The 461,373-nt window shown below is 60.7% G+C and carries 392 protein-coding genes, 3 tRNA genes and 10 pseudogenes (2 of these 405 running past the window's edge); 205 read left to right on the top strand and 200 right to left on the bottom strand.

Features of this window, described 5'->3' with window-relative positions:
- From LOY70_RS02280 to LOY70_RS02220, 13 genes are all read left to right on the top strand, one after another.
- Nucleotides 1-522: the 3' portion of a LolA family protein gene (locus LOY70_RS02280; protein WP_265032963.1), read on the top strand. Its footprint begins 72 nt before the window's first position; only the last 522 of its 594 coding nucleotides appear in the window; its start codon lies beyond the left edge, outside the window; its stop codon occupies nt 520-522.
- A complete protein-coding gene (locus LOY70_RS02275) occupies nt 506-2,845 on the top strand; it encodes an MMPL family transporter (RefSeq protein ID WP_265032961.1) in 2,340 nt (779 codons plus the stop codon). Before LOY70_RS02280 ends, LOY70_RS02275 begins: the two co-directional genes overlap by 17 nt.
- The gene (locus LOY70_RS02270) at nt 2,842-3,999 is read left to right on the top strand and encodes a sodium:proton antiporter (RefSeq protein WP_265032959.1); all 1,158 of its coding nucleotides are present in this window, start codon (nt 2,842-2,844) and stop codon (nt 3,997-3,999) included. The genes LOY70_RS02275 and LOY70_RS02270 overlap by 4 nt, the downstream gene beginning before the upstream one ends.
- Nucleotides 3,986-5,233, top strand: a complete 1,248-nt coding sequence (locus tag LOY70_RS02265; protein WP_265032957.1) for an NAD(P)/FAD-dependent oxidoreductase — start codon at nt 3,986-3,988, stop codon at nt 5,231-5,233. The genes LOY70_RS02270 and LOY70_RS02265 overlap by 14 nt, the downstream gene beginning before the upstream one ends.
- A gap of 10 nt (nt 5,234-5,243) precedes the next feature.
- Nucleotides 5,244-5,972 carry a class I SAM-dependent methyltransferase gene (locus tag LOY70_RS02260; protein WP_265032956.1) on the top strand — a complete coding sequence of 243 codons (729 nt, stop codon included), beginning with the start codon at nt 5,244-5,246 and terminating at the stop codon, nt 5,970-5,972.
- Nucleotides 5,969-6,451, top strand: coding sequence for a DUF3261 domain-containing protein (locus LOY70_RS02255; RefSeq protein ID WP_265032954.1), 483 nt, complete (start codon nt 5,969-5,971; stop codon nt 6,449-6,451). Before LOY70_RS02260 ends, LOY70_RS02255 begins: the two co-directional genes overlap by 4 nt.
- On the top strand, nt 6,448-7,644 hold the full coding sequence (locus LOY70_RS02250; RefSeq protein ID WP_265032952.1) for a beta-ketoacyl-[acyl-carrier-protein] synthase family protein: 1,197 nt from the start codon (nt 6,448-6,450) through the stop codon (nt 7,642-7,644). The genes LOY70_RS02255 and LOY70_RS02250 overlap by 4 nt, the downstream gene beginning before the upstream one ends.
- Nucleotides 7,641-8,108 carry a hotdog family protein gene (locus tag LOY70_RS02245; RefSeq protein WP_265032950.1) on the top strand — a complete coding sequence of 156 codons (468 nt, stop codon included), beginning with the start codon at nt 7,641-7,643 and terminating at the stop codon, nt 8,106-8,108. Before LOY70_RS02250 ends, LOY70_RS02245 begins: the two co-directional genes overlap by 4 nt.
- Complete coding sequence (gene fabG / locus LOY70_RS02240) at nt 8,105-8,833, top strand: 3-oxoacyl-ACP reductase FabG (protein WP_265032948.1); 729 nt, start codon at nt 8,105-8,107, stop codon at nt 8,831-8,833. The genes LOY70_RS02245 and fabG overlap by 4 nt, the downstream gene beginning before the upstream one ends.
- On the top strand, nt 8,833-10,059 hold the full coding sequence (locus LOY70_RS02235) for a beta-ketoacyl-ACP synthase (protein WP_265032946.1): 1,227 nt from the start codon (nt 8,833-8,835) through the stop codon (nt 10,057-10,059). The genes fabG and LOY70_RS02235 overlap by 1 nt, the downstream gene beginning before the upstream one ends.
- A gap of 41 nt (nt 10,060-10,100) precedes the next feature.
- The gene (locus LOY70_RS02230) at nt 10,101-10,547 is read left to right on the top strand and encodes an excinuclease (RefSeq protein WP_123345326.1); all 447 of its coding nucleotides are present in this window, start codon (nt 10,101-10,103) and stop codon (nt 10,545-10,547) included.
- Nucleotides 10,548-10,920: 373 nt separating this feature from the next.
- On the top strand, nt 10,921-11,901 hold the full coding sequence (locus LOY70_RS02225) for an alpha/beta fold hydrolase (protein WP_265032944.1): 981 nt from the start codon (nt 10,921-10,923) through the stop codon (nt 11,899-11,901).
- A gap of 160 nt (nt 11,902-12,061) precedes the next feature.
- Nucleotides 12,062-16,132, top strand: a complete 4,071-nt coding sequence (locus LOY70_RS02220) for a dermonecrotic toxin domain-containing protein (protein ID WP_265032942.1) — start codon at nt 12,062-12,064, stop codon at nt 16,130-16,132.
- Between the two features lie 113 nt (nt 16,133-16,245).
- On the opposite strand, the gene LOY70_RS02215 is transcribed toward LOY70_RS02220, so the two are convergent.
- Nucleotides 16,246-17,139 carry a LysR family transcriptional regulator gene (locus tag LOY70_RS02215; RefSeq protein ID WP_265032940.1) on the bottom strand — a complete coding sequence of 298 codons (894 nt, stop codon included), beginning with the start codon at nt 17,137-17,139 and terminating at the stop codon, nt 16,246-16,248.
- Between the two features lie 140 nt (nt 17,140-17,279).
- Between LOY70_RS02215 and LOY70_RS02210 the strand changes: the two genes are divergently transcribed.
- Nucleotides 17,280-18,536: an MFS transporter gene (locus LOY70_RS02210; RefSeq protein ID WP_413776664.1), complete on the top strand. Its 1,257-nt coding sequence runs from the start codon at nt 17,280-17,282 to the stop codon at nt 18,534-18,536.
- 17 nt (nt 18,537-18,553) lie between these two features.
- On the opposite strand, the gene LOY70_RS02205 is transcribed toward LOY70_RS02210, so the two are convergent.
- The 23 genes from LOY70_RS02205 to LOY70_RS02095 all read right to left on the bottom strand — a co-directional run bounded on the left by LOY70_RS02205 (nt 18,554) and on the right by LOY70_RS02095 (nt 45,655).
- Nucleotides 18,554-19,015 carry a type II secretion system protein M gene (locus LOY70_RS02205; RefSeq protein ID WP_265032937.1) on the bottom strand — a complete coding sequence of 154 codons (462 nt, stop codon included), beginning with the start codon at nt 19,013-19,015 and terminating at the stop codon, nt 18,554-18,556.
- Nucleotides 19,015-20,118 (bottom strand): type II secretion system protein GspL, encoded by a 1,104-nt coding sequence (gene gspL / locus LOY70_RS02200; protein WP_265032935.1) that lies wholly within the window; start codon nt 20,116-20,118, stop codon nt 19,015-19,017. The genes LOY70_RS02205 and gspL overlap by 1 nt, the downstream gene beginning before the upstream one ends.
- A complete protein-coding gene (locus tag LOY70_RS02195) occupies nt 20,118-20,963 on the bottom strand; it encodes a type II secretion system protein GspK (RefSeq protein ID WP_265032933.1) in 846 nt (281 codons plus the stop codon). Before LOY70_RS02195 ends, gspL begins: the two co-directional genes overlap by 1 nt.
- On the bottom strand, nt 20,960-21,493 hold the full coding sequence (locus LOY70_RS02190; protein ID WP_265032932.1) for a type II secretion system protein GspJ: 534 nt from the start codon (nt 21,491-21,493) through the stop codon (nt 20,960-20,962). The genes LOY70_RS02195 and LOY70_RS02190 overlap by 4 nt, the downstream gene beginning before the upstream one ends.
- Entirely contained in the window at nt 21,486-21,872 is a 387-nt protein-coding gene (gene gspI / locus LOY70_RS02185) for a type II secretion system minor pseudopilin GspI (protein WP_265032930.1), read from the bottom strand. The genes LOY70_RS02190 and gspI overlap by 8 nt, the downstream gene beginning before the upstream one ends.
- Nucleotides 21,865-22,332, bottom strand: a complete 468-nt coding sequence (gene gspH, locus LOY70_RS02180) for a type II secretion system minor pseudopilin GspH (protein ID WP_265032928.1) — start codon at nt 22,330-22,332, stop codon at nt 21,865-21,867. Before gspH ends, gspI begins: the two co-directional genes overlap by 8 nt.
- A gap of 2 nt (nt 22,333-22,334) precedes the next feature.
- Nucleotides 22,335-22,781 (bottom strand): type II secretion system major pseudopilin GspG, encoded by a 447-nt coding sequence (gene gspG, locus LOY70_RS02175; RefSeq protein WP_025211427.1) that lies wholly within the window; start codon nt 22,779-22,781, stop codon nt 22,335-22,337.
- Between the two features lie 3 nt (nt 22,782-22,784).
- Nucleotides 22,785-23,993: a type II secretion system inner membrane protein GspF gene (gene gspF, locus LOY70_RS02170; protein WP_265032926.1), complete on the bottom strand. Its 1,209-nt coding sequence runs from the start codon at nt 23,991-23,993 to the stop codon at nt 22,785-22,787.
- 4 nt (nt 23,994-23,997) lie between these two features.
- Nucleotides 23,998-25,470: a type II secretion system ATPase GspE gene (gspE, locus tag LOY70_RS02165; protein ID WP_265032924.1), complete on the bottom strand. Its 1,473-nt coding sequence runs from the start codon at nt 25,468-25,470 to the stop codon at nt 23,998-24,000.
- Complete coding sequence (gspD, locus tag LOY70_RS02160; RefSeq protein ID WP_265032923.1) at nt 25,467-27,392, bottom strand: type II secretion system secretin GspD; 1,926 nt, start codon at nt 27,390-27,392, stop codon at nt 25,467-25,469. Before gspD ends, gspE begins: the two co-directional genes overlap by 4 nt.
- A gap of 8 nt (nt 27,393-27,400) precedes the next feature.
- On the bottom strand, nt 27,401-27,928 hold the full coding sequence (locus LOY70_RS02155) for a type II secretion system protein N (RefSeq protein ID WP_265032921.1): 528 nt from the start codon (nt 27,926-27,928) through the stop codon (nt 27,401-27,403).
- A gap of 141 nt (nt 27,929-28,069) precedes the next feature.
- Nucleotides 28,070-29,536, bottom strand: a complete 1,467-nt coding sequence (gene gbpA, locus LOY70_RS02150) for an N-acetylglucosamine-binding protein GbpA (protein WP_265032919.1) — start codon at nt 29,534-29,536, stop codon at nt 28,070-28,072.
- A 339-nt stretch (nt 29,537-29,875) separates the two neighbouring features.
- Nucleotides 29,876-30,943 (bottom strand): uroporphyrinogen decarboxylase, encoded by a 1,068-nt coding sequence (gene hemE, locus LOY70_RS02145; RefSeq protein ID WP_123345359.1) that lies wholly within the window; start codon nt 30,941-30,943, stop codon nt 29,876-29,878.
- 252 nt (nt 30,944-31,195) lie between these two features.
- On the bottom strand, nt 31,196-32,614 hold the full coding sequence (locus LOY70_RS02140) for an FAD-dependent oxidoreductase (RefSeq protein WP_265032916.1): 1,419 nt from the start codon (nt 32,612-32,614) through the stop codon (nt 31,196-31,198).
- A gap of 33 nt (nt 32,615-32,647) precedes the next feature.
- Nucleotides 32,648-37,096, bottom strand: coding sequence for a glutamate synthase large subunit (gene gltB / locus LOY70_RS02135; RefSeq protein ID WP_265032914.1), 4,449 nt, complete (start codon nt 37,094-37,096; stop codon nt 32,648-32,650).
- A 350-nt stretch (nt 37,097-37,446) separates the two neighbouring features.
- Nucleotides 37,447-39,027, bottom strand: coding sequence for an AAA family ATPase (locus LOY70_RS02130; protein WP_265032913.1), 1,581 nt, complete (start codon nt 39,025-39,027; stop codon nt 37,447-37,449).
- A 10-nt stretch (nt 39,028-39,037) separates the two neighbouring features.
- Nucleotides 39,038-40,138 (bottom strand): 3-dehydroquinate synthase, encoded by a 1,101-nt coding sequence (gene aroB / locus LOY70_RS02125; protein WP_123345367.1) that lies wholly within the window; start codon nt 40,136-40,138, stop codon nt 39,038-39,040.
- 129 nt (nt 40,139-40,267) lie between these two features.
- A complete protein-coding gene (aroK, locus tag LOY70_RS02120) occupies nt 40,268-40,786 on the bottom strand; it encodes a shikimate kinase AroK (RefSeq protein WP_123345370.1) in 519 nt (172 codons plus the stop codon).
- 4 nt (nt 40,787-40,790) lie between these two features.
- Nucleotides 40,791-42,866, bottom strand: a complete 2,076-nt coding sequence (gene pilQ, locus LOY70_RS02115) for a type IV pilus secretin PilQ (RefSeq protein ID WP_265032909.1) — start codon at nt 42,864-42,866, stop codon at nt 40,791-40,793.
- Nucleotides 42,863-43,408, bottom strand: a complete 546-nt coding sequence (locus LOY70_RS02110; RefSeq protein WP_265032907.1) for a pilus assembly protein PilP — start codon at nt 43,406-43,408, stop codon at nt 42,863-42,865. The genes pilQ and LOY70_RS02110 overlap by 4 nt, the downstream gene beginning before the upstream one ends.
- On the bottom strand, nt 43,405-44,028 hold the full coding sequence (gene pilO, locus LOY70_RS02105; protein WP_025211415.1) for a type 4a pilus biogenesis protein PilO: 624 nt from the start codon (nt 44,026-44,028) through the stop codon (nt 43,405-43,407). Before pilO ends, LOY70_RS02110 begins: the two co-directional genes overlap by 4 nt.
- Nucleotides 44,025-44,591 (bottom strand): PilN domain-containing protein, encoded by a 567-nt coding sequence (locus tag LOY70_RS02100; RefSeq protein ID WP_265032905.1) that lies wholly within the window; start codon nt 44,589-44,591, stop codon nt 44,025-44,027. Before LOY70_RS02100 ends, pilO begins: the two co-directional genes overlap by 4 nt.
- A complete protein-coding gene (locus tag LOY70_RS02095) occupies nt 44,591-45,655 on the bottom strand; it encodes a pilus assembly protein PilM (protein ID WP_123414962.1) in 1,065 nt (354 codons plus the stop codon). The genes LOY70_RS02100 and LOY70_RS02095 overlap by 1 nt, the downstream gene beginning before the upstream one ends.
- A gap of 208 nt (nt 45,656-45,863) precedes the next feature.
- Here LOY70_RS02095 and LOY70_RS02090 point away from each other — a divergent pair, with 208 nt between their 5' ends.
- A complete protein-coding gene (locus LOY70_RS02090; protein ID WP_405045698.1) occupies nt 45,864-48,308 on the top strand; it encodes a penicillin-binding protein 1A in 2,445 nt (814 codons plus the stop codon).
- Nucleotides 48,309-48,554: 246 nt separating this feature from the next.
- On the opposite strand, the gene LOY70_RS02085 is transcribed toward LOY70_RS02090, so the two are convergent.
- The 3 genes from LOY70_RS02085 to rpmE form a co-directional block, all read right to left on the bottom strand.
- A complete protein-coding gene (locus LOY70_RS02085; RefSeq protein WP_003186625.1) occupies nt 48,555-49,823 on the bottom strand; it encodes a malic enzyme-like NAD(P)-binding protein in 1,269 nt (422 codons plus the stop codon).
- Between the two features lie 180 nt (nt 49,824-50,003).
- Entirely contained in the window at nt 50,004-50,819 is an 816-nt protein-coding gene (locus tag LOY70_RS02080; protein WP_265032899.1) for a thermonuclease family protein, read from the bottom strand.
- An 11-nt stretch (nt 50,820-50,830) separates the two neighbouring features.
- Nucleotides 50,831-51,055 (bottom strand): 50S ribosomal protein L31, encoded by a 225-nt coding sequence (rpmE, locus tag LOY70_RS02075; protein WP_025211409.1) that lies wholly within the window; start codon nt 51,053-51,055, stop codon nt 50,831-50,833.
- Between the two features lie 289 nt (nt 51,056-51,344).
- On the opposite strand from rpmE, the gene LOY70_RS02070 reads away from it, so the two are divergent.
- The 10 genes from LOY70_RS02070 (at nt 51,345) to LOY70_RS02025 (ending at nt 64,466) form a co-directional block, all read left to right on the top strand.
- Nucleotides 51,345-53,564: a primosomal protein N' gene (locus tag LOY70_RS02070; protein ID WP_265032897.1), complete on the top strand. Its 2,220-nt coding sequence runs from the start codon at nt 51,345-51,347 to the stop codon at nt 53,562-53,564.
- A gap of 177 nt (nt 53,565-53,741) precedes the next feature.
- A complete protein-coding gene (gene argS / locus LOY70_RS02065; RefSeq protein WP_265032895.1) occupies nt 53,742-55,478 on the top strand; it encodes an arginine--tRNA ligase in 1,737 nt (578 codons plus the stop codon).
- A 1-nt stretch (nt 55,479) separates the two neighbouring features.
- The gene (locus LOY70_RS02060; protein WP_265032893.1) at nt 55,480-56,175 is read left to right on the top strand and encodes an SPOR domain-containing protein; all 696 of its coding nucleotides are present in this window, start codon (nt 55,480-55,482) and stop codon (nt 56,173-56,175) included.
- A gap of 277 nt (nt 56,176-56,452) precedes the next feature.
- Nucleotides 56,453-56,977: an ATP-dependent protease subunit HslV gene (gene hslV / locus LOY70_RS02055; RefSeq protein WP_265032891.1), complete on the top strand. Its 525-nt coding sequence runs from the start codon at nt 56,453-56,455 to the stop codon at nt 56,975-56,977.
- 54 nt (nt 56,978-57,031) lie between these two features.
- The gene (gene hslU / locus LOY70_RS02050; RefSeq protein ID WP_265032889.1) at nt 57,032-58,369 is read left to right on the top strand and encodes an ATP-dependent protease ATPase subunit HslU; all 1,338 of its coding nucleotides are present in this window, start codon (nt 57,032-57,034) and stop codon (nt 58,367-58,369) included.
- 168 nt (nt 58,370-58,537) lie between these two features.
- Nucleotides 58,538-58,915: a gamma-butyrobetaine hydroxylase-like domain-containing protein gene (locus LOY70_RS02045; protein ID WP_123345397.1), complete on the top strand. Its 378-nt coding sequence runs from the start codon at nt 58,538-58,540 to the stop codon at nt 58,913-58,915.
- A gap of 277 nt (nt 58,916-59,192) precedes the next feature.
- Nucleotides 59,193-60,872 carry a class II poly(R)-hydroxyalkanoic acid synthase gene (gene phaC, locus LOY70_RS02040; RefSeq protein ID WP_265032885.1) on the top strand — a complete coding sequence of 560 codons (1,680 nt, stop codon included), beginning with the start codon at nt 59,193-59,195 and terminating at the stop codon, nt 60,870-60,872.
- 260 nt (nt 60,873-61,132) lie between these two features.
- Entirely contained in the window at nt 61,133-61,990 is an 858-nt protein-coding gene (phaZ, locus tag LOY70_RS02035; RefSeq protein ID WP_265032883.1) for a poly(3-hydroxyalkanoate) depolymerase, read from the top strand.
- A 111-nt stretch (nt 61,991-62,101) separates the two neighbouring features.
- Nucleotides 62,102-63,784, top strand: a complete 1,683-nt coding sequence (gene phaC / locus LOY70_RS02030; protein ID WP_265032881.1) for a class II poly(R)-hydroxyalkanoic acid synthase — start codon at nt 62,102-62,104, stop codon at nt 63,782-63,784.
- A 61-nt stretch (nt 63,785-63,845) separates the two neighbouring features.
- Nucleotides 63,846-64,466, top strand: a complete 621-nt coding sequence (locus tag LOY70_RS02025; protein ID WP_123345405.1) for a TetR/AcrR family transcriptional regulator — start codon at nt 63,846-63,848, stop codon at nt 64,464-64,466.
- Nucleotides 64,467-64,644: 178 nt separating this feature from the next.
- Here LOY70_RS02025 and LOY70_RS02020 read toward each other — a convergent pair whose 3' ends face one another.
- The 3 genes from LOY70_RS02020 to LOY70_RS02010 form a co-directional block, all read right to left on the bottom strand.
- Nucleotides 64,645-65,568 (bottom strand): phasin family protein, encoded by a 924-nt coding sequence (locus LOY70_RS02020; RefSeq protein ID WP_265032879.1) that lies wholly within the window; start codon nt 65,566-65,568, stop codon nt 64,645-64,647.
- A gap of 10 nt (nt 65,569-65,578) precedes the next feature.
- Entirely contained in the window at nt 65,579-66,001 is a 423-nt protein-coding gene (locus LOY70_RS02015; RefSeq protein WP_265032877.1) for a phasin family protein, read from the bottom strand.
- Between the two features lie 263 nt (nt 66,002-66,264).
- Nucleotides 66,265-66,540 carry a polyhydroxyalkanoic acid system family protein gene (locus LOY70_RS02010; protein WP_025211396.1) on the bottom strand — a complete coding sequence of 92 codons (276 nt, stop codon included), beginning with the start codon at nt 66,538-66,540 and terminating at the stop codon, nt 66,265-66,267.
- A gap of 155 nt (nt 66,541-66,695) precedes the next feature.
- Between LOY70_RS02010 and ubiE the strand changes: the two genes are divergently transcribed.
- The 15 genes and pseudogenes from ubiE to LOY70_RS01945 all read left to right on the top strand — a co-directional run bounded on the left by ubiE (nt 66,696) and on the right by LOY70_RS01945 (nt 80,619).
- Nucleotides 66,696-67,466 carry a bifunctional demethylmenaquinone methyltransferase/2-methoxy-6-polyprenyl-1,4-benzoquinol methylase UbiE gene (ubiE, locus tag LOY70_RS02005; protein WP_003186661.1) on the top strand — a complete coding sequence of 257 codons (771 nt, stop codon included), beginning with the start codon at nt 66,696-66,698 and terminating at the stop codon, nt 67,464-67,466.
- Nucleotides 67,466-68,090, top strand: a pseudogene (locus LOY70_RS02000) (SCP2 domain-containing protein). Before ubiE ends, LOY70_RS02000 begins: the two are co-directional and overlap by 1 nt.
- A pseudogene (gene ubiB / locus LOY70_RS01995) lies at nt 68,087-69,690 on the top strand (ubiquinone biosynthesis regulatory protein kinase UbiB). The pseudogenes LOY70_RS02000 and ubiB overlap by 4 nt, the downstream one beginning before the upstream one ends.
- Nucleotides 69,691-69,822: 132 nt before the next feature.
- A complete protein-coding gene (gene hisI, locus LOY70_RS01990; RefSeq protein WP_123345416.1) occupies nt 69,823-70,221 on the top strand; it encodes a phosphoribosyl-AMP cyclohydrolase in 399 nt (132 codons plus the stop codon).
- Nucleotides 70,214-70,546, top strand: a complete 333-nt coding sequence (locus tag LOY70_RS01985) for a phosphoribosyl-ATP diphosphatase (RefSeq protein ID WP_003186671.1) — start codon at nt 70,214-70,216, stop codon at nt 70,544-70,546. The genes hisI and LOY70_RS01985 overlap by 8 nt, the downstream gene beginning before the upstream one ends.
- 24 nt (nt 70,547-70,570) lie before the next feature.
- On the top strand, nt 70,571-70,858 hold the full coding sequence (locus LOY70_RS01980; protein WP_025211394.1) for a twin-arginine translocase TatA/TatE family subunit: 288 nt from the start codon (nt 70,571-70,573) through the stop codon (nt 70,856-70,858).
- A 10-nt stretch (nt 70,859-70,868) separates the two neighbouring features.
- Nucleotides 70,869-71,291, top strand: a complete 423-nt coding sequence (gene tatB, locus LOY70_RS01975) for a Sec-independent protein translocase protein TatB (protein ID WP_265032865.1) — start codon at nt 70,869-70,871, stop codon at nt 71,289-71,291.
- Nucleotides 71,288-72,085, top strand: a complete 798-nt coding sequence (gene tatC, locus LOY70_RS01970; protein ID WP_025211392.1) for a twin-arginine translocase subunit TatC — start codon at nt 71,288-71,290, stop codon at nt 72,083-72,085. The genes tatB and tatC overlap by 4 nt, the downstream gene beginning before the upstream one ends.
- A complete protein-coding gene (locus tag LOY70_RS01965) occupies nt 72,082-72,789 on the top strand; it encodes a 16S rRNA (uracil(1498)-N(3))-methyltransferase (RefSeq protein WP_265032863.1) in 708 nt (235 codons plus the stop codon). Before tatC ends, LOY70_RS01965 begins: the two co-directional genes overlap by 4 nt.
- A gap of 114 nt (nt 72,790-72,903) precedes the next feature.
- Nucleotides 72,904-74,808, top strand: a complete 1,905-nt coding sequence (locus LOY70_RS01960) for a methyl-accepting chemotaxis protein (protein WP_265032862.1) — start codon at nt 72,904-72,906, stop codon at nt 74,806-74,808.
- 221 nt (nt 74,809-75,029) lie between these two features.
- A pseudogene (locus LOY70_RS30055) lies at nt 75,030-76,091 on the top strand (methyl-accepting chemotaxis protein); the annotation flags it as partial.
- Nucleotides 76,083-76,946, top strand: a complete 864-nt coding sequence (locus LOY70_RS30050) for a methyl-accepting chemotaxis protein (protein ID WP_413776663.1) — start codon at nt 76,083-76,085, stop codon at nt 76,944-76,946. The pseudogene LOY70_RS30055 and the gene LOY70_RS30050, both read left to right, overlap by 9 nt.
- A gap of 133 nt (nt 76,947-77,079) precedes the next feature.
- Nucleotides 77,080-78,138 (top strand): annotated as a pseudogene (locus LOY70_RS30045) (methyl-accepting chemotaxis protein); the annotation flags it as partial.
- Nucleotides 78,124-78,996, top strand: coding sequence for a methyl-accepting chemotaxis protein (locus tag LOY70_RS30040; RefSeq protein WP_404942620.1), 873 nt, complete (start codon nt 78,124-78,126; stop codon nt 78,994-78,996). The pseudogene LOY70_RS30045 and the gene LOY70_RS30040, both read left to right, overlap by 15 nt.
- A 1,284-nt stretch (nt 78,997-80,280) precedes the next feature.
- Nucleotides 80,281-80,619 carry a DUF6124 family protein gene (locus LOY70_RS01945; protein ID WP_265032857.1) on the top strand — a complete coding sequence of 113 codons (339 nt, stop codon included), beginning with the start codon at nt 80,281-80,283 and terminating at the stop codon, nt 80,617-80,619.
- A gap of 83 nt (nt 80,620-80,702) precedes the next feature.
- On the opposite strand, the gene mdoH is transcribed toward LOY70_RS01945, so the two are convergent.
- The 17 genes from mdoH to hutC all read right to left on the bottom strand — a co-directional run bounded on the left by mdoH (nt 80,703) and on the right by hutC (nt 102,449).
- Nucleotides 80,703-83,273 (bottom strand): glucans biosynthesis glucosyltransferase MdoH, encoded by a 2,571-nt coding sequence (mdoH, locus tag LOY70_RS01940; protein ID WP_265032855.1) that lies wholly within the window; start codon nt 83,271-83,273, stop codon nt 80,703-80,705.
- On the bottom strand, nt 83,266-85,050 hold the full coding sequence (locus LOY70_RS01935; RefSeq protein ID WP_265032853.1) for a glucan biosynthesis protein G: 1,785 nt from the start codon (nt 85,048-85,050) through the stop codon (nt 83,266-83,268). Before LOY70_RS01935 ends, mdoH begins: the two co-directional genes overlap by 8 nt.
- A gap of 320 nt (nt 85,051-85,370) precedes the next feature.
- On the bottom strand, nt 85,371-85,808 hold the full coding sequence (gene dtd / locus LOY70_RS01930) for a D-aminoacyl-tRNA deacylase (RefSeq protein WP_123345434.1): 438 nt from the start codon (nt 85,806-85,808) through the stop codon (nt 85,371-85,373).
- On the bottom strand, nt 85,805-86,776 hold the full coding sequence (gene pip / locus LOY70_RS01925) for a prolyl aminopeptidase (protein ID WP_003196909.1): 972 nt from the start codon (nt 86,774-86,776) through the stop codon (nt 85,805-85,807). Before pip ends, dtd begins: the two co-directional genes overlap by 4 nt.
- Nucleotides 86,777-86,881: 105 nt before the next feature.
- Nucleotides 86,882-87,793 (bottom strand): alpha/beta hydrolase, encoded by a 912-nt coding sequence (locus LOY70_RS01920; protein WP_265032847.1) that lies wholly within the window; start codon nt 87,791-87,793, stop codon nt 86,882-86,884.
- Between the two features lie 57 nt (nt 87,794-87,850).
- The gene (locus LOY70_RS01915) at nt 87,851-88,798 is read right to left on the bottom strand and encodes a choline ABC transporter substrate-binding protein (RefSeq protein ID WP_265032845.1); all 948 of its coding nucleotides are present in this window, start codon (nt 88,796-88,798) and stop codon (nt 87,851-87,853) included.
- 309 nt (nt 88,799-89,107) lie between these two features.
- Nucleotides 89,108-89,911 carry an N-formylglutamate deformylase gene (gene hutG / locus LOY70_RS01910; RefSeq protein ID WP_265032843.1) on the bottom strand — a complete coding sequence of 268 codons (804 nt, stop codon included), beginning with the start codon at nt 89,909-89,911 and terminating at the stop codon, nt 89,108-89,110.
- Between the two features lie 11 nt (nt 89,912-89,922).
- Nucleotides 89,923-91,125, bottom strand: coding sequence for an imidazolonepropionase (hutI, locus tag LOY70_RS01905; protein ID WP_265032841.1), 1,203 nt, complete (start codon nt 91,123-91,125; stop codon nt 89,923-89,925).
- A 110-nt stretch (nt 91,126-91,235) separates the two neighbouring features.
- Nucleotides 91,236-92,768 (bottom strand): histidine ammonia-lyase, encoded by a 1,533-nt coding sequence (hutH, locus tag LOY70_RS01900; RefSeq protein WP_207283369.1) that lies wholly within the window; start codon nt 92,766-92,768, stop codon nt 91,236-91,238.
- Between the two features lie 128 nt (nt 92,769-92,896).
- Complete coding sequence (gene hutH, locus LOY70_RS01895; RefSeq protein ID WP_265032837.1) at nt 92,897-94,420, bottom strand: histidine ammonia-lyase; 1,524 nt, start codon at nt 94,418-94,420, stop codon at nt 92,897-92,899.
- Nucleotides 94,421-94,600: 180 nt separating this feature from the next.
- On the bottom strand, nt 94,601-95,431 hold the full coding sequence (locus tag LOY70_RS01890; protein WP_265032836.1) for a quaternary amine ABC transporter ATP-binding protein: 831 nt from the start codon (nt 95,429-95,431) through the stop codon (nt 94,601-94,603).
- A complete protein-coding gene (locus LOY70_RS01885) occupies nt 95,428-96,279 on the bottom strand; it encodes an ABC transporter permease (RefSeq protein WP_003196893.1) in 852 nt (283 codons plus the stop codon). The genes LOY70_RS01890 and LOY70_RS01885 overlap by 4 nt, the downstream gene beginning before the upstream one ends.
- Nucleotides 96,280-96,350: 71 nt before the next feature.
- A complete protein-coding gene (locus tag LOY70_RS01880) occupies nt 96,351-97,319 on the bottom strand; it encodes an ABC transporter substrate-binding protein (RefSeq protein ID WP_265032831.1) in 969 nt (322 codons plus the stop codon).
- 69 nt (nt 97,320-97,388) lie between these two features.
- Entirely contained in the window at nt 97,389-98,855 is a 1,467-nt protein-coding gene (locus LOY70_RS01875) for a purine-cytosine permease family protein (protein ID WP_265032829.1), read from the bottom strand.
- A gap of 151 nt (nt 98,856-99,006) precedes the next feature.
- Complete coding sequence (gene hutU / locus LOY70_RS01870) at nt 99,007-100,695, bottom strand: urocanate hydratase (protein ID WP_123414937.1); 1,689 nt, start codon at nt 100,693-100,695, stop codon at nt 99,007-99,009.
- A 477-nt stretch (nt 100,696-101,172) separates the two neighbouring features.
- A complete protein-coding gene (locus LOY70_RS01865; RefSeq protein ID WP_265032827.1) occupies nt 101,173-101,742 on the bottom strand; it encodes a HutD family protein in 570 nt (189 codons plus the stop codon).
- Entirely contained in the window at nt 101,739-102,449 is a 711-nt protein-coding gene (gene hutC / locus LOY70_RS01860; protein ID WP_265038247.1) for a histidine utilization repressor, read from the bottom strand. Before hutC ends, LOY70_RS01865 begins: the two co-directional genes overlap by 4 nt.
- 143 nt (nt 102,450-102,592) lie before the next feature.
- Here hutC and LOY70_RS01855 point away from each other — a divergent pair, with 143 nt between their 5' ends.
- Entirely contained in the window at nt 102,593-103,957 is a 1,365-nt protein-coding gene (locus LOY70_RS01855) for a formimidoylglutamate deiminase (RefSeq protein ID WP_265032825.1), read from the top strand.
- Between the two features lie 121 nt (nt 103,958-104,078).
- On the opposite strand, the gene LOY70_RS01850 is transcribed toward LOY70_RS01855, so the two are convergent.
- Complete coding sequence (locus LOY70_RS01850) at nt 104,079-104,648, bottom strand: lipocalin family protein (protein WP_025211370.1); 570 nt, start codon at nt 104,646-104,648, stop codon at nt 104,079-104,081.
- A 31-nt stretch (nt 104,649-104,679) separates the two neighbouring features.
- Nucleotides 104,680-104,934 (bottom strand): hypothetical protein, encoded by a 255-nt coding sequence (locus LOY70_RS01845; RefSeq protein WP_003186715.1) that lies wholly within the window; start codon nt 104,932-104,934, stop codon nt 104,680-104,682.
- Nucleotides 104,935-105,218: 284 nt separating this feature from the next.
- On the opposite strand from LOY70_RS01845, the gene LOY70_RS01840 reads away from it, so the two are divergent.
- From LOY70_RS01840 to LOY70_RS01830, 3 genes are all read left to right on the top strand, one after another.
- On the top strand, nt 105,219-107,111 hold the full coding sequence (locus tag LOY70_RS01840; RefSeq protein WP_265032821.1) for a methyl-accepting chemotaxis protein: 1,893 nt from the start codon (nt 105,219-105,221) through the stop codon (nt 107,109-107,111).
- Nucleotides 107,112-107,249: 138 nt separating this feature from the next.
- Nucleotides 107,250-107,522, top strand: a complete 273-nt coding sequence (locus LOY70_RS01835) for a type II toxin-antitoxin system Phd/YefM family antitoxin (RefSeq protein WP_265032819.1) — start codon at nt 107,250-107,252, stop codon at nt 107,520-107,522.
- Complete coding sequence (locus LOY70_RS01830; protein WP_025211366.1) at nt 107,519-107,851, top strand: type II toxin-antitoxin system RelE/ParE family toxin; 333 nt, start codon at nt 107,519-107,521, stop codon at nt 107,849-107,851. Before LOY70_RS01835 ends, LOY70_RS01830 begins: the two co-directional genes overlap by 4 nt.
- 7 nt (nt 107,852-107,858) lie before the next feature.
- Here the strand turns inward: LOY70_RS01830 and LOY70_RS01825 are convergent, their stop codons facing one another.
- The 5 genes from LOY70_RS01825 to LOY70_RS01805 form a co-directional block, all read right to left on the bottom strand.
- A complete protein-coding gene (locus tag LOY70_RS01825) occupies nt 107,859-108,455 on the bottom strand; it encodes a DUF924 family protein (protein ID WP_265032817.1) in 597 nt (198 codons plus the stop codon).
- A 3-nt stretch (nt 108,456-108,458) separates the two neighbouring features.
- On the bottom strand, nt 108,459-109,469 hold the full coding sequence (locus tag LOY70_RS01820) for a class 1 fructose-bisphosphatase (protein ID WP_214912578.1): 1,011 nt from the start codon (nt 109,467-109,469) through the stop codon (nt 108,459-108,461).
- A gap of 233 nt (nt 109,470-109,702) precedes the next feature.
- Nucleotides 109,703-111,085, bottom strand: a complete 1,383-nt coding sequence (locus LOY70_RS01815) for a DUF3999 domain-containing protein (protein WP_265032813.1) — start codon at nt 111,083-111,085, stop codon at nt 109,703-109,705.
- A complete protein-coding gene (locus LOY70_RS01810) occupies nt 111,082-114,702 on the bottom strand; it encodes a DUF2339 domain-containing protein (protein WP_265032811.1) in 3,621 nt (1,206 codons plus the stop codon). Before LOY70_RS01810 ends, LOY70_RS01815 begins: the two co-directional genes overlap by 4 nt.
- A gap of 289 nt (nt 114,703-114,991) precedes the next feature.
- The gene (locus tag LOY70_RS01805; RefSeq protein ID WP_265032809.1) at nt 114,992-117,442 is read right to left on the bottom strand and encodes a glycogen/starch/alpha-glucan phosphorylase; all 2,451 of its coding nucleotides are present in this window, start codon (nt 117,440-117,442) and stop codon (nt 114,992-114,994) included.
- A gap of 252 nt (nt 117,443-117,694) precedes the next feature.
- Between LOY70_RS01805 and LOY70_RS01800 the strand changes: the two genes are divergently transcribed.
- Entirely contained in the window at nt 117,695-118,132 is a 438-nt protein-coding gene (locus LOY70_RS01800; RefSeq protein WP_025211360.1) for a YkgJ family cysteine cluster protein, read from the top strand.
- A gap of 227 nt (nt 118,133-118,359) precedes the next feature.
- Here the strand turns inward: LOY70_RS01800 and typA are convergent, their stop codons facing one another.
- Both typA and thiI read right to left on the bottom strand, forming a co-directional pair.
- On the bottom strand, nt 118,360-120,180 hold the full coding sequence (typA, locus tag LOY70_RS01795; protein WP_265032806.1) for a translational GTPase TypA: 1,821 nt from the start codon (nt 120,178-120,180) through the stop codon (nt 118,360-118,362).
- Between the two features lie 138 nt (nt 120,181-120,318).
- Nucleotides 120,319-121,773, bottom strand: a complete 1,455-nt coding sequence (gene thiI / locus LOY70_RS01790; RefSeq protein WP_265032805.1) for a tRNA uracil 4-sulfurtransferase ThiI — start codon at nt 121,771-121,773, stop codon at nt 120,319-120,321.
- A 328-nt stretch (nt 121,774-122,101) separates the two neighbouring features.
- Between thiI and glnA the strand changes: the two genes are divergently transcribed.
- From glnA to ntrC, 6 genes are all read left to right on the top strand, one after another.
- On the top strand, nt 122,102-123,508 hold the full coding sequence (gene glnA / locus LOY70_RS01785) for a glutamate--ammonia ligase (RefSeq protein ID WP_123345486.1): 1,407 nt from the start codon (nt 122,102-122,104) through the stop codon (nt 123,506-123,508).
- A gap of 120 nt (nt 123,509-123,628) precedes the next feature.
- Complete coding sequence (locus LOY70_RS01780) at nt 123,629-124,192, top strand: chorismate mutase (RefSeq protein WP_265032803.1); 564 nt, start codon at nt 123,629-123,631, stop codon at nt 124,190-124,192.
- A 196-nt stretch (nt 124,193-124,388) separates the two neighbouring features.
- On the top strand, nt 124,389-124,907 hold the full coding sequence (locus tag LOY70_RS01775; RefSeq protein WP_123345706.1) for a DUF4124 domain-containing protein: 519 nt from the start codon (nt 124,389-124,391) through the stop codon (nt 124,905-124,907).
- Nucleotides 124,904-125,521 carry a DUF4124 domain-containing protein gene (locus tag LOY70_RS01770; protein WP_265032801.1) on the top strand — a complete coding sequence of 206 codons (618 nt, stop codon included), beginning with the start codon at nt 124,904-124,906 and terminating at the stop codon, nt 125,519-125,521. The genes LOY70_RS01775 and LOY70_RS01770 overlap by 4 nt, the downstream gene beginning before the upstream one ends.
- 231 nt (nt 125,522-125,752) lie before the next feature.
- Nucleotides 125,753-126,838 carry a nitrogen regulation protein NR(II) gene (gene glnL / locus LOY70_RS01765; RefSeq protein WP_123345492.1) on the top strand — a complete coding sequence of 362 codons (1,086 nt, stop codon included), beginning with the start codon at nt 125,753-125,755 and terminating at the stop codon, nt 126,836-126,838.
- Nucleotides 126,835-128,271, top strand: coding sequence for a nitrogen regulation protein NR(I) (gene ntrC, locus LOY70_RS01760; protein WP_025211353.1), 1,437 nt, complete (start codon nt 126,835-126,837; stop codon nt 128,269-128,271). The genes glnL and ntrC overlap by 4 nt, the downstream gene beginning before the upstream one ends.
- A 491-nt stretch (nt 128,272-128,762) precedes the next feature.
- Here ntrC and LOY70_RS01755 read toward each other — a convergent pair whose 3' ends face one another.
- The gene (locus LOY70_RS01755; protein WP_123414923.1) at nt 128,763-129,203 is read right to left on the bottom strand and encodes a hypothetical protein; all 441 of its coding nucleotides are present in this window, start codon (nt 129,201-129,203) and stop codon (nt 128,763-128,765) included.
- On the opposite strand from LOY70_RS01755, the gene trmL reads away from it, so the two are divergent.
- Nucleotides 129,202-129,657: a tRNA (uridine(34)/cytosine(34)/5-carboxymethylaminomethyluridine(34)-2'-O)-methyltransferase TrmL gene (trmL, locus tag LOY70_RS01750; RefSeq protein ID WP_123414922.1), complete on the top strand. Its 456-nt coding sequence runs from the start codon at nt 129,202-129,204 to the stop codon at nt 129,655-129,657. The two genes, LOY70_RS01755 and trmL, sit on opposite strands and share 2 nt — an antisense overlap.
- 159 nt (nt 129,658-129,816) lie before the next feature.
- Here trmL and secB read toward each other — a convergent pair whose 3' ends face one another.
- Genes secB through LOY70_RS01735 form a run of 3 tightly spaced genes read right to left on the bottom strand, consistent with a single transcriptional unit; the run spans nt 129,817 to nt 131,008 of the window.
- A complete protein-coding gene (gene secB / locus LOY70_RS01745) occupies nt 129,817-130,299 on the bottom strand; it encodes a protein-export chaperone SecB (protein WP_060739605.1) in 483 nt (160 codons plus the stop codon).
- 39 nt (nt 130,300-130,338) lie between these two features.
- The gene (grxC, locus tag LOY70_RS01740) at nt 130,339-130,593 is read right to left on the bottom strand and encodes a glutaredoxin 3 (RefSeq protein ID WP_265032795.1); all 255 of its coding nucleotides are present in this window, start codon (nt 130,591-130,593) and stop codon (nt 130,339-130,341) included.
- 1 nt (nt 130,594) lies between these two features.
- The gene (locus tag LOY70_RS01735; RefSeq protein ID WP_025211349.1) at nt 130,595-131,008 is read right to left on the bottom strand and encodes a rhodanese-like domain-containing protein; all 414 of its coding nucleotides are present in this window, start codon (nt 131,006-131,008) and stop codon (nt 130,595-130,597) included.
- Between the two features lie 152 nt (nt 131,009-131,160).
- Here LOY70_RS01735 and gpmI point away from each other — a divergent pair, with 152 nt between their 5' ends.
- The 4 genes from gpmI to LOY70_RS01715 all read left to right on the top strand — a co-directional run bounded on the left by gpmI (nt 131,161) and on the right by LOY70_RS01715 (nt 136,332).
- Nucleotides 131,161-132,690: a 2,3-bisphosphoglycerate-independent phosphoglycerate mutase gene (gene gpmI / locus LOY70_RS01730; protein ID WP_265032793.1), complete on the top strand. Its 1,530-nt coding sequence runs from the start codon at nt 131,161-131,163 to the stop codon at nt 132,688-132,690.
- 216 nt (nt 132,691-132,906) lie between these two features.
- Nucleotides 132,907-134,199: a murein hydrolase activator EnvC family protein gene (locus LOY70_RS01725; RefSeq protein ID WP_265032791.1), complete on the top strand. Its 1,293-nt coding sequence runs from the start codon at nt 132,907-132,909 to the stop codon at nt 134,197-134,199.
- Nucleotides 134,200-134,231: 32 nt separating this feature from the next.
- A complete protein-coding gene (locus LOY70_RS01720) occupies nt 134,232-135,548 on the top strand; it encodes a S41 family peptidase (RefSeq protein WP_123345502.1) in 1,317 nt (438 codons plus the stop codon).
- A 1-nt stretch (nt 135,549) separates the two neighbouring features.
- Complete coding sequence (locus LOY70_RS01715) at nt 135,550-136,332, top strand: divergent polysaccharide deacetylase family protein (protein WP_265032788.1); 783 nt, start codon at nt 135,550-135,552, stop codon at nt 136,330-136,332.
- A gap of 190 nt (nt 136,333-136,522) precedes the next feature.
- Here LOY70_RS01715 and LOY70_RS01710 read toward each other — a convergent pair whose 3' ends face one another.
- A complete protein-coding gene (locus LOY70_RS01710) occupies nt 136,523-137,278 on the bottom strand; it encodes a substrate-binding periplasmic protein (RefSeq protein WP_265032786.1) in 756 nt (251 codons plus the stop codon).
- 218 nt (nt 137,279-137,496) lie between these two features.
- On the opposite strand from LOY70_RS01710, the gene LOY70_RS01705 reads away from it, so the two are divergent.
- Nucleotides 137,497-139,008: a trypsin-like serine peptidase gene (locus LOY70_RS01705; protein ID WP_265032784.1), complete on the top strand. Its 1,512-nt coding sequence runs from the start codon at nt 137,497-137,499 to the stop codon at nt 139,006-139,008.
- 30 nt (nt 139,009-139,038) lie between these two features.
- On the opposite strand, the gene hisF is transcribed toward LOY70_RS01705, so the two are convergent.
- The 6 genes from hisF to LOY70_RS01675 form a co-directional block, all read right to left on the bottom strand.
- Nucleotides 139,039-139,809, bottom strand: a complete 771-nt coding sequence (hisF, locus tag LOY70_RS01700; RefSeq protein WP_015633827.1) for an imidazole glycerol phosphate synthase subunit HisF — start codon at nt 139,807-139,809, stop codon at nt 139,039-139,041.
- Nucleotides 139,810-139,818: 9 nt separating this feature from the next.
- Nucleotides 139,819-140,556 carry a 1-(5-phosphoribosyl)-5-[(5-phosphoribosylamino)methylideneamino]imidazole-4-carboxamide isomerase gene (gene hisA, locus LOY70_RS01695; RefSeq protein WP_025211342.1) on the bottom strand — a complete coding sequence of 246 codons (738 nt, stop codon included), beginning with the start codon at nt 140,554-140,556 and terminating at the stop codon, nt 139,819-139,821.
- A 42-nt stretch (nt 140,557-140,598) separates the two neighbouring features.
- Nucleotides 140,599-140,853: a DUF2164 domain-containing protein gene (locus tag LOY70_RS01690; protein ID WP_003186749.1), complete on the bottom strand. Its 255-nt coding sequence runs from the start codon at nt 140,851-140,853 to the stop codon at nt 140,599-140,601.
- Nucleotides 140,853-141,491 carry an imidazole glycerol phosphate synthase subunit HisH gene (hisH, locus tag LOY70_RS01685; RefSeq protein ID WP_265032758.1) on the bottom strand — a complete coding sequence of 213 codons (639 nt, stop codon included), beginning with the start codon at nt 141,489-141,491 and terminating at the stop codon, nt 140,853-140,855. Before hisH ends, LOY70_RS01690 begins: the two co-directional genes overlap by 1 nt.
- Nucleotides 141,491-142,084, bottom strand: coding sequence for an imidazoleglycerol-phosphate dehydratase HisB (hisB, locus tag LOY70_RS01680; protein ID WP_003186751.1), 594 nt, complete (start codon nt 142,082-142,084; stop codon nt 141,491-141,493). Before hisB ends, hisH begins: the two co-directional genes overlap by 1 nt.
- Nucleotides 142,085-142,372: 288 nt before the next feature.
- Nucleotides 142,373-144,034 (bottom strand): OFA family MFS transporter, encoded by a 1,662-nt coding sequence (locus LOY70_RS01675; RefSeq protein WP_265032745.1) that lies wholly within the window; start codon nt 144,032-144,034, stop codon nt 142,373-142,375.
- A gap of 263 nt (nt 144,035-144,297) precedes the next feature.
- Between LOY70_RS01675 and panM the strand changes: the two genes are divergently transcribed.
- From panM to LOY70_RS01620, 11 genes are all read left to right on the top strand, one after another.
- Nucleotides 144,298-144,696, top strand: coding sequence for an aspartate 1-decarboxylase autocleavage activator PanM (panM, locus tag LOY70_RS01670; protein ID WP_265032743.1), 399 nt, complete (start codon nt 144,298-144,300; stop codon nt 144,694-144,696).
- Between the two features lie 118 nt (nt 144,697-144,814).
- Nucleotides 144,815-147,040, top strand: coding sequence for an AsmA family protein (locus LOY70_RS01665; RefSeq protein WP_265032742.1), 2,226 nt, complete (start codon nt 144,815-144,817; stop codon nt 147,038-147,040).
- On the top strand, nt 147,037-148,104 hold the full coding sequence (mutY, locus tag LOY70_RS01660) for an A/G-specific adenine glycosylase (protein WP_265032740.1): 1,068 nt from the start codon (nt 147,037-147,039) through the stop codon (nt 148,102-148,104). The genes LOY70_RS01665 and mutY overlap by 4 nt, the downstream gene beginning before the upstream one ends.
- On the top strand, nt 148,101-148,373 hold the full coding sequence (locus tag LOY70_RS01655; protein ID WP_265032738.1) for an oxidative damage protection protein: 273 nt from the start codon (nt 148,101-148,103) through the stop codon (nt 148,371-148,373). Before mutY ends, LOY70_RS01655 begins: the two co-directional genes overlap by 4 nt.
- A gap of 102 nt (nt 148,374-148,475) precedes the next feature.
- Nucleotides 148,476-148,551 (top strand) — tRNA-Phe (locus tag LOY70_RS01650).
- A 189-nt stretch (nt 148,552-148,740) separates the two neighbouring features.
- The gene (locus tag LOY70_RS01645; protein WP_265032736.1) at nt 148,741-149,070 is read left to right on the top strand and encodes a DHCW motif cupin fold protein; all 330 of its coding nucleotides are present in this window, start codon (nt 148,741-148,743) and stop codon (nt 149,068-149,070) included.
- Between the two features lie 66 nt (nt 149,071-149,136).
- Nucleotides 149,137-149,544 carry a hypothetical protein gene (locus LOY70_RS01640; RefSeq protein ID WP_123345523.1) on the top strand — a complete coding sequence of 136 codons (408 nt, stop codon included), beginning with the start codon at nt 149,137-149,139 and terminating at the stop codon, nt 149,542-149,544.
- A gap of 223 nt (nt 149,545-149,767) precedes the next feature.
- Nucleotides 149,768-150,817 carry a PDDEXK nuclease domain-containing protein gene (locus LOY70_RS01635; RefSeq protein WP_265032733.1) on the top strand — a complete coding sequence of 350 codons (1,050 nt, stop codon included), beginning with the start codon at nt 149,768-149,770 and terminating at the stop codon, nt 150,815-150,817.
- Nucleotides 150,818-150,915: 98 nt separating this feature from the next.
- Nucleotides 150,916-151,521 (top strand): biliverdin-producing heme oxygenase, encoded by a 606-nt coding sequence (locus LOY70_RS01630; protein WP_265032731.1) that lies wholly within the window; start codon nt 150,916-150,918, stop codon nt 151,519-151,521.
- On the top strand, nt 151,518-153,752 hold the full coding sequence (locus LOY70_RS01625; protein ID WP_265032729.1) for an ATP-binding protein: 2,235 nt from the start codon (nt 151,518-151,520) through the stop codon (nt 153,750-153,752). The genes LOY70_RS01630 and LOY70_RS01625 overlap by 4 nt, the downstream gene beginning before the upstream one ends.
- Nucleotides 153,753-153,795: 43 nt before the next feature.
- Nucleotides 153,796-154,242, top strand: coding sequence for a hypothetical protein (locus LOY70_RS01620; RefSeq protein ID WP_123345529.1), 447 nt, complete (start codon nt 153,796-153,798; stop codon nt 154,240-154,242).
- A gap of 9 nt (nt 154,243-154,251) precedes the next feature.
- Here LOY70_RS01620 and LOY70_RS01615 read toward each other — a convergent pair whose 3' ends face one another.
- Nucleotides 154,252-154,701 (bottom strand): carboxypeptidase-like regulatory domain-containing protein, encoded by a 450-nt coding sequence (locus LOY70_RS01615; protein ID WP_265032727.1) that lies wholly within the window; start codon nt 154,699-154,701, stop codon nt 154,252-154,254.
- 175 nt (nt 154,702-154,876) lie between these two features.
- Between LOY70_RS01615 and LOY70_RS01610 the strand changes: the two genes are divergently transcribed.
- The 17 genes from LOY70_RS01610 (at nt 154,877) to LOY70_RS01530 (ending at nt 169,995) form a co-directional block, all read left to right on the top strand.
- Complete coding sequence (locus LOY70_RS01610) at nt 154,877-155,122, top strand: antitoxin (RefSeq protein WP_265032725.1); 246 nt, start codon at nt 154,877-154,879, stop codon at nt 155,120-155,122.
- A gap of 260 nt (nt 155,123-155,382) precedes the next feature.
- Nucleotides 155,383-156,156 (top strand): ABC transporter ATP-binding protein, encoded by a 774-nt coding sequence (locus tag LOY70_RS01605; protein ID WP_014336086.1) that lies wholly within the window; start codon nt 155,383-155,385, stop codon nt 156,154-156,156.
- Between the two features lie 13 nt (nt 156,157-156,169).
- Entirely contained in the window at nt 156,170-156,925 is a 756-nt protein-coding gene (locus LOY70_RS01600; RefSeq protein ID WP_123345534.1) for an ABC transporter substrate-binding protein, read from the top strand.
- Between the two features lie 78 nt (nt 156,926-157,003).
- Nucleotides 157,004-157,699, top strand: coding sequence for an ABC transporter permease (locus LOY70_RS01595; RefSeq protein ID WP_265032721.1), 696 nt, complete (start codon nt 157,004-157,006; stop codon nt 157,697-157,699).
- The gene (locus LOY70_RS01590) at nt 157,696-158,385 is read left to right on the top strand and encodes an ABC transporter permease (protein ID WP_123345538.1); all 690 of its coding nucleotides are present in this window, start codon (nt 157,696-157,698) and stop codon (nt 158,383-158,385) included. Before LOY70_RS01595 ends, LOY70_RS01590 begins: the two co-directional genes overlap by 4 nt.
- Nucleotides 158,366-159,598 carry an SAM-dependent methyltransferase gene (locus LOY70_RS01585; protein WP_265032718.1) on the top strand — a complete coding sequence of 411 codons (1,233 nt, stop codon included), beginning with the start codon at nt 158,366-158,368 and terminating at the stop codon, nt 159,596-159,598. The genes LOY70_RS01590 and LOY70_RS01585 overlap by 20 nt, the downstream gene beginning before the upstream one ends.
- Before the next feature lie 485 nt (nt 159,599-160,083).
- Nucleotides 160,084-160,159: transfer RNA gene (locus LOY70_RS01580), tRNA-Thr, on the top strand.
- 172 nt (nt 160,160-160,331) lie between these two features.
- Nucleotides 160,332-161,654 carry a tyrosine-type recombinase/integrase gene (locus tag LOY70_RS01575; RefSeq protein WP_265032716.1) on the top strand — a complete coding sequence of 441 codons (1,323 nt, stop codon included), beginning with the start codon at nt 160,332-160,334 and terminating at the stop codon, nt 161,652-161,654.
- Nucleotides 161,655-162,118: 464 nt separating this feature from the next.
- Nucleotides 162,119-162,991: a metallophosphoesterase family protein gene (locus LOY70_RS01570; protein ID WP_265032714.1), complete on the top strand. Its 873-nt coding sequence runs from the start codon at nt 162,119-162,121 to the stop codon at nt 162,989-162,991.
- Nucleotides 162,988-163,635 carry a dTMP kinase gene (tmk, locus tag LOY70_RS01565; RefSeq protein WP_265032712.1) on the top strand — a complete coding sequence of 216 codons (648 nt, stop codon included), beginning with the start codon at nt 162,988-162,990 and terminating at the stop codon, nt 163,633-163,635. Before LOY70_RS01570 ends, tmk begins: the two co-directional genes overlap by 4 nt.
- Nucleotides 163,625-164,518 carry a hypothetical protein gene (locus tag LOY70_RS01560; RefSeq protein ID WP_265032710.1) on the top strand — a complete coding sequence of 298 codons (894 nt, stop codon included), beginning with the start codon at nt 163,625-163,627 and terminating at the stop codon, nt 164,516-164,518. The genes tmk and LOY70_RS01560 overlap by 11 nt, the downstream gene beginning before the upstream one ends.
- Nucleotides 164,511-164,852: a MazG nucleotide pyrophosphohydrolase domain-containing protein gene (locus LOY70_RS01555; RefSeq protein WP_265032708.1), complete on the top strand. Its 342-nt coding sequence runs from the start codon at nt 164,511-164,513 to the stop codon at nt 164,850-164,852. Before LOY70_RS01560 ends, LOY70_RS01555 begins: the two co-directional genes overlap by 8 nt.
- A gap of 2 nt (nt 164,853-164,854) precedes the next feature.
- Nucleotides 164,855-165,808 carry a thymidylate synthase gene (locus tag LOY70_RS01550; protein WP_265032706.1) on the top strand — a complete coding sequence of 318 codons (954 nt, stop codon included), beginning with the start codon at nt 164,855-164,857 and terminating at the stop codon, nt 165,806-165,808.
- Nucleotides 165,802-166,167, top strand: a complete 366-nt coding sequence (locus tag LOY70_RS01545; protein ID WP_265032704.1) for a hypothetical protein — start codon at nt 165,802-165,804, stop codon at nt 166,165-166,167. Before LOY70_RS01550 ends, LOY70_RS01545 begins: the two co-directional genes overlap by 7 nt.
- A 1,383-nt stretch (nt 166,168-167,550) precedes the next feature.
- Nucleotides 167,551-168,531: an integrase domain-containing protein gene (locus LOY70_RS01540; RefSeq protein ID WP_265032703.1), complete on the top strand. Its 981-nt coding sequence runs from the start codon at nt 167,551-167,553 to the stop codon at nt 168,529-168,531.
- Entirely contained in the window at nt 168,528-168,800 is a 273-nt protein-coding gene (locus LOY70_RS01535; protein WP_265032701.1) for a hypothetical protein, read from the top strand. The genes LOY70_RS01540 and LOY70_RS01535 overlap by 4 nt, the downstream gene beginning before the upstream one ends.
- Before the next feature lie 280 nt (nt 168,801-169,080).
- Nucleotides 169,081-169,995, top strand: coding sequence for a DUF2971 domain-containing protein (locus LOY70_RS01530; protein ID WP_265032699.1), 915 nt, complete (start codon nt 169,081-169,083; stop codon nt 169,993-169,995).
- 581 nt (nt 169,996-170,576) lie between these two features.
- On the opposite strand, the pseudogene LOY70_RS01525 reads toward LOY70_RS01530, so the two are convergent.
- Nucleotides 170,577-170,980 (bottom strand): annotated as a pseudogene (locus tag LOY70_RS01525) (BRCT domain-containing protein); the annotation flags it as partial.
- Nucleotides 170,981-171,431: 451 nt separating this feature from the next.
- Here LOY70_RS01525 and LOY70_RS01520 point away from each other — a divergent pair.
- From LOY70_RS01520 to LOY70_RS01510, 3 genes are all read left to right on the top strand, one after another.
- Complete coding sequence (locus LOY70_RS01520; RefSeq protein WP_265032697.1) at nt 171,432-172,442, top strand: terpene synthase family protein; 1,011 nt, start codon at nt 171,432-171,434, stop codon at nt 172,440-172,442.
- Between the two features lie 26 nt (nt 172,443-172,468).
- The gene (locus tag LOY70_RS01515; protein ID WP_265032695.1) at nt 172,469-172,741 is read left to right on the top strand and encodes a DUF3077 domain-containing protein; all 273 of its coding nucleotides are present in this window, start codon (nt 172,469-172,471) and stop codon (nt 172,739-172,741) included.
- Nucleotides 172,742-172,971: 230 nt separating this feature from the next.
- Entirely contained in the window at nt 172,972-174,579 is a 1,608-nt protein-coding gene (locus LOY70_RS01510) for a methyl-accepting chemotaxis protein (RefSeq protein ID WP_265032693.1), read from the top strand.
- Nucleotides 174,580-174,713: 134 nt separating this feature from the next.
- Here LOY70_RS01510 and LOY70_RS01505 read toward each other — a convergent pair whose 3' ends face one another.
- Both LOY70_RS01505 and LOY70_RS01500 read right to left on the bottom strand, forming a co-directional pair.
- Nucleotides 174,714-175,391: an RES family NAD+ phosphorylase gene (locus LOY70_RS01505; protein ID WP_265032691.1), complete on the bottom strand. Its 678-nt coding sequence runs from the start codon at nt 175,389-175,391 to the stop codon at nt 174,714-174,716.
- Entirely contained in the window at nt 175,391-175,801 is a 411-nt protein-coding gene (locus tag LOY70_RS01500; protein ID WP_025211318.1) for an MbcA/ParS/Xre antitoxin family protein, read from the bottom strand. The genes LOY70_RS01505 and LOY70_RS01500 overlap by 1 nt, the downstream gene beginning before the upstream one ends.
- 348 nt (nt 175,802-176,149) lie before the next feature.
- Between LOY70_RS01500 and LOY70_RS01495 the strand changes: the two genes are divergently transcribed.
- Entirely contained in the window at nt 176,150-177,076 is a 927-nt protein-coding gene (locus LOY70_RS01495) for a LysR family transcriptional regulator (RefSeq protein WP_265032688.1), read from the top strand.
- Here LOY70_RS01495 and LOY70_RS01490 read toward each other — a convergent pair.
- From LOY70_RS01490 to LOY70_RS01455, 8 genes are all read right to left on the bottom strand, one after another.
- Nucleotides 176,993-177,310, bottom strand: coding sequence for an AzlD domain-containing protein (locus tag LOY70_RS01490; protein WP_025211316.1), 318 nt, complete (start codon nt 177,308-177,310; stop codon nt 176,993-176,995). The genes LOY70_RS01495 and LOY70_RS01490 overlap by 84 nt on opposite strands.
- Entirely contained in the window at nt 177,289-178,002 is a 714-nt protein-coding gene (locus tag LOY70_RS01485) for an AzlC family ABC transporter permease (protein WP_265032686.1), read from the bottom strand. Before LOY70_RS01485 ends, LOY70_RS01490 begins: the two co-directional genes overlap by 22 nt.
- A complete protein-coding gene (locus LOY70_RS01480) occupies nt 177,999-178,436 on the bottom strand; it encodes a GNAT family N-acetyltransferase (RefSeq protein ID WP_265032684.1) in 438 nt (145 codons plus the stop codon). The genes LOY70_RS01485 and LOY70_RS01480 overlap by 4 nt, the downstream gene beginning before the upstream one ends.
- A 13-nt stretch (nt 178,437-178,449) precedes the next feature.
- A complete protein-coding gene (locus tag LOY70_RS01475; protein WP_265032682.1) occupies nt 178,450-179,196 on the bottom strand; it encodes a 2OG-Fe dioxygenase family protein in 747 nt (248 codons plus the stop codon).
- 233 nt (nt 179,197-179,429) lie between these two features.
- Nucleotides 179,430-180,716 carry an OprD family porin gene (locus LOY70_RS01470; RefSeq protein WP_265032680.1) on the bottom strand — a complete coding sequence of 429 codons (1,287 nt, stop codon included), beginning with the start codon at nt 180,714-180,716 and terminating at the stop codon, nt 179,430-179,432.
- Nucleotides 180,717-181,073: 357 nt separating this feature from the next.
- Nucleotides 181,074-181,274, bottom strand: coding sequence for a hypothetical protein (locus tag LOY70_RS01465; RefSeq protein ID WP_123414886.1), 201 nt, complete (start codon nt 181,272-181,274; stop codon nt 181,074-181,076).
- Between the two features lie 242 nt (nt 181,275-181,516).
- Nucleotides 181,517-182,623: an agmatine deiminase gene (gene aguA / locus LOY70_RS01460; RefSeq protein WP_265032678.1), complete on the bottom strand. Its 1,107-nt coding sequence runs from the start codon at nt 182,621-182,623 to the stop codon at nt 181,517-181,519.
- 253 nt (nt 182,624-182,876) lie between these two features.
- Nucleotides 182,877-185,789 (bottom strand): aminotransferase, encoded by a 2,913-nt coding sequence (locus LOY70_RS01455; RefSeq protein ID WP_265032676.1) that lies wholly within the window; start codon nt 185,787-185,789, stop codon nt 182,877-182,879.
- A gap of 147 nt (nt 185,790-185,936) precedes the next feature.
- On the opposite strand from LOY70_RS01455, the gene rfbC reads away from it, so the two are divergent.
- From rfbC to LOY70_RS01435, 4 genes are all read left to right on the top strand, one after another.
- Complete coding sequence (gene rfbC / locus LOY70_RS01450) at nt 185,937-186,485, top strand: dTDP-4-dehydrorhamnose 3,5-epimerase (RefSeq protein WP_265032674.1); 549 nt, start codon at nt 185,937-185,939, stop codon at nt 186,483-186,485.
- 61 nt (nt 186,486-186,546) lie between these two features.
- Nucleotides 186,547-188,355, top strand: a complete 1,809-nt coding sequence (locus LOY70_RS01445) for a sensor histidine kinase (protein WP_265032672.1) — start codon at nt 186,547-186,549, stop codon at nt 188,353-188,355.
- On the top strand, nt 188,352-189,743 hold the full coding sequence (locus LOY70_RS01440; protein WP_265032671.1) for a sigma-54-dependent transcriptional regulator: 1,392 nt from the start codon (nt 188,352-188,354) through the stop codon (nt 189,741-189,743). The genes LOY70_RS01445 and LOY70_RS01440 overlap by 4 nt, the downstream gene beginning before the upstream one ends.
- A gap of 36 nt (nt 189,744-189,779) precedes the next feature.
- Nucleotides 189,780-190,235, top strand: a complete 456-nt coding sequence (locus LOY70_RS01435; protein ID WP_265032669.1) for a thioesterase domain-containing protein — start codon at nt 189,780-189,782, stop codon at nt 190,233-190,235.
- 130 nt (nt 190,236-190,365) lie between these two features.
- Here LOY70_RS01435 and cysQ read toward each other — a convergent pair whose 3' ends face one another.
- The gene (cysQ, locus tag LOY70_RS01430) at nt 190,366-191,193 is read right to left on the bottom strand and encodes a 3'(2'),5'-bisphosphate nucleotidase CysQ (protein WP_265032667.1); all 828 of its coding nucleotides are present in this window, start codon (nt 191,191-191,193) and stop codon (nt 190,366-190,368) included.
- Nucleotides 191,190-191,756: an ADP compounds hydrolase NudE gene (gene nudE, locus LOY70_RS01425; RefSeq protein WP_265032665.1), complete on the bottom strand. Its 567-nt coding sequence runs from the start codon at nt 191,754-191,756 to the stop codon at nt 191,190-191,192. Before nudE ends, cysQ begins: the two co-directional genes overlap by 4 nt.
- 88 nt (nt 191,757-191,844) lie before the next feature.
- On the opposite strand from nudE, the gene yrfG reads away from it, so the two are divergent.
- Nucleotides 191,845-192,507, top strand: a complete 663-nt coding sequence (yrfG, locus tag LOY70_RS01420) for a GMP/IMP nucleotidase (protein ID WP_265032664.1) — start codon at nt 191,845-191,847, stop codon at nt 192,505-192,507.
- 146 nt (nt 192,508-192,653) lie between these two features.
- Here the strand turns inward: yrfG and lysM are convergent, their stop codons facing one another.
- Nucleotides 192,654-193,094: a peptidoglycan-binding protein LysM gene (gene lysM / locus LOY70_RS01415; RefSeq protein ID WP_123414877.1), complete on the bottom strand. Its 441-nt coding sequence runs from the start codon at nt 193,092-193,094 to the stop codon at nt 192,654-192,656.
- Between the two features lie 134 nt (nt 193,095-193,228).
- Between lysM and LOY70_RS01410 the strand changes: the two genes are divergently transcribed.
- From LOY70_RS01410 to LOY70_RS01395, 4 genes are all read left to right on the top strand, one after another.
- Nucleotides 193,229-194,116 (top strand): LysR family transcriptional regulator, encoded by an 888-nt coding sequence (locus tag LOY70_RS01410; protein WP_123345583.1) that lies wholly within the window; start codon nt 193,229-193,231, stop codon nt 194,114-194,116.
- 93 nt (nt 194,117-194,209) lie between these two features.
- On the top strand, nt 194,210-195,049 hold the full coding sequence (fdhD, locus tag LOY70_RS01405) for a formate dehydrogenase accessory sulfurtransferase FdhD (RefSeq protein WP_265032661.1): 840 nt from the start codon (nt 194,210-194,212) through the stop codon (nt 195,047-195,049).
- A complete protein-coding gene (locus LOY70_RS01400) occupies nt 195,046-197,394 on the top strand; it encodes an FdhF/YdeP family oxidoreductase (protein ID WP_265032660.1) in 2,349 nt (782 codons plus the stop codon). The genes fdhD and LOY70_RS01400 overlap by 4 nt, the downstream gene beginning before the upstream one ends.
- Nucleotides 197,395-197,639: 245 nt before the next feature.
- Complete coding sequence (locus LOY70_RS01395) at nt 197,640-198,116, top strand: glycine zipper domain-containing protein (protein WP_265032658.1); 477 nt, start codon at nt 197,640-197,642, stop codon at nt 198,114-198,116.
- 85 nt (nt 198,117-198,201) lie between these two features.
- On the opposite strand, the gene LOY70_RS01390 is transcribed toward LOY70_RS01395, so the two are convergent.
- The 3 genes from LOY70_RS01390 to LOY70_RS01380 form a co-directional block, all read right to left on the bottom strand.
- The gene (locus tag LOY70_RS01390) at nt 198,202-198,621 is read right to left on the bottom strand and encodes an acyl-CoA thioesterase (RefSeq protein WP_025211293.1); all 420 of its coding nucleotides are present in this window, start codon (nt 198,619-198,621) and stop codon (nt 198,202-198,204) included.
- Between the two features lie 52 nt (nt 198,622-198,673).
- Nucleotides 198,674-199,900, bottom strand: a complete 1,227-nt coding sequence (locus tag LOY70_RS01385) for a 3-hydroxyacyl-CoA dehydrogenase (RefSeq protein ID WP_265032655.1) — start codon at nt 199,898-199,900, stop codon at nt 198,674-198,676.
- A 107-nt stretch (nt 199,901-200,007) separates the two neighbouring features.
- Complete coding sequence (locus LOY70_RS01380) at nt 200,008-201,936, bottom strand: ATP-dependent DNA helicase RecQ (protein ID WP_265032653.1); 1,929 nt, start codon at nt 201,934-201,936, stop codon at nt 200,008-200,010.
- A gap of 293 nt (nt 201,937-202,229) precedes the next feature.
- Between LOY70_RS01380 and LOY70_RS01375 the strand changes: the two genes are divergently transcribed.
- Complete coding sequence (locus LOY70_RS01375; protein ID WP_265038245.1) at nt 202,230-203,255, top strand: S8 family peptidase; 1,026 nt, start codon at nt 202,230-202,232, stop codon at nt 203,253-203,255.
- Between the two features lie 311 nt (nt 203,256-203,566).
- A complete protein-coding gene (locus LOY70_RS01370; RefSeq protein WP_072342734.1) occupies nt 203,567-203,833 on the top strand; it encodes a hypothetical protein in 267 nt (88 codons plus the stop codon).
- A gap of 59 nt (nt 203,834-203,892) precedes the next feature.
- Here LOY70_RS01370 and LOY70_RS01365 read toward each other — a convergent pair whose 3' ends face one another.
- From LOY70_RS01365 to LOY70_RS01355, 3 genes are all read right to left on the bottom strand, one after another.
- Complete coding sequence (locus LOY70_RS01365; RefSeq protein ID WP_265032651.1) at nt 203,893-205,437, bottom strand: phosphoenolpyruvate carboxykinase; 1,545 nt, start codon at nt 205,435-205,437, stop codon at nt 203,893-203,895.
- A gap of 178 nt (nt 205,438-205,615) precedes the next feature.
- Nucleotides 205,616-206,518: an Hsp33 family molecular chaperone HslO gene (gene hslO / locus LOY70_RS01360; protein WP_123345607.1), complete on the bottom strand. Its 903-nt coding sequence runs from the start codon at nt 206,516-206,518 to the stop codon at nt 205,616-205,618.
- A gap of 132 nt (nt 206,519-206,650) precedes the next feature.
- Complete coding sequence (locus LOY70_RS01355; RefSeq protein WP_025211287.1) at nt 206,651-207,055, bottom strand: RNA-binding S4 domain-containing protein; 405 nt, start codon at nt 207,053-207,055, stop codon at nt 206,651-206,653.
- Between the two features lie 250 nt (nt 207,056-207,305).
- On the opposite strand from LOY70_RS01355, the gene LOY70_RS01350 reads away from it, so the two are divergent.
- Together LOY70_RS01350 and rimK are read left to right on the top strand one after the other, a co-directional pair.
- Nucleotides 207,306-207,770 carry an ATP-dependent zinc protease gene (locus LOY70_RS01350; protein WP_176563016.1) on the top strand — a complete coding sequence of 155 codons (465 nt, stop codon included), beginning with the start codon at nt 207,306-207,308 and terminating at the stop codon, nt 207,768-207,770.
- Nucleotides 207,767-208,672: a 30S ribosomal protein S6--L-glutamate ligase gene (gene rimK / locus LOY70_RS01345; protein WP_003196697.1), complete on the top strand. Its 906-nt coding sequence runs from the start codon at nt 207,767-207,769 to the stop codon at nt 208,670-208,672. The genes LOY70_RS01350 and rimK overlap by 4 nt, the downstream gene beginning before the upstream one ends.
- A gap of 124 nt (nt 208,673-208,796) precedes the next feature.
- Here rimK and LOY70_RS01340 read toward each other — a convergent pair whose 3' ends face one another.
- Both LOY70_RS01340 and ompR read right to left on the bottom strand, forming a co-directional pair.
- Nucleotides 208,797-210,110 carry an ATP-binding protein gene (locus tag LOY70_RS01340; RefSeq protein WP_265032631.1) on the bottom strand — a complete coding sequence of 438 codons (1,314 nt, stop codon included), beginning with the start codon at nt 210,108-210,110 and terminating at the stop codon, nt 208,797-208,799.
- A gap of 113 nt (nt 210,111-210,223) precedes the next feature.
- Nucleotides 210,224-210,964: a two-component system response regulator OmpR gene (gene ompR, locus LOY70_RS01335; protein WP_025211284.1), complete on the bottom strand. Its 741-nt coding sequence runs from the start codon at nt 210,962-210,964 to the stop codon at nt 210,224-210,226.
- A 359-nt stretch (nt 210,965-211,323) separates the two neighbouring features.
- On the opposite strand from ompR, the gene LOY70_RS01330 reads away from it, so the two are divergent.
- The 7 genes from LOY70_RS01330 (at nt 211,324) to tauD (ending at nt 219,711) form a co-directional block, all read left to right on the top strand.
- Complete coding sequence (locus LOY70_RS01330) at nt 211,324-213,648, top strand: Tex family protein (RefSeq protein WP_265032630.1); 2,325 nt, start codon at nt 211,324-211,326, stop codon at nt 213,646-213,648.
- Nucleotides 213,648-214,031, top strand: a complete 384-nt coding sequence (locus LOY70_RS01325; RefSeq protein WP_265032629.1) for a PaaI family thioesterase — start codon at nt 213,648-213,650, stop codon at nt 214,029-214,031. The genes LOY70_RS01330 and LOY70_RS01325 overlap by 1 nt, the downstream gene beginning before the upstream one ends.
- A gap of 270 nt (nt 214,032-214,301) precedes the next feature.
- On the top strand, nt 214,302-215,885 hold the full coding sequence (gshA, locus tag LOY70_RS01320; protein ID WP_265032628.1) for a glutamate--cysteine ligase: 1,584 nt from the start codon (nt 214,302-214,304) through the stop codon (nt 215,883-215,885).
- Nucleotides 215,886-216,184: 299 nt separating this feature from the next.
- Entirely contained in the window at nt 216,185-217,162 is a 978-nt protein-coding gene (tauA, locus tag LOY70_RS01315) for a taurine ABC transporter substrate-binding protein (RefSeq protein WP_265032627.1), read from the top strand.
- A 25-nt stretch (nt 217,163-217,187) separates the two neighbouring features.
- Nucleotides 217,188-217,982, top strand: a complete 795-nt coding sequence (gene tauB, locus LOY70_RS01310) for a taurine ABC transporter ATP-binding subunit (RefSeq protein ID WP_123345619.1) — start codon at nt 217,188-217,190, stop codon at nt 217,980-217,982.
- The gene (gene tauC, locus LOY70_RS01305) at nt 217,979-218,818 is read left to right on the top strand and encodes a taurine ABC transporter permease TauC (protein WP_265032624.1); all 840 of its coding nucleotides are present in this window, start codon (nt 217,979-217,981) and stop codon (nt 218,816-218,818) included. Before tauB ends, tauC begins: the two co-directional genes overlap by 4 nt.
- Nucleotides 218,819-218,868: 50 nt before the next feature.
- Nucleotides 218,869-219,711, top strand: a complete 843-nt coding sequence (gene tauD, locus LOY70_RS01300; protein ID WP_265032622.1) for a taurine dioxygenase — start codon at nt 218,869-218,871, stop codon at nt 219,709-219,711.
- Between the two features lie 162 nt (nt 219,712-219,873).
- On the opposite strand, the gene mgrA is transcribed toward tauD, so the two are convergent.
- Entirely contained in the window at nt 219,874-220,911 is a 1,038-nt protein-coding gene (gene mgrA / locus LOY70_RS01295; RefSeq protein ID WP_265032620.1) for an L-glyceraldehyde 3-phosphate reductase, read from the bottom strand.
- 199 nt (nt 220,912-221,110) lie between these two features.
- On the bottom strand, nt 221,111-222,001 hold the full coding sequence (locus tag LOY70_RS01290) for a LysR family transcriptional regulator (protein ID WP_265032618.1): 891 nt from the start codon (nt 221,999-222,001) through the stop codon (nt 221,111-221,113).
- Between the two features lie 132 nt (nt 222,002-222,133).
- On the opposite strand from LOY70_RS01290, the gene LOY70_RS01285 reads away from it, so the two are divergent.
- Nucleotides 222,134-222,874 (top strand): SDR family oxidoreductase, encoded by a 741-nt coding sequence (locus LOY70_RS01285; RefSeq protein ID WP_265032616.1) that lies wholly within the window; start codon nt 222,134-222,136, stop codon nt 222,872-222,874.
- 12 nt (nt 222,875-222,886) lie between these two features.
- On the opposite strand, the gene betT is transcribed toward LOY70_RS01285, so the two are convergent.
- Nucleotides 222,887-224,848: a choline transporter BetT gene (gene betT, locus LOY70_RS01280; protein WP_185046006.1), complete on the bottom strand. Its 1,962-nt coding sequence runs from the start codon at nt 224,846-224,848 to the stop codon at nt 222,887-222,889.
- A 450-nt stretch (nt 224,849-225,298) separates the two neighbouring features.
- On the opposite strand from betT, the gene LOY70_RS01275 reads away from it, so the two are divergent.
- The 12 genes from LOY70_RS01275 to LOY70_RS01220 all read left to right on the top strand — a co-directional run bounded on the left by LOY70_RS01275 (nt 225,299) and on the right by LOY70_RS01220 (nt 237,675).
- On the top strand, nt 225,299-226,291 hold the full coding sequence (locus LOY70_RS01275; RefSeq protein ID WP_265032615.1) for a D-cysteine desulfhydrase: 993 nt from the start codon (nt 225,299-225,301) through the stop codon (nt 226,289-226,291).
- Nucleotides 226,292-226,600: 309 nt separating this feature from the next.
- A complete protein-coding gene (tcyJ, locus tag LOY70_RS01270) occupies nt 226,601-227,401 on the top strand; it encodes a cystine ABC transporter substrate-binding protein (protein ID WP_123414858.1) in 801 nt (266 codons plus the stop codon).
- Nucleotides 227,401-228,066 (top strand): cystine ABC transporter permease, encoded by a 666-nt coding sequence (gene tcyL / locus LOY70_RS01265; protein ID WP_123414857.1) that lies wholly within the window; start codon nt 227,401-227,403, stop codon nt 228,064-228,066. The genes tcyJ and tcyL overlap by 1 nt, the downstream gene beginning before the upstream one ends.
- A gap of 3 nt (nt 228,067-228,069) precedes the next feature.
- Nucleotides 228,070-228,831 (top strand): L-cystine ABC transporter ATP-binding protein TcyN, encoded by a 762-nt coding sequence (gene tcyN, locus LOY70_RS01260; protein WP_265032612.1) that lies wholly within the window; start codon nt 228,070-228,072, stop codon nt 228,829-228,831.
- A gap of 507 nt (nt 228,832-229,338) precedes the next feature.
- Nucleotides 229,339-230,106, top strand: coding sequence for a hypothetical protein (locus tag LOY70_RS01255; RefSeq protein ID WP_265032610.1), 768 nt, complete (start codon nt 229,339-229,341; stop codon nt 230,104-230,106).
- A 435-nt stretch (nt 230,107-230,541) separates the two neighbouring features.
- Nucleotides 230,542-231,783 carry an SfnB family sulfur acquisition oxidoreductase gene (locus LOY70_RS01250; RefSeq protein ID WP_265032608.1) on the top strand — a complete coding sequence of 414 codons (1,242 nt, stop codon included), beginning with the start codon at nt 230,542-230,544 and terminating at the stop codon, nt 231,781-231,783.
- Between the two features lie 23 nt (nt 231,784-231,806).
- A complete protein-coding gene (locus LOY70_RS01245) occupies nt 231,807-233,000 on the top strand; it encodes an SfnB family sulfur acquisition oxidoreductase (RefSeq protein WP_265032606.1) in 1,194 nt (397 codons plus the stop codon).
- Nucleotides 233,000-234,382, top strand: a complete 1,383-nt coding sequence (locus tag LOY70_RS01240) for an LLM class flavin-dependent oxidoreductase (protein WP_265032604.1) — start codon at nt 233,000-233,002, stop codon at nt 234,380-234,382. Before LOY70_RS01245 ends, LOY70_RS01240 begins: the two co-directional genes overlap by 1 nt.
- Nucleotides 234,383-234,396: 14 nt before the next feature.
- Nucleotides 234,397-235,206 carry a MetQ/NlpA family ABC transporter substrate-binding protein gene (locus LOY70_RS01235; protein WP_265032602.1) on the top strand — a complete coding sequence of 270 codons (810 nt, stop codon included), beginning with the start codon at nt 234,397-234,399 and terminating at the stop codon, nt 235,204-235,206.
- 2 nt (nt 235,207-235,208) lie between these two features.
- Nucleotides 235,209-236,333: a methionine ABC transporter ATP-binding protein gene (locus tag LOY70_RS01230; RefSeq protein ID WP_265032600.1), complete on the top strand. Its 1,125-nt coding sequence runs from the start codon at nt 235,209-235,211 to the stop codon at nt 236,331-236,333.
- On the top strand, nt 236,323-236,967 hold the full coding sequence (locus tag LOY70_RS01225) for a methionine ABC transporter permease (protein ID WP_025211262.1): 645 nt from the start codon (nt 236,323-236,325) through the stop codon (nt 236,965-236,967). The genes LOY70_RS01230 and LOY70_RS01225 overlap by 11 nt, the downstream gene beginning before the upstream one ends.
- 81 nt (nt 236,968-237,048) lie before the next feature.
- On the top strand, nt 237,049-237,675 hold the full coding sequence (locus tag LOY70_RS01220) for a class I SAM-dependent methyltransferase (protein ID WP_265032595.1): 627 nt from the start codon (nt 237,049-237,051) through the stop codon (nt 237,673-237,675).
- 174 nt (nt 237,676-237,849) lie between these two features.
- Here the strand turns inward: LOY70_RS01220 and LOY70_RS01215 are convergent, their stop codons facing one another.
- On the bottom strand, nt 237,850-238,416 hold the full coding sequence (locus tag LOY70_RS01215; protein WP_265032593.1) for a transporter substrate-binding domain-containing protein: 567 nt from the start codon (nt 238,414-238,416) through the stop codon (nt 237,850-237,852).
- A gap of 133 nt (nt 238,417-238,549) precedes the next feature.
- Here LOY70_RS01215 and LOY70_RS01210 point away from each other — a divergent pair, with 133 nt between their 5' ends.
- The gene (locus tag LOY70_RS01210) at nt 238,550-238,975 is read left to right on the top strand and encodes a DUF4399 domain-containing protein (RefSeq protein WP_265032591.1); all 426 of its coding nucleotides are present in this window, start codon (nt 238,550-238,552) and stop codon (nt 238,973-238,975) included.
- Between the two features lie 208 nt (nt 238,976-239,183).
- Here LOY70_RS01210 and serA read toward each other — a convergent pair whose 3' ends face one another.
- Nucleotides 239,184-240,413: a phosphoglycerate dehydrogenase gene (gene serA, locus LOY70_RS01205; RefSeq protein WP_025211258.1), complete on the bottom strand. Its 1,230-nt coding sequence runs from the start codon at nt 240,411-240,413 to the stop codon at nt 239,184-239,186.
- Nucleotides 240,414-240,618: 205 nt separating this feature from the next.
- Between serA and LOY70_RS01200 the strand changes: the two genes are divergently transcribed.
- The 4 genes from LOY70_RS01200 to LOY70_RS01185 all read left to right on the top strand — a co-directional run bounded on the left by LOY70_RS01200 (nt 240,619) and on the right by LOY70_RS01185 (nt 244,913).
- On the top strand, nt 240,619-242,013 hold the full coding sequence (locus tag LOY70_RS01200; RefSeq protein ID WP_025211257.1) for an FAD-binding oxidoreductase: 1,395 nt from the start codon (nt 240,619-240,621) through the stop codon (nt 242,011-242,013).
- A gap of 43 nt (nt 242,014-242,056) precedes the next feature.
- Entirely contained in the window at nt 242,057-242,722 is a 666-nt protein-coding gene (locus LOY70_RS01195) for a fumarylacetoacetate hydrolase family protein (protein WP_265032586.1), read from the top strand.
- Nucleotides 242,723-242,950: 228 nt separating this feature from the next.
- Nucleotides 242,951-243,880: an SdiA-regulated domain-containing protein gene (locus tag LOY70_RS01190; protein WP_265032584.1), complete on the top strand. Its 930-nt coding sequence runs from the start codon at nt 242,951-242,953 to the stop codon at nt 243,878-243,880.
- 118 nt (nt 243,881-243,998) lie between these two features.
- Nucleotides 243,999-244,913 carry an SdiA-regulated domain-containing protein gene (locus LOY70_RS01185; RefSeq protein ID WP_123414844.1) on the top strand — a complete coding sequence of 305 codons (915 nt, stop codon included), beginning with the start codon at nt 243,999-244,001 and terminating at the stop codon, nt 244,911-244,913.
- 140 nt (nt 244,914-245,053) lie between these two features.
- Here the strand turns inward: LOY70_RS01185 and rpiA are convergent, their stop codons facing one another.
- Nucleotides 245,054-245,728 (bottom strand): ribose-5-phosphate isomerase RpiA, encoded by a 675-nt coding sequence (gene rpiA / locus LOY70_RS01180; protein WP_265032582.1) that lies wholly within the window; start codon nt 245,726-245,728, stop codon nt 245,054-245,056.
- 159 nt (nt 245,729-245,887) lie between these two features.
- On the opposite strand from rpiA, the gene ilvA reads away from it, so the two are divergent.
- Together ilvA and LOY70_RS01170 are read left to right on the top strand one after the other, a co-directional pair.
- Nucleotides 245,888-247,402 (top strand): threonine ammonia-lyase, biosynthetic, encoded by a 1,515-nt coding sequence (gene ilvA, locus LOY70_RS01175; protein ID WP_265032580.1) that lies wholly within the window; start codon nt 245,888-245,890, stop codon nt 247,400-247,402.
- A 52-nt stretch (nt 247,403-247,454) separates the two neighbouring features.
- A complete protein-coding gene (locus LOY70_RS01170) occupies nt 247,455-247,883 on the top strand; it encodes a DUF2269 domain-containing protein (RefSeq protein WP_265032578.1) in 429 nt (142 codons plus the stop codon).
- A gap of 120 nt (nt 247,884-248,003) precedes the next feature.
- Here the strand turns inward: LOY70_RS01170 and LOY70_RS01165 are convergent, their stop codons facing one another.
- Nucleotides 248,004-248,660, bottom strand: coding sequence for an HAD family hydrolase (locus tag LOY70_RS01165; protein ID WP_265032576.1), 657 nt, complete (start codon nt 248,658-248,660; stop codon nt 248,004-248,006).
- Between the two features lie 155 nt (nt 248,661-248,815).
- Between LOY70_RS01165 and LOY70_RS01160 the strand changes: the two genes are divergently transcribed.
- Nucleotides 248,816-249,295 (top strand): RNA pyrophosphohydrolase, encoded by a 480-nt coding sequence (locus LOY70_RS01160; protein WP_003186867.1) that lies wholly within the window; start codon nt 248,816-248,818, stop codon nt 249,293-249,295.
- A gap of 22 nt (nt 249,296-249,317) precedes the next feature.
- Entirely contained in the window at nt 249,318-251,597 is a 2,280-nt protein-coding gene (gene ptsP, locus LOY70_RS01155; protein ID WP_053180992.1) for a phosphoenolpyruvate--protein phosphotransferase, read from the top strand.
- Nucleotides 251,598-251,712: 115 nt separating this feature from the next.
- Here the strand turns inward: ptsP and LOY70_RS01150 are convergent, their stop codons facing one another.
- A complete protein-coding gene (locus LOY70_RS01150) occupies nt 251,713-252,459 on the bottom strand; it encodes an NRDE family protein (protein ID WP_265032570.1) in 747 nt (248 codons plus the stop codon).
- Nucleotides 252,460-252,766: 307 nt separating this feature from the next.
- Here LOY70_RS01150 and LOY70_RS01145 point away from each other — a divergent pair, with 307 nt between their 5' ends.
- From LOY70_RS01145 to LOY70_RS01135, 3 genes are all read left to right on the top strand, one after another.
- Nucleotides 252,767-253,549 (top strand): sulfite exporter TauE/SafE family protein, encoded by a 783-nt coding sequence (locus tag LOY70_RS01145; protein ID WP_265032568.1) that lies wholly within the window; start codon nt 252,767-252,769, stop codon nt 253,547-253,549.
- Nucleotides 253,550-253,617: 68 nt separating this feature from the next.
- Nucleotides 253,618-254,427 (top strand): prolipoprotein diacylglyceryl transferase, encoded by an 810-nt coding sequence (lgt, locus tag LOY70_RS01140; protein ID WP_265032566.1) that lies wholly within the window; start codon nt 253,618-253,620, stop codon nt 254,425-254,427.
- Nucleotides 254,428-254,477: 50 nt separating this feature from the next.
- Complete coding sequence (locus tag LOY70_RS01135) at nt 254,478-255,449, top strand: thymidylate synthase (RefSeq protein WP_003196624.1); 972 nt, start codon at nt 254,478-254,480, stop codon at nt 255,447-255,449.
- 144 nt (nt 255,450-255,593) lie between these two features.
- Here LOY70_RS01135 and cadR read toward each other — a convergent pair whose 3' ends face one another.
- A complete protein-coding gene (gene cadR, locus LOY70_RS01130; RefSeq protein ID WP_265032560.1) occupies nt 255,594-256,040 on the bottom strand; it encodes a Cd(II)/Pb(II)-responsive transcriptional regulator in 447 nt (148 codons plus the stop codon).
- A gap of 86 nt (nt 256,041-256,126) precedes the next feature.
- Here cadR and LOY70_RS01125 point away from each other — a divergent pair, with 86 nt between their 5' ends.
- Nucleotides 256,127-258,346: a heavy metal translocating P-type ATPase gene (locus LOY70_RS01125; protein WP_265032558.1), complete on the top strand. Its 2,220-nt coding sequence runs from the start codon at nt 256,127-256,129 to the stop codon at nt 258,344-258,346.
- Nucleotides 258,347-258,556: 210 nt separating this feature from the next.
- Here LOY70_RS01125 and LOY70_RS01120 read toward each other — a convergent pair.
- The 3 genes and pseudogenes from LOY70_RS01120 to LOY70_RS01110 all read right to left on the bottom strand — a co-directional run bounded on the left by LOY70_RS01120 (nt 258,557) and on the right by LOY70_RS01110 (nt 263,764).
- Nucleotides 258,557-261,603, bottom strand: a pseudogene (locus LOY70_RS01120) (efflux RND transporter permease subunit).
- Nucleotides 261,600-262,664 carry an efflux RND transporter periplasmic adaptor subunit gene (locus LOY70_RS01115; protein ID WP_265032557.1) on the bottom strand — a complete coding sequence of 355 codons (1,065 nt, stop codon included), beginning with the start codon at nt 262,662-262,664 and terminating at the stop codon, nt 261,600-261,602. Before LOY70_RS01115 ends, LOY70_RS01120 begins: the two are co-directional and overlap by 4 nt.
- A complete protein-coding gene (locus tag LOY70_RS01110; RefSeq protein WP_265032555.1) occupies nt 262,661-263,764 on the bottom strand; it encodes an efflux RND transporter periplasmic adaptor subunit in 1,104 nt (367 codons plus the stop codon). The genes LOY70_RS01115 and LOY70_RS01110 overlap by 4 nt, the downstream gene beginning before the upstream one ends.
- 145 nt (nt 263,765-263,909) lie before the next feature.
- Here LOY70_RS01110 and LOY70_RS01105 point away from each other — a divergent pair, with 145 nt between their 5' ends.
- The gene (locus tag LOY70_RS01105) at nt 263,910-265,070 is read left to right on the top strand and encodes an AAA family ATPase (RefSeq protein WP_265032553.1); all 1,161 of its coding nucleotides are present in this window, start codon (nt 263,910-263,912) and stop codon (nt 265,068-265,070) included.
- A 331-nt stretch (nt 265,071-265,401) separates the two neighbouring features.
- On the opposite strand, the gene LOY70_RS01100 is transcribed toward LOY70_RS01105, so the two are convergent.
- From LOY70_RS01100 to LOY70_RS01085, 4 genes are all read right to left on the bottom strand, one after another.
- On the bottom strand, nt 265,402-266,184 hold the full coding sequence (locus LOY70_RS01100; RefSeq protein ID WP_123344725.1) for a MetQ/NlpA family ABC transporter substrate-binding protein: 783 nt from the start codon (nt 266,182-266,184) through the stop codon (nt 265,402-265,404).
- Between the two features lie 194 nt (nt 266,185-266,378).
- Entirely contained in the window at nt 266,379-267,314 is a 936-nt protein-coding gene (locus tag LOY70_RS01095; protein ID WP_265032551.1) for a sigma 54-interacting transcriptional regulator, read from the bottom strand.
- A 47-nt stretch (nt 267,315-267,361) separates the two neighbouring features.
- Nucleotides 267,362-267,943: an alpha/beta hydrolase gene (locus LOY70_RS01090; RefSeq protein WP_109751875.1), complete on the bottom strand. Its 582-nt coding sequence runs from the start codon at nt 267,941-267,943 to the stop codon at nt 267,362-267,364.
- A gap of 215 nt (nt 267,944-268,158) precedes the next feature.
- Nucleotides 268,159-268,404, bottom strand: coding sequence for a DUF2789 domain-containing protein (locus LOY70_RS01085; protein WP_265032550.1), 246 nt, complete (start codon nt 268,402-268,404; stop codon nt 268,159-268,161).
- A gap of 146 nt (nt 268,405-268,550) precedes the next feature.
- Between LOY70_RS01085 and LOY70_RS01080 the strand changes: the two genes are divergently transcribed.
- Nucleotides 268,551-269,072, top strand: coding sequence for an NfeD family protein (locus LOY70_RS01080; RefSeq protein ID WP_265032549.1), 522 nt, complete (start codon nt 268,551-268,553; stop codon nt 269,070-269,072).
- A 1-nt stretch (nt 269,073) separates the two neighbouring features.
- Nucleotides 269,074-269,835, top strand: a complete 762-nt coding sequence (locus LOY70_RS01075; RefSeq protein WP_123414828.1) for a slipin family protein — start codon at nt 269,074-269,076, stop codon at nt 269,833-269,835.
- A 119-nt stretch (nt 269,836-269,954) separates the two neighbouring features.
- On the opposite strand, the gene LOY70_RS01070 is transcribed toward LOY70_RS01075, so the two are convergent.
- From LOY70_RS01070 to LOY70_RS01050, 5 genes and pseudogenes are all read right to left on the bottom strand, one after another.
- Nucleotides 269,955-270,944 (bottom strand): sulfotransferase family protein, encoded by a 990-nt coding sequence (locus tag LOY70_RS01070; RefSeq protein WP_265032548.1) that lies wholly within the window; start codon nt 270,942-270,944, stop codon nt 269,955-269,957.
- A pseudogene (locus tag LOY70_RS01065) lies at nt 270,932-271,716 on the bottom strand (aspartyl/asparaginyl beta-hydroxylase domain-containing protein). The gene LOY70_RS01070 and the pseudogene LOY70_RS01065 overlap by 13 nt, the downstream one beginning before the upstream one ends.
- Nucleotides 271,717-271,728: 12 nt before the next feature.
- On the bottom strand, nt 271,729-273,240 hold the full coding sequence (locus LOY70_RS01060; RefSeq protein WP_265032547.1) for a TolC family protein: 1,512 nt from the start codon (nt 273,238-273,240) through the stop codon (nt 271,729-271,731).
- Nucleotides 273,241-273,281: 41 nt separating this feature from the next.
- The gene (locus LOY70_RS01055; RefSeq protein ID WP_265032546.1) at nt 273,282-279,599 is read right to left on the bottom strand and encodes an Ig-like domain-containing protein; all 6,318 of its coding nucleotides are present in this window, start codon (nt 279,597-279,599) and stop codon (nt 273,282-273,284) included.
- Between the two features lie 50 nt (nt 279,600-279,649).
- Entirely contained in the window at nt 279,650-280,495 is an 846-nt protein-coding gene (locus tag LOY70_RS01050) for a sulfotransferase family protein (RefSeq protein WP_265032545.1), read from the bottom strand.
- A 307-nt stretch (nt 280,496-280,802) separates the two neighbouring features.
- Here LOY70_RS01050 and LOY70_RS01045 point away from each other — a divergent pair, with 307 nt between their 5' ends.
- A complete protein-coding gene (locus tag LOY70_RS01045) occupies nt 280,803-281,390 on the top strand; it encodes a phage tail protein (protein ID WP_265032544.1) in 588 nt (195 codons plus the stop codon).
- Between the two features lie 46 nt (nt 281,391-281,436).
- A complete protein-coding gene (locus tag LOY70_RS01040) occupies nt 281,437-281,748 on the top strand; it encodes a DUF6916 family protein (protein ID WP_265032543.1) in 312 nt (103 codons plus the stop codon).
- 70 nt (nt 281,749-281,818) lie between these two features.
- Here LOY70_RS01040 and LOY70_RS01035 read toward each other — a convergent pair whose 3' ends face one another.
- The 4 genes from LOY70_RS01035 to LOY70_RS01020 are packed head-to-tail and all read right to left on the bottom strand — an operon-like array spanning nt 281,819 to nt 286,513.
- On the bottom strand, nt 281,819-282,310 hold the full coding sequence (locus LOY70_RS01035; RefSeq protein ID WP_265032542.1) for a GNAT family N-acetyltransferase: 492 nt from the start codon (nt 282,308-282,310) through the stop codon (nt 281,819-281,821).
- Between the two features lie 9 nt (nt 282,311-282,319).
- On the bottom strand, nt 282,320-284,416 hold the full coding sequence (locus LOY70_RS01030) for a biotin/lipoyl-binding protein (protein WP_265032541.1): 2,097 nt from the start codon (nt 284,414-284,416) through the stop codon (nt 282,320-282,322).
- A 1-nt stretch (nt 284,417) separates the two neighbouring features.
- Nucleotides 284,418-285,737, bottom strand: a complete 1,320-nt coding sequence (locus LOY70_RS01025; protein ID WP_265032540.1) for an efflux RND transporter periplasmic adaptor subunit — start codon at nt 285,735-285,737, stop codon at nt 284,418-284,420.
- A complete protein-coding gene (locus LOY70_RS01020) occupies nt 285,734-286,513 on the bottom strand; it encodes an efflux RND transporter periplasmic adaptor subunit (RefSeq protein WP_192261999.1) in 780 nt (259 codons plus the stop codon). Before LOY70_RS01020 ends, LOY70_RS01025 begins: the two co-directional genes overlap by 4 nt.
- A 466-nt stretch (nt 286,514-286,979) precedes the next feature.
- Between LOY70_RS01020 and LOY70_RS01015 the strand changes: the two genes are divergently transcribed.
- Entirely contained in the window at nt 286,980-287,669 is a 690-nt protein-coding gene (locus LOY70_RS01015; RefSeq protein ID WP_092329862.1) for an NYN domain-containing protein, read from the top strand.
- On the opposite strand, the gene LOY70_RS01010 is transcribed toward LOY70_RS01015, so the two are convergent.
- From LOY70_RS01010 to LOY70_RS01000, 3 genes are read right to left on the bottom strand one after another with little or no spacing between them, the layout of a single operon-like run.
- A complete protein-coding gene (locus LOY70_RS01010; RefSeq protein ID WP_265032539.1) occupies nt 287,650-290,100 on the bottom strand; it encodes an alpha/beta hydrolase in 2,451 nt (816 codons plus the stop codon). The genes LOY70_RS01015 and LOY70_RS01010 overlap by 20 nt on opposite strands.
- A 9-nt stretch (nt 290,101-290,109) precedes the next feature.
- Nucleotides 290,110-291,552 (bottom strand): TIGR01777 family oxidoreductase, encoded by a 1,443-nt coding sequence (locus LOY70_RS01005; protein ID WP_265032538.1) that lies wholly within the window; start codon nt 291,550-291,552, stop codon nt 290,110-290,112.
- Nucleotides 291,545-292,033, bottom strand: coding sequence for a cell division protein (locus LOY70_RS01000; protein WP_265032537.1), 489 nt, complete (start codon nt 292,031-292,033; stop codon nt 291,545-291,547). Before LOY70_RS01000 ends, LOY70_RS01005 begins: the two co-directional genes overlap by 8 nt.
- Before the next feature lie 537 nt (nt 292,034-292,570).
- Between LOY70_RS01000 and LOY70_RS00995 the strand changes: the two genes are divergently transcribed.
- Nucleotides 292,571-293,122 carry a hypothetical protein gene (locus LOY70_RS00995; RefSeq protein WP_265032536.1) on the top strand — a complete coding sequence of 184 codons (552 nt, stop codon included), beginning with the start codon at nt 292,571-292,573 and terminating at the stop codon, nt 293,120-293,122.
- A gap of 301 nt (nt 293,123-293,423) precedes the next feature.
- Here LOY70_RS00995 and LOY70_RS00990 read toward each other — a convergent pair whose 3' ends face one another.
- The 7 genes from LOY70_RS00990 to LOY70_RS00960 all read right to left on the bottom strand — a co-directional run bounded on the left by LOY70_RS00990 (nt 293,424) and on the right by LOY70_RS00960 (nt 302,404).
- The gene (locus tag LOY70_RS00990; RefSeq protein WP_265032535.1) at nt 293,424-294,290 is read right to left on the bottom strand and encodes an ABC transporter permease; all 867 of its coding nucleotides are present in this window, start codon (nt 294,288-294,290) and stop codon (nt 293,424-293,426) included.
- A 12-nt stretch (nt 294,291-294,302) separates the two neighbouring features.
- On the bottom strand, nt 294,303-295,163 hold the full coding sequence (locus LOY70_RS00985; protein WP_265032534.1) for an ABC transporter ATP-binding protein: 861 nt from the start codon (nt 295,161-295,163) through the stop codon (nt 294,303-294,305).
- A gap of 5 nt (nt 295,164-295,168) precedes the next feature.
- The gene (locus LOY70_RS00980) at nt 295,169-296,194 is read right to left on the bottom strand and encodes an ABC transporter substrate-binding protein (RefSeq protein ID WP_265032533.1); all 1,026 of its coding nucleotides are present in this window, start codon (nt 296,192-296,194) and stop codon (nt 295,169-295,171) included.
- 38 nt (nt 296,195-296,232) lie between these two features.
- Nucleotides 296,233-297,144 (bottom strand): TauD/TfdA dioxygenase family protein, encoded by a 912-nt coding sequence (locus tag LOY70_RS00975; RefSeq protein WP_265032532.1) that lies wholly within the window; start codon nt 297,142-297,144, stop codon nt 296,233-296,235.
- 359 nt (nt 297,145-297,503) lie between these two features.
- On the bottom strand, nt 297,504-298,871 hold the full coding sequence (locus LOY70_RS00970) for an HlyD family type I secretion periplasmic adaptor subunit (protein ID WP_265032531.1): 1,368 nt from the start codon (nt 298,869-298,871) through the stop codon (nt 297,504-297,506).
- The gene (locus tag LOY70_RS00965) at nt 298,861-301,017 is read right to left on the bottom strand and encodes a type I secretion system permease/ATPase (protein ID WP_265032530.1); all 2,157 of its coding nucleotides are present in this window, start codon (nt 301,015-301,017) and stop codon (nt 298,861-298,863) included. The genes LOY70_RS00970 and LOY70_RS00965 overlap by 11 nt, the downstream gene beginning before the upstream one ends.
- Before the next feature lie 37 nt (nt 301,018-301,054).
- Nucleotides 301,055-302,404 carry a TolC family outer membrane protein gene (locus LOY70_RS00960; protein ID WP_123414808.1) on the bottom strand — a complete coding sequence of 450 codons (1,350 nt, stop codon included), beginning with the start codon at nt 302,402-302,404 and terminating at the stop codon, nt 301,055-301,057.
- Between LOY70_RS00960 and LOY70_RS00955 the strand changes: the two genes are divergently transcribed.
- The 3 genes from LOY70_RS00955 to LOY70_RS00945 all read left to right on the top strand — a co-directional run bounded on the left by LOY70_RS00955 (nt 302,403) and on the right by LOY70_RS00945 (nt 316,665).
- Nucleotides 302,403-302,546 (top strand): hypothetical protein, encoded by a 144-nt coding sequence (locus LOY70_RS00955; protein WP_265032529.1) that lies wholly within the window; start codon nt 302,403-302,405, stop codon nt 302,544-302,546. The genes LOY70_RS00960 and LOY70_RS00955 overlap by 2 nt on opposite strands.
- Nucleotides 302,547-302,763: 217 nt before the next feature.
- A complete protein-coding gene (locus tag LOY70_RS00950; protein WP_265032528.1) occupies nt 302,764-316,185 on the top strand; it encodes a LapA family giant adhesin in 13,422 nt (4,473 codons plus the stop codon).
- A 141-nt stretch (nt 316,186-316,326) separates the two neighbouring features.
- Nucleotides 316,327-316,665, top strand: a complete 339-nt coding sequence (locus LOY70_RS00945; RefSeq protein ID WP_060739744.1) for a hypothetical protein — start codon at nt 316,327-316,329, stop codon at nt 316,663-316,665.
- A gap of 985 nt (nt 316,666-317,650) precedes the next feature.
- Here LOY70_RS00945 and lapD read toward each other — a convergent pair.
- Together lapD and lapG are read right to left on the bottom strand one after the other, a co-directional pair.
- Nucleotides 317,651-319,597, bottom strand: coding sequence for a cyclic di-GMP receptor LapD (lapD, locus tag LOY70_RS00940; protein WP_265032527.1), 1,947 nt, complete (start codon nt 319,595-319,597; stop codon nt 317,651-317,653).
- Nucleotides 319,598-319,611: 14 nt separating this feature from the next.
- Nucleotides 319,612-320,304 (bottom strand): cysteine protease LapG, encoded by a 693-nt coding sequence (gene lapG / locus LOY70_RS00935; protein WP_265032526.1) that lies wholly within the window; start codon nt 320,302-320,304, stop codon nt 319,612-319,614.
- Between the two features lie 202 nt (nt 320,305-320,506).
- Between lapG and LOY70_RS00930 the strand changes: the two genes are divergently transcribed.
- The 5 genes from LOY70_RS00930 (at nt 320,507) to LOY70_RS00910 (ending at nt 327,523) form a co-directional block, all read left to right on the top strand.
- Complete coding sequence (locus LOY70_RS00930; RefSeq protein WP_265032525.1) at nt 320,507-321,199, top strand: GntR family transcriptional regulator; 693 nt, start codon at nt 320,507-320,509, stop codon at nt 321,197-321,199.
- 685 nt (nt 321,200-321,884) lie between these two features.
- Nucleotides 321,885-322,661 (top strand): DUF3050 domain-containing protein, encoded by a 777-nt coding sequence (locus LOY70_RS00925; RefSeq protein ID WP_123344694.1) that lies wholly within the window; start codon nt 321,885-321,887, stop codon nt 322,659-322,661.
- Entirely contained in the window at nt 322,658-323,590 is a 933-nt protein-coding gene (locus LOY70_RS00920; RefSeq protein ID WP_265032524.1) for a diiron oxygenase, read from the top strand. Before LOY70_RS00925 ends, LOY70_RS00920 begins: the two co-directional genes overlap by 4 nt.
- A 10-nt stretch (nt 323,591-323,600) precedes the next feature.
- Nucleotides 323,601-327,026 carry a non-ribosomal peptide synthetase gene (locus tag LOY70_RS00915; RefSeq protein WP_265032523.1) on the top strand — a complete coding sequence of 1,142 codons (3,426 nt, stop codon included), beginning with the start codon at nt 323,601-323,603 and terminating at the stop codon, nt 327,024-327,026.
- Nucleotides 327,027-327,058: 32 nt separating this feature from the next.
- Nucleotides 327,059-327,523 carry an SRPBCC family protein gene (locus LOY70_RS00910; protein ID WP_265032522.1) on the top strand — a complete coding sequence of 155 codons (465 nt, stop codon included), beginning with the start codon at nt 327,059-327,061 and terminating at the stop codon, nt 327,521-327,523.
- A 329-nt stretch (nt 327,524-327,852) separates the two neighbouring features.
- Here LOY70_RS00910 and LOY70_RS00905 read toward each other — a convergent pair whose 3' ends face one another.
- The gene (locus LOY70_RS00905) at nt 327,853-329,733 is read right to left on the bottom strand and encodes a methyl-accepting chemotaxis protein (protein WP_265032521.1); all 1,881 of its coding nucleotides are present in this window, start codon (nt 329,731-329,733) and stop codon (nt 327,853-327,855) included.
- Nucleotides 329,734-330,035: 302 nt separating this feature from the next.
- On the opposite strand from LOY70_RS00905, the gene LOY70_RS00900 reads away from it, so the two are divergent.
- From LOY70_RS00900 to LOY70_RS00890, 3 genes are all read left to right on the top strand, one after another.
- Nucleotides 330,036-330,536 (top strand): sigma-70 family RNA polymerase sigma factor, encoded by a 501-nt coding sequence (locus tag LOY70_RS00900; RefSeq protein ID WP_265032520.1) that lies wholly within the window; start codon nt 330,036-330,038, stop codon nt 330,534-330,536.
- Nucleotides 330,537-330,540: 4 nt separating this feature from the next.
- Nucleotides 330,541-331,527 carry a FecR domain-containing protein gene (locus tag LOY70_RS00895; protein WP_265032519.1) on the top strand — a complete coding sequence of 329 codons (987 nt, stop codon included), beginning with the start codon at nt 330,541-330,543 and terminating at the stop codon, nt 331,525-331,527.
- Nucleotides 331,528-331,612: 85 nt separating this feature from the next.
- Nucleotides 331,613-334,117, top strand: coding sequence for a TonB-dependent siderophore receptor (locus LOY70_RS00890; protein ID WP_265032518.1), 2,505 nt, complete (start codon nt 331,613-331,615; stop codon nt 334,115-334,117).
- Between the two features lie 192 nt (nt 334,118-334,309).
- Here the strand turns inward: LOY70_RS00890 and LOY70_RS00885 are convergent, their stop codons facing one another.
- Nucleotides 334,310-335,383: a fatty acid desaturase gene (locus tag LOY70_RS00885; protein WP_265032517.1), complete on the bottom strand. Its 1,074-nt coding sequence runs from the start codon at nt 335,381-335,383 to the stop codon at nt 334,310-334,312.
- Between the two features lie 100 nt (nt 335,384-335,483).
- On the opposite strand from LOY70_RS00885, the gene LOY70_RS00880 reads away from it, so the two are divergent.
- Complete coding sequence (locus LOY70_RS00880; protein ID WP_123413921.1) at nt 335,484-336,488, top strand: AraC family transcriptional regulator; 1,005 nt, start codon at nt 335,484-335,486, stop codon at nt 336,486-336,488.
- 97 nt (nt 336,489-336,585) lie between these two features.
- Here the strand turns inward: LOY70_RS00880 and LOY70_RS00875 are convergent, their stop codons facing one another.
- The 3 genes from LOY70_RS00875 to LOY70_RS00865 all read right to left on the bottom strand — a co-directional run bounded on the left by LOY70_RS00875 (nt 336,586) and on the right by LOY70_RS00865 (nt 338,862).
- On the bottom strand, nt 336,586-337,824 hold the full coding sequence (locus tag LOY70_RS00875) for a type II toxin-antitoxin system HipA family toxin (protein WP_265032516.1): 1,239 nt from the start codon (nt 337,822-337,824) through the stop codon (nt 336,586-336,588).
- Nucleotides 337,817-338,065 (bottom strand): helix-turn-helix domain-containing protein, encoded by a 249-nt coding sequence (locus LOY70_RS00870; RefSeq protein ID WP_265032515.1) that lies wholly within the window; start codon nt 338,063-338,065, stop codon nt 337,817-337,819. Before LOY70_RS00870 ends, LOY70_RS00875 begins: the two co-directional genes overlap by 8 nt.
- 110 nt (nt 338,066-338,175) lie before the next feature.
- Nucleotides 338,176-338,862 carry a Crp/Fnr family transcriptional regulator gene (locus LOY70_RS00865; protein WP_265032514.1) on the bottom strand — a complete coding sequence of 229 codons (687 nt, stop codon included), beginning with the start codon at nt 338,860-338,862 and terminating at the stop codon, nt 338,176-338,178.
- Nucleotides 338,863-338,949: 87 nt separating this feature from the next.
- Between LOY70_RS00865 and LOY70_RS00860 the strand changes: the two genes are divergently transcribed.
- Nucleotides 338,950-339,474, top strand: coding sequence for a DUF962 domain-containing protein (locus LOY70_RS00860; protein ID WP_265032513.1), 525 nt, complete (start codon nt 338,950-338,952; stop codon nt 339,472-339,474).
- Nucleotides 339,475-339,616: 142 nt separating this feature from the next.
- Here the strand turns inward: LOY70_RS00860 and LOY70_RS00855 are convergent, their stop codons facing one another.
- The 8 genes from LOY70_RS00855 to oscA all read right to left on the bottom strand — a co-directional run bounded on the left by LOY70_RS00855 (nt 339,617) and on the right by oscA (nt 348,185).
- Nucleotides 339,617-341,818 carry a GMC oxidoreductase gene (locus LOY70_RS00855; protein ID WP_265032512.1) on the bottom strand — a complete coding sequence of 734 codons (2,202 nt, stop codon included), beginning with the start codon at nt 341,816-341,818 and terminating at the stop codon, nt 339,617-339,619.
- Nucleotides 341,815-342,327, bottom strand: coding sequence for a sorbitol dehydrogenase (locus LOY70_RS00850; protein WP_123344682.1), 513 nt, complete (start codon nt 342,325-342,327; stop codon nt 341,815-341,817). The genes LOY70_RS00855 and LOY70_RS00850 overlap by 4 nt, the downstream gene beginning before the upstream one ends.
- On the bottom strand, nt 342,324-343,688 hold the full coding sequence (locus tag LOY70_RS00845; protein WP_265032511.1) for a cytochrome C: 1,365 nt from the start codon (nt 343,686-343,688) through the stop codon (nt 342,324-342,326). Before LOY70_RS00845 ends, LOY70_RS00850 begins: the two co-directional genes overlap by 4 nt.
- Nucleotides 343,689-343,974: 286 nt before the next feature.
- Nucleotides 343,975-344,964, bottom strand: a complete 990-nt coding sequence (locus tag LOY70_RS00840; protein ID WP_025211192.1) for a sulfate/molybdate ABC transporter ATP-binding protein — start codon at nt 344,962-344,964, stop codon at nt 343,975-343,977.
- Nucleotides 344,965-344,967: 3 nt separating this feature from the next.
- The gene (cysW, locus tag LOY70_RS00835) at nt 344,968-345,837 is read right to left on the bottom strand and encodes a sulfate ABC transporter permease subunit CysW (RefSeq protein ID WP_192264286.1); all 870 of its coding nucleotides are present in this window, start codon (nt 345,835-345,837) and stop codon (nt 344,968-344,970) included.
- Nucleotides 345,838-345,849: 12 nt separating this feature from the next.
- Complete coding sequence (gene cysT / locus LOY70_RS00830) at nt 345,850-346,668, bottom strand: sulfate ABC transporter permease subunit CysT (RefSeq protein WP_013692011.1); 819 nt, start codon at nt 346,666-346,668, stop codon at nt 345,850-345,852.
- 183 nt (nt 346,669-346,851) lie between these two features.
- Nucleotides 346,852-347,865 (bottom strand): sulfate ABC transporter substrate-binding protein, encoded by a 1,014-nt coding sequence (locus LOY70_RS00825; RefSeq protein ID WP_123344679.1) that lies wholly within the window; start codon nt 347,863-347,865, stop codon nt 346,852-346,854.
- A 137-nt stretch (nt 347,866-348,002) separates the two neighbouring features.
- Nucleotides 348,003-348,185 (bottom strand): sulfur starvation response protein OscA, encoded by a 183-nt coding sequence (gene oscA / locus LOY70_RS00820; protein WP_003186967.1) that lies wholly within the window; start codon nt 348,183-348,185, stop codon nt 348,003-348,005.
- A 480-nt stretch (nt 348,186-348,665) separates the two neighbouring features.
- Between oscA and LOY70_RS00815 the strand changes: the two genes are divergently transcribed.
- Entirely contained in the window at nt 348,666-349,046 is a 381-nt protein-coding gene (locus LOY70_RS00815) for a DUF6124 family protein (RefSeq protein ID WP_265032510.1), read from the top strand.
- Between the two features lie 142 nt (nt 349,047-349,188).
- Here LOY70_RS00815 and dibA read toward each other — a convergent pair whose 3' ends face one another.
- Complete coding sequence (gene dibA, locus LOY70_RS00810; protein ID WP_265032509.1) at nt 349,189-351,096, bottom strand: phosphodiesterase DibA; 1,908 nt, start codon at nt 351,094-351,096, stop codon at nt 349,189-349,191.
- Between the two features lie 146 nt (nt 351,097-351,242).
- Here dibA and desA point away from each other — a divergent pair, with 146 nt between their 5' ends.
- Together desA and LOY70_RS00800 are read left to right on the top strand one after the other, a co-directional pair.
- The gene (gene desA / locus LOY70_RS00805) at nt 351,243-352,427 is read left to right on the top strand and encodes a delta-9 fatty acid desaturase DesA (RefSeq protein ID WP_265032508.1); all 1,185 of its coding nucleotides are present in this window, start codon (nt 351,243-351,245) and stop codon (nt 352,425-352,427) included.
- 298 nt (nt 352,428-352,725) lie between these two features.
- Nucleotides 352,726-353,715 (top strand): GGDEF domain-containing protein, encoded by a 990-nt coding sequence (locus LOY70_RS00800; RefSeq protein ID WP_265032507.1) that lies wholly within the window; start codon nt 352,726-352,728, stop codon nt 353,713-353,715.
- Between the two features lie 132 nt (nt 353,716-353,847).
- Here LOY70_RS00800 and LOY70_RS00795 read toward each other — a convergent pair whose 3' ends face one another.
- From LOY70_RS00795 to gabD, 3 genes are all read right to left on the bottom strand, one after another.
- Nucleotides 353,848-355,065 carry a response regulator gene (locus LOY70_RS00795; RefSeq protein ID WP_265032506.1) on the bottom strand — a complete coding sequence of 406 codons (1,218 nt, stop codon included), beginning with the start codon at nt 355,063-355,065 and terminating at the stop codon, nt 353,848-353,850.
- A gap of 138 nt (nt 355,066-355,203) precedes the next feature.
- Nucleotides 355,204-356,481, bottom strand: coding sequence for a 4-aminobutyrate--2-oxoglutarate transaminase (gene gabT, locus LOY70_RS00790; protein ID WP_265032505.1), 1,278 nt, complete (start codon nt 356,479-356,481; stop codon nt 355,204-355,206).
- A gap of 172 nt (nt 356,482-356,653) precedes the next feature.
- Nucleotides 356,654-358,096, bottom strand: coding sequence for an NADP-dependent succinate-semialdehyde dehydrogenase (gabD, locus tag LOY70_RS00785; protein ID WP_123344672.1), 1,443 nt, complete (start codon nt 358,094-358,096; stop codon nt 356,654-356,656).
- Nucleotides 358,097-358,446: 350 nt separating this feature from the next.
- Between gabD and LOY70_RS00780 the strand changes: the two genes are divergently transcribed.
- Nucleotides 358,447-358,523 (top strand) — tRNA-Arg (locus LOY70_RS00780).
- Between the two features lie 101 nt (nt 358,524-358,624).
- Here LOY70_RS00780 and LOY70_RS00775 read toward each other — a convergent pair.
- The 5 genes from LOY70_RS00775 to LOY70_RS00755 all read right to left on the bottom strand — a co-directional run bounded on the left by LOY70_RS00775 (nt 358,625) and on the right by LOY70_RS00755 (nt 362,980).
- Complete coding sequence (locus LOY70_RS00775; RefSeq protein ID WP_265032504.1) at nt 358,625-359,149, bottom strand: type II toxin-antitoxin system VapC family toxin; 525 nt, start codon at nt 359,147-359,149, stop codon at nt 358,625-358,627.
- Nucleotide 359,150: 1 nt separating this feature from the next.
- Nucleotides 359,151-359,861, bottom strand: coding sequence for a hypothetical protein (locus LOY70_RS00770; protein ID WP_265032503.1), 711 nt, complete (start codon nt 359,859-359,861; stop codon nt 359,151-359,153).
- A gap of 146 nt (nt 359,862-360,007) precedes the next feature.
- On the bottom strand, nt 360,008-360,625 hold the full coding sequence (locus tag LOY70_RS00765) for a hypothetical protein (RefSeq protein WP_265032502.1): 618 nt from the start codon (nt 360,623-360,625) through the stop codon (nt 360,008-360,010).
- Complete coding sequence (locus tag LOY70_RS00760) at nt 360,622-361,194, bottom strand: RNA polymerase sigma factor (protein ID WP_265032501.1); 573 nt, start codon at nt 361,192-361,194, stop codon at nt 360,622-360,624. Before LOY70_RS00760 ends, LOY70_RS00765 begins: the two co-directional genes overlap by 4 nt.
- A gap of 112 nt (nt 361,195-361,306) precedes the next feature.
- Entirely contained in the window at nt 361,307-362,980 is a 1,674-nt protein-coding gene (locus LOY70_RS00755; RefSeq protein WP_265032500.1) for a vWA domain-containing protein, read from the bottom strand.
- A 219-nt stretch (nt 362,981-363,199) separates the two neighbouring features.
- Between LOY70_RS00755 and LOY70_RS00750 the strand changes: the two genes are divergently transcribed.
- Together LOY70_RS00750 and LOY70_RS00745 are read left to right on the top strand one after the other, a co-directional pair.
- Nucleotides 363,200-363,811 carry a hypothetical protein gene (locus LOY70_RS00750; protein WP_265032499.1) on the top strand — a complete coding sequence of 204 codons (612 nt, stop codon included), beginning with the start codon at nt 363,200-363,202 and terminating at the stop codon, nt 363,809-363,811.
- 16 nt (nt 363,812-363,827) lie between these two features.
- Nucleotides 363,828-364,412, top strand: a complete 585-nt coding sequence (locus LOY70_RS00745) for a hypothetical protein (protein WP_265032498.1) — start codon at nt 363,828-363,830, stop codon at nt 364,410-364,412.
- 94 nt (nt 364,413-364,506) lie between these two features.
- Here LOY70_RS00745 and LOY70_RS00740 read toward each other — a convergent pair whose 3' ends face one another.
- On the bottom strand, nt 364,507-365,508 hold the full coding sequence (locus LOY70_RS00740; protein WP_265032497.1) for a zinc-dependent alcohol dehydrogenase family protein: 1,002 nt from the start codon (nt 365,506-365,508) through the stop codon (nt 364,507-364,509).
- Nucleotides 365,509-365,615: 107 nt separating this feature from the next.
- On the opposite strand from LOY70_RS00740, the gene LOY70_RS00735 reads away from it, so the two are divergent.
- The gene (locus LOY70_RS00735; protein ID WP_265032496.1) at nt 365,616-366,494 is read left to right on the top strand and encodes a LysR family transcriptional regulator; all 879 of its coding nucleotides are present in this window, start codon (nt 365,616-365,618) and stop codon (nt 366,492-366,494) included.
- 161 nt (nt 366,495-366,655) lie between these two features.
- Here the strand turns inward: LOY70_RS00735 and LOY70_RS00730 are convergent.
- The 5 genes and pseudogenes from LOY70_RS00730 to LOY70_RS00710 form a co-directional block, all read right to left on the bottom strand.
- A pseudogene (locus tag LOY70_RS00730) lies at nt 366,656-367,536 on the bottom strand (virulence RhuM family protein).
- A gap of 213 nt (nt 367,537-367,749) precedes the next feature.
- Nucleotides 367,750-368,157, bottom strand: coding sequence for a DUF3375 domain-containing protein (locus tag LOY70_RS00725; protein WP_265032495.1), 408 nt, complete (start codon nt 368,155-368,157; stop codon nt 367,750-367,752).
- A 119-nt stretch (nt 368,158-368,276) separates the two neighbouring features.
- Nucleotides 368,277-369,590 carry an MFS transporter gene (locus LOY70_RS00720; RefSeq protein ID WP_265032494.1) on the bottom strand — a complete coding sequence of 438 codons (1,314 nt, stop codon included), beginning with the start codon at nt 369,588-369,590 and terminating at the stop codon, nt 368,277-368,279.
- Between the two features lie 39 nt (nt 369,591-369,629).
- Complete coding sequence (locus tag LOY70_RS00715) at nt 369,630-369,803, bottom strand: hypothetical protein (protein ID WP_265032493.1); 174 nt, start codon at nt 369,801-369,803, stop codon at nt 369,630-369,632.
- 235 nt (nt 369,804-370,038) lie between these two features.
- On the bottom strand, nt 370,039-370,599 hold the full coding sequence (locus LOY70_RS00710) for a YbhB/YbcL family Raf kinase inhibitor-like protein (protein WP_265032492.1): 561 nt from the start codon (nt 370,597-370,599) through the stop codon (nt 370,039-370,041).
- Nucleotides 370,600-370,737: 138 nt separating this feature from the next.
- Here LOY70_RS00710 and LOY70_RS00705 point away from each other — a divergent pair, with 138 nt between their 5' ends.
- The gene (locus LOY70_RS00705) at nt 370,738-372,270 is read left to right on the top strand and encodes an FAD-dependent oxidoreductase (RefSeq protein ID WP_265032491.1); all 1,533 of its coding nucleotides are present in this window, start codon (nt 370,738-370,740) and stop codon (nt 372,268-372,270) included.
- Between the two features lie 186 nt (nt 372,271-372,456).
- Here the strand turns inward: LOY70_RS00705 and pgaD are convergent, their stop codons facing one another.
- The 6 genes from pgaD to trpB form a co-directional block, all read right to left on the bottom strand.
- On the bottom strand, nt 372,457-372,963 hold the full coding sequence (gene pgaD, locus LOY70_RS00700; protein ID WP_123344661.1) for a poly-beta-1,6-N-acetyl-D-glucosamine biosynthesis protein PgaD: 507 nt from the start codon (nt 372,961-372,963) through the stop codon (nt 372,457-372,459).
- Nucleotides 372,960-374,315: a poly-beta-1,6-N-acetyl-D-glucosamine synthase gene (pgaC, locus tag LOY70_RS00695; protein ID WP_265032490.1), complete on the bottom strand. Its 1,356-nt coding sequence runs from the start codon at nt 374,313-374,315 to the stop codon at nt 372,960-372,962. Before pgaC ends, pgaD begins: the two co-directional genes overlap by 4 nt.
- A 1-nt stretch (nt 374,316) precedes the next feature.
- On the bottom strand, nt 374,317-376,314 hold the full coding sequence (gene pgaB, locus LOY70_RS00690) for a poly-beta-1,6-N-acetyl-D-glucosamine N-deacetylase PgaB (RefSeq protein ID WP_265032489.1): 1,998 nt from the start codon (nt 376,312-376,314) through the stop codon (nt 374,317-374,319).
- Between the two features lie 12 nt (nt 376,315-376,326).
- Complete coding sequence (pgaA, locus tag LOY70_RS00685) at nt 376,327-378,807, bottom strand: poly-beta-1,6 N-acetyl-D-glucosamine export porin PgaA (RefSeq protein WP_265032488.1); 2,481 nt, start codon at nt 378,805-378,807, stop codon at nt 376,327-376,329.
- 251 nt (nt 378,808-379,058) lie between these two features.
- Nucleotides 379,059-379,871, bottom strand: coding sequence for a tryptophan synthase subunit alpha (trpA, locus tag LOY70_RS00680; RefSeq protein ID WP_265032487.1), 813 nt, complete (start codon nt 379,869-379,871; stop codon nt 379,059-379,061).
- On the bottom strand, nt 379,871-381,103 hold the full coding sequence (gene trpB / locus LOY70_RS00675; protein ID WP_265032486.1) for a tryptophan synthase subunit beta: 1,233 nt from the start codon (nt 381,101-381,103) through the stop codon (nt 379,871-379,873). Before trpB ends, trpA begins: the two co-directional genes overlap by 1 nt.
- Nucleotides 381,104-381,216: 113 nt before the next feature.
- On the opposite strand from trpB, the gene LOY70_RS00670 reads away from it, so the two are divergent.
- Nucleotides 381,217-382,134 (top strand): LysR family transcriptional regulator, encoded by a 918-nt coding sequence (locus tag LOY70_RS00670; RefSeq protein ID WP_265032485.1) that lies wholly within the window; start codon nt 381,217-381,219, stop codon nt 382,132-382,134.
- Here the strand turns inward: LOY70_RS00670 and LOY70_RS00665 are convergent.
- Entirely contained in the window at nt 382,107-382,433 is a 327-nt protein-coding gene (locus tag LOY70_RS00665) for a DUF883 family protein (protein ID WP_003196426.1), read from the bottom strand. The genes LOY70_RS00670 and LOY70_RS00665 overlap by 28 nt on opposite strands.
- Nucleotides 382,434-382,588: 155 nt before the next feature.
- On the opposite strand from LOY70_RS00665, the gene LOY70_RS00660 reads away from it, so the two are divergent.
- The gene (locus tag LOY70_RS00660) at nt 382,589-382,804 is read left to right on the top strand and encodes a dodecin (RefSeq protein WP_003196424.1); all 216 of its coding nucleotides are present in this window, start codon (nt 382,589-382,591) and stop codon (nt 382,802-382,804) included.
- A gap of 112 nt (nt 382,805-382,916) precedes the next feature.
- Nucleotides 382,917-383,138 (top strand): DUF1161 domain-containing protein, encoded by a 222-nt coding sequence (locus tag LOY70_RS00655; RefSeq protein WP_265032484.1) that lies wholly within the window; start codon nt 382,917-382,919, stop codon nt 383,136-383,138.
- 50 nt (nt 383,139-383,188) lie between these two features.
- On the opposite strand, the gene LOY70_RS00650 is transcribed toward LOY70_RS00655, so the two are convergent.
- On the bottom strand, nt 383,189-384,190 hold the full coding sequence (locus tag LOY70_RS00650) for an LLM class flavin-dependent oxidoreductase (RefSeq protein WP_265032483.1): 1,002 nt from the start codon (nt 384,188-384,190) through the stop codon (nt 383,189-383,191).
- 237 nt (nt 384,191-384,427) lie between these two features.
- Between LOY70_RS00650 and LOY70_RS00645 the strand changes: the two genes are divergently transcribed.
- Nucleotides 384,428-384,859: an OsmC family protein gene (locus LOY70_RS00645; RefSeq protein WP_265032482.1), complete on the top strand. Its 432-nt coding sequence runs from the start codon at nt 384,428-384,430 to the stop codon at nt 384,857-384,859.
- A 152-nt stretch (nt 384,860-385,011) separates the two neighbouring features.
- Entirely contained in the window at nt 385,012-385,245 is a 234-nt protein-coding gene (locus tag LOY70_RS00640) for a DUF1161 domain-containing protein (protein WP_265032481.1), read from the top strand.
- Between the two features lie 6 nt (nt 385,246-385,251).
- Here the strand turns inward: LOY70_RS00640 and LOY70_RS00635 are convergent, their stop codons facing one another.
- Nucleotides 385,252-385,677 carry a hypothetical protein gene (locus LOY70_RS00635; protein WP_265032480.1) on the bottom strand — a complete coding sequence of 142 codons (426 nt, stop codon included), beginning with the start codon at nt 385,675-385,677 and terminating at the stop codon, nt 385,252-385,254.
- A gap of 39 nt (nt 385,678-385,716) precedes the next feature.
- Nucleotides 385,717-386,130: a hypothetical protein gene (locus LOY70_RS00630; protein ID WP_265032479.1), complete on the bottom strand. Its 414-nt coding sequence runs from the start codon at nt 386,128-386,130 to the stop codon at nt 385,717-385,719.
- 59 nt (nt 386,131-386,189) lie between these two features.
- Here LOY70_RS00630 and LOY70_RS00625 point away from each other — a divergent pair, with 59 nt between their 5' ends.
- Nucleotides 386,190-387,281, top strand: coding sequence for an aminopeptidase (locus tag LOY70_RS00625; RefSeq protein WP_265032478.1), 1,092 nt, complete (start codon nt 386,190-386,192; stop codon nt 387,279-387,281).
- Nucleotides 387,282-387,414: 133 nt separating this feature from the next.
- Here LOY70_RS00625 and LOY70_RS00620 read toward each other — a convergent pair whose 3' ends face one another.
- The 3 genes from LOY70_RS00620 to LOY70_RS00610 all read right to left on the bottom strand — a co-directional run bounded on the left by LOY70_RS00620 (nt 387,415) and on the right by LOY70_RS00610 (nt 389,853).
- Complete coding sequence (locus LOY70_RS00620; RefSeq protein ID WP_265032477.1) at nt 387,415-388,065, bottom strand: HAD family hydrolase; 651 nt, start codon at nt 388,063-388,065, stop codon at nt 387,415-387,417.
- Between the two features lie 131 nt (nt 388,066-388,196).
- The gene (locus LOY70_RS00615; RefSeq protein WP_265032475.1) at nt 388,197-389,036 is read right to left on the bottom strand and encodes a DUF3800 domain-containing protein; all 840 of its coding nucleotides are present in this window, start codon (nt 389,034-389,036) and stop codon (nt 388,197-388,199) included.
- 271 nt (nt 389,037-389,307) lie between these two features.
- Complete coding sequence (locus tag LOY70_RS00610) at nt 389,308-389,853, bottom strand: gamma carbonic anhydrase family protein (RefSeq protein WP_265032473.1); 546 nt, start codon at nt 389,851-389,853, stop codon at nt 389,308-389,310.
- A gap of 99 nt (nt 389,854-389,952) precedes the next feature.
- Here LOY70_RS00610 and prlC point away from each other — a divergent pair, with 99 nt between their 5' ends.
- The 3 genes from prlC to LOY70_RS00595 all read left to right on the top strand — a co-directional run bounded on the left by prlC (nt 389,953) and on the right by LOY70_RS00595 (nt 394,419).
- The gene (prlC, locus tag LOY70_RS00605; protein WP_265032471.1) at nt 389,953-392,004 is read left to right on the top strand and encodes an oligopeptidase A; all 2,052 of its coding nucleotides are present in this window, start codon (nt 389,953-389,955) and stop codon (nt 392,002-392,004) included.
- Entirely contained in the window at nt 392,001-392,279 is a 279-nt protein-coding gene (locus LOY70_RS00600) for a YheV family putative zinc ribbon protein (protein ID WP_047230061.1), read from the top strand. The genes prlC and LOY70_RS00600 overlap by 4 nt, the downstream gene beginning before the upstream one ends.
- Before the next feature lie 115 nt (nt 392,280-392,394).
- On the top strand, nt 392,395-394,419 hold the full coding sequence (locus LOY70_RS00595) for a M3 family metallopeptidase (protein WP_265032469.1): 2,025 nt from the start codon (nt 392,395-392,397) through the stop codon (nt 394,417-394,419).
- On the opposite strand, the gene LOY70_RS00590 is transcribed toward LOY70_RS00595, so the two are convergent.
- The gene (locus LOY70_RS00590) at nt 394,388-395,068 is read right to left on the bottom strand and encodes a tyrosine-protein phosphatase (protein WP_265032468.1); all 681 of its coding nucleotides are present in this window, start codon (nt 395,066-395,068) and stop codon (nt 394,388-394,390) included. The two genes, LOY70_RS00595 and LOY70_RS00590, sit on opposite strands and share 32 nt — an antisense overlap.
- A gap of 182 nt (nt 395,069-395,250) precedes the next feature.
- Here LOY70_RS00590 and LOY70_RS00585 point away from each other — a divergent pair, with 182 nt between their 5' ends.
- The 3 genes from LOY70_RS00585 to LOY70_RS00575 all read left to right on the top strand — a co-directional run bounded on the left by LOY70_RS00585 (nt 395,251) and on the right by LOY70_RS00575 (nt 398,864).
- Complete coding sequence (locus LOY70_RS00585) at nt 395,251-396,309, top strand: PA0069 family radical SAM protein (RefSeq protein WP_265032466.1); 1,059 nt, start codon at nt 395,251-395,253, stop codon at nt 396,307-396,309.
- Between the two features lie 205 nt (nt 396,310-396,514).
- Nucleotides 396,515-397,246 carry a carbonic anhydrase gene (locus LOY70_RS00580; RefSeq protein WP_003177115.1) on the top strand — a complete coding sequence of 244 codons (732 nt, stop codon included), beginning with the start codon at nt 396,515-396,517 and terminating at the stop codon, nt 397,244-397,246.
- Between the two features lie 88 nt (nt 397,247-397,334).
- Entirely contained in the window at nt 397,335-398,864 is a 1,530-nt protein-coding gene (locus LOY70_RS00575) for a SulP family inorganic anion transporter (protein WP_207283831.1), read from the top strand.
- A 204-nt stretch (nt 398,865-399,068) separates the two neighbouring features.
- Here LOY70_RS00575 and LOY70_RS00570 read toward each other — a convergent pair whose 3' ends face one another.
- Nucleotides 399,069-399,719: a hypothetical protein gene (locus LOY70_RS00570; RefSeq protein ID WP_123413961.1), complete on the bottom strand. Its 651-nt coding sequence runs from the start codon at nt 399,717-399,719 to the stop codon at nt 399,069-399,071.
- Between the two features lie 373 nt (nt 399,720-400,092).
- On the opposite strand from LOY70_RS00570, the gene coxB reads away from it, so the two are divergent.
- The 4 genes from coxB (at nt 400,093) to LOY70_RS00550 (ending at nt 404,490) form a co-directional block, all read left to right on the top strand.
- On the top strand, nt 400,093-401,220 hold the full coding sequence (coxB, locus tag LOY70_RS00565) for a cytochrome c oxidase subunit II (RefSeq protein WP_265032464.1): 1,128 nt from the start codon (nt 400,093-400,095) through the stop codon (nt 401,218-401,220).
- Between the two features lie 82 nt (nt 401,221-401,302).
- The gene (ctaD, locus tag LOY70_RS00560; protein ID WP_072411169.1) at nt 401,303-402,895 is read left to right on the top strand and encodes a cytochrome c oxidase subunit I; all 1,593 of its coding nucleotides are present in this window, start codon (nt 401,303-401,305) and stop codon (nt 402,893-402,895) included.
- A 131-nt stretch (nt 402,896-403,026) separates the two neighbouring features.
- The gene (locus tag LOY70_RS00555) at nt 403,027-403,578 is read left to right on the top strand and encodes a cytochrome c oxidase assembly protein (RefSeq protein ID WP_123413963.1); all 552 of its coding nucleotides are present in this window, start codon (nt 403,027-403,029) and stop codon (nt 403,576-403,578) included.
- Nucleotides 403,579-403,602: 24 nt separating this feature from the next.
- The gene (locus LOY70_RS00550) at nt 403,603-404,490 is read left to right on the top strand and encodes a cytochrome c oxidase subunit 3 (RefSeq protein ID WP_265032461.1); all 888 of its coding nucleotides are present in this window, start codon (nt 403,603-403,605) and stop codon (nt 404,488-404,490) included.
- A 4-nt stretch (nt 404,491-404,494) separates the two neighbouring features.
- On the opposite strand, the gene LOY70_RS00545 is transcribed toward LOY70_RS00550, so the two are convergent.
- The gene (locus tag LOY70_RS00545; protein WP_265032459.1) at nt 404,495-404,698 is read right to left on the bottom strand and encodes a twin transmembrane helix small protein; all 204 of its coding nucleotides are present in this window, start codon (nt 404,696-404,698) and stop codon (nt 404,495-404,497) included.
- A gap of 70 nt (nt 404,699-404,768) precedes the next feature.
- On the opposite strand from LOY70_RS00545, the gene LOY70_RS00540 reads away from it, so the two are divergent.
- The 7 genes from LOY70_RS00540 (at nt 404,769) to LOY70_RS00510 (ending at nt 411,848) form a co-directional block, all read left to right on the top strand.
- Nucleotides 404,769-405,506, top strand: coding sequence for an SURF1 family protein (locus LOY70_RS00540; protein WP_265032458.1), 738 nt, complete (start codon nt 404,769-404,771; stop codon nt 405,504-405,506).
- Nucleotides 405,472-406,065, top strand: coding sequence for a hypothetical protein (locus LOY70_RS00535; protein WP_265032456.1), 594 nt, complete (start codon nt 405,472-405,474; stop codon nt 406,063-406,065). The genes LOY70_RS00540 and LOY70_RS00535 overlap by 35 nt, the downstream gene beginning before the upstream one ends.
- 10 nt (nt 406,066-406,075) lie before the next feature.
- Nucleotides 406,076-407,155 (top strand): COX15/CtaA family protein, encoded by a 1,080-nt coding sequence (locus tag LOY70_RS00530; RefSeq protein ID WP_265032455.1) that lies wholly within the window; start codon nt 406,076-406,078, stop codon nt 407,153-407,155.
- On the top strand, nt 407,143-408,042 hold the full coding sequence (cyoE, locus tag LOY70_RS00525; RefSeq protein WP_060739833.1) for a heme o synthase: 900 nt from the start codon (nt 407,143-407,145) through the stop codon (nt 408,040-408,042). The genes LOY70_RS00530 and cyoE overlap by 13 nt, the downstream gene beginning before the upstream one ends.
- Entirely contained in the window at nt 408,039-408,674 is a 636-nt protein-coding gene (locus tag LOY70_RS00520) for an SCO family protein (protein ID WP_265032453.1), read from the top strand. The genes cyoE and LOY70_RS00520 overlap by 4 nt, the downstream gene beginning before the upstream one ends.
- A 752-nt stretch (nt 408,675-409,426) precedes the next feature.
- Complete coding sequence (locus tag LOY70_RS00515) at nt 409,427-409,789, top strand: DUF6124 family protein (RefSeq protein WP_265032451.1); 363 nt, start codon at nt 409,427-409,429, stop codon at nt 409,787-409,789.
- A 1,486-nt stretch (nt 409,790-411,275) separates the two neighbouring features.
- On the top strand, nt 411,276-411,848 hold the full coding sequence (locus LOY70_RS00510) for an AAA family ATPase (RefSeq protein WP_265032449.1): 573 nt from the start codon (nt 411,276-411,278) through the stop codon (nt 411,846-411,848).
- An 88-nt stretch (nt 411,849-411,936) separates the two neighbouring features.
- Here the strand turns inward: LOY70_RS00510 and LOY70_RS00505 are convergent, their stop codons facing one another.
- Nucleotides 411,937-412,578: a TetR/AcrR family transcriptional regulator gene (locus tag LOY70_RS00505; protein ID WP_265032447.1), complete on the bottom strand. Its 642-nt coding sequence runs from the start codon at nt 412,576-412,578 to the stop codon at nt 411,937-411,939.
- Between the two features lie 103 nt (nt 412,579-412,681).
- Between LOY70_RS00505 and LOY70_RS00500 the strand changes: the two genes are divergently transcribed.
- Both LOY70_RS00500 and LOY70_RS00495 read left to right on the top strand, forming a co-directional pair.
- Nucleotides 412,682-413,887 (top strand): MFS transporter, encoded by a 1,206-nt coding sequence (locus LOY70_RS00500; protein ID WP_265032445.1) that lies wholly within the window; start codon nt 412,682-412,684, stop codon nt 413,885-413,887.
- 62 nt (nt 413,888-413,949) lie between these two features.
- A complete protein-coding gene (locus tag LOY70_RS00495; protein ID WP_265032443.1) occupies nt 413,950-414,900 on the top strand; it encodes an alpha/beta fold hydrolase in 951 nt (316 codons plus the stop codon).
- A 347-nt stretch (nt 414,901-415,247) separates the two neighbouring features.
- Here the strand turns inward: LOY70_RS00495 and LOY70_RS00490 are convergent, their stop codons facing one another.
- The 6 genes and pseudogenes from LOY70_RS00490 to LOY70_RS00460 all read right to left on the bottom strand — a co-directional run bounded on the left by LOY70_RS00490 (nt 415,248) and on the right by LOY70_RS00460 (nt 420,038).
- Nucleotides 415,248-415,685, bottom strand: coding sequence for a hypothetical protein (locus tag LOY70_RS00490; RefSeq protein WP_265032441.1), 438 nt, complete (start codon nt 415,683-415,685; stop codon nt 415,248-415,250).
- Nucleotides 415,686-415,811: 126 nt separating this feature from the next.
- Nucleotides 415,812-416,024: a hypothetical protein gene (locus LOY70_RS00485; RefSeq protein WP_265032439.1), complete on the bottom strand. Its 213-nt coding sequence runs from the start codon at nt 416,022-416,024 to the stop codon at nt 415,812-415,814.
- Nucleotides 416,025-416,036: 12 nt separating this feature from the next.
- Nucleotides 416,037-416,516: pseudogene (locus LOY70_RS29965) on the bottom strand (hypothetical protein).
- Nucleotides 416,517-416,743: 227 nt separating this feature from the next.
- The gene (locus LOY70_RS00470) at nt 416,744-418,585 is read right to left on the bottom strand and encodes an amidohydrolase (protein WP_265032434.1); all 1,842 of its coding nucleotides are present in this window, start codon (nt 418,583-418,585) and stop codon (nt 416,744-416,746) included.
- 128 nt (nt 418,586-418,713) lie between these two features.
- Complete coding sequence (locus LOY70_RS00465; RefSeq protein ID WP_265032433.1) at nt 418,714-419,286, bottom strand: antibiotic biosynthesis monooxygenase; 573 nt, start codon at nt 419,284-419,286, stop codon at nt 418,714-418,716.
- Between the two features lie 65 nt (nt 419,287-419,351).
- Nucleotides 419,352-420,038, bottom strand: coding sequence for a hydrolase (locus LOY70_RS00460; protein WP_265032431.1), 687 nt, complete (start codon nt 420,036-420,038; stop codon nt 419,352-419,354).
- 274 nt (nt 420,039-420,312) lie between these two features.
- Between LOY70_RS00460 and LOY70_RS00455 the strand changes: the two genes are divergently transcribed.
- Nucleotides 420,313-420,774 carry a Rid family hydrolase gene (locus LOY70_RS00455; RefSeq protein ID WP_265032429.1) on the top strand — a complete coding sequence of 154 codons (462 nt, stop codon included), beginning with the start codon at nt 420,313-420,315 and terminating at the stop codon, nt 420,772-420,774.
- An 18-nt stretch (nt 420,775-420,792) separates the two neighbouring features.
- Here the strand turns inward: LOY70_RS00455 and LOY70_RS00450 are convergent, their stop codons facing one another.
- The 15 genes and pseudogenes from LOY70_RS00450 to def form a co-directional block, all read right to left on the bottom strand.
- Nucleotides 420,793-421,770: a LysR family transcriptional regulator gene (locus tag LOY70_RS00450; RefSeq protein WP_265032427.1), complete on the bottom strand. Its 978-nt coding sequence runs from the start codon at nt 421,768-421,770 to the stop codon at nt 420,793-420,795.
- A 470-nt stretch (nt 421,771-422,240) separates the two neighbouring features.
- A pseudogene (locus LOY70_RS00445) lies at nt 422,241-422,633 on the bottom strand (alpha/beta fold hydrolase); the annotation flags it as partial.
- A gap of 29 nt (nt 422,634-422,662) precedes the next feature.
- The gene (locus LOY70_RS00440) at nt 422,663-423,418 is read right to left on the bottom strand and encodes a hypothetical protein (RefSeq protein ID WP_265032426.1); all 756 of its coding nucleotides are present in this window, start codon (nt 423,416-423,418) and stop codon (nt 422,663-422,665) included.
- A gap of 323 nt (nt 423,419-423,741) precedes the next feature.
- Entirely contained in the window at nt 423,742-424,374 is a 633-nt protein-coding gene (locus LOY70_RS00435) for a histidine phosphatase family protein (protein ID WP_265032424.1), read from the bottom strand.
- A gap of 422 nt (nt 424,375-424,796) precedes the next feature.
- Nucleotides 424,797-425,807: a YiiG family protein gene (locus LOY70_RS00430; RefSeq protein ID WP_265032422.1), complete on the bottom strand. Its 1,011-nt coding sequence runs from the start codon at nt 425,805-425,807 to the stop codon at nt 424,797-424,799.
- Nucleotides 425,804-427,357: a J domain-containing protein gene (locus tag LOY70_RS00425; RefSeq protein ID WP_265032420.1), complete on the bottom strand. Its 1,554-nt coding sequence runs from the start codon at nt 427,355-427,357 to the stop codon at nt 425,804-425,806. Before LOY70_RS00425 ends, LOY70_RS00430 begins: the two co-directional genes overlap by 4 nt.
- 230 nt (nt 427,358-427,587) lie before the next feature.
- Complete coding sequence (locus LOY70_RS00420) at nt 427,588-428,235, bottom strand: ferric reductase-like transmembrane domain-containing protein (protein ID WP_265032418.1); 648 nt, start codon at nt 428,233-428,235, stop codon at nt 427,588-427,590.
- Between the two features lie 266 nt (nt 428,236-428,501).
- A complete protein-coding gene (locus LOY70_RS00415; protein WP_265032417.1) occupies nt 428,502-428,795 on the bottom strand; it encodes an antibiotic biosynthesis monooxygenase family protein in 294 nt (97 codons plus the stop codon).
- Between the two features lie 32 nt (nt 428,796-428,827).
- Complete coding sequence (locus tag LOY70_RS00410; protein WP_265032416.1) at nt 428,828-429,802, bottom strand: zinc-dependent alcohol dehydrogenase family protein; 975 nt, start codon at nt 429,800-429,802, stop codon at nt 428,828-428,830.
- A gap of 64 nt (nt 429,803-429,866) precedes the next feature.
- A complete protein-coding gene (locus LOY70_RS00405) occupies nt 429,867-430,169 on the bottom strand; it encodes an ArsR/SmtB family transcription factor (RefSeq protein ID WP_003177098.1) in 303 nt (100 codons plus the stop codon).
- 129 nt (nt 430,170-430,298) lie between these two features.
- Nucleotides 430,299-430,589 (bottom strand): tetratricopeptide repeat protein, encoded by a 291-nt coding sequence (locus LOY70_RS00400; protein WP_265038241.1) that lies wholly within the window; start codon nt 430,587-430,589, stop codon nt 430,299-430,301.
- Nucleotides 430,590-430,779: 190 nt separating this feature from the next.
- Nucleotides 430,780-432,153 (bottom strand): Trk system potassium transporter TrkA, encoded by a 1,374-nt coding sequence (gene trkA / locus LOY70_RS00395; protein WP_123344616.1) that lies wholly within the window; start codon nt 432,151-432,153, stop codon nt 430,780-430,782.
- Between the two features lie 24 nt (nt 432,154-432,177).
- The gene (rsmB, locus tag LOY70_RS00390) at nt 432,178-433,488 is read right to left on the bottom strand and encodes a 16S rRNA (cytosine(967)-C(5))-methyltransferase RsmB (protein ID WP_265032413.1); all 1,311 of its coding nucleotides are present in this window, start codon (nt 433,486-433,488) and stop codon (nt 432,178-432,180) included.
- Nucleotides 433,485-434,444 (bottom strand): methionyl-tRNA formyltransferase, encoded by a 960-nt coding sequence (fmt, locus tag LOY70_RS00385; RefSeq protein WP_265032411.1) that lies wholly within the window; start codon nt 434,442-434,444, stop codon nt 433,485-433,487. Before fmt ends, rsmB begins: the two co-directional genes overlap by 4 nt.
- A 71-nt stretch (nt 434,445-434,515) precedes the next feature.
- The gene (gene def, locus LOY70_RS00380; protein WP_003196300.1) at nt 434,516-435,022 is read right to left on the bottom strand and encodes a peptide deformylase; all 507 of its coding nucleotides are present in this window, start codon (nt 435,020-435,022) and stop codon (nt 434,516-434,518) included.
- A gap of 167 nt (nt 435,023-435,189) precedes the next feature.
- Between def and LOY70_RS00375 the strand changes: the two genes are divergently transcribed.
- The 3 genes from LOY70_RS00375 (at nt 435,190) to LOY70_RS00365 (ending at nt 438,014) form a co-directional block, all read left to right on the top strand.
- Nucleotides 435,190-436,215, top strand: a complete 1,026-nt coding sequence (locus LOY70_RS00375) for a LysM peptidoglycan-binding domain-containing protein (protein WP_265032407.1) — start codon at nt 435,190-435,192, stop codon at nt 436,213-436,215.
- 80 nt (nt 436,216-436,295) lie between these two features.
- Complete coding sequence (dprA, locus tag LOY70_RS00370; RefSeq protein ID WP_265032405.1) at nt 436,296-437,396, top strand: DNA-processing protein DprA; 1,101 nt, start codon at nt 436,296-436,298, stop codon at nt 437,394-437,396.
- 60 nt (nt 437,397-437,456) lie between these two features.
- Nucleotides 437,457-438,014 carry an L-threonylcarbamoyladenylate synthase gene (locus tag LOY70_RS00365; protein ID WP_014335849.1) on the top strand — a complete coding sequence of 186 codons (558 nt, stop codon included), beginning with the start codon at nt 437,457-437,459 and terminating at the stop codon, nt 438,012-438,014.
- A gap of 155 nt (nt 438,015-438,169) precedes the next feature.
- Here LOY70_RS00365 and LOY70_RS00360 read toward each other — a convergent pair whose 3' ends face one another.
- Nucleotides 438,170-439,147 carry an NADPH:quinone reductase gene (locus tag LOY70_RS00360; protein ID WP_265032401.1) on the bottom strand — a complete coding sequence of 326 codons (978 nt, stop codon included), beginning with the start codon at nt 439,145-439,147 and terminating at the stop codon, nt 438,170-438,172.
- Nucleotides 439,148-439,310: 163 nt separating this feature from the next.
- Between LOY70_RS00360 and hemF the strand changes: the two genes are divergently transcribed.
- Both hemF and aroE read left to right on the top strand, forming a co-directional pair.
- On the top strand, nt 439,311-440,225 hold the full coding sequence (hemF, locus tag LOY70_RS00355; RefSeq protein WP_265032399.1) for an oxygen-dependent coproporphyrinogen oxidase: 915 nt from the start codon (nt 439,311-439,313) through the stop codon (nt 440,223-440,225).
- Between the two features lie 13 nt (nt 440,226-440,238).
- A complete protein-coding gene (aroE, locus tag LOY70_RS00350; RefSeq protein WP_265032398.1) occupies nt 440,239-441,060 on the top strand; it encodes a shikimate dehydrogenase in 822 nt (273 codons plus the stop codon).
- Nucleotides 441,061-441,202: 142 nt separating this feature from the next.
- Here the strand turns inward: aroE and LOY70_RS00345 are convergent, their stop codons facing one another.
- From LOY70_RS00345 to betC, 3 genes are all read right to left on the bottom strand, one after another.
- Nucleotides 441,203-442,771, bottom strand: a complete 1,569-nt coding sequence (locus LOY70_RS00345; RefSeq protein ID WP_265032396.1) for a SulP family inorganic anion transporter — start codon at nt 442,769-442,771, stop codon at nt 441,203-441,205.
- A gap of 285 nt (nt 442,772-443,056) precedes the next feature.
- Nucleotides 443,057-443,977: a choline ABC transporter substrate-binding protein gene (choX, locus tag LOY70_RS00340; protein ID WP_092167778.1), complete on the bottom strand. Its 921-nt coding sequence runs from the start codon at nt 443,975-443,977 to the stop codon at nt 443,057-443,059.
- A gap of 18 nt (nt 443,978-443,995) precedes the next feature.
- Nucleotides 443,996-445,507: a choline-sulfatase gene (betC, locus tag LOY70_RS00335; protein WP_265032393.1), complete on the bottom strand. Its 1,512-nt coding sequence runs from the start codon at nt 445,505-445,507 to the stop codon at nt 443,996-443,998.
- Between the two features lie 114 nt (nt 445,508-445,621).
- Here betC and LOY70_RS00330 point away from each other — a divergent pair, with 114 nt between their 5' ends.
- Complete coding sequence (locus LOY70_RS00330) at nt 445,622-446,572, top strand: choline sulfate utilization transcriptional regulator (protein WP_265032391.1); 951 nt, start codon at nt 445,622-445,624, stop codon at nt 446,570-446,572.
- Nucleotides 446,573-446,665: 93 nt separating this feature from the next.
- Here the strand turns inward: LOY70_RS00330 and LOY70_RS00325 are convergent, their stop codons facing one another.
- A complete protein-coding gene (locus LOY70_RS00325; protein WP_265032389.1) occupies nt 446,666-447,325 on the bottom strand; it encodes an NAD(P)-dependent oxidoreductase in 660 nt (219 codons plus the stop codon).
- A gap of 85 nt (nt 447,326-447,410) precedes the next feature.
- Between LOY70_RS00325 and LOY70_RS00320 the strand changes: the two genes are divergently transcribed.
- The 10 genes from LOY70_RS00320 to LOY70_RS00275 all read left to right on the top strand — a co-directional run bounded on the left by LOY70_RS00320 (nt 447,411) and on the right by LOY70_RS00275 (nt 458,700).
- Nucleotides 447,411-447,749 carry a DOPA 4,5-dioxygenase family protein gene (locus LOY70_RS00320; protein ID WP_265032387.1) on the top strand — a complete coding sequence of 113 codons (339 nt, stop codon included), beginning with the start codon at nt 447,411-447,413 and terminating at the stop codon, nt 447,747-447,749.
- 430 nt (nt 447,750-448,179) lie between these two features.
- Entirely contained in the window at nt 448,180-449,487 is a 1,308-nt protein-coding gene (locus LOY70_RS00315) for a CitMHS family transporter (RefSeq protein WP_265032386.1), read from the top strand.
- A gap of 61 nt (nt 449,488-449,548) precedes the next feature.
- Nucleotides 449,549-450,316 (top strand): TerC family protein, encoded by a 768-nt coding sequence (locus LOY70_RS00310; protein ID WP_265032384.1) that lies wholly within the window; start codon nt 449,549-449,551, stop codon nt 450,314-450,316.
- Between the two features lie 339 nt (nt 450,317-450,655).
- Nucleotides 450,656-452,314, top strand: coding sequence for a Na/Pi cotransporter family protein (locus tag LOY70_RS00305; RefSeq protein WP_265032383.1), 1,659 nt, complete (start codon nt 450,656-450,658; stop codon nt 452,312-452,314).
- 170 nt (nt 452,315-452,484) lie between these two features.
- Nucleotides 452,485-453,876: a M16 family metallopeptidase gene (locus tag LOY70_RS00300; protein ID WP_265032381.1), complete on the top strand. Its 1,392-nt coding sequence runs from the start codon at nt 452,485-452,487 to the stop codon at nt 453,874-453,876.
- A 228-nt stretch (nt 453,877-454,104) separates the two neighbouring features.
- Nucleotides 454,105-455,130, top strand: a complete 1,026-nt coding sequence (locus LOY70_RS00295) for a DUF2914 domain-containing protein (RefSeq protein ID WP_265032379.1) — start codon at nt 454,105-454,107, stop codon at nt 455,128-455,130.
- A 52-nt stretch (nt 455,131-455,182) separates the two neighbouring features.
- On the top strand, nt 455,183-456,331 hold the full coding sequence (locus LOY70_RS00290; RefSeq protein ID WP_265032377.1) for an ABC transporter permease: 1,149 nt from the start codon (nt 455,183-455,185) through the stop codon (nt 456,329-456,331).
- Nucleotides 456,328-457,131 (top strand): ABC transporter ATP-binding protein, encoded by an 804-nt coding sequence (locus LOY70_RS00285; RefSeq protein WP_265032376.1) that lies wholly within the window; start codon nt 456,328-456,330, stop codon nt 457,129-457,131. The genes LOY70_RS00290 and LOY70_RS00285 overlap by 4 nt, the downstream gene beginning before the upstream one ends.
- 1 nt (nt 457,132) lies before the next feature.
- The gene (locus LOY70_RS00280; protein ID WP_265032375.1) at nt 457,133-458,071 is read left to right on the top strand and encodes an MlaD family protein; all 939 of its coding nucleotides are present in this window, start codon (nt 457,133-457,135) and stop codon (nt 458,069-458,071) included.
- A complete protein-coding gene (locus LOY70_RS00275; protein ID WP_265032373.1) occupies nt 458,068-458,700 on the top strand; it encodes an ABC-type transport auxiliary lipoprotein family protein in 633 nt (210 codons plus the stop codon). Before LOY70_RS00280 ends, LOY70_RS00275 begins: the two co-directional genes overlap by 4 nt.
- 5 nt (nt 458,701-458,705) lie before the next feature.
- Here LOY70_RS00275 and LOY70_RS00270 read toward each other — a convergent pair whose 3' ends face one another.
- Nucleotides 458,706-459,935 (bottom strand): nucleoside recognition domain-containing protein, encoded by a 1,230-nt coding sequence (locus LOY70_RS00270; protein WP_265032372.1) that lies wholly within the window; start codon nt 459,933-459,935, stop codon nt 458,706-458,708.
- Between the two features lie 202 nt (nt 459,936-460,137).
- A protein-coding gene (gene gltP / locus LOY70_RS00265) for a glutamate/aspartate:proton symporter GltP (protein WP_265032370.1) crosses the window boundary here: on the bottom strand, nt 460,138-461,373 show its 3' portion. It continues 96 nt past the right edge of the window; only the last 1,236 of its 1,332 coding nucleotides appear in the window; its start codon lies beyond the right edge, outside the window; the stop codon is at nt 460,138-460,140.

Raw genomic sequence — 461,373 nt, 5'->3', positions numbered from 1 at the left:
TTGAGCGAGCAACTGGCCCGCCCTGATGTGATCCATGGGCAGTTCATCCAGGAAAAACACCTGCGCGCCCTGCCCCAGCCGCTCACCAGCAAGGGCCGTTTCGTGCTGGCGAAGAATCACGGCCTGCTGTGGCTGCTGCAAACCCCATTGCAACAGGACTACCGCATCACTCCCCAGGGCATCGCCCGACGGGACGGCAATGCCTGGCAGATGCTGCCGAACAAGAGCGCCGGTGCCGAGCAGAACCGGCTGTTCCTGGCGGTGTTGCAAGGCGACAGCAGTGGCCTGCAACGGGACTTCGAATTGAGCCTGTCGGGTGAGCCGCAGCAGTGGAAACTCACTCTGACGCCGCGCTCGGTGCTGCTCAAACAGGTCTTCAACCAGATCAACATCGACGGCGGTGAACTGGTGCAACGCATCGAACTGCTGGAAACCCAGGGCGACAGCACGGTGCTGCGCATGCAGGACACTACCCGTGCACAACCCTTGAGCGAAGCGGAGCAACATGACTTTGCCGAGTGAACGGATGCTGCCACGGCTGTTCCTGATCCTGCTCCTGGCAGTGCTGGCGCTCGCCGGTTGGCAATGGCGCAACGGCGCGCCGCTGTCGGCCAATCTCATGGAGCTGGTACCGGGCACTTCTCCCGATGCCCTGGAGCTCATCGCCGAGCAGCGCATGCAGGAGCCGCTCAATCGCGAGGTGCTGGTGCTGGTCGGTCATGCGGATCGCCAACAAGCCCTCGCCCTGGCGCAAACCCTTGATGAGCAATGGCAGGCCAGCGGTCTGTTCGACAAGGTCCAGTGGACGTTGCAGGCCGACCTGCCGGCGTTGCGCACGCAGTTGCTCAATGGACGGCTGGCGATGCTCTCGGCACCCGACCGGCAGCAATTGATCGACCAGCCCCAGGCGTTCATCCAACAACGGGTGCAGGCGCTGTTCGACCCGTTCACGGGCTTCAGCCTGGTGCCGAGCCAGGACGACTGGCTGGGCCTGACCGGACGCATCCAGAACAGCCAACCCCAGCGCGGTGCGATCCAACTGGACGTGGGCAGCGGTGCGTTGATCGCCGAAGCCGATGGCAAACATTGGGTCATGCTGCGAGCCCGCACCCATGGCAACGCGTTCGACATGGACCTGCCACTCAAAGTGGCCGAGTTGCTGCAGCACAGCCGTGATCAAGCCGACCAGGGCCATGCCCAACTGCTGGCGGCCAGCGGCCTGCTGTACGCCGCCGCCGGTCAACAGCAGGCATCGCGGGAAATCACCTGGGTCGGCGGTGGCGCGACTGTCGGCATTCTGTTGCTGCTGTTGCTGGCCTTCCGCCGTTTTCGGGTGTGGCTGGCGTTCGTGCCGGTGCTGGTGGGCATGCTGTTTGGCGCGGTGGCTTGCGTGGCGCTGTTTGGACGCATGCACGTCATGACCCTGGTGCTCGGCTCCAGCCTGATCGGCGTGGCCGTGGATTACCCGCTGCACTATCTGTCCAAAAGCTGGAGCCTCAAGCCGTGGCGCAGCTGGCCGGCCTTGCGCCTGACCCTGCCGGGGCTGAGCCTGAGCCTGGCGACCACCTGCATCGGTTACCTGGCCCTGGCCTGGACACCGTTCCCGGCCCTGACCCAAATCGCGATATTTTCCGCCGCCGGCCTGGTCGGCGCCTACCTGAGCGCGGTCTGCCTGCTGCCGGCGCTGCTCAAGGGGGTTGAGTTACGTCCGGCCCAATGGCCGTTGCGGCTCTGCCAATGTCTGCTCAAGGCACGCCAAGCCCTGCTGGCGCGGGTGCGCACACCGGTCTTGCTGGTGCTGCTGCTGACGTTCTGCGCGGGTGGTCTGTGGCAACTGACCACGAAAAACGACATCCGCCAGTGGATCGGTACGCCCCAGCACCTGACCGACGAAGCCCGCGATATCGCCCGCATCACCGGTTTCCAACCCACCAGCCAGTTTTTCCTGATTCGCGCCGATGATCAGCCACAGTTGCTGGAGCGCCAGACCGCCCTCAACGAGCGGCTGGATCAATTGATCGGCCTGGAAAAACTCCAGGGCTACCTGTCGCTGAACCAATTGGTCAGTCCGCCCGCCGAACAGCAGAAAGTGCGTGAGGCCCTGGCGCGGCTACCGGACTTCTGGCAACCGCTGCTGGATCTGGGCGTACCGCTCGCCACGCTACAAGCGGAGCTCGCGCAATTGCAGGCCCTGCCCGTGACCGACATTGACGCCGCGCTGACCGGCCCGCTGGCCGAGCCCTACCGCACGCTCTGGCTCGGCCAGACGGCGCAAGGCGTAGCGGCAGTCGTCAGCCTGCAAGGCCTGAACGATGCCGCGCTACTGCGGGTGCAGGCCGTGGACTTGCCCGGTGTGCAACTGGTGGATCGCCTGGGAGACCTGAACCGGGTCTTCGCCGCCACGCAGATCAGCGCCGCCGAGTTGAAATTGGCTTCCTGCGTGCTGATCGTGCTGGTGTTGATCTGGCCGTTCGGCGTCGGCGGCGCCTTGCGCATCGTTGCCCTGCCGTTGCTGGCCGCACTGTGCAGCCTGGCGAGCCTCGGCTGGCTGGGACAGCCGTTGACGCTGTTCAGCCTGTTCGGCCTGTTGTTGGTGACGGCCATCGGCGTCGACTATGCGATCCTGATGCGCGAGCAAATCGGTGGCGCGGCGGTGAGCCTGCTGGGCACCTTCCTGGCGGCGGTCACCACCTGGCTGTCGTTCGGCCTGCTGGCGCTTTCCAGCACACCGGCGGTGAGTAACTTCGGCCTGGCGGTCAGCCTGGGGCTGGCGTTCAGCTTCATGCTGGCGCCGTGGGCCGGGCATCAAGCCCATGCGACCGCCGTTGCGGAGCCAGCCCAATGATGATCCTGGCGTTCTGGCTCATGGCCCTGGGGCTATTCGCGGCCGCAACTCACCTCGGCCGTCGCTTTGGGCTGATCCCGATTGTCAGCCAATTGCTGCTGGCGACGTTCGGCCTGCCGCTGCTGATGTACTTCTGGATCGAGCCCGGCTGGTCCCTCAGCGGCGCGCAACTGGTGTCACCGGTGTGGCTGAAGAATCTCTACAGCCTGGCGTTTGCCCTGTTGCTGGGACACATCCTCAGCGACGTGATCGACCTGCGCCTGGATCGCCAGAGCGTGAAGATCGCCCTGCCGAGCTTCGGCATTCCGTTCGCTTGCGGCTTGGCCACGGCGCTCTGGTTGCTGCCGCCCCAGCCCTGGATCAGCTCCCTGGCGGTGGGGCTGCTGTTTGCAATTACTGCGATACCGGTGCTGTACCTGTACCTGCGCCACATCGACTACCCACCCGCCGCCACCCGGCGCCTGGTGCAAACCGCGATTCTGATCGACCTGATGTGCTGGAGCCTGTTCGGCCTGGCCCAGGGCAGCCTGCACCTGAACAGTTTGTTACTGCCATTGGCCGGTGCCTGTGTGCCGCTGCTGTTGCGACTGTTTGGCCTGCGCCAACCGCTGTTGCACAGCGGGATCTTTTTTGCCCTGCTGGTGGTGGCCGAACACTATCGGCTCAACGCACTGATTGTCGGCATCGGTTATCTGCTGTGCATGGCCGCGCTCAAGGTGCCGTTGGTGTTGCCGCTCAATGCGAGCTGGATGCAAGGTTTGCAGACCTACCTGGCAATTCCGCTGATCCTCACCTTCGGCATTGTGCAAATCAACGTCCACAGCGCCATGAACAGCCTCGATTGGCTACAGATAGGGGCGTTACTACTGTTTCCGATCGCCAGCAAGCTGCTGGGCAACTGGCTGGGGCTGGGATGGGCCGATACATCCTTTGCCGGTGCCAGTCGCTGGCGCGAAAGTGTCTTGCTGAACATCCGCGGCTTGAGCGAAATCGTGTTCCTCAACCTGCTCTTGCAACAACAGCTCATCAGCCCGGCGTTGTACTTCACGCTGATGCTGATGGGCCTGATCGCCACATTACTGCCGGCCATGGCCGGTTTTCACCGTATTCCCTCGATTGCCGTCCCGGCCAGGAGCTCAAGTGCCAAGAGTTGAAATGGAATGTCGCCAGGTCGTCATCATCGGCGCAGGTCCTTCGGGCGCCATCGCGGCCGCGCTGCTCAAGCGCAAGGGCCACGATGTGCTGGTCATTGAACGCCAGCATTTCCCCCGGTTCTCCATCGGCGAGAGCCTGTTGTCCCATTGCCTGGACTTCGTCGAAGAAGCCGGCATGCTCGACGCAGTGAATGCCGCCGGGTTCCAACGCAAGAACGGTGCGGCGTTCGCCTGGGGCGAGCGCTACAGCGCCTTCGATTTCGGCGATACCTTCAGCAACGGCAAGCCCACGACTTTCCAGGTGCAACGCGCCGACTTCGATAAATTGCTGGCCGACCAGGCCGCGCTGCAAGGCGTGGAGATTCGTTATGGCCAAGCCATAACCAGCGCCGACTTCAGCCTCGCCAAACCACAACTGGGCGTGCAGCGCGAAGACGGCAGCGAGTACCGCGTCGAGGCCGATTTCGTGCTCGACGCCAGCGGCTACGGCCGGGTCCTGCCGCGCCTGCTGGACCTTGAGGCACCGTCGAACTTCCCGGTACGCCAAGCGGTGTTTACCCATATCGAAGATCGCATCGACGCACCGACCTTCGACCGGGAAAAAATCCTGATCACCACCCACCCGAGCAAACGCGACGTATGGTTCTGGACCATTCCGTTCAGTGGCGGGCGCTGCTCCGTGGGCGTGGTTGCGGCAGCGGAACATTTCGCGGGGCGTTCCGACGACCTCGACGCCTGCCTGCGCGGTTTCATCGACGAAACCCCAAGCCTGGCCGACGTGTTGAAGAATGCCGTGTGGGACACCCCGGCACGGACCATCGGTGGCTATTCGGCCAATGTCAAAACCCTGCACGGTCCTGGCTTCGCCCTGCTGGGCAACGCCGCGGAATTCCTCGACCCGGTGTTCTCTTCCGGCGTGACCATTGCCATGCGCTCGGCGAGCATGGCCGCCGGTGTGCTGCATCGTCAGTTGCAAGGTGAAAGCGTGGATTGGCAGAGCGAATTCGCCGAGCCACTCAAGCGCGGCGTCGATACCTTTCGCTGCTATGTCGAGGGCTGGTATGCCGGCACCTTCCAGGACGTGATTTTCTACACCGAAGGCTCGGACGACATCCGTCGCATGATCAGTTCGATCCTGGCCGGCTACGCCTGGGACCAGCGCAACCCGTTTGTCAGTGAACCGAAGCGGCGCCTGCGCATGCTCTCGGAAATCTGTGCGAGTCCGGCGCCATGAGTCCGCAAACATGAGCTACCTGAGCGATAACTACGTCGAAGAGACGCGCTTCGGCTTCTGGTTCCTGCGCAGCCACACCTGGCAGCACCATGTGCTGCGGGTGGCGATCAATGACCTGCGCAGCCTGTTCAGCGCCCCGCTGCCGGCCAACCCGGTGCTGCTGGACGCCGGTTGCGGCCAGGGCAAGTCGTTCCAGTACCTGCGCCAGGTGTTCGCGCCGCAACGCCTGATCGGGGTGGATGCCGATCCCCATAGCCTGGACCTGAGCCAGGAGGAAGCCGCGCGCCAAGGCATGACCGTGGAATTGATCGGCAGCGACTGCGCGACGCTGGCGGTGCCGGATGCCAGTGTCGACCTGTTGTTCTGCCACCAGACCTTTCATCACCTGGTGGAGCAGGAAAAAGCCCTCGCCGAGTTCTATCGCGTCCTCAAGCCCGGCGGTTACCTGATGTTCGCCGAATCCACCGAGGCCTACATCGATACCTGGGTGATCCGCTGGCTGTTCCGGCACCCCATGCACGTGCAAAAGAGTGCCGCCCAGTACCTGGAGATGATCCGTAGCCAGGGGTTCGAGTTCGAGGCCCGCAACGTCTCCTATCCGTACCTGTGGTGGAGCCGCTCCAAGGATTTCGGCTTGCTGGAACGCTTTGGCCTGCGCCGCGCCAAGCCGTTCGGCGAGCGGGAGGAAACCCTGGTCAATGTGGTGGCCCGCAAGCCCGTCGAAGGGGTCGTCGAATGATACGCGCCCTGCTTTTTGGCTGCCTGTTGCTACTCAGTGCCTGCGCCAGCCACGCGCCGTTGCCCGAGCGCACGCCAACCCTGGTGCTGCCATTGCAGTTGCACATCGAGCGACAACTGGCCGGTCAACGGCAGGATTGGCTGTTGGTCATCCAACGTGAAGACGCCGGTATCCGTTGGTCGATGATGGACCCGCTGGGCATTCCCGTGGCCCGCCAACGCCTGGTCGATGGCCAGTGGCAGGCCGATGGGCTGCTGCCGCCCAATGCCGAGGCCCGGGAATTGTTCGCCGCACTGCTGTTCGCCCTCACCCCCGAAGCCGAACTGCCGGGCAACTACCCGGCCGCCCGACAACAGGGTGGGCAGCGAAGCCTCGATGCCCGCTGGCAGGTGCGCTACGAGCGACCGCTGGACTTTCAACTGAGCCTGCCCCAAGGCCCGCACTACCGCATCACACCGTTGACCGAGAGTGCCCCATGACTGCCTATTTGAATGCCCTCGGGGTGATCTGCGCCCTGGGCCGCGACAAACATACAGTTGCGCGCAATCTGTTTGCCGGCGACTGCTCGGGCATACGGGCCGAGGCGGGCTGGGTCGCCGAGCGGGCATTACCGGTGGCCTCGGTGGCGGGTGAACTCGCCCCCATTCCCGACGCCCTGGTCATGCAACGCAGCCGCAATAATCAGCTGCTGCTGGAAGCGGGGTTGCAAATCCGCGCCGAGATCGACCAGGCAATCCATACCTACGGCCGCGCCCGTATTGGCATTGTGCTCGGTACCAGCACCTCGGGCATCGATGAGGCAAGCAGCGGCATTGCCCATTACCTGCGCGAGCAGCGCTTCCCCGACGGCTACGACTACCAGCAACAGGAGCTCAGCGCGCCGGCCAACTTTCTGTCCGACTGGCTCGACCTGAGCGGCCCCTCCTATGTGATTTCCACCGCCTGCACGTCCAGCGCCCGCGCCTTGATGAGCGCCCGTCGCCTGCTGGACCTGGGCCTGTGCGATGCCGTGCTCTGTGGCGGGGTGGACAGCCTGTGCAAACTGACGCTCAATGGGTTTTCCGCCCTGGAAGCGGTCTCCAGCGACCGCTGCAACCCGTTTTCGATGAATCGCAGCGGCATCAACATTGGCGAAGCGGCGGTGCTGTTCCTCATGAGCAAGACGCCAGGTGACGGGGCTCGGATTGCCTTGTTGGGCGACGGCGCCAGTTCCGATGCCCACCATATTTCCGCCCCTGAGCCCAGTGGTCGTGGCGCTCGCCAAGCGATGGAAAAAGCCTTGCACTGCGCAGGTCTCGAGGCCAGCCAGATCGACTACCTGAACCTGCACGGCACCGCCACCCAACACAATGACGCCATGGAAAGCCAGGCAGTGGCCGGGCTGTTTCCGACGGGGGTGCCCTGCTCGTCCACCAAGCCCATGACCGGCCATACCCTTGGGGCAGCCGGGGCGCTGGAAGCAGCGTTCTGCTGGTTGAGCCTGAGCGCCGAAAATCCCCACCTGCGCCTGCCGCCGCATGTCTGGGACGGTCAGGCCGACCCTGAACTGCCGGCGCTGGACTGGGTCACCGCCAGCACCCGCCTGAACCCGACATCGCCGCGCCGCCTGATGAGCAATTCGTTCGCCTTCGGCGGCAACAACGTCAGCCTGATTATCGGAGACGCCCCATGATTGACTGGCCACTCGCCGAACTGCTGCCCCATGCCGGCGACATGATTCTGATCGACCGGATCCTGGCCTTCGATGACGAGCAGATCCATACCCACGCCACCGTCAAGCCTGGCGGTTTGTTCAACCGCGACGACGGCGCGCTGCCGGCCTGGGTTGGCATCGAGCTGATGGCCCAGAGCGTCGCAGCATTTGCCGGTTGCCATGCTCGCCGACGCGGCGATGCCGTGGAGCTGGGTTTCCTGCTCGGCACCCGCAAGTTCGAATGCAACGTCGAATGTTTCCCGGTCGGTGCCGAGCTGACCATCCACGGTGTGCGCTCCCTGGAAGACGACAACGGCATGGGCGTGTTCGAATGCCACATCCGCGCCCCCGGCATCCATGCCACGGCCCGGTTGAACGTGTTCCGTCCGCCCCAGGCCGCCCACTACCTTCATGAACCGTCTGCAACAGGAACCCCGCCATGACTGAATCCGTACTGGTCACCGGCTCCAGCCGTGGCATCGGCCGCGCCATCGCCCTGCGCCTGGCCCAGGCCGGGCACGACATCGTGCTGCATTGCCGCAGCGGCCGCACCGAGGCTGAAGCCGTCCGGGCTGAAATCCAGGCCCTGGGCCGTCAGGCGCGAGTGCTGCAATTCGACGTCTCCGACCGCGCCGCCTGCAAAGCCATCCTCGAAGCCGATGTCGACACCCACGGTGCCTATTACGGCGTGGTGCTCAACGCCGGCCTGACCCGCGACGGCGCCTTCCCGGCGCTGAGCGAGGACGACTGGGATACGGTGATGCGCACCAACCTCGACGGTTTCTACAATGTGCTGCATCCGGTGATGATGCCAATGATCCGGCGTCGCGCCGCCGGGCGAATCGTCTGCATCACCTCGGTTTCGGGGCTTATCGGCAACCGTGGCCAAGTCAACTACAGTGCGTCGAAGGCCGGCTTGATCGGCGCGGCCAAGGCGTTGGCAATCGAGTTGGGCAAGCGCAAGATCACCGTCAATTGCGTCGCGCCTGGCCTGATCGACACCGCCATGCTCGATGAAAACGTGCCCGTGGAAGAACTGATGAAAATGATCCCAGCCCAGCGCATGGGCACTCCAGAAGAGGTGGCTGGCGCGGTGAATTTCCTGATGTCCGCCGAAGCCGGCTACATCACCCGGCAGGTCCTGGCCGTCAACGGAGGCTTGTGCTGATGAAGCGCGTCGTCGTCACCGGCATGGCCGGTATCACCTCCATCGGCAGCGACTGGGACACCATCGCCGCCAACTTCGCCGCCAACCGCAGCGGCATCCGGCGCATGGACGAATGGGACCGCTTCACCGAACTGAACACGCGCCTGGCAGGCCCCATCGACGACTTCCAGGTCCCGGCTCACTGGACGCGTAAGCAACTGCGCAGCATGGGCCGGGTCTCGCGCCTGGCGGTGGCTGCGGCAGAGCAGGCCCTGGCCGACGCCGGCCTGCTGGGCGACGAGTCGATCAAGGACGGGCGCATGGGCGTGTCTTGCGGTTCGTCCACCGGCAGCACCGACGAGATCAAGGCCTTCGGTAACATGCTGCTCAACAGCGTGGCCGAAGGACTGAACGCCAACTCCTATGTGCGGATGATGCCCCACACCACGGCGGCCAACATCAGCATCTTCTTCGGGCTGACCGGGCGCCTGATCCCCACCTCCAGCGCCTGCACCAGCGGCAGCCATGGCATCGGCTATGCCTACGAGGCAATCAAGTTCGGGCGCCTGCCGCTGATGCTTGCCGGTGGCGCCGAAGAGCTGTGCCCGACCGAAGCGATGGTCTTCGATGCGCTCTACGCCACCAGCCTGAAAAACGACGCCCCGCAAACCAGCCCACGCCCCTACGACAAGGACCGCGATGGGCTGGTGATCGGCGAAGGCGCCGGCATGCTGGTACTCGAAGAACTGGAACATGCGTTGGCGCGCGGCGCGCATATTCATGCCGAAATCGTCGGTTTTGGCAGCAACGCCGACGGCCAGCACGCCACCCGTCCCGAACTGAGTACCATGCGCAGGGCCATGGAACTGGCCCTGGAAGATGCCGGCCTCGATCCTGCCGCCATCGGCTACGTCAACGGCCACGGCACCGCCACCGAGCAAGGCGATATCGCCGAAACCCTGGCCACCAGCAGCCTGTTCGGCGAGCACATGCCCATCAGTTCGCAAAAGAGCTTTCTCGGCCATACGCTGGGCGCCTGTGGAGCGCTGGAATCCTGGTTCAGCATCGAAATGCTGAATCGCGACCTGTACGTGCACACTTTCAACCTCGAGGAGGTTGATCCCCAATGCGGCAAGCTCGATTACCTGCGCAATGAATTCAGGCCGATGAGCAACGAATACGTGATGAACAACAACTTCGCCTTTGGTGGGGTCAACACCTCGCTGATCTTCCGCCGCTGGCACTGAACCGGTTCAAATTCCCGTTACCCCTCGTCAAGGAGACCATGATGTCGTTGAAGAAAATCGCCGTAACCGCCGCTCTCTTGCTCAGCACCCTGCCAGCCATCAGCCAGGCTCGCGATACCGCGCTGTTCCTGCCCTTCGACAAAGTCGTCGCCGAAGCCATCCGCACCGGCAAAATCGACGGCAGCGTGAAGTTCTACCTGGCTGGCAACAAACCGGCTGGCAACGTCACCGTCGTCAGCCCGGGCGCCGTGACCAACAAAAAAACCAACGCCTTCAACAAATCCGATGAAGCCGCCTGCGAATGGGTGCTGCAATCGGCACTGATCAGCTTGCACCAGGCCGCCAAGAACGCCGGCGCCAATGCGGTCACCAACATCGTCAGCTTCTACAAGAGCAACGAACGCAAGGACCCCACCACCTACGAATGCCACGCTGGCGCGATCATGGCGGGCGTTGCGTTGAAAGGGGATTTGGCGAAGGTGCAATAAAGCGCTAACGATGCCCGGTGGCGAGGGCGCTTGCTCCCGCTGGGCTGCGCAACCTTTTTGATCGTTCCCACGCTCCCGCGTGGGAACGCCGCCAGGGACGCTCCGCGTTCCGCTTCTGAAAGATGACGCAGAGCGTCACGGGATGCATTCCCACGCAGAGCGTGGGGAACGATCAAATCCCGACCGAAACAAGCTCTCCGTTTATCGGAACTGTCATCTTCGACAGTATCGGTGCGATTCGGGATTCCCTCAGGCTTTAAGCCATTGAAAAAGACCTCTCATTTTTCAAATGCCTTGCAGGTCAACGCTTGGTAGGCCTGTTCGTCTCACGAGCTGTAATTCGTATCCTTGCAACTTATATCTGGTTCCCAAAATGGATAAAAAATTGATGGATACAATAGCGTGGTCGGGCCTCACCACCTCGTCTCGACACCCAGCCACATCGTCTTCTGTGGAACAAACCAGTATTGTCATTGACGGTGCATCATTCACACACGCCTATGCGTACGTGAACGGCATTCGTATGCACTACCTCATAGGCGGAAATGGCGAAAGCCCAGTGTTGCTGGTGCACGGGTTTCCGGGAAGCTGGCGCAATTGGGAGGCATTGATGGGGCCATTGGTGCGTGCTGGTTTTACGCCTATCGTTCCTGAATATCGCGGCGCCGGAGAAACTGACATCTCAGAAAGCGGCTATGACAAAAAAAGCATGGCGCATGATTTGCACGAACTGGTCACCAGCCTGAAAATCAAGCCGGTCGACATTGTCGGACATGACATGGGGTTAATTATCGCTTACGCCTACGGGGCCCTTTACCCGGATGAAACCAAACATATCATCTTGATGGATGGGTTCATTCCTGGCATCCCTGGTTGGGAAGCGGCTTATAACGGAACCCCGGAAACCCGGACCACCAGCAAATGGCACTTTCGCTTCTTTGGCAAGACAGCTATCAACATGATCCACGGTCAGGAAAAAACTTACCTGAACATGTTTTTTGACGACTTTGTATTCCCTGGCAACGATACCGTGCCGGACGAGGTGCACAGGGATCTGATTAGAGACTATTCCCGACCTGGACGCATGGAGGCAGCTTTCAAACTTTATTCAGCCTGGATAGAGAATGATGTAAAAGACAATCAGGCGTTCGCCAGCAACAAGTTGACCGTTCCTGTGCTCACTATCGGCGGTGACCACTCGAGAGGAAAGACTTTAGCCGAGCAAGTCAAATACATCACTACGCAACCGCACTCTTCTGTATTACACAGGACCGGACATTGGGTGCTGGAGGAAAAAACACAAGCTACCTGCGAGGCAATCCTGGCTTTTTTGCGTAATAAAAAGGACCGCTGACCGCCGCGGTGGAGCATGAGCAAGCCCAGCCCCACATGGATCATGTCTTCACCACTTGTGTACATCGCCCGGTGCCGCTACCTGCGGTATCTATATACCGCCCCCTCTGCGCGCTTCTTCAATAGGTTCTCCCTTCCGAAAATTTTCTCAGGAAGAGAACATGCTGGAGAACACCCTTTTACAAACCGCTAGCGCCCTGCTGATCAGCCAACTCGAGGCCTCGCAGCAGCAGATGATCCGCCTGAACGACACCATTCCACGCCCTTCGAAGGTAGCTGCACGGCACCTGGATTACTGGTTCAGAAAAACCTTCCCCGCGATGGCGGACAAGGTGACCGTAAACGAAATACTCGTGTGCCGACTGCACGACGAACGCATTCCTCAATCTGGCCACGCAGCCGACGCATCGGCGGTTAAACGGCCGGTGCTCGAGACAGTCGCCCTCAATAGACTTTTCTGGCGCGCCGTCGCCGGCAAGGTAAATGCGCGGGAATTCTTCATCGATCTGGCGAACATCAACGTCGTCACCGATCAGGAAAACGTCACGGATATGCCGGCAGCCTTGAATAGCCGTGACGCAAAGGAAGCAATCAAACGACTGATCAGCCTCACACCGGCATCGTATGAACAACTGCTGACAGGGGCTCTGGATGAGTTCTGGGACAAGCCGTCCGATTTCAGCCCGGACCGCAGCATTAACGACTGGCTGGCTCATGAATTCGGCAGGCAACTCAAGGCGCAAGCAGATCTCCATCGGCTGGACGCAACCCTGGGCCTGCCGATGCACAAAGCGCTGACCGAGCACGCGCTGTCGGCGCTGGATGCCGCGTCTCGGGCCAAGATGGCGGTAAGTGTCCGGCCCGGGGTTTATGGCCTGAGTGCCACTCCCGAAGGATGGTGGTCCAGTGTGCCGATGGCGGGCGCGGTTGTGCTGACACAGCATGACAATGCCGACAATCCGGGAAGCGCGATCCTCTACAGCCCGGGCAAACCACTGCAAGTGTACGCAAGCCTGGACGCACTCAAGACCAGCCTGATTGATGATGGAGATAACGCTTGGGCTGAGGTAAACATCACCCCCATGGCCGAGGACTTCCTCGCCCGCCTGGTCACGGACCTGCGCGCGGCGCAGAAAACAGCCGTGAGCGATGCGTTGCTGAACGGGCCGGGAGAAGGCGAAGAGATCAACGCCTGGATGGCCAGGGTAGATGCCGCGACAAATGTCAGGGACCGGCTGGACCTGGCAGGCGCGATGGACGAACGCGCCTTACGGCTGTATCAGAAAAGACTCGACGATTGGCTGCGCGGCAACCCGCACGTCACCGGCAATGATCGCGTGGCCTGGTGGAGGGCAGTGCAAGACCTGCGGATCACTATGCTGGATACGCCTCCACCGCCGGACCCGGTGACACTGGCCACCCTTGAAGCCCTCCAAGACCGCACGCGCACATTGCTGGCCGGATTCATCAAGGACAGATACCCCCCGGTCGACCCGGACCAGGTGTCCCTGAGTATCCGCAAGCAGCTCATCGACCCGCACGCCCCGACAGGCGAGTCGCCGTTTGGCTCCGGGGTCGCGCTGGGCCAGGTGAAGGCGATAGTTGATGACCGCCGCTCCCTGACGGAATGGGCGATGTCCAACCTGACGCCGGACGAACGCATTGCGGCTCACACGACCGTCGAGGGGCCGTTGAGCTTCGCGCAAATAGTCGAAGTCATTGAGCGGGCAAATGTGGGGGCCCGGCTCCCGGCCGCATTGCAGCTCGCCGCTCGGAAGCACCAGGTCGAATGGATGTCCTTGAAAGGGAAACAAATGCGCGCGCAGGCGTGGGCCGCCCACATCTCCGGCGACTTTACCCACGACAAGGACAACACCGGCCTGAACCTGGTACTGGCAGCGCTGGGCAGTCCAACGCCCGAGGGGCGCAGCAAGGTCAACGGGCATGAGGTGGTGGTCCGACAGATTCAGTGGGGCGACAGCGTGTTGAAAGAGATGCTGGTATTTGGGGTGAAGACATTCAGCAGCCGGCCTTCACTGACGCTGTACACGCCAGGGGCGCCGGACGGCAAAGTCTTCAGGGACGTAGACGCCGGCAACTCCCGGGAACTGGAATCAGCCTTGGTGCAGACGCTCACCGCCACGCTGGAAATGACCCGCTGGCTGATTTCACAATTGCCTCTGATGGAACAGGCCGATCAACTTGCCAGCCTGGTGCCAGCGTCGGACAACCTGACGCTCGACGAGAAAATCAAGAAAGTCACGCAACCCACCTTCTCGTGGATAAAGCATCGCGTTAAGGACGATTTCGCCTTAAAAGTCGCGTCCCCGGCGGTCAAAGGCAACCTCCTCAAAGCCTTGCACGAAACGCAGATCACCCACGCGCTCAAGACGGCTGATGCGCTGACGGTGACGAACGCCGAGCGCGACAGCGCAGCGGCCCAGGAGGGGCGCAGGAACGGCGTCACGTTGCTGGCGGGCGCGATGGCCATGTTCTACGCGGGCCGCCTGGGCGGCGTGCTGGGACGTGCGATCCTGCCGGTGATGGCCGGGGGCGCCGCGGTGTCGGCAATAAAAGACGAAGGCGGCAGCTTCAGCCAGTGGACCCGTGATTTCATCAGTGGGCTGGGCGAGGTCATGGCAGAGGCTGGGCAGGACTTGATCATGGCCCGTGCGACACGGCGCCGGGACAAGATCCGCCCGGAACTGTCTTCCCTGCCCCGCATGCCTGATCCGGAGCTGGGACCGTTCCTTCTGAAAGGCTTTGACGGCAAAGGGCTGATCCCCGAGGGTCGTGACCTGTACAGGGACGCGGGCGGGCAAGGTTATTTGAAGCTGAGGAATGATTACTGCAAAACCGCGATACAAGCAGGCGAGCGGATTATCTATGCGCCGAACAATCGTACTCATCAGCTGACAGTGACTTGGAAAATTGATCGGTGGCAGATCGAAGAACCGCAACGATTGCGCGGTGGCGGAGTCCTGCATAGCCTGTTCAATCGGGCCCCGGAAACTGCGCAACAGAAAACCTACAACGCCTTGGTGGAGGGCATCCTGGTCGACCATCACTGGCCTTCTCGACAGGTGGTGAATACGGTAAAGAAGGTCATCCACTCAATGCCCGAGGAGCTGGCCGAACGCATCCTGCGCGAGAGCATGAATGACATCGACGCGCCCGATATAGACACTTACCTTTCACGAATCAACCAGATCAACAAGGGCCTCTACGGCCTCGGGCAACATAAGAAGCCCCACGAAAGCCTGCTGTACAAATTCAACGTATGGCAGGCCGTCGACTACTGCACCCGAGACATCGACTCCCAGGTAAAGGGTATCCAGCTGACGTCCGCGCAAAAAATAAAAGTCTTCGACATGACCCTGCCACTCAAGAAGGAGCTTTTCGACAGCGAAGGCAACTTCAAGATGATGATGTCCTCCTTGCCAGACAACCTCACCGGCGCATTATTCATCACCATCGTCCCTGAACAGGGAAAGAAGAAAGCCGCCATGACCAAGATACAGAACGATATTCATGAGGTGGTCAAAGTCGCGGAAAAGCGCGTCTGGGAGGAGCTGGGCGTGCGGTTTTCAGGAGAAGGTCCCGAGGTAGAGGCTGCCAGGGAAGACTATAAAAAGAACCCTGCAAACTTCGCGGAGTACAAAAAGAAAAAGCTCGGCGCGTTCCGGGACGAGATGAAAAAAAGACACAAACCCGGGCTCCTGACGGAAATCCGCAACAACAAGATTCCTTACGTCATCGCCAACAAGGGCAAGTCGCAGCGAAAGACGTTACTGGTCACTGGAGAGGACATTACCAACTTCGCAAAAAATCTCTCGAACTATGACGCGTTTGATATCGAGGTCGTGACCCAAGTCCCGACGAAGAAGGTCCCAGGCAAATCACCTACTACCAGCACTCCACCAGTACTGGCGGAAGCATCAACCGCAATAGACACGTTTACGGTGACTCTCAGCACGCTGGCTGAAACACAGATGTCCTATGACAACTTTCCCGAAGCGGCCCGAGCCAAGATCAACGAAATCATGGATGACATTCGAGCCGGCAGGGCCACGACAAAACGCATCAACAAATATTACTGGTACGACATGGCCCAGCTATCCCCCGGTGGCGGCAGAAGCGCATGGCGCGCCGCGTTCGAACGCAAGGGCGATATCTGGATACTCCAGGGTTTTTATGACTACCACGCCAATAAACCTGCGACGGTCTGGTAAGGCCAGGTAAAGAATCGCTCATGTGGGCAAACCTTGTTTTGCGAAGGGTTTGTGCGGGAACGATGAGCTGCCATCTATCAAAGAGGGCGCCTTTCGGCGCCCTTCGGATTTCCCTAGGCATCTATATTTTTGGTCAACAAATCCACAAACCCCTTCGCCATCGGCGACCGCTGGTCCTTGCGCTGAACCAACCAAACCGCCGACACCGCCGCCGGATCGAGCAGCGGCCGATAGACCACGCCATCGATACGCATGCGTTGGTAAGACGCCGGCAAGACCGAAACGCCCAGGCCTGCCGCCACCAGGCCGATGATGGTCATGGCTTCGCCGGCTTCCTGGGCGAAGTGCGGGCTGAAGCCGGCGTCGCGGGCCAGGCTCAGGAGTTGCGCGTACAGGCCGCTGCCGTAGCTGCGCGGGAAGAACACGAACGGTTCCTGGGCCAACGCCGAGAGAAGCAGGCCTTCTTCGTTGCCCTGGGCCAATGGATGTTTGGCGCTGAGCACGGCCACCAGCGGTTCGCGGCTGAGTTCGATTTCCCTCAAGGAGTCGTGCAGCGGCAACGGCCGCATGATGCCCACCTCGATCGTTTCGTCCAGCAGTGCGTCGGCCACCTGGGTACTGCTCATTTCCCGCAGGTTCAGGTGCACGGCGGGAAAGCGTTGGCGAAACGAGAAGATCGCCTGGGGAATGGTGGAGTTGAACGGTGCCGAAGAGGTGAAGCCGATTTTCAGCTCACCCAGTTCACCCAGCTGGGCGCGGCGGGCCACATCAGCCGCCTTGTCGACCTGGGCCAGCACCCGTCGCGCCTCTTCGAGGAACAGTCGCCCGGCCTCGCTCAGTTCGACCCGACGATTGGTGCGCTCGAACAAACGCGCACCGATCTCTTGCTCCAGCGCCTGGATCTGCTGGCTCAGGGGCGGCTGGGAGATACCCAGGGCCAGGGCGGCGCGGCCGAAATGCAGTTCTTCGGCAACGGCGATGAAGTAACGCAGGTGGCGCAATTCCATGGGCAATCCAATAGGTCGTAGAACGTCTTAAACAGGTCGAACAATATATTGGATAGAAACATTAGCGGGCTATATGCTTTTTTCATTGCCTGCCCGGCCGTGCTCCTTCGAGGTCCATCGTGAAAACTGCTGTTGCTCCACTGGCCCATGAAATCCCACCTCGTGTGCAAGATGAGGTCATCGCCGATCTGAAAGATATCTACATCGAAAAAGGCACGCCGATGTTCATGCGCACGGTACTGGCGCTGTTCAGCGGCGGCTTTGCGACGTTCGCCCTGCTGTATTGCGTGCAACCGATGATGCCGCTGTTGTCCACGGAGTTTTCCATCAATGCGGCGCAAAGCAGCCTGATTCTGTCGGTCGCGACCGGCCTGCTCGCCATCGGTCTTTTGATCACCGGCCCGATTTCGGACCGCATCGGCCGCAAGCCAGTGATGGTCGCGGCGCTGTTCGCCGCCTCGGTGTGCACGATCGCCAGTGCCATGATGCCGACCTGGCATGGCGTGCTGCTGCTACGCGCCCTGGTGGGGCTGTCATTGAGCGGGTTGGCAGCGGTGGCGATGACCTACCTGAGTGAAGAAATCCATCCCAAGCACATTGGCCTGGCGATGGGGCTGTACATCGCCGGCAACGCCATTGGCGGCATGTGCGGACGCCTGATCACAGGAGTTCTGATCGACTTTGTCAGCTGGCACACCGCGATGCTGGTGATTGGTGGCCTGGCCTTGATCGCGGCGGCGGTGTTCTGGAGGATTCTCCCCGAGTCGCGCAACTTCCGGCCCCGTTCACTGCATCCGCGCAGCCTGCTGGACGGTTTCACCCTGCACTTTCGCGATGCCGGATTGCCGCTGCTGTTTCTCGAAGCCTTCGTCTTGATGGGTGCGTTCGTGACCCTGTTCAACTACATCGGCTACCGCCTGTTGGCCCAGCCTTATCACTTGGACCAGGCCTTTGTCGGCCTGCTGTCGGTGGTGTACCTGTCGGGCATCTACAGCTCGGCGAAAGTCGGCGCACTGGCGGACAAACTCGGGCGCCGCAAAATGCTCTGGGCGACCATCGCCCTGATGCTCGCCGGCCTCATGCTGACCATGGCCACGCCGCTGTGGTTGGTCGTGCTGGGCATGCTGGTGTTCACTTTCGGCTTCTTCGGCGCCCACTCGGTCGCCAGCAGCTGGATTGGCCGTCGTGCCCTCCAGGCCAAGGGCCAGGCGTCGTCGCTTTATCTGTTCAGCTATTACGCCGGATCGAGTGTCGCCGGTACAGCGGGTGGCGTGGCCTGGCACTTGGGCGGCTGGAACGGGGTCGGGCTGTTCATCGGTGGGTTGTTGGTGGTGGCGTTGTGGGTGGCGGTGAAACTGGCGAAGTTGCCGTTGTTACCGGGGAATGTTCAGGTTTAGCCGGCCTGTGGCGAGTCCTAGTCGATCCGTCCCAACACCACCCGCGCTTCCAACAGCCCATTACGCGCTTCCAGCGTCAGCGACTGCAATACCGCTCCCTCCCGTTCATGTTGGTCCAGCCAATGGAGCAGCGGGTTGGCATCGCCGCTGACGAGCAGTCGCAACGAATCGCCGTCCACCTGCATTTCGGTGATGTCCAACCCCGCCGCTGTCGCGCTGTCATTGACTTGCACCGACAAGGGTCGCGTAGCAACACTCGTGTCGCGACCGGGTTCGGCACGCTGGATCCGCGCACTCAGTTCGACCTGTTGGCGATACTGTCGCTCGGCGACCTCCAGCCGTTGCCGGGTGGGTTGCCAGATCAAGAGGTAACCCACGACCACCAGCACCAGCCCGGCCAGGCCCAGCAACAGCCCTTGCTCACGGCCTGACTTTTTTTCCCAGGCGCGTTTCAGACCCTGCCATCCATGGATATTCATCAACTGCTCTCCAGCGTGAGGGTGGCCTGCACTCGATTGTTCTGTTTGCTGGCGCTGCCCAGGGTGACAGGCAGTCCGTTCTGTTGCCCGCGCTCACGCAGTTGTTCGAGCTCGACGAAACTGTTGGCCGTCAGCTGGATCTTCCAGCCTTCGTTTTCACGAAAATCGATGCGCTGCACTTCGACGTTGCTGGCGCCAATGACCTGCTCCGTCAGGCGTGCCAGACGAGCGACCTGGGTATCCCGGTCCTGCCCGCGCCGACTCTGCAACGCCTGGAATTGCGCCGACAGGTCGACGATCCGGCTTTGCTCGGGATACAGCGACCTGAATCGCTGCTCGCTTTGGGCATACAAACGCCGGATTTCGTTTTCAAGAAAGCGCACACGAGCGTCGCTGAAAGCCCAGGTGAGCAGCAACACACCCAATGCAACCGCCGCCGCGCCGCGCCATGGCAAAGGTGGGCGGCGGCGACGGAATTCCCCTTGCAACAGGTCGATGGGATGTCCGCCAGCGCTCAACAGCCACTCATCGATGCCTTGGCGATCACGCTCCTCGTCCAGCCAGTGCATGTCTCCAGGCAAGCCAGGCTTGAGCGTTGCCAAGCCCCGGGCCGACAACGACACCCGCGCCGACAACGCGCCGCCCAACAGCCAGCGACCGAACCAGCGCACGCCAAAAGCATTATCGTCGGGCACCAGATCGGCATCGACATGCACCGCACGTGCATCAATGCCTTGCTCGGCGAGCAGCGCCAGCAAGGCTTGGAACCTGGTTCGCTCAACGACCATCATCGGATAGCGATGCTGGCGGTCCCGAACGCCGATACCGATGTGCAATACCTCCAGGTTCTCACTCAGTTGCTCTTCGATGGCGAAGGCGAGGGCCTGGGGTCGGGGCTGGCGTCGAGAAGGCCAAGGATCGCTGCGAAACCAGCTGCACATTTCCATCGGCAACAGCACGGTGACGGCCCGCCCGCTCAACGCGTGGGCGGCTTCATGCAACGGCAGGCCGCGCCGTTCGCCCGTTGGCGACCACACACAACACGGCCAATTGGCGCAGGGGGCAGCCAAGCCTTCGGCCGTCAGGTAAAGCCAGGTTTTCATCAAAGGAGCTCACTGGGGCTGATAGGTAAAAAACGACGCTGACGAACAGCCCAGCGTCCGCTAACGGGGTCGAGCTCAATATCCGAGGCCAGGCGCAGACGACTGCCCGCGCGAGCCACGCTCACACTGATGCGGAACCAGTGGCTGCTGACGCCCAGGCCATGACTGCTGAGGCCCAAGCCGGACAACAAGGGGTCGCCGGTGAAGGCCTGCACACTGGCGTATGGTTGGTTGGGCCGCTGGCTGACCAGCGCCTTGGCCGGCCCCTCCTCCACGCCATCCAGGGTCATCAGCAAGAGCAGCGGTGCGGTATTGATGTTCAGCCTCGCCTCTTTGGGCAACACCACCACCCAGGGCTCCAGACGCCGCAGGGTCTGGCTGTCCATGCCCGACAACAGGCGCAGTTGACTCAGTTCCTGCACCGGCCCGACCTGGGGCAACGACAACTCCGGCAAGTCGAGCAACGCCAGCAATCGCGCCCAACGGCCGAGGGTCACCTGATCGATTTGACCCTGGACCAACAACGCATTGAGGTTGAGACGCCCGGAGAGGTCCTCGATATCGATGCGAAGCTCGGTATCTTCCACGGCGAATGCAGGCTCGAGGCGGGCCCAGTCCTGGCTCAGGTCAACCGGCCCGGACGGTGTGATTGCGCTGCCTTCCAATACCCCCAACGCCCACGCTTCACCGGCCAGTCCTAACTGGCGCAACTGGACTTGCTGCAGCTGCTGCGCGCTGCTCTGCAATAGCAGCCGATGACTGCGCAGCATCCCGCCAGTGAGCAACAGCGCCAGGCTCAGGACTAACAACACGCTGATCAGCGCCACGCCGCGTTGTCGTTTCATGGCAACGCCCCAGGCAACAGCAGCACGCGACGGATCTGCTCGAAACGCCCCGCAGAAACGACCCACTCCAACGCCAGCGGCGCGCTGTCGCCCGCTGTTTCGATGTGCCAGCCGCCTTCCGGGGCGAACGCTCGCCAGCTCAGGCTGCGTACATCCTCGAGCAGTTTCTGCCGTTGCACGATAACCGCCCCTTCACCGTGACTGTCGCGCCACAACACGGCACCCTCGAGTCGATAGCTCACGGTTTGCCGTTCGCTGCGCGGCTGATCCAACGGGTTACGCCAATGGCTGCGCTGCAATTGCAGATGCCCCGGCGCGAGCACGACACTGCCGGCAACGGCCTGCCATACATCCCGTTCGATCACCCCAACGGCGCGCTGCAGGGCCCTGATTTCACGCTCATGCTGGCCCGCGCCCTGCTGGGTACGCACGACGCCGTCGAACAGACGCCAACCGGCCAGGCCGAGCAAGGCGAAAATGGCGATGGCGATGACCAACTCCAACAAGGTGAAGCCCGACTGTTCATTCATGAGGTTGGCGGACCCACCCGGTAGTACGGTGCACGACAGACGAGCCATCGCCACGACTGACCTGGATTTCAACCTGGAGCAGACGCGGGTCATGGGCCGGGCTGACTCGTTGTTGCAGGACCCAGTCACGTTGATCCATGCGTCGGGACATTCGCTGTTGGCCGGGCGACTTCACGGCTTGCAAACGCAGCTCAGTCAGTTGGTTGTCGGCCAGCCAGGCGCCGAACAGACGGTCCTCGAGCCCGGTACTTTGCTTGAGCACGAACTGGCTGGCCGACAGCACCGCGGCCGCCAACGTCGCGAAAATCGCCAGCGCGATCATGACCTCCAGCAGCGTGAACCCCTGGCAATCGGCAGCCTGCCTGCGCGCGTCACTCATCGATCAGCGGCTGGGCGATACCATCACTCAATACCTGAGAAACAGTCTGGCCAGCGACCTTGATGAATAACCGGAACGGACTGATCTCATCACTGCTGAGCATCAGCAACTGGGGTGAGCCTTGAGCCTCATCGAGGGCCAGGAGATGGCCGTCCTGCTCCAGTCCAAGCGTCAGCGTTTCAGGCAGCCGGTGCAACGCCGATACCGCGGTCCAGCCCCGAGTCTCCAGTCGCAGCGCCTGATAGCCGCGAGGCTGTATGCGCACACCGTATTCCTGCCCATCCAACATCGCCCGCTCACGCAATTGCTGCACCACCCGGATGAAATCCTGGGCTTGCTGTCGGGCTTCGCGCGCCGGGCTCGGACCGATGGCAAGGCTGACCATGCCCAGCAGTACCCCGATCAATACGATGACGACCATCAGTTCCAACAAGGTGAAACCCCGACTATGACGCCCCATGCTCACTCAGCCCAGTTGCCGATGTCGGCAGCGAACCCGTCACCGCCCGGCACGCCATCGGCGCCCAGCGAGTACAGGTCATAGCTGCCGTCGAGGGATTTGAGGCCAGGGTTGAGAAACTGGTAAGGCGTGCCCCAAGGGTCGATCGGCAGGGCTTTCAAGTAACCCTGGGGATTCCAGTTTCTTGCCGCGGGCGTGCCGGACGGACGCTTGCTCAGCGCTTCCAGGCCTTGCTGGGTCGAAGGGTAATGAGCGTTGTCGAGGCGGTACATTTCCAGGGCCGTGGCAATCGCCTGGATATCGGTACGGGCGGCCGTGACCTTGGCTTGATCGGGCCGGCTCATGAACTGCGGCACCACGATGGCGCCAAGGACACCGATGATGACCACGACCACCATGATCTCGATCAGGGTAAAGCCGCGTTGAGGTCGGTTGTTTTGAAATGTCATGGGTCAATTCACCAATTGGTTGAGGCTCAAAATAGGAAGCAGGATGGCCATGACGATCAGCAGCACGATGCCGCCCATCAGTACCAACATGGCCGGTTCGAAAAGGCTCACCACCAACGCGATGCGCGCAGCGAGGCTGGCCTCCTGTTGCTCGGCGGCCCGGGCCAGCATGCTGTCGAGTTCGCCGGCCCGCTCGCCGCTGGCGATCATGTGCAGCATCAAGGGCGGGATGTCACCGCCCTGCTCCAGGCCACGGGTCAGGGTCCCGCCCTCGCGGACCGAACGGGCGACGTCGGCCATGCGGGCGCGGATCGTCAGGTTGCCGATCACCTGCGCTGCAATGTGCAAGGCCTCCACCAAAGGCACGGCGCTTTTGCTCAGGATCGCCAGGGTGCTGGCGAACCGGGCCGCTTCCATCGCCCGCAACACCTCGCCCACCAGCGGCAACCTGAGCAACAGACGATGCCAGCGCAGGCGCCACATCGGTTGGCGCAGGCCCCAGCGCCACAGCCCGAGCAACCCGGCCAGCGCACCGGCCAGCAGCAGGCCATAGCGGCGCAACCCATCGCTCACCGCGATCAGCGCCTGGGTCAGCCACGGCAACGGTTGGCCGCTGTCGACGAAAATCCTCACCACATCCGGCACCACGTAGCCCAACAGGAAAGCGACGATCGCGACACAGGCCAGCATCAGGATCAGTGGATACACCAACGCCAGTTGAATGCGCTGGCGCGACGCCTGGCGCGCCTGGGTGTAGCTCGCCAGTTGCTCCAACACCTGGCCCAAGTGCCCGGATTGTTCGCCGGCCGCGACCGTGGCGCAAAACAGCTCGGGAAACGCCTGGGGAAAGGCCCGCAGAGCCGTCGCCAGGGCGTGCCCTTCCATCACCCGGCTTCGCACCGCCGAGAGCAGGTGGGCGACACGCCGCTTCTGGCTCTGTTGCGCCACGGCACCCAGCGCTTCCTCGAGGGGCAGGCCGGCCTGGATCAAGGTAGAAAGCTGCAAGGTCAACAACGCCAGATCCGCCGGGCTCAAACGCCCCCCGGCATGCCGAGACCCCAGGGTTCGCGGCTCCCCGGCTTCGCGCAGCTCGCTGGGCAGCAAGCCACGCTCGCGCAGCAGCTGCCGCCCATGACGGGCGCTGTCAGCTTCCACCCGGCCCTTACAGCGCCGGCCCTGGGCATCTTCGGCCCGATAGTCGAAGGTGGGCATGGCGCTAATCCTCCCGGGCGACGCGCAGCAGTTCATCGACACTGGTCAGGCCTTCCAGCACCCGCTGGCGCCCGTCCTGAAACAAGCTGCGAGACGTCTTGCGCGCCTCAACGGCCAACGCCTGCTCGGTGGCGCCCTGATGAATCAGCTGCGACAACGTGGCGCTGATACTTACCAGCTCATAGATGCCGAAGCGCCCGCGATAACCCTTCTGGCATTGATCGCACCCCTGAGCCTTGTACAGCCGTGGTGCGGCGCCAGCTTCGAACCCAAGGCGCCGGCAGGTGGCGGCATCGGCCACGTAAGGCGTCTTGCAGGACGGACACAACGCCCGCAGCAAGCGCTGGGCCACGATACCGGCCAGGGACGAGGCCAGCAGATAGGCATCCACGCCCATGTCCACCAACCGCGTGACGGCGCCGACGGCACTGTTGGTGTGCAAGGTCGAGAGCACCAAATGCCCGGTCAGGGAGGCCTGGACCGCGATTTCGGCGGTTTCGCGATCGCGTATTTCACCGACCATCACCACGTCCGGGTCCTGGCGCAAAATCGCCCGCAAGCCACGGGCAAAGGTCATGTCGACTTTTGGATTGACCGGCATCTGGCCGATGCCCGGCAGGTGATATTCGATGGGGTCTTCGACGGTGAGGATGTTGCGACTCTGGTCGTTGATGCTGCTCAGCGCCGCGTACAGGCTGGTGGTTTTGCCCGACCCCGTGGGTCCGGTCACCAACACGATGCCGTGGGGTTTGCCGAGCAAATGGCGCAAGCCGGCCAGGGTGTCGTCGGGCAGGCCCAGGCGCTGCAGATCCAGGCGCCCGGCCTGCTTGTCGAGCAGGCGCAACACCACGCGCTCGCCGTGGGCCGAAGGCAGGGTCGAAACCCGCACATCGACTTCGTGCCCGGCCAGGCGCAACGCCATTCGTCCGTCCTGGGGCACGCGTTTTTCGGCGATGTCCAGGCGGGCCATGACCTTGATGCGCGACACCAACAGGCTCGCCAACTCCCGGCGCGGACGCAGCATTTCCTGCAACTGACCGTCGATGCGCATGCGTACCGACAGAGCGTGCTCGAAGGTTTCCAGATGCACGTCCGAAGCATGCTCGCGAACCGCTTCGCTGAGCAGGGCATTGATCAGCCGGATGATCGGCGCATCACCCTGCTGCTCCAGCAGGTCGGTTGTCTGCGGCACCTGGTCGGCCAGGCTGAGCAGGTCCAGTTCCTCATCCAGGCCTTGGGCCACCTGTTCGGCGGCGCGCTGGCCCTGGCGATAGACACCGGCCAGGCGCGCGGCGAACGGCGCCGTTTCCAGGACTTGAATCGGCCATTCCCGGCCACACAAACGCTGGACTTCCGCCACCACGGTCAGCGGCGTATCGCGGCGCATCACCAGGCTCAAGGTCGGCCCCTCGCCGTCCAGCAGCACACCGAAACGCCTGGCGAAACCAAAGGGCAGCAGGGTTTGCGAGTCACTCACAAGTCACCCGTGTGCGGTTCAAGCGGGTCGGTCGTCGGCGCCTGCGTGGACGACTCGAACAACTGGCGGGCATCCCGGGGCAACAACAACGAATTGTTTTTCCGCGAGCCCGGTTTGCTCAGCTCACGAAGCGCGTCGTAGCGCTGGCGACTCACATCGGCCAGGTCTTCGTTGCTGCGCACGATGGTCGGCCGCAGGAACACCATCAGGTTGCTTTTGGTCTGGGTGTCGCGGGTCCAGCGAAACAGTGCGCCGAGGTACGGAATACTGCGCAACAGCGGCACCCCGCTTTCCTGGGTCTGGACACTGTCGCGGATCAGGCCGCCGATCACGATGATCTCGCCGTCGTCCGCCAGGATCGTGCTCTTCAAGGCACGTTTGTTGGTGATCAGGTCCGAAGAGTCCACGCCACGGACGGACGGCGCGATGTCCGAGACTTCCTGCTGGACCTCGAGGCGCAAGGTGGAGCCTTCGTTGATGTAGGGCTTGACCTTGAGGCTGATGCCGACGTCCTTGCGCTCAACAGTGGTGAACGGATTGTCCGCACCGTTGCTGTTGGTGGCGTAGGAACCGGTCTTGAACGGGACGTTCTTGCCCACGATGATTTCCGCTTCCTGGTTATCCAGGGTCAGCAGGCTGGGGGTGGAAAGCAGGTTGCTGCGGGTATTGCTCGCCAACGCCGATACCAGTGCACTGAACCGATCGCCGCCCAGCCGCAGGATCGCGCCTTCCGTGGATTTATCCAGTTTATTGAGGTCCATTGCGCCGATGACCGGGACGTCGGTTCCCGGAAAATTGATGAAGCCCTTGGCGCTGCCGCGGTTGAGGCCCCACTGCACCCCCACCGCTTCGGCGATGTCGCCGGAAATCTCGACGATGGCTGCATGGATAAGCACTTGGGCCCGGGGTTGGTCCAATTCACGCACGATGTTTTCGATGGTGCGCACCTGGGCCGGTTCGGCGATCAGCACCAGGGCATTCTGGCTTTCATCGGCCTTGATCATGAAGGCGCTGGCGGGGGCGCTGTCTCGCAGCCCGGCGAGGGCCGGTGTGGTTTTTTTATCCTGCCCGACGCTTTCCAGCACCTCGGCCAGTTGCTTGGCATCGCTGTAGCGCAGGCGGATGACCCGCGCGTTGTCCTGGGAAGCGACGGCCGGAACGTCGAGGGTCCGGGCCAGATCCACCAGGCGTTGACGCACGGCCGGTGCGCCGATGATCACCAGGCGATTGCTGCGGGCGTCAGCGATCACCAGGCCTGCCGTATCACCCTCGCGCTTGCTACCGGAGGCTTCCATGAGCGGCGCGATATCGCTGGCCTGGGCATGGCGCAATCGCACCACCACATGATTGCGGTTGCGCCCCGAATCCAACTGCTGCACCACCCCGGCGATGCGCTGCACATTGGCGGCGGTGTCGGTGACTACCACAGCGTTGGACGATACCGAGGGGCCGACGTAACCATTGGCCGACACCAAGGGCCGCACCAGTCCGGCGACATCGGCGGCAATGCTCGATTGCAGATTGAGGACCCGGGTAACGAACTGCGACGGCGTGGCGCTTTTGGCATCGTTACCGGCGCGCGTCCTGGCATCGCTGACCGGGGTGATCAGGATCCGCTCGCCTTCGTCGATCACCGTGAAGTTGTGTGCATCGAGCACCGAATAGAACAACCGACGTACACCTTCGCGGTCCAGTGCCTCGCGGGACATGACGGTGATACGCCCCGAGACGCGGGGATCAAGCACCACGGTCTTGCCCAGAATCGCCGAGAACTCCTCGACCACGTCGCGCAGTTCCGCATTGTTCATTGCCAGTTGCCATTGGGCCTCCTCGGCCCGTAGCGAACCGTGGAGCGTCAGCGGGCCAACCACGGCAAGGCCGAACAGGACGCGCAATACACGGCCTCGGATAAAGCTGTTCATGGATTCGATCACTCTGATTGCCCGGCCACCGGGCGTATGTATTGCGAGGAATGAAACGCGGCATGGCGCCCGTCTTCGGGGCCCAGCCGACGCAGCAAGGGCTTGGCCTCTGGCAGCAGGGCCAGGCGCTCTTCACGCCCGTTGCGCCACAACGTCACATGGCTGGCCTCGACCCGGCGCAGCACGCTGCCTCCGGGCAAGCGCTCACCCACCTGGTAGATGCGCGGGCCGGCGGCGTCAGCCAGCAATGCCCGCGACAAGCCTTGGCCTGCGACAAAACTGGCTTGCAACGTCATCGGTTCGGCGCTGGGAGCGTGGGCACCTTCAGGCACCAGGCCGAGCACGCTCGCCACGGCCTGCATGTTGGGCAGGTTGCGAGCCGGAACGACCGTTGCGTCAGCCACCACCGGCACATCAAGCTCCAATGCCTGGCGAAAACGCCACTCTTGCCCGGCCAGGAATAGCCCGTACAGCAGCGGCATGAGCACCAGCAATGCCTTCGGCAGGTTGCCACCTGCCCCAAAAGAAACACTCACGTTTGCCCTCGCTGAATAATCGCGCCCGAAGGCTTTGCGAATGACATGCACCGCCGGGAACAATTGGAATGCATCACCGCACCCTCGCTTGAAGACTTCAGGCAAACCCTGCGAGCCGCCTGAAGCCGTGCCTCTCAGGACTTACAGCTTGTCCCAGGCGCTTTGCCAGGAGGCACCGACACCCGGTTCAAACCCGTTCGCGGTCGGGCTGTACTGCTTGCAGTAGCCGGACGCCGGGAATGGCTTGCACTCGAAGACTTCATCGGTCTTGGGCTGCAGCACTTTCGTACCGGCGGTGTAGCCGCTGATCCCTTCTGGGAACACGAAGTCGTATTCGATGCCCGCGCCTTCACCGGTCAGGGTGACTTCCTGGGTTTCCTGGCGAGTGGTGCGCCCGTCTTCGGTGGTGCCCACCAGCGTCAGGGTGTGGACGCCTGGGGCGCTGCGCACGTCCATGTTCAGGCCGGTGCTGCCTTCGGCCACGGATTGGGTTTCGACGCCGACCGGCTTGTTCTTCTCATCGAACAATGTGGCTTCGAGGTTCATCTTGCGGTTGGTCTGCGCGGTGAACGTCAGGCTGACCCGCCCCTTGTCGAGCACGTACTCTGGCTGCAGGGAAGAGATCTTCATGCTGGCGGCGGTGTCTTCCTGCATGTCCAGTTGCACTTCGTAGCGGGTCACGCCACTTTCTTTCTGGGCGTACAGCTTGTTGGTGCCCTTGATCGGCGTGATATTGCCCTCGTCATCACGGATACCGGCACGAATCAAGGGATGGGCCTTGTTGATGGCGTCGGCCAGTTTGAACGACCAGTTTTCAGGCTTGCCTTCTTCAGCGTTGTCGATGCTGATTTGCACGCTGTACTCGGCGTTCTCGCCGGAAGCAGAAAACGCCCGTGCCTTGACTTTGTCGCCCACCAGCAACTGGGTCGATGGCGCGATGCTGCCCACCGGCGACCAGCCACCCGGCAATGCGGCTTCGACGAGGATGTTTACATCCGCTGGGTTGTAGAACGCGGCGTCAGTGTCACCCACCGTCCAGACTGCCAGGATGACGTGATGGCCTGTCTTGCCGTCGGGAATCACACAATTGTGCTTGGCACCACTGACTGGAAGTTGATGACCGCCATCGATCGTACAGAACGGTGCGCTATCGAACGACGCACGCTTGAGCGGCTCGTTTGGCTTCCAATCGTCGCGGGTAATGAAATATTCGTGTTTGGTCGCCGGATGCGGCGCGATGTACTTCCATTGGAAGGCGATGTCACGATCCCGGATTTCAGTCAGCTGCCAACGCGTTGCCGACTGCGCATCCAGGGCGGAAAACAGCGAGTTACCACCGCTGGCGATCTTGCCGTCGATTGGGCCTTGCAGCGGGGCGCCGCCTGCACCATTCGGGAACCCCTGGAAGGTTTCGCCCGTACTTTGAGGTTCGTATTGCGCGCCACCGCAGTTCTTGTTTTCACCTTTCTGGCACAAAAAGGCGCGCGAAGGTGGTACTTCAAGGTAGCCATGGGCAAATACACCTTGGGAAGTCAGCACGGCCGACAACAGAACTAACGACGATGCACACCCCGCTAATGCACCGCTCTTGTTAAAGTTGTTTTTCATATAAGTTCCAGACTATCCATCGAGATTGAAAGACGTTTTTATCTTCATCTTGCAAGGCGCGCCGGATCGTTCAGCGCCTGCCCTCACAAGCGCCGAAACCTTATAGAAACTTGAACTTTCTCTATGTAGGAAAAATCTCTCAAAATAGAAGGAACGATCTCTGAATCTATTTTTCTTACATGCCAAAAGAAACTTCTTACAAGTAGAAATACTTATCAAACAAAAACAAACAACTACACCCGACCAAAAAACTGGCCGGTTTACGTGGCGGAGATAAACGACAGACAATAAAAAGCCTGTCCGGCACAGGGCGGGACAGGCTGGGTAACCACACGGCAATCAGAGGTGATATTGCGCCGACAATTCATGCACCGCCCGCAGGAAGGCCCCGGCGTGTTCCGGATCGACTTCCGGGGTGATGCCATGGCCGAGGTTGAACACATGGCCACTGCCGCTGCCGTAGCTGGCGAGGATGCGCCCGACTTCAGCACGGATGGCTTCAGGCTTGGCGTAAAGCACGGTCGGGTCCATGTTGCCTTGCAAGGCGACTTTATGACCGACGCGCTCGCGGGCATTGCCGATGTCGCAGGTCCAGTCCAGGCCCAGGGCGTCGGCGCCCACATCGGCGATGCTTTCCAGCCACAGGCCGCCGTTCTTGGTGAACAGGATCACCGGCACTTTACGACCTTCGTGCTCGCGGATCAGGCCGCTGACGATCTTGCGCATATAGGCCAGGGAGAACTCCTGGTACGCCGCCGCCGAGAGGTTGCCGCCCCAGGTGTCGAAGATCTGTACCGCTTGCGCGCCGGCCAGGATCTGGCCGTTGAGGTAGGACGTGACCGATTGGGCCAGCTTGTCCAGCAGCAGGTGCATGGCTTGCGGGTTGTCGTAGAGCATCGCCTTGGTCTTGCGGAAGTCTTTCGACGAACCGCCTTCGACCATGTAGGTGGCCAGGGTCCAGGGGCTGCCGGAGAAACCGATCAACGGCACGCGACCGTTGAGTTCACGGCGAATGGTGCTGACCGCGTCCATGACGTAGCCCAGGTCCTTCTGCGGATCGGGAATCGGCAGGGCCTCGATGTCGGCCAGGGTGCTGACGACTTTCCTGAAACGCGGGCCTTCGCCGGTCTCGAAGTACAAGCCCTGCCCCATGGCGTCGGGAATGGTGAGGATGTCGGAGAACAGGATCGCCGCGTCCAACTGCGGATAACGGTCCAGCGGCTGCATCGTGACTTCGCAGGCGAACTGGGGGTTCATGCACAGGCTCATGAAGTCACCGGCCTTGGCGCGACTGGCGCGGTACTCCGGCAGGTAGCGACCGGCCTGACGCATCATCCACACTGGGGTGACGTCCACGGGTTGCTTGAGCAGGGCGCGAAGGAAACGGTCGTTCTTCAGGGCAGTCATGTCGGCATCCGGAAAAAAAGTGCGGGCATTTTCTCAGAGCGCGACGCAAAAGGCACGGCAAGAGCCGTGCCTTTTATCTATCGGGGCAATTTGTCGCGGTTGAACCCGGTCTACTTAACACTACAAAACGACTGTGGGAGCGAGCTTGCTCGCGATGAGGGCGTCACATTCAACATATTCGTCGACTGATCCACCGCTATCGCGAGCAAGCTCGCTCCCACATTTTGATCGCATTCCAGCGTTAGGAAGTGATCAGACCCCCAGGTAATCCAGAATCCCTTCCGCCGCATTGCGGCCTTCGAAGATCGCCGTCACCACCAGGTCGGAACCCCGGACCATGTCACCACCGGCGAAGATCTTCGGGTTGCTGGTCTGGTGCTTGTACTGGCCCTGCTCCGGCGCCACCACGCGGCCCTGGCTGTCGGTATGGATGCTGAACTGCTCGAACCACGGTGCCGGGCTCGGGCGGAAGCCGAAGGCGATGACCACGGCGTCGGCCGGGATGATCTCTTCGGAACCGGGGATCGGCTCGGGGCTGCGACGGCCACGGGCGTCCGGTTCGCCGAGACGGGTCTCGACCACCTTCACGCCTTCGACCTTGTCTTCACCGACAATGGCGATCGGCTGGCGGTTGTAGAGGAATTTCACGCCTTCTTCCTTGGCGTTCTTCACCTCTTTGCGCGAGCCGGGCATGTTGGCTTCGTCACGGCGGTAGGCGCAAGTCACCGACTTGGCGCCCTGGCGGATCGAGGTGCGGTTGCAGTCCATCGCCGTGTCGCCGCCACCGAGTACCACGACCTTCTTGCCTTTCATGTCGACGAAATCTTCCGGCGACTTTTCAAAGCCCAGGTTACGGTTGACGTTGGCGATCAGGAAATCCAGGGCGTCATAGACACCCGGCAGGTCCTCACCGGCAAAGCCGCCCTTCATGTAAGTGTAGGTGCCCATGCCCATGAAGACCGCATCGTATTCTTCGAGCAGTTGCTCCATCGTCACGTCCTTGCCCACTTCGGTGTTCAGGCGGAACTCGATGCCCATGCCGGTGAAGACTTCGCGACGATTACTCAGCACGGTCTTTTCCAGCTTGAACTCGGGGATGCCGAACGTCAGCAGGCCGCCGATTTCCGGGTTCTTGTCGAACACCACCGGGGTCACGCCGCCACGCACCAGCACGTCGGCACAGCCCAGGCCCGCCGGGCCGGCACCGATGATCGCCACGCGCTTGCCGGTCGGCTTGACCTTGGACATGTCCGGCCGCCAGCCCATGGCGAACGCGGTGTCGGTGATGTATTTCTCCACCGAACCGATGGTCACCGCGCCAAAACCGTCGTTGAGGGTGCACGCACCTTCGCAGAGGCGATCCTGCGGGCACACCCGGCCGCAGACTTCCGGCAGGGTGTTGGTCTGGTGGGACAACTCGGCGGCCTGGAGGATGTTGCCCTCGGCCACCAGTTTCAGCCAGTTGGGAATGAAGTTGTGCACCGGGCACTTCCATTCGCAATACGGGTTACCGCACCCCAGGCAGCGGTGGGCCTGGTCGGCCGACTGCTGGGGTTTGAAAGGCTCGTAGATTTCCACGAACTCTTTCTTGCGTTGACGCAACAGTTTCTTCTTCGGATCCTTGCGCCCGACATCGATGAACTGGAAGTCGTTACTCAGACGTTCAGCCATTGTTAAAACCTCATCAAACTCTTCAGGCGCATATCACTGCGGGTTGGCACGAGTGCTGGAAAGCAACGATTTCAGGTTGGCAGCCTTGGGCTTGACCAGCCAGAAACGACGCAGATAGTCATCGAGGTTTTCGGCGAGGTTACGACCCCACTCGCTGTTGGTTTCCTCGACGTATTCGTCCAGCACGCGTTGCAGGTGGCTGCGGTAGGCTTCCATCGCCTCGCCGCTGATCCGCTGGATTTCCACCAGTTCGTGGTTGACCCGGTCAACGAAGGTGTTGTCCTGGTCGAGCACGTAGGCGAAACCGCCGGTCATGCCAGAGCCGAAGTTGTAACCGGTCTTGCCCAATACACAGACGAAACCACCGGTCATGTACTCGCAGCAGTGATCACCGGTGCCTTCCACTACAGTGTGGGCCCCGGAGTTACGCACGGCAAAACGCTCGCCGGCGGTGCCGGCGGCGAACAGCTTGCCGCCCGTAGCGCCGTAGAGGCAGGTGTTGCCGATGATGGCACTGTCCTGAGTCTTGTAGACGCTGCCCTTGGGCGGAACGATGACCAGTTTGCCGCCGGTCATGCCCTTGCCCACGTAGTCGTTGGCATCGCCTTCCAGGTACATGTTCAGGCCACCGGCGTTCCAGACGCCGAAGCTCTGGCCCGCGGTGCCCTTGAAACGGAAGGTGACCGGCGCCTTGGCCATGCCCTGGTTGCCATGCTTGCGCGCGATTTCGCCGGAGATCCGTGCGCCGATGGAACGGTCGCAGTTGCAGATATCCAGGTCGAACTCGGCGCCGCTCAGGTCGTTGATCGCCGCAGCGGCCATGTCGACCATCTTCTCGGCCAGCTCGCCCTTGTCGAACGGCGGGTTGCGGTCGACCTGGCAGAACTGTGGCTTGTCCGCCGGAATGTGATCGCTGCCCAGCAACGGGGTCAGGTCCAGATGATGCTGCTTGGCGGTCTGGCCTTCGAGCACTTCCAGCAGGTCGGTACGGCCGATCAGCTCTTCGAGCGAACGCACGCCCAGCTTCGCCAGCCACTCACGGGTCTCCTCGGCCACGTAGGTGAAGAAATTCACCACCATGTCGACGGTACCGATGTAGTGGTCCTTGCGCAGCTTCTCGTTCTGGGTCGCCACGCCGGTGGCGCAGTTGTTCAGGTGGCAGATGCGCAGGTATTTGCAGCCCAGGGCGATCATCGGCGCGGTGCCGAAGCCGAAGCTCTCGGCGCCGAGAATGGCCGCCTTGATCACGTCCAGGCCGGTTTTCAAGCCACCGTCGGTCTGCACCCGGACCTTGCCGCGCAAATCGTTGCCGCGCAGGGTCTGGTGGGTTTCGGCCAGGCCCAGCTCCCACGGCGCGCCGGCGTACTTGATCGAGGTCAGCGGCGATGCGCCGGTGCCGCCGTCGTAGCCGGAGATGGTGATCAGGTCGGCATAGGCCTTGGCCACACCAGCGGCGATGGTGCCGACGCCGGCTTCCGCGACCAGTTTCACCGAGACCAGCGCCTTCGGGTTCACCTGCTTGAGGTCGAAGATCAGTTGCGACAGGTCTTCGATCGAGTAGATGTCGTGGTGCGGCGGCGGCGAGATCAGGGTGACGCCGGGCACCGCGTAACGCAGCTTGGCGATCAGGCCGTTGACCTTGCCACCGGGCAACTGGCCGCCTTCGCCGGGCTTGGCGCCCTGGGCGACCTTGATCTGCAGCACTTCAGCGTTAACCAGGTATTCCGGCGTCACACCGAAGCGGCCGGTGGCCACCTGCTTGATTTTCGAACTCTTGATGGTGCCGTAGCGCGCCGGGTCTTCGCCGCCTTCACCGGAGTTGGAACGCGCGCCGAGGCGGTTCATGGCTTCGGCCAGGGCTTCGTGGGCTTCCGGGGACAAGGCGCCCAGGGAAATACCGGCCGAGTCGAAGCGCTTGAGCACCGACTCCAACGGCTCCACTTCGTTGATGTCCAGCGGCGTTTCCAGGGTCTTGACCTTGAGCAGGTCGCGGATCATCGACACCGGACGGTTGTCCACCAGCGAGGTGTATTCCTTGAACTTGCTGTAGTCGCCCTGCTGCACGGCCGCCTGCAAGGTGTTGACCACGTCCGGGTTGTAGGCGTGGTATTCGCCACCATGGACGAACTTCAGCAGGCCACCCTGCTGGATCGGCTTGCGCGGGCTCCAGGCTTCGGCGGCCAGGGCCTTCTGTTCGGCTTCGATGTCGACGAAACGCGCCCCCTTGATGCGGCTCGGCACGCCACGGAAGCTCAGCTCGCAGACTTCCTCGGACAGGCCAATGGCCTCAAACAGTTGCGCGCCGCGGTACGAGGCGATGGTCGAGATGCCCATCTTCGACAGGATCTTGAGCAGGCCCTTGGTGATGCCCTTGCGGTAGTTCTTGAACACCTCATAGAGGTCGCCCAGCACTTCACCGGTGCGGATCAGGTCGCCCAGCACTTCATAGGCCAGGAACGGATACACCGCCGAGGCACCGAAACCGATCAACACCGCGAAGTGGTGCGGATCGCGGGCTGTGGCGGTTTCCACCAGGATGTTGGAGTCGCAGCGCAGGCCTTTTTCGGTCAGGCGATGGTGCACCGCACCGGTGGCCAGCGAGGCGTGGATCGGCAGCTTGCCCGGCGCGATGTGGCGGTCGGTCAGCACGATCTGGGTACGCCCGGCGCGCGCGGCTTCTTCAGCCTGATCGGCGACGTTGCGGATCGCCGCTTCCAGGCCGACGCTTGCGTCGTAGTTCAGGTCGATGACCTGGCGTGCGAAGCCCGGACGGTCGAGGTTGGTCAGCGAGCGCCACTTGGCCGGGGAAATGACCGGCGAGCTGAGGATCACCCGCGAGGCGTGCTCCGGCGACTCCTGGAAAATATTGCGCTCGGCACCGAGGCAGATTTCCAGGGACATCACGATCGCTTCGCGCAGCGGGTCGATCGGTGGGTTGGTCACCTGGGCGAACTGCTGGCGGAAGTAGTCGTACGGCGTGCGCACGCGCTGCGACAGCACGGCCATCGGCGTGTCGTCGCCCATGGAGCCGACCGCTTCGTAGCCCTGCTCGCCCAGCGGACGCAGCACCTGGTCACGCTCTTCGAACGTCACCTGGTACATCTTCATGTATTGCTTGAGCTGGTCGACGTCGTAAAAAGCCGAGCCATGGTCGTTGTCTTCCATGGTCGCCTGGATGCGCAGGGCATTCTTGCGCAGCCATTGCTTGTACGGATGACGGGACTTGAGACGGTTGTCGATGGCGTCAGTGTCGAGGATCTGGCCGGTTTCGGTGTCCACGGCAAAGATCTGGCCCGGGCCTACGCGACCCTTGGCGATGACGTCTTCGGGCTGGTAGTTCCAGACGCCGATTTCCGAAGCCAGGGTGATGAACCCGTTGGTGGTGGTGACCCAGCGCGCCGGACGCAGACCGTTACGGTCCAGCAGGCACACCGCGTAGCGGCCGTCGGTCATGACGATACCGGCCGGGCCGTCCCACGGCTCCATGTGCATGGAGTTGTATTCGTAGAAGGCACGCAGGTCCGGGTCCATGGTCTCGACGTTCTGCCACGCCGGCGGCACCAGCATGCGCACGCCACGGAACAGGTCGATACCACCGGTCACCATCAGTTCCAGCATGTTGTCCATGCTCGAAGAGTCCGAGCCCACGCGGTTGACCAGCGGGCCGAGTTCTTCAAGGTCCGGCATCAGGTCGTTGGCGAACTTGGTGCGACGGGCCACGGCCCAGTTGCGGTTGCCGGTGATGGTGTTGATCTCGCCGTTGTGGGCGAGGAAGCGGAATGGCTGGGCCAGCGGCCATTTCGGCAAGGTGTTGGTGGAGAAGCGCTGGTGGAACACGCAGATCGCGGTTTTCAGGCGCTCGTCGCTCAGGTCCGGATAGAAGGCGGTGAGGTCCGCCGGCATCATCAGGCCTTTGTAGATAATGGTCTTGTGGGAAAAGCTGCAGATGTAGTGATCGGTGTCGGCGGCGTTGGCCACGGACGAACGACGACGGGAGCTGAACAGCTTGATCGACATGTCCTGGTCGCTCAGGCCTTCGCCGGCGATGAACACCTGTTCGATCTGCGGCAGGCGCTCGAGCGCCAGGCGGCCGAGGACGCTGGTGTCGATCGGCACTTTGCGCCAGCCGACCAGTTGCAGGCCGGCGGCCAGGATCTCGCGATTCATGTTTTCGCGAGCCGCCTCAGCCTTCACCGGATCCTGATTGAAAAACACCATGCCCACGGCGTACTGCTTGGGCAGGGTCACGCCGAACGTTTCCTGGGCAACGGCACGCAGGAACTCGTCGGGCTTTTGAATCAGCAAGCCACAGCCGTCACCGGTCTTGCCGTCGGCGTTGATCCCACCACGGTGGGTCATGCAGGTCAGGGCCTCAATGGCCGTTTGCAAAAGGGTATGACTGGGCTCGCCCTGCATATGGGCTATCAGGCCGAAACCGCAGTTATCCTTGAATTCATCTGGTTGGTACAGACCTGCTTTCATAGACACTTTCTCACCAGGCTGCCTCTAATCGAGGCAAATTTCTTTTCAATTCAACCAGTTGCATGCCGCGCCGAACGTACGCCAGCTTTGCGGGGGCAAAAGGGAGGTCATTGTACACACCGACACAGAGGCTCACAAATTTGACGACGAACTGTCGCAAATCCATGTCGCATTTGTGAAAGGTTTAAAGCTATATGCTGTGCTAGTCAAAACTTTTTTGGGTTCGACCGCTACGACTCAAACGCTACCGTGACGCAGACACCACAAGGCGCGCGGCCTGAAAGGTCGCTCGCCCTTGCGGAAATTTTGAGGTTGCCGGGAGAGGCGGCCTGGGTAAGGCCGCCGAATCTTCAGCGAGTTGCTGCCAGTTCCTGTTGGACGCTGGCGACAGTGCGAGGCCAAGGTTTACCAGCCTGAACCTTCGCTGGCAAGGCCTTGATAGCGGAAACAGCTGCATCACGATTGGCGAAGCTGCCATAGGTGATGACATACAACGGCTTGCCGTTGAGCACTTTCTTGAAATAACGGTACTCGCCGCCCTGCTCCTTGACGAAGCTCTGCGCAGCGGCTTCGGAGCTGGTGCCGAGGATTTGCACCACATAATTGCCAGGCGCCTGGGCGGCATACCAGTTACCGCCCGCAGCCTTGGCCGGGGCGGCCGGCTTGGCGGTTGTTGGTGCGGGTGCGGGTTTTGTCGCTGGCGCTGGAGCCGGGGCAGGCTTGGCGGTAGCCAACTGCGTAGGCGCCGGAGTCGGCTTGGCGGCAGGCGATGGCGTCGGCGCGGGACCGGCCGGCACACCCGCAGGTGGTGCAGTGGTGGTCACGGTCGGTGGCGTGTCGCTGCTGTCGTCGATCGGTGGCGCTGCACCGTCGTCGCCTTCGGTGATGCCACCCGCGGCCTCGGCCAAGGGACCGCGCATGACCGGCTGGGACTGGCCGACCAGCGGTAGCGGCATCGGCTGGGTGTTGTTACCGGCAAATTCCACGGCCGGCGCACCACCATTGGGTTGCGGCGTGCCCTGACCGAGGGGCAATTGCGCCTGTTCGTTGGCTGGAGCGCCCGTGGTGGGTGCCTTGTTGCGACCCGGCATCAGCCAGGCGGCGGCGACAGCAACCACGACCACGGCGGAAATCGCCAATACGTGTTTCTTCGGCATGTTGAACCCCATACTTGGACGCTTCACCGCTGAGCGGCTGGCAATCATGACTTCGATCAGAGCATCGCGGGCAACCTGGTTGATGTTCCCAGGCCAGCCGTCGGAGCTTTCGTGAATCTCAGAGATCTGATCGGCGGTAAAAAGTTCGATACCCCGTCCTGCGCCCTCAAGACGCTGGGCCAGGTATTCACGGGTTTCCTCTTCGGTATAGGGCGCCAACTCGATGACGTGGAAGCGCTCTTCCTCAAGGCTCAACTGATCCAGATCGGCAATCAGCGACGACTCGCCGAAGAGGAACACATGGGGGCGACCTTCTGGCGCACCGGCAGCCAAGGCCAGCAAGGCTTCCAAGGCCGACTCGTCGAGTTGCTCGGCATCGTCCACGAGCAAATAGACTTCCTGCCCGGTCAGTGCCAGTTGCACGATCTGATCGAGAATCGCACCGATTTCGGCCTGGGCGACATTCAGCGCCTGGGCCACCTGACGCAGTACACCGGCGGCATCGCCGGCACCGCGGGCCGAGACCACCACACTTTGCACCGACTGTTTGTTGGTGCTGGCCACCAGCGCCTGGCGCAGCAGGGTCTTGCCGCTGCCTTGAGGACCGGTGACCACCAGTAGCAACTGACTGTAGCGGGCCAGGTGATGCAACTGGCCCAGCACGGGCTTGCGCTGGGCAGGGAAGAATTTGAAGCCTGGGACCCGCGGAGCGAAAGGGTCATGACTCAACTGGAAATGGCCGAGGAAAGCCTCGTCGGCATGCAAACTAGTCATCGGAATCTTATTAACCTTTAAGCTGAGCCAGGGCGCGGTAGTCCGCTCCCAGCGTGGCCTGTAGAACTTCTTTCGGATAATCGTCGGTCACCACCGCTTCGCCCATGTGGCGCAGCAGCACCAGACGCAGACGACCGTCGATCACTTTTTTGTCGATTGCCATGTGTTCAAGAAAATCCGCCTCGGTCATTTCTTCAGGCGGAACCACCGGCAGCCCGGCGCGCTGGAACAGACGAATACCGCGATCACGCTCCTGTTCGCTGATCCAGCCCAGGCGCGCAGACATCTCCAGGGCCATGACCGTACCGGCCGCAACGGCCTCGCCATGCAGCCAGACACCATAGCCCATGTGGGTTTCGATGGCATGGCCAAAGGTGTGGCCCAGGTTGAGCGTGGCACGCACCCCCGATTCACGCTCATCAGCCCCCACCACGGCGGCCTTGGCGGCGCAGGAGCGTTCGATGGCGTAGGTCAGGGCCACTTGATCAAGCGCCCGCAGGCGGTCGACGTTTTCTTCCAGCCAACCCAGGAACGGCTCGTCGCAGATCAGCCCGTACTTGATGACTTCCGCCAACCCGGCAGACAGTTCGCGAGCCGGCAAGGTATTGAGGGTGGCGGTGTCGATCAGCACCACATTGGGCTGGTAGAAGGCGCCGACCATGTTCTTGCCCAACGGATGGTTGATCCCGGTCTTGCCGCCCACCGAAGAATCGACCTGCGACAACAGCGTGGTGGGGATCTGGATGAAGTCGACACCGCGCTGATAACAAGCGGCGGCAAAACCGGCCATGTCGCCGATCACGCCACCGCCCAGGGCAACCACCGTGGTGCGGCGATCATGCCGTGCGGTCAGCAGGCCGTCGAAAATAAGCTGCAGGGTTTCCCAGTTCTTGAAGGCTTCACCATCGGGCAACACCACGGAAATGACCGAGAAGGCCGACAGGCTGCGACTCAGGCGTTCCAGATACAGAGGGGCGACGGTTTCGTTGGAGATGATCGCCACTTGCCGCCCGGCAATATGCGGCGCCAGCAATTGCGGCTGGTCCAGCAAACCTTCGCCAATGTGAATCGGGTAGCTGCGCTCGCCCAGGTCGACCTTAAGTGTCTGCATGTGTCCCCACAGTGAAGATGGAATCAGGCGTCCTGCCTGCAATTAACGAAGGTAGCCCAACGGGGATAAATCCCCTCGCCACAGGCGGAGCCGACGGGACGTCGAGGATAACGCATTTCGCGAAGCGCATTAACGGGGAGGCAGTTGCTGCAGGCGTTCGAGAATATCCAGCACCACCATCCGCGGCGGCCGTTCGTCGGTCTCAACCACCAGATCGGCGATCTCCCGGTACAGCGGATCGCGCAACGCCAGCAAGTCCCGCAGGGTCTTGGCCGGGTCGGCGGTACGCAACAGCGGCCGGTTGCGATCCCGGGCGGTGCGGCCGACCTGCTGTTCGACGGAGGCGTGCAGGTAGACCACTCGTCCGCCGGCATGCAGCGCCCGACGATTGGCTTCGCGCATCACCGCGCCACCGCCCGTGGCCAGCACCACGCCATCGAATGCGCACAGCTCGGCGATCATCGCCTGCTCACGATCACGAAAGCCCGGTTCGCCTTCCTTGTCGAAAATCCATGGGATATTGGCGCCCGTGCGCAATTCAATTTCCTTGTCGGAATCTTTGAATGGCAGGCGCAGCTCTTTGGCCAGCAAACGGCCGATGGTGCTTTTTCCAGCGCCCATCGGCCCAACAAGAATCAAATTTCGCACAGAATCAACGACTCACAGCAATCGCCTGGTTGTTCATGATACGCGGAGTGAGGAACACCAGCAGCTCGGATTTTTTCTCCGAAACCACATCACGCCGGAAAAGGCGGCCAAGATACGGCACATCGCCAAGAAATGGCACCTTATCTACAACCTTGCTCTGAGTATTTGAGAAAACCCCGCCAATCACAATGGTCTCGCCATCGTTGACCAGGACCTTGGCGTTGACTTCGTTTTTCTTGATCGGTGGCACATCCTGCACTTTGTTCAGGTAGTCCGGCTCATCCTTGGTAACCTTGACCTCCATGATGATGCGATTGTCCGGTGTGATCTGCGGGGTCACTTCCAGCGACAGCGAGGCCTCCTTGAACGACACCGACGTGGCGCCGCTGGAGCTGGCTTCCTGATAGGGGATTTCCGTGCCCTTGAGGATTTTTGCCGTCTCCTTGTCGGACGTCACCACCTTGGGCTGGGAGACGATTTCCCCGTTACCGGTTTTCTCCATGGCCGTCAGCTCCAGGTCCAGCAAGACGTTGTCGGTAATGAACGCGATACCGATCCCGGAAGTATTGCCCGACGCGCCCAGATCGACGAACGGCTGGTTGGTACTGGTGCTGCCCGGCGTGCCAATGGTCGTGGAGGTGCCATTGGTCACCCCCGAGGAGTTCCAGTTGCCCTTGTTTTGTATCGAACCGCCCCAGCGCACACCCAGGCTTTTGTCGTAGTCGACGTTGGCCTCGACGATTCGCGCCTCGATCATCACCTGACGCACTGGAATATCCAGCTGCGCCACGATCCGGCGCAGTTCGTCGAGCCGGTCCTGGGTCTGGTAGGCAATGATGTTGTTGGTTCGCTCATCGACCGTGATCGTGCCGCGCTCATCGGCTTTCGCTTCGGCGCTGGTCACCGACTGGAACAGCTTGGCGATGTCCGCCGCCTTCGCATAGTTGACCTGCAACAACTCACGCCGCAGCGGCGCCAGGTCGGCAATCTGCTTCTGGGACTCCAGTTCCTGGCGCTCGCGCGCGGCAATTTCATCGGCCGGGGCGACCAGCAGCACGTTGCCAACCTTGCGCTTGTCCAGTCCTTTGGTCTTCAGCACGAGATCCAGCGCCTGATCCCAAGGCACGTTCTGCAGGCGCAGGGTGATGCCGCCCTGCACGGTGTCGCTGGCCACCAGGTTCAGGTTGGTGAAGTCGGCGATCAACTGCAGGACAGAACGCACTTCGATGTCCTGGAAGTTCAAGGACAGCTTTTCACCACTGTAGGCGGCGCGATCGGTATTGCGTTTCTGCAGATCCTCGACGGTCATGGGCCGGACGCTGACGGTGAGCTTGTTGTCGGTCTGGTAGGTCGAGTAATCGAAGGTGCCGCTCGGCTCGATGGTGATCGTCGCTCGGTCGCCCCCCGCACTGGCATTGACGAATTGCACCGGGGTGGCGAAGTCCTTGACGTCCAGGCGCACCCGCAGCGGTTCGGGCAACTGGGTCCTGGCGAAATTGAGAATGATCTTGCCTTCGCGTTCCTGGATGTCCGGGGCGATGGAAGGGTCCGACAGATCGATCACCACATTGCCTTCACCCTGGGTCCCGCGCTGGAAATCCACGCCACGAATAGCCTTGCCCACCGGGGCATTGCCTCTGGCGGGCGCGGTGCTGGCAACCGCTGGGCGCGCAGCCTGGGCGGTGGCCTTGGGCACTACGACGCCTTTGCCAACCACCACGAACAGATTATTACCCTCGACACGGGTGTTATACGGCGCCAGCTGGGTAAGGCCGATGATCAACCGCGTGCGGTCGCCCGCCTCGACCACTGTGGCGCTGCGCGCATTGCCGCCCCCCAGGTCGCGGCTCTTGCTGGTCAGTTGATTGGTGACCCCGGGCAGATCCAGTGCGATCCGGGCCGGTTGATCGGTGGTGTAGCCCCGGGGCGTGGGCGGCGGCCCGTCGAAGGTGAGCTTCAACTCGACGCGGTCGCCCGGCAACGCCGCGACATCCAGCGTTTTCAGACTGGCCGCGTGAACCATCGGCGACAACAGCGCTATCCATAGCGAAATACCGAAGGCTGACAAAAACCTGTTCATTGTTGGGGTTCCACTATTGAGTGCTCTTTCAAAGGAATGGTCCGAGGTCGTTCCAGCCAGGCACCCTCGCCATCGGGAACGATTTCGATCACATCGACCTGGGTGGCGCTGATGGCGAAGATTCGCCCGTCGTTGCGCCCCAGATAGTCACCGACCTTGAGCCGATGCACCCCACCCGCACCACGCAGGAGCGCGAAGGAGCCGCTGACGTTGGAGATCGTACCCACCATTTCAAATTGCTCGATGTTGAAGCCCTCCAGGTACTGCTTCGCCCGGTTAGGGTCGGGCCGGACATTGCGCGAGCCCTTCTGCCGCTCGGCCTGATCCACCCGGACCTGCCTGGAAAAAGGGCTGCGCAGGTTGGCGGCGCTGTAGGTGAAGGTTTCGTAGGGCCTGAACGTCGGCGTCGGCTCGATCTTTCCCGGTGGACGCAGGCGTACTTCATTCATGTAGGCGTCCAGGTCGTCGAAACCGTCGTTATTGTTGCAGCCGGCCAATGCGACCAGTCCTGCCAGCAGGCACATGCGACAAACCGGCTTCATGGCTGCGCCTCCTGCTCGTTGTACCGGTAGGTCTTGGCCTGGATGCTCATGCGCAGCTTCGTGCCGGCCTCAGGCTCCATCGGCGCGATCTCGAAATCGTGCAGCGTGACGATCCTAGGCAACCCGGCCACACCGCTGACGAACGTCGCCAGGTCATGGTAGTCACCGGTCACGGTAATCTGGATCGGCAGTTCGATGTAGAACGGCTGGGTAGCCTCCGGCAGAAGTTTGATTTCCTCGAACTCCAGGCCGCTGCCCAGGCCGGTACGGGTAATGTCTTCCAGCAGGCCCGGAACCTCGGTGTCACTGGGCAATTGGCGCAACAGTACACCGAAGGATGTTTCCATCTGCTTCATCTGCTCGGTGTATCGCTCCAGGTTCGCGGCCATGTGAGCCTTGCCCGCGAATTGCGCCTTGAGGGTGTTTTCTTCCTCGCGCACTTGCTGCAACTGGTTCTCCAGGTCGCTCAAGGCAAAGTTATAGCCCAGCCCCAGCACCAGGACCACCAGCAGGACCCCGGCCAGCCACTTGATGGGGGCCGGCCAGGCACCGATGTTGTTGGTATCCAGGTCACTGATGTCGATCTTGCGCAGCGCGTCGAACCACTCCCCTGGCTTCATTGGGCGTCCTCCCCATCGGCGGGGCGGGTCTGGCGGACCGTCAGTTGGAAAACGTTGGCCTGATCGAGCTGACCGGCGGTGGTGGCCTTGACCTCCGTCAGGCTGGGCGCATCGAACAGGTCAGATGCGTCCAGGTTGCGCATGAGGTCCGAGACCCGGTTGTTCGATTCCGCGGCCCCCTTGATGAAGAGTGTCTTGTCCTCCATCTTCACTTCGGTGAAGTACACCCCGTCCGGCAGGGTCCGCGCCAGCTGGTCGAAAATGCGCCCGCTGACCGGCCGGTTACCCTGCAGGTCCTGGATGATGCGCATGCGCTCCAGCAGTTGCTGGCGACGGGCTTTCAGTTCGCTGATCTGCTTGATGCGCTCGTCCAGCACGGCAATCTGTTCAGAGAGATGACTGTTGCGCGCCACTTGGTGGTCGATGGCACTGTCGACGTACCGGATCGCGATCAACGTCAGGCCCACCGCGCCGACCAGCGCCCCCACCAATGCCAGCAGAAAGCGTTTGCGGCGCTCCTCGCGCAGCTCTTCACGCCAGGGCAGCAGGTTGATCCGCGCCATCAGTCGAAACTCCTGAGGGCCAGCCCGCAGGCAATCATCAGCGCCGGCGCGTCACTGGCCAGGGCACCGGCATTGACCTTGCTGCTCAGGGCCATGTTGGTAAACGGGTTGGCGACCTGGGTCGGTGTGCCCAGGCGTTGCTCGATCAGCCGATCCAGGCCGGCGACCGACGCCGTGCCTCCGGCCAACAAAATGTGGTCCACCGCGCTGTACTGGCCCGAAGCGAAGAAAAACTGCAAGGACCGCGAAACCTGCTGCACCAGGGCCTCGCGAAAGGGTTGCAGCACCTCACTGAGATAATCGTCCGGCAGGCCACCCTGCCTTTTTGCCTGGCCGGCCTGCTCGGGCGTCAGGCCATAGCGGCGCTGGATTTCCTCGGTGAGCTGACGGCCGCCGAACAACTGCTCGCGGGTATAGATGATCCGCCCGTTGTGCAGCACGCTGAGGGTGGTCATGGTCGCGCCGATGTCGATGACCGCCACAGTCAGCCGCTCCTGGGACGCCGCCAGTTGCGTGGCGAGCAGGCCAAAGGCGCGCTCCAGCGCGTAGGCCTCCACATCGACCACCCGGGCCGTCAGCCCGGCCAGCGCCAGCGCAGCCTCGCGAACCTCGACGTTTTCCTTGCGACAGGCCGCCAACAACACCTCGACCCGCTCGGTGCTGCGCGGTGACACGCCCAGCACTTCAAAATCGATGGCGACCTCATCCAGCGGATAAGGAATGTACTGATCGGCCTCGATCTTGAGCTGGTTTTCCATGTCGTCGTCGGACATCCCGGCGTCCATCTCGATGATCTTGGTGATCACCGCCGAACCCGCCACGGCCACTGCCACGCTTCGCGAGGCGGTCTTGGCCTTGGCGAGCACCCGAGACAATGCCTGGCCCACCCCTTCGAGCTCGGCGATGTTCTTCTCGATCACGGCGTTGGCCGGCAACGGTTCGACCGCGTAGGACTCGACGCGGTACCGGTCACCCTGGCGGCTCAACTCAAGCAGCTTCACCGAGGTGGAGCTGATGTCTATTCCCAGAAGCGTATGGGCTTTTTTATTGAAGAGTCGTAGCACTACCAATTCCCTATGACTATCCGTGAGTTACGGACTCTCTAATATGCATTGCGTTCAATCACCCCGGCCCGACGGACGTCCGGATGGCATTCTCGACGAAAAAAAATGCTTATAATGCCCAGCGTTTTTTTTCGCTTTGTTGCTCGCACGGGTCCTTCCCTGCACCTGGCGCCTTTTTCATTCTTTGCCTGGATATCCAAAAGCCTTGATTCGTCTGCTGAAATTTTTCGGATGGTCCATCGTCGCCGTTTTCTGCGGACTGCTCTTGGGTCTGAGCGGTGCGTTTCTTTACCTTAGTCCGGGATTGCCGTCCGTGGAGGCGCTGAGAAGTATTCAGTTGCAGATTCCTTTGCGGGTGTACAGCAGCGACAACAAGCTAATCGCCGAATTTGGCGAAATGCGCCGCACGCCGATCCGCTTCGCCGACATCCCTCCCAATTTCATCAATGCGTTACTCAGTGCTGAAGACGACAACTTCGCCAATCACTACGGCGTCGATCCCGGCAGCCTGATGCGCGCCGCCAGCCAGCTGGTCAAGAGCGGCCACATCCAGTCCGGCGGCAGCACCATCACCATGCAGGTGGCCAAGAACTTCTTCCTGACCAGTGAGCGCAGCTTCTCGCGCAAGACCACCGAGATCCTCCTGGCCCTGCAGATCGAGCGACAGCTGACCAAGGATGAAATCCTCGAGCTGTACGTGAACAAGATTTACCTGGGCAACCGCGCCTACGGCATCGAGGCGGCGGCGCAGGTGTACTACGGCAAGTCGATCCGCGATGTGAGCCTGGCGCAGATGGCGATGATCGCCGGCCTGCCCAAGGCACCGTCGCGCTTCAACCCGCTGGCCAACCCGACCCGCAGCAAGGAGCGTCGCGACTGGATCCTGGGGCGCATGTACAAGCTCGGCAAGATCACCGAGGCCGACTACACCGCCGCGATCAATGAACCGTTGAACGCCAGCTACCACGTGCCGACCCCGGAAGTGAACGCCCCGTACATCGCCGAGATGGCCCGTGCCGAGATGGTCGGGCGCTATGGCAGCGATGCCTACACCGAAGGTTTCCGCGTGACCACCACGGTGCCGAGCAACTTGCAGGAAATGGCCAACACCGCCCTGCACGAGGGCCTGATGACCTACGATCAGCGCCACGGCTATCGCGGCCCTGAATCGCGCCTGCCGGGCAAGACCAAGGAAGCCTGGGCCCTGGAGCTGACCAAACAGCGCACCATCAGCAGCCTGGAACCGGCAATTGTCACGTCAGTGGACAAGGACGGCCTCAAGGTCCTGACCCGCAACGGCGAACTGGAAGAGCACGTGGCCTGGGACACCATGAAATGGGCCCGCCCGTTCCTCAATACCAACAGCATGGGTAACAATCCCCGTCAGCCATCGGACGTAGCCCAGGTCGGCGACCTGATCCGGGTGCAGCGCCAGGCGGATAACACCCTCAAGTTCAGCCAGATCCCTGCCGCCCAAGGCGCGCTGGTGTCCCTCGATCCCCAGAACGGTGCGATCCGTTCGTTGGTGGGCGGCTTCGCCTTCGAGCAAAGCAATTACAACCGGGCACTACAGGCCAAGCGCCAGCCGGGCTCGAGCTTCAAGCCATTCGTCTACAGCGCCGCCCTGGACAATGGCTACACCGCCGCCAGCCTGGTGAACGACGCGCCGATCGTGTTCGTCGATGAATACCTGGACAAGGTCTGGCGTCCGAAGAACGACACCAACACCTTCCTGGGCCCGATCCGCCTGCGCGAAGCGCTGTACAAGTCCCGTAACCTGGTATCGATCCGCCTGCTCCAGGCCCTGGGCGTGGACCGCACCATTGACTACATCAGCAAGTTCGGCTTCAACAAGCAGGACCTGCCGCGCAACCTGTCCCTGGCCCTGGGCACCGCGACCCTGACGCCGATGGAAATCGCCACGGGCTGGAGCACGTTCGCCAACGGCGGCTACAAGATCACCCCGTACATCATCGACAAAATCGAAAGCCGCAACGGCGAGACGCTGTTTGTCGCCAACCCGCCACGCGTGCCCACGGGCGAGCAGGCCAGCGACGGTGTCGCCGCACCGGCCACCGAGACGTTCACGGTCAATGCGACACCGGGCGAAGCCACGACGGCCCCTGGGGTACCGCAAGCACCGGCCATTGCCGAGCGCATTGTCGACGGCCGAACCACCTACATCCTCAACAGCATGTTGCAGGATGTGATCAAGCTCGGCACCGGGCGCCGCGCCCTGGCCCTGGGCCGAACCGACCTGGCGGGCAAGACCGGTACCACCAACGAATCCAAGGATGCCTGGTTCTCGGGCTACAACGCCGATTACGTAACCACCGTCTGGACCGGCTTCGACCAGCCCGAAAGCCTGGGGCGCCGTGAGTTCGGTGGCACCGTGGCGTTGCCGATCTGGATGACCTACATGGGCGCCGCCCTCAAGGACAAGCCACCTCACACCCAGCCGGAACCGGAAGGCATCCTCAGCCTGCGCGTCGACCCAATCAGCGGTCGTGCGGCCACGCCAGGCACCCCGGGTGCGTACTTCGAACTGTTCAAGAGCGAAGACACCCCGCCATCGGTCAACGAACTGGGCAACGGCGTCGCACCCGGCAGCCCGCTGCCGGCGGACGAAGCGGCGCCGATCGATCTGTTCTGACCGGTCTCATCCAAAAGCCCCGCCTTCGAAAGAAGTGCGGGGCTTTTTTTCTTAATGACACAACTACCTGTGGGAGCGAGCTTGCTCGCGATAGCGTCGGATCAGCTTGCATCGATGTTGAATGCCAGGCCGTCATCGCGAGCAAGCTCGCTCCCACAGGGGTCTGTGACGGTCATACAAAAGCGGCGACCAACAAAAAGCCCCGACTCTCAGGAGCCGGGGCTTTTGTTGAAGCGCTACAACGGCTTAGCCGTTGAACACGTCATCCACGCTCTTGAGCGGGTAGTTCTTCGGGTACGGCAGGGTGGCCACGCCCGTCTCGATCGCGGCCTTGGCCACGGCGTCGGAGATCAGGGTGATCAGGCGGGCGTCCATTGGTTTCGGAATGATGTACTCACGACCGAATTCCAGCTTGATGCCGCCGTAGGCGTCGCACACTTCCTGAGGCACCGGCAGCTTGGCCAGTTCGCGCAGGGCGTTGGCGGCCGCGACTTTCATTTCTTCGTTGATGCGCTTGGCGCGAACGTCCAGGGCACCACGGAAGATGAACGGGAAGCCCAGTACGTTGTTGACCTGGTTCGGGTAGTCCGAACGGCCGGTGGCCATGATCACGTCGTTGCGGGTGGCGTGAGCCAGTTCCGGGGAGATTTCCGGGTCCGGGTTCGAGCAGGCGAACACGATCGGGTTCGGCGCCATGCGCAGCAGGTTTTCCGCGCTCAGCAGGTTCGGACCCGACAGGCCGACGAATACGTCGGCACCGTCCAGGGCGTCCGCCAGGGAGCGCTTGTCGGTCGCGTGGGCAAACACGGCTTTGTACTGGTTCAGGTCGTCACGGCCGGAGTGGATCACGCCGGTACGGTCAACCATGAAGATGTTTTCGATCTTGGCGCCCATGCTCACCAGCAACTTCATGCACGAGATGGCGGCAGCACCGGCACCCAGGCAGACGATCTTGGCTTCAGGCAGGGTTTTGCCAGCGATTTCCAGGGCGTTGATCATGCCGGCCGCGGTGACGATGGCGGTGCCGTGCTGGTCATCATGGAATACCGGAATGTCGCACTGTTCGATCAGGGCGCGCTCGATCTCAAAGCACTCAGGCGCCTTGATGTCTTCCAGGTTGATGCCGCCGAAGGTGATGGAGATACGCTTGACGGTGTCGATGAAGGCTTGCGGGCTTTCGGAATCGACTTCGATGTCGAATACGTCGATACCGGCGAAGCGCTTGAACAGCACACCCTTGCCTTCCATGACTGGCTTGGAAGCCAATGGGCCGAGGTTACCCAGGCCGAGAATCGCGGTGCCATCGGAAATGACTGCAACCAGGTTGCCTTTACCGGTGTATTTGTAGGCCAGTTCAGGGTCGCGAGCGATTTCGCGGACTGGTTCGGCTACGCCGGGGCTGTAGGCCAGCGACAAGTCGCGAGCAGTAGCGGTGGCCTTGGTGAGCTCGACACTCAGCTTTCCTGGACGAGGATGCGCGTGATATTCGAGAGCGGCAGTTTTCAGATCAGACATGTGGGCATTCCGCTTTTACTGTGTTGGACAGACGGACCGCCGAGGATACGCGCCTCGCAAAGTCCCTACAAGACTGACCAGTCACCCCTGTCAAGCGCCCTGCCCTACGACTTTGGGCCAAGAGCCGCGAAATACAAGGGTCACATGCATACAATCAAGCTGATAAATGTCTACAATTTTTTATTGGGCGATCACGCTCAACATGGCGGGATCGGTCAACGGCAGCAACCAGCGGGCCTGTCCCGGCTTGAGCCCTTCACGCCGCGAACGATCGACCACCCAGCCACGCACTTCAATCTGCCGGCCCTTGAGCTGCTCAAGCGCAATCCTGTCGAAACGCCCCAGAAGATTGGGTGCAACGCGTAATACAACCGAATCCTCGAGCTCGAGCCAAACGCCACCACGATTACGCCTGACTTCGCTCACCCGCCCGCTGAGCACGGCGAAGCCTGGGGCGTTGATTTGCCGTGTATTGAGCACGGGCGAACGCTTCCACAATCCGAGGCCCGCTTCACGGGCCTGACGTTCAGCGGCAGCCTGGCAGTTCGCCAAATCGACATTCGGTGCCACCGCCACGTGAAAACCCAAGCCCTCGGCGAGCAATTTCGCTTCGAGATTCGCGCCATCGGCGCTGTAGACATGGGCCAACGTGCGACCGTAGCGGTCTTTGCCTTCCTTGCCGAGCACCAACCCCACACGCCCGTCACCGGTGGCCACCAGCGCCTCGAGCCGCCGACGAGCCGCCACAGCGAAGGGTTCGTCGGAGCGCCCCTGCCGTCCCAGTTCAGGGCTGTTGAGGCCAATCATGCGCACGCTGCGACCATCGGTCAGGCGCAGGGTGTCGCCATCCACCACCCGCCGGACTGTCACTTGGGCCAGGCCCGTGGGTGTTGGGCAAAAGGCCTGGGCGCCGGTGAGCCAAATCGCAGACACAAAAAAGGCGCCCGCAAGGGACGCCTTTTTTATCAGTCTGGAGCAGTCGAGACGACCATCCAAAATGATCAGCCTCAGGCTTTTGGAGCAGCTTTGCCGAAAGCACCGAAACGATCGGCGAACTTCTGAACGCGGCCGCCGGTATCCAGAGTCTTTTGCTTACCGGTGTAGAACGGGTGGCATTCGTTGCAAACGTCGATCGCCAGGGCTTTGCCGTAGGTCGAACGCGTTTCGAACTTGTTGCCGCAGCTGCAAGTCACGGCAATTTCTGGGTATTCCGGATGGATATCGGTTTTCATGCTGTTTTCCTCAGGCTAGCGTGCCGCCACCCAACACTATTGTTGAATACCGCACGTAATTAGGCCGCGGATTCTACCAGACATCGTCATTCGCGCAAGCTGTCGCTTATACCAACCGTCTGCTAGGCTCGCGCCCTCAAGCACAATCCCTGTGGGAGCGAGCTTGCTCGCGATAGCGGTGGGTCAGTTGCGGTGATGTTGGCTGTGCCGCCGCTATCGCGAGCAAGCTCGCTCCCACATCGAATCGTGCCCAGCCTTGCGAACTTGTCCGCTTACCGAGATTCCCCGCGTGCCCAACGCCATTCTGCGCCTCGCCCTGCCTTCGCCCCTGCGCCGCCTGTTCGACTACCGCGCCCCGGCCGGGGTCTTGCGCGCCCAGTTGCAGCCGGGCATGCGCCTGCGGGTGCCGTTCGGCCGGCGGGAAATGATCGGGATCCTGGTGGAAATCACCGACCACAGCGAGGTCCCGGTCGACAAACTCAAACCGGCCCTGGCTCTGCTCGATGCCACGCCGCCGCTGCCGGCATCGCTGTTCAAGCTGTGCCTGTGGACCTCCCAGTATTACCAACACAGTCTCGGCGACACCTTGAGTTGGGCGCTGCCGGTGCTGCTGCGCCAGGGCGAACCGGCCGAGGCACGCCAGGAACGGTTCTGGTCGGTGACACCGGGCGCCTCGCTGGACGATCCGCGCATTGCCCGGGCCCCGCGCCAGCGTGAGGCCTTGGCGACCCTGGCCCAGCATCCCCACGGCGTGGCCCATCAGGTGCTGAGCAAACTGATGCTCAGCAAGGACAGCCTCGATCTGCTGCTGGCCAAGGACCTGGTCCAGGTGGAGGTCCGCCGGCACGCACCCGGCGCCCGCCATGAACATTGGCTGGCCCAGCCGGAACTGCCGCTCAACGCCGAACAGCGGGCCGCTTGCGAGGCGATTCGCGCAGGGCTCGATAGCTATCACGCGTTTCTGCTGGCGGGCGTCACCGGCAGCGGCAAGACCGAAGTCTATCTGCAACTGATCCGCCAGACCCTGGAGGCCGGCAAGCAAGCCTTGGTGCTGATCCCGGAAATCAACCTCGGCCCACAAACCCTGGCGCGCTTCGAACAGCGTTTCAACGCGCGGATCGCCCTGGTGCACTCGGCTGTCAACGACCGCGAACGCCTGGAAGCCTGGCTCGCCGCCCGGGACGGCGAGGCCGATATCATCATCGGCACCCGCTCGGCCCTGTTCACACCGATGAAAAACCCTGGCCTGATCATCATCGACGAAGAACACGACGGTTCCTATAAACAGCAGGAAGGCCTGCGTTACCACGCCCGCGACCTGGCGCTGGTGCGCGCCCGCCAGGAAAACATTCCCATCGTGCTCGGCTCGGCGACGCCGTCCCTGGAAAGCCTGCACAACGCCTACACCGGACGCTACGGCCTGCTGCGCCTGAACGAGCGGGCCGGCGGCGCCAAACAACCGCGCTTCCTGCGCCTGGATGTGAAAAGCCGCCCGCTGGACAGCGGTATTTCCGGGCCGATGCAACAAGCCATCGGCCAGACCCTGGCTGCAGGGCAACAGGTCCTGGTGTTCCTCAACCGGCGTGGTTTCGCCCCGACCCTGCTGTGTCACGACTGCGGCTGGATGTCCGGCTGCGAGCGCTGCGATGCGCGGATGACCGTGCATCAACGCCACGGCGAGCTGCGCTGCCACCATTGCGGCCACGCCGAACGCGTGCCGAGGCATTGCCCGCAGTGCGGCAAAGTGGACTTGCGCCCCGTCGGCGCGGGCACCGAACGCGCTGAAGAACGGCTGGGCATCCTGTTTCCGGACTATCCGGTGCTGCGAGTGGATCGCGACAGCACTTCGCGCAAGGACGCGATGAACCAGTTGTTCGCGACGATCCAAAAAGGCCAGCCGTGCATCCTGGTAGGCACGCAGATGCTCGCCAAAGGGCATCACTTCCCCCGGGTCACGCTGGTGTCGATCCTCGATGCCGACGGCGGGCTGTTCTCCGGCGATTTCCGCGCCAGCGAGCGCATGGCGCAGTTGATCGTCCAGGTCGCGGGCCGGGCCGGACGAGCAGAGGAACCGGGCAAAGTCATCATCCAGACGCACCTGGCGGACCATCCGCTGCTGATACAACTCACCGAGCAAGGCTACTTCGCCTTCGCCGAACAGGCCTTGAGCGAACGTCGCAGCGCCGGCCTGCCGCCCTTTGCCCACCTGGCGCTGCTGCGGGCTGAAGCCCATAAGCCCGGCCAGGCCGAAGCGTTCCTCGACGAAGCCTGCAGCGAGGCAGAACGCCTGCTGACGCAGCAGAACCTTACCGGGATCGAACTCTTGGGTCCGGTCCCGGCTCCGATGGAACGGCGGGCCGGGCGTTATCGGGCACAGCTTTTATTACAGGCCAATGCCCGGGCGCCACTGCATCGGCTATTGAGTGCCTGGTTGCTGGTACTGGAGCAGATGCCCAGTGGGCGCGCGGTGCGTTGGTCGCTGGATGTGGATCCGGTGGATTTGTATTGAATGGACCGCAAGCCTGCCCCTGTGGGAGATCGCATACATCCAAGCCACCCAGAATAATCACCCCACAGCCCCAACCGACCCGCTACAGTTGGCAAGCTCGTCCGGGCCACGGATAATGCCCAGTTTTTCCACCAGCGCATCGAAGCGCCGCCGCGCCTGCGGTTGAAAGAGAAGACCATGAAAGACACCATTCGCCAGCTCATCCAGCAAGCCATCGCCCAACTCGTCGCTGAAGGTGTGCTGCCAGAAGGCCTGTCGCCGGCGATTCAGGTCGAGAACACCCGCGACAAGACCCACGGCGACTTCGCCAGCAACATCGCAATGATGCTCGCCAAGCCGGCCGGCATGAAACCGCGGGACCTGGCGGAGAAAATCATCGCCGCGCTGCCGGCCGACGAGAACGTCAGCAAGGCTGACATCGCCGGCCCCGGGTTCATCAATTTCTTCCAGAACACCCAGGCCCTGGCCTCGCGCCTGGACGCGGCCCTGGCCGACGAACGCATTGGCGTGCGCAAGGCCGGCCCGTTGCAGCGCACCGTGGTCGACCTCTCGGCCCCCAACCTCGCCAAGGAAATGCACGTCGGCCACCTGCGCTCGACCATCATCGGCGACGGCGTGGCCCGGGTCCTGGAGTTTCTGGGTGACACCGTGATCCGCCAGAACCATGTCGGCGACTGGGGCACCCAGTTCGGCATGCTGATGGCCTACCTGCAGGAAAACCCGATCACCAGCGATGAACTCTCGGACCTGGAGAACTTCTACCGCGCCGCCAAGCAGCGCTTCGACGAGTCGCCCGAGTTCGCCGACCGCGCCCGCGGCCTGGTGGTCAAGCTGCAGGCCGGCGATGCCGAGTGCCTGGCGCTGTGGAGCAAGTTCAAGGACATCTCCCTGTCCCACTGCCAGAAAATCTACGAGCTGCTGAACGTCAAATTGACCATGGCCGACGTGATGGGCGAAAGCGCCTACAACGATGACCTGATCAACGTGGTCAACGACCTCAAGGCCAAGGGCATGCTGGTGGAAAGCAACGGTGCCCAGTGCGTGTTCCTCGACCAGTTCAAGACCGCCGACGGCGAGCCGCTGCCGGTGATCATCGTCAAGGCCGACGGCGGCTACCTCTACGCCACCACCGACCTGGCGGCCGTGCGCTACCGCAACAACGTGCTCAAGGCCGATCGAGTGCTGTATTTCGTCGATCAGCGCCAGGCCCTGCACTTCCAGCAAGTGTTCGAAGTGGCACGCCAGGCCGGTTTCGTGACCCGTCCGATGGAAATGGAACACATGGGCTTCGGCACCATGAACGGCGCCGACGGCCGTCCGTTCAAGACCCGCGACGGCGGCACGGTGAAACTGATCGACCTGCTGACCGAAGCCCAGGATCGCGCCTACACCCTGGTCAAGGGCAAGAACCCGGACCTGGCCGAGGACGAACTGCGCAACATCGCCAAGGTGGTGGGCATCGACGCGGTGAAGTACGCCGACCTGTCCAAGCACCGCACCAGCGACTACAGCTTCAACTTCGACCTGATGCTCAACTTCGAAGGCAACACCGCGCCCTACCTGCTGTACGCCTACACCCGTGTGGCCGGGGTGTTCCGCAAGCTCGGCAAGGGCTTCAATGAAGTGGACGGGCAGATCGTGCTTGAAGCCGCTCAAGAACAGGAGCTGGCGGCGAAACTGGCGCAGTTCGGCGAAGTACTGAACAACGTCGCCGACAAGGGCACGCCACACACCCTGTGCGCTTACCTGTACGATGTGGCCGGCCTGTTTTCCAGCTTCTACGAGAACTGCCCGATCCTCAACGCACAAACCCCAGAGCAAATGCAGAGCCGCCTGCGCCTCGCCGCGCTGACCGGGCGTACGCTCAAGCAAGGCCTGGAACTGCTGGGCCTGGAAACCCTGGAGCGCATGTAAGTTGGCCGCCAAGAAAAAACCTGCACCCAAACGCGGCGCCAGCCGTTACCAGGCCCCGGCCAAGCAGCCGATTCCGGGCTGGTTGTGGATGGCCATCGGCCTGACCGTTGGCGCTTTCGTCGTGTTTCTGATGAAGCTGGATCCGGGCCAGGGCGATGACGTCAAGCGCGTCCGGCAAGAGCAGCAGAAGGCCACGCGCATCGCCGAGGCCAACAAGACCCCGCCAAGCCCGACGCAGCCGGTGAAGCCGAAGTACGACTTCTACACCCTGCTGCCGGAATCGGAAGTCATCGTGCCGCCTGATGCCGTGCCGGAAAAAACCCTGCCGACACCGCAAGTGCCGACCACGCCAGTGACCCCGGCCGAAGCGGCGAAGATCGACACCGCCCGCGCCCAGGCGGCGCTGGCCGGCATCACACCGCCACCGGCCCCGCCTGTGCAGAAAGCCGCGCCGGTGACCAAGTTCTTCCTCCAGGCCGGCTCGTTCCGCAAGGAAGCCGACGCTGACAAAGTACGGGCGCAGATCATTCTGCTGGGCCAGTCCGTGGCGGTGGAGTCCGGGACCGTGAAGGACGAAACCTGGTACCGGGTCCTGGTCGGCCCGTTCAGCAACCGCGAAGAACTGACCAAGGCCCAGAAACAATTGGCCGGCAGTGGTTTCAGCAACCTGTTGTTACAACAACGCCAGAACCGCTGAACCAGGCGACACCAACCCTTGTGGTGAGGGGATTTATCCCCGCTGGGCTGCGAAGCAGCCCCAAGAAAGCTTGATGTATTCGGCCCTGACACACCGAGGCGGCAGGTTTTTAGGGCCGCTGCGCGCCCCAGCGGGGATAAATCCCCTCACCACAGGATCGCGGAACAATCACAGCGCACCGCTCATCCCCTCTGCGCCCCCGCAGTTGAAAAAAACCACGCCACCCCCATATGAGTTCCATCCGGGCATTTTCGCCCCGCTGCGTGGAGACTCTCCCTTGACCACCATCGTTTCAGTCCGCCGTCATGGCAAAGTCGTCATGGGCGGCGACGGCCAGGTTTCACTGGGCAACACCGTGATGAAAGGCAACGCGAAGAAAGTCCGCCGCCTGTATCACGGCGAGGTCATCGCCGGGTTCGCCGGGGCCACAGCCGACGCCTTTACCCTGTTCGAGCGTTTCGAAGGCCAGCTTGAGAAACATCAGGGCCACCTGGTGCGTGCCGCCGTGGAACTGGCCAAGGAATGGCGCACCGATCGTTCCCTGAGCCGCCTCGAAGCCATGCTCGCGGTCGCCAACAAGGAGGCCTCGCTGATCATCACCGGCAACGGTGACGTGGTTGAACCCGAGGATGGCCTGATCGCCATGGGTTCCGGCGGCGCCTATGCCCAGGCTGCTGCCAGCGCCCTGCTGAAAAAGACCGACCTGTCGGCCCGCGAAATCGTCGAGACTGCCTTGGGCATTGCCGGCGACATCTGTGTCTTCACCAATCACAACCAGACCATTGAGGAGCAGGACGAATAAGTCTGTTCCGGCCCAGCGCCACGGCTCATTCCTGCTCGAGGACCGTCAATTACCATGTCCATGACTCCCCGCGAAATCGTCCACGAACTCAACCGCCATATCATCGGCCAGGACGATGCCAAGCGCGCCGTCGCCATCGCCCTGCGTAACCGCTGGCGCCGGATGCAGCTGCCCGAAGAGCTGCGCGTCGAAGTGACCCCCAAGAACATCCTGATGATCGGCCCGACCGGTGTCGGTAAAACCGAAATCGCCCGGCGCCTGGCCAAACTCGCCAACGCACCGTTCATCAAGGTCGAAGCCACCAAGTTCACCGAAGTCGGCTATGTCGGCCGCGACGTCGAGTCGATCATCCGCGACCTGGCCGATGCCGCCATCAAGCTGCTGCGCGAACAGGAAATCACCAAGGTTCGCCACCGCGCCGAAGACGCCGCCGAAGAGCGCATCCTCGACGCCCTGCTGCCGCCGGCGCGCATGGGCTTCAACGCCGAGTCCGCCGCGACCCAGGATTCCAACACCCGCCAGCTGTTCCGCAAGCGCCTGCGCGAAGGCCAGCTGGACGACAAGGAAATCGAGATCGAAGTGGCTGAAGTCTCCGGTGTCGATATTTCCGCGCCGCCGGGCATGGAAGAGATGACCAACCAGTTGCAGAGCCTGTTCGCCAACATGGGCAAGGGCAAGCGCAAGAACCGCAAGCTCAAGGTCAAGGAAGCGCTGAAACTGGTGCGCGATGAAGAAGCCAGTCGCCTGGTCAACGAAGAAGAGTTGAAAGCCAAGGCCCTGGAAGCGGTCGAGCAGCATGGCATCGTGTTCATCGACGAAATCGACAAGGTCGCCAAGCGCGGCAATGTCGGCGGCGCCGATGTGTCCCGTGAAGGCGTGCAACGCGACCTGCTGCCGTTGATCGAGGGCTGCACCGTCAACACCAAGCTGGGCATGGTCAAGACTGACCACATCCTGTTCATCGCCTCCGGTGCGTTCCACCTGAGCAAGCCGAGTGACCTGGTGCCGGAACTGCAAGGTCGCCTGCCGATTCGTGTCGAGCTCAAGGCCCTGACGCCGGAAGACTTCGAACGCATCCTGAGCGAACCCCATGCGTCCCTGACCGAACAGTATTGCGCGCTGCTCAAGACCGAAGGCCTGGATATCGAGTTCACGCCAGAAGGCATCAAGCGCCTGGCGCAGATCGCCTGGCAGGTCAACGAAAAGACCGAGAACATCGGTGCCCGTCGCCTGCACACGCTGCTCGAACGCCTGCTCGAGGAAGTGTCGTTCAGCGCCGGCGACCTGGCCAGCGCCCACAACGAAGCGCCGATCCTCATCGACGCCGAGTACGTCAACAGCCACCTGGGTGAATTGGCGCAGAACGAAGACCTGTCGCGGTATATCCTGTAACCCACCGACAGGTTTCTCCGGACCTGTGGGAGCGAGCTTGCTCGCGATGACGGCGTACCCTTCAACCGACGTGTTGACTGTCAAACCGCTATCGCGAGCAAGCTCGCTCCCACATTGACCGTGTCGTTTTTGCAGATCAAGGTGTCCTTCCGAGACGGATCACAGGCCATGACCAAACTCCCCACCGCCATCAACCTGCACAAAGCCTCCAAGACCCTGACGCTCAAATACGCGCCAGACGAGGAGTATCACCTGCCCGCCGAATTCCTGCGGGTGCACTCGCCCTCCGCCGAGGTCCAGGGCCACGGCAAACCCATCCTGCAATACGGCAAGCTCAACGTAGGCCTGAGCAAGGTCGAACCGGCCGGCCAGTACGCACTGAAACTGACCTTCGACGACGGCCACGACAGCGGACTGTTCACCTGGGACTATCTCTACCAGTTGGCGGTGCGCCAGGAAGACTTGTGGAGCGATTATCTTGCCGAACTCAAGGCCGCCGGAAAAACCCGCGACCCGAGCGAGTCTGTCGTCAAGCTGATGCTCTAACTCAAGGGCTGGCGCTTTAGGGCGAATTTTCTAGACTCATCTGCTTGAATGCCCGCGCGGCAACGTCAATGACTGGCCTGCTTGCGAAAAAAATTAAACTCGGGTAACCAATGGAGCTGGCAAGTTCCCTGCAAAGGAACCTGCGAGTTCCTTGCACAAGTTTCCTCATTGGCCTCGATGCGGAATTAACGGTCACCCGAGCAGCGTACCTGGCAATGGCTGTGTGACTTTACGGCACGGCCCGGGTACTCGTCTGAAGGACAATGGAGCGTCGTAGATGAGCAACAAGAACAACGATGACCTGAAGTACCAGGCCTCGGAAAATACCCTGGGGTTGAATCCTGTCGTCGGCTTGCGCAGAAAAGATCTGCTGGCCTCTGCCCGAATGGTGCTGACCCAGGCCATCAAACAACCACTGCACAGCGTCAAGCACGTCGCCCATTTCGGCGTAGAACTCAAGAACGTCCTGTTCGGCAAATCCGCACTGCAACCTTCGAGCGATGACCGTCGCTTCGCCGACCCGGCGTGGAGCCAGAACCCGCTCTACAAACGTTATCTGCAAACCTACCTGGCGTGGCGCAAGGAGCTGCACGCCTGGATCGACGACAGCAGTCTCTCGCCCCAGGACATCAGCCGCGGGCATTTCGTGATCAACCTGATGACCGAAGCCATGGCCCCGACCAACTCGGCGGCCAACCCGGCAGCGGTCAAGCGCTTCTTCGAAACCGGCGGCAAGAGCCTGCTGGACGGCCTGTCCCACCTGGCCAAGGACTTGGTGCACAACGGCGGGATGCCCAGCCAGGTCGACATGGGTGCGTTCGAGGTCGGCAAGAGCCTGGGCGTGACCGAAGGCGCCGTGGTGTTTCGCAACGATGTGCTGGAGCTGATCCAGTACCGCCCCATCACCGAACAGGTCCACGAGCGCCCACTGTTGGTGGTGCCGCCGCAAATCAACAAGTTCTACGTCTTCGACCTCAGCCCGGACAAGAGCCTGGCGCGCTTCTGCCTGCGCAGCAACGTGCAGACCTTCATCGTCAGTTGGCGCAACCCCACCAAGGAACAGCGCGAGTGGGGCCTGTCGACCTACATCGAGGCGCTCAAGGAAGCGGTGGACGTGGTCACGGCCATCACCGGCAGCAAGGACGTGAACATGCTGGGCGCCTGCTCGGGAGGCATCACCTGCACCGCGCTGCTGGGTCACTACGCCGCCCTCGGCGAGAAAAAGGTCAATGCCCTGACCCTGCTGGTCAGCGTGCTCGACACCACCCTGGACACCGACGTGGCGCTGTTCGTCGACGAGCAGACCCTGGAAGCGGCCAAGCGTCATTCCTACCAGGCCGGCGTGCTCGAAGGCCGCGACATGGCCAAGGTCTTCGCCTGGATGCGCCCCAATGACCTGATCTGGAACTACTGGGTCAATAACTACCTGCTGGGCAACGAGCCGCCGGTGTTCGACATCCTGTTCTGGAACAACGACACCACTCGGCTTCCGGCAGCGTTCCATGGCGATCTCATCGAGATGTTCAAAAACAACCCGTTGATCCGGCCCAATGCACTGGAAGTGTGCGGCACACCGATCGACCTCAAGCAGGTCACCGCCGATATCTTTTCCCTGGCCGGCACCAACGACCACATCACGCCGTGGAAGTCTTGCTACAAGTCGGCGCAGCTGTTCGGTGGCAAGGTGGAATTCGTGCTGTCGAGCAGCGGGCACATCCAGAGCATCCTCAACCCACCAGGCAACCCCAAGTCGCGCTACATGACCAGTGAAGACATGCCGGCCAAGGCCGAGGACTGGCAGGAAAACTCCACCAAGCACACCGATTCCTGGTGGCTGCATTGGCAGGCCTGGCAGGCCGAACGCTCGGGCAAGCTGAAAAAGGCCCCGACCGTCCTGGGCAACAAGGCCTATCCGGCCGGTGAAGCGGCGCCCGGTACTTATGTGCATGAGCGGTAAGGGATGCAACTCGTCTGCTGCGGGGGTGGGTTTGCTCACGAATACATCCCGCCAGCCGACACTGAATGCAAGGCCCACAGCGCTGGCGAACATAAAACTCATGTTCACAGCAGCCCCCCTGTGGGAGCGAGCTTGCTCGCGATGACGGTGTGTCAGCCGACATTGATGTTGGATGTACCGCCGTTATCGCGAGCACGCTCGCTCCCACAAGGGATCCGGGAAAAATGAAAGACAGCGACCCAACCCACAGGGCTTGAAGCATGCCGCAACCGTACATTTTCCGTACCGTCGATCTGGATGGCCAGACCTTGCGCACCGCGGTACGTCCCGGCAAGCCTCACTTGACGCCCTTGCTGATTTTCAACGGCATCGGCGCCAACCTGGAGCTGGTATTCCCGTTCATCGAGGCCTTGGATCCGGACCTGGAAGTCATCGCCTTCGATGTGCCGGGTGTCGGTGGTTCGTCGACGCCCAGCCGGCCGTATCGCTTTCCTGGCCTGGCAAAACTCACCGCGCGCATGCTCGATTACCTCGACTATGGGCAGGTCAACGTGATCGGTGTGTCCTGGGGCGGCGCCCTGGCCCAGCAGTTCGCCTACGACTACCCTGAGCGCTGCAAGAAACTGGTGCTGGCGGCCACCGCCGCCGGGGCAGTGATGGTGCCGGGCAAGCCGAAAGTGCTGTGGATGATGGCAAGCCCCCGGCGCTACGTTCAGCCGTCCCATGTGATGCGCATCGCCCCGCTGATCTACGGCGGCTCGTTCCGCCGCGACCCGAGCCTGGCGGCCAGTCATGCGGCCAAGGTTCGTTCGGCGGGCAAGCTCGGTTATTACTGGCAACTGTTCGCCGGTCTCGGCTGGACCAGCATCCACTGGCTGCACAAGATCCACCAGCCCACGCTGGTGCTGGCCGGCGACGATGATCCGCTGATTCCACTGATCAACATGCGCATGCTGGCCTGGCGCATTCCCAACGCCCAGTTGCACATCATCGATGACGGCCATCTGTTCCTGATTACCCGGGCCGAGGCCGTGGCGCCGATCATCATGAAATTTCTGGAGGAAGAACGTCAGCGCGCGGTCATGCACCCGCATCCCGCGCCGCTGGGCGGTGGCTGACACCGTCCATTGCGCCTGGCAGGACGCCGGATCGCGCAGCAACCCGAAACAGCGACTATGTTGTCTGGTTCGGTGTGTTTGTTTTTAGCCTGATGACGAAGGAGTTGACTCATGCGCGACAAACCGGCGAAGGGTTCCATGCCCGCCCCTGCCAGCTTCATCAATGCACAAAGTGCGATCACCGGCTTGCGTGGCAGGGACCTGCTGTCCACTTTGCGCAGCGTGGCCGTCCATGGTTTGCGCAACCCGGTGCACAGTGCCCGGCATGCGTTGCGACTGGGCAGCCAGTTGGGCCGTGTGTTGCTCGGGGAAACCCTGCACCCCGCCAACCCCAAGGACCCGCGCTTTGCCGATCCCACCTGGCAGCTCAATCCGTTCTACCGGCGGAGCCTGCAGGCGTACCTGAGCTGGCAGAAGCAGGTCAGGAGCTGGATCGACGAAAGCGATATGAGCCCGGACGACCAGGCCCGCGCGCATTTCGCCTTCGCGCTGCTCAACGACGCTGTATCGCCCTCCAATACCTTGCTCAATCCGCTGGCGATCAAGGAGCTGTTCAACTCCGGCGGCAGCAGCCTGGTGCGCGGCGTCAGTCACCTGGTGGACGACCTGCTGCACAACGACGGCTTGCCGCGACAAACCACGCCCCATGCCTTCGAAGTCGGCAAGACCCTGGCGACCACCCCCGGCGCGGTGGTGTTTCGCAATGAGATGCTGGAACTGATCCAGTACAAGTCCATGAGCGAAAAGCAATACGCCAAGCCGCTGCTGATCGTGCCGCCGCAGATCAACAAGTTCTACATCTTCGACCTGAGTCCCTCCAACAGCTTCGTCCAGTACGCCCTGAAAAACGGCTTGCAGGTATTCATCATCAGCTGGCGCAATCCCGATGTGCGCCACCGCGAATGGGGTCTGTCCAGCTACGTCCAGGCGACGGAGGAAGCCATGAACGTGTGCCGGGCGATCACCGGCGCCCGCGAGGTCAACCTGATGGGCGCCTGCGCCGGTGGCATGACCATCGCGGCCCTGCAAGGCCATCTGCAAGCCAAGCGTCAGCTGCGCCGAGTGGCGAGCGCTACGTACCTGGTGAGCCTGCTCGATAGCCAGATCGACAGCCCGGCCACGTTGTTCATCGATGAACAGACCCTCGAAGCCGCCAAGCGTCGCTCCTACCAGAAAGGCATCCTCGATGGCCGCGACCTGGCTCGGGTGTTCGCCTGGATGCGGCCCAACGACCTGATCTGGACTTACTTCATCAATAACTACCTGCTGGGCAAGGAGCCGCCGGCCTTCGACATCCTCTACTGGAACAACGACACCACCCGGCTGCCGGCGGCCCTCCACGGCGACCTGCTGGACTTCTTCAAGCACAACCCCTTGACCCACGTCGGCGGCCTGGAGGTGTGTGGCACACCGATAGACCTGCAGAAAGTCACGGTAGACAGCTTCAGCGTGGCCGGCATCAACGACCACATCACGCCCTGGGACGCGGTGTATCGCTCGACGCTGCTGCTGGGTGGCGAACGGCGCTTCGTGCTGTCCAACAGCGGGCATGTCCAAAGCATCCTCAACCCGCCGAGCAACCCGAAGGCCAATTACGTCGAAAACCCGAAACTGACCGGCGACCCTCGGGCCTGGTACTACGACGCCAAGCACGTCGACGGCAGTTGGTGGACCCAATGGCTGGCCTGGATCCAGGCGCGCTCCGGGGCCCAGCATGAAACCCTGATGACCCTGGGCAACGCGAACTACCCACCCCAGGAAGCGGCCCCGGGAACCTATGTGCGCGTGCGTTGAAATGCCTCACTCCACGGCCGGGTTGGTGGCCGTGGCACGACTCCATCACTAAGAAGACCGGATGAAGACCCGCGACCGCATCCTCGAATGTGCCCTGCAGCTGTTCAATGAAAAGGGCGAGCCGAATGTTTCCACCATGGAAGTTGCCAATGAAATGGGCATCAGCCCCGGCAACCTCTACTACCACTTTCATGGCAAGGAACCGCTGATCCTCGGGTTGTTCGAGCGATTTCAGGCCGAATTGGCACCGCTGCTGGACCCACCATCCGATGTGCAGCTGGCGCCGGAAGACTACTGGCTGTTCCTGCACCTGATCGTCGAACGCCTGGCTCAGTACCGGTTCCTGTTCCAGGACCTGTCGAACCTGGCCGGGCGCCTGCCGAAGCTGGCCAAGGGCATCCGTCAGTTGCTCAATGCCCTGAAGCGCACCCTGGCCTCACTGCTGGCGCAGCTCAAGGCCCAGGGCATGCTGGTCAGCGACACCCAGGCGCTGGGGCAGTTGGTCGAACAGATCACCATGACCTTGCTGTTTTCGCTGGACTATCAGCGGATCCTCGATCGTGAGGGCGAGGTTCGGCTGGTGGTCTATCAGATCATGATGCTGGTGGCCCCGCATTTGCAGCCGGCGACCAAGGTGGCGACGGAGCAATTGGCGTTGCGGTATCTGGAAGAACACGAATAACGATCAGCAGTGGAAGATCCATTGTGGGAGCGAGCTTGCTCGCGATTGCGGTGTATCAGTCAAGATCAATACTGCTGACCCACCGCTATCGCGAGCAAGCTCGCTCCACAGATTGACCTGCGTACAAACAGAAACGCCCGACCTCAACAGGCCGGGCGCTTCTGCGTGTCCTGCCGAATCAGGACTGGGTGGTAGGCGTCGATGGAGCCGGCGCGGTAGTCGGGGTGGCCACCGGAGTCGGAGCCGAGGCGGAGTTCGCTGTGCTCGTCGGGGTAGCCGGTTTGGCGGCCGCGGTCGGCGCCTTGGGTGCGGCGGCTTTTGGCGCGGCCGGTTTTTTCACGGCAGGCTTTTTCGCCGCTGCGGGTTTGGCCGCCGCTTTTACCGCAGGCTTGGCGGCGGGTTTCGCTGCCGGTTTGGCCGCAGCTGGTTTGGCTGCCGCCGTTTTAGCGGCGGGTTTAGCCGCGGGTTTGGCGGCAGGCTTGGCTGTCGCTTTGGCCGCTGGCTTGGCCGCTACCGGTTTGGCCGCAGCCTTGGCAGCAGGTTTGGCCGCAGCCGTTTTAGCCGCAGGCTTGGCCGCCGCTTTCGCCGCTGGCTTGGCGACGGTTTTTGCCGCTGCCTTGACCAATGGCTTGGCCGCCGTTTTAGTGGCCGGCTTGGCCGCCGCAGTCTTGCTGGCCACCGGTGCGACTTTCGCCCCAGTGAGCTTTTCGATCTGCTTGGTCAGGGTGTCGACCTTGCTATGCAGCGCCTTCACTTCATTGCGGCTCGGCACACCCAGGCGCGAGATCGCACTGTTCAGGCGCTTGTCGAACGCCCCTTCCAGTTCATCCCACTTGCCCAGCGCACGGTCCTTCACGCCACCGATGCGCGACTTGGCGGACTCGGCAGAGTCCTTGGCGGCATCGACTTGTTTGCCAACCGCCGTCTTGGTGAGTTTTTCGGCCTTCTCGCCGTCCTTAACCAGGGACTCGAAGAGTTTGCTGCCGTCAGTGTCGATCTTCGAGTACACGCCTAAACCAGCAAGCCAGATTTTGCGGGAGTACTTTTCAATCTTCCCGGCCCACGAGCTGCCTTCTTTTTCAGTGATTTTTTTACCAGCCATCCCGTTCTCCTTAATGTTTACGCGCGACACGTTCGAGCAATGCCGTCAGCTCATCGAGCTTAGCAGAGAGTGTCTCAACGTCATGTTTAGACGGAATGCCGATACGATTCAAGGCACTTGCAACGCGAGCATCAAATACCTTCTCGACTTTATCGAGTTGCACTTCAACCCGGGCCTTGAAAGTGTTGACGTCCGTCTTGGCTTCAATCAATTCACTGTTGGCTGCTTCAAGTTTTCCAGCAATGCTCTTTTTGCCTTTTGTTTCAATAACTTCGCCAGCCTTGACCAACTCCTGGAAGTACTCGCTACCTTCCTGGCCAACCTTGGTGTAGGCGCCCAGGCCAGCCAGCCAGATCTTGCGCGCGTACGTTTTCACGTCGCTGAGCGTGGAAGATTCAACGTCGTTTTTTTTCTTCAAAATAACTTTGGCCATGGTGCACCTCACTCGAAAACAGGTTTGAGGAACTGCCCGTACACGGACGGGCTCAGGCACAAAGTAGTGACAATAATTAGAAAGGGCACCCTAACAACTGACACAAACACTGAAGGCGATGACTTCCCTGTGGGAGCGAGCTTGCTCGCGATCGCATTGGGTCAGTCACATCGACGTCGACTGATGCCGCGCAATCGCGAGCAAGCTCGCTCCCACAGGGAATGGTGGTGAACTTGAGTGCTGTACTTCTCTTCTTTCGTCGATCAGGCCAACGCTTTATCCAACGCCTTTTCAATTTCCGCCTTGATCGTGCCGCTCATGGCCGACATCAACATGCCCAGTTCCACATCGACACGGATCGAGTCCTCGCCCACGAGCACTTCGCCCTTGACCCCGGAACGCTTGAGTTTCAGGGTATCGCCCTCCCACTGCGGCTCCAGTCCATAGCTGTCGGACAACTTCTGCGCCAGCTTGTCGGCTTTCTCTCGTGCCGCTTCCTTGCCCAGGCCATGGGCACGCTCAACTGTTATACGGGCCATCGGGTGACTCCTGTTTTATCGGGACTTGCCTGAACGTTTCAGACCCTGGCTGCGTCAAAACGTCCCGGCGATGCTCCATCTTACCTTCAGCCTTGCCAAGACAAAGCCCTCCACCGGGATTAGAATGTCCCGCATTCTTTTTTGGTGACAGCGATATGACTGATCAGCGCAAAGGCAGCGATGCCGAACCCACCACTCACTTCGGCTTCAAGAACGTGCCGGAAAGCCAGAAGGCGGAAAAAGTCGCTGAGGTTTTCCACTCGGTGGCCGCCAAATATGACTTGATGAACGACCTGCTCTCGGGCGGCATGCACCGCTTGTGGAAGCGTTTCGCGATCGAGCTGTCGGGCGTACGCAGCGGCAATCGCGTGCTGGACATCGCCGGTGGTACGGGCGACCTGACCAAGAAGTTTTCCCACATCGTCGGGCCGACCGGCCAGGTGGTGCTCGCCGACATCAACGAATCCATGCTCAAGGTCGGTCGCGACCGCCTGCTGGACCTGGGCGTGGCCGGCAACGTCGAGTTCGTCCAGGCCGACGCCGAGAAGCTGCCGTTCCCCGACAACCATTTCGACTGCGTGACCATCGCCTTCGGCCTGCGCAACGTCACCCACAAGGAAGACGCCCTGCGCTCGATGCTGCGGGTGCTCAAGCCCGGTGGCCGCCTGCTGGTGCTGGAGTTCTCCAAGCCGACCAACGCGCTGATGTCCAAGGCCTACGACGCTTACTCGTTTGCCTTCATGCCGCTGATGGGCAAGCTAATCACCAACGACTCGGAAAGCTATCGCTACCTGGCCGAATCGATCCGCATGCACCCGAACCAGGAAACCCTCAAGTCGATGATGGTGGACGCCGGTTTCGACCGCGTGACCTACCACAACATGACCGCAGGCATCGTCGCCCTGCATCGCGGTATCAAACCCTGATGCTGCTCACCGGCCTGCTCGCCAGCGTCGAACTCGGTATCAACCGGGTACTGCGCCTGGACAGCACCGCGCTTGCGCGCCTGGCGCACTTGAGTGGCCAGGTCATTGCCGTGGACTGCCGCAGCCCGGCGCTGCAGTTGTTCATCCTGCCCAGCGACGAAGGCCTGATGCTCGCCGCCCACTGGGAAGCCGAGGCGGACTGCACGCTGCGCGCCCCAGCCTCGAGCCTGCTGAGCCTGGCCCTGAGCAAGGACAAGACCGCGGTGCTGCACGGTCCCGACGTGGAGCTCGACGGCGACAGCGGCGTGCTGCTGGAGCTGGCGGCGATTCTCCAGGACCTGGAGCTGGACTGGGAGTATGAAGTGTCCCGCTGGCTCGGCCCGGTGGCCACCCAGCTGCTCAGCAGCCACCTGCGCAGCCGTACCCGCTGGTACCGCCAGGGGTTCGCCAGCCTGGGGCAGAATCTGAGTGAGTACCTGGCCGAAGAATCGCGTACCCTCGTAGGCCAACGCGAAGCCGAAGCCCGCTTCAATGAACTGGACCAGATCAAGCTTGACCTGGAACGTCTCGAGGCGCGTTTCGAGCGCCTTTCCCGATCCCTTGAAACCAAGCGATAACGCATGAAGCTGCTTGCCGTCCGCCGTTTGTTGCGCATCCAGCGCGTCGTGATCCGTTACCGCCTCGATGACCTGCTGTTCGCCCTGCCGCTGCCCTGGTTTCTCCTGGCACTGCGCTTCGTGCTGCCGTGGCGCTGGTTTCCCCGTCGAACACTGGAGCTGAGTCGCGGCGCACGCCTGCGCCTGGCCTTGCAAGACCTGGGGCCGATCTTCATCAAGTTCGGGCAGATCCTCTCGACCCGTCGCGACCTGTTGCCCGAAGACATCGCCGATGAACTGATGCGACTGCAAGACCGTGTGCCACCGTTCGATTCCAAGCTGTCGGTGGCCCTGATCGAGGAACAACTGGGCAAGAAGATCAGCGAGGTCTTCAGCCGTTTCGACGTCGAGCCCCTGGCCTCGGCCTCCGTGGCCCAGGTTCACGCCGCCCAGCTCAAGAGCGGCGAAGAGGTGGTGGTCAAGGTCATCCGTCCGGGCCTCAAGCCAATCATCGCCCAGGACCTGGCGTGGTTGTTCATCCTCGCCCGCGCCGCCGAGCGGCTGTCGGCGGATGCGCGCCTGCTGCACCCGGTGGACGTGGTCCAGGACTACGAAAAAACCATCTACGACGAACTCGACCTGCTGCGCGAAGCCGCCAACGCCAGCCAGCTGCGGCGCAACTTCGAAGGCTCGCCACTGCTCTATGTGCCGCAGGTCTATTGGGACTGGTGCCGCCCGAAAGTGTTGGTGATGGAGCGTATCTACGGCATTCAGGTGACCGACCTGGCGACCCTGGCCGACCAGCGCACCGACATGAAACTGCTGGCCGAACGCGGCGTGGAGATCTTCTTCACCCAGGTGTTTCGCGACAGTTTCTTCCACGCCGACATGCACCCCGGCAACATCTTCGTCAGCACCGTGCAGCCGTGGAGCCCGCAGTACATTGCCATCGACTGCGGCATCGTCGGCAGCCTGACCCGGAAGACCAGGACTACCTGGCCCGCAACCTGTTCGCCTTCTTCAAGCGCGATTACCGCCGTGTCGCCCAACTGCACATCGATTCGGGCTGGGTACCGGCCGAAACCAAGCTAAACGAATTCGAAGCAGCGATCCGTACCGTGTGCGAACCGATCTTCGAAAAACCGTTAAAAGATATTTCCTTTGGTCAGGTGCTGATGCGCCTGTTCCAGACCGCCCGGCGCTTCAACATGGAAGTCCAGCCACAGCTGGTGCTGTTGCAAAAGACCCTGTTGAACATCGAAGGCCTCGGTCGCCAGCTGTATCCGGACCTCGACCTGTGGAACACCGCCCAGCCGTTCCTCGAGCGCTGGATGCGCGAGCGCGTCAGCCCGCGGACCCTGCTGGGCAACGTGCAGAGCCAGTTCGAGCAGATCCCGCACCTGGCCAACATGACCCGCGACCTGCTTGAACGCATGTCCCAACCCCACGCCCACGACCCGGCGCCGCCGTGGAAACAGCGCAAGGACGACTGGTTGCTGCGCCTGCTGGGCGCAGCCCACCTGGGTGGCGGCGCAGTGCTGGCGACCGGCGGGCCATTGAGCCAACTGGGTCACTGGCCCGCCGGTATCATGGTGGTCGTGGGCTTGTATCTGGTCGTACGTCGATAGCAGGAATCAGCCACAAGCGATAAGCTGCAAGCCTCAAGTTCATGGGTTGAACCCATCAACGCAAGCACAATACAGAATTGCTTTTACTTGCAGCTTGAAGCTTAAAGCTTGCCGCTGCCGTCAGGACTCAAGATGAAAAACTGGCAGGACGAGATCAAATGGGACGCTGACGGCCTGGTGCCGGCCATCGCCCAGGATCACAAGACCGGGCGCGTGCTGATGATGGCCTGGATGAACCGCGAGGCGCTGGCCCTGACCGCCGCCGAGAACCGCGCCATCTATTGGTCACGCTCCCGTGGCAAGTTGTGGCGCAAGGGTGAAGAGTCCGGGCATGTGCAGCACCTGCATGAGATGCGCCTGGATTGCGACGGCGACGTCATCATCCTGATGGTCGAGCAAGTCGGTGAGATTGCTTGCCACACCGGCCGTCAGAGCTGCTTCTATCGCGTCTTCGAGAACGGTGACTGGAAAATCGTCGACCCGGTGCTCAAGGACCCGCATGCCATTTATTCAGGACATCCCCATGAGTGACACCCTGACCCGCCTGGCCCAGGTGCTGGAAGAGCGCAAAGGCGCCGCGGCCGACAGCTCCTATGTCGCCAGCCTGTACCACAAGGGCTTGAACAAGATTCTGGAAAAAGTCGGCGAAGAGTCGGTCGAAACCATCATTGCCGCCAAGGATGCCGCCATCAGCGGCGACTGCAGCGACGTGATCTACGAGACCGCCGACCTGTGGTTCCACAGCCTGGTCATGCTTGCCCAACTGGGGCAGCACCCGCAGGCTGTACTGGATGAACTGGACCGTCGCTTCGGTCTGTCCGGGCACGTCGAGAAAGCCTCGCGTCCGTCCGCTTGATCAACTGTTAAGAGGAATAGCCACATGGGTATTTTTGACTGGAAACACTGGATCGTCATTCTGGTAGTCGTGGTGCTGGTGTTCGGTACCAAGAAACTGAAAAACCTCGGCACCGATGTCGGCGAGTCGATCAAGGGCTTTCGCAAGGCCATGAACGATGATGAGAAACCGGCCGATCCGACGGCAGCTCCCGCCCAACCGGCGCAGCCGACCCAACCGGTACACCCCCAGGCCGCCCAGCCTGTGAATGCGCCGCACACCATCGACGTGCAGGCCCAGAAAGTCGAAGAGCCCGCCCGCAAAGACTCGTGAGCACTGACTAATGTTTGGGATCAGCTTCACTGAACTGCTGCTCGTCGGCCTCGTCGCCCTGCTGGTATTGGGCCCCGAGCGTCTGCCGGGTGCTGCGCGCACCGCCGGTCTCTGGATCGGGCGACTGAAGCGCAGCTTCAATGCGATCAAACAGGAAGTTGAACGTGAAATCGGTGCCGACGACATCCGTCGGCAACTGCACAACGAACACATTCTGTCCCTGGAGCAGGAAGCGCGGAAAATCTTCACACCGACCCAGCAGGAGCCGACGCCGGTCCAACCTGCGGTCGAGCCGACGGTCGCGTCCCAGGCACCGATGGATGGCGCGGTGCCGGTGGCCGAGCCGACGCCCGTGACACCGACGGTGGCTGATGCAACGTCCCCCGCAGCCCCTGCGCCCAACGACCCTACATTGCCGCCGCGAGCCCCATGAGCGATCTCCCTGAAAACGACCAGCCGATGCCGCTGGTATCGCACCTCACCGAGTTGCGCACGCGCCTGCTGCGTTGCGTCGCGGCGGTCTTCATCATCTTCGCCGGGCTGTTTTCCTTCACCCAGCAGATCTATACCTTCGTCTCCACGCCGCTGCGCCAGTACCTGCCGGTAGGGGCAACGATGATCGCCACCGACGTGTCGTCGCCGTTCCTGACGCCACTGAAGCTGACGATGATGGTCTCGCTGTTCCTCGCGATCCCGGTGATCCTGCACCAGATCTGGGGCTTCATCGCGCCGGGCCTGTACAAGCATGAAAAACGCATCGCCGTGCCGCTGCTGGTGTCGAGCATCCTGCTGTTCTACACCGGCATGGCCTTCGCCTACTTCTTCGTGTTCCCGCTGATCTTCAAGTTCTTCGCCGCCGCCACTCCGGCGGGCGTGGAGATGATGACCGACATCACCAGTTACCTGGACTTCGTCATGACGCTGTTCTTCGCCTTCGGCGTGGCGTTCGAAATCCCGGTGGCCGTGGTATTGCTGGTGTGGATCGGCGTGGTTGACGTGGCGTACCTGAAGAAAATCCGTCCCTACGTGATCATCGGTTGCTTCGTGGTCGGCATGATCCTGACCCCGCCGGACATTTTCTCCCAGACCCTGCTGGCCGTGCCGATGTGGCTGCTGTTCGAAATCGGCATCCTGTTCGGCGCCCTCGTGCGCAAGCGCAGGGAAGAAGAGCCCGAGGAACAGCCCGTCGACGACCACAACGACCAGCCGCCTGCGACCCAAGCGTGAACCTGCTGCTGCTCGAAGAGGCCGATTTCATCGGGCCTGACCGGGTTGTCCTGAGTGATCGTCGGTTGACTCACATGCAGGAAGTCCACCGCAGCGCCGTCGGCGACAGCCTGCGGGTCGGGCGCATCGGCGGCTTGATGGGCACGGCCCAGGTACTGCGCCTGGAAGCCCGCGAGGCCGAACTGCAGGTGACCCTCGACCAACCGCCACCGGCCAAGTTGCCGCTCACGCTGGTACTGGCCCTGCCTCGCCCGAAAATGCTCCGCCGAGTGTTCCAAACCATCGCCACCATGGGCGTGCCACGGGTGATCCTGGTCAACAGCTATCGTGTGGAAAAGAGCTTCTGGCAGACGCCGTTCCTGGAGCCCGAGGCGATTCGCGAGCAATTGATCCTGGGCCTGGAGCAGGCCCGGGACAGCGTCCTGCCGGAAATCATCATCGAAAAACGCTTCAAGCCCTTCGTCGAGGACCGCCTGCCGGCCATCACGAACGGCACCCTCGGACTGGTCGGCCACCCCGGCAACCACCCGCCCTGCCCGCGAGCGCTAACAGAGTCGGTGACCTTGGCCATCGGCCCCGAAGGCGGCTGGATCCCCTACGAGATCGACCTGCTGGGCAAGGCCGGCCTGCAACCGGTTCAACTGGGCGAGCGAATCCTGCGGGTCGAGACCGCGGTTACGGCGTTGCTCGCACGACTGTTCTGAGCCCTTTGGTTTGCCACGGTATTCCAAACGCATCTAACTCATTTCTCCTGTTATTCCTTTATGGGCCGATAGCGCTTTATACAAAGCAGTTCCGCCCTTCAAGGGAGTATCAGCATGTTCCAATGGCTAGGTAACGTAGGCGTTAATCGCAAACTCGGCTTCGGCTTCGGTCTGGTACTGTTCTTAACCTTGATGATCGCTTTCACCGGATGGGTCGGCCTGGGCCGTGTGATTGCCCACGGTGACATGCTCGGGCTCATTGCCAGCCTGAACGACCAAACCAAGGACCTGCGTACCGCACGCATGGACTATTTTTCGACCCGTGGTGAAAAGGGCCCAGGGGAAATCAACGATCTGCTCGGAAAATTGGAGCCTGGGCTACAAACCGCCCGTCAATCGATCGAGCAGCCAGCCGACATGGTGCTCCTCGACAAACAACTGGGGGCTATCGCCGACTACAAGGTTGCCTTCGCCGATTTGACCCGCGCCATGGCCAGTCGCGAGGATGCACGCAGCAAACTGGGCACCAATGCCGACAACGCCGTAGCCCGTGTCGCCACCGTTGAAAACGCCATGCGGCAAAGCGCCGATGTTGCTCAATTCGACAGTGTGGTCAGCCTGAGCAAGGCCATCCAGCAAGCCCGCTATCAGGTTCGCGGCTACACCTACAGCGGCCAGGCCGACGCCGAACAGCCTGCCCTGGATGCCATCGATAGCGCGTTGAAAACCCTCGCCAGCCTGCCGGCCCAACTACCAGACGAACACGCCTCCAACCTGCGGCAGGCCAACGAATCGTTCAAGACTTATCGTGCAGTGGTCGGCCAGTTCCGTGAAGCCCAGACCGCAAGCGCTGTCGCGATCAAGCGCATGTCCGATTTAGGGGGGGTGCTACGCGAGGCCAGCAGTAATCTCACCCAATCCCAGACCATCGTGCGCGACCATGAAGCCAGCGAAGCCAAGATTTTGCTGGCATCGGCCGCCGCCCTCGCCTTCCTCTTCGGCGTGATCGCCGCCCTGGCGATCACCCGGCAGATCGTCACCCCGCTGGAGCAGACCCTCAAGGTCGCCGAACGCGTGGCGGCAGGCGACCTGACCCACAACCTCAGCTCCGAGCGACGCGACGAACTGGGCCAACTGCAACGGACCATGCAGAGCATGACCGTGGGCCTGCGGCAATTGATCGGCGGCATCAGCGACAGCGTCACACAAATCGCCAGCGCCGCCGAACAGCTCTCGGCCGTCACCGAGCAGACCAGCGCCGGGGTCAACAGCCAGAAAGTGGAAACCGACCAGGTCGCCACCGCCATGCACGAAATGACCGCCACGGTGCAGGAAGTGGCGCGCAATGCCGAGCAAGCGAGCGAAGCCACGGTCGCTGCGGACCAACAGGCTCGCGAAGGCGAAAAAGTGGTCGGCGAAGCCATCGCCCAGATCGAGCGCCTGTCCAACGCGGTGGGCAACTCCACCACCGCCATGGGCGATCTGAAGCGCGAAAGCGACAAGATCGGCAGCGTACTGGATGTGATCAAGTCCGTGGCCCAGCAAACCAACCTGCTGGCCCTCAATGCGGCCATCGAGGCGGCCCGGGCCGGTGAAGCCGGGCGTGGGTTTGCGGTGGTGGCCGACGAAGTGCGCAGCCTGGCCCAGCGCACCCAGAAGTCCACCGAAGAGATCGAGCAACTGGTCCTGGGCCTGCAGACCGGCACCGAACAGGTCGCGACCAGCCTGGACAACAGCCGCAGCCTGACCGACAGCAGCGTCGAACTGACCCGCCGTGCCGGTGGCTCACTGGAAAACATCACCCGCACCGTCTCGGCGATCCAGTCGATGAACCAACAGATCGCCGCTGCAGCCGAACAGCAAAGCGCCGTGGCCGAAGAGATCAACCGCAGCATACTGAATGTTCGCGACGTGTCCGAACAGACTGCCGCCTCCAGCGAAGAAACCGCCGCCTCCAGTGCCGAACTGGCGCGGTTGGGGGTTCATTTGCAGACGCTGGTGGGCCGCTTCAAGGTCTAAACGCCGAAAAAAGCGGCGAGCACAGCCTCGGTGACGAGGGCGCTTGCTCCCGCTTGGACGCGCAGCGGCCACCAACGGCGTTAGGACTGGCAACGACTTGGCAGCCGAGCGCGGGCAGGCCTCTTCGCCACGGAGACACCCCTGTCGATTTTCTACAGAACCCCATCATTTGGTCGATACTCTCCTCATAAGGCCTATAAAAGGCTCGTGGGAGTATCAGCATGTTCAGTTGGTTAACCGAAAAGCTGGGAAACGTCAGCGTCAACCGCAAGCTAGGTTTCGGCTTTGGCCTGGTTCTACTCATGACCCTCCTGAGCACCTTCGCCGGTTGGAACAGCCTGAGCAGTGTGATCAGCCGCTCAGATAAACAGGCCTCCATCGCCAGTCTCAACGAGGCGGCCAAGGATTTGCGAGTCGCCCGTCTCGACTACGAGATGCGGCGCGGCGAACAAGGGCCGACAGCCGTCAACGAGCTTCTGGGCAAGCTTCAAGAGAGCATACAAGCGGCCCTCAAACGGTTTGTACGACCGGCAGACCAGGAGCTGCTCAATCAACAACTGGCTAATGTCGATGAATACAAGCGCGCCTTTGTCGACCTGACACAAGCGACGCAGAACCGCGAATCGGCCCGGTCCAAGCTTGGCGCCAACGCCGACAACGCCGTGGCCAAGGTGGCAGACGTCGAAAATGCCTTGCGCCAAGGCGACAGCTTCCCTCAATTCAACAACGTGGTTGAGCTGAGCAAACTGATCCAGCAAGCACGCTACCAAGTCCGCGGCTACACCTACAGCGGCAAGGCTGATGCCGAGCAGCCGGCGCTGGATGCCATCGAAAACGTCTTGAAAAACCTTGAGAGCTTGCCGGGCAAACTGCCGGAACAGCACACCGCCAATCTGCAACAAGCCAGCGAATCGATGAAAGCCTATCGCGCCGCTGTCAGCCAGTTCCGCGACTCACAGGTCGCCAGCGCCTCAGCCCTCAAGAAAATGGTGGAGCAAGACACCCGTTTGCATGACCTGAACGATCATTTGACGGTCTCCCAGATTGAGAAGCGCGACCTGGAGACAACTCATGCGAAAGAGGCCCTGATTACCGTCGCCGTCCTGGCGTTAGCGTTTGGTCTTCTGGCCGCGTGGATTATTACGCGGCAGATCGTTGTTCCCCTGCAACAAACCCTGGTGGCCGTCGAACGTGTCGCCTCCGGTGACCTGAGCCACAACCTGGTGGTCACCCGCCGTGACGACATGGGCCAGTTGCAAGGCAGCCTGCAGCGAATGGTGATCAGCCTGCGGCAATTGATCAGTGGTATCGGCGACAGCGTCACGCAAATCGCCAGCGCCGCCGAACAGCTCTCGGCCGTCACCGAGCAGACCAGCGCCGGGGTCAACAGCCAGAAAGTGGAAACCGACCAGGTCGCCACCGCCATGCACGAAATGACCGCCACGGTGCAGGAAGTGGCGCGTAACGCCGAGGAAGCCTCCGAAGCCGCGGTCGCCGCCGACCAGCAGGCTCGCGAAGGCGAAAAAGTGGTCGGCGAAGCCATCGCCCAGATCGAACGTCTTTCCAAAGAAGTGGGCAACTCCACCGAAGCCATGGGCCATCTCAAGCGCGAGAGCGACAAAATCGGCAGCGTGCTGGACGTGATCAAGTCTGTCGCCCAGCAAACCAACCTGCTAGCCCTCAACGCCGCTATCGAAGCGGCCCGGGCCGGTGAAGCCGGGCGTGGGTTTGCGGTGGTGGCCGACGAGGTGCGCAGCCTGGCCCAGCGCACCCAGAAGTCCACTGAGGAAATCGAAGAACTGATCCTCGGCCTGCAATCTGGCACCGAGCAAGTCGCGTCCACCCTGGACAACAGCCGCAACCTGACCGACAGCAGCGTTGAACTGACTCGCCGCGCCGGTGGCTCACTGGAAAACATCACCCGCACCGTCTCGGCGATCCAGTCGATGAACCAGCAAATCGCCGCTGCGGCCGAGCAGCAAAGCGCCGTGGCCGAAGAGATCAATCGCAGTGTCGTGAACGTGCGTGATATCTCCGAACAAACCGCCGCTTCCAGCGAAGAAACCGCCGCCTCCAGCGCTGAGCTGGCGCGATTGGGGGGGCATTTGCAGACGCTGGTAGGTCGCTTCAAAGTCTAAAAACACAATCCCCGTGGCCTGGGAGCTTGCTCCCTCGCCACGGAAACGCATTACGTCTATTTTTCTACAGATCCCGCCCGAACTGCCGATATAGCCCTGATAAAACCAATCAGCGCTACAAGGGAGTATCAGCATGTTCCGGTGGCTTGCCCAGGGTCTGGGAAACGTAGGCGTTAATCGCAAACTCGGCGCAGGCTTCGGCCTGGTGCTGTTCCTCACCTTGATGATTGCATTCACCGGTTGGTCCGGCCTGGGCAATGTCATCAGTCGGGGCGACAAACTGGGGTTCATTGCCAGTCTCAACGACTTGAGCAAAGACTTGAACCTGGCCAGCATCGACTACAACACCACGCGGGGCGAGAAAGGACCGCAGCCGGTCAACGACCTGCTGGGCAAGCTCGAAGAGGGCCTGAAGACTGCTCGACTATCGATCGAACAACCGGCCGACGTGGCGCTGATCGATGCGCAACTGGCTGCCGTCGCCGAATACAAGGGCGCCTTCGCCCAGATGACCCGTGCCACCGTCAGCCGCGAAGATGCACGCAGCAAACTCGGCGCCAGCGCCGACAACGCCGTGGCCCGCGTCGCCGAAGTTGAAAAGTTGATGCTGCAAGCCGGCGACGTCACACCGTTCAACAGTGTGGTCACCCTGAGCAAGGCCATCCAGCAAGCCCGCTACCAGGTTCGCGGCTACACCTACAGCGGCAAGAGCGAAGCCCAGCAACCCGCCCTTGAGGCCATCGACACTGTCCTCAAACTGCTTGCGCGCCTGCCAGACCAGTTGCCCCAGGAACACGCCGCCAACCTGCAGCAGGCCAGCGACTCGTTCAACCTCTATCGCGCGGCGGTCGCCCAGTTCCGCGACTCGCAAATCGACAACGCCGCTGCCCTCCAGCGCATGAGCGAGCAGGGGCAGATACTGATGGACGCCAGCCAGAAGCTGACCGTGTCCCAGACAGCCGTGCGTGACCGCGACGCCGCCCAAGCCAAGATGGTCCTGATCGTAGCGGCCGCCCTGGCGTTGCTGTTTGGCGTGATCGCCGCGCTGTTCATCACCCGGCAGATCGTGGGCCCGCTCGGCCAGACCTTGAAGGTTGCCGAACGCGTGGCCGCCGGCGACCTGACCCACAACCTCACCTCCGACCGTCGCGACGAACTGGGCCAACTGCAACGCGCCATGCAAAGCATGACCGTGGGCCTGCGACAATTGATCGGTGGCATCAGCGAAGGTGTGACCCAGATCTCCAGCGCCGCCGAACAACTCTCGGCCGTGACCGAGCAGACCAGCGCCGGGGTCAACAGCCAGAAAGTGGAAACCGATCAGGTCGCCACCGCCATGCACGAAATGACCGCCACGGTGCAGGAAGTGGCCCGCAACGCCGAGGAAGCCTCCGAAGCCGCCCTCGCTGCCGATCAACAGGCTCGCGAAGGTGACAAAGTGGTGGGCGAGGCCATTGCCCAGATCGAGCGGCTGGCCAAAGAAGTGGGCAACTCCACCGCCGCCATGGGGGATTTGAAGCGCGAGAGCGACAAGATCGGCAGCGTCCTGGACGTGATCAAGTCCGTGGCCCAGCAGACCAACCTGCTGGCGCTCAACGCAGCCATCGAGGCAGCCCGTGCCGGCGAGGCAGGACGAGGCTTCGCCGTGGTGGCCGATGAAGTCCGCAGCCTGGCCCAGCGCACCCAGAAATCCACCGAAGAAATCGCAGAACTGATTGTTGGCCTGCAAAGCGGCACCGAACAGGTCGCGACCATCATGGACAACAGCCGCAGCCTGACCGACAGCAGCGTCGAACTGACCCGCCGCGCGGGAGGGTCGTTGGAGAACATTACTCGCACGGTTTCGGCGATCCAATCGATGAACCAGCAGATCGCGGCTGCGGCCGAGCAACAGAGTGCGGTGGCTGAGGAGATCAACCGTAGCGTGCTGAATGTGCGTGATGTGTCGGAGCAGACGGCTTCGTCCAGTGAAGAGACTGCGGCGTCCAGTGCTGAGCTGGCGCGGTTGGGGGTTCATTTGCAGACGTTGGTGGGGCGGTTTAGGGTTTGACTTGGGTCTTGGGTGTATATCCGTTTTTTGGGTAACGGCTACTTATGGTTTCGCCCTTACGGCGACTCACTTTCGAAAATCCGGAAGCCGGCCCAGGCGAAAGTAAGCAAAGCGCTTGTGCCCCACCACTCGGTGCCTCGCCTAGGCTCGGCATGCCCTCACTCCGGCATTGCTCCGTGGGCCCGCCGCGAAGGACCATCCATGGTCCAGCGCGGCTACCTCGGCATCCATGCCGAGGTGCCCACTGCGCAATGCCTGCGTTCGGCCAGCGTGGTTAATGGGGCGCCGAGATCAACGTCCGGCACGAGGCGGCCTAGTAGCCGACCTGGTTCTTGATGGGACCGCGTTTCCCCTGTGGGAGCGGGCTTGCTCGCGAAGAGGCCGGCACATCCAACATCACTGCAAACTGACACACCGCCATCGCGAGCAAGCTCGCTCCCACATTCAACCTCCAGTGAAAACAAAATTCATGTCCAACACAGCCCCCCTGTGGGAGCGAGCTTGCTCGCGATGAGGCCGGCAAGCCCAACACTTATGTGACTGAACCACCGCCTTCGCGAGCAAGCCCGCTCCCACCGTTGGATCGGGGTACACCCGCAAGTGACAGGCCGGCTACTAGGCCGCCTTCGCGGGCAAGCCCGCTCCCACAGGGAAAACGCGGTCCCACCAAGAACCAGGTCGGCTACTAGGCCGCCTCGCGGTGGACGTTGATCTCGGCGCCCCGTTAACCACGCTGGCCGAACGCAGGCATTGTGGAGTGGGCATCCCGGCATGGATGCCGGGATAGCCGCGCTGGGCCATGGATGGCCCTTCGCGGCGGGCCCACGGAACAATGCCTGCGTTCGGGCATGCCGAGCCTAGGCGAGGCACCGAGTGGTGGGGCTAAAGCGCTTTGGTTACTTTCGCGCTTTTCGAAAGTGACCCGCCGTCAGGGCGGAACCATAAGCAGCCGTTACCTAAACAACGGATATACACACAAAAACCTGCCCTTCAGCACAGGGCTACACAACCTTGCACCATTGCCTACAACTACGCCAGAATCCGCCGGCTTGTGCGCCTTGGGCCCGGGTTCTAATGTTTGCAGGTCGCTGTCAGTTCAGCGATCGGGTTTAGCAGCTCGGCACAATATCAAGGCACGCAGGTCCGCTTTATGGCGGCTGTGCGTGGGGCACTTCGGTGCGCCGGGTTCCTTGATTCCTGGTCTGCTAACCCGCGCACAGTCGCCACCCTACATTTCGTTTAGCAGCGATGTCTGGCGGCTCCATCAATCAAGGAGCGTCAACCATGTTCAAGGCCACACCCAACCCACCCGAACCCGAAACCGACCCCAAGAAACTCCAGGAAGCCACCGACCGCGCGCTCGACTACTACCTGAAGCCCAAACAGACCAACCCCGAGAACAAACAGCCTGGCCAGCTCTTCACCATCGTCGACGGCATCGACACCGAAAGCCTCCTGGCCAACCTCAGCGAAACCCTGGCCTCAGCCGACGCCATGGTCAGCGACCTGGCATTCGACCTGGAAGGCTCACGACGCCATGTCGCCCTTGGCATCCAGCAACTGATCGAACTGAGTGAATTGCTGGCAAATCGGGCACTGGACAACGTCAACGCACAATCCTGACCGCACCACGAGCGGTGTTCACCTACTGAAACGGCGCCCAACAAAAAGCCCCGCTTCCTTTCAGAAGCGGGGCTTTTTGAGCATCAGGCCACTTGAGGCTGTGCGCTCAACGGCTGAAGCGGTAGCAACGGTGCATGGGGATCGGCGTTGACCGATTCCCGCCACGCCGCCAGCCACTCGGGATGAGCCTCGCTCCAGACCTGCTCATGCAAGCGGGACAGGGCCACCGGGTCGCTCAACAGCGCCAGACGCTCGCTGTTGCTGAGCCCGGACGGGCCCGCCTTCAAGGCATGACGCACGCGCTCGACCCGCAGCCATTCAATCGGCTCGGCCTGGCCATGACGCGAGGTGGCCAGCGCATAGGCCAAGGCGTTCTGTTGTGGATCGACCACCGCCCGGATGAAACCGTCGTTCAACGCGTGCCAACGGTTTTCATGGGTGTACTGGTCGGTCGACAGCAGTTCCTGTGGCGGTGCGTATTCCTCAGGGATCAGGAACAGGCTTTCATCACGGGACTTCAAGCCCAGGCCCACGCGGCTGGAAATCACCGACACCGGGATCGACAGCATCAACGAGCCGACGATTGGCACCAGCCACCACAGGAAGCTCGGGTTCAGCCAGATCACCAGCAGGGCCCAGAAGAAGCCCAGCAAGGTCTGCGGACCGTGGCGCTTGACCGCTTCGCTCCAGGGTGTGGAGTCATCGTCACGCTTGGGCGAGTTCCAGGTTGCAGCCCAGCCCAGGAATGCGGCGAGCACGAAACGGGTGTGGAAAATCATCCGCACCGGCGCCAGCAGCATGGAGAACAGCATCTCCAGCAGCATCGACAACGTCACCTTGAACTTGCCGCCGAACTCCTTCGCACCCTTGGCCCAGATCAGCACGATGCTCAACAACTTGGGCAGGAACAGCAGCACGATGGTGGTCGAGAACAGGGCGATGGCCTTTTCCGGGTGCCATTGTGGCCACAACGGATAGAGCTGGCGCGGTTCGAGGAAGTACTGCGGCTCCATCAGCGTGTTCACCGCCAGCAGTGCAGTGGACAGCACCAGGAAGAAGAACCACAGGGGTGCCGACAGGTAGGACATCACGCCGGTCAGGAACACCGCGCGGTGCACCGGGTGCATGCCCTTGACCAGGAACAGGCGGAAGTTCATCAGGTTGCCGTGGCACCAGCGACGGTCACGCTTGAGTTCGTCCAGCAGGTTCGGCGGCAGTTCTTCATAGCTGCCCGGCAGGTCATAGGCGATCCACACGCCCCAGCCGGCACGACGCATCAGCGCGGCTTCGACGAAGTCGTGGGACAGGATGGCACCGGCGAACGCGCCTTTACCGGGCAACGGCGCCAGGGCGCAGTGCTCGATGAACGGCTTCATGCGGATGATCGCGTTGTGGCCCCAGTAGTGGGATTCACCCAGCTGCCAGAAGTGCAGGCCGGCGGTGAACAACGGACCGTACACCCGCGTGGCGAACTGCTGCATGCGCGCATACAGCGTGTCCATGCCCGAGGCACGTGGCGCGGTCTGGATGATGCCCGCGTCCGGCGTGGCTTCCATCAGGCGCACCAGGCTGGTCAGGCACGTGCCACTCATGACGCTGTCGGCGTCGAGCACGACCATGTACTTGTACTCGCTGCCCCAACGGCGGCAGAAGTCGTCGAGGTTACCGCTCTTGCGCTTGACGCGACGGCGACGGCGGCGATAGAAAATCTTGCCGAAGCCCCCGGCTTCACGGCAGACATCCAGCCAGGCCTGCTGTTCGGCCACGCAAATATCGGTTTCGTTACTGTCGCTGAGCACGAAGAAGTCGAAGCGATCCAGGTCACCGGTGGCGGCCACCGACTCGAAGGTCGCGCGCAAACCGGCAAATACCCGCGGCACGTCTTCGTTACAGATCGGCATCACCAGGGCGGTACGAGCGTCCTTGGGGATCGGCTCGTTGCCGGCACTGGCACCGGAGATACGGTATTTGTCGTGCCCGGTGAGCAATTCGAGAAAGCCCATCAGCGCTGTCCAGAAACCCGCCGACACCCAGCAGAACAGGATCCCGAACAGGATCAGGATGCTGGTTTGCAGCGCATAGGGCAGCACTTGCGTAGCGGTCTGCAGCAGCGGTTGGTGCAGGACTTCGTCCAGGTCCACGAGCGACCAGCCCTGGTACGGCATGATGCCTTTCATGTACCAGCCGGCGACGATGGTCTGGCCGAGCATCAGGATCAGCAGGATGTAGCGGCGGATCGAACCCACGGTACGCCAGCGCGCATGCGGCAGCACACGCTCATCCTTGGGTGGCTTCGGCGGATTGGTACGACCTGTCAACCGCCGCCAGCCGCGCACCAGGATGTTGGTGCGCCACGGTTCCGGCACGACCTTGGTCCGACGAATCGGCGGTGTAGCCTTCAGGCACACACGGCCGCTGGCATCGACCGCCAGCATCTCGGCGTCCTGGAGCTCCTCGGCAGTGCTCAGGGTCAGGCGACGGCCCACCGAGGCTTGCGCCGCCTCGGTGGGTGCGTCGAAGGTCGAAGACGACAGGCGTTGGTGCAATTCACTGAAAGACGAGCAGCCCGCCAGCTCGGCGCGCTGCTCGTCGGTCATGGGCAAATGTGCCAGATACTCGCTGAGAGACTCTGGCTGTACTGAAGTATTACTCATCGGCAGGCAACTGATAGCTCCAGGTCTCGGTCAGGACTTGTTCAGTCTGTTCCGGTTCCTGCGGGGTTGAGGAGGCTTCAACGGCGGCGGCGGACGCTGCCTTGACGGCCTTGGCTTCTTTTTCCGTCTCGGTTCCTGGCTCTTTTTCTTTCTCTTTTTCTTTCTCGTTCTGCTGCTTGGCGATCTTGTCGGCCTTGGCCAGGGTGGTCACCGAATGCGACGTAGCAGGTTCCTCGACCGGAACCAGCGGTCGGACCAGGGCGGCGCGCATCTCGGTTGCCTTGCTCGGGTCCTTGATCTTCATTCGCAGCGTCAGGCGCCAGCCCTTGGTTTCAGGGTTGTAGCGCACACTGTTCTCGACGATCTCGGCGTTGTCACCGACGCTCACCTGGCTGCGCACATCAGCGCTTTCCGGCAGGGCTTGCAGGGAAGGACCTTCGAAATCCACCAGGTAAGCGACGCTGCCGTCCGGTTGACGGATCAGGTTGGATTGCTTCACGTCACCGGTGGAACGCAGGGTCTGCTTGACCCAGGCGCTGTCCGGCGAATGCAGGTTGGCTTCGTCGAGGGTCCAGTGCAGACGGTAGGCGAAGTCCAGCGGCTGGCCTGGCTCCGGCAGTTTTTCCGGACTCCAGAACGCTACGATGTTGTCGTTGGTTTCGTCGGCGGTGGGAATTTCCACCAGATCGACAGAGCCCTTGCCCCAATCGCCTTTCGGTTCGATCCAGGCGCTTGGACGTTTTTCGTAACGGTCGTCCAGGTCTTCGTAGTGGCTGAAGTCACGACCACGTTGCAGCAGGCCGAAACCACGCGGGTTTTCTACCGAGAAGTTGCTCACGGCCAGGTGTTTCGGGTTGTTCAGCGGACGCCAGATCCACTCGCCGTTACCGGCATGGATCGACAGGCCACTGGAATCGTGCAATTCACGACGGTAGTTCAGCACTTTGGACGGCTGGTTGGCGCCAAACAGGAACATGCTGGTCAGCGGGGCAACGCCCAGCTTGGTCACGCGATCACGCAGGAACATGCGCGATTTCACGTCGACGATAGTGTCGGTGCCCGGACGCACGGTCAGGCGATAAGCGCCGGTGGCCCGTGGCGAATCCAGCAGGGCGAAGATCACCAGGTGCTTGTCGGTCGGTTTCGGGCGTTGGATCCAGAACTCGCGAAAGCGCGGGAATTCCTCACCGGATGGCAAGGCGGTGTCGATGGCCATGCCACGGGCCGACAAGCCGTAGGTCTGACCCTTGCCGATGACGCGGAAGTAGCTCGCGCCCAGCATGGTCATGATTTCGTCTTGCTTGTCGGCCTTGTTGATCGGGTACAACACGCGAAAGCCCGCGTAACCCAACTGCTCGGTGGCCTTGGGATCGAACTTCACATCGCCGAAATCGAAGCGCGACGGGTCGTACTTGATCTCTTCGACGGTGGTCGCGGTGATTTCGTTGATTTTCACCGGGGTGTCGAAATGCATGCCCTGGTGATAGAAGGACAGCCTGAACGGTGTCTTCTGGTCGGCCCATTCGGCTTTTTCGGTACGGAAACGAATTTTTTGATAGTCAGCGAATTTCATTTCGCGGAATTCGTTCGGCAGATTGCTGCGCGGGGCTTCGAATTTTTGCCCGGCCAGTTCTTGGGCCTTCGCCGATACATCATCCAGGCTGAATGCCCACAGTTGGCCCGCACCGAACAGGCACAACAGGGCCGAGCCCGCTACCAGAGCGTTTCTAAACCGTTTGGCAGACATCTTTTGTGCATTACAGGGACTAACAATCACGAGCAACCCTCGCCGAAAACAGATCAAAAAACCAACGGCCAGATAAAGTATCTGCTGGGTATCGGCATTGAAAACCCGACCCTGCGGACCACTCTTGCCAAGTTGGCGAGCATTGTTCCGACTCCGATGGGACAAAATGATTCCCCAAACGGCCCAGGACAAATCTCTACCTAAGTCAAATGGACCAGCGAACGCTGATCCCCCGTAGCGCGCGATTATCTAGTAGGCCGCGTGACAACGCATCAGGGACAGCGAAGTATTTATCGAGAAAACTCTCCGTTTAACCTCGAAACAGTCCCGAAAAGATGTTTCAAACGCTTTCAGGTCTGTAACAAGAAGGTTACCGGGCCGTCATTGACCAGATGCACCTGCATGTCGGCGCCGAATCTACCTGATGCCACAGTGCCATGCACCTGTTTCGCTTGGCTAACCAAATAGTTGAACAACTCTTCTCCCAGGATCGGTGGCGCGGCCGTCGAAAAGCTCGGGCGCAAACCGCTTTTGGTATCCGCCGCCAGGGTGAACTGTGAAACCAGCAGCAAACCGCCACCGACGTCAGCCAAGGACAGGTTCATCTTGCCCTCGGCATCGCTGAACACCCGATAGTTAAGCAGCTTATGCAGGAGTTTGTCGGCGCTGGCCCGGGTATCCTCGGGCTCGACAGCCACCAGCACCAGCAAGCCCTGGTCCACGGCACCGACGACTTCTCCTGCTACTTCGACCCGGGCGCCGCGAACTCGTTGCAACAAACCCTTCATGCTTCTTCGGGCGGCAAATCGAGCAAGCGCCGGGCCATTTGCGCAGCGGCGCGCACCAGCGCATCGGTGATACCCGGCTCCGACGCGGCGTGACCGGCGTCGCGGATCACCTGCAGCTCGCTGTTGGGCCAGTTCTGGTGCAGTTCCCAGGCATTGTCCAGCGGGCAGATCACGTCGTAGCGGCCGTGCACGATGACGCCCGGCAAATGGGCGATCTTGCCCATGTCGCGAATCAGCTGGTTCGGTTCGAGGAAGGCGTTGTTGGTGAAATAGTGGCATTCGATCCGGGCAATCGACAGCGCGCGCTGGGGCTCGGAGAAGCGATCGACCACCAATGGGTTCGGACGCAGGGTCGCGGTGCGACCTTCCCAGGTGGACCAGGCCTTGGCCGCGTGCATCTGGGCGATCTGGTCGTTACCGGTCAGGCGCTTGTGGAAGGCGCTTAGCAGGTCGTCGCGTTCGTCCAGGGGAATGGGGGCGATGTAGTCCTGCCAGTAATCGGGGAACAGGCGACTGGCGCCAGCCTGATAGAACCACTCGATTTCCTGCGGACGGCAGAGAAAGATCCCGCGCAGAATCAGGCCGTGTACCCGTTCCGGATGGGTCTGGGCGTAGGCCAGGGCCAGGGTCGAACCCCAGGAGCCGCCAAACAGCACCCACTTTTCGATGCCCAGGTGCTTACGGATGCGCTCCAGGTCCTCGACCAGATCCCAGGTGGTGTTGTTCTCAAGGCTGGCATGGGGAGTCGAGCGACCGCAGCCGCGCTGATCGAAGGTGACGATGCGATAGAGGTTCGGATCGAAGTAGCGACGGCTCTGCGCATCGCAACCCGCACCCGGGCCACCGTGGATGAACACCACTGGCAGGCCTTCGGGGGAACCGCTTTCATCGACATAGAGCGTGTGGGTGTCATCGACAGCCAGATCGTGCCGGGCATGGGGTTTGATCTGCGGGTACAAAGTCTGCATTGAGCGCTCCGTAAGGGGTCGAGTCATCCCTGTAGGGACATCTATTTAGTCTGCCGTCCGGCATCATAAACCCGAATTACCTTAATGAGCATGTCCCCTGCGCAGTCAAAGCGTGTCAGTGAGGTATGCCAACAGTGTGCGATACATCTGATCGACCTCTGGCACCTGGCCCCAGCCACGCAAACAGCCGTGGACCAATCCTCCTCCTATATACAGCACAGCGTCCACGCCTGCGGTGTTCAACCGCTCGCTGTAGAGGACGCCGTCGTCGCGCAGCGGGTCCCATTGCGCCGCGATGACCAGCGCTGGCGGCAGACCACCCAAGTCATCGGCGAGCAGCGGCATGGCGTAGGGCGACGGCGAAGCGCCACCCAGGTAAAGCCGGTGATAGTCGTCCAGGTCGCGGCTGCTCAGCAGTGGCGCGTCGGCACATTCGTATCGCGAGGGCAAATCCACGGGACCACCGAGGGCGGGATAAATCAGCACCTGGGCCTGGGGCAACGACTGCCCGGCATCGCGCAAAGCCAGGCATAACGCAGCGGCGAGGTTACCCCCGGCACTGTCGCCGACCACCAACCGGCGGTGAGGGTCGATTACAAAAGGAGCAGCTTCCAGATGGAGCCACACCGCCAAGCAATCGTCGAAGCCCGCCGGAAACGGATGCTCCGGGGCCAGCCGATAATCCACCGCCACCACCAGCGCGCCGAGGGCGGCAGCCAGTTCCATGCAGATGAAGTCATGGGAATCCAGGTCCCCCACCACCCAACCGCCTCCGTGCAGGTAGAGCATGCACGGCCAGCCTTCGCAGGGTGGCTCGAGCCGAGGGTGATAAGCGCGCACGGCCACGCCGGCCAGCTCGAAGTCCTCGACCTGCAATGCCGCCGGGCACGGTGGGGTGAATGCCCGGCACATCTGGCTGTAGGCCTGGCGCAAGCCGGTGAGGCTGTTGTCCGGGCTGTTGAAGCGTTGGGTTTTGTCGATGAAAGCTGACATTGCCGGGGAGAGTAGATAAGCCATTGCGGTTTTGCCGTGGGCCAAAGGAAATGGCCCAGAAACTTTAGTGATCAGGATGCATCAAGGCTTGAGGCTAGCCTGCACCATCGCCACGCCATCCTTGCCATCGAAACTGGTCACGCCGGCCAGCCAACGCTGAAGATCCTCGGGATGATCCCGCAGCCATTGCCGGGCGACGTCCTGAGGTGTCTTGCGCTCCATGATCGGCACCATCAACTGGCTTTCCTGGGCGGCGGTGAAGGTCAGGTTTTCCAACAGCCGACTCACGTTCGGGCAACGCTGGGCGTAGTCCGGCGCGGTCACGGTAGAGACCGTCGCGGCGCCTTCGTTCGGGCCGTAGACGTCCTCGCTGCCGGTCAGGTAGGTGATGTTCATGTTGATGTTCATCGGGTGCGGCGTCCAGCCAACGAACACCACGAACTCCTTGCGATTGACCGCTCGCTGCACCGCAGCCAGCATGCCCGCCTCACCGGATTCGATCAGCTTGAAGTCCTTGAGGCCGAAGTGATTGGTTTCGATCATGGTCTTGATGGTGGTGTTGGCGCCGCTGCCCGGCTCGATGCCGTAGATCTTGCCGCCAAGCTGATCCTTGAACCGAGCAATGTCGGCAAAGGTCTTGAGCCCTGCCGCCGCCACGTAATCCGGTACGGCCAATGTGGCCTGGGCGTCGGCCAGGCTTGGTTTGTCCAGCACCTTCACTTGGTTGGCGGCCAGGAATGGGGCGATGTTCTTGTCCATCGCCGGTTTCCAGTAGCCCAGGAAAATGTCGAGGCGCTTGTCGCGGATGCCGGCGAAGATGATCTGCTGCACGGCGCTGGTCTGCTTGCTGTCGTAGCCCAGGCCCGTGAGCAGTACATCGGCCATGCCGCTGGTGGCGATCACGTCGGTCCAGTTGACCACGCCCATGCGCACGGTCTGGCAGGATGCAGGCTCGGCGGCCATCGCCCCGGTGCTCAAAATGACGGTACCGCAGAGGGTCGATAGACAGCGTTTGAACAGTCTTTTCATCGGGAAGGTCTCGAGCGGCAGCGGATTATTGTGGACCGGTGTCTTTGTGCACCGTATCCGAGACATTACGCAGCGCCGAGGGGGCGAAGGTGACCTGTGGCGACTCGGTTTTGCACGGTGGCGACAGTCCCGTACGAGGCTCAAGGACAAACACAATCCTGTGGCGAGGGGATTTATCCCCGCTGGACTGCGCAGCAGTCCCAAAAGCTCTCGGTCCAACCCGTCAGGTCGCTGGAAGACATCCGTTTTGGGGCCGCTTCGCGACCCAGCGGGGATAAATCCCCTCGCCACAGAAGTACCGCGCGATGTTTATTTCTTGTAGGCCTGCTGTCCCCACGCCAGGAAACCTTCCAGCAACTCCCTGAGCACCACCTGGGTCGGCGCCGCCAGATCCGGGCGGTAGTTGAACGGTTCGAACTCTTCCATGTAAGTGCTCTGGCACAGCTCCAGTTGCACTGCGTGGATGTCTTCGGCCGGGTTGCCGTAGTGCCGGGTGATGTGCCCGCCCTTGAACCGCCCATTGAGCACATGGGTGAACTGGCCGTGGCGGGCGCAGATGGCTTCGAGCTGGCTGGCCAGGGCCGGGGCGCAGCTGGCACCGTTGAACGTACCGAGGTTGAAGTCCGGCAGCTTGCCGTCGAACAGGTGCGGGATCACCGAGCGAATCGAGTGGGCATCGAACAACAAGGCATAGCCGAACTCGGCCTTGAGCCGCGCCAGTTCCTGCCGCAGCGCCTGGTGGTACGGCATCCAGACCTGCTGCAGATACGTCGCCCGCTCCTCGGCCGACGGTTCCAGCCCTTCGCGAAACAACGGCACGCCATCGAACAGCGTCGCCGGGTACAAGCCAGTGGTGGCGCCGACGTACATCGGTTTGTCGTCAGAGGGACGGTTCAAGTCAATAACGAACCGTGAGTACTCAGCGGACAGGGTGCTGGCGCCCAGTTCAGCGGCGAACTCGTAGAGCCTGGGAATGTGCCAATCAGTGTCTGGCAGGCTTTGCGCCTCAGGGATCAGCCCGGCCTGCACCGCCGGGGTCAAGCGCAAGCCGGCGTGGGGCATGCTGATCAACAGCGGCACGCGCCCTTGCTTGAAATTCAGGACCTTCTCCACAACCGTTCTCCTCAATCGATTTCAACGCCGTGACGCACGACGCGTTTTTCCAGATCGCCGCCGAGCCAGTACGCCAGGTCGGCCGGGCGGTCGATGTGCCAGGCAACAAAATCCGCCACCTTGCCGACCTCCAGCGAACCGTGGGTTTGAGCCATGCCCAAGGCCTGGGCCGCATGAATCGTCACCCCGGCCAAGGCTTCTTCCGGCGTCATGCGCAAACAGGTGCAGGCCATGTTCAACATCAAGCGCAGCGACAACGCCGGCGAAGTCCCGGGGTTGAGGTCGCTGGCCACGGCGATCTTCACGCCGTGCTTGCGCAGGGCGTCCATGGGCGGCAGCTGGGTTTCCCGCAGGAAATAAAATGCCCCTGGTAGCAACACCGCCACGGTGCCGGAAGCGGCCATGGCCTTGGCGTCGTCCTCGGTCATGAATTCCAGGTGATCGGCCGACAACGCCTGATAACGGGCTGCCAGGCTTGAGCCGTGCAGCGACGACAGTTGCTCGGCATGCAGCTTCACCGGCAGCCCCAGTTGTTGCGCGCAGATAAACACCCGCTCGACCTGCGCCGGGGAAAACGCCAGGTATTCGCAAAAGGCATCCACCGCGTCCACCAGCCCCTCGGCCGCCAGGGCCGGGAGCATCTCGGTGCAGATGTGTTCGATGTAGTCATCGGCGCGATCTTTGTATTCCGGTGGCAAGGCATGGGCCGCCAGGCAGGTGCTGCGCACGCTGACCGGCAACTCGGCACCGAGGCGGCGGATGACTCGCAGGATCTTGCGTTCGCTCGCCAGGTCGAGGCCGTAGCCGGACTTGATTTCCACCGTGGTCACGCCATCGCGCATCAAGCTTTTCAGGCGCTTGGCGGCGCTGGCGAACAGTTCATCTTCACTGGCGGCGCGGGTGGCGCGCACCGTACTGGCGATGCCACCGCCGGCCGCCGCGATTTCGGCGTAGCTGACGCCTTGCAGGCGCTGCTCGAACTCACCGCTGCGGTTGCCACCGAATACCGTGTGGGTGTGGCAGTCGATCAGCCCCGGAGTGACCCAGGCGCCCTTGAGATCGTTGACCGCCGGGTAGTCACCGGCCGGCAGTTGGGCACGCGGGCCGATCCATTGAATGTGCTCGCCTTGGGTGACGATGGCGGCGTCTTCGATGATCGAGTAGACGCCCTGGGCCATGGTGGCGGCGTGGCAGTTTTGCCAGAGGGTTTTCATCCCGAGTTTCCTCGTCTCATTCAAAATCGTTTCGCGAGTAAGCTCGCTCCCACAGGGGTTTTGAGTGCACCAGAAATCCTTGTGGAGCGAGCTTGCTCGCGATGAGGCCCTTACAGGCTCGGCAACAACTGCGCCGTGACCAATTCGTTCAGGCACCGACTCGCCAGCAACTCACTGGCGGCATTGATGTCCGGCGCAAAGAAGCGGTCCTTCTCATAAAACGGCACTTCTGCACGCAACAGACCACGGGCCCGCTCCAGTTTGGAAGAGGTCTTCAAACCGCCGCGCAGGTCCAGCCCCTGGCATGCCGCGAGCCATTCCACCGCCAGGATCCCACGGGTGTTCTCGGCCATTTCCCACAAACGCTTGCCAGCGGCCGGGGCCATGGAGACGTGGTCTTCCTGGTTGGCCGAGGTCGGCAGGCTGTCCACCGAATGCGGATGGGACAGCGCCTTGTTTTCACTGGCCAGGGCGGCAGCGGTGACCTGGGCGATCATGAAGCCGGAGTTCACCCCGCCATTGGCCACCAGAAACGGCGGCAACTGCGACATGTGCTTGTCCATCATCAACGAAATCCGCCGCTCGCTCAGGGAGCCGATTTCTGCAATCGCCAAGGCCATGTTGTCGGCGGCCATGGCCACCGGTTCGGCGTGGAAGTTGCCCCCGGAAATCACGTCGCCCTCGGCGGCGAACACCAACGGGTTGTCCGACACGGCGTTGGCTTCGATCACCAGCACCTCGGCGGCCTGGCGGAACTGGGTCAGGCAGGCGCCCATGACTTGCGGTTGGCAGCGCAGGGAGTACGGGTCCTGGACCTTGTCGCAGTTCTGGTGCGAATCAGACACTTCGCTGCGCTCGCCCAGCAGATCGCGGTAAGCCGCGGCGGCATCGATCTGGCCTTTCTGGCCGCGAGCCGCATGGATGCGCGCGTCGAACGGCGAGCGCGAACCGAGCACCGCTTCCACCGTCAGGCTGCCCAGGGACAGGGCCGCGGCGAACAGGTCTTCACCTTCGAACAGGCCACGCAGGGCAAACGCAGTGGAGACCTGGGTGCCGTTGAGCAGCGCCAGGCCTTCCTTGGCGGCCAGGGTCAGCGGCGCGAGACCGGCGACTTTCAGCGCCTCGACGGCCGGCAGCCATTCGCCCTTGTAGCGGGCCTTGCCTTCACCCAGCAGCACCAGGGACATGTGGGCCAGCGGCGCCAGGTCACCGGACGCACCGACCGACCCCTTGAGCGGAATGTGCGGGTAGACCTCGGCATTGATCAGTGCAATCAGCGCATCGATCACCTGCCGACGGATGCCGGAAAAACCCCGGCTCAGGCTGTTGACCTTGAGCACCATGACCAAGCGCACCAGCGCATCGCTGATCGGCTCGCCCACGCCGGCGGCATGGGACAGCACCAGGGAGCGCTGCAGGTTTTCCAGGTCCTCGCTGGCGATGCGGGTCGAGGCCAGCAAGCCAAAACCGGTGTTGATGCCGTAGGCGGTGCGGTTCTCGGCGAGGATCTGTTCCACGCAGGCAACGCTGGCCTCGATCTGCGCCGAGGCACTGGCGTCGAGACTCAAGGTCACCGGTTGCTGATAGATGTCGCGCAATTGAGCCAGGCTCAGTTGGCCGGGAATCAGGTTTAAGGCAGTCATTTCTTGCTCCTTTTGAGAGTTTTGTTTTCACTCGCCAATCGCTCCGGAATGTTCCGTTATCCGTCACCCTCGCTTTTTGAGCGATGCTTTATGGGCAATAGGTGCCTTGGCACGTTGGCGTTTTTTGATCAGTTCAAATTCGGTAAAGCGTTGTGCAGCACAAAGGGATCTTTGAGCAGTGCGGCGGCGCTGGCGATATCCGGCGCCAACCAGCGGTCCTGGTCATAGGCCGGGACGTGCTCGCGCAGCAGTTTCCAGGCGACATCGGTGCCGGCGCCGAAGCGCTGCCCCTTGAGAAATTCAAAAGCCTGGGCCGCCAGCAGGTATTCGATGGCCAGGATCTGCGTGCAATTTTCCAGCGCCCTGTGCAGCTTCAAGGCGGCGTTGGTGCCCATGCTCAGATGATCTTCTTGCAAGCCCGAGGTGACGAAGTTGTCGAGCACCGCCGGTTGCGCCAGTTGGCGGTTTTCCGCACACAGCGACGCCGCGACGTATTGCACGATCATCATCCCCGAATTCACGCCGGGATTGGCCACCAGGAACGCTGGCAGGCCGCTGACGTGAGGGTTGATCAGGCGGTCGAGGCGGCGTTCGGCGATGGCGCCGATCTCGGCCATGGCAATCGCCAGCAGGTCCGCCGCCATCGCCACCGATTGGCCGTGGGGATTGGCCTGGGACATCACCCGGAAACGTTCAGGCGTGCCGAGCAACAGCGGGTTATCGGTGGCGGCGTTGAGTTCGGTTTCGATCTGTTGCCGGGCGTGGGCCAGCTGATCGCGAGCAGCACCGTGCACCTGGGGGATCGAGCGGATGCTCAAGGCATCCTGGGTGCGAATGCCCAGGCTCGAGGCAATGACTTCGCTGCGGTCCAGCAATGCCCGCAAGTTGCCCCCGACCTGCTGCATGCCCGGGTGCGGCTTGAGGGCGATGATCTCGGCATCGAACGCGGCAATCTGGCCGCGCTGGGCCTCGAAGCTCATGGCACCGATCACGTCGGCCCATTGCACCAGCCGCGTCGCATCGGCCAGGGCCAGGCAGCTGAGGCCGGTCATGCACGGGGTGCCGTTGACCAGGCACAAACCGTCCTTGGCGCCCAACTGCACCGGTTGCAAGCCTTCGGCAGCCAAGGCCTGCTGCGCCGAAACGATTTGCCCGCGATAGCTGACCTGGCCGACGCCCAGCAGCGCGATGCTGATGTGGGCCATGTGGGTCAGGTAACCCACCGAACCCTGGGACGGCACTTGCGGTGTGATGCCCCGGTTGAGCAGGGCGAGCAACGCCTCGACCACCCGACGATGGATGCCGGACTTGCCCTGGCTGTAGTTGAGGATGGCGGCGCAGAGGATCGCCCGGGTCTGTTCATCCGTCAGCGGCGCGCCGACGCCACAGGCATGGCTGAGCAGGGTGTTGCGTGACAGTTGGCTGAGTTGTTCGCCCTTGAGCGAGACATTGCACAAGGCCCCCAGGCCGGTGTTGACGCCATAGGCGCGCTCGCCGCTTTCGACAATGCGCTGGACGATGGCCTGGGCATTGTCGATCCGCGCCCAGGCCTGGGCCGACAGCTCGAGCTCGGCACCGAAGCGGGCGACGGCGACCACATCCTGCCAACGCAACGGGGCGTCGGCGATTACGATTTTTTCAGCCTGGGACATCTAAAGCCTCATACCCATAAGTTGCCAATAACATTTGTGGCGAGGGGATTTATCCCCGTTGGGTCGCGAAGCGGCCCCATTATTTTCCATTCAGTTGTGTCAGGCTGATTCCACTGCCTGGTTTGGGGCTGCTGCGCAGCCCAGCGGGGATAAATCCCCTCGCCACAACTGGGTCCGGCCTTACACCACCGCAGCCCTACGCTGCACAAACCGATCGACATACTCATCCGCCGGCGAATGCAGGATTTCCCGGGGCGTACCGACCTGGATCAGCTTGCCGTCCTTGAGGATCGCGATGCGGTTGCCGATGCGCACGGCCTCGTCGAGGTCGTGGGTGATGAAGACGATGGTCTTGTGCAGGGTCTTTTGCAGCTCCAACAACTGGTCCTGCATTTCCGCGCGGATCAATGGGTCGAGGGCGCTGAAGGCCTCGTCCATCAGGATGATGTCAGTGTCCGCCGCCAAGGCCCGGGCCAGGCCCACGCGCTGGCGCATGCCGCCGGAGAGCTGGTGCGGGTATTTGTTCTCGTAGCCCTTCAGGCCCACGGTGTCGATCCAGTGCAGCGCCCGCTCGGCGCACACCTCTTTGCTCTCGCCGCGCACTTTCAAGCCATAGGCGACGTTGTCCAGCACGCTCTTGTGGGGCAGCAGGCCGAAGCTCTGGAACACCATGCTGATCTTGTGCCGGCGAAATTCGCGCAGGGCGTCCATGTCCAGTTGCAGGATGTCTTCGCCGTCCACCAGGATCGCGCCGCTGGTAGGGTCGATCAGCCGGTTGAAGTGGCGCACCAGGGTGGACTTGCCAGAACCGGACAGCCCCATGATCACGAAGATCTCGCCGGTGCCAATGCTCAGCGACAGGTCGTTCACGCCGACCACGCAACCGGTCTCGGCCAGCACCTGGTCCTTGGTCTTGTTCTGGTGGATCAGCGCCAGGGCTTCCTTGGAGCGATTGCCGAAAATCTTGAAGACGTTCTTGACTTCGATCTTGCTGATGGCTGCGTTGTTCATTTGCTCACCTCATGCCGAGGACGACCATAGGCCTGGGTAATGCGGTCGATGACCACGGCGAGAATCACGATGGCCAGCCCGGCCTCCAGGCCACGTCCGACGTTGAGGGTCTGGATGCCCACCAGCACGTCTTCACCCAGGCCACGGGCGCCGATCATCGAGGCGATGACCACCATCGACAGGGCCATCATGGTGGTCTGGTTGATCCCGGCCATGATGCTCGGCAGGGCCAGGGGCAGTTGTACGCCGAACAGCTGCTGCCAGCGGTTGGCGCCGAAGGCGTTGATGGCTTCCATCACTTCACCGTCCACCTGGCGGATGCCCAGGTCGGTCAGGCGAATCAATGGCGGCGCGGCGTAGATCACCGTGGCGAAAATCGCCGGGACCTTGCCCAGGCCGAACAGCATCAACACCGGAATCAGGTACACGAAGCTCGGCATGGTCTGCATGATATCCAGCAACGGCATCAGCACCGAACGCAGGCGATTGCTGCGCGCCGAAAGAATGCCCAGGGGAATGCCGATCAACACCGAGATCAGCGTCGCCACCAGCATCAGGGCGAGGGTCTGCATCAGCTTGTCCCACAGGCCTACCGCACCCACCAGGAACAACAGGCCGACGATGACTGCCGTGGCCACGACCTTGCGGGTGGCGTGCCAGGCAATGCCGCCGACGATGGCCAGCATCAGCCACCAGGGCGCCATGCGCAGCAGGCCTTCAAGGTTGACGATGGCCCACAGCAAGGTGTCGGAGATGTGCCGGAACACATCGCCATAGTTGGTCACCAGGGAGTCGACCCAACCGTTGACCCAATCGGCGATGGAGAAGGTAAAGCTTTCGGGAAACATAAGAGACTCTCGATCAAGTGGATGCGGTGAACGTCCCGGCCAGCCCCACGGTTGGCCGGGAAAGATTCGACCTACAGAGCCGCGTCGATTTTCTTGGCAGCGTCTGCACTGACCCAGGCGTGCCAGACTTCAGGATGTTCCTTCAGGAAGATCTTCGCCAGTTTCGGCGACTCGATCCGCTCTTTGGCCATGCGCCCGAGATTCTGGTTCAGGATATCGATCGGCAGATTGACCTTTTCCAGCACCGCCACCAGCTCCGGGGCTTCGTCGTGGAAGGTCTTGGACAGGCCGACCTTGATGCTCACGCTTTTATCCACGCCCGGTTTTTCTTCCAGTTTCACCAGGTCCACCTGGCCCATCAGCGGCGTTGGCGACCAGTAATAGAACAGGATCGGCTCGCCACGCTTGTAGCTCGACAACACCGCTGCATCCAGGGCCGGGCCGGTGCCTGGACGGAAGTTGGTGTAGGTTTTTTCCAGGCCATAGCTTTTCAGCATTTCGCTGTTGTCCAGCTCACAGGTCCAACCGGCCGGGCAGTTGTAGAAACGGCCCTTGGACGGCTCTTCCGGGTCCTTGAACACGGCAGCGTACTGGCCCAGGTCGGCGATGTTCTTCAGGCCCGGCGCCTTGGCTTCGAGCTTGCGCTTGGCGTCGCCTTCAATCACGTAGCGCGGCACGTACCAGCCTTCGATGGCGCCCACGACCGGGGCGCCGACGCCGACCACTTTGCCGGCCTTCTCGGCCTTGTTCCACACTTCGCTGCGGCCGACCCACTCTTCGGCAAACACCTGGATGTCGTTGCTGCTCAGGGCGTTTTCCATGGTGATGGAGTTGCCTGGCAGGCTGTCGGTCTTGCAGTCGTAGCCTTTTTCCAGCACCACCTGGAGGACCTCGGTCAGCAGCATGGCGCTTTCCCAGTTCAGGCCGGCGAACTTCACCGGTTTACCCGACTCGCACCAGCCCGCCGCTTGCGTGGCGCCGGCGCTGGCCAGCAGGCCCACGCAAAGCAATGTGGTCAGCAGGGTCTTGTTCGATCTCATTGTGTGACGCTCCTAATCAGTGAATTGGCTTACGGCAGTCAAGAGGCATCCAGCCCTGTCAACGTCCCATCAGACCGCTTGGATGCGGCCCGCCCTGCTCGGTTGTGCGTCAACCGCGTCCTGCTCGATCGGCAGGATCAATTGATCGGGTACTGCGCTGTGCCACTTCCTGGCAACGACGTAATACAGCGCCGCCGGAACCACCAGACCGATGATCCAGGAGATATCCACACCGCCCATGGCGCCCACCAGCGGACCGGTATAGAACTTGGTGGCGATGAATGGCAGTTGGACCAGTACACCGAAGACATAGACGCTGATACCCAAGGCGTTCCACCGACCGTAGCGGCCGTTCGGGTCGGCCAGGGCCGGCACGTCATAGCGCTCGCGGGTGATGCAGTAGTAGTCCACCAGGTTGATCGCGCTCCAAGGCGTAAAGAACGCCAGCAAGAACAGGATGAAAGACTTGAACGCACCGAGGAACGAGTGCTGGCCGAGCAGCGCGATCAGGGTCGCGGCGCCGACGATGACCAGTACGAAGACCAGACGCTGCAAGCGCGTGACGTTCAGGTGGCCACGGAAACCGCTGATGATGGTGGCAATGCACATGAAGCTGCCGTAGGAGTTCAGCGTGGAAATGGTGACCTTGCCGAACGCGATGCTGAAGTACAGCAGCGCAGCGGTGGCGCCGGTGCCCCCCAGGCCAACGATGTAGGCCACTTCATGGCCGGCGAACTGCCCGTTGGCCGAGGCGGCGGCAAACACGCCGAGGATCATCGCCACCTGTGCGCCGATGACCGAGCCGGCGCCGGCGGCAAAAAAGGTTTTCACCGAGGACGTCTTGCTCGGCAGGTAACGCGAATAGTCAGCCACGTACGGGCCGAAGGCGATCTGCCAGGAGGCCGCGAGCGACACCGCCAGCAGGAAACTGCTCCAGCTGAAATGGCGGATTTGCAGGAGTGCGCCAACGTCGGTCTGGCTGATCAGGCGAGCGAACAGGTAGACAAAGGCAATGACGCCAATGACGCTGGCGAGCCGGCCGATGAAATGGATCACCCGATAACCCAGCACTGTCACCAGCACGATGACACTGGCGAAGATCAGGATGCCCGCACTGTCGCTGACGCCGAACAACTGGCCCAGCGCCTGGCCGGAAAGCACGGTGCCCGTTGCCGTGAAACCCAGGTACATCAGGCACACCAGCACGATCGGGATGGCCGCGCCATACACACCAAACTGCACCCGGCTGGAGATCATCTGCGGCAAGCCAAGCTTGGGCCCTTGCGCGGCATGCAAGGCCATGACGCCACCGCCGAGCACTTGGCCGATCAGCAAACCGATCAACGACCAGAACACATCACCGCCCAGCACCACCGCCAATGCACCGGTGACAATGGCAGTGATTTGCAGGTTGGCCCCCATCCAGAGGGTGAACTGGCTCAACAATCGGCCGTGTCTCTCCGCTTCCGGGATGTAGTCGATCGAGCGCTTCTCGATCAACGGCTTGCTGCTTGCACGTGTGCGGATGACAGCCATGGTTCAACCTCTGTGGATTGTTCTGGAATTCATTGCGCTGCTGCTTCCCTGTGGGAGCGAGCTTGCTCGCGATAGCGGTGTATCAGCCGATGCCTGTGTCGAATCTGATGACGCCATCGCGAGCAAGCTCGCTCCCACAAGGGGACCGGGGTTACTTGCCAGTGATCATCGGCAGATTCAGCCCCTGCTCTTTCGCGCAATCGATGGCGATCTGGTAACCGGCATCGGCATGGCGCATCACGCCAGTGCCCGGGTCGTTGTGCAGCACACGAGCAATACGCTCGGCCGCTTCGTCGGTACCGTCACAGACAATCACCATGCCCGAATGCTGGGAGAAGCCCATGCCGACGCCACCACCGTGGTGCAGCGACACCCAGGTCGCGCCGCTGGCGGTGTTGAGCAAGGCGTTGAGCAGCGGCCAGTCGGAGACGGCATCGGAGCCGTCCTGCATGGATTCGGTTTCACGGTTCGGGCTGGCCACGGAACCGGAGTCCAGGTGGTCGCGACCGATGACGATCGGCGCCGACAATTCACCGCTGCGCACCATCTCATTGAAGGCCAGGCCCAACTTGGCGCGCTGGCCCAGGCCGACCCAGCAGATACGTGCCGGCAAGCCCTGGAAACTGATGCGCTCGCGGGCCATGTCCAGCCAGTTGTGCAGGTGGGCGTCGTCGGGGATCAGTTCCTTGACCTTGGCGTCGGTCTTGTAGATGTCCTGCGGATCGCCCGACAGCGCGGCCCAGCGGAACGGACCGATGCCGCGGCAGAACAGCGGACGGATGTAGGCCGGTACGAAACCAGGGAAATCGAAGGCATTTTCGACGCCCTCTTCCTGGGCCATCTGGCGGATGTTGTTGCCGTAGTCGAAGGTCGGCACGCCCATCTTCTGGAAGGCCAGCATGGCTTTGACGTGGACGGCCATCGATTGCTTGGCGGCCTTCACCACCGCAGCCGGTTCGGTCTTGGCGCGGGCACGGTATTCGTCCCAGGTCCAGCCGGCCGGCAGGTAACCGTTGAGCGGGTCGTGGGCACTGGTCTGGTCGGTGACCATGTCCGGACGCACCCCGCGACGGACCATTTCCGGCAGGATCTCAGCGGCGTTCCCACACAGCGCGATGGAAATGGCCTTGCCTTCGGCGGTGTATTTCTCGATACGGGCCAGGGCGTCATCCAGGTCAGTGGCCTGCTCGTCGACGTAGCGGGTCTTGAGACGGAAATCGATGCTCACCTGCTGGCACTCGATGTTCAGCGAGCAGGCACCGGCCAGGGTCGCGGCCAGCGGTTGCGCGCCCCCCATGCCGCCGAGACCGGCGGTCAGGACCCAACGGCCCTTGAGATTGTTGTCGTAGTGCTGGCGACCAGCTTCGACGAAGGTTTCATAGGTGCCCTGAACGATGCCCTGGCTGCCGATGTAGATCCAGCTGCCAGCGGTCATCTGGCCGTACATGGCCAGGCCCTTGGCATCCAGTTCGTTGAAATGTTCCCAGGTGGCCCAGTGCGGCACCAGGTTGGAGTTGGCGATCAGCACGCGCGGAGCATTGGTATGGGTCTTGAACACGCCGACCGGCTTGCCGGATTGCACCAGCAGGGTCTCGTCGTCATTCAGGTTGGTCAGGCTTTCGACGATCTTGTCGTAACACTCCCAGTTACGCGCCGCACGGCCGATACCACCGTAGACCACCAGCTCCTTTGGGTTCTCGGCGACTTCCGGATCGAGGTTGTTCATCAACATGCGCAGCGGTGCTTCAGTCAGCCAGCTCTTGGCGGTCAGCGTGTTACCGCGTGGGGCGCGAATTTCAACGTCACGGTATTTTTCGGGTTTGCGGGTAGCGTCGGTCACAGCAAAAACTCCTCAGCGATCAATCCAGACCAGCCCGGGCAGTGGGCAGCGATTTAGCGAACGTTGCGTAGATGATCGGTGACTCATACGCATACGTCTTTACTTGTATGTACAAGCATATGCAATCAAGCGGCCAACTTATTGATGAGGTGCCGAGGAATAATTCGAAGCGTGGCTGTAAAGCCCTGAATAGAGGGGCTGAGCAGGTGGGTGAAATTTCTGGAGGGAATTTTATGAAGACGTTGGGATGGCCAAGAATGCGTGATATTGCGTCACGCTGGGGCATTCGGTAACAAGTTGGTGCGCGCGGGAGGAAACGGTGAGATGGCTTTTGTGGCGAGGGGATTTATCCCCGTTGGGTCGCGAAGCGGCCCCAGTGAATGACCACCAGGAGTCTGACAGAGTGGTTCTCAAAAGGAGGCTGCTACGCAGCCCATCGGGGATAAATCCCCTCACCACAGGAGTAATGAGCTGAAATCAGTGAGCCGTCAGCTCAATCACGCAGCATTGGCCGTGGATGGAGATGTCCAGCAGCCCGCTGTTACCGCTCAATTGCAAGCAGTCGTAAAGACCCAGGTTAACGGTGGCGTCACCGATTTTAATAGCCACCCCCGGAGCCGCGCTGAATACCAGCACCGTCCCCGCCTCGCTGAAAAACCGCTGCTGGCCACCCATCCATTGCAACCGTGCGCGGTAACGTTGCGGCGCATAGATCAGGTTGAAGTCACGAACCGGTCCGCCCAGCAACGTGCAATAGACATGGCTCTCGCCGCTGAACGCAAAGGGGTCCAGCGGATGCAGGGGCCGCGTGACCTGGCCATCGACGCTCAGGCTCATGCCGTCACCTTGCAAGACGCTGATGACTCGTTCGTAACCAGCGAACGTGGAAAAACCACCCGACTCAGCGATATCGGCGATCGACAGACGCCAGCCGAAACCTTCCAGGCCAGTACCCGCATCGCGGGTGATTTCTTCGGTGCTGCCGCCGCCGTTTTTCCACGGCATGCGCGGGTAATCCGCAGCGCGTAAAACCTTCAAGTCACTCATTTATGAAACCGACCTTCCAGACGATGACGGGAACCTGGGTGAATCAGCCGCGCGGCGGTCACTGGCTGGCGGCCGGACCAGGTCCGGCGGCGGATCAACAGGCACGGCTCGCCCCGCTCGATCTGCAGCAGTTTGCATTCACTCGGCTCGGCAAGGATCGCTTCGACCACATGCTCGCCTTCGGTCAGCGGTGCGACCTGGTTCAGATAGGCGTAAGGCGTTTGCAAAGTGAAGTCTTGCTTGAGGTAATCAGGTGCCACCAGCGCGTTGACGAAACGGTCTTCGATTTGCACGGGAATGTCGTTTTCAAAATGCACGATCAGCGAGTGGAACACCTTCTGCCCTTCACGCATATCCAGGGCCAGGGCGCGCTCGGAACCGGCGGCCTCTTCTTCCAGGGTGATGACCTGGCAAGTGTGGCGATGCCCACGGGAGGCAATTTCGTCGGCGATGTTATGCACTTCGAACAACGCGGACTGACTCTTGGGTTCGGCCACGAACGTGCCGACACCCTGCATGCGCACCAACAGCCCATCGGCGGTCATTTCCCGCAGGGCACGGTTGATGGTCATGCGGCTGAAACCCAGCTGGCTGACCAGTTCGCTTTCCGACGGCACGCGGTAGTGCGGCGGCCAGTTTCCACTGTCGATCTGCTGGGTGATCATCTGTTTGACGCGGGCGTACAAAGGCGCCGGACTGTCACTCATGTTTGCGGCCAGCGGCGGTTTGGCAGGCGGAGTCGGCACGGCGGTTCCCTGTTCTGCGAATAAGGTTGCTAGCTTGCCGGAGTTTACCGGCCAGGCAAACGTCTGTATATGTATATACAAATTACGCACGATGAGGTTGAACCATGTCCGCCTTCTTTGCCGAACGCGCACTCCTGCCTAGTGGATGGGCCAATGCTGTACGTCTTGAAGTCGACGCCAAGGGCGTCCTGACTCATGTCCAGGCCGATTCTCACGCAGACGGCGCCGAACGGTTGAGGGGGCCGCTGCTGCCGGGCATGCCGAACCTGCACTCCCACGCCTTCCAGCGCGCCATGGCCGGACTGGCGGAAGTGGCGGGCAATCCCAACGACAGTTTCTGGACCTGGCGCGACCTGATGTACCGTCTCGTCGGAAAAATAAGCCCCGATCAACTCGGCATCATCGCTCGCCAGCTATACATCGAAATGCTCAAGGCCGGTTACACCTCGGTCGCCGAGTTCCACTATGTGCATCACGACACCGACGGCGCGCCTTACGCCGATCCGGCGGAGCTGGCCTTGCGCATCAGCCATGCCGCCAGCGCCGCCGGCATCGGCCTGACGCTGTTGCCGGTGCTCTATAGCCACTCCGGCTTTGGCGGCCAGGCACCCAATGATGGACAGCGGCGCTTCATCAACAGCACCGAAAACTACCTGAAGCTCCAGTCACGCTTGCAGCCGATCCTGGCCGGGCAACCGGTTCAGGCGCTGGGCTTGTGCTTTCACTCTTTGCGTGCCGTGACGCCTGGGCAGATCCAAGAGGTGCTGGCCGCGAGCGACCGCGATTGCCCGGTGCACATTCATATCGCCGAGCAGCAGAAAGAGGTGGATGACTGCCTGAGTTGGAGCGGCGCCCGTCCGCTGCAATGGTTGTACGAAAATACCGAGGTGGATCAGCGCTGGTGCCTGGTCCACGCCACCCATGCCAACGCCCAGGAAGTCAGCCTCATGGCCAAAAGCCGGGCGATTGCCGGCCTGTGCCTGACCACCGAAGCCAACCTGGGCGACGGTATCTTCCCGGCCGTGGAGTTCCTCGCTCAGGGTGGGCGGCTGGGCATCGGTTCCGACAGCCATGTGTCATTGAGCGTGGTGGAAGAATTGCGCTGGCTGGAATACGGCCAACGGCTGCGGGATCAACGGCGCAACCGCTTGTACCGGACGGATCAGCCGATGGTCGGTCGCACCTTGTTTGATGCGGCGCTGGACGGTGGCGCCCAAGCCTTGGGGCAACCGGTCGGCGCCCTCGAGATCGGCAAGCGCGCCGACTGGCTGGTGCTCGATGGCAACGATCCGTACCTGGCGACGGCCCGTGGCGACGGGATCCTCAATCGCTGGTTGTTTGCTGGCGGGGATCGTCAGGTGCGCGACGTGATGGTCGACGGACAGTGGGTTGTGCGGGACGGGCGTCATGCCGGCGAAGAGGAAAGCGCCCGGGCGTTTACCCAGGTATTGCGCGAACTTCTAGACTGACGCGGATAAAAAATGTGGGAGCGGGGTTGCTCGCGAAGAGGCCTTCACATTCCAACAGAGATGTTGACTGCAAGTCCGTCTTCGCGAGCAAGCCCGCTCCCACATTGGCTTTCGGAGGCAGTTAATCCGAAGTCTTGGCCATCTGCCGATCCGACGCACGCCAGATCAACCGTGTCGTGTCATAGCCCTGCTGACGCGCCTTGCTCAGCAGTTCTTCACGCACAACGCTATTGACCGTCGGCGTACGGGACAGCAGCCACATGTAGCGACGGCTCGGGTCGCCGACGATGGCGGTCTTGTAGTCGTCGCTGACGTACAGCACCCAATATTGCCCTTTCGCCACGCCCGGCACGATCCGCGAAAACCAGTTGTCGAACTCGACCCAGAGCTTATCGGTCTTGCCCGGCACTTGCGGCGTAGCGGTGCCCCTGGCTTCTTCCCACTGCCAGTCCGAGGTCAGGCAACGATTGAGCACACCCACATCGCCGTCAGGCTTGAGGGTGTAGTGAGCCTCGGATTGCGCACAGTTGCGCTGGAAATACATGGGCAGGCGGGCCAACTCGTACCAGGTCCCTTGGTAACGCTTGAGGTTGACACTATCGACAGTCTTGGGCGCCAACGGATCTTCGCCAGAAGTGGCACAGCCAGCCAAAACCAGGCCAGCTAAAAGCACTAACAATAACCGCATCATTATTTTTCTCCCGCGGGCACGTGGCCCCGGTTTACTTCAGGCCTTGGCCGGAAAACATCAACACTTTGTCACCGGCGTACTGCACGCTGATAAAGCTTTTCTGGTCGCCCCAGGTGCAACTGGACATGCCGAGCGCGCCCGAACAATCGGTCGGTTTCCCCAGTAACGTCTCGACTTCAGCCTTGGGCATGCCGGCCGACAGTTTCGAATAGTTTTCCTGGTTGACCTTGCTGCATGCGGTCAACACGACGCACATAAACAGCAGAGCGATAGATCGCAGCGACATGGTGTAACTCCTGAAACGGAAGGGAGGTGGCAGGGTGCCAACCTGATCCTTAGAAGAGAAAACCCCTATCTGGTTCCCTGACGCCCCCAGTATTTATTGGCTGTAAAGAGGTGTTTCATCGATGAATCAACCGATTTGTGACGCCGTCGTACCTTCCGTCGGGATTGGGCCCCTGACGCCTGATGGGCCGGACTTTCGCGCCGATAAAAAGTAACAGCGCAAAAGCCTGCGCTATGGCAAATTGACAGCCCTTTCTGACCCGTCCCTCCGCGGTAGTGTTCTTAATGACCAGAAACATGAAATTCAGCCATAAAATCCTGCTGGCTGCCGCCCTCGTGGTGGCCGTTGCATTCGCCTGTTTCATCCTGTTCAACGACTATCGTCAACGCCAAAGCCTGCACGCCAGCACCGAAACCTCCATGCAGGAACTCGGCAGCCTGACCAGTCGCAACATTCAGACGTGGGTCGAAGGTCGCACTCAACTGCTGCAATCGCTGGCCCAACAGATCGCGGTGGACGGCAGCAGCGCCGACAGCCTCAAACGCGCCGTGGGCCTGCCGGCGTACACCGGCAACTTCCAGCTCAGCTATTTCGGCGGCACTGACGGCGTGATGTTCTCGGTACCGGCCGGCAATCGCGCCGCCGACTACGACCCGCGCGCCCGTGGCTGGTACAAGGCCGCCAACAGCGCACAACAAGCCATCGTCACCGAACCCTACATCGCCGCCTCGTCGGGCAAGCTGGTGATCACCGTCGCCACGCCGGTACAGCACCAGGGCCAGATGATTGGCGTGGCCGGTGCGGACATCGACCTGTCGAGCGTCAGCGCCATCATCAACTCGCTGAACTTCGGTGGCCACGGCCACGCGTTCATCGTCAGCGCCGACGGCAAGATCCTGGTCCACCCCGACAGCAAGCGCGTGCTCAAGACCCTGGCCGAGGCCTACCCCGGCGCTGCGCTGCAAGTCAGCCCGGGCATGAAGGAAGTGGAGCTCGACGGCAAGGCTCAATTCATCTCCTTCACGCAAGTCAATGGCGTGCCGGGAGCCAACTGGTATGTCGCGCTGGTGCTCGACAAAGACACCGCCCTGGCGATGCTCAGCGAGTTCCGTACCTCGGCGCTGATCGCCATGACCATTGCCGTGGTGTTCATCATCGCCCTGCTGGGCATGCTGATCCGCGTACTGATGCAGCCGCTGTTGACCATGGGCCGCGCCATGCACGACATCGCTGAAGGCGAAGGCGACCTGACCCGGCGCCTGGTCATTCACGGCCATGACGAATTCGGCGCACTGGGCACGTCGTTCAACCGCTTTGTCGAACGCATTCACACCTCGATCCGCGAAGTGGCCTCGGCCACCGGCCAGGTCAACGAAGTCGCCCTGCGCGTGGTCAGCGCCTCCAACTCGTCGATGTTCAATTCCGACCAGCAGGCTTCGCGCACCAGCAGCGTGGCCGCGGCCATCAACCAACTCGGCGCCGCCGCCCAGGAAATCGCCCAGAACGCCGCCCTCGCCTCGCAGCACTCCAGCGAAGCCCGCAGCCTGGCCGAAGACGGTCAGCACGTGGTGGATAAAACCATCGCGGCCATGCAGCAGCTGTCGGCCAAGATCAGCGACTCGTGCGGCAACATCGAAGTCCTGAACAGCAATACGGTGAACATCGGCCAGATTCTCGAGGTGATCACCAGTATTTCCCAGCAGACCAACCTGCTCGCCCTGAACGCCGCCATCGAAGCTGCCCGGGCCGGTGAAGCCGGACGCGGCTTCGCGGTAGTAGCCGATGAAGTACGCAACCTGGCTCACCGCACCCAGGATTCGGCGCAGCAAGTACAGAAGATGATCGAAGAGCTGCAAGTCGGCGCGCGGGAAGCGGTGCTGACCATGACCGACAGCCAGCGCCAGAGTGAAAGCAGCGTCGGCATCGCCAACCAGGCCGGCGAACGCCTCGGCAGCGTGACCCAGCGCATCGGTGAAATCGACGGCATGAACCAGTCCGTGGCCACCGCCACTGAAGAACAGACCGCCGTGGTGGAGTCGATCAACGTCGACATCACCGAGATCAACACGCTGAACCAGGAAGGCGTGGAAAACCTGCAAGCCACCTTGCGGGCCTGTGCCGACCTGGAGCAGCAGGCGGCGCGGTTGAAGCAGTTGGTGGGTAGCTTCCGGATCTAGTGCCTGGACTGGCCCCATCGCGAGCTTGCTCGCGATGGGGTGTGTCAGCCTAAGCCAATAGACATTTGGTCAGTGCCACCTGACTCAAGACTGAATTAAGACTAAACTCAGTCCATTCAATCTTTCGAGGCTTACGCCATGAAGCTGTCATCACAAATCAAACCCATCAGCTATTTGAAAAGCCACACTGCTGAAATCGTAAAGACCATCACAGAGAGCAGGGAGCCTTTGATCATCACCCAAAACGGTGAAGCCAAGCTCGTAGTCATGGATGTGAAAAGTTTTGAAGAGCAAGAAGACACCATGGCGCTGTTGAAGCTGTTGGCTATGGGCAACCGGGAAATTGAAGAAGGTAATTTTCGGGATGTTGAGGAGGTCTTCACTGAGCTGGACAGGGCTGACATTCAATGAGCTTAAAGGTTGTCATCCTTCAATCGGCCGAAACAGATCTTAAAGAGCTCCGCGTTTATCTAATCGAGCGGTTTTCTTCTCAAACATGGCAAAACACCTATGCCAGTCTGAAAGCAGCGATCCGTCATCTAGCAACACTGCCTTATGCGGGATCGATCCCGGAAGAAATTGAAAGGCTTAATCTCGGTCAATATCGACAGATCCTTTCAGGAATGAATAGGATCATTTATGAAGTGCGAGGCCAAACGATCTACATCCACATCATTGCCGACAGCCGTAAGAGCTTGCCCGCGTTGCTAATGAAACGCTTGCTTCGAAGCGACTCTTAGAGCTTCGCTAAAATCGCGACCCAGGCCTGTTCAAAAACTCCATTTCCTCAGCCGTGGACTCACGCCCCAACACCGTATTGCGATGGGGAAACCGCCCAAACCGCGCAATGATCCTCTGGTGCCGTTCGGCATAATCCAGATTGTCTTCAAACACCGCCCGTTCCGCCTCCGGTTGCTCTCGGACCAGGTCGATAAACCTCGACACGGCTTCGTTCTGCACCGCCAGGTTTTCGCAGTGTTCGAGTACCAGATAGATAAATACGCGCTGGATCGGCTTGAGTTGCCGGTCGAAACCCGCCGCCATGCCCTGGGCCACCAGCGCTTGGGCACGCAGGTCGCCGGAAAAAGCCTTGGGGGTGTCGCGAAAGATCATCCGCGGCAGTTGATCGAGCAGCAGCACCAGGGCCAGCCAACCTTCCGGGCGTTGCGCCCAGTCGGTCAATCCGCCGGCCAGGGCCTGCTCGACCAGATCGCCGAAGCGCTCATGCGCCTGGCGATCATGGCCTTTGCCGAACCACAGCTTGCCCTTCTCAGCGGCTATTTCGGCCGGTGCCTGGGCTGAACCAAACCACCAATCGAGTAACGGCTGCCAGGGCTCGGCCATGCTTTATTCCTTGTGGTAGGCCGTAGCGCGGGCGACTTCTTCCTTGGAACCGAGGAATACCGCCACGCGCTGGTGCAGGCCTTCAGGCTGGATGTCGAGGATGCGCTGGTGCCCGTCGGTGGAAGCGCCGCCGGCCTGTTCAACCAGGAACGACATCGGGTTGGCTTCGTACATCAGGCGCAGTTTGCCCGGCTTGGACGGTTCGCGGCTGTCGCGCGGGTACATGAACAGACCGCCACGGGTCAGGATACGGTGCACGTCGGCCACCATCGCGGCGACCCAGCGCATGTTGTAGTTCTTTTTCAGCGGGCCTTCTTCGCCCGCCAGCAATTCGTTGACGTAGCGTTGAACCGGGGCTTCCCAGTGCCGCTGGTTGGACATGTTGATGGCAAATTCCTGGGTGGATTCAGGAATGGTGATGTCTTCGTGGGTCAGGACGAAGCTGCCCATCTCGCGATCCAGGGTGAAGCCTTTGACACCGTCGCCCAGAGTCAGCACCAGCATGGTCTGAGGACCGTAGATGGCATAACCGGCGGCGACCTGCTCGGTGCCTGGTTGCAGGAAAGCCTTTTCATTCAAGGCTTCGTTCTGGCTCAGGTATTCGTTCGGGCAACGCAGTACCGAGAAGATGGTACCGACCGGTGCGTTGATATCGATGTTCGACGAACCGTCCAGTGGGTCGAACACCAGCAGGTAGGCACCCTTGGGGTATTTGCCCGGGATCTGGTAGGCATTGTCCATTTCCTCGGACGCCATGCCGGCCAGGTGACCGCCCCATTCGTTGGCTTCGAGCAGGATTTCGTTGGACAGCACGTCGAGCTTCTTCTGCACTTCGCCCTGCACGTTTTCGGTACCCATGCTGCCCAGGACACCACCCAGGGCGCCTTTGGACACGGCGTGGCTGATCTCCTTGCATGCACGCGCCACCACTTCGATCAAAAAGCGCAGATCGGCAGGGGTGTTGTTGCTACGGGTCTGCTCAATCAAATAGCGACTCAAGGTAACGCGGGACATGGACGGCTCCGAAGGATAAGGGGCGGAAAAACCAGCGCAGTTTAGCGCGAGTCGGGACTTAATTCCTCCTATGAGACGGGGAATGGAGGATTGAGTTCACGGGGTGGTGGTCGCTTGTGGATTTTGGCTCGCTGGCAGACCGAATCGCGAGCAAACTCGCTCCCACAGTTGACCGAGTTGTTTCGACGAACGCGGCCTACTGTGGGAGCGAGCATGCTCGCGATGAAGTCACCTCAACTCTTGACCGGCGGCTTGCGCAGCAAGCTGAACGCCATCGCCGCAAGGAACAGCACGCTGAGCAGCAACACCGCCCACAAGCCGATTTTCTTCCAGTTGGTATCGACCGTCGCAGGCACGCTTGCGGTTGCAGGGGTCGCAGCCGGCGTCGACGTGGCCGCGCCGTTCACCGTCGCCGTCCCCAGCGTCGCCAGGCGCGACGGTTTGTAGTCGGGCACCAGTGTCGTCAAGGGCAAGCTGGCGGCTTTCACCGTCGCGCTGCCCAACGCCAGGCTGTAGGGCCCTTCGCCGCGCGCCAGGAACACCACCTGGGTCGGGCGCACCGCAAAGCGCAGGGTCGGGGCTTCGGTTCCCAGGCCGCCGCCACGCTCGTCCACCGTAAGCTTCAATTGCTGCACGGTCTGGCCGGACAGTTGCAGTTGGTTTTGCAGCACATCCTGGCCGTTCTGGGTCAGGCGATACAGCAAGCCACTGCCCATCGGCTGCCACGGATGACTGCTTTCACGGCGCCCGGCCAGGGTCACCGGCGCCAGGCTGTTGGCCTGGCTCAGCTCGACCTGCACTTGCTCGATGTTCAGCCCCATGGGCAACTGCCAGGTGTATTCACCGGCCTTCGTGGTGCTGCCGGCCAATGGTTGCGACCAGACCAACGGCAACGGCAGGCTTTCGCGGCTGGCGCTGTGCAGTTGGGCCGAGGTCAGCACTGGCGCGGAGGACGGCGAATCCCACAGCAACCGCAGATAGCGCGCCGGTTGCCCCGGCAGGTTCACTTCATGCTGCTCGACCCGCTCATCGGCAAAGGTCAAGCGCGCCACCTGGCCTTCACCCCAGGATTGCCAGTGCTGCAAGTCGTCACTGGCTTCGATGGTGAACCGCTGGAAGCCGTCGCGCTCGCTGGTCCAGTCGAGGACCAACTGCTGCAACGGTGCCTTGATCGCGCTGGCATCCAGCAACCAACCGCGCAGTTCCTCCTCCCCCGCTTCGAGCCGACTCGATGGCTGGACTTCCACCAGTGTGCCATTGGCGTTCGACTGCACGCGTACGCTGGGCGCCCGCTCGCTGTCGTCAGCGGCGTTGTATAGCGGGAACCACTTCACGTCGGTGAGGGTGCGGTTTTCCCGGCTCTGGGCCGACTCGCGCACCAAGGCGTAGGCCTGGGCCTGCCCGGCGGCGTTGAAGACGCGTAGGTCGCTCAGGTCGGTCTGCCGCGCCTGCAACTGCACGTCCAGTGGCAACGGCAGGCGATACCATGGCCCCTCGCCGCTCAAGGACAATGGCACCTGATGGGTGAAGTCCGCCGGTTGCTCCTGGGCCGTGGCCGACAACGCCACCCACAACCCGACCACTCCCAGCCCGATCCGACTCAACGTGCGACTCAAGATGACACTCCCTCACTGACAGGCATCGGCGGCTCGGCCTCGGCGGCCGTTTCCGGACGTTTTGGCGGCAGCGGCGCGAAGTAGCCCACCACCAGTAGCAATACGCCCACGCCGATAAACGACACGATCCGCGCCAGACCGCCACGGTTACTCAATTCAACAAAGAACAGCTTGGCCACGACCACGGCAATCAACGCCGCGCCGATCAGCCACACTTCACGACGATGGCGCAGATGCCCACCGATCATCAGGCCCAGGGCGATCAAGGTCCAGACAATGGACAACCCGGCCTGCACGAACATCGACTCGAGCAGCGCGTCCAGCTCGTATGGCACCCCCATCCACTGATGGGCCGTGCGCATCACCAGGGCGGTGAAAAACGCGAACAGCGACACACCGGCGATCAACTGGGCGATGTGCCCGACGCGATTCCAGCCGTTCGTCGATTGCTCCACGGCGTTGCGAGCCCACACATAGATACCGAACAAGGCAAACAGCAGGCCCAGCTCCAAGGGATTGAGCAACGGCACATAAGGCAGTGGCTCTGAGTTGCCATCACTGAAGGTGTTGGTCAGCCAGAACCAACCGAGCATCAACAGCGCCATGGGCGCCGCCGCATAGACACGATATTCCCGGGGTTGTGCCGAAACCGGCCATGGCAAGGTACGCGGCGTGGCCATCAGCACCAGATAAAGACCTGGCAGGATCGCCCAGGCCAGCCAGCGCCAAGCGTTGTACTGCTCGGACAGCAACAGCAGGCCGTAACGCAGCTCCAGCATCAACACCGCCATCAGCAACCAGCAACCGAGTACGTGGGCCGTGCTGCGCGCCCGGGCCGGCAGCATCGGCGCCAGGCGCTTGAGCGAGAGGAAATGCACGGCAAATACCGCCAGCCAGGCCAGCCAGCCGAAATTCGCGGCCGGATGATAGTGGCTGTGCCCCGTCGCCACCAGTACGCAGCCCGCCGCCGGGATCAACAAGGTGCATAGCAGTCCCAGCGCTGGCCATTTCAACCGCAGCGACAAAACGCTCCACACCGCCACGCTGATAGCCGCGATCAACAACAGGAAGCTGCCTTGCAGGTTCGCCGGGGCAAAACGCAGCACTTCGCTGACCCACGCCAGCGCCCACCAACCCGCGCCCCAGATCAGCAACAGCTCGGACAGGCGCTGCAAGCTCAAGGCGTCCAACTCCTGCGCAGCGTGCGCCCGTTGCAGGCGCCATGCGCCCACCAGCGCTGCCAACCCCAGCACCAGCGGCGTCCAGAATCCGCTGTGGGCCAGGGGTCGCAAGTCCTCGGCATTGAGCGGCCCCAGCAGCGCTGGCCCCGCCATCAGGAACGACGCGCCACCCAGCAGTTGCAACAGCAGGCCAAACACAAAGCTCACGCGCTGCTTCAGGTACAGGCTCAGCCAGATGATCAACAGACCGCTGGCCGCCCACACACCGCTCGCGGTTTGCCAAGGCAGGACGAACAGCACCGCGAGGTTGATCAGCACCAGCCCCGCCAGCAGCACCACCGACAAGCCGCGCAGCAATCGGACATCGTTGCGCACCATGTCGTCGCGCGCCGCAAGCAACATGCCGCCAATCAACGCCAGGCCGATCAGCGAGGCACTGAGTAGACCGCTCCAGCCGGCGCTGAACACCGCTGCCGAATCGCCCTCGGCGCCTTGCAAGCGCAACAGGAACAGTGCGCCGCCGAGCAATTGCACCGCGAACGCGGTGAACAGGAAGCTGCGCGATTGCAGGCGCAGGCCGACAAACAACGTCGCCAATCCAGCCAGGGCCCAGGCGATGGCCGTGCCGTGGGTGAAGAAGAACAACGGTGCCAGCAGATAGAGGAAACTCAAGCCCAGCACCGCCAGCACCGGCAGGCCTTGGCGCTCCCAAGCCGCCGTGTGTTCAGGCACGGCCTTGCGTAGTTGGTAGAAAGTGAACAGCAAAGCGCCGCCGAGCATCAACGCCCCCAACGGTGAGCCGTCGAGCAGACTGCTTTCGCCAGATCGCAATTCGCTGAGGAAGGCCAGCGCCGAACCCAATTGCAGCAACAAAGCAAAGGCTCGGGCGAAAGGTCGTTGCTGACGCAGGCCCAGCCAGAAAATCCCCGCGCCCTCCACGGCCCAGGCCGCGGCGGTCCAACGGGCGTCGAGCCCCAAGGGAATCGCCAGGCTGGAAAAAATCACTCCCAGGGCCAGGCAGGTTTCGGCCAGCAACAGCGCGCGGCCGCCCATCAGCAGGCGGGCCAGGCCCATGTAGATCATGCCCAGGGCCAGGGCGCTGAACGCCGCGGCGAACTCCAGATGCTGCACCAGCGCGAACTGCAAGCCGAAGCCCACCAGCGGCGGGGCGAACAGCATCGTGCCGTCCACGTAATCGCCCTTGCGCGCCGACCAACGCAGCAGCGCGTCCCGACTGTCGTCCTCGGGAGCGTCGTTCATTTCCAACAGTTTGCGGCGAGTGAACAGCAAGCCAATCGCCAGGTAGATGAGGAAGAAGAGAATCAGGAACGGCTCGGTGCTCCAGAGCAGTTCCGGCGCATATGACCGCATGCCCCAGGCGAAGCCGATGCCGAAGGTGCCGACAAAACCGATCAGGTTGAGCAGGCGCCAGGCCTTGAACCAGGCTATCGCGAGAATGCCGGCATTGAGCAGGATGAAATAGCTGAACAGGGCGACGTGGTTGCCACTGCCGGTGGAGGTCAGGATCGGCGCGGCAAACCCGCCCAACGCAGCGGCCGCGGCCAGGCCCAAGGCGTTCTGGGTCACCGCCAGGATCGCCGAGAACACCGTGACGGCCACCAGCAAGCCCAGGGCGGCTTTCGAATCGAGCAGCGGATGCAGGCGCATCGCGGCGAACACCGTCAGGTACAGCACCGCGATCCCGGTGCCTTGCAGCATCAGCGCATAGTTGTTGTTGCGCTGACGCAGCCACCAACCCAGGCCCAGCAGGCCCAACGCGCTGGCCGCGACGCAGGCGTAACGCAATTCGATCGGCACCACCATGCCTTCAGTGGCATAGCGCAGCAGAAACGCCAGGCCGAGGAACAACAAGACCACGCCGACCCGCAGCACGGTGTTGCCGCCAAACAGCCAGTTGCGCGCGCCCAGCACGGCCCGGTCGAACAGATTCGGGCCACGGGGAGCAACGGGTTCAGCAACCACCGGTTCCGACGGAGCCGGTTTGCGGGAGGCCGTCCTCGGGGCGATTGGCGCAGAGCTCCAAACCTCGTCGGGCAGCGGCTGACTGGCTTGAGTAGCCATCGCGGAAATCGGTTCAAGGTCTGACGGCAGCTCCCAGACCAGCTCTGGCTCGGTTCGAGCCTCGGGCTTGGGCTTGGGCGCCTGGGCCACAACGATTTCCGGCGCGGGCGCCGGATCACTCGGCGCAGGAGCACTGTTGCGCTCGAGCACAGACAATCGCGCTTGCAGCGTGATCAGGTCCTGCTGAGCCTCCTGCAACAGGCTTTGCTGCTTGGCGGCCTGGGCCCCAAGGCGACTCAGGCGAAACGTCTGGGCAATGCCTAGCCCCACCAACGCGCCTATCAGCGCATCAGCGAACGACTCATCCACCACCCAGCCGAGTGCCAGGCCCAACAACGTCAAGATCCATTGCATGGTCGATATCCCTAAGCGGCCCGTTGCGGGCGTAACCGGGGTGATGCGATGCCTGGATCAGTCTAGTGGCCCCCCAAACCCTGTGGGAGCGAGCTTGCTCGCGATAGCGGCATGACAGACACCTAAAGGTTGACTGATACACCGCTATCGCGAGCAAGCTCGCTCCCACATTGGAATGTTGACGCTGCCAATGAATGAGTCCGGCCACACAGCCCGGCGAAACTGGCGCCTAGTATATCGACGAAGTCCAATCGCCGTTGGGCTTCGCTCACATTTCTTACAGCAAATGCTACTCCAGGGCTTTCCAGATGTCGGTGGCATACTCACGGATGGTCCGGTCCGAGGAGAACCAGCCCATGCGCGCGGTGTTGAGCACCGCCGAACGCCACCACTGCTTGGAGTCGTGCCAGCGCTCTTCGACCTTGAGCTGGGCATGCCAGTACGAGTCGAAGTCGGCACAAACCAGGAAGCGGTCATAGTCCACCAGCGAGTCCACCAGCCCGGCGTAGCGCATTGGATCATCCGGCGAGAACACCCCGCCGCGAATCGCCTGCAACACATCATTCAGGCGATGGGACGCAGCGATGTCCGGCGCGGCGCTGAATTCGCCGTTTTGCTTGCGAGCTTCGACCTGCTCGGCGGTCAGGCCAAAGATGAACATGTGCTCACCGCCCACGCGCTCATGCATCTCCACGTTGGCGCCGTCCATGGTACCGATGGTCAGCGCGCCGTTGAGGCCGAATTTCATGTTACTGGTGCCCGACGCTTCGAAACCGGCCGTGGAAATCTGCTCCGACAGGTCCGCCGCCGGGATGATGCTTTCGGCCAGGCTGACGTTGTAGTTGGGCAGGAACACCACTTTGAGCAAGCCACGCACGGTCGGGTCGTTGTTCACCACCCGGGCGATGTCGTTGGTCAGCTTGATGATCAACTTGGCCTGGTGGTAACTGGCGGCAGCCTTGCCGGCGAAGATCTTCACCCGTGGTACCCAGTCCACTTCCGGTTCGGCGCGGATCGCCTGGTACAGCGCCACGGTGTGCATCAGGTTGAGCAATTGACGTTTGTATTCGTGGATCCGCTTGACCTGCACGTCGAACATCGCCGCCGGGTTCACCGCGATGCCCAGTCGTTCATGGATCAGGTACGCCAGGGCCTTCTTGCTGTGCAGGCGCTGCTCGGCGAATTGCTTGCGAAACGCCGGCTTGTCGGCGAACGGCTCCAGTTCGATCAGGCGCTCCTCGGGATTGTCGAGCACGCTCGGACCCAGGGCATCGACCATCATCGAGGTCAATTCGGCATTGGCCTGGAACAGCCAGCGGCGGAAGGTAATACCGTTGGTCTTGTTGTTGATTCGATCTGGATAGAGTTTATGCAGTTCGGAGAACACCGTGCTGCGCATCAGCTGCGTGTGCAACCCGGACACCCCGTTGACGCTGTGGGAACCGAGGAACGCCAGGTTACCCATGCGCACCCGGCGACCGTTGTCTTCTTCGATCAGCGAAACCGAGCGCAGCACGTCGAAATCGTGCACGCCTTTGGCCCGCAGCGAATCGATGTGCTGGGCATTGATCAGGTAAATGATCTGCATGTGCCGGGGCAACATGCGCTCCATCAGCCCTACCGGCCAGGTTTCCAGGGCCTCGGGTAGCAGCGTGTGGTTGGTATAGGACAGCGTGTCCTGGGTAATCTGCCAGGCCGCATCCCAGGCCACGTCGTAGACGTCCACCAGTTGACGCATCAGCTCCGCCACGGCGATCGACGGGTGCGTGTCGTTGAGCTGGATCGCCGCATGGTCGCCCAGGGTCAGCACCGAGGTGTGCATGTTGCGGTGACGACGCAGCAAGTCCTGCAACGAGGCGGCGACGAAGAAATATTCCTGGCGCAGGCGCAGTTCCTGGCCGGCTTCGGTGCTGTCGGCCGGGTAGAGCACGCGGGAAATACTTTCGGCCCGGGCCACTTCCGCTACCGCGCCCAGGTGGTCGCCGGCATTGAAGCGTTCCAGGTGCAGGTCTTCCACCGCCCGGGCGCGCCACAGGCGCAGGGTGTTGACGCTGGCACCGCGCCAGCCCACCACCGGCGTGTCATAGGCGATGGCCCGCACGGTTTCGCCCGGCGTCCAGACTTGCCGGGTCTTGCCGGCCTCATCGGTCACGGTCTCGACACTGCCGCCAAAACCGATCGGGTAGACCACCTCTGGCCGCTCGAACTCCCACGGGTTGCCGAAATCCAGCCAGTGCTCGGTCTGCTCCTGCTGCCAGCCGTCGACGATGGCCTGGCGAAACAGGCCATGTTCATAACGAATGCCATAACCATGGCCGGCGATACCCAGGGTGGACATGCTTTCCATGAAACACGCCGCCAACCGGCCGAGGCCGCCGTTACCCAGCGCCGCGTCGGGCTCGAGCAGACGGATGCGTTCCAGGTCCACGCCCAGTTCGGTCAAGGCTTCACGGGCCGTGTCCAGCAAGCCCAGGTTGCTCAGGCTGTCATAGAGCAAGCGACCGATAAGGAATTCCAGGGAGAGGTAATAGACACGCTTCTGGCCCTTGCGGTAGATCTGTCGCGTGTGGTCCATCCAGTGGTCGACCATGTGGTCGCGGGCGGCAAGGGCAATGGCTTCGAACCAATCGTGATCAAACGCATGATCCGGGTCCTTGCCAACGGCATAAGTGAGTTTGGTCAACACGGCATCGCGAAAAGCAGCGACTTCGGCTTCGCGAACAAGTGGTTCTTGAGTCATTGATGAGACCTCGAACGAGCATGGAATTGTCTGAGCCTAGTCGGTCTGACAGACGGCACAGGCTCTGGTTCGGTGGTTTTTCCCTGTGACGGACAATCGTCGTCAGAGAATTGCCGGATGAGCGAATGAATGCAGGGGCCGTGCCGGTCCCGGAGCGTTTTAGCGGGGATGAAAAAAAACCGGCAGATGGTCGTTCAAAAATTCACCAGTCCCGGTATGATCGCGCGCCCTGATGCATGCTGGTAAACCTTGATGATGAAGCCCAACCTGATCGCCGCCGCGGAGATCGACCGACTCGATACCTGGGCCAAGTACTCCGCCCCGATGTGCGGTTCCTGCGTATCGAGCTGCTGCACGCTGCCGGTGGAGGCCAAGATCAAGGACCTGATCCGCATCGGCATCGTCGATGAGTTCGAACTGGGCGACCCGCCAAAAAACATCGCCAAGCGCCTGCAAAAGGAAGGGATCGTCGAGCGCTATAACCAGAAGTCGGAAATTTTCACACTCCAGCGCATGAGCAACAATGATTGCCTTTATCTGGACCGCAAGAGCCGGTTGTGCACCATTTATGAGAAACGCCCGGACACCTGCCGCAACCATCCGCGGATTGGGCCACGGCCGGGGTATTGTGCCTACAAGCCCAAGGAAGTGGAGCGCGAGCGGAATCCGCGGACGCTGGACAAATTCTGATCGGCTGCTAGTTTCTGCGGCGTTTGGCCGATCGCCTTCGCGAGCAAGCCCGCTCCCACAGTGGAACTATGTCGGACACAAAGTCTGTGTCCACTGAAAATCCATTGTGGGAGCGGGCTTGCTCGCGAAGGGGCCCTGACAGGCTCCGCACAAACCCCAGGCACAAAAAAACGCCCCTGATCTCACAATCAGGGGCGTTTTTTTTCAGCCACTAACTAAGTCGAAACTCAGTTACCGCTTTTCTTGGCAGCGCGGGTACGCTCGCTTTCGCCCAGGATCTTCTTACGAAGACGGATGGACTTCGGCGTCACTTCGCACAGCTCGTCTTCTTGCACGAACTCCAGCGCCTGCTCCAGGGTGAACTTGACCGGCGGAACCAGGGCGATGGTTTCGTCCTTGCCCGAAGCACGCATGTTGTCGAGCTTCTTGCCTTTGGTCGGGTTCACGCCCAGGTCGTTGTCGCGGCTGTTCAGGCCGACGATTTGACCTTCGTAGATGTCCTGGCCGTGTTCAACGAACAGCTTGCCACGGGCTTGCAGGGTTTCCAGCGAGTAGGTCAGGGCCTTGCCGGTCGCAACCGATACCAGCACGCCGTTCTGGCGGCCGGACATGTCACCGGACTTCATCACGTCGTAACGATCGAAGATCGAAGTCAGGATGCCGCCACCGGAGGTCAGGGTCAGGAACTCGTTCCGGAAACCGATCAGGCCACGGGCCGGGATGTTGTACTCAAGGCGCACACGGCCCTTGCCATCCGGAACCATGTTGGTCAGGTCGCCCTTGCGCAGGCCCATTTGCTCCATGATCGCGCCCTGGGATTCTTCCGGCAGGTCGATGGTCACGTTTTCGTACGGTTCGTGCTTGACGCCATCGACCATACGGATGATCACTTCAGGACGACCCACGCCCATTTCGAAGCCTTCGCGACGCATGGTTTCGATCAGAACCGAAAGGTGCAGCTCACCACGGCCGGAAACCTTGAACTTGTCGGCCGAATCGCCTTCTTCAACGCGCAGGGCAACGTTGTAGAGCAGCTCCTTGTCCAGGCGTTCCTTGATGTTACGGCTGGTCACGAACTTGCCTTCTTTACCGCAGAATGGCGAGTCGTTGACCTGGAAGGTCATGGAAACGGTTGGCTCGTCGACGGTCAACGGCTTCATCGCTTCGACGTTCATCGGATCACACAGGGTGTCGGAGATGAACAGTTGATCGAAGCCGCTGATGCAGACGATGTCGCCGGCTGCCGCTTCTTCAACGTCGATACGGTGCAGGCCGTGGTGACCCATCAGCTTGAGGATACGACCGTTGCGCTTCTTGCCTTCGGCGTCGATCGCCACGACCGGGGTGTTCGGCTTGATGCGACCACGGGCAATACGGCCAACGCCGATCACACCCAGGAAGCTGTTGTAGTCCAGGGCCGAGATTTGCATCTGGAACGGACCGTCACGGTCGACTTTCGGCGCGGGTACGTCGTCGACGATCGACTGGTACAGCGGGGTCATGTCTTCGGCCATCTGGGTGTGGTCCAGACCGGCAATACCGTTCAGGGCCGAGGCGTAGACGACTTTGAAGTCCAGCTGTTCTTCGGTGGCACCCAGGTTGTCGAACAGGTCGAAGATCTGGTCCAGGACCCAGTCCGGACGCGCGCCTGGACGGTCAACCTTGTTGATGACCACGATCGGACGCAGGCCGGCTTCGAAAGCCTTCTTGGTCACGAAGCGGGTTTGCGGCATAGGGCCGTCCTGGGCATCGACCAGCAGCAGCACGGAGTCGACCATCGACATCACGCGCTCTACTTCACCACCGAAGTCGGCGTGGCCCGGGGTGTCCACGATGTTGATGTGGTAGCCGTTCCAGTTGATGGCGGTGTTTTTCGCCAGGATGGTAATACCGCGCTCTTTCTCCTGGTCGTTGGAGTCCATCACGCGCTCGTCGTTGAGCTCGTTGCGCTCCAGGGTGCCGGATTGACGCAAGAGTTTGTCTACCAGGGTGGTCTTACCATGGTCAACGTGAGCAATGATGGCGATGTTGCGTAGATTTTCGATCACTTGTGTATCTCGATCAGAGGATTCGGTGTGCTGACAGGTCGTGGCAGCGATTTACGTTGAGTCCGACAAAGCCGTTACAGCCTGTCGGCGGCGTCGGGGGGCCGGTGACGCAGGCCACAGGCAAACAGCCCCGGGCACTTAGCTCGGTCGATAAACGCGCACATTGGCATGCCCCTCACTGAGCAAATGGTGGGCATGCAGGCGACTCATCACGCCTTTGTCGCAATACAGCAGGTACTGGCGAGTAGGGTCCAGTTCCTTGAAACGCGCGTTCACTGCATAGAACGGCATCGTTTTTACCTCGATGCCGGCGATGTCCAGCGGGTCGTCTTCAGCATCGTCCGGGTGACGGATGTCGATGATGATCTGACCGGCAAGCGCTTCGCCGACTTCTTCAATTTGGATGTCCTGGCCCAATTCATCGATGACTCGATCGATCGGCACCAGCCTGGCGTTTTCGAGCGCACGCTCGAGTATCGCCATGTCGAATTCTTTCTCTTCATGCTCCACGCGCCCGCGCTTGGCATGGGTCTTGGGGTTCACCGAAATGACCCCGCAGTACTCGGGCATGTGCTTGGCGAAATCGGCAGTGCCGATGTCGTTGGCCTGGTCGATGATGTCCTGCTTGTGGCTGGCGATCAGTGGACGCAAGACCAGCTTCTCGGTCACGCAGTCGATCACCGACAGGTTCGGCAACGTCTGGCTCGACACCTGGGAGATCGCCTCGCCGGTCACCAGCGCATCGATTTGCAGGCGGTCGGCTATTCGTGAAGCAGCGCGCAACATCATACGCTTCAAAATGACGCCCATATGACTGTTATCGACTTTGCCGAGAATCTCGCCCAGGACTTCCTCGAACGGCACACTCACAAATAACACGCGTTGGGAGCTGCCGTACTTCTTCCAGATGAAGTGCGCCACTTCCATCACGCCCAGTTCATGGGCACGCCCACCGAGGTTGAAGAAGCAGAAATGGCTCATCAATCCGCGACGCATGATCTGGTAGGCGGCGACTGTGGAGTCGAAGCCGCCGGACATCAGCACCAGGGTCTGCTCCAGCGAACCCAGCGGATAACCGCCGATGCTGTTGTGCTGGCTATGGATCACGAACAGCCGCTGGTCGCGAATTTCGATGCGCACTTCGACCTGCGGGTCTTTCAACGAAATACCGGCGGCACCGCACTGTTGGCGCAACTGGCTACCGACGTATTTCTCCACGTCCATCGAACTGAACGGGTGCTTGCCGGCACGCTTGCAGCGCACCGAAAAAATCTTGCCGGCCAGGGCGTCACCATAATGAAGCTTGCACTTGGCCAGGATGTCGTCGAAATCCCCCAGCGGGTATTCATCGACCTGCAGGAAATGCGCGATGCCTGGCATGCAGCTCAGGCGCTCGGTCATTTCCTTCAGGATCTTGGGTTCGCTGACGCGGGTTTCCAGCTCGAGGTTGTCCCACACGCCGTTCACCACCACGACCGGATCCAGATCTCGGAGCACGGTACGGATGTTCTTGGCCAACTGGCGGATGAAACGCATCCGTACCGGGCGGCTCTTGATGGTGATCTCGGGGAAGACTTTTACGATTAGTTTCATGAAAACAGCGCGCGAACGGCCAGCCGAAAAAGGGGGGCGCGGATTATAGCGGAAATTGCTCAAGGTTTAACCAGTTAATGTGCAGATGGTTTTGCATGCACCAAAACAGGTCGCAATCCATATTCGGCGCCACATTGCAGTGCACAATTGTCTGACAATCTTCGATTCAGGCCTTTAAAAGCGTGTATTTGGTGCAAAAAACCCATGCTGGGGCACTGGCATGCAAATTGCTCCCTTGTGAGGCAGGTTGCCATGGCAGAGTATTCGCGCCGGCATCACCCATATCTAAGGGCACTCCACTACCCGCCCGAAGCCACCCGGAGGACATATGTCGAAGTCGGTTCAACTCATCAAAGATCATGACGTCAAGTGGATTGATCTGCGCTTCACTGACACCAAAGGTACTCAACATCACGTGACCATGCCGGCCCGTGATGCGCTGGACGACGAATTCTTTGAAATCGGGAAAATGTTCGACGGCTCCTCCATCTCTGGCTGGAAAGGCATCGAAGCCTCCGACATGATCCTGATGCCGGACGACGAAACCGCCGTCCTGGACCCGTTCACCGAAGAGCCGACCCTGATCCTGGTCTGCGACATCATCGAACCTTCGACCATGCAAGGCTATGACCGCGACCCACGCGCAATCGCCCACCGCGCCGAGGAATACCTGAAGTCCACCGGTATCGGCGACACCGCTTTCTTCGGTCCTGAGCCTGAGTTCTTCATCTTCGACTCGGTCAAGTTCAAGTCCGACATCTCCGGTTCGATGTTCAAGATCTTCTCCGAACAAGGTTCGTGGATGTCCGACCAGGACGTGGAAGGCGGCAACAAAGGCCACCGTCCAGGCGTCAAAGGCGGGTATTTCCCGGTTCCTCCGTTTGACCACGACCACGAAATCCGTACTTCCATGTGCAACGCACTGGAAGAGATGGGCCAGACCGTCGAAGTTCACCACCACGAAGTGGCGACTGCCGGCCAGAACGAAATCGGCGTGAAATTCAACACGCTGGTCAAGAAGGCTGACGAAGTCCAGACCCTGAAGTACTGCGTACACAACGTTGCCGATGCGTACGGTCGTACCGCGACCTTCATGCCGAAGCCTCTGTACGGCGACAACGGTTCGGGCATGCACGTTCACATGTCGATCTCCAAAGACGGCAAGAACACCTTCGCAGGCGAAGGCTATGCCGGCCTGTCGGACACCGCCCTGTACTTCATCGGCGGCATCATCAAGCACGGTAAGGCCCTGAACGGCTTCACCAACCCGTCGACCAACTCCTACAAGCGTCTGGTACCAGGCTTCGAAGCACCGGTCATGCTGGCCTACTCGGCTCGCAACCGTTCCGCCTCGATCCGTATTCCTTACGTGAACAGCCCGAAAGCCCGCCGTATCGAAGCACGCTTCCCGGATCCGGCTGCCAACCCGTACCTGGCCTTCGCTGCACTGATGATGGCCGGCCTGGACGGTATCCAGAACAAGATCCACCCTGGCGATGCCGCTGACAAAAACCTGTATGACCTGCCGCCTGAAGAGGCCAAGGAAATCCCACAGGTTTGCGGCAGCCTGAAAGAAGCCCTGGAAGAGCTGGACAAGGGCCGCGCATTCCTGACCAAAGGCGGCGTATTCAGCGATGACTTCATCGACGCTTACATCGCCCTGAAAAGCGAAGAAGAAATCAAGGTTCGCACCTTCGTACACCCACTGGAATATGAGCTGTACTACAGCTGCTGATCCGGTCGCGCCGCCACGCACGGCGTGAAATAAAGAAAGGCCTCCCTCGGGAGGCCTTTTTTATGGGCGCAGGTTACGTGCATGATGCCCCGTAGCCCCCCATAGAAGACGAGACTGCCCATGACTTTGCGCTTCAAGCTCTGCCTTGCCCTGTCTGCCGCGCTGCTGGCCTCCACCGCCGGAGCCGCCTCGACTCACGCCCCAGAGGCCCTGACCCCGTTGCTTAACGCCATTGGCGAACGCCTGGCCATCGCCGATCAAGTGGCACTGAGTAAATGGGACAGTGGCAAACCCGTAGAGGACCGTCAGCGCGAGCGCGAAGTCATTGCCGCCGCCGTCGCCCAGGCACCGGCCTACAAACTGAGTAACGAAACCGTGGAAGCGTTTTTTGCCGCCCAGATAGAAGCCAACAAGATGGTGCAGTACATCAACTTGTCCGACTGGGCCCTGGACGGCAAGGCCCCGGACCTCCCGCGCCCGGACCTGGTGGGACAGATTCGTCCGCAGCTTGACCGATTGCAAAAGCGCCTGCTGCAGCAACTGGCCGACTTCGCCCCCTACCGCACCGATCCGCAGTGCCCGCAATGGCTGGCTCGTGCCACCCACCACAACAAGCAGCACCCGGTACACCGGCTCGCCCTGATCCGCGCGACCGCAGAGTTGTGTATCTCCCCAAAAGCTTAAGTCAGGCCCCCTTCCCCTGTGGGAGCGAGCTTGCTCGCGATGGCGGAGTGTCAGGCACAGGGATGCTGGATGTGCTGGCCTCATCGCGAGCAAGCTCGCTCCCACAGGGCAGGTCATGGCCCAACACAACAACTTGGGCCAATGCCTCTCCCTGACCTATGCTGCAACCCAATACTTTCAGTTTTCGGTCGATTTTATGGGGCGTGGTTTTTCAATCATCCTGTTCTTGCTGTTGGCGTTGCCTGCCGCTGCACAGATCTACAAGTACACCGACGCCGAGGGCAACACCGCCTACAGCAACCAGCCGCCCCAAGGCGTACCGGCCCAGACGGTAGAGTTGCCGCCGCTCAACAGCATCGAGCGCCAGCCTCCAGCCAGCCCGAACACGCCCACGGCGCCCGTGGCCAAGGAAGAATCACGCAACGCCTACGAGGTTCTGGAACTGACGGACATTCCTACCGAGGAGGCCCTGCGCGCCAACAACGGCACGTTCACCGTTGGCGTTCGGGCCCAACCGCGCCTGCAAAGCCCTCATCTGTTCCGGCTGCTGCTGGATGGGCAACCCTATGGCCAGTCGACCAACGTGCCGCGCCTGCAATTGGTGAACATCGATCGGGGCGAGCACAGCCTGGCGGTTCAAGTCATCGACGGGGAACATCTCGTGCAACAGAGCGAAACCGTGACCTTCACCGTACAGCGGGTGCACCAGCCGTGATCCGCTGGCTGCTCGCCCTGGGCCTCTCGCTGGCCGCGCTGCCGGGCGTAGCGCAGGTCTATACCTACATCGATGCCCAAGGCAATCGCGTCTTCACCGATCAGCCGCGCCCCGGCAATGCGAAGAAAGTACAGCTGCCACCCGGCAACCGGATGCCGTCACCCCCAGGTACAGCCCCGACGCCAACGCCCAAAGCGCCGTCCGAGCCGCTGTTCCATTACGAAATGCTCCGCCTATTGATCCCCGAACCAGACGCCACGATACGCAGCACTGCCGGGGAGCTGATCGTCAGCGCCACCAGCGAACCCCAACTGCAAAAAGGCCACCGCTACCGCCTGCTGCTCGACGGCCAACCCACGGGCGCACCGGGGCCAAGCCCGGTGTTTGCCTTGAGTAACATCGATCGAGGTACCCATCATCTGGCGGTGGAAATCCTCGATGAGCAAGACCGCATCGTCGAACGCACCGCCAACCAGCCCTTCCACATGCAGCGCATGTCCCTGGCGCAGAAGCGCCGCGTCAAACCTTGTGTCAACGCCGATTATGGCCAGCGCCCCGAATGCCCCCTCGCCGAAAAACCCAAAGAAGAAAGCAGCATCCTGCCGTTCTTCTAACACCGCCCAGATAGACGCACTATATTGGTGCACAAACTTGCACGAATATCCAGACCTCATCCCACTTTGGTTCGAAAGTACCCGTAGAAACTGGCAGCACGCCACGCAAATGGGCGGATAAAGCCTTTTTGCGGCTCTAAACGCTTCTTTTCGGAGCCTTGGTTTGGTTTTTGCATTTTCCTTGTACCGGCGCGTCATACGCGTGCTTGCTACGCTCCAAAAGAGGTCCTGATGACCATTAGCGACGCACTACACCGCTTGCTGCTCGACAACCTCACCACCGCGACCATTCTGCTCGACGCCCAATTACGCCTCGAGTATATGAACCCGGCGGCGGAGATGCTCCTGGCCGTCAGCGGCCAGCGCAGCCATGGGCAGTTCATCAGCGAGTTGTTTACCGAATCCGCCGAGGCCCTCAACTCCTTGCGCCAAGCGGTGGAACAGGCTCATCCCTTCACCAAGCGTGAAGCGATGCTCACCGCCCTGACCGGCCAGACCCTGACCGTGGACTACGCAGTCACTCCGATCCTGAACAACGGCGCCACTCTGCTGCTGCTGGAAGTCCATCCCCGTGATCGACTACTGCGCATCACCAAGGAAGAAGCCCAGTTGTCCAAGCAGGAAACCAGCAAGATGTTGGTGCGCGGCCTGGCCCACGAGATCAAGAACCCCCTCGGCGGGATTCGCGGCGCCGCGCAGTTGCTCGCCCGTGAGCTGCCGGAAGAAAGCCTCAAGGACTACACCAACGTCATCATCGAGGAAGCTGACCGCCTGCGAAACCTGGTGGACCGCATGCTCGGCTCGAACAAGCTGCCGTCCCTGGCGATGTGCAACGTCCATGAGGTGCTGGAGCGCGTCGGCAGCCTCGTGGAGGCCGAAAGCCAGGGTTGCATCACCTTGGTGCGCGACTACGACCCAAGCATTCCCGACGTGTTGATCGACCGCGAGCAAATGATCCAGGCTGTGCTGAACATCGTGCGCAACGCGATGCAAGCCATCAGCAGCCAGAACGAGCTGCGCCTGGGCCGCATCAGCCTGCGCACCCGCGCCATGCGCCAGTTCACCATCGGCCACGTGCGTCATCGCCTGGTGACCAAGATCGAAATCATCGACAACGGCCCGGGCATCCCCACCGAGCTGCAGGAAACCATCTTCTTTCCCATGGTCAGCGGTCGTCCGGACGGTACCGGGCTGGGCCTGTCCATCACCCAGAACATCATCAGTCAGCACCAAGGCTTGATCGAATGTGAAAGCCACCCCGGCCACACCACTTTCTCGATCTTCCTGCCACTGGAACAAGGAGCCACATCGACATGAGCCGTAGTGAAACCGTGTGGATCGTCGATGACGACCGTTCTATCCGTTGGGTCCTGGAGAAAGCCTTGCAACAGGAAGGCATGACCACCCAGAGCTTCGACAGCGCCGACGGCGTAATGAGTCGCCTGGCGCGTCAGCAACCGGACGTCATCATCTCCGACATCCGCATGCCCGGCGCCAGCGGCCTGGACCTGCTGGCGCGGATTCGCGAGCAGCATCCAAGGCTGCCGGTGATCATCATGACCGCCCATTCAGACCTGGACAGCGCCGTGGCGTCCTACCAGGGCGGCGCCTTCGAATACCTGCCCAAGCCGTTCGACGTCGATGAAGCGGTGTCGCTGGTCAAGCGCGCCAACCAGCACGCCCAGGAGCAACAGGGCATGGAAGAGGTGCCGGCCTTGGCCCGCACCCCGGAAATCATCGGCGAAGCGCCGGCGATGCAGGAAGTGTTTCGCGCCATCGGGCGCTTGAGCCACTCCAACATCACCGTGCTGATCAACGGCGAGTCGGGCACCGGTAAAGAACTGGTCGCCCATGCCCTGCACCGCCACAGCCCACGGGCGGCGTCGCCGTTCATCGCGCTGAACATGGCGGCGATTCCCAAGGACCTGATGGAGTCCGAGCTGTTCGGCCACGAAAAAGGTGCCTTCACCGGCGCGGCCAACCTGCGACGCGGACGCTTCGAACAAGCGGACGGCGGCACGTTGTTCCTCGATGAGATCGGCGACATGCCGGCCGACACCCAGACCCGCCTGTTGCGCGTGCTGGCCGATGGCGAGTTCTATCGAGTGGGCGGGCATACGCCGGTCAAGGTCGATGTGCGCATCATTGCCGCGACCCACCAGAACCTGGAAACCCTGGTTCACGCCGGAAAATTCCGTGAGGACTTGTTCCACCGCCTGAATGTGATCCGCATCCATATCCCACGCATGGCCGATCGTCGTGAAGACATCCCGACCCTGGCCAGGCACTTCCTCAGCCGCGCGGCCCAGGAACTGGCGGTGGAGCCCAAGCTGCTCAAGAGCGAAACCGAGGAGTACCTCAAGAACCTGCCGTGGCCCGGCAACGTGCGTCAGCTGGAGAACACCTGTCGCTGGATCACGGTGATGGCTTCGGGTCGCGAAGTGCACATCAGCGACCTGCCGCCGGAACTGTTGAGCCTGCCGCAGGATTCGGCGCCCGTGACCAACTGGGAACAGGCACTGCGCCAATGGGCCGACCAGGCCTTGGCCCGTGGCCAGTCAAGCCTGCTGGACAGCGCCGTGCCGAGTTTCGAGCGGATCATGATCGAAACCGCCCTCAAACACACCGCCGGCCGCCGCCGCGACGCCGCCGTGCTGCTGGGCTGGGGCCGCAATACCTTGACCCGCAAGATCAAGGAATTGGGGATGAAGGTCGATGGTGGGGATGATGATGACGGCGAAGAGGGCTGAAAGGCCTTGGTTCTTCGCTGATCTGTAGGGCCAATCGCGAGCAAGCTCGCTCCCACAGGGGAAACATAATTCCTGTGGGAGCGAGCTTGCTCGCGATGCTTTTAAAGGCTTCATGCACCGCATCAATGCACTACGAACCGCAATTGCACATGCCCCACCCGCCAAAACCCATCGATTCAACTCGAAAAAAATCGCACAAAAACGCAAAAGCCCCGGAATACGGGGCTTTTGCGTCACAGAAAGCGTTTTTGTGACAAATAATTTAAAACTGGCACGCCCCCTGCAATAGCTAGATCACTACCCAGTTTCGGGGACCTTGGTACAGGCAGGCCGGGGATTCCCCATTTTATACCGGGCTCATCGAGCCCACTGTTTTGGGGGCCTTGATACAGGCAGGTCAAGGTTTCCCTTCTTTACACCAGGGCCGAGCGCTCAGCGCAAGCCCTCCCGTTTTGGGGACCTTGGTACAGGCAGGCCGGGGATTCCCTCTTTTATTGCTCCTGGAGACGGACCTCCAGCCGCCAGCGGTCATCGACCTCGCTGCCGGTCCACTCCCCCCGCAACGGACGCGCCGCCACCAGCGTCAGCAGCAAGCCCTTGTCACTCAAACGCACCCGCCAGTTCACATCCTTGCCGTTGAGCTTGAGCTGGCCTTTCTGTGCCCGGCCTTCTGCTTCGAACAACAGCGCCACCGAGCCATCGATGACTTCCCCATGCAACTTGGGTTCGTTGTTGAACCAGGCCACCAACGCCCCATCGGTCACCTCGATCTGCTGCAACTCGCTCGGTTCGGGCGTGGTCAGGCGCCCGATCATCAACCCGACCATCACGCCAACGATCGCCAACGAGCCCATCACCCGAGGCATTAGCTTCGAACGCTGATCGGTTTGCGGCGTAGAATGCCGCTCATCTTTATCTGCGGAGCCGTGCATGTTTCACGTCATCCTTTTTCAACCGGAAATCCCGCCGAATACCGGCAACGTCATCAGGCTGTGCGCCAACAGCGGCTGCCACCTGCATTTGATCGAACCGCTGGGCTTCGAGATGGACGACAAACGCCTGCGCCGTGCCGGCCTCGACTACCACGAGTATGCCACCTTGCAGCGTCACGCCGACCTCGCCAGTTGTCTGGAAAGCCTCGGGCATCCGCGCTTGTTTGCCTTCACCACCAAGGGTTCGCGGCCGTTCCATGACGCCCGTTTCGTCGCCGGCGATGCGTTTGTGTTCGGCCCGGAAAGTCGTGGTTTGCCAGCCGAGGTGCTGGACGCCCTGCCCGCCGAACAGCGCCTGCGCCTGCCGATGCGCGAAGGCTGTCGCAGCCTGAACCTGTCCAACACCGTGGCGGTGGCGGTTTATGAGGCGTGGCGACAGAACGGTTTCGCCTGAGTCGACGCCGCGAGCCAGAAACTCCTGTGGGAGCGAGCTTGCTCGCGATGGCGGTGGATCAGCCGACTTTAATGTTGACTGGTGCACCGCTATCGCGAGCAAGCTCGCTCCCACAGGTTTTGTGCCTGGCCGTCGAGCGCTATGCCCGACGGTGGACGCTTACTGAACGGTCGCGCCGCCTTCTTGCTGCATGCGCTGCAGTTCTTGGGCGTACAGCGCATCGAAGTTCACCGGCGCCAGCATCAGGGCCGGGAACGAACCGCGGGTCACCAGGCTGTCCAGGGTTTCGCGGGCATAGGGGAACAGGATGTTCGGGCAGAACGCGCCCAGGGTGTGACTCATCGAAGGGGCATCCAGGTTCTTGATCAGGAAGATCCCGGCCTGCTGCACTTCGGCGATGAACGCCACTTCGTCACCGTTCTTCACGGTCACCGACAGGGTCAGCACCACTTCGTGGAAGTCGTCTTCCAGGGCTTTCTGACGGGTGTTCAGGTCCAGGCCTACGCTCGGCTCCCACTGCTGGCGAAAGATCGCCGGGCTTTTCGGGGCTTCGAAGGACAGGTCACGTACATAAATGCGCTGCAAGGAGAATTGCGGTGCGGCTTCTTCTTCGCTGGCAGCTGTGTTCTGTTGGTCAGTCATCGCAGATCCTTCTTACTTTCAGGTTCTTTAGTGGGAAATTCAGGCCTTGAGCATCGCGTCGAGCTTGCCGGCGCGCTCCAGGGCGAACAGATCGTCACAGCCGCCCACGTGGGTGCTGCCGATCCAGATCTGCGGCACGGAGGTGCGTCCGGCCTTTTGGGTCATTTCGGCGCGCAGTTGCGGCTTGCCGTCGACCTTGATCTCTTCGAAAGCCACACCTTTGTTCTGGAGCAGGAACTTGGCTCTGGAGCAATAGGGGCAGTAATCGCTGGAATAGACAACGACGTGGGCCATCTCACTTCACCAGCGGCAGATTGTCGGCTTTCCAGCTGGAAACGCCACCGGACAGCTTGGCAGCGGTGAAACCGGATTTCATCAACTCGCGAGCAAGGGTACCGGCGTGCTGGCCTTGGGCGTCCACCAGGATCAGCGTCTTGGCCTTGTGTTTTTCCAGTTCGCCGATACGCGCGATCAGTTTGTCCTGGGGAATGTTCACCGCCCCGACAATGTGACCGGCGGCGTAATCCTTGCTCGGGCGGATATCCACCACCACGCCGGCATCCTTGTTGACCAGCGCGGTCAGCTCGCCAGTGCTCAGGCTACGGCCGCCGCCCTGCATCGTATGGGCGACCAGCAACGCCAGCAATACGACGAAGATACCGACGAGAATGTAGTGGTTAGTGGCAAATTCAATCAGGTGAGCAACCATCGAAGGAGGTTCCAGGGCGTTAAAATGTCGGCCAGTATACACAGCACACAAGGCCGGCCAAACCCCGCCCGGCGGTGACGCCGTCGGAACTTACCTTTAAACTGCCCGTCCCTTTTCCATCGTCTTCTTTTAACCCGCCACGAGTGGATTCCATGACTACCACGCCTAAACCTTTGGTCCTGATGATTCTCGACGGCTTCGGTCACAGTGACAGCCACGAATCCAATGCCGTGTATTCGGCCAACAAGCCCGTGCTGGACCGCCTGTGGGCCACCGTGCCGAACGGCCTGATCTCCGGCAGCGGCATGGACGTCGGCCTGCCGGACGGGCAGATGGGCAACTCCGAAGTCGGCCACATGAACCTCGGCGCAGGCCGCGTGGTGTACCAGGACTTCACCCGCGTGACCAAATCGATCCGCGACGGCGAGTTCTTCGAAAACCCGACCATCTGCGCCGCGGTGGATAAGGCCGTGGCAGCCGGCAAGGCCGTGCACTTCATGGGCCTGCTGTCCGACGGTGGTGTGCACAGCCACCAGGACCACCTGATCGCCATGGCCGAACTGGCTGCCAAGCGCGGTGCCGAGAAGATCTACCTGCACGCATTCCTCGATGGCCGCGACACCCCGCCGAAAAGCGCCACCTCGTCGATCGAGCTGCTGGACGCCACCTTCCAGGCCCTCGGCAAAGGCCGTATCGCCAGCATCGTCGGCCGTTACTACGCCATGGACCGCGACAACCGTTGGGACCGCGTGGCCCAGGCCTACAACCTGATCGCCGATGGCAGCGCCGAGTTCAACGCGGCCACCGCCCAGGAAGGTCTGCAAGCCGCCTATGAGCGCGGCGAAAGCGACGAATTCGTCAAGGCCACCACCATCGGCGAGCCGGTAAAAGTGGAAGACGGCGACGCCGTGGTGTTCATGAACTTCCGTGCCGACCGCGCCCGCGAGCTGACCCGCGTGTTCGTCGAAGACGGTTTCAAGGAATTCGAACGCCCCCGTCAGCCGAAACTGGCTGGTTTCGTCATGCTGACCCAATACGCCGCCAGCATCCCCGCGCCATCGGCCTTCGCCGCCGGCAGCCTGGAAAACGTGCTGGGTGACTACCTGGCGAAAAACGGCAAGACTCAACTGCGCATCGCCGAGACCGAAAAATACGCCCACGTGACGTTCTTCTTCTCCGGCGGCCGTGAAGAGCCCTTCCCGGGCGAAGAACGCATCCTGATTCCATCGCCGAAAGTCGCCACCTACGACCTGCAGCCGGAGATGAGCGCACCGGAAGTGACCGACCGCATCGTCGACGCCATTGAGAACCAGCGTTACGACGTGATCGTGGTCAACTACGCCAACGGCGACATGGTCGGCCACAGCGGCGTGTTCGACGCAGCGGTCAAGGCCGTGGAATGCCTGGACACCTGCGTGGGCCGCATCGTCGAGGCCTTGGAGAAAGTCGGCGGCGAAGCGCTGATCACGGCCGACCATGGCAACGTCGAGCAGATGTCCGACGAATCCACTGGCCAGGCCCACACCGCCCACACCACCGAGCCGGTGCCGTTCATTTACGTCGGCAAGCGCAACTTCAAGGTCCGCGACGGCGGTGTATTGGCTGACGTAGCGCCGACCATGCTGATGTTGCTGGGGATGGAGAAGCCGGCGGAGATGACCGGGACTTCGATCCTGGTCTGACGAAACACATCCCCCTGTGGGAGCGGGCTTGCTCGCGAATGCGGTGCATCAGACACATAACTGTCGACTGGCACGCCGCATTCGCGAGCAAGCCCGCTCCCACATGGGTTTTTGGTGTTTTTCGGGCCAGTTATCACACAGTCCCAAATGGGCGTTTTTTTTGCAGCGTGGGGCGGGCATACTAGGCCGTCCCTTTCCCTGGTGTCGCCCGCCTCTATGCTTCGCGTCCTGATAGCCCTTGCTCTGACCTGCCTGCTCCAACCGGCCTTTGCTGACGAGCGCGCACAAACCCAACAGCAGTTGGACGCCACGCGTCAGGACATTGCCGAGCTGAAAAAACTGCTGGGCAAGTTGCAGGAAGAGAAATCCAGCGTACAGAAAGACCTGCGCGGCACCGAGACCGAGATGGGCAAGCTGGAGAAACAGGTCGAGGCCCTGCAAAAAGAGCTGAAGAAAAGCGAATCCGAGCTGCAGCGGCTCGATGGAGAGAAAAAAAAACTCCAGGGCGCGCGCACTGAACAGCAAAAACTGATCGCCATCCAGGCCCGTGCCGCTTATCAGAACGGCCGCCAGGAATACCTCAAGCTGCTGCTCAACCAGCAGAACCCCGAAAAATTCGCTCGCACCCTCACCTATTACGATTACCTGAGCCAGGCCCGCCTGGAACAACTCAAGAGCTTCAACGAAACCCTGCGCCAACTGGCCAATGTCGAAAAAGACATCGAATTGCAGCAAGCCCAGTTGCTGGTGCAGAAAAGCAGCCTCGACACCCAGCGCGATGAACTCGAGAAGGTTCGCAAGGAGCGCCAGGTGGCCCTGGCCAAGCTTAACGATGACGTGAAAGCCCGCGACAGCAAACTCAAGGCCCGCGAGCAGGATCAGGCTGAGCTGGCAAACGTGTTGAAAACCATCGAGGAAACCCTGGCCCGCCAGGCTCGGGAGGCAGAAGAAGCGCGCCAGAAAGCGCTGATCGCCCAGCAGGAAGCCGAAAAAAAGCGGTTGCGTGAAGCCCAGGCCGACGCAGGCGCCGGCGATGCACCGCGCAAACCGGCAAAATCCAGCCCCGGCGCACTGGTTTCCAGTGATGGCGAAACCTTCGGCGGCGCTTTTGGTTCGGCCCGGGGCAAACTTCCATGGCCGGTCAATGGTCGATTGCTTGCGCGCTTCGGTGAAACCCGTGGCGACGACACCCGCACCAAGTGGGACGGCGTGATGATCAGTGCCGCCGCCGGCAGCCAGGTGCATGCCGTGCATGGCGGGCGCGTGGTATTCGCCGACTGGCTGCGCGGCGCCGGCCTGCTGGTGATCCTCGATCACGGCAACGGTTATTTGAGTCTGTACGGCCACAACCAGACGCTGCTCAAGTCGGCGGGGGATGTGGTCAAGGCCGGCGAGTCCATCTCCACGGTCGGTAACAGTGGCGGGCAGGACACGCCAGCACTGTATTTCGCTATTCGTCAGCAGGGTCGCCCCAGTGACCCGGCTCAATGGTGTCGTGCGCAAGGATAAGCGCGCCCATCCAATTAAGGAGTTCGTTCGACATGCTGCATTTGTCCCGCCTCACCTCGCTGGCCCTGACGATCGCCCTTGTGATCGGTGCGCCCCTGGTTTTCGCCGCTGACCCGGCCCCATCGGCGCCAGCCGCCACGGCCGCGACCACCAAGGCCCCGCTGCCGTTGGACGAGCTGCGCACCTTTGCCGAAGTCATGGACCGGATCAAGGCGGCCTACGTGGAACCGGTGGATGACAAGATGCTGCTGGAGAACGCCATCAAGGGCATGCTCAGCAACCTTGACCCCCATTCGGCCTACCTGGGCCCGGACGACTTTGCCGAGCTGCAGGAAAGCACCAGCGGCGAGTTCGGCGGCCTGGGCATCGAGGTCGGCAGCGAAGACGGTTTCGTCAAAGTAGTCTCGCCGATCGACGACACCCCTGCTTCCAAGGCCGGCATCCAGGCCGGTGACTTCATCGTCAAGATCAACGGCCAGCCAACCCGCGGCCAGAGCATGACCGAAGCCGTGGACAAGATGCGCGGCAAGATCGGCCAGAAGATCACCCTGACCCTGGTGCGCGACGGCGGCACGCCGTTCGACGTGACCCTGACGCGTGCGGTCATCCAGGTCAAAAGCGTGAAGAGCCAACTGCTGGAATCGGGCTACGGTTATATCCGCATCACCCAATTCCAGGTCAAGACCGGCGAAGAAGTCGCCAAGGCCCTGGCCAAGATGCGCAAGGACAACGGCAAGAAGCTCAACGGCCTGGTCCTGGACCTGCGTAACAACCCCGGCGGCGTACTGCAATCAGCCGTGGAAGTAGTGGATCACTTCATCACCAAGGGCCTGATCGTCTACACCAAGGGTCGTATCGCCAATTCCGAACTGCGCTTCTCGGCCACCGGCAACGACTTGAGCGAAGCCGTGCCACTGGTGGTGCTGATCAATGGCGGCAGCGCCTCGGCTTCGGAAATCGTCGCCGGCGCCCTGCAGGACCAGAAGCGCGGTGTGGTCATGGGCACCACCAGTTTCGGCAAGGGCTCGGTACAGACCGTGTTGCCACTGAACAACGACCGCGCCCTGAAGATCACCACCGCGCTGTACTTCACGCCCAACGGCCGTTCCATCCAGGCCCAGGGCATTGTCCCGGACATCGAAGTGCGCAAGGCCAAGATCACCAACGAGCAGGACAGCGAGTACTTCAAGGAAGCGGACCTGCAAGGTCACCTGGGCAATGGCAACGGTGGCGCCGACAAACCGACCGGCTCCGGCGCCAAGGCCAAGCCGATGCCGCAGGATGACGATTACCAGTTGGCCCAGGCCCTGAGCCTGCTCAAAGGACTGAACATCACCTCCGGCCGCTGAGATGGGCCGGCGCTTCATCCTCGGCCTGTTGTGCTGCCTGGCAGGCGCCGCCTTTGCGGCGCCCGCCACACCGGCCCCTCCACCGCACAAGGCTTACCTGAGCCTGATCATCGACGACCTGGGGCAGAACCTGCCCCGGGATCGCCGGGTGCTGGCCCTCCCCGGGCCGGTCACCGCCGCGATCATGCCCGACACGCCCCACGCCGCTGAATTCGCCCGCGAAGCCCATCGCGCCGGCAAGCTGGTCATGCTGCACATGCCCATGGACCCGGCCACCGGGCCGTTCGCCTGGCATCCGGACCTGCCTATCGAAGAACTGGGGAAACGCCTCGACGCCGCCTTCGCCGCCGTGCCCTACACCAGCGGGATCAACAACCACATGGGCAGCCGCATGACCGCCCAGCCCGAAGCCATGGCATGGTTGATGGCGAACTTGCAGCAGCGCCACAAGTTTTTCGTCGACAGCCGCACCAGCGCCCAGACCGTCGCTGCCGCCCAAGCGCAGAAAATCGGCCTCGCCAGTGTGTCGCGGGATGTGTTCCTGGACGACGAACGCACCGAAGCCGCCATCGCCCATCAACTCCAGAGCGCCATCGACCTGGCCCGCCGGCAGGGTTCGGCCGTGATGATCGGCCATCCCTATCCACAGACCCTGGCAGTGCTCGAACGCGAGCTACCCCGGCTCAAGGCCCAGGGCATCGAATGGATCGACATCAAGTCGATGATCAGCCTGCGCAGCAATCAGGCGATGGTCGGGCATGGGAAGAATGGGGTGTATCGATAGCGGTAACCGCGTCGCCGCCATCGCGAGCAAGCTCCCCACAGTGGTTTTGCATCGGGCACAAGATTGGTGTCCGCAGCAGATCCCCTGTGGGAGCGAGCTTGCTCGCGATGACAGCGGCACATTCAATCTCTTTGCAAGCTGACCCACCGCTTTCGCATACAAGCTCGCTCCCTCCAGTTTGTTCCAGCAGTCAGAGATACCGCGCCATGATCGCGTCAACCGCGCCTTCCTTGCGCAGCTCATCCAGGGCCGCTTGAAGCCGGGCAACCACGTCGTCGGGCACGTCCTTGTTCAACGCCAGGTACAACTCGGCACTGTTGAAACGCAACACGGTCTTGAGATCGTTCACGCCTTCCTGACGCGCTAGGTAACGCCCGGCCGGGTCGCCAGTGGCCCACAAGTCGATCTGGCCGTTGACCAGCTTCCTGGCGTTATCCTGATCGCGCAATACCACAATCGGGTTCAGCCCCTGCTTGGCCAGCGTCTCGGCAATCGCGTCGCCCTTGTAGGCACCAATCCGGTATTTACGAGCCTGCTCCAGCGAGTCGAGGGTGATCTTGCTGTCCGTCTTGGCGAGCATGATCCAATCGTCCGGGCCGATAGGGCCGACCCATTTGAAGAGTTTTTCGCGCTCCGGCAGGCGCGCCATGACGAACACACCGTAACCAGGATTTTCCAGGGCGAGCTTATAGATTCGCTCCCAAGGGAAACGCAGCGTCAGGCTGTAGGAGATATCGGCACGTTTGAATATCTCGCGGACGATGTCCACGGCGATGCCATTGATATTTTCGTCCTGAGCGAAGTTTTTGCCATTCATGGCCATGTTGTAGGGCGGGAAGTTTTCCGTCAGCAACACCAGGCCAACATCGCGGCGGTCTTGAGCCTTTGCGCCATTGATGAACAACAAAGAGGCGCTGGCAAGAATGAAAAGAATGCGTCTGAACATGTCTAGCGACCCGGATCCATGGTGTGCCCAAGAGAGTGCCTTGGGCTTGCAAGCATGTCCACAGCCTTGGCTGCCCCAGCGACTCAACTACTCAGTATGTGCGAGAGCGCCATCACGGTTGGGGTAACTATTTACCACCAGCTGTCAGCCCGTACCTGATTAATTGGAGATCACCGGCCATTGCCGGTTTTCATTCAACTAACCAAAGGCGCCCCTCGATGAAATCGATCTCCCTTTTGCTGACCGGTATGCTTTGCTCGCTGTGTTTGCAGGGCATTGCCCACAGCCGGGACTATGGCGAAGGCATGCAGAACTTCACGACCTCAAAGGTCCTTGAAAATGCGGATGGAACACATAACCACTGGCGAGGCATCGGACGCCTGTATATCAACGGCTCTTGCACCGCGACACTTCTCGACACTCAGGATCCATCGGTAACCCAAGCAACACCGGCTTATGTGCTCACTTCAGGGCACTGTATCGAGAAAGGTAACGGAAACATCGTGACGGATAAGCCGGTAAGCGGGGTCATGCAGTTCGATTACTTCGCCGACACCGCGTTATTCAAAACCTACGCCCTGAAAAAAGTGGCCTGGCGCAGCATGCAGGGTGTTGACCTGGCCATCATTGAATTGGACGTCAGCCTGCAAAAACTCATTGAGGAAGGTATACAGCCGTTGGAATTGGCTCGCCAGAAACCTGCCGACGGGACCGATGTCCTGATCGTGAGTGCTCCGCAAGGTTTCGAGCAAACCACATTGCGCATGGCGGCTTGTACTTTGCAGCCCGCCCGGGAGATCGTCGAAGGCCCATGGGTGTGGCGAAACAACGTGATGACTCGCTGCCAGGATATAGCGGGAGGCAGTTCAGGCGGCCCAATTGTCAATCGTCGCTCCAACGAGATCATCGGTGTAATCGGTACCGGGAACTTGGCGGCCGGTTTCGCGCCGTGCGACGAACATGCGCCCTGTACGCTGGTTGGAGATACCTATAAGACCATCCCTAAAAACGTCTACGGCAATCCGACGGTTTTTCTCAACGAATGCTTCATACGGGGGTACATAGTTAAGGATGCAACTTCGTCTTGTCCGCTCTATCCGGCATTTACCGTAAGCGCTGACGCGAACGAGCCGGCGCGGTTCAAAAGACTCAAGAAAAGGAAAGACGGGACATTGGAAATCCCGACATGGAATTACCGTTTCTCCATCAGCACTGCGTTTTATCGCCATAAAACCGTGCGCGCCGCGAAGGATTGCGAAAGTGGCCATTACTACAGCGATGCAATCAGTTCCACCGGCGCATTTATCGACACCGAGATCGGTGCGCGGCCCGGCTTTTATTTCCTTTGCATCCTTGGAGTGGATTCCGCTGCTCAAAGAGCAGAACCAGGACTCATCAAGAATGGCCTGTCGCTTCCGGTAGAGGTGCTTGATGACACGCCAACCGCACCGCCCGTATTGTCGATCAGTTCCGGCGTAGGCGTGGAGCTGGCAAGCGGCGAGCCGTATCGTACCTACTCCGTCAAGTTTGGCCCGTTGAACACCACCGATTGCTCCAAAAGTGAACAGTACCTTCCCGATTCCCATATGGATTTCTGGTTCCCGGATGCAGAACTGCCGATCAAGTTCTGCACCATCGCCTACGACAAATCAGGACACCCTTCCGAACCAAGGACCGAAATCCTCAACCCTACGACAAGCACACCAGGCGCAACACCGACTGTTCGCTGATGTAGTTACCCGGTTCTTGCCTGCTCGAACTTATCGAACGACGATTCCGCGCTGCGCCATGTAGGCCTTGGCTTCAGGCACGGTGTACTCGCCAAAGTGGAAAATACTCGCCGCCAGGACCGCGCTGGCGTGGCCTTCGATAATACCGTCGGCCAGATGCTGCAGATTGCCGACACCGCCGGAAGCGATGACCGGGATGCCCAGGGCATCGCTGATGGCGCGGGTGACGCCCAGGTCGAAACCGTTTTTCATGCCGTCCTGGTCCATGCTGGTCAGCAGGATTTCACCGGCCCCCAGGCCTTCCATTTTTTTCGCCCATTCAACGGCGTCGAGGCCCGTGGGTTTACGCCCGCCGTGGGTGAAAATTTCCCAGCGCGGGGTTTCGCCGGGGCCGGAGACCTTCTTGGCATCGATGGCGACGACAATGCACTGCGAGCCGAAATGCTGGGCCGCTTCGCCGACGAATTCCGGGTTGAACACCGCCGCGGTGTTGATGGACACCTTGTCCGCACCGGCATTGAGCAGGTTGCGAATGTCCTGCACGGTGCGTACGCCACCGCCCACGGTCAGCGGGATGAACACCTGGCTGGCCATGCGCTCGACGGTATGCAACGTGGTATCGCGGCCGTCGACGCTGGCCGTGATGTCGAGGAAGGTGATCTCGTCCGCGCCCTGCTCGTCGTAGCGACGGGCGATTTCCACCGGGTCGCCAGCGTCACGAATGTTCTCGAACTTCACGCCCTTGACCACCCGGCCGTTGTCCACGTCCAGGCAAGGGATGATGCGTTTGGCCAGCGCCATGGTGAGTCCTCAGCCTTTGTAGGAGTCGCAGAAGGCCTGGGCCTCGGCGACATCCAGAGTGCCTTCGTAGATCGCGCGACCGGTGATCGCGCCGATGATGCCCGGCGCCTTGGCGTCGAGCAGTGCCTTGATGTCACCCAGGTTGTGGATGCCACCGGAGGCGATCACCGGAATCTTCGTGGCGGCAGCCAGGGCGGCGGTGAACGGGACATTGCAGCCCTGCATCATGCCGTCTTTGGCGATGTCGGTGTAGACGATGGCAGACACGCCGTCGGCTTCGAAACGCTTGGCCAGGTCGATCACCTGCACGGTGCTGACTTCAGCCCAGCCGTCGGTGGCGACGAAACCGTCCTTGGCGTCCAGGCCAACGATGACCTTGCCTGGGAAGGCGCGGCAGGCTTCGGCGACGAACCCAGGGTCCTTGACGGCCTTGGTGCCGATAATCACGTAGCTCACGCCGGCCTTGACGTAGTGCTCGATGGTTTCCAGCGAACGAATGCCGCCGCCGATCTGGATCGGCAGGTTCGGATAGCGCTTGGCGATGGCCGTGACCACTTCGCCGTTGACCGGTTGCCCTTCGAAGGCGCCATTGAGGTCAACCAGATGCAGGCGACGGCAGCCGCCTTCCACCCACTTGGCGGCCATGCTCACCGGGTCATCGGAGAATACCGTGGAGTCTTCCATCCGGCCTTGACGCAGACGTACGCAAGCGCCGTCCTTGAGATCGATAGCGGGGATAATCAGCATCTGGCAAACCTTCAAAGACGAATATTCAGCTTGGCTCGAAAATCAGTTTTTCTCGAGCGCCCACAGGTCGCTTTCAATGCTTTCGAACCTTTCTTTAAGGTGCGTCTGCACATCGAAAATCGCCCTGTTGTAATAGTGCGGCGCAATTTCGCGGGTAAACAGGTCAAGAATTTCCGCCGCTTCGAAGGACCCCAGGTCCAGCTCGAAACGCTCCTCCATGAACCGCTGGATCTTGCGGTTCGCTTCACTCTCCTGCTCAGGCGTGAGGGTGAGGATCGGCGGTTTCTTGCGCGCCATTACCAGCGACCGTCCCACGCCGCGAAGTTCTGCAGCAGTTGCAGGCCATGGGTGTGACTCTTCTCCGGGTGGAACTGCACGGCGAATCGCGAACCGTCGGCCAGGGCCGCGGCGAAATCGACGCCATAGTGACCGCTGCCCACCACCTGCCGCGCATTGCCTGCCGCGATGTAATAGCTGTGCACGAAGTAGAAGCGCGCCAGGTCCGGAATGTTGTGCCACAGCGGGTGATCCACCGTCTGCTTCACTTCATTCCAGCCCATGTGCGGGACTTTCAGGTGCTCGCCATCTTCATGCAAGCCCTTGCCGAAAAACTTCACCTGGCCTGGGAACATGGAGATGCAATCGACGCCGCCGTTCTCTTCGCTGCTTTCGAGCAAGGCTTGCATGCCCACGCAGATGCCGAGGAACGGACGGTCCTGGCTGACTTCATGCACCAGCGAGTCGAAGCCCAGGCGACGAATCTCGGCCATGCAATCGCGAATCGCGCCGACGCCGGGGAATACCACCCGGTCGGCTTCGCGAATCACATCGGCATCGCTGGTAATCAGCACCTTGCCGGCACCCACGTGCTCGAGGGCCTTGGCCACCGAGTGCAGGTTACCCATGCCGTAATCGATCACCGCGACCGTCTGCATTACAGGACGCCCTTGGTGGAAGGCATTTGCCCGGCCATGCGGTCATCGAGCTCCACGGCCATGCGCAGCGCGCGGCCGAAAGCCTTGAACACGGTTTCGATCTGGTGGTGGGTGTTGTGCCCGCGCAGATTGTCGATGTGCAGGGTCACGTTGGCGTGGTTGACGAAGCCCTGGAAGAATTCCTGGAACAGATCAACGTCGAAGCCGCCGACCGTGGCGCGGGTATACGGCACATGCATCTGCAGGCCGGGGCGGCCGGAGAAGTCGATGACCACGCGCGACAGGGCCTCATCGAGCGGCACGTAGGCATGGCCGTAGCGACGGATGCCTTTTTTGTCGCCGATGGCTTTGGTAAAGGCCTGCCCCAAGGTGATACCGACGTCTTCCACCGTGTGGTGGTCGTCGATATGCAAATCGCCCTTGCTGACGATGTCCAGGTCGATCAGCCCGTGACGGGCGATCTGGTCCAGCATGTGCTCAAGAAAAGGCACGCCGATATCAAACCGGGCCTTTCCGGTGCCATCCAGGTTGATCGAGGCTTTGATCTGGGTTTCCAGAGTGTCGCGCTCGACAGACGCCTTACGTTCGGCCATCACCAGCTCCGCAAAATCATTGGGCGAAAAAGGCAGCCATTATAGGGGCGCGAGCGGCAAACAGAAACACGGGAGGTGATATCCCTGACGGGTTGTTTCCCGTGCTGTCGGCGATAGACATGTCCATACAAGTTTCTCGCCGTACCTGAAACAAATGTGGGAGCGAGCTTGCTCGCGATAGAGATGGGTCAGACAACACTCTGTCGACTGACCTCCCTCATCGCGGGCAAGCTCGCTCCCACAGGGTTTGCCCGAAACCCATCGGTCCGGGCTAGCCTCGTTTATTGCTTAGTGGAACAACACCGCCGTCTTCTGCAGGGTGACCCACACGCCCCACGCCAACGGAATGCCCACCACCAGCCAGGCAGCGATCGCCAACGGCTTGGTGCCCGGTGCAGCTTTCCACTCCAGCGAAGTGGTGCTGTCGGCGCCTTTGTCGTGGCCCAGCGCCTGTTCGGCAGCCAGCTCGGCGTCGGTCATGAAGTACTTGTCGGCGACCGGGCGGACCATCAGGTTGCACAGGAAGCCCAGTACCAGCAGGCCAGCCAGGATGTACAAGGTGATGTCATAGGCCGCGGCACGTTCAACGCCGATGCTCAGTTGATACTCACGCAGGTAGTTCACCAGGACCGGACCCAGCACGCCCGCCGCCGCCCAAGCGGTCAGCAGACGACCGTGGATCGCGCCGACCATCTGCGTACCGAACAGGTCCGCCAGGTAGGCCGGCACGGTGGCGAAACCGCCGCCGTACATCGACAGGATGATGCAGAACGCCGCCACGAACAGCGCGACGCTGCCCAGGTGACCAAGGCTGGGGATCAACGCGTACAAGGCCACGCCCAATGCGAAGAACACGAAATAGGTGTTCTTGCGACCGAGGTAGTCCGAGAAGGATGCCCAGAAGAACCGTCCGCCGATGTTGAACAGGCTCAACAGACCGGTGAAGCCGGCCGCGATGGCAGCAATCTGGCCCAGTTGCGCGGCGTCCAGTTGGCCGAAGGGCAGGTCGTTGCCGAGCAATTTGCCGCCGAACACTTCCTGCAACAGTGGCGAAGCCATGCCCAGGATGCCGATACCGGCGGATACGTTCAGGCACAGCACCAGCCATACCAGACGGAATTGCGGGGTTTTCCAGGCAACGCTCACGTGAACGTGGCGATGGGTGATCATCGCGTTCGCGGCTTTCTTCGGTGCCGGGGTCCAGCCTTCAGGCTTCCAGCCGGTCGGCGGGACGCGGTACGACAAGGCGCCACCGATCATGAACACGAAGTAGATCGCGGCCATGACCAGGAAGCTCTGCCATACGCCCACGCCTGTCGGCGAAGCGAAGTGGCTCATCAGCGCTGCCGCCAACGGAGCACCGACCATCGCGCCGCCGCCGAAGCCCATGATCGCCATGCCGGTGGCCATGCCTCGCTTGTCCGGGAACCACTTGATCAGGGTCGACACCGGGGAGATGTAGCCCAGGCCCAGGCCGATACCGCCGATGACGCCGGAACCGACCCACATGAGCCAGATCTGGTGGGTATAGATACCCAGCGCGGAAATCAGCAGGCCGCCGCACCAGCATACTGCCGATACAACACCAGCCTTGCGCGGCCCGGCGTGTTCCAGCCAACCGCCCCAGATGGCTGCCGAGCAACCCAGGAAGATGAAGAACAGGGTGTAGATCCAGCCGAGCATCGAGATCGGCCAGTCACATTGGGACGAAAAGACTTGAGAGATGAAGCTCATGTCCGGTGCGCAGGCCACAGCCTTGGTGACGCCCAAGGCCTTGGACAGTGGCAGCCAGAACACCGAGAAGCCGTAGGCCATGCCGATGCACAGGTGAATGGCCAGCGCGGCCGGTGGAACCAACCACCGGTTGAAACCGGGCTTGGCGATAATGCGTTCCTTGGAGAGGAACGCAGGCTGGTCGGCGACGCCGCCGGCCGTGATGCTCGTGCTCATGTGATGTATCCCCCAATTGTTAGAATGGTTCGTCAGCCACGCATCACCCTCAGCCTTCATTGCACGCAGGCATGGCTGTATTTTTTGGTGAAGCTCCATATTAGTGCGACATTACGCCGCAGAAGGACGGGCGAACAAGCAAAGGTTACCATTTGATCGTTACAGAAGAGTCAAAGTGACATCACCTTTTTCGTGTCATTTGTCTTATCGCGCCATTGCTCACTTTCTGTAGGGCGTGAACCGTTTATTTTTCAGGAATTTGTATGCCCATCGTTGTCGAGCACCTGAACGAAGCCAACTGCCAGGACCAGCAGGACCTGCACAAAATCTACCGAGACGCCCCGGCCTGGCTGTTCGAAACGTTTGACGATGCCGCCCAACTGATACAAGGCTGCCTGGAAGACGGCTCATTGATCGCAGCCCGCTTCAATGACCGATTACTCGGCGCCGCACGCCTGCAACGGCACCAGAACGTCTGGCACTTGTCCCAAATGTGCGTACGAAATATTACTCGCCGTCGTGGCGTGGCTGAACGGCTGGTGAGTGAGGCGCGCAGAACCGCCGAGGAAAACGGTGCAGAACTACGACTGCTGGCACCGGCCGGGCACCTGGAAGCCCAAGCGCTGGCGGCCAAACTGAAATTGCCGTTGGATGAAGGCTAACCAAGGCCGACCACAGATACCGTGGCGAGGGAGCGAACAACGATCACCCAACGCGCCACCAATTCAGGGCGTTATACTCCCTGGCTAAATTTTGAACTCAACCTACAAGGACTCGCCCATGAAAGCGTTCGGCAAAATCCTGGGTCTGGTGCTTCTCGGGCTGTTGCTGATCATTGTGGCCCTGGGCTTTGCCCTGACCCACCTCTTCGATCCCAACGACTACAAGGAAGAGATCCGCCAGATAGCCCGCGACAAAGCCCACATTGAGCTGACCCTCAATGGCGACATAGGCTGGAGCCTGTTTCCATGGTTGGGCCTGGAATTACATGACGCCAGCGTCGCCACGCTGGCCAATCCGAAACAACCTTTCGCCGACCTGCAGATGCTCGGCCTGTCGGTGCGGGTAATACCGTTGCTGCGCCGGGAAGTGCAGATGAGCGACGTCCGGGTCGAAGGCCTGAACCTGCGGCTCAGTCGTGACAAGAACGGCCACGGCAATTGGGAAGACATCGGCAAGACGCCCGCCTCCGCGACGACGGCGAATGCCCCGGCCCCTGCCGAACAACCTGCCCCGCCCGCCAGCACCCCGGCAGAGAAGCCGGCCCAGCCGACTCGCCTGGACATCGACAGCCTGACCGTGAACAACGCCCGGGTCGAATACACCGACGAACAGACCGGCAAGCAGTTCACGGCTGAAAGCATCCAATTGAGCACCGGCCCGGTCCACGACTCCACCAATATCCCGGTCACCCTCACCGCCTTCCTGTCCAGCAACCAGCCGGCCGTGCGCGTGCGCACCGAAGTCACCGGCGAGCTACGTTTCGAACGCGCCTTGCAGCGCTACAAGTTCGAAGACCTGAAACTGTCCGGCGAAGCCACTGGCGATCCGTTGCAGGGCAAGATCCTGAATTTCGCGGCTCAAGGGCAATTATCTCTGGATAAGGCAGCAAACGTCGCCGAATGGACCGGTATCAAACTGTCCCTCAACCAGCTGCGCGCCTTGGGTGAATTGAAGGTCAACGACCTCGACAAAACACCGCAATTGAGTGGCGGCGTGTCGATCGCCCAGTTCGATCTGGCCAACTTTGTCGACAGCGTCGGCCAGAAACTGCCGGCCATGGCCGAAGGCAGCCTGAGCAAGGTTGAACTGGTCAGCCGCATTGCAGCCACGCCGACCAGTGCCGAATTCAATGACATCAACCTGAAGGTCGACGACAGCAACTTTAACGGCCGTATCGCCGTGGAAGACTTCGCCAAGCAATCCCTGCGGGTGCAGCTCAAGGCCGATACGTTCAACGTCGACCGCTACCTGCCGCCCAAATCCGCCGAAGCCGACAGTAGCAAGGCGGCTCGTGAGGCCGAGGTCAGCAACACCGAGGCCAGCGCCATGGCCGGTGCTGGCAGCACACCGCTGCCGAGTTCCCCGACCCAGGGCGCCTGGAGCAACGACCGGCTGTTTCCGGTGGAGCGCCTGGGCAAACTGGACTTGGACGCCGACGTGACCTTTGGCCAACTGACCCTCGATAAACTGCCCATCCAGAATGCCGCCCTCAAGGCGAGCGGCCAGGGCGGCCTGCTGAGCCTGGAGAATCTGCGGGGCGATCTCTACAACGGCAATTTCGAAGCCAAAGGCACGCTGGACGTGCGCCAGCCTACGCCGCAGGTGAGCCTGCAAACCCGCATCAACCGGGTGCCGGCCGAGAAAATCATCGAAAGCCAAGGCAAGAATCCGCCGGTCAAAGGCCTGGTGACCCTCAACAGCGCCGTCACAGCCAGCGGCAACAGCCAGAAGGCCCTGATCGACAGCCTCAACGGCAACGCCGGGTTCGTCATCAACGATGGCGTATTGCTCAACGCCAACCTCGAACAGCAACTGTGCAAAGCCATCGCCACCCTGAATCGTGAAACCCTCAGTGGCGAACCCCGGGGCAAGGACACACCGTTCCAGCAACTCAACGGCAACCTCACCTTCAATAATGGCGTGGCCAGCAACCCGGACCTGAAAGTCCGCATCCCCGGCATGACCGTCAACGGCAACGGCGATATCGACCTGCGGGTGCTGGGCATGGACTACCGCGTCGGCATCATCGTCGAAGGCGACAAGAGCGACATGCCCGACCCAGCCTGCCAGGTCAACGAACGCTACGTCGATGTCGAATGGCCGTTGCGCTGCCGCGGCCCGCTGGAGCTGGGCGCCAAGGCCTGCCGCCTGGACAACGAGGGGTTGGGCAAGGTCGCGGCGAAGCTGGCCGGCGACCGCCTCGGTGACAAGATCGATGAGAAGCTGGGCGACAAGGTCAGTCCCGAACTGAAAAACGCGCTCAAGGGGCTGTTCAAGCGATGACAGCCGAGCAGTTTTCCACCGCCGTACTGGACTGGTTCGACCGCCACGGGCGCCACGATTTGCCCTGGCAACAGGACATCACCCCGTATCGGGTGTGGGTCTCGGAAATCATGTTGCAGCAGACCCAGGTCAGCACCGTGCTCAATTACTTCGACCGGTTCATGGCCTCGCTGCCTACGGTCCAGGCCTTGGCCGCTGCGCCAGAGGACGAAGTGCTGCACCTGTGGACCGGGCTGGGTTACTACACCCGGGCCCGCAACCTGCAGAAAACCGCGAAAATCGTCGTCGAGCAGTACAACGGTGAATTCCCTCGCGACGTGGAAAAACTCACCGAACTGCCGGGAATCGGTCGGTCCACCGCTGGCGCCATCGCCAGCATCAGCATGGGCCTGCGGGCGCCGATCCTCGACGGCAACGTCAAGCGCGTGCTGGCGCGCTTCACCGCCCAGGAAGGTTATCCGGGCGAGCCCAAGGTGGCGAAACAGCTATGGGCCACCGCCGAACGCTTCACGCCCCAGGACCGGGTCAATGCCTATACCCAGGCAATGATGGACCTGGGCGCCACGCTCTGCACCCGCAGCAAACCCAGCTGCCTGCTTTGCCCGCTGAAAAAGGGCTGCGAAGCCCACATGCTGGGCCTGGAGACGCGTTACCCGATTCCCAAGCCACGCAAGGAAGTGCCGAAAAAACGCACCCTCATGCCGATGCTGGCCAACCGCGAAGGCGCGATCCTGCTTTACCGTCGCCCTTCCACCGGCCTGTGGGGCGGCCTATGGAGCCTGCCGGAACTCGACGACCTCGACGACCTGCAGCACCTGGCGTCGCAACACTCGCTGGAATTGGGCAAGCAACAGGAAATGCCAAGCCTGGTGCACACCTTCAGCCACTTCCAGTTGGCGATCGAACCCTGGCTGGTCCGGGTCCGGGAAACCGGTCATCACGTGGCCGAGGCCGACTGGCTCTGGTATAACCTCGCCACCCCGCCGCGCCTGGGCCTTGCCGCCCCGGTCAAAACCTTGCTCGAACGCGCGGCCGCCGTATTGAACGCAGGAGAGTCGTCATGACCCGCACCATCATGTGCCGCAAGTACAAAGAACAACTCGAAGGCCTGGAGCGCGCACCCTTCCCGGGCGCCAAAGGCCAGGATATCTACGACAACGTCTCGGCCAAGGCTTGGGGCGACTGGCAAAAACACCAGACCCTGCTGATCAACGAAAAACGCCTGAACATGATGAACGCCGACGACCGCAAATACCTTCAAGGCGAGATGGACAAGTTCTTTTCCGGCGAAGAATACGCCAAGGCCGAAGGTTACGTGCCGCCCTCCGAATAAGCCGCTCAGCACCGGGGCGGATCGTAAGCGACGGTAATAATTAAATATTTTTTGATAACGTGCTTGACGACCCCCTGAAAAACCCGTTTAATGCGCCCCGTTGCCCAGATAGCTCAGTCGGTAGAGCAGGGGATTGAAAATCCCCGTGTCGGCGGTTCGATTCCGTCTCTGGGCACCAAAATACCGAAAACCCCGATCAAGAAATTGATCGGGGTTTTTTATTGGCTGGGATTTTTGCACCCAGTTCGTAGAGATGCCTTCGCAAGCAGAACGCAAATAGCGAGGGCTGGATAGCTCATCAAGTCGCTCTCTTCCCCCGCTCCACCGACTCGGCTACATTCGTCCATCCCCCAACAGACGAGTCGACATGGACATCACCGACATCCCCTTTGGCACCACCGATTGGTCAACCATCGAACCCACCGAACACAAAGGCGTCACCGGAACCGCCTATTGGCGCACCCGGCAGTTCGGGAGCATCCGGGTGCGGATGGTGGAATATACGGCGGGGTATCTGGCCGATCACTGGTGCATCAAGGGGCACATTCTGTTTTGCCTGAAGGGTGAGTTGAACACTGAGCTGGAGGACGGGCGGCAGTTCGTGCTCAAGCCTGGCATGAGCTATCAGGTGGCCGACCAGGCCGAGCCTCATCGCTCCTCAACTTCGCTGGGTGCGACCTTGTTCGTGGTGGATTGAAATTCGAAGCGTGCACTCCGAAGCTGTAGGATAGGTGGCCTTATTTTTCATGTCAGGAATCTGGCCATGTCATCGGCAGACAAACAGCAGAAGCGCAACCAGCGCGCCAAGGCGAAAGCCAAGAAGAACCGGATTCAACGCGCCGCTGCGCCGAACGATTTTCTCGATCCGAACGATGAGCGCATCGACCTGGAGACCGTCGATTTATCGGAATTGTTTCAAGCCATGCAGGCTGCTGAAAAGATCAGCCAGCAAGCCATGTGCGTAGCCTTCCTGGCACATCCACTGCTGTCGCTGGTGCTGGAACAGGAAGGTGAGGAGGAAGCCACTGACTTCATCATTACCGCCCTGATCGAATATCGACGCATGACCACCGGTGTCGATGAACAGACCGCGTTGGACTGGGTCGAGAGCAAGCAATTCCAGGCCGATTATGTGGCGGCGTCCCAGGCACTGGCCCAAGGCTCGATCTGACCGTCATCCCGTCAAGCGCTTTTGTGGCGAAGGCGCTTGCGGTGGATGACAACCTCCTGGGATAGCTCCTACAAGCCAGGGTCAATCGACATAGGGCGGCGTCAAATCCGTCCTGCATGAATAAGCTGTTTTTCCTCCAGGCCAATCAGCCCCGTCCTGCATCATCAAAACTTCCCCTGGAGCATGCTTTGGGTCCGCCCCTTCTCAATGGCTGGACACATCGATGACTTCAATTTCACCTCAAGACGACCCGCACCTCGCGCCACTGATCAGTGAACTCGGCCAACTGATCCAGCAGGCACGCCAGAAGGTCTTGCGCGCCGTCGATACGCTCCAGGTGCAAACATGCTGGCAGATCGGGCGACATATCATTGAGTTCGAACAAGGGGGCGCCGAACGGGCGGCTTATGGAAAACGCCTGCTGCCTTCGCTGGCGAAAGTACTGACGGCGCGGTTTGGGAAGGGGTTTGATGCTTCTAATCTGCGCTATATGCGACTTTTTTATCAGGCATTTCCAATGTGTGACGCACTGCGTCACGAATTAAGTTGGACCCACTATCGCCTGCTACTCCGTGTCGAAAATGAAAATGCACGCCGTTGGTATATGAACGAAGCCGCAACGCAAAACTGGTCCACCCGCGCCCTCGAACGCCAGATCGGCACCTTCTATTACGAACGCCTGCTGGCCAGCCGCGACAGGCCCGCGGTGGAGCAGGAGGCCCTCGTCAATCTCAAGGAACTGAACCTCGGCCCCAGGGATATCGCCAGGGATCCGGTGGTGCTGGAGTTCCTCGGGCTGCCCAATGCCGGCACTGTTCTGGAAACGGAACTGGAACAGGCCCTGATTGACCAACTACAGGGATTCCTGCTTGAGTTGGGCAAGGGTTTCGCCTTCATCGCCCGCCAGCAACGCATCAGTACCGAAAGCAAAGACTTCTACCTCGACCTGGTCTTCTACAACTATCTGCTCAAGTGTTTTGTGATCGTCGACCTCAAGCGTGGCGAGCTGAGCCATCAGGACATCGGGCAGATGGACATGTATGTGCGCCTCTACGACGACCTCAAGCGCGGCCCCGATGACAAACCCACCGTCGGCATCATTCTGTGTGCCCAGAAAGACGAATCGGTGGTGCGTTACTCCGTATTGCAGGGCAATGAGCAATTGTTCGCCAGTCAATACAAGCTGGTACTCCCCTCGGAAGAAGAGCTGTGCAATGAGCTGGATCGCGAACGGGCGCGGCTTGGGGAGCAGCACGCAGGCGCAGCGACTTGAGAAATGAGGGCCGACACCCGATGACTGCATACCCAAAAACCCATGTAAGATTTATGTGTTTTTTTCAGCAACGCTCCAGTCAAAGAACCCTGTCCCGCATGTCATCAGCCGCACCACATCCCTCTCTGATCCAGGCATTGCGGACCGAAACCGCTGAACTGCACATCGCCTTGGAAAAACGCCTGCCGTTTTTCTCCGAACACCTGGACCTCAATCTGTATCGGCGCCTGATGGCGGCCTACTACGGTTTCTATCAACCGTTGGAACAACGTCTTCATGTGCTTGCACTGACGCCGACCGGGCTGGACCAATCCCTACGGATCAAACTTCCGGTGCTGCGGGCGGACCTCACGGCACTGGGTCTGGAAGAGACCACTATCGAGGCACTGCCCACCTGCCAGGCGTTGCCGCTGATCGACTCCCGTGCCGCCGCACTCGGCGTGTCCTATGTGTTGGAAGGTGCAACGCTCGGGGGGCAGATCCTGCGGCGTAGGGTGGCGCAGAAGCTGGGGCTTGACGCCTCTAGCGGAGCAGCTTTCCTCAACGTGTATGGCGAGCTCACTGGCCGGCGCTGGAAGGATTTTCTTCAGTACCTGGACGACAGGAACCTTGGCGACGCCCAGACGCTCGAAGTCACACGCGCCGCCAAAGCGACGTTTGCTCATTTTGAACGCTGGCTGGACAGCCAAAAGGTACTGTTATGAACCCGGAAAACCAGGAAGCCTTCGAAGAATTGCTGGCCAACTGCGCAGACGAACCGATCCGCTTCCCCGGAGCCATCCAGCCTCACGGCGTGCTGTTGATGTTGTCCGAGCCCGACTTCGTGATCCGCCAGGTCAGCGCTAACGTGTTGCAGTTGATGGGGCACGACCCCCACCGGCTGCTGGGCCAGACGCTTGATGCACTGTTCGGCCCGGAACAGGCCGAAGCGATCCTGGTCGCCTGCCGCGCCGACGCGGGAAGCGACCACCTGCCCGTCGCTATCGTCGCGAACCAGCAGCGCTTTGACGCGTTGATTCATCGTCACCAGGGCGCCCTGATCGTCGAACTGGAGCAGCACCTGAGCGACTACCGCCCCGAAGGCGTCAGCGGTGAGGCCAACATGGGCCGCATGCTGCAACGCCTGCAAAGTGCAAAAACGCTCCAGGCCCTGTACGAAATCAGCGTTCGGGAAATCCAGGCCATGACTGGCTACGACCGCGTGCTGATCTATCGCTTCGAAGAGGAAGGCCACGGGCAAGTGATTGCCGAGGCCAGTGCGCCGTCGATGGAGCTCTATAAAGGTCTGTTTTTCCCGGCGTCGGATATTCCCGAACAGGCCCGCGAGCTGTACCGCACCAACTGGCTGCGCATCATCCCCAATGCCGACTACGCCCCTGTGCCCCTGGTGCCGCAGTTGCGACCTGACACCCAGGCGCCACTGGACCTGAGTTTTTCCACCCTGCGCAGCGTCTCGCCGATCCACCGCCAATACATGAAAAACATGGGCGTGCTCTCGTCCATGAGCATCTCGCTGATGGAAGGCGAGCGCTTGTGGGGACTGATCAGTTGTGGCAACCGCCAGCCGCTGCTTGTCCCCCATGAAATGCGCATGGCCTGCCAGACCATCGGCCAAGTGCTGTCGCTGCAGATCAGCGCCATGGAAGCCCTGGAACTGGCTCGCCAACGTGACGCCAAACTTGAAGACCTCAAGGTCCTCGCCACCGTCATGGCAGCGTCCAGCGACAACGTCTTCGACGGTTTATCCCATGATCCACAACGGCTGATGGACCTGACCGGCGCCACCGGCGTCGCGATCTTCGAGGACAACAAACTGCACCGCCACGGCCAATGCCCGGAACCGGAGCAGATCCGCGAGCTGCACAAATGGATTCTGGAGACCGGCCAGCCGGTGTTCTCTCGTCACAATCTAAGCAGCACTTTCCCTGCGGCCCAGGCTTATCAAGACGTGGCGAGCGGCGTGCTGGCGATCCATCTGCCCAAGCCTGTGGAAAACGGCGTGCTGTGGTTTCGCCCCGAGGTCAAGCAAACCATCCAATGGAGCGGCGATCCGCAAAAACCCCTGGACCTGGAAAACAGCGAGACCGGCCTGCGTCTGCGCCCCCGGACGTCCTTCGAGATCTGGAAAGTCGAAATGGCCGGCATCAGCACGAAATGGACCCACGGCGACCTGTTCGCGGCCAATGACCTGCGGCGCTCAGCCCTGGAAAACGACCTGGCCCGGCAGGTGCTCAAGGAGCGCCAGGCCGTGCAGGCTCGCGATGAATTGGTGGCCGTGGTCTCCCATGACCTGCGCAACCCCATGACGGTCATTTCCATGCTCTGCGGCATGATGCAAAAGGCTTTCAGCTCCGACGGTTCCCACAGCTCAAAACGCATTGCCTCAGCCATCGATACCATGCAACAGGCCGCCAGCCGCATGAACGCGCTGCTGGAAGACCTACTCGACACATCGCGCATCGACGCTGGCCGCTACACCATCCACCCTCAGCCGATGGACGTCAGCCAGATATTCGAAGACGCATGCTCGTTGCTGACACCGCTGGCCACCGCCAAGGCCATCGACATGTCCTTTCATGCCGAACCCAACCTGAGGATCAATGCCGACCCCGAGCGGCTATTCCAGGTGCTGTCCAACCTGATCGGCAATGCCATCAAGTTCACACCGCAGCAGGGCTCAGTAGGCATCAGTGCGATGTCCGTTGGTAACGAGATCGTATTCAGCGTCCGCGACACCGGTGAAGGTATTACGGCGGAGCAACTGCCTCACGTTTTCGACCGCTACTGGACGACCAAGGAGGGCAACCCGAATGGCACCGGTCTGGGATTGTACATTTCCAAGGGGATTGTCCAGGCCCATGGCGGTAAACTGTACGCCGAAAGCCAGCCAGGCCAGGGCAGCGAATTCTGCTTTACCGTGCCGAGAATCGACTGAGCCGGGCACGCTCCTCCCCTAACGAATTGGAAACCGAAGCCCAATGGCCTCACCGAACAAGCAGCAAAAACGTGCCAAGCGCGCCAAAGACAAAGCCAAGCAGATCCGCATGAGTGGACGTAAATCCATCCCGATGTACGGCGACCCGGCCCACGCCACCGCACAACCACCGGTCTACGTGCTGGAACTGTTCGCCAAGCTGCGCGAAGCCGAGGCCATCAGCCGCAGCGAAATGCTCGACACGCTGCTCGCTTCCCTGAGCGTGATGATCAGCGAACGCCCAGGCCTGCTGGACCTGAAGAACGCCGAAAACGAAAGCATGGCCGCTACCAACCTGGCGGCCGACATGCTGGTGGATTACCGCATGTGGGTCGACGAGATGGACCGCGAGACGGCGCAGCGCTGGCTCAGCACTCCGGAGTTCATCAAGGATTTCAGCGAGGCGCTGGACCGTTATCGCCAGTCGATGGAAGAACCGGCCAGCGAATAAGCCGACCCGCTATTCGTCACCGCTCCAATGGAACACCAGCTTGCGAGCGGCGCCGCTACCAACGTCGGCGGTGTCGCGCCGCGCCTCACCGTTGCGGGTCGCCACCACGGTGTACTTGCCCGGCGGCAACTGCACGTAAACCAGCGGTCCCGCCTCGTCCAGCGTCAGCAGCGCTTGCCCCGCTGCGTTCTGGACGACGACATGCACATCCGGGATGTATTTGTTTTCCGGGCCAATCGCGAACGTCATGTGCAGGTTGTAGCCCTGGGCCTGCCCGATGGCCCGGGCTTCATCCTCGCCAATGCCGCCGGACAGGTAGCTGATGCCGTTCTGTTGCTGCGGCTGGACCTGCACGCCGGCGCTGTCTACCGGCGCCAGGCTGGTGGCATTGAGCATGACAGGAAACAACAGCGCGCCGAGCATGAGGAAGGGCAGCAAAAAGTAATGGTTATGCTTCATGGCGAGGACTCCAGGTACTGGAAACAGCTCATGAGTTCCCTTTTGATTGTGGTTACACGCCAAGGTTTAGATCTATTAGCGATGAACAAAATCAGAAAACCATTCATCGCAACAGCGTATATCCCAGTGACATATCCTACGCGCTTCACGCTTGAACTTTCCGGGAGGACTGCCCATGAAACAAACCACCCTTTTCATGAGCAATCGCAGCCAGGCCGTCCGGCTACCCAAAACAGTTGCAATGCCAAACGATGTAAAACGTGTAGACGTGATTGCCACAGGAAGAGCACGCATCATCACATCAGCCGGCGAAGCATGGGATAGCTGGTTCGATGGAGACTCCGTGACAGCAGATTTTATGACAGAGCGTGAACAGCCTGCCAATCAGGAGCGCGAGCTCTTCACACGCTCATCCGATTAACCCTTCCAACCCCCGTCCAAAGCTGGCACCATCGCGCCTTTTTTTACGCGACTCCCCGGGTTTTTCACCGGTAAGCAGGGTTCAGACGGCCGTTGGGTTGTTGAAGGCGCGACAGACTGCTGCGCCCATGCGACAACCTGCCGCACATCCCCGGTTTACCACCCCCGGTGCTGTTGGCGGCCATTCGGACGCATGCTAGCTTGGCCGCCTCGCCAAGGAAGGCCGCCAACAGCAAGGGAGCACACACATGAGGACCGCACATGGCCCAGGCCACGCCCGCGCTTGAAATCCGCAACCTGCACAAACGCTACGGCCAGCTGGAGGTGCTCAAAGGCGTCTCGCTGACCGCCCGCGACGGCGATGTGATCTCGATCCTGGGTTCCTCCGGTTCCGGCAAATCCACGTTTCTGCGCTGCATCAACCTGCTGGAAAACCCCAACCAGGGGCAGATTCTGGTCGCCGGCGAAGAGCTCAAGCTCAAGGCCGCGAAAAACGGTGAACTGGTGGCTGCCGACGGCAAACAGATCAACCGCCTGCGCAGCGAGATCGGTTTTGTGTTTCAAAACTTTAACCTCTGGCCGCACATGAGCGTGCTCGACAACATCATCGAAGCGCCACGCCGGGTGCTCGGCCAAAGCAAGGCCGAAGCCGTCGAGGTGGCCGAAGCCCTGCTGGCCAAGGTTGGCATCGCCGACAAGCGCCACGCCTACCCAGCCGAGCTGTCCGGTGGCCAGCAACAGCGCGCGGCCATCGCCCGTACTTTGGCGATGCAGCCCAAGGTGATTCTGTTCGACGAGCCCACTTCCGCCCTTGACCCGGAAATGGTCCAGGAAGTACTTAGTGTGATCCGCGCCCTGGCCGAAGAAGGTCGTACCATGCTGCTGGTGACCCACGAAATGGGGTTCGCCCGTCAGGTTTCCAGCGAAGTGGTGTTTCTCCACCAAGGCCTGGTCGAAGAACAAGGATCGCCACAGCAGGTCTTCGAAAACCCGCTTTCGGCGCGCTGCAAACAATTCATGTCCAGCAACCGCTAACGGAGCAGTACACATGCAGACCTATAGGAAATTTCTTCTGGCCGCAGCCGTCAGCCTGGTCTTCTCGACCAGCGCCATGGCGGTCGAGAAGCTGAAGATGGGCATCGAAGCGGCCTATCCGCCATTCAACAACAAGGACGCCAGCGGCCAGGTCGTGGGTTTTGACAAAGACATCGGTGACGCCCTGTGCGCCAAGATGAAAGTCGAGTGCGAAGTCGTCACCTCCAACTGGGACGGCATCATTCCCGCCCTGATGGCCCAGAAGTTCGACTTCCTGATTTCTTCGCTGTCGATCAACGAAGAACGCAAGCAAGCGGTGGACTTCACCGACCCGTACTACTCCAACAAACTGCAATTCATCGCGCCGAAAAACGTCGAGTTCAAAACCGACAAAGAGTCCCTCAAGGGCAAGGTCATCGGGGCACAGCGCTCCACCCTCGCAGGTACCTGGCTGGAAGACGAACTGGGCAGCGATATCACCGCCAAGCTCTACGACACCCAGGAAAACGCTTACCTGGACCTGACCTCCGGCCGCGTCGACGCGATCCTGGCCGACAAATACGCGAACTACGACTGGCTGAAAACCGAGGCCGGCCGTGGTTATGAATTCAAAGGAGACCCGGTAGTAGAAGGCGACAAGATCGGCATCGCGGTGCGCAAGGGTAACGATGAACTGCGCAACAAGCTGAACACCGCCCTCAAGGAAATCATTGCTGACGGCACCTATAAAAAGATCAACGACAAGTACTTCCCGTTCAGCATCTATTGATGCTGACGTGCCTGGCCGGCGACGCTCCCTGGCAGCGCCGGCCCTTAGCAAAGCCTGCCGCGATATGAATTCTTACCCATGATGATCGATCTCTACGGATTCGGCCCGGCGCTCGCCGCCGGCGCGCTGATGACCGTCAAACTGGCGCTCACGGCCCTCTGCCTGGGGCTGGTGCTCGGCCTGCTCGGTGCCTTGGCCAAGACTTCGCCGTACAAACCGCTGCAATGGCTGGGCGGCACCTATTCGACGTTGGTTCGCGGCATCCCGGAATTGCTCTGGGTGCTTTTGATCTACTTCGGCACGGTCAACTTGCTGCGTGCCCTGGGCGAGTATGTCGGCAACCCCGATCTCACCCTCGACGCCTTCGCCGCGGGCGTCATTGCCCTGGGCCTGTGCTTTGGCGCCTACGCCACGGAAGTATTTCGCGGCGCGATCCTGGCGATTCCCAAGGGCCACCGTGAGGCAGGCGTCGCCCTTGGCCTGTCGAAGTGGCGGATCTTCACCCGGTTGATCATGCCGCAGATGTGGCGCATCGCCCTGCCCGGCCTGGGCAACCTGTTCATGATCCTGATGAAGGACACCGCGCTGGTCTCGGTGATCGGCCTGGAAGAGATCATGCGCCACGCGGAAATCGGCGTGACCGTGTCCAAGCAACCGTTCCTCTTCTACATGGTGGCAGCGTTCATGTATCTGGGCCTCACGGTGCTGGCCATGATCGGCATGCACCTGCTGGAACAGCGCGCCGCCCGTGGCTTTACCAGGAGCACCCAATGAACTGGGAAGTCATCATCAAATGGCTGCCGAAGCTGGCCCAAGGCGCCACACTGACCCTGGAGCTGGTGGCCATCGCCGTGATTGCTGGCCTGTTGCTGGCGATTCCATTGGGCATCGCCCGCTCTTCGCGGCTGTGGTACGTGCGGGCTTTGCCCTACGCCTACATCTTCTTTTTCCGTGGCACCCCGCTGTTGGTCCAGCTGTTTTTGGTCTACTACGGCCTGGCGCAATTCGATGCCGTGCGCAGCAGCGCGTTGTGGCCGTACCTGCGCGATCCGTTCTGGTGCGCCACGGTCACCATGACCCTGCACACCGCCGCCTACATCGCCGAAATCCTGCGCGGCGCAATCCAGGCCATCCCAAAGGGCGAGATCGAAGCCGCACGGGCCCTGGGCATGTCGCGGCCCAAGGCATTGTTCTACATCATGCTGCCCCGCGCTGCGCGCATCGGCCTGCCGGCCTACAGCAACGAAGTGATCCTGATGCTCAAGGCCAGTGCCCTGGCGAGTACCGTGACCCTGCTGGAACTCACCGGCATGGCCCGTACCATCATTGCCCGGACCTACCTGCCGGTGGAGATCTTCTTCGCGGCCGGCATGTTCTACCTGTTGATGGCGTTCCTGCTGGTGCAAGGCTTCAAACAGCTGGAGCGCTGGTTGCGCGTCGATGCCTGCCAAGGGCGCTGACGGCGACGTGCTGACGGGCGAAGCGTTGCTTGCCCGTTTCACGGCGCTGGATCTTTTTCTCACAGCCCACCAGGCGCTGTGGAAACCGCGCCCCTTCACTCACCTTCAACTGCCATGGGAAACCGCCTACCCAGCATTGGCCCACTGGCTACGCCAGCGTTCACTGGAGGATGCGGAAAACGACCATCATCAGCCGTGGCTCATGGAAGACGCGCCAGCGCCATTCCCAGAACTGGCGGCCATTGCCCAGGAACTGAGTGCCATCCCAGAGTTGCCAGCCGCTGAGCTGAAAGCACCCGGTCATCGTCTCAACGTCGACGTACCCGGCCGCAAATGGCAACAGATCGAAGCCTTCGCCAGCCGCCTGCACTTCGCCACCGAACCCAGCCACTGGCTGGACTGGTGCGCCGGCAAAGGCCACCTCGGTCGACGCTTGCTGCAGGATGCGCAAAAACTGACGTGCCTGGAATACGACCCGGTCCTGGTCACCAGCGGCCAGCAACTGAGCCAGCGCCACCACCTACCCGCCACACATCTGCAACAGGATGTACTGGCCGCGAACGCAGCCCAGGCGATCTCACCCGAACACACACCTGTGGCTCTGCACGCCTGCGGCGACCTGCATGTGCGGCTGATGCAATTGGCGAGCGTCACCGGCTGCGCACAACTGGCTGTCGCACCGTGCTGCTACAACCGCATCAGCACTGAGTGTTATCAACCACTGTCCGACGCCGCCAAAGACTCCGCCTTACAGCTATCGCTCGAGGATCTCGGACTGCCACTGACAGAAACCGTCACCGCGGGTGCCCGCATCCGACGGCAACGAGACCACTCCATGGCCTGGCGACTGGGCTTTGATTTGTTGCAACGGCAGATCAGAGGATGCGACGAGTACCTGCCCACCCCTTCGTTACCGAGCGCCTGGCTGGAAAAATCCTTCGCCCAATACTGCATCGATCTGGCAGCCTTGAAGGACTTATCCACAGTCGGTTCGCCTGATTGGGCTGCATTAGAACAAGCGGGCCATCAACGCCTGGCCGAAGTGCGCAACCTGGAATTGGTGCGAGGCCTTTTCCGACGGCCATTGGAGCTGTGGCTGGTTCTGGATCGAGCACTGTTCCTCATTCAAAAAGGCTACGACGTTCGCCTTGGCATTTTCTGCGAATCGCTCCTGACCCCACGAAACCTGATGGTGCTTGCAGAGCGTTATTGAAGCGAAACAGGCTGTGGATAACTCTGTTGATGGAATCTACGCGGCGCCAAGAAATCCGCGATTTCCTGACCGAACGAAGAGTGGTCATTTTTTGTTCATCTGCATAAAAAACCATGAAAACAGGCATTTGCGTGCAAACGAGAAAGCTGTCACAAAATCGCAAGATGCCGGCCGCCTCGTTCTTCCTATTGTGCATAAGCGCCTGAGCGAAACGACATAACTAACGAATTCAGGGCGGTTATGAGCGAGCAATTGGGTCCAGCGCGACATCCACTTAACCCGCTATTGCTCCTGAATATCACCACTGCCCATGAACGCGCCGACAGGCCAAAGCCCAACGCCACGCCCTGCAAAACAACCGCACCTGACGAGCCCTGAACAAACGACTTCTCCGCCGCGCCGTACCTAAGCCGAACGCTGTGCAAAAATAGTCAGAATTCAGGGGTTTACAGAACTGGCCCAATCGCTATAATCGTCGCCCACACGCCGGTATAGCTCAGTTGGTAGAGCAACTGACTTGTAATCAGTAGGTCCCGGGTTCGACTCCTGGTGCCGGCACCATACAAGGTTCCAGAGAAGGCTTTCAAAATCTCTGGAACCCCCGAAAAACCCGCCTTCTGGCGGGTTTTTTCGTTTTGGCGTTCCATCGGTTTCCGTCAGAAACTGGTAGATTCCAACCGTTTTAAGGGTAGAGTTTGGGATACAGGTCACTTCGATAAAAGGGAGTACCCTTATGTCGCGCACCACAGCTCCGCTCTCCGACGCAGCTTGCCGCTTGGCAAAACCTACAGACCGCGCCTACAAGCTTTTCGACGGCGATGGCCTCTACCTCCTAGTCCAGCCCAATGGCCGCAAAGGCTGGCGGCTCCGTTACGTCAAACCTGACGGACGCGAAGGACTGACCTCGTTCGGCAACTACCCCGTCATTGGCCTCGCTGATGCGCGCCGCAAGCGCTTGGAAGTTAAGCGAATGCTGGCGGATGGCGTTGACCCTATAGAGACCAAGCACCAAGCCAAGGCGGAAGCCGTAATCAAAGGCAGAACCTTTGAAAGCGTTGCGTTCGACTGGCATACGGAAATGTCGGCCAAGTGGGCACCAGGCCATTCCAAGACTGTGATGAGTCGCCTCAAAACCCACGTGTTCCCGCTGATCGGCGCCCGCGCCATTGTCGACCTCGACACCCATGACCTCATGCAGCCCTTGGAAGCGATCAAGAAGCGCGGAACGATAGACGTAGCTTTAAGGGTACAAAACTACCTGCAGAGCATCATGCGCGAGGCAAAACGCCTCCGGCTTATCACCGCCAACCCTGCATACGACCTCGAAGGCTTGATCAAAGCCCCGCGGGTGGTACATCGCCCCGCTCTACCCTTATCGCGACTGCCGGAACTACAGGAGCGGATCGACACCTATAAAGGCCGCGCACTTACCCGCCTGACGGTGATGCTATCGCTGCATGTATTTGTACGCTCCAGCGAACTGCGTTTCGCCCGCTGGAGCGAGTTCGACCTCAAGCGTGGCACCTGGGAGATACCGGACACTCGACCCGCGTTGGAGGGAGTACCCTTTTCCACAAGGGGTACGAAGATGGCAGGGGATATCCATTTAGTACCCTTATCGCCGCAAGCAGTAGCGCTACTCGAAAAAATCCATGCACTCACAGGCAAATTCGCATTGGTCTTCGCAGGGGATGCCAAACCCTGGAAGCCCATGTCCGAAAATACCGTGAACAACGCGCTTCGGACGATGGGATACGACACCAAAACCGATATCTGCGGGCATGGATTTCGTTCGATGGCCTGCAGCGCACTGATCGAGTCAGGATTGTGGTCGGAGACAGCCATTGAACGGCAGATGAGCCACAAGGAGCGCAACAACGTTCGCGCCGCTTACATCCACAAGGCCGAGTTCATCGAGGAGCGCAGGCTGATCATGAACTGGTGGAGCCGGTACCTGGAGGCCAACCGGCAGGAGCATGTCACTCCGCACGAATTCGCGAACCAGACGGGAGCGAACGTCACTCGCCTAAAAGCAAAACGTGGCGCAACCGAGTAAGCGCTCGGTCTTCATATCTCAGCGATCCGTTTGTCCACGCGGGTCCATCCAAGCAGGGCTGCAAAGCCGCCCTGCTTGGATGGACCTTATCTAGAAAATCAAAAAGCTGACGATGCTCATGTGAAAAGATACCTATATCCACAGGCCCAGACTCCTTTAACTGAGAGAGTCGCCCGCAACTACCCACAGATTGCTGAAAAATAGAAAATCGCTTGCGCTGAGGGCTCTCAATCCGAGCAATATGCTACAAACAACCAGTCGGCGAGCCCCAATTGCGATTGGAGCACATGCGAACTCGACACCAGCGCAGTTGCAATGCAAAAAACCGACGAAAGGTTTTGCGGGTTTGCGCGAGCTTTGCGGCTCCCAGGCCCCCCCTGTAAAGTTAATGAAATATTTTGGCAAAGGGCAAAGGGCAAAAGCGATGCCAGCGTTTAGAGGACCCTAAGTGCACTAGAAATCTGATGCTTTACTATTACCCTAGCATAGAGGATCTGGTAAAAAACCATGCTGATTTTCATAGAGAAAACTCAATGAGTATAACAATTATCCATGTAACCGACCCACACTTCGGAAATGAACTTCCAACCTACAATCGCGAGCAAATAAAATCCGCCCTCATTGAAAAAATCAACAACGAACAAGGACAAAAAATCTTAATCATCAGTGGCGACATTACTTTTAAAGCAAGAGCTCAAGGGTACGATGAAGCTACTGAGTTTTTTTCCAGCGTGATCGCTGAGTGCAATATTCCAAGATCACACATTATTGCCTGCCCTGGAAACCATGATATTTTTGCTGATACCACCTTTAATAAATTTGACAACTTTATTTACTCACTACGTAAAGATGATGTTTTTTCCGCCTCGCAAAAAAACGAATCAATATTAGAAATTGACGACATAATTTTCCTCACTTCAAATTCCTCGCATCACCTCAATCACACTTACGGACTAATCCCAGAGTCAACAATTGAAAAACTAAATACAGAGAAGCAGAGATTCCTGAAATTCAACCACAAAATATTCATCACGCACCATCACCTAATAAGTCAGCGAAACGGCGACACATCAACTATCAGAAATACACACAAGCTCCTTTTCACACTTGAGAGTTTAGGTTTTGACTACGTCCTCCATGGACATCAGCACTCGAGTTTGGATTTGTCTTTTGGAGAATGTCGAACAAAAATACTTTCTGGACGTTCTTTAAACTTTCACGACAGGGGGTACCACAATGGATTTAGTGCAATCACAATAGAAACTGGTATAATCAAGCGTTTTATTGTCACGCCTGACAAAGATCCAACTAAGCTGATTTTCGAGGAGATGAAATGAAGAGCAAGTTTATTGTGTTTGAGGGGATTGATGGTTCCGGTACATCCACACAGTCCGAACTGCTAAAAAAAGCGCTTAATGCAAAAAACATCAAATGTCATCTCACCTGCGAACCTTCTGACGGCCCCATCGGAAATATGATCCGTCAGATTTTCAAGGGTAGGATTAACGTAGCCAAAGGTTCCAACCCAAACATTGACAGCGGAAATTTATTTGACGAACAAATGGCATACCTTTTCGCCGCTGACCGCCACGATCATCTCTACAACGATATTGATGGCGTATTTAAGCTAAAAGCCGAGGGCGCAGTCGTTATTAGCACAAGATATTATTTCTCTTCTTTTGCATATCACTGCTCAAACCAAGAAGACTTCAATTTGGTAAAAACACTGAACGCAAGGTTTCCTGATCCAGATTTGGTAATCTATCTAGACAACCCTGCCAAAAAATCAATAGAACGAATAAATGAAAGGTCTTTTAAAGACGAATATGAAAATACAGAAAAGCTTCTGACTGCCAAAAACAATTACGAAAAAATCTTTCAAGAATACAAGGGTAGAACACTTAAAATAGACGCAACCGGGTCTATCGAGTCTATTCATAAAAAAATCCTATTAGCAGTAGATGCCTTAATTGAAAATTGAATACATCGAAACAACCTCATTAGAGGACATTGTTAATCATGCATCTGGAGAAATTCCAGATGGTAAATTTATCATCAACTACATCTTACCTTTTTCCATCCCGATTAAAATTATAAAAGACAATCCAATTCGAGATGTGTCGGATGAAGCTTTACTTTGGGCGAGCAAAGTACGCCCCGAGGAACTTCATATAAACCACGGGGAATTCATTGGGGATGGACTAGATCACATCATATCGCAGCTCACTCATAAAAAAACTAGTAATAGAGCAATAATATCCCTTATAGACCAAAGCAAAATCTCTAATTCTGGCGACACCCCCATACCATCTTTCATGGTGCTGCAATGCAACATTTACGAGAGTACTCTTTATTGCACTGCATATTTTCGAGCACTAGAAGTTACAACTTTCCTGCGCGTAAACCTAGAAGAAATTCGACTTAAAATAGCCAGCATCTATGACGCCATCCCGGATTTTAAAACTGTAAACTTAACTATCTTTGCTTTCCGAGCATACTCTAATAAAAATATAAATACACTGAAGATACCTTTGATAGATCGCCTCACCGAGGCGAAAATCGTGACAACATTAATCAGAAAGCCTACAGAAATCTCTGAACTACTAAAACAAAAATGCAAAGACTCAACCGTAGTTTTAACCGGCTCATTGGAAAAAATAATTTCCTCCCTCAGCGAGCTTGAGGACAAGGACGTATGTTTCAATCGAGTGCTAGCGTTACATCTCACAAAAAAGGCGCTCGCAACCGCTAACGATTTAAAAGAAAAACGCGCCGTAAACTCACACCATGATGACTTTGAAAAACTAAATAGAGAGCTCGAAGAAAATATTCTTGCACTTTCCAAGGAGTTTTATAATGCGTAAGACACTAGATGAAATAAAGTTAGCACAAAAAGAATTTGATCAAACTCATAAAATTGGGGCTAAAAGCTTCTATACAGAAATCAATGAACAAAATATCAGCGAGCTTGAGCACCTAGCTGTATGCCTATCTGGAGAGTTCGGTGAGTTCTGCAACATTGTAAAAAAAATATCTCGAGGAGATTTCTCTCTCCGAAGTGCAAAGGCTGAGCTTAGTGAAGAGCTGGCAGACACTTTTATATATTTACTAAAAATCTCAAACCAATTAGATATTGATATCGAAACTGAGATCCTCAAGAAAATAGAAAAAAACAAAACAAGATTCCCGAAGGTATAAATATGCACAGCTTTGTTGGAAGCGACTTAAATGACATATATTTAGATACCCTTATTTCATGTCAGAGCCTTTGCTCACAGCTCAGTACTTCCCGAGCGGGTGCTGTATACGATTTCGGTCCGGCATGTTTCGAGTTCACCAACCCTGTTGATCAAATACTAACGCTAAGGAATAGATGCTTTAATCCATATTTCGCCATTGTGGAAGCAGCATGGGTTTTAAGCGGAAAGAATTCGCTTGCACCATTAAAAACAATGATAGCAAATTATTCTCAGTACTCAGACGACGGCAAAACTCTAAATGGAGCCTATGGCTTCAGAATGAAAAGATATTTCGGTCAAGACCAGTTGTCTCAATCAATAGATCTTCTGAAAACAACCCCCTCAAGCCGCAGGGCAGTACTAACACTATACGCTCCCGACGACTTAAATCGAAAGAACTCTTTAGACATCCCATGCAATACCACAATATATCTAAAAATTAGAGACAATAAGCTCGACATAACTGTTTTAAACAGATCAAATGATTTATTTATGGGAATACCTTACAACATCTTCGTATTCAATTGCGTACAAAAATACATTGCAAATCACCTTGGTTTAGACGTAGGAGTACAGCGGCACTTTACCGATTCGCTACATTTATATCAATCAGACATTGAAAAAGTTGAGAACATAATCCAGACAAACCATCAACATGAAATTCTTAGCTGGAAAGAACATCCATCCCCAACACATCTGTATAAAAGCATTCTATCCGAGCATGAAGCCATATCCGAACCAGACTTAAACAACATACAATGCCCTTACACTAAAAAAACATTTGCTGACTACTTCACATACAAAGCAAGCAGAAGCAGTATTGATTTAATTCAATCCTTGCCGTATGATAAGTTTGGTTTAAGCGTAAAACTATGGATCGAGTCACTCAATCAAAAGGCAGCATACCCATGCTAAGAATACCTAATATTCTATTAACCAGTGTTGAAGATTTTATTGACTGGTCAATCGAGTTAGCAGAGAAGCATCTTACCCAGGCTCCTCGCCTTAGAGAGTTGATCTTAAACTCAAACATAAACAACAAAGAATATTTTTCAATTAAAGATGACAAGATCCTTATTCAATATGTGCTTCTCTGCTTAGCGTACGGACAGCTAGAACCAGGTGTTTACCAAGATCCTCATTACAAAAGCGTTATCACCACAAAAACTTCAATCATTCTTAACCATATAAACCTAGACAAGAAAGGAGTCACCTTCATTACTTCAATAGAAGAACAGGTTATTTCAGCACTGACCATCGCAACTGGCATATAAATAATCAGCTAACATCACGGGTAAGTTTTCTCCGATGAGTGTGGATTTTGCGGCCCCCATGGATGTCCCTGTAAAGCTACAACGGTGTGCCCCACAAAAGTCGCCGTTTTTTGCCAAACGCATCCTTCTATTTTCATTTGGATGCTCTCAAATCGACCATTTGCGATTTGCCTAAAATTGAATTTTCCCTCTCTTACTCCAACCGTCTATGACGGATCATTTTTACTGTTAACTTGTAGTAGTAAAGTGTCGCGGGGGCACGGCCCCTCAGGTGGTGATGTAGAAACTATTTCAGATGCTTCTTCCGCCACATGCCCCCACGGTCGTCAATCACCTTACACATCCTATCCGCCTGCCTTGTGTGTCGCTGCCGGATGACCTGTGAGTTGGTGCGTACTAGGTTCAGAAATAGCACCACATCGATGCGGTTTACCCCCCAATTCATGACTGTTTTGTTGTCGAACGGCCTGATCGAGTATGCGGTTTTGCCAGTATTCTTCGCCTAGGTTCGGAGTGAGCGCTCGATCTTCATATTTCGGTGATCCGCTTGGATGGACCTCATTTAAAAAATATAAAGCCCACGCAACTGTCTGTGGAAAACTACTGATTTCCACTGGTGGATAATTTCATCCACAGCCGGAGAATCCCCGAAAATTCGAGCCTTGACCTGAATTATCCACAGGCGTAGAAAAGATCGGGCAAAGCGCTGTCGTTGACAGCAACCCCAGGTAGCCAGAACCTTTAAGGCTACGCCACACCGTGGTGGTTCTCCCAAAGTGCGATTAGCGTCCGGCGGCCCGCACGGTCACAGCGATGTGATGGATGCCTACTTTTATCAGTGTCCCCACTGCGGCAACTCATACTCTTTCATAGCTGCCCTGCAGCAACCTATCCGTTTGGCCATTTCATTGCGCCAACCTGCGCCCGTCTCTTTCTCCCGGAAAGAGACGGGCGCTCCTACCGCTGCTGCAGCCCAACTCGTACAAGGCTTTGCGGCATTCCCCCTCGTGACAATCGGCGTGACAAACACCGAAAAGTCACCAGCAACAGCGATGCAGATGATGGTGCCGCAACCCACGGAATGGACTGCACCTGACTGACAGTCAGGCATGCCCCCGGTCATCGCTTCACTGCCTTCACCCGAATCAGGATCTCGCGGCATTGGTCTCGTCAGCCAGCGCAGCCTCCACCCGCCCACTTCTGCGGAAGTGTTCAGGAGGCCAGATCATGAGATGCCCAAGCTCCCGGTCGTAAGGAGCCGCCAGTCCTGCGTTAGTGGACAACCCTCACAGGTCGCAGGGGCCTTGATCCCTGATAACACTCAGCATTCTTGGCGGGATGACGTGGGGCGAGGACTGTAGAGCAGAAGATGAGAGGAGCGATATGGCATTGGTGGGTAGACGCGATGGTCGTAATTTCGGCTACGGCAGGCAATTGAGCTACGCCGGGCCGCAGGCGCTGAAAGACATGTTTGGCGGAGGCCACTACGGCACGGTCAAGGCGCACTGTGACCGGTGGTTGGCATTCGCGAAATGGTGCCGCTCCGAACAGGGGCCCGGTATCAATGATGCCCGGCAGATTGATCGGAGGGTGTTGGCCGACTATGCGGCGTATCTGCGCGACGTGGTTGAGCGCGGTGACCTCGCCATCAGCACCGCACAAAATCGGCTATCCAGCGTTAACAGGACCATGGCGGCGCTTCGCGGTGATCAGTATGTGAAGTTGCCGAGCCCGAGTAAGGCGCTGGGTATCCAGCGCACCGGGGTTCGACACTCGGTGCCGCAGGGTCAAGACCGCGAGCAGGTTAAGCAGATCGTCGATGCGCTCTGCCGCCAACATCAACTACGGGCCGCCGCAATCGTTCTGTTGGCGCGAGCCACCGGGATGCGCTTGCGTGAGGCCATCTTGGCTGACCTGCCACGGCTAAGCCGTGAGGCTAACGACCTAGACAGGATAAACATTCAGGATGGCACCAAAGGTGGTCGCGCCGGGGCCTCGGCGCCACGTTGGATTGCGATGGATGACAATGTTCGAGGTGCACTTGGGTTTGCACGGCAGGTATCGCCTGCGGGTAGCCGCAACCTGCTTGCGCCACACGAAAGCTACCTGAAGTTTCTGCAAGAAATCATCCGCCCTGCGCGAGACATCCTGCATGCACACAACCTCAAAGGCTTCCATGAGCTTCGAGCGGCTTACGCATGTGAACGCTATGAGCAGATCACCCAACACCGCGCACCTATCTACGGCGGCCAATGTTGCCAGGTAGATAGGAACCTTGATCGTGAGGCCCGACGACAAATCAGCTATGAACTGGGGCATGGTCGGATCAATGTGGTCGCGGCCTACATTGGTGGCCGGCCATGAGCAAGCCATTCGACATGGAGTTGTTCTTAGCTGGGGTGCTGACCGGCTCGCACGCAACTCGGCAACGCCATTTGCGCCAGGCGAAAACTATTCAGACTGAAATCGCAAAGCGCTGGCAACGAGAAACGCCTTGGGCTTGGCAGAGAAAGCATTTGGCTTGGTTTCTCGATCGTCGCCTAAACGGGCGGAGTGAGGCGACGCGGTACTATTACTTACTAACTGTGCGGCTGCTCGCTTGTCGGTTGGAAAAGTCATGGGTATTCGGGTAGATGAGGATGCTCATATTGTTTTCACGGTCGGTGTCAATGGGCAGAAGTTGGTAGCGTGCTAGGGAGATAGCTATCGCCCGTAAAGGCAAAACCGACACTTTCGACGGAAACTATCGATATCGCGAGCGATAAGTTTTGGCATGGCGTAATAATGTTATGTGTAGCGATCTTTGTTGGATTATACTGATTCTTTTTTATGTTGCTCTGCAGGGTCGGGCTCGGCCAATTAGTCAGCTGTTAGAAGTTTTGTGAATTCTCAGGGAGTATATGGGTGTTATCGATGGCTTGCGGTGAAAAACCTATTCCTAATGTGTTATTCAAATACAGGGATGACTCTGGGCGCACAGAGAATATTTTTAAAGAAAAGAAAATTTGGTTATCATCACCGGCTCAGTTGAATGATCCTTTAGAGTGCCGAATTGGTGAAATTCCTAAGGAGTGGGAAGCTAGCAATATCCGAACCATGGAAGGGGCCCAGTTAATGGGCATGATAGCTCGTCCGCCATTTTTTGAACCTCCTAAGAATATTCTTTCTCTGAGTGAGCGAGAAACCAAACAATGGTTGAAGCGCTTAAAAAAACTGGATCATCCTAGGAAGATAAAGGCCATGCGAGAACTGTATTCCGAACATGGAATACAGCTATCTAGACCTGAAAATGTATTCAAGGATATGCGTAGCCGAATTTCTGCAGTTGGTATATTCAGTCTTAGTGAGACTTGTTATAGTGAGTTGATGTGGGCGCACTATGGTGCTTGCCATCAAGGCGTAGCGCTTGGGTTTTCAATCACGCCGGGCTCCAAGTTGGCAAGTACTAGACATTGCTTGCCTGTAAGTTATGCAAGAGAAAAGCCTATGTTCAAGGCTGGCTTTAAAAATGAAGTGCAAATTATGGCTCCCGGTAGCGGTATGCCTAATATTCAGAGAGTGTCATTTGAAGATGATGTGTTTAGATCAGCAATAAGTACTAAGACTCCTGCCTGGGAGTATGAGAAGGAGTGGCGATACGTAGAGGAAAGTCATGGGCTGTTTGACTTTCCTGGTACTCTAAGTCAGATTGTGTTTGGGATGAAAATGAGTAATGATCGGAAGCAGCATTACAAAAATCTTGTTAGTGAATTTATTGGTAGTGATGTGGAGTATTTTGAGATAGTAGAGGGGGCTGACTTGTGTGGTATCGAAGCTCGGAAGATTTGAACTGAGCTGATGCTTACTTAAATCTGGCGCTCGGCTCATCTTATATTTCCATAGGTTGTAATTGTGACTATCTGTTGGCAGGGAGTAGTCTGAATCCGCTAGCGGGTTTCAATAGAATTTGTATCGTCCACAGCCGCTAGCTGCGATTGGTAGCTGTGGTCGAAACCATATATTCGAACATGTGGCAAGATATTGCTGGGCGGTGGTTAAGCGTTCGGCGGATCACTTTCAGTTTAGGGGCATAGATCATAAGCTCGGTCTCTAAGCTGTCATTTTTCCTGCTTTTCCGATTTTTCCCTGCGAGCAACCGTGCAGGTTGCTTGAGGTAGTTTTAGGGATAGCATCAGATATCTTCAATGATAATAATGTTTGAATTCATGCCCTTGGGCCTTGATACGACTCCTGGTGCCGCACCATACAAAACGAAGTCCTCGCAGAAATGCGAGGGCTTTGTTGTTTCTGGGTCTTCACTTTTCCTCCCCACCTGAAAAACCTGTGGGAGCGAGCTTGCTCGCGATGAGGCCATCAAACCCACCGACAATCTTTCAGCCAGGACAACGGGCAGCCTTTCTTGGACCGGCTCAACCAAACAGCATTTTTTGCCAGTGATCCTCACTCACAACGGCAATCGAAGCCCCTGCCTCCCGCAGCTCCACTGCCTTCATGATCTTCGTTCCGTAGGTGCTGTGGCGCCACTGCTCATTGCCCACGCTGCCGACCACCAGGTAATGCACTTTTTTACTCACCCCGCCCCCAATCAAACCGCCACGCTCCTCGACCAATGCCTGGCAATCTTTACGCGGCCCAAAAGCCATGACGCCCGTAAATACAACCATTCGGCCATCCCACACCAAATCGGGGGCCGGGGAATTGAATGAAGATCCGTTGGAGCAACCGCAACAGCTCCACTGACCTTCGGTGTCTCAATGCTCACTCCAGAAAAACTACGCAGGATGTTCAGCAAATCAAGAGATTCATCCGGATCAAACCTAGCACTCTTGGGCACGGCCCTCCATTTGATCAAGGAAACCTTTTATCCCTTTGCGATAAATCAGGATCAGGCGGATCTGATAGGCCGTGCAAGCATCATTTTCGAACTTTCATATTCCGCTGCCCTCCATAAAAACTATCCTCTTTAGCAGATAAACTGCCGGCACCTTCCAAACAACCGACAGACAAACCCGCACTTAAAAATATCGTATTATTCCTTAAAGCTCTATTCGCTATTCATAAAACATCTATGAACCTGTCACTATCGACAGTAGACCGATCTGCATTTCCCAGATAATACTTTTCCGTACTGATGATCAACAACATGTAAAGGGACAGTCCTCCCCCCGAAGGTCGGACAGGAGAAGGATCACGGCAGTCTGAAATAAATTCACCAAAGACTACAGATAAAACCGAAAACTGATCAATTACCTAAGTGAGCGATTATGAACATTCGTGAAATTCTTGAAACAAGGCTTATCTATCCTACCCCTGATTTGATAAGTCCATATGCCGCAGCCATACAGGAACATACCGACAAGCAATGGATCGACGGTGAACTTAGAAGCCTGCTCCCCGAAGCTGCCCGCGAAAATTATAAACGTGTTCGTACCGGTTATATGGCTGCAAGATGGTGGCCCCTTACGCCAACTCATGAAAGATTGATACCGTTGGCACGCCTTATGTTATGGTCCATGTATAACGATGATATATATGAGCTGTGTACACCCGAGGGGGTACGTCATGGGCAAAAATGTTCCGTTGCTGTTTTAAAAGGAACCCTTACTGCCAGCGATGCCAATATTCCACTCGGGGCGTTTCTCGCGCAAATGCGTCAGGAATTCCTGGCATTTATACCCCAGTCGTCCATCGATCGTATTGCAGATAACATAGATATTTATTTCGATGGTGTGGAAATAGAAACCATGTACAAGAGAGATAGGCGGTTCCCGACACCATCCAATCAACGAATGATCCGGGAAAAGACGTTGATGCTTCGCGCCTTTAATGAATCTATGGAAGTGGAAACAGGTGTAACGCTTCCTGATGAAATACACAGGCACCCAGTCATCCGAGAGTTATCCAGGGTTTCCGGTCGCATACCCGGGTACTTTAACGACATCCAATCCCTGCTTAAAGAGGAAGCCACGGGTGATTTTTTTGTGAATCTGGTAAAAGTATTGGAAAACTTCAAAGGCATAACAAGAGCAGAAGCCATAGAAGAAGTAGTACGTATTAATAATGAAGACGTACATGAGTTTTTACACCTACAAAAAAACCTTCCTGATTTTGGAGTATGGCAGCGGGAGGTAGAATACTATGTACATTGTTGGAGCATGCCTTTCAATGGCTGGAAATCTGCGACATTAATAGAGTCGGATCGGTATTGGGAAGATGGGTATAACGCTCCCGAAGTATTTGAAGCAGCCGCCAATATTGTTCCCGACGCGAATTGAATTTATTAAACAAATAAAGTTCAGTTATGAAAAAGCTGTCCGCGGTAAACGAGTGCCATTTTAGTGCCCACGGGGGTTCCAACCGTCCACTCCTCCACGTCAACGCCGGCGAAGCCCTGTCCCACGCCTCCGACCTGCTCCATGTCGCCAAGCTCTTGGCCGAAGACGCGGCGATGATTCGCAATACGGATCGCGATGCCTGGGCCTCGTGTTATTTGCAGGACATGAGCAAGGCCGTCATCGACGTAGTGAAAGTGCTGGAGGCGCCGGGGAGTCATTGCGCTTGGGTTCTCTCATAGCCCGATGCTGTCCACTTGAACGGGGCAGCATTGGGTCTGGCACCTAAGGGCCCGGATACAAAGAAAGGCTGCTTCGCCGCCCAGCGGGAGCAACGCGCTCGCCGGTCTTGTGGATATTCATCTAATCATTTTTCCCGCCGATACCTTCAAATAAGAGCGATGCCTGTCCCAAGGCTCTGCCGGCACTCGACTACACTTGCCCAGACATCCCCGCTCCAGGAGCAGTAGCGATGAAGATCCGCACCAAGATCATAGGCTCGGGGTTTGTCAGCCTTTTCTTTACCCTTTTGCTCGGTGGCATCGGGGTGTGGGGTTATCACTCCATGACCGAGGCCCTGGTGCAGAACGAGACCAGTATTTCGGCCATGCGCAAGCACATGGAGGCGGACATGATGCACGACGCCATTCGTGCCGATGTGTTGGCTGCGTTGCTGGTGGCGCCGGGGGATACTCAGGCGGCCAAAGAGGTGACGGAGGCGTTCGACGAGCATACGCAGCGAATGCGCAAGGTCATCGCCGAGAACGCCGAGGCAAAGTTGCCGAAGGAGGTCGCCCAGGCGATTGTCGAGTTGAAGCCACAGGTTGAAACCTACATCGATAAAGCGAAGCAGGTGATCGCCAAGGCCCTGAGCGGGGCTCAGGATGGTCGGGCATTGCGGGCGGAGTTCGACACGGCGTTTTCGGCGCTGGAAGAGCGTAACGAGGCGGTCAGTGAGCTGATTGAAAACCAGGCGCAATCGTCTCGCGAGCATCAGGACAGCAGTATTCAAACGTCGCAGACCTGGCTGATCCTTACATTGTTGGCCACGTGTGTGGCGTTGGTATTGTTGTCGTGGAGTTTGCTCAAGGCGGTGCTCACGCCACTGAATAAAATCATCCTCAATACCCAGGCGATTTCCCAAGGGGATTTGCAGCGGTCGATGGGCGCGCATGGCAAAGACGAACTGGGTCAATTGCAAAGCGTGATCGAGCAGATGCAAGCCAATTTGCGGCAGATGATCGCCACCATCCGTAACCAAAGCGATGAGCTGCATGGCACGTCCCGGACCTTGGGCGATACGGCACGGCACATTGTTTCCAGCGCCGATCAGCAGGCGCATAGCGCCACCAGCATGGCGGCGAGCATGGAGCAGATGATGGCGAACATCAGCCAGATCCATCAGCACGCCGACAGCGCACGGGCGATTTCGGCGCAGTCCGAGCAACTGGCGAGCAGCGGTGGCCAAGTGATTCTCGGGGTGGTGGAAGGCATGAACCGGATCGCCGAGGTGGTCAACCAGTCCTCCGGCAAGATCACGGCGCTGGACGCGTCTTCGGAAGACATTCATTCCATCATCCAGGTGATCAAGAGCATCGCCGAACAGACCAACTTGCTGGCCCTCAACGCCGCCATCGAAGCCGCTCGCGCTGGCGAGGCGGGCCGTGGCTTTGCGGTGGTGGCGGACGAAGTGCGCAACCTGGCGGCACGTACCACCCAGTCGACCCAGGAAATCACCGCGATGATCGAGCGCATCCAATCCAGCGCACGGGATGCGGTGGCGAATATGCAGGCTTGTGTCAGCCGGGTGGATGAAGGCGTGGACCTGGCCCAGCAGGCCGGGGTATCCATCAGCGAAATCCGCACCGGCGCCCGGCATGCCGCTGAAGTGGTGGAGGAAATTTCCCAGACCATTGCCGAGCAATCGAAGGCCAGTGATGAGATGGCTAAGCGGGTAGAGTCGATTGCCGAGCAATCCCGGGAAAACACTCGCTCGATTCACAACCTGACGCAAACGGCGGATCAACTCAACGACGCGGCGGGCTCGATGCAGGCTTCGGTGCAGCAGTTCAAGATTTGATGATCGTTCCCACGCTCCGCGTGGGAATGCCGCCGGGGACGCTCTGCGTTCCGCATGGTGACGCAGAGCGTCACGGGATGCATTCCCCACGGGGGAGCGTGGGAACGATCAATCCGCGCTAGCAAAAGTCCTGCTCACACCTGACTCACCTCAAACACAAACGAAATCTCCCGCTTCTGGGCGTTCCAGACATACCGGATATGTTTGCCCTGCACCGGCACCGACACCGCTGGCGGGCGAAACGCGGCAACGCATTCGTGGCCGGGCAGGCGGACGCTGTTGTACAGCAGCCCCCAGGACAAGGTTTCCCGCAGCTGCCGGGCGAACACCTGGGACGGGCCGTAGGCGGTGGGGTCCGGGTTGTGGAGGTGCGGGTAGTCGTGGCGGACGTCGTGCAAGGGTTTGACGACTTTGTTGACGTAGGTGCGCATGGTCAATTCCAGGTCCGGCTCGTTGGTCGCCCCGAGAAATCGGGCCTGGTGATAACAGGTCTCGGCGATGGCGGCTTCCTGGCTGCTGGCCGCGTAGTAGACGCCGAAGGTGCCGTCGCTGAAACGGCTGCTTTTGCCGATGTGGGTAAACGCCGCCATGACAGGTGAGGAGCCGGGCCCGGAAATACGGTCCTCGGGGCGAACCCGGGACAGCACGCCGGCCTCTTCCATCAATCGATCATTGGTCAGCGCTTCCAGGGCATAGGCCGTGGGCAAATCCTCAGGATCGAGTACGTCTTCGAACAGCGAGATCGGCGGAAAGCTGCTGTTGACGATCCGATAGGCCCGCTTCCATTGCGGGTCAGCCAAGGGGGGCATCATCAACCACGCACTCCGTCGAGGTAGCGGCGCACGTCGGCAATGTCCACCACTCGTCCGGCCAGCATGTAGGACAGTGCCGACTGGCCGTTGAAGGGTGCCGCGGTGTTGGGGCTGCTGACCCACTGGTACGCACGGTCCCGGCTGTTGCTGAAGATGATGCTCAGCGCCTTGTGAATGCCCATGAGGTAGGAAATCCGCTCCAGCGTATCGCGAGGCAACCTGACATTTTCCGGCAGCTGTTTGTATTTGTAGAAGGTCGTGTTTCCCACCTTGCCCAGCAATATGCGCTGCTGCTCGACGCTGCAGCCCCAGAGCTCCATGAGGTTGAAGAAAAACTTCAACGCGACTCGACCCGCGTCCGGGGAGTCCAATTGTTGCTGTGCGTTGAGGTTGATCGATGAAGTAGCCATGGGTTTGGGCTCCTTTGTAGCGGGGTGATGCGTAGAGGATAGTACAGATATGGATATTTTTTAATATTTAATTCGCAAGCGAACTAATAGAGCTGATATTTCAATCCCCCTACACCCTCACTTGAAGTTCGGCTTGTTTTGCCGAATACGATGCTACTCGCCGATCCCTGTCAGCATCGACTGGGCAAAACCCTCAAATCCCGCATAAGCTCCAACCATCGCTTGTCGGCGCTTTTCAGCACAAATTCGCGACAACCGTGGCAAGGTGCATGATGATAGCCAGCGTGCACTGCCTGGCCCGACCAGGCACAACAATAGCGAGCCCACTTATGCAGAGGGCATTACCCTATGGATAGCAGAATTCTACGCAACCTCATGCGCATCGTGCAGACCGGCTCGTTGTCGGCGGCTGCCGAGCATTCGTGCCTCACGGTGCAGGCATTGGCGGCGCAGTTGAACAAGGTCGAGGAACAGTTCGGTTTCCGACTGTTCCGACGCTCGAACAAGGGCCTGACGTTGACGAGCCAGGGCTCGGAACTGACCCCTTTTATGGATCAGGTGCTGGTGGCCACGCGACAGCTGGAAGAGAAAGTCGCGGCACTCAAGACGCCCCGGCAGCGCACGCTGAAAGCGGCGCTCAATACCACCCTGCCAGCGGAGTTCAATCGGCGGATGATCGATCGCTTGATCGCTGTGTTCCCCCAGTATCAGTTGGAGTTCAGTTACGCCGAGTCGATGGAAAACTTGAGCAAGCTCAAGAACGAAGATTTTGACCTGGCGATCCTGATCGGAACACAGCAGAGCGGTTTTTCCAGTATCACCATGCCAGACGTGCAGGTGCGGGTCGTCGGTGCCCATTGTGGCGATGAGGACGATTCCCTCGGTTTGCTCGGCGACAAGTTTCAGGTGCGTCCGGCAGAAGAGTGCCCCTATTCCCACAGCTTCCTTCGTTTTCTCGACGCTGGCCTGGGCGAATACGGCTCGAGCCAACGGATGGTGTATTCCTGCAGTGAAACGCTGACGCTGTCGTTGATCAGCCAGCTCGATGGCCTGGGGCTGGTGTCCCGTGAAGCGGCGCTGCGCAACGGTCTGGCGATTTTCCCTGACTTCGAGGACTTCCTCGAAGTCCGCCTGGCGGTGAACAATCCGGAACTGTCCGGCCAGGCGCTGCACGATGTGGTAGACCTGACGCTACAGGAACGAACCGAGCGCGATGTACGCCGCCGTGCCCACCGCCACACTGAGAAACAGATTGCGGCTGAAATACGCACATAACAGCGTCGGAATCGCGGCATAAAATTCCGGGCGATCGAGTTGTATCTGCTGATCCTTGATCAACAGTGGGGTGAGGCTGATGGCAGCCACGATCGCCACCGGCAGGTACTCCAAGGCGCGAGCGACGAAAGGCGGCCAGTTTTCGGTGTTGACCTGCAACGGCAGGGCACGAGGCAGGAACGTCACGGCCATCATCAGCACGACGACCAGGATCAGGAACGTTTGGTCAGGCATACGCCCACCCCGCAGCCAACGAACGTGGCGATGAACACATTGAACGGCGAACTGCCCATCAGGCTCAGCGCCCCCATGCAGACGACAGCCGCCAGGGCCGCGATCAACTTGTTACGGGTGTTGCACAACGAAACCAGCACGTAGAGCATCATTGCCGTCAGGGCATAATCGAGCTGGTACTTGATCAGGTGCGCCGCGTATTGCGCGCACACGGCCCCCAGCAAACCGCCGAGTACCCATGAAGTGTGGCAAAACAGGTTGAAGCCGATCAGGTAACGCACACTTACCGGCGCGCCGCTGCCGAGCTTGACGCTGTGAAAGGCAAATGACTCATCCGTGAGCCCCGCCGCGTAGCACCAGCGCTCGAAACGACTGAGCCCCAGCGCCCGCAAAGCCTTGGCCATATAGACCGACATCAGCATGTGCCGCGCATTGATCAAGAACGTGGTGAGCACGATGGTGGTCAACGAGGCGCCACTGGAGATCAACGCCAACGCCGCGAATTGCGAAGCGCCGGCATAGACGAACAGGCACATCGCCACGGGCAACCACAAGGGCAACCCGGCGTTGACCGCCATCAGACCGAACACAAACGAAACCGTGAAATAACCCGCTACCACCGGACTGGCTTCAGCAAAGGTACGCGAGGCTTGTGGTTCGACCGCCAGCGGCTGGCTGGAAGTCTTGTTCATAAATCCCTCTCGAAAGTGATTTCACCCCGAGGCTCACAGAACCCCTGGGCAGCCCAGAAACGCTTGCCGGCCAGGTTAGCATCGTCGACGAACAGGAACATGCGCAACACGCCCACCCGTTTCATGTCGGCCGAAGCCGCTTCCACCAGGCGCTGGCCCAAGCCGCGGGTGCGATGCGCCGGGCTGACGGCCAGGTGATTGATCGTGCCGCGGGTGCCAAGCATGCCACCGATGACCGCACCGACCACTTCGCCACAGGCATCGATGGCCAGGTATGCAGTGGTGGTGTCCTGCAACAATACACCCCGCAAGAAACGGGCATCCTGCCATTCGCAGAACGACACCTCGTTGAATCCGCGAAAAAACTGCTCCAGTCGTTCGGAATCCTTGACCAAGGCCCGGCGCAACAGAACCTGCTGCACCGAGTCGTCCATGGGTTCGATCCGTTCAGCGAACAATGTCGAAAGCGGTCCCGGGCCGCGAGAAGGAAATGGCCAGGATTTGCCGGAATGCCATTTCATGGGCGTGAACGTTGCGCGCCGTCGTCACGTAATGGCGCATGTCGCGATCGAGGAAGAACGTGGTATCGAGGATGTCCTCGTAGGTCGTCGCCGCCAGCTGTTCTTCCTGGGCGGTGTACAAACGGCTCTCGGCACCCACCACATTATGGCGGCCCCAGAAGTGCACGCCGCTGAACGGATAGCCGTCGCAATGAATGCCTTCCGGGGTGATTTCCAGCTGCTTGCCCGGTTTGATCTCGATGCGGATCTGATGGATCTGGCACTGCCAGATTTCATCGTGCAGTTCCTGCGGAAGGACGTTCTTGTAAACCTCGAAGTCCGTGTCGATCAGGCTGCGCATCACGGGCGAGTTGATCACTTCGTTGGAGAAGTCCTGGAAGTGCCGCTCCAGTCCGCCAACATAACTGTTGTTGGCCTTGGACTGAACGTAGGCTCGGTGCTCGAGCTGCTTGAGCTCACGGGTCGTGGGGTTGTATTCGAAGTCGCTGTAGCGGCGAAAACGCATGCCTGACTCGGCCTGGCCGTAGTAACTGTCGGGCTCCATGTTTTCCCAGCTTTTGGTCAGCCGGACAAAGTCGCCGAAATGACCGTAGAGGTTGAAGTCTCCACCGCGGACGTTGACGTATTTGTCACGTCGTAGCGCTTCGCCCACTTCCTTGTTCAGAACGATCATTTTTTATAGGTCTCCACTGCGTTGAGCGGCCTAATCTAGTAGGTCCAGGATTTACGTCCATGAGAAAGAATTTGAGGCATTTCAAGCCGTGCTTGAAACGGTGGATGAAGCGCAATTAGTACGAATTTTTTCCGCAAAAAAAGCTGGTTTCAACGGTATTTGTGACCTTAAAAGCCAAAAACCCCCGAGCTTGCGCTCGGGGGTTTCATCAGGCGCTCATCACGCGATCAGGATCAGAAGACGCTGATCGGATAATCCACGAACACCCGCACTTCGTTGCCACTGACGTTGTACTCGCTGGATTTCTGCGACACACGCAGGATCGAGCTGCGCAACCTTACGCTCAAGTCCTTGGCCGGGCCGCCCTGGACCACGTACTTGAACTGGTTGAAGATCTCGCGCTCGGTGCCGCCTTCGCTGGTGGACGTGGTGATGTTATCGCCACGCACGTAAGCGACGTTATAGGTCAGGCCCGGTACACCGAAGGTGGTGAAATCCAGGCCGTAGCCCAGCTGCCAGCTGCGTTCGTCTTCAGCGTTGAAGTCGGACCAGTAGGAGTTGGCCAGGTAGATCGTGTTACCACCGTCACCCACACGATTCTGCCCGCGCTGATAACCGCCGTAGGCGTAGCCCAGGTTGCTGTCGCCGGTACTGCGCTGGTGGGCCAGCGTAAAGCTGTGCGCACCCGTGGCGAAGGTGGCAGCCAGGCTCCAGATCTTGTTGTCGTCGCCGGTGACGTTGTTTTCGCGAACGTAGCCGTTATCCAGCTTGGTGCGATAACCGTTGAAATCCAGGGTCAGGGACTGATCCTTGGCCAGCGCAAACACATAGTTGGCGTTCACGTATTGCTTCTTCAATACGTCCTCGACATCCGAGGCGTAGAGCGAAGCCTTGAACTGCTCGGTGAACTGATAGCTGCCGCCCAATACGTTGATCGACTTCAGGCCACCGCTGTCACGGCCTTCGGCGCTTTTGCGCGATTCGGCGGTGAAACGACCAGCGTTCAGTTCCAGGCCCTTGATCTCTTTGGAAGTGATCAGCGTGCCGGTGTAGCTTTCCGGCAGCAGGCGCGAGTTGTCATAGCTCAGCACCGGCAGGGCCGGCATCTGGTCACCGTAGGCCAGCACCGTATTAGAGACACGGAACTTGACCGCTGCGCCAAACTTGGACAGGTCATCGGCCGCGTTGCCGCTGTCGCCTTGCTTGAAGAAGTCGATGCCTTGTGCCCCCGAGCGACCCTTGCCGCCGTCCAGACGCAGCGCGTACAGGCCAAAGGCATCCACGCCCACACCCACGGTGCCCTGGGTGAAGCCGGACGAGAACGTCCCGATGGCCGCCTGGCCCCATTCGGCTTTGTCCTGATTGCCATCTTTGTAGTCGCGGTTCATGTAGGCGTTGCGTAACAGCACTTTCAGGCTGCTGTCTTCAACGAACCCCTTGGACTCGGCCTGGTCGCTGGCCATGGCGTGTGTTGTGCTAAAAATCCCCAGTGCGATCAAACCAATGCGCTTGTTCAACATGTTTATTTTTCCTTGTAAGGGTTGATACGCACTGCGACTGGCAGCCGAAATGGCGCTTTTGCGCTCTTTTTCGGACTCTTGCTCCTGAAATAATGAAAAGGCCCGCCCACGGGTGATCGTGTCGGGCCTTTTTATTATTTAAGAGTCATGGCTGTTAGCCACAGGCGTGGACAAATCCTAGTCGCGCCCTCAACAGCGTGTCAATTTCATGAATCGTCTGGGATTAGGCGAAAAACGTCTAAAAAACTATCGCGAGCGAGCTCGCTTCCATAAAAGCTTGTGTGAACTTGAAATCCAGCGGGGCAAAAAAAAAAGCGCTGCCCTCCCGGCCAGCGCTTTTTATCAATCCGTCGAATTCTATCCTTGCATCACATCCCACAACGCTTCCAGCTCTGCCTCGCTGAACAGCCCAGCGGGGTAGCGCTCAACGATTATCTGGCGCGGATCAGGTTCTCTGATCTGACGCGTTCCGTTGGACTTCAACCACTGCGCCAAGGCTTGAAGCGACTCACCATTAACGGCCAAGGGATGGCATATGCGCTCGCTTATCATATTCATTCCAGCGCCCTCTCCTGGTTGATGAGCGGCCAATTTATCCAAGGTTTATGACAAAACAACTCAGTTCTCTCCCCAGAACTGCTCAACTCCAGATACAAGAGCTATGCCAATGTATCCGTCGCGCCAATAAACAAACGCAAAAAAGCCCGCGCACCAATCGGGCCGCGGGCTTGCCTGGATGGATCCAAAAGTGTCGGTGTAGAGCCGGTGCAGTCGATGTCACCCGGCTGTTACATCACCACTCATTTTGCCCGCGGCGCAGGTTGCTGTTGGGTAAGGCAATGAATATTCCCGCCCCCCAGTAACAGTTCGCGCCCCGGCACCATGACCACTTCATGCTGCGGGAACAGGCTTTGCAGCAGCTCCCTGGCCGGGCCATCCAGCGGATCGTCAAAACTTGGCGCGATGATGCCGCCGTTGACGATCAGGAAGTTCACGTAGGAACCGGCCAGCCGCACGGTCGGATTGCGTTCCTGGGAACCTTCCACCGCATCCACGCCCGCACACTCTTCTTCGGTGGCGTACAACGGCCCCGGAATCGGCATCTTGTGCACTACGAACGGGCGTCCCTTGGCATCGGTGCTGTGTTGCAGCACGTCCATCGCCGCGTGGCAACGGCTGTAGTTCGGATCCTGCGGATCGTCGGTCCAGGCCAGCAATACTTCACCTGGGCGCACGTAGCAGCAGAAGTTATCCACATGGCCGTCGGTTTCGTCATTGAACAGACCGTTCGGCAGCCAGATGATCTTATCTACCGCCAACTGCGCGCTGAGCACCGCCTCGATGTCTTCGCGGCTCAGGTGCGGGTTACGATTGCGGTTGAGCAGGCACTCTTCAGTGGTGATCAGGGTGCCTTCGCCATCGACATGGATCGAACCGCCCTCAAGCACAAAACCTTCGGTGCAATAACGCGGGCTGCGCTCGATCTCGAGGATCTTGCTGGCCACCTGTGAATCACGGTTCCACGGTGCATACAGGCCGCCATCGAAGCCGCCCCAGGCGTTGAAATCCCAATCGACACCGCGCACTTCGCCGCTGTCATTGATCACGAATGTCGGGCCGGTATCACGGACCCAGGCATCGTCGTTGGACATTTCCACCAAGCGGATATTCGGCACGTCGAGGCGCGCCCGGGCGTTTTCGTACTGGGCCGCGGACACCGCAACGGTCACCGGCTCGAACCGGGCGATGGCCTTGGCTAGCGCCACGTGGGCGGCCTGCGCGGGCTTGCCGCCCAGGCGCCAGTTATCCGGACGCTCGGGCCAGATCATCCAGACCTGGGTCTGGGTCGCCCACTCGGCAGGCATGTGGAAACCGTCCGCGCGCGGAGTGCTGTGCAACGTTGTCATGAGTCATCTCCTGGGCGATGGGCAGTGGCAACTTTATAAACGATAAATATCGACTAATAAAGTCAAAAAAACTAAACGCCATCAAAAAATAGCGAAAAACACCGACAAAAATCGATTTAAAAAGCAATGCTAACCCTTGTGGGAGCGAGCTCGCTCGCGATAGCGGTCGTTCAGCCACATTAATACTGGCTTGGACACCGTCATCGCGAGCACGCTCGCTCCCACAGGAGAACAGCTTGACGTTCCAGGTCGATTACAGCCCCTCGTCCAATACCTTCGCCAGCATATCGACGAAGAAGTCCACGCTCTGGCGGCTAGTGACCATCGGCGGCTTGATCTTGAGGATGTTCAGGTAATCACCCGTCGGTTGCATGAAGATCCCCAGCTCCCGCAGGCGATTGCACAGCGCCATGGTTTCTTCGGTGGCCGGCTCCAGGGTGGCGCGGTTGCGGATCAGCTCCACGCCCAGGTAGAACCCGGAGCCATGCACCGCACCGACCAGTGGATACTGGTCGATCAAGGCCTCAAGCCGCGCCTTGAAATGTCCGCCCACCACTTGGGCGTTTTCCCAGAGTTTTTCCTCCTCCATGACATCCAGCACCGCCATGCCAATCCGGCAACTGACCGGGCTGCCACCGGCCGACGAGAAGAAATAGCCCTCGGCCTCCAAGGCCTCGGCGATTTCCCGGCGGGTGATGACCGCTCCCAGCGGCTGGCCGTTGCCCATGCCCTTGGCCATGGTGATGATGTCCGGCACCACGCCTTGCTCTTCAAAGCCCCAGAAAAACTTGCCCATGCGCCCGTAACCAACCTGGACTTCGTCGGCGATGCAGACCCCGCCGCGCTCGCGCACCATGGCGTAGACCTGCTTCAGATACCCGGGCGGCAGCGCGATCCCACCGGCATTGCCATACACCGGCTCGCAGATGAAACCGGCGAGCTGGCGTTTGCTTTCGGCGATTTTCGCCAGGTTGTGTTCGACACTGCGCACATAATCCGGCGCGCTGTCGGGGCCACGGAATTCGCCACGATAGGTATTGGGTGCGGTCACCGGATGCACCCAGTCCGGGCGGCTGCTCAGGGCCTGCGGGTTGTCGGCGATGGAGGTCGACACCGCATCGGCGGCCACCGACCAGCCATGGTAGGCCTCCAGCACACTGAGCATGTCTCGCCCGCCGCTGTAGGCCCAGGCCAGGCGGATCGCCAGGTCGTTGGCCTCGGTGCCGCTGTTGACCAGGAACACGCGGTCCATGTTGGATGGGGCCAACGACAGCAGACGCTCGGAAAACTCGGCAACCGCCGCATAGTGGAAACGTGAATTGGTATTGAGCAGCGACCATTGCCGGGCGGCTACCGCGGCCATGCGCGGATGCCCATGCCCCAGCACCGCGACATTGTTGAGCATGTCGAGGTAGGAGCGCCCCTGCATGTCGATCAAATGGTTGCGCCAGCCGCGCTCGATGCGCGGTGGGTCGACGTAATAGTGCTTCTGGGACCGGGCGAAGCTCGCATCGCGACGGGCCAGCAGCGCCTCGGGATCGATCTCCGGCTCGGCATCGCAAGCCAGCCCCAGCAGCAGCGCCGGTGACGGGCACAACGCCTGCCAGGCCGCGGCCCGGGAAGGTGTGCAGAACAACGGCGGATTCAACTGGGCGCCCCGGCACAACTGGACCGAGAGCGGCCCCTCCACTTCGCCCAACACCTGCCCCTTGACCAGCGCCGCCCCGGAATGCAACGGCGACGTCACGCCCCACAGCCGTACGCTCAGTTGAGCGCTGTCCAGTTGCAGCATGCCGTCGGCGGTCTTGTGCACGACCCCGGCGAACGGTGATTCAAGCGGCGTGCCCCGAGGCACGCTCAGCTCCACGTGCAACGGATAAGTATCCGGTTCAACGGCGCTGTCCGGCCGGGTACGGGACAATCGGTACTGCCCGTAACGGCTGGCCGCCAGGCCGTGAACGCCAGCCGCCTCGCTCAGCAGGCGCCGGTCGATTCCCGGCTGTTCCCAGTTCCCCGCTTCGAAATGCGGGCTCAGCACACCCAGGTCGATCAGGGCGAATTCACGGCCTACCAGGGTCGGCAACAACGGCGCGAAGCCTTCGCTGGCAATGGCTGGCAGGCTGTGGCCGACGGCGGTGAGAATCGCCGTTTCCATCAGTTCGAAAGGCACCGAGTGGGCGACCCGGAAAATTTCCCACTCATGTTCCAGATTGTCGCGGCTGTATTGGTTCTGCGGGTCGATGGCAACCTGCTGTTCACCGCTGAGCACCAGTACGGCGGCGCGCGCGACGATCATTGGCCAAAGCGCCAGCAATTCGTCGCGCTGCAACGGGTTGACTGCGTGATAGGCCTTGATCGCCGGCAATATGAAGAACGGATCACCGTCGGCATGGTGCAGCAGGGCCGCGCAGGTCACCGACAGATCGGTGATGCGCCAGGTGCGGACCAGGTCGCCGAAATCAATGACGCCCTGCAATTGCCACTGACGTTGGGCATCGCGCTGCCAGACCGCGTTGTCATCGGTGATGTCCATGTGGATCGCCTGTACCGGCAGGTTGGCCTTGAGTGGCTGCAAGCGCCGCTCGGCCTGTTGCGCAACGTCGGCGATCAGCGTGCGCCGTTGCTCGTCCTGGATCACCGGCAGCAGATGTTCGATCAACGCATTGGCGTGACGGGCGTCCCATTGCAACGTGCGCTCCAGGCCCGGATGTTCGAACGTCGCCAGGGCCAGGTCAATTTCCGCGCATAAACGTCCCAGCCCGGTTACCAGCTCCGGCACCAGGTGCTTGAGTTGGGTCAGGGACTGACCATCGATGTATTCCAGCAAGCGGACATGAACCGCTTGCCCGCCGACTTCCAGGGTCAACAGGTCCTGCCCGTTGCCTGCGGCGATCACCTGCGGCACCTTTACCGCAGCGTGCCCGGCCAGATGTTTGAGAGCCGCATGCTGGGCCTGCAACTCCTGGATAGCGTACTCACCACGGCAAATCTTCAACACAAACCGCCCGCGCTCGCTGTCGACGCGGTAATTGAGGTCTTGCTGGCTGCCGAGGGGTCGCAGGTCACCGCTGAGTCCATAATTTGCGCGCAACAGCACCAGCGCTTGCTCGGTGCTGATCTGTGGGCTAGGCAAACTGACACGGTGAACCAACGTGGCGAACGGCATACAACGACCCCTTAAGGTGGTTTTATCGGACGTCTATATCGCCACTGAGTCGGGGGATAAGCAACCCCCCTCTACTGAAAGCTCGCGCCATTCGCGACTTTGGGCAAGAATAGGCGCCATCAATTTGTCCGAACTACCGGAGCCCCCATGAATGTAATCGCCACCACCCTGCCTGGTGTCTTGATCATCGAACCCAAGGTATTTGGTGATGAACGCGGCTTTTTTTATGAAAGCTTCAATGCCAAGGCATTCAAAGACGCGACCGGAGTGGACGTTCAGTTTGTGCAGGACAATCACTCCCGCTCGCAAAAGGGTGTATTGCGCGGCTTGCATTATCAGTTGCAAAACACTCAAGGCAAACTGGTCCGTGTCACGGCAGGCGAAGTGCTCGACGTGGCGGTCGACATCCGTCGTAGCTCGCCGCATTTCGGTAAATGGGTTGCCGTACGACTCTCCGCCGGCAATCACCGCCAACTATGGGTACCGCAAGGCTTTGCCCATGGCTTTGTCGTATTGAGCGAGTACGCGGAATTCCTGTACAAAACGACTGACTACTACGATCCGACATCCGAGCGCAGCCTTCTTTGGAATGACCCGCAACTGAACATCGACTGGCAACTGGGGGACATCACACCGCAGCTGTCGGGTAAGGATCAGGCAGCCTCATTGCTCCAGCATGCCGATGTCTTCGCCTGATCGCAGACTCAAACCTTTGTGCTAGGCATAATGCGTCTGTTCCCACAGGCGCCTGATGCTTATGAACTCCACCCTTCCCCGCAGACCCCGTTGGCGCAGCCTGGCATTGCTTGCGCTGTGCCTGGCGCCGTTGTTGTGGCCGCTGGAGCATTTGGCCGAGCGCTATTACCGCAGCGAACTGGCCGGGCAGAACCGCCAGACCCTTGACCTCTATGTCGCCAACCTGTTGGGCACGCTGCACCGCTACGAGGTGCTGCCGCAGATTCTCGCCGACCTGCCGGCCTTGCGCGCGGCGTTGTCGGCCCCGGACGATGGCGTCACCCAAGGCAACGCCAACCGGCTGCTGAAAAATATCAGCGCCCAGACCGGCGCCGAAGTCATGTACCTGATGGACGCCACCGGCAAGACCCTGGCGGCGTCGAACTGGGATAAACACGACAGTTTCGTCGGGCGCAATTTCTCTTTTCGGCCGTACTACATCGAAGCCATGGCCGGACGCCTGGGGCGTTTCTTCGGCTTGGGCACCACATCGGCCAAGCGCGGCTACTTCTTTGCCGCCGCCGTGCGCGACCGCGAGAAAGTCATCGGCGTACTGGTGGTCAAGGTCGACCTGGACCACACCGAAAGCCTGTGGGGCAAGACTCCCGAGCAACTGCTGGTGACCGATCACAACGGCGTGGTCATTCTCACGTCACGGCAGGAATGGCGATTCCGTGCGACCCGTCCCTTGAGTGATGAAGAACGCCAGGCCATCAGCGCCGTGCAACCCTACCCGACCCGAGATCCCAAGCCGTTGAACCTGGACGACAATGCCTGGCTGACCCAGACACAGTCCATCGAAGAGACCGGCTGGAGCGTCAGCATTCTCGCCCCACGCACGCTGATCGACCGGCCGGTGCGCACCGTGGTCGCCATCGGCGGCGCGGCGTTGCTGGTCTTGATGCTGCTGCTCGGGTTGATGATGCAGCGCCGGCGCCATTACCTGGATCGGATCGCTTTCGAAGGCAAGGCTCGCCAAGAGTTGGAAGGCCGGGTGGCCGAACGCACCAGCGACCTGGAAGGGCTTAACCGGCGCTTGAGGCAGGAAGTATTGGAGCGCGAGCAGGCCCAGCAGGAACTGGTCCGCGCCCAGGATGACTTGGTGCAGGCCGGTAAACTGTCGGCCCTGGGCACCATGTCGGCCAGCATCAGCCACGAACTCAACCAGCCGCTGGCGGCGATCCGAAGTTACGCGGAAAACGCCGAGATTTTACTCGACCATCAACGCACCGAGGACGCCCGGGGCAATCTCAAGCTGATCAGCGAACTGACCGGACGCATGGCGTCGATCATCGCCCACCTGCGAGCCTTCGCCCGCCGCGACCGGCATGCCCCGGAAAGCGTTGCCCTGCAACCGGCGCTGGACGATGCCCTGGCGCTGCTCGCCAAGCGCCGGCGCAGCATGGAAGTGGAGCTGATCCGCGACCTGCCGGCCGCCACCTTGTGGGTCGAGGCCGGGGAAACCCGGTTGCGCCAAGTGCTCGGCAATCTGTTGGCCAACGCCCTCGACGCCCTCACCGAAAAAGGCCCGCCGCGCAAACTCTGGCTCAGTGCCCAGGCCACCGAAACCGGCGTCAACCTGTACATCCGCGATAATGGCCCAGGGTTTTGCATGGAGGCCCTCGGCCGTGCCGGCGAACCCTTCTACACCACCAAGACCCGCACTCAGGGTCTTGGCCTGGGGCTGGCGATCTGCGACACCCTGATGCGCGCCTTCGGCGGCGAATTGTCGTTCGCCAACCACAAGGAAGGCGGCGCCCTGATCACCCTGAAGCTGCGCGCCGGCGCCCCCGGAGTGAGCCTGCAACCATCCGAGGACCGAAGTGTATGACCATCGATAACCGGATTGAGGTGGTGCTGATCGACGACGATCCCCACTTGCGTCAGGCCTTGAGCCAGACCCTCGACCTGGCCGGCCTGAAAATCCTGCCGCTGGCCGAGGCCATGGGCCTGGCCGGGCAACTGCCCCGGGATTGGCCGGGGGTGGTGGTCAGCGACATTCGCATGCCCGGCATGGACGGGCTCGAGTTGTTGAACGAACTCCACGCCCAAGACTCAGAGCTGCCCGTGCTGCTGATCACCGGCCACGGCGACGTGCCGCTGGCGGTGCAAGCGATGCGCGCTGGCGCCTATGACTTTCTGGAAAAGCCCTTCGCCAGCGATCATTTGCTCGACAGCGTGCGCCGAGCCTTGGCCTTGCGTCGGCTGGTGCTGGACAACCGCAGTCTGCGCCTGGCCCTCAGTGACCGCCATGAACTCAGCGCCCGCCTGGTGGGCCAGTCGACGCCGATGCTGCGTCTGCGCGAGCAGATCGGCGCACTGGCGGCCACTCGGGCCGACGTGTTGATCCTCGGTGAAACCGGCGCTGGCAAGGAAGTGGTCGCCCGTGCGCTGCACGACCTTTCGAGTCGGCGTAACGGGCCGTTCGTGGCCATCAACGCCGGGGCCCTGGCCGAGTCGGTGGTGGAGAGCGAACTGTTCGGTCACGAACCCGGCGCGTTTACCGGTGCGCAGAAACGTCGCATCGGCAAGTTCGAGTTCGCCAATGGCGGCACGCTGTTTCTCGATGAAATCGAAAGCATGAGCCTGGATGTCCAGGTCAAGCTGCTGCGTCTGCTGCAAGAGCGCATGGTGGAGCGGCTGGGGGGCAATCAACAGATCCCGCTGGACATTCGCATCATCGCCGCCACCAAGGAAGATTTGCGCCAGGCCGCCGATCAAGGGCGTTTTCGCGCCGACCTGTACTACCGCCTGAACGTTGCGCCGCTGCGCATCCCGCCCTTGCGCGAACGGGGTGAAGATGCGCTGATGTTGTTCCAGCATTTCGCCGATGAAGCCAGCGCCCGCCACGGCCTGCCGCCCCACGAGCTGCAACCGGCGCAACGGGCGCTGCTGCTGCGCCATACCTGGCCAGGCAACGTGCGAGAGTTGCAGAACGCTGCCGAACGTTTCGCCTTGGGCCTGGAGCTGGCCCTGGACAACAGCGCCCCGGACGGCACTCCCGGAGCACCGGTGGAACTGGTCAGTGGCGGCTTGAGCGAGCAGGTGGAGAACTTCGAGAAAACCCTGATCGCCGCCGAACTGGCCCGCTCTCACAGTTCGGTACGCAGCCTTGCCGAAGCCTTGGGCATTCCGCGCAAGACCCTGCACGACAAGTTGCGCAAGCATGGGCTGAACTTCGGCGACAGCCATCATGGCCCAGCCGATGAGTCCGATTGAGTGACTGCCACCTTCCTTTCAAACAAGAGGCCCGCGATGAACCGCGACAGTCGTTACCTGGAATCGATCCTGCACCACGACATCCCACTGACGCGGGACATGGGCCTCAAGGTGCTCGATTGGCAAGCCAGACAACTGCGCCTGTTCTTGCCGCTTGCGGCCAACGTCAATCACAAGAGCACCATGTTCGGCGGCAGCCTGTACTGCGGCGCGGTGCTCGGTGGCTGGGGCTGGCTGCACCTGGCCCTGCGCGAAGAAGGCATCGAAGACGGGCACATCGTGATTCAGGAAGGGCAGATCAGTTATCCACTGCCGGTCACCCACGATGCCGCTGTCGTCTGCGATGCGCCTGAGGAAAAGGTCTGGAAACGCTTCCTGGCCACCTACCGGCGCTACGGCCGGGCGCGGGTGGCGTTGCAGACGCGGGTGATGAATGTCGGAAGCGAGGAAGTGGCGGTGCAGTTTGAGGGGCAGTACGTGTTGCACCGCTGACTTTGGAAAACACCGCAAAACCTGTGGCGAGGGGATTCATCCCCGCTGGGGCGCGAAGCGGCCCTGTTTTCCAGGGGCTGCTGCGCAGCCCAACGGGGATAAATCCCCTCGCCACAGGATCGGAGGCGGCTTAAGAGCGGGCGAGCTCCAGTAGCTTGCCCCGCCACGGCGCTTTCGCCGGCAACGCCAGGAACGACGCATTCAACAGCGATTCACGCGGCGGGTAACAGAACGGCTCGCCGCTCAAATCCAACACCTCGCCACCCGCCCCTTCCAGCACGCCTTGGGCGGCGGCGGTGTCCCACTGGGACGTCGGCGCCAGCCGTGGGTAGCAATCCGCCGCGCCTTCGGCCACCAGGCAAAACTTCAACGAACTGCCAATGCTGGTCAACTGCAACTCACCCAGGCTCTCGCTCAAGCCGCCCAACAGGTGTTCCTGCTCGGGGCTGGTATGCCGGCGGCTGGCGACTACGGTGAAGGTTTCGTGCGCAGCCAATACGTTACGCACCGCGATAGGCAAAGGCTCGCTACCCTGGTCGGCACGCCAGGCGCCCAACCCCGCGCCACCGACGTAGAAGCGGCCATTGGTGGGCATCGACACCACGCCAAACACCACCCGGCCCTGCTCGATCAGTGCGATGTTGACGGTGAACTCCTCACTGCCGGAAATGAACTCCTTGGTTCCGTCCAGCGGGTCTACCAGCCACCAACGCTGCCAGCCGGCGCGCACGTCTTGGGGGATATTGGCGTCCTCTTCGGAGAGGATCGGAATATCCGGCGCCAGCGCCGTCAGCCCCGCCACGATCACATCGTGAGCCGCCATGTCCGCAGCAGTCACCGGCGACTCGTCGGCTTTGTGGTTGACCTGCACATTGGCGCGCCAGAACGGCAGGATCACCTCGCCGGCCTTGAGCGCCAGTTCAATCACAGGGGCCATCAGGGGATGGGGGAAGTTCATGACAGGAATGCTCCGCGCTGGGTCAGCAGGTCACGGGCCAGGTACAGCGCCGCCAAGGCACGCCCCTCCGTGAACTGAGGGTTTTGCGCCAGGATAGACAGTTCGCGCAGATTGACCTTGTCCACCCGCATCGGCTCCGGCTCGTCGCCCTCCAGCTGTTCTTCATACAGATCCGTCGCCAGCACCACTTGGATCTTCTGGCTCATGTAGCCGGGGGACAGCGACAGCTCGGTCAGGTGCTCCAATTGGCGCGCGCCAAAACCGGCCTCTTCCTTGAGCTCCCGCTCGGCCGCCGCCAGCACGTCTTCACCCGGCTCGATCAGGCCCTTGGGCAAGGACAGTTCATAGGCGTCGGTACCACCGCAATACTCCTCCACCAACACCGCGTGATCGGCATCGAGCATCGCCACGATCATCACCGCGCCATAGCCTGCGCCCTTGCCCGCCAGACGCTCATAGGTGCGCTCCACACCGTTGGAAAAACGCAATTTCAGTTCTTCCACGCAAAACAAGCGGCTGGTGGCGACGATCCGACGATCGAGTATGGTGGGTTTCTGGCGCATAGACGGCTCCCTGGGCGATAGCGGGCTACTATACCCGGCCTATTCTGATTGTTTGTGTCGGATATCCGATTACCGCTGGAGAAGTTTTATGGCCTTGCTGCCCTGGCATGAGATCGATACGGTTCTGCTGGACATGGACGGCACCTTGCTGGACCTGCATTACGACAACCATTTCTGGATGGAACACCTGCCCCAGCGCTACGCCGAACTGCACGGTGTGAGCCGGGCGATGGCCGAGATGGAGCTACAACCGCTGTTCGAACGCAACGCCGGCCAGTTGCAATGGTACTGCCTGGATTTCTGGAGCACCGAGCTGAAACTGCCGGTGCGCGAACTGAAACTGGAAACTGCGCACCTGATCGCCCTGCGCCCGGACGCCGATACCTTCCTCGCGGCGATCCAGCGAGCCGGCAAGCGGGTGGTGATGATCACCAACGCCCACCGCGACTCGTTGTCCTTGAAACTGGAGCGCATCGAACTGGCGCCGTACTTCGAGCGTTTGATCAGTTCCCACGACTACGGCTTTCCCAAGGAAAATCCGCAGTTCTGGGACGCCCTGCAAGCGGACCTGAACTTCGATCCGGCCCGCAGCCTGTTTATCGACGACACCTTGCCGGTGTTGCGCAGCGCCCGGGATTTCGGCGTCGCGTACCTGCTGGCCGTCAGCGAGCCGGACAGCCGCAAGGGGCCGAAGGACACGGGGGAGTTTGAAGCGTTGGTAGACTACCGAGACTTACTTGTCGGACTATGAAGCCACTGTGGCGAGGGGATTTATCCCCGCTGGGCCGCGAAGCGGCCCCAAACCAACCAACTTAATCTATCTGGCACTCCGAGTTGCCTGATTTTGGGGCTGTTGCACAGCCCAACGGGGATAAATCCCCTCGCCACAACTAGGTGTTACTCGGGAATCCGTAGCACCTGCCCCGGATAAATCTTGTCCGGGTGCGACAACATTGGCTTGTTGGCTTCGAAGATTTTGTTGTACTTGTTCGCGTCGCCGTACTCGGCCTTGGCGATAGCGCTGAGGGTGTCGCCCTTTTTCACGGTCACGAAACGTGCGGCTTTTGCCACCGGACCGGTCACCGTAATCTGATCGTCAACACTGCCTACACCTGCGATATTGCCCACGGCCAGCAGGATTTTTTCCTTCTCTTCCTGACTCCCTACTTCACCAGTGACGATGACTTTATCGCCCTCGATGGTCGCTTGAACATTCGGATTACCCAGGCCAACCTTGCTGATGTGTTCTTTCAACTGCTCGCTGGCATTGGCGTTGCCGGGGGTAAGCAGATCGATCAGTTTTTCGCCTGCTTCCTTCACAAAGCTAAAAAGACTCATGGTGCGCGCTCCTTGGGTTATGTGTCCTGACGCAAAAGACTAGACCAGGCCAGATGAGGCCGGTTCCCAGCCGACCAATGACCCCGCCACGCGCAAGCGCTAGAATCCGAACCTTCCCGCGCTCCGGAGCGAAGATGGACATCAAGCAGCTGAAATTTCTCATCGCGCTCGACGAAACCCGCCACTTCGGCCAGGCCGCCGCACGTTGCCACATCACCCAGCCTACCCTGTCGATGCGCCTGCGCAGCCTTGAAGAAGAACTCGACTTGCCGTTGGTCAACCGCGGCCAGCGCTTTGAAGGCTTTACCGCGCCGGGTGAACGGGTACTGGCGTGGGCGCGCACGGTATTGGCGGCCTATGACGGGCTGCAGGCCGAAGCCGCGGCCTGTCGCGGCAACCTGGTGGGTACGTTGCGCCTGGGGGTGGTGCCATTGTCGGACTTCGACCCGCTGGCGATGATGCAGCGATTGCACACCGAGCATCCCAACCTGCGTTTCGAACTATCGTCCTTGAGCTCCGAGCACGTCCTCGAACAACTGGCGAACAACCGTATCGACCTGGGCATTTCCTACCTCGAACGTCTGGACAACGAGCGTTTCGAGGCCCTGCCATTCAGTCACACGCGCATGGGCCTGCTGTACGACCAGCGCTTTTTCTTTTTCGGTGAGCAACCACTGAGTTGGGAAGCGCTGATTGAACTGCCCCTGGGCATGCTCACCAGCGGCATGCATTTTCGTCAGTCCATCGACCACAACTTCCATAGTCGAGGGCTCACACCTCGACCGTTGTTGCAAACCGACGCGGTTCACCAATTGTTGCAAGCTGTGCACGGCGGGCTGTGTTGCGCGGTGATGCCTCTCAACAACGGGCTGCATATCCTGAACGAAAATCTGCGCATCCAGCCCATCGAAAGCGCGCAAACGCTGGTCCCACTGGGGTTGATCATGCGACGCGGCGCCCCACGTTCGGCGTTGGCAGAGGCTTGTTTTGCCCTTTATCAGAAATCACCAGCAGTATCTTGATCGACGTCATCTATTGAGAGATCAGTAATAGCAATTAGACGTGGCAGATTGCCGCATTTAGTCTTAACACTATTCCTACTTTCAGTGATGCCCATGAACGACAAGCCTCCGGTCAGTCCAGCGCCCGCGATGGAAACATCCGCGCCGGCCGCCAGCCAGAGCTATCGCTACTGCAATCTGGACCACTCCCAATCGGACAGCACCGCGCTGGCCGAGGAAGTAGCGTTGGCGATTGCCTATAACGGCATCAGCCAGGCCGTCATGCTGGTCACCCCCACGGATCTTGAAGACTTCATCGTCGGCTTCAGCCTGGGCAGTGGCATCATCGAAGACCCATCGGACATCTATGACCTGCAACTGAGCGGCGCGGGTTCTGCGCAATATGCCCAGGTAACCATCGCCAACCGCGCCTTCTGGAACCTCAAGCAGCAACGCCGACAGTTGGCGGGTACCAGCGGTTGCGGATTGTGCGGCGTGGAAGCGGTGGAACAGGCCCTGCCCAACCTCAAGGCATTGCCCGGCGCACCGCTGCCACCAGCGCAATGGCTCGATGGGCTGCGTCAACGCATTGGCCAGTTCCAGCCGCTGGGCCAGTTCTGCGGCGCGGTGCACGCGGCACTGTTCATGAACGCCCAGGGCGAACTGCTGCTGGGCCGCGAAGACATTGGCCGGCACAACGCCCTCGACAAGCTGATTGGCGCGCTGATCCGGCAACAGATCCCAGTGACCGGCGGCATGGCGATCGTCACCAGCCGTTGCAGCCTCGAACTGATCCAGAAAGTGCTGCGCGCCGGTATCCAGACCCTGGTCAGTCTGTCGTCGCCCACCGGCCTGGCGGTGCAGTGGGCCCGCCAACACAACCTCAATCTCATCCACCTGCCGCAAAAAAGTGCGCCGCGGGTCTACAGCCCTGCGATGGAGAATCAAGCGTGAGCAAGCATCAACAAGCCGACCAGAAACCCGTACCGCGCTACAAGCCCTACAAGGGCCCGGCCGGTGGCTGGGGTGCGCTGATCAGCGTCGCCCAGGCCTGGCTGACCAGCGACAACGCGCTGAAAAACATCCGCATGATGCTCAAGACCAACCAGAACGGCGGCTTCGATTGCCCGGGCTGTGCCTGGGGTGACTCCCCGGAAAGCGGCATGGTCAAGTTCTGCGAGAACGGCGCCAAGGCGGTGAACTGGGAAGCCACCAAACGCCGCGTCGACGGCGCGTTTTTCGCCAAGCACAGCGTGACTTCGTTACTGGAACAGAGCGACTACTGGCTCGAATACCAGGGACGCCTGACCGAGCCGATGCGCTACGACGCCGAAACCGACCGTTACAAGCCCATCAGTTGGGAAGCGGCGTTTGCCCTGATCGGCAAACACCTGCAGGGGCTTTCCAGCCCGAACCAGGCCGAGTTCTATACCTCGGGCCGGGCCAGCAACGAAGCGGCTTATCTCTATCAACTGTTCGTACGCGCCTACGGCACCAACAACTTCCCCGACTGCTCGAACATGTGCCACGAGGCCAGCGGCGTGGCGCTGTCCCAGAGTGTCGGCGTAGGCAAGGGCACGGTGACCTTCGACGACTTCGAACACGCCGATGCAATTTTCGTCTGGGGCCAAAACCCCGGCACCAACCATCCACGGATGCTCGAGCCGCTGCGCGAGGCGGTGAAACGCGGCGCCCAGGTGGTGTGCATCAACCCGCTCAAGGAGCGGGGCCTGGAACGTTTCCAGCATCCGCAGCACCCGCTCGAAATGCTCACCAACGGGGATAAGCCGACCAATACCGCGTATTTTCGTCCGGCCCTGGGCGGCGACATGGCGATATTGCGGGGCATGGCGAAATTCCTGCTGCAATGGGAGCGTGAAGCGCAGAACGCTGGCACGGCGGCAGTGTTCGATCATGCATTCCTTAACGAACACAGCGTCAACGTGCTGGATTACCTGGCCGTGGTCGACGATACGTCGTGGGAGCAGATCGTCGAGCAATCGGGCTTGCCCCTGGTCGAAATCGAGCAAGCGGCGCGCATGTATGCCAAAAGCAAGAATGTGATCATGTGCTGGGCGATGGGCATCACCCAGCATCGCCATTCAGTAGCGACCATCCAGGAAATCGCCAACCTGATGATGCTGCGCGGCAACATCGGCCGACCAGGCGCCGGCCTGTGCCCGGTACGCGGGCATAGCAACGTGCAGGGCGACCGCACCATGGGTATCAACGAACGTCCGCCAACGGCGTTCCTTGATGCGTTGGAGCGGCGCTTCCAATTCAAGGTGCCACGCGAAAACGGCCACAACGTGGTCGAGGCGATCCACGCCATGGCCAACGGTGAAGCGAAAGTGTTCATCGCCCTGGGTGGCAACTTCGCCCAAGCCACACCGGACAGCCACCGGACCTTTCAGGCACTGTCCAATTGCGACCTGACCGTGCAGATCAGCACCAAGCTCAACCGCAGCCACCTGGCTCACGGTAAAGAGGCCCTGATCCTGCCGTGCCTGGGCCGTACCGATATCGACCTGCAAACCGAAGGCGCGCAAGCGGTGACCGTCGAAGACTCCTTCAGCATGGTCCACGCCTCCATGGGTCAGCTGCAGCCGCTGTCGAACCAGATGCGCTCCGAGCCATGGATCATCGCCGGTATCGCTGCCGCGACGCTGGGCAGCCGCCCGGTGGACTGGAACTGGCTGGTGGCCGACTACAGCCGCATCCGCGACCTGATTGCCGACACCATTCCCGGCTTCAAGAGTTTCAACGAAAAGCTCCAGAATCCTGGTGGCTTTTACCTGGGCAACAGCGCCGGAGCGCGTCGCTGGGCCACCGCGTCGGGCCGCGCCAACTTCAAGCCCAATCTGCTCCCCATCGACCTGGTACATGAACGCACTCGCGCCACCGGTCAGTTGCCCGACCTGATCATGCAGTCGATGCGCTCCCACGATCAGTACAACACCACCATCTATGGCCTGGATGACCGCTATCGCGGCGTGAAGGGCCAGCGTGACGTGCTGTTCGTCAACGAAGCAGACATCATTCGCCTGGGCTTCAAACCGGGGCAGAAGGCCGACATCGTCTCGATCTGGAATGATGGTCGTGAGCGTCGGGTCAAGGGCTTTACCCTGCTGGCGTTCGACATTCCTGCCGGGCAGGCCGCCGCTTACTACCCTGAAGTGAACCCGTTGGTGCCGCTGGAAAGCACCGGCGACGGCAGCCACACGCCCACCTCGAAATTCGTGGCGATCCGCCTGGAAGCCGCGAGCGAGAATGGCCTGATCCTGGCCAAATCGGCCTGAGCCAGTGCCGGGGCAATGAAGCCGGCTTCCTTGCCCCCCCGCTTTTCATACACCCACAAAAAAGGCCGTTTTCCATAGAAAACGGCCTGTCCGAAGTAGCTAAAGACCGGCAAAAACATCTTAAGTTCCTACCGAAAAACAATAACTTATCGAATTGTGCACAAGTCGTGTTACTCGTCGGATTTTGATTGTAACCAAGCGAAGCCAGCCTCAGGATCGCGCCGTCATCCCTTTGAGGCTCCTCTATGAAGTTCTCCTCCATTCTCTTGTTGTCCCTTGGCCTGATCAGTGGCGTCGCTTCTGCTGGCGGCACTGCCGAAGCAGGTGTTGGCGGCGCATTGGGCGGGGTTTTGGGTTCGGTCGTCGGCCAATCCTTGGGCGGCAACACCGGTTCCACCATCGGCGCGGCCCTGGGCGGCGCGGGCGGTAGCGCGGTCGGCGCGGACAAACACAGCCGCGGCGAAGCGGCAATCGGCGGTGCGCTGGGCGCAGCCGGCGGTAACGTGGTCGGTCGTAGCGTGGGCGGTAGCACTGGCAGCCTGATCGGCGCAGCAGCGGGCGGCGGCGCCGGCGGCGCGCTGGGTAACTACATGGGTAAGGACGATGACGACGATCGTCGCTATGACGGTCGCCGTGGGGACCGTCGCTACTACCGTGACGGCCACCCGGGTCGTGGCCATGCCTACGGGCATCGCAAGCATAAACATCGTTATCGCGACTAATCGCTGGCTTTAAATATCAGCGATAAAAGATCGCAGCCTGCGGCAACTCTTCCCAGAGTCTGACCGCAGGCTGCGATTTTTCGTTTCAGACCACCAAGCGCTCCAAAGCCCCCCGCAGCCGATCGGGTATCGCTACAGGCCGATTCGACGCCCGGTCCACGAACACGTGCACAAAGCGCCCGGCCGCGCAGGCCTCCTCCTCGTCCGCCTTGAACACCGCCAGTTCATATTGCACCGAGCTGCTGCCCAGCTTTCCAACCCGCAGGCCGATTTCAATCCGATCCGGAAAAGCGATTGACGCAAAGTAGTCGCAGGCCGAACTCACCACGAAACCCACCACCTCTCCATCATGGATATCCAGGCCACCGACCTCGATCAGATAGGTGTTCACCGCCGTATCGAAAAAGCTGTAGTAGGTGACGTTGTTGACGTGACCGTACACATCGTTGTCATGCCAGCGCGTGGTGATGGCTTGCAGATGTGGGTATTCACTACGTTGGGGCATCAGCTGTCCTTTACGATTGACCATTGGTTTTTGTACGCACGCCAGACCGGGCCTACCGCTGCGCGAAGCCCTTGCCCTGCGCGGCCAGCTCGCCGATCAGGCGCGCGGGTTTCCATTGGTCCCCCTGCTTCGTTTCGAGCTCCAGTAGACGCGCATGGATATCTTCAAGTCCCTGTCCATCGGCCCAGGCCATCGGGCCACCCTTGTCGGCCGGAAAACCATAGCCGTTGAGATAGACCAGGTCGATATCGTGGGCCGACTCGGCAATGCCTTCCTGCAGGATCTTCGCGCCTTCGTTGACCAGCGCCAGCAAACAACGCTCGAGGATTTCCTCAGGTCCAATCTCGCGACGCTGGAAGCCCAGCGCTTCGCTGACCCGCTGCACCAGCGCGTCGACTTCAACATCTTGTTCAGCCTGCCGACTGCCGGGTTCGTAGTGATAGTACCCGTTGCCACTTTTCTGGCCGAACCGCCCCAGTTCGCACAGCCGGTTATCCACCTGCACCTCTGGCGCATCCTGGCCTTTTCCCGCCAGCTCTCGGGCGCGCCACTCCAGGTCGATGCCGACGACGTCGTACATGCGGAACGGTCCCATGGCGAAACCGAAGCCTTGCAACGCCGCATCGACCTGATAGGGGAACGCCCCCTCCAGCAACATCTTGCGAGCTTCCAACACATAAGGGTGAAGCATCCGGTTGCCGATGAAACCATGACAATTGCCCGATACCACGCTGACCTTGCCCATGCGCTTGCCCAGTGCGAGGGCTGCGTCCAGCACCGCCTTGGACGTTTGCGCACCACGAACGATTTCCAGCAGCTTCATGATGTGCGCCGGGCTGAAGAAATGCAGGCCCAGCACCTGGGTTGGGCGGCGAGTGGCGGCGGCGATTGCATCGATGTCCAGCGCCGAGGTGTTGCTCGCCAGGATCGCCTCGGGTTTGAGCAAACCGTCCAACTCCCGAAAAATCTTCTGCTTGAGTTCGAGGTTCTCGTAAACCGCTTCGATCACCAGGTCGACATTGCGGATCGCCGCGTAATCATCCGCGCGCGTCACCCGTGCGATCCGCGCATCGGCTTCGCTTTGGTCGATACGACCCTGGCGCACGTTATGGGCATAGGTTTCGGCCACGGCAGTCAGCGCCTGCTCGAGCATCTGCGGGTTGTTGTCGACCCACTGCACCGTCACGCCGGCATTGGCCAGGCACATCACGATGCCTCGCCCCATGGTGCCTGCACCGACCACGGCAGCGTGTTGGATATCGAAGGGGGTCTGGCTCATGTTTGCTCTCTTATTGGCGATCCAAAGACAGCCTTCACCTTAGTCAGCCCTCGTAAGTTTTTGAAATTTATTCGTGTGATGAAGGGCATTCACCGGATGGATGCAGCTCACAGGTGCGCCTGAGTCCAATGGCGAACCTCAGCGTACGGATACTCCTCCAGTGCGGCATATCCACGGATCTTTCGCGCCTTCAACCGGGTGAACAACGGCACACTGATCCCGCACAGAAACCGGGTCAAGCGCTCGGCAGAAGGTGGATTGCCGGTGTGCTCCTCATGCCTGTGGATAAAGTCGTCACACAGGGTCTCGAAACTTTTATCCACAAGTGCCGGCAACGGAGGTGGCTCCGGCAGTTGAGCGACCTGTCCGTGGCACACCGAGCAATGACCGCACTGTTGCGGCGCGTTGTCGTCGCCGAAATACTGAGCCAACCGATAACCTAGGCAACGGTCGGTGGCGAACAGCTCGAGCATGGCATGGATCCGCGCGATTTCACCGCGCTCGTGCCGGGTGAAGTAGGCGTGTAGCTCGGCACTCAAGACCTGCGCATCCAGGTCGGTTTCCAGCACGCTGTACACCTCGGTCATCTGTTTGCTTTCCAGCTCGATCCAACCTCTTTCCTGGAAGTAATCCAGCGCCTTGACCACGCGACTGCGTTCAGCGTGATACTGCTGGTACATCCCGTCGAAATTCACCGTGGCCCAGGTCCGGGCGCGACTGGAGGTCTGGATGATGGCCGAGACGAAATCCCTTCGCTCACCTTCGAAGTGCTCAAGCAGCGCTTGTGGCTCGGTCAGGAACTTGAAGCGATACTCCGCGAAATAGGCATAGCGCGGCGCAATCAGCCGACGCAGCTCCAACTGGACCAGCAACGTTTTGAGCGGCAGTTGCCGGATGTTGCTCTGGTCCGCCAGGGGGCTCAGCAAAAACTCCCATTGTCCATCGGAAGCGGTGGCCTTCAGCTCATCGAGCACGCAGCGAATGCCTTCCAGCTCGGGCGTATCGCCATAGACAAAGTTCTCCAACACGTTGACGCTGTCGCGATTGGCCAGTACCAGGCAGTCGGACGGCTGCCCGTCCCGCCCGGCCCGGCCGATTTCCTGACTGTAGTTTTCAATGGATTTGGGCAGGTCGAAATGCACCACGTTGCGGATATCGCTCTTGTCGATGCCCATGCCGAAAGCGATGGTCGCGACAATGCAATTGGACTGCCCACCCATGAACCGCCGCTGGATGGCTTCGCGTTGCTCATGGGGCAAGCCGGCGTGATAGGCCTCGGCCCCAATGCCGTGCTGGCCCAGGTGTTCGGCTATCTGCTCGGCGGTTCGCTGCAAGGTGACGTAGACGATACTCGGCTGCCCGGGACGTTCGCCCAGCCATTGCACCAGTTGTGCGCGCTTGTCCGTCCCGCGCACCGGCTCGACCAGCAAATTGAGGTTGGGCCGATAGAAACCGGTCGTCACCACATCGTCGTCGGCAATGGCGAACTTCGCCTGCATGTCGGCAATGACCTTCGGTGTTGCGGTGGCCGTCAGCAGCAATACCTGGGGAATACCGAACTGACGCTGATAGTCGGGAAGCTTGAGGTAGTCCGGTCGAAAATTATGTCCCCATTCGGAAATGCAATGAGCTTCGTCCACCACCAGCAACGAGATCGGCACCTGTTGCAGGAAGTTGCGGAAGCGCTCGTTCTTCAGCCGCTCCACTGAAATCATCAGGATCTTCAATTCGCCCGAGCGGGCCCGCGCCATGGCGTCGTTGGCTTCATCACGGCTCTGGGCCGAATCGATACTGGCCGACGCGATGCCGAGGCGCTGCAAGAACGCCAACTGGTCCTGCATCAGCGCCAGCAGGGGCGAGACCACCAAGGTGAGGTGCGGCAATAGCAGGGCTGGCAATTGATAACACAGGGACTTGCCGGAACCGGTGGGAAAAATGGCCGCCGCCGACCGACCGGCCAGTACTGCGCTGATGGCCGTTTCCTGACCGGGGCGAAACTGTGGATAACCGAAAACCTGTTCCAGGGTGCTGTGCATAAGCGGTCGCTCCTTTGACTGCTGCGATGCCCAAAGCCTAGCGGGACAGCGCAGCGCGTCGAGAAAAGGTCGGGGTAAAAAACGATACCGGATGATACAGCCTCAACGCCCTTTTGCTTTGCCACGAGGAGATACAAATCCGGGCACTTTGATGCCTCGTTCCGACTTCGTCGCCACGGTAAGGTGCGTCGGCGACTCATGCGTCACGTCAAGGCCAGGAAGCCTGACGCTCAACTCCATTCAAGGAACGAACCGTGCCACACCCACTTTGCGCTCTACACGCCCTGACGCTAATGTCGGCCTCACTGCTGGCCGGTTGCTTGACCGTCCCTGAACGATCCGGCGTGGATCCGGCCCTATTCGAGACGCCGGAGTATCACGCTCAACGAGGCCTGGCCGTCGTCAACGCTTCTGCTCTCTACGCGCGTGGCGGGACCGGTCAGGATGTTGTCGTGGCGTTGATCGACTCGGGCCTCAACGCCAGCCTCAAGGAGTTCGAAGGCAGGCTGAGCGATCCCGGATTCGATTACGTCGAAAACCGTCCAGGCACGATTGACCGCATCGGCCACGGCACGCAAATGGCCGGCATACTCGCCGCCAACAAGGACAACCAGGGCATGCATGGCATCGCGTTCAACGCTCAGTTGATCCCCTTTCGTTTTGGCGACAACAACGAGCCATTTTTCTTCGATAGCGAAATCGCACAAGCCTGGCAAAACGGTTTCGACAAGGGCGCCCGCCTGTTCAATAACTCGTGGGCCAACGCCATCCCCGCCACCGAAATCAATGAAGCGCGCTACAACCAGGTAATGCCTGATTCCCTGGCCGTTGCCCGAAAATTGGTCTCAGAAGGCGCCGTGTTTGTCTTCCCGACAGGTAACGAACTCAAGCGTGAGCCTCTGGCCGAACCGGGGTTACCGGTGGCCTTGCCTGAACTGGAAAAAGGATGGATCGCGGTGGTTGCACTGAAAAGCGACGGCAGCGCCATCAATGGGAAATCCAATTATTGCGGCGTCGCTGCCGCCTGGTGCATCGCCGTACCCGGCGGCGATGCCGGTGCGCAGGCCGGCTTGCTCACGGTGGGCAAGGACGGCCGTTACGTGCAAACCGCCGGTACGTCGCCAGCAGCAGCCTTGGTCAGCGGCGCCCTGGCTGCGCTGCAGAGCCTTTACCCGCAACTCAGCCCGCAGCAAGTGCGCGAGCATCTGCTGGCGACAGCCAACCGCACGGGCATCTATGCCAACAGTGAGGCCTATGGCCAGGGGTTGATGGACCTTGAGACGGCCTCACGGCGAACGCCCGGCCCCATGGCAGACTAAATACTTGCACCATCGACAAGGAACTCGCTTCCGCCGCTTTTTTTCATCAACTCTCGCAACAGCGAGATGACTAGCCTGTCGGAAATGGCCTGCCGCGTCCTAAGCCTGCCCTACAGCGAGTTTGTAGGATCGAGCAGACAGTGAATGGAAAGCGAAGGCTGGTTAGCTAGCCCTGGAGCAAGCATTTCATCCAAGCGTCAGACGCCGGTAAACGTCCTACACAACCTGTCCTTTCAGGTCCTATTGCGGTGCCTGGAAGGAGCCCTCTATAGTTTTTGGCGCGATTGAAAATCGTACTGAAGAGGGCTCAAATGCACACAGACAATCCGCCCATCGATCGATACCAGCGACTCAACAGCACACCGATTCTGGCCATCGACACCGAGGCCAACCTCCACGACCTCTGCGACGCCGCCGCCCAACGAATCCGCGCGTCCAGCGACCTGCTCGAAACCCTTCATTGCCTATGCTTCAAACACGCCGACGTGAAAGACATTCCCAACATCGTTCATGCGCTTTATCTGCTGACTCAGGATGGCAGCGAGTTGCTGGAGGTTGTGCGGCAGCGGTTGCGTTAATTAGCCGTCCATAAAAAAACCGCCCACAAAGGGCGGTTTTTTCATTCGCTAACCGAGCCTTACAGCTGTGGCCCAGCAGCCTTGATCGCATCGCTCACGTCGAACTTCTTGAAGTTCTCGGTGAACAACCCGGCCAACGCCTTGGCAGCTTCGTCGTACGCGGCCTTGTCGGCCCAGGTGTTGCGTGGGTTCAACAGGCCCGTATCAACACCTGGGACAGCCAGCGGCACGTCCAGGTTGATGATGTCCAGGTGTTCGGTTTTTGCACCGATCAGCGCGCCGCTCTGGATCGCCGCGATCACCGCACGGGTGGTCGGGATGTTGAAGCGCTTGCCGACGCCATAGCCACCACCGGTCCAACCAGTGTTGACCAGGTAGACCTTGGAGCCGAAGCCACGGATACGCTTGATCAGCAGCTCAGCGTACTCACCGGCCGGACGCGGGAAGAACGGGGCGCCGAAGCAAGTGGAGAAGGTCGACTTGATGCCGCTGCCCGAACCCATTTCGGTCGAGCCCACCAGTGCGGTGTAGCCGGACAGGAAGTGGTAGGCGGCTTGCTCTTCGCTGAGGATCGACACCGGCGGCAGTACGCCGGTCAGGTCGCAGGTCAGGAAGATAACGGCGTTTGGCTCGCCACCGAGGTTTTTCGGTGCGCGTTTTTCGATCAGCTCACGCGGGTAGGCGGCGCGGCTGTTCTGGGTCAGGCTGTCGTCGGCGTAGTCGGCTTTCTTGGTAACCGGGTCCAGGACAACGTTTTCCAGTACGGCGCCGTGCTGGATGGCTTTCCAGATGACCGGCTCGTTCTTCTCGGACAGGTCGATGCACTTGGCATAGCAACCACCTTCGATGTTGAAGACCACGCCGACGCCCCAGCCGTGCTCGTCGTCGCCGATCAGGTAACGGCTTTCATCGGCAGACAGGGTGGTCTTGCCAGTGCCCGACAGACCGAAGAACAGGGTCACGTCGCCCTCTTCGCCCATGTTGGCAGCGCAGTGCATCGGCAGCACATCGACGGCTGGCAGCAGGAAGTTCTGCACGGAGAACAGGGCTTTTTTCATTTCACCGGCGTAACGCATGCCGGCGATCAGCACTTTCTTGGCCGCGAAATTGATGATCACGGTACCGTCGGAGTTGGTGCCGTCACGCTCAGGTTCGCAGACGAAATTCGGCGCGTTGATGATCTGCCACTCATCCTTGCCGCCGGCGTTGTACTGCTCCGGGTTGATGAACAGGCAACGGCCGAACAGGTTGTGCCAGGCCGTCTCGGTGGTCATCTTGACCGGCAGGTAGTGCGCAGGATCAGAACCTACATGCACGTGGGAAACGAAACGCTCGCGCTCGCCCAGATAGGCTTCAACGCGGTTCCACAAGGCATCGAACTTGTCGGCCGGGAACTTGCGGTTGATCGGGCCCCAGGCGATAGCGTCCTGGGTGGTCGGTTCTTCTACGATGAAGCGATCAACTGGCGAGCGACCGGTACGATGACCGGTACGAACAACCAGCGCGCCAGTATCGGCAAGCTCGCCTTCACCGCGACTCAGGGCTTCTTTGACCAGATCATCGACACTCAGATCGGTGTACACGGCGTTATTGGCTTGCGTCATGAGGTTCCCCGTCGGCCCGTGGCCGAGTGCTCCAAACGTTTTGTAGTAGGAAGTCGCGCACTACTACCCGAAAAAAGTGGGCCGGATTATGCCAGAAAAGCCCAAAAATAGTAGGGCCCTCCCGTCAGTACGGCGTAAATCCGGCGTTTGCCAGGAGATTTACCTGCGCTGAACCGTTTTAGTGACGAGTATCTGACGGTGTGTCGACACCCGCACCGGCGAACAATTGTGCAATGTCTGCCGCGTCGAACAGGTAGCGCTCATTGCAAAACTGGCAATCGACCTCGATGGCACCGCCATGCTCGATCACCAGTTGCTGCGCATCTTCCAGACCCAGACTGACAAGCGCATTGCCGGAACGTTCACGGGAGCAACTGCATTGGAAGCGCAACGGCTGGCCATCGAACAGGCGCACGGCCTCCTCGTGATAGAGGCGATGCAGCACGGTTTCATTGTCCAGGCTCAACAGCTCGTCGGCGCTCAAGGTGCCGGCCAGAGCGGTGATATGCTGCCAGCTGGCGTCACGTTCTTCCGGATCACGGAGGCGGTCGGCGGGCAGTTGTTGCAGCAGCAGGCCACGGGCACGCCGCCCGTCGGCATAGAGCCAGAAACGGGTGTTGGTCTGCTGGGACATGACGAAGTAGTTGGTGAAGCAATCGGCCAGGGTCGCGCCATCGAGGTCGACAATTCCCTGGTAGCGCTGGCCTTGGGTCGGATCGACCGTGAGGGCCAGCACGCCATTGGGCATCATGTCGGCCAGGGTCGCGTCGGGTGCGATCTGCTCGGCGTCATAACGGGCCAGGCCACGGATCTCGCGCTCACTGGAACACTCGATCATCAGCAACGGCACCGGGCCTTCGGAACGGGCCTGGAGAATCAGCAAGCCATCGAATTTCAAGGTGCCGACCAGCAGCGCCGCAGCGGCCATCAGTTCGCCGAGCATTTGCGCGACCGGCTCTGGATAGGGGTGCTTGGCGAGGACTTCGGCGTAACTACGTTCCAACGCCACCAGCTCGCCACGGGTGTCACTGTCATCGAAGATGAAACGCTGGGTGTAGTCGGTATCCGGTAAATCAGTCATAGGATCGGGTATCTGAAGTGATGACAATTGATGGTGGGCATTTTATGGACATTGCCGGTGGGTTCCAAGCAAGGCGAGGGTTTGTCTGACCAGAAGGCTCGAGATACATCGTGTCCCTCAGCCTGCCATCCGTTACTCGCTATTGCTGCCATGAAACCTGAACAGATCCCGGCGCTGCTTCTTGCTTGGCTTGCCATCGGTGCTGACACCCAGGGCGCCAGCCTTGCGTTGCGCGGCGGCGGCTTCGCGCTTGGCGATGCTGGCTTCGGTTTCACGATACAGCGCCTGCGCTTCAGGGGCGCCACGCCGCACGATCGACAGCGCTTCTACCACCACGGTTTTTTCATCGAACCCGGCACGGATGACAAACTCGTCGCCGATACGAGGTTCCTTGCCCGGCTTGCAGCGCTCGCCCCGGTGATGGACCTTGCCGCTTTCGATGGCGGCCTTGGCCAAGGCACGCGTCTTATAGAATCGCGCCGCCCACAACCATTTATCGAGACGAACCTTGTCGTCTTCTTCCTGTTTTTGTGCCACTGCTATTCCTCTTTCCTGCCAATGGTCAGAACTGTACTACCGTTTTTGTCGGGAACACGAATTCGGCCCGACAGATAGAATGCCCGCCGGAGCACTTTCACGGGCGTGGGTCGGTATTGGTTATGAACGGAAACAGGTGTGTAGATAACTGTCGCCATTTTGTGATTATTCTGCGTGAATACCGCGATTCGCGGACTCAACGATCCGATGCACTGATCGCAGGTTGTTTTTATTGAAAACTTTTGACCATTTGACCGTTGTCGGTCTGCGCGAGTGGGTGGCGCTCCCGGATCTGGGAGTCGCGGGCCTACGGGCAAAAATCGACACCGGTGCCAGTACCTCCAGCCTGCACGCCACTGACATCGAGCCATTCGAGCGCGACGGTGAGAAATGGGTGCGTTTCACCGCGCACCTGGGCACGGTGGTGCAGTTGCGTCATCGCCGCTGCGAAGCCCCGCTGGTGGCGCGCAAGACGATAAAAAGCTCCAACGGTCACGCTCAGGTCCGCTACGTGATCAGCACCACGCTGGCACTGGGTGATCGGATCTGGCGGGTCGAGTTCACGCTGGCCTGCCGCAAATCCATGCGCTATCGCCTCTTGTTGGGTTCCAAAGCCTTGATCGACGGCCAGTTGGTGGTCAATCCGGGTATCAAATACGTTCAAGACAAACCGGCGTTCCCGGTGTCCACTACCTCTGCCACAGGTGTTGCATGAAGATCGCTGTGCTGTCGCGTAATCCGCGTCTGTATTCCACTCGTCGCCTGGTTGAAGCCGGGACCGAACGAGGCCATGAAATGGTGGTGATCGACACCCTGCGCGCCTACATGAACATTGCCAGCCACAAGCCGCAGATCCATTACCGTGGCAAACCGCTGGAAGGCTTCGACGCGGTGATCCCGCGGATCGGCGCCTCGGTGACGTTCTATGGCTGCGCGGTGTTGCGTCAATTCGAAATGATGGGGGTGTTTCCCCTCAACGAATCCGTGGCCATTGCCCGCTCCCGGGACAAGCTGCGCTCACTGCAACTGCTGTCGCGACGTGGGATCGGCTTGCCGGTGACCGGTTTTGCCCACTCCCCCGACGACATTCCCGATCTGATCGCAATGGTCAATGGCGCGCCACTGGTGATCAAAGTGCTGGAAGGCACCCAGGGCATCGGGGTGGTGCTGTGTGAAACCGCGACGGCAGCGGAGTCGGTGATCGAAGCGTTCATGGGCTTGAAGCAGAACATCATGGTCCAGGAATACATCAAGGAGGCCGGTGGCGCGGACATTCGCTGCTTCGTGGTCGGCGACAAGGTGATCGCCTCGATGAAACGCCAGGCCAAGCCCGGTGAGTTCCGCTCCAACCTCCATCGCGGCGGCAGCGCCAGCCTGATCAAGATCACTCCGGAAGAACGCATGACCGCCCTGCGCGCTGCAAAAGTCATGGGCCTGGCCGTGGCCGGCGTGGATATCCTGCGCTCCAATCACGGGCCATTGGTGATGGAGGTGAACTCCTCGCCAGGCCTGGAAGGGATCGAGACCACCACGAGCAAGAACGTGGCGGGAATCATCATCGAACACCTGGAAAAGAATGGCGGGCCGAACATGACCCGGACTAAAGGAAAAGGCTAAGCCAACATAAAACCCTGTGGGAGCGAGCTTGCTCGCGAAAGCGGTATATCAGTGCCGAATCGGTTGACTGACACACCGTCATCGCGAGCAAGCTCGCTCCCACAGGTTCCTGCAATCAGATCGATTACACCGCATCCCGAGGCAGCATCAACCCCAACGGCAAACGCACCCGAGCCTCCAGCCCACCACCGGCGCGGTTGCGCAACTCGACGTTGCCGCCGTGCATCGAGGCGATGCGCTTGACGATGGCCAGGCCCAGCCCCGTCCCCTTCCCGCCTCGGGCGCGGTCGCCCCGGGTAAAAGGGTTGAAAATCGCTTCCAGCTCCGCCGGATCAATGCCGGCGCCACGGTCCATGACGCTGAGCACCACATAAGGCGCATTAGTGTCGCCGGAAACATAGGCCGCCACCTCGACGCCGGTACCAGCGTGGTTCAGGGCATTGCCAATCAGGTTGTTCAACAAGCGCTTCATCGACACCCGGCGCAGGGGGAAGGGCTGGATCGGCTCCAGGCGCAAGTGCACTTTTTCATCGTTCTGGTTATACGGCGCAACCACTTCCCGAACCAATTCGCTGAGGTCCACTTCCTCCACCGATTCGTCACGGCCGTCGCGAATGAACGCCAGGAACTGGTCGAGAATCGCATCCATGTCCTCGATGTCGCGGACCATTTCGTCGGTCAGGTCGGTGTGCTCGCCCATCAACTCCAGCGACAACCGCAGCCGGGTCAGCGGGGTGCGCAGGTCGTGGGACACGCCGGCGAGCATCAGTTCACGCTCGCGCCCGGCCTGCTCGACATCCTCGGCCATCTGGTTGAAGGCGCGGTAGACCTCGGTCATCTCGCTGGGGGTATCGCTGACGGGCAGGCGCACGCTGCGGCCCTGACCCAGTTGACGGGCAGCGTAGACCAGACGTTTCAATGGTTGGTTGAGCTGGCTGACGAAGATCCACGCCGAAGCCGTCGACAGCAGGCCGATGGCCAGGAACCAGCCCAGCACGTTCCAGATTTTCTGGCCGCGCAGCGGATGCGGGTACAGCGGCACTTTCAGCCAGCCATCACCCAGGCTCGGGGCACGCACCCACAGCGCCGGAGGCGAGTGCATGCGCAGCCGCACCTCGGTATCGGCGCCCAGCTCGGCCTGCATCTGTCGTTGGTAGATTTCGCTGTAGGGCCAGTGTTGCTCGCCCTCCGGCACGCCAGCACCGACCACCCGGATCAGAGTCGCCGCTTCGGCAATTTTCGCTCGATTGGTTTCGTCGGCCGCCCAATAGGCCCGCAAGGTCAGGGCAACGCCGTGGCTGTACTGCCGATCCACCAGCACATCTTCGTTCATCAGCAGGTAGACCAGCGTCAGCGCCTTGGAAAAGAGCACGACGATCAGCACCAGCCAGAGGGTGCGGGAGAAGAAACTCTGGGGGAACCAAACGGGGGTTTTCATGGATAACCGTTACACACTTGCAGGAGCGAGCGATGCTCGCACAATGACGGACCGCGAGTCGCCTGGAAGAACACATTCAACCCGCCAGGCCACCCGCTCCTACAAATCGCCGATCACTTGCTGGCGGCGCCATCCGGCACGAATACATAACCCACGCCCCAGACCGTCTGGATATACCGCGGCTTGGAAGGATCGGGCTCGATCATCCGGCGCAGGCGGGAAATCTGCACGTCGATGGAGCGCTCCAGCGCATCCCACTCACGACCACGGGCCAGGTTCATCAGTTTGTCGCGGGTCAGCGGCTGGCGGGCGTTCATCACCAGGGCCTTGAGCACGGCGAACTCACCGGTGGTGAGCATGTGGATCTCATCACCGCGCTTGAGCTCGCGAGTGGCCAGGGACAGTTCATAGTCGCCGAAGGTCACGCTTTCGTCTTCGCTGCCCGGCGCGCCAGGCACCGGAGCCGATTGCCGACGCAGTACCGCCTTGACCCGGGCCATCAACTCGTCGGGGTTGAACGGCTTGGCCAGGTAATCGTCGGCACCCAGTTCAAGGCCCTTGATACGGCTCAGCTCGTCACCCTTGGCGGTGAGCATGATGATCGGAATCTGGTTATTGGCGCCGCGCAGGCGACGGCAGGCCGTCAAGCCGTCCTCACCGGGCAGCATCAGGTCGAGCACCACGAGGTTGAAAACTTCGCGGGCCAACAGCCGATCCATTTGCTCGGTGTTCGGTACGGTGCGGGCGCGGTAGCCCTTGCTGACGAAAAAACGCTCCAGCAGGCTGCTCAGCCCCGGATCGTCGTCAACAATAAGAATTTTTTCGCCTTCAGCAGTTTGTGCAGTGCTGCTCATAGGAAGCTCCTTTGATCTCGGCGCGCATTATGGCCTAGCTGCCGTTATACGCACCGTGTGCATTGTTAGCAGATTTTTCCTCTATCTCCACAAATCCGGGTATCGAGCCTACAGACCACGACGCCCCCCTTAAGGATGGAACGCCGGTTATAATGCGCGGCCTTTTGTGCCAGGGAACGTCGGATCGTTATCCCGGCGTATCGTTTTTTCCTCCTGGCCCGGCAGCACTTTTTGAATTTCGCGGGTCAACAGGCAGCCTTTTGACCCAGGCAGCGGCGCATGCCAGGCCGCTCAACCAGTCTCGCCGAGCCCCGTTTGCGCGGTGGCGAGCCTGATTTCACAATTTGTCAGGTGGTTTTATGGACAGCATCAACAGCCGCATCGCCGAGGAACTCGGTGTACGCCCACAACAGGTCGAAGCGGCCGTCGCGCTACTCGATGAAGGCTCCACGGTGCCTTTTATCGCCCGTTACCGGAAAGAAGTCACCGGTAGCCTCGATGACATTCAATTACGTCATCTGGAAGAGCGCCTGCGCTACATGCGAGAACTCGACGAACGGCGCATCAGCATCCTGGCCAGCATCCAGGAGCAGGGCAAGCTGACCCCGCAACTTGAGCGAGACATCAAGCTCGCCGACACCAAGACCCGTCTCGAAGACTTGTACCTGCCCTACAAGCAAAAGCGCCGCACCAAGGGCCAGATCGCCCTGGAAGCCGGCCTCGGCGAGTTGGCCGACGGTCTATTCAATGACCCGAGCCTGTCCCCGGAAACCGAAGCCACGCGTTTCGTCGATGCCGAAAAAGGTGTGGCGGACGTAAAAGCGGCGCTGGAAGGCGCCAAGTACATCCTGATGGAGCGCTTCGCCGAAGACGCCAACCTGCTGGAAAAACTGCGCAACTACCTCAAGCAGGAAGCCACCCTCAGCGCCCGGGTTATCGCCGGCAAAGAAGAGGAAGGCGCCAAGTTCCGTGACTACTTCGAGCACGACGAACCGCTCAAAAGCATGCCTTCCCACCGGGCCCTGGCGATTTTCCGTGGTCGTAACGAAGGCATTCTCAGCTCCGCGCTGAAGGTCGGTGAAGAGCTGCCAGGTACCATGCACCCGTGCGAAGGCATGATCGGCCAGCAGTTCGGCATCCAAAACCAGAATCGCGCCGCCGACAAATGGCTGGCCGAGGTGGTGCGCTGGACTTGGAAGGTCAAGCTTTACACCCATCTGGAAACCGACCTGCTGGGCGAGTTGCGCGATAACGCCGAGACCGAGGCGATCAACGTATTCGCCCATAACCTGCACGACTTGCTGCTGGCCGCGCCGGCCGGCCCACGGGCCACCCTGGGCCTGGACCCGGGCTTGCGCACCGGTTGCAAGGTTGCGGTGGTGGACGCCACCGGCAAGCTGCTGGATCACGCCACGGTCTACCCCCACGTGCCGCACAACAAGTGGGACCAGACCCTCGCCGTGCTCGCCGCCCTGTGCGCCAAGCATTCGGTGGACTTGATCGCCATCGGCAACGGCACCGCCAGCCGGGAGACCGATAAACTGGCCGCCGAGCTGATCAAAAAATACCCAGCCATGAAAATGACCAAGGTCATGGTGTCCGAAGCCGGTGCTTCCGTTTATTCGGCGTCGGAACTGGCCTCCAAGGAATTCCCCGACCTGGATGTGTCGATCCGTGGCGCGGTGTCCATTGCCCGTCGTTTACAGGATCCGTTGGCGGAACTGGTGAAGATCGATCCGAAATCCATCGGCGTCGGTCAGTACCAGCACGACGTTTCCCAGTTGAAACTGGCCCGTGGCCTGGACGCCGTGGTGGAGGATTGCGTGAACGCCGTGGGCGTGGACGTGAACACCGCTTCGGTGGCGCTGTTGGCACGGATCTCGGGCCTCAACGCCACGCTGGCGCAGAACATCGTGACTCACCGCGACGAACACGGTGCGTTCAAGACCCGCGCCGCGTTGAAGAAAGTCCCGCGCCTGGGCGAAAAAACCTTCGAACAGGCTGCCGGCTTCCTGCGCGTCATGAACGGTGACAACCCGCTGGATTCATCGGCCGTCCACCCCGAAGCCTATCCGCTGGTGCAGAGCATCGCCGCCCAGACCGACCGCGACATTCGTTCGCTGATCGGCGACGCGGCGTTTCTCAAGCGCCTGGACCCGAAGAAATTCACCGATGAAACCTTCGGCCTGCCCACCGTCACCGACATCCTTCAGGAACTGGAGAAACCGGGCCGCGACCCGCGCCCCGAGTTCAAGACCGCCGAGTTCCAGGACGGTGTCGAGGATCTCAAGGACCTGCAACCGGGCATGATCCTCGAAGGCGTGGTGACCAACGTCACCAACTTCGGAGCCTTCGTCGACATCGGCGTGCATCAGGACGGCTTGGTGCACATCTCCGCCCTGTCGGAGAAGTTCATCAAGGACCCGCGCGAAGCGGTCAAGGCCGGTGACGTAGTGAAAGTGAAGGTCATGGAAGTCGATATCCCACGCAAACGTGTCGGCCTGTCGATGCGCATGAGCGACACGCCGGGTGAAAAAGTCGACGGTGCCCGTGGCGCTCGCCCTGGCTCGACCCCGCGCCAGTCGCAGAACACCGCGCCGCGCAAGGAAACCACGGCTGCGGCCCCGGCGAATAACGCCATGGCCTCGTTGTTCGCCAACGCCAAGCAGTTGAAGAAGCGCTGATGGACGTGCCGGCCGGGTTGGTGGAGAGCGCGTTTTTCAAGCTGCTCGGCTGTCGTCTGCAGAGCCTGGGGAACGGGGTGGCGCAAGTCGCCCTGGGCCTTGAGCCGCCGTTGCGCAATCGGGGCGGCAAGCTGCACGGCGGCGCGCTGTTCAGCCTGGTGGACATAGCCATGGGACTGGCCTGTTCCAGCGTCCACGGCTTTGACCAGCAGAGCGCGACCATCGAATGCAAGATCAACTACATTCGCGCCGTGTCCGACGGTGAAGTGCTGTGCACCGCCCGGGTCATCCACCCGGGCCGGCGCACGCTGGTGGTCGAGGCCGAGGTGCTGCAAGGCGACAAACTGGTCGCAAAAGCGCAAGGCACGTTCGCTGTCCTATAGCTCCCTGTCATCGATTTGAGTTAATTTCGACGCTGCGAATGCGGTGTCGAGATTTTCTGTGGGAGCGGGCTTGCTCGCGAAAGCGGCGTGTCAGGCGACTTCAATGTTGGCTGATAAGACCTCTTCGCGAGCAAGCCCGCTCCCACAGGGAGTGCGGCGATCAGTCTTTACCCGCATAAAACCAGGCGAAAACGCCAGTTTCAACTTCACCCTTGTAGACCGTCTTGCCCACCCCCATATTGGGGCGACTGACGCGTGAAGGAATTCAACTTGAGCGACCTTTTAAACCGCCGCCTGGCCCTGCTCGGCGAGCGCGCCAACCTCTCCCTGCTCGAGCAGTGCCTGCACGGTATCGAACGTGAATGCCTGCGTGTCACGGACAATGGGCGCCTGGCGCAGACACCGCATCCCAGGGCCCTGGGTTCGGCGCTGACCAACGAACAGATCACTACGGACTATTCCGAGTCGCTGCTGGAGTTCATCACTCCGGCCTTGGCCGACCCGGCCGATACCTTGCGCAGCCTCGACAAGATCCACCGGTTTGCCTACAGCAAACTTGGCGACGAGTACTTGTGGAGCCCGTCGATGCCGTGCCCACTTCCGGCGGAAGAAGACATCCCGATCGCGTATTACGGCACCTCGAATATCGGTCGACTCAAGTACGTCTACCGTAAGGGCCTGGCCCTGCGCTACGGCAAGACCATGCAGTGCATCGCCGGGATCCACTACAACTTTTCCCTGCCGGAAAAGCTCTGGCCCTTGCTCCGGCAGGCTGAAGGCGTCGAGGCCAGCGACCGCGACTTCCAGTCGTCGGCCTACATCGCGCTGATTCGCAACTTCCGTCGCTACAGCTGGTTGCTGATGTACCTGTTCGGTGCCTCGCCGGCCCTGGACGCCGGCTTCCTGCGCGGCCGCCCGCACCAGTTGGAACAGCTGGACCCGGACACTTTGTACCTGCCCTACGCCACCAGCCTGCGCATGAGTGACCTGGGTTACCAGAGCAACGCCCAGGCCGGCCTGACGCCGTGCTACAACGATCTGGCGAGCTACACCGACAGCCTGCGCAAAGCGGTCGCAACGCCCTACGCGCCCTACGTCGAAGTCGGCACTCACCAGAACGGCGAGTGGGTGCAGCTCAATACCAATATTCTGCAGATCGAAAACGAGTACTACTCCAACATCCGTCCCAAGCGCGTGACCTACACCGGCGAGCGTCCGATCCAGGCCTTGATGGCCCGGGGTATCCAGTACGTCGAAGTGCGCTGCCTGGACATCAACCCGTTCCTGCCGATGGGCATCGACCTCACCGAGTCGCGCTTCCTCGATGCGTTCCTGCTGTATTGCGGCCTCAATGACAGCCCGCAGCTGGAAAACAACGAATGCGGCAACGCCACGAACAACTTCCTGACCGTGGTCAAGGAAGGGCGCAAGCCCGGCCTGCAATTGCAGCGCCAGGGTCAAGCGGTGGACATGCAGGCCTGGGCCGTCGAATTGCTGGAAAAAATCGCCCCGCTGGCCTCGTTGCTTGACCAGAGCCAAGGAGGTGATGCTCACCGCCTGGCACTGGACGCGCAATTGGCGAAAGTCCGCGATCCGGCCCTGACCCCCTCCGCCCAGGTGCTGGCCGCCATGGCCGAACACCAGGAAAGCTTCGCCCAGTTCTCCTTGCGCCAAAGCAAGGCCCACGCCGAGTTCTTCCGCGCCGAGCCTTTGCCTGACCAGGAGCAGACGGCATTTGAAACAGCCGCCCGTGAATCCCTGGTTCAACAAGCCGAGTTGGAGCAGAACGAGGTGGGGGATTTCGATGTGTTTGTAGGTTCGTATCAGGCGAGTATTCTGGCGATCAGTAACTGATCCCCTCATGAATCATTCCCATGTCTTACATGGGAATGATTTTGTGGCGAGGGGATTTATCCCCGTTGGCTGCAAAGCAGCCCTCGACGGTTCACCTCGGTGTCTCAGTCAACTCTCATTCGACTGATTTGGGGTCGCTTCGCAACCCAGCGGGAATAAATACCCTCGCCACAAAAGCTGATGCTTGCACAGATTTTTTCGCTGACAAGCTCATTCTAAAAAGTTATTTATTTTTGAGTTCTTAGATCATTTAGTCTCCTCAAACGCCGAACATCCGGCGGCCTGTTGAGGAGCTTCCCATGACATTGAGTTTCCCCCTTCGCCTTCTCGCGGCCGCCTCCCTGGCCGTGACGAGTTTTTTTGCCCAGGCAGCCGACCTGACCGTCGCCTACCAGACCACCGTCGACCCGGCCAAAGTCGCCCAGGCCGACGGCGCCTATGAAAAAGCCACCCAAGCCAAGATCGACTGGCGCAAGTTCGACAACGGCGCCGACGTCATCACCGCCATTGCCTCGGGCGATGTGCAGATCGGCTACCTCGGTTCCAGCCCGCTGACCGCCGCCATCACCCGCAAGGTCCCGGTGGAAACGTTCCTCATTGCCACCCAGATCGGCGCCGCCGAGGCCCTGGTGACCCGCAACGGTTCCGGGATCAACACCCCACAGGACCTGATCGGCAAGAAGATCGCCGTGCCATTCGTTTCCACCGGCCACTACAGCCTGCTCGCCGCGTTGAAGCACTGGAACATTGACCCATCGAAAGTCACCATCCTCAACCTGGCACCACCGGCCATCATCGCCGCCTGGAAGCGCGGCGACATCGATGCCACCTACGTCTGGGACCCGGCCCTGGGCGTGGCCAAGGAAAACGGCAAGGTCTTGATCACCTCTGCGGAACTGGCCCAGTTCGGCGCGCCGACCTTCGACGCCTGGATCGTGCGCAAGGACTTCGCCCAGAAGCACCCTGAAATCGTCACCGCCTTCGCCAAAGTCACCCTGGATGCCTACGCCCAGTACCGCAAGGACCCACAAGCCTGGCTGGCCGATGCGTCCAACGTCGACAAACTGGTGAAACTCTCCGGTGCCAAGGCCAGTGATATCCCGCTGCTGTTGCAAGGCAACGTCTTCCCCCTGGCGGCCGATCAGGTCGTAAGCCTCGGCGCTCCGACTACCAAAGCCATCACCGACACCGCCGCCTTCCTCAAGGAGCAAGGCAAGGTCGAAGCTGTGCTGCCGGACTACGCGCCTTTTGTCAGCGCCAAATACATCACCCAGTGATCGCACACTAGAAGGAGTCACGGCGATGGCCTTGCTACAGCTGGAGCGCATCAGCGCACAGTACCCCGGTGCGACGGACCCCGTGCTGGCGGACATTTCACTGACCCTGGGACCCCAGCAATTGCTGGTGGCCCTCGGCCCGTCCGGCAGTGGCAAGACTTCGCTGTTGAACCTGATCGCCGGGTTCGTCGAGCCCAGCGCCGGGCAGATCACCCTCGACGGTGTCCCGGTTTTGGGGCCGAGTGCCGAGCGCGGCGTGGTGTTCCAGGACGACGCGCTGCTGCCCTGGCAGGACGTGCTGGCGAACGTGGGTTTCGGCCTGGAACTGGCCGGGATCCCCAGGGAAAAACGCGAAGCCCGCGCCAGGGAAATGCTCGCCTTGGTGGACCTCGCCGGTTTCGAGCGACGCCGCGTCTGGCAGCTCTCCGGCGGTCAGAAGCAGCGCGTCGGCCTGGCCCGGGCATTGGCGGCCGAGCCACGCGTGCTGTTGATGGACGAACCGTTCGGTGCGCTGGACGCCTTTACCCGCGAGCAGATGCAGGAACTGTTGCTGCAAGTCTGGCAGCGCACCGCCAAACCGGTATTCCTGATTACCCATGACATTGAAGAAGCGGTCTTCCTCGCCACCGACTTGATTTTGCTGGCACCGAACCCGGGGCAGATCGTCGAGCGTCTGAGCCTGGATTTCGGCCAGCGCTACGGCGCCGGGGAATCGGCGCGGTCGATCAAGTCCGACCCGCGCTTTATCGAAACCCGCGAGCATGTACTCGCCAAAGTGTTCTCCCAACGCAGCGCCACACGGCCACAGGAGCGCGCATGAACAGCTATGGAATTCCTGCCGAGATCACTGCAACCGCGGCCAAGCGCCCGGTCAACGGTTCGAGGCTCACCTTGAGCACGCGGTGGATCAGCGGCTTGACCCTGATCGCGCTGCTGGCCGTTTGGTGGGCCGTCACCGCCAGCGGCTTGATCGAGCCCTTGTTCCTGCCCTCGCCGTCCGCCGTGCTGCAAAAAGGCTGGCTGCTGGCGACCAGTGGCTACATGGACTCCACCCTCTGGCAGCACCTGGGCGCAAGCCTTGAACGGATCGGCCTGGGCCTGTTGTTTGCGGTGCTGACGGCCGTGCCGGTGGGCATCGCCATCGGCGCCAACCGGATCGCACGGGGCGTATTCGATCCGCTGATCGAGTTCTACCGGCCGATCCCCCCCTTGGCGTACCTGCCATTGATCGTGATCTGGTGCGGCATCGGTGAGTTGTCCAAAGTGCTGCTGATTTACCTGGCGATTTTCGCCCCAATTGCGATCGCCACCGCCACCGGCGTGCGCACCGTCGATCCGGCCAAGTTACGTGCCGCGCAGTCCTTGGGCGCCACACGGGCCCAGTTGATTCGCCATGTGATCGTACCCAGCGCCTTGCCGGACATCCTCACCGGTATTCGCATTGGCCTGGGCGTCGGTTGGTCGACGCTGGTGGCAGCCGAGCTGATTGCCGCCACCAGTGGCCTGGGGTTCATGGTGCAGTCAGCGGCGCAGTTCCTGGTCACCGATGTGGTGGTATTGGGAATCCTGGTGATCGCATTGATCGCCTTCGCCATGGAAATGGGCTTACGCGCCCTGCAACGCAAACTGGTGCCATGGCACGGCCAGGCTCACTGACAGTAAATGACCACGCCGACCATTCGGCGCCCCATTGCGAGAACGCGACGATGAACCGCCCGACCGTTACCCCTTTGAGCACCGCCCTCGGTGCGCAGATCAGCGGGATCGATATCCGCCAACCGCTGAGTTTGGAAGATCGCGATATCATCGAGCAGGCTTTGCTTGAACATCAGGTGTTGTTCTTTCGCGACCAGCCAATCGAGCCGGTACAGCAAGCGCGTTTCGCCGCGTATTTTGGCGATCTGCACATTCATCCGATCTACCCCAACGTGCCGGAGCAGCCCGAAGTCCTGGTGCTCGACACCGCTGTCACCGATGTACGCGACAACGCCGTGTGGCACACCGACGTGACCTTTCTGCCGACGCCCGCCATGGGCGCGGTGCTCAGCGCCAAGCTGCTGCCGGCATTCGGTGGCGATACGTTGTGGGCCAGTGGCATCGCGGCTTACGAGGCCTTGTCGGCGCCGTTGAAGCGTTTGTTGGAAGGCCTGACGGCGACCCACGATTTCACCCGGTCCTTTCCCTTGGAGCGTTTTGGCAACACCGCCGAAGACCTGGCGCGCTGGGAGGAAGCGCGACGGAAAAACCCACCGCTGTCCCATCCGGTGATCCGCACCCATCCGGTGAGCGGGCGTCGGTCTCTGTTCGTCAATGAAGGCTTTACAACGCGGATCAACGAGCTGTCGGAGACTGAAAGCGAGGTGATCCTGAAACTGCTGTTCGCCCACGCCACCCGCCCGGAGTTCACCCTGCGCTGGCGCTGGCAGGTCAACGACGTGGCGTTTTGGGATAACCGCGTGACCCAGCATTTCGCCGTGGACGACTACCGCCCGGCCCGGCGGGTGATGCATCGAGCGACGGTGCTGGGGGATGTGCCGTTTTTTCGCTGAATCGCTATGGAATCACCTTTGTGGCGAGGGGATTTATCCCCGCTGGGCTGCGTAGCGGCCCTAAAACCTGCACGCACGATCTGAAAGGCAGACCGTGCTGAGCTGTTCCTGGGGCTGCTTCGCAGCCAGCGGGGATAAATCCCCTCGCCACAGGGGGGTGTGTTATTCCGCCGACGAAGGCTTCTCCCAAAGATTGATCCCGCCTTCCTGGGCAAACCGGTCGATTTGCGCCAGCTCTTCGGCACTGAAGCTCAGGTTCTTCAGCGCCCCGACATTCTCGATGATCTGCTCCGGCCGGCTGGCGCCGATCAGGGCGGAGGTGACCCGGGGATCGCGCAAGGTCCAGGCCAGGGCCATTTGTGCCAGGCTTTGTCCGCGTCGCTGGGCGATCTCATTGAGGGCGCGCACATGGGCGATGTTCTCCTCCGACAAATGCGCAGCCTGCAACGAGCCACCACCCGGACGGTTGACCCGTGCATCCGCCGGAATGCCCTTAAGGTATTTGTCAGTCAGCAACCCTTGGGCCAGCGGAGTGAAGGCGATCACGCCGGCGCCCAGTTCGTCGGTGGCATCCAGCAGGTCTTTTTCCACCCAGCGGTTGAGCAGGTTATAGGCCGGCTGGTGGATCAGCAGCGGGACTTTCCACTCTTTGAGCAGCGCCGCCATTTCCCGGGTCTTCACCCCGGAATACGAGGAAATACCGATGTACAGCGCCTTGCCCTGCTGCACCGCAGTGGCCAGTGCACTGGCGGTTTCTTCCAGTGGCGTATCGGGGTCGAAGCGGTGGGAATAGAAGATATCCACATAGTCCAGGCCGAGGCGTTGCAGGCTCTGATCGAGACTGGCGAGCACATACTTGCGCGAGCCACCGCCCTGGCCGTAAGGGCCCGGCCACATGTCCCAACCGGCCTTGCTGGAGATGATCAACTCATCGCGGTACTGCTGGAAATCTTCGCGCAGCAACCGGCCAAAATTGATCTCGGCGCTGCCATAGGGCGGGCCGTAGTTGTTGGCCAGGTCGAAGTGGTTGATACCCAGGTCGAACGCCGTGCGCAGCAACGCGCGCTGGGTGTCGATGGGCGTGCTGTCGCCGAAGTTGTGCCACAACCCCAGCGACAGCGCCGGCAGCACCAGCCCGCTGCGACCGACGCGGCGGTAAGGAATGGACTCGTAGCGGTTTTCGGCAGCGGTGTAGGTCATCGAATAGGCTCTCTGTTCGGACGGCGGTTGGCAGACGCTAACATTTCACAGACGCATTGGTCAGGCTGAAAGTTCGCATATCGTCGTGGGATCGGACTTGCTCGCGAAAGCGGTGTGTCAGTTCGCGGTGATATTGGAGTGCCGACGCCTTCGCGAGCAAGCTCGCTCCCACAGGGGATTTTCAGTGTCAGGAATCACCTTAACGAGCCTGCGCAAACACTTCCGCCACCCAATCCACGAACACGCGAACCCGTGGCGACATGTGGCGGTTGTGCGGATAAAGCACCGACACCGGCATGGACGGCGGTGGGGTGGCGGTGAGGACTTCCTGGATCATTCCCTGCCGGATCGGTTCTTCCATTCGGTAATGCGGGCATTGGATCAGGCCCATGCCGGCGATGGCCGAGGCGGCGTAGATCTCGGCGCCGGACACCGACAACGAGCCCCCGATCGGCACCTCCTTGAGTTCGCCATCGACCATGAACTCGAACGGATAGAGTTTGGCGGTGGTCCGCGAGACGTAATTCACCGCCCTGTGATGCTTCAAGTCATCGAGGCTCTTCGGCTCGCCATACTGGCGCAGGTAACCGGGGCTGGCACAGGTGATCTGGCGAAGATTGGCGACACGTCGGCCGATCAATGACGAATCCGCCAGCGTACCGGAGCGCAGCACGCAATCGACGCCCTCGGCAATCAGGTCGACGAAACGATCCGCCTCGCTGATGAACAGTTCTATTTCGGGGTAGCGGGCCATGAATTGCGGCAACGCCGGAATCACGAAGTACCGCGCCTGGGTGCCATGCAGGTCCACCCTCAGCTTGCCTTTGGGCGCCACACCGCGAAACGCCAGTTCGGCCTCTTCAAGCTCCGCCAGCAATTGCACGCAGCGTGGGTAGTAGGCTTCGCCGTCGAGGGTCGGGCGCACCTTGCGGGTGCTGCGCTCCAACAAACGAACACCCAGCCAGGCTTCGAATTGATTGAGCGTGTGGGTCAGCGTGGCCCGGGGCATATTCAAGTCTTCAGCGGCCAGGGTGAAGCTGCTGCGCTCGTATATGCGGACAAACACTCTCATCGCCTTGACCTGGTCCATCTGAATCCTGCCCCACCGATTGTTGGAAAATATTGAACAGTCAAGGCAACTCTCTTGCATTTATCGCCAAGAGTAAACATGTGAATCTGTCCTCAACCCATCACACATTTCAACAGCAAAGGACCCCTTCACATGACTGTTCAAAATTCGAAAGTTGCCATCGTGACCGGCGCCTCCCGCGGCATCGGAGCAGAGATTGCCAAGCAATTGGCCAGCGAAGGCTTTGCCGTGGTCATCAATTACGCCAACAGCGCCATCGAAGCCTCGAAACTGGTGGTTCAACTGCGCCAGGCCGGCCACCAAGCCATAGCGGTCAAGGCAGACGTGTCCTCCTCCGCGGATGTGCGGCGGATGTTCGATGAAACCGAAGCGAAACTGGGCAAGGTCGATGTGTTGATCAACAACGCCGGCATCCTCAAGGTCATGCCCCTGGCGCAGCACAGCGACGAATTGTTCGACCAGACATTCGCCATCAACACCCGCGGCACGTTCAACACCCTGCGCGAAGCCGCGACCCGCCTGAACGACGGTGGCCGTATCGTGAATTTTTCCAGCAGCACCGTGGGCCTGAACCTGCCCGGCTACTCGGTGTACATCGCCAGCAAGGCGGCGGTGGAATCCCTGACCCAGGTGTTCGCCAAGGAACTGCGCGGTCGGCAGATCACGGTCAATGCCGTGGCCCCCGGTCCGGTCGCGACCGAACTGTTCATGCACGGCAAGAGCGAAGAACAGGTGCAGCACTACGCCAAGATGCCGCCCCTGGAGCGCCTCGGCCAGCCACAGGACATCGCCCGCATCATCACCTTCCTGGTGGGCCCGGACGCCGATTGGGTGAACGGGCAGATCCTGCGGGCCAACGGTGGGCTCGTCTGAGACTCGGGCCGATCAGCGCACCAGGTGCAGGAACTGCATGTGTCGCTCGTACTGGTCGAGGATGTCGTTGATGACCTGTTCCTTGGTGTAGCCCACCAGGTCGTAATCCTGGCTGCCTTCGCTCAAGTGCACTTCGGCGCGGTAGTAACGGCGGTTGTTGAGCTCCTTGGAGCCCATGCCGCCGCGGGCAAAGGACGGCGTGAAGTAGCCGCGCATCTGCACCTGGTAGATGAACGGATGCTGCTCGCCGTGACCGATTTCCAGGCTGACGCTGTCGTTGGCCGGGTCTGGCTGGGTCACGACCGTCAGGCCCTTCTCGGCGAACACAGCCTTCACTTCTTCGATGGCCGGGCGCACCGTCGTATCGAGGAAACGGTACACCTCGTCACGGGACGGAAAATGCACCGCTTGGCTCAAGCGCTGGCGCCAGCCACCCGTACCCCGGCGTGAGCCGGACACCGGCGCCAGGGAATGCAATTGCGCGATCTGCTTCTGGGATTCCAGGTAGAACGCCTTGTGCAGGCCCCACATCATCAACAGCAGGATCAGCGAGAACGGCAGGGAAGTCAGTACCACCGCCGACTTCAAGGCATCGATGCTACCGGAGAACAGCAACGCGCTGGTCACCAGGGCGGTCATTGCGCCCCAGAACACCCGCAGCCATTTCGGCCCGTCTTCGTCGGGGTTGCCGCCTCTGGCCGACAGCGTCGAAAGCACCACGGTGCCTGAGTCGGCGGACGTGACGAAGAACACGAAACTGATAAACACCGTGACCGCGATGACGGTCTTGCTCCACGGGTAGGTTTCCAGCAGCAGGTACAGGCTCATCGACGGGTTTTCCAGGGCGGACATGCCCAGGGCACTCATGCCATGGTTCAGCACCTGGTCGATGGCGCTGTTGCCGAAGATCGACATCCACGCCAGGGTGAAACCCAGGGGAATCAGCAGCACGCCAAACACGAATTCGCGGATGGTGCGGCCACGGGAAATCCGCGCGATAAACAGCCCCACGAACGGCGACCACGCGATCCACCAGGCCCAGTAGAACACCGTCCAGCCGCCCAGCCAGTCGCTGGGCTTGTTGTAGGCGTACAGGTCGAAACTTTTCATCGGCAAGGCGCCGAGGTAATCGCCGATGTTCTGGATCAACGTGTTGAGCAAGTGCTGGGTGGGCCCGGCGAACAGCACGAACAGCAACAAAGCGCAGGCCAGCAGCATGTTGATGTCGGACATGACCCGCACGCCTTTGTCGACACCGGCCACCGCGACGATGATCGCCGCGCCCATCATCAGCACGATCAGGCCGACCTGGATCCACTGGGTGTGAGCGACGCCGAACAGGTAATCGAGCCCGGAGTTGAGGTGCAACACGCCAAAGCCCATGTCCGCGCCGAGGCCGAACACGGTTGCGATGATGCCGAAGCCGTCCACCGCGTAGCCGATGGGGCCGTTGATGCGTTTACCGATCAGTGGGTACAGCGCCGAACGCAGGGCCAGCGGCAAATTGTGCCGATAGGCAAAGTACGCCAGGGCCATGCCGACGAAAGCGAACACACCCCAACCGTGCAGCCCCCAGTGCAAAAACAGAATCTGCATGGCCTGGCGCGCCGCATCAGCGGTACCGGCCTCGCCCTGGGGCGGCTGCACCAAATGGGTGAGCGGCTCGGAGACGCAGAAGAAAAACAACGTGATGCTGATGCCGGCGGCGAACAACATGCCGGCCCAGGACAAGTAACTGAATTCGGGTTCGTCGTGGTCGGCACCGAGCTTGATCTTGCCGTAGCCGGACAAGGCGGTGACCACCACGAAGACCAGATACAGGGTCATCGCCAGCATGTAATACCAGCCGACCGTATTGGCCGCCCAGTTCTGCGCCGCCAGCAGCCAGGCGCCGGCTTGCTCCGGCACGGCAATCACCACCAGGCCGAACAGCAGGATGAAGGTCGCCGCGAAGTAAAACACCGGCGGATTCATGCGGACCAGGCCGCTGGGTGGCAGGGACGAGGCACTCATGGGCGAGGCCCCCCGGGCAGCGAAACAGCGAGGGTCGAAAACGGACTCGGCAAAAGCAAGCCTCCTTATTGTGAGCGGGCAGCAAACCGACGGTTTAACTTGAATGAACGTTCAAGTTAAACATGAATAGGCAGCTAAGGACTAATCCCAGGGCTCGACGGCGCATTTCCTACGCAGGCCCACGGGAAGGTATGACGCTGCCTGTGGAGCATTCGTTCAGTGTTCAAAGACATGTGCTCTGCCAAACACAGACCCTGTGGGCGCGAGCATGCTCGCGATGACGGGCTGACATTCGACATCTTTATTGACGGGTATACCGCCATCGCGAGCAAGCTCGACCCCACATGCCGGTTGCCCACGAATATCCGCGTGCCTATAGTCCAGGCATCTCCTACAACCAGTACGGACCCCATGATCAAACAACAGCTGGCCCGCTTTAATCGTCTCGACCTGCTTGGCCACCCGACCCCATTGGAAAAACTCGACCGTCTCTCCACCTGGCTCGGTCGCGACATCTATATCAAGCGCGACGACCTGACGCCCCTGGCCCTGGGCGGCAACAAACTGCGCAAGCTCGAATACCTCGCGGCCGATGCCCTGGCCCAAGGCGCCGACACCCTCATCACCGCCGGCGCGATCCAGTCCAACCATGTGCGCCAGACTGCCGCCCTGGCGGCGAAGCTGGGCCTGGGGTGCGTGGCCCTGCTGGAAAATCCTATCGGCACCGAGGACGGCAATTACCTGGGCAATGGCAACCGCCTGCTGCTGGAGCTGTTCGACGCCAAGGTCGAACTGGTCGAAAACCTGGACAACGCCGACGATCAACTACAGGCCCTCGCCGATCGCCTGCGCAACAATGGCAAAAAACCCTATGTGGTGCCGATTGGCGGTTCCAACGCCTTGGGCGCGCTGGGCTATGTGCGTGCGGGCCTGGAACTGGCCGAGCAGATCAAGGACACCGGTCTTGAGTTCGCCGCCGTGGTGTTGGCCTCGGGCAGTGCCGGAACCCACAGCGGCCTGGCACTGGCGCTGAGCGAAGCGCTGCCGACGCTCCCCGTCATTGGCATAACGGTTTCGCGCAGCGAGGAAGACCAGTTCCCGAAGGTCCAGGGCCTGGCCGAGCGCACTGCCCAACTGCTGGAGGTTGCTCTTCCAGACGCGTTCAAAGTGAACCTGTGGGACGAATATTTCGCCCCCCGTTACGGCGAGCCAAACGCCGGGACCCTGGCAGCGGTCAAGCTGCTGGCCAGTCAGGAAGGCCTGTTGCTGGACCCGGTCTATACCGGCAAGGCCATGGCCGGGCTGCTCGATGGCATTGGTCGCGACCGTTTCGACGAAGGTCCGATCATCTTCCTGCACACGGGCGGCGCGCCGGCGTTGTTTGCCTATAACGCAGTCTTCTGAAGAGGTGGGAAACCCTCATGTAGGAGCGAGCTTGTTCGCGATGAGGGTGTGTCAGCGCAATGGAATTCGGCTGGTCCACCGCTATCGCGAGTAAGCTCGCTCCCACAGGAAGTCATTCCAAATAGGCATATATGGTTGATTTAATATTATTTTCCAATCTATAAAGACCCTCTTATAGTCTCGCCGCAGGCGTATTTGCCGCGAGACGCCCAGCCTGCTTTAAGGCAGGATGTGGCAATCTTTTCGGATCGCGGCTACGCCTTATCTCAGCCAAAATAACCTCTTCATAAGAAAACACAGGGGCTTGTCATGAATTTTTCCGCATTACGTCGCAACCTGTTGGTAGGTTCGCTAGGCCTGGCATTGAGCGCCGGCCTGTTGGGGCAAGCGGTTGCCGGTGAGCAACTGCAGAAAATCAAGGATGCGGGCGTCATCAACGTCGGCTTGGAAGGCACTTACCCGCCATTCAGTTTCGTCGACGCCGACGGCAAGCTGGCCGGTTTCGAAGTGGAGTTTTCCGAAGCCTTGGCTAAAGAGTTGGGTGTGAAGGTCAAGCTGCAATCGACCAAGTGGGATGGCATCCTGGCTGCGCTGGAATCCAAGCGGCTGGACGCCGTCATCAACCAGGTCACCATTTCCGAAGAACGTAAGAAAAAATACGATTTTTCTGAGCCTTACACCGTCTCCGGTATCCAGGCGCTGGTCCTGAAGAAGAACGAAGAGAAGCTCAACATCAAGGCCGCAGCCGACTTGGCTGGCAAAAAGGTCGGTGTAGGGCTGGGCACCAACTACGAACAGTGGCTCAAGGATAACGTGCCGAAAGCTGATATCCGGACCTATGAGGATGATCCGACCAAATATCAGGACCTGCGAATCGGCCGTATCGATGCGATTCTGGTGGACCGTCTCGCTGCGTTTGAACTGGCAAAAAAAGCCCCGGATACCGCCGTCGCCGGTGACGCATTTTCCCGTCAGGAAGCAGGTGTAACCCTGCGTAAAGGCGAACCTGAGCTACTGGCAGCGGTGAACCAGGCCATTGAAAAGTTGCGCGCGGACGGCACCCTCAAGAAGCTGTCCGAGAAGTACTTCAACGCTGACGTCACCCAATAATGGAAGCAAAGTTACAACTTATCCTGGACTCCACGCCCTTCCTGCTTCAGGGCGTGTATTTCACCGTGGGCTTGAGCCTGGGCGGGATGTTTTTTGGCTTCCTGCTCGGCTTTGGCCTGGCATTGATGCGCTTGTCGCGATTCAAAACGCTGAGCTGGATCGCCCGTGTGTACGTATCGTTCTTTCGCGGCACGCCGCTGCTGGTGCAACTGTTCATGATGTATTACGGCTTGCCGCAAGTGGGCATTGAGTTAGACCCAATACCTGCAGCGCTGATTGGCCTCTCGTTGAACATGGCAGCCTACATTTGCGAAACCCTGCGAGCTGCCATCAGTTCTATCGAACGCGGTCAGTGGGAAGCGGCTGCCAGTATCGGCATGACCCGTGTGCAAACGTTACGTCGAGCTATCCTGCCGCAGGCCATGCGTACCGCCTTGCCTCCGTTGGGCAATAGCTTCACATCGTTGGTGAAGGACACCTCGTTGGCGGCTACCATTCAGGTCCCTGAGTTGCTCCGGCAGGCACAGTTGGTTTCCGCCCGAACCTTTGAAATATTCGCCATGTATCTGTCTGCCGCATTGATCTATTGGTTTCTGATCAGCGTTCTTGCACATGTGCAGAACCGCTTGGAAGCCCGGGTCAATCGGCATGACCAGGAGTCCTGACCCATGATTGTCGTGGAAAAACTGACAAAGCAGTTCAAGGGTCAGGTGGTGCTCAACGGCATCGACTTGAAGGTTGAAGAAGGCGAGGTGGTTGCGATAATCGGCCCCAGCGGCTCGGGTAAGACCACCTTCCTGCGTTGCCTGAACTTCCTCGAAGAGCCTACCAGTGGCCGGATCAAGGTCGGCGACATCGAGATCGATGGCAGTCGCCCGCTGAACCAGCAACAAGGCCTGGTGCGCCGTTTGCGCCAGCAGGTGGGCTTCGTGTTCCAGAACTTCAACCTGTTTCCCCATCGCACCGCGCTGGAGAACGTGATCGAAGGTCCCTTGGTGGTGAAAAAGATTCCGCGTGCCGACGCCGAAACCCTGGGCCGCAAACTGTTGGCCAAGGTAGGTCTCTCTGGCAAGGAAGGCGCCTACCCACGGCGCCTCTCCGGCGGCCAGCAGCAGCGCGTGGCGATTGCCCGGGCGCTGGCGATGGAACCTGCGGTGATCCTGTTCGACGAGCCGACCTCGGCCCTCGATCCGGAACTGGTGGGCGAAGTCCTGGCGACCATTCGCGGCCTGGCTGAAGAGAAACGCACCATGGTCATCGTGACCCACGAAATGGGCTTCGCCCGGGACGTGGCCAATCGCGTGGTGTTTTTCGACAAAGGTGTGATCGTCGAACAAGGCGAAGCCAAGGCTTTGTTTGCAGCCCCCAAGGAAGAACGCACTCGACAGTTTCTCAGCAAGTTCCTATCGGCCGGACACGGCGGCCAGTAAGTTATGTATGACGACATCACTTCCAGGGATGGAAGTCATGTCAACTTACAACAACGCGCCCCCACTCCCGGGAAGTTGCAAAGAAACAACTTGCAACTTCCAAACGACTTAACACCCTCAGCTCTTTGGGGTGCGGTATATACATACCTCTCGCAATATACCCCTCCAGACCAAGCTCCAATCCATGTTAGCTGCCCGACTTCTGCACGCCACCGGGCAACGGATAAACCGAGGAAAAGATCACCGGGCGCCGCGTATTCTTAACATGAGCACGTAGGAGGTTTCTGAAGCGTTTCACAATGAACCATTCAGCAAGTGCCTCTATTGACACTGAAACTATTGAGCCCTTATCTAGTGACCAACAAGCAATGCACATTAATTTAGTTCTGCGCGGTGATTATCCACCTGCAGCCTCTATGACGGCGCAAATTATAAATAGGTCGCGATGATCAAGCGCCTTTGATCTTCCCGAAATGGACTTCGTTTTCAAGTATCAAGGAGAACACCATGACATGTACGTCGAACATTGCTGAACTGTCCGCGCCCATCCTGGCCAATGCCCACCCTACTGGTATCAACCTCACCAGCGCCGCTCATCTGGAGGTCGCCATTGCCCCCTACCCCGGCATGGACGCGGGCGATCTGATCGAACTGTTCTGGGACAACTGTTACGTGGGCTCTCGCCTGCTGACGCAAACGGACGTACAGGGCAACGTCACAATGCGGGTACCAGAGAGCTTCATCGTCAACGGCACCTCGCGCATCCACTATCGCGTGATGCAGGTCGGACGCGGGCCGGCGCTGTCAGCCACGCAACGGGTGCAGGTGAAGCTCGACTGCCCCGGTGGCCAACCGTCAGCCCTGAGCGGCGATGAAAACCAGGGCCTGGCGCCGGTGCGCATTCCCGGCACCATCCGGCGCCAAGGGGTGAACCCGAACCAGGTCAAGCGCGGCGTACCCGTGACGATCGAACCCTACCTGAACATGGCCGCCGGCGATGCGGTCACCCTGCGCTGGGGCGATGTGCGCATGGATCTGCCGCCGGTCAAACCGGCCGAGGTTGGCCAGCCGATTCATATCTGGGTGCCGCCGCAGATCATTCTGGAAGCAGGCGAAGACCTGCGTCTGGAAGTGACCTACTGCATCATTGATCGGGTGGGCAACAACTCCCATTGGGCACCGCCGCGAACGCTGAAGATCGCGTGCGCCAATCCGTATCTGAAAAAGCCCGCGAAAGAGGTGCTCATGGCAGCCGAGTCTCTTCGACAAAAGTAAGCGCTACTGGACAGCTTTTTGTTGATCGTTCCCACGCTCTGCGTCACCTGCCAGAAGCGGAACTCGGAGCGCCCCTGGCAGCATTCCCACGCAGGAGCGTGAGGAACGATCAATCCATGTTAGCCATCTATCACTTTCCATGAAGAGAGCGGTCACCGCGTCTTCGACGCAATGGGCGCTGCGCACCCAAGCGGGAGCAAGCCCCCTCGCCACGCCTCACTCGGCAAAAGCCCTCTATTGATATTCCTAAAAGTTAGTTCAAAAATAATTTATACACGCTTAGGGTATATACACCGGACCACCGGACATCCTTGATTTTGACGCGCCGCATTCATCGCGGCGTTTTCCGAAAAGATGTGAGGTGGGTATGGTACGGAACACAATCACCCCAGTGCAGTTCGCCACGGCACTGCCTGCAGCCACGGAGTGGCTGTAATGTCGGATTTGGCGCAAGCAAAGCTCCAGAGCGACCTGGACATCGCACCGTTGCTGTTGCCCGCACAGGTGCTGCGCAACGATGCCGAGGCGATCAAAGCCGCCCATGAACTGGCGCAGGTCGCCCGTCAGCAGGCCGCGCGGCGTGATCAGCAGCGCAAGCTGCCCTGGTCAGAGATCGAACAGTTCACCCGCACGGGGCTAGGCAGCATCACCATCCCCCGGGAATACGGCGGCCCGCAGGTTTCGTTCGTCACCCTTGCCGACGTGTTCGCGATCATCTCCGCTGCCGATCCGGCCCTTGGGCAGATTCCGCAGAACCAATTCGGTGTGCTCCAGCTGATTCTCGGCACGGGCACCGAACGGCAGAAAGAAGTCCTTCTGCAGAGCGTGCTCGAAGGCTGGCGCATCGGCAACGCCGGGCCGGAACGAGGCACCCGCAATACCCTGGAACTCAAGGCACGGATCAGCGCTGACGGTGACGGTTTTGTCATCAGCGGACAGAAGTTCTATTCCACCGGCGCGCTGTTCGCCCACTGGGTGGCGGTCAAGGCGTTGAATGACCAGGGTCGCCAGGTCTTGGCGTTCGTTCGCCGCGGCACTCCGGGGCTGCGCATCGTCGACGACTGGTCGGGCTTCGGCCAGCGCACCACGGCCAGCGGCACCGTGTTGCTGAACAATGTGCGGGTCGACGCTGAACTGGTACTGGATAACTGGCGCATCAATGAGACGCCAAATGTGCAGGGTGCGATCTCGCAACTGATCCAGGCCGCCATCGATGCGGGCATCGCCCGTGGTGCCATTGACGATGCCATCACCTTCGTTCGCGAACGGGCGCGGCCCTGGATCGACGCCAAGGTCGACCGCGCCAGTGACGACCTCTACGTGATTTCCGACATCGGCAAACTGAAAATCGAACTGCACGCCGCCGAAGCACTGTTGCGCAAAGCCGGACGAGTGCTGGACCAGGTCAGCGCCGCCCCGATCACCGCGCAATCGGCCGCCCGCGCCTCGATTGCGGTGGCCGAGGCCAAGGTGCTCACCACCGAGATCGCCCTGCAAGCCAGCGAAAAGCTGTTCGAGCTGGCCGGCAGCCGCGCCACCCTCGCCGAATTCAATCTCGATCGCCACTGGCGCAACGCGCGGGTCCACACCCTGCACGACCCGGTGCGCTGGAAGTATCACGCGGTGGGCGCCTACCACCTGAACGGCACCTTACCGGCCCGGCATTCCTGGATCTGACGACCCGACCTCTGGAGCAGTACATGACGTTTTCTCAACATGTCGCGGTGATCACCAGCGATGAACAAGCCCTGATCGTGGCCAGCGACCTGGCCGACGATTTCAAGCGCGACAGCGCCCTGCGCGACCGTGAGCGTCGCCTGCCACACCCGGAACTGGAGGTTTTCTCCCGCTCCGGCCTGTGGGGCATCAGCGTGCCCAAGGCCTATGGCGGCGCAGGGGTTTCCAACGTCACGCTGGCCAAGGTCATTGCGCTGATTGCTCAGGCCGACGGCTCCCTGGGGCAGATTCCGCAAAATCATTACTACGCCCTGGAAGTGCTGCGGGTGAACGGCAGTGAGGCGCAAAAGCAACGCCTGTACGCCGAAGTGTTGGCCGGCCAGCGATTCGGCAATGCGCTGGCCGAACTGGGCACCAAGACCGCCCACGACCGCACGACCCAACTGCGCCGCGACGGCGAGGGCTATCGCATCAACGGCCGCAAGTTTTACGCCACGGGGGCGATCTACGCCCAGCGCATCCCTACGTCGGTGGTGGATGAAAACGGCGTGCAGCAACTGGCCTTCGTCCCTCGCGACAGCAAAGGCCTGACGGTCATCGACGACTGGAGCGGTTTCGGCCAGCGCACCACGGGCAGCGGTTCAGTGGTGTTCGAGGACGTCTATGTCTCTGCCGAAGATATCGTGCCGTTCCAGAGCGCCTTCGAACGTCCGACACCGGTGGGGCCGCTGGCGCAGATTCTTCACGCGGCCATCGACACCGGCATCGCCCGCGCCGCCTATGAGGACGCCTTGCACTTTGTCCGCAGCAAAACCCGGCCCTGGATCGACGCCACCAGCGACGTTGCCACCGAAGACCCGCATACCCTCAAAAGCTTCGGCCAACTGAGCATCCGCCTGCACGCCGCCGAAGCACTGCTGGAGCGCGCCGGCGAGTTTCTCGACCGGGCCCAGGCCAATCCCCAGGCCGACACGGTCGCCGCCGCCTCGATTGCCGTGGCCGAAGCCCGCGCCATCAGCACCGAGATTTCCCTCGCCGCCAGCAGCACCCTGTTCGAGTTGGCCGGCAGCCAGGCGACCCTGGCTGAGCATGGCCTGGATCGCCACTGGCGCAACGCCCGGGTGCACACCCTGCATGACCCGGTGCGCTGGAAGTATCACGCGGTGGGCAATTTCTACCTCAACGATGAAAAGCCGCCGCTGCGGGGGACCATTTGATGGCCCACGGCAAGAAAAAAATCCTGCTCAACGCGTTCAACATGAACTGCATCGGGCACATCAATCACGGCTTGTGGACCCATCCCCAGGACACATCGACCCAGTACAACACCCTCGAATACTGGACCGCCCTGGCGCAACTGCTCGAGCGCGGACTGTTCGACGGGCTGTTCATCGCCGATATCGTCGGCGTCTACGACGTGTACCAACAGTCGGTGGACGTCACTCTGAAAGAGTCGATCCAGCTGCCGGTCAACGACCCGCTGCTGCTGGTCTCGGCAATGGCCGCCGTCACGAAGAACCTGGGCTTCGGCCTCACCGCCAACCTGACCTACGAACCGCCCTATCTGTTTGCCCGACGCATGAGCACCCTCGACCACCTGAGTCGCGGCCGGGTCGGCTGGAACATCGTCACCGGCTACCTGGACAGCGCCGCCAAAGCCATGGGCCTGACCGCACAAGTCGAGCATGACCGCCGCTACGACCAGGCCGATGAATACCTGCAAGTGCTCTACAAACTGTGGGAGGGCAGCTGGGAAAACGACGCGGTGATCAATGATCGCCAGCAGCGGATCTATGCGCAGCCGGAGAAAGTGCACAAGGTCCGGCACCAGGGAGAGTTCTATCAGGTCGAGGGCTATCACCTGTGCGAACCGTCGCCCCAGCGCACGCCGGTGCTGTTCCAGGCCGGCAGTTCGGAGCGCGGCTTGTTGTTTGCCGGGCGGCACGCCGAGTGCGTGTTCATCAGCGGCCAGAACAAACCGGCGACCAAGGTCCAGGTGGACAAGGTGCGTGCCAGTGCCATCGAGGCCGGGCGCAACCCCGAGGACATCAAGGTATTCATGGGCCTGAACGTGATCGTCGGCGAGACCGAGGCGGCCGCCTGGGCCAAGCACGCCGAGTACCTGGGCTACGCCAGCGCCGAGGCTGGGGTGGCGCATTTTTCCGCGTCGACGGGGATCGATTTTTCCCAGTACGAACTGGACGAGCCGATCCAGTACGTGAAAAGCAACGCCATCCAATCCGCGACCAAAACCCTGCAGAACAATGATTGGACCCGGCGCAAATTATTGCAGCAACACGCCCTGGGTGGTCGCTACATCACGGTGGTGGGCTCGCCCGAACAGGTGGCCGATGAGCTGGAGTCTTGGATTGCCGAAACCGGCCTCGATGGCTTCAACCTGACTCGCATCGTGACGCCGCAAAGCTATGTGGACTTCATCGACCTGGTGATCCCCGAGTTGCAGCGACGCGGCTCGTACAAGACCGGATACGACACCGGCACCCTGCGGGAAAAGCTGTTCCGCGCAGAGGCCCATTTACCCGAACAACACACCGGTTCGACCTACCGCCAAAAAGCCCATGGCTCAATTAATCAATGACTGGAATATCCGACATGACCCAGCAATTCCTGACCCTGCCAGTCAAAGCACTGGCGCTGGCCCTTGGCCTGTTCAGCTCGGCGCTGTTTGCCGCCGATGCACCGCTGAAAATCGGCACCACCGCCGCGTTCGCCATTCCCCTGGAGGCGGCCGTGGAAGAGGCCGGCAAGCAGGGCCTGAAGGTCGAGCTGGTGGAGTTCAGCGACTGGATCGCGCCAAACGTCAGCCTCGCCTCTGGCGATATCGACGTGAATTACTTCCAGCACATCCCCTTCCTGGAAAACGCCAAGGCCGCCGCCGGGTTCGATCTGGTGCCCTTTGCACCGGGGATCATCAACAACGTCGGCCTCTATTCGAAAAAATACAAAAGCTTCGACGAATTGCCCAAAGGCGCGACTGTCGCCATCGCCAATGACCCGATCAACAGCGGTCGTGGCCTGCAACTGCTGGCCAAGGCCGGGCTGATCACCCTCAAGCCAGGCGTGGGCTACAAGGCCACCGAAGACGACATCGTCGCCAACCCGAAGCAACTCAAGATCCTGCAGGTCGAAGCCGTGCAACTGGTGCGCGCCTATGAAGACGCCGACCTGGTACAGGGCTACCCCGCCTACATCCGCCTGGCCAAGACTTTCGATGCCACGTCGGCCCTGCTGTTCGATGGCCTCGATCACAAGGAATACGTGATCCAGTTCGTCATCCAGCCCAAGAGCAAGGACGATCCACGCTTGATCAAGTTCGTCGACATCTACCAGCACTCGCCTGCCGTGCGCGCCGCCTTGGACAAGGCCCACGGCAAGCTCTATCAGGCCGGCTGGGAAGGTTGACCATGAACGCCGTCAACGCTCGACTCAGAGATGAAGCCCCCGCGCCCCAGAGTGCCGAACACACCGAACTGCATCCGGAGCTGAACCGGGCCCATGTGCGGTTTATCGGCCTGGGCAAGACTTACAGCGGCAGCCAAGGCCCGGTGGCTGCGCTGCACGGCATTGACCTGGCGATCCAGCGCGGCGAGGTGTTCGGTATCATCGGCCGCAGCGGCGCCGGCAAGTCATCGCTGATCCGCACCATCAACCGTCTGGAACAACCCACCCGCGGACGGGTGCTGATCGATCAGGTGGACATCGGCGAATTCGATGAAGACCGCCTGGTGGAACTGCGTCGGCGCGTCGGCATGATCTTCCAGCACTTCAACCTGATGTCGGCCAAGACCGTGTGGCAGAACGTCGAGCTGCCGCTGAAAGTCGCCGGCGTGCCCAAGGAACAACGCCAGCAGAAAGTTCGCGAGCTGTTGGAGCTGGTGGGTTTGCAAGGCAAGCACCAGGCCTACCCGGCGCAGCTCTCGGGCGGGCAGAAGCAGCGCGTCGGGATCGCCCGGGCGCTGGTGCATGATCCACAGATTCTGTTGTGCGACGAGGCCACATCAGCCCTGGACCCGGAGACCACCCAGTCGATCCTCGGCCTGCTGCGCGAGATCAATCAGCGACTGGGCCTGACCATCGTACTGATCACCCATGAGATGGCGGTGATCCGCGAAGTGTGCGACCGGGTGGTGGTGCTCGAGCAAGGGCGGATTGTCGAGCAGGGGCCAGTCTGGGAGGTGTTCGGCAACCCGCAGCACGAGGTCAGCCGGACCCTGCTGGCGCCCTTGCAACACGCCATACCGGAAGAACTGCAAGGTCGCCTGCAGGTGCAACCCGCATCGGCGGATGCCGCCACTGTACTGCGCCTGCAATTCACCGGCATCGGGCGGGAAGAACCGGACCTCGCGGCCTTGTTCAACGCCCTCGGTGGTCGGGTGCATCTGCTGCACGGCGGCATCGAACGGATTCAGGGCCACGGGCTGGGGCAATTGCTGCTGGCGGTGAGTGGCTCGTCATGGGGCGCCGAGGAACTGCGCCAACGGGCGGGCAATTGGGCGCAACGGGTGGAGGTGCTGGGTTATGTGGTTTGATCGGTTATTGCAGGGTTTCATCGACACCTTCCTGATGGTCGGCGTGTCGTCGTTGATCGCGTTGCTGGCAGGCATTCCGCTGGCGGTGATTCTGGTCACCAGCGGCAAGGGCGGGATCTATGAAGCGCCCGCCCTGAATCGCGCCCTGGGCGCATTCGTGAACCTGTTTCGCTCGATCCCCTTCCTGATTCTGATGGTGGCGTTGATTCCGTTCACGCGGCTGATTGTCGGCACCACCTACGGCGTTTGGGCCGCGGTGGTCCCCCTGACCATCGCCGCCACACCGTTCTTCGCCCGCATCGCCGAAGTCAGCCTGCGGGAGGTCGACCATGGCCTGATCGAAGCGGCCCAGGCCATGGGGTGCCGGCGCTGGCACATTGTCTGGCACGTGCTGCTGCCCGAAGCACTGCCGGGCATCGTCGGCGGTTTTACCATCACGCTGGTGACCATGATCAACTCCTCGGCCATGGCCGGCGCGATCGGCGCCGGTGGCCTGGGGGACATCGCCTACCGGTACGGCTACCAGCGTTTCGACAGCCAGATCATGCTCACGGTGATCGTGTTGCTGGTGGCGTTGGTGGCGGTGATTCAACTGGGTGGGGACCGATTGGCGCGGGGCTTGAACAAGCGCTAGGCGGCGTTGGCCGATGCCAATGGGGGCGTGAGTCTGCTTGCGGTATAGTCGGCTGACGCTCCCTACCCAAGTCCCCGAACCATGAAACACACCCCCGACGACCTGCAGACCATCACCGCCACGACCCTGGGCCATTACAATGCGGTCGCCGACAGCTTCCGTGAAGGCACTCGCGATCACGACGTCAGCCAGAACATCGACGCGTTGCTGCGGCACATTCAAGCCGAGGCACCGTTGCACATCCTGGACTTCGGCTGCGGCCCCGGACGAGACCTGCGAACGTTCACCGCCATGGGCCACGTGGCGGTGGGCCTCGATGGCTCGGCGGAATTTGCCCGGATGGCGCGCCAGGACAGCGGGTGCGAAGTGTGGCAACAGGACTTTTTGAAACTCGACCTGCCGGCCGAACGTTTCGACGGGATCTTCGCCAACGCCGTGCTGTTTCATATCCCGGTCCAGGAACTGCCTCGGGTGCTGAAACAACTGCATGCCACGCTCAAGCCCGGGGGGGTGCTGTTCAGCTCCAACCCTCGGGGCGAAAACCAGGAAGGCTGGAACGGCCAGCGCTTCGGCGCTTATCACGACCTAGCGGCCTGGCGCACGCTGCTCAACGAGGCAGGCTTTGTGGAGCTGGAGCATTACTACCGGCCGGCGGGACTGCCACGGGAGCAACAACCCTGGTTGGCGAGTGTCTGGCGTAGACCTTGAAATCCCCCTGTGGCGAGGGGATTTATCCCCGCTGGGGTGCGCAGCGCCCCCCATGCAAGCGATGCAATCATTCAGACACACCGGGCAACGGCTGTTTGGGGCTGCTTCGCAGCCCAGCGGGGATAAATCCCCTCGCCACAAAAAACAGCGCTTGAGTCCGATCTTTAATCGCTGTCAGTCCTGCTTCCCCAACCACTTCTGCGACAACTGCTCCAACCGCCCATCCTCCTTGATCCGCGCCAGGGCGTTATCCAGGCTGGCCTTGAACGCCGGGTTACCCTTCTGGAACGGAATCACCAGGTTCGGCGCCGGCTCGCTCTTTTCTTCCGGCTGGAAAGACTGCGCCATGACCAGCGGACGTGGCGTCTCATCCTTACTCGCCAGCAATTGTGCATCCGGCTGACTGTAAACGGCGCTGGTGTCGAAACGTTCCGCCAGTTCCGGGGTCATTGCTATGTGGTTGATGGCCACGTCGTACTTGCCGCTTTCCACTCCGGACAGCAGGTCACCGGAATCGGTGACCACGAAATCGGCCTGTACATCGAGTTCACGGGCCAGCATTTGGCCCAGTTCCACTTCGAAGCCGGCGAGCTTGCCGTCTTCCTTGAAATTGAAAGGCGCGGTATTGGCCTCGAGGGCAATGCGCAGTTCGCCACGGTCATTGATGTCGTCGATCAGTTCGGCATGGGCCAGAGGGCTCAACAGGGGTAGCAGGCAGATCAGGCCAGGCAGGAAACGCATGGTCACTCCTTTGTATTTATACAAGCGACGCTCGTTTCAGGTTCGCTTTGCTATGGTTGTTGCAGGCTTCGACAACGATTGGTCATGAAGTTGTGATGGCCAGGCGTATTTCATGGAAAAACTGGAGAAAAAAATGAAAAGCTTTATGTCTCGTGCCGCGTTGGCCGGTCTGTTGCTGAGTACTTCGATGCTGGCGGCAGCCGCTACCCCCGCTCCCAAAGGCGCAGAGGTATTCATCGTTTCACCGGAAGACGGCGCCACCGTTGCTCAGGAATTCAAGGTCAAGTTCGGCGTCAAGAACATCGCCCTGGCTCCGGCAGGTGATGTAACCAAAAACACCGGGCATCATCATCTGCTGATCGATGTCGACAAACTGCCCGCTGAAGGCGCACCGATTCCGACCGACGCCAACCACATGCACTTCGGCAAAGCGCAGACCGAAGCCACCATCAAGCTGGCCCCGGGCAAACATACCTTGCAGCTGATATTGGGTGACAGCGGCCATATGCCGTTCCATCCGACGATCGTGTCCAAGAAGATCACCGTCACCGTGAAGTAACGCAGCACTGGCTGGCACACCCCCCCTGTGGGAGCGAGCTTGCTCGCGATAGCGCCGGTTCAGTTAGCATATTTATTTACTGACACACCGCTATCGCGAGCAAGCTCGCTCCCACAAGGTCAAGTGTTGTACCAGGCAGAAAAAAACGGGAGCCCTCACCAGGCTCCCGTTTTTTATTACAAGCCAAACCTCAGCTAGCACTGCAGTATCAGAACAGCACCCGGCAACGAATGGTGCCGTTGATGTGCTGCAGCTTCTCTTGCGCCAGGTCCGAGTATTCGGCGTCGACGTCGATCACGACGTAGCCGACTTTCTCGTTGGTCTGCAGGAACTGACCGGAAATGTTGATGCCGTTTTCGGCGAAGACCTTGTTGATCTCGCTCATCACACCCGGGATGTTCTCGTGGATGTGCAACAGGCGGTGCTTGCCAGGGTGAGCCGGCAAGGCCACTTCCGGGAAGTTAACGGACGATACCGAGGTACCGTTGTCGCTGTACTTGACCAGTTTTTCCGCCACTTCCAGGCCGATGTTGGCCTGGGCTTCAGCCGTGGAGCCACCGATGTGCGGGGTCAGGATCACATTGTCCAGGCCACGCAACGGGCTTTCGAAGATATCGTCGTTGGAGCGTGGCTCCACCGGGAACACGTCGATGGCCGCGCCGATCAGGTGCTTGTCCTTGATCGCTTCGGCCAGGGCGTCGAGCTTGACCACGGTGCCGCGGGCAGCGTTGATCAGGATCCCGCCCTTCTTGATGGCGCGGATTTCCTTCTCACCGATCATCCACTGGGTGGCAGCGGTTTCCGGTACGTGCAGGGTCACGATGTCGGACATGCCCAGCAGCTCGTGCAGGTCATTGACCTGGGTGGCGTTGCCCAACGGCAGCTTGGTCACGGTGTCGTAGAAGAACACCTGCATCCCCAGGCCTTCGGCCAGGACCGACAACTGGGTGCCAATCGAGCCATAACCGACGATGCCCAGCTTCTTGCCGCGGATTTCGAAGGAGTTGGCCGCGCTCTTGATCCAGCCGCCCCGGTGGCAGGAAGCGTTTTTCTCAGGGATGCCGCGCAGCAGCAGGATCGCTTCGGCCAGCACCAGTTCGGCAACGGAACGGGTGTTGGAGTACGGCGCGTTGAACACCGCGATACCGCGCTCACGGGCCGCGTTGAGGTCAACCTGGTTGGTGCCGATGCAGAAGCAGCCGACCGCGACCAGTTTCTTGGCGTGGTCGAAGATCTCTTCGGTCAATTGCGTGCGGGAGCGAATGCCGATGAAGTGAGCATCGGCGATCTTTTCCTTGAGCTGGGCTTCCGGCAGAGAACTGGTGATGTACTCGATGCTGGTGTAGCCCGCCGACTTGAGGACGTCGACAGCCGATTGGTGGACGCCTTCGAGAAGAAGGAACTTGATCTTGCTCTTATCGAGAGAAGTCTTGCTCATCTGCGTAAACCTGTGTCCCGGAGAAAAATGGCAGGGAATCGGACAGCATATGCTGGCCCGACCGGCGTGACAGCCGTCGCCGCAGAACAGCCATTGGGCACTACGCTGCGGGGTCGGTATGCTAGCATACGCACCCCGCTAAACACTCATTCCTGCGACGTGAAGCGTTCTCAGGATGACCATGAATTGTTCGAGAGTTCTGTCGATGACCAATCCTGCCCTGATAGATGAGCTGAAGACCCTGGTTGAGCCTGGCAAGGTCCTGACCGATGCCGCCTCCCTGGACGCTTACGGCAAGGATTGGACCAAGCATTTCGCTCCCGCACCCACGGCCATCGTCTTTCCCAAGACCACCGAACAGGTCCAGGCCATCGTGCGCTGGGCCAACGAGCACAAGGTCGCGTTGGTGCCGTCGGGCGGACGTACCGGGCTTTCCGCGGCAGCCGTGGCGGCCAACGGTGAAGTGGTCGTGTCGTTTGACTACATGAACCAGATTCTCGACGTGAACCTCACCGACCGTACCGCCGTCTGCCAGCCAGGCGTGGTCACCGAGCAATTGCAGAACAAGGCTGAAGAACACGGCCTGTACTATCCGGTGGATTTTGCCTCGGCCGGTTCCAGCCAGATTGGCGGCAACATCGGCACCAATGCCGGCGGGATCAAGGTCATTCGCTACGGCATGACCCGCAACTGGGTCGCGGGCATGAAAGTCGTCACCGGCAAGGGTGACCTGCTGGAACTGAACAAAGACCTGATCAAGAACGCCACCGGCTACGACTTGCGACAGCTGTTCATCGGCGCCGAGGGCACCCTCGGCTTCGTGGTCGAGGCCACCATGCGCCTGGATCGCGCCCCGAAAAACCTCACGGCAATGGTCCTCGGCACGACGGACTTCGATTCGATCATGCCGGTGCTGCACGCCTTCCAGGGCAAGCTTGACCTGACCGCCTTCGAATTCTTCTCCGACAAGGCCCTGGCCAAGGTCCTCGGTCGTGGCGACGTGCCGGCGCCGTTCGAAACCGAGTGCCCGTTCTACGCCCTGCTGGAATTCGAAGCCACCACCGAAGAAGTCGCCAACCACGCCCTGGAAACCTTCGAGCACTGCGTGGAGCAGGGCTGGGTGCTCGACGGCGTGATGAGCCAGAGCGAAACCCAACTGCAGAACCTGTGGAAGCTGCGCGAGTACATCTCCGAAACCATTTCCCACTGGACACCCTACAAGAACGACATCTCGGTGACTGTCTCAAAGGTTCCCGGGTTCTTGCGAGATATCGACACGATCGTCGGCGAACACTACCCAGACTTTGAAATTGTCTGGTTCGGCCACATTGGCGACGGCAACCTGCACCTGAATATCCTCAAGCCGGAAAACCTGAGCAAGGATGAATTCTTTGCCAAGTGCGCAACCGTGAACAAATGGGTGTTTGAAACCGTCGAGAAGTACAACGGCTCGATTTCCGCCGAGCACGGCGTCGGCATGACCAAGCGCGACTACCTGACCTACAGTCGTTCGCCGGTGGAAATCGACTACATGAAAGCCGTGAAAGCGGTATTCGACCCCAACGGCATCATGAACCCAGGCAAGATATTCGCGGTTTGATGTCTAAAAAACACCTGATGAATCCAAGAAGCAGGAGTCGGTAATGAGCTATCAGCACCAGTATGTCGACGGTACCCGTATTCATTTCCCGGTGGGAAAAGTGGTGTGCATTGGCCGTAACTACGCCGAACATGCAAAGGAACTGGACAACCCGGTGCCCACCGAACCCCTGCTGTTCATCAAGCCGGGCAGTTGCGTGGTGCCATTGGAAGGCGGTTTCAGCATTCCTGCCGACCGCGGTTCGGTGCACTACGAAGCAGAAATCGCCGTGCTGATCGGCAAACCGCTGTCGACCCGCCCCAGCGTCGAAGAAGTGCTGGACGCCATCTCCGGCTTCGCCCCGGCCCTGGACCTGACCCTGCGGGACAAGCAAGCCGAGCTCAAGGCCAAGGGACTGCCATGGGAAGTCGCCAAGTCCTTCGATGGCGCGGCGGTGATCGCACCGTTCGTGTCGAACGCTACCTTCGCCAACTTGGCGGACATCCCCGTGCGCCTGACCATCAACGGTGAAGTGCGCCAGGATGGCAACAGCAGCCTGATGCTCAACCCCATCGTGCCGATGATCCAGTACATGGCCGGTTGCTTCTCGCTGCAGGCCGGCGACGTGATCCTCACCGGCACCCCGGCGGGCGTCGGGCCGCTGAATGTGGGTGATGAACTGGTGCTGGAATTGCCGGGGGCGAGCCGCTTCGAAAGCAGCGTTCGTTAACTCGGTTTGTGACCGCAAGAGATCATGTGGGAGCGGGCTTGCTCGCGAAGGCGGTATAACAGTCAGCATAGTTGTTGAATCTGACGGCCCCTTCGCGAGCAAGCCCGCTCCCACATGGGGTCGCTGCCATTTACCGTTTTTTTCACATGCCATCCGGATAATTCCAGGGAATGCGGCATCTGAGCCAGTCATTCCTTTTTGCCCGAATTCTCTGGAACGCATTCCCCGATGGCCAAGACCCAAGCACTGCCCCCCGCCAACCCCGTCCGCTCTCGCTTCGCCCTGCCCTGGTATGTCTGGTCGCTGCTGGCGCTGGCTGCCGCCTACGGCTTGGCGTTTGCCATGCATTGGGATGACCGGGGCCTGCTTTGGCTATCGGAACACCTCCAGAGCCCAGCCCAGCGCGAGGAAAGCACTTGGTTGCCGGCCTACCACGCCGTGATTGACGCCAAGCCGCTACCAGGCATGGAGAAGGACGAAGCGTCCGATGTGACCTACAACCCGCAGACCAAAACCCTGTTCGCCGTCATGGGCAAAAACCCGTTCCTGGCGGAGCTGACCCTGCAAGGCGACGTGCTGCGCAAGATGCCGCTGATAGGCTGGAGCAACCCCGAAGGCGTGGCCTATATGGAGAACGGCCTGCTGGCCATTACCGATGAGCGAAAACACACGCTGACGATCGTTCACGTTGATGCCAATACCCGCGAACTGAACAAAGCCGACTTCCCCCGCTACGATCTCGGCCCATCAAAGAACCAGAACAAGGGCTTCGAAGCGATCGTCTGGGATCCACGCAACCAGCAACTGATACTTGGAGAGGAACGTCCGCCTGCGCTGTTCACTTGGAAAAGCGATGGCAGCCGACTGCTCAAGGGCGACAAGCAGATCCATACCAGCAATGAATTGGACCTGCGAAACCTCTCGGCCCTGGCAATGGACCCGCGCACCGGACATTTGCTGGTGCTTTCAGCCGACTCCCATCTGCTGCTGGAGCTGGACGAAAAAGGCGACCAGGTCAGCTTCATGACCTTGCTGGGCGGTTTCAACGGCCTGAAGGACACCATCCCCCGTGCCGAAGGCGTCACCGTCGATGAGGCTGGCAACCTCTACATGGTCAGCGAACCGAACCTGTTCTACCGTTTCGAGAAACAACGCTGATAGCGCTAGCTCTGTAAGATAATCCTCCTTTCCTTGTAGGGCGTGGCACACGGCCATTAAGCTTCAGTTCAGGCAGCCGTGGTATTTCCAACCACCTGTTCTTATCCGAGCCACCCAGATGCGTCGACTCGCCCGCCCCAAACCCTTGATTTTAATACTCCTGATAAGCGCGCTGATCGCCTCGATCGCAGCAGGGCAGTACCTGCGCCTGTTCGAACGCGCCTGGTTCAATCTCAATACCCTCTGGCACCCCCTCAGCGAACAGTCCATCGCACTGGACCAATACCGGGTCACGGTGGAAGCGCAGGCGATCGAAGGCCTGGACGATGACGTTTCGGCGCTGACGTTCGATCCGGTACGCAAAAGCCTGTTCACCGTCACCAACCAGAATCCAGAGCTCATCGAGTTGTCACTGGAAGGCAAGATCCTGCGGCGTATCGCCTTGGTCGGCTTTGGCGATCCGGAAGCGGTTGAGTTCATCAGTGAAAACACCTACGTCATCTCCGACGAGCGCCAGCAACGGCTGATCAAGATCCATCTGGAAGACGACACCCAATTCCTTGACGCCGCCGATGCCGAGCAAATGAGCCTCGGCGTGCACATGAAAAAGAACAAAGGTTTCGAAGGGCTGGCCTACGATTCGGTGGGTAAACGTCTATTCGTGGCCAAGGAACGCGACCCGATGCTGATTTATGAAGTGCACGGGTTTCCCCATCACAATCCGGAAAAATCCTACGCGGTCCATGTGATCAACAATCCCAAGCGCGATGCCGGACTGTTCGTGCGCGACCTCTCGAGCCTGCAATACGACGAACGCAGCGGCCATTTGCTGGCGCTGTCCGATGAGTCGCGGTTGATTATCGAGCTGGATATCGATGGCCGGCCGTTAAGCACGCTGTCGCTGAACAAGGGTCGCCAAGGCTTGCAGAAAACCGTGCCCCAGGCCGAAGGCCTCGCCATGGACGACGATGGCACCCTGTACGTGGTGAGCGAGCCGAACCTGTTCTATGTGTTCAAGAAGCCGCAGCCTTGATGCACCACAAAACCTAATGTGGGAGCGAGCTTGCTCGCGATGGCGGTGTGTCAGCCAACATTAATATGTCGGATAGACCGCTATCGCGAGCAAGCTCGCTCCCACAGGGACTACTTCACTTAAAAGACTATTTCGCCAGCTTACTCAGCCCGCAGCGTCTTCACCCCTTCAGGGGTCCCGAGCAACAGCACATCCGCCGGACGCGCCGCGAACAGACCATTGGTGACCACGCCAACGATAGCGTTGATCTGGCTTTCCAATTCCACCGGATTCGTGATCTGCAGGTTATGCACATCCAGGATGATATTGCCGTTGTCGGTCAACACCCCTTCGCGGTACACCGGGTCGCCGCCCAGTTTCACCAATTGGCGAGCGACGTGGCTGCGGGCCATCGGGATGACTTCCACCGGCAGCGGGAACGCGCCGAGCACCGGCACCAGCTTGCTGGCATCGGCGATGCAGATGAAGGTCTTGGCCACGGCCGCGACGATTTTCTCGCGTGTCAGCGCCGCGCCGCCGCCTTTGATCAGGTTCAGGTGCGCATCGCTTTCGTCGGCGCCATCGACGTAGAACTCCAGGTCGCTCACGGTGTTGAGTTCATACACCGGGATCCCGTGACCCTTGAGCCGCGCAGCGGTGGCTTCGGAACTGGCGACCGCGCCGTCGAACGCGCCTTTGTGTTGCGCCAGCGCGTCGATGAAGCAGTTGGCCGTAGAGCCGGTGCCGACCCCGACGATGCTCTTGTCATCCAGTTTCGGGAGGATGAGGTCGACAGCGGCCTGGGCCACGGCCTGTTTGAGTTGATCCTGGGTCATGCGGGCTCCGAAGGTGCCGAGAGGGAACGAAAGGCCGGCATTATAGGCGCCGCCAGAGCCTCGGTCATCGCCTGATTGAACGCAGATCCCTGTGGTCGCCCAGCCAAAAGCCGGGTTAGACTCCTTGGCCCTGCCCAACCCGCTCAGTGATGCTTTCCGATGCTTGAACAGTACGTCAAAAAGATCCTCACCTCGCGCGTTTACGACGTTGCCGTAGAAACCCCGCTGCAGCCCGCTCGCCAGCTTTCCGAGCGGCTGGGCAACACCATCTTGCTCAAGCGCGAAGACCTGCAGCCGGTGTTCTCGTTCAAGATTCGCGGGGCGTACAACAAGCTGACCCAGCTCAGCGACGAAGAACGCGCCCGTGGCGTGGTCACGGCGTCGGCAGGCAACCACGCCCAAGGCCTGGCACTGGCGGCCAAGGTATTGGGCGTCAAAGCCACCATCGTGATGCCCAAGACCACACCGGAAATCAAGGTCGAAGGTGTTCGCTCCCGTGGCGGCAAAGTGGTGCTGCATGGCGATTCGTTCCCCGAGGCGCTGGCCTATTCGCTGAAACTGGTCGACGAAAAGGGCTACGTCTACATCCACCCGTATGACGATCCCCACACCATTGCAGGGCAGGGCACGGTGGCCATGGAGATCCTGCGCCAGCACCCGGCCCCCCTGGATGCGATTTTCGTCCCGGTGGGCGGCGGCGGGCTGATCGCCGGTATCGCGGCCTATGTGAAATACCTGCGGCCGGATATCAGGATCATCGGCGTCGAGCCGGACGACTCCAACTGCCTGCAGGCCGCGATGGCCGCCGGCGAGCGCGTGGTGCTGCCGACCGTGGGGCTGTTTGCCGACGGCGTCGCCGTGGCGCAGATCGGTCAGCACACCTTTGATATCTGCAAGCATCATGTGGACGAAGTGATCACCGTCAGTACCGACGAGATCTGCGCCGCCATCAAGGATATCTACGACGATACCCGCTCGATCACCGAACCTGCTGGCGCCCTGGGCGTGGCCGGGATCAAGAAATACGTCGAATCGCGCGGCATCAGCGGCCAGACCCTGGTGGCCATCGACTCCGGCGCCAACGTCAATTTCGATCGTTTGCGTCATGTCGCCGAGCGCGCCGAGCTGGGCGAAGGCCGCGAGGCGATCATCGCGGTGACCATCCCCGAGAAACCGGGCAGCTTCAAGGCGTTCTGCGAAGCCGTCGGCAAGCGCCAGATCACCGAATTCAACTATCGCTACAACACCGGCAGCGAGGCCCACATCTTCGTGGGCGTGCAGACGCACCCGGAAAACGACCCACGCAGCGCGCTGATCGCCAGCCTGACCGAGCAAGGCTTCCCGGTGCTGGACCTGACCGATAACGAACTGGCCAAGCTGCACATCCGCCATATGGTGGGCGGCCATGCGGCCCACGTCATCGACGAAGTGGTGCTGCGCTTCGAATTCCCGGAACGACCGGGAGCGCTGTTCAATTTCCTCAATAAGCTGGGCGGACGCTGGAATATCTCGATGTTCCATTACCGCAACCATGGCGCGGCGGACGGCCGCGTGGTCGCGGGGCTGCAAGTGCCTCACGATGAACGCCACCTGGTGCCGGCCGCCCTGGAAGCAATCGGCTATCCATACTGGGATGAAAGCGATAACCCGGCGTACCAGCTGTTCCTGGGTTAATAAAACCAGGATCGGGGCTAGGCTATTGAGCAAGACTTAAGGAAATCTAACGATGGAAACGTTGACCGCGCTGAAGATCGCTCACGCTGTAGCCACTGTATTGCTATTGGTGGGCGCCCTGGGGCTGGCCATCTGGGTCTGGCGGACGCGCCGCAATGGCGATGCCACGGCGGCCGCACGCACGCTGCAACGCCCTCGGTTGTTTGTCTGGCTGGTGATGGGCCTTGCGGTGGCGAGCCTGCCGTTCAGCGGATGGTGGATGGTGCATCAGGTCGGCTGGCCATTGGGGCAGACCTGGTTGCTGGCTTCCAGTGTGCTCTACACCTTGGCGGCGCTGGCGGGGTTCTGGCTGGTGGTGCGACTGAACAGACTGCGCAAGCTGCCGGCGGCGGGCAGTGGCAAATTCACCTTGGCCCTGGCGCTGTTCAGCGTTGTCTGCTTTATCGCCATAGCGGGGTTGATGGGGGCCAAGCCGGTTTAAAGTCTGGGACCGAGTCGCTCCTTTCGCGAGCAAGCCCGCTCCCACATAGGTTCTGCAGTGCCTGCGACATTTGCGTCACACGCAGATCCTGTGGGAGCGGGCTTGCTCGCGAAAGCGATTTCAGCCGCGCAGACTGATCACCGGCCAACCCCGCTTCTCGGCCTCGGCCCGAAGGTTCGGATCCGGATCCACCGCCACCGGATGCGTCACCACTTCCAGCAGCGCCAGATCATTCATCGAATCGCTGTAAAAGTAGCTGCCCTCCAACGAATGCCCGGTTTCTTCCAGCCAACGGTTCAGCCGGGTCACCTTGCCCTCGCGAAAGCACGGGACATCCGTACTGCGCCCGCTGTAGCGACCGTCGATCATTTCGCATTCGGTGGCGATCAGGGTCTCGACGCCCAGGCGCTCGGCAATCGGCCCGGTGACGAAGCGGTTGGTGGCGGTGATGATCACCAGCTTGTCACCGGCGTCACGGTGTTTTTTCAGCAGCTCGATGGCCTGAGGCAACACGATCGGCTCGATGCAATCGCGCATGTAGTCGAGATGCCACTGTGCCAGCACGTCCATTTCGGTACGGCCGAGGATTTCCAGGCAAAAATTCAGGTACTCGGCATTATCCAGCTTGCCGGCCAGGTAATCCTGGTAGAACTCGTCGTTGCGCGCCTTGTACGTAACGGCGTCGAGGAAACCGCGCTCACACAGGTAATCGCCCCACGCGTGGTCGCTGTCGCCGCCCAGCAACGTGTTGTCCAAGTCGAATAAAGCCAGCCGCATTGCAGTTACTCGCTGAAAATTCTGAAGAAAGGTGTCCAGAATACGGACTTTTCACAAGAGTGCACATAAGGTAGGTAGCGTGTGTGGTTAGTTCGTTGCTGCTTTAACGACCTTTGTGGAACAATGCGGCGACATGCGTTTGCGAGGTTGTTGCCGTGATCGATCCCGATGGTTTCCGCCCCAATGTGGGGATCATTCTTACGAATGATGCAGGGCAGGTGCTATGGGCTCGCCGTATCAATCAAGACGCCTGGCAGTTTCCCCAGGGCGGGATCAACCCCCAGGAGACGCCGGAAGAGGCCTTGTACCGCGAGTTGAATGAAGAAGTGGGGCTTGAGCGAGAAGATGTCGAAATACTCGCCTGCACCCGCGGCTGGTTGCGCTATCGTTTGCCGCAACGCCTGGTCCGCACGCACAGCCAACCGCTGTGCATCGGCCAGAAGCAGAAATGGTTTCTCCTGCGCCTGATCTCCAACGAGCAGCGGGTGCGGATGGATTTGACCGGTAAACCGGAATTCGATGGCTGGCGCTGGGTCAGTTATTGGTATCCGTTGGGCCAGGTGGTGACATTCAAGCGCGAAGTGTATCGACGCGCTCTCAAAGAGCTTGCCCCGCGCCTGCTGACGCGCGACTGACGACGGAGTTCGACCCCGAGCCATGCTCAATACGCTGCGCAAGATCGTCCAGGAAGTTAACTCCGCCAAGGATCTCAAGGCGGCGTTGGGGATTATTGTATTGCGCGTCAAAGAGGCCATGGGCAGCCAGGTCTGCTCGGTCTACCTGCTGGACCCCGAGACCAACCGTTTCGTGCTGATGGCCACCGAGGGCTTGAACAAGCGCTCGATCGGCAAGGTCAGCATGGCACCCAATGAAGGTCTGGTCGGCCTGGTCGGCACGCGCGAAGAACCCCTGAACCTCGAAAACGCCGCGGATCACCCGCGCTACCGCTACTTCGCCGAAACGGGCGAAGAACGCTACGCCTCGTTCCTCGGGGCGCCGATCATCCACCACCGCCGTGTCGTCGGCGTGTTGGTCATCCAGCAAAAAGAACGCCGCCAGTTCGACGAGGGTGAAGAAGCCTTCCTCGTGACCATGAGCGCGCAGCTGGCCGGCGTTATCGCCCACGCCGAGGCCACCGGCTCGATCAGCGGCCTGGGTCGCCAGGGCAAGGGCATCCAGGAAGCCAAGTTCGTCGGCGTGCCAGGTTCGCCAGGGGCGGCGGTGGGTACGGCGGTGGTCATGTTGCCACCCGCCGACCTCGACGTGGTGCCGGACAAGACCATCACCGACATCAACGCCGAGCTGGGGCTGTTCAAGACCGCCATCGAAGGCGTGCGGGCCGACATGCGGGCCTTGTCGGCCAAACTGGCGACGCAGCTGCGCCCGGAAGAGCGTGCGCTGTTCGACGTCTACCTGATGATGCTCGACGACGCCTCCCTGGGCAGCGAAGTGACCACGGTCATCAAGACTGGCCAATGGGCCCAGGGCGCGTTGCGCCAGGTGGTGACCGACCACGTCAACCGTTTCGAACTGATGGACGACGCCTACCTGCGCGAGCGCGCCTCCGACGTCAAGGACCTTGGCCGCCGCTTGCTGGCCTACTTGCAGCAGGAGCGCCAGCAGACCCTGGTCTACCCGGACAACACCATCCTGGTCAGTGAAGAACTGACGCCGGCCATGCTCGGCGAAGTGCCCGAAGGCAAGCTGGCGGGGTTGGTCTCGGTACTGGGTTCGGGCAACTCCCACGTGGCGATCCTGGCCCGGGCCATGGGTATCCCGACGGTGATGGGCCTGGTGGACCTGCCGTACTCCAAGGTCGACGGCATCCAGATGATCGTCGATGGCTACCACGGCGAGGTCTACACCAACCCCAGCGACGTGCTGCGCAAGCAGTTTGCCGATGTGGTGGAGGAAGAAAAGCAACTGTCCCTGGGCCTGGATGCGCTGCGGGACTTGCCTTGCGTGACCCTCGACGGGCACCGCATGCCGCTGTGGGTCAACACCGGCCTGCTGGCCGACGTGGCCCGGGCGCAGAAGCGTGGCGCCGAGGGTGTGGGCCTGTACCGCACCGAAGTGCCGTTCATGATCAACCAGCGCTTCCCCAGCGAAAAGGAACAGTTGGCGATCTACCGCGAACAACTGGCCGCGTTCCACCCGCAACCGGTGACCATGCGTAGCCTGGATATCGGCGGCGACAAGTCCCTGTCCTACTTCCCGATCAAGGAAGACAACCCGTTCCTCGGCTGGCGCGGGATTCGCGTGACCCTCGACCATCCGGAAATCTTCCTGGTCCAGGCCCGCGCCATGCTCAAGGCCAGCGAAGGCCTGAACAACCTGCGCATCCTGCTGCCGATGATCTCCGGCACCCATGAGCTGGAAGAAGCCTTGCACCTGATCCACCGGGCCTGGGGCGAAGTGCGCGACGAAGGCACCGACGTGCCGATGCCGCCAGTTGGCGTGATGATCGAGATTCCGGCAGCGGTGTACCAGACCAAGGAACTGGCGCGGCAGGTGGACTTCCTGTCGGTGGGTTCCAACGACTTGACCCAGTACCTGTTGGCCGTGGACCGCAACAACCCACGGGTGGCCGATCTGTACGACTACCTGCACCCGGCCGTGCTGCAAGCCTTGCAGAACGTGGTGCGTGACGCCCATGCCGAAGGCAAGCCGGTGAGTATCTGCGGCGAAATGGCCGGTGATCCGGCGGCCGCGGTACTGCTGATGGCAATGGGCTTTGACAGCCTGTCGATGAACGCCACCAACCTGCCGAAAGTGAAGTGGATGCTGCGCCAGATCAACCTCAGCAAGGCCCAGGAATTGCTGGCGGAAGTGATGACCATCGACAATCCGCAGGTGATCCACAGCTCCTTGCAACTGGCGCTGAAGAACCTTGGCTTGGCGCGGATGATCAATCCGGCGTCGAACAAGACGCTCTGATCCTGCGGCGCCCCTATCGCGAGCAAGCTCGCTCCCACAGTGGATCTCAGTTGTTCACAAAATCTACTGGGGAAGCGAGCTTGCTCGCGATGAGGCCAGCAGTGACACAGCAAAACTAAACCCTGACCTCCACCTCCCCCAAATGCCCCCCATGGGGCCCGAAACTGCGCTCGACCATATGCCGCGTCCCATCGGCATGGACAATCAGCGCCGTACTCGCCCGCGTCCCATAGGCGGGGCTGGCAATGAACACACTCGATAACAACATCTCGGTCGCCAGCCCCACGCCGGTATCCGGCAGCTCAGCCACCGGGGCGGGTTGCGGGTCGTTCAGCAGGGCCAACAAGGCCTGAGGCTGCGGATCGCCCAGCGCTTCGCCCAGCGCCGCCCGGGCCTTGAGCACCTTGGGCCATGGCGTATTCAGCCCGGCGTTCGACAAACCATAGATCCCTTCGGCCAACCGCTGTGGCTGGGTATCACGAGCGTTGAAATGCCAAAGCTCGGCGCCATCGCCGAGCAGCAGATTGAACCCGCCAAACTCGCCAGCCCGAGGAACCACTTCGCTCAAGTACTCGGCAATGGTCAGGTTCCCGCTCAGAAAGCGCGCCACCAGCTCGCCTCGCGACTTGAACGCCGGGAGCTGGCCCGGATCGCGGATGTTCGTCAGGGCCGCAAAGCGACCGTCGGCACCCACGCCCAGCCAGGTGCCGCCAGCCTCGAGGTCACGGCCGGCATAGACATGGGGCGCGTCAGGCCACTGGGCCAGGGGCAGGGTCGGGCGCGCGTAGAACTCGTCGCGGTTGGCCGCCACGATCAGCGGCTGGGCATGCCCAGGTCGCCAGGCAAATATGATCAGGCACATCAGGTCGTCCTGTTAAAAAATGAACCGAACACTCCGCTTTTGTGGCGAGGGGATTTATCCCCGCTGGGCTGCGAAGTAGCCCCAGAACGGCTAACTCAACCAACCTGGCGCACCGAGATGCCGGGTTTTCAGGGCTGCTTCGCAGCCCAACGGGGATAAATCCCCTCGCCACAGAGGTTCCGCTACGAGTCAGCTATAGATCACTCTACCCATCCATCGCCCGCACATCCATCGCCTTCAGTGGAGCCCGGCACCCAGGATCCGGTACCATGCCGCTCTTGTTTCGCGGATGGCTGGGGAGACGCTGGTGGAATTTTTGCTCTATCTGCTGCTCGGCGCCTGTGCCGGCGTGCTGGCCGGGCTGTTCGGCGTGGGTGGCGGGATCATCATCGTCCCGGTGCTGGTGTTCAGTTTCACCCTCCAGGGTTTCGACCCGCAGGTGTTGACGCACCTGGCCGTCGGCACGTCCCTGGCATCGATCATCTTCACCTCGGTCAACGCCGTGCGCGAGCATCAGCGCAAGGGCGCGGTGCGCTGGCCGATCTTCGCCTGGATGACCGTCGGGATCCTGATCGGTGCCGGTTTCGGCGCGCTCACCGCCGAAGCGATTTCCGGCCCGCACCTGCAAAGGATCATCGGCGTGTTCGCCCTGATCGTCGCCGCGCAACTGGCCCTGGATTTCAAGCCCAAGGCCAGCCGCACCGTACCGGGCAAGGCCGGGCTGACTGTGGCCGGCAGCGTGATCGGCTGGGCCTCGGCGATTTTCGGCATCGGCGGCGGTTCGCTGACCGTGCCGTTCCTGACCTGGCGCAGCGTGCCGATGCAGCAAGCGGTCGCGACGTCATCGGCCTGCGGACTGCCCATCGCCGTGGTCAGCGCTTTAAGTTTCATGATTCTGGGCTGGCACGATCCGCTGCTACCGGCCCATAGTCTCGGTTTTGTGTATTTGCCGGCGTTGCTGGGCATCGCCCTGACCAGCATGGTGTTTGCCCGTTTCGGTGCGCGGCTGGCCCATCGCCTGTCGCCACGCTTGCTCAAACGGCTGTTCGCCGCTTTGCTGTTCTGCGTCGGCTTGAGTTTTCTGTTCTGACGCAATCCTGGCTTAATCCCGAGGTGACAGCGTCGCCCGGGTATTTTTGACGTTTACGAGGAATATCAATGCTGCCTTACCCGCAGATCGATCCGGTGGCCCTGGCCATCGGCCCGCTGAAAATCCACTGGTACGGCCTGATGTACCTGATCGGCATCGGCGGCGCCTGGCTGCTGGCGTCGCGCCGGCTCAACCGCTTCGACCCGACCTGGAACAAGGAAAAGCTCTCGGACCTGGTGTTCTGGCTGTCCATGGGCGTGATCGTCGGCGGGCGCCTGGGCTATGTGCTGTTCTATGACCTGAACGCCTACCTGGCCAACCCGACACTGATCTTCGAGGTCTGGAAGGGCGGCATGTCGTTCCACGGCGGGTTCATCGGCGTGATGCTGGCGGCGTTGTGGTTCGGCAAGCGCAACAACAAGTCGTTTTTCGAGCTGATGGATTTCGTCGCGCCAATGGTGCCGATCGGCCTGGGCGCCGGGCGCATCGGCAACTTCATCAATGCCGAATTGTGGGGCAAGCCGACTGACGTGCCGTGGGCGATGATCTTCCCGCCGTTCAGCGACCCGGCGCAGTTACCACGCCACCCGTCGCAGCTGTACCAGTTCGCCCTTGAAGGCGTGGCCCTGTTCCTGATCCTCTGGCTGTTCTCGCGCAAGCCGCGGCCGACCATGGCGGTATCGGGCATGTTCGCGCTGTTCTACGGGATCTTCCGCTTCATCGTTGAATTCGTCCGCGTGCCGGACGCCCAGCTCGGTTATCTGGCGTGGAATTGGCTGACCATGGGCCAGGTGTTGTGCCTGCCGATGATCGTCGGTGGCCTGGCGTTGATCTGGCTGGCTTATCATCGTGCGCCGGCTGCGGCGGCCAAGGTTTAAAAATTCGAACCCCGAGGCGCTGGCCTCGGGTTCAAGGACACAGGTAACCCATGAAGCAATATCTCGATCTGGTGGCCCACGTCATCAAGAACGGCACCAAGCAAGCCAACCGCACCGGTGTGAACACCATCAGTTTCCCCGGCGCCATGCTGCGCTATGACCTGAAGGACGGCTTCCCGGCCATCACCACCCGTAAAATGGCGTTCAAATCGGCCATTGGCGAGATGTGCGGCTTTCTGCGCGGGGTCAACAACGCCGCCGAATTCCGTGCCCTGGGCTGCAAGGTCTGGGACCAGAACGCCAACGAAAATGCCCAGTGGCTGGCCAATCCGTTCCGCCAGGGCGAAGACGACCTGGGCGAGATCTACGGCGTGCAGTGGCGCAAGTGGCCGGCCTATAAACAGATTCCCCTGAGCAACCCGGCGGCCATCGAGCAGACATTGGCCCAGGGCTATCGGCAAATTGCCGAAGGTGAAGAAAACGGCCAGGCCTACGTGGTGCTGTACAAGGCCATCGACCAGGTTCGCCAGTGCGTCGACACCATCATCAAGGATCCGGGCAGCCGGCGCATTCTGTTCCACGGCTGGAACTGCGCCCAGCTCGATGAAATGGCCCTGCCGCCGTGCCATTTGCTCTACCAGTTCCACCCGAATGTCGAGACCCGGGAAATTTCCCTGACCCTCTACATCCGCTCCAACGACCTGGGCCTGGGCACGCCGTTCAACCTCACCGAAGGCGCCGCCCTGCTGAGCCTGATCGGCCGCCTGACCGGCTACACGCCGCGTTGGTTCACCTATTTCATCGGTGACGCCCACGTCTACGAAAACCACCTGGACATGCTCAACGAACAGCTCACCCGCGAGCCGTTCCCGATGCCGAAACTGGTGATTTCCGAGCGCGTGCCAGAGTTTGCCAAGACTGGAGTGTACCAGCCGGAGTGGCTGGAGTTGGTCGAACCCAGCGACTTCTCCCTCGAAGGCTACCAGCACCACGCACCGATGACCGCGCCGATGGCGGTCTAAGCCACACCACAATCCCCTGTGGGAGCGAGCTTGCTCGCGATGAGGCCCTTACATTCAACATACAGATTGACTGCTGAGCCGCTATCGCGAGCAAGCTCGCTCCCACATTGGATCTCCATGGGTCAAGATCAGTGGCATGGGCACTCAATGCCCATGACTGCGCCCCACATGTGAATGCTCCACCTCCGGCGCCACCGCACCGCTCACCTCCAACCGCTGCAAAATCCCGCATTGCTCCAGGTCCGGTCCTTCACCGCAACGATGGCGCAGGTCGATCAGCTGTGTTTGCAAGGCCAGTAGGCCATCGATGCGGGCCTTGACGTGGTGGATGTGTTCGTCGATCAACGCATTGACGTTTTCACACTGGTCCTGGGGGCTGTCGCGCAGGGCGAGGAGGCTGCGGATTTCCTCCAGGGTCATGTCCAGGGTGCGGCAGTTGCGGATGAACGTCAGCCGTTCGGCATGGGCCTGGGTGTAGACCCGGTAATTGCCGTCGCTGCGGGCCGGTTCCGGCAGCAAGCCTTCACGCTCGTAATAGCGGATGGTTTCGACCTGACAGTCAGTGATCCTGGCCAGTTCTCCGATCTTCATGGCATTGCCTCCCAAATAGGTGCTTGACCCTATAGTGGCTACAGGGTCTTTACTGTGCAACAGGCACCTTTCACGGACGTAACCCGATGAGCGACTCCATTCACACCCACAAGCCCGACCATGGCCATGCCCACGGGCACTCTTGCTGCGCTTCGAAAGCCGCACCGTCGGTGGTCAACCTCAGCAAAGTCCCGACGGACGGCGGGCGGCTGAGTAGTTTTCGAATCGAGGCCATGGACTGCCCCACCGAGCAGACCCTGATCCAGAATAAACTCGGCAAGCTCAAGGGCGTGCAGCAGTTGGAATTCAACCTGATCAACCGCGTGCTCGGCGTGACCCATGATCTGCCCAGTGATGCGCCGATCATCGAGGCGATTCAATCCCTGGGCATGCAGGCCGAGCCGCTGACGCCGGGCCAGGACAAACCCACCCACACCGCGCCGGTCGCGGCCAAGCCTTGGTGGCCGTTGGCGCTGTCCGGGGTCACCGCCCTGGGCGCCGAAGTGATCCACTTCACCAATGCCGCGCCCAACTGGGTGGTCGCCTTGGTGGCACTGGTGTCGATCCTCAGCGGTGGCCTGGGCACGTACAAGAAGGGTTGGATCGCCCTGAAGAACCGCAACCTGAACATCAACGCCCTGATGAGCATCGCCGTGACCGGCGCCGTGCTGATCGGCCAATGGCCGGAAGCGGCGATGGTGATGTTCCTGTTCACCGTGGCCGAATTGATCGAAGCCAAGTCCCTGGACCGGGCACGCAACGCCATCAGCGGCCTGATGCAGATGACCCCGGAACAGGCCACCGTGCAACAGGCCGATGGCACCTGGCTGGAGCAGCCGGTCAAGGCCATTGCCCTCGGTGCGCGGGTGCGGGTGCGTCCGGGCGAACGCGTGGGCCTGGACGGAGACGTGGTCGCTGGTCGTTCGACCATTGACCAGGCACCGATCACCGGCGAAAGCCTGCCGGTAGAAAAAACCGTCGGCGACAAGGTGTTCGCCGGCACCATCAACCAGGCCGGCGAACTGGAATACACCGTGACTGCGGCGGCCGACCATTCCACCCTGGCGCGGATCATCCACGCCGTGGAGCAAGCCCAGGGCGCCCGCGCGCCGACCCAGCGCTTCGTCGATCAGTTCTCGAAAATCTACACCCCGGCGGTGTTTGTCCTGGCCCTGGCCGTGGCCGTCATCCCGCCGCTGTTCATGGGCGCGGCGTGGTTCGACTGGATCTACCGGGCGCTGGTGCTGCTGGTGGTGGCCTGCCCTTGCGCACTGGTGATTTCCACCCCGGTGACCATCGTCAGCGGCCTCGCCGCAGCGGCGCGCAAAGGCATCCTGGTCAAGGGCGGTGTCTACCTGGAGGGCGGCTACAAGCTCGACTACCTGGCCCTGGACAAGACCGGCACGATCACCCACGGCAAGCCCGTGCAAACCGATTACGTGGTGCTGGATCCGACCATGGAATCGACCGCTCCAGGCCTGGCCGCCAGCCTCGCTGCCCGCTCTGATCACCCGGTGTCCCGCGCGATCGCCAATGCCGCTGTGGATAAGCAACAGGCGGCGCAGGTTGTGGATAACTTTGCAGCGCTCCCGGGACGCGGAGTACGCGGCGACATCAACGGCCAGACCTATCACTTGGGCAATCACCGCCTGGTGGAGGACCTGGGCCTGTGCTCTGCCGAGCTGGAAGAGAAACTTTTCGCCCTGGAAAAACAAGGCAAGTCCGTGGTGCTGCTGCTCGACAACACAGGGCCGCTGGCCCTGTTCGCGGTGGCGGACACCGTGAAGGATTCCAGCCGCGAAGCCATCCGGCAACTGCATGAGCTGGGGATCAAGACCCTGATGCTGACCGGTGACAACGCCCACACCGCCGAAGCCATTGCCACGCAAGTGGGCATGGATCAGGCCCGGGGCGACCTGCTGCCGGAAGACAAGCTGCAAGCCATCGAAGCGCTGTACGCCCAGGGGCACCGCGTCGGCATGGTGGGCGACGGTATCAACGATGCCCCGGCCCTGGCTCGCTCGGAAATCGGCTTCGCCATGGCGGCGGCCGGGACCGACACGGCCATTGAAACCGCCGATGTCGCCTTGATGGACGATGATCTGCGCAAGATTCCGGCATTTATTCGCCTGTCTCGGCAGACCTCGGCCGTCCTGAAACAGAACATCGCCCTGGCGCTGGTGATCAAGGTGATCTTCCTTGGGGTGACCTTTGCCGGGTTCGCGACCATGTGGATGGCGGTGTTTGCCGACATGGGGGTGAGTTTGTTGGTGGTGTTCAATGGGTTGCGGTTGTTGCGTAAATAAAGAGCGCTGGCGCTGATTTTGTGGCCCAGCAATTACACTTTGTGGCGAGGGGATTTATCCCCGCTGGGCTGCGCAGCAGCCCCCAAAAACAGCCAACACGGTATGTCAGGTTAATGGGGGTTGTCCTCTGAGGGGGCTGCTGAGCAGCCCAACGGGGATAAATCCCCTCGCCACAGGTTAACTCCCCTCACCAAAAGATTTGCCCAGGTTTCAATCACGCTTGGGCTCTCGGATCTTGTACCAGGCCACATACAACGCCGGGAGGAATAGCAGCGTCAGCAGGGTGGCGATGATGATTCCGCCGATCATCGCGTAGGCCATCGGCCCCCAGAACACTTCCCGCGCAATCGGGATCATCCCCAGGCTCGCCGCCGCCGCGGTGAGCAGGATCGGGCGGCGCCGGTGTTGGGTGGCTTCGACAACCGCATCCCAAGGCTCGTAGCCGTCCCGTTCATATTCATCGATCTGGGTTACCAGGATCACCGAGTTGCGGATGATGATGCCGATCAACGCGAGAATCCCAAGGATCGCCACGAAGCCCATGGGCGTGCCCGTCGGCACCAGCGCCAGCACCACGCCGATCAGCCCGAGGGGCGCGACGCTGGCCACCAGGAACAGTTTCTGCACGCTGTGCAACTGGATCATCAGGAAGGTCGCCATCAAGAACAGCATCAGCGGCACCACGCTGGCGATAGGCCCCTGGGCCTTGCTGCTCTCCTCCACCGTACCGCCGGTAGCGACCTTGTAGCCCACCGGCAGGCCAGCGGCGAACTTGTCGATCTGCGGCTGCAGTTGCTTCACCAGGTCCGTGGGCTGGATTTCATCGCGCACGGCGGCCTTGATGGTGATGGTCGGCTTGCGATCGCGACGCCATACCAGCGGCTGCTCCAATTCATAGCGCACCGTGGCGAACGCCAGCAGCGGAATCGAGGTACCGCTCGGCGTGACGATCTGCAGGTTCTGCAGGGTTTCCGGCGAACCGCGCTCGGCATCTTCAGCACGACCGACCACATCGATCAGGTAAATATCGTCGTTGACCTGGGTCACGGGCGAACCGCTGACGATGCTGTTCATCAACCTCGCCACGTCCTCGGAAGACAAGCCCAATTGCCGCGCTTTGTCTTGGGCGATGTCGATGCGCAGGACCTTGCCCGGCTCGTTCCAGTCGTAAATGATTTCGCCGATGTGCGAGTTCTTGTCCAGCTCGGTGGCCAGTTCGATGGCGTGCTTGCGCACCTGGTCGACGTCCTTGCCGCTGACCCGGTATTGGATCGGCCGGCCGACCGGCGGGCCCATTTCCAGGGCTTGCACGTAGCTGCCAATGCCGACGAAATCCTCGCGCAGACGCTTTTGCAGGCGTTCGGTGAGGGCCGTGCGCGACTCCAGTCCCTTGCTGACGATCACCAGTTGCGCGTAGTACGGGTTCTGCAGTTGCTGGTCCAGCGGCAGGTAGAAACGAATCGCGCCTTCGCCGATGTAGGTGCTCCAGCGCTCGATGTCCGGGTCGCCCTTGAGGGTTGCCTCCAGGCGGTCGACAGCCTTGCGGGTCTCATCCATCGAGGCGTTCTGCGGCAGGTTGAGGTCCACCAGGATTTCCGGTCGGTCCGACGATGGAAAAAACTGGTTTTGCACAAAGCGCATGCAAAACAGCGCCAGCACAAACAGCAATATCGTGATGCCGATGGCCCACCAGCGATTGCGCATTGCCCACAGCAGGCCGCCGTTGAAGGCCCGGCCGATACGTCCCGGCTCGGCGCTGTGGGGCTTCACGTTGGTGCTGAGGATGTGCACGCCAATCACCGGGGCGAACAGCACCGCGACGATCCACGACACCAGCATCGCCACCGCGATCACCGCGAACAGGGTAAAGGTGTACTCACCGGCGGAGCTGGCATTCAGGCCGATCGGCACGAAACCGGCCACGGTCACCAGGGTCCCGGTGAGCATCGGGAACGCCGTCGAGGTATAGGCGAAGGTCGCGGCCTGTTCCTTGGTTTCGCCTTTTTCCAGGCGCGTGACCATCATCTCCACGGTGATCATCGCGTCGTCCACCAGCAAACCGAGGGCGATGATCAACGCGCCGAGGGAGATCCGCTGCATGGTGATGCCGCTGTACTCCATGAACAAAAAGACCATCGCCAGCACCAGCGGAATCGAGCAGGCCACCACCAGCCCGGCCCGTACGCCAAGGCTGATGAAGCTGACCACCAGCACGATGATCACCGCCTCGAACAAGGCGCTGGTGAAGCCACCGACTGCCTCTTCCACCACTTCGGCCTGGTCCGACACGGTGTGCACATCGACGCCCACCGGCAGGTCGGTGGTCAGTTCGCTCATGCGCGCATGCAGCGCCTTGCCGAACTCCTGGATGTTGCCGCCCTTCTTCATGGCGATGGCAAGGCCAATGGCGGGCGTGCCGTTGAAGCGGAACATCGGCGTGGCGGGATCGGCGTAACCGCGGCGGATATCCGCGATGTCGGCCAGCCGATAGAACCGGTCGTTGAGTCGAAGGTTGACGTTGGCCAGGTCCTTTTCCGATTGGAATTGCCCCGACGTGCGCACGGAAATCCGCTCGGGCCCGGCGTCGATGACCCCGGCCGGGGTCACGGCATTCTGCGATTGCAGGCTCTGCACCACCTGGCGCTGGTCGATACCCAATGCGGCGAGCTTGCGGGTGGAGAAGTTCAGGTACAGCACTTCATCCTGCTCGCCCAGCATCTCGACCTTGCCCAGGCCGGGTACCTCGCGGATCTCGGCACGCACCTGTTCGACGTAGTCGCGTAACTGGCGCATCGACAGGCCGTCGCCCGTGAAGGCATACACCGAACCGTACACATCACCGAACTCGTCGTTGAACCCGGGCCCTTGCAGGCCTTGGGGGAAGTCGCCGCGAATGTCGTCGATCTTCTTGCGCACCTGGTACCAGATCTCGGGGATTTCCTTGGCCCCGGTGGTATCGCGCAGGTACACGAACACCGTCGATTCCCCGGTCGGGTATAGCTTTTGACGTAGTCGAGGGAGTCGAGCTCTTCGAGTTTTTTCTCGATGCGATCGGTCACCTGCTTGAGGGTTTCTTCCTGGGTCGCGCCCGGCCAGCGGGTCTGGATAATCATGGTCTTGATGGTGAACGAGGGGTCTTCTTCCCGCCCCAGGTTCATGTACGAAAACACCCCCATCAACAGGGCGACGAACATCAGGTACCACACGAACGACTGATGCCGCAGGGCCCACTCGGATAAGTTGAAAGGCCCTTTCATCGTGCATCCTCGTCGAGTTTCACTTTCTGCCCCGGCTTGAGGCTGTTCACGCCGGCGCTGACCACGCGGTCACCGGCCTTGACGCCGTTGGCCACCAGCACCGAGTCGGCCGAGCGCTCGAGAATCCGCACGTCGCGGGGGGAGACGGTCTGGGTTTGCGGATCGATGAGCCAGATCCGCACCTTGCCGTCGACCTCTTGCAGCGTACTGAGGGGCAGCTCGATGCGCGGCTCGATGGTCGAGCTGAGGGTCACGCCGATGGCTGTGCCCAGGCGCAAACCTGGCGGGGTATCGGTCAGTGTCAAACGCGCACGGCGCGTACGGGTAGCGCTCTGGGCCTGGGGCTCGATCTCGCGCACGGTGGCGGTGGTGTGGATCGCCGGGTCCAGTTGCGCGGCGACTTCGAACACCACGTCCGCGGGCAAACGCTCGGCCAGGCCGGCCGGCAGGTCGATTACCGCTTCCTTGATGTCGGGACGGGCCAGGGTCACCACTTGCTGGCCGGCGGTGACCACCTGCCCGGCTTCGGCACTCCAGGCCGAGACGACCGCATCGTGGTCGGCGCGCAGTTCGCTGTAAGTGAGCTGGTCGCGGGCCTGCTCCACCGAGGCCCGGGCCTGTTCGAGGGACGCGCCGGTGGTTTTCAGGTCTGTCTGGGCGATGTCCAGTTGTGCCTGGGCACCGACGCCACGGTCAAACAATTGCTGCTGGCGACGGGCATTGGCCTGGGCATTGATGTACTGCGCCTCGATCCGCGCCAGATCGCCCTGGGCCGCGCGCAACTGGTTCTGTTGATCGGTAGGATCGAGGGTGGCGAGCAAGTCGCCCTTCTTCACTTCGGCGCCGACATCGACGTTGCGACTGGAAATCCGCCCTGGCACGCGGAAACCCACGTTGCTCTCGTAACGAGCCTGGATGTTCCCGGCGAACCGCCCGAGGGCTTGTTGGTCGAGTGCCTGGACCTCAATGGATAACACCGGACGCACCGGCTCAGGCGGCGCTTCTTCCTTCGAGCAGGCCGCCAGCAGCAAACCGGCCGACACCATCCACAGACGCTTCATGGCTGAGCTCCCGCCGGTGGAGGCGTCGAGGTATTGTCGGCGATCTCGACGCGCACGCCGGGATGCAGCAATTGCCCACCGGCCGTGACGACTTTCTCGCCGCCCTTGAGCCCGTCGCTGATGATGACCTTGCCCGTCAGGTATCGGCCAACGGTCACGTTATGCAACTGCGCCTTGCCCTCGCCGTCCACCAGCCACACGGCCGGGTCGCTGAGATTTTTGGTCAGCGCCGACCAGGGCAGCTCCACAGCCATTTTGCCTGCGGACTTGGCCGTGGCACTGACCACCGAGCCCAGGCGCATCCCTTCGGGCAAATCGTCGAGGGTGACCTTGACCTGCACGGTGCCCGTCTCGGCGGACACCGCCGGGGTGATCTCGCGCACCGTACCAGTGGTCTTGATGGCCGGGTTGTCCAACAGGCTGATGACAATCGTCGGGTCCGATGGCGGTTCACGCAACAGCGACTCATAGATGTTGAACACCGCGTCGCGCTCACCGTCCCGGGCCAGGTTGAAGATCGGCTCCGTGGCCTGCACCACCTGGCCAACCTCAGCCTTGCGCGCCGTGATAATACCTGGCGCCTCGGCGACCAGGGCGGTGTAGCTCAGTTGTTCGCGGGCATTGGCCAATTGAGCCTGGGCAGCGCTCAGTGCGCTCTGGCTGCTGCGTAGCTGTGCCTGGGCCGCATCGTACTCACTCTGGCTGGTGTAGCCCTTGGGCAAGAGTTTTTGCTGGCGCAGGAAGGCCGCCGCACTTTGCTTGACCCGCGCCTGTTCGGCGGCCACCTGGGCTTCGGCGGAGTCGACGTTGGTCTGCAAGTCCCGAGGATCGAGCCGGGCCAGCACTTGCCTGGCCGAGACTCGGTCACCGACATCCACCTTGCGTTCGATGATCTTGCCGCCCACGCGAAACGACAGATCGGCCTGCACCCGCGCCTGGACATCGCCGGTCAGCGTCACCGATGCCGCGTACTCGGAGGGCATGGCTTGCTGCACGAACACCCGTGGAAAGGCTTTTTCCTCGGGCTTTTTATCACCGCATCCCGCCAGCAACGCGCACAGGCTCAGGCCAACGACAAGTTTGATTCGGGGACCCGCCATGCAGACTCCTTGTGTTGTACGGACGTGCCAGTGACGATACGACTGTGAGCTTAGAACAGGGTTCAACGCCAAGCACTGGATCGCCAAGAATCAAGTGCGCCGGCGAATCAGGCAAACTACCGATCCAGGCGGCAGGAAATCCCACATGCTTAAGACCCTCGCGGTAGCCAATTACCGCTCCATCAACAAACTGGTGATTCCCCTGGGTCGGCTGAACCTGATCACCGGCCCCAATGGCAGCGGCAAGTCCAATCTGTACCGTGCCCTGCGCCTGTTGGCGGAGACGGCACAGGGCGGCGTGGTCAACGCCCTGGCCCGCGAAGGCGGACTGGACTCGACCTTCTGGGCCGGGCCGGAAGAAATCAGCCGGCGTATGCGCAACGGCGAGGTACCTGTCCAGGGTCTCGTGCGTCAGGGCAGCAAACGCCTACGCCTGGGGTTTGCCGGTGAAGATTTCAGCTATTCGATTGCCCTCGGCCTGCCGGAGCCCAGCCGGTCAGCCTTTTCACTGGACCCGCAAATCAAGCGCGAATGCATCTGGGCCGGCCCGATCTTTCGGCCCTCCAGCCTGCTGGTGGACCGCAACGGGGCGATGATCCGTGCCCGCGAAGGCCGCTCCTGGGATGTATTGGCACAGCACACACCCAGCTTCGACAGCCTGTTCGACCAGGTTGGCAGCCTGCGCACTTCGCCAGAGGTGCTACAGATGCGCGAGTTCATTCGTCGCTGGCGCTTCTACGACCATTTTCGCAGCGACGCCGACGCCCCAGTGCGCCAACCGCAACTGGGCACTCGCACGCCAGTGCTGCACCACGACGGGCGCGACCTGGCCGCCGCCCTGCAAACCATCCTTGAAATCGGCGACGCTGAAGCCTTTCACGCGGCCATTGGCGACGCATTTCCAGGCGCCCGATTGCGCATCGAGGCACTGCAAGGCGGACGCTTCGCCATCGAGTTTTACCAGCAAGGCCTGCTGCGCCCACTGTCCGCCGCCGAACTGTCGGACGGAACCCTGCGCTATCTGTTGCTGGTGGCGGCCCTGCTCACCCCACGTCCCCCCTCGTTGATGGTGCTCAACGAACCGGAAACCAGCCTGCACCCGGATCTGCTGCCGGCCTTGGCGCGGTTGATCATCCGGGCATCAGTCAATTGCCAGGTCTGGGTGGTGTCCCACGCCACGCGGTTGATCGCCGCCTTGCAACAGGACGACGACTGCAATTGCATCCTTCTGGAAAAAGATCTGGGCCAGACCGGCATAGTGGGCCAGGGAATGCTGGATACGCCGGCCTGGAACTGGCCGGATTGATCGACGGTATTTGCAGGGGCTGTGTAAGAAGGCTATTTTTCCATGCGCTGTAGGAAGGGTCTTTTTTTCGACGGACCTCTCCCCGGAACCGCAGCTTATGGCCAGACTCCACGGCCCCATCACAAGGAAGATAAAAATGGCTGACGTGAAAGCCCCGCAATACCTCGATCCACAAGACCTCCTCAAACTGCTTGCAGCCCTGCGCCGTGCGTTAAAAAACAAGCCTGTCAGCGGCACCGTCCGGTGAGCACCGGGGCTTAGGCGTCGGCACAAAAAAACGCCGACGCTGGCCAAGCCGTCGGCGTTGTCACTTCAAACCTGTACCGTTCGATCAGAACGCCGGCAGTACCGCGCCGCTGTATTTCTTCTCGATGAAGGCCTTCACTTCCGGGCTGGTCAGGGCCTTGGCCAATTTCTGCATGGCCGGGCTGTCCTTGTTGTCCGGACGGGCCACCAGGAAGTTCACGTAAGGCGAATCCGAACCTTCGATCACCAACGCATCCTTGGCCGGATTGAGACCTGCTTCCAGGGCGTAGTTGGTGTTGATCATGTCCAGGTCGACCTGATCCAGCACGCGCGGCAGCATGGCCGATTCCAGTTCCTTGAACTTGAAGTTCTTCGGGTTCTTGGCGATGTCTTTCGGCGTGGCCAGGGCGTTTTTCGGGTCCTTGAGCTCGATCAGGCCAGCCTTTTGCAGCAGGATCAGGGCGCGACCGCTGTTGCTGCCTTCGTTAGGGATGGCAATGGTGGCGCCGTCTTTGAGCTCGGCCAGGCTTTTGACTTTCTTCGAGTAGCCACCGAACGGTTCGACATGGACGCCGATCACGGTCACCAGATGGGTGCCTTTGCCTTCGTTGAAGCTCTTGAGGTAGGGCAGGGTCTGGAAGTAGTTGGCGTCCAGACGCTTCTGATCAACCTGTACGTTGGGTTGGACGTAGTCGGTGAAGACCTTGATTTGCAGGTCCACGCCTTCCTTGGCCAGGGCCGGCTTGATCAACTCGAGGATCTCGGCGTGCGGCACCGGGGTGGCCGCCACCACCAGTTTTTCTGCGGCCTGGGCCAGGCCCGAGGTCAGGGCTGCCGCCAATGCGGTGAACAACAGAACCTTTTTCATGCAGTGTCCTTATGGAAAATCACTGTCGTCATGGACGACGGCCAAATGTGGGAGTGCCAGCGAAGTGCTATCGCTGGCGTGATGCGGACAATACCGATATTTTTTATGCCTTAACAATATCTTTTATTCAAGTTCTTATTCATTTTTCTCATATAGCTAACCACTCCTTCGCCACAATAGAAGTTCAGCCACACTTACAGCGTTGAGCCCAATCGACTGAGCAGTGCCTTGAGTGCGGCACGCTCACCTTCCGATCCGCCTGCAATGACCCGCGCCACTTGCTGCTCGATCAGCTCCGGCACTGAAGACTGGAGCGGCAAATTCAGATGCTCGGGTAAAATCTCGTCGCCAGTGCTCACCAACAACGCAAAGTGAATGATGTTTTCCAGCTCGCGGGTATTGCCCGGCCAACTGTGCCGTTCAAGGGCCTGTTGCGCCGCTTCGCTGATCTGCGGCACCGTCAGGCCAAGGCGCTGGGTGTAGATGCCCAGGAAGTACTCGGCCAGGGACAGGATATCGCCCACTCGCTCTCGCAGGGCCGGTAACTCAAGACGACCTTCACTGAGGTAATGATAAAGCCGCTCGTGAAATTTACCCGCCGCCACCGCTTGCGCCAGATCGATGCTGGTAGCCGCGACCAGTCGCACGTCCACGGGGCTGGGCTGGTGGGCGCCGACGCGGGTGACCTCATGGTTTTCCAGGGCCGCCAGCAATTTAATCTGGATCGGCAGCGGCAGGTCCCCGATCTCATCCAGGTACAGCGTGCCGCCATTGGCCGAGCCGAACCAACCGGCGCGGCTGCTGGCTGAACCGCTATGGCTGCCGGCGGCATAACCGAACAATTCGGCGTCGGCATAGGTCGGGCTGATAGCGCCGCAGTTGACCGACACGAACAATCCACCGCGATTGCTCTCGCGATGGATGTGGCGGGCCAGCAATTCCTTGCCGGTGCCGGTTTCGCCGCGTATCAGCACCGAGACCGAGCGCGGCGCCAGCTGCTCCAACTCCTGGCGCAACTGTCGCGAACGCGGGTCGACGAACACCAGCGCCTTGGCGCGAATGCTCAGGGGACTTTTTTCCGCATCGGGAAAGGTCAGCAACGGCTGACCGAAGGTTTCATGCAAGCTCATGGCAGACTCCCGTCCCAAACCGTCGGGAGACGGGAGGACGTTAAAATTCAGGCGCGACGCAGGGCGTGATGCTCCATGCGATTTTGCAGACGATAGAGATAAGCGAACCCCTGCTCCCAGCGCTGGTGGCCGGACTTCACATTGATATGCCCCGCCCCGGCCAGAATTCCGGCCTCGGCGCCCCAATTGCGCGCCAACTCCAAGGCACGTGGAGCGCTCACCGCAGCGTCGTTGTCCGAACTGACGACTTGGCTGGGGAACGGCAACAGGTCAGTGGGAATCGGTGCAAAGTTACGCAGTGCCGGGGCGCAGGCCGGCCGTTCCACATCCGCCGGCGCCACCAGCAGCGCCCCGCGCACCTGGCGCAGAAACTGTACCGGCGCAGTGGCGGCCCAATGGGCAACCGTGATGCAGCCCAGGCTATGGGCAATGAGAATGACCGGCGTGCTGTCGGCAGCAATGGCTTCGGCCAGCGCCGCGACCCAGTCTTCACGCCGGGGCGTCAACCAGTCGGCCTGCTCGACCCGCGCGCTATTGGGCAGGCTGTTCTGCCAGTGGGTTTGCCAATGATTTTCCGGCGATCCTTGCCAGCCTGGCACAATCAGGTAGCGAATCGATTCGTTGCGCATGGCTTGCTCTCCTGCGTGTCTGTTCCCGGACGAGTATAGGGAGGAGAGTTATATTGTTTAAGGAATAAGAAGCTATTTATTAATACCCATAAAGAATAAGAGATTGTCTTTATGTGAGAGCGTGCTTGCTCGCGATAGCTATTTGGCCGTCGCATCATTGTTGACTGACAAGCCACTATCGCGAGCAAGCTCGCTCCCACAGGGTATATCGCGCATCACTCGCCGCGCCCTTTCCTCAATAACACATTCAACTGGTCCACCACTTCCGCCCAGTCAGCGTCCTCGAGAATTTCTTCGCGCAGTAATTGCTGCTGGGCGGCGCTCCAGAAAAACGCATCCGCCAGATGCAGTTCGGGCTTGAGGGGGGAATGGGTGGCGATGAATTGGTCGATGCCGACGGCGTCATCCAGCAGGCCCAACTGTTTGAACAGCGCGGGAAGGCTGTGGATCGGGGATTCCATGCAAGACTCCTGGACATAAAAAGAGGGCTGGGACATTCCCGCAGTCTAGCCCCTTGATGACCGTCAGACTGATCAAAATTCAATCAACCTTCTGCTCGACTAGACTTTGGATAACATCCCGACGAATGCACGTTGCGGAGGATCCTGTGAACATTCACTGGTTGGCGGTGGCGCTGCTGGCTATCAGCGGGCCTGCGTTCGGCGCCGATGGCCTCGCGCTGCCAGCCGTCGATCCCATGGGTTTCTGGCTGATCGCCTTTGGCGTGGGCCTGCTGATCTTCGAAGCCGCCCTGCCCAATTATGGCGTCGCGGGGCTGGGCGGCATCGTCCTGTGTGTCATTGGCGCAGTGATCCTGACCAACACCGATGTGCCGGTTCCCCTGATGATCGGCCTGGGCCTGATCAGCGCGTTGCTGCTGATTGTCCTGTTGGTCCGCGCGCTGAAAACCCGACCACGCCAGCCCGTCAGCGGCGACGCCGCGCTAGTGGGCAACGTCACGGCGGTGACCGCGTTGCAGGCGGACAATCATCATGGCTGGGTCCAGCTGGAAGGCGAGCGCTGGCAGGTGGCAAGCGCAACGCCGATGCGACCTGGGCAGGCGGTGCGGGTCATCGCCCGCAAGGGTTTGCTGCTGGAAGTGGCCCCCGCTGATTCACAAGGAGTCTGAGATGGGTATGCAAATCGGTTTTACGATGCTGTTGTTGCTATTGATCGCGCTAGCGGCGTCGACATTCCGGATCCTGCGCGAATACGAACGCGCCGTGGTGTTCCAGCTCGGCCGATTCTGGCAGGTCAAAGGGCCAGGGCTGATCCTGCTGATTCCGGTGGTGCAGCAGATGATCCGCGTCGATCTGCGCACCATTGTGCTCGACGTGCCGCCACAAGACGTGATCACCCGCGACAACGTCTCGGTGAAAGTCAACGCAGTGCTGTATTTCCGTGTGCTCGATCCACAGAAGGCAATCATCCAGGTCGAGAACTTCCTCATGGCCACCAGCCAACTGGCCCAGACCACTTTGCGCGCGGTGCTCGGTAAACATGACCTGGACCAATTGCTCGCCGAGCGCGAGCAATTGAACGGGGACATCCAGCAAGTGCTCGACGCCCAGACGGATGCCTGGGGCATCAAAGTGGCGAACGTCGAGATCAAGCACGTGGACCTCAACGAATCCATGATCCGCGCCATCGCCCGCCAAGCCGAGGCCGAGCGCGAACGGCGGGCCAAGGTGATCCACGCCGAAGGCGAGTTGCAGGCCTCGGAAAAACTCATGCAGGCCGCCGAAATGCTCGGCCGCCAACCGGGCGCCATGCAGTTGCGCTACATGCAGACGTTGGGGTCGATTGCCGGGGACAAAAGCTCCACCATCGTCTTTCCTTTGCCGATCGAGTTGCTCAAGGGGATGGCGGAGTTGTCGCCCAACAAGCCTTGATGGGGTGATAACCATGAACTCAAGGCTATCTTTGTGGCGAGGGGATTTATCCCCGCTGGGTTGCGAAGCAGCCCCTGCCTGGTGACAACAAACAACCTGGCACACCGCGGGGCCAGATTTTAAGGCTGCTTCGCAGCCCATCGGGGATAAATCCCCTCGCCACAAGAGCGACCGCGTAGCGTCTCGAGTGCCTCGTAAGACCCCTGCGCCCAATACATCACCCGCTCCCGCAACAATGGCGAAGCCTCGCGGCGCTTGTCCTCGCTGTCGCCAGCAAACACCTGCATCGGCTGCTTGGCATGGTGCTCCACCCTGGCGAATGCTTGCCGGGCTTGCCCATCATCCAGGTCAAAGAACATCGCCAGCCTGCCCGCCATGGCCCCGGGCAGTTCGCTGTAGTTAACCGCCAGCCCGGCCAATGCCTGGCAATGCACCAACCCCACCTGCAACAGCCGCCCCAACCGTCGCGGGATGAAATCCTCCGGGTGGCTGAACGGCAACCCATCGTCCAGCACGCTCGCGCCAATCATCCCCGGGACCATGTGCATGCCAGGACGGCGCAGGTGGGAGACGGCGATTTCCAAGGGATCGCGGTACAGGAACAGCCAAGGCGTCTCAGGAAAACACTCTCGCAGCAGTGGCAGTTCACCGATGTTCCAGGCGTCGAGCTTGATCACCAACCGCTGCTCGACGCCTCGGCGACGTTGCCCATAGGCCGACATCAAACCCTTGAGCGCCCTGCAGCGTTCGGCGGGGGGCAGATCACTGCGCAGCAGAGCGTCCAGCGGCGGCGGTTCGGAGACGACGATGTGGTCATCCAGTTGTACAAGCATCTGGCTGATCAATGTCGAACCGCAGCGGGAGGCATGGAAGATGAACGCACTGGGTGCCAGGCCCGGGCTCTGTTGCTGCCATTGGCTGAGAGCGCTCAAGGGCGTCTGGCGACGGAACACTTGGTTGAAAGGCAAGCGCAAGGCGTCTTCTACGGCTTCGTTGAAGAACGGTTGCGACAACGCTGCATCACCGAACCAGCACCAATCGACCCGCCATTGCCCGGCCTCTCGCCAGACGCGGATCGGCAGCCAGCCATCCAGGTTCAAACCTTCCACTGGTCACGCCATTGCCGGCGACCGTTGCGCATCGCCGCCCGTATTGCTTCCTCGGTGAAATGCAGGCCTTGTTCGACACCCAGTGCGATGGCGCTTTCAATGAAAGCGTCCAGGTCATGCAGGCTCTGCAACGTTCGGGCGAGTTGCGGATCAGTTTCCACACACCGCTGAAAACGGCTGAAATCGCTTGGCCCGCCGCCAACTGCCGGTGTGGTGGGCAACCCATCGGAAATCTGCTGTTGCAACCATGGCCCTGGGCGGCAATCGAGCACCAGATGAATTCTCGACTCGGCACTGCGGTTATCGACACGATGGGGCCGCGACAAGTCGAGAAACCAGCACTCACCCGCGGCCATCGGAATGCGCTCCCCTCCAGCCAGAAATCCACTTGCGGCGGGCTGAGCAGCGGAATGTGCAGGCGCAGGTCGGCGTCTGCCCCGTCAAGGTCATAGTCGCGATGCTCGTGAATGCACCCACCTGGCCCGAGCCGAAGCAGCCGGGCCGAGACGATGTCCAGGGGCCAATCACGCAACGCTTCGCACCAACGCTGATCCGCTGACCAGGGCGCGCGCGGCACAGGCTGGCCGCGCCCAGGAGACAACTCGGTCAAGGCATCGGCCGCCGAAATCAGCGCCACGCCGCTCCAGTCGCCACTGTAATAGGCGCTGTTGAAATGCCCCTGCCAGCGCTCGTCTTCAACGGCGACCAGTGCCTGCAACAGCAACGGCAGGTTCACCGACACCGGCAGCCGGGAAAACGCCGGGCGCCTCATGCTGGCGGCCCGTTATTGGGCCACCGCCGCCGTCGGCACGACGATATCGCCCTGGGCCCAGGCGGCTTCGCGGTTGGCCAAGGCCGTGGCAATCGACTGCACTGCGGTCGATTGCACTTCATCGGGCAGCGGATCGAGGCCGGCGCTGGCGAAGATCTGGCCGTAGGCGTTGCGCAGGTCCGCATAGGACAGGTCCCGACGCAAATCGGCCTGCAGGGTGTTCAACTCGCCCTGGATCAGGTCCAGCTCGCCGATGCCGGCGGCCTGGTGACGGCTGCGCAGTTGACCGACGATTTGCCCATCGATGTCCGACAGTTGCTGGTTAGTCTTGAACTGACGCAGCGCCTCGCGATAGTTGGCATTGGCCACGTACAACTGCGCCAGCACGGCAATCGACATCGCCTGACGCCGCGCGGCCGCCACTTCTTCGCCTGCCTTGGCCACGTCGATGGCCGCCGGGGCGGAGATCACGTTGAACAGATTCCAGGTGACTTTCACGCCATAGTCCGCCCAGCCCTGCTCCACCAGGAACGAGTTGCTGTCGTAATGCCCGCCAGCGGAAAACTCCAGGCCCGGCAACAGGCGCAGCATGGCCTTGCGGGTTTCGGCGGCGGTGATGCGGGTCTGGTAATCCTGCTCACGCAACTCCGGACGGCTGGTCAGGGCTTCCTGTTCGAGGCGAGCCAGATCGACCTTGAGTTCGGGGATGTCGTACTCATCCTGGGTGGCCAGGGTCAAATCGGTGCCCAGGGGCAGGTTGATCAGGGTCGCCAACTCGGTCTTGGCCAGGGACAACGCCCGGCGCTGCTCTTCGAGCTGGCGGGTCGCCTGGATCAACGAGCGCTGGTAACCCAGGGCCTGCACCGGGTCACCGATGCGTTGTTCGCTCATGCTCTGGCTGTTGCCACGTGCCGCCTCGACCCGGGCCATCAGGCTGTCGATCTGCTTGAGCAGGCGCTCGGCGGCCATGGCGCGCCAGTAAGCCGAACGCACGTCCTGGACGATGGTGTTGATCACCTTGCGCCGACGCTCCTGCACGATCAGTCGCTGGTCTCCGGCCTGCTTGGCGCTGATGTAGCTGACACCGAAGTCGAGCACGTTCCAGACCATGGTCAGGTCGGCCACTTCGCGGTCGCGGTCCTGGGAGGTCGACGGTTCCAGGGATTGGGTGCCGGTTTCGACACTCTGGCTGCTGGAGGCGTTGACGTTGTTGCGGCCCACATAGCCGGCGTCCAGGGCCATGCGTGGCAGCATGTCGAAACTGGCCAGGTCCAACTGTCGCTTGGCCAGGGCCTCTTCCATGATTTTCAGACGGCCTTCGAGGTTGTACTTCACCGCACGGGCCATGGCTTGGTGCAAGGTCAGCGGACCACTGAGGGGCTCCTGATTCTTGTACATGTTCTGCAGGTCGGTCCGGGCGCGTTGCTCGCTGACGCTGCGCTCGATCGGCTCGCTGGTGATCGCACACCCGCTGACCATCAACGCCAGCACACTCACTGTGAATAACTTCTGACTTCTATTCATTCCCTGGATTGCCCCTGGCTGCCCAATGTTTTTTTGAGTTATCAGGCCTGCACTTGGCTGATGCCGACCTGTTGTAAAGCCATCGCCAGGCCGTCGACCTGACGTTGTTCAGTGTCTTTAAGCTGTTGCAACTGCTGACCCAGGGTGGGTGCGCCGAACATCCCGCGCAAGCCTTGGGACACGTCGCCACCCTGCATCGACTGGCTGCCGAAGGTATCCATCGATTCGCCTTCAGAACCGAAGTCCTGGCTGAAGAGCCCCGCCACGGTGCTACTGCCGAACACCCCGCCATCGCCACCGCCAAAGCCGAGGAAGCCTTGGCCGGAACCATCGCCTGCGGCGTCGGTGCTGAATACCTGGGCGATATAGCTCGGCGCCAGTTCCCCACGGTTGATGAAAATGTCGCCTATTGGCCGCAGGCCACCGCCCACATCCCGCTGTTCAAACAGCGGTGGGAAGCCCAGCGGCGAACCGAGATCGCCCGTTGGCGGCGTGAAGACGATCGGCTGCAACGGAACGTCCGAAGGCGCAATGACCGTCACAGGGTCCGAGGTCAGGAATTCCGGCGGCGGCTTCACATCGTTGGGCACCACGGTGTCGATCGCATAATTGTTGGACACTGCCACGCTGGCCCCGGCGTTCCCGGACAGGTCGCTGACGTTGCTGATGTCCAGGGCAATGAAATTGCTCGGGTCGGTGAGATTCACCGTCGGGGTGAACGTCGCTGTCCAGGTCCTGCCGCCGTCGCTGGTGGTCAGGTTAGTCAGCTCGCCGTTGGTGACGCTGATGTCCGACAGGTCGAAATCGGTCACCGCTTCGTTGAAGGTGAAGGTCACCTGGGTCGTCTCACCCACGCTCAGGTTCGGGTCAGCGACCACGATGGTCGCGCTCGGCCGCGTAGCGTCGAGGGCGTAGTTGGCGGAGATCGCAATGCCCGCGCCGGCATTGCCGGCAATGTCCTGCACAGTGCTGGCGTCGAGCAGGATCAGGTTGGTGGCGTCGTTGACACCCGCCGTCGGCGTCAAGGTTGCCGTCCAGGTCAGGCCACCATCGCTGCTGGCGAGGTTGGACAACACACCGTTGGCGACGCTGAGATCCGACAGGTCGAAACCGGACACCGCCTCAGTGAAGCTGATGGTCACCGTGGTGCTTTGGCCAATACCCAGCGTGGTATCGCCCACTGTAATGGTGGCGCCGGGGCGCAGCGTGTCGACCGCGTAATTGTTTGAGTCCACCACGCCGATGCCGTTGTTGCCCGAAGCGTTGACCACCCCGCTGGTGTCCAGGCTGATCAGGTTGCTGGTGTCCGTGACGTTGCTGGCCGGGGTGAAGGTGGCCGTCCAGGTCACGCCACCATCGGTGGACGAAACATTGCTCAACGTGCCATTGCTGATGCTCAAGTCGGCGTTGTCGAACCCACTGACCGCTTCGGAGAAAGTGATGGTGACCAGCGAGGTTTCCCCCACCTTGAGGGCACTATCGGCCACCACGACCGTGGCGGTCGGCACCCGCGTCTCGACCGTGTAGTTGGCCGAATCGGTAGTCCCCGTCCCGGCGTTGCCCGCCGCGTCGCTGACGCCGGTGTTGTCCAGGATGATCAGGTTGGTGGCATCGGTCACGCCCAGGTCCGGCGTGAAAGTGGCGGTCCAGGTCAGGCCTCCGTCGCTGCTGCTGACGGCGCTCAAGGTGCCGTTGGCCACGCTCAGGTCAGCGTTGCTGAAGCCGGTCACCGCCTCGGAGAAGGTGATGGTCACCTGGGCGGTTTCACCCGGTTTCAATTGCGAGTCGCTCAGCACAATGCTGGCGGTCGGACGCTGGGTGTCGATGCTGTAGTTGTTCGAGTCGGTAGTGCCTACGTTGGCGTTGCCCGCCGTATCGACGATGGCGCCGCTATTGAGGGTGATCAGGTTACTGCTGTCAGCGATGCCAGCACTCGGGGTGAAGGTCGCGGTGAAGGTGATGTTGTCGCTGGTGCTCAGCCCACTCAAGGAACCATTGGCAACGATCAGGTCGGCCAGGGAAAAGCCGGTCACGGCCTCGGAGAAGGTAATGGTCACCAACGAGGTTTCGCCAGCGGCAATGGCCGTGTCGGCCACGACGATGGTCGCGGTGGGACGCACGGTGTCGACCACGTAGTTGTTGGAATCGGTGGTGCCGACACCCGCGTTGCCCGCGCCGTTGATCAGGCCGGTATTATCCAGCGTGATGACGTTGCTGGTATCGGAAATGCTGGCGCTTGGCGTGAACGTAGCCGTCCAGGTGACGCCGCCATCAGTGCTGCTCATGGTGCTGAGCGTGCCATTGCTGACAGTCAGGTCCGAATTGTCGAAACCGCTGACCGCAGCGTTGAACGTCACAGTGACCAATGTCGTCTCGCCGATGCCCAGCGTGCTGTCGGCAATCACGATGGTCGCCGTCGGCACGTTGGTGTCGACCTGGTAGTTGTTGGAGTTGGTGGTGCCGGTGCCCGTATTACCGGCCGCATCGCTGACGCCGGTGTTGTTCAGGGTGATGACGTTGGAGGTGTCGCTGACCCCAAGAGCCGGGGTGAACGTAGCCGTCCAGGTGATGCCCCCGTCGCTGCTGCTGACCGCACTCAGCGTACCGTTGGCCACGCTCAGGTCCGAATTGTCGAAACCACTGACCGCCTCGGAGAACGTAATGGTGACCAGTGAGGTTTCGCCGACGCTCAGCGCGTTGTCGGCAACCACGATGGTCGCGGTGGGGCGCAGCGTGTCGACGACGTAGTTGTTGGAGTCGGTGGTGCCGCTGCCGGCATTGCCCGCACCGTCCACCACGCCCGTGTTATTCAGCGTGATCAGGTTGGTGGCATCGCTGGTGCCGACGCTCGGGGTGAAGGTCGCGGTGTAGGTGATGTTGTCGCTGGTGCTCAGCCCGCTCAAGCTACCGTTGGCGACCGTCAGGTCAGCCAGGGTGAAGCCGGTCACCGCCTCGTTGAAGGTGATGGTCACCACCGAGGTTTCGCCCAGGGCGACGGCGGTATCGGCAACGACGACCGTGGCGGTGGGGCGCGCGGTATCGATGGCGTAGTTGTTGGAGTCGGTGGTACCGCTGCCGGCGTTGCCGGCGGCGTCTGCCACGCCGGTGTTATCCAGGGTGATCAGGTTGGTGGCGTCGCTGGTGCTGGCGCTCGGGGTCAGTGTCGCGGTCCAGGTGATACCGCCGTCGCTTGTGCTCAGCCCGGTCAGGGTGCCGTTGGCGACCGTCAGGTCGGCGGTGGTGAAGCCGGTCACCGCTTCGCTGAAGGTAATGGTCACCAGGGACGTTTCGCCGATTCTCAAGGCGTTGTCGGCGACGACGATGGTCGCGGTCGGGCGCGCGGTGTCGACGGCATAGTTGTTGGAACTGGTGGTGCCGGTGCCAGCGTTGCCGGCCGCGTCCAGTACGCCGGTATTGGCCAGGACAATCAGGTTGGTGGCGTCCGTGGTGCTGGCGCTTGGGGTGAGCGTCGCGGTCCAGGTGATGCCACCGTCGCTGCTGCTTAGTCCGCTCAGAGAACCGCTGGCAACGGTCAGGTCGGCCAAGGTGAAACCCGTCACCGCCTCGCTGAAGGTAATCGTCACCAGGGAGGTTTCACCGATATTCAGGGCGTTGTCGGCCACCACGATCGTCGCGGTCGGGCGCAGGGTGTCGATGGCGTAGTTGTTCGAGTCGGTGGTGCCGGTACCGACGTTGCCGGACAGGTCGGCAACGCCGCTGTTGTTCAGCACCACCAGATTGGTGGTGTCGGTGATAGCGGCGTCGGGTGTCAGGGTTGCGGTCCAGGTGATACCACCGTCGCTGGTGCTCAGCCCGGTAACTACACCGTTGGCCACCGTCAGGTCTGCGACGGTGAAACCGCTCACCGCCTCGTTGAAGGTAATGGTCACCAAGGACGTTTCACCGGCGCTCAGCGTCGTGTCGGCAACCACGATAGTGGCCGTCGGGCGCAGGGTGTCGATAGCGTAGTTGTTGGAGTTGGTGGTGCCGACACCGGCATTGCCACTCAGGTCCGCGACACCGGTATTGTTCAGCACCACCAGATTGCTGGTATCGGTGACAGCGGCGTCGGGTGTCAGGGTTGCTGTCCAGGTGATACCGCCGTCACTGCTGCTCAGGCCGCTGAGGGTGCCGTTGGCCACCGTCAGGTCAGCCGTGGTCAACCCGCTGACCGCCTCGGAGAAGGTGATGGTCACCAGTGAGGTTTCACCGCTCCTGAGGGCCGTGTCAGATACCACGATGGACGCCGTCGGTGCCACGGTGTCGTTGACCACGTAATTGTTCGAATCGGTGGTGCCCACGCCAGCGTTACCGGCGAGGTCCGCCACACCGGTGTTGTTCAAGGTAATGATGTTGGTGGTATCGGCGATATTGCTTGCCGCCGTCAACGTACCGGTCCAGGTGACGCCGCCGTCGCCGCTGGTCAGCGTGCCGATGGTGCCGTTCTGCACGGTCAGGTCCGCCGCGGTCAGTCCCGTGACTGCCTCGGAGAAGGTAATGGTTACCTGCGACGTAGCGCCGGAATTCAGGTTGGTGTTGGCCACCACGACAGTCGCGGTGGGCGGCGTTTCGTCCGGCACATAGTTGGTATTGATGGTGCCGCCGTCGCCATAGACGTTGGCCACCGAACTCGGCGAGACACCTGCCGTGCCGGCACTCGTTCCACCAGTGCCGCTGCCGCCGACGTTGCCGGCCAGGGCCGCGAAGTTGGCCGCGGTAATCAGGATCGAACCCTTGTTCCAGATAGCACCGACACCCACGCCACCGGCACCGCCCGCCTGGGTGTAGCCACCACCGGCACCGCCGCCACCGCCACCACCGCCCGCCCCGATGTTGTTGGAGATGACCGAGTTACCGATGATCCGCAGGGTTGCGCCCGTGTCGTTGTAGATACCGCCAACCGCGCCACCGCCGGCACCACCGATGTCGTTATAGCCGTCGCCACCACCGCCGCCGCCGATGGACAACCCACCGCTGCTGGCCGTGCCACCGGAGGAACCGGTGCTGTAGCCGGCATAGACAGCGCCGCCGGTACCGCCGGTCGCGGAGCCGCCACGGCCACCGATGTTGAAGAAGCCGCCCCCGGCACCGCCCTGGTTGGCCGAGCCGTTGGAGCCTGAGGAGTTGAGCGTATCGCCGCCACGCCCGCCGATCCCGCCACCGAGCGCGCCACCACCGCCGCCGCCACCACCTGCGTATTCCGGCGTCACACCACCGCCGCCGCCACCGCCCGCCGCCACGTTAGCCGTGACCGTGACGTTACGCAGGGTCAAGGTACCCGCATTGTTGATCCCGCCGCCCTTGGCCACCAGCGCATCGTCACCACCGTTACCGCCGTTGCCCGACACAACGCCGCGGGTAATCACCAAGCCATCGAGGGTGGCCGTGGTGCCGGCCGTCACGTTGATCACCTGGGTGCGGAACTGCCCGTCCAGGGTGACATCGGCGACATTGTCGTTGTTGAGGTCACCGTCGATCGTGATGTTCTTGTTCACCACCAGCACCTGGGTCAAGGCGACGGTCATGCTGCTGTTGAAGGTAACGATATCGCCGTTCTGGGCGGAAGCCAGGGCGGCGCGCAGGGAGCCCACGCCGGAATTGGCATTGTTGGTGGCGGTCCAGGTGGCCAGGCCCCACTGGTACTCACTCATGGCACTAGACGACAGCACGTTGGCGCTTTCGATGTTGCCGGTGGCGATTTCCAGGTCCCAGTCACCGCCCAGGCCCGTGCGGTCGTTCGACGCGGCCACGTCACGGCCGGTCAACTGCGCCAATGAATCCACCAGACTCAGGCCACGCTCGCCTTCGGCGGTGTAGCAGCCGTAGATCAGGATATCGCCACCGGCATTCATGTCCTGGCCGATCTGCGCCAGCACTTCGCTGCGGGCCTGGACGTTGTCCGCCGACAGGTAGCTGTTGCCCAGCCACAAATCACCCGCGTTACCGTGGGCGATGATTTGCACCGAGCTGACGCCCTGGTGGGTGTCCAGGTAATCGGCGATCTGTTGCAGGCCGTCCTTGGTGGCATCCAGTTGCACCACCTGGGTCCCGGGCGCCACGCCTTCGAGCAGGTTGGCGGAATCCTTGACCCGGGAATCGACGAACACCACGGATTTGCCCTGAACGGCAGCCTGGGTGGCATCGATCTGGCCCTGGGGTGCATGGGTGTCGGCAGGCTGATCGGCAGTCGGGGTCTTGGCTGCCTCGGCCGTGGGATGAGCGTCCGGCTGCGCGGCATCGGCCACGGTGGCGGCCACCGCGCCGTCGAACAGCATTCGCGGCTCCAGGGACATGATCATTGGCGATGCCAGGGCCTGTGCGCCCTCGGTTACCCGCGATTTGCCTTTGCTCCACCACATGACGATCACCTGGACTCGAACTTCTTGAACGCAAATGAAAAAAACCGCAATCAGCTGATCGCGGCGTCGGCTTTCATACGAATGACATTGGCGGCGCTCGCGGACCCATCGCGCCAGAACGACAACTCGGCATACTTTTCAAATAGGTCCGGCGGCAGCAGGGTGCGCCGGGCTTGCGGCGCGACCTTGGGCTTGACCTTGTGCAGGCCGGCGACACCCAGGGCCTGGTCGAAGGCCGGTGCGTCGTAGGTCAAGTGATTGAAATCGTGTTCGAACCAGGGCTCGCCGATGAACTCGTACACCAGCCGCATGACCCGCTCCGGGGCCTGGCTCAGCAGGTCGTAGTCAACGATCAGCAGCGACTCGGCGTGCTCGCCGTAATACGCCTCTTTGAGCGCCGTCCAGGCAAGCCCCACCAGGCGATTGCGCTGGGCCAGGGTTTCACAGCGGCTGTAGACGGTGTTGCGCTCGTCATCGTCGTTGAACAGCTTGGTGTTCTCGAACGGATTGGCGCGGTACAGGCGTTCGAGGCTGTCGAGCACCCAGGCGACATTGCGCACGCAAGCGATGGTCTTGGCCTGGGGAAACAGGTCCTGCAAGGCAGGCAGGCGCGCGCACCATTGGCGGTTGGTATCGAAAATGACCGGTTTATCGGCTTTGTCGGCGTAATAGGAATCGAAGAGCCCGCGTAACAGGCGCCGGCGCAGGTCGGTGTCGATCACCGAACCAAATTCGCTGCCGGCGCTGCATTGCTGCAGGACACTGCTGAACAGTGAACCTACGGGGCTGGTCATGCCGGCATGGAAGCGGGGGTTCTGCAGCAAAATCGCAGAAAGCAGGGTCGAGCCTGAGCGCGGTAAACCAGAGATAAAGTGAAACTGCGGCAATTCCTTCACCTTTTTTATATTCCCTTTGTATCGCGAAGCGTAGCCGAGGAAACAAACGGCGCCTAGTAGTACTTTGATATCAAACTCATCAGATTCTGTAAAAAAGATGGACGGTAGGCGTCGCCCATTTACCTGAATCGATTAAGCCAAACGGCAACATTTTTCAACGCTTCTGGCCCGGCAGAATTAATCATCCCGGTCTACGCTCAGCCGTGCGTGACCAGGCCAGGGAGTGACGAAGTCGGACTGATCGCAATCCTCTCCCTTGGACCCTACCGGCAGTACCCAATCAACAATCTGAAGGGATGAGGATTCTATGGAAGTATTTATGGGCACCATCCAACCGTTTGCCTTTAACTTCGCCCCCAATGGCTGGGCGCTGTGCTACGGGCAGACTCTCGGCATCTCCCAATACCAGGCGCTATTCTCCCTGCTCGGCACGTACTACGGAGGCAACGGCACGACCAACTTCATGCTCCCCAACCTGCAAGGTCGCCTGCCCTTGGGACAAGGCAACGGCCTGAACTTGACTCCGCGCGTCATCGGCGAAGTCTCCGGCACCGAAAATGTCACCGCAACGATCAACAACCTGCCCGCCCACACTCACACTCTGGCGGGGCTCACCGCCTCGACCACCCTGCAACTGGCGAACCCGGCCAGCAACCCGGTGAATACGCCGACAGCCACCAATTCATTCATCGGCACCTCAGGCACCGGGCCTGGCTCGGCGGCGATTTATTCCGACCAGATCGGCGCCTCACCGGTGCCGGTCAAGGGCGTGAGCACGAGCATCGACGGCACGATTTCCCCCGCAGGCAACGGCTTGCCAATGGCGATCATGAACCCGTTCCTGGCGGTCAACTTCAGCGTCGCCTTGAACGGTCTCTTCCCGTCCCGTAACTGATGAACCGCCGGAGGGCTACGGTCCTCCGGCCTTTTGGAGTGTCGACATGCTGCAACAGGTTCATAGCCGTCATTTCCAACCGCTGCTGGGCCAGACCAGCAGCCTGACCTTGCCCGACGGCAGTTGCCTGCCCGTGCGGTTCGAGTCCCTTGAGGAAACACCACGGGCGAAGATGCCGAACGCTGAGCGCATGCCGTTCAGCGTTGAGTTCAACAGCCTGGAAAGCACCGAGTTCGTGGATGGGTTGTGTGCGCTGGAATTGCCCGATCTGGGGCGGATCGAGGAAGTGTTCGTGTCACGGATACCACCCATGGGACGGGATCCGACGCTGGGGTACTTCTACATTGCATTTAACTAAAGACTGATAACCCCTTGTGGGAGCGAGCTTGCTCGCTCCCACATTGAACAGGTGGCAAGTCAGGCACTGTTCAGCTCCATTTCGGATACCAGACCAACCGCTCCGCAGCCGGGTTGCTTTCCTGCACTTCGAAACCCAGTGCCAGGTAGTGCCGGCGTGCATGGGGATTGCTGGTCCAGACCACGGTCGCCACCGGGCAGCGGATCTGTTGCGCGGCTTTTTGCACCCCTTGCAGCACCGCCCGGCCATAACCTTGCCCGCGCGCCTGAGGGATGAAAGCCAGGTACAGCACGCGAATTTCATTAGGGCCGAAATCCGTGCTCAAGGCGCCGATCGCGGTGCCGAGTTTTTCCACCACGTAATGCATGGCGTCGGGAAAGCTCTCGCCCAACCCTTGCTCCTGCACCTGGAACTGCTGGGCAATCACCTGCTGCACCTGCTCAGTCTCGCCGTCGATCCATTGCAGATCTGGCCGCGCCGCCTGGTAAAGGCTCTGCAAGAACGGACCATCGCTGACCCGCGATGGACGCACCACCAATCCCTCTGCCGCCACTGAATCCATGCTCACTCCTTAGAACCCGCTTTCCCTGACACCCAACGCCGCCAACCGCCGCCAGGCTGCTCCCAACACCGACTCGCCCTGCCCCTGCAACACCACCACGCCACGCAGCGGTTGCACCGGAGCGGACGTGTCGTCCACCGCGCTCAGGCGCACACCGTATTGGGCCTGCACCGGCTCGGCCCGTTGCTGCGAATCACGGCGCACGGCAATCGGCCCATGGTGATCGGACGTCAACGCCTGCTGTTCGACCCAGGCCACGCCGTTGGTATCGATTTCATTCAACTGCACGGCAATCGACGGGTGCATCGGATCGTCAGCGATGAACCGTCCCGTGGCACCAGCCCCGACTCGCCACAGCTCGGCTTCGGTCAGGTACCCACGCAGTCGTGAATCAGTCTGCACCACCCGCGCCAGCGGTTGTGTGGGCGATAACCAACGCCCCACCGATAATTGCGGCAGCAGGTCGCGCACCTGGCCGGCATGGGGCGCCCGCAACAACAGGCGTTCACGCTGGGCGACCAGGCCCCGGTATTCGGCCACCGCTTCGGCCAATTGCTGCTCGACGATGCCGGCATCGGCGGCGGTTTCGCTGCGCCCGGCCTGACGACGCATCTGCAGCTGCTGGATCTCGATCTCCCGGCGCACGATGGCCAGGCGCGAGGCCATGTCCGGCGATTCCAGTTCAATCAATACATCGCCCTGGGCCACGGTCTGGCCGTCGTGCACATTCACCTGCTTGACCCGTGCCGCCACGGGCGCATGCAAGGCACTGGCCCGCCCGGCCTCGAGCATGGCCGGCACTTCCACCGCACTGCGCCAGGGCAACAGCAACGCCAACAGCAACGCCAGCAACACCAGGCCGCTCAGGAGCATCCGCCCACCGCGGGCTTGCTCACGGCGGCTCCACCATTGTCGCCACTCATTCACGATGGGCATAAAAATAAACCACACCAATTCCACCATCATCAGAAAAATGCCCAGCACCTTGAAGAACAGGTGATAGACCGCCAGGGCAATCCCCAGGAACAGCGCCGCCCGCCACAACCAGGCGCCGTATCCCCACACCAGCAAGCGGCGACGCATCTTCGGCGACCAGGGTTCCGGCGCCGCCGCGCCATAACCGAACAAGGCTTCGCGCAGGCGCCAGCGGCACAGGGCGAACGCACGCCCCTGCAGGTTATCCACCGCCCAGAAATCACTGAGCAGGAAATACCCGTCAAAACGCATGAAAGGGTTCAAATTGATGATCAGCGTGGTGATCCAGGTGGCGCTGGCCAGCATGAACGCCGCGGTGCGTGCCGGCCCATCGGGCAGCAGCGACCAGGCCAGCAGCGCGATGCACGCCAGCAGCAATTCGGCCAGGACTCCGCCGGCACCGATCAGCAACCGTGCCCGACGATCATTGATCCGCCAGGCATCGCTCACGTCGGTGTAGAACATCGGCAACAGCACCATGAACGCCACGCCCATGCTTTGCACACGACAACCGGCGCGCTTGGCCATGAAGGCATGGCCGAACTCATGGCACAGCTTGGCAAAGAACAACGCCGTCCCGAAGGCCAGCGCACCGCCCAGGCTGAACAGGTGCGGAAACGTCGCGATGAAGCGCTGCCAGTCCCGCGACACCAGGAAGATGCCGAGGCCCAGGGTCAGCGGCAAGCCATAGCGCAGGATGCCGGGGCCGAAGCGCGCGAAACAGGGCCAGGCCCGGTTGAGAAAGGCATCCGGGCGCCACAGCGGAATGCGGAAAAACAGATATTGATGCAGCAGGATCTGCCACCAGCTCTGGCGCTGGGCGGCCGTCTTGAACTGATAGCTGTCGCGCTGTTGCGGATCCATCGCGCTGATCAAATCGTGGCCGCGCAAAAAACCCAGCAACTGCTCCAGCGACTCACCATTGAGCGGCAACCCCGGTTCACGGTTCGCGGCTTGCAACACCTGCTTCGGATCGCCCAGGGACCAGTGCCGCAGCATGCGCATCGCCGCCGCGCCGAGCTTGAAATAACGTCCGCGCACCGGATCGGCCAGGGTCCATTGGGGCGAACCGTCCGGGTCTGGCGCCGCCGGGGACAATTGCAGGTCCGGCCGCAGGCTCGGCAGGCTCACGCTACAGGCCTACGCTCTGGCGCAGGCCGGCCAGTGGTCGACGCAACAGATACAACGCCAGCGGGGCACGGTCACCGAAGATCTTCGCCGTGCCCCGCAGGCCGATGCGCGGCGCTGTCGCATCGAAGCGCGCATCCAGGCGATACGCCAGTTGCCCGGCGGCGGTGGGTTGCGCTTCGTAGGCCGAGCGTTCGAGCCAGGCCAGGTGCCGCTGCAACGGATCGCTGTCGAGGAACAACGCCACTTGCGCACCGGGCTCCAGGGCGATCGCGTCGCCGACCGCCAGCTCGATGCGCAACTCGGCCTGGTTCGGGTCGGCGATTTCCATCAGTCGCTCGCCGGTCTGCACCGGCTTGCCGAGCCAACGTTCGGCATCGGCGAACACCGCAATGCCATCCCGCTCGGCGCGCACTTCGCTGCGTTTGAGCAGTTCCAAGGCGTAGTTGCGCTCGGCGCGTTTCTGTTCGACGCGGGCGGCCAGCAGGTCGATCTTCGAGCTCGATTCAGCATCGGCAAAGGAGCGTTGGGAATTGGCCTTGAGTTCCGCCTCGGCCACGCCCAATGCACGCTGGGCGACATCGGCCTGGGCCTTGAGGCTGGTACTTTCGAAACGCAGCAGCAGGTCGCCGTTCTTGACGGTCTGGTTGGGCTTGACCAGGAACTCGGCGATCACCCCGTCCAGTGGCGCCGCGACGACTTGCCCGCCCAGCGGCACGACTTCGGCCGGGGCCAGTACCGACTGGCGCACCGGAACCAGCAACCCCAGCAACAGCAACGCCAGCAGCGCGACCTGGCGTTTGCGGGTCCAGCGCAAGCGCCACGGTTTGCGCGGTTGCAAGGCCAGCCAGGCATGACTGTAAGTGTCGCCCAGCTGCGATAACAGTACTTGCTCGGCTGGGGTCCATGGCAGGTCGCGGGCCAGCCACAAACCGCCGAATACCTGGCCCTGATGATCGACCAACGGCAGCCAGAACACTTGCCCGGCGGACAGGCTTTGCCAGTCCGCCCGGATGGATTCGCTCACCCCATCGGCGGCGATCACCCGAGCCTGATTCAACAGGCCCTGTTTGAATAGCTGCGCCACCGCCTGCTCGACAAATGCCACGAATGGCGCATTCGGCTCCACGGTACTGACGCCGGTCACCGCCTGGACCTTGCCGGCGATCAACAACGCGGCATGACGAAAGCCGAACAGGGCCTGGCCGTCGTTGACCAGGCTGTAGCTCAATTGTGCCGGCGTTCGTGCGGCCCGGGTCTGGCGTTCAAGGTCAAGGAAGCGGGCAAACACCTGCTCGGCGCTGCCCGATACCGGCGCGTTCACTTGGGCTCCGCGAAACGCGCCGTGCCGCTCATGCCGGACAGCAAGCCGCTGGCATCCGGCACGCTCGCCACCAGCAACAGGGTCTGGCTACCCTCGTCGATGCGCGCGCCCAGGCGCTTGACCGTCGCTTGCAACGGCTTGCCGGTTTCATCGGGGACGAAGGTAAAGGGCTGGCCAGGCTTGAGCCGGTCCATCCAGCGCGACGGCACCAGCAGGTGGATCTCCAGGGTGCGGTTGTCGACCACATCGAGCAACGGCGCGCCGGCCGCCACGCTTTCATAGCGCTGGACCTTGCGCGCCACCACTTGCCCGTCGAAGGGTGCAACGACGCTGCAACGCTTGACCTGAACCTGGTACACCTGGGATTGAGCCTGGGTTTCATTGAGCCGGGCTTCGGCCCGTGACACTTCAAAACGTCCGACCGACTTCAGCGCCGCCAGTTGCCGGTTATGCGCCAGCTCTTCACTGGCCCCCCGGCTTGCCGCCTGGGCCGCGTTGAGCTGGGCCTGATAGGCCGAGCAATCGAACCGCGCCAAGGTATCGCCCTTCTTGAACGACTCGCCCTCGCTAAACGGCAACTCGACGATGCGCCCGGCCAACTCGCTGGCCAGCACCGCCTGGTCTCGCGCCCGAAGCACCCCACGTGCCTCGTCGCCACTCGGCGCACTGGCCGTGACGCCGCTTTCCAGCAGAGGATCGTCCGCGACAGGCGTTTGCGCCTGCACGCCGCACGTTACAAAGGTCAATCCCACAACCCAACTACTCAAACGTCCCATGCCGTTACTCCCTGACGGATGGGCGGAGTCTACGACAGCGGTGGGGGGCGTCAAGGGAGTAGCGGTCAGGAGTGAGAAAACTCTTGTTTCAAAAAGGTCGAAGAGGGGACAAAAAAACGCTCAGTTTTTTCCTGATATGTACGGACATCAAATCCTACAAAGTATTGAGAATTTCCATTCGTTGGAAAATGGTTTTCGGTGATGGATTTCTACCGTTGCTCTAAGAGAGGCTCTATTTCGTAACAAACGCTGACAGATCAAGCAAAGAATGGATTTGACCTTCCACCATGCATACGCTCAACACTGTTGCGCCGGTGACGAGAGAGAGTCCAGCCAACGGTTGACGTTATGACACGCTCAACTTAGGATGGCCCTACTCAACCCCGTACGCAGAGATTCAGTTCTCTGGCTGTTGGGGTGAAAAAACCGGCTTAGGCCGGTTTTTTCGTTTCTGGGGATCGAGTTTGTGCGCACCGCATTTTTTGTTGACGGCTATAACCTGTTCTATGGACTGCTCGCAGACACACCTTACAAATGGCTGGATTTGCGAAGCCTGTTGTCACACATCGCGCATATCGAAAACCCGCACAGCACAACTGCCTCAGTTGATTACTTCACCTCCTCGGTCAAACCGTCACTGGCCACCCGTGGCCGAGTATCAAAAGAAGCGCAAGATTCTTATATCCGCGCCCTGAAGACCACCCATATCCGTGTCCATTATGGTCATCATCAACTTGAACCTGCCAAAGCCCCTCGTTTCGTTGACAGAAAGACAAAAGCCTCTCGAGAGGACAAAGTCGACATCTGGAAGCTGGAGGAAAAAGAAACGGACGTTCACATAGCAATCAGCATGTACCGAGCCGCTGCAAAGCAAACGACGCTGAAGAATCATGAACGGGTGGAGCAATTGGTACTTGTATCCAGCGACACCGATATGACTCCCGCTTTGAGAGCGTTGCGGGAGGATTTTCCTGAAACAACCGTTGGCGTTATTCTTCCTCATCGAGCTGAGCTGAATCGTCCATCTCCAGGTTCGTTAAAGCAGCACGCCCACTGGATACGCCGCGTTGTCACTTGCGACGAACTCCAATCCCACCAATTCCCCAACCGAGTGCCCACGCACAAAGCCCCCGCCATCAAGCCGGACTATTGGTAGCAACCAACGTCAACTCACCATCCCGGTACACCACCTCACGCCCCAGCCACGTCACATCCACCTGCGGCAGCACCGCCGAGGGTTTGCGCAGCTCACGCAGCAGCGTCGAGCCGTGGGACAAACGCCCACCCATTCGCGCAATCACGGCCCGGGCGCTTTGATAGTGTGCATGGCGACCAGGGTCCAGGGTGTCTTCCAACAAAATGTCCTCGCCCAGAATCCCCTGGGCCTGCCCCGGATAAATCATGAAGCCGCTGGCCCGCTCGGTGCCTTCACGACCGTCCTGCCAGAAGCTGCCATCGCGGGTGCGGATGTCCGGGTGCGGCGCGAACCAATGCGCTCGGTCCGCCTGCGGCATGGCGTGGTGCAGGCGAAAAAACATCCGCATCAGGTTGTCGCGATACCATTCGCGCACTTGCAGGTAGTAACCGCGCAGACCCGGCAGGCCGGCCCCATGGGCTAGGCGAATCGCCAGGGGCCATTGCGGGAAGGCCTGCAAGGGCAACTCGGTCGGCGCCGGGCGTGGCGTCGCCGGATCGGTTTCCCAGGGCAGGCGATGGGGGCTGTGTTCAAGGTTGTCATAGGCGGTCGGCGGCCGCCCCAGCCAGTCGCCGCCACTGCTGGCCAACGCACTGGCGATGCACAGGTTGCCCTGCACCACGAACACGTAGAAGCGAGTGAACCAGTCGGCCAATTGCTGGCCGTCGGCGCCTTGTGCGGTCAGTTCGAGCAGCTCCCGGTCGAAGCGCCGCAAGCCGTGTTCGAGCGTGAGCAGATGCCCACGAGCGATGCGTTGCATGCGCAGGAACAATGGAAGCGAACGCATCAGGCGCAACGGCCGCCAGGGCAAATGCGGTGTTGCACCGCCGACCTCGCCGGCGTAGCTGCTGGCGCTGATGCCCCAGTCGGCCAGCCGGGCGAGAAACAAATCGTTGTTGATATACGAAGCACCGCCAAACACCGCCGTGAAGGGTTCGTTGTCCTGCAGCACCCGTGAATCCCAACGCGCCATGATCGCCGGGATGCTCGCCGCCGCGCGGCGCTGGGCGTACTCCACCAAGGCGCTGGGTTGCGGCGGCAGGATCTCGGCGATGTTGGCGGCGGTCAGGTGGCGGCGCCAGCCGTAGTCGCTGATCGGTCGATATTGCAGCAACCAGAGTTGCGTGCCGTCCCAAGCCCATTCGACGTCGCCGGGCACATAGTGGAAGACCCGCAGCACGCCTTGCAGGAAACGCCACAGCACGTCTTCGGTCAGGCCATGGACTGGCTTGAATGTGCCGCTGTTCCATGACTCGCCGGGGCGGGAAATGATCGCGCGGTCGGGGCTCACCTGACCATCGGCCAACGACTCCAGGTGACCTTCGACCCACTCCAGCTCGACGGATAGGTGGCGCACGAAGGCGATCCCCGACAACCGCGGCGTGATGAAGCGCTGGACCACCACTTCCTCGACACCCGCCGCCGTCAACTCGGCGATACGCGCTGGCACGTTGTGCGTTGGTTCACGCAGGAACGTGGTGCTCAGGCCCGCATTCGCCGCGTCGGCCTGATCTTCGCCATAACTGGAGGAACGCACGGCCCAGATAGCTTCCGGCTGGCTCTTCAAAAAACCTGGTAAGCGCGGATCATGACAGTCGTTGAGCGACAGCGCCGCAGGCACCGCTTGCCCGGCCAGTTCCGCCAGGCGCAAGCGCCCACCCTTGGTGTGCGCGACGAACCCACGCTCGCCCGACTCCAGCCATGCGGCGAACTCGGCCGGCGCATCGATCCATGGGTAGTGACCCCAGCCAGGTTTCAGGCTGATGGTCAGATCGGCACGGGCGAGAATGGCCGACCAGGCCGCTGCCTGTTCGACGCCCAGCACCTTGTCCTGATCGCCCCAGACCAGTTCGACCGGGTCGGTGATCCATTCCAGCAGTGGCAGCGCGGTATCCGCACGCAGTTGATCCCAGAGCGGCACAAAGGCGCGGCAGCGGGCATACCCGGCACCCATGCGTTGGTATTGCGCGGGCGTCCAGGCCTGGCGGGAGAATTTGTGGGCGAACAGCGTCGGCTTGTTCGAGAGCAGCCAGTGAATAGTCTTGCGAATCGGCAGCGGCGACATCAACGCCGGCAGTCGTCGCTGCCACAAAAACGCGCCCACCGGCGCCAGCAACACGCTGCGGCAGAAGTGTCCTGGCCGACGCTGCAAAGCATGCAGCACCAGCAACGCATTGACCCCGACCGCCATGATCGCGCTGCCCTTGACCGTCGCCGCCAGCAACGCCTGGGCGTAGGCCGCCAGGTCCTCGCCAGGGGCTTGGGGGTTGTTGCCGAAGCCGGGCAGTTCCAGCGGCACCACGTCGTGGTGTTGAAAATGCGGCAACGCGTCGTCCCACCAATCGGCGGCGCTACCGTTGCCGGCCAGCAGGTACATCCGGGGCTTGCTCATGGACGGTCCTCAGGCCAGGTCGCGCAGGGCAGCGTCGAGGGTCGGGTAACGGAACGTGTAGCCGGCCTCGACGAGACGATTGGGCAGCACGCGCTGGCCGTCGAAAAACAACTGGGCCATCTCACCCGCCAGGGCACGCACCGGCGCGGCAGGGATGTGGAACCACACCGGACGCTTGAGTACCTTGCCGACGCGCTCGGCGAACAGCGCCTGACTGACGGTTTCTGGCGCCACCAGGTTGTAGGTGCCGCTCAGGCTCTCGTCATCGAACGCACGGGCGATCACTCGGATGACATCGTCGCGGTGCACCCAACTCATGATTTGCCGACCGTCGCCCATCCGCCCGCCGAATCCCAGGCGAAACGGAATCAGCAGTGGCAGTAATGCACCGCCCGGGCCAAACACCACACCCAGGCGCATCACCACCTGGCGCACGCCCAACTCCGTGGCGGGCCGGGCCGAGGCCTCCCAACGCACACAGAGTTCAGCCATGAAACCGTCGCCCCGGCTGGCGCTTTCATCGAGGCTCTCGCTAGCGTCGCGTACGCCATAAAAACCGACCGCCGAGGCCTGTATCCACAATGCCGGTTTGTGCCGGGTGTTTTTCAACCAGGTCATCAAGGCTTCAGTGGTATTGACCCGGCTGGCGATGAGTTGCGCCTGACGCTTGGGGCTCCAGCGCGGCCCGGCCACCGGCGCGCCCGCCAGGTTGATCACGATGTCGAAGGTTTCGTCATGGCCCAGTTTGCCCAACGAACGCAGGCACCGGGCACGGCCGTCGAACAGATAGGCCGCTTTCAAGGGATCGCGAGCCAGCACGCTGACCGTGTGCCCGGCGTCGAGCAGTTGATTGACCAAGGCTTCGCCGATAAACCCGGTCCCCCCCGTCACCAGCACACGCTTATAGGCACCGCCCGCGAATGGGTTGGCCGGTTTGCCTTGACGTTGCATGCGTAGCGCCGCCAACCCGTCACGAATACCCGAGGCAGTCACGCCGACGGCGAACAAGGTCAGCAGCCAGCCGCGCCAGCCGAAATCGATCGCAACCAGGCCGGTCGGCAAACTCGCCCACTGCGCCAGTTGCACACCGTACAGCGCGAAAAACGCCCCGCCGTTGACCGCCAGCACCGTGTGCATGATGCGCTCGATGGCGGGCAGTTTGCGGCTACGGTCCTCGACCACGAAATCCCAGAGCGTCAGGCCGATCTCCAGCGCGAACAGCAAGCCAATGACAATCGCCCACGTCCCCTGGAAGGCCAGGTGCGCCATGCCCAGGAACAGAATCCCGTAGAAACACGAACGCAGGGCGTGGATGGAGAGCTCCAGGCGAGCACTGTGGCGATAGGGCAAGGCGACCGTGAGTTCGTGGTGATACAGGGTATCCAGCGCGCCCAGGATCGCCTGGGCGATCAACAGTGTGATGGCCCAGTCCAGCAGGGAAAAGTCAGGCATGCGTTGAATCACTCGGCGCGTGGTCAGTCAGGGAGGTGCGGCGATCGTGGCGATAGAGCCAGAACAGCGGCGGCAGTAACAGCAGCAGCGCGAGACTGTCGAGCCACAAGTGCGACCAGACGCGCGCCTGGGCGGAAATCAACATGTCCTGGGGCGCCCAGAGCAGGATGCCGGCGATTATCCAGGCCCAAGGCATAGCGCGCTTCAATCGATTGCCGATGTGCACGAGGGCGAGCATGTACAGCGCATAGCTTTGCAGCGTGGCACCGAACAAGGCCAGCCACCAGACCTGTTGCGCGCTGGCCGTCGCGGGCACCACGGCGGTGCCCCAGAAGATCTGTTCGATGTTTTGCAGGTAGCCGTCGAGCAAGCCCGAATGGCCTGCCCAGCTCAGGGTGATGCCGGCAAGCAGATGCATCAGGGCGGCGGCATACAGCCAAGCGACCAGGGCTTTGCGAAGGGTGCTGGGAGAGGTTGGCATTCCATGTCCTGAAGGCTTGCTTGAGGGCGGCCAGTCTAAAGGAAAAGGGAGGGGCTTTACTTGGCTGATGACCTGGGCAGCGATAAATAACGTTCGCCGCCTGGAGCGCCTGAAACCTAAGCCAGATGGCCGATAGGTGCATTTGCTGGTGAAGTGGGAGACAGATCGGCTTATGCGCCTGGGTGAATTTCGAATATCGCCTCCGCGAGCAGGCTCACTCCACAGGTGAAGCTTGTGCACCTGTTTTCATGACCGGCAACTAAATCCCGTCGCTGGGTATCAGCGACACGAATCACATTAAGGGCAAGGCCAAGGCTTACAAGCCGGCGGATCCTGGTGGATCTACAGTCCGTTGCGCAAAGTGCCGTAGACACTCGGAAAGTAGCCGTCGGGCTGGGTCGCCGTTCGTCGGCACTGTCAACTACGACAGGTACGCAAGCCGGTCGTAAAGGTTTCTACTGCTCTTGCGTCTATCCACGGCGCTCCGGCAATTGAGCGTCAACGGAACGCTTAGATCGTCTACTAGAGGACAGCATCATGAGCAATAAACAGACAACTAATATTAATGATGGCATCAGTAATGAAGTGCTTGAAAAGGCACATCTGGAGGAGAGAAAAAAGTTAAGATCTGCAATCAGAGTACCTGTTGACAAGCTTAAAGCCTCCGTCTTGGAGCCTGAGTCGGCCAACATCGATTCAAACAACATCAAAGGTAAAACAAACGAAATCCCCTGGCGAACCGATACGCTTTCAGGGAGCAACGGTAATTACAAAGGAGAACTAACTTTTCAGCATCGTTATGTTGATGGACGATTGCAGTTCAAAACGACTAAATACCGAATAACTCGAAGCAATGGTCAAAGTGGTGGGAATAAAGCCAACATTAATATTCTTATAGATAATTCGGCTGGGCAGTGGTCAAGCTTTTCTCCCGACTCGATGTGGCAGGACGGACAATGGTATGTCTATGAGCGAAACACCGATATGAGAATTTGGGATAAATGGGCAACGGTGTATATACTATTTATTTTTGATAAACCGGGTGCCCCCGACCCTGACGTAACTGTTTCGAAGCAGTACTATTATTAAGTTCCAATCGACGCCTGAAAGTAACAGCGTCGAGGCCAGACCACCGAGCAGGTCCAAGCCTTGAAATCGTGCCTGATGAAAAAACATATTACGCCAAGGTAACTCCAATGTGATGTTTATACTTTCGATGGCGCTAGCTAACCGGGATAAGGACATCGCCTTATCTGCTCAGGTTAACGATGCCTTGGAACTAATTCTGTTTGTCTATTCTGTTGTTGGACTACGGCCCCTGTGAGCGCGAGCTTGCTCGCGATGACGTCAGCCCAGGCAACCCAAAACCCGGGCGAGGAGTATTACCTGCTCAACGCTGCATCCCCCAACGCTTTACCGTCACCCGCTCCAGGGAATCAAACACCAGATTCTCCACCAACAACCCAATCAGAATCACCACCGCCAACCCGGCAAACACCTTGTCGGTGTACAGCTCGTTGCGGTTCTGGAAGATGTACCAGCCCAGGCCGCCCTTGCCGCTGGTGGCGCCGAACACCAGTTCGGCGGCGATCAGGGTGCGCCAGGCGAAGGCCCAGCCGATTTTCAGCCCGGCGAGAATCGACGGCAGCGCCGCAGGGATCAGGATGAACAGCACAAAACGCAGGCCCCGCAGCCCATAGTTGCGCCCGGCCATGCGCAGCGTTTCCGAGACGCCAAGAAAACCCGCATACATGTTCAACGCCAGCGCCCACAGCACCGAATGCACCAGCACGAAAATCAGGCTGTTCTGCCCCAAGCCAAACCACAGCAGCGCCAACGGCAACAGGGCGATGGCCGGCAACGGGTTGAACATCGATGTCAGGGTGCTGAGCAGGTCACGGCCCAGTTGGGTCGACACCGCCAGGGTGGTCAGGCCGAACGCCAGGACGATGCCCAGCAGGTAGCCCTTGATCAGCACCACCAGGGAAATCCACACCTTGCCCAGCAGCTCGCCGCTGAGCAAACCGTCGTGCAACGCGCGGGCGGTTTGCAGGAAACCCGGCAGCAGCAGGTCGTTGTTCTGGTAGCGGGCCACGGCTTCCCACACCACCGCCAGCAGCAACAGGATCAGGCTTTTGCGCAGCCAGCCCTGTTGCCAGAGGCGCTGGCCGAGGGGCAGCTCGCGCTCCAGGGGGACATGGGTAAGCGGTTGCAGGTCGACTTCGTACTCTTCACGTACAGGCGATAAATGGCTCATGGAACGTTCCCCTTAGTACGCGATACGAATGTCGGTGAAATCCAGCTCACGCTCGGCTTCAAGCGGCTGGCCTTCATTGAACAGCAACCCATGGATGCGCCGCGCCGTGTGCTGAAACCCCACGCCACCGAGGCTGTGCAGATCGTATTGATGGCTGTGGACTTCGGCCCGCACACGCCCGGGGTGCGGTGACAGCAGCAGGATGCGATTGCCCACCACCAACGCCTCTTCGATCGAGTGGGTGACGAACAGCAGCGTGAAGCGCACCTCTTCCCAGAGCAGCAGCAACTCTTCCTGCATTTTGCGCCGGGTCAGGGCATCGAGGGCCGCGAAGGGCTCATCCATCAAGAGGATTTTCGGCTGCATCGCCAGCGCCCGGGCAATCGCGACGCGAGCTTTCATGCCGCCGGACAACGTATGGGGATACGCATCGGCAAACGCCGCCAGACCAACCTTGTCCAGGTAATGCAGCGCCCGCTCCTCGGCTTCGCGACGCTTGAGGGTGCCAGACGCCAACAGCGCGAACATCACGTTCTGCTTGACGGTTTTCCACGGTGGCAGTTGATCGAACTCCTGGAATACCACGATCCGGTCCGGTCCCGGCGCGCTGACGGTTTGGCCTTGCAAGCGAATCTCGCCTTCGCACGGCGTGATGAAGCCGCCAATGGCCTTGAGCAAGGTGGACTTGCCGCACCCGGACGGGCCAAGCAAAACAAAACGGTCCCCAGGGTCGACTTCGAAACTCACTTGGTGGGTGGCCCGAACCACCCGCTGTGGGGTGCGGTATTCCAGGCTGACGTTATCCACCGACAACAATGCCGTGTCGGTGCGGGTGGGGTTGCTGGCCGCGTGGCCTTGCAAAAGCGCGTTCATGACAATCAGCTCCCCTGCAACGGTTTGGCGTCCTGGAAGAAATAATCCTCCCACGACGCCGGCTTGTTCTTGATGGCGCCGACGCGGTAGAGGAATTCGGCCAGCGGGTAGGTGTTTTTCGGGGTGACGGTGAATTCGATCTGCGGGTTGTCGATGATTTTCAACAAGGTCGCCCGGTCGATCTTGGCCTTGGTCACCCGCAGGTAGGTGTCCGCCGCCGCACCTTTATCGTTCTGGGCAAACTCGGCCGCTTCGGTCAGCGCCTCGACGAACGCTTTGTAGGTCTTCGGGTTTTCATCGCGGAATTTCTCAGTGGCGAACAGCACCGTGGGTGAGTTCGGCCCGAGCACGTCATAGGAGTTGAGCACCACATGAACGCTAGGGTTTTGCAGGGCCTGGTCCTGGAACGGCGGGTTGGAAAAATGCCCGGTCAACTCGGTGCCGCCGGCAATCAACGCCGCCGTGGCGTCCGGGTGCGGGACGGCCAAGGTGTACTTGTCGAGGCGATTGAAATCCTTGTCACCCCACTGCTTCGCGGCGGCGTATTGCAAGATCCGCGACTGCACCGAAACGCCCACCGCCGGCACCGCGATACGGTCTTGCTCGGTGAAGTCGGCGATGGTCTTGACCTTGGGATTGTTGCTCAACAGGTAATAGGGAAAGTTGCCCAGGGAGGCCACGGCCTTGACGTTCTGCTTGCCACGGGTGCGGTCCCAGACCGTCAACAACGGCCCGACACCAGCCCCGGCAATGTCGATGGAGCCCGACAGCAACGCATCGTTGACCGCCGCCCCGCCGGACAGCTGGGTCCAATCGACCTTGATGTCGATGCCTTCCTGCTTGCCGTGCTTCTCGATCAATTGCTGGTCGCGGACCACGTTCAGCAACAGGTAAACGATGCCGAACTGCTCGGCGATCCGAATCTCGCCCTCGGCGTGAGCGCTGGCCGGCGCGACCAGGCTGCCGGCCAGCAAACTGAAGCCCAGGCCGATGGCGGCGGCCAGCGGTGCAAAAGCGATGCGTTTGGACATGGTGATTCTCCAAGCTCTTTGCGCCAGGCGCAGCCAAATCAGAAAGGGGCGTCGCCCTGGATGGTGGTGCGATACAGCTTGCGGCGCAGATGACTCGGGCAACCGGCGGCCAGGTGGATCAGCGAGCGGTTATCCCAGAACACCAGGTCATGGGACTGCCATTGATGGCGATAAATGTTCTGCGGCAACACGCTGTGGGCGTACAGCTCGGTCAGCAGCGCCTGGCTTTCATCCTCCGGCAAGCCAACGATGCGGGTGGTGAAGCCTTCGCTGACGAACAACGCCTTGCGTCCGGTTTCCGGGTGGGTGCGCACGATGGGATGCACCACTTCGGCGACCTGGGCCAGTTGCTCCGGCGTCAGCGTCGGGCGCCAGTTGCCTTCGAACTTGGTCTCGCTGTAACGCGCCGTGTAGGAATGCGCCGCCGAACGGCCTTCCACGGCTTTGCGCAACGCTTCGGGCAACCCCTCCCAGGCCTTGTGCATGTCGGCGAACAGCGTGTCGCCGCCTTCGCTAGGCAATTCCTGGGCGTGGAGCATCGAGCCGAGGCTGGGCAGTTCCTTATAGGAAAGGTCCGAATGCCAGAACTTGCCTGCATCGCCGAGGCCGATGGATTGGCCGTTTTCGATGATGTTGGACACGATGAGGATTTCCGGATGCCCGGTGAGCAGGAACTGCTTGAGCACATGGATTTGCAGCACGCCAAAACGGCGGCTGAAGGCGATGTGCTGTTCCGGGGTGATGTGCTGGTCGCGGAACACCACCACGTGATGATCCAGGTGGGCGCGATGGATGCGGGCGAAGTCCTGGTCGTTGATCGGCCGGGACAGGTCCAGCCCAATGATCTCGGCACCCACGGCCTCGATGAACGGACGAATTTCGAACCTTTGCGGCGCGATGTTCGCGGCGCTTGGGGTAAGGGAATCCGGAGAATAAGAGACGGCTGACATACATCACTCCCACGCACGGCGCGCTTGAACAGGCGCGCACTCGATCAAAACTCACGGCGTTACCGTGTTGGTTTGTGTCGTGCGGCGCGCCGATTGGTCGGCAGGTACGCAGGGGGATGACTTTAAGGGTATAAGAATTGAAATTTAAATACCGTTAATGAATAACGATATGGCTTAGAGTTTTCACCGCCTCCTGTGGCGAGGGGATTTATCCCCGCTGGGGTGCGAAGCAGCCCTAAAACCTGCCACCTCGGTGTGTCAGGCTTGGTTACATTCAGCTATTTCGGGGGCTGCTTCGCAGCCCAGCGGGGATAAATCCCCTCGCCACAGAGATGGTGCCGGCCCGAGCTATTGGGGCTCTACCGCTCGTGCAACGCCTCGGACCGGGCCTTGATGATGGGCTTGAGCAGGTAGCTGAGCACGGTTTTCTTGCCGGTGATGATGTCCACCGACGCCACCATCCCCGGGATGATCAGCAGCGGTTTTTCATCGGTGCCCAGGTGGCTGCGTTCGGTGCGCAGCTTGATGATGTAGTAGGTGGTTTTCTTGTCTTCATCGGTGATGGTGTCGGCGCCGATCTGTTCCAGCTTGGCTTTCAGGCCACCGTAGATGGTGTAGTCGTACGCGGTGAATTTCACCGTGGCGTCCTGGCCGGGATGCAGGAAGGCAATGTCCTGGGGACGGATTTTCGCCTCCACCAGAATGGTGTCGTCCAGCGGCACGATTTCCACCAGGTCGCTGCCGGGCTGGATCACGCCGCCGATGGTGTTCACCAGCAGTTTGTTCACGATGCCGCGCACCGGCGACGTCACCAGGGTCCGGCTCACCCGATCTTCCAGGGCCTTGCCGGTGGCCTGGGCCTTGTTCAGGTCGGTGCGCGCTTCGTTGAGTTGGGTCAGGGCATCACTGCGGAACTTGCCGCGGGTCTCGTCGATCTTGCGCTGCACTTCCTTGATCGCCGATTCGGCGCGGGGAATTGCCAGTGTGGTGGCGTCCAGTTGCCCGCGGGTCTCGACCTCGGCGCGCTTGAGCCGCAGCACTTCAACCGGCGACACCGCGCCCTGGGCCACCAGCGGCTCGGACATGTTGATTTCCTGGCGTTGCAGCGCCAGGCCAGAGCGGTACTGTGCCTGCTTGGAAATGAACTCGCGCAGTTCCTGCTGGCGCTGGATCAACTGTTCCTGCAACCCGCCGATTTCATCGTGCAGCTGCTGGCGACGGCTGAGGTACAGCGATTCTTCGCTGGCGGCCTGGCGCGGTACGGCCTTGAGTACATCAGCGGGAAAATTCAGCGGCCGGTCATCAACCTCGGCGCTCAAGCGCTCGACGCGCAGCAGCATGGCCTGGCGATCGGCCTCGGTTTCGCCCACGTTGGAGACGAATCGTGTGTCGTCCAGGCGAATCAACGGCGCGCCGGCTTCGACGATCTGCCCTTCCTTGACGAACAGCTCAGCGACGATGCCGCCTTCCAGGTTCTGGATTTTCTGGATCTTGGACGATGGGATCGCCTTGCCGTCGCCCTTGGTCACTTCGTCGATCTCGGCGAAGTTGGCCCACAGCATCAGGAACACAAAGAAGCCGATGATGCCCCAGATCGTCAAACGCACCACCCGGGGAGCGTCCTCGATCAGGGCTTTGTTGACCTCGGGCAGCGGTTGGCCGTGCAGCGAGTCGGAACCTTTGAAGTAGCGGCTCACCCCGCCCTTTAAACCTGGCTTAAGCAACACTGATCTGCCCCTTCTTCAGCGCTTCCATGACAGCCGCTTTCGGGCCATCGGCGAGGATCTGTCCACGGTCGATCACCAGCAGACGATCCACCAGCGACAGCAAGGATGCCCGGTGCGTCACCAACAGCACGGTCTTGTTTTCCACAACGGCGGCCAGGCGCTGCTTCAAGCGTTCTTCACCGGTGTTGTCCATGGCGCTGGTGGGTTCGTCCAGCAGCAGGATGGGCGGGTTGAGCAACAGCGCCCGGGCCAGGGCGACGTTCTGGCGCTGGCCGCCGGACAGGTTCTGCCCACGCTCGCCGACTTGCAGTTCATAGCCTTGCGGATGCAGACGGGCGAATTCGTGCACGCCCGCCAGTTCAGCGGCCTGGAGCACCAGTTCGTCTTCGACGTAACGGGCGCCGGAGGTCAGGTTGTCCCGCAGGGTGCCGGCCAGCAGCTGGATGTCCTGTGGCACGTAGCCAATGTTGTAGCGCAGCTCGCTGACGTCGATCTGGCGGATGTCCACGCCGTCCACCAGCAAGGCACCGTCGTCAGGCTGATACAGGCCCACCAGCAACTTGGCGAGCGAGCTTTTACCCGAGCCGCTGCGACCGATGATGCCGATTTTCTCGCCGGGCTTGATCACCAGGTTGATGTTTTTCAGCGCGGCGTTCTGCTGGTTCGGGTAGGTGAAGTTCAACTGACGGCATTCAATGGCGCCCTGCAACACCTTGCGGCTGAGGGGGCGCTCGTCGAAATTGCGCTCTTGGGGCAGCTCCATCATCTGGTCGACGGAGGTCATGGTCACCCGCGCCTGCTGGTAGCGGGTCAACAGGCCCGACAGCGACGCCAGTGGGCTGAGGGCGCGGCCACTGAGCATGTAGCAGGCAACCAGCCCGCCCATGCTCAGGTTGCCGGCGATGATCAGGTAAACGCCGAAGACGATCATGATCACCCCGGCCAATTGCTGGATCAGCAAGGTGATGTTCATCGCCAGCCCGGACAGCATCTTCACCCGCAGTTCGAGGCGGCTGAGGGTGCCGATGGTCTGCTCCCACTGGTATTGACGCTCGCTCTCGGCGTTGTTGACCTTCACTGCGTCCAGGCCGGCCAGGGTCTCGATCAGGCTGGACTGGCGCTCGGCGCCCAGGGCCATGGTGCGCTCCATGGTCGCCACCAGGGGCTTCTGCAATGCATAGCCGATCAGCAGGGCAATCGGGAACGCCAGCACCGGAATCCACACCAGGTGCCCGCCGATAATCGCAATGACCATGAAGATCAGCAGGGTGAACGGCAAGTCGATCAGGCTGGTGAGGGTCAGCGAAGCGAGGAAGTCCCGCAGGCTTTGGAACTCATGGATGTTCTGGGCAAAGCTGCCGACCCGCGCCGGGCGGTACTTCATGGACATGCCGACGATGCGTTCGAACAGCGTCGCCGAGATGATCAGGTCGGTTTTCTTGCCCGCCAGGTCCAGGCACAGGCTGCGCAGCATCTTGAGGATAAGGTCGAACACGTAGGCGCCGGTGATGCCGACGGCCAACACCCACAGGGTCGACTCAGCCTGGTTCGGCACCACGCGATCGTAGACGTTCATCACAAACAGTGGCGCGGCCATGGCGATGATGTTGATCAGCAGGCTCGCGGCGATGGCATCGACGTACAGCCAGCGGGAGCGCTTGAGGGTGTCGCGAAACCACGAACGCGCCCGGGGGATAAGCGTGCCGTGGTTGACGTCAAATTTATGCTGCGGTTGGGCGAAGAACACCTTGCCGCTGTAGTCATCGGCCAGCAGTTCGCGGCTGACGGTCACCTCACCGCCGTCGCTTTCGCTAAGCAGCAGTCGGGCCTGATCGTCACCGACCCAGCCCAGCAGCACGGCGCTGCGGCCGTCTTTGAGCAGCAACAGCGCCGGCATGGCGATGGTCGGGATCTGCTCGAGCTTGCGTTGCAGCACCCGGCCTTGCAGGCCGGCACGGGCCGCCGCGCGCGACAATAATTCGACGCTCAGCCGTTGCTTGGGCAGCGGCAGGCCAGTGGTGAGCATCGCTGCGCTGGCCGGCTTCTGATGCAGCATGCAGAGCGCCAGCAGACCGTCCAGCAGCGGGTCGTCGTGCAGCGTGCGCGGGTCATGAACTAGTTCGACTGGACTGACTTCTGATTCCACGCTCGGCACTCTGACTGATTAAAACGGGTGGTAGGACTCAATTCATCCCAGGCAATTGAACCTTGGGCTTCATGTCGTTCTGCACAACCGATGCCAACGGTGCGACCACACCCTGGCTTTTCAACAGCTGGCCCATGGTTGCCTTGATCCGGTACTGGGTGAACAGCTGCACATTCTTGATTTCCGCCAGGCGACGGGAAGCGCTGAACAGTTCGTTTTCGCTGTCGAGCAAGTCGAGCAGGGTCCGCTCGCCGAGGCTGAACTGCTTCTGGTAGGCAGTGCGCACATTGGCGCTGCGATCCACGTATTGCTGGGCGACCGGCACCTGGGCGTTAGCGTTGTTCAAGGCATTCCAGGCCAGGCCCAGCTCTTCGTTCAACTGGCGCAGCGCGTTGTTGCGGATGTCCAGGGCCTGGTTGGACAGGTACGACTTGGATTCCAGGTCGGCCTTGTTGCTGCCACCGGCATACAGGTTGAAACGCATGCGCAGCATGGCCTGCCACTCGTTGTTGTGGCCGTTCTGACCGTCCAGGTCGTTGTCAGCCGTGCGACCCAACTCGGCGTCGAAGCGTGGGTAGAAGCTCGACTTGGCGGCTTCGTACTGTTGCTCGGCGGCGGCGATGTCGGCTTCGGCCGAACGCAGCACCGGGCTGTTTTCCAGCATCTGGGCGCGGGCTTCGGTCAGGTTGGCCGGCAGCAGCGCCAGAAAATCGGCAGGACGCTCCAGCTGATCAGGCAGTTGGCCGACGGCACTGAGGTAGTTGGTCTCGGCGTCGGCCAGGTTGGTCTGTTCGGTGATCAGGTTGTTGCGGGCCTGGGCCATGCGCGCTTCGGCCTGGTCCAGGTCGGCGCCACTGCCCACGCCACGCGACGTGCGCAACTTGATCTGGTCGAAGATGCGCTCGTGACTCTTGAGGTTTTCCTCGGCCAGGCGCACGAACTCGCGACGGGTCAGCACATCCAGGTAGACCTGGGCCACGGTCAGGCCGGTGCGCTCGGAGGCGTCCAGCAACGAGTAGGCACGGGCATTGACGGTGGCTTGTTGACGCCCCACTTCGCTGGACGTCGCAAAACCGTCAAAAACCATTTGTGACAGGCGCAGGCTCGATTCACTGCGGTTCAGGGTTTCCCAATGGTTGTTGCCGCCCGACCGGGTGGTGACGCTGTCGGTGCCTTCACGCCCGTACCCCGCTGCAAGGTCCACCCTAGGCAGGTAGCCGCCCTTGGCCGCCTTGAGTTGGTAATCCGCCGCGAGACGACTGTTCACACCGGCCTGGATTTCAGGATGGACATCCAGCGCCTGTTGCATGGCCTGCGGCAAGGTTTGTGCTTGTACGAAACTGGCGGCGAGAGCAAAGGGTAAAGCCTTGAGCAGGTGCAGACGCATGGTGGATTTCTTCCTGAAACACTTGTCTTGGATCACAGCGAAACGTGGCGCTGCATCGGATGATGGCAACCGGAATGACCGTATGTCGGAAAGTTCAAAACAAGAACTGGATCAAGCACCGAAAGGACAGGTCGCCGCTTAAATATCAATGTGACATTACTGAAGCGATTGTTTAGGATGGCCAACATAAGGTCAATAGTTTGGCATCAACAAATAAATCGAAATTCAACAGCCAAATTTTTGGCACAGCAAAGCGTCAAAACAACCTTACTTAGTTAAAGAGAACGTCCAGACCGCCGAGGCTCAGAGGCCCCCGGGTCCATGGAAGTCTACTGAACGTGGCACCCGGAGAGTCTTCAATGAGCAGTGTTATTGCCGTCGTCAAAAGCATTGTTGGTCAGGTTTTCGTCGTATCCCCAGAGGGCATCCGGCGCGTACTCATTGAAGGTGATCGCCTGAACGTAGGCGACCAGTTGGACACCGGGCCGGCCGGCGCCGTCACATTGGAATTGGCCGATGGCCGCACCCTGGACCTGGGTCGCGACACCCAGTGGAGCGCCAACGCACCGGACTCCTCTACAGACCTGGCACAAGCCACTGCCCAGGCCGCACCGTCGGTAGAAGAACTGCAACAAGCCATCGCCGCGGGCGCCGACCCGACTACCGCCCTGGAAGCCACCGCTGCCGGCGCCACTGCCGCGGGTACCGGTGGTGCCGCCGGTGGCGGCCACAGCTTTGTGGTGCTGGATGCCACCGCTGGCAGCGTCGATCCTACTGTCGGTTTCCCAACGGAAGGTCTCGCTACGGCTGCCGCCACCGATAACAACATCCTGGGTGGCAACACCACGGATACGACCGCCAACGCCGTACTCAATGCAACGATGACCCTGAGCGCCACACCGACCCTGACCGAGGCCGGCGGCGTGCTGGTGTATACCGCGACTGTCACCCAGGCGCCTCAGACCGCGCTGACCGTGACCCTGTCCAATGGCGCCGTGATCGTCATTCCCGCCGGACAAACCACCGGCAGCGTCAACGTACCGCTGGCGCCGAATGACACCGTCTACAACGACGCCACCCAAATCAGCGTGACCGTCACTGGCACCACCGGCGGCACCGGCATCGCCGTGACCGTGCCCACCGCCCCGGCTGTGACCCAGATCACCGATACCGTCGACACCACCACCGTCACCCTGAGCGCGGGCAACACCGTCACCGAAGGCGGTCAGATCACCTATACCGCGACCCTGACCAATCCGGCCCAGACGCCGGTGACCGTGACCTTGAGCAATGGCTCGGTCATCACCATTGCTGCGGGCCAGACCACTGGCACCGTCAACGTCGAGACGCCAGCCAATGACGTCTACAACAACGGCAGCACTGTCAGCACCACGATTACCGGTGCGACGGGTGGCAACTTCGAGAGCCTGGTGCCGAGCACTGCGCCTGCGGTCACCACGATTACCGATTCGATAGACGCCACAACCGTGACGTTGACCGCCACACCAACCGTGAATGAAAACGGCACGATCACCTACACCGCCACCTTGACCGGTGCCGATGGAAAACCGGTCACCGCGCAAAACGGTCCGGTCACTGTGACCTTGGAAAGCGGCAAGACCATTACCATCGCCGCAGGTGCCAGCTCGGGAGTGTTGGACGTAGCGGTTGGCAACGACGTCTACCAAGGCCCAACGACGGTGACTGAGTCGATTGCTTCCGCCTCCGGTGGCAACCTGGAAGCCATCGCACCGAACACCGCTCCAGTCAGCACCGTGGTGAGTGATGTCAACGACACGACCACCGTGACGCTGACCGCCACACCAACCGTGAACGAAAACGGCACGATCACCTACACCGCCACCCTGACCGGTGCCGACGGCAAGCCCGTCACCGCGCAAAACGGCCCGGTCACCGTGACGCTCGACAGCGGTAAAACCATCACCATCGCTGCTGGCGCAAGCTCGGGCATATTGAACGTAGCCGTCGGCAACGACGTCTATCAAGGTCCGACCACCGTCACCGAGTCGATCAAAGATGCATCCGGTGGCAACCTGGAAGCCATCGCTCCGAACACCGCGCCAGTCAGCACCGTCGTCAGCGACGTCAATGACACCACCACCGTGACGTTGACTGCTACGCCGACCGTGAATGAAAACGGCACCGTCACTTACACCGCCACCTTGACCGGTGCTGACGGTAAACCTGTCACCGCGCAAAACGGCCCGGTCACCGTGACGCTCGACAGCGGTAAAACCATCACCATCGCTGCTGGCGCAAGCTCGGGCGTCTTGGACGTAGCCGTCGGCAACGACGTCTATCAAGGCCCGACCACGATCACCGAGTCGATCAAAGATGCATCCGGTGGCAACCTGGAAGCCATCGCTCCGAACACCGCGCCAGTCAGCACCGTGGTCAGCGACGTCAACGACACCACCACGGTGACCTTGACCGCCACACCAACCGTGAACGAAAACGGAACGATCACCTACACCGCCACGTTGACCGGTGCCGACGGTAAACCGGTCACGGCGCAGAACGGTCCAGTGACCGTGACTTTGGACAGCGGCAAAACCATCACCATCGCCGCCGGGGCCAGCTCGGGTGTGTTGGATGTGGCCGTCGGCAACGACGTTTACCAAGGCCCAACAACGGTGACTGAATCGATTGCCTCGGCATCCGGCGGCAACCTCGAAGCCATCGCTCCGAACACCGCACCAGTCAGCACTGTGGTCAGCGACGTCAACGACACCACCACCGTGACGTTGACCGCCACGCCGACCGTGAACGAAAACGGCACGATCACCTACACCGCCACCCTGACCGGTGCCGATGGTAAGCCCGTCACCGCGCAGAACGGTCCGGTCACTGTGACCTTGGAAAGCGGCAAGACCATCACCATCGCTGCAGGCGCAAGCTCGGGCGTGTTGGACGTAGCGGTTGGCAATGACGTTTATCAAGGCCCGACCACCGTCACCGAAAGCATCAGTACCGCCACGGGCGGTAACCTCGAAGCCATCGCGCCAAATACCGCGCCAGTCAGCACAGTGATCAGCGACGTCAACGACACCACTACCGTGACGCTGACCGCTACGCCGACCGTGAACGAAAACGGCACCATCACCTACACCGCCACCTTGACCGGTGCTGACGGTAAACCCGTCACCGCGCAAAATGGTCCAGTGACCGTCACGCTCGACAGCGGTAAAACCATCACCATCGCCGCGGGTGCCAGCTCGGGCGTGCTCGATGTCGCTGTGGGCAACGATGTTTACCAAGGCCCAACGACGGTGACCGAGTCGATTGCCTCGGCATCCGGTGGCAACCTCGAAGCCATCGCACCGAACACCGCTCCGGTCAGCACCATCGTCAGCGACGTCAACGACACCACTACCGTGACCTTGACCGCCACACCAACCGTGAACGAAAACGGCACGATCACCTACACCGCCACGTTGACCGGTGCTGACGGTAAACCTGTCACCGCGCAAAACGGCCCGGTCACCGTGACGCTCGACAGCGGTAAAACCATCACCATCGCTGCTGGCGCAAGCTCGGGCATATTGGACGTAGCCGTCGGCAACGACGTCTATCAAGGTCCGACCACCGTCACCGAGTCGATCAAAGATGCATCCGGTGGCAACCTGGAAGCCATCGCTCCGAACACCGCGCCAGTCAGCACTGTGGTCAGCGACGTCAACGACACCACCACCGTGACGTTGACCGCCACACCAACCGTGAACGAAAACGGCACGATCACCTACACCGCCACGTTGACCGGTGCCGACGGTAAACCGGTCACGGCGCAGAACGGTCCAGTGACCGTGACTTTGGACAGCGGCAAAACCATCACCATCGCCGCCGGGGCCAGCTCGGGTGTGTTGGATGTGGCCGTCGGCAACGACGTTTACCAAGGCCCAACAACGGTGACTGAATCGATTGCCTCGGCATCCGGCGGCAGCCTCGAAGCCATCGCACCGAACACCGCGCCGGTCAGCACCGTGGTCAGCGACGTCAACGACACCACCACGGTGACCTTGACCGCCACACCAACCGTGAACGAAAACGGCACGATTACCTACACCGCCACCTTGACCGGTGCTGACGGTAAACCTGTCACCGCGCAGAACGGCCCGGTCACCGTGACGCTCGACAGCGGCAAAACCATCACCATCGCCGCCGGGGCAAGTTCGGGCGTATTGGACGTAGCCGTCGGCAACGACGTCTATCAAGGTCCGACCACCGTCACCGAGTCGATCAAAGATGCATCCGGTGGCAACCTGGAAGCCATCGCTCCGAACACCGCGCCAGTCAGCACTGTGGTCAGCGACGTCAACGACACCACCACCGTGACGTTGACCGCCACACCAACCGTGAACGAAAACGGCACGATCACCTACACCGCCACTCTGACCGGTGCTGACGGCAAACCCGTCACGGCGCAGAACGGCCCGGTCACCGTGACGTTGGAAAGTGGCAAAACCATCACCATCGCTGCCGGCGCAAGCTCGGGCATCTTGGACGTAGCCGTTGGCAACGACGTCTATCAAGGCCCGACCACCGTCACCGAAAGCATCAGTACCGCCACGGGCGGTAATCTGGAAGCCATCGCTCCGAACACCGCGCCAGTCAGCACCATCGTCAGCGACGTCAACGACACCACCACCGTGACGTTGACTGCTACACCGACCGTGAATGAAAACGGCACCATCACTTACACCGCCACGTTGACCGGTGCTGACGGTAAACCTGTCACCGCGCAAAACGGCCCGGTCACCGTGACGCTCGACAGCGGTAAAACCATCACCATCGCCGCGGGTGCCAGCTCGGGCGTGCTCGATGTCGCTGTGGGCAACGATGTTTACCAAGGCCCAACGACGGTGACCGAGTCGATTGCCTCGGCATCCGGTGGCAACCTCGAAGCCATCGCACCGAACACCGCTCCGGTCAGCACCATCGTCAGCGATGTCAACGACACCACCACCGTGACGTTGACCGCCACACCAACCGTGAACGAAAACGGGACGATCACCTACACCGCCACGTTGACCGGTGCCGACGGTAAACCGGTCACGGCGCAGAACGGTCCAGTGACCGTGACTTTGGACAGCGGCAAAACCATCACCATCGCCGCCGGGGCCAGCTCGGGTGTGTTGGATGTGGCCGTCGGCAACGACGTTTACCAAGGCCCAACAACGGTGACTGAATCGATTGCCTCGGCATCCGGCGGCAGCCTCGAAGCCATCGCACCGAACACCGCGCCGGTCAGCACCGTGGTCAGCGACGTCAACGACACCACCACGGTGACCTTGACCGCCACACCAACCGTGAACGAAAACGGCACGATTACCTACACCGCCACCTTGACCGGTGCTGACGGTAAACCTGTCACCGCGCAGAACGGCCCGGTCACCGTGACGCTCGACAGCGGCAAAACCATCACCATCGCCGCCGGGGCAAGTTCGGGCGTATTGGACGTAGCCGTCGGCAACGACGTCTATCAAGGTCCGACCACCGTCACCGAGTCGATCAAAGATGCATCCGGTGGCAACCTGGAAGCCATCGCTCCGAACACCGCGCCAGTCAGCACTGTGGTCAGCGACGTCAACGACACCACCACCGTGACGTTGACCGCCACACCAACCGTGAACGAAAACGGCACGATCACCTACACCGCCACTCTGACCGGTGCTGACGGCAAACCCGTCACGGCGCAGAACGGCCCGGTCACCGTGACGTTGGAAAGTGGCAAAACCATCACCATCGCTGCCGGCGCAAGCTCGGGCATCTTGGACGTAGCCGTTGGCAACGACGTCTATCAAGGCCCGACCACCGTCACCGAAAGCATCAGTACCGCCACGGGCGGTAATCTGGAAGCCATCGCTCCGAACACCGCGCCAGTCAGCACCGTCGTCAGCGATGTCAACGACACCACCACGGTGACATTGACCGCTACGCCAACCGTAAACGAAAACGGCACCATCACCTACACCGCCACCCTGACCGGTGCCGACGGCAAGCCCGTCACCGCGCAGAACGGTCCAGTGACCGTGACGTTGGAAAGCGGCAAGACCATCACCATCGCCGCGGGCGCAAGTTCGGGTGTGTTGGACGTGGCCGTCGGCAACGATGTTTACCAAGGTCCAACGACGGTTACTGAGTCGATCAAAGAAGCGACTGGCGGCAACCTTGAGGCCATCGCTCCAAACACGGCGCCAGTCAGCACCATCGTCAGCGACGTCAATGACACCACTACGATGACATTGACCGCTACACCAACCGTGAACGAAAACGGCACCATCACCTATACCGCGACCTTGACCGGTGCCGACGGTAAACCCGTCACTGCGCAGAATGGCCCGGTGACCGTCACCCTCGACAGCGGCAAAACCATCACCATCGCCGCGGGTGCCAGCTCGGGCGTCTTGGACGTAGCCGTTGGCAATGACGTGTACCAGGGCCCAACGACGGTGACTGAATCGATTGCTTCCGCCTCCGGTGGCAACCTCGAAGCCATCGCACCGAACACCGCTCCGGTCAGCACCATCGTCAGCGATGTCAACGACACCACCACGGTGACATTGACCGCTACGCCGACCGTGAACGAAAACGGCACGATCACCTACACCGCCACCCTGACCGGTGCCGACGGCAAGCCCGTCACGGCGCAGAACGGTCCAGTGACCGTGACGTTGGAAAGCGGCAAGACCATCACCATCGCCGCGGGCGCAAGTTCGGGTGTGTTGGACGTGGCCGTCGGCAACGATGTTTACCAAGGTCCAACGACGGTTACTGAGTCGATCAAAGAAGCGACTGGCGGCAACCTTGAGGCCATCGCTCCAAACACGGCGCCAGTCAGCACCATCGTCAGCGACGTCAACGACACCACTACGGTGACATTGACCGCTACACCAACCGTGAACGAAAACGGCACGATCACCTACACCGCCACCCTGACCGGTGCCGACGGCAAGCCCGTCACCGCGCAGAACGGTCCGGTCACCGTCACGCTCGACAGCGGCAAAACCATCACCATCGCTGCTGGCGCAAGCTCGGGCGTGCTCGATGTCGCTGTCGGAAACGATGTTTACCAAGGTCCAACGACGGTGACCGAGTCGATTGCCTCGGCATCCGGTGGCAACCTTGAGGCCATTGCACCGAACACGACTCCAGTCAGCACTGTGGTCAGCGACGTCAACGACACCACCACCGTGACGTTGACCGCCACACCAACCGTGAACGAAAACGGCACGATCACCTACACCGCCACCCTGACCGGTGCCGACGGCAAGCCCGTCACCGCGCAGAACGGTCCGGTCACCGTCACGCTCGACAGCGGCAAAACCATCACCATCGCTGCTGGCGCAAGCTCGGGCGTGCTCGATGTCGCTGTCGGAAACGATGTTTACCAAGGTCCAACGACGGTGACCGAGTCGATTGCCTCGGCATCCGGTGGCAACCTTGAGGCCATTGCACCGAACACGACTCCAGTCAGCACTGTGGTCAGCGACGTCAACGACACCACCACCGTGACGTTGACCGCCACACCAACCGTGAATGAAAACGGCACGATTACCTACACCGCGACTCTGACCGGTGCTGACGGCAAACCCGTCACGGCGCAGAACGGTCCGGTCACCGTGACGTTGGAAAGTGGCAAAACCATCACCATCGCCGCCGGCGAAAGCTCGGGCGTATTGGACGTAGCCGTCGGCAACGACGTCTACCAAGGCCCGACCACTGTCACCGAAAGCATCAGTACCGCCACGGGCGGTAACTTGGAAGCCATCGCGCCAAACACCGCGCCAGTCAGCACCATCGTTAGCGATGTCAACGACACCACCACGGTGACCTTGACCGCCACACCAACCGTGAACGAAAACGGCACCATCACTTACACCGCCACCTTGACCGGTGCCGATGGCAAACCGGTCACCGCGCAGAACGGTCCTGTGACCGTTACGCTCGACAGCGGTAAAACGATCACCATCGCTGCCGGTGCAAGTTCCGGCGTCTTGGACGTAGCCGTTGGCAACGATGTGTACCAGGGCCCAACCACCGTCACCGAAAGCATCAGTACCGCCACGGGCGGTAACTTGGAAGCCATTGCACCGAACACGGCTCCAGTCAGCACCATCGTCAGCGACGTCAATGACACCACCACCGTGACGTTGACCGCTACGCCAACCGTGAATGAAAACGGCACGATCACTTACACCGCGACCCTGACCGGTGCCGACGGCAAACCCGTCACCGCGCAGAACGGTCCGGTCACCGTCACGCTCGACAGCGGCAAAACCATCACCATCGCTGCTGGCGCAAGCTCGGGCGTGCTCGATGTCGCTTTAGGTAACGATGTTTACCAAGGTCCAACGACGGTGACTGAGTCGATTGCTTCGGCATCCGGTGGCAACCTCGAAGCCATTGCACCGAACACCGCGCCTGTCAGCACTGTGGTCAGCGATGTCAACGACACCACCACCGTGACGTTGACCGCCACACCAACCGTGAACGAAAACGGCACGATTACCTACACCGCGACTCTGACCGGTGCTGACGGCAAACCCGTCACGGCGCAGAACGGTCCGGTCACCGTGACGTTGGAAAGTGGCAAAACCATCACCATCGCTGCTGGCGCAAGCTCGGGCGTGCTCGATGTCGCTTTAGGTAACGATGTTTACCAAGGTCCAACGACGGTGACCGAGTCGATTGCCTCGGCATCCGGTGGCAACCTTGAGGCCATTGCACCGAACACGACTCCAGTCAGCACTGTGGTCAGCGACGTCAACGACACCACCACGGTGACCTTGACCGCCACACCAACCGTGAACGAAAACGGCACCATCACTTACACCGCCACCCTGACCGGTGCCGATGGCAAACCTGTCACCGCGCAAAACGGTCCGGTCACCGTCACCCTCGACAGCGGCAAGACCATTACCATCGCCGCCGGCGCAAGCTCGGGCGTGCTCGATGTCGCTGTGGGTAACGATGTTTACCAAGGTCCAACGACGGTTACTGAGTCGATTGCTTCGGCATCCGGTGGCAACCTGGAAGCCATTGCACCGAACACCGCTCCAGTCAGCACCATCGTCAGCGACGTCAACGACACCACTACCGTGACGTTGACCGCCACACCAACCGTGAACGAAAACGGCACGATTACCTACACCGCCACCTTGACCGGTGCTGACGGTAAACCTGTCACCGCGCAAAACGGCCCGGTCACCGTCACCCTCGACAGCGGCAAGACCATTACCATCGCCGCCGGCGCAAGCTCGGGCGTGTTGGACGTAGCCGTCGGCAACGACGTCTACCAAGGTCCGACCACGATCACCGAGTCGATCAAAGATGCATCCGGTGGCAACCTGGAAGCCATCGCGCCAAACACCGCGCCAGTCAGCACCGTCGTCAGCGACGTCAACGACACCACCACGGTGACCTTGACCGCCACACCAACCGTGAACGAAAACGGCACCATCACTTACACCGCCACCCTGACCGGTGCCGACGGCAAACCCGTCACCGCGCAGAACGGTCCGGTCACCGTGACGTTGGAAAGCGGTAAAACCATCACCATCGCTGCTGGCGCAAGCTCGGGCGTGTTGGACGTAGCCGTCGGCAACGACGTCTATCAAGGCCCGACCACCGTCACCGAGTCGATCAAAGATGCATCCGGTGGCAATCTGGAAGCCATCGCACCGAACACCGCACCAGTCAGCACTGTGATCAGCGACGTCAACGACACCACTACCGTGACGCTGACCGCCACACCAACCGTGAACGAAAACGGCACGATTACCTACACCGCCACCTTGACCGGTGCTGACGGTAAACCCGTCACCGCGCAAAACGGCCCGGTCACCGTCACCCTCGACAGCGGCAAGACCATTACCATCGCCGCGGGCGCAAGCTCGGGCGTATTGGATGTGGCTGCTGGCAACGATGTCTACACCGGTGCTCCGTCCATCACCGAAACGATCAAATCGGCTTCCGGCGGCAACCTCGAAACCATCGCTGTCGATAAGACCGGCGCGTCGACGGCGGTGGGCGACACCGTCGACAACACCACGGTCAGCATCACCGGCAGCACGTCCGTCACCGAAGGCCAGACCGCGACGTACACCGTCAGCCTGACCAACCCGGCGCAGACGGAAGTGACCGTCAAGATCGTCTACAGCGGCACTGCGGCCGACGGTTCGGACTTCACCGGTGTCTACACCGTGAAGATTCCGGCCAACGCCACCAGCGCTACCTTCAACGTGGCGACGCTGGACGACAAGATCACCGAAGGCACGGAAAACTTCGTGGTCAAGATCGACTCGGCCACCGGTGGCAACTTCGAGCACCTGGCAGTCAGCGGCACCAACGGCAGCGTCAGCACCTCGATCATCGACAACGATGCGCCGCCGGTACTCGACCTGGACGCCAACAACTCCAGCGGCAAGACGGGTGCCGACTACCAGGTGACCTTCACCGAAGGCACCACCGGCCCGGGTGTGTCCATCGCCGACACCGACCTGAAAATCACCGACCCGGACAGCACCCTGCTGACCGGCGCTACCATCGTGCTGACCAACCGTCAGCCTGGCGATGCGTTGAACCTGGGCAACAGCGTCAACGGCATCAGCATCAACGCCAACAGCACCGACGGCAAGGTCGTGCTGACGCTGTCGGGCAATGCGACGCTGGCCGACTACATGCAGCAGATCAAGAACATCAGCTTCATCAACAACAGCGAAGATCCGAGCACCGTACCGCGCATCATCACCGTGACGGTGACCGACGGCAGTAACTACTCGAACACCGCGACCACTACCGTGAACGTGGTCGGGGTTAACGACGCGCCAGTAGCCACCGGTGGCGCGGTGACCGGTACCGAAGACACTTCGCTGGTGCTCGGCTGGTCGACGTTCGGTATCAGTGACGTGGACAGCGCCGCCGCCAGCCAGGGTGTGAAAATCACCGGGCTGCCGGGTGACGGCAAGCTGCAGTACCTGGACGGCGCAACCTGGAAGGACGTGGCCAACAACCAGACGTTCACCAAGGCCGACATCGACGCCGGCAAGCTGCGCTTTACCCCCGATGCCAACGAATCCGGCGCCAACGGCAACCCGAGCGGCGTGGGCAATCAGAAGGCTGATTACGCGCAGATCCAGTTCCAGCCAACCGACGGCCAGGCACTGGGCAATACCGGCACCGTGAAGATCGACATCACACCGGTCGCCGACGCACCGAGCCTCAACGTGGCTGGCAACAGCGTGACCTCCACCGGCCTGATCAAGGAAGTCTGGACCGGCCTGTCGGGCCTGGGCACCGATGGCAGCGGCGCACCGTCCGGCACGCTCAAGTCGGTAATCGACGCCGCCGGCACGCCGAACAGCAGCACCAACGTGACCAACGTGCAGTCCGACAGCAACGTGAACGCCGGTACAGCATCGAAAACTTCAGGCCTGATTTTCCTCGAAGCCGGCAAGACCTACACCTTCAGCGGCACGGGCGATGACAGCCTGCTGGTGACCATTGGCGGCAAGGATGTGGCGGGCATTACCTGGGGCGCGGGCGGCCAGCTGAACGGCTCGTTCACGCCGACCGCCAGCGGCTACTACACCCTGGACATCTACCACCACAACCAGACTGGCCCGGGCAGCTACGACGTGAACCTGTCGGTCAACGGCAGCACACCGGTCGACCTGAGCAGTGCCGGCGTGCCGCTCTACACCGGCGTGACCGACCTGGCGAACGCCGGCGTGACCGTCTCCGACCTGCACGGCAGCAACGGCGAAGGCTACTACGACGGCTTCAAGCTCAACGAAGGCGCCGAAGGCACCAGCGTGCACCTGTCGAAGATCACCACCGCCCTGACCGACACCGACGGCTCCGAAAGCCTGAGCGTGAAGATCGGCGGCATTCCGGAAGGCAGCGTGCTGAGTGACGGCGCGGGCCATACCGCGACCGTGGGCAGCAACGGCGAGGCCTCGGTCACCGGCTGGAACCTGGGCAGCCTGACCCTGACGCCACCGACCTACTACAACGGCCAGTTCAACCTGACCGTGACGTCGACCTCTACCGAAGCCCTCGGCGGTTCGGCGGTCAGTACGGCGCAGATCCCGGTCACCGTCTACCCGGCGACCTACAACGCGGTCACCGCCACGTCTGGCAGCGACAACGTCACCGGCACCGACGGCAACGACATCGTGGTCGCCGACATCGGCGGGCTGACCGTGGTGCCGGGGGTCAACTACAACATCGCCTTCATGGTCGACAGCTCTGGCAGCATGAGCGACTCGTCCATCGCAGCGGCCAAGGCCTCGCTGACCTCGGTGTTCAACACCCTCAAGCAAAGCTTGGGCAGCAACTCCGGCACGGTGAACATCTTCCTGGCGGACTTCGACAGCCAGGTGAACAACACGGTCTCGGTCAACCTCAACAACCCGAACGCCTTGACCCTGCTCAAGGGCGTGCTCGACTCGATGGTGTCCGGCGGCGGTACCAACTATGAAGACGTGTTCAAGACCACGGCGAACTTCTTCAAGAGCACCGACGCCCTGAACAATACCGGGGCGAAGAACCTGACGTATTTCATTACCGACGGCAAGCCGACTTACTACCAGACCGGCGAACAGACCAATCCGACGCTTTACGGCACCGTCAAGCTCGACGATGTCTTGAGCGCAGCCAATTACAGCGTCGGCAAGTACTACACCCAGACGATCGACAGCACGCACAAGTACACCATCTACGAAAACGGCGAGATGTACCTGTCGACCAAAAGCGGCAAGAAATGGACCGACAGTTATGTGGGCACGGTGCATGCCGAGGGCAATGGCACCTTTGAACTGTCGAACCAGGGCGGCACCGGCTATGGCGATTACTGGAACTATGTCGATTCAGCAGCGGGCTCGACCGACAGCTTCACGCTGCTCAAAGGCTTGAGCAGCGTGGAAGCCATTGGCCTGAACAGTGATGTGACCCTGAACGACCTCAAGCCCTACGATTCGGACTCGACACCACAGACCAACATCGACCCGAACAACCTGGCCAACTCGATCATCGGCCACACCGAAGCGACCCTGCCGGGCGCCGATACGGTCAACGGTGGCGACGGCAATGACATCCTGTTCGGCGACCTGGTGAGCTTCAACGGCGTCGCCGGCGAGGGCTACCAGGCCATCCAGGCATTCGTGGCCCAGCAGAGCGGCGTGGACGTCAGCAAGGTCACCACCAGCAACGTGCACCAGTACATCACCGAGCACTACACCGCGTTTGATGTGTCCGGTGCCCACGATGGCAACGACACCCTGCTGGGCGGCGCCGGCAACGACATCATTTTCGGCCAGGGCGGCAACGACACGCTCAATGGTGGCAAGGGCAATGACATCCTGCTCGGTGGCAGTGGCAATGACACGCTGATCGGCGGCCAGGGCAATGACACCCTGATCGGCGGCCTGGGGGGCGATACCTTTGTCTGGAAGGCCGGCGACACCGGTACCGACGTGATCAAGGACTTCAAGGTCGGCGACGGCGACCGGATCGACCTGCGGGATCTGTTGCAGGGCGAAACCGGCAGCACCATCGACCACTTCCTGAAAATCAGCACGGTCGATGGCGTGTCGTCGCTGCAGGTCAGCACCACCGGCCAGTTCAATGGGGCCAACGGTGCCGCAGCGACGCCGGACGTGACGATCAAGCTCGAAGGCAACAACTGGTCGAACGTCAACCTGAACTCGTTGATCGCCGGCAGTGACCCGACCATCAAGGTCGATCACAACAACAGCTGACCGGGCCCTCACGGCCGCCCTTCACAGGGCGGTCGTGCATGGCTGCGCCCAGGATGACGATTTCGTCCTCACCCTCCATACTCCCCCACAGTTGGCCTATGCTGCCCAGCATGACGCCGCTTCATACATGAGGGATGCCCGATGTTTTATGTGCAACGCGATGCACAAGGCCTGCTGGTGCGCGTAGAAGCCACCGCTTATGCCGAAGCCACCGAGACCTTGCCGGCCGACAGCCACGAGATCCAGGACTGGTTCGCCAACCAGGCGGTGGAAAACAGCCTCAAGCAGCTCAAGCAGAGCGACCTGGAAATGATCCGGGTACTCGATGACTTGATCCAGGTGCTGACCAGCAAAGGCGTCATCCGCGTCACCGACCTGCCAGCCGCGGCCCAGGCCAAGCTGATGGACCGTACCCAGGCCCGTGAAGCCTTGGGCGGGTTGAGCCGGTTGATCGATGATGATGAGAAGGGGTTGATCTAGCCTGCCAACCGGGCTGACACCCTTCCAGGCAGTACACAGCACTTGTGGCGAGGGAGCTTGCTCCCGCTGGCCTGCGAAGCTGGCCTCTGCATTTCTCCAGGTGGCCCCCACTGCCCGATTTTGCGACTGCTGCGCAGCCGAGCGGGAGCAAGCTCCCTCGCCACAGTGGATAGTGTTGTCTGGACTGACGCTATCGCGAGCAAGCTCGCTCCCACACAGGTTTTTGGTCGTTTATAGGATGTGTGTCCACCGCCGATCCCTGTGGGAGCCGAGCTTGCTCGCGATAGCGGTGGGTCTGCTTGCATCAATGCTGAATGTACCGCCGTCTTCGCGAGCAAGCTCGCTCCCACATGGGTTTTTGGTCGTTTACAAGATCAGTGTCCACCGCCGATCCCTGTGGGAGCCGAGCTTGCTCGCGATAGCGGTGGGTCTGCTTGCATCAATGCTGAATGTACCGCCGTCTTCGCGAGCAAGCTCGCTCCCACATGGGTTTTTGGTCGTTTACAAGATCAGTGTCCACCGCCGATCCCTGTGGGAGCCGAGCTTGCTCGCGATGGCGGTGGGTCTGCTTGCATCAATGCTGAATGTGCCGCCGACTTCGCGAGCAAGCCCGCTCCCACAGGGGAAACGCGGTCCCCATCAAGAACCAGGTCGGCTATAAGGCCGCCTCGCGTCGGACGTTGATCTCGGCGCCCCGTTAACCACGCTGGCCGAACGCAGGCATTGCGCAGTGGGCATCCCGGCATGGATGCCGGGATAGCCGCGCTGGGCCATGGATGGCCCTTCGCGGCGGGCCCACGGAGCAATGCCGGAGTGAGGGCATGCCGAGCCTAGGCGAGGCACCGAGTGGTGGGGCAAAAGCGCTTTGGTTACTTTCGCGCTTTTCGAAAGTGACCCGCCGTAAGGGCGGAACCCTAAGTGGCCGTTACCGCAGCAATGGATATGTACTCGGTCAAAAGGCTACAGCCCGCTTCGCCAGCAAGCCTCACCCCCACCGCCGAGGCTCCCCAACCAACTGCCCCTGCACCCCAAACAACCCCATCTCACGAATCACCGCCAACTCCCCCTCCGTCTCCACCCGCTCGGCAATCAACGGCAAATCAATACTGTGGGCCGCGCGCTGGATCGCCTCGATGAACAAACGCTTATCACTTTCCTGATCAATGGCACGAATGTAACTGCCATCGATTTTCAAGTAAGCCAACCCCAGCCGCGACAAGTTGCCGATCATGCTGAAGCGCCCACCAAAACGCTGCAGGCTCAAGGAGAAGCCAAGTTCGCGCAGACGCCGGGTCAACTGCTCCAGCACCGCTTGCTCTGGCAATTGCTCTTCGCCAATCTCAAGGGTCAAGCGCGACCCAAGGTTGGAATGCGCCCGCAGGATTTCAAAGACTTTGTTCAGCGCCTGAGGATCGGCCAGGGTAGCGGAGGACAGATTCAGTGCCAGGGCTTGTTCGTGCCCGGCCATCTGCTCAAGCACCTGTTCAAGCATCAGACGATCCAGGCGCGCGGTCCAGCCGAAACGCTCCAACCAGGGCAGGAAACGCCCGGCTGGGATGGTCTGGCCCTGCTCGTCCAGCAACCGCGACAGCACTTTGTAATGCAGCAGCACCTGAGTGTCTTGGGCGGCCACCACCGGCTGGAAGTACAGCTCGAAACGCTGATGACTCAAAGCCTGGTCAAGCAAGTTGTGCCAGGCATGGTGATCGTCGCCAACGCTGGCCGACGCGCTGTGGTCCAGGCACGCCCAACCCGGCTCACCCTGGCTCTCGGCCTGGGCCAGGGCCTGGTCGCCGAGCTGGAGCACCGCCTGCGGCGAGTCGCCATGGATGAACGGCGCCAGTCCGATGGAAGCCACCGAGGCCACGTCGGTCGCGCCAGTAGCGTGCAAGCTCGCCAACGCGCTTTCGAGGTTCTGCGCCAATTGCAGCGCTTCGTCACGCACCAATCCTGGCGCCAGCACGGCGAATTCCCCGCCGCGGATGCGCGTCACCAGGTTGTGGGTTTCCGGATACCGCGCGCATTCACGCAGCAATTGCTCACCCACGGCCTTGAGTAACTGGTCGGTGCGTTGCCCGCCCAACCGCTGGTTCAAACCGGCCAGGTCCTTGACCCGTAGCAACAGCAGATAACCGGAACTGGCCTGCTCCGGGTTACTCACCCGGGCATTGAGCTGCATTTCGAAGTAGCGCCGGTTGGCCAGGCCCGTCAGGTTGTCCTGGTAAGACTCGACCCGCAGCTTCTCGCTGCGCTCGGCCTGCTCCTCGAACAACGCCTTGAGCTTCTCGACCATCTGGTTCATCGCCTGCACCACCCGCCGCAACTCAGGGGTGCGCGGCAGCTCCGGCAGGCTCAGGAATTCGCGCCGGGCAATGGCATGGGATTGATGCACCATGTAATCCAGCGGCTTGAGCTGGCGACGCAGCAGTAAGGCTCCCAGCACCGCGCTCAGGGCGCCGCACAGCAGCAACCAGCCCAGGCTGCCCAATGCGCTCTGCCAGAGCTTGGCGAGGGCGAACATCGGGTGGCTGACCACTTCGACCCGCGCCGCCTGCTCCCAGCCGCGACTGACGATGGCGTCGCCACCGGCCGGCTCCAGGCCGATGAGTTTGATGAACCAATGCGGCACGCTGCCGGCGTCCGGCGTGCCGGTGCGCTCGACCAGGGTCTTGTCGGTGGCCACGTCGACCACGCGGATGCTGGCGTAGTAGCCGCTGTCGAAGATCGAACTGACCATCAGCTCCACCATCGCCGGGTCGTCGATGTTCGGCGTCAGCGACAGCGCCAGCGCCGTGGCCGCGTCCTGGGCGTGGGAGCGCAACTGGTTGACGTACTGGGCCCGCGAGCTCTCCAGGCTGACCATGAAGCTGCCGCTGAAGGCAACCACCAGGAACAGACAGATAGCGATCAACAGCTGTTTGAACAAGGACATCTGAGCGCGCGCTCCTAGTTAGTCGTCTCGACCGGAAAACCTTCGGCCTGCATTTTTTTCAACACATCCTGCCACCGGGACAGGCGCTTGGTGTCACCCACTTTTTTATTGCCCTTGGCACCCGGCAGCCACAGCCCTTCGGCATTGAAAGAGTAGACCGGGAGCAAGTCGGTTCGCTGGCTGGCCGGCAGGATCCCGTCGATCAGGCTGTCGAGTACCAGCGGCATCGCCTCGGGCGTGGCGTAATAGGTGAGCACCATGTGGGCACGGTTCTGCCGCAAGGCCTTGACGTAGGTGATACGCAGCTTGTCACTGGACACCCCGAGATGGCGCAGGCTGAAATACTTGGCGATGGCGTAGTCCTCGCAATCGCCGGCGCCCTTCCACAGAGCCTGGATCGGCGTTTCCCAATAGTCGACCTCATGCCACAGGTCGATGTCCTCCACGTAGCGCACCTGTTTGTTGAAGAACAGGTTCACCACCTTGAGCTGCTCGAGTTCCGGAATCTGCTTCTGGGTCGCCAACAATTGTTGCCATGCGTCGATTCGTTGTTGCCCTTCGCCCAGCGGGCCATATATCGCTTGCGCCCGTCGGCTGATCTGCGCAAAGTCCCAGTCAGCCCGCAGGCCGCCCAGCAGGAGGCCGGCCAGCAACACTGCCGAACACAGCCAGCGCAAGGACCTGAGGACAGGGAACGGTGCAGCCAAGGGAAATACGTCCGAAAAGGGTCGTTGGAAATTCGTTGGATGGTGACGCCTGGCCCACTAAAAGACAATGGCAAGGTGCAATCACCGCAGGCAGACTAAACTTTAGTTCAGGAACCTCCGGACGAGAGACTTTGACGGCTCGCCAACCTGTGACTAACGTGAGACTGGATCCAATTTTTACTACCAATCAGGGTGCGTTGTCGTGACACAGAAGCCCAAACCGCTCAGCACTATCCAGGTCAACGGTCCCATTCCCGCTGACCGGGCACGCTCGATCATCGAAGAATCCCTGCGCGAGGCCATTCTCGATGGACGCCTGCCTTGCGGCACCGCCCTGCGCCAGCAGGAACTGGCCGATCTGTTCGGCGTAAGCCGCATGCCGGTGCGCGAGGCGTTGCGCCAGCTCGAAGCGCAGTCACTGCTCAATGTGGTTCAGCACAAAGGCGCCGTGGTAGCGCCGTTGATCACCAACAATGCGGTCGAGACCTACGCCCTGCGTTCGGTCCTGGAGTCTTTCGCCTTGCGCCTGTCCATTCCGCTGCTCGATGACAGCGACCTGGCCCTGGCTGCCCAATACATCGAACAGTTGGAAACAGAAACCAACCATGCAGAGATCGGCAAGCTCAATCGGCTGTTTCACATGTCGCTTTACCATAAGGCGCCCAACGGAAAACTGCTGGACCTGATCGAGCGCGAGCTCAATGAAGAAGAGCGTTTTTTACGCTTTCATCTGTCATCCATGGGGCTGGGCAAGTTGAGTCAGGACGATCACCGCGCGCTGCTTGACGCCGCACGTGCCAAAGACATCGATAAAGCCATTGGCTTGCTCGAACGCCACCTGGAAAAAGCCTCCGTCACCATGCGCCGGTATCTGGAACAGCCGTCGAATCGCTGATCTGACGCCGGCGGCCCCGCCGGCGCAAAAACTTCTTACATATCCTTCCGACCCTACGCTCGCCTGCCCGGCGCGGCCTGACCGTGGCCGCAGCGCGTCGCCCAATCAGTTCAATGGCACTGCCATCGATTTGGGCTCACTCTTGCGCTTGTCGATTAAAAAACAGACCTGAAGAAGTCAGCGCCTGGCCATAGACCAAGCGAATCGAAGCCAATACGCAAGGAGCGTCGCCCACTGGCGGGATGATCGGCTGTCCGACCGGCGTCCCTCCCATAAATCACAAATTTCTTAACTCCCTGATCCCTGAAGTGCTCCGGGTGAGGCATTCACTCGAACTATTCGATTCTGATACCCCTAAATCGGAAGGAGCCTCTTCGCCTGAATAAAACTTATATAAAAAGTTTTAATAGCCCACTTCGCGCCTAATAAACTTGCCACTTTAAATAATTAAAAAATTCCTTGCCGCTTACTTGTTTTGTGTATTAGTTTTTTAATCGTCGATTTGTTATCGACTGTGCCCGTTTCCGGCGCAGCCTTCAAAATCAAGCATTACAAGCCGACAACACGCATTAGCAGTCACTACTTGAGCATTTGGGTAATTCATGGATTCCGGTTCAGGCGCCCGTTCGCCCTGATAAAGAACGGGCAACTTTCCGGACACAACATCATTGATGAGGACGTTCCAATGCAGCCAACCAAAGAACAACTATCCTTGAAAAAACACGAACTTGGCCAACACCCGGTTTTTTCCGAGATAACATCAATCGATCTGTTACGCCGCTTTATGGAAAGCCACGTTTTTGCCGTATGGGACTTCATGTCCCTGACCAAACGGCTGCAGCGCGAGCTGACCTGTGTCCACCTGCCCTGGCTGCCGCCGGCGGACCCGCACGCTGCACGCCTGATCAACGAAATTGTCCTGGGCGAGGAATCCGATGACCGCCCCGGAGCCGGCTATTGCAGCCATTTCGAACTGTACCTGGACGCCATGCGGGAGGTCGGTGCCGATACCCGCGCGATCGAGCAATTCATCACCCTGCAACAGGAAGGCGTCAGCCCCGAGACGGCGCTGGAGAGCGTCGAGGTGGAACCCGCGGCGGCGCGCTTTGTTCGCCAGACCCTGCATACCGCCCTGCACGCCCCGGCCCACAGTGTCGCCGCCGCGTTCGTGCATGGCCGCGAGAGCGTCATCCCGCAGATGTTCCAGCGCATGCTGGACGCCTGGGGCATTGGCCTGGATCAGGCACCGACCTTTCGCTACTACCTGCAACGGCACATCGAGGTCGACTCCGAAGACCACGGCCCGGCGGCGGAAAAACTGCTGGCCCGGCTGATCGACGGCGACCCCCAGCGGGAAACCGAAGTGTTGGCCGCCGCCCTCGCCGCCGTCCACAGCCGCGCGGCGCTGTGGGACGGTCTGCGCCAGAGCATGGCCCAGCCGGTTGCGCAGGTGATGCCATGAACGCCGTTGAATACCAATCCTTCGCCGACGCCTGGGAAAGCCGCGCCACCATCCGCACCCGACCACGGCGTCGGGTGGAGGACGACGACAAGCTGATCTTCCCCATGAGCCGCCAGCCGCTGGTGCACAGCCAGACCTTCCTCAGCCACTGCCCGCAGCTGCGCGACTTTGTGCTGGTGCAGAGCCTCTACAAGTTCATCAACGACGTGGTGATTTTCGAGACAGAACTGGTGGACCACACCGCCCGGCGCATCGCCAAGAACAGCTTCGGCATCGAATTCCCGTTCGCCTGCCGCTATGACGCAATGACCGTGGTGGTGGACGAGGATTATCACGCGCTGGTGGCGATGGACTTCATGCAGCAGACCATCGACATGACCGGCATCGCACCGATCCCATTGCCTTCGCAAATCGAACTCAGCCGTGCGATCCCGGCGACGCTGGCCCAGGCGCCGGAACATTTGCTCAGCGCCATGGAGTTGATCTGCATCGCCATCGCCGAAAACACCGTGACCAACGAAGTGGCGGCGTTCGCTCGCGATGATTCGGTCAAGGCCTCGATCAAGGGGCTGATGGCCGACCACCTGCTGGACGAAGGCCGCCACTCCGGTTTCTGGACGCGGTTGGTGCAGATCTACTGGCGCACCGCGCCCGAAGAGGACCGCGAGGTGCTTGCGCGGTTGTTGCCCGGTTTCATCGCCCAGTACCTGGCGAGCGATCTGCAGCAGGCGTTCGATTGCGAGCTGATCGCCCACCTGCCCGTCGACGAATCGGTGCGCCAGTCGCTGCGTGAAGACGCCAGTGCGCTGGCCTACCCCATCAATCGTTTTCACCCGTTGGTGGGCAATATCACGCGTTTCTTGCGCGGCAGCTCCATGCTCGCCTCCCCGTGCGTGCGCGACGCTCTCACCGACTACCTGACCCCATGAGGATCCTCCAATGAGACGCCTCGAAATTGCAGTGCCTGGCACCAGCCAGGCCATGGCCGAACTGGCCCAGGAACTCGAACTGCACGGCCATGGGGTCGTCGTTCATGAATCGTTGGCCAGCCACGATGCGGTGGATGTGCTGATCGACGACGGTACGGTACCGAGCGGCATCCAGGCCCGCTTGCGCCTTCAGGTGCGCGTGACCCTGCAGGCAATACCCGGCCAGGCATTGCCTCGACCGGTGGTGTTTTTTTACGACGGTACGCAGCGATTGTTGGCGCGGCAGATGATCACCGAGCACAGCGACGGCAACGGCCAGTCCCTACGACTGCATACGCTGGCGGCGGTGGTCGAGGACGGTGCGCGGCTGGTCAGTCAGTTTTCCCGGGATGAAACCTGCTTCGATCACTGGCCGACGGTGCAGACTGACCCGGCCGACCAGCCTTTGCAGGCGCTCGATGTACTGGAGCCATTGGCCTTCGAGCACCGTCTCAACCGGCCGCCGGTACCCTGGCTATTGGCAGCGGCCGAAGTGCCGGTGATGCACAGCATCGAACAGCGCATGCTCGCTGACGCGATGCAACCGGCCCTGTGGGTCGATGGTCAGCTCACCGACTACAAATCCTTGCGTGGCCTGGCGCTGAGGTTGCAGCACGCCATGCTGGAAAAGCTCCGGCAAGCCTGCGACCAACCGCTGGTGATCGGCGTCTGCCTGCCCAAGTCAGCGCCACTGTATGCGGCAATCCTGGCGGTGCTGGGTTGTGGTGCCGTGTACCTGCCGCTGGACCCGCAACACCCGGCGCAACGTCGGCGCTTTATCCTGGAGAACGCCCGGGCGGACCTGCTGCTGCATGACGGCGACAGCGACTTGGACGACCTCATGCTGCCGACGCTGAATGTGCATCGGCTGCCGGCGTCCAAGCCTGGCATCCCGACCTCGCTGATCCGTCGGGTGATGGGCGTCGACGAACCCGCCGTGGCGATCTACACCTCCGGCACCACCGGCCAACCCAAAGGCGTGTTGCTCAGCCATCGCAATCTCAGCCATTTCTGCGCCTGGTATGGCGACTACGTCGGCTTGCAGCGCGACAGTCGGGCGCTGCAATTTTCCACCATCAATTTCGACGCGTCGCTGCTGGATATCCTGCCGACCTTCATCCAGGGCGCGTTACTGGTGGTCCCCAGCGAAGACCAGCGTCGCGATCCGCAACAGTTGGTGGAGCTGATGGGCGCACAGCGGGTGACTCACGCGTTCCTGCCGCCAGCACTCCTGAGCGTGATGCCGCTGGAGGCACCGTTGGGCCTGGCGCACTTGATTACCGGTGGCGATGTCTGCGAGCCGTTCGTGATCGAACAACTCGCGCCGCAGTGCAGGTTCCACAATATTTATGGCCCGACCGAAACCACGGTGCTGGCGACGACGCGGCAATTCGGCGTCGGCGACAACAACCGCAACCTCGGCGTGCCCATCGCCAATGGCCGGGTGCTGATCCTGGACGAACAACTGCAGCCCGTACCGCAAGGCACGCCAGGCGAGCTGTACATCGCCGGGCCGGGTGTCGGCCTGGGTTATCTGAACGACCCGGCACTGACCGCGACCCGTTACCTCAACCTGACACTGCCCGCCGGGCAAACCTTGCGGGTGTATCGCACGGGCGATATCGGCCAGTGGACCGACAGCGGCATCGAGCTGAGTGGACGTCGCGATAACCAGGTGAAGATCCGCGGCTTTCGAGTCGAGCCCGAGGAAATCGAGCATTGCCTGCGGGACACCCAGCTGTTTCGCCAGGTGGCGGTGGGGGTCGATGAGCGGCGGCGGATCCTGGCGTTCCTGGTGCATCCCCGGGAGGACCGGCCCGGCGCCGCCCTCCAGGCCTTGCGCGAGCATGTGCAAAACACGCTGCCCAGCTACATGCACCCGGCGGCCTATGTCGAATTGCCCAGCCTGCCTTACACCAGCAACGGCAAGGTCGATCGCCGGGCATTGCTGGCAACGGCGGTGCAGATTCATGTCGGCAGCCAGCGACGCCAGCCGCAGAACGCACTGGAAACACAGTTGCAGCAACTGTGGGCCGAGCTGCTGGAACTGCCGGTCGATGACATTGCCACGGACGAAAGCTTCTTCAACTTGGGCGGGCATTCGATCCTGCTGTCGCAACTGTTGTTGAGCATCCGCCAGACATTCGGGCGCAGCTTGTCGATCAATCGTTTCATCGAAGCCCCCACGCTGATGACCTTGGCGCAGTTGCTGGACGACTCCGGGCAAGGCAGTGCATCGACTCTCAGTCCCCAGGCCTTCATCGATGCCGAAGCGGAACTCAACCTCGACCCGTTGCCCATCAGCCAGTGCGGTGATGTGCATAAGGTGGTGGTGACCGGCGCCAACAGCTTTCTCGGGGTGCACATCGTCGAGGCGTTGCTGGCCTGGGGCGCCACCGAAGTCGCCTGCCTGGTGCGCGCATCCGCGGGGCAAAGCGCGGCTGAACGCTTTTCCCAGGCCTTGCGGGACAATCGTCTGTCGCACCTGGACCTGAGTCGCGTCAGTGTCTATGCCGCCGACATCACCCAGCCGCAATTGGGTTTGCCGGATGACGTCTACACCCGCATCGACCGCACCTTCGGCGCGCTGGTGCACAACGCCGCCCACGTCAATCATGTGCTCGACTACGCGTCGCTGGCACCGGATAACGTGGAGCCGATCTTCGAATGCCTGCGCCTGTGTGAAGGGCGCAGCAAGAAGATCTTCAACTTCGTCTCCACGCTTTCGGCGTCCAGCGCCCTGGACGCCGATGGACAGGTCCTGGAACAACCCGCCGCCAAGACGCCGCCGATCTACATCAAGAATGGCTACAACCTATCCAAGTGGGTCGGCGAACGGATCCTGCAGCGGGCTCGTGAACGTGGTGTGCTGGTCAATCTATTCCGTCCCGGCAACATCAGTTTCAACAGCCTGACCGGGGTCTGCCAACCCCATAAAAACCGCTTGATGCTGATGCTCAAGGGCTCGATTCAACTCGGCCAGGTGCCGGACCTGTCCCTCAATTTCGACTTGATGCCGGTGGACTTCCTGGCCCGCTTCATCGCCTTCCACGCCAGCCGCTACCAGCCGACGCAAGCGGTGTTCAACTTGCACAACCCCGAGCCGTTGAGCTGGGACGCCTATGTGGCGTCGTTCCGCGACAGCGGCCGGGAGTTCTCGTTGGTGAGCGTCGCCGACTGGCAACGGCAACTGGGCCGGGTCGATGCCGACAACGCGTTGTTTGGCGTGCTGGGTTTCTACCTCAACGGCTTCGAGGAAGACATCGGCGACATCTCGCTGATCAGCCACGACAACGCCCGCGCCGGTGTGCGGCAGATGGGCGCCTGCTACCCGGAAAAATCCCCGGCCCTGCTGCGCCGTGGCGCCGACTACCTCAAGGCCATCGACTTCATTTGAAACACCCTCAACCCAAAGCAAGGAGCAAGACCATGAGTGCATTTCAACCCGACACCCTGATCAAAAACCCCCACGCCTGCCAGGTCGAAACCTCGGTGGAAGTATCCGCCGATGCAACGCGTGTCTGGGAAGTGGTGGGTAATTTTGGCGGATTCGACCGTTTTATTCCGGCGCTGGAGCATATCGAAATGACCGGCGACGGCGTGCGCTCCCTGCGCAAGAAATTCTTCCGCGACGGCCAGAACCTGGTGGTGGAACAGCTCAACAGCCGTGACGACCAGGCCATGCACATGACCTGGACGCTGATCTACAACACCCTGGGCATCGACAACCTCTGGGCAGCCATGCGCGTCGAGCCCCTGGCAGACAACCGCTGCCGCGCCACCTGGACCATCATCGCCGACCACACCGATGCCCATACCCCTTCGGGCTTCAGGGATTTCCTCCAGGGCTTCGCCGATGAGGCGATGGGAAATGTGCAGGGGATGTTCAAGTAAGCACCACTCCCTTGTGGGAGCGGGCTTGCTCGCGAAAGCGGCGGGTCTGTTGGCGGTGATGGTGGCTTTACCGACGCCATCGCGAGCAAGCTCGCTCCCACATTGAGTTGCAGTGAACTCAAGATCCAGGCTCACCGCCAATCCCCTGTGGGAGCGAGCTTGCTCGCGATGGCGGTGGACCTGTATCGGTGATGTTGGCTGGGCTGCCGTCATCGCGAGCAAGCTCGCTCCCACATTGAGTTGGCGTGAACCCAAGACCCAGGCTCACCGCCAATCCCCTGTGGGAGCGAGCATGCTCGCGATGGCGGTGGCTCGGCTTGCGACTGGGGTCAGATCTTGAAGCTGTCCACCAGTTGCTTCAGCCGGTTGGCCTGTTGGGACAAGGCATCGCAATCCTTCAGGGTTTCATTGAGGTTGGCCACGCTTTGCTGGTTCAGCAGGTTGATGTGGCTGACGTCCATGTTGAGGGTTTCGACCACGGCGGTCTGTTCTTCAGTCGCGGCGGCCACCGACTGGTTCATGCCGTCGATCTCACCAATGCGCTGCGTCACGCTGACCAACCGCAGGCCGGCCTGGTTGGCCACTTCCACGCTTTCTTCGCTGGAGGTCTGGCTGGCGTTCATCGTGGTGACCGCTTCACGGGAGCCGACTTGCAGCGAGGTGATCATCTTGTGGATTTCTTCCGCCGACTCCTGGGTACGGTGCGCCAGGTTGCGCACTTCATCGGCCACCACCGCAAAACCGCGTCCGGCTTCACCGGCACGGGCCGCTTCGATGGCAGCGTTCAGGGCCAGCAGGTTGGTTTGCTGGGAGATGCCCTTGATCACGTCCAGGATGTGCCCGATGTTGTCGGTGCTGGCGTTCAGGGTTTCGATCTGGGTGCACGAGAGGCTGATCTTCTGCGACAGCTCGGTCATGGCCTGGATGGTTTTTTCCACCACCTGGCGCCCATCATCGGCCTGCTCGCTGGCACCGCTGGCCTGTTGTGAAGCGTCGGCGGCGTTGCGGGCGATTTCCTGGGTCGCGGCGCCCAATTGGTTGATGGCCGCCGCCACACTGTTGGTGCGAGCGCTCTGTTCATCCGAGCCGATGAGCGAGGCGTTGGACGAAGTCATTACCCGCTGCGACAAGTCATGCACCTGCCGTGTCGCCGAGGACACTTCGGAAATCGAGGCGTGAATCCGCTCCACGAACTGGTTGAATGAGCCACCCAACACCGCGAACTCATCCGTGCCCTGCACGACCAGGCGCCGGGTCAGGTCGCCTTCGCCCTGGGCAATGTCCTGCATGGCGCGCCCCATGGTGGTCAACGGACGCATCAACACCTGGATCAACATGCTCAGCAGCAACGCAATGGCCGCCACCGCGACAAACATCGCAATCAACGCGGACGTGCGGAACTGACTCAGCGGTGCGTAGGCTTTTGCCTTATCGATCGACAGACCAATGTACCACTCAGCGTTCGGCAGGCCAGTGATCGGCGTGAACGAAAGGATGCGCTCCTGCCCGTTCAGCACAACCTCCTGGATGCCCTTGCCGATGCGTACCGGCGTGCCGGGGTAGATGTCCTTGAGGTTCTTCATCACCTGGTCTTTGTCCGGGCTGACGATCACCTGACCGTCGCCGCTCACCAGGAACGCATGGCCGATACCACCGAAGTCCACGGAATTGATGATTTTCACCAGGGTTTCCAGGCTCAAGTCGCCACCCACCACGCCGAGCAGTTCACCGTTGTGCTTCACCGGCAGCGCGACAGTCACCACCAAGCCTCCGACTGCCGCCAGATAAGGCGGGGTCAGCATGGTTTTATCGGCGGTCACCGCCTGTTTGTACCAAGGGCGCTGACGCGGGTCATAGCCGTCGGGCATTTTTGCGTCGGGGCGTTGGGTGAACACACCATTGACCTGGCCCACATAGGTGAACTGGAAATTCGACGTCAGTGCCGGCTGATCGACAAGCCCCGGCAAATCGGCCGCGGTGCCCTGATGCGCGATGTTCTGCGCCAGGTTTTCCAGCACCAGTATCCGGCCACTCATCCAGTTCTGGATGCTGCTGGCCGTCAGGTCACCGGACTGCTCGATGGAGGACTCGAGGCTGCGGCCAATGGTGTTTCGCTGCAAATAGTCGTTGTAGAGCGTGAACAGGGCAAAAGCCAGAACCACCACACCCGAGGCGGCCAAAAGGATTTTGTGGCTGAACTTTAGATTCATCGATGGGCTTCTTATGCAAAGAGTGGGGGTTGCATTCCAGTTGCAGTATTTCATGTGAAAAGTACGAGCAGGCATTCTGCCATGCTCCACTTTGGTGCACGCTTATCACTCTGTCGGCTAGCGCTTAAAAAAACTTAGGCCTTTGTGACAATGGCCGACGAGGGGCACAGCACTGATTGTCCTTTTGGCCACGGATGGAACGATCGTCCTCGTTTGCATCAGTCCAACGGTGGTTGCAAAATCGCCACCCCATGATGACAATGCGACCTATTATCATTTGTGATAGCCAGGCCGTCGCGTTCATGTCATCTCCCGAGTTTGCAGTACAGACGCTCTACAACCACCATCACGGCTGGCTCAATACCTGGCTGCGCAACCGGTTGGGCAATGCCGCCGATGCGGCGGACCTGGCCCAGGACACCTTCGTTCGCCTGTTGCAACGTACCGAACGCCTGGAACTCAAGGCGCCACGTGCTTTTCTGCGCACCATCGCCCAAGGCCAGGTGATCGATCATTGGCGGCGAGCGGAAATTGAACGCGCCTACTTGGAAACCATAGCTCACCTGCCACAAGCCGAAACCCCCGGTGCCGAAGCCCAGGCCCTGATCCTGGAACTGCTCGAAGCCATTGCAAGAATGCTTGAAGGACTCAAGCCGAACGTGCGCAGGGCGTTTCTGCTGGCCCAGTGCGAAGGCCTGACCTACAAGCAGATTGCCGAGCAGATGGGCATTTCGCTGCGATCGGTGGAGCGTTACGTCGCCGATGCTCTGTACCACTGCTATGTGTTGCGCTATGAAAGCTGAGCCCATGGATCACTTACAGAGCCGACGCAACGGCCCTTCCCAGCAGGTGGTCAGGCAGGCGATCAACTGGCTGCTGCGCCTGCGCAACCATGCCGCCAACCCCACGTTGCGCCAACAGTGCGATGCCTGGCGCGCCGCCCATCACGAGCACGAACTGGCCTGGCAACGGGTGCAATCGCTGCACAGCGAGTTGACCTCGAACCTGCGGGCAGTGCCCGGTGCCCACATCGCCCTCGAAACCCTGGAAAACAGCGCCCAGCGACTCGGCCGGCGGCAGGCCTTGAAGCTGTTGTCGGGCGTTGCACTGATAGGGTCCGCCGCATGGCTGGGCAAAGATCTGGGCTGGCAACCGTGGAACGCCGACTTCGTCACCGCCACGGGTGAACGGCGCGGCTTCCAATTGCCGGACGGTACGCGGCTTGAACTCAACACCGACAGCGCCGCCGACCTGGACTACTCGGCCAAGCAGCGCCTGATCAGCCTGGCCCGCGGTGAAATCATGGTCACCTGCGGCAACGACCCAGGGCGCCCGCTGCTGGTACAAAGCCGACACGGCCTGTTCGAAGGATTGGACGGGCGCTTCGTCGTGCGCCAGGACCGCGACTGCACGCGCTTGAGCGTCACCCGCGGCAGCGTAGCGATCCGTTCCCACCGCAGCGACGCCGGCGCCCCTATCCAGGTCTCTGCCGGGCAAAGCTATGAAATCACCTCATCGACAGCCCTGCTGGCGCCAGCGCTGGACATGGATGTCGGCGCCTGGGCGGACGGGCTGATCGTCACGCGCAACATGCGCCTGGAAGACTTCCTCAACGAAGTAGGACGTTACCGCCCCGGCTATTTGAAATGCGCCGCGTCGATTGCCGATCTGCGCCTGTCGGGGGTGTTCCGCCTGGAAGACACCGACAAGCTGCTGGCCGTCCTGCCTCGCATGCTTCCCGTGCAACTGCGCTATCGGACCCGTTGGTGGGTCACGCTGGAACGTGCGGTTTGAATTTTTTTGGCGGGTTTTGCGTGGACGTCCGGCTAGGACAGTAAGCAACGCTTATTGGCCTTCAGCGACTCCAACGGAACCTACAATGACTGAGCGCGTACTTCTCAAGACCTCCTCCGACGTTTCTTCGCCATCGGGCCTGTTGCGCCAGGCGATCCATGCCGCGCTGTTTTCCACGGTGCTGGGCATCGGCGCCGTACCCATGCTCGCTGTCGCCGCCCAGGACAGCCTGTCCGCCGGCCGCCAGAGCTACAACATTCCTGCCGGCCCGTTGAGCGATGTCCTGAACCAATTCGCCCGCCAGGCCGGGATTACCCTGGCAAGCACCCCGGCGCAAACCGGCGGCGTCCAGTCGCCGGGACTCAAAGGTGAATATTCGACGGACCAGGCCCTGAGTCATCTGCTCAGCGGTTCGGGTCTGGTCGCCGTCAGCCAGGACGGTAGCACCTATGTGCTGCAAACCGAGGTCCAGGGCAACAGCCTGGCGCTGCCGGCCACCGACATCAAAGGTTTCGCCCTGGGTAACGCCCTGGGCAGCATGGAAGGCTACAACGCCACCCACAGCCAGGTCGCCACCAAGACCAGTACCGCCCTGCGGGAAACCTCGCAAAGCGTGTCCGTGGTCACCCGCGAGCAAATGGACGATCAGGGCGCACAAACCGTGTCCCAGGCCATGCGCTACACCCCTGGGGTGCTGACCAATCCCTATGGCGCGACCCACCGCTACGACTACGTGGCGATGCGCGGTTTCAACGATGGCTCGGTGGATAACATCTACCTCGACGGCCTCAAGTCCATGGGCGACAGCGGCACCTACAGCTCCATGCAGGTCGATCCGTACTTCCTGGAGCGGGTCGACATCCTCAAGGGGCCGTCCTCGGTGCTCTATGGCCGCAGCTCGCCGGGTGGCCTGGTGGCGCTGACCAGCAAGAAGCCGCTGTACGAGGCCTATCACCAGGTCCAGGCCACGGTCGGCACCCAGGGCCAGCGTGGCATGGGCTTCGACTTCTCCGGGCCCGTGGACGATGACAAACGCATCACCTATCGCCTGATCGGCCTGGCGGACACCTCCGACACCCAGTTCGACCACAACAAGGAAAAACGCTTCGCCCTCGCGCCCACGGTGAACATCGACTTCAGCGAAGACACTTCCCTGACGCTCCAGGCCTACCTGCAACATGACCCTGATGGCGGCTACCACGGCGGCATGCCGGCCGACGGCGCCTTGCATCAGCGCAACGGCCGACGGATTTCCGAACACTTCTTCGAAGGCGAACCCGGCATCGACCGCTATGAGCGTGACCAGCAGTCGTTCGGCTACCAGTTCGAACACCGTTTCAACGATGTCTTCACCGCCCGGCAGAACTTCCGTTACCTGGATTCCGAGGTCAAGAACGATCAGGTCTATGCCTACGACTGGACCACGCCCACCAGCAACGAGCTGAACCGCTACTACACCGGCGCCGAAGAAAAGCTCCATTCCTTCATTGTCGATAACATGCTGCAGGCTGACTTCTTCACTGGCGCCACCAAGCACACCGTACTGATGGGCGCCGACTACCAGCGGCGCAAGACCGTGGTCGACTGGACCAGCGGCAGCCTGGCCCCGATCAACGCCTTCGACCCGGTCTACGGCAACTCGGCCATCACCTACTTCAGCCCCACCAGCTACCTGCGGCGCCTGGAGCAGACCGGCGTCTACCTGCAAGACCTGATCGAAATGGACAAGTGGCGCTTCTCCCTCGGCCTGCGCCAGGACTGGGTGCAAACCTCGGATGAGAACCGCATCGCTGAGTTCGGTCGTCCGGAAGGCACCGAGATCAACGACAAACGCACCAAGCTCACTGGCCGTGCCGGGGCGCTGTACCTGTTCGACAACGGCCTGGCGCCGTACATCAGCTACTCCGAGTCGTTCAACCCGAACTCCTATGCCGACAGCGCCGGCAACCCGCTGCCGCCGACCGATGGCAAGCAGTGGGAACTGGGGTTGAAGTACCAGCCGCCGGGCACGGATGATTTGTACACCGCCTCGCTGTTCCGCATCGACCAGGAAAACCTGGCGACCAAACTGCCCCAGGACAACTTCTATCGCGCCATCGGTGCCGTGCGCTCCCAGGGCCTGGAGCTGGAAGCGCACCTGCAGTTGACCGAACAATTCAAAGTGCTGGGCAGCTACACCTTCACCGACATCGAATACTCGAAATCGATGGTCAGCACCCTCAGCACGCCCACCGACATCATCGAAAACAAGGGCAACTCACCGACCCAGGCGCCGCGCCACATGGCCTCGGTCTGGGCGGACTACAAATTCGCCAGCGGCACCCTCGATGGCCTGCGCCTGGGCGGCGGCGTGCGCTATGTCGGCTATAGCTGGGCCGACGCAGAGAACACCATGAAGGTGCCGTCTTACACGCTGTTCGATGCCTCGGTGGGGTATGACCTGGGCAAGGTCGGCTTGAAAGGCGTGGACGTTCGCCTGAACGCGAACAATCTGACGAACGAAACCTACGTCGCTTCGTGCGCCAGCCTGAGCTTTTGCTACATGGGCGAAGAGCGCAATGTGGCGGCTACGGTGAGTTACCAGTTCTGACTCATTCTTCAGGCCAGGCATGCACCTGTGGCGAGGGGATTTATCCCCGCTGGGCCGCGAAGCGGCCCCAAAGAGGTTGAATGCAATCAGGCCTGACACTACGAGGCGGCAGGTCAAAGGGGCTGCTGCGCCGCCCAGCGGGGATAAATCCCCTCGCCACAGGTTGTGTATTTGTCCCTGGAGTGGTGCGTCTCAAACTCGAGCCGTACCCACCTCCTCCCGCACCACAGCCTCTTCCCGCACAAACCGATTCGCCCGCCCGAACGTGCCGAAGTCATTGAACCGCACGCCCATCTCCCGCATCACCTTGTGAGCCACCGGCACCGTCAGTTGGCGAATGTAGAACGGTTCCTTCACCACGAAATGATGAATCCCATGGCTGCTGCCGAAGTTGAAGCAGAACGCCTGCAACGGCCACAACCACCACGGATTGAGCACCTGGGTTTGCTGGATGACATTGCCCGGCTCGATGTCGCCGTAGTAGTGCATGTTCGAGCTGATGAAATGCAGGCAAAAGGTGCGCAGTACATTCGGCCCGATGATCACCACCGCCGCGATGTCGATCACCTGCATCGTCGCCAGCGTGGTGGCCGACCAGTCAATTGAAGTCCCCAGCAGACTGGCGACACCGTTGGCCCCGTGGAAACCGAGGAACACATACCAGGCGCCCCAATGCAGTAGCGCCAGCGGGAAGTACACCTTCAACGTGCGCTTGAGGATGCTGCGCTTATGCGCCCAGGTCTTGGCCCGCAACAGGCGGATGAAGGCCGACATGACGTTGTCGCCCACCATCAGCAACCGCGCCGGCCCCCAGGGTTCGCCGTTGGTGATTGCCCGCTCCTCCATGTCGGCCTCGCTGCCGGACACCTTGTGATGGTTGAGGTGCAGGTGGCGACGGATCCACGGGTTGATGGTGCTCGGCCGTGCCAGCCACACCAGCCCCATCATCAGGTTATGGGGCAGGCGTTGCTTGCGGAAATACATGCTGTGGATCAGGTCGTGCTCCAGCTCGTGGGTCAGGGACGCGAAAAAAGCGTTGAGCAGCAAGCACACCCATCCGGCCAGGTGCCCATTGAGGTAGAGCAGCGCCGAACCGATCATCCCGGCCAGGGCCAGCGCCAGGATGCCCGCGCCCAACGCATCCTGGTGGCGCAGAATCGGGTAGCGCTGACGCAATTCCTCACCCCGGGCCAGGACCACCTGGCGAATATGGGCGGATCGCTGTTGTGCATTCAATCGCTCGGGGCTTGCGCAAGTGCCGTGCATGGCTTACATCCTCTGTTAGAGATGTGCTCATCCTGCCGGGCGTTGTCCCATTGGGTGGTAGCCGTAAACGCCAACCTGTTGACCGCAAGCGCCAATCGTCATGACTGAACCGACCTCCCTCGCCAGCTGGACCCGTGCCCTGCGCAAACAGCTCGATGCGCTGGGCCTGGACAGCCATGCCCTGTGCGTCGAAGCCGGCCTCGACCCGCAGTGGATGGACGACCCGAACGCCCGCTACCCGCTCTCGGCCACCACCCGCCTGTGGACATTGGCGGTGCAGGCCAGTGGCGATCCGGCCATCGGCCTGCGGGTCTCGCGTTTCGTCAGCCCCACCACCTTTCACGCGTTGGGTTACGCCCTGGTGGCCAGCGGCAGCCTGCGGGAAGTGTTCGAACGAATCGTGCGTTATCACCCGGTGGTCAGCGATGCCTTGACCCTGCAACTGAGTCGCGCAGAGGACCGTTATCGCTTTAGCCTCGAGGTGCCACCGGGCCGACCGGCGCCGGCCTTTGAGGCCATCGATGCGTTCGCGGCGATTTATGTGCGCACCTGCCGCAACCGCCTGGGCCGCGATTACGCGCCGCTGGCGGTGTACCTGCGGCGCCCGGAACCGACGGATCCCGGCCCCTGGCACAAAGTGTTCCGCTCGCCAGTACATTTCGGTGCCGCCCAGGATTGCCTGGAGTTCGACCTCACGGATTTCGACAGCCACCTGGACGACGCCAACCCGGAGCTGGCCGAACACAACGAAACAGTGCTCGAACGCACCCTTGCGCAACTCAAGCCGCTGACCTGGGAGCGCAAGGTGCGGGCGGCCATCGAGGCTCAACTGCCCGAAGGCGAACCCAGCGCCGAACGCATCGCCCAGGCCATGCACCTGAGCCTGCGCAGCCTGCAACGGCACCTGGCCGACGAAGGTTGCCGCTTCGACGCACTGCTCAACGAATGCCGGGAAAACCTGGCGCTGCTGCACCTGCGTGATCCGCATTGCTCATTGAGCGAGGTCAGCTATCTGTTGGGATTTGCCGACACCAGCAGCTTCAGCCGCGCGTTCAAACGCTGGACCGGGATGACGCCGGGGCAGTTCCGGGATGGGTTGCACTAGGGATTTGCGTTGGCTGGGCCGGCCCTATCGCGAGCAAGCTCGCTCCCACATTTGACCGATGGCGCACACAAACCCTTTTGCTCGCGATGGCGCAGGGTCAGGTGACAGAGGGCTTAAGGCTGCGCGAAAGCCCAGCCGTCCAAGCCTCGATCATCGCTTCTCCAGTCGGCCTGAACCGCTCATTGCCGCCCATGTAATGGCGCATTTCAACCATGGCCAAGTCCATCCCATGAATGACCTGCTCCAGCAACTCCTTGCAACGCCCTTCGGTCAGGTTGCACGCCGAGCGGCCAAACCCCACCAACATTTTGTATTTGGGCCAGGCTTTGGAGCCGCCCAGCAACAGCGCCATATTGTCATTGCGGATATACACCGCCGTGCTGACGATGTCATAGGCTGGCGCGAGCCTGACTGACGCATCAACGCCGCAATGCTCATAAAGCACTCCGAAATTTTTCAGGTGCGCATCACCATTTTTCAAGCCGGCCGAGAGCGCAACAATTTTGAACAAGGACTCCAGCGCCTGATTGAGCAAATGAGGTGAAACGAAGGCCTTGATCTGCCGGGCCGCGCCTTCATACGAACCGTCGTATTTGGTCCTGGACGGCGAGCCGTTAAGAACACAAAAATCCTCAAAACCCAGATAGTTGCCGGTGCCCAGCACATCAAAGCGTTTAACGATTAGAAACTTGCCGCGCTCGCTCAATTCGAACTCCGGCACTTCAAGCCCCGCGTGCTGCGCGGCTCGCATGCAAAAGAACTCATTCGCCGCCAATTCCGGAAACTCGTCGGCGCGAAAAGCCTTGATTAAGTGAGTGGCGCCCCGGTGGGTCAGGCGATCGACGGTCGATGCGCTGTCGCGTACCAGTACCTTGGGTTGTACGCCCGAAACCCCTGAATATTGTCCATAGGTGTGCAGCAAATCGTCGAACAAACCTTCAGCACCATCGTGCACCAGCAAGTCCGCCAGGCTGGTTTCAGGCGGCCCGCCGTCGGTCCGCCAATGACCGATGCCAACCCGGCCCAACTGATGGGGACCGACGATGGCAAGCATGGCGAAGTCGTCAAAGCCACGCACCGCTTTGCTGAAGCGACGGACCAGCTCATCACGCAAGGCGCCTTCCGGCAAATTCATTTCAAAGATTGGCGGTACACCTGACTCCCAGGTGTAACTTTCAAGGCGCACCGGCATCGTCAGCGAAACGGACTGCTCTTCACACGTGCTGGTGGCGTAAGTGAACACGGAGTCAGTGCGCTGTTGCCCTCGTCCCAGAACACCAACGGCCGTTTCGCTGACCGAGACTTGCAGCCTGTCCAGGCCTTGCTCATCAGCCATGGAAAGAGTCCTTTTTCAGTGAGTCGAGTGTAGGGCGCTTCGTGGGTCGGGCAACTGCCGTCAGCTCGTAGCCAAAACCATTGAGAATCGCTTCGACCTTACGAATCCCGACCTCAGCAATGGTGTTGTTTTCGATGCCAGAAATCGTGGCACGGCTCATGCCATATTGCGCGGCCAGGACCTGCTGAGAGAGGTTGTGTTCTTTGCGCAGACGTCTGATCAACTCACCGAGGGTCTTCATGCTTAGATTCCGCATCGTATACAGTGCAAAATTTCTTACAAGCATCAAATGCACTGCATTTAATTCAAATTTAACGCGAGTGTAGCGTATCCACAGGGCCCAGGTCAGATTCAGATCATGGTCAACCCGCGCAACCGCTCAATGTCGAGGATTTCGATCTCGCCATAACCGAGGTGGAGAATGCCCTGGGCCTGCAAGTCCTTGAGGATCTGGTTGGTGGTCTGGCGGGACAGCGAGAGCATCAGGGCCAATTGCTCCTGGGGCAGTTGCAAGAGCCGGCGCGCCGGTTCGATTTCGCCGTAGCCTTCGGCGATCTGCAGCAAGCGGTGGGCCACCCGGGCCGGGGCGGGCATCAGGCTCAATTGCTCAAGGTTGATGAAGGTCAGGCGCAGTTTGTGACTCATCAACAATGCCAGATGCCGCCAGTAGATCGGCTGCGCTTCCAGGAAGGCCAGCAACGGCGCCTGCGGCACATGCAGCAACGTACATTGACCCACCACGATCGCATCATGGGTCCGTGGCTGGCCATCGAACAGGCAGATTTCACCGAACCAGTGGGGCGCTTCGATCATACTCAGCAGTGCCTCCTTGCCCTGCTCGTTCACCGCGCCTACCCGTACCGCGCCTTCCAGCACAGCATACAGGCCGCAAGGCGGATCGCCGCGCTTGAACAGCCCATGGCCCGGCGGTAGGCGGCGCACCCGCGACATCGCCAGCAGACTATTCTGTAACTCAGCAGGCAAATGGCTGTACCAGTGACCGGCCATCAGGTGCGAGTGCCAGGGATGCGCGTTCATGGAAACTCCGGGACAAGTGTCGGCTAGCTGACAGAACATCGTGTGGAACCTGGGCATCATGCAGGCATCACCTCAGGAGGAACAACAATGAAAAGCCTCGTCGATCATCTCAGTCAATATGCCGCGTACCACCGTGATCCGCGCAACATCGCCAGTCATTTCATCGGTATTCCGCTGATTGTCGTCGCCGTCGCCGTGCTGCTGTCACGGCCCGGCTGGCCAGTGGGCGCGGTGCTGGTATCGCCGGCGTTGCTGGTGGCCGTGGCCAGTGCCTGGTTCTATCTGCGCCTGGAAGTGCGCCTGGGTGTGCTGATGACGGTGCTGCTGGGCCTGGCGGTATGGCTGGGCCAGACACTGGCCGCGCAAAGCACGACGGTGTGGCTGGGCAGTGGCCTGGGGATGTTTGTGCTGGGCTGGGTGATCCAGTTCGTCGGTCACTATTACGAAGGCCGCAAGCCGGCGTTCGTCGATGACCTCGCCGGGTTGATTGTCGGGCCGTTGTTCGTGGTGGTGGAAGCGGGTTTCCTGCTGGGGCTCAGGAGCGATCTGAAGCGAGCCATTGAAGAACGCGCAGGACCGGTAGCCTTGCGCAACCAACGTTCGGCGGCGTGAAAAACAACGTCATACTCGCCGGCCCCTCTGTGGGAGCGAGCTTGCTCGCGATTGCGCTCGGCCAGACACATCCGTGTCGACTGACCCACCGCTATCGCGAGCAAGCTCGCTCCCACAGGAGTTAGGCCCTACCGCTCAGGCGTTACAGGGTGCCGAACTCGATCCGCACCGTCAGCGCACCGGTGTTATCGCTCAAGCCTGCTCCGTATTGCCCAGTCAGGTCATCGTTGATGCACAGTTGCAGCTCGCCTTGCTCGCTGGCAGGAACCTGCCCCAGGTCACCGACCAGGAACGGCGCTCCACCGTTGCCCACACGGCCAATCAAGGCGCCTTCGGCTGCACCGGGCAACGCATAGCTGGCGTAATCGATGTGCCGCGAGCCGCCGTTCCCATCCACATTGCCGCCTTGCGGGCTGGCACACCATAACCCACTGACGTAGCGCACCAGGCGCGGCACCAGCCCGTTGACCTGCACACCGGTGCCCTGCCAAGTTTTATTGGCCTGGACTTGCATCGTCACCGCCTTCAAGTCATTGGCCACGGTATCCCCAGCCTGGAACGACAGCGCCGCAATCGTCAGGCTCGGGTTCGAGGTGCCCGTGCTGGGGAAGACGCCATCGCCCACCAGGAACAGATTCTTGTGGTCCCAACTGCGCTGGTATTTATCCACGACCGACTTTTTGGGGTCATCGCCCATGCGGTAAGTCCCCATCAGGTGACCGGCGCCCTGGAAGCTGTAGGGCACCTCATCGTAAGTGAAGCATCCAGGCCCGATGATGTCCGTCAGTTCCTGGGCACCGAGCAAATCCTCGATGATATGCGTCGCCAATATTTTCGCCTGCTGGAAACCTTTCATGGTGTACGGGGAGAGGTTGTAGTGGATTTCCGGCCGAACAATGCCGAGCCCATCCGTGAGGTTATCCGTCGAGGGCTGGATATAGCTGTCGGAGTGATCGGGATCCTCCTCCACCTGCTCCACTAAAAAGCCAATCCGGAACTGGCGGGTGAAGACGTCGTTGAGCTTGCGCACCAGCGCCGTTCCCGATAGCAATGTGTTACTCGGGTTGGTCTTCCCAACGTTCGTCCCGTCGATAAAGTCAGCCACTGTGGTGTAGGGGTCACCGGCAGGCCAGTTCCAACCTTCGTTGCCAATCTCGATACGCCAAGCCGCGCGGTCGCTGCGAAAGGCGCCGTCGCGCAGGCTTTCAATGCCAGCCGTCGATAGCGGTCCCCGATAAGGAAAAATCGCCTTGCCCTCGGGCATCAGCCCCCAGGCCAGATAAATGGGATGGTCAGCCAGGCTGCGGCCTACCTGGCCGCTGCTGTTGGCGACGCCCTTGGACCAAACGTCAGTCTTGGAGTTGAGCAACAGTTTCGGTGTTTCGATCGCATGGGCGGCGATCACATAGCGCTGTGCAACGGCCACGCCTGTTCCAGTATTGGGACCGTCTTCCAACTGATACTGCATGAACTCGATGCCATTGACGTTGCCGTCGACGCCAACGGTTACCTTGCTGGCCACGGTCCGATAAAGCACTCGGACCTTGCCAGTGTTCAACGCCTTGTTCATGGTCACGGTGGCGTCGTACTTGGCCTGGATCGGGCAGATCGGCGTGCAGTTGGTGTTACCGGCGCATACCCGGCGCCCGGCATAAGGCTCAGAGTTGCGCCCGGCCGGCGTAGGGCTGACCACCAGCGGCAAATTATCGAACGTCTGCCCCGTGACGGCGGTGACAAAGCTGCCATCGACCAGGGATAACGGAATGCTGCGCATCGGGAACGCATAACCCTCAGGAAAGGTCATCCCCAGATAGGCTTGGTCAGCGACGTTGGCCGACACCCCGATTTCCGCTTCCGCCCGGCAGTAGGCGCTTTGCAGATCGTCATAACCAATCGGCCAGTCCACCCCGACGCCATATTTCGACCTCAAACGAAAATCGTTCGGCACCATGCGCAGACAGGTTCCGACCCAATGCCATGTCGTGCCGCCACCTACTCGTTCATAAGTACTCGTGAAGGGCAGCGGGCCCTTTTGCACCAAGTAGCTGACCTGCGGATTGTTCCAGTTGTCATCGAGCAGATCGGCAATGGTCGCGCGCGGAGCGTTCAGTTTGGCCGGCCCGGTGAGGTGTCGGTCTAGCGTCGTACTCGGGGGATAGGGTGACTCAGGGGTTTTCAGCGTCGCGGTATAGAAACGCTCCAGATACTGAGCACGATTGACCGGTATCTCCGGCCCCGATTCGAGTACTAGTACATCAATACCGGCCATGCCCAACTGATAGGCAATGATGCTACCGGCCAGACCTGCGCCAACGATCACCACTTCGGCTTGTTCGGTACTCATGACAACGCTCCTTGCTGTCCGTTGGCGGATACGCCGGTCAAATCTTCAAGGCTGGAGGGCGCGCTTTTCCAATACCCAAAAAACGATTCGCTGTAGCCCATCGGGTGGGCCTGGGCGATTTTCCAGGCCCAGCTGTGGATGTAGGCCTGATCGGACACCACCGCCGAATCATCTTTCTTGAAAGGTGCCATATCGAACGGTTGATACCAGACGCCCAACAACCAGAGCTTCATGATCGAGCGCGCTGCCAGCACGGTGTCTGGAATCGTCGGTTGCATGTTGAACTTCAGTATCTGCTCGGCGATCTGGTCGGGCGGTACCTGGTCAGCCACCAGCGTGGCGTATTGAGTCAACAGCGTGTTGAGCACCGCGGAAGGGATTCGCGCAGTGATGTAATCGAGAAAAATCGGCGGCAAACCGACCGGGTCGATCTGTGGTGCCAAACGATCCGCCGAGATGCCAATCAGGGCCGACGACAGGCCTACGAAATTATCCAGATTGCTGCTCATTGCTTGGCTCCTTGTCCACTGGTGGACTGTGCGCGTTCGAGCAAATAGGTGAAGTCCGCGAAGCTGGTACGCGGAGATTCGGTGACATGGGTGGCGGCATTGCCGTGACACGCCATGCAACTGGAAGACCCTTGGGGCACGGTGCCCTGGATGTAGGTTTCCAGCGTGGCGTTGGCGAGGAACGAGGGGGCGGGACTGCCCAGCGGGTTGGCAGCCGATACCTGGCAGTTCTTGGGCGGATCTGACGGCCACTGAGTACTGATCAGTTGATAGTTCGCCCAGACGCTCTGTGGGTTCACCGTACGCAACAGCGCCTGATAGGTGCTGTTCAGGGCCTTGGTGGCGTCGGTCAGCGGCACTTCCCGCACGATCTGCGAGGGAGTCGCCTTGACCGCCGGGTTCCATGGCCGTGGCGGCGGCTGGTTGATGTCGCTTTTGCTGGCTGCGTTGTAGAACAGATAAGGCCCCGTCCGCTGGGCCACAGGCGTGGTTTTTTCCGGCACGTTTTTGACATGCTCAAAGGTTGACCAGACCCACTGCGCCGCGCTGGCGGTCTTATGGACCATGTGCAATCCCACCAACCCGACCGGCTCGGACACACACGACTCCTCGACAATCGGCCCATGGCTCGGGTCGTTGTTGCCCGGGGTGTAGACCAGTGCATCGACAGTGTGGAAATCCTGGCGGTTGTCGTTGGGGCCCAGCACTTTCCACGACGCCTTGACCATCACCGCGCCGACCTGTTTGGTCTCGGTGGAGCCGCAACTGAAGGCCACAGTGTTGTTCGGGTTGGCGGCGAAGAACTTCTGCTGGCCTTCGATGCTGTACAGGCCGTTGTCGACGATGCCGTTGAACATCGATTGGTTAACCACGATTTCGTTGCGCGTGTAGGTGCCGTTCTGGTCCACCAACGGACCGCTCTCGAAGGGTTGGATAAACTCATCCAGCACATCGGGAACCTTGCCCATCTGCTGCAACAGGCGACCGGGCTTGAGCGACTTGCACGCTTCAGGGAGGGTCGCCGATGCGTTCCAGGGCAACGGAGCCTGGCCCTTGGCGCGGAAAATCTGGTAGCTCTCTTTCCAGCTTTCCCACACGGTGGCGCCATCCTGCTTGCCGATAGGCGTGCCGGTATTCGGCTCACCGTTATCCAGCGCCGGCCAGCTCAAGGCGATGAAGGTCTGCCATGACAGGTCATCGAAATCGCGCTGAAGACTGACCAGAGTGGGATGCTCGCCGGTAACCGTGACATCGAAAGGTATCTGCGGCGACAACGAGGGGGTGGCGCTGATGGAGGGGCTCAATAAAACGCTTATCAAGGCACAGCCAAATGGGCCGTGCCGACTGACTTCCATTCTCATACTCATCTCCTTGGCATCAGGCGCCAGGAGATAACACCGGTCCGTCATTAGACTCTTACTGCCTCCTGGCAACTCAGAGTCTAGGTAGGGTTTGAGAGGGGAAAAGGTGTTGGAGTAGAACCAATCGAAGCAAGGTCGGGCGGTGTTATTCGGATTCGGCTCGGGGTGTCAGTGAGGGCGCCATCGCGAGCAAGCTCGCTCCCACAGTGGATCTCCAGATGTTCACAAATTATGTGTTCACCGAAGCTCTACTGTGGGAGCGAGCTTGCTCGCGATGCTTTTGATCCTAAAGGTTGGCGACTTTCTGCCAGACCTTGGGCTTGAAGAACAACGTCTCCCCTTTCGCCAGGCCCACCAGGCTGTCGTGATCCTTCACCACTTCGGCTTCAATCAGTTCACTCTGGCCTTCCACTTTCAGGGTCACCCGGGTGGTGGCGCCCAGCGGGCGGATGTCGCGCACTTCGGCGGCGTGGTGGTCTTCCAGCTCCGAGCGCGACAGCGAGACTTCGTGAGGGCGGAACAGCACGTGCCGATCCTCACCCAAGTGCAGGCGATTCGAGTCGCCGAGGAAGTGGTACACGAAATCACTGGCCGGGTTTTCGTAGACATCACCCGGCGAGCCGATCTGCTCGATCACGCCCTTGTTCATCACCACGATCCGATCGGCGACTTCCATGGCCTCTTCCTGGTCGTGGGTCACGAACACCGAGGTCAGGTTGATGTCCTCGTGCAGCCGCGCCAGCCAGCGGCGCAGCTCCTTGCGGACCTTGGCGTCGAGGGCACCGAAGGGTTCGTCCAGCAGCAACACCTTGGGCTCCACCGCCAATGCACGGGCCAGGGCGATACGCTGGCGCTGGCCGCCGGACAGCTGCTCGGGGTAGCGGTCGGCGAGCCAGTCCAGCTGCACCATGTTCAGCAGTTCGTGGACCTTGGTCGCGATCTGGCTTTCGTTCGGGCGCTGATTCTTGGGCTTCATGCGCAGGCCGAAAGCGACGTTGTCGAACACCGTCATGTGGCGGAACAAGGCGTAGTGCTGGAACACGAAACCGACGTTGCGATCACGCACGTCGTGGCCGGAAACGTCCTCGCCGTGGAACACGATGTTGCCATGGTCCGGGGTTTCGAGGCCGGCGATGATCCGCAGCAGCGTGGTCTTGCCGCAACCCGACGGACCCAGCAGTGCGACCAGTTCACCGCTCTGGATGTCCAGGCTGATGTCGTCCAGGGCCCTGAAGGCGTTGAAATTCTTGCTGACGTTACGAACTTCGATCGACATGACTTATTCCTCCGCGGCGCTGGCGCGCAGGCGGTTGATTCGGTTTTCGCTCCACTGCTTGAGCAGCAGGATGAAGAGCGCCAGGATCAGCAACAGGCTCGCCACAGCGAACGCGGCCACGTGGTTGTATTCGTTGTAGAGGATCTCGACGTGCAGCGGCAGGGTGTTGGTCACCCCGCGAATGTGCCCGGACACCACCGACACCGCGCCGAACTCGCCCATGGCCCGGGCGGTACACAGCACCACGCCATAGATCAGGCCCCACTTGATGTTCGGCACGGTGACATGCCAGAACATCTGCCAGCCATTGGCGCCCAGCAGGCGCGCGGCCTCTTCTTCCTGGGTGCCTTGTTCCTGCATCAGTGGGATCAGCTCACGGGCCACGAACGGCACCGTGACGAAAATGGTCGCCAGGACGATGCCCGGCAGCGCGAACACGATCTGGATGTCGTGATCCGACAGCCACGGCCCGAACAGGCCCTGGGCGCCGAACATCAGCACGTAGACCAGACCCGCGATCACCGGCGACACCGAGAACGGCAGGTCGATCAGCGTCACCAGCATGCTCTTGCCACGGAATGAATATTTGCTCACGCACCACGCGGCACTGACGCCGAACACCAGGTTCAGCGGCACCGAGATCAGCACGGCGATCACCGTGAGCTTCAGCGCCGACAACGCGTCGGGTTCGAAGATCGCGGTAAAGAATGCCCCCAGGCCGGACTTCAGCCCCTGGGACACCACGATGAACAGTGGTAACAGCAAAAACAGCGCAAAAATCAGCCAGCCGAGGCCGATCAGCACGCGACGCGACGTCGCACTGCCGCGACGGGCGGCGTTGGTGGAGGCTGCGGAAATAGACGATTGGGACATGTTCGCGCCTCCTTATGGGGTTTCGATGCGCCGCTGCAGCAGGTTGATCAGCAGCAACAGGACGAAGGAAACCACCAGCATCAACACGCCGATGGAGGTGGCGCCGGTGTAGTCGTATTGGTCGAGCTTGACCATGATCAGCAGCGGCAGGATCTCGGTTTTCATCGGCATGTTGCCGGCGATGAAAATCACCGAACCGTACTCGCCCACACCACGGGCAAAGGCCAGGGCGAAACCGGTCAACCAGGCCGGCAGCAACGCCGGCACCAGGATGTGGCGGAACACCTGCCACGGCTTGGCACCGAGGCAGGCGGCGGCTTCTTCGACTTCACGGGGAATATCGGCCAGCACCGGCTGCACCGTGCGCACCACGAACGGCAGCGTCACGAAGGTCAGCGCCAGGGTGATGCCCAGCGGGGTATAGGCGATCTTGAAGCCCAGGTCAGTGGCGAACTGGCCCACCAGGCCGGTCGGCGCGTACAACGCCGTCAAGGCAATACCGGCCACGGCGGTGGGCAGGGCGAACGGCAGGTCGATCATCGCGTCGATGATCTTGCGGCCGGGGAAGGTGTAGCGCACCAACACCCAGGCCAGCAGCGTGCCGATCACGCCGTTGATGATCGCGGCGTACAGCGCGGTGCCGAAACTGAGCTTCAAGGCCGCCAGCACCCGTGGCGCCGAGATGATCGCCCAGAACTGCTCCCAGGTGAGTTGGGCGGCATGCACGAACATCGCCGCCAGGGGTATGAGCACAATCAGACTGAGGTACACCAGGGTGTAGCCCAGCGTCAGCCCGAAGCCGGGTATGACGGGGGATATGCGACGCGACATAGAAGTCCTTGGTTGAACACATGAAACTGTGGCGAGGGGATTTATCCCCGTTGGGCTGCGCAGCAGCCCCAAGTGTTATCTGCAATCGAAGTTTAGGGCCGCTGCGCGCCCCAACGGGGATAAATCCCCTCGCCACAGTTCTGTGTACGGCTTTATCTTTGGCTTGTTTGAGCCTGCTTCAGCTTACTGCGCCTGATAGATCTGGTCGAACACGCCGCCATCGTTGAAGAATTTCGGTTGGGCGGTTTTCCAGCCGCCGAAATCCTTGTCGATGGTCACCAGGTCCAGTTTCGGAAACTGGCGCGAGTACTTGGCGGCGACGTCCTTATCACGTGGACGATAGAAGTTTTTCGCGGCGATTTCCTGGCCCGCCGGGCTGTACAAGTGCTTGAGATAGGCTTCGGCGATCTCGGCGTTGCCTTTTTTCTCGGCGTTCTTGTCCACCACCGCCACCGGCGGTTCGGCGAGGATCGACAGCGACGGCACGACGATGTCGAACTTGTCGGCGCCGCCATCTTCCTTCAGCGCCAGGAAGGCTTCGTTTTCCCAGGCCAGCAACACGTCGCCCTGACCGTTGTTGACGAAGGTAATGGTCGAGCCACGGGCGCCGGTGTCGAGGATCGGCACGTGCTTGAACAGCGCTTGCACGTATTCCTTGGCCTTGGCTTCGTCACCGCCATTGGCCTTCAGGCCATAAGCCCAGGCCGCGAGGAAGTTCCAGCGCGCACCGCCGGAAGTTTTCGGGTTCGGGGTGATGACCGACACATCATTCTTGATCAGGTCGCCCCAGTCCTTGATGCCCTTGGGATTGCCCTTGCGCACCAGGAACACGATGGTGGACGTGTAAGGCGTGCTGGCATCCGGCAGGCGTGTTTGCCAATCCAGCGGCAGGGACTTGCCCAGCTTGGCGATTTCATCGATGTCGCCGGCCAGGGCCAGGGTCACCACATCGGCCCGCAGACCATCGATCACCGCCCGGCCTTGCTTGCCCGAACCACCGTGGGATTGCTGGATCTTCACGCTGTCGTCCGGGTGCGCTTTCTTCCAGAAACTGGCGAATTCGGCGTTGTAATCCTGATACAGCTCGCGCGTCGGGTCGTAGGACACGTTGAGCAGCTCGTAATCCTTGGCGACAGCGGAACCTGCAAAAACAGCACTGGCCAGCGCGGCCAGGGCATAACGACGAATGGACGACATGGTGAAAGCTCCTGGAATTCTGATGTTCTTATGGCTTCTGGAAATTCGTTTGGCTTGTAGAAAAAAGATCGCAGCCTTCGGCAGCGCCTACACCTAGCCCCCCGTAGGAGCTGCCGAAGGCTGCGATCTTTTGCTTTTCAAGACGGTTTATGGCTCGGCTGCTGCAAGCGGAATTTTTCCTTGCGTTCGATCTGGACCACCTGGGCGTTGTGCACGGTGATTTCCACTGCCCCAAAGCGAAGATCGCGCAACGCGCTCTGGATCTCCCGCAAGATGGTTGCTTCGTCCTGGCCGTCAACGCTACGTAGGGATGCGCTCATGCTGCTGCTCCTTGAATGAATGCCTGGCAGTGGGCGGCACTGCTTGCGGCGTGGAGCAATAGTAGATAAGCGCGGATATTCTTAAAAAGACTATTTAAGAATTTTTATATAACCAAAAAAACATCGAGCGCTCGGTGTCCTACGGCGGGTGTGTTTGCGAGCCTTTTTCCCTGCCAGGCTCTCGGATATTTCCTTCGAAACGCCGGGCTGTTCATGAACTAGGCAGCGTTCTGGGGCGCCGCTAACCTTTGTTCGTCATCGCAAAAAACGGTGACACGGACGTGCAAGTCCGGTTTTGGTACGCAATTGGTTATGGCTATTGACCGAGCATTTTTTTATGCTCGCGTCCGTTATGGCGATTGTGCGTGGGAGGCCTTCGGGTCTGCCGGCGGTACCGGACCGGTCTTGCACACCTACGCACAGTTGCCACCTCTTCGAATGCAAGCGAAAGGATGGCAACCCCAACTCTGGTACATAAATATGGTCAAGCCTTCACCTAATCCTCCGCAAAACGGCCACAAATCCCGTGTCCAAGCGCAGGAAGAAAAAAAGCTCGAAGACGCCGCCACCCGCGCCCTCGACTACTACCTCAAACCCCAACCCTCCCCGCCCGAACCTGACAAAAACCAGCTCTTCATCGTCTCCCCCCACATCGACACCGAAACCCTGCTGGCCAACGCCTCCGAAGACCTGCTGTCCATCAGCACCATCGCCGCCGACCTGGCTGACGACGTCGACGACTCACGCCGCTGCGTGGCCCTGGCGATCAGTCGCATGGCCGATGGGGTTCAGTTGTTGGTCGAGCGGGCGTTGGATGATCTGGAAACCAAGGGGATGGCGGCGCCTGATGCCAAGGGGTAACGCTGGCATTGATGCAGGCTGAGCTGACGCCATCGCGAGCAAGCTCGCTCCCACAGGGTTTTTCAGGTTCAACTCCAATCCACTGTGGGAGCGAGCTTGCTCGCGATAGCGGAGTATCAGTCAACATCAATGCCACCGACGATCAAGCAATGACCGGCGCGCAGTCCCAATCCAACTGCGCCGCCGCCACCGGCCGGCCAAACCAGTAGCCCTGCCCGAGCTCACAAGCCTGTTCCAGCAGGAATGCCGCTTGCTCACGCTGCTCGATGCCCTCGGCATGCACTTGCATGCCCATGCTGCGGGCCAGGGCGATGATCACCCGGACGATCGCCGCGTCATCCTCATCCCACGGCAACCCCGCGACAAAACCCTGATCGATCTTGAGCTTCTGCACCGGCAAGCGCTTGAGACGCAACAGCGACGAATACCCCGTGCCGAAATCGTCGATCGCCAGCCGCACACCCAGTTCCCGCAGGCGATGCATCTGCTCCAGCGCCACTTCCGGATCCTCCATGACCGCGCTTTCGGTCACTTCCAGCTCCAGGCAGGCCGGGTCCAGGCCCGTGTCGTGCAGCACCCGGGCGACCTGCTCGTATAACTCGCGATGGGCGAACAACCGGCTGGAGACGTTGACCGCGACGAACGACAACGCCACGCCGGCCTGTTGCCATTGACACATCTGCCGACAGGCCTGGTCCATGACCCAGGCATCGATCTGGGCGATCAGCCCGGTGCGCTCGGCGATAGGAATGAACTCGGCCGGCGACACCAACCCACGCTTGGGATGCTGCCACCGCACCAGCGCCTCGACCCCGATCACACGGCTGGTCGCCAGGTCGTGCACCGGTTGGTAATGCACCCGCAATTCCTGCTGCTCAAGGGCGCGGCGCAGTTCGGAGGCAATCTCGACCCGTTGCTGAGCGTGGGCGGTAAGCTCCTCGGTGTACAGCGCGTAACCATCACGCCCGGCGCTCTTGGCCTTGAACAACGCCGAATCGGCGTTGCGCAGCAACTGCCCGGCGTTGAGGGCATCGCCGGGGAACAGGCTGATGCCGATGCTGGCATTGATGAACAGGGACTGCTGATCGATCCGCAACGGCTCCTTCAGTGCGTCGAGAATCCGCCGGGCCAGGACCGCCGCCTGCCCGGGCTGCGAACAGTTTTCCACCAGCACGGCAAATTCATCGCCGCCCAGCCGAGCCAGGGTCACGCCCGGCGCAAAGAGCCCGCGAAACCGCTTCGACACACCCTTGAGCAACTCATCGCCGACGTTGTGCCCCAGGCTGTCGTTGATATTTTTGAAATGATCCAGGTCCACCAGCAGCAGCGCGCAGCTACGCTTGTGAAGTTGCGCCGACGCCAGGGCTTGTTCCGTACGATCGGAAAACAACAGCCGATTGGGCAGGCCGGTCAATGGATCGTGATGGGCCAGGTGTGCCAATTCGTGTTGCGAATCCTTGATCGCACTGATGTCGGAAAACACCGCGACGTAATGGCTGATCTGGCCACTGTCGTCGTAAATGACGCGGATTGTTTGCCATTGAGGGTAGATTTCGCCGCTTTTACGCCGGTTCCAGATCTCACCGCTCCACTCGCCAGCGCTGGCCAGGGAAGCAAACATGTCACGATAGAAATCCGGCCCATGGCGACCCGACTTGAACAGATTGGGTCGCCGGCCCAGCACTTCGTCCCGAACGTAACCGGTGATGGTCATGAAGGCCCGATTGACGTGCACGATCAAACCGTTGCGGTCCGTCACCAGTACACCTTCGCGGGTGCAATCAAAGACGGCGGCCGCCTGGCGCAGGCGTTCGCGATCCACCTTGTGCTCGCCCTTGCCGAAAAACCGGGACACACGTACCCGAGCCAGGAAAATCAGCCCAGCGCTGACCAGGACCCAGGCATAACCGTTAATCAGTTGCCAGTGAAGCCGGTCAGCGGATTGATCGAAGAAACTGCTCAATAAATAACCAACCAACTGCAGCCAGATGACTGACAGCAAGAGATAAAGCAGCGCTGAGCGCAAAGCAGTGCGGTGGTAGGCAGTCATTCGGCCATCCATGTCCCTACGAAGAGTCTGGAATTATAGAGGAAGAAACATCCTGCCACTCTTATCTGAAAGGCCGACTGGTTTTATCTGTCGGGCCGGTGATAATGCAACGGCAGTTTCTATCTTTATCGAGGGCCCTACAGCCTATGTGGTACGAAGGTTTTCTTGGCTTGTCGCCCTGGTCACTGGTGGCAGTCACCCTGCTGATGACCCACGTCACGATCATTGGCGTCACGGTCTACCTGCACCGTTATTCGGCTCATCGCTCCCTCGAGCTCAATGCCGGCCTCAAACATTTCTTCCGCTTCTGGCTGTGGCTGACCACAGCCCAGAACACCCGCGAGTGGACCGCCATCCACCGCAAGCACCACGCCAAATGCGAAACCGAGGATGACCCCCACAGCCCGGTCATCAAAGGTTTGTCCACCGTACTGCGCAAAGGCGCCGAGCTGTACCGCGCCGAAGCGCAGAACCCGGAAACCCTGCGCATCTACGGCAAGAACTGCCCCGACGACTGGATCGAGCGCAATCTCTATAGCCGCTTCCCGCTGCTGGGCGTGGCGATCATGGGCGTCATCGACCTGCTGCTGTTCGGCACCATCGGCATCACCATCTGGGCCATCCAGATGATGTGGATCCCGGTCTGGGCCGCTGGCGTGGTCAATGGCCTGGGCCATGCCGTGGGCTACCGCAACTTCGAATGCCGCGATGCGGCGACCAACCTGGTGCCTTGGGGCATCCTGATCGGTGGCGAAGAACTGCACAACAACCATCACACCTACCCCAATTCAGCCAAGCTGTCGGTTCGCAAATGGGAATTCGACCTGGGCTGGGCCTGGATCCAGGTGTTCAGTTTCCTGCGTTTGGCCAAGGTCCAGCGGGTCGCACCGATCGCCCACCGGGTCGAAGGCAAGGGCCACCTGGACATGGACACCGCCATGGCGATCCTCAATAACCGCTTCCAGATCATGGCCCAGTACCGCCGGCTGGTCATCGCGCCGCTGGTCAAGCAGGAACTGGCGAAGGTCGATCACTCGGTGCGGCACCAGTTCCACCGGGCCAAACGCCTGCTGTCGCGGGAAACCAGCTTGCTGGATGACCGTCATCACGTGCGCATCCAGAACATGCTGGAACACAGCCAGGCGCTGAAAGTGATCTACGAAAAACGCCTGGCCTTGCAGCAGATCTGGGTCAAGACCAGCAGCAACGGCCATGACATGCTCGCGGCCATCAAGGAATGGGTCCACGAGGCCGAGGCCAGCGGCATCCAATCCCTGCGCGACTTCGCCGACCAGCTCAAGACCTACTCGCTGCGGCCTGCCACGGCCTGACATCATCTGTGGCGAGGGGATTTATCCCCGCTGGGCTGCGCAGCAGCCCCTGGATCTTGATGGCTCGGCGTGTCAGATCAATTGAGTTGACTGCTTTGGGGCTGCTTCGCAGCCCAGCGGGGATAAATCCCCTCGCCACAGGTTCGTGATTGGCTGAGTTCCCCCCGCCGCCCTTCGTCGGCTGAAAAGGAACTTCGCCTCAAATCCCTTATCTCAAAGAGCACTTCGCCATCCAGGCGGGCTTTGGAGTAAGCGCGTGCAAACCCACAGCAGTGCACGTTCTTTGAGATTTGTACCGATGGTCGACAAGAACCTACAGGATTCATCCCAGCCTCATTGGCCCGAAGCGGCCCAGACACTCATGGCACTGATGCACGCCCAGGGCGAAGTGGCGCGCCTGAGCGAGCGTGAGCAGCTGTTCAGTTCGCTGCTGGTCAGTGTCAATGCCGTGCTGTGGGCCTTCAACTGGGAAACGCGACAAGTGCTGTACGTCAGCCCCGCCTACGAACGGATCTTCGGCCGCCCTGCCGGCCTGGTAATGGCCGATTTCAACGAGTGGCGCGACGCAATCTATCCCGACGACCAGGACTACGCCGAACGCAGCCTAGCCGAAGTGCTGGTCAAAGGCGCCGTCGAGGATCGCGAATACCGCATCATCGCCGCCGATGGCCAGATCCGCTGGCTCAGCGACAAATGCTTCATCAATCGCAAGGCCGAACCAGGACAGCCGGTGATTGTGGTGGGCATCGCCGAAGACATCACCGAAAAGAAGCTGCTGGAAAGCGAGCTGCAGCGACTGGCGACCACCGATGTCCTGACCCAGAGCAGCAATCGTCGGCATTTTTTCGAGTGCGCCCACCGCGAATTCGCGCAGGCACGGCTACAAGGAATGCCCATGGCGTTCCTGTTGCTGGACATCGATGACTTCAAGGTGATCAACGACACCTACGGCCATCAGGAAGGCGATACCGTGTTGCAGAAAATCGCCGAAAGCGGCCGGTCCGTGCTCAGGCGTGGAGACCTGTTCGGGCGGATCGGCGGCGAAGAGTTCGCCGCGGTGTTCCCCGGCTGTGCCCCGGACATGGCGTTGCAAGTGGCCGAACGCTTGCAACGGGAGATTCAACGCCTGGCCTTCCGCAGCGGGGATCAGAGCTTCGGTATCACCGTCAGCCAGGGTCTGACTAGCATCACCGCCGAAGACCAGAGCCTCGACAGCCTGTTCGCCCGCGCCGACGCGGCCATGTACGAAGCCAAGCGCCAGGGTAAGAATCGCATTATTGCGGCTTGAGTGAGTTGTCCCGCCATTGATTAACTGTGGGAGCGGGCTTGCTCGCGAATGCGGTGTTTCAGTAAAGAAAATATCGACTGATACACCGCATTCGCGAGCAAGCCCGCTCCCACATTGGGTTAGGTGATAGTCCTACTTGCGGCGCATCCGCATCAACTCCGGCAACCCGATCTTCAGCAAGCGCGCCGTGCGGCCACGGGCCAGTTCTTCAAGCCCTTCATGCTCGGTCAGATGAGCCATCTGCGCCGCCATGTTCATCACCAATGCCTCGCGGGAATACACCCCACCACCCAGGATATAGGCGGCCGCGATCAACTCGCGCAGCTCCAGCGGCAGGCGCCAGCGCGTGCGCAGCGCCGAACCGAAACCGGCGCCGTACTTGTCCAGTGAATTCCCGACTTCCTCCAGCTCATCCAGCTCGCCACCCGCCTGCGTCCATTCTTCCAGGCAACGCAGCAGCGCCAGGTCGCCGAGTCGATGCAACAACCCGGCGCAATAACAGCGTTCCGGTTCCAGATCCAGCAACCGCGCCAGTATTCGCGCGTACTCGGCGGTGTGCAGCGACAGTTCCCAGTAACGCCGGGCATAGTCCGCCAGGCATGGGACACTGAGGCGGGCGCAGCGCTTGAGGGTCAGGCCGAGGATCAGGTTCATGCTCTGCCCGCTGCCCAGCTGATGCAGTGCCTGGGCCACGGTCTGCACCGGGCCACCGCCCTGATGCTGGGCAGCGCTATTAGCCGCCGCAATCAGCACCCCGGTGATTTGCGGGTCGGTGCGAATCTCTTCTTCCAGCAGTTTCAAGTCCAGGCCGCCGGGGTTGAGGCTGCGTTTGACCGCCACCTGCACATCCGTCATCAGCGGCGCGCCTTCGGACAGATCGCGCCGCCGTTCCAGAAAGGCTGCCAGGGTCAGCCCAGGTCCCGGGACCGGCACGTCGTTGGAGGTTTCTTCGCCGCCACCCAACAGCAATCCCTGCAAACGCAGGGTCAGACTTTCCCGGTTCAAAGGCTTGCTCAAATAGGCCATCGGCGCCAGCGGCAAGACCTCACGCACACTGGCGCTGTCGTTGCGTCGACTCATCAGGATGAACGGCAACGGCGGGGTGCGATGTTGCTGGCGAAGGCCGCGCAGGATCGTCAGGCCATCGACACCCGGCAGCTCCCAATCGGCGATCACCAGGTCATAGGGATTGCTCGCCAGCAGCTCCAACGCCTGTTTGCCATCGCCACAGGTATCCACCCGGGCATCGCAGCGCACACCCGACAACACCTGTTCAAGCAGCTCACGGGACGCCGGATCAGCCTCGGCGATCAATACACGCGGTACAGCCGGTAACGCCACAGCGGTCATGCAGCACACTCCTTTGCCATACTTGCACCTTAGACCTTGGCGGCCGTTCCAGACAGCTCAAAACCCACGGGATATGTTCTCGGACATGAAAAAACCCGCCGAAGCGGGTTTTTTGTGGATAAGTGCACAACCCGGGACTCAGAGCTCGGAGAAGCACTCTTCGATGATCCCCAGGCCTTTGTCCAGTTGCTCGTCCGGCGAGGTCAGCGGCACCAGCACCCGCAGAACGTTGCCATAGGTGCCGCAGGACAGCAGGATCAAGCCCTTGTCACGCGCCTTGGCCACGACCTGAGCCACGGCGGCGGCGTTCGGCTTGTGGGTGTCGCCGTTTTCGAACAGCTCGACGGCGATCATCGCGCCCAGGGCACGGACTTCACCGATGACCGGGTACTTCTTCTGAATGGCCTTGAGGCCCGTGACCAGACGCTCACCCACGGCCTTGCAGCGGTCCAGCAGGTGCTCTTCCTCAAAGACTTCCATCACCGCCAGCGCAGCCGCGCAAGCGATCGGGCTGCCGGCGTAAGTGCCGCCCAGGCCACCTGGAGCGATGGCATCCATGTACTCGGCCTTGCCGCAGACACCGGCCAACGGGAAACCGCCAGCAATCGATTTGGCGAAGGTGGTCAGGTCAGCGGCGACGCCCATCTGCTCCATGGCGAAGAAGGTGCCGGTACGGCCAGCGCCCGTCTGGACTTCGTCAGCGATCAACAGAATGCCGTGCTGGTCGCACAGGGCGCGCAGGCGCTTCATGAACTCCTTGGGCGCCACATAGAAACCACCCTCGCCCTGCACCGGCTCGATGATGATTGCAGCAATGTCACGGGGCTCGGCGTCGTTCTTGAAGATGCGTTCGATGCTGGCGATGGAATCGTCGATGCTCACGCCGTGCAGTTCGTTCGGGTACAGCGCGCGGAAGATGCCGCCGGGCATCAGGCCCATGCCGGCCGAGTACGGCACGACTTTACCGGTCAGGCCCAGGGTCATCATGGTGCGACCGTGGTAAGCGCCGGTGAAGGCGATCACACCGGCACGGCCTGTCGCGGCGCGGGCGATTTTCACGGCGTTTTCCACCGCTTCCGAACCAGTGGTCACCAGCAGGGTTTTCTTGGCGAAATCACCGGGCACCTTGGCGTTGATTTTTTCGCACACTTCCACGTATGGCTCGTAGGCCAGGACCTGGAAGCAGGTGTGGGTCAGCTTGTTCAACTGCGCGGTCACGGCGGCGATGATTTTCGGGTGTACGTGACCGGTGTTCAGTACGGCGATACCGCCGGCGAAGTCGATGAATTCACGACCTTCAACGTCGGTGACCGTGGCGTTCTTCGCCGATTCGGCGAAAATCGGGTGAATCTGGCCGACGCCACGTGGAACAGCGGCGGTACGGCGGGCCATCAACTCAGCGTTAGTCTTGCTCATTACAGTCCTCATTCGCCGCTCATCGGTCGGCGTGGCTCAAGGAATACGCGGCGGGGAGACAACGGCGACAGCATGCGATGATCGACTGCCACAGCGTTCCCGGCCACAAGAAACAGAACGGGTGAAACACGCAAAGGGACAGCGCTCTCGTGCCCTTTGCGCTTGAAGCGGATCAGATACCCAGGCAGAGGTATTTGATTTCCAGGTAGTCCTCGATGCCGTACTTGGAACCTTCACGGCCCAGGCCCGACGCCTTGATGCCGCCGAACGGCGCGACTTCGTTGGAGATCAAACCGGTGTTGACGCCGACCATGCCGTATTCCAGGGCCTCGGCCACACGGAACACACGGCCCAGGTCGCGGGCATAGAAGTACGAAGCCAGGCCGAACTCGGTGTCGTTGGACATCGCGATCACTTCGGCTTCGTCTTTGAAGCGGAACAGCGGCGCCAGCGGGCCGAAGGTTTCTTCCTTGGCCACGGCGGCATTGTTCGGCACATTGGTCAGGATGGTCGGTTCGAAGAAGTTGCCTTCCATCGCCTTGCCGCCCGACAGCACGGTCGCGCCTTTGCTGACCGCATCGGCAATGTGCTCTTGCACCTTGGCGACCGCTTTCTCGTCGATCAACGGGCCAGTGGTGGTGCCATCTTCCAGACCGTTGCCAATCTTGAGCTTGGCCACCGCCACTTTCAGTTTCTCGGCGAAGGCGTCGTACACCGAATCCTGGATGTACAGGCGGTTGGCGCAGACGCAGGTCTGGCCGTTGTTGCGGTACTTGGAAATGATCGCGCCTTCGACGGCCTTATCCAGGTCCGCGTCATCGAACACGATGAACGGCGCGTTGCCGCCCAATTCCAGGGAGACCTTCTTGATGTCCTTGGCGCATTCGGCCATCAGTTGGCGACCGATCTCGGTCGAGCCGGTGAACGACAGCTTGCGCACGATCGGGTTGCTGGTCAGCTCGCCGCCGATATCACCAGCGCTGCCGGTGACCACGCTCAGCACGCCTTGCGGAATGCCGGCACGGTGCGCCAGTTCCACCAGGGCCAGGGCCGAGAACGGGGTTTGCGAAGCAGGCTTGATGACCATGGTGCAACCGGCGGCCAGGGCCGGGCCGGCCTTGCGGGTGATCATTGCGGCCGGGAAGTTCCACGGGGTAATGGCCGCGGTCACACCGATCGGCTGCTTGATCACGATCAGGCGCTTGTCGGGCTGGTGGCCGGGAATCACGTCACCGTAGATGCGCTTGGCTTCTTCGGCGAACCACTCGATGAAGGAGGCGGCGTAGACGATTTCGCCCTTGGCTTCGGCCAGTGGCTTGCCTTGTTCCAGGGTCATCAGGCGACCGAGGTCGTCCTGGTTTTCGATCAGCAATTCGTACCAGCGACGCAGCTTGTTGGCGCGCTCCTTGGCGGTCAATGCACGCCAGGCTGGCAGTGCCTTGTCGGCGGCTTCAATCGCCCGGCGGGTTTCGGCGGCGCCCATTTTCGGCACGGTGCCCAGCACTTCGCCCGTTGCCGGGTTGGTAACCTTGATGGTCTGACCATTGTCCGCATCGACCCAAGCGCCATCGATAAAGGCTTGCTGGCGGAACAACTGGGTGTCTTTAAGCTGCATGTCGGCTTTCCTTAACAGCACCGCGCGCACGCGGAGCAAATTAGATTTGTAGAAAAGGCGCCTCTGGGGCTGCCGTCAGGGAAATCATCCACCGGGCTGAAGCACAGAAATAACGCACATAAGCACAGACGTGCGGTTCAGCACCCAGACAAGAGCGTTTGAAATCTCAAACGAATCCTAGGGCCGATGGGGGTGAAGGACAATAGGCTGTTCGAAAAAAAGAACGAAAAACCTGAATTTGCCCGCTTTTTCTGATCAGCGTAGCCGATGCCCGCCTATGCTCATGAAAACACCGGCAAATCAGCAGCATGGACGCCCGCCATGCATATGAGTATCATGGCGCCCGCATTGCACCAGTAGCTCAGCTGGATAGAGTACTGCCCTCCGAAGGCAGGGGTCGTGGGTTCGAATCCCGCCTGGTGCACCATACATACTGAAAAAGCCCCACGTTGTGAGACGTGGGGCTTTTTTGTGGCCATCGATAGTACAGGGTAATACACGCGAGCTTTGTCAGCGTGCAGGAGATGACTAATGGTCCAGCTTGACCTCAAGTTGCTCGGGAGCTGGCTCAATATTTCCCAAAGACTTCACAACCAACCCGCACTTCTGGGCTTTCGAAAAAAGCCCCGCATCATGAGTCCATATCTCATCAGCATTGGTCGCTAAAGCAATAGAGATGATCTGACGATCAAATCGTAACTTGGCTTTCGTAGCCGCGGGATCAAGCACCTTCAGCTCGTGATCATCAACCATACGGGCACATTCGACCGCGGCAATCTGATCAAACGATACGATCTCAAAACACGAAAAGCCGTTTATGACATCCAGATGGCCCTGGTGAAAGTCTCGATCAACACCAACCAGATACTCAGCCAATGCAGGCGTCGGGATCAGAACAGTCCCACCTCTTGCGTCGACCAATTCGATTAGGGCCTCAGCCCTAGCCTCCGCCCTATCAACATTATGGCCAGTGGCAGGGTCAACCAGAACGATACCGTCCTTTGCATTTCCCAAGACTTGGACGAGGACGTTGGTATCGAGAACTATGCGCACCTCATCCCCTTAGGTTCTGAATCGTTCCATGAGGATCATCCATCTCGCTCCAAGTGATACCACCTAGCTCCTTGAGCTGGGTAACCGCACTGCGCAACGAGGTTTTTTCAAGCTTCTCATAGGACTGAATGAACATTTTGCGCAGCCGCCAACCGCCATGTGGCCGACTCTCCCACTCCCCCTTTCCATGAACGCGCACGTACTTGAACAGGAGCTTGCCCAACTGTTCAGCCAGTGCCGTATCGGCTTCACAAAGAAGAGTTTCGCCACCAGCGCCCTCAAGCCGGACAGGAACCGTCTCATCCTTCCCACCAACGACATAGAGGCGCCCCTGAACGCTACCTTGCTTGATGACAACCATGGGAGGAGGAGCGGTCTTTGCTTTGGGAAACTGAAGAATGTTCGTATCCGCTGCCTGCAAGACGCCATCCACTCGATCTTGCTCCATCAGCGCGGATAGCTGCAGGTAGGCTTTTCTTGCGCGCTTAGGACCAATCCCCTGAGCGGCCTCACGCACCCTGTTCAAGACATGAGGGTACGTCTCGTCTTCCACCCACGTATTCAGGCAGACAGAACCTTCGGTGACAGAGTCAAAATGAACATTTTCTTGCGAGCCGAAAAGCTCAGCGAGCTCACACAGATAATCCGTCAAGCGAGCCATTGAGAGCTTGCTTGGGTCGGTTCCGTCGAGTTCGAGCATCAGCTTTTTCATGCTGGCGAGTATAGTTCCGCTCATGTGATCCTGCTATGCCTGCATTTGTAACCCAATGCCGAGGGTCAGCTGCCTGACAAGTGACCGTTCAGTTTTTGGAACCGGGGACGTTAAATGCCCGATTTTTTGTGTAACCGCTGATCTCTTCAACGCTTCTGCAACGCCTCCAACCGCGCCGGCAAATCCTCCTTGGGAAAGCGCTTGTGCAACGCAAGCAGCTTCTCATCGGCAGCCTTGCTCTCTCCCGCCTGACGCAAGCGCAGGATTTCCTGCAGGCCTTGCTCCAGCGAGGGCGGGGCGACGGCCGCAGGTTTGCTCATTTTCGCCATAGGCTTATCCGCCAGGGCCTGCACCGGGCTTGCCGGGGCTCGGGCCAGTTCGCTCTGGGGCGCCATGCGGGTGATCGGTGCGGGAGCAGGCATGGCCGGCGGTGGTGCGGCGGCAACGGCGGGCTCCTGCCGATCAGCGGAAAACTCCATCGAAGCGGGTGAGGCCAGCTCCTCGTGGGGAACGGGTGAGCGCAATACCAGGCCGATCATCAGCGCCACGCCGGCGACCGTGGCGAATGCCATCTGCCAGCGCGGCCGTTGGCAGGCCTGCAACCAGCGTTTCCACAAGCTCGGTGTCGGCGTCGGAGCTTCGCGGCGGGCGGTGGCCAGGATGAAAGCGTCCAGGGACGCCGGTGGCTCGCCGCTGGCGTGTTGGCGGAAATGCTCGATCAGCACTTCGTCGTTCGGATCCGGGGTGTGTTTGGAGTCGATCATGCGGGTACCTCCTCGGCCAGCAGCCGATGCAACTTCTGCTGGGCGTAACGCAAGCGGCTTTTGACCGTTTCCAGCGGGGCGCCGGTCAGGGCGGCAATCTGCGGCAATTCCAGGTCGCCGTGCAGGCGCAGCAAGAAGACTTCCCGCTGGTCTTCGGGCAAGGCCTGCAACGCGGCGTCCAGGCGAGCCTGATCGCGACTCAGGCTCAACTGTTGCTCGGGACTGCTGGTGTCGTCGGGCTGGACGTGAAGCTGCTCGTCGTAACTGTCGTGCAACGGCGTGTGGACACCGTGTCTGCGCCAGTGATCGATCAAGCGGTTACGGGCAATCTGGAACAGCCAGGTGCGAAAGCTCGCCCGCCCTTGTGGCTGGGTCGCGCTGCGGATCAGGCTGAGCCAGGTGTCCTGGAAGATTTCCTCGGCCAGTTCGGCCTTGTTGCTCAAGGACACGAGGAACCGGTAAAGCCCCTGCCGATGGCGGGCGTACAGGACTTCGAAAGAAGCCCCGTCGCCATTGCGGTAGCGGGCCAGCAGCGACTCGTCGCTGGAAGAATCAAGCGCAGCGGGCATGTGGGGCGCGAACTCCTTTCCGGTCATTGCAACACAGTCCTGGCAGACAACAAGGGTCCCCTGTGGGAGCGAGCTTGCTCGCTCCCACATGTGATCCTTGCTGTGCTCGGGATCAGCGCTTGGGTGCAGGTTTGAGGCTCTGGGCAAGCTCCACCAACTGCACAAACTCGGCACGCAGCCCAAACGGATCATCACCGCGGGCGGAGCGGGCCAGTTGCGCCGTGTCCTTCAAGCTCATCGTCCCAGTGTAACGCCCATCACCCTTGAGCTGTTGGGCGAAGGCCGCCACGGCGGCCGAGAAGCGTAAATCATCGCTGGCCTTGGCATCGTTTGGTGCGCTGTCGATAGGGTGCTCGATCAAGCGGCTGCTGCCACCTTCAGCGGGCTTGTAGCGTACGCGCAACATCGCCAATTCCCCTGACTGGCCATCCTGCCTGGGTGTGTTGGCATAACGCAGCGGCTCCAACCAGCCCGGCTGGCCCTTCGGGACAATTTCGTACAACGCCGTCACCGTGTGCCCGGCACCGATCTCGCCCGCATCGACCTTGTCGTTGTTGAAATCCTCACGCTTCAGCGCGCGGTTCTCATACCCCAGCAGGCGATATTCGCTGACCTGGGCGGGGTTGAACTCCACCTGCACCTTCACATCCTGCGCGACTGTCGCCAGGGTTGAGCTGAGTTGGTCCACCAAGACCTTGCGCGCTTCGAGCAGGTTGTCGATGTAGGCGTAGTTACCGTTACCGGCGTCAGCCAGTTGCTCCATCAGGTGTTCATTGTAGTTATCCACACCGAAGCCCAGCGTGGTGAGGGACACACCGCTTTTACGCTGGTCCACCGCCATCTGCTTGAGGCTGTCGAAGTCACTGATGCCGACGTTGAAGTCACCGTCAGTGGCCAGCAGGATGCGGTTGATGCCTTTGTCGATAAAGCTCTCCCGAGCCATCTGATAGGCCAGTTCGATCCCCGAGGCGCCGGCCGTGGAACCACCGGCGTCCAACTGATCGATCGCATTGCGGATCTTCACCTTGTCGCGGCCCGAAGTGGGCTTGAGCACCACCCGGGATTCGCCGGCATAGACCACCAGGGACACGCGGTCCTGGTCACGCAGTTGATCCACCAGCAACTTCAGTGTGCTTTTGACCAGCGGCAGGCCTTCACGGCGGTCCATGGAACCGGAAACGTCCACCAGGAAGACCAGGTTGGCCGGGGCCAGGTCCGCCACGGCGCGGTCGCTCGCCTTGATGCCAATGCGCAGCAGGCGGGTGTGTGGATTCCACGGCGACGGGGCCACTTCGGTGGTCACGCCAAAGGGGGAACCGTCGGTGGGCAAGGCATAGTGGTAAGGGAAGTAGTTGACCATTTCCTCCAGTCGCACAGCCCCTTCGGGCGGCAGGCTGCCTTGATTGAGGAAACGTCGCACATTGGCATAGCTGCCGGTATCGACATCCACGCTGAAGGTCGAGACCGGCGTTTCGGCCACGCTATGGATAGGGTTGTCCGGCAGTTTTTCGTACTGTTCGCGTGGTTCAGAGCGGTAATCCCCGGCGACGGCGTCGTTCGCTACCCGTGGGGCGGGTATCGCTGCCGGGACGGCCATGCGCTTGGCCATCGGCTCGCGCATATAGGTGACCTCGCCTTGCGGTGCAACGCTGGGGGCCACAGGCACGGGTTCGGCCGGCTTGGCAGTCTCCCGGGACGAAGACAACCCACAGCCGGCCAATGCCACCAGCAAGGTCACGGCAAAGCCCTGGGCAGCGGGGCGCAAAAATGGAAATGGACGGGACATGGGCTGAACCTCGTGAATGAATGATCCGTACACAGGCTCAGACGCAAGGCATGGGTGGTTCGGGTTAACGGCCCGAAAAATTTTTTGACCGCTCGTCACGCAGCCTCCGAGGCGCTCCGTTTCTGTTCTTCAGCCCCTTGATAAACCAGCCAATTTCCCTCAAGTTACCGCCCCCCAAGTCGAGACACTAAAGTGCCATCAACCCTATAAGGACATTCCGTGCTCAAAACCCTTCTCAAGATCGCCGCCGTCGTCGCCACTCTGTCGATGACCGGCTGCGTGTCCTACACCGTCACCGGCCCGGTGGGCGCCCCGCAACACCCAGCCCCCGTGAACAGTCCGCGTATCGCCCAGATCGCCGATGTCGCCGTGACCGCACCGGATGTCAACGAAGCCACCCGCACCGCCATCAGCCGCTCACTGACGGCCCAGCTGAACCAGTACGTGCAGACCGGCGGCTACTTCAAGCAAGTCACTGAATACCCGACGCGCCTCGGTGAGAACGACGTGCTGCTCAAGTTCAACATGACCTCCCTCAAGGGCCATCGCGGCGTGCATCCGGGTTACGTCCCGGGGGCCTTGCTGACGCTGACCGTCTGGATCTGGGTGAACGGCCCGATCTACGTCGACAGTTTTGATGTCGCCGGTAACCTGGTGATCGTCGACCGTGACGGCAAGGAACTGGCAGCGGCCAAGGAAGAGGTCAAGCTCGAACGCAACGTCGGTCTGTATGGCCGTGAATACTGGGCGCCGACCATGGGTGCCCAGCAAATGAATCAGCTGGTCGCACAGCTGTTGGATAGCGCCACCGCACGCCTGGCCAAACAGTAATTCCAAGGAGCAACATATGATGGGTTTCATCAAACACAGCCTGGTGCTTGCCGCCGTCCTGCTCACCGGTTGCGTGTCCTACTCGCAACACGAACTGCCCGCCGTGCAGACCTGGCCGCCCGCCGCCACGGTCCAGCAAAAGCCCACCGCCTACGTGCGTACCACCGCCTTGAACCAGGTCAACAGCGGCCCGACCGTTGCCGCTTCGGGCGCCCAGGCCACGGCGTGGGAAACCTCCGTGGCCGAGACCTTCCGTGACTCCGGACGGTTCACGCGGGTCAGCACCGACAAGGTCGCCTCGGACATTTACGCCGAAGCCACCTTGAGCAACAACGAAAAATTCAGCATGGCCTCCGCCATCATCACCGGTGCCACCTTCTTCATCATTCCGTCCACGGCGCAAAACACCTTCACCCTCGAAACCGTGTTCAAGGACAAGGACGGCAAGGAGTTGGGTCGTGTGAAAAAGAGTGAATCGGTGCGGACCTGGATGCACCTTGTGCTGATCGTAGGCATTCCGTTCCAGCAGGACACCCGCGACGTGGTGCAGGCGTTGACGCGCAGCACGCTGGACGAGGCGGTGCGCCGGCAGTTGTTGTAACTGACGGCTCCCGCAACGATGTGAGATTTATTGTGGCGAGGGAGGTTGCTCCCTCACCACAGATCATTCCAGTTTTGACTGTATCGCGGCCCGGTCACTCAGCCCCGATTTCCACCACCGTTTTTCCTTTCCCCCGCCCCTCGGCTACCTGCGCAAAGGCCTCATTGACATCCCCCAGGCCAAACCGGGTCTGATCGACCTTGATCCGCAACGCTCCGGCCTCGAACAGCACCGTTGCCTCCCGCAAAATTTGCCCGTGGTGCTCGCGCCCCTTGCCGGTCAGCAGCGGCATGAGGGTGAACACGCCGGAATAACTCGCCCCACGGAACGACAACGGTGCGAGGCTATGTTGTCCCCAACCGAGACAGCTGAGGACATGACCGGTGTAGGTTTTCACTGCATTGAACGACGCATCCAAGGTCGGGCCACCGACGGTGTCGTAGACGATATCGAAGCCCTCGCCATCGGTGTGCAGGCGTACGTAACTCTCGGTGTCCTGGGTCCGGTAGTCGATGGCGGTGGCGCCCAGTTCATGAATGAAGTCCAGGCTGGAGGCCGAGCCGGTGGCGTAGACCTCGGCGCCACGAGCCTTGGCAATCTGCACGGCCATTTGCCCGACACCGCCCGCGCCGCCATGGATCAGCACTTGTTGGCCGCTCCGGACGTTGGCGCGGTCTACCAGCCCTTCCCAAGCCGTGATGAACACCAGCGGCAAGGCGGCGGCTTCACGCATGCTCAATGCACGGGGCTTGAGCGCAATCAAGCGGGCATCGACGGCGATGTATTCGGCCAACGCACCTTGGGCGCCGCCGATCCCGCCGGCCATGCCAAACACCTCATCGCCCGACGCGAAGTCGTGCACGTCTTCACCCAGTTCGACCACCGTCCCGGCCAGGTCGATACCCAATACGGCGGGCAGCGGCTGGCGGGCATGGGCACCGCCTCCCGCCGCAATCTTGGTATCCAGCGGATTGACTCCGACCGCATGGACCTTGATCAATACCTGGCCTTTGCCGGGTACAGGCCGCGGGACATGACGCACGACCAGAGGGGCCTGGGCGGTTTCGGCAATGGCGGCGAGCATGGTGTTGTTCATGACGGTAAACCTCCAATAAGTGGGTGAGTTCATGTTGCAGCCGCCGATGCATTCCGATAAGTAAGCAACAATGGATAGAATTTATTCCAAACAGAGGCCAAATCCTGATGGATCTGTTCGACGCAATGCAGGTGTTCGTACGGGTGGTGGAACGTGGCTCGTTCTCGGCCGTCGCCCGGGAATTGAACTTGGGCCAACCCGCAGTGAGCAAACAGATCCGCGCGTTGGAACAACATCTCGGTGGAGCGTTGTTTGCCCGCAGCACCCGCCAGCTCGCGCTGACCGACCAGGGCCAGCGTTTCTACGCCCAGAGCAAGGACATACTCGCCAGCCTGGACACGGCCAAGCTCAGTTTCGCCAGCGGGCAGGAACAGATCGCCGGCCCCCTGCGTGTGGCGGCGCCAGTGAGCTTCGGACGGTTATGCATTGCGCCCCTGGTGGGCGAATTCCTGGCGCGTCATCCAAAGGTCCGGATCGACCTGCGCCTGAGCGATCAAAACGAAGACGTGCTGAAGGAAAACATCGACGTTGCCATTCGGATTGGCACGGTGAAAAACGAGGGGCTGGTGGCCGTTTCCCTTGGCGACAGTCCGCGCCGGGCCTACGCGTCCCCAACGTATCTGCAACGACACGGCACGCCGCTGGAGCCGACTGACCTGGCCCACCACAATTGCCTGGGTTTCACCCTGCTGGAGCATTACGACGTCTGGCAATTCGATCAGCAAGGCAAGCGACACAACGTGACCATCAAGGGCAACGTCACCAGCAACAGCAGCGAAGCGATCCGGGAAATGGTACTGGCCGGGCTGGGTATTTCGCTGTCACCGCAATGGTTGTTCGCTGCCGATGTGCGCCAGGGGACCGTGTCCACTCTGCTGGCCGATTACCAACCGATGGCGCTGCCCATCAGCGCCGTCTTCAGCCATGATCGCCGCCGGTCGGCACGCACCCGTGCCTTTGTGGACTTTCTGCGTGAGCGTCTTTGAGCGGCCGGTAGCCACATAATTAGCATCCGAGATGGCGATGCTGGAGCTTCGAGCATTTAACCTTGCCAGGTGTTGACTTCTCATCAAGGGCCGAATCCTAGACATCACATGCAATAAAACGTAACCACTTGTCGCAGAATGGAAATTTTTCAGTCAAGCCGTCAAGGCCTAGATTGGGTCTTGTTCGATAGCGAGTGAGTAAGCTGGCTCAGATCGGCGAGGTTTTGGTCAACTCTCGCAGTATCTTCTTGCTGGCGCAGTTGGTGAAATAGCTCATATTGCGACTCGGCGTGTTGCTTGGCCAGGTCATGAGAAATTTGACCCGCACTATCAAGAATTTCGCGGTCGTTCAATGTCAGAAAACCATCGAGCTTTTTCACCCACTCAGCCATGGACATTGGGATGCGACGCATGGCTTGGCCCTCCGCAAACACCAAGTATTGCTCGACCAGATTGTTCAAAGCGCTGAGCTCTTCTGCCGAAAGGTAGTTCTTAGCGTTAGCGACATCCTGTTTGCGCACCTGGCGCCGCGCCAATTGGTCAGTCCCATGTGGGGTTTACCGCTGTCGGCACGATTGTGAATAAGCTCAGCCGCAGTCTGCCGGGTAATCGCCCAGTGCACTTTGTTTTGCACGGTCTTGAAGAAGTTGATGCTGGCTTCCTGAGTCGGGTCGTAGTCCACACTGGTGGCATAGATGTCGGTAATCTTCTGGTAGAAGCGTTTTTCGCTGGTGCGAATATCCTGAATGCGCCGCGTCAGCTCTTCAAAGTAGTCGAACGGCTGATCGGGATTTTTCAGGCGCTCATCATCCAGTAAAAAACCTTTGACGATGTAGTCACGCAACTGCCGAGTGGCCCACTGACGGAAGCGCGTTGCCGTATGGCTTTGTACGCGATAGCCCACGGAGATAATGGCATCAAGGTTGTAGTGCTTGAGATTGCGCTTCACTTGACGCGTACCTTCCTGACGAACTACTAAGAAATCCTTAGTGGTTGCGTTTTGATCAAGCTCACCTTCGCTGAAGATGTTCTTCAGATGCATCAACACGTTCTCTGGCGTGGTATTGAATAACTCGCCCATCAAGGCTTGGGTCAACCATACGGTCTCGTCGACAAAGCGCACGTCCAACCGGGTTCGCCCGTCTTCGCTCTGGTAGATGATGAACTGCGAGGTATTGCGATTGGCGTTATCCGTGCTCATAGCTCAACGACTCCGCCTTGACTAACAGCGCGACCAGTCCCCAATGTGACCCCCTCAATGATGCACCAGTGCTTGAATGACCAAAGTCAGGCGGCTTTCGGTCGCCGCCGAATGAGACTGCTCCATGCCCGAAACGAACCGGATCGCCTCGATGGCTGCGGTGGATAACTCATATTCTTCTTCGGGCGCTCCTGGCGGGAAGCGCCGTTCGAGATAACCCTCCGACAGCCAGCCCGCTACATAGGTTTGCGCTGTTCCCAGATGCTCGCCTCGCACGCGCAGCTCTTCGGGTTCCCGCTCGATACGTTCATGGAAGATGGATGCGGGCAGACCCCGTTCGCTTTCGTACAGATGGGTCTGGAGCAGTCCCAGGGTCAGAGGCCCATGATCAGAGGCCAACAGCCGCCACAATGGCTGGGTCCGCAACCGACGAAACGTAGCAATGGCTGTACTGGCTTTCATGCAAGGCTCCCCAACAGAAGAGATGCCCATGGTAAACACAAAGTGCGCTGAATCTACCTCGAATCAGGCTGGCTCATACCGCTTCAGAAAAGGCCTACAACAAAACTTAAGGATTGTAGTCAGTGTTCCGACGCTAGAGCCGAACCATAAACACGATCTCCCCGCCCCGGAAAGTACGCCGCCGCAGCCACGCCTACCGCCCCCATCACCACGCAATACCCCACGCACACCCACGGGCTCCACGGCACCAGCGCAATCAGCAGCAACGGCGTCATGCTCGCCCATAGCGCATAGGCGATGTTGTAGGTGAACGAGATGCCGGACACTCGAATTTTCGGCGGAAACAGGCTGACCATCACCGAAGGCACCGCGCCGACCACGCCGCAACCCAGGCCGGCGATGGCATAGGCCAGGCCCAGCCAGGCGCCGCCGCTGATCAGGCTGGCATAGAGCACCGCGATGCCCACCGGCAGCAACAGGCTGTAGAGCATGACGGTGCGCCAGGCGCCGATGCGGTCGACGATGAGGCCGGCCAGGACGCAGCCGATGTTCAGGAAGACAATGCCCAGGCTGCTCAGGGCAAAGGTGTGACTGGGGCTCATGCCGAAGCTTTTCTGCATCACGGTCGGGGTGATGACCACGAACACCACCACGGCGGAGGTCAGCACGCAGGTGAGGATGACGGCGGGCAACAGGGCATTTCGATGGTCCCGCAGGACCGTGCGCAACGGCAATTCCGCCGCGCCTTCGCGATTGGCTTGCAGGGCCATGAAGATCGGCGTTTCGCTCAGCCAGCGGCGCAACCAGACGCCGATCACGCCGAAGACCCCGCCTAGCAGGAAGGGCAGGCGCCAGGCGTAATCGAGGATCTCCGCTGGCGTGTAGATCCGCGCCAACGCTGTGGCGGTCAGGGCGCCGAGCAAGTAGCCGAAGGTCAGGCCGGCCTGGAGGAAACCCAGGGCGTAGCCGCGATGATGCAGCGGTGCATGTTCGGCCACGAACACCCAGGCGCTGGGCACTTCTCCGCCCACTGCCGCGCCCTGCAAGATACGCAACGCCAGCAACAGCAACGGGGCGAAGTAACCGATTTGCGCGTAGGTCGGCATCACACCGATGAGCAGGCACGGCAAGGCCATCATCAGGATGCTCAGGCTGAACACGCGCTTGCGCCCCAGGCGATCGGCGAAGTGCGCCATGAGGATGCCGCCCAGGGGCCGTGCCAGGTAGCCGGTGGCGAAAATCCCGAAGCTTTGCAGCAAGCGCAGCCAATCGGGCATTTCCGGCGGGAAGAACAGTTGGCTGAGGGTCAGAGCGAAGAAGACGAAAATGATGAAGTCGTAGATCTCCAGCGCGCCGCCCAGGGCCGCGAGGCCCAAGGTTTTGTAATCGGATCGGCTGAAGCGTTCGCCTGGCAGATGAGAGGTGGCAGTCATAGGCAGTTTTTGAACAAAAGGTTGAGAGAGGGCGACGGTTCAGTCGTCGCGACCGTGGTCCACGGGCTGGGCCGGTGGCGGGCCTGGCTCGGCGTCTTCGGCCTCGTCGGTAGGCAGGAAATCCTTGCGGCTCTGGGCAATAGCCCTGCGTATCTCATCGCCCTTGGTAGGGCAGTTCAGGAGGCGGGCAATGCCGTCGGGTTTCTGCGTCATCGCCATCCTCCGGCATGAGTGAACAGGGGCTCGATAGTGCTCGCTTTTGGCGCTTGATGCCAATTTTGTGTCTGCACGGCGCCGTGGGGGCTGCTTTCGATCGTTCCCACGCTCCAGCGTGGGAATGCCGCCAGGGACGCTCCGCGTTCCGCTTCTGGAAGGCGACGCAGAGCGTCACGGGATGCATTCCCACGCAGAGCGTGGGAATGATCGGTGACGGGTCGTGTGGCCTGGATCAGCGGTGGTAGCGCCGCACGACGCTGCTGTTGCGCAGGACATGGCCGTTGATCTTTTCCATCAATTGGGCGCGTGTAAGCCCGGCGGGCAAGGCGTCCGGCGGCAGGTCCAGGGCGAAGAGCTGGATCAGGTAGTGATGGGCGCTGTCGCCGATGGGCGGGCAAGGGCCGATGTAACCATGGGTGTTCTTGCTGTTGATACCGCTCATGCCTTCCAGTGTGGGCTTGGTGCCGGCACCCGCCGGAATCTGCCGCGTCGAGGCCTTGATGCCGTAATGGATCCAGTGGTCGACGCCCTGCCCCCGCTGACCGTCCGGGTCCAGCATGACGATGGCATAGCTGAGGGTGCCCGGCGGGCCGGCATTCCAGCTCAAGGCCGGGGAGATGTTCTTGCCACCACAATTGTTGGCGTCACTGGCCGCCGCAGCGGTGAAGAGGCGGTCGTCCGACACGCCGGGAATGCTGAGGGTGAAACGCTCCTCGGCCTGGGCAGCCCCTTGTGCGCACAGCACCAGGGCGACGGCTGCCAGCCAGGGGGTGAGAAACTTCAATCGGGTCATACCGGGCACCTTGTGCGGATCAGGCCATGGACGGCTTGCGAACTATAGCCGCAGCTTCGTCCCGGTTGCAGTGACAATTATGCTGAACCTCATTCCTATCAGCCGACTCCAACAGGAAACGCCTGCCGGAGACCGACCATGCCCCTGCATCAAGTCGCCCGCGTCGCCGATGTGCGCGAAGACCGCGGCCTCGAAGTCAACCTCAACGACACGCCCATCCTGCTGCTGCGTTCAGGCGACCAGGTACGGGCATTCCAGGGCAAGTGCCCCCACGCTGGCGCGCCGCTGGCCAAGGGTGCGGTGTGCCATGGGCGGCTGATCTGCCCTTGGCACAAGGCCGCGTTCCGGGCTGAAGACGGCGCCCTGTGCGAGCCGCCGGCCCTGGACAGCCTGGAGCGCTATCACGTCGAGGTGCGAGACGGTAACGTCTGGGTCGATGACCAGCCACTACCAACCCATAAAATCCCGCCGGCCGATGATCCACGCACATTCGTCATTATCGGCGCCGGTGCAGCGGGCACCGCCTGTGCGGCGGCATTGCGCGAGAAGGGGTTTGGCGGCCGAATCCTGTTGATCGACCGCGAAGCCGAAGCCGGCTACGACCGTACAGTGCTGAGCAAGTATGTATTGGCCGGCGACATGCCGGTCAACGAGACGGCGCCGCTGCGCGATGAAACTTATTTCACCCAGCAGCGCATCGAAAGGCTCCACGGCGAGGTCACCCATTTGGACCCCAGTGCCCGGCAAATCCAGCTCGCCGATGGCCGCCGCCTGGACTACGACGCCGCGCTTATTGCCACGGGCGGGGAGCCGAAGACGCCAGCGCTGCCCGGCATCGATTTGCCGCAAGTCTTCGTGCTGCGTTCGATCGCCCACGCCCGGCAGATTCTCGACACTGTCCGGCCAGGACAACGAGCGGTGATCATCGGCGACAGTTTCATTGCCCTGGAGGTCGCTTCGTCCCTGCGCAAGCGCGAGCTAAACGTGACCGTCCTGGCCCGGCATCCAGTGCCGTTCGCCGCGCAATTGGGCGACAGCATCGGCAAGGCCATCCTCACCCGGCATCAGGCCAATGGCGTGGTGTACCGCACCGACGGCGAAGCGGCACGGATCGAGGGAGCGCACGAGGTCGAAGCCGTGGTGCTGGATAACGGCCAGCGTTTGGCTGCGGACCTGGTGATCGTCGGCATCGGCGTGCGTCCGGCCACCGAGCCATTTGCCGATTTACCCCGGGAACAGGACCAGTCACTGTCCGTTGACGCGGGCATGCGTGTGGCTGATGGCTTATGGGCAGTGGGTGATATCGCGACGTTCCCCCTGAACGGCAAGCCTGTGCGCATCGAACATTGGCGCCTGGCCCAGCAACAGGCACGCATCGCCGCCGCGAACATGCTCGGCGGCGATGAGCATTATCTGGATGTGCCGTTTTTCTGGACCTATCACTTCGGCAAACGCTACGACTACCTTGGCCACGCCGAGCAATGGGACGAGATAGAGTTCAAGGGCACGCCCGAACATCCGCCCTTTATCGCCCTGCTGGGAAAAGACGGCCTCGTCGCCGCCGCAGTGGCCTGCGATGAAGGCCGGGCCATGGCGGCGCTGGCCCAGCGCATGAAGCAACCGCTACCGGTGGACGAAGCCTGGCGGCTGGTGCGGGATTTCTCATCGTAGATCTGTCCCACACCCCAAATCCTGTGGGAGCGAGCTTGCTCGCGATAGCGGTGGGTCAGTCACTTCAATGTGGCTGACACGACGCCATCGCGAGCAAGCTCGCTCCCACAGTTTTGTCTTGCGTTGACCGAAATATCTACCACGCCCCCAATCCCTCTTGCTCGCATGGCGGTGGGTCAACTTGCATCAATGCACAGACTGATCGGCTGGCAGGTGGATAACCCGCGGATGTTCCAGGGGGGCCAGGGGCGGTGGCTGCAGGTCGGGGCTGAGCAAGTGGAAATGCGGCACGACGTGGCTGATGTCGCCGTCCTGGTTGTTGTGGATGATCTTCGAGCCAGGCTGGCGCAGTGTTTCCAAGCGCTCATCGGTCAATTTGAAGCTGTCGCTCAAGCCTTGATCGTCCACCATCGGCGCCGGCAGTCGCCGTTGGGCGAAGCTGCGGCTTTTGCGCTGTTGATAACGCGCCCACAGGATCAGGATCACCGCGTTGACCAAGGCGATCCAGCCGTAGATCTGCAACGTCCCGAGGGTATCCAGCAACGGGCCGCCGAGTCGCGGACCGGCATGGCTGTCGAACAATGGCCAAAGCCCATTGACCAGCAGATACACCAACCCGACCCACGCCAGCACCGTGAAGAGAACGTCAATGACCACCAGAAAAGGTCGCTGCCGGGTCCTGATAATTTTCATCGGATCACTTCCTCTTCCTGATCATCGAACGGTTTGATACCGCGATCCGGGCTGACCCAGCGCGCACGCTTCTGATGCTGTCCGAACAACACTTTGGGAAAACTCACCAAGGTGGTGAACAAGCTGATCAACCAGAACACCAGCGGGTACCAGACCACCCAGAACATGATGTGCCACAGGCCTTTCTCGTAGCGGCGATCGATCAAGATGCTCACCCCGAACTGCGCCAGGCACACCACCGCCAGCAGCAAGCCGGTGAAGGCTGGCGGCATCAGGTGATCCACCGCGATGGCCGCCGGCATTTCGACGAATTTACCGGCGCCCCAGAAAATCACCGACAGCAGGAAGGTGAATGCCCAACCGGTGGACAAACAGTATTCGAACAACAGCGGCCACAGATAACGGTGGCGGTACTGCCAGATGCCCCGGATGTTCTTGAACAGGACCTCGGCGCCGCCCTGGGCCCAACGCAGCCGTTGCCGCCACAAGCCGCGCAGGGTTTCGGGCATGAGGATCCAGCACAAGGCACGAGGTTCGTAGAAGATGCTCCAGTGATCCAGTTGCAGCTTCCAGCTGATGTCGATGTCCTCGGTGATCATGTCCGGGCTCCAGTAGCCAACCCGATGCAGGGCCGTGCGACGAAACGCGACGATCACACCGGAGACGGTAAAGATCCGCCCGAAAACCCGCTGGGTGCGTTTGATCAGCCCAATGATGGAAGAGAACTCACCGACCTGGACCCGGCCGATCAACGTGGAGCGGGTGCGGATGCGCGGGTTGCCGGTCACCGCGCCGAGGCGGGCGTTGTCCAGCATCGGCGCCACCAGATAAGCACAGGTGTTGGGCGCCAGCAGCGCGTCACCGTCGATGCACACTAGGTATTCGCTGCGCGCCGCGATGGCGCCCATGCGCAGGGCCACGGCCTTGCCCTGGTTTTCCGCCAGGTGCAGCACGCGCAGGCGCGGGTCTTCAGCCGCCAGTTGGTCGAGCACCTGGGCGGTGTTGTCCTTCGAACCGTCGTTGATGGCGATGACTTCGATGTTCGGGTAATGCTGGCCCAGCGCCGCGTGGATGGTGTCGGCGACGTTGTCACCCTCGTTGAAGCACGGAATCAGGATGCTGATCAGCGGCTCGCCGGCCAGGGGCGGCGGCAGGGTATCGTCCTTCCACGGCCAGTGGCGTTCCCAGTGCAGCCAGAAATACAGGCCGCCGGCAATCCACAACCCGGACATGAACAGCGGGTAAAAGAACACGAAGTCCATCAGGAATTGCCCGGTGACCAGGAAGATCAGGCCCAGGGGCACACCAAGGACAATCGCCAGCACCAGCAAGGCGAGCAGTCTGTCGAACATGTCAAGGATTCCACTTGTTGGAGAGCGCCGGCCGCACGGTTTTCACGGCGGGCTGGTCTTCGATGAAGTTGTCCGGGTAGTAGCCGAAGCTGGTCACGCCTGAACGCTTGAGGCGCCCCATCCATTCGGCCAATTGTTTGCCATCGATGTCGCTGACCGGCTGGCTGTGCCAGTCACGGGCCTGCAATTCGAACACCGTGCGCTTGAGTGCACCGGGCCGGCTTTTGACGGTCTGGACCAGGCGTTCCAACCACGGGCCGGACTGTGCGCGGGTCTGCTTTTCCATCAACGGCATGGCCATTGGCGCCGTCCAGTCATAGGCTGCGAGGAAGTCGTCGAGGTTCTGCGCGAACCAGGCTTCGCTTTCAGGGTTGAGCATCGGCTCGGCAAAGATATTGCGCGCCGTTTTGACCTGCGGACCGCGAATCGCCCGGACCTTGGCGGTGAGCTCATGGGTAAAGTCGATCAGGTAACGGCTCTTGAAGCGGGTCCAGCGTTGCATCGCCGCCGGATCGTCCCGCAGGGCCGCGATGGACGTCGGCAAGCCGTTGGCGGCATACACTTTCAGCGCGGCAGGACCGGCGTCCTCGAAATCGGAGAACACCGCGTCGTCGTGGTAGAGAACGCCGTCCAACGAACTCATCCGCGCCAGGTCTTCATAAATCTCGCCGATGACCTTGCGCACATTCGAGTCGAACGGCGACAAACGCACGTATTGGTCCGGGGCGATGCCGGTCTTGCCGGTTTCCGGATCCCAACGCTGCACTCGCGGCAACTTGGCGTCCAAGGCGAAACTGAGCACCGGCATCCACGCATAAACCTTGGCGTTGGCCCGGGTGCGCAATTGCCAGGCGACCCGGTCGAACAGATCGGCCCGTACCGGCAGGTGACGGTTGGGGAAATACAGCGAATGCACCAGGCCATCGCCCTTCGGATCGGCGAAGGCCTGCAAGAACACCGTATTGGCGCCCAGGTCATAAATGCGCTGGACCAGCTTGCCGACATTGGCCTCCTGCTGCACCGGATCCGGGTCGTAGACGTAATCCAGGTCGACATGGACCACCCGCATCGGGTCCATTGTCTGCACCGAGACGACGCTTTCGGCGAAATGGGCGCCATCCGGATCGGAGGCCACCAGGAAGCGTGGGCCGCTCATCAGGTTGTCGAGACTGTCGAGGCCGTCCTCCAGGGTCAGCGCCATTTGATAGCCTTCGCTGCCGATCACCTGTAACGCGGTGCCGTCGGCTTCCCCGTAAGGCCAGACCCAGACGCGTGGGCTATAACCGGCGACCTTGCGGATTTTCTCGGAAATAGCCGCGACATCCTTGCGCAGACGCGCCTGGAAATCGGCCTCGGTTTCATAGCGGCCGGTGGCGGGATCGTAGCGTCGAGTGGTCGCCGCCGGTTGCTGGTTGCCTTGTGGGTTGGCGAGGACCCCTTTGTGATTGGCGTCGGTGTGGGCGGCGATTTCCACCAGGCCCGATTTGGAAACCTCGCGAATCTGCTCCCAGGTCAGGAACTCGGAACGCTTGCGCGGCACCCCGGCGAAATCCACCGTTTGATTCAGCGGCGTATCGACCCAACTGCCCACCGGAGCCAATATCGCCGGCCAGTTATAGGCGCGCAGAATCGGCATGACCCGGGTGTAGAAGCTCGAGTAACCGTCGTCAAAACTCAGCAACACCGCGCGCGGCGGCAATTCCGGGCCGCCGTTGCGGGCAGTGATGATCTGGTCCACGGTGACCGGCTGGTAGTTGTTTTCCCGCAACCACGCCAGCTGTTCGATCAACCGTTCGGTGCGCACCGCCACCAGCGCCTGGTCCGGGTCACGGTCCTCGACGTCATGGTAGGCAATGCCGAGCACGTGGTTCTTCGGCCACGGTTGTTCATTGGCCGCCAATGGGCGCTGCGAGGGCGGCGTAAACGCCGGGGCTTGCTGGGCACAAGCGCTGATCAGCAAGACCCCCAGCAGAAGGATGAATCGCGAAATGACAGGCATCTTCAAACTCTTCTAGAAGCGGTAGGTGAGGTCGACAAGCAGGCGCAGATCGCTTTCGCGGTCGCCGTCGTAAGGGCGGTTGAGCCAGCTCAGCGCGGCGCCGGCCTCCAGCACGTCGTTCCAGATGAAACGCTGGCCGTAGCCGAGCAAACCCATGGCACCGGTGCTGTGGTCGCGCTGGCTGTAGGTCCCGGCACCGGCCTGGAACTGCTGGCTCCAGGTGGTTTCATAGCGGCGGTACAGCACGTGGTTGGCGGTCACGGTCGGCATGACGGTGAAGTCCGACTTGGGATTGAAGTAGGGCACTTCGTTGGAACCGCTGTTGCGACTGGCCGCCACTTCCAGGCCCAGTTCCACTTGCAACCGCGGTGCGCTGTAGAGGCCTTCACGGCCGGTCAGCACAGCTTCGAGGCGATTATTGCCATCGCTGAAATGCGACGGGCTGACAGCCAGTCGCCACTCGCGGCTCTCATTGGCACGCCAGCGTACGAAACCACTGCCGCCGTTGGCGCGAATGCCGCTGTTAAGCGCCCGTAGCGGGGTTTCGGCCGAGAGGTAATCCAGGCTGCCGCCGTACTGCCAGTGGTCATTGATGTCCCGGGCCACGGCCACGCGGGCGCCCTGTTTATCACCGGAACCATACGAGTGGTTGGAGACTTCCGCTTCCAGGGTCATGTCACGGGTACGGCGCTCGACGCCCAAGCGCTGCCAACGGTGATGACCGGTGCCTTCCTCGAAATCACCAGTGGCGTATCCGGTGCCGCCGAACAGCCGCCAGTCTTCGTCGATGGGTGGGCTGTAAAGCAGCGTTTCGATACCAAAGTCGCGACTGCCGGTGACCGCACCGGCCTCACCGTTGCCGCCGCCGAAGCTTTTGCCGGTGTAGGCTTCGATGCGCAGCTCGGCCACGTCGTGCACTTCGCGCAGGCGTTGCAGGCGTTTGACATGGGCGTTTTCCGGGAAGCGGGCGACCAGGTCATCGGTCAGTGCATCCATCTGCCGCCACTCCTGCAAGTCCATGGCCGCACGGGCCTGGCCGATTTCCAGATCACGGCTGCGCGGTGTCGTGGTCTCGATTTCCTTGAGCAGGCTTTCCGAGCGTCGCGGCCAGTCCCGGGCCTGGTACAGATCGACCTGGGCCAGGCGAAGGCCGATGTTACCGGGCCCTTGATTGACCAGATTTTCCAAGCGTGCTTCGGCGGTGGGCAAGTCAGCACCATAAGTACCGGCCTGGGCGGCGAGCTGCTGGGCGTCCATCCACTCATCGTTGGGATTGCCGATCGGCAGGCCCTTGAGTTCGATGCGCGGGGGCTGGGCTTTCGCCATGTCTTCGGCCAGCGCTCGGGCCTCTTCGGACTTCTCACTTTCCAACAGTGCGTAGTAGAGCGCGGTGCTGTCTTCGAAGCGGTCCGCAGGGTCGGCATCCGGCGCCGTCAGTACGCGACGGTACAGATCGACGGCGATCTCCGGTTCCCGCTGCTCCAGGTAGGAGGAAGCCACCCAGCGCAGGGCGTAAGTCGGAATGCTCACGCCCTCGGCGATCAGCTTCTGGTATTCGGCAATCACTTCAGCCCGACGGGCGCGGGCGTTGAGGGCACCGAGGCGATCGATGCGCCAGCGAAGCACGTCGTCATGGGCATCGGCCACGGGGGTCCACGTGGCGAGCAACTTGTCGTAATCGGCCAGGGCACGGTCAGCAATGACAAAGCGCTCTGTTTCGCTGCGGCTCGCCATGTCAGTCAGGCGCACCCGTTCGGCCGCCACATCGCCTTCGAGACGCCGCTGCATGCCCCGGTCGATCAGCCCCGGCTGTAGACGGGCCAGGCGCAGGGCCGGCTCGGGCAGGCGGGCACGTTGCAGGGCAAAGATATATTCGCGCGCAATCTCAGGCTTGTTGCCGGCGCGGGTGAAGGCCTGGTCATACTCGAACAGCGCCTCATGGGGATTGTCGGCGCGGGTCAGCGCGTAGCCGAGGGCCAGCCGGCGCATGGGATCTTCAGGCTTGGCGGCGACCAGGGCCTTGGCGCGGCTGACGGCTTCGTCGGGCTTGCCGGCATCGGCCTGGGTCAAGGCCAGGCCAAGTTGCAGGTCAGGGTTCTGGGGGGCGATCACCAGCGCCTGGCGATACAACTCGGCTGCCGCGTCCCAACGCTTGAGGTTGCGATAGGCGCGGGCCGTTGCGCTCAGTGCTTGGACCGGCAAGTCGCGATAGCGGCCCTGGGCTTCATAGACCTTCACGACCTCCCCATCGAGGCCAGCCCAACTGGCGATCTGCAGATGGTCGCTGATCTGCGCGGTACTGGCCTGGGCGGGCGGCACCTGGCGCAACGCGTTCAACGCTGGCGTGTAATGGCCTGCGCGGGCGTCGAGCACCATCTGGTCATAGGCGGCATCGGCAAACGCCAGCGTCGGCCAGCACAATTGGCTGCACAACACGAAGCGAAACAACGGGCGCAAACCACATTGAATAAAAGGACCCACGGTACGCGGCATTTCGTCAGCATCCTTACATGGCCAGCCGGGTCGCAGTGCCCCCTTGCCCATCAAACAGGAAGCCGGATCAAAGGAATCCAGCCAAGCTCTAATGGGCCTAGTGTTGCACTGCCGGACAGGTCATCTTTCAGAACGCCACAATTCTTCAGAATCGATGCAGATTTCAGCGGTGGGGTGGTCGACAGGCAAAAAAAAGGGGTTCAGAACCTGGTTCTGAACCCCTTTTTGTAACCCGCCGCTTGAACCGGAAATCAGCTCACGCGCGCGTTTCGCACACCCTCGGCCAGGGCAGCGCACAAGCTCAATACCCCATCGATCGCCTGCTCCGACGTGTCGGCTTTGGCGATATGGTCGATCAGCGCCGAACCGACCACCACACCGTCGGCCAACCGGGCAATGGCCGCGGCCTGCTCCGGCGTACGGATGCCGAAACCAATGCTGATCGGCAAATCGGTGTGACGACGCAGACGCGCCACGGCTTCTTCCACATGCTCCAGCGTCGCGGCGCCAGCGCCGGTCACGCCGGCTACCGACACGTAATACACAAAGCCGGAACTGCCATTGAGCACGGTGGGCAGACGCACGTCGTCCGTGGTGGGCGTGGTCAGGCGGATGAAGTCCAGGCCGGCGGCCTGGGCCGGTTCGCACAGCTCGCCGTTGTGCTCGGGCGGCATGTCCACGACGATCAGGCCATCAACACCGGAGTCCAGCGCCTCGCCAATGAAACGCTGCACACCGTAGCGATGGATGGGGTTGAAGTACCCCATCAGCACCAGCGGCGTCTCGGTGTTGTCTTTGCGGAACTCACGCACCATTTGCAGGGTTTTCGCCAGGTTCTGCTGGGCACCCAGGGCGCGAATGTTCGCCAACTGGATCGCCGGGCCATCAGCCATCGGATCGGTGAAGGGCATGCCCAACTCGATCACGTCGGCGCCGGCCGCCGGCAGCCCCTTGAGAATCGCCAGCGAGGTGTCGTAGTCCGGGTCGCCAGCCGTGACGAAGGTCACCAGGGCCGCGCGGTTCTGTTCCTTGAGTTCGGCAAAACGGGTTTGCAGGCGGCTCATCAGTGTTTCTCCTGCTGGGACTGTTCCATGTGGTGCATCACGGTTTGCATGTCTTTGTCGCCACGGCCGGACAGGTTGACCACCATCAGGTGATCTTTCGGCAGGGTCGGGGCGCGTTTGAACACTTCAGCCAAGGCATGGGCGCTTTCCAGCGCGGGAATAATCCCTTCCAGGCGGCAGCATTTGTGAAAGGCGTCCAGGGCTTCGGCGTCGGTGACCGAGGTGTATTGGACCCGGCCAATGTCGTGCAACCAGGCGTGTTCCGGGCCGATGCCCGGGTAGTCGAGGCCGGCGGAAATCGAATGGGCATCGATGATCTGCCCGTCCTCGTCCTGCAGCAGGAAGGTGCGGTTGCCGTGCAGCACACCCGGGACACCACCGTTCAGGCTCGCCGCGTGTTTGCCAGTCTCGATGCCATAACCCGCGGCTTCGACGCCGATGATTTCGACGCTCTTGTCGTCCAGGAACGGGTGGAACAGGCCCATGGCGTTGGAGCCACCGCCGATGCACGCCACCAGGCTATCCGGCAGGCGGCCTTCCTGGGCTTGCAGTTGTTCGCGGGTTTCCTTGCCGATCACGGCCTGGAAGTCGCGCACCATGGCCGGATAAGGGTGTGGCCCCGCCACGGTGCCGATCAGGTAGAACGTGCTGTCGACGTTGGTGACCCAGTCACGCAGCGCCTCGTTCATGGCATCTTTGAGGGTGCCGGTACCAGCGACCACCGGGATCACTTCGGCGCCCAGCAGCTTCATGCGAAACACGTTGGCCTGCTGGCGCTCGATGTCGGTGGTGCCCATGTAGATCACGCAATCGAGGCCGAAACGCGCGGCCACGGTGGCGGTCGCCACGCCGTGCATGCCGGCGCCGGTCTCGGCGATGATGCGTTTTTTGCCCATGCGCCGCGCCAACAGGATCTGGCCGATGCAGTTGTTGATCTTGTGCGCGCCAGTGTGATTGAGCTCTTCACGCTTGAGATAGATCTTGGCGCCGCCGCAGTACTCGGTCAGGCGTTCGGCGAAATAGAGCGGGCTCGGACGACCGACGTAGTCACGTTGGAAGTAGGCCAATTCTTCAAGGAACGCCGGATCTTCCTTTGCCACTTCGTATTCGCGAGCCAGGTCGAGGATCAGCGGCATCAGGGTTTCGGCCACATAGCGGCCACCGAATGCGCCGAACAGGCCGTTGGCGTCGGGGCCACTGCGCAGGTTCAAAGGGGTCGTAGACTGGGTCATCGGGGCGCTCCAGGCGAATGCATAGAAAGACAATGACGGTCACTCTACCCCTGACATCCCGCGCTGAAAACCGATAAGATCGCCGCAACCTGTCAGGAAAACTCACAGATCCCATGCGCCACGACCTTCCCCCGCTCAACGCCCTGCGCGCCTTCGAGGCCACCGCCCGCCTGAACAGCGTAAGCCAGGCGGCCGAACAGCTGCACGTAACCCACGGCGCCGTCAGCCGACAGCTGAAAGTGTTGGAAGAGCATTTGGGCGTCAGCCTGTTCAGCAAGGATGGCCGCGGCCTTAAACTCACAGATGCAGGCATGCGCCTGCGCGATGCCAGCGCCGACGCGTTCGAGCGCCTGCGCACCGTGTGCGCAGAGCTGAAGCAAAGCACGGCAGATGCCCCGTTCGTCTTGGGTTGCTCGGGAAGTCTGCTGGCGCGGTGGTTCATTCCCCGCCTGGGCCGGCTCAATGCTGACCTGCCAGACCTGCGCTTGCACCTGTCCGCCGGCGAAGGCGACCTTGACCCGCGACGACCTGGGCTGGACGCCTTGCTGGTGTTCGCCGAGCCGCCCTGGCCGGCAGACATGCAAGTATATGAACTGGTCAGCGAGCGGATCGGCCCGGTCATGAGCCCGCGCTACGCCGGTTTCGAGCGCCTGCAAAACGCCCCGGCCAAGGCAATCCTGGACGAGCCTTTGCTGCATACCACCTCTCGACCCCAGGCCTGGCCGACCTGGGCACGACAAAATGCCCTTGAACCCCAGGCAATGAAGTTCGGGCAAGGGTTTGAGCATTTGTATTACTTGCTGGAGGCGGCAGTAGCGGGGCTGGGCGTGGCTATCGCACCCGAGCCGCTGGTGGCCGAGGACCTGCGTGCCGGTCGCCTCGTCGCGCCGTGGGGCTTCGACGAAACCCCGGCGCGACTGGCGTTGTGGCTACCCAAGCGCGCCGCGGACGGCCGCGCTCGGCAATTGGCGCAATGGCTCAGGCATGAGCTGAGCCCATCGACTCAGTCACCGCGCTTGCACAGCAAATAAGCCGCCAACAGACCTAGCGCCCCGACGGCAACGCCGGCTGTGGTCCATGGATGTTCCTGAGCGTAATCACGCGTGGCAATCCCGGTTTCACGGGTTTTCACCTTGACCTCTTCATAGGCATCGCTCAGCAGATGGCGAGAATGTTTCAGTGCGTTTTCAGCATTGGCCTTGAGCGACTTGAGGGTCTTACGCGACTCGTCCGAAGCGTCGTCCTTCAGGCTTTCCAACGACTTGAGCAGACTCTCGATCTCCGCTTCCATGCTTTGCAACGAGGCTTTACGTAACGAATTGCTGGCCATGGTGGCTCTCTCCTGCAGTGGTTGAGTGGCGTGTGTGAATTGGGACTGCGCTCGTTTCTGAAAGTGCAGTAAATCTGAACTTCACTGCGCAAATGGCGCCACACGTAAGGCGAAAAATCGCTGCTAGGCTGTTAAAGACAACCAAGGAGAACGTCATGAGTGATCATCACACCTACAAGAAAGTCGAGCTGGTCGGCTCGTCTCCCACCAGCATTGAAGACGCCATCAACAACGCCCTGGCCGAAGCCAGCAAAAGCCTCAAGCACCTGGAATGGTTCGAAGTCACGGAGACCCGCGGGCACATCGAAAACGGCCGGGCCGCGCACTTCCAGGTGACCCTCAAGGTTGGGTTCCGGATAGTGAATAGCTGAGCACAGTGAACTTGCACGCTGGCGGAGTGCCATAGGGAATGGCGATGCGCTATTGTCTGCGCACCGGTTTTCCGATACCTGCCCTATTTGATCCGACCAAGGAGTGCGAGCGATGAAAAAGTTGATGGTGGCCCTGTGTTTGTTGAGCTTTGCGGGCGGTGCGTTTGCGGCCGGCAAGTCTTGTGAAGAGCTGAAAAGCGAAATCGCAGGGAAGCTCGACGCCAAGGGCGTGTCAAATTATTCCCTGGAGATTGTCGATAAAGGCGCAGCAGCTAACGGAAAAGTCGTCGGTAGCTGTGAGGGCGGCACGAAGGAAATCGTCTACAAGAAGTGATTGTGGGCATCAAAGCCGACGCAATGCGTCGGCTTTTTTATGCGCGTGATTCAGCCTTTCATGACCTGCGCCAGCAACTCATAGGAGTGCAAGCGATCAGCGTGCTCATACAGATCGCTGGTGAAGATCAGTTCATCGGCTTGGGTTTGCTCGATCAGCACTTCAAGCTTGGCCCTGATTTTCTGCGGGCCGCCGACCATGGCCAGGCCCAGGAAGTCGCCCACCGCTTCTTTCTCATGGGGCAACCAGAGACCGTTCATGGTCTCCACCGGTGGGCGCTGTACCAGGCTCTGGCCGCGCATCAGCGCCAGGATCCGCTGATACACCGAGGTCGCCAGGTAGTCGGCCTGTTCATCCGTATCCGCCGCCACCAGCGGCACACCGAGCATCACATAAGGCTTGTCGAGCACCGCTGACGGCTTGAAGTGATTGCGGTAAATCCGGATCGCCTCATGCATATAGCGCGGGGCGAAATGCGAGGCGAAGGCGTAGGGCAAACCGCGTTCGCCGGCCAGTTGCGCACTGAACAGGCTCGAACCCAGCAACCAGACCGGCACGTTGGTCCCGGTGCCGGGCATGGCAATGATCCGTTGATCCGGGGTGCGCGGGCCGAGATAGCGCATCAGCTCGGCCACGTCTTCAGGGAAATCGTCCGCACTGCCGGAGCGTTCACGGCGCAGCGCCCGAGCGGTCATCTGGTCGGAACCGGGTGCGCGCCCCAGGCCCAGATCGATTCGACCGGGGTAAAGGCTTTCCAAGGTGCCGAACTGTTCGGCGATGATCAACGGCGCATGGTTGGGCAGCATCACCCCGCCGGAGCCGACGCGAATCGTCGAAGTGCCCCCCGCCAGGTAGCCCAGCAGCACGGCGGTCGCGGAGCTGGCGATGCCATCCATGTTGTGGTGCTCGGCCACCCAGAAGCGGGTGTAGCCGTACTGTTCCACGTGTTGCGCCAGGTCCAGCGAATTGCGCAAGGACTGGGCGGCGTTGCCGTCGGCGCGGACTGGCACCAGGTCGAGGGTTGAGAACTTCACTTCGGACAGCTGTTTCATGGGCCGGGATCTCCAACGGCGTTCCGGGCTTTTCCTACGGGCAAAAGCCTGCCGTTTCTATAAGTGTGTTCCATGCAATGTGGGCATATACCCGAGTTTCAATAGCTGCGACGAAATTTCCTACTAAATTCGTCGGACAATCGACAGGATGAACTTTATCGGGCGGTCTATCCTCACAACCCTGACAACGAAAAACACCCTGGCGCGACTCCCGCGCCGGACATTGAGGAGGCAGACATGGCTATCATCAAGAAAGCATCGGCTCATTGGGAAGGTGACCTGAAAACCGGCATCGGCTCCATCTCCACGGAAACCGGCGTGTTGCGTGAAGCACCCTACGGTTTCAAGGCACGCTTCGAAGGCGGCAAGGGCACCAACCCCGAAGAACTGATCGGCGCCGCCCATGCGGGCTGCTTTTCCATGGCATTTTCGATGATCCTCGGCGATGCCGGGCTCAAGGCCGACAGCATCGACACCAACGCCGAAGTGACCCTGGATCAGGTGGAGGGCGGTTTTGCGATTACCGCCGTGAAGCTGATTCTCAAGGCGAAGATCCCCGGCGCCAGCCAGCAGCAATTCGAAGAGCTGAGCACCAAGGCCAAGGAGGGTTGCCCGGTGTCCAAGGTCCTGAATGCCAAGATCACGTTGGATGCGACGCTGGTGAGCTGAGGCAGTGAAAGGGTCGCAGCCTTTGTAGACACTGTCGAAGGCTGCGATCTTTCTACTGGCGGGCGATCTGTTTACCTCGACGCAATTGTGGTCGAATGCACGCCTGCAGTTTCAGCGCCCAGGCAGTGCGCGCTGCAATGAGGAGTTCGAGCATGAAACGATTTGCCCTGGTGGTCATCGGTTGCGCATTGGCCTCGTCGGCCCTCGCCGCGCCCAAGCCCTGTGAAGAGCTCAAGGCTGAGATCGAAGCCAAGATCCAGGCTCAAGGCGTGACATCCTACACGCTGGAAATTGTCGTCAACGAAGAAGTCCACGACCAGAACATGGTGGTGGGTACGTGCGACAACGGCACGAAAAAAATCATCTACCAGAAGAACGACCGCTAGGCAGCGCTACGGAACGCAGTTGATTTGCCGATCTTCGGCCACGATTTCGCGCTTGGCGTTATAGAGCCGGGCGCTTGGGGTGAACGCCAAGTTGCGGGCTTCCAACCGATAGCGCTGGCCGGCCTCGAAATGATCGTAACGCACGAGCATGTAGCACAGTCGCTCCTGCGGGTTGGTTTGCATGCCCAATCCCCCTCCGGTAAAAACTTCGAAGTCGAAGCGCACTTTCAGTTCATGGCTGCCCGGCGAGACCTGGAAGAACCGCCCGTCCCGCAGCCGTTGGCCATCCAGGCTTTCAGCCATCAGCATCTTGCCACCCGGCATGGGCGTCGCGAAATCGACCCACGCCATGTTCGGATCGACCTTGGGTAGCGGACTCGTTGCACAACCGCTCAGGGAGATTAAAGCCAATAACAGCAGGTAGAGGCGCATGGTGAGTTTCCTGGGATCAGATTCTGAGGATAGCGCCGATCAGCTTTGTTGGCAGCCTGCCGGTGTGCCTTGCCCTACCACTTTGCGCTGTTGATCGTAGAGCTTGGCCCACGGCCGGAACCCGATGTTGCCCGCCTGCAACTGGTAACGCTGGCCGGCGTTGAAGTCCTTGAACTTCACATTCAACCGGCAATCGCGCCACAGTGGCTCGGCATCCGGGCCAATGTTGCCGGGCTCGACGGCAAACTGATAACGCACCGTCAGCTCATGGCTACCCGGTTGCACTTCAAAATAACGGCGGTCGATGGATGCCTTGTCATCGACCTTCACTGCTTGCAACGCGGTGTCCTCATGGTTCCCCAGGTCGATCCACGCTTGGGATGGATTAGGGTCAGGCAGACCGGCGCACCCGGTCAGCAACAACAGGCCACTCGTCAGCATCAACACGCGCATAGCGAAGCTCCAGGCAGGCGAGATAGTCTTGGGGTCAGACTTTCCCAGGGTGATTCCAATTGATCAGGCTGCGTTCAAGCCATCGGTTACTCGACCGTGTTTTCCGGATTTTGTTTCCAGGCCTCCTGCTTTTGTTACTCAACGGTTGTTCCAGCCTCGGTTACTACAGCCAGCTCGTCGGCGGACAGCTGCGGCTGTTGCAGGCTCGCGAGCCTATCGACCAGGTCATTGCCGACCCGGCGCGCGATCCGCAACTGCGGGCACATCTGGCCCAGGCACGGGAAGCACGAGCGTTCGCCAGCTCGCACTTGCACCTGCCAGATAACAAAAGCTATCGCCTGTACGCGGACATTGGCCGGCCGTTCGTGGTCTGGAATGTCTTCGCCACGCCGGAGTTTTCCCTGGCACCGCACAACCACTGCTTCCCGATTGCCGGCTGCGTGGCGTATCGCGGCTACTACAGCCAGGGCGCCGCCCGTGGCGAAGCCGCGCTACAGCGTTTGAAGGGCATGGACGTGGCGATTGGCGGCGTAGAGGCCTATTCGACACTGGGCTGGTTCAACGACCCGATCCTGAGTTCGATGATGCATTGGGGCGATGAGCGCCTGGCGACGCTGATCTTTCACGAACTGGCGCACCAGCGGTTCTACGTAAAGGACGACACGGAATTCAACGAGTCCTTCGCCACCTTCGTCGAACAGGAAGGCACCCGCCAATGGCGCGCCAGTCGCGGGCTGGCGCCGGATACCGGCAAACGGATGCGCCAGCGCGAGCAATTCATCCAACTGGTCCTCGACACGCGCCAGCGGCTGGAACAGCTCTACAGCCACCCCCTGCCAACCGAACAAATGCGCCAACGCAAAACCGAAGAATTCCAGCGCCTGCGCGCCGACTATGAACAACTGCGCGACACCCAATGGGCGGGCGACAAATACTTCGACGCCTGGGTCTATGCGCCGCTGAACAATGCACGACTGTTGCCGTTCGGGCTGTATAGCCAGTGGGTGCCGGCGTTTGCGGCGTTGTTCCAGCAGGTGAACGGGGATTGGGTGGCGTTTTATACAGCGGTGGAAAAGCTCGGTAAACTGCCGCTCGATGAACGCAAGGCAGCCTTGAAGGCCTTGGCGGAATCGAAGGCTTCCGGTGCCTGAACGGGCCTCATCGCGAGCAAGCTCGCTCCCACATTGGGATTTTTGATGGTCACCGCTTTCGCGTACGCCACCATCCCCTGTGGCGAAGGAGCTTGCTCCCTCGCCCCGAACAGCAGGCCGGTCTTGGGCCCGATCAGCCGCGCAAAAACGCCCGGTGCAACTCATCCAACGTCTCAAAATGATACGCAGGCTCCTCCGCACTCAACTCCTCATGACTCCCAAACCCATACCCCACCGCCGCCGCATCCAAGCCATTGCTACGAGCGCCAATCAAATCGTGCTTGCGGTCTCCGATCATCAAGGTATTGGCCGGGTCGAGCCCTTCTTCAGCCATCAGATGTGCAATCAACTCGACCTTGTTAGTGCGCGTGCCGTCCAGCTCACTCCCATAGATCACCTTGAAATGCCGGGCAAAGTCGAAGTGACGGGCGATTTCCCGGGCGAAGACCCAGGGTTTGGAGGTGGCGATGTACAGCTGCCGGCCTTGGCCGCCGAGGGTTTCCAGCAACGGCATCACGCCGTCGAAGACTCGGTTTTCGTACAGCCCGGTGACCTTGAAGCGTTCGCGGTAGAAGTTCACCGCTTCCCAGGCCTTGGCTTCGTCGAAGGCATAGAACTGCATGAAGGCCTGCAACAGCGGTGGGCCGATGAAGTGTTCGAGGCGGGTCAGGTCGGGCTCATCGATGCCCAATTTGCCCAGGGCGAACTGGATCGAACGGGTGATGCCCTCGCGCGGGTCGGTGAGGGTGCCGTCGAGGTCGAAGAGTACGGTTTGGTAATGCATGGCAATTCCTGTTTAGTATCAAGATGTTGTGAGCGCTTCGCACTGGAGCGCCAGCCCGGTCAAGCGGGAGAGAGCAAGCTCCCTCGCCACGAGGGATCAAACAACTCAGGCCTGGTCGTAGCTTCTCTTTTCTAATCGCCTACAAGGACACCCGTTGCATCGGACATAGCCTCTCCGGCCTGCTCGGCGGGTATCTCCGCGGTCTTCTGATGTTCCAGGCCGCTGCCTGGCATGGTGACGCTGGCGATACGATCTGAAAAATACCTGTCGAATGGCTCCAACTCTGGATATTCATCAGGTGCAACCAACAACGCTGTAAGACGCCCGATGAGGCCGCAGATCCAGTCGGCGCATTGGATGGTTTGGAACAGGTGGCTTTCGGCCTGGATTGGCGGCTCAATGAGTGTCCTGCATTTCTCCGAGTCATCCTCAAACATGGCCAGCGTACAGACCTCCACGTTAGTTTCCCGCCATTCGTTACCGCAGCGTTGTTCATCGAGCATCAACATGAAAGTGGAGCCACTCTGCACGCAGAATCGGTCTATCTTGCGCACCGACTGCAGGAGCTGCCGTTTGAACGTCTCGGTGGAGTCATGGGCATCAGGGTCAGTGGTCTTGTGCTCCCCCGTGTAGAACACGTGGCCACCGATTTTCTCAATGTGACTCAGGAGGCGGAACGTGGAGCGGCGGAGCTGCTCGTACTGGGTCACGTTCCGGAGGGCATAGAGCTGAGAGCCCTTTTTTTCCCACTGATATGCCGGAAGATTCTTGGGATTATTGTTAGCAAGGTCGAATGCTAGGAGTTGGCATTTGAGCTTGTAGAAATAGATTGCGAACTCGCGGATTTCGGTAGCCGGAAGGATCAGGCCAGCAAACCCGAAAGCGGGATGCGTTTTGTACCGTGGATGGTTGCGTGAGACGTACTGGCCAACGTGCCCGAATTCGTCCAGGTACGCGACGTAATGCGTCATTAGCGACCGGATTCCTTGCCATAGAAACACGAAAGCCCGCAGAGATTTCTCTCAAGCGGGCCTCGGAAGGTAGGCACGAGAGTCACCCCTCATGCGTTGGGATAATTATTATTGCGGAACAATCACTATGTCAATCACGCTTGATGAATGCCCGTGATTTTCCGGGGCTTTCAGTGAGTCATGCATGGCATTTCCTGGGCTGTATCACGATGTTGTGGGTGCTTCGCACGCAAGCGGGAGCAAGCGCCCTCGCCACGAGGGATCAAACCACTCAGGCCTGGTCGTAGCCTTCGGCCAGATGCAAGTCCTTGAGTTTCACGTAGTTCGCCGCGCTGTAGGTGAAAAACGCGCGTTCCTTGTCCGTCAGTGGCCGGACCTGTTTCACCGGGCTGCCCACGTACAAAAACCCACTTTCCAATCGTTTGCCCGGCGGTACGAGGCTGCCGGCGCCGATGATCACCTCGTCTTCAACTATCGCACCGTCCATGACAATGCTGCCCATACCGATCAGGATCCGACTGCCTACGGTGCAGCCATGGAGCATGACCTTGTGGGCGATGGTCACGTCGTCGCCGATCAACAGCGGGAAGCCATCGGGGTTGAAGGGGCCGGCGTGGGTGATGTGCAGCACGCAGCCGTCCTGGACGCTGGTACGGGCGCCGATGCGGATGCGGTGCATGTCGCCGCGAATGACCGTCAGCGGCCAGACGGAGCTGTCTTCGCCGATTTCGACGTCGCCGATCACCACCGCGGTGCTGTCGACAAAAGCGCCCCGGGCGAGCCGCGGGCTGTGATTCTGGTACGTGCGAAGGGTCACGATAGGCTCTCTCTTTGTTACTGATAGGTGCTGCTAGCTGCGGTGAGCGTCGATTGTAATTAAGATGGGCCCATGTTTCTTCCAGCCAAGGTGTCAACCGTGAGCGTGAACAACCCTCTTTTGCAACCCTATGACCTGCCGCCGTTCTCGGCGATCCGTGCCGAGCACGTGCAACCGGCCATCGAGCAGATCCTGGCTGACAACCGTGCCGCCATCGCTGAAATTCTCAAGACCCAGGGCAGCCAGCCTACCTGGGCCGGCCTGGTGTTGGCGATGGACGAACTCAATGATCGCCTGGGCGCCGCCTGGAGCCCGGTGAGTCACCTGAACGCCGTGCGCAACAGCCCGGAACTGCGCGAGGCCTACGAGGCCTGCCTGCCGGCGTTGAGTGCCTACTCCACCGAACTGGGGCAGAACCGCGAGTTGTTCCAGGCCTTCGAAGCCCTGGCGAACAGCCCTGAAGCCGCCGGTTTCGACGTGGCGCAAAAGACCATCCTGGAACATTCCCTGCGTGATTTCCGCCTGTCGGGCATCGACCTGCCGCCCGAGCAGCAGAAGCGCTACGCCGAAGTGCAAAGCAAGCTGTCCGAGCTGGGCAGCCGCTTCTCCAATCAATTGCTCGACGCGACCCAGGCCTGGACCAAGCACGTCACTGACGAAGCCATCCTCGCCGGCCTGACCGACTCGGCCAAGGCGCAAATGGCCGCGGCCGCCCAAGCCAAGGAGCTGGACGGCTGGCTGATCAACCTGGAATTCCCCAGCTACTACGCGGTGATGACCTACGCCGAAGACCGCGCCCTGCGCGAAGAAGTCTACGCCGCGTACTGCACCCGCGCCTCGGACCAAGGCCCGAATGCTGGCCAGAACGATAACACCCCGGTCATGGAACAGATCCTCGACCTGCGCCAGGAATTGGCTCAATTGCTGGGTTTCGCCAATTTCGCCGAGTTGAGCCTGGCGACCAAGATGGCCGAGTCCAGCGATCAGGTCCTCAGTTTCCTGCGTGACCTGGCCAAGCGCAGCAAGCCGTTCGCGGCCCTGGACCTGGAACAGCTGAAGGCCTTCGCCGCCGAACAGGGCTGCCCCGATCTGCAAAGCTGGGACAGCGGTTTCTACGGTGAAAAACTGCGCCAGCAGCGTTACAGCGTGGCCCAGGAAGCCCTGCGCGCGTACTTCCCGATCGACAAAGTACTGGGCGGCCTGTTCGCCATCGTCCAGCGTCTCTATGGCATCGAGATCGCCGAACTGAAAGGCTTCGACACCTGGCATCCAGACGTGCGCCTGTTCGAAATCAAGGAGAACGGCCAACACGTCGGCCGCTTCTTCTTCGACCTCTATGCCCGCGCCAACAAGCGTGGCGGTGCCTGGATGGACGGCGCCCGTGACCGTCGGCGCACCTTCGAGGGCGTGCTGCAAAGCCCCGTCGCGAACCTGGTGTGCAACTTCACCCCGGCCGACAGCGGCAAGCCGGCGCTGCTGACCCACGACGAAGTCACCACGCTGTTCCACGAGTTCGGCCATGGTCTGCACCACCTGCTGACCCGCGTCGAACATGCTGGCGTGTCCGGCATCAACGGTGTGGCCTGGGATGCCGTGGAGCTGCCGAGCCAGTTCATGGAGAACTGGTGCTGGGAGCCCGAAGGCCTGGCGCTGATTTCCGGCCACTACGAAACCGGCGAACCGTTGCCCCAGGACCTGCTGGAAAAAATGCTCGCGGCGAAAAACTTCCAGTCCGGCCTGATGATGGTTCGCCAATTGGAGTTCTCGCTGTTCGACTTCGAACTGCACGCCACCCACGGCGAAGGCCGCAGCGTGCTGCAAGTGCTCGAAGGCGTGCGCGACGAGGTGTCGGTCATGCGTCCGCCGGCCTACAACCGTTTTCCTAACAGCTTCGCCCACATCTTCGCTGGCGGGTATGCGGCGGGCTATTACAGCTACAAGTGGGCGGAAGTGCTGTCGGCCGACGCGTTCTCCAAGTTTGAGGAAGATGGCGTGCTAAACGCCGATACCGGTCGTGCCTTCCGCGAGGCGATCCTGGCCCGTGGCGGCTCCCAGGAACCGATGGTGCTGTTCGTCGACTTCCGTGGCCGTGAGCCGTCGATTGACGCACTCTTGCGCCATAGCGGCCTGACCGAGGACGCGGCAGCATGAGTGAGGGGCCTGTGATTACCAAACGACGCTTCATCGCCGGGGCGGTCTGCCCGGCGTGCAGTGAACCGGACAAGTTGATGATGTGGAACGAAGACGGCGTGCCACACCGCGAATGCGTGGCCTGCGGTTATTCCGACACCCTCAACGAGCAAGGCCTGTCGGTGCCCAAGGAATTGGGCACCCGCGTCAACACCTCGGCGCTCAAGGTGCCGGACGCCAAGGTCCAGGCGGTGCAGTTTTTCCCCAACCCCAAGTTGAAGAAAAAGACCGACTGACATCTGCGGCATCACCTTCCGGGCCGTCCGGCTCGGAAGCGATACATATATACCGCCGGGCTTACGGCCTTCCTGCCCAGACTTGTTCATCAAGTCCACTGACAGGAAGGCTTCCATGCCCCACGCTGACAACCCACTGTTGCAGGCCTATGACCTGCCCCCTTTCGCCCGGATCAAAGCCAGGCATTTCTCACCGGCCCTCGACCGGATCCTGGCCGAGAGCCGTGCCCAGGTCGCCCATATCATCAAGACCCAGGCGCCGTTTCCCACGTGGGACGATTTGGTGCTGGCCATGGATGAAATCCACACACGGCTGGAAGGTTTCGACGCCCTGCTGGATCTTCTGGCCTCGACCAGGACCGGGGACGCGTGGGCGCAGGCTTCACTGGACTGCACGGAGCGGCTGCATGATTTCCAGCGTTCGCTAAGGCAGCATCCGCAACTGTTCCAGCTTTATCAGCGCTTGGCGGACAGCCAGATCGCCCAGTATTTTGAACCGGCGCGCAAGCGTGTCCTGGAAAAAATCCTCCGACAATTTCGCCAGAACGATCTGGCACACGCCTCGCGGGCCGATCTGGACGCCTTGAAACGCCGTATCAAAGGGGCTCAACAGCTGTTTCTGGAGAACCTGCACAAGGCCAACAACGCCTGGAGCAAAACCTTCAATGATGAGAGTGAGTTGAGTGGCCTGCCGTCGGCGTTCAAACAGCAGATGGCCCGCCAGGCACGCGAGGCCGGACACACGGGATGGCGACTGCCCCTTAACGACGAGTCGTTTGGCATCGTCACCAGCTACGCCGACAATCGCCTATTGCGCCAAGCACTGTACGTGGCCTACAGCACCCGCGCATCGGACCAGGGCCCCCAGGCCGGCCAGTTCGACAACGGCGAGGTTCTCCAGCAATTGCTGGATGATCGGCACCAGTACGCAACCTTACTCGGCTACGCAAATTTCGCTCAGATGGCTGTCGAGCCAGAACAAGCCGAGTCGGCCGAACAGGTCACGGTGTTCTTGCGCAGACAGCTCACCCTGCACCAAAGCACTTTTGCCAAAGACGCAGAACAGCTCAAGGCCTTTGCCAGCCAGCATGGGTACAGCGAGCTCCAACCTTGGGATTATCCGTACCTGACGGAAAAGCTTCGCCAGCAGGCGGCGGGAGCCTCCCGACCGGCGCTCAGCGCCTGGTTTCCCTTGGAATCCACGTTTTCACAATTGCTCTTGATCGCCAAAGAGCTGTTCGGGGTGGATTTCATCGAGCGCCAGGACATTGCCACCTGGCATCCCGAGGTGCGTCTCTTCGAAGTCCATGAGTGGGGGCAGCTCATTGGCTACCTGTATTTCGATCCGTTCGACGATGCGAACCGCAACGGCTACCCCAATACCACCACCCTGCGAAACCGCTCCATCACCGCCGAGGGTCGCCCCCGGCATCCTATCGCGATCCTGCATGGCTGGCTGCCACGCGGCTCGGGCGCCCAGCCGGCCGTGCTCGACCACTTGCAGCTGCGCATTCTGTTCCATGAGTTCGGCCATTGCCTGCACCACCTGTTGACCCGCGCCGAGTACCGCGAGGTGTCCGGCATCAGCGATCTCTCCCGCGACACCTCCGAGTTTGCCGGCATGTTGTTCGAACAATGGTGCTTCTCCAAGCCATGCCTGGTCCGCGTGTCAAAGCACTACCAAACCGGTGCGGCGATGCCTGACAAGGTGGCCGATCAGTTGCTGACCTTCGCCAACACCCAGGCCAGTTGGGAAACCGCAATCCTTTTGCGCAACGCGCTATTCGACATGGAGTTGCACCAGACCCACGGCGACGGGCGTACCGTCCAGCAGGTGTTCGACCAGGTCAATGCGCATACAAAGCATCTGCCCGTGTACGCGAACGAACGCTGGCCCAATGGCCTGGACTATATGGTGACCGGCTACGCGGCGAGGATTTACGCCTATGCCTGGTCGAAGGAATGGGCCCTCACCGTGTTCGAGCAGTTCAAGCGCGACGGGCTGTTCAACCCGGCAACAGGTCGGGCGCTGCGCGAAACGATATTCGCCCCGGGGGATTCGCGACCGTTGTCCGAGTCCATCGCCGCCTTTATCGGCACACCGCCGGTCAGTGCTCCGGCTGCCCAACCTGAGGATTGAGGTGCTGCGCCGTCGTCGTTGAATTGACCCAGCTTTCCAGGGAGCAAAGGGCAAACACACTGGTGCTGCAGTCGCCGTTCACCAACGCCGTGCGGAGTTTTTCCACATCGGCCTGCATCATGTAGCGAACGCCATCCTTGAAGTGGTGGCTGTCACCGAAGCCGCCTTCCGTCATTTCGTTCAGGGCGTCTTCTTTGCTCCAGCCCTGGACCACCACCCGGTACATGGCGGCCACCAGCCCGGTGCGATCCGAGCCGTGCTTGCAGTGCATCAGCACCGGCCCCTTGGCTTCGGCCGCCTGGACGGCGCGCAAGGCCCTGAGGATGTCGCTGTCATCGACGTGATTGGTGCGATAGGGCAACTGCACTTGCTCGATGCCCGGGGTGGACAGCCAGCGCTTGTCCGACTCCGGCAGGAAGGTGATGACCGTGCCGATCCTGAGTTTGCTCAGCAAGGGCAAAGCTCCACCGTCCGGCAAGGAGCTGCGGTACAGCGTGGGAGACATCTGGTAAAGGTTGTAATCCTTTTCCACGGGTTGGGCCCATTCCGCAGGCCTCGTTTCAGCAGCATCGGCCGCCTGGGCCGGGGATTCGGCCAGCCCGATGAGCAAGGCCAGGCAGAGCAGTGAGCGGGAGCAGAACTTGAGCATGCATGGACAACCGAAAATGAAGAAATACGAGAGGTTCAGTCTCGTCTCGCTGCGGTTAAAAGCCTGTGAGGAGAACGTCAAAGCCGTGTGAACGCCAATCCGGTATTTGAGCTGCTGAATGGCACTGGCCTTAATCGAACACAGCGAATACTGTATGCACATACAGCTTTCGGAGTACTCCCATGCCAGCCCCCCTACCACCGCGCGGCCGCGGCACCGCGACCAACCCGCACAACCGCTTCGCCCCGAGTCGCTCGGTGGCCGAAGATGACGGCTGGTATCAGGAAGTCCCGCCGACCCAAGGCACCGAAGTGCGCTTCGAAATAGCCAAGACCATCATCACCCGCAACACCTCGCCGGATATTCCTTTCGACCGCTCGATCAACCCTTACCGGGGCTGTGAACACGGCTGCATCTACTGCTATGCGCGGCCCAGTCATGCCTACTGGGACATGTCGCCGGGGCTGGATTTCGAAACCAAGCTGATCGCCAAGACCAACGCCGCCGATGTGCTGGAAGAACAGCTGTCCAAGCGCGGCTATCAATGCGCGCCGATCAACCTGGGTTCCAATACCGACCCTTATCAACCCATCGAGCGCGAACAGCGGATCACCCGCCGAATCCTCGAGGTGCTGCTGCGCTACCGTCATCCAGTGACCATCGTGACCAAGGGTTCGTTGATCCTGCGGGACCTGGATTTGTTGAGCGAACTGGCCAAGCAGCGACTGGTGGCGGTGATGATCAGCCTCACCACCCTGGACGATGAACTCAAGCGCATCCTGGAACCGCGCGCGGCGGCGCCCAAGGCGCGGTTGCGGGCGATAAAGGTGATGCGCGAGGCTGGTATTCCGGTGGGGGTGCTGTGTTCGCCGATGATTCCGATGATCAACGACAGCGAGATCGAGAGCCTGCTGGCCGAAGCCCATGCCGCTGGCGCGCAGAGCGCCGCCTACATCATGTTGCGCCTGCCGCTGGAAGTGGCGCCGCTGTTCGAGGAATGGTTGCAGGCGCACTATCCGCAGCGCGCCGCCCATGTGCTGAGCCTGGTTCGCCAGAGTCGCGGCGGCGAGCTCTACGACAGCCAGTTCGGCAAACGCATGCGCGGTGAGGGGCCCTTCGCCGACCTGCTGGCCCAGCGATTCACCAAGGCGATAAAGCGCCTGGGGCTTGATCGTCGCGAAGGCTACAACCTCGATTGCGATGCCTTCTGTCCGCCGGGCCGACAGATGTCGTTGATTTGATTAAAGTTGACCCTGGAACGGCTACTGGACATGAACTGCGCCAGCGTTTCGCCACCCCTGAAATCGTTGTCCTAGAGCCTTCGATTTCAGTTTGAGTTAAGTTTCGGCCGCTACCTTGTTCATCGAGTGACTGACAGGTCGGGGATTACGACCTGGACGTTTTTTAACCAGCCACTGGCGTCATACCGTCAAAAGAGGATGAATCATGAGTGACAAGGATAAACAGCCGTTGGCTGCGTCGGCTTCAGCCCAACCCGAGGCGGAAACCGCCGATGCAGCGCTGCAGCATATTGTTGACGGCTTTTTGCATTTCCATCACGAGATCTTTCCGCAGCAGGAAGAACTCTTCAAGAAACTCGCCACCGCCCAAACGCCCCGGGCGATGTTCATCACCTGCGCCGATTCGCGCATCGTGCCCGAGTTGATCACCCATAGCTCCCCCGGCGACCTGTTCGTGACCCGCAACGTCGGCAACGTCGTTCCGCCTTACGGGCAGATGAACGGCGGCGTCTCCACCGCCATCGAATACGCCGTGCTGGCCCTCGGTGTGCAACACATCATTGTCTGCGGCCATTCCGATTGCGGCGCCATGCGTGCGGTGCTCAACCCCGACACGTTGGAAAAAATGCCCACGGTCAAAGCCTGGCTGCGCCACGCCGAAGTGGCCAAGACCATGGTCCATGACAACTGCCCGTGCGGCGACGAAAAACAGACCATGCCCATCCTCACCGAAGAGAATGTGATCGCGCAGCTGCAGCATTTGCGAACGCACCCCTCGGTAGCGTCGCGCATGGCCAGCGGTCAGTTGTTCATCCATGGCTGGGTGTACAACATCGAGACCAGCGAGATCAAAGCCTTTGACGCGGACCAGGGACGTTTCCTGCCGCTCGATGGCAGCCATCCGATACCGGTGGCGACGCCCAAAGCGCGCTTCTAACCACTCTTAAACTTGTGTGGTTCAAGCCTTGCCGCCATTTGCGCGGTAGGGCTTCGCCATGCCTGAAGAAAACTTCGGGAGAGTTGCCATGCGTGCTGCTCAATTAAAAGCTGTTCTGCCACGGGAGCTGTTGGCTTCGGTGGTTGTGTTTCTGGTGGCCCTGCCTTTGTGCATGGGCATCGCCATCGCCTCTGGCCTGCCACCGGCCAAAGGTTTGATCACCGGCATCATCGGTGGGTTGGTGGTGGGTTTCCTGGCCGGCTCGAAGCTGCAAGTCAGTGGCCCGGCCGCCGGCTTGGCGGTGTTGGTGTTCGAGCTGGTGCGCCAGCATGGCGTGGCGATGCTCGGGCCGATCCTGTTGCTGGCCGGTCTGCTGCAATTGTTGGCCGGGCGTTTTCGCCTGGGCTGCTGGTTCCGGGTCACCGCGCCGGCCGTGGTCTACGGCATGCTCGCGGGTATCGGCGTGCTGATCATACTGTCCCAGGTCCATGTGATGCTCGACGCCGCGCCCAAGCCCTCCGGGCTGGATAACTTGGCGGCGTTCCCGGCGGCAGTGGCCCAGGCCTTGCCATCCTTCGGCTGGCAGGCCGGCCTGCTCGGTCTGTCGACGATTGCGGTGATGTGGTTGTGGGAAAAGTTTCGCCCCCACAGTCTGCGCTTCGTTCCCGGTGCTTTGCTGGGTGTCGGCCTGGCGACTGTCGCCAGCCTGCTGCTGGCCTTGCAGGTCAAGCGGGTGGAAGTGCCGGAGAACATGGCCGAAGCCATTGATTGGCTGCGCCCGGCGGACCTGCTGAACCTGGCCGACCCCACACTGCTGATCGCCGCGTTCGCGGTGGCTTTCATCGCCAGCGCCGAAACCCTGCTGTCAGCAGCCGCTGTCGATCGCATGCACAGCGGTGAGCGTGCGGACTTCGACCGCGAGCTGTCGGCCCAAGGTATCGGCAACATGCTCTGCGGCCTGCTCGGCGCCTTGCCGATGACCGGGGTGATCGTGCGCAGCTCGGCCAACGTCCAGGCCGGGGCCACCACGCGGATGTCGACGATTTTCCACGGCCTGTGGTTGTTGCTCTTCGTGTTGTTGCTGTCCAGCGTGCTGCAAAGCATTCCGGTGGCGAGCCTGGCGGGTGTGCTGGTGTACACCGGTTTCAAACTGGTGGACCTCAAGGCGTTTCGCAGCCTGGGCCGTTATGGCCGGATGCCGATGTTCACCTATGCCGCAACGGCCCTGGCGATCATCTTCACCGACCTGCTGACCGGTGTGCTGATCGGTTTCGGCCTGACCCTGGCGAAACTGGCCTGGAAAGCCTCGCGGCTGAAAATCAGCCTGATCGATCTGCCCCAGGAGGGTGAGATGGAATTGCGCCTGGTGGGGGCGGCAACGTTCCTCAAGGTGCCGGCATTGACCCAGGTACTGGGCACCATACCGACCGGCGCGACCGTGCATGTGCCGCTCAATAACCTGAGCTACATCGACCACTCGTGCCTGGAGTTGCTGGAAGAATGGGGCCGTGCGAATGCCAGCAAGGGTTCGAAGCTGCTGATCGAATCCCGTGGGCTCAAGCGTAGGTTGGAGGGACGGTTGCGCACGACCGTGGGGGTTGGCGCGGCTTCTGCCTGACACCAAGAAACCCTGTGGGAGCAAGCTTGCTCCCACAGGGGATTGTTGCTGGACCTCTATTTTATGAACCACCCGGATTCAATGTGGGAGCGGGCTTGCTCGCGAAGGCGTAGTGTCAGGCAACTCTTTCGTTAGCTGATACATCGCTTTCGCGAGCAAGCCCGCTCCCACAGGGTTTCACAGGGGTTATGTGTTTCAGCCGGATCAAGCCGCCGGCTGATCCAGCTCCAGTCCCACGCCCAGGCGGCGGGACATGCACGGCCAGCGCTTCCAGGCCGCGCCGGTTTCCGGGCTGCTGAGCTTCTCGCGGTAGGTTTCTACCGACTCCAATGCAAACGTCTCGTCGTTGAGCATCTCATCGAACGTGTGATGGACCACTTCATCGAGTTGGTTGGCAAATGCCTCACCGATCAACTGGTGAGCGATCAGATTGGCGACCGTCATGTCCAAGGGGATCAATGGCTGGCCGAAATGCTTGATGTACAGGTCGTTGACCTCTTCGACGAACCGATGTGCCAGGTAGGCTTCGTCCAGGAGGCTGTCGAGCCCGACATGCCCGGCCATGATGGTCGGCGGCTGGAGGAAGTACTGTTCGGCAATCTTCAAAACCGGTTTGATCTGCGACTCGATACCCGCCTCCCTGGCGACGTCATTGGCTGCATCCAGCAGGTCAGGTACTTCATCAATGTAGGCGGCGACAAAACGCGCCAGGACGTCGTTGGCGTTCGCGTCCGGCAATTGAATGGCTCGGTGCAGGTTCGGCAGCTGGGCCGTCAACTGACGCGCCAACAGGCCGGTCTCGGCCTCGTGTTGTTGGGCTTTTTGGATCTGCTCGCGCAATGCGGCGGTGTTCATGACAACTCCAGGAAACAAGGCAATGAAATAGGGAAGACATAACTTAGCTGGCGCAAAAACACTCCTAAGACCTATTTTTCATAACCGTCGCTTCCTTGCTACGTCGCAGTTATATCGATTTGCCATCACTCAGGTTCGCATCCTTCTCCATTCGCGGGCTCTAGCGCAAGCCCTGTCTGTTTCAAACGATTTACGCCATCGCGTTGCGAGGTTGCAGTCGCTGTCTATACTCGGTTTGGAATGGAGTTAGCTGATGACACCCGATTGCATGTGCAGCAAGGCGCGGCGGTTCAAGTTGGTAGTCTGAAGTAGCCGATCCCTTGCCGCAGGCTTTACGCCTACGGGATAACAAGAACGATAAGGGGAACCCGCAATGACGCGACATCCACACGTATGGATGGGCCTCCTGTTGTGGTCGATTTTCAGTCAGGCGCAAGCGGCCTGGACTGTGAATATGGCGCCTGGAGCGACACAGATCAGCAACGCAGTGTTCGACCTGCACATGACCATCTTCTGGATCTGTGTAGTCATCGGCATCATCGTCTTCGGCGCCATGTTCTGGTCGATGATCATGCACCGCCGCTCAACCGGCCAAAATGCCGCTCACTTTCACGAAAATACCCGGGTCGAAATTCTCTGGACCATCGTGCCCTTCGTGATCCTGGTGCTGATGGCGATTCCCGCCACCGCCACCCTGATCAAGATGTACGACTCCAGCGAGTCGGACATCGATATCCAGATCACTGGCTATCAATGGAAGTGGCACTACAAGTACCTGGGCCAGGACGTCGAGTTCTTCAGCAACCTGGCCACACCCGCCGAACAGATCCATAACCAGAGCGCCAAGGGCGAGCATTACCTGCTGGAGGTCGACAAGCCGCTGGTGCTGCCGGTCGATGCCAAGGTGCGCTTTCTGGTGACCTCCGCCGATGTGATCCACTCCTGGTGGGTGCCGGCCTTCGCGGTCAAGCGCGATGCGATCCCCGGGTTCGTCAACGAAGCCTGGACTCGTGTCGACAAGCCCGGCCTGTACCGCGGCCAATGCGCCGAGCTGTGCGGCAAGGACCACGGTTTCATGCCAATCGTGGTGGAGGTCAAGAGCAAGCCCGACTATGAAAAATGGCTGGGCGAACGCAAGGCCGAAGCCGCGCAGCTTAAAGAATTGACCAGCAAGGAGTGGACACGCGAAGAACTCGTTGAGCGCGGCGACAAGGTCTACCACACCACCTGCGTGGCCTGTCACCAGGCCGAAGGCCAGGGCCTGCCGCCGATGTTCCCAGCGCTCAAGGGCTCGAAGATCGCCACCGGGCCGATCAAGGATCACCTGAACATCGTCTTCCACGGCAAACCCGGCACGTCCATGGCGGCGTTCGGCAAGCAGCTGTCGGAAGTCGATATCGCCGCGGTCGTGACCTATGAACGTAACGCCTGGGGCAACAACAAGGGCGACATGGTGACGCCGAAAGAAGTGCTGGAACTCAAACAGGCGCAAAGCCAATGAGCCGGCCTGACGTGTGTTCCCGTAACCGGTCGGGGCTCATCGCCCCGCGCCGTCCAGCCCACTCGTTCGAAGGAGACAGGACATGAGTGCTGTGATCGATGACCACGGTCATGCCGGTGCCGACCACGCCCACGGCCCCGCCAAGGGCCTGATGCGCTGGGTACTGACCACCAACCACAAGGATATCGGCACGCTGTACCTGTGGTTCGCGTTCTCGATGTTCCTGCTGGGCGGCTCGTTCGCCATGGTGATCCGCGCCGAGCTGTTCCAGCCTGGCTTGCAGATCGTGCAGCCGGAATTCTTCAACCAGATGACCACCATGCACGGCCTGGTGATGGTCTTCGGCGCAGTGATGCCTGCGTTCGTCGGCCTCGCCAACTGGATGATCCCGCTGATGATCGGCGCGCCGGACATGGCCCTGCCACGGATGAACAACTTCAGCTTCTGGCTGTTGCCGGCGGCGTTCCTGATGCTGGTGTCGACGCTGTTCACACCGGGGGGCGGGCCGAACTTCGGCTGGACCTTCTACGCACCACTGTCCACCACCTATGCGCCGGAAAGCGTGACGTTCTTCATCTTTGCCATCCACCTGATGGGCATCAGTTCGATCATGGGCGCGATCAACGTGGTCGCCACCATCCTCAACCTGCGCGCCCCCGGCATGACCCTGATGAAAATGCCGCTGTTCGTCTGGACCTGGCTGATCACCGCGTTCCTGCTGATCGCAGTGATGCCGGTGCTGGCCGGCTGCGTGACGATGATGCTGATGGACATCCACTTCGGCACCAGCTTCTTCAGTGCCGCCGGCGGTGGCGACCCGGTGCTGTTCCAGCACGTGTTCTGGTTCTTCGGCCACCCCGAGGTGTACATCATGATCCTGCCGGCCTTCGGCGCCGTCAGCTCGATCATCCCGGCCTTCTCGCGCAAGCCGTTGTTCGGCTACACCTCGATGGTCTACGCCACGGCCGCCATCGCGTTCCTGTCGTTCATCGTCTGGGCGCACCACATGTTCGTGGTCGGCATTCCGCTGGTGGGCGAGCTGTTCTTCATGTACGCCACCCTGCTGATCGCCGTGCCCACCGGGGTGAAGGTGTTCAACTGGGCCAGCACCATGTGGCAAGGCTCGCTGACCTTCGAGACGCCGATGCTGTTTGCCGTGGCGTTCGTGATCCTGTTTTCCATCGGCGGTTTCTCCGGGCTGATGCTGGCCATCGCCCCGGCGGACTTCCAGTACCAGGACACCTACTTCGTGGTGGCGCACTTCCACTATGTGCTGGTGCCCGGCGCAATCTTCGGGATCTTCGCCTCGGCTTACTACTGGCTGCCGAAATGGACCGGCCACATGTACGACGAAACCCTCGGCAAGCTGCACTTCTGGCTGTCGTTCATCGGGATGAACATGGCGTTCTTCCCGATGCACTTCGTCGGCCTGGCGGGCATGCCACGGCGGATTCCCGACTACAACCTGCAGTTCGCCGACTTCAACATGGTCTCGTCCATCGGCGCCTTCATGTTCGGCACCACGCAGATCTTCTTCCTGTTCATCGTGATCAAGACCATCCGTGGCGGCGAGCCGGCACCGGCCAAGCCGTGGGATGGGGCGGAAGGGCTGGAGTGGAGCGTGCCGTCGCCGGCGCCGTATCACACGTTTACTACGCCGCCGGAAGTGAAATGAGATGACACAGAGGACCTGTGTGGGAGCGGGCTTGCTCGCGAATCAGACGACGCGGTCTAACAGAAACACCGCGTCATCGTTCTTCGCGAGCAAGCCCGCTCCCACAGGGTTCAGTGCAAGGAGCCGCATTCATGGCTGATTCGATTTCGCTGAAGAAACTGGTCACCCGCCTGCTGCTGGTGGTGGTGGCCATGTTCATCTTCGGGTTTGCCCTGGTGCCGATCTACGACGTGATGTGCAAGGCGTTCGGCATCAACGGCAAGACCGCCGGGCAGTACGAAGGCGAGCAGACCGTCGACGAGTCGCGCCAGGTTCGCGTGCAGTTCCTGTCGACCAACTCGGTGGACATGCCTTGGGACTTCTATCCCAAGGGCGATGAACTGGTGGTCCGGCCGGGGGCGGTGAACGAGATGGTCTTCGTCGTCCACAACCCCACCAACCGGCCGATGAGTGCCCAGGCGGTTCCGAGCATCGCGCCGAGCAACGCGGCGGCGTATTTCCACAAGACCGAATGTTTTTGTTTTACCCAGCAAGTGCTGCAACCCGGCGAACGCATCGAAATGCCCATGCGCTTCATCGTCGACCGGGACATGCCCAAGGAAGTGAAGCACCTGACGCTGTCCTACACGCTGTTCGATATCACCGCTCGTCATCCACCGGTGGCTCTAAACACTGACCGATAGCGTGCCCGATAAGGAGAACAATAAATGGCAACTCACGAACACTATTACGTTCCGGCCCAGAGCAAATGGCCGATCATCGCCACGGTCGGGATGTTCGTCACGGTGTACGGCCTGGCGACCTGGTTCAACGACCTGAAGGCCGACCGACCGGACTCCCACGGCCCGCTGATCTTTTTCGTCGGCGGCCTGCTGGTGGCCTACATGCTGTTCGGCTGGTTCGGCGCGGTGATCAAGGAAAGCCGCGCCGGGCTCTACAGCGCGCAGCTCGATCGCTCGTTCCGCTGGGGCATGAGCTGGTTCATCTTTTCCGAAGTGATGTTCTTCATCGCGTTCTTCGGCGCGCTGTTTTACGTGCGCACGATCTCCGCACCAGGTTTGGCCGGTGAAGGCGCCAAGGGCATTTCCCATATGCTCTGGCCGACCTTCGAGTTCGCCTGGCCGTTGCTGAACAACCCCGACCCGAAACTCTTCCCGGCGCCCAAGGACGTCATCAGCCCCTGGGGCTTGCCGCTGCTCAACACCATCCTGCTGGTCAGCTCCAGCGTCACCGTCACCATCGCCCACCATGCCCTGAAAAAAGGCCATCGCGGCGCGCTGAAGATCTGGCTGGCCATCACCGTCCTGCTGGGTTGCGCCTTCCTGGGCTTCCAGGCCGAGGAGTACATCCACGCTTATAAAGAGCTGGGGCTGACCCTGGGTTCCGGCGTCTACGGCGCGACCTTCTTCATGCTCACGGGCTTTCACGGCGCCCACGTCACCATCGGCACGATCATCCTGTTCGTCATGCTGATGCGGATCATGCGCGGGCACTTCGACAACGAGCATCAGTTCGGCTTCGAGGCGGCGAGCTGGTATTGGCACTTCGTCGATGTGGTGTGGATCGGCTTGTTCATCTTCGTCTACGTGCTCTGAGGATTTACCAAGGCACGTGGGACACCAACTGGCCGCTGAAAAAACCCCAGGCAATCAAGCCGACGGTGGCGGCGGCCAGACCGACCCGAATCGCCAAGGCGATGACCAGGCGATTGGAACTGCTGTCGTCCTTGACCAGAAAAAACAGACCGCTGAACAGGCTGGCAATCGTGGCAATGAGCATCAGGACGATGGCTGCTTTTAGCATTAGGGACACTCCGGGGGGACGCAATGCACGTGAGTATAGCTATCCCGTTCGATGGCTTTCGGACGGCGCCATGAAACACTTTCGGCCGGGCATCGTGCCGTCGCTGGTGGTCGCCATCCTGGTGCCGGTGATGGTGTGCCTGGGGTTCTGGCAATTGAGCCGGGGCGAACAGAAACGCGTGCTCATGGAGAGTTACGCCGAGCGCCGCGTGGCACCGCCGCTGGACAGCACTGAACTGCAACACACGACCGATCCGGCGTTTCGCCCCGTCAGCCTGCACGGCCAGTTCGACGCCGAACACAGCCTCCTCCTGGACAACCGTCAGCACGACGGCAAGGTCGGTGTCGAACTGCTGCAACCCTTCCTTGATCACGCTACCGGGCTGTGGTTGCTGGTCAATCGCGGCTGGTTGCCCTGGCCGGACCGACGCACCCCGCCGGTCTTCGACACGCCGGAAGCACCGGTGAGCCTGCAAGCCTGGGTCTATGTGGCCCCTGGCGCGACGTTCCAACTGCACGCCGATCCGGCCGGGGCAGCGTGGCCGCGAACGGTCACCGCCATCGAGCCCGACAAACTCTGGGCCGAACTGGGCCGCAGCGGTTTCACCTATGAATTACGCCAACAAAACGGCCCCGGCGCCTACCGGACCGATTGGCCCGTCGTGGCCATGGGGCCGGAAAAACACCTCGGTTATGCCGTGCAGTGGTTCGCCATGGCGGCGGCGCTGTTCGGCCTTTTTCTTTATCTCGGATGGCACAACGCAGGGAGACACCATGGGAACCGCCATGAATCCAACCAACACGTCTGAAGCGCCCACAACGCCCAACCGGCGCAAGGGGCGTCTGCAATTGCTGCTGATTGTGCTCGGGGTGGTCGGCCCGATGCTCCTGGCCACCGTCATGTACAAATTCCAGTTCTGGGTGCCCGACAGCCGCAACTACCACGGTGAGCTGATCGGCACCGGCCAGACCCGCGCCGAGATTGGCGTGCAGGCCGATGAGCAGCGCTGGCAGATCCTGGTCACGGCACCGCAGGGCTGTGCGGTGGATTGTCGCCAACTGGTGTACCTCGCCCGGCAGGTGCAGATCGGCCTGGGTCGCGAAGCGTCCCGCGCCAGCCACGCCCTGGCCGTCGCGCAACCGCTGGACGCCGACTATGACGCGCAACTGCAACGCGAATACCCGCAGCTGCAACGCTATCCGCTGGACTTGCCGGCCTATCAGAAAGGCGCCGAAGGCGCTGGCGGCGCCCAGCTGTGGATCATCGATCCCCACAGCAACCTGGTGCTGCGCTACGACGCCCGGGTCAAGGGCAAGGATCTGCTCAACGACCTGCGCCACTTGCTGAAACTGTCGAACATCGGATGAGGGCATCGACATGGCCAAACCTGGATTTCGCCTCGCGCTGTTTGCCACGCTGCTGGCACTGATCGTCGTCCTGCTGGGCGCCTACACCCGGCTCACCCACGCCGGGCTCGGTTGCCCGGACTGGCCCGGTTGCTACGGGTTCATCAGCGTGCCCAAGAGCGAAGCCCAACTGGCCCATGCCGAGTTGCACTTTCCCGACACCCCGGTGGAAGCCCACAAGGGCTGGAACGAAATGGTCCATCGCTACTTCGCCGGAGCCCTTGGCTTGATGATTACCGTGTTGGCCGCCCGCGCCTGGATGAATCGGCGTCATCCCGGCCTGCCGCTGAAGTTGCCGCTGTTTCTACTGGCGGTGGTGTTCGCGCAAGCGGCGTTCGGCATGTGGACGGTGACCCTCAAGCTGTGGCCGCAAGTAGTGACCGGGCATTTGCTGGGCGGGTTCGCGACGTTGAGCCTGCTGTTTCTGCTCACGCTGAGATTGTCCGGCGTACTGCCGGCGCTGACCGTGCCCAAACGCCTGCAACACTGGGCCACCGCCGGGTTGCTGCTGGTGATCGGCCAGATCGCCCTCGGCGGCTGGGTCAGCTCCAATTACGCCGCCGTGGCCTGCATCGATTTCCCCACCTGCCACGGCCAATGGCTGCCTCCGGCTGACTTTGCCAACGGCTTCCACCTCACCCAACACATCGGCCCCAACTACCTGGGCGGGCAGCTCGACAGCGACGCCCGCACCGCCATCCACCTGACCCACCGCATCGGCGCGTTGCTGGTGACCATGGTACTGCTGGGACTGGCCTGGCAATTGAAAACCGTCGGCATGACCCGACTGGCCGGCCTGGTGTTGATCGCACTGGCGGCGCAAATCACCCTGGGCATCAGTAACGTGCTGTTCCACTTGCCTCTGCCGGTGGCCGTGGCCCACAACGCCGGGGGCGCCGCACTGCTGCTGACCCTGGTGCTGGTCAATTATCACGCCCGCACCAGCCTGGTCCGGGTCAAGCATCAAGTCCCGCTGCGCTGGCGGTTCAACCCGCATAAACACAGCGCCAGCCCCATAACTATAAAAGGAGAGATGCCATGGCAACCTTGACCGGTGAACGCCACAGCCAAGCGATCTGGCGCGATTACCTGGAGCTGACCAAGCCCAAAGTGGTGGTGCTGATGCTGATCACCTCGCTGGTGGGCATGTTCCTCGCCACCCGCGCCGGCGTGCCGTGGACGGTGCTGGTGTTCGGCAACCTGGGCATCGCCCTGTGTGCCGGCGGCGCGGCAGCGGTCAACCATGTGGTGGACCGGCGCATCGACGCGGTGATGGCCCGCACCCACAAACGGCCACTGGCCGAAGGGCGGATCTCCCCCGCCGCCGCGCTGACCTTCGCCCTGGCCCTGGCGGTGATCGGCCAAGCCTTGCTCCTGGCCTTCACCAACCCACTGACCGCCTGGCTGACCCTCGCCTCACTGCTGGGTTACGCGGTGGTCTACACCGGCTTCCTCAAGCGCGCGACGCCGCAGAACATCGTCATCGGCGGCCTCGCCGGCGCGGCGCCGCCATTGCTGGGCTGGGTGGCGGCCACCGGTCATGTCAGCGCCGAACCGCTGCTGCTGGTGCTGATCATCTTCGCCTGGACCCCACCGCATTTCTGGGCCCTGGCAATCCACCGCAAAGAGGAATACGCCAAGGCCGACATCCCGATGCTGCCGGTGACCCACGGCGAGCACTACACCAAAATCCATATCCTGCTCTACACCCTGGTGCTGCTGGCGGTGAGCCTGATGCCGTTCGTGATCCATATGAGCGGGATGCTCTATCTTGTTTGCGCGCTCGTATTGGGCGCCAGGTTCCTGCAATGGGCCGTGGTGTTGTACCGTGGCAGTCGGCCGCACGCGGCGATCAATACGTTCAAGTACTCTATTTATTACTTGTTCCTGCTGTTCATCGCCCTGCTTGTAGATCATTACTTACTGTTGAGCCTATGACTCGAACCCAGAAAACCGTCTTCATCCTCGTGGCCGTGATCGCGCTGATCCTCGGCCTGACCATCAACAAAGTGCTGTCGGGCAAAGGCCAGGGCGACCCGACCGCGCTGATCGACGCCGGCATCATCCTGCTGCCCCAGAGCCGCACCCTGCCGGACGTGAAAATGACCGACCAGGACGGCCAGCCCGTGGCAATCGATGGCTTGAAGGATAAATGGAGCCTGCTGTTCTTCGGCTACACCTTCTGCCCGGACATCTGCCCCACCACCCTCGCCCAACTGCGCCAGATCAAAAGCGAGTTGCCGAAGGAGGCTGTGGATAAGTTGCAGATCGTACTGGTCAGCGTCGACCCGAACCGCGACACGCCCAAGCAGCTGAAGCAGTACCTGGGGTACTTCGATCCGCAGTTCGTAGGGCTGACGGCTTCATCGGTTGAAGACCTGCAGAAACTGGCGAATGCGGTGAGCATTCCGTTTATTCCGGCGGATACCAGTAAGCCCAACTATACGGTTGATCACAGTGGCAACCTCGCGGTGATTGGGCCGGATGGTACCCAGCGTGGGTTTATTCGTGCGCCGTTGAATAATCAGAAGCTGGTGGCGCAGTTGCCGGAGATGCTCAAGCGCAAATAGCGCCTCCAGGGGTATGCCGCTCAGCTAAGCCATGCCCATTCCTTGTGGTGAGGAAGTCCCCTTGTGGTAAGGAAGTCCCTTGTGGCGAGGGGATTTATCCCCGCTGGGCTGCGCAGCAGCCCCCAAAAGGCTGAATGCGATCTACATGGCACAACGCGGTGGCTGGGTTCAGGACGAGGGGCCTCCTGCCCCTAATCTCTCTGTGGGAGCGGGCTTGCTCGCGAAAGCGACGGGTCAGCTTGCATCAATATTGAATGTGCCGCCCTCTTCGCGAGCAAGCCCGCTCCCACACTGGGTGGTGGTGAACACAGCATCTGCAACAGCCCCCAATCCCTGTGGGAGCGAGCTTGCTCGCGATGAAATCAACACGGTTTCAGACCAAAACAAGTCTCCTGCATCGCCGGTAAACCCGGCTCCTACAGCCCCCACCTACACACCTCCACCAACCCACGCATCCTTGCGCCTTTGCCTACAACTACGCCAGAATCCGCCCGCTTGTGCGCCTTGTCCCGGGGTTCTATTGTTTTCCTGCCACTGCCCATCAGTGGTCGGGTTTAGTAGCCCGGTTAAGGATACGGTCGCATGAGTCTCATCAGTCGGGCATTGCCCGCACTCGATGGTGGCTGTGCGCATGGCGCCTTCGGGCGCGCCGGGTTTTCCGTTGTCCTACCGGTCTACTAACTTGCGCACAGCTGCCTCCCTTTCGTTTAGTAGCGAGACGGTAGCGGCCTACTAACAAAGGAAACGTGAAAATGTTCAAAGCAACTCCAAATCCCCCAGATGCTGACCCCACCCCGCAATCCGCAAAAACCAAAGCCAAGCAGCAAGACGAAACCACCAAACGCGTGCTCGATCACTACCTGCTGCCGAAATCGGAAAAATCTCAAGACGACCCCAAACCGGGTCAGCTATTCACCGTCGTGAAAGGCCTCGATAACGAATGCTTGCTCGCTAACCTCAGTGAGACGCTGGCTTCGGCTGATGCGATGGTGAGTGATCTGGCGTTTGAGTTGGATGGATCGAGGCGTCATGTGGCGCTGGGGATTCAGCAGTTGATTGAGCTGGGTTCGTTGTTGGCGAATCGGGTGTTGGATAACGTGGAGCCAAGGCAGTAGTATTTTTTCCTCAATGAAAAAGCCCGACGTTTTGCGTCGGGCTTTGATTCCTCTATCTGCAGAAGCGGACGAATAAGCTGTAAATATTCTCAAATTCTTTCTCCTATATACCGCCATTATCCTCCCTAGCGATAGGCTGCAATCGGCCAGAAGCTGCCCTTCAGGAAGGCCAACAATCGTCCAGAAGCAGGCTTTCACCTACATTGACAAAGCAGCGGCCGATCCAATTGGCTATCGATTTAGAACATGTGGCTGTTTGTGGTCGAAAGCCGGTCGTGGGGAAGCAGCGAATGTACCGGGAATGTGCGTGAAACGTTGTCATCTTTCTTCCTTCAGATGTCCCGCGCACAGTCTCCTCTGTTATTCTGATTCAAAAATCATGCGTGTGGATGAGACGCTATGTTGCATTCAATACAGTTATCAAGCGGCAGATATGTCGGCTAATTAATAGTTGGGGAAACTGAGTATGCACCGCTTAATAGCAAATGGACTTGTTTTCATCAGCATTGCGATATTATGTTCTGGCTGCACATCCTATTCGTCCCAGCCGACAATCAACGAACACGTTGAACCCGAAGAAAAAGAAAATATCTTCAGCTTCAGTTACGAAATAAACTCTCCATGGAAAGATAGTCGCTTTGCCAGGGACGCATACGCAGCGACACTAAAATTTATTCCAAGCGCGCAAAATACTAGCTCAAACCTTACAGCTTCGCCCCTTCCTACCTTAGAAATAAAAATCTCGGAATTTTCATCTGGCGGCGCTTGCGCACAAGAATACTTAACGGGCTTGAGTCTTGGTTTAATTCCTAGTTGGTGTTCAAGGCCAAACCTTTTCAAGTTTAATTTCATACTGAATAAAGACCACAGCTTTTGCAGGCAAAGAACTTATTCAATAAGTTCCACGTCCTTCTCACATCTCACGATGATTCCCTTCGCCCTATTCAATGCGGAAAATCAACCATTAACGCTCTATAAGGCCGCGCTAAAAGATTTCCTTCAAAGAGGTCAATGTACAACGTCCTAACAGGTACGTTCACATGCTTCGCCCGCCGCTACGGAGGAGGCCCCATGTCAAGCATTGGGGGCCGTTTGAGGTGGAAACTTATCTTAGGTGACCGTCTGCTTCTGGCCGAGGCTGTGTAAAAAAGTTTTTGAGCGCGACAGGTACTCAAAACCGGACTTAAAATCGCGCTTCTACGCGAAATCCAGATCTGCTGACGTGCCGATAAATTTCAGATTTAACGTAGACGCGCGCACTTCAATCTTGGCGAAGCGTTTTTACACACTCTGGGCCAATAGCGGTCGGTCTGTAAGCATCGGCCGAAGGGCCATGCTTTACCCCTGGGTGTCTTCGCGGAGCGGTTTCGTAAAAAGGGGACGGATTTATTTCTGATATTTGTCCCTTTTTTCAACTTGATGAAGGAGCCTGGATGACGATCCCACTGCCCAGTATGATCAGGACGTTAAAAGAGCAGGAACTCCCATGCAGCGCGTCATGATCGTCGGCCAGCCAGGGTCAGGGAAAAGTACGCTGGCCCGGGAGATGGGCAAGCACACCGGTCTGCCGGTCATCCATATCGACACGATCCATTGGCAACCGGGGTGGGTCGAGCGAAACGCAGATGAGAAGACTCGCCTTTGTCGCGAGGTCGAGGCTCGCGGTCAATGGATTTTTGAAGGCGGTCATTCGGCCACTTGGGACAACCGTATTGCCCGAGCCGATCTTTTAATATGGATTGATCGCTCATCGGGGCTTCGGTTTTGGCGTGTGCTTCTCAGGACTTTGATCCAGCGCGGCCGCCCTCGCCCAGACCTTCCAGAGGATTGCCCAGAGCAGCTAAGGAAACTCCCGGAATTTTTCAACTTCATGTGGACTACCCGTAAATCGGCGCGTGCCAAGCTGAAGCAGCTTGCGGCAACGGCCCCATCAACCTGTCGCGTCGTCTGTCTGCGATCCAATCGCCAGACCAGGCAATTTCTATCGAGTATTGGGGAAGCGCCTTGCGTGAATTCGTCGCGAAAAGTCCAGGTTCCGACCAAACCGCTGCGTGATTAACAATTCAGTCTGCCCCCCTTCTCTTCAGCCACGAATTGGCTCGATACCGATGCGTTTGCTGGGAACGGGGTTCGCTGTTTACTGCCGCTTAGGGATTGCCTGAACCAATAGCCGGACGACCGATACATGACGCATCCCATAAGGTCATGATTTGCGTCACCGCGTCGTCTATTTGTTTGAGGGGCACACCGTCTCGGGCCAGTACCGAGATCCCCAGCAGAAAGCTGTCAAACACCGTAGCCAATGCCTCGGGCACAACCGTGGCCGGCAGCTCCCCGGATGCGATAGCGCGTTCGATACACGCCACTATCCCTGCACGGTTCAAGGATCTTGCGTCAGCCAGCGGCTGGGAGATGGCTTTGCTTTCATCCGTGCAGGCACTCAGCAGACCCAGCGCCACCAGGCATCCTGGCGGGTGGTCGGGCTCACACTGCATTTTCGCGGAGCGCCGTAGCGTGAGTTCAATCGACTCTCTCGGGGAGAGGGTGGTATCAAACAGGCTATCGGTCACCCGGCCGTGGGTGTTCAGATAACGTTCCATCACTTCATTGAACAGCGCCTGCTTTGAGCCGAATGCAGCGTAGAAGCTGGGTGCGGTGATGCCGCCGCCGATATTTGCCTTGAGCAAGCTGAGGGATGTTGCGTCATAGCCGTGCTCCCAGAACAAATGCATCGCCTGAGTAATCGCCACGCCACGGTCAAAGGTGCGTGGACGTCCCATCTGTGCCATGTGAACCTCCTCGATTACTTAAATACTAATCGATATATAAGTCGTTGACCAGATGGCGGGGCACCTCCATAGTATATCGATCGGTATATATGTGAGGTGGCAAATGACTACAGATGAGCGACACAGCGGAAAGCTTCCGCTTGGGGCCTTACTTGCACTGGCGATGACGGGTTTCATTTGCATTGTCACTGAGACCTTGCCAGCAGGTTTGCTGCCCGAAATTGGCAGTGGCCTGGGTGTCTCTGCGTCTTTGGCGGGGCAGATGGTGACTGTCTATGCGTTGGGATCGTTGCTCGCGGCAATCCCGCTGACCATTGCCACGCAAAGCTGGCGCCGCAGGACGGTACTGCTGGTGACCATTGTCGGCTTCCTGGTATTCAACTCCCTCACGGCGCTGTCTTCCGATTACTGGCTGACGCTGATAGCACGGTTTTTCGCCGGGGTTTCAGCGGGGCTGGCGTGGAGCCTTATCGCAGGCTATGCACGGCGCATGGTCGTCCCTCATCTGCAGGGGCGCGCATTGGCGGTGGCGATGGTGGGTACGCCCATCGCGTTGTCACTGGGTGTGCCGATGGGAACCTGGCTGGGTGGATTCATGGGCTGGCGCATGGCCTTTGGACTGATGTCCGGCATGACCCTGGTATTGATCGCTTGGGTGCTGATCAAAGTGCCGGATTACCCTGGCCAATCATCTTCACAGCGCATGCCGTTACGTCAGGTGTTTTTCACCCCAGGCGTCCGCTCGGTATTGGCTGTCGTCTTCACCTGGATGCTGGCCCACAACATTCTTTACACCTATGTCGCGCCCTTCGTTTCCAGGGCAGGGCTGAACAGTGACGTCGATTTGGTATTGCTCACATTTGGTGTCGCGGCGCTGGCCAGTATCTGGCTCACGGGCCGACTGGTTGACCGGCACCTGCGAACAACCGTGCTGGCCAGCCTTGCAACATTTGCAGCGGTTTCGATTTTCATCGGAGTGTTCTCAGGCTCCGCCGCAGCCATTTACGTGGGTGTCTTCATTTGGGGACTGACCTTTGGTGGCGCGGCCACGCTGCTGCAAACAGCACTCGCCGACGCCGCAGGTAAGGGCTCTGACGTTGCGCTCTCCATGAACGTAGTGGTCTGGAACAGCGCTATTGCCGGCGGTGGACTGCTGGGGGGCGTGTTACTCGGCCAATGGGGAACGAGTGCATTTCCGGGCGTGTTGCTGGCGTTGCTATTGATCAGCCTGGCTATTGCATTTCGGGCACGGTCGCATGGTTTTCCGCAAGGTCAACGGCACACCACCCAGGCGATCCACGGTCATTGATCGGTGGATAGCACGCCTTTGCATGGTCGTAATTTTCAGTCATAACTCGATGGATAAATAAAATGAAAAAGCGCTTTGGATTGTCCCTCGCTGCAGTCGCAATCACCCTGGCTTTGCCATGCTTGGCTCAAGCGGCAGAGTTTCCTGTGCCAGCGGGATTCAAGAGTGAATTCAAAACCATAGACGGCGTCAGGCTCCACTATGTGAAGGGCGGTTCCGGGCCTTTGGTTTACCTGGTCCACGGATTTGGTCAAGCCTGGTATGAGTGGCACAGCTTGATGCCCGAACTCGCGAAAACTCACACCGTAGTTGCGGTGGATTTACCGGGCCTGGGCGAGTCGGAACCGCCCAAGACCAGTTACACCGGCGCTGATGTCTCGAAATATCTGTTCGCCCTCGCGACACAGCTAAGCGGGAACCAGCCGTTTGACTTGGTGGCGCATGACATCGGTATCTGGAACACCTATCCAATGGCAGTCACCCACCAAAGCCAGATAAGGAAACTGGTGTACATGGAGGCACCGATTCCCGACAAACGCATTTACGATTTCCCGGCATTCTCACCACAAGGTGAGTCGCTGGTCTGGCATTTCAGTTTCTTTGCCGCAGGCAACCAATTGGCTGAAAAGTTAATCACAGGGCATGAAAAGTTGTTCCTCTCGCACTTCATCAAAGAACACGCGACCAACAAGGATGCCTTTACGCCTGAGCTGCTCGATCTTTACGCCAAGTCATACGCCAAGCCCCATACGCTGAACGCGTCGTTCGAGTACTACCGAGCGCTTAACCAATCGGTCATTGAAAACGTCGAGCTGTCGAAGGCTCCGCTGAATATGCCCGTACTGGCAATCGGCGGTGGAGGGCACGGCGGAATGGGGCAATTTCAAGTGGACCAGATGAAACAGTACGCGACCCATGTAGAAGGCCAAGTCTTGCCCAATTGTGGGCACTGGTTGCCAGAAGAATGCTCCGCTGAATTGAATCCTCTGGTGGTCAAATTCTTGAATAACTGACGGATGTTCTTGATGCGCAAGGTGGCTGCTATTTGAAACGCGGCGGCCACCGATGTGATCCGCGGTCCGGGCTTGGCATATGTCCGCTTTTGGCCGGTTTCTGCCTGCCGTGAAGGACCGATTCGACCCAATATCGATGGCTTGTTCTCACGGGCAGAAATCGGCCTATCCGACGCGGCGTTCAAGCAACGGTGCTGTGAGTTTAATGAATGAAGGTCAATCGGAGAAAACGTGGACAGACCACGATTATGAGACGGGCCGATTACAAGTGAACTCAAAATCGTAGTCTGTCCCTAGTTCCACGCTTTGTTGAGGCGCGAGGGGTATCGCATCAGAACGATGCGGCCTTAGAAAGGCCCTCGATTCAGCACAATGTGCTGCAGCTTTTCCAGTGCCTCAGAATAATGGGATGCTTTAACTCCCTCCTCAGGTGAGCCTGCCAACGTACTAGGTCCATGGGTGAAATTATTTAGCGTAGTGTTGATTTCCCCGGCCGCTCCCCCTGCCCCGGGAGTGTGCCAGAGAGTCGGGTTGCGATTTACTCGAACCACTGTCTCGAAGAGGACTGCAATGATGTCACCAGGATTCTCGACATTGAAGCCATCATCTTCAGTCAAAATAAGCTGATCAACCGAGGGCAACGGGGCTTTGTAGCGAGACTGAGCTTGAGCTCGGACCAGTTCCAGCATCTTTACCACATCGGCATCGCTCCCTGACTGAAGGTTGTAAAACCGAATCTCAGGATCGCTACAAACGCCTACTGCATAGTCAATTAATTTTTTCACTTGGTGAATCTCTCTGATTGGATCCATATGGATGAGGGCTTAATGCCATCATTTCAAGGCCTCTCGAATAAGGGGACGCATTTATTTGCTGATATCCCGTCCGCCCCCCTCGTCTTCTCAGCCAAGCTACTCAAAAGCGCCGCCGCTTGATGAACACTCCCATCCCCAGAGCCACGGCAAAGATCGACAGCAACCCCAGACCTGGCTTGCAGCAACACAACCAACCGCACCCGCCGTCACCAGCACCATCCCTAGCCTTGCGCAGAGGTACGGCTTGAGAAACTGATCGAGCAGGAAGGGCAACACCAAGGCCATGACCAGTTGGGTAATTTCGGACATGTGCGTCTCCAGTCAGATTTTGATGATCAATGTCGAGAGGGTGCGTTGCGGGCCGATACCGCCGTTGACCTGCGCCTCGATACTCACCAACACGTCGCCCGCATGGTAGGTGGGAAGGATTTCATTGGCATACATGCGCACGCCGACCCCAACAGGAACACCCACCTAAGTGGAGGCCACGGCACTGGTGGCAGCAGTGAAAGCAGAGGCAGCAAGATTAGCGATCGTGGTGCGTTGGGCATTGAGGGCATCGCCCTGTTGGCGGGTCAGCGGCTTGGAGATGCCGATCATCATCACGCACGGCAGACTCTTGGCCTGCATCTTGTCGTAGACCTCGACGACCTTGCTGTTGACTTCATAGTGGGCGCTTTTCGCCTCGCCAAAATGCAGCTCGCGCAGGCGTCCGCGTTCGCTGTCGGTGAGGGTGATCTGCGAGACGTTGAAGACGATCCCGTGATTGCCCATGTATTGGAAAGTCCCTTCGATCTTTATCGCCCGCCTCCTTTTGGGTGAAGGTGGCGATTCTCTAGAAGGAGCGGATGGGATTCAAATCATTTCAGCTTGTTGGGAATAAGGGGACAGATTCATTACCAGCAAATAAACCCCCTTTTATTCTCACCAGCTTGTTGGCGCTGATGTGCTCGCGAACACGAGGTGTAGGCAGTTAATGCCAAGCCTTTAAGGTGAACGCCCAGCAAAGCTGGGCGGCAGGATCGAACTCAGAACGCGAAGCAAGAACACCCGAAGGCGCCCCAGAAGCCTTGGTGATCGCTGACCGGAACGCTGCTGCGGCGCGCGCGATCATGCTGGTGTTGATGCACGGCACAAGAACCGATGCACTGGTGGATGCTGGCGACCAGCGGCACAGAGCTTGGGCTCCAGTGTCCAGGCACGATTGCTACCGGCGACCAGTCTGGCATCACTGGTACTGTCGGCGGCGCTAGCTTGTCGAATTCATGAGTGGCATGTACCACTTTGCCGCCCACCACCGTGAGGACCGATTCGAGCCACTTAATCGCTTCTTCTTCGACGCTGAAGAAGTCCGCTGTCAGTGCGACGAGGTCGGCAAGCTGGCCCACCTTGATCTGACCCTTTTTGCCCTGCTCGCTGGAGAACCAGGCACTGCCATGGGTGAACAGCTGCAAGGCGGTGGAGCGAGGCAGGCCCTGCGGGTAGAGCGTGGTACCACCGACAGTTTTGCCGCTGACCAGCCAGTACAATGCGGTCCAGGGGTTGTAGCTGGCCACGCGGGTCGCGTCGGTACCTGCACCGACTGGCACACCTTCAGCCAACATACGCTGGATAGGCGGCGTAGCTTCGGCCGCCTTGGCACCGTAGCGGTCGATAAAGTATTCACCCTGGAAGGCCATGCGGTGCTGGATAGCGATGCCGCCACCAAGGGCGCGAACGCGCTCGATATTACGCGGGCTAATGGTCTCGGCGTGATCGAACAACCACGGCAGGCCGTTAAATGGGATGTCGCGGTCGACTTTCTCGAACACATCGAGCATGCGTGAGATGGATTCGTCATAGGTGGCGTGCAGACGGAACGGCCAGCGCTGTTCGACCAGATGGCGCACCACCGGCTCCAGCTCATCTTCCATGCTCGGCGCCAGATCCGGGCGCGGCTCGAGGAAGTCTTCGAAGTCGGCGGCAGAAAACACCAGCATCTCACCAGCACCGTTATGACGGAGAAAGTCGTCGCCCTGATGCAGCTTGACGCTACCAGTCCAGTTCTTGAAGTCGGTCAGCTCTTCCTTCGGCTTCTGAGTGAACAGGTTGTAAGCAATGCGCACGGTGAGCTGGTCCTTGTCGGCCAACTCCTGGATCACCTGATAATCGTCCGGGTAGTTCTGATAGCCACCACCGGCATCGATAGCGCTGGTCACACCCAGGCGGTTGAGCTCACGCATGAATTGGCGGGTGGAGTTGACCTGGTACTCCAGCGGCAGCTTCGGCCCTTTGGCTAGCGTCGCATAGAGAATCAAGGCATTTGGACGCGCAATAAGCATACCGGTGGGATTGCCACTGGCATCGCGCTGGATTTCACCACCCGGCGGATTGGGCGTATTGCGGTCGTATCCGACGGCACGTAGAGCGGCGCGATTGAGCAGGGCGCGGTCGTACAGGTGAAGGACAAATACTGGTGTATCCGGTGCAGCCTGATTCAGCTCCTCGATGGTAGGCAGCCGTTTCTCGGCGAACTGGAATTCGGTCCAGCCACCGACCACGCGCACCCATTGCGGTGTCGGTGTGCGGTCGGCTTGAACCTTGAGCATACGCAGGGCGTCGGCCAAGGAGGGGACACCTTCCCAACGCAATTCCAAGTTGTAATTCAGGCCACCACGGATCAGGTGCAGGTGCGAGTCGTTGAGCCCTGGGATGACGGTTCGTTTTTGCAGGTCCACCACCTTCGTGGCGCTACCACGCAAAGCCATGGCTTCGGCATCACTGCCTACGGCGATAAAACGACCATCTTTGATAGCAACGGCACTGGCCTGTGGCTTCTCAGGATCGACCGTATGCAGACGACCGTTGAAGAGGATGAGATCGGCGATCATGGCGCCTCCTTGGAAACTTGCAGAAGAAGTGCCGGCTAAAGCGGCAATGGGCAGGGCTGACCAGGCGGCTCCAATAGCACCTAGCACACCACCTGCAACGAGCATGCGGCGACGATCTGAATCGTGGCTCATGGCCGGGCTTCTTTAGGCGTCAGCCAGGCGGCAAAGACACGCGTGGCCATGGGCATGCACACGTAAACCACGAGTAAGACGATGCTCAGGGTGATCAGCGCGTTGCTCATCAAGTAGCTGGAGAGCAATGGCGCCAGGCGGAACAGCGGCTGCCACAGCTGGGGAATCAGCAAACTCAGCGGCAGGATTACAAGAAAGCTGATGACGGCTTGCTTCCAAAGCGCAGGTGGTTGCTGGGTATTGTCGGGCATGAACCAGAAGTCCTTGCCCAGTAGGATCTCGGTATTGTCGCCGGCGCTCAGCAATGGCTGCACCTCTGCGACCAACTGCTTTCGTACGTCCGAGTCCAGCCAAGCCTGCATGTGCTGAAGCTGGTCGAAACGCAGTATGCAGGTGAAATTGACGAAGTTGGCCTGACTCTCGCGTGCTACGTCTACAGCCAAGTGGCCTTGGCTCTGCCCGGCCGTGTCGATGGCCCGATGCAACCAAGTGTCATAGCGTTGCTCGTGTCGACGGTGTACTTGATGGCGCACCACTAGCGTGACGGTATCGGCTTGCGTCTGATTCATTTCGCAGTCTCCGTATCTAAAGCGAGTTAGGGAACAGCCCCCACCCAGTGGGGGCTGGCATTGGCTCAGATAGGTGCTGCGATGGGCGCCAGGGTCGGGCCGTGCTCTACGCGCTCAGGAGCCTTGTGGACCATGGTATAGGCGTAGTCGACGCCCATACCGTATGCACCGGAGTGTTCCTTGACCAGGTCCATGACGGCGTCGTAGGTCTCGCGGTTCTTCCAGTCACGCTGCCACTCCAACAGAACCTGCTGCCAGGTGACGGGTACCACACCTGCCTGGATCATGCGCTGCATCGCATAGTCGTGAGCCTCTTTGGTGGTGCCGCCGGAAGCGTCAGCAACCATGTAAATCTCGTAACCGGCATCGTGCATGGCGGAGAGTGCGAAGGTGGTGTTGCACACCTCAGTCCACAACCCGGAGACGATGATCTTGTTGCGGCCATTCTTCTTCAAGGCATCACGAACCTTCTGGTCATCCCAGGAGTTCATCGAGGTGCGCTCAAGAAGTGGAGCGTCGGGGAAGACGGCGAGGAGTTCGGGATAGGTGTGGCCGGAGAAGCTTTCGGTCTCTACCGAAGTGATGGTAGTCGGCACATTAAAGATCTTGGCGGCCTTGGCCAGGCCCACGGTGTTGTTCTTCAGAGTCTGGCGGTCGATGCTCTGTACGCCGAAAGCCATTTGAGGCTGCTGGTCGATAAAAATCAGCTGGCTGTTTTGAGGGGTCAGAACTTCGAGTTTTGGATTGTTCATTATTGTTTACCTGTCAGTTGAGTAATGGTCCGTAAATTGATCCGGACGGTCACACCTTCTTGTTATCCCAAGAAGGGGATGGCGCCATCTAAAGCGGCTACGGCCCGAATTCGAATCCAAGTTAGCCGAACGACAGGAAATTTGCGCTCGCATTAATGCGCTCTTGAAGGTGCATTAATGCGCCGGCGAGACTGTTTTTGCGCTGCTAGCATTTGCCTCCCACAACCCGGATCGTAGTTATTAACGCGGTCCATAAATCGCTAGGAGAATGCAAATGTCAGCCACTCGTCCAAATGGCCAAAAGACCGCCTATTGGGGTGTTTCCTGGGAGGAAGGCTACGGCTACCCGCAAGCAAGACAGGTAGGTAACGAGATTTATGTGTCTGGCCAATTTAATCACGATGAAGAAGGCAATCTGGTAGCCCCTGCGCCGCTGGATAGTGAAGGTAAACCCAGCGATTTCTCCGTGATGGGAGAGCAGATGCGCACCTCTTACGACAACATCGCCAAACTGCTCGCGCTCTACGGTGCAACGCTTGAGGATGTCGTTGAAGAGACGCTGTTCGTATTGGATATGGATGCGGCATTTGCCGTAGTTGGCAAGGTGCGCAAGGCCGCCTATGGCACCGAACGCCCCCAATGCGCCAGCAACATTATTGGTGTGTCGAGATTGGCGCAGCGCCCGCAGCTGATCGAGATCGCATGCAAGGCGGTAATCGGTGCGCGAGCCGACTAAGCATAAATCCCGGTTTAACTACGTAAGCGGGAGATCGAGATGCCCCTCGATGAGGGGCTTTTGATCAGCTACTGCCGCTGCGCAAAACGTCATGAACGCTTTGACTCGCCACGACTTTCGAATGTCCTGGTGGGTGAGTAGCCAAAGATCATCACTGAGCTCTGGAACAACCGGACCGACACGGACCAAGCCAGGCGTGATGTCCCCGAGCATGCAGGGAAGAAATCCGAAACCAAGCCCCGCCACGATTGCAGCACTTGCCGCAGCGACTGAATCGGTACGGTACGAAATACAGTTCGCATCCACTCGGCATTCGAGGTAGCGAGCTACCTTCAACCCGCAAAGAGCGCCGGAGTAGGACACCCACTCTTCACCGTCAACGAACGGCTTGGACGCAGGCGCGCTTTTTACACTTCCATAGGGTGCCCAGGCGATTGTCGCAAGTTTACGCCCCACCAGACTCTCAGATGGCTTATTGGTTGCTCTCACCGCGATGTCAGATTCATCTCGGGCCAGACTCAGCGTCTGGTTACCCACTAGCACCTCAATTGCTATCCCTTCGTTAACCGTCTTGAAATCAGCAATGATCGGGGTGAGGAAGTAGAGCAGCAGAGAGTCGCTGGTGGTAATTCTCAGTTTTCCGAGAGGCCCCTGACCCGCGCGCGATACGCGCCGAGCGACGCTGACAATATCAAGTTCCACTCGCTCAGCGAGCGCCCGCAACTCCGCGCCTTCGGCAGTCAGCATGTATCCAGAGCGGCGATGATCGAACAGGGCGACTCCCAGCGTTTTCTCAACCTGAGAGACACGACGCGAGACGGTGGAAACGTTGACTCCTAGCCTCTTGGCAGTGTCGGCACGATTGCCACATTCGCTAAGCGTTTTGATGATGCGCAAGTCATCCCAGGAAAGCTGGTTTACAGCATCGCTGACATCCCATTTGGCGCCGATTGATAAGCCCTGGCTTGACGAAGCATTATTCGATGACGATTTCACGCCAAGACATTCCTAATATCGTGTTCAGTCATCATACGAAAACGCTAAAGGAGAACCAAGGCAATGCCCACAAGGGGACGGACGAAAGTTTGCCTGCGGTCTTTGGCTATCTGAATCTAGCGGTCTCACTGACCGTCCGCTTTTCGCCGAAAGCAGATATTTATTAAGAAAAATTCTCTGTTAGTTCCCGGTATGTCAGACAGACCGCGTTGGCTGTTTGGGGCTGCTGCGCAGCCCAGCGGGGCGGTGCGACGTTTCGCTAAAGCCCCTCGCCACAGGGTGTGTGTGTTGGCTGGCCTTGGGACATGGTGGGCTTTTTATGAGTGCTTCGCACTCAAGCGGGAGCAAGCTCCCTCGCCACGGGGTTAATCATGTCCCCCGGTCCAAACAGGTTGTCGTCAGAAGAAGCTCAACCCCACATGCAACAGCTTCTCGACAGCGCAAATGTGCTTTTCACCAGGTTAACGCGATCACCCTTTGGAACTGGCCTGCGCCGCTTCAACAATCAACTCCGCAACTTTCCCCGGGTTGGACGTCATCACCACATGGGAGGCGCCTTGGACGGTGACGGTCTTTTTCGAGCCCGCGCGTTCGGCCATGAACTTGAGGGCGGCCTCGGGGATGTTTTTGTCCGCCGAACCGTAGATGAACCAGGACGGCAGTTTTTTCCAGGCCGGGTCGCCAGACGCTTCCTTCAAGGCAGCCTCGCTGATTGGACGTTGGGTGGCGGCCATCAGCGCGGAGTCAGCCGCTGGCACGTCGGCAGCAAACTGTTGGCCGAATTTGTCCTGCTGAATGTAGAGATCCTTATTGCCGTCGTCCAACTGCACCGGCGCGGCCAGGGTTGGCCCAAGGGTGCCGCCAGCCAAAAGGGGCAGGTTTATTTTAAGTTTTATAACTGATCCAAGTCCGCTCTGAGTGCTGCTAGAAGCTTCTGATTAAGTTCAATAGTCCGTTCACTCAGCCCAGCAGACTTTTGCTGTATGCTCTCAGGTATGGTTTTTGTGTAGCGAAATTGTTGACCGAATACATAACCAACTATCTCTTCAAGGTAGTATTTTGATTGAGTGATCGTCTTTTGCAACTCGTCCAGTAAGTCTAATATGTCTTTGGACGCGCTTAGCTTCAGCCCGTTAACTTGAGAGAAGAGTTTGGCTTCCTGGGCTCTAAGATCACCGATAATCTTGATTGATTTATCGTTGGCTTGCGCGAACAAAGGACTCGAAACACCATTATCACTGGCATACCATGCAGCAATCATTGGAGCTAGTTCGCGCTCAATGATATTGATATTCAACCCGCGAAAATCATCTAGTTCATCCATGAACGCATAATATTCACGATTTTTGGTCTCGTATTTATATTTTCGCTTCTGTATATCTATCTCGTGAATTCTTTTTTGCCTATCAAGGTCTTCGGCATTCTGTTGCTTTAGGCTTTCAATTTCTTTAGCGTGCGCCTGTTTGACTTTTTCATTTAACACACTATATTCATAAGAAACTTGCTGCTTTTCCCTCTCTATCTTTGCAACGTCTTCCATGAGTGCTCTATTTTTCCCTTTCTCTTGATGATATGAATGAAAAAACTTAACTACACAAAAGACGAGCAAACTTATAACTGCTAAAAAAGCTTGATGAGAAATGTCCATATTTATTCCTTTTGCTATTGATGATTCTCAAGAATTCGCTCAAGCCCTGAGCACATTTAACCTAATGATGTCATTTTGCCTGCCTAATTGTCCATGGAGGGGTGAGGTAGGCTTGCTTTTGTACCCTGCGGGAGCAAGCTCCCTCGCCACGGGATCATTGTCGGCTTTGAGGGCGGTGTCAGGGGTGGTGATCCGGTTTTTTGAGGAATACGGTCATTTCTTTTTCGGGTTCTCGACAGACAGTTGCTCATGAAGTTGGATACCACGATCCACTGACTTACCTGAACTCTCGCCTCATCGTAAGCAGCCAACCACCCGCGCCCTTACCTTTCCAAAACCAAGTCCGAAGGATCCCACCCTTCAGGGCGTTTCTGACCAAAAGCGTCGCGTAGCTCGACATCAACATTCTCCAACAAGAGCATCTGCCCGTGGCCGAGCTGCCAATCATAGAAGTCGGAAAAGTCTGCTTTCGCCAAGGCCCGGATCGTCTTTGCAACGAAGCCGTGGGCGACCAGCAAAACGTGTTTCGACGGGTAGCGCTTTTGTAGCTCGAGCAGCCCCTCTCGAACACGCTGAACCACCTCGCGAACCGACTCTCCATCCGTTGGCCCAACCGCCCAGCACCGCGTGATGTTTTGAGACCAAAGCTCCGGGTAACGCTCGCTTGCATCAGCCTGAGTCAGCCCTTCAAAAACACCCACACTGCGTTCGCGAAATGCATCCAGGGTTGAGGTTGGGAGGTTCAACGTGCGGTTCAGGATAACGGCGGTTTCTTGGGCTCTGCGCAAAGGGGATACAACCATCGCGTCCAAGTTGGACGGCAAGTGCTTTGCTAACGCGAGAGCCTGCTCTCTACCCCGCTGATTTAGCCCGGGATCAGTGGATCCGACGTAGCGCTTCTCAGCGTTAGGCTCGGTTTCCCCATGCCGTACTACACATAGATTCACGAGATCCATTTCCATCGCTCAGGGCAGACATTTGATAGAAAGCAGGCCTGACATACTTTCACTGCGGCTCCAGCTCTGACCATAAAGAAGTGCGTCCAATGCCGACCATCAACGTTCCGTAGTCTTCAAATTTGCCGACGTTTACTTCAGCCTGACTCTTCCACGTTGCTTCACATTCTTCGCACACCCAGAGTGAGATTTTTGTAGACCGGACACGCATTGCTCGAACGTACCCTTGGCCGCACCTTCCGCATTCAACCAGCATGTTAACAACCTCGAACAGGACTTCGCTGCAGTCCAATCCTAGCGGCCGTTCTTGGCCGGTTAGTCGACTGCTACCTGATTTTGAAAACTCTGGGGATCAAGGCTGTAGCTTTTTTACCATAGCAAAAAAAGAGGCAGCTTCTGCATTGGCGTTAATCGACTAAGACTCAAAAAGTGCTGCGCGCCGGTTTGTTGTAGAAGCTGAGCAAGACATCGTAGCGACGGGTGACGAGGGCAAAGTCGTCACTCAGTTGCTGCGGCGGCGCATGCTCGAGCCAGTGCTGCTGCAGGCTTTGCAACGCTTGCAGGTACGCGTCCGCCGACGGCGTGATGGTGTGCCAGAGGTAATTGGCAAACTCGTCCCTTGGCTTGGCGGGGTGAAGGCGCACATAGTCCTTGCCCTGCATACTCGCCTGTTGCACCGCGTCGATCAACGGCGCGAGGGTCTTTGGGGTCAAGGTGGCGAGGTGCGCCCCTTGCTCCAGCTCATCCACCGCAGTGCGGGCGGCAATCATGTAGTTGAGCAAGTGCCAGTGGGTGTCCTGGCCAAAGCGCGCCTGCAGCAGAGCCAGTTGTGCAGGGCGTAGACGCACGTCCTCGCGTTCCAGGTGTTTGCGCAATTCGGTGGAGGCGGCCATATAGGCCTCGCCCTTGATGACCATGGCTTGTGCTACCCGCCCCTGTGGCGGTTGAAAGTGTGACTGGCCCAGCCGCTGGTAGAAGTCGAACGAGTTGGTCAGCGGCGTGACATCCTGCAAGGCCAAGACGTATCGCCCGGCTGCATTGATCAACTGGCTATCGGGTTCCAGCCATTCAAGCTTGCCGGTGATGCGCTGGGCGCAGATATCGTTTTGCAGCTCACGATCCTGGGCTTCGTCGTCGCCGAACTCGTTGAGGATCCCGTTCATCTGCACGAGGGACTCGTAGGTCTGCTGGTCGAAGATGGAGGGCCTGTACCACTGCTGGTGGGTGTAGCCGTAATAGAACAGGCGCCAGTCCCGGTCTACACGGTTCATGCAGTCGATGATCGGCGCCAGGGCGCTGGCCTTGGCGGTTTCGGGGCCATCGCGCTTGTCGAGCCACAGCTGCACTTGCGCCACCTGCTTGCTGGCGCCAGCCAGGCCCAGCAACCCCAGGCCCAATGTCAGGGCGATGGGGATCAACCATTTCGGATTCATCGTTTGGCCTCCTGGCCGTACCATTGCGCCTTGGTGGCGGGGGCTTGGCACTCCTGTGCGGTGGCTGGCAGGCGGCTGCACAGCCGCTCGGTCCATTGCTGCAAACCCTGGTTGCGATTGACCTGATGTTGGCGGTCGAGCATTTTCAATCCACCGTACAACACCACACACGCGACGATGCCCAGGGTGATCATGCGGGTTGGCCATTGGGCGTTGCCGGCTGTCCACGGGGTATGGGTTTTCAGGGTGTGCCGCTTGAACAGGCCGATGGCCGCCAGCACAAGCAGCAGCGTCACACTGGCCGCCGGGCCGATTTTATAACCGGCTGCGGTCATCAGCGCGGCGCCCGGCAGCAGGTCGCGCAGCGGCAGCAGCGGCAAGCGCGTTGGGCTCAGCCACCGGGGAAGTAGGGCACTCAGGCGCTCATCCAACACACGATACCGGTGAGCCAGCGGGCGCCACACATGCCACCCCAGGAAGCCGCCCATCACGATGGGTATCGACCACAACAGGCCGATGCCGAGGGTTGGCAGCAGGTTGCCTGCCAGGGATTCGGCGTGTACCAGGGCGCCAACCATGCAGCCCACGACGGTCGCCAGCACAAGGGGCCAACTGTCGAACGTACGTTCCCAACCTTGCCAGAAGTAAGGCGTGCCGCCTGGCATCGAGGCCGCCACCGTGGGGTGGTCGGCATAAATATCGGCGCTGAGCCGTTTACAGGCGGCCCAGTCGTCTTCGTTCAAGCGCTGGGCGAAGGCACGGCGTTGGCCCAGGGTCATGGGGGCCAGCAGCAGGCGCGCGGCGCGTTGCTGCGGGGTGCCGGGAGGCTCGGCCGCCAGCTCGCGTTGTCGGACGATTAACTGCGGGCTTTGCTGACGCCGCAACAGCAGCAGCCAATCGTCCGGCGGGCAGGTATGCCAGCCCTGGCCGTCGCACACCGCGTCAAATACCGTGGGCGACCAATAGCGGCTGTCCAGCAGCAGCTTGGCCAGCCACGTGTCGAACCACTGCGCATGGGGACTCTTGTCGATCCAGGGCTGACGCAAGCGCGCCTCATAGGCGGCCAGGAACCCGGTTTCGTCCTGCTGTTCGAGGGCCAGGCGCAAGGGTTTTTGCAGTGCAGCCTTGCTTTGCGTCTCCAGGGATTGAATCAGCGCGCAGGGCAGTTCCAGGCGTTGCCAGGCGCTCAGCCACTGAAAGGTTTCAAAGGCCCATTGGCGGTCATCGAGGCTGACCTCGTGGGTATCGACGATGCGTTGCAGCAGCGTGACTTCAAACATCCGCCCGGCGCCGCTTGCCAGCGCCTGCTGATACTGCTGTTGCAGGGTCTCGGCAACGACGACAGTGGGCGCATGCTCCACGGTCGTCAGCGGCTCATCTTCCTGCTGCCATTCACACCAGCTCAACGCTTCTTCATAGGCTGCCCGCAGGCGCTGAAAACCCTCGGGGTCGTCATCCGGGCGGGTTTTCTTCAGCAGGGCGGCGTATTGGCGTTTGATTGTGCGGGCGTCGGCATCAGGGGACAGGCCGAGGACATTCCAGCAACTCATGTGCGGTGCAACTCCATGAACAACGGCATCGCCCTCCTGGTGGGCGATGCAATGGAGCGCACCTTACCTGTTCGCCGCGAATCTGTCCTCGGTACAGTGCCGGCTATTGGCCAATGACGAATAAGCGGATCAAAAGGCCTGGGTTAACGCGATCACCCTTTGGAACTGGCCTGCGCCGCTTCAATAATCAGCTCCGCAACTTTCGCCGTGCGGCGCGCCTGGATAGACGATCAGGAGGCGACCGCTGCCCGGCGCATCGACGCTTGCCTGGCTTGGCTGCGTTTGTTGGCCATGGCCAGCTTGCCGACCAGTCGGATCGCCACGGCGGCGCAGGTGAGGCCGAAAGGCAGCACGTACCAGTCACTCATAGGGATACGCTTGAAGTTGGAGAAGGCGAATACAGCGGCGATGACCCACATGCCGGTAACGTGCAATGCCTTCCAGGCCTTGGGCCCCAGCAGTCGGGCGGGCCCTTTGAATGAGGTCAGGGCCATCAGCAGGATGAAGGCGTAGGCAGTCCCGCCCGGGATGTTGTTGACCACGGTGCGGGCGGGCCAGAACTCGGTGTTGAGTTGCCCATAGGCGTAGATCAGCACGGCATGCACCAGGTGCGAGAAGGCAAAGGCGAGGCCGATGAAGCGTCTCTCGCGGACCAGTGCCTTGGCGAGCGGTGAAGGCACCAGTACGGCAAAGGCCGACGCGGTGAACGCGATCAGAAACAGTGCGAAGGAGGAGCGGGCGGTGGCACGAATGGCGCTGCGCAGGCCCTCGACAAGGTCGGGTTGTACCGCGACAGCCGCGATGCTCATCGCCACCACCAGAGCGGCGATCAGGCTGAACAGCTGCCAGCCCTGAGGGCGGTAGGATAGGGTATTCATCGCAAGATCTCCTGTAATAAGGGCTCGCCATTCGGGGATCCGATGGCGAGTCGATGAGGAGAATTCTTGCAAGGGGATGTATACCGGCTATGTTCGAGAACCGGCGTTTATGCGTTGTTTTGAGTCTGCGAAGGCGCTGGATACAGTGGCTTACAAATGCAGGCCATGGATCCGAACGGTAGCGGCTGCACTTGGCGTGCAGCTAGAAAAAATAGGGGGACAAAAAATAGGGGGACGGATTTATTTTCTGCCCCCCTTCGTCAGCCCTAAAAGCTGCCCCCTTCAACATGGTAAACCCTCGGCTCCTCCGAAAAATATTCCTCCAACCCCATCATGAACAACCGATGGTCTTCACTCGCTTCGAAGCCCGGTGTGTGGTCTTCCAGCGATTGCCATCGCACGATCAGGTTGAATTGCTCGGGCGTTTCGATCCCTTGCGCCAGCATGTGGCCGCCGTAACCCTTGGCCCGTGTGAGCAATGGCGCGACTTCGGCAAATGCACCTCGGAACGTTTCGATGCGTTCTTTGTGAACAGGGAGCACAGCGATTTCATAAATCATGGCGTACCTCTGAATTGGCTAAAAGCCCGCATTTACGGGATGAGCGATGGCTCGACGGCAATCGCGATTTTTCCTCGAAGACCGTTGTTGGCGCTTTCCAACCGGGCATGGGCCAGGGGAATGTCGGCCAGCGAATAGACGGCGCCGACATGGGGGCGCAGCTGACCGCGGGCGATCAATGCGCTCAGCTCATCGAGCTTGCCGCGGTTTTGCCGGGTGAACACGAAGTGATAGCTCGCATTCTTGCCCCAGGCCTGGACGAGGTTTTGTGGCTGGGCGATGTCCACGATAGAGACGACGCGGCCCAGTTGGGCGAGGACGTCGGGGCTGCGGGACAGTGTGTTGCCGCCGATGGTGTCGAATACGACATCCACGCCGTGGCCAGCGGTTTCCCGAAGGACAGCGTCGACATAATCTTCTTTCTCATAGTCGATGATCACGTCGGCACCCAAGTTGCGGGCGAACTCCGCGTTTGCTTCGCGCACAGTGGTGAACACCCGGGCGCCCATGGCTTTCGCCACTTGAATCGCGACATGCCCGACGCCTCCAGCGCCGCCGTGGACAAGAATGCTCTCCCCGACCCTGAGCGCCGCACGCACCACCAGCGCTTCCCACACCGTCCCGCCCACCAGGGTCAGGCTTGCGGCCTCAAGATGGCTCAGCTCGGGCGGTTTCTTCCCGACGATGCTTTCAGACGCGACGTGGTACTCGGCATAGCTGCCTGACCCTTCAAATATTTGCGGGGTGTACCAGACTTCGTCTCCAGGCGCGAAGGTGGTCACACCGGGCCCAACGGCTTCGACCACGCCGGAGACGTCGTGGCCGGTGATGGCCGGCAGTGGCACCAGGTCGGGATAGTCGCCGCGTCGAACCTGGTAATCCAGCGGGTTGATGGAAGTGGCGTGTACGCGGACCAGGACTTGCCCCGCTTGCGGAACGGGCTTGGGCACGTCGCGGAGTTCGAACGATTCAGGACCGCCGAATGATTTAAGAATCATCGCTTTCATAGTAACTCCTCGTATCGATAAAAAGGGATATCGAGATATCTCGATATTATGTGGTAAAAAAACGCTACAGGTCTTTGCCAATGATCTCGGCGAGAGCACTGATGGTTGCTTCATTGCGTTTGTAATAGGTCCATTGGCCGATGCGCCTGACTTCGACCAGACCCACCCGTTGCAACGTGGCCAGATAACCGGACACCGTTGACTGCGACAGGCCGATCCCTTCCTGGATACTGCTGACGCAGACGCCGACCGTGTGAACGTCACCCTCATCCTGCGGGGGGAAGTTCTTTGCCGGATCCTTCAAACCTTTCAGGATTTGGAGACGTGTCGGGTTTGAGAGAGCTTTGAATATTTCAAGTAGGTCCATGTGGCGAGGATATCGAGATTTTTCGATATGTCAATACGTGAATTGGGATAGCTCGTGAGCTGAGGTTTTGAGGCTGCTTCGTAGCCTAGCGGGGATGAATCCCCTCGCCACGGGAGGCTTGGGGCAGGATCAGGCGTGGCGATCCAGTTTCTTGAGGAACACGGTCATCTCTTTCTCGGCTTGTTTGTCGCCGTGGGCGCGGGCAGCTTCCAGGCCTTTCTCCCAGGCTTGGCGGGCGGCCGGTAGGTCGCCTTGGCCTTGGTGGGCCTTGCCCAGCAGTTTCCAGGCGGCTGAGTATTTGGGGTCGAGTTCGACGCAGCGTTGGAAGTGTTCGGCGGCGCGGGGGAATTCGCCGAGGTCCAGGTAGCCCTTGCCCAGGCCGAAGCGTAGCAGGGCGTTGTCCACGCCTTTGGCGAGCATTTTTTCCAGGGAGTCGAGCACTTTTGAGTCTCCTGTTCTGTTCCTGTGGCGAGGGGATTTATCCCCGTTGGGCTGCGCAGCGGCCCTAAAGCAGTTAACTCAATCTGCTTGGCATACCGAGTTGCGTGGTTTTGGGGGCTGCTGCGCAGCCCAGCGGGGATAAATCCCCTCGCCACAGGATTGTTTCTGGTCAGAAAAAGCTCAACCCCACATGGAACAGCTTCTCGACGTCGCGAATGTGCTTTTTGTCCACCAGGAACAGGATGACATGGTCGCCGGTCTGGATGGTGGTGTCGTCATGGGCGATCAGCACTTCTTCGTGACGGATGATCGCGCCGATGGTGGTGCCGGGCGGCAGGCCGATGTCGCGGATGGCCTTGCCGATGACTTTGCTGGACTTGGCATCGCCATGGGCAATCGCTTCGATGGCTTCGGCCGCGCCGCGGCGCAGGGAGTGCACGCTGACGATGTCGCCGCGGCGTACGTGGGCCAGCAGGGTGCCGATGGTCGCCAGTTGCGGGCTGATGGCGATGTCGATGTCGCCGCCCTGGATCAGGTCGACGTAGGCCGGGTTGTTGATGATGGTCATGACCTTCTTCGCCCCCAGGCGCTTGGCCAATAGGGACGACATGATGTTGGCTTCGTCGTCGTTGGTCAGGGCCAGGAAGATGTCGGCATCGGCGATGTTTTCTTCCATCAGCAGGTCGCGGTCGGAGGCGCTGCCTTGCAACACCACGGTGCTGTCGAGGGTGTCCGAGAGGTAACGGCAACGCGCCGGGTTCATCTCGATGATCTTGACCTGGTAGCGGCTTTCGATGGCTTCGGCCAGGCGCTCGCCGATCTGCCCGCCACCGGCAATGACGATGCGCTTGTAGTTCTCGTCGAGGCGGCGCATTTCGCTCATCACCGCGCGAATATTCGCCTTGGCGGCGATGAAAAACACTTCGTCGTCGGCTTCGATCACCGTATCGCCCTGGGGCAGGATCGGCCGGTCCCGTCGGAAAATCGCCGCGACCCGTGTCTCCACATTCGGCATGTGCTCGCGCAACTGGCGCAGCTGCTGGCCCACCAGCGGCCCGCCGTAGTAGGCCTTGACCGCCACCAGCTGGGCCTTGCCTTCGGCGAAGTCGATCACCTGCAACGCCCCCGGGTGCTCGATCAGGCGCTTGATGTAGTTGGTCACCACCTGCTCGGGGCTGATCAGCACGTCCACCGGAATCGCTTCGTTGTCGAACAGGTCGGCGCGGGTCAGGTAGGCGGCTTCGCGCACCCGGGCGATTTTGGTCGGAGTGTGGAACAAGGTGTGGGCGACCTGGCAGGCGACCATGTTGGTTTCGTCGCTGTTGGTCACGGCCACCAGCATGTCCGCGTCGTCGGCACCGGCCTGGCGCAGCACCGTAGGCAAGGAGCCCCGGCCTTGTACCGTGCGGATGTCGAGGCGATCGCCAAGGTCGCGCAGGCGTTCGCCGTCGGTGTCGACCACGGTGATGTCATTGGCCTCACTGGCCAGATGTTCCGCCAGCGAACCGCCGACCTGCCCTGCGCCGAGGATGATGATTTTCATCCAGTCACTCCTATCGAATCGGTCTTAACCGCGTGCGGCGGCGATCTTGATCAGTTTGGCGTAGTAGAAGCCGTCGTGTCCGCCCTCCTGGGCCAGCAACTGGCGACCATGGGGCTGCTTGAGGCCGGCCTGGCTGGCGATGTCCAGTTCCCGGGCGCCCGGGGTGCGGGCGAGGAAGGCCTCGATCACTTCGGTGTTCTCGGTCGGCAAGGTCGAGCAGGTGGCGTAGAGCAACATGCCGCCCACTTCCAGGGCCTGCCACAGGGCATCGAGCAATTCGCCCTGCAATGTGGCCAGTGCGACGATGTCGTCTGGCTGGCGGGTGAGCTTGATGTCCGGGTGACGACGGATTACCCCGGTGGCCGAACACGGCGCGTCCAGCAGGATGCGCTGGAATGGCTTGCCGTCCCACCAGGTTGCGGTGTCGCGGCCGTCGGCGGCGATCAGCTCGGCCTCCAGACCCAGACGTTCGAGGTTCTCCTTCACCCGCACCAGGCGCTTGGCCTCCAGGTCCACCGCCACCACGCCGGCCAGCTTCGGCTCGACCTCAAGGATGTGGCAGGTTTTGCCGCCCGGCGCGCAGCAGGCGTCCAGCACCCGTTGCCCGGGCGCCAGCTCCAGCAGGTCGGCGGCCAGTTGCGCGGCTTCGTCCTGGACGCTGATCCAGCCTTCGGCGAAGCCCGGCAGCGCACGCACATCGCCCGGAGTTTCCAGCACGATGCCGTCGCGGCTGTACTGGCACGGAATGGCCGGGATGCCCGCCTCGCCCAGTAAGGCCAGGTAGGCATCGCGGGTATGGTGGCGACGGTTGACCCGCAGGATCATCGGCGGGTGGGCGTTGTTGGCCGCGCAGATGGCTTCCCATTGCTCGGGCCAGAAGGCCTTCAGGGATTTCTGCAACCAGCGCGGGTGGGCGGTGCGCACCACCGGGTCGTGTTCCAGCTCGGCCAGCAGGGCTTCGCTTTCTCGTTGGGCGCGGCGCAACACGGCATTGATCAGGGCCTTGGCCCAGGGCTTTTTCAGCTTGTCGGCACAGCCCACGGTTTCGCCGATGGCGGCGTGGGCCGGGACGCGGGTGTAGAGCAGTTGATAAAGCCCCACCAGCAGCAGCGCTTCGACGTCGGCATCGGCGGCTTTGAACGGCTTTTGCAACAGCTTGGCCGCCAGGGCCGACAGCCGCGGCTGCCAGCGGGCGGTGCCGAACGCCAGGTCTTGGGTGAAGCCGCGATCACGGTCTTCCACCTTGTCCAGTTGGGTCGGCAGGGAACTGTTCAGCGAAGCTTTGCCACTGAGGACAGCGGCGAGGGCCTTGGCGGCGGCCAGACGCGGATTCATGAGGCGTCCGCCGCTTGGCCCAGAAGGGTGCCGACGGCAAATTTCTCGCGGCGGCTGTTAAACAAATCGCTGAAGTTCAGCGCCTTGCCACCGGGCAATTGCAGACGGGTCAGGCACAGCGCTTGCTCACCGCAGGCGACGACGAGACCGTCCTTGCTGGCGCCGAGGATTTCACCCGGCGCGCCCTTCCCTTCAGCATGACTGGCCGCCAGCACTTTCAGGGCTTCACCGTTCAAGGTGCTGTGGCAGATCGGCCACGGGTTGAAGGCGCGCACCAGGCGCTCCAACTCGACCGCCGGGCGGCTCCAATCGATGCGGGCTTCGTCCTTGTTCAATTTGTGCGCGTAAGTGGCGAGGTTGTCATCCTGCACGTCGCCTTCCAGCGTACCGGCAGCCAGGCCGGCAATGGCCTCGACCACGGCGGGCGGGCCGATGAGCGCGAGGCGGTCGTGCAGGCTGCCACCGGTGTCTTCGGCGCTGATGGGGGTGCTGACCTTGAGCAGCATCGGCCCGGTGTCCAGGCCGGCTTCCATGCGCATCACCGTCACGCCGCTCTCGGCATCGCCGGCTTCCACGGCACGCTGGATCGGCGCCGCACCGCGCCAGCGCGGCAGCAGCGAGGCGTGGCTGTTGATGCAGCCTAGGCGCGGGATATCCAGCACTACTTGGGGCAGGATCAGGCCGTAGGCGACCACCACCATCAAGTCCGGCTGCAGCGCGGCCAGTTCGGCCTGGGCCTGCGCGTCCCGCAGGGTCGGCGGCTGCAACACCGGGATGCCGTTTTCCATGGCCAGCTGCTTGACCGGGCTGGGCATGAGTTTTTGCCCACGGCCGGCCGGCCGATCCGGCTGGGTGTAGACCGCGACGATTTCGTGGGGGCTGGCCAGCAGGGCCTTGAGGTGTTCGGCGGCAAATTCGGGAGTGCCGGCAAAGACGATGCGCAGTGGCTCAGTCATGGGAAGCTCTCAATTACAAAGCGGTCGCAAAAAGAAAAAGGCTTGCCGTGGCAAGCCTTTGAAAGGAGGCATCAAGCATTCTGGCGATGAAGTTTTTCCAGTTTTTTCTTGATCCGGTCACGCTTGAGGGTAGACAGGTAATCGACGAACAGCTTGCCGTTGAGGTGGTCGCACTCGTGCTGGATGCACACCGCCAGCAACCCTTCGGCGATCAGTTCATAAGGCTGGCCGTCGCGATCCAGGGCCTTGATCTTGACCTTCTGCGGGCGGTCGACGTTTTCATAGAAACCTGGCACCGACAGGCAGCCTTCCTGATACTGGTCCATCTCGTCGGTCAGGGTTTCGAACTCGGGGTTGATGAACACTCGCGGCTCGCTGCGGTCTTCGGAGAGGTCCATCACGACAATACGCTTGTGCACGTTGACCTGGGTCGCGGCGAGGCCGATGCCTGGCGCCTCATACATTGTTTCAAACATGTCATCGACCAACTGACGCACTTCGTCGTCCACTACGGCCACGGGTTTGGCGATAGTGCGCAGGCGCGGGTCCGGAAATTCGAGAATGTTCAAAATGGCCATAAGCTTGATAAATGCACGTGTGAGGTAAAGTCGGGTGGCTGGCCTGGCGTGTCTTGGGATGCAGGCTACCGTTGTAAAACGTTGCTTCAGAGACACAGCTTCTCAGGAAGCGAGCCACGGGGGCTCTGGCGTTTTACGCGAACGCACATAATAAAGGGATTCACCGCATGAGGAAATCACTACTCGCCCTGCTGCTCCTGGCCTCGGCCGGTATCGCGCACGGGCAAGTGCAACTTCGGGAAGGTTTTCCCCAGCAATACACAGTGGTGACGGGGGACACGCTGTGGGACATCTCCGGCAAGTACCTGCGCGAACCCTGGAAATGGCCGGAACTCTGGCAGGCCAACCCGCAGATCGAAAACCCCAACCTGATCTATCCCGGCGACACCCTGTCGCTGGTCTACGTCAACGGCCAGCCGCGCCTGACCCTCAATCGCGGCGCCTCGCGGGGCACCATCAAGCTGTCGCCGCGCATCCGCAGCTCGCCGGTGGCCGATGCCATCCCGAGCATCCCGCTGCAAGCCATCAACAGCTTTCTGCTGAGCAACCGTATCGTCGACACGCCTGAGGACTTCAACAAGGCGCCCTACGTCGTCGCCGGCAATGCCGAGCGGGTGCTCAGTGGCATGGGGGATCGGGTCTTTGCCCGTGGCACCTTCGACTCGAACCAGTCGGCCTATGGCATCTTCCGCCAGGGCAAGGTCTACACCGATCCCGAGACCAAGGAGTTCCTGGGCATCAACGCCGACGACATCGGCGGCGGTGAGGTGGTGGCCAGCGAAGGCGATGTCACCACCCTGGCCCTGCAACGCACTACCCAGGAAGTGCGCCTGGGTGACCGCCTGTTCAGCGGCGAAGAACGCTCGATCAACTCCACCTTCATGCCCAGCGCGCCGAAAACCGACATCAACGGGTTGATCCTGGACGTGCCTCGCGGCGTGACCCAGATCGGCGCGATGGATGTGGTCACCCTGAACAAGGGCCGTCGCGACGGGTTGGCCGAAGGCAACGTGCTGGCGGTGATGAAGACCGGGGAAACCGTGCGTGATCGCATCACCGGCGAGCCAGTGAAGATCCCGGATGAACGGGCCGGCCTGCTGATGGTTTTCCGCACCTACGACAAACTCAGCTACGGCTTGGTGCTGTATGCCTCGCGCTCGCTGTCGGTGCTCGACAAGGTGCGCAATCCGTAACGGGTCTCACAAGTTACCAACAGAGTTATCCACAGCTTGTTCCCGCTTGAACGGGGCTTATCACGATCAAGGATGATCACATGTCACTGCCTGAATTCGCTTCGGTTTCCCCTGCGGAACTGGAAGCCCGTCTACGCCTGCACCGCTTGCCGGAGCTGGGACCCAAACGTTTCATGACCTTGATGGAGGCGTTTGGCTCAGCCTCCAAAGCCGTCAGCGCGCCGGCCAGCGCCTGGCGAGCGCTGGGCTTGCCCGTGGCCTGTGCCGAAGCTCGGCGCCACCCGGATGTGCGCGACGGTGCCTACCACGCATTGGCCTGGCTAGAGCGTTCGGGCCAGCATTTACTGATGTGGGACCAGCCTGATTACCCGGCGTTGCTGGCGCAGATCAGCGATGCGCCGCCGCTGCTGTTTGTCGCCGGTGATGCGGGATTCCTGGAAAAACCGCAGCTGGCGATGGTCGGCAGCCGCCGGGCATCGCGTCCGGGCATGGACACGGCGACGGCATTTTCCCGCAGCCTGGCCGGCGCCGGTTTTGTCATCACCAGCGGCTTGGCCCTGGGCATTGATGCGGCGGCTCATCAAGCGGCCCTGGACGTCGGCGGGCAGACCGTTGGCGTGTTGGGCACCGGGCTGGAAAATTTTTATCCACAGCGCAATCGGCGGCTGGCGGACGCCATGATTGCCCAGGGCAGCGCGGTGTTGTCGGAGTTCCCGCTGGACGCGCCACCCCACGCCAGCCACTTTCCGCGCCGCAACCGGATCATCAGCGGTTTATCCCTGGGTGTGCTGGTGGTTGAAGCCAGTGTCGCCAGCGGTTCGCTGATCACCGCACGCCTGGCGGCGGAACAGGGCCGCGAGGTGTACGCCATTCCGGGATCGATCCACCATCCGGGCGCCCGCGGCTGCCATCAATTGATCCGCGATGGCGCGGTGCTGGTGGAAACCGTCGAGCACATCCTGGAAGCACTGCGCGGTTGGCAGCGGTTGCCGCTGACCGAGGAGCCGGTGCCTGTCACGCATCCGCTGTTGCGCTTGCTGCATGCCGCACCGCTCACCAGCGAAGCATTGGCCGATGCCAGTGGCTGGGGCTTGCCCAAAGTGTTGGCGGCGCTGACCGAGTTGGAAATGGAAGGACGGGCCACGTGCGACAACGGGCGCTGGTTTGCGCGGACACGCTAGGTTTTATGGGGAAGATCGGTAAACTGCCCACAGCCTTATTTGTGTTGCGGAGAATCTTTCATGGTCAACAGTTGGCGTGTGCAACAAGCCGCGCGGGAAATTCGCGCCGGGGCGGTGATTGCCTACCCAACCGAAGCGGTCTGGGGCCTGGGTTGTGATCCGTGGAACGAGGAAGCGGTGGAACGCCTGCTGGCGATCAAGTCGCGCTTGCCCGACAAGGGCTTGATCCTGGTGGCGGACAACATCCACCAGTTCGATTTCCTGTTCGAAGACTTTCCCGAAACCTGGATGGACCGTATGGCCAGTACCTGGCCGGGGCCCAATACCTGGCTGGTGCCGCACCAGAACCTATTGCCGGAATGGATCACCGGGGTGCACGACACCGTTGCCCTGCGGGTCAGCGACCATCCCACCGTACGCGACCTGTGCTCGCTGGTGGGCCCGCTGGTCTCCACCTCGGCCAACCCCCAGGGCCGCCCGGCGGCGCGCACGCGGATTCGGGTCGAGCAATATTTCCGTGGGCAGATCGACCTGGTGCTCGGCGGCAACCTGGGCGGGCGCAAGAACCCCAGCGTGATTCGTGACCTGGCTACTGGCAAGGTCGTGCGCCCGGACTGAGCCCGGATACAAACTCTGCATCTTGCACAAAACCACTGTGGGAGCGAGCTTGCTCGCGATGGCATCAGGTCAGCCAGCATTGATATTGACTGACACACCGCTATCGCGAGCAAGCTCGCTCCCACAGGTTTTCAAGCAATCTGAACCACCAAGTCTCAGGGCAGGAGAATGGTCGACCCGGTCGTCCGCCGCGCCGACAGCTCGGTCTGGGCCTTGGCCGCTTCCGCCAGTGGATAACGCTGGTTGATGTCCACCTTGATCTTGCCGCTGCTGATCATCCCAAACAGCTCATCGGCCATGCGTTGCAGGTTTTCGGCGTTGTTGGCGTAGGTCGCCAGGGTCGGGCGGGTGACGTAGAGCGAGCCCTTGGCCGAGAGAATCCCCAGGTTCACACCGTCTACCGCACCGGAGGCATTGCCGAAGCTCACCACCAGGCCACGGGGGGCGACGCTGTCCAGGGAGGTCAGCCAGGTGTCCTTGCCAACCCCGTCGTACACCACCGGCACCTTTTTGCCGTCGGTCAATTCCAGCACTCGCTGTGCGACGTTTTCCTTGCTGTAGTCGATGGTTTCCCAAGCGCCGTGGGATTTGGCGATGGCGGCTTTTTCCGGCGAACTGACGGTACCGATCAGCTTCACGCCCAAGGCCTTGGCCCATTGGCAGGCCAAGGAGCCCACGCCACCGGCGGCAGCATGGAACAGGATGGTTTCACCCCCCTTGAGTTCATAGGTCTGACGCAACAGGTACTGCACGGTCAGACCCTTGAGCATCACACCGGCCGCCTGCTCGAAACTGATGGACTCGGGCAAATGCACCAGGTTGGCTTCGGGCAACACATGCACATCGCTGTAGGCCCCCAGCGGACCGCTGCCGTAAGCCACCCGGTCACCGACCTTGAATCGCGTGACGTCTGAGCCGACCGCCTCGACCACGCCCGCCCCTTCGGCGCCCAGGCCCGATGGCAGCGTCGGTGGCGGATACAGACCGCTGCGGTAGTAGGTGTCGATGAAGTTCAGGCCGATCGCCTTGTTGCTGACGCGCACTTGCTGCGGGCCCGGCTCGGCGGGCTGGTAGCCCACATACTCGAGCACTTCAGGGCCGCCGTGGGAACTGAACTGGATACGTTTGGCCATCTTCACTCTCTCCTTGTCGTGTATCGTTTACCAAGCCTGCTATCGGACTCCTAAGCTTGATCTTCGTCAACTGCAGCGTCGGCAAGTGCGGTGTTATCCTGTGCGCCCATTTGCCACCGGCCCGTTGCCCGCTGCGTAGCGTAGCCCTGATCAAGGTGATGTCATGTCCACTCGCACCGAGGCCGTGAAAGCCTACCTGCTCGACCTGCAAGACCGCATTTGCGCGGCCCTGGAAACCGAAGACGGCGGCACGCGCTTCGTCGAAGATGCCTGGGCGCGGCCTGCTGGCGGTGGCGGGCGCACACGAGTGATTGAAAACGGTACGGTGATCGAAAAAGGCGGCGTCAACTTTTCCCACGTCTTCGGCAGCGGTCTCCCACCGTCAGCCAGCGCCCATCGGCCGGAACTGGCCGGACGCGGTTTCGAAGCCTTGGGCGTGTCGCTGGTGATCCATCCGCACAACCCCCACGTACCGACCTCCCACGCCAACGTGCGGTTCTTCATTGCCGAAAAGGAAGGTGAAGAACCGGTCTGGTGGTTCGGCGGTGGCTTCGACCTGACGCCCTACTACGGCGTAGAAGAGGACTGCGTCCATTGGCACCGCGTCGCCGAGCAAGCCTGCGCGCCGTTTGGCCCTGACGTGTATTCGCGCTACAAGGCCTGGTGCGACAGCTATTTCCATATCAAGCATCGCAACGAGCCCCGGGGCATCGGCGGCCTGTTTTTCGATGACCTGAACGAATGGGATTTCGACACCAGCTTCGCGTTCATGCGTGCCATCGGCGACGCCTACATCGAGGCGTACCTGCCCATCGTGCGCCGCCGCAAGCAGGACCCGTTCACGGCCAAGCAGCGGGAATTCCAGGAGTTCCGCCGTGGCCGCTACGTGGAATTCAACCTGGTCTACGACCGCGGCACCCTGTTCGGGCTGCAATCGGGCGGGCGTACCGAGTCGATCCTGATGTCCTTGCCGCCGCAAGTGCGCTGGAGTTACGACTGGAAGGCCGAACCGGGCAGCGAAGAGGCGCGGCTGACCGAGTACTTCCTGCAGGATCGCGATTGGCTGGCAACGGCCTGAACGGGGATTATCCATGGATCGCTACGTTGTAATAGGCAACCCCATCGGCCACAGCAAGTCGCCACTGATCCACCGCCTGTTTGCCGAGCAAACCGGGCAAACGCTGGACTACAGCACGCTGCTGGCGCCGCTGGATGATTTTGTCGGTTGTGCCCGGGCATTTTTCCGCGAGGGCCGTGGGGCAAACGTCACGGTGCCGTTCAAGGAAGACGCCTTCCGCTTGGCCGACAGCCTGACCGAGCGGGCCCAACGGGCCGGCGCGGTCAACACGTTGAGCAAGTTGGCCGACGGCCGCCTGTTGGGTGATAACACTGACGGCGCCGGGCTGGTGCGAGACCTGACCGTCAACGCGGGCGTTAGCCTCAAGGGTAAGCGCATCCTGTTGCTGGGGGCCGGCGGCGCGGTGCGTGGCGCCTTGGAACCGCTGCTGGCCGAAGGGCCGGCCTCGCTAATCATCGCCAATCGCACGGTGGAAAAGGCCGAGTTGCTGGCCGAGCTGTTCGCGGACCTGGGCCCGGTCTCGGCCAGCGGTTTCGACTGGCTGCAAGAGCCGGTAGACCTGATCATCAATGCCACATCCGCCAGCCTGTCGGGGGATCTACCGCCGATTGCCGCCAGCTTGATCGAGCCCGGCAAGACGGTCTGCTACGACATGATGTATGGCAAGGAACCGACCTCGTTCTGCCGTTGGGCCAGTGAGCACGGAGCGGCGGTGGCGATGGATGGCCTGGGCATGCTCGCCGAACAGGCAGGCGAAGCGTTCTACCTGTGGCGCGGAGTGCGCCCGGACACCGCGCCGGTGCTGGCGGAGTTGCGCCGCCAGTTGGCGCTGTAGGCTTTAGGCTGTTGTGGCGAGGGGATTTATCCCCGTTGGACTGCGAAGCAGTCCCAAAAAAGCGGGGCCGCTTCGCGCCCCAGCGGGGCGGTGTGACGTTTCGCTAAATCCCCTCGCCACAGGGTATGTCTGCCCTTAATCCCTAGTCCTCGAAAAAGATAGGGCAGTGCTCCGCCCCTTCCAACTTCTTCAACTCCTCCACCACATGTGGCCTGGCCTTGCGCAACGTCAGGCTACGCCCCTGGCCGCGCAGGCGCCGGGCTTCCTGGTGGAGCATTTCTACCCCGGAATAATCAATGAAGTTGATCTGCTGGGCATCGATCACCACCCGCGGCGCTTGCAACCGTTGTAGCCGCACTTGCAGGTAATGGCTGGCACCAAAAAAGATCGAGCCACCCACCCGTAGGATATCGGCTTCCCCCTCAGAGGAATGGTGCACGCGCGGCTGTGAGGTGCGCTTGAGGTAAAAGAACAGCGAGGCCAGCACACCGGCATAGATGGCGGTTTGCAGCTCCAGCAGCAACGTGGCCAGGCAGGTCAGGCCCATCACCACGAACTCGGCGCGGCTCACGCGGTACAACGCGCGGATGCCGCGATGGTCCACCAGTCCCCAAGCGATCAGCAAAATGCTGCCGGCCATGGCCGGAATCGGGATGTGCGCGATCAATTTCGCGCCAACCACTGCGAACAGCGCCACCCACAAGGCCGAGAACACACCGGCCAGGGGTGAACAAGCTCCGGCGTCATAGCTGAGGCCGGAACGGGTGAAGGAACCGGCCGACAACGATCCAGAGAAAAATCCTCCGACGATGTTGGAAAGCCCCTGCGCCCTCACCTCCTGGTTTGCATCGAGCAATTGCCCGGAACGGACCGACAACGAACGGGCGATGGACAGGCTGGTGACCAGCCCGAGCATGCCCACCGCGACGGCGCCGGGCAGCAGCCGCAGGATCAATTCCAGGTCCAGCGGCAGCGGCGTGAACGGCGGCAGGCGCCCGGCGAAGGCGCTGACCAGCGCCACATGCCCGAACATCGCCGGCCACAGCCAGACCACCAGGCTGCTGATGATCAAGGTTATCAACAGGCTCGGCCAGCGCGGCAGCAACCGCTTGAGCACCACGCCCAGGACCAGCGTACCTAAGCCCAGCAGCAAGGACGGTTTATCCACAGCCGCGATGTGGCTGAGCAACATCAGCAAGCCCTTCAACGCCGTGGCTTCATTCGGCAGGTCGAGACCCAGCAGGTTCGGCAACTGCCCCAATGCAATCACCACCGCCGCTCCCAGGGTGAACCCCAGCACCACCGAGTGTGAAACGAAATTCACCAGCGCACCGAAACGCAACAGCCCCAGCAGCCACTGGAAAATACCGGCCAACACCGTCAGCAGCAGGATCAAGGTGATGTAGTCCTGGGTCGCGGGCACGGCCAGAGGACTGACGCTGGCATACAGGACGATGGAGATCGCCGCCGTAGGACCGCAGATCAAGTGCCAGGACGAACCCCACAGACAAGCGATCAAGACCGGGACAATCGCCGCGTACAAGCCATATTCAGGCGGCAACCCGGCAATCAGTGCGTAGGCAATGGATTGCGGCAACGCGAGAATCGCGCCGCTCAGGCCGACAATCAGATCGCGGCCGACACTGGCGCGGGTCTGCCGGGGCAGCCAGCTCAGGAAGGGAAAGAGTGAATGGCGGGTGGGGATTGCCATGGGGCCTCAAGGATGGGTTTGGCGCAAGAGTATCAGGACAAGGCACCGCTCTCCCTGTGCCAGGGGATTTATCTGTGGCCAGGCCTTTATCTGTGGCGAGGGGATTTATCCCCGTTGGGGTGCGAAGCGCCCCCTAAAACGACTGAACACAATTGACCTGACACACCGAGTCGACGCAATTTGGGGCCGCTACGCGGCCCAACGGGGATAAATCCCCTCGCCACAGATAAATTCCCTCGCCCACGCTCCGCGTCACTCAGGGGAGCACGCGGAGCAGCATGATGGTCAGAGCTTGGCCTTCACCGCCGCCAACGCATCCTTGCCATCCAGGGTCTTCACGCCGTCCAGCCACTTATCCAGCACCGCCGGGTTGGCCTTGATCCAGGCCTTGGCCGCATCGGCGTTGCTGACTTTGTTGTTCACCACCTCGGCCATGATGCTGTTCTCCATTTCCTGGGTGAAGCTCAGGTTGGTCAACAGCTTGCCAACGTTCGGACAGGCCTGTGCATAACCCTTGCGCGTCAGTGTATAAACACTGCCGGTGTCGCCGAAGTATTTCTCGCCGCCCTTGAGGTAGTGCATTTTCAGTTGCACGTTCATGGGGTGCGGCGTCCAGCCGAGGAAGGTCACGAACTTCTGTTTCTTCACGGCCCGGGAGACTTCCGCCAACATGGCTTGTTCGCTGGACTCCACCAGCTTCCACTCGCCCATGCCGAAGTCATTGGTCTTGATGATTTCTTTCAGGGACAGGTTCGCCGGGGCACCGGAACCGATGCCGTAGATCTTCTTGTCGAATTTGTCGGCAAATTTGTTCAGGTCGGCAAAGTTATGCACACCCGCGTCCCAGACATAATCCGGAACCGCCAGGGTGAATTCGGTGCCGTCGAGGTTCTTGGCCAGTTGCGTGACATCGCCAGTGGCCACGAATTTGTCATAGAACCCCTGCTGCGCCGGCATCCAGTTACCCAGGAATACATCCACCTGGCCGTCCTTGAGGCCGCCGAAGGTAATCGGCACTGCGAGCGTGTCGACCTTGGCCTTGTAGCCCATGCCATCCAACAGGAAACCGGTGATGGCGTTGGTCGCGGCGATGTCACTCCAGCCCGGGTCGGCCATTTTCACGGTCTCGCAGCTCTGCTCGGCCCACGCCGAAACACTGCTCAACGCCAACAGCCCAGCGGTCAGTACTGTGGATAACTTTTGCATGTGCTTCCCCTTACGTTATTAGTTTTGGCAGGGTTGTGGATAACGGGCCTTGCGCTCCAGATCGTCGAGGTCGATGTGGTTACGCATGTACTGCTGGCTGGCGTCCACCAGCGGCTGGTGATCCCAGCTCTTGAGTTTGCCCAAGGCCAGGGCCTGGGCGACGAAACGGCGGCGGCGCTGACTGGCGAGCACCTGTTGATGAATGGCTGGAATGTTCCATTTGGCCCGCGCCTCGGCGAGAAAAGCGGCGAACAGCGACTGGTGCTCAGCCGATTGGCTGAGGTTTTCCTGCTCCTTGGGATCGTTGCGCACATCGAACAGCAGGCACGGGTCATCTTCGCTGTAGATGAATTTCCAGGGGCCACGGCGGATCATCATCAACGGGCTGATAGTGCCTTCGGCCATGTACTCACCAAAGACTTCGTCATGCCCGCCCTGTCCTTGCAGATGCGGCACCAGCGAACGGCCATCCAGTGGCAAACCGGGTTCCAGCGTACCGCCGGCCAGTTCCACCAAGGTCGGCAGCAAGTCGGCGGTGGACACCGCCGCGCCGACCCGGCCGCTGGCGAACTGGCCTGGCGCGCTGATCAGCAGTGGCACACGGGCAGCCATTTCGAACCAGTGCATTTTGTACCACAGGCCTTTTTCGCCAAGCATGTCCCCATGATCGCCGGAGAACACGATGATGGTGTCATCCAGCAAGCCGGTGTCTTCCAGGGTCTGCAGCAGTTTGCCGACGTTGCTGTCGATGTAGCTGCACGCGCCGAAGTACGCACGGCGGGCATCGCGAATCTTATCCACAGGCAGCGGTTTGCCCCACAGGTCATACACTTTCAGCAAGCGCTGGGAGTGGGGGTCGAGTTCCGTTTGCGCCGGGGTTTGCGGCAGCGGGATGTCGTTATCGTCATACATATCCCAAAAGGCCTTGGGAATGGTGTACGGGTCATGTGGGTGAGTCATGGAGACCGTCAGGCAGAAAGGCTGGCCGCCGTCCTCACGGATATGGTCGAACAGATACTGCTGGGCCTTGAACACCACCTCTTCGTCAAAATCCAGTTGGTTGGTGCGCACGCAGGGCCCGGCCTGCAACACTGAAGACATGTTGTGGTACCAGCTCGGCCGCACGTCGGGCTCGTCCCAGTTCACCGCCCAGCCGTAATCGGCCGGGTAAATGTCACTGGTCAGGCGTTCTTCGTAACCGTGCAACTGATCAGGTCCGCAAAAGTGCATCTTGCCGGACAGCGCCGTACGGTAGCCGAGGCGACGCAGGTAATGGGCATACGTGGGAACGTCTGCCGGAAAATCCGCGGCGTTGTCGTAGGCGCCGATCTTGCTGGGCAGTTGACCGCTCACCAGGGTAAAGCGTGACGGCGCGCAGAGCGGGCTGTTGCAATAAGCAGCGTCGAAGACCACGCCCTGCTCGGCCAGGCGCGACAGATTAGGCAGCTTGATCGGCGAAGGACCGTAGATCGGCAACATTGGCGCGGCCATTTGATCGGCCATGATGAAAAGAATGTTCTTGCGCTTCATGTATTCGCGGCATTCCATAGTGGATAGTTATGCGACATTGCTGCGATTGAGCATGTAGCGCCCATCTTTTGGGGTAAAGCCCATGCAAGGTAATGACTAGGATAAGCACAGCTTATGTATGAAGCCTTGGGTGACCTGTCCCTGGACCTGTTCCGCGCCTTTGAAGCCGCAGCCCGCCATCGCAGCTTTACGGCGGCGGCGGTTGAGCTGGGCACCACGCAACCGGCTATCAGCCAGCAGATCAAACGCCTGGAAGAACAACTCGGTACACGGTTGTTCGATCGCATCTACCGCGGCATCGAAATGACCGAGGCCGGGACGATCCTGTTCGAACAGGTGCAGGCCGGTTTGCAGAGCATCGACGCCGGATTGCACGCGATCACCGCCCAGCATCAGCATGAGGTGCTGCAGGTGGCCACGGACTTCGCCTTCGCCGCCTATTGGCTGATGCCGCGACTGCATCGGTTTCACGCCGCCAACCCACAAGTGGACGTTAGCCTGGTAACCAGCGAGCGCAACCACAACATGCTGCGCACGGATATCGACGTTGCCGTACTGTTCGGCGACGGACGCTTCAAACAAGGCGAAAGTCATTGGCTTTTCAGCGAAGAAGTTTTTCCGGTGTGCAGCCCGCTGTTGCTTAAGGAACGTCCCCTGCCCTTGCCCGCCCAAGCCTTGTCGGAACTGCCCCTGCTGCACCTGCGCGGAGAAAACAGCAGCAACTGGTTCGACTGGAGTGGCGTATTCCGTGAGCTGGGCATCACCTCGCCGCCGGCGCCCGGACAGCTGCGGTTCGACAACTACACCTTGCTGATCCAGGCCGCGATTGGCGGCCAGGGCGTGGCGATCGGCTGGCGTCACCTTGTGGATAACTTGCTGGCGCAAGGCCTCTTGTGCCGGCCCATCGCTGAAACGGTGTTGTCGCGGCTGGGGTATTACGTGGTCTTGCCCCAGCGTAAGCGACGCGGGGTGTTGATCCGACAGTTTGTGGATTGGCTGACGGAAGAACAGGCCAACAGTGCTGAATCGCTTACGGGGTTGCCGTTGCCTTCGATTGCGGTTTGAGTGAGTGGCGAGGGTGCTAGCTGTTTTCTTGAGGAAGCTGCTTCGCAGCCCAGCGGGAGCAAGCTCCCTCGCCAAAGGGGGGGATGCCGACAGCTAGTTGGCCGCTACGAAGCTGACGTGCTCGCCGATGTGCAGGTTCAGGCGCAGTTCGTCGGCGATGCCCACCGCCACCCGGTTAAGTCGTTCCAGGGATTCAGCCATGCCCGGTTCCAGGCTGGTGCTGACCTGGCTGAAATGCTCGATGCCCAGGCCCGGAGCAGCATAGGGGGCATTGACCAGGGTCCATTGCAAGCGGCTGTTTTTCAAGGCATCGAGGACTTCCTCGGCGGCATGGCGTTGCAGATCATCGTCCGACGGTTCTTCATCGAGCACCGCAAAATCACCCACCAAAAACAACCGGGGGACGCTCACCGCCTCCATGCCGGCGATCAATGCATCCACGGCCAACACCTGCTCCACGGGGCCTGGAATGAGCGTGCGTTCTACCTGCTCGCTGTTCATCGGCAATCCCGGCGCGTTCAGCAGGCACACCACGGCGCTGGCGCCGGCCACGCTTTGCTTGACCCGTTCCGGGTCATAGAGATCTCCGGTCTTGGTCCGCAGGCCCGGGCGTGGCGCCAGGGCCGTGAGATCATCGAGAATGGCAATGACTTCATGCTGGCGCCGCAGCATTTCAGCCATCAACGCACTGCCAAGGCTGCTCATGGCACCATAGAGCACCACTTTGACGGCCGGGGTTTCGGCATTTTTCATGGCTGGTTTCCCTTTTTATCCGCGTGTAAGGCCTCTGACCCGCGGAAAACGGCGAGGGTTCGGCCTCTTTCTCAAGGAGCGACAGATGCAGCGGATCAAGGGCTACCACGCCCACGTGTATTTCGACGCCAGTACGCTCGATCAGGCGCGGACGCTGTGCGAAGAAGCGGCGCAACTGTTCCCGTTGAAGATGGGCCGCGTCCACCAACGCCCGGTCGGCCCGCATCCGGATTGGAGCTGTCAGTTGGCGTTCGATCCGCAGTACATCGGCGTGGTCCTGCCGTGGTTGGCGCTCAATCGCAAAGGCCTGGTGATTTTCCTGCACCCGGACACCGGCGATGACCTGACGGACCACACCGAGCATGCGATCTGGATGGGCGCGATGCGACCGTTGGATCTTTCTGTATTTACAGCAAAACCCTGATTGCTTCTGTGGCGAGGGGATTTATCCCCGCTGGCCTGCGCAGCAGGCCCATAGGGACAGAATGCACTCTCCAGATATTGCAGGATGACGGGTTTCAGGGCCGCTTCGCGCCCCAGCGGGGATAAATCCCCTCGCCACAGGAGTGCTTGCTTGCCAGGTCATCATCTGCGACTCGTCGCCCATTTCCCCTGCGAAAGCTTGCTGAAAGCTAGCGCGATTAGGATCGCCCCCACTACCGGCAAAAGACCGGTGGCCAGAAGCGAGTTTTTTCATGGCTCGCTTGGCCCTTTTAACAACAACAATGGTGATTCTGATGTCCCCTGCTTCCCACTCCGTCGCACCCACTCCATCCGTCCGTCCCGAGCCCTGCATCCTGCGCTGACCTGTCCGGTTCGCCTTTGCCCGCCGCGCCACGCCTGGAGTATTTCCTATGCTGACTTTCCTTGGCTTCGCCATGGTCATCACGTTCATGTTCCTGATCATGACCAAGCGCCTGTCCGCGCTGATCGCCCTGATCATCATCCCGATCCTGTTCGCCCTGTTCGGTGGCTTTGCGCCGAAGATCGGCCCGATGATGCTCGAAGGCATCACCAAGCTCGCCCCGACCGGGGTGATGCTGATGTTCGCGATTCTTTATTTTGCCCTGATGATCGACTCCGGCCTGTTCGACCCGGCCGTGCGCAAGATCCTCAAGCTGGTCAAGGGCGACCCCTTGAAAGTTTCGGTCGGTACCGCCGTTCTGGCGCTCGTCGTCTCCCTCGATGGTGACGGCGCGACCACTTACATGATCTGCGTGGCTGCGATGCTGCCGCTCTACAGCCGCATCGGCATGAGCCCACGCATCATGGCTGGCCTGATCATTCTCGCCGGTGGCGTGATGAACATGACCCCCTGGGGCGGCCCGACTGCCCGGGCGGCCAGTGCGCTGCATGTCGATCCATCCGACATCTTCGTGCCAATGATTCCTGCGATGTTGGCCGGTGTGGTGGCGATCCTGGCGATTTCCTACATGTACGGTAAACGCGAGCGCGCTCGCCTGGGTGAATTGCACCTGGCGGGTGATGACATCGACCACAGCGAAATCAGCGTTTCCCAGTTCCCGGACGCCCGTCGTCCGAAGCTGATCTGGTTCAACGGCGCGTTGACCCTGGCCCTGATGTGCACCCTGATCGCCGGCCTGTTGCCGCTGCCGGTGTTGTTCATGGTGGCCTTCAGTATCGCGATGATCGTCAACTACCCGTGCCTGCAACAGCAGAAGGACCGCGTCGCGGCACACGCCGGCAGTGTGTTGGCGGTGGTCGGGCTGATTTTCGCGGCGGGTATCTTCACCGGCATCCTGTCCGGTACTGGCATGGTCGACGCCATGTCCAAGAGCCTGCTGGCGGTGATTCCGGATTTCCTCGGCCCGTACCTGGCGGTGATCACCGCCCTGGCGAGCATGCCGTTCACTTTCTTCATGTCTAACGATGCATTTTATTACGGGGTGTTACCGGTTCTCGCCGAAGCGGCCAGCCATTACGGCATCACCGCCGTTGAAATGGCACGTGCCTCGATCGTCGGCCAGCCCGTCCACCTGTTGAGCCCGCTGGTTCCGTCCACTTACCTGCTGGTGGCGCTGGCCGGGATCGAGTTCGGCGATCACCAGCGCTTCACCCTGAAGTGGGCAGTTTTGGTTTGCCTGTGCATAATGTTCGCCGCGTTGCTGATGGGGATTTTTCCGCTGTTCAGCACTCTATAAAAGCAATGCCCGCTGCGTCGCCCCAGGTGACGCGGCTTAACACTCGCTCAAAGGAACTCACATGGAATGGCTGACCAACCCGGAAATCTGGGTTGCCTTCTTTACCCTGACCGCCCTGGAAATCGTTCTGGGCATCGATAACATCATCATGATCTCGATCCTGGTCAGCCGCATGCCCAAGCACATGCAGGCGCGCACCCGGATTTTCGGCCTGGCGCTGGCCATGATCACGCGGATCCTGTTGCTGCTGTCCATCACGTGGGTCATGCGCCTGACCAACGACCTGTTCGAAGTGTTCGGCCAGGGCATCTCCGGTCGTGACCTGATCCTGTTCTTCGGTGGCCTGTTCCTGCTGTGGAAAAGCTCCCAGGAGATGTACCACGCGCTGGAAGGCGAAGATGAAACCAACGAGGAGCCTTCGGGCAAGGGCGGCAATTTCATCTACACCATCATCCAGATCGCGATCATCGACATCGTGTTCTCCCTGGACTCGGTCATCACCGCTGTCGGCATGGTTTCCCATGTACCGGTGATGGTGGCGGCAATCATCGTCGCCGTGCTGGTGATGATGCTGGCCTCGGGCACCATCAGTGAGTTCATCGACAAGCACCCGTCGCTGAAGATGCTGGCGCTGTCGTTCCTGCTCGTAGTCGGTACCGTGCTGATCGCCGAGTCGTTCGACGTGCACGTGCCAAAAGGCTACGTCTACTTCGCCATGGCGTTCTCCCTGGCGGTGGAAGCGGTCAACATCAAGATGCGTACCGCCATGGCGCGCAAGCGCAAGCAGCAGGATCCGGTGAAACTGCGTAAGGATGTTCCGGGCCAGTAATGGCGTGGGGCATTTGAATGAAGGGGCTCTTTTGGGCCCCTTTTTTCATGCCCGCAGGAAAGTGGCCGAATGCAAACCCTGTGGGAGCGGGCTTGCCCGCGAAGGCGGTGGATCAGATGGCCTTAACGTGACTGACCTACCGCTTTCGCGAGCAAGCCCGCTCCCACAGGATCTCTGTCGTCCTGGATGATCGATTTTTATGACAGTTTTGTTTCAAACCCATCTTTAGCTGTGCAATGCTGGCGCTCGAACCATTAGCCAACTACAGCTTAAGTACATACCTAAAAATGATGTGGCACTGTCACTTTGTCCCTTTGGGACGCTAACAGGGGGCTCCTCATGCTGACCCTGCTGAATCTACTCTCCGCCGTGGCCCTGCTGATCTGGGGCACGCACATCGTCCGCACCGGCATTTTGCGGGTCTATGGCTCGAACCTGCGCCATGTCATCGGCCAGAACATGTCCAAGCGCTGGCTGGCGTTCGTCGCCGGCATCATGGTCACGGCCATGGTCCAGAGCAGCAATGCCACGGCCATGCTCGTCACCTCGTTCGTCGGCCAGGGCCTGATGGCGCTGACCCCTGCCCTGGCAACCATGCTCGGCGCCGATGTCGGTACCGCGCTGATGGCGCGGGTGCTGACCCTGGACCTTTCGTGGCTGTCGCCACTGCTGATTTTTCTCGGAGTGATTTTTTTCCTCTCGCGCAAACAGACCCGCGTCGGGCAAATGGGTCGGGTCAGCATTGGCCTGGGCCTGATCATCCTGGCGTTGCAATTGATCGTCGAAGCCGCCGCGCCCATCACCCAGGCCCAGGGCGTGAAGGTGATTTTCGCCTCGCTGACCGGCGACATCCTGCTCGACGCGCTGGTGGGTGCGCTGTTCGCGATGATTTCCTATTCCAGCCTGGCCGCCGTGCTGCTGACCGCGACACTGGCCGGTGCCGGGGTGATCAGCCTGCCGGTGGCCATCGGCCTGGTGATCGGCGCCAACATCGGCAGCGGCATACTGGCCTTTCTCAGCACCAGCATGCAGAACGCCGCCGGGCGTCAGGTGGCACTGGGCAGCCTGCTGTACAAGCTGATCGGCCTGTTGCTGATCATTCCGGTACTCGATCCGCTGGTGGGCTGGCTGGACAGCCTGGATTTCAGTCCCCAGGAAACGGTCATTGGTTTTCACCTGCTCTACAACTCCGTGCGTTGCCTGGTGCTGTTGCCCAGCGTTGCACCGATGGCCCGGCTCTGTGCCTGGCTGCTGCCGGAGCGTCCGGACCTCAACGGCACGGCCAAGCCCCGGCACCTGGACCTCGCCGCCCTCCCCACGCCGAGCCTGGCGCTGGCCAATGCCGCCCGGGAAACCCTGCGCATCGGCGACCTGATCGAAAACATGCTCGAAGCCATGCTGGACGTGCTGCGCGGTCAGCAGACAGCGGTCACCCAGGAAGTACGGCGCATGAGCGATGACGTCGAGGCGTTGTGCAGCAGCATCAAGTTGTACATGGCGCAAATGCCCCGGGAGGACCTCAGCGAACAGGACAGCCGCCGCTGGGCGGAAATCATCGAGCTGGCGATCAACCTGAAGCTGGCCAGCGACCTCATCGAGCGCATGTTGCGCAAGGTGCAGCAGCAGAAAACCTCCCAACGCCGTTCATTTTCCGACGTGGGTCTGGAAGAACTGGCCGGGCTGCACAGCCATTTGATCGCCAACCTTCGGCTGGGGCTGTCGGTGTTTCTCAGTGCCGATCGGGAAAGCGCCCGTCAGTTGCTGCGGGAGAAACGGCGCTTTCGTGCGCAGGAACGGCGAATGGCCCATGCCCACGTCAGCCGGCTACAGCGCAAAGTCGTGCAAAGCCTTGAGACCAGCTCCCTGCACCTGGAACTGATCGCCGACATGCGGCGCCTCAATTCGCTGTTCTGCGGCAGCGCCTACGTTGTATTGGAAACCTCCGAGATCGGCGCGCTGGCGGCGGATGAAATTTCCGACATCACCCATTCGCCGTGAACGACTGGCGCATTGACCAGTCAGTAACAATGGCTTGGGTTTAAAGCCATTCGCGAGCCAGCCAGCTCCCACCGTGTCATCCAGCCAACCGATTCAAGGTGGGAACACGCTCGCTTGCGATAACGGCCTGCCCGGCACATGGACCCCACTTAGCCGCCAGGAAGCCCGTTATGCGTTGTCTGTTGTTCGCCTTTCTTTTGCTCGGCTCGCTGCCTGCGGTAGCCCAGGATCGATTCCAGGTCGAGGGTTATGCGTTGCCCAACGGCCTGCAACTGCTGCTCAAGCCCGGCAGCGAACGCGGGCATGTGGCGATCCGGCTGGTGGTCGGCGTGGGCCTGGACGATTTCAGCTGCGCCGACAAGGAACTGCCGCATCTGCTCGAGCATTTGCTATTCAGTGGTGTCGATGAGGGCGGCGAAGGCGGCCTGGAAGAACGCATGCAGGCATTGGGCGGTGAGTGGAACGCCTTCACGAGCAATGCCGACACCACGTTTGTCATCGAAGCGCCGGCGCGCAATCAACGCAAGATCCTCGACCTGCTGCTGGCGCTGCTGACCCGCACCCGCATCGACGACAAAGCCCTGGAGGCAGCCAAGCGGGTGGTCGAACGCGAAGACGGCGGCCATTACACTCATCTGCAGCGCTGGCTCGACCAGCAGGACCTGAGCCATAAGGCCAGCAATCAACTGGCAGTGGAATTGGGCCTGCGTTGCGCGGAACGGGCCGAGGTCGAACGCCTCACCCTCGCCAAGATCGAGCAGGCGCGCGAGGCCTGGTATGCGCCGAACAACATGACGCTGATTGTGGTCGGCGATCTTGACCGCTTGCTGCCGGCCTATCTGGAGCGCACCTTTGGCGCGCTCGAGCCGGTCGAACCCAGCGTGCACGAGCCGCTGCCGCAGATCCGCTACAGCGCGGTCACCAAGCGCAACCTCATTCGTGGCCTGGTCGGCAATGGCGCCAAGCTTCACTGGCTATTTCCGGAGCCGGTGCTGGAGCAACAACACGACGAAACCTTCGACCTGCTCAAGGATTACCTGGACTGGGCGCTCTATCGCCAGTTGCGCCTGGCCCGCGGCCTGTCCTATGGGCCGTGGGTGGAACGGGAAGTGTTCGGCGGCGTCGGCTTCTTCAGCCTGAACGCGGACCTGGCCCGCGAAGACCTGCCGCAAGCCGAACAAGCCCTCGAAGAGCTGCGCAGTACGTTGCTCAAGGACGGCCTGGACCCCGACAGCTTCATGCGCATCAAACGAGCGGCCATCGCGCATCAGACCTGGGCGGTTCAAGGTAACAGTGCCTTGGCCGATTACTATTGGGGAGCCCTGGGCGATTATGAAGACGGCCGCTTCGCCAACCCGGCCGTGCGTTTGCAGGGGGTGAGCCTGGAGCAGGCCAACCAGGCCCTGCGCGAGCTGCTCAAGGACCCGGGTTATCTGCGCATCGAGAAGCCTTTGCTCAGCGATGACGAGCTCGTTTGGGGGCTGGTCGGTGTGCTGGGGTTGTTGTTGCTGGGATTGGTGGTCTGGCAAGTGCGTCGCCGGGCCAGACCGAGCGAAGAATGATTTTGCGATAAGCGCCTTTGTGGCGAGGGGATTTATCCCCGTTCGACTGCGAAGCAGTCGCTATCAAGGGCGGCTCGATTTTACTTAGTGGGGCTGCTTCGTAGCCCAGCGGGGATAAATCCCCTCGCCACAAAAGCATGCTCGTTACATCAAAGCATGCTCGTCACACCGTTGGCCTGGCGATATTCTGTCAGGGATATTTCCTACGACTTACTGTGAAACCACCTAATGCAGAACCTGACCGTCTACATCCAGCGCCTCCTTGAGTTGATGAAGCGCTATCCAGGGGTCATTGCGCTGGGTGGTTTCATCTCCGGGCTCGGCAGCTTCATGCTGGTGGACCGCCAGCAGGGCCTGGCGACCTGGATTGCCATCATGATGCTGGTGAGCTGGCTCTGGCTGATGGTCGAGAACAGCATGACCCGGCTGTTCACACGGATCTTCAAGCGGGAAATCCCCCAGCCGCTGTTGCGTTACGCCACGCAGATGATTCACCAGGAAAGCCTGTTTTTCGTCCTGCCGTTTTTCTTCATCACCACCACCTGGAACAGCAGCCAGCTGATTTTCACCGGCCTGCTCGGGGCGGCGGCGCTGATCTCGATCATTGATCCGTTGTACTACAAATGGCTGGCGCCCCGGCGCTGGGCGTTCCTGGCGCTGCATACGCTGACACTGTTCGCCGCCCTGCTCACCGCGTTGCCGGTCATCCTGCACCTGACCACCGACCAGAGCTTCAAGCTGGCCCTGGGCATCGCCATGCTGCTGTCGTTTCCGAGCCTGGCCTCGATCTTTCCGATCCGCACCGTGCGTAACGCCCTGGCCATTTTGTGTATCACCGTCGGGATTGGCGCCGCCGGCTGGGTGCTGCGCTCCTGGGTTCCGCCGGCCACGCTGTGGATGACCGAAGTGGCGATCAGCACTCAACTGGAAGACCGCACGCCCGGCGCCAGCCTCAAGGAAGTCAGCGCCGCCCAGATTCGCAACAACGGGCTGTACGCCTACACGGCTATCAACGCGCCACGGGGGCTCGATGAGCGGATCTACCATGTCTGGCAGTTCAACGGCAAAGAAGTGGACCGCATCGCCCTGGACATTCATGGCGGGCGCAAGGAAGGCTATCGCGCCTGGACCCACAAGCAGAACTTCCCAGACGATCCGACGGGCAAGTGGCAGGTGCGGGTGCTGACGGAAAATGGCCAGATGATCGGTGTGCTGCGTTTCAAGGTGAGCGCCGGCGCAGCCGAAGCAAAATGATGGCGATTGTGCTATCAGGTAGCGCTGTTCAAGCCGAACGAGCATGGAGCTTATGATCCCTAGCCCCCACACTGGCAGTGCCCGACTCGATACGTCTCGCTCTCCGGCGCAGCTATGGATCAGCGGCGACTGGACGCTGGCCCATTACACCCAGCTCAAGCGCTTGAGCGAATCGCTGCGCGGCCAGTACGACGAGCACACCCAAATCGACCTCAACGGCCTCGGCGCACTCGATACCGCAGGGGCCTCGTTGCTGGTGGAACTGCTGGGTTCCGAACGACTGGGCAAGACCACCGAGCACCCCGATTGCCGCTTGCCAGCCGCCGAGCGAGCGCTGCTACAGACCGTCTACCGTTCACTGACGGACTTCTGCGTACCGGTCAAAGAGCCGACCGTGAGCGTCGTGACTCAGTTGCTGACCCGCATCGGACGCGCCGTGGAAACGGTCTACCAAGACACCCTGCAATTGCTGGGCTTTGTCGGCTTGATCCTGGAAACCCTGGCCCGCAATCTGTTTCGCCCCAAACGCTGGCGCTTGACCCCCATGGTTGTTCATATCGAGCAGACCGGCCTGGACGCGGCCCCCATCGTCGCCTTGCTGACATTCCTGGTGGGCGCGGTGGTGGCCTTCCTCGGGGCGACAGTGCTGGCCGATTTCGGCGCCAGTATCTTTACCGTGGACCTGGTGGCGTTCTCGTTCCTGCGCGAATTCGGCGTGTTGCTGACGGCGATCCTCATGGCGGGCCGCACCGCCAGCGCATTCACCGCGCAAATCGGCTCGATGAAGGCCAACGAAGAAATCGATGCGATCCGCACCCTTGGCCTCGATCCCGTCGAGTTGCTGGTGGTGCCACGGGTGCTGGCGCTGTTGGTGGCGTTGCCCATGCTGACCTTCGTCGCCATGCTCTCGGGCATTGTCGGCGGCGGTGTCGTGTGCGCCCTGTCATTGGGTATTTCCCCGGCCATGTTCCTGACGCTGTTGCAGTCGGACATCGGCGTGCAGCATTTCGTGGTGGGGATGGTCAAGGCGCCGATCTTCGCCTTTCTGATCGCCGCCGTGGGTTGCCTGGAAGGCTTCAAGGTCAGCGGCAGCGCCGAATCGGTCGGGGCCCACACCACGTCCAGCGTGGTGCAGTCGATTTTCGTGGTGATTGTGCTGGATGCCGTGGCGGCAATGTTTTTCATGGAGATGGGCTGGTGAGTCGACCTTCCAGAGCGCCCACCGAGGCGGTCATTCAGGTGCGTGACTTGTGCAACCGCTTTGGCCGCCAAAGCGTGCACGAAAACCTCGACCTGGACGTGTACAAAGGCGAGATCCTCGCCGTGGTCGGCGGTTCCGGCAGCGGTAAATCGGTGCTGCTGCGCAGCATCGTCGGTTTGAACCAGCCCAGCGAGGGCTCGGTGCGGGTGTTCGGCCAGGACTTGCCAAGCCTGCCTCAGGAGCAACGTTCACGGATCGAGCGGCGCTTTGGTGTGCTGTTCCAGAAAGGCGCGCTGTTTTCGTCCCTGACCGTGACCGAAAACGTCGCCCTGCCCCTGATCGAACACGCCGGTCTCAGCCGGGCCGATGCCGAACACCTGGCGGCGGTGAAACTCGCCCTGGCCGGGCTGCCGCTCTCGGCCGCGGACAAGTACCCCGCCTCGCTGTCCGGCGGCATGATCAAGCGCGCCGCCCTCGCCCGTGCGCTGGCCCTGGACCCGGACATCCTGTTTCTCGACGAACCTACCGCCGGCCTCGACCCCATCGGCGCGGCGGCGTTCGACCAGTTGATCCTGACGCTGCGCGACGCCCTGGGCCTGAGCGTATTCCTGGTCACCCACGACCTGGACACGCTCTACACCATCACCGACCGGGTGGCGGTACTGGCGCAGAAAAAAGTCCTGGTGGCCGACGTCATCGACAAGGTGTCGGAAACCGACGATGCCTGGATTCACGAATACTTCCATGGCCCTCGCGGTCGCGCGGCGTTATCGGCCGCTACACAATTGAATGAGGTCTGACATGGAAACCCGAGCCCATCATGTATTGATCGGCCTGTTCACCGTGATCGTGGTGGTCGGCGCCTTGCTGTTTGGCCTGTGGCTGGCCAAGTCCAGCGTGGACAGCGAGTTCAAGTATTACGAAGTGGTGTTCAACGAAGCGGTCAGCGGCTTGTCCAGGGGCAGCTCGGTGGAATACAGCGGCATCAAGGTCGGCGACGTGGTCAATCTGCGCCTGGACCCGAACGACCCGCGCCGGGTGCTGGCGCGGGTGCGCTTGAGCGGTGAGACACCGATCAAGCAAGACACCCAGGCCAAGTTGGCACTGACCGGCATCACCGGCACCTCGATCATCCAGCTCAGCGGCGGCACGCCCCAGAGCCCGCCATTGACCGGGCACGACGGCGAACCGCCGGTGATCATCGCCGCGCCCTCGCCGATCGCCCGCCTGTTGAACAACAGCGATGACTTGATGACCAGCATCAACCTGCTGCTGCACAACGCCAACGAGGTGTTTTCCTCGGATAACGTCCAGCGCTTGAGCAATACCCTCGATCATCTGGAACAAACCACCGGGGTCATCGCCGATCAGCGTGGCGATATTCGCCAGGCCATGCAGCAATTGGCGTCCGTCGGCAAACAGGCCAGCGCCACGCTGGAGCAGACCACGGCGTTGATGCGCAATGCCAATGGACTGCTCAACGACCAGGGCAAACAGGCGTTCGGCAGTGCCGGGCAGGCCATGCAATCCCTGGCGCGCAGCACGGCAACCCTCGACAAACTGCTGAACGACAATCGCGACTCGCTGAACAACGGCATGCAGGGGCTCAATGCCCTGGCACCCGCCGTGCGTGAGCTGCGCGAGACCCTGAGTGCCCTGCGCGGTATATCCCGACGCCTGGATGCCAACCCCAGCGGCTATTTGCTGGGCAATGACAAGGACAAGGAGTTCACGCCATGAAGCCCTTCCATCGATTCGTCTGCCCGGGCCTGGTGCTGACGGGGGCTATCCTGCTGGCGGGTTGTTCGATCCTGCCCAAGGCCGAGCCCTCGGACATCTATCGCCTGCCCGCCGCCCAGGCGCCGGCCTCCGCCGGCACGCCGGTGAGCTGGTCGTTGCGCCTGGCCAGCCCGCAGGCCAGCGAAGTGCTCAACAGCCCGAAAATCGCGGTCATTCCCCAAGGTAATCTGTTCAGCAGCTACGCCGCCTCGCGCTGGAGCGACCCTGCCCCGGTGTTACTGCGCAACCGCCTGCTCGACGGCTTTGCTCAGGACGGACGGGTCAAACTGCTGAGTGTCGCCGACAGCAACCTGCAAGCCGACCTGGAGCTGGGCGGGCAATTGCAGGCGTTCCAGACCGAATACCAGGGCAGCGCCGCCAGCGTGGTGGTTCGCCTGGACGCGTTGCTGGTGCGGGGGTTCGACCAGCGCATCCTGGCCAGCCGCCGTTTCGAAGTGCGCCAGCCATTGAATGACGTGAAGGTGCCGGCGGTGGTGGACGGCTTTGGCCGAGCCAGCGACCGGCTGAGCGCCGAGGTGGTGAACTGGACGTTGGAACAGGGCCAGCGTTTCGCAACGCCGGCCCCCTGAAGGCCTCAGCCAAAGAACCAGTAGCAGACCCCGATCGCCGACAGGACGCCCGCCAGTTCGGCCAACAGCGCGCAACCCACGGCGTGGCGCGCCCGCTGGATGCCGACGGCGCCGAAATACACCGCCAGCACATAGAACGTGGTCTCGGTGCTGCCCTGGATAGTCGCCGCCACCAGCGCCGGGAAGCTGTCCACGCCGGAGGTTTTCATGGTCTCGATCAGCATCGCCCGGGCGGCGCTGCCGGAGAACGGCTTGACCATGGCGGTCGGCAAGGCATCGACGAAGCGTGTATCCCAGCCGGCCCACTCCACCAGGTGGCGAATGCCGTCGAGGCCGAAATCCAGCGCCCCCGAGGCCCGCAACACGCCAACCGCGCAGAGCATCGCCACCAGGTATGGCAGCAACGTCTTGGCGACGTCGAAGCCCTCCTTGGCGCCTTCGATGAAGGCTTCATACACCTTGACCTTGCGCAGGGCCCCCACCACCAGAAACATAATGATCAGGCCGAACAGCGTCAGGTTGCCCAGGATCGATGACAGCCCCGCCAGGGCCGTGGCCGAGAGCGTTGCCAGCAGCGCCATGAAGCCGCCCAGTACCAACGCCCCCGGAATCAGATAGGCCAGCACCACCGGGTCCCACAGCCGCAGGCGCTGCATGAACGCGACCGACAGCAGCCCCACCAGGGTCGAGCCGCTGGTGGCGAGCAGGATCGGCAGGAACACCAGGGTCGGGTCCGGCGCGCCTTGTTGGGCGCGGTACATGAAGATCGTCACCGGCAGCAGCGTCAGCGACGAGGCGTTGAGCACCAGGAACAGGATCTGCGCATTGCTGGCGATGGTCGCGCTGGGGTTGAGGTCCTGCAGGGCGCGCATGGCTTTCAGGCCGATGGGGGTGGCTGCGTTGTCCAGCCCCAGGCCGTTGGCGGCAAAGTTGAGGGTAATCAGGCCGATGGCCGGATGCCCGGCCGGTACTTCGGGCATCAAGCGCAGAAACAGCGGGCCGAGGGCCTTGGCCAGCCAGTCGACGATGCCGGCTTTTTCGGCGATCCGCAGGAATCCCAGCCAGAGGGTCAAGGTGCCGAACAGCAGGACCATGACTTCCACCGACAGCTTGGCCATGGCGAAAATGCTTTCGACCATGGCTGCGAAGATCCCGGCGTTGCCGCCGATCAGCCACTGCGCCAGCGCCGACACGGCTGCCACGATAAAGAAGCCAAGCCACAGGCCATTGAGCATTGGTTAAATCCCCCGGAAGATGCGGCGAATGATAGCGGGGCTGGCAGAAACGACAAACCCCGGATTTCTCCGGGGTTTGCTAGTCACTGCGCAGCGCCCTGTGGGAGCGAGCTTGCTCGCGATTGCGGTGTGTCAGCCAACATCAATACTGACTGAGCCGACGCCATCGCGAGCAAGCTCGCTCCCACAAGGGATAGGCGCATCAATGGCTGGAGGGTTCCCCTGCCGGCAACGGCTCTTTGCTGCGCCAGTGCGGCAGGGAGTTCCAGTAGCGCTGGCCCTTGGCATCGTCGTACATGCCTTCCCAGCGGGAGATGACCAGCACGGCCAGGGCGTTGCCGATGACGTTCAGCGCGGTACGGGCCATGTCCATGATGCGGTCGACACCGGCAATGAAGGCCAGGCCTTCCAGCGGAATGCCCACGCTGCCCAAGGTCGCCAGCAGCACCACGAACGACACGCCCGGCACACCGGCAATGCCTTTGGAGGTGACCATCAAGGTCAGCACCAGCAGCAATTGCTGGCTGATGGACAGGTCGATGCCGTACAGCTGGGCGATGAAAATCGCCGCGATGCTCTGGTACAGAGTCGAACCGTCGAGGTTGAACGAATAACCGGTGGGCACCACGAAGCTGCAGATGGCTTTCGGCGCGCCGTAGGCTTCCATCTTCTCGATCACGCGTGGCAGCACGGTTTCGGAACTGGCGGTGGAATAGGCCAGCACCAGCTCATCCTTGAAGATGCGCATCAGCTTGAGCACCGAGAAGCCGAACAGGCGGGCAATCAGGCCCAGCACCACGAAGGCGAAGAAGGCGATGGCGACGTAAACCAGGATCACCAGCTTCGCCAACGGCAGCAGCGAGGCGAAACCGAAGTTGGCGACGGTCACCGCGATCAGGGCGAACACGCCGATGGGGGCGTATTGCATGATCATGTGGGTGACCTTGAACATGCTTTCCGACACGCCCTGGAACATTTTCACCAGCGGTTCGCGCAGGTCCGATTGCAGGCTGGACAGACCCAGGCCGAACAGTACGGAGAAGAAAATGATCGGCAGCATCTCGCCACGGGCAACCGCTGCGAAGATGTTCGACGGGATCAGGTTGAGGATGGTCTCAATGAACGCATGCTCATGCTGGACTTCGGCGGCGGTGGCCTGGTACTTGGAAATATCCACCGTGCCCAGGGTGCTCATGTCGATGCCGCTGCCCGGCTGGAAGAAGTTGGCCAGCAACAGGCCGACGACGATGGCGATGGTGGTGACGATTTCGAAGTAAAGAATGGTCTTCAGACCGATACGCCCAAGTTTCTTGGCGTCACCGACCCCGGCAATACCGACGATCAGCGAGGAAATCACGATCGGAATCACGATCATCTTGATCAGACGGATAAAGATATCGCCCGCCGGTTGCAGCACGTTGCTGATCCACCAGGCCTT

This window comes from Pseudomonas sp. B21-054 (assembly GCF_026016345.1).
Classification (GTDB): Bacteria; Pseudomonadota; Gammaproteobacteria; order Pseudomonadales; family Pseudomonadaceae; genus Aquipseudomonas.
Note: the sequence above shows the minus strand (reverse complement) of the source record. Positions and strands in the feature narration are given on the sequence as shown.

Coding starts and splice junctions, on each gene's coding strand:
- LOY70_RS01370 (WP_072342734.1), top strand. CDS start 203,567: ATGCACACAGACAATCCGCCCATCGATCGATACCAGCGACTCAACAGC.
- LOY70_RS01440 (WP_265032671.1), top strand. CDS start 188,352: ATGACCATCGATAACCGGATTGAGGTGGTGCTGATCGACGACGATCCC.
- tcyL (WP_123414857.1), top strand. CDS start 227,401: ATGGAAGCAAAGTTACAACTTATCCTGGACTCCACGCCCTTCCTGCTT.
- LOY70_RS01890 (WP_265032836.1), bottom strand. CDS start 95,431: ATGAACAACGCAGCCATCAGCAAGATCGAAGTCAAGAACGTCTTCAAG.
- LOY70_RS01190 (WP_265032584.1), top strand. CDS start 242,951: ATGGCCAAGACCCAAGCACTGCCCCCCGCCAACCCCGTCCGCTCTCGC.
- gltB (WP_265032914.1), bottom strand. CDS start 37,096: ATGAAAGCAGGTCTGTACCAACCAGATGAATTCAAGGATAACTGCGGT.
- LOY70_RS00510 (WP_265032449.1), top strand. CDS start 411,276: ATGCAGCGCGTCATGATCGTCGGCCAGCCAGGGTCAGGGAAAAGTACG.
- LOY70_RS01595 (WP_265032721.1), top strand. CDS start 157,004: ATGATGATCGATCTCTACGGATTCGGCCCGGCGCTCGCCGCCGGCGCG.
- mdoH (WP_265032855.1), bottom strand. CDS start 83,273: ATGAGTAATACTTCAGTACAGCCAGAGTCTCTCAGCGAGTATCTGGCA.
- LOY70_RS00500 (WP_265032445.1), top strand. CDS start 412,682: ATGACTACAGATGAGCGACACAGCGGAAAGCTTCCGCTTGGGGCCTTA.
- LOY70_RS00535 (WP_265032456.1), top strand. CDS start 405,472: ATGGGAACCGCCATGAATCCAACCAACACGTCTGAAGCGCCCACAACG.
- tmk (WP_265032712.1), top strand. CDS start 162,988: ATGAAGAGCAAGTTTATTGTGTTTGAGGGGATTGATGGTTCCGGTACA.
- LOY70_RS01490 (WP_025211316.1), bottom strand. CDS start 177,310: ATGCCTGACCAAACGTTCCTGATCCTGGTCGTCGTGCTGATGATGGCC.
- LOY70_RS01365 (WP_265032651.1), bottom strand. CDS start 205,437: ATGACGCAAGCCAATAACGCCGTGTACACCGATCTGAGTGTCGATGAT.
- LOY70_RS01380 (WP_265032653.1), bottom strand. CDS start 201,936: ATGCACAGCACCCTGGAACAGGTTTTCGGTTATCCACAGTTTCGCCCC.
- LOY70_RS01945 (WP_265032857.1), top strand. CDS start 80,281: ATGTTCAAGGCCACACCCAACCCACCCGAACCCGAAACCGACCCCAAG.
- LOY70_RS00860 (WP_265032513.1), top strand. CDS start 338,950: ATGAAAAGCCTCGTCGATCATCTCAGTCAATATGCCGCGTACCACCGT.
- LOY70_RS01250 (WP_265032608.1), top strand. CDS start 230,542: ATGTCGGATTTGGCGCAAGCAAAGCTCCAGAGCGACCTGGACATCGCA.
- LOY70_RS00575 (WP_207283831.1), top strand. CDS start 397,335: ATGCGTGCTGCTCAATTAAAAGCTGTTCTGCCACGGGAGCTGTTGGCT.
- thiI (WP_265032805.1), bottom strand. CDS start 121,773: ATGAAACTAATCGTAAAAGTCTTCCCCGAGATCACCATCAAGAGCCGC.
- dtd (WP_123345434.1), bottom strand. CDS start 85,808: ATGAAGGGTTTGTTGCAACGAGTTCGCGGCGCCCGGGTCGAAGTAGCA.
- LOY70_RS01830 (WP_025211366.1), top strand. CDS start 107,519: ATGAGCTTAAAGGTTGTCATCCTTCAATCGGCCGAAACAGATCTTAAA.
- LOY70_RS01555 (WP_265032708.1), top strand. CDS start 164,511: ATGCGTAAGACACTAGATGAAATAAAGTTAGCACAAAAAGAATTTGAT.
- LOY70_RS00665 (WP_003196426.1), bottom strand. CDS start 382,433: ATGGCCAGCAATTCGTTACGTAAAGCCTCGTTGCAAAGCATGGAAGCG.
- panM (WP_265032743.1), top strand. CDS start 144,298: ATGCCCATCGTTGTCGAGCACCTGAACGAAGCCAACTGCCAGGACCAG.
- LOY70_RS01775 (WP_123345706.1), top strand. CDS start 124,389: ATGGGGCGTGGTTTTTCAATCATCCTGTTCTTGCTGTTGGCGTTGCCT.
- LOY70_RS01705 (WP_265032784.1), top strand. CDS start 137,497: ATGAAATCGATCTCCCTTTTGCTGACCGGTATGCTTTGCTCGCTGTGT.
- coxB (WP_265032464.1), top strand. CDS start 400,093: ATGACGCGACATCCACACGTATGGATGGGCCTCCTGTTGTGGTCGATT.
- LOY70_RS00540 (WP_265032458.1), top strand. CDS start 404,769: ATGAAACACTTTCGGCCGGGCATCGTGCCGTCGCTGGTGGTCGCCATC.
- LOY70_RS01095 (WP_265032551.1), bottom strand. CDS start 267,314: ATGAGCTTGCATGAAACCTTCGGTCAGCCGTTGCTGACCTTTCCCGAT.
- LOY70_RS00460 (WP_265032431.1), bottom strand. CDS start 420,038: ATGAACAATCCAAAACTCGAAGTTCTGACCCCTCAAAACAGCCAGCTG.
- LOY70_RS00705 (WP_265032491.1), top strand. CDS start 370,738: ATGCCCCTGCATCAAGTCGCCCGCGTCGCCGATGTGCGCGAAGACCGC.
- LOY70_RS01035 (WP_265032542.1), bottom strand. CDS start 282,310: ATGGATTCAGTGGCGGCAGAGGGATTGGTGGTGCGTCCATCGCGGGTC.
- LOY70_RS01325 (WP_265032629.1), top strand. CDS start 213,648: ATGGACGTGCCGGCCGGGTTGGTGGAGAGCGCGTTTTTCAAGCTGCTC.
- rfbC (WP_265032674.1), top strand. CDS start 185,937: ATGAATGTAATCGCCACCACCCTGCCTGGTGTCTTGATCATCGAACCC.
- hisB (WP_003186751.1), bottom strand. CDS start 142,084: ATGGCCGAACGTAAGGCGTCTGTCGAGCGCGACACTCTGGAAACCCAG.
- trpA (WP_265032487.1), bottom strand. CDS start 379,871: ATGAGCCGCCTGCAAACCCGTTTTGCCGAACTCAAGGAACAGAACCGC.
- LOY70_RS01515 (WP_265032695.1), top strand. CDS start 172,469: ATGAAAAAGCTGTCCGCGGTAAACGAGTGCCATTTTAGTGCCCACGGG.
- phaZ (WP_265032883.1), top strand. CDS start 61,133: ATGCCGCAACCGTACATTTTCCGTACCGTCGATCTGGATGGCCAGACC.
- LOY70_RS01615 (WP_265032727.1), bottom strand. CDS start 154,701: ATGAAGCATAACCATTACTTTTTGCTGCCCTTCCTCATGCTCGGCGCG.
- LOY70_RS00880 (WP_123413921.1), top strand. CDS start 335,484: ATGACTGAACCGACCTCCCTCGCCAGCTGGACCCGTGCCCTGCGCAAA.
- LOY70_RS01665 (WP_265032742.1), top strand. CDS start 144,815: ATGAAAGCGTTCGGCAAAATCCTGGGTCTGGTGCTTCTCGGGCTGTTG.
- tatB (WP_265032865.1), top strand. CDS start 70,869: ATGTTTGGGATCAGCTTCACTGAACTGCTGCTCGTCGGCCTCGTCGCC.
- LOY70_RS01165 (WP_265032576.1), bottom strand. CDS start 248,660: ATGCGGCTGGCTTTATTCGACTTGGACAACACGTTGCTGGGCGGCGAC.
- LOY70_RS00840 (WP_025211192.1), bottom strand. CDS start 344,964: ATGTCGATCGAAGTTCGTAACGTCAGCAAGAATTTCAACGCCTTCAGG.
- LOY70_RS00275 (WP_265032373.1), top strand. CDS start 458,068: ATGAAGCCCTTCCATCGATTCGTCTGCCCGGGCCTGGTGCTGACGGGG.
- LOY70_RS00400 (WP_265038241.1), bottom strand. CDS start 430,589: ATGCTCGCCAAAGGCGTGGACAACGCCCTGCTACGCTTCGGCCTGGGC.
- LOY70_RS01495 (WP_265032688.1), top strand. CDS start 176,150: ATGGATAGCAGAATTCTACGCAACCTCATGCGCATCGTGCAGACCGGC.
- LOY70_RS00655 (WP_265032484.1), top strand. CDS start 382,917: ATGAAAAAGTTGATGGTGGCCCTGTGTTTGTTGAGCTTTGCGGGCGGT.
- LOY70_RS01610 (WP_265032725.1), top strand. CDS start 154,877: ATGAAACAAACCACCCTTTTCATGAGCAATCGCAGCCAGGCCGTCCGG.
- gabD (WP_123344672.1), bottom strand. CDS start 358,096: ATGCAGCTTAAAGACACCCAGTTGTTCCGCCAGCAAGCCTTTATCGAT.
- LOY70_RS01005 (WP_265032538.1), bottom strand. CDS start 291,552: ATGCCTGACTTTTCCCTGCTGGACTGGGCCATCACACTGTTGATCGCC.
- LOY70_RS00960 (WP_123414808.1), bottom strand. CDS start 302,404: ATGCGTCTGCACCTGCTCAAGGCTTTACCCTTTGCTCTCGCCGCCAGT.
- LOY70_RS01875 (WP_265032829.1), bottom strand. CDS start 98,855: ATGGCTGTCATCCGCACACGTGCAAGCAGCAAGCCGTTGATCGAGAAG.
- LOY70_RS30050 (WP_413776663.1), top strand. CDS start 76,083: ATGGTGATCAGCCTGCGGCAATTGATCAGTGGTATCGGCGACAGCGTC.
- def (WP_003196300.1), bottom strand. CDS start 435,022: ATGGCCATTTTGAACATTCTCGAATTTCCGGACCCGCGCCTGCGCACT.
- lysM (WP_123414877.1), bottom strand. CDS start 193,094: ATGAGTCTTTTTAGCTTTGTGAAGGAAGCAGGCGAAAAACTGATCGAT.
- LOY70_RS00415 (WP_265032417.1), bottom strand. CDS start 428,795: ATGATTTATGAAATCGCTGTGCTCCCTGTTCACAAAGAACGCATCGAA.
- LOY70_RS00530 (WP_265032455.1), top strand. CDS start 406,076: ATGGCCAAACCTGGATTTCGCCTCGCGCTGTTTGCCACGCTGCTGGCA.
- LOY70_RS01410 (WP_123345583.1), top strand. CDS start 193,229: ATGGACATCAAGCAGCTGAAATTTCTCATCGCGCTCGACGAAACCCGC.
- LOY70_RS00345 (WP_265032396.1), bottom strand. CDS start 442,771: ATGGCAATCCCCACCCGCCATTCACTCTTTCCCTTCCTGAGCTGGCTG.
- cyoE (WP_060739833.1), top strand. CDS start 407,143: ATGGCAACCTTGACCGGTGAACGCCACAGCCAAGCGATCTGGCGCGAT.
- LOY70_RS01200 (WP_025211257.1), top strand. CDS start 240,619: ATGACCAATCCTGCCCTGATAGATGAGCTGAAGACCCTGGTTGAGCCT.
- LOY70_RS01545 (WP_265032704.1), top strand. CDS start 165,802: ATGCTAAGAATACCTAATATTCTATTAACCAGTGTTGAAGATTTTATT.
- gspD (WP_265032923.1), bottom strand. CDS start 27,392: ATGAACAGCTTTATCCGAGGCCGTGTATTGCGCGTCCTGTTCGGCCTT.
- LOY70_RS00505 (WP_265032447.1), bottom strand. CDS start 412,578: ATGGCACAGATGGGACGTCCACGCACCTTTGACCGTGGCGTGGCGATT.
- LOY70_RS01110 (WP_265032555.1), bottom strand. CDS start 263,764: ATGGCGGGTCCCCGAATCAAACTTGTCGTTGGCCTGAGCCTGTGCGCG.
- ptsP (WP_053180992.1), top strand. CDS start 249,318: ATGCTCAATACGCTGCGCAAGATCGTCCAGGAAGTTAACTCCGCCAAG.
- LOY70_RS02010 (WP_025211396.1), bottom strand. CDS start 66,540: ATGGCCCGTATAACAGTTGAGCGTGCCCATGGCCTGGGCAAGGAAGCG.
- LOY70_RS01385 (WP_265032655.1), bottom strand. CDS start 199,900: ATGAGCCAGACCCCCTTCGATATCCAACACGCTGCCGTGGTCGGTGCA.
- LOY70_RS01960 (WP_265032862.1), top strand. CDS start 72,904: ATGTTCCAATGGCTAGGTAACGTAGGCGTTAATCGCAAACTCGGCTTC.
- LOY70_RS01290 (WP_265032618.1), bottom strand. CDS start 222,001: ATGGACCAGGTCAAGGCGATGAGAGTGTTTGTCCGCATATACGAGCGC.
- LOY70_RS01215 (WP_265032593.1), bottom strand. CDS start 238,416: ATGCGTTTCCTGCCTGGCCTGATCTGCCTGCTACCCCTGTTGAGCCCT.
- LOY70_RS02140 (WP_265032916.1), bottom strand. CDS start 32,614: ATGGCTGAACGTCTGAGTAACGACTTCCAGTTCATCGATGTCGGGCGC.
- LOY70_RS00545 (WP_265032459.1), bottom strand. CDS start 404,698: ATGCTAAAAGCAGCCATCGTCCTGATGCTCATTGCCACGATTGCCAGC.
- phaC (WP_265032885.1), top strand. CDS start 59,193: ATGAGCAACAAGAACAACGATGACCTGAAGTACCAGGCCTCGGAAAAT.
- LOY70_RS00670 (WP_265032485.1), top strand. CDS start 381,217: ATGCGCCACGACCTTCCCCCGCTCAACGCCCTGCGCGCCTTCGAGGCC.
- LOY70_RS02100 (WP_265032905.1), bottom strand. CDS start 44,591: ATGGCGCGGATCAACCTGCTGCCCTGGCGTGAAGAGCTGCGCGAGGAG.
- LOY70_RS01230 (WP_265032600.1), top strand. CDS start 235,209: ATGAACGCCGTCAACGCTCGACTCAGAGATGAAGCCCCCGCGCCCCAG.
- LOY70_RS01835 (WP_265032819.1), top strand. CDS start 107,250: ATGAAGCTGTCATCACAAATCAAACCCATCAGCTATTTGAAAAGCCAC.
- LOY70_RS00895 (WP_265032519.1), top strand. CDS start 330,541: ATGGATCACTTACAGAGCCGACGCAACGGCCCTTCCCAGCAGGTGGTC.
- trkA (WP_123344616.1), bottom strand. CDS start 432,153: ATGAAAATCATCATCCTCGGCGCAGGGCAGGTCGGCGGTTCGCTGGCG.
- LOY70_RS01645 (WP_265032736.1), top strand. CDS start 148,741: ATGGACATCACCGACATCCCCTTTGGCACCACCGATTGGTCAACCATC.
- LOY70_RS00920 (WP_265032524.1), top strand. CDS start 322,658: ATGAACGCCGTTGAATACCAATCCTTCGCCGACGCCTGGGAAAGCCGC.
- LOY70_RS01800 (WP_025211360.1), top strand. CDS start 117,695: ATGATGAAGCCCAACCTGATCGCCGCCGCGGAGATCGACCGACTCGAT.
- mutY (WP_265032740.1), top strand. CDS start 147,037: ATGACAGCCGAGCAGTTTTCCACCGCCGTACTGGACTGGTTCGACCGC.
- LOY70_RS01125 (WP_265032558.1), top strand. CDS start 256,127: ATGAGCGACTCCATTCACACCCACAAGCCCGACCATGGCCATGCCCAC.
- hisA (WP_025211342.1), bottom strand. CDS start 140,556: ATGCTGATTATCCCCGCTATCGATCTCAAGGACGGCGCTTGCGTACGT.
- LOY70_RS02085 (WP_003186625.1), bottom strand. CDS start 49,823: ATGTCTGATCTGAAAACTGCCGCTCTCGAATATCACGCGCATCCTCGT.
- LOY70_RS01725 (WP_265032791.1), top strand. CDS start 132,907: ATGCTTCGCGTCCTGATAGCCCTTGCTCTGACCTGCCTGCTCCAACCG.
- gspL (WP_265032935.1), bottom strand. CDS start 20,118: ATGAAAACCTGGCTTTACCTGACGGCCGAAGGCTTGGCTGCCCCCTGC.
- LOY70_RS01980 (WP_025211394.1), top strand. CDS start 70,571: ATGGGTATTTTTGACTGGAAACACTGGATCGTCATTCTGGTAGTCGTG.
- dprA (WP_265032405.1), top strand. CDS start 436,296: ATGTCACTGCCTGAATTCGCTTCGGTTTCCCCTGCGGAACTGGAAGCC.
- trmL (WP_123414922.1), top strand. CDS start 129,202: ATGTTTCACGTCATCCTTTTTCAACCGGAAATCCCGCCGAATACCGGC.
- LOY70_RS01040 (WP_265032543.1), top strand. CDS start 281,437: ATGCTGCAACAGGTTCATAGCCGTCATTTCCAACCGCTGCTGGGCCAG.
- LOY70_RS00440 (WP_265032426.1), bottom strand. CDS start 423,418: ATGGACATTTCTCATCAAGCTTTTTTAGCAGTTATAAGTTTGCTCGTC.
- LOY70_RS01395 (WP_265032658.1), top strand. CDS start 197,640: ATGAAGTTCTCCTCCATTCTCTTGTTGTCCCTTGGCCTGATCAGTGGC.
- ubiE (WP_003186661.1), top strand. CDS start 66,696: ATGACTGATCAGCGCAAAGGCAGCGATGCCGAACCCACCACTCACTTC.
- LOY70_RS00420 (WP_265032418.1), bottom strand. CDS start 428,235: ATGAATACCCTATCCTACCGCCCTCAGGGCTGGCAGCTGTTCAGCCTG.
- hutC (WP_265038247.1), bottom strand. CDS start 102,449: ATGAGTGACAGTCCGGCGCCTTTGTACGCCCGCGTCAAACAGATGATC.
- LOY70_RS00305 (WP_265032383.1), top strand. CDS start 450,656: ATGCTGACCCTGCTGAATCTACTCTCCGCCGTGGCCCTGCTGATCTGG.
- LOY70_RS01275 (WP_265032615.1), top strand. CDS start 225,299: ATGATCAAACAACAGCTGGCCCGCTTTAATCGTCTCGACCTGCTTGGC.
- LOY70_RS01825 (WP_265032817.1), bottom strand. CDS start 108,455: ATGGCCGAGCCCTGGCAGCCGTTACTCGATTGGTGGTTTGGTTCAGCC.
- LOY70_RS01255 (WP_265032610.1), top strand. CDS start 229,339: ATGACATGTACGTCGAACATTGCTGAACTGTCCGCGCCCATCCTGGCC.
- LOY70_RS00855 (WP_265032512.1), bottom strand. CDS start 341,818: ATGAGTACCGAACAAGCCGAAGTGGTGATCGTTGGCGCAGGTCTGGCC.
- hslO (WP_123345607.1), bottom strand. CDS start 206,518: ATGACTGATTTACCGGATACCGACTACACCCAGCGTTTCATCTTCGAT.
- LOY70_RS00615 (WP_265032475.1), bottom strand. CDS start 389,036: ATGACGCATTACGTCGCGTACCTGGACGAATTCGGGCACGTTGGCCAG.
- aroB (WP_123345367.1), bottom strand. CDS start 40,138: ATGCAGACACTTAAGGTCGACCTGGGCGAGCGCAGCTACCCGATTCAC.
- LOY70_RS00645 (WP_265032482.1), top strand. CDS start 384,428: ATGGCTATCATCAAGAAAGCATCGGCTCATTGGGAAGGTGACCTGAAA.
- LOY70_RS00595 (WP_265032469.1), top strand. CDS start 392,395: ATGCCCCACGCTGACAACCCACTGTTGCAGGCCTATGACCTGCCCCCT.
- pilO (WP_025211415.1), bottom strand. CDS start 44,028: ATGAAGCCAGGGGAGTGGTTCGACGCGCTGCGCAAGATCGACATCAGT.
- gpmI (WP_265032793.1), top strand. CDS start 131,161: ATGACTACCACGCCTAAACCTTTGGTCCTGATGATTCTCGACGGCTTC.
- LOY70_RS30040 (WP_404942620.1), top strand. CDS start 78,124: ATGCAAAGCATGACCGTGGGCCTGCGACAATTGATCGGTGGCATCAGC.
- LOY70_RS01880 (WP_265032831.1), bottom strand. CDS start 97,319: ATGAGATCGAACAAGACCCTGCTGACCACATTGCTTTGCGTGGGCCTG.
- LOY70_RS01330 (WP_265032630.1), top strand. CDS start 211,324: ATGGACAGCATCAACAGCCGCATCGCCGAGGAACTCGGTGTACGCCCA.
- LOY70_RS01170 (WP_265032578.1), top strand. CDS start 247,455: ATGGAAACGTTGACCGCGCTGAAGATCGCTCACGCTGTAGCCACTGTA.
- hutH (WP_265032837.1), bottom strand. CDS start 94,420: ATGTCCCAGGCTGAAAAAATCGTAATCGCCGACGCCCCGTTGCGTTGG.
- LOY70_RS01915 (WP_265032845.1), bottom strand. CDS start 88,798: ATGAAAAGACTGTTCAAACGCTGTCTATCGACCCTCTGCGGTACCGTC.
- LOY70_RS01885 (WP_003196893.1), bottom strand. CDS start 96,279: ATGTTTCCCGAAAGCTTTACCTTCTCCATCGCCGATTGGGTCAACGGT.
- LOY70_RS01135 (WP_003196624.1), top strand. CDS start 254,478: ATGAAGCAATATCTCGATCTGGTGGCCCACGTCATCAAGAACGGCACC.
- LOY70_RS00640 (WP_265032481.1), top strand. CDS start 385,012: ATGAAACGATTTGCCCTGGTGGTCATCGGTTGCGCATTGGCCTCGTCG.
- hemF (WP_265032399.1), top strand. CDS start 439,311: ATGTCCACTCGCACCGAGGCCGTGAAAGCCTACCTGCTCGACCTGCAA.
- LOY70_RS00320 (WP_265032387.1), top strand. CDS start 447,411: ATGCAGCGGATCAAGGGCTACCACGCCCACGTGTATTTCGACGCCAGT.
- LOY70_RS00985 (WP_265032534.1), bottom strand. CDS start 295,163: ATGAACGCGCTTTTGCAAGGCCACGCGGCCAGCAACCCCACCCGCACC.
- LOY70_RS01235 (WP_265032602.1), top strand. CDS start 234,397: ATGACCCAGCAATTCCTGACCCTGCCAGTCAAAGCACTGGCGCTGGCC.
- LOY70_RS02230 (WP_123345326.1), top strand. CDS start 10,101: ATGTCGTTGAAGAAAATCGCCGTAACCGCCGCTCTCTTGCTCAGCACC.
- pgaA (WP_265032488.1), bottom strand. CDS start 378,807: ATGCCGCGTACCGTGGGTCCTTTTATTCAATGTGGTTTGCGCCCGTTG.
- LOY70_RS00660 (WP_003196424.1), top strand. CDS start 382,589: ATGAGTGATCATCACACCTACAAGAAAGTCGAGCTGGTCGGCTCGTCT.
- aroE (WP_265032398.1), top strand. CDS start 440,239: ATGGATCGCTACGTTGTAATAGGCAACCCCATCGGCCACAGCAAGTCG.
- LOY70_RS00735 (WP_265032496.1), top strand. CDS start 365,616: ATGGATCTGTTCGACGCAATGCAGGTGTTCGTACGGGTGGTGGAACGT.
- LOY70_RS01020 (WP_192261999.1), bottom strand. CDS start 286,513: ATGGGACGTTTGAGTAGTTGGGTTGTGGGATTGACCTTTGTAACGTGC.
- LOY70_RS01755 (WP_123414923.1), bottom strand. CDS start 129,203: ATGCACGGCTCCGCAGATAAAGATGAGCGGCATTCTACGCCGCAAACC.
- LOY70_RS02215 (WP_265032940.1), bottom strand. CDS start 17,139: ATGGAATTGCGCCACCTGCGTTACTTCATCGCCGTTGCCGAAGAACTG.
- LOY70_RS01570 (WP_265032714.1), top strand. CDS start 162,119: ATGCTTTACTATTACCCTAGCATAGAGGATCTGGTAAAAAACCATGCT.
- LOY70_RS00280 (WP_265032375.1), top strand. CDS start 457,133: ATGGAAACCCGAGCCCATCATGTATTGATCGGCCTGTTCACCGTGATC.
- LOY70_RS01150 (WP_265032570.1), bottom strand. CDS start 252,459: ATGTGCCTGATCATATTTGCCTGGCGACCTGGGCATGCCCAGCCGCTG.
- LOY70_RS00795 (WP_265032506.1), bottom strand. CDS start 355,065: ATGACCGCTGTGGCGTTACCGGCTGTACCGCGTGTATTGATCGCCGAG.
- rpmE (WP_025211409.1), bottom strand. CDS start 51,055: ATGAAAACCGATATCCATCCGGAATACCCAGAAATTGCCGTGACTTGC.
- LOY70_RS00580 (WP_003177115.1), top strand. CDS start 396,515: ATGAGTGACAAGGATAAACAGCCGTTGGCTGCGTCGGCTTCAGCCCAA.
- LOY70_RS00905 (WP_265032521.1), bottom strand. CDS start 329,733: ATGAATCTAAAGTTCAGCCACAAAATCCTTTTGGCCGCCTCGGGTGTG.
- LOY70_RS02245 (WP_265032950.1), top strand. CDS start 7,641: ATGATTGACTGGCCACTCGCCGAACTGCTGCCCCATGCCGGCGACATG.
- hutI (WP_265032841.1), bottom strand. CDS start 91,125: ATGAAAACCCTCTGGCAAAACTGCCACGCCGCCACCATGGCCCAGGGC.
- LOY70_RS01245 (WP_265032606.1), top strand. CDS start 231,807: ATGACGTTTTCTCAACATGTCGCGGTGATCACCAGCGATGAACAAGCC.
- lapD (WP_265032527.1), bottom strand. CDS start 319,597: ATGTCCTTGTTCAAACAGCTGTTGATCGCTATCTGTCTGTTCCTGGTG.
- LOY70_RS00950 (WP_265032528.1), top strand. CDS start 302,764: ATGAGCAGTGTTATTGCCGTCGTCAAAAGCATTGTTGGTCAGGTTTTC.
- LOY70_RS01445 (WP_265032672.1), top strand. CDS start 186,547: ATGAACTCCACCCTTCCCCGCAGACCCCGTTGGCGCAGCCTGGCATTG.
- LOY70_RS00405 (WP_003177098.1), bottom strand. CDS start 430,169: ATGGACCTACTTGAAATATTCAAAGCTCTCTCAAACCCGACACGTCTC.
- LOY70_RS01090 (WP_109751875.1), bottom strand. CDS start 267,943: ATGCGCAACGAATCGATTCGCTACCTGATTGTGCCAGGCTGGCAAGGA.
- hslU (WP_265032889.1), top strand. CDS start 57,032: ATGTCCATGACTCCCCGCGAAATCGTCCACGAACTCAACCGCCATATC.
- LOY70_RS00765 (WP_265032502.1), bottom strand. CDS start 360,625: ATGATCGACTCCAAACACACCCCGGATCCGAACGACGAAGTGCTGATC.
- LOY70_RS01805 (WP_265032809.1), bottom strand. CDS start 117,442: ATGACTCAAGAACCACTTGTTCGCGAAGCCGAAGTCGCTGCTTTTCGC.
- LOY70_RS01690 (WP_003186749.1), bottom strand. CDS start 140,853: ATGGCGCGCAAGAAACCGCCGATCCTCACCCTCACGCCTGAGCAGGAG.
- LOY70_RS00310 (WP_265032384.1), top strand. CDS start 449,549: ATGGAATGGCTGACCAACCCGGAAATCTGGGTTGCCTTCTTTACCCTG.
- LOY70_RS01390 (WP_025211293.1), bottom strand. CDS start 198,621: ATGCCCCAACGTAGTGAATACCCACATCTGCAAGCCATCACCACGCGC.
- LOY70_RS00270 (WP_265032372.1), bottom strand. CDS start 459,935: ATGCTCAATGGCCTGTGGCTTGGCTTCTTTATCGTGGCAGCCGTGTCG.
- fmt (WP_265032411.1), bottom strand. CDS start 434,444: ATGACTGAGCCACTGCGCATCGTCTTTGCCGGCACTCCCGAATTTGCC.
- LOY70_RS01285 (WP_265032616.1), top strand. CDS start 222,134: ATGACTGTTCAAAATTCGAAAGTTGCCATCGTGACCGGCGCCTCCCGC.
- pgaD (WP_123344661.1), bottom strand. CDS start 372,963: ATGAAAATTATCAGGACCCGGCAGCGACCTTTTCTGGTGGTCATTGAC.
- tcyN (WP_265032612.1), top strand. CDS start 228,070: ATGATTGTCGTGGAAAAACTGACAAAGCAGTTCAAGGGTCAGGTGGTG.
- LOY70_RS01735 (WP_025211349.1), bottom strand. CDS start 131,008: ATGGTTGCTCACCTGATTGAATTTGCCACTAACCACTACATTCTCGTC.
- LOY70_RS00410 (WP_265032416.1), bottom strand. CDS start 429,802: ATGAAAGCGATGATTCTTAAATCATTCGGCGGTCCTGAATCGTTCGAA.
- LOY70_RS00495 (WP_265032443.1), top strand. CDS start 413,950: ATGAAAAAGCGCTTTGGATTGTCCCTCGCTGCAGTCGCAATCACCCTG.
- gspF (WP_265032926.1), bottom strand. CDS start 23,993: ATGCCCACCTTCGACTATCGGGCCGAAGATGCCCAGGGCCGGCGCTGT.
- LOY70_RS01655 (WP_265032738.1), top strand. CDS start 148,101: ATGACCCGCACCATCATGTGCCGCAAGTACAAAGAACAACTCGAAGGC.
- LOY70_RS02275 (WP_265032961.1), top strand. CDS start 506: ATGACTTTGCCGAGTGAACGGATGCTGCCACGGCTGTTCCTGATCCTG.
- LOY70_RS00550 (WP_265032461.1), top strand. CDS start 403,603: ATGGCAACTCACGAACACTATTACGTTCCGGCCCAGAGCAAATGGCCG.
- yrfG (WP_265032664.1), top strand. CDS start 191,845: ATGGCCTTGCTGCCCTGGCATGAGATCGATACGGTTCTGCTGGACATG.
- LOY70_RS01465 (WP_123414886.1), bottom strand. CDS start 181,274: ATGAATATGATAAGCGAGCGCATATGCCATCCCTTGGCCGTTAATGGT.
- LOY70_RS01105 (WP_265032553.1), top strand. CDS start 263,910: ATGCTTAAGACCCTCGCGGTAGCCAATTACCGCTCCATCAACAAACTG.
- tauB (WP_123345619.1), top strand. CDS start 217,188: ATGGCCTTGCTACAGCTGGAGCGCATCAGCGCACAGTACCCCGGTGCG.
- LOY70_RS01210 (WP_265032591.1), top strand. CDS start 238,550: ATGAAAAGCTTTATGTCTCGTGCCGCGTTGGCCGGTCTGTTGCTGAGT.
- LOY70_RS00300 (WP_265032381.1), top strand. CDS start 452,485: ATGCGTTGTCTGTTGTTCGCCTTTCTTTTGCTCGGCTCGCTGCCTGCG.
- secB (WP_060739605.1), bottom strand. CDS start 130,299: ATGACTGACCAACAGAACACAGCTGCCAGCGAAGAAGAAGCCGCACCG.
- LOY70_RS00850 (WP_123344682.1), bottom strand. CDS start 342,327: ATGAGCAGCAATCTGGATAATTTCGTAGGCCTGTCGTCGGCCCTGATT.
- LOY70_RS01585 (WP_265032718.1), top strand. CDS start 158,366: ATGCCTGCCAAGGGCGCTGACGGCGACGTGCTGACGGGCGAAGCGTTG.
- LOY70_RS02045 (WP_123345397.1), top strand. CDS start 58,538: ATGACCAAACTCCCCACCGCCATCAACCTGCACAAAGCCTCCAAGACC.
- rimK (WP_003196697.1), top strand. CDS start 207,767: ATGAAGATCGCTGTGCTGTCGCGTAATCCGCGTCTGTATTCCACTCGT.
- LOY70_RS00945 (WP_060739744.1), top strand. CDS start 316,327: ATGTTTTATGTGCAACGCGATGCACAAGGCCTGCTGGTGCGCGTAGAA.
- LOY70_RS01600 (WP_123345534.1), top strand. CDS start 156,170: ATGCAGACCTATAGGAAATTTCTTCTGGCCGCAGCCGTCAGCCTGGTC.
- LOY70_RS01510 (WP_265032693.1), top strand. CDS start 172,972: ATGAAGATCCGCACCAAGATCATAGGCTCGGGGTTTGTCAGCCTTTTC.
- cadR (WP_265032560.1), bottom strand. CDS start 256,040: ATGAAGATCGGAGAACTGGCCAGGATCACTGACTGTCAGGTCGAAACC.
- gspI (WP_265032930.1), bottom strand. CDS start 21,872: ATGAGTGACGCGCGCAGGCAGGCTGCCGATTGCCAGGGGTTCACGCTG.
- LOY70_RS01000 (WP_265032537.1), bottom strand. CDS start 292,033: ATGCCAACCTCTCCCAGCACCCTTCGCAAAGCCCTGGTCGCTTGGCTG.
- aguA (WP_265032678.1), bottom strand. CDS start 182,623: ATGACAACGTTGCACAGCACTCCGCGCGCGGACGGTTTCCACATGCCT.
- LOY70_RS02255 (WP_265032954.1), top strand. CDS start 5,969: ATGATACGCGCCCTGCTTTTTGGCTGCCTGTTGCTACTCAGTGCCTGC.
- LOY70_RS02025 (WP_123345405.1), top strand. CDS start 63,846: ATGAAGACCCGCGACCGCATCCTCGAATGTGCCCTGCAGCTGTTCAAT.
- trpB (WP_265032486.1), bottom strand. CDS start 381,103: ATGACCCAGTCTACGACCCCTTTGAACCTGCGCAGTGGCCCCGACGCC.
- LOY70_RS01375 (WP_265038245.1), top strand. CDS start 202,230: ATGTCGGCCTCACTGCTGGCCGGTTGCTTGACCGTCCCTGAACGATCC.
- glnL (WP_123345492.1), top strand. CDS start 125,753: ATGACCATTAGCGACGCACTACACCGCTTGCTGCTCGACAACCTCACC.
- LOY70_RS00990 (WP_265032535.1), bottom strand. CDS start 294,290: ATGAGCCATTTATCGCCTGTACGTGAAGAGTACGAAGTCGACCTGCAA.
- pgaC (WP_265032490.1), bottom strand. CDS start 374,315: ATGTTCGACAGACTGCTCGCCTTGCTGGTGCTGGCGATTGTCCTTGGT.
- LOY70_RS00885 (WP_265032517.1), bottom strand. CDS start 335,383: ATGCACGGCACTTGCGCAAGCCCCGAGCGATTGAATGCACAACAGCGA.
- hisH (WP_265032758.1), bottom strand. CDS start 141,491: ATGCAGACGGTCGCGGTGATCGATTACGGCATGGGTAACCTGCACTCG.
- LOY70_RS00760 (WP_265032501.1), bottom strand. CDS start 361,194: ATGCCCGCTGCGCTTGATTCTTCCAGCGACGAGTCGCTGCTGGCCCGC.
- LOY70_RS01985 (WP_003186671.1), top strand. CDS start 70,214: ATGAGTGACACCCTGACCCGCCTGGCCCAGGTGCTGGAAGAGCGCAAA.
- LOY70_RS01485 (WP_265032686.1), bottom strand. CDS start 178,002: ATGAACAAGACTTCCAGCCAGCCGCTGGCGGTCGAACCACAAGCCTCG.
- betT (WP_185046006.1), bottom strand. CDS start 224,848: ATGAATCCGCCGGTGTTTTACTTCGCGGCGACCTTCATCCTGCTGTTC.
- LOY70_RS00435 (WP_265032424.1), bottom strand. CDS start 424,374: ATGGATCTCGTGAATCTATGTGTAGTACGGCATGGGGAAACCGAGCCT.
- LOY70_RS00875 (WP_265032516.1), bottom strand. CDS start 337,824: ATGGCTGATGAGCAAGGCCTGGACAGGCTGCAAGTCTCGGTCAGCGAA.
- LOY70_RS00470 (WP_265032434.1), bottom strand. CDS start 418,585: ATGATCGCCGATCTCATCCTCTTCAACGGTCGTCTGCATACGGTCGAT.
- fdhD (WP_265032661.1), top strand. CDS start 194,210: ATGAACGACAAGCCTCCGGTCAGTCCAGCGCCCGCGATGGAAACATCC.
- glnA (WP_123345486.1), top strand. CDS start 122,102: ATGTCGAAGTCGGTTCAACTCATCAAAGATCATGACGTCAAGTGGATT.
- betC (WP_265032393.1), bottom strand. CDS start 445,507: ATGAAGCGCAAGAACATTCTTTTCATCATGGCCGATCAAATGGCCGCG.
- LOY70_RS02235 (WP_265032946.1), top strand. CDS start 8,833: ATGAAGCGCGTCGTCGTCACCGGCATGGCCGGTATCACCTCCATCGGC.
- ntrC (WP_025211353.1), top strand. CDS start 126,835: ATGAGCCGTAGTGAAACCGTGTGGATCGTCGATGACGACCGTTCTATC.
- LOY70_RS00725 (WP_265032495.1), bottom strand. CDS start 368,157: ATGAAAGCCAGTACAGCCATTGCTACGTTTCGTCGGTTGCGGACCCAG.
- LOY70_RS02110 (WP_265032907.1), bottom strand. CDS start 43,408: ATGAAGCCGGTTTGTCGCATGTGCCTGCTGGCAGGACTGGTCGCATTG.
- grxC (WP_265032795.1), bottom strand. CDS start 130,593: ATGGCCCACGTCGTTGTCTATTCCAGCGATTACTGCCCCTATTGCTCC.
- LOY70_RS00870 (WP_265032515.1), bottom strand. CDS start 338,065: ATGAAGACCCTCGGTGAGTTGATCAGACGTCTGCGCAAAGAACACAAC.
- pgaB (WP_265032489.1), bottom strand. CDS start 376,314: ATGCCTGTCATTTCGCGATTCATCCTTCTGCTGGGGGTCTTGCTGATC.
- LOY70_RS00520 (WP_265032453.1), top strand. CDS start 408,039: ATGACTCGAACCCAGAAAACCGTCTTCATCCTCGTGGCCGTGATCGCG.
- LOY70_RS00710 (WP_265032492.1), bottom strand. CDS start 370,599: ATGACCCGATTGAAGTTTCTCACCCCCTGGCTGGCAGCCGTCGCCCTG.
- argS (WP_265032895.1), top strand. CDS start 53,742: ATGAAAGACACCATTCGCCAGCTCATCCAGCAAGCCATCGCCCAACTC.
- LOY70_RS01010 (WP_265032539.1), bottom strand. CDS start 290,100: ATGAGCAAGCCCCGGATGTACCTGCTGGCCGGCAACGGTAGCGCCGCC.
- ilvA (WP_265032580.1), top strand. CDS start 245,888: ATGCTTGAACAGTACGTCAAAAAGATCCTCACCTCGCGCGTTTACGAC.
- LOY70_RS01640 (WP_123345523.1), top strand. CDS start 149,137: ATGTCATCGGCAGACAAACAGCAGAAGCGCAACCAGCGCGCCAAGGCG.
- LOY70_RS01475 (WP_265032682.1), bottom strand. CDS start 179,196: ATGATCGTTCTGAACAAGGAAGTGGGCGAAGCGCTACGACGTGACAAA.
- LOY70_RS00590 (WP_265032468.1), bottom strand. CDS start 395,068: ATGCTCAAGTTCTGCTCCCGCTCACTGCTCTGCCTGGCCTTGCTCATC.
- LOY70_RS01220 (WP_265032595.1), top strand. CDS start 237,049: ATGAAACACACCCCCGACGACCTGCAGACCATCACCGCCACGACCCTG.
- oscA (WP_003186967.1), bottom strand. CDS start 348,185: ATGAGCGCATCCCTACGTAGCGTTGACGGCCAGGACGAAGCAACCATC.
- lgt (WP_265032566.1), top strand. CDS start 253,618: ATGCTGCCTTACCCGCAGATCGATCCGGTGGCCCTGGCCATCGGCCCG.
- mgrA (WP_265032620.1), bottom strand. CDS start 220,911: ATGACCTACACCGCTGCCGAAAACCGCTACGAGTCCATTCCTTACCGC.
- LOY70_RS01575 (WP_265032716.1), top strand. CDS start 160,332: ATGTCGCGCACCACAGCTCCGCTCTCCGACGCAGCTTGCCGCTTGGCA.
- LOY70_RS00825 (WP_123344679.1), bottom strand. CDS start 347,865: ATGTCGTCCATTCGTCGTTATGCCCTGGCCGCGCTGGCCAGTGCTGTT.
- LOY70_RS01855 (WP_265032825.1), top strand. CDS start 102,593: ATGTCCGCCTTCTTTGCCGAACGCGCACTCCTGCCTAGTGGATGGGCC.
- LOY70_RS00770 (WP_265032503.1), bottom strand. CDS start 359,861: ATGAAAAAGCTGATGCTCGAACTCGACGGAACCGACCCAAGCAAGCTC.
- LOY70_RS01535 (WP_265032701.1), top strand. CDS start 168,528: ATGAGCAAGCCATTCGACATGGAGTTGTTCTTAGCTGGGGTGCTGACC.
- cysW (WP_192264286.1), bottom strand. CDS start 345,837: ATGTCCCAATCGTCTATTTCCGCAGCCTCCACCAACGCCGCCCGTCGC.
- LOY70_RS00430 (WP_265032422.1), bottom strand. CDS start 425,807: ATGAATCCGAAATGGTTGATCCCCATCGCCCTGACATTGGGCCTGGGG.
- LOY70_RS01530 (WP_265032699.1), top strand. CDS start 169,081: ATGGCTTGCGGTGAAAAACCTATTCCTAATGTGTTATTCAAATACAGG.
- LOY70_RS01625 (WP_265032729.1), top strand. CDS start 151,518: ATGAACCCGGAAAACCAGGAAGCCTTCGAAGAATTGCTGGCCAACTGC.
- LOY70_RS00455 (WP_265032429.1), top strand. CDS start 420,313: ATGTCAGCCACTCGTCCAAATGGCCAAAAGACCGCCTATTGGGGTGTT.
- LOY70_RS00585 (WP_265032466.1), top strand. CDS start 395,251: ATGCCAGCCCCCCTACCACCGCGCGGCCGCGGCACCGCGACCAACCCG.
- LOY70_RS01590 (WP_123345538.1), top strand. CDS start 157,696: ATGAACTGGGAAGTCATCATCAAATGGCTGCCGAAGCTGGCCCAAGGC.
- LOY70_RS02270 (WP_265032959.1), top strand. CDS start 2,842: ATGATGATCCTGGCGTTCTGGCTCATGGCCCTGGGGCTATTCGCGGCC.
- tcyJ (WP_123414858.1), top strand. CDS start 226,601: ATGAATTTTTCCGCATTACGTCGCAACCTGTTGGTAGGTTCGCTAGGC.
- fabG (WP_265032948.1), top strand. CDS start 8,105: ATGACTGAATCCGTACTGGTCACCGGCTCCAGCCGTGGCATCGGCCGC.
- LOY70_RS01185 (WP_123414844.1), top strand. CDS start 243,999: ATGCGTCGACTCGCCCGCCCCAAACCCTTGATTTTAATACTCCTGATA.
- LOY70_RS01675 (WP_265032745.1), bottom strand. CDS start 144,034: ATGAGCACGAGCATCACGGCCGGCGGCGTCGCCGACCAGCCTGCGTTC.
- LOY70_RS01865 (WP_265032827.1), bottom strand. CDS start 101,742: ATGAGTGACTTGAAGGTTTTACGCGCTGCGGATTACCCGCGCATGCCG.
- hisF (WP_015633827.1), bottom strand. CDS start 139,809: ATGGCGCTGGCCAAACGCATCATCCCTTGCCTGGACGTGGACAACGGC.
- LOY70_RS00630 (WP_265032479.1), bottom strand. CDS start 386,130: ATGCGCGTGTTGATGCTGACGAGTGGCCTGTTGTTGCTGACCGGGTGC.
- pilQ (WP_265032909.1), bottom strand. CDS start 42,866: ATGAACAGGTTTTTGTCAGCCTTCGGTATTTCGCTATGGATAGCGCTG.
- gabT (WP_265032505.1), bottom strand. CDS start 356,481: ATGAGCAAGACTAACGCTGAGTTGATGGCCCGCCGTACCGCCGCTGTT.
- LOY70_RS01550 (WP_265032706.1), top strand. CDS start 164,855: ATGCACAGCTTTGTTGGAAGCGACTTAAATGACATATATTTAGATACC.
- cysQ (WP_265032667.1), bottom strand. CDS start 191,193: ATGAACTTCCCCCATCCCCTGATGGCCCCTGTGATTGAACTGGCGCTC.
- LOY70_RS01520 (WP_265032697.1), top strand. CDS start 171,432: ATGAACATTCGTGAAATTCTTGAAACAAGGCTTATCTATCCTACCCCT.
- LOY70_RS01840 (WP_265032821.1), top strand. CDS start 105,219: ATGACCAGAAACATGAAATTCAGCCATAAAATCCTGCTGGCTGCCGCC.
- hisI (WP_123345416.1), top strand. CDS start 69,823: ATGAAAAACTGGCAGGACGAGATCAAATGGGACGCTGACGGCCTGGTG.
- LOY70_RS00290 (WP_265032377.1), top strand. CDS start 455,183: ATGATCCCTAGCCCCCACACTGGCAGTGCCCGACTCGATACGTCTCGC.
- LOY70_RS00570 (WP_123413961.1), bottom strand. CDS start 399,719: ATGAACACCGCCGCATTGCGCGAGCAGATCCAAAAAGCCCAACAACAC.
- ompR (WP_025211284.1), bottom strand. CDS start 210,964: ATGAGCAGCACTGCACAAACTGCTGAAGGCGAAAAAATTCTTATTGTT.
- LOY70_RS00485 (WP_265032439.1), bottom strand. CDS start 416,024: ATGTCCGAAATTACCCAACTGGTCATGGCCTTGGTGTTGCCCTTCCTG.
- LOY70_RS00925 (WP_123344694.1), top strand. CDS start 321,885: ATGCAGCCAACCAAAGAACAACTATCCTTGAAAAAACACGAACTTGGC.
- cysT (WP_013692011.1), bottom strand. CDS start 346,668: ATGTCGCGTCGCATATCCCCCGTCATACCCGGCTTCGGGCTGACGCTG.
- LOY70_RS02205 (WP_265032937.1), bottom strand. CDS start 19,015: ATGAATATCCATGGATGGCAGGGTCTGAAACGCGCCTGGGAAAAAAAG.
- tatC (WP_025211392.1), top strand. CDS start 71,288: ATGAGCGATCTCCCTGAAAACGACCAGCCGATGCCGCTGGTATCGCAC.
- rpiA (WP_265032582.1), bottom strand. CDS start 245,728: ATGACCCAGGATCAACTCAAACAGGCCGTGGCCCAGGCCGCTGTCGAC.
- LOY70_RS00900 (WP_265032520.1), top strand. CDS start 330,036: ATGTCATCTCCCGAGTTTGCAGTACAGACGCTCTACAACCACCATCAC.
- LOY70_RS00715 (WP_265032493.1), bottom strand. CDS start 369,803: ATGACGCAGAAACCCGACGGCATTGCCCGCCTCCTGAACTGCCCTACC.
- LOY70_RS01470 (WP_265032680.1), bottom strand. CDS start 180,716: ATGTTGAACAAGCGCATTGGTTTGATCGCACTGGGGATTTTTAGCACA.
- gbpA (WP_265032919.1), bottom strand. CDS start 29,536: ATGAAAAACAACTTTAACAAGAGCGGTGCATTAGCGGGGTGTGCATCG.
- LOY70_RS01845 (WP_003186715.1), bottom strand. CDS start 104,934: ATGTCGCTGCGATCTATCGCTCTGCTGTTTATGTGCGTCGTGTTGACC.
- LOY70_RS01850 (WP_025211370.1), bottom strand. CDS start 104,648: ATGATGCGGTTATTGTTAGTGCTTTTAGCTGGCCTGGTTTTGGCTGGC.
- LOY70_RS00955 (WP_265032529.1), top strand. CDS start 302,403: ATGGTGGATTTCTTCCTGAAACACTTGTCTTGGATCACAGCGAAACGT.
- LOY70_RS01455 (WP_265032676.1), bottom strand. CDS start 185,789: ATGCCGTTCGCCACGTTGGTTCACCGTGTCAGTTTGCCTAGCCCACAG.
- LOY70_RS01920 (WP_265032847.1), bottom strand. CDS start 87,793: ATGGCTTATCTACTCTCCCCGGCAATGTCAGCTTTCATCGACAAAACC.
- LOY70_RS01620 (WP_123345529.1), top strand. CDS start 153,796: ATGGCCTCACCGAACAAGCAGCAAAAACGTGCCAAGCGCGCCAAAGAC.
- ctaD (WP_072411169.1), top strand. CDS start 401,303: ATGAGTGCTGTGATCGATGACCACGGTCATGCCGGTGCCGACCACGCC.
- LOY70_RS01115 (WP_265032557.1), bottom strand. CDS start 262,664: ATGAAGCGTCTGTGGATGGTGTCGGCCGGTTTGCTGCTGGCGGCCTGC.
- LOY70_RS01780 (WP_265032803.1), top strand. CDS start 123,629: ATGACTTTGCGCTTCAAGCTCTGCCTTGCCCTGTCTGCCGCGCTGCTG.
- LOY70_RS00650 (WP_265032483.1), bottom strand. CDS start 384,190: ATGAAACAGCTGTCCGAAGTGAAGTTCTCAACCCTCGACCTGGTGCCA.
- rsmB (WP_265032413.1), bottom strand. CDS start 433,488: ATGAATCCGCGTCTGGCCGCCGCCAAGGCCCTCGCCGCTGTCCTCAGT.
- LOY70_RS00845 (WP_265032511.1), bottom strand. CDS start 343,688: ATGAGAATGGAAGTCAGTCGGCACGGCCCATTTGGCTGTGCCTTGATA.
- hemE (WP_123345359.1), bottom strand. CDS start 30,943: ATGACTGCCCTGAAGAACGACCGTTTCCTTCGCGCCCTGCTCAAGCAA.
- LOY70_RS00975 (WP_265032532.1), bottom strand. CDS start 297,144: ATGTCAGCCGTCTCTTATTCTCCGGATTCCCTTACCCCAAGCGCCGCG.
- LOY70_RS00515 (WP_265032451.1), top strand. CDS start 409,427: ATGTTCAAAGCAACTCCAAATCCCCCAGATGCTGACCCCACCCCGCAA.
- nudE (WP_265032665.1), bottom strand. CDS start 191,756: ATGCGCCAGAAACCCACCATACTCGATCGTCGGATCGTCGCCACCAGC.
- LOY70_RS00995 (WP_265032536.1), top strand. CDS start 292,571: ATGAGCAATAAACAGACAACTAATATTAATGATGGCATCAGTAATGAA.
- LOY70_RS01240 (WP_265032604.1), top strand. CDS start 233,000: ATGGCCCACGGCAAGAAAAAAATCCTGCTCAACGCGTTCAACATGAAC.
- LOY70_RS02020 (WP_265032879.1), bottom strand. CDS start 65,568: ATGGCTGGTAAAAAAATCACTGAAAAAGAAGGCAGCTCGTGGGCCGGG.
- LOY70_RS00720 (WP_265032494.1), bottom strand. CDS start 369,590: ATGACTGCCACCTCTCATCTGCCAGGCGAACGCTTCAGCCGATCCGAT.
- choX (WP_092167778.1), bottom strand. CDS start 443,977: ATGCAAAAGTTATCCACAGTACTGACCGCTGGGCTGTTGGCGTTGAGC.
- LOY70_RS01605 (WP_014336086.1), top strand. CDS start 155,383: ATGGCCCAGGCCACGCCCGCGCTTGAAATCCGCAACCTGCACAAACGC.
- LOY70_RS00620 (WP_265032477.1), bottom strand. CDS start 388,065: ATGCATTACCAAACCGTACTCTTCGACCTCGACGGCACCCTCACCGAC.
- tauA (WP_265032627.1), top strand. CDS start 216,185: ATGACATTGAGTTTCCCCCTTCGCCTTCTCGCGGCCGCCTCCCTGGCC.
- LOY70_RS00360 (WP_265032401.1), bottom strand. CDS start 439,147: ATGGCCAAACGTATCCAGTTCAGTTCCCACGGCGGCCCTGAAGTGCTC.
- pip (WP_003196909.1), bottom strand. CDS start 86,776: ATGCAGACTTTGTACCCGCAGATCAAACCCCATGCCCGGCACGATCTG.
- LOY70_RS00800 (WP_265032507.1), top strand. CDS start 352,726: ATGGTCGACAAGAACCTACAGGATTCATCCCAGCCTCATTGGCCCGAA.
- LOY70_RS01100 (WP_123344725.1), bottom strand. CDS start 266,184: ATGAAAAAGGTTCTGTTGTTCACCGCATTGGCGGCAGCCCTGACCTCG.
- LOY70_RS00915 (WP_265032523.1), top strand. CDS start 323,601: ATGAGACGCCTCGAAATTGCAGTGCCTGGCACCAGCCAGGCCATGGCC.
- LOY70_RS00465 (WP_265032433.1), bottom strand. CDS start 419,286: ATGAATCAGACGCAAGCCGATACCGTCACGCTAGTGGTGCGCCATCAA.
- LOY70_RS01045 (WP_265032544.1), top strand. CDS start 280,803: ATGGAAGTATTTATGGGCACCATCCAACCGTTTGCCTTTAACTTCGCC.
- LOY70_RS00980 (WP_265032533.1), bottom strand. CDS start 296,194: ATGTCCAAACGCATCGCTTTTGCACCGCTGGCCGCCGCCATCGGCCTG.
- gspH (WP_265032928.1), bottom strand. CDS start 22,332: ATGGGGCGTCATAGTCGGGGTTTCACCTTGTTGGAACTGATGGTCGTC.
- LOY70_RS01195 (WP_265032586.1), top strand. CDS start 242,057: ATGAGCTATCAGCACCAGTATGTCGACGGTACCCGTATTCATTTCCCG.
- LOY70_RS00890 (WP_265032518.1), top strand. CDS start 331,613: ATGACTGAGCGCGTACTTCTCAAGACCTCCTCCGACGTTTCTTCGCCA.
- phaC (WP_265032881.1), top strand. CDS start 62,102: ATGCGCGACAAACCGGCGAAGGGTTCCATGCCCGCCCCTGCCAGCTTC.
- LOY70_RS01540 (WP_265032703.1), top strand. CDS start 167,551: ATGGCATTGGTGGGTAGACGCGATGGTCGTAATTTCGGCTACGGCAGG.
- LOY70_RS01480 (WP_265032684.1), bottom strand. CDS start 178,436: ATGGACGACTCGGTGCAGCAGGTTCTGTTGCGCCGGGCCTTGGTCAAG.
- LOY70_RS00635 (WP_265032480.1), bottom strand. CDS start 385,677: ATGCGCCTCTACCTGCTGTTATTGGCTTTAATCTCCCTGAGCGGTTGT.
- LOY70_RS02130 (WP_265032913.1), bottom strand. CDS start 39,027: ATGACTAGTTTGCATGCCGACGAGGCTTTCCTCGGCCATTTCCAGTTG.
- LOY70_RS01820 (WP_214912578.1), bottom strand. CDS start 109,469: ATGTCCCGCGTTACCTTGAGTCGCTATTTGATTGAGCAGACCCGTAGC.
- LOY70_RS01075 (WP_123414828.1), top strand. CDS start 269,074: ATGGGTATGCAAATCGGTTTTACGATGCTGTTGTTGCTATTGATCGCG.
- LOY70_RS00375 (WP_265032407.1), top strand. CDS start 435,190: ATGAGGAAATCACTACTCGCCCTGCTGCTCCTGGCCTCGGCCGGTATC.
- LOY70_RS00910 (WP_265032522.1), top strand. CDS start 327,059: ATGAGTGCATTTCAACCCGACACCCTGATCAAAAACCCCCACGCCTGC.
- LOY70_RS02260 (WP_265032956.1), top strand. CDS start 5,244: ATGAGCTACCTGAGCGATAACTACGTCGAAGAGACGCGCTTCGGCTTC.
- LOY70_RS00325 (WP_265032389.1), bottom strand. CDS start 447,325: ATGAAAAATGCCGAAACCCCGGCCGTCAAAGTGGTGCTCTATGGTGCC.
- tauD (WP_265032622.1), top strand. CDS start 218,869: ATGAACCGCCCGACCGTTACCCCTTTGAGCACCGCCCTCGGTGCGCAG.
- LOY70_RS00555 (WP_123413963.1), top strand. CDS start 403,027: ATGGCTGATTCGATTTCGCTGAAGAAACTGGTCACCCGCCTGCTGCTG.
- gspG (WP_025211427.1), bottom strand. CDS start 22,781: ATGACATTTCAAAACAACCGACCTCAACGCGGCTTTACCCTGATCGAG.
- LOY70_RS00865 (WP_265032514.1), bottom strand. CDS start 338,862: ATGAACGCGCATCCCTGGCACTCGCACCTGATGGCCGGTCACTGGTAC.
- LOY70_RS00315 (WP_265032386.1), top strand. CDS start 448,180: ATGCTGACTTTCCTTGGCTTCGCCATGGTCATCACGTTCATGTTCCTG.
- LOY70_RS00330 (WP_265032391.1), top strand. CDS start 445,622: ATGTATGAAGCCTTGGGTGACCTGTCCCTGGACCTGTTCCGCGCCTTT.
- LOY70_RS02250 (WP_265032952.1), top strand. CDS start 6,448: ATGACTGCCTATTTGAATGCCCTCGGGGTGATCTGCGCCCTGGGCCGC.
- LOY70_RS02015 (WP_265032877.1), bottom strand. CDS start 66,001: ATGGCCAAAGTTATTTTGAAGAAAAAAAACGACGTTGAATCTTCCACG.
- hutH (WP_207283369.1), bottom strand. CDS start 92,768: ATGACTGCCTTAAACCTGATTCCCGGCCAACTGAGCCTGGCTCAATTG.
- LOY70_RS01225 (WP_025211262.1), top strand. CDS start 236,323: ATGTGGTTTGATCGGTTATTGCAGGGTTTCATCGACACCTTCCTGATG.
- LOY70_RS01435 (WP_265032669.1), top strand. CDS start 189,780: ATGAACCGCGACAGTCGTTACCTGGAATCGATCCTGCACCACGACATC.
- LOY70_RS02225 (WP_265032944.1), top strand. CDS start 10,921: ATGGATAAAAAATTGATGGATACAATAGCGTGGTCGGGCCTCACCACC.
- dibA (WP_265032509.1), bottom strand. CDS start 351,096: ATGACTGCCTACCACCGCACTGCTTTGCGCTCAGCGCTGCTTTATCTC.
- LOY70_RS00740 (WP_265032497.1), bottom strand. CDS start 365,508: ATGAACAACACCATGCTCGCCGCCATTGCCGAAACCGCCCAGGCCCCT.
- LOY70_RS01630 (WP_265032731.1), top strand. CDS start 150,916: ATGTCATCAGCCGCACCACATCCCTCTCTGATCCAGGCATTGCGGACC.
- LOY70_RS00745 (WP_265032498.1), top strand. CDS start 363,828: ATGATGGGTTTCATCAAACACAGCCTGGTGCTTGCCGCCGTCCTGCTC.
- LOY70_RS00815 (WP_265032510.1), top strand. CDS start 348,666: ATGGTCAAGCCTTCACCTAATCCTCCGCAAAACGGCCACAAATCCCGT.
- LOY70_RS00365 (WP_014335849.1), top strand. CDS start 437,457: ATGGTCAACAGTTGGCGTGTGCAACAAGCCGCGCGGGAAATTCGCGCC.
- LOY70_RS01810 (WP_265032811.1), bottom strand. CDS start 114,702: ATGCAATGGATCTTGACGTTGTTGGGCCTGGCACTCGGCTGGGTGGTG.
- serA (WP_025211258.1), bottom strand. CDS start 240,413: ATGAGCAAGACTTCTCTCGATAAGAGCAAGATCAAGTTCCTTCTTCTC.
- LOY70_RS02220 (WP_265032942.1), top strand. CDS start 12,062: ATGCTGGAGAACACCCTTTTACAAACCGCTAGCGCCCTGCTGATCAGC.
- LOY70_RS01720 (WP_123345502.1), top strand. CDS start 134,232: ATGCTGCATTTGTCCCGCCTCACCTCGCTGGCCCTGACGATCGCCCTT.
- LOY70_RS00295 (WP_265032379.1), top strand. CDS start 454,105: ATGCAGAACCTGACCGTCTACATCCAGCGCCTCCTTGAGTTGATGAAG.
- desA (WP_265032508.1), top strand. CDS start 351,243: ATGTGGTACGAAGGTTTTCTTGGCTTGTCGCCCTGGTCACTGGTGGCA.
- LOY70_RS01060 (WP_265032547.1), bottom strand. CDS start 273,240: ATGAATAGAAGTCAGAAGTTATTCACAGTGAGTGTGCTGGCGTTGATG.
- LOY70_RS01055 (WP_265032546.1), bottom strand. CDS start 279,599: ATGTGGTGGAGCAAAGGCAAATCGCGGGTAACCGAGGGCGCACAGGCC.
- LOY70_RS00600 (WP_047230061.1), top strand. CDS start 392,001: ATGAGTGAGGGGCCTGTGATTACCAAACGACGCTTCATCGCCGGGGCG.
- LOY70_RS01085 (WP_265032550.1), bottom strand. CDS start 268,404: ATGGAATCCCCGATCCACAGCCTTCCCGCGCTGTTCAAACAGTTGGGC.
- LOY70_RS01505 (WP_265032691.1), bottom strand. CDS start 175,391: ATGATGCCCCCCTTGGCTGACCCGCAATGGAAGCGGGCCTATCGGATC.
- LOY70_RS00755 (WP_265032500.1), bottom strand. CDS start 362,980: ATGTCCCGTCCATTTCCATTTTTGCGCCCCGCTGCCCAGGGCTTTGCC.
- LOY70_RS02195 (WP_265032933.1), bottom strand. CDS start 20,963: ATGAAACGACAACGCGGCGTGGCGCTGATCAGCGTGTTGTTAGTCCTG.
- LOY70_RS01500 (WP_025211318.1), bottom strand. CDS start 175,801: ATGGCTACTTCATCGATCAACCTCAACGCACAGCAACAATTGGACTCC.
- LOY70_RS01715 (WP_265032788.1), top strand. CDS start 135,550: ATGGGCCGGCGCTTCATCCTCGGCCTGTTGTGCTGCCTGGCAGGCGCC.
- LOY70_RS01635 (WP_265032733.1), top strand. CDS start 149,768: ATGACTTCAATTTCACCTCAAGACGACCCGCACCTCGCGCCACTGATC.
- LOY70_RS00425 (WP_265032420.1), bottom strand. CDS start 427,357: ATGAGTTGCTGGAATGTCCTCGGCCTGTCCCCTGATGCCGACGCCCGC.
- LOY70_RS01710 (WP_265032786.1), bottom strand. CDS start 137,278: ATGTTCAGACGCATTCTTTTCATTCTTGCCAGCGCCTCTTTGTTGTTC.
- LOY70_RS02190 (WP_265032932.1), bottom strand. CDS start 21,493: ATGAATGAACAGTCGGGCTTCACCTTGTTGGAGTTGGTCATCGCCATC.
- tauC (WP_265032624.1), top strand. CDS start 217,979: ATGAACAGCTATGGAATTCCTGCCGAGATCACTGCAACCGCGGCCAAG.
- LOY70_RS01340 (WP_265032631.1), bottom strand. CDS start 210,110: ATGAAAACCCCCGTTTGGTTCCCCCAGAGTTTCTTCTCCCGCACCCTC.